405 protein-coding genes, 6 tRNA genes, 1 other RNA gene and 1 riboswitch (2 of these 413 cut by a window edge) are annotated in these 447,803 nt (G+C 67.7%); of the genes, 220 read left to right on the forward strand and 192 right to left on the reverse strand.

Going from position 1 to position 447,803, the window contains the following annotated elements:
* Positions 1 to 394, forward strand: partial view of a GntR family transcriptional regulator gene (locus GFK26_RS21800; protein ID WP_153283831.1) — the end only. 503 nt of this gene lie to the left of the window's left edge; the window shows 394 of its 897 coding nt (coding positions 504–897); the start codon falls outside the window, past its left edge; its stop codon occupies positions 392 to 394.
* Between the two features lie 5 nt (positions 395 to 399).
* Positions 400 to 1,143, forward strand: coding sequence for an ABC transporter substrate-binding protein (locus tag GFK26_RS21805; protein WP_153283832.1), 744 nt, complete (start codon positions 400 to 402; stop codon positions 1,141 to 1,143).
* Positions 1,144 to 1,230: 87 nt separating this feature from the next.
* On the opposite strand, the gene GFK26_RS34340 is transcribed toward GFK26_RS21805, so the two are convergent.
* The 4 genes from GFK26_RS34340 to GFK26_RS21825 all read right to left on the reverse strand — a co-directional run bounded on the left by GFK26_RS34340 (position 1,231) and on the right by GFK26_RS21825 (position 3,888).
* Complete coding sequence (locus tag GFK26_RS34340; RefSeq protein ID WP_228121739.1) at positions 1,231 to 1,401, reverse strand: hypothetical protein; 171 nt, start codon at positions 1,399 to 1,401, stop codon at positions 1,231 to 1,233.
* Positions 1,402 to 1,704: 303 nt separating this feature from the next.
* Positions 1,705 to 1,896 (reverse strand): hypothetical protein, encoded by a 192-nt coding sequence (locus tag GFK26_RS21815; RefSeq protein ID WP_153283833.1) that lies wholly within the window; start codon positions 1,894 to 1,896, stop codon positions 1,705 to 1,707.
* Complete coding sequence (locus tag GFK26_RS21820; protein ID WP_228121740.1) at positions 1,889 to 2,611, reverse strand: hypothetical protein; 723 nt, start codon at positions 2,609 to 2,611, stop codon at positions 1,889 to 1,891. The genes GFK26_RS21815 and GFK26_RS21820 overlap by 8 nt, the downstream gene beginning before the upstream one ends.
* A gap of 59 nt (positions 2,612 to 2,670) precedes the next feature.
* Positions 2,671 to 3,888, reverse strand: a complete 1,218-nt coding sequence (locus tag GFK26_RS21825) for a site-specific integrase (RefSeq protein WP_153283835.1) — start codon at positions 3,886 to 3,888, stop codon at positions 2,671 to 2,673.
* Between the two features lie 95 nt (positions 3,889 to 3,983).
* Between GFK26_RS21825 and dusA the strand changes: the two genes are divergently transcribed.
* Complete coding sequence (gene dusA, locus GFK26_RS21830) at positions 3,984 to 4,988, forward strand: tRNA dihydrouridine(20/20a) synthase DusA (protein ID WP_153283836.1); 1,005 nt, start codon at positions 3,984 to 3,986, stop codon at positions 4,986 to 4,988.
* A gap of 165 nt (positions 4,989 to 5,153) precedes the next feature.
* Positions 5,154 to 5,939, forward strand: a complete 786-nt coding sequence (locus tag GFK26_RS21835) for an IclR family transcriptional regulator (RefSeq protein ID WP_153283837.1) — start codon at positions 5,154 to 5,156, stop codon at positions 5,937 to 5,939.
* Positions 5,940 to 6,067: 128 nt separating this feature from the next.
* Here GFK26_RS21835 and GFK26_RS21840 read toward each other — a convergent pair whose 3' ends face one another.
* Positions 6,068 to 6,715: a GntR family transcriptional regulator gene (locus GFK26_RS21840; protein ID WP_101490001.1), complete on the reverse strand. Its 648-nt coding sequence runs from the start codon at positions 6,713 to 6,715 to the stop codon at positions 6,068 to 6,070.
* Between the two features lie 131 nt (positions 6,716 to 6,846).
* On the opposite strand from GFK26_RS21840, the gene scpA reads away from it, so the two are divergent.
* From scpA to GFK26_RS21875, 7 genes are all read left to right on the forward strand, one after another.
* Positions 6,847 to 9,012, forward strand: coding sequence for a methylmalonyl-CoA mutase (gene scpA, locus GFK26_RS21845; protein WP_153283838.1), 2,166 nt, complete (start codon positions 6,847 to 6,849; stop codon positions 9,010 to 9,012).
* 16 nt (positions 9,013 to 9,028) lie between these two features.
* Complete coding sequence (locus GFK26_RS21850) at positions 9,029 to 9,502, forward strand: GNAT family N-acetyltransferase (RefSeq protein WP_099790209.1); 474 nt, start codon at positions 9,029 to 9,031, stop codon at positions 9,500 to 9,502.
* On the forward strand, positions 9,499 to 10,548 hold the full coding sequence (gene meaB, locus GFK26_RS21855; protein ID WP_153283839.1) for a methylmalonyl Co-A mutase-associated GTPase MeaB: 1,050 nt from the start codon (positions 9,499 to 9,501) through the stop codon (positions 10,546 to 10,548). Before GFK26_RS21850 ends, meaB begins: the two co-directional genes overlap by 4 nt.
* A gap of 59 nt (positions 10,549 to 10,607) precedes the next feature.
* A complete protein-coding gene (locus GFK26_RS21860; RefSeq protein ID WP_153283840.1) occupies positions 10,608 to 12,152 on the forward strand; it encodes an acyl-CoA carboxylase subunit beta in 1,545 nt (514 codons plus the stop codon).
* A 135-nt stretch (positions 12,153 to 12,287) separates the two neighbouring features.
* Positions 12,288 to 14,336: an acetyl-CoA carboxylase biotin carboxylase subunit gene (gene accC, locus GFK26_RS21865; protein ID WP_153283841.1), complete on the forward strand. Its 2,049-nt coding sequence runs from the start codon at positions 12,288 to 12,290 to the stop codon at positions 14,334 to 14,336.
* Complete coding sequence (bioB, locus tag GFK26_RS21870) at positions 14,336 to 15,373, forward strand: biotin synthase BioB (RefSeq protein WP_153283842.1); 1,038 nt, start codon at positions 14,336 to 14,338, stop codon at positions 15,371 to 15,373. The genes accC and bioB overlap by 1 nt, the downstream gene beginning before the upstream one ends.
* Positions 15,370 to 15,855, forward strand: a complete 486-nt coding sequence (locus GFK26_RS21875) for a VOC family protein (RefSeq protein WP_153283843.1) — start codon at positions 15,370 to 15,372, stop codon at positions 15,853 to 15,855. Before bioB ends, GFK26_RS21875 begins: the two co-directional genes overlap by 4 nt.
* On the opposite strand, the gene GFK26_RS21880 is transcribed toward GFK26_RS21875, so the two are convergent.
* Positions 15,845 to 16,342, reverse strand: a complete 498-nt coding sequence (locus GFK26_RS21880; RefSeq protein WP_062473217.1) for an Lrp/AsnC family transcriptional regulator — start codon at positions 16,340 to 16,342, stop codon at positions 15,845 to 15,847. The genes GFK26_RS21875 and GFK26_RS21880 overlap by 11 nt on opposite strands.
* Before the next feature lie 116 nt (positions 16,343 to 16,458).
* Here GFK26_RS21880 and yedA point away from each other — a divergent pair, with 116 nt between their 5' ends.
* Positions 16,459 to 17,376, forward strand: coding sequence for a drug/metabolite exporter YedA (yedA, locus tag GFK26_RS21885; protein WP_153283844.1), 918 nt, complete (start codon positions 16,459 to 16,461; stop codon positions 17,374 to 17,376).
* A 12-nt stretch (positions 17,377 to 17,388) separates the two neighbouring features.
* Here yedA and GFK26_RS21890 read toward each other — a convergent pair whose 3' ends face one another.
* From GFK26_RS21890 to GFK26_RS21905, 4 genes are all read right to left on the reverse strand, one after another.
* On the reverse strand, positions 17,389 to 18,024 hold the full coding sequence (locus GFK26_RS21890; RefSeq protein ID WP_101490007.1) for a LysE family translocator: 636 nt from the start codon (positions 18,022 to 18,024) through the stop codon (positions 17,389 to 17,391).
* Positions 18,021 to 18,647, reverse strand: a complete 627-nt coding sequence (locus GFK26_RS21895) for an RnfABCDGE type electron transport complex subunit B (protein WP_153283845.1) — start codon at positions 18,645 to 18,647, stop codon at positions 18,021 to 18,023. The genes GFK26_RS21890 and GFK26_RS21895 overlap by 4 nt, the downstream gene beginning before the upstream one ends.
* 19 nt (positions 18,648 to 18,666) lie before the next feature.
* Complete coding sequence (locus tag GFK26_RS21900) at positions 18,667 to 20,127, reverse strand: polyhydroxyalkanoate depolymerase (RefSeq protein ID WP_153283846.1); 1,461 nt, start codon at positions 20,125 to 20,127, stop codon at positions 18,667 to 18,669.
* Positions 20,128 to 20,282: 155 nt separating this feature from the next.
* Positions 20,283 to 21,479, reverse strand: coding sequence for an amino acid aminotransferase (locus GFK26_RS21905; protein WP_153283847.1), 1,197 nt, complete (start codon positions 21,477 to 21,479; stop codon positions 20,283 to 20,285).
* Between the two features lie 105 nt (positions 21,480 to 21,584).
* Between GFK26_RS21905 and uvrB the strand changes: the two genes are divergently transcribed.
* The 10 genes from uvrB (at position 21,585) to GFK26_RS21955 (ending at position 30,351) form a co-directional block, all read left to right on the forward strand.
* Complete coding sequence (gene uvrB, locus GFK26_RS21910; protein ID WP_153283848.1) at positions 21,585 to 23,702, forward strand: excinuclease ABC subunit UvrB; 2,118 nt, start codon at positions 21,585 to 21,587, stop codon at positions 23,700 to 23,702.
* Between the two features lie 238 nt (positions 23,703 to 23,940).
* On the forward strand, positions 23,941 to 24,477 hold the full coding sequence (gene iscR / locus GFK26_RS21915) for a Fe-S cluster assembly transcriptional regulator IscR (RefSeq protein ID WP_056580055.1): 537 nt from the start codon (positions 23,941 to 23,943) through the stop codon (positions 24,475 to 24,477).
* Between the two features lie 85 nt (positions 24,478 to 24,562).
* Positions 24,563 to 25,783, forward strand: a complete 1,221-nt coding sequence (locus GFK26_RS21920; protein ID WP_153283849.1) for an IscS subfamily cysteine desulfurase — start codon at positions 24,563 to 24,565, stop codon at positions 25,781 to 25,783.
* Between the two features lie 50 nt (positions 25,784 to 25,833).
* Positions 25,834 to 26,253, forward strand: coding sequence for a Fe-S cluster assembly scaffold IscU (iscU, locus tag GFK26_RS21925; RefSeq protein ID WP_153283850.1), 420 nt, complete (start codon positions 25,834 to 25,836; stop codon positions 26,251 to 26,253).
* Between the two features lies 1 nt (position 26,254).
* Positions 26,255 to 26,578: an iron-sulfur cluster assembly protein IscA gene (gene iscA / locus GFK26_RS21930; RefSeq protein ID WP_007828190.1), complete on the forward strand. Its 324-nt coding sequence runs from the start codon at positions 26,255 to 26,257 to the stop codon at positions 26,576 to 26,578.
* Positions 26,579 to 26,668: 90 nt separating this feature from the next.
* The gene (hscB, locus tag GFK26_RS21935; RefSeq protein ID WP_153283851.1) at positions 26,669 to 27,187 is read left to right on the forward strand and encodes a Fe-S protein assembly co-chaperone HscB; all 519 of its coding nucleotides are present in this window, start codon (positions 26,669 to 26,671) and stop codon (positions 27,185 to 27,187) included.
* A gap of 6 nt (positions 27,188 to 27,193) precedes the next feature.
* Positions 27,194 to 29,056 (forward strand): Fe-S protein assembly chaperone HscA, encoded by a 1,863-nt coding sequence (hscA, locus tag GFK26_RS21940; protein WP_153283852.1) that lies wholly within the window; start codon positions 27,194 to 27,196, stop codon positions 29,054 to 29,056.
* Between the two features lie 13 nt (positions 29,057 to 29,069).
* Complete coding sequence (gene fdx / locus GFK26_RS21945) at positions 29,070 to 29,408, forward strand: ISC system 2Fe-2S type ferredoxin (RefSeq protein ID WP_056580060.1); 339 nt, start codon at positions 29,070 to 29,072, stop codon at positions 29,406 to 29,408.
* An 85-nt stretch (positions 29,409 to 29,493) separates the two neighbouring features.
* Positions 29,494 to 30,201 (forward strand): DNA polymerase III subunit epsilon, encoded by a 708-nt coding sequence (gene dnaQ / locus GFK26_RS21950; RefSeq protein WP_153283853.1) that lies wholly within the window; start codon positions 29,494 to 29,496, stop codon positions 30,199 to 30,201.
* 75 nt (positions 30,202 to 30,276) lie between these two features.
* Positions 30,277 to 30,351, forward strand: a tRNA-Val gene (locus GFK26_RS21955).
* A gap of 108 nt (positions 30,352 to 30,459) precedes the next feature.
* On the opposite strand, the gene gmd is transcribed toward GFK26_RS21955, so the two are convergent.
* The 19 genes from gmd to GFK26_RS22050 all read right to left on the reverse strand — a co-directional run bounded on the left by gmd (position 30,460) and on the right by GFK26_RS22050 (position 61,873).
* Positions 30,460 to 31,497: a GDP-mannose 4,6-dehydratase gene (gene gmd / locus GFK26_RS21960; protein WP_153283854.1), complete on the reverse strand. Its 1,038-nt coding sequence runs from the start codon at positions 31,495 to 31,497 to the stop codon at positions 30,460 to 30,462.
* 39 nt (positions 31,498 to 31,536) lie between these two features.
* A complete protein-coding gene (locus GFK26_RS21965; protein WP_153283855.1) occupies positions 31,537 to 33,024 on the reverse strand; it encodes a mannose-1-phosphate guanylyltransferase/mannose-6-phosphate isomerase in 1,488 nt (495 codons plus the stop codon).
* A 61-nt stretch (positions 33,025 to 33,085) separates the two neighbouring features.
* Positions 33,086 to 33,889, reverse strand: coding sequence for a LuxR C-terminal-related transcriptional regulator (locus GFK26_RS21970; protein WP_373696490.1), 804 nt, complete (start codon positions 33,887 to 33,889; stop codon positions 33,086 to 33,088).
* Positions 33,882 to 34,991: a UDP-glucose 4-epimerase GalE gene (gene galE, locus GFK26_RS21975; RefSeq protein WP_153283856.1), complete on the reverse strand. Its 1,110-nt coding sequence runs from the start codon at positions 34,989 to 34,991 to the stop codon at positions 33,882 to 33,884. The genes GFK26_RS21970 and galE overlap by 8 nt, the downstream gene beginning before the upstream one ends.
* Entirely contained in the window at positions 34,988 to 36,256 is a 1,269-nt protein-coding gene (locus tag GFK26_RS21980) for a glycosyltransferase WbuB (protein ID WP_153283857.1), read from the reverse strand. The genes galE and GFK26_RS21980 overlap by 4 nt, the downstream gene beginning before the upstream one ends.
* Positions 36,253 to 37,521: a lipopolysaccharide biosynthesis protein gene (locus GFK26_RS21985; protein WP_153283858.1), complete on the reverse strand. Its 1,269-nt coding sequence runs from the start codon at positions 37,519 to 37,521 to the stop codon at positions 36,253 to 36,255. Before GFK26_RS21985 ends, GFK26_RS21980 begins: the two co-directional genes overlap by 4 nt.
* Positions 37,518 to 38,474, reverse strand: a complete 957-nt coding sequence (locus GFK26_RS21990) for a hypothetical protein (protein WP_153283859.1) — start codon at positions 38,472 to 38,474, stop codon at positions 37,518 to 37,520. Before GFK26_RS21990 ends, GFK26_RS21985 begins: the two co-directional genes overlap by 4 nt.
* 26 nt (positions 38,475 to 38,500) lie before the next feature.
* Positions 38,501 to 39,472, reverse strand: a complete 972-nt coding sequence (locus tag GFK26_RS21995) for a hypothetical protein (RefSeq protein ID WP_153283860.1) — start codon at positions 39,470 to 39,472, stop codon at positions 38,501 to 38,503.
* A complete protein-coding gene (locus tag GFK26_RS22000; protein WP_153283861.1) occupies positions 39,469 to 40,560 on the reverse strand; it encodes a glycosyltransferase in 1,092 nt (363 codons plus the stop codon). Before GFK26_RS22000 ends, GFK26_RS21995 begins: the two co-directional genes overlap by 4 nt.
* Before the next feature lie 24 nt (positions 40,561 to 40,584).
* Positions 40,585 to 41,916 (reverse strand): hypothetical protein, encoded by a 1,332-nt coding sequence (locus GFK26_RS22005; RefSeq protein ID WP_153283862.1) that lies wholly within the window; start codon positions 41,914 to 41,916, stop codon positions 40,585 to 40,587.
* A gap of 16 nt (positions 41,917 to 41,932) precedes the next feature.
* On the reverse strand, positions 41,933 to 42,910 hold the full coding sequence (locus tag GFK26_RS22010; protein ID WP_153283863.1) for a GDP-L-fucose synthase family protein: 978 nt from the start codon (positions 42,908 to 42,910) through the stop codon (positions 41,933 to 41,935).
* 35 nt (positions 42,911 to 42,945) lie between these two features.
* The gene (locus tag GFK26_RS22015) at positions 42,946 to 43,626 is read right to left on the reverse strand and encodes a sugar transferase (protein WP_153283864.1); all 681 of its coding nucleotides are present in this window, start codon (positions 43,624 to 43,626) and stop codon (positions 42,946 to 42,948) included.
* Entirely contained in the window at positions 43,623 to 45,902 is a 2,280-nt protein-coding gene (locus GFK26_RS22020) for a polysaccharide biosynthesis tyrosine autokinase (protein WP_153283865.1), read from the reverse strand. Before GFK26_RS22020 ends, GFK26_RS22015 begins: the two co-directional genes overlap by 4 nt.
* 45 nt (positions 45,903 to 45,947) lie before the next feature.
* Positions 45,948 to 47,132, reverse strand: coding sequence for a polysaccharide biosynthesis/export family protein (locus tag GFK26_RS22025; protein ID WP_416222507.1), 1,185 nt, complete (start codon positions 47,130 to 47,132; stop codon positions 45,948 to 45,950).
* A 28-nt stretch (positions 47,133 to 47,160) separates the two neighbouring features.
* A complete protein-coding gene (locus GFK26_RS22030; protein ID WP_194273936.1) occupies positions 47,161 to 48,084 on the reverse strand; it encodes a hypothetical protein in 924 nt (307 codons plus the stop codon).
* Entirely contained in the window at positions 48,077 to 48,898 is an 822-nt protein-coding gene (locus tag GFK26_RS22035) for an alpha/beta fold hydrolase (RefSeq protein WP_153283866.1), read from the reverse strand. Before GFK26_RS22035 ends, GFK26_RS22030 begins: the two co-directional genes overlap by 8 nt.
* On the reverse strand, positions 48,895 to 49,677 hold the full coding sequence (locus tag GFK26_RS22040; protein WP_153283867.1) for a 4'-phosphopantetheinyl transferase family protein: 783 nt from the start codon (positions 49,675 to 49,677) through the stop codon (positions 48,895 to 48,897). The genes GFK26_RS22035 and GFK26_RS22040 overlap by 4 nt, the downstream gene beginning before the upstream one ends.
* Before the next feature lie 2 nt (positions 49,678 to 49,679).
* Positions 49,680 to 54,680, reverse strand: coding sequence for a non-ribosomal peptide synthetase (locus tag GFK26_RS22045; protein WP_153283868.1), 5,001 nt, complete (start codon positions 54,678 to 54,680; stop codon positions 49,680 to 49,682).
* Positions 54,677 to 61,873 carry a polyketide synthase gene (locus GFK26_RS22050; RefSeq protein ID WP_153283869.1) on the reverse strand — a complete coding sequence of 2,399 codons (7,197 nt, stop codon included), beginning with the start codon at positions 61,871 to 61,873 and terminating at the stop codon, positions 54,677 to 54,679. Before GFK26_RS22050 ends, GFK26_RS22045 begins: the two co-directional genes overlap by 4 nt.
* 1,308 nt (positions 61,874 to 63,181) lie before the next feature.
* Here GFK26_RS22050 and GFK26_RS22055 point away from each other — a divergent pair.
* The 4 genes from GFK26_RS22055 (at position 63,182) to GFK26_RS22070 (ending at position 65,676) form a co-directional block, all read left to right on the forward strand.
* A complete protein-coding gene (locus GFK26_RS22055; RefSeq protein ID WP_153283870.1) occupies positions 63,182 to 63,304 on the forward strand; it encodes a stereocilin in 123 nt (40 codons plus the stop codon).
* Positions 63,305 to 63,348: 44 nt separating this feature from the next.
* Positions 63,349 to 64,452: an NAD(P)/FAD-dependent oxidoreductase gene (locus GFK26_RS22060; RefSeq protein WP_153283871.1), complete on the forward strand. Its 1,104-nt coding sequence runs from the start codon at positions 63,349 to 63,351 to the stop codon at positions 64,450 to 64,452.
* 135 nt (positions 64,453 to 64,587) lie between these two features.
* Complete coding sequence (locus GFK26_RS22065; protein ID WP_056580064.1) at positions 64,588 to 64,884, forward strand: glycine zipper domain-containing protein; 297 nt, start codon at positions 64,588 to 64,590, stop codon at positions 64,882 to 64,884.
* 84 nt (positions 64,885 to 64,968) lie between these two features.
* Entirely contained in the window at positions 64,969 to 65,676 is a 708-nt protein-coding gene (locus GFK26_RS22070) for a phage holin family protein (protein ID WP_153283872.1), read from the forward strand.
* A 19-nt stretch (positions 65,677 to 65,695) separates the two neighbouring features.
* Here the strand turns inward: GFK26_RS22070 and GFK26_RS22075 are convergent, their stop codons facing one another.
* Complete coding sequence (locus GFK26_RS22075; protein WP_153283873.1) at positions 65,696 to 66,775, reverse strand: quinone-dependent dihydroorotate dehydrogenase; 1,080 nt, start codon at positions 66,773 to 66,775, stop codon at positions 65,696 to 65,698.
* A gap of 40 nt (positions 66,776 to 66,815) precedes the next feature.
* Between GFK26_RS22075 and rpiA the strand changes: the two genes are divergently transcribed.
* Complete coding sequence (gene rpiA, locus GFK26_RS22080) at positions 66,816 to 67,520, forward strand: ribose-5-phosphate isomerase RpiA (protein ID WP_153283874.1); 705 nt, start codon at positions 66,816 to 66,818, stop codon at positions 67,518 to 67,520.
* A gap of 41 nt (positions 67,521 to 67,561) precedes the next feature.
* Here rpiA and GFK26_RS22085 read toward each other — a convergent pair whose 3' ends face one another.
* The 5 genes from GFK26_RS22085 to GFK26_RS22105 form a co-directional block, all read right to left on the reverse strand.
* Positions 67,562 to 68,224: a glutaredoxin domain-containing protein gene (locus tag GFK26_RS22085; RefSeq protein WP_153283875.1), complete on the reverse strand. Its 663-nt coding sequence runs from the start codon at positions 68,222 to 68,224 to the stop codon at positions 67,562 to 67,564.
* A 31-nt stretch (positions 68,225 to 68,255) separates the two neighbouring features.
* Positions 68,256 to 70,313 carry a M3 family metallopeptidase gene (locus GFK26_RS22090; protein ID WP_153283876.1) on the reverse strand — a complete coding sequence of 686 codons (2,058 nt, stop codon included), beginning with the start codon at positions 70,311 to 70,313 and terminating at the stop codon, positions 68,256 to 68,258.
* A gap of 5 nt (positions 70,314 to 70,318) precedes the next feature.
* Positions 70,319 to 71,170 (reverse strand): bifunctional methylenetetrahydrofolate dehydrogenase/methenyltetrahydrofolate cyclohydrolase FolD, encoded by an 852-nt coding sequence (gene folD / locus GFK26_RS22095; protein ID WP_153283877.1) that lies wholly within the window; start codon positions 71,168 to 71,170, stop codon positions 70,319 to 70,321.
* An 80-nt stretch (positions 71,171 to 71,250) separates the two neighbouring features.
* The gene (locus GFK26_RS22100; protein ID WP_056580071.1) at positions 71,251 to 71,886 is read right to left on the reverse strand and encodes a response regulator transcription factor; all 636 of its coding nucleotides are present in this window, start codon (positions 71,884 to 71,886) and stop codon (positions 71,251 to 71,253) included.
* A complete protein-coding gene (locus GFK26_RS22105; RefSeq protein ID WP_099790120.1) occupies positions 71,883 to 74,423 on the reverse strand; it encodes a PAS domain S-box protein in 2,541 nt (846 codons plus the stop codon). The genes GFK26_RS22100 and GFK26_RS22105 overlap by 4 nt, the downstream gene beginning before the upstream one ends.
* A gap of 183 nt (positions 74,424 to 74,606) precedes the next feature.
* Between GFK26_RS22105 and aceE the strand changes: the two genes are divergently transcribed.
* From aceE to lpdA (GFK26_RS22125), 4 genes are read left to right on the forward strand one after another with little or no spacing between them, the layout of a single operon-like run.
* Positions 74,607 to 77,336, forward strand: a complete 2,730-nt coding sequence (aceE, locus tag GFK26_RS22110; RefSeq protein ID WP_153283878.1) for a pyruvate dehydrogenase (acetyl-transferring), homodimeric type — start codon at positions 74,607 to 74,609, stop codon at positions 77,334 to 77,336.
* 49 nt (positions 77,337 to 77,385) lie between these two features.
* A complete protein-coding gene (aceF, locus tag GFK26_RS22115) occupies positions 77,386 to 79,050 on the forward strand; it encodes a dihydrolipoyllysine-residue acetyltransferase (protein ID WP_153283879.1) in 1,665 nt (554 codons plus the stop codon).
* On the forward strand, positions 79,047 to 79,640 hold the full coding sequence (locus tag GFK26_RS22120) for an MFS transporter (protein ID WP_153283880.1): 594 nt from the start codon (positions 79,047 to 79,049) through the stop codon (positions 79,638 to 79,640). Before aceF ends, GFK26_RS22120 begins: the two co-directional genes overlap by 4 nt.
* Positions 79,637 to 81,466, forward strand: coding sequence for a dihydrolipoyl dehydrogenase (lpdA, locus tag GFK26_RS22125; protein WP_153283881.1), 1,830 nt, complete (start codon positions 79,637 to 79,639; stop codon positions 81,464 to 81,466). The genes GFK26_RS22120 and lpdA (GFK26_RS22125) overlap by 4 nt, the downstream gene beginning before the upstream one ends.
* 87 nt (positions 81,467 to 81,553) lie before the next feature.
* Here the strand turns inward: lpdA (GFK26_RS22125) and GFK26_RS22130 are convergent, their stop codons facing one another.
* Positions 81,554 to 82,129, reverse strand: coding sequence for a C40 family peptidase (locus GFK26_RS22130; RefSeq protein ID WP_153283882.1), 576 nt, complete (start codon positions 82,127 to 82,129; stop codon positions 81,554 to 81,556).
* A 241-nt stretch (positions 82,130 to 82,370) separates the two neighbouring features.
* On the opposite strand from GFK26_RS22130, the gene GFK26_RS22135 reads away from it, so the two are divergent.
* On the forward strand, positions 82,371 to 83,504 hold the full coding sequence (locus GFK26_RS22135; protein ID WP_153283883.1) for a PQQ-dependent sugar dehydrogenase: 1,134 nt from the start codon (positions 82,371 to 82,373) through the stop codon (positions 83,502 to 83,504).
* A 19-nt stretch (positions 83,505 to 83,523) separates the two neighbouring features.
* On the opposite strand, the gene GFK26_RS22140 is transcribed toward GFK26_RS22135, so the two are convergent.
* Both GFK26_RS22140 and GFK26_RS22145 read right to left on the reverse strand, forming a co-directional pair.
* Entirely contained in the window at positions 83,524 to 84,315 is a 792-nt protein-coding gene (locus GFK26_RS22140; protein ID WP_228121741.1) for an alpha/beta fold hydrolase, read from the reverse strand.
* 19 nt (positions 84,316 to 84,334) lie between these two features.
* Positions 84,335 to 85,978: a 4-hydroxyphenylacetate 3-hydroxylase family protein gene (locus GFK26_RS22145; protein ID WP_153283885.1), complete on the reverse strand. Its 1,644-nt coding sequence runs from the start codon at positions 85,976 to 85,978 to the stop codon at positions 84,335 to 84,337.
* A gap of 130 nt (positions 85,979 to 86,108) precedes the next feature.
* Here GFK26_RS22145 and GFK26_RS22150 point away from each other — a divergent pair, with 130 nt between their 5' ends.
* From GFK26_RS22150 to GFK26_RS22185, 8 genes are all read left to right on the forward strand, one after another.
* On the forward strand, positions 86,109 to 86,744 hold the full coding sequence (locus GFK26_RS22150) for a TetR/AcrR family transcriptional regulator (RefSeq protein WP_153283886.1): 636 nt from the start codon (positions 86,109 to 86,111) through the stop codon (positions 86,742 to 86,744).
* 62 nt (positions 86,745 to 86,806) lie between these two features.
* A complete protein-coding gene (locus tag GFK26_RS22155) occupies positions 86,807 to 87,412 on the forward strand; it encodes an isochorismatase family protein (protein WP_153283887.1) in 606 nt (201 codons plus the stop codon).
* Between the two features lie 161 nt (positions 87,413 to 87,573).
* The gene (locus GFK26_RS22160) at positions 87,574 to 89,487 is read left to right on the forward strand and encodes a propionate--CoA ligase (RefSeq protein WP_416222508.1); all 1,914 of its coding nucleotides are present in this window, start codon (positions 87,574 to 87,576) and stop codon (positions 89,485 to 89,487) included.
* A gap of 195 nt (positions 89,488 to 89,682) precedes the next feature.
* Positions 89,683 to 92,559 carry a 2-oxoglutarate dehydrogenase E1 component gene (locus GFK26_RS22165; RefSeq protein WP_153283889.1) on the forward strand — a complete coding sequence of 959 codons (2,877 nt, stop codon included), beginning with the start codon at positions 89,683 to 89,685 and terminating at the stop codon, positions 92,557 to 92,559.
* A 54-nt stretch (positions 92,560 to 92,613) separates the two neighbouring features.
* Complete coding sequence (gene odhB / locus GFK26_RS22170; protein ID WP_153283890.1) at positions 92,614 to 93,873, forward strand: 2-oxoglutarate dehydrogenase complex dihydrolipoyllysine-residue succinyltransferase; 1,260 nt, start codon at positions 92,614 to 92,616, stop codon at positions 93,871 to 93,873.
* A gap of 19 nt (positions 93,874 to 93,892) precedes the next feature.
* Positions 93,893 to 95,323 carry a dihydrolipoyl dehydrogenase gene (gene lpdA, locus GFK26_RS22175; protein ID WP_153283891.1) on the forward strand — a complete coding sequence of 477 codons (1,431 nt, stop codon included), beginning with the start codon at positions 93,893 to 93,895 and terminating at the stop codon, positions 95,321 to 95,323.
* Between the two features lie 82 nt (positions 95,324 to 95,405).
* On the forward strand, positions 95,406 to 96,503 hold the full coding sequence (zapE, locus tag GFK26_RS22180; protein ID WP_153283892.1) for a cell division protein ZapE: 1,098 nt from the start codon (positions 95,406 to 95,408) through the stop codon (positions 96,501 to 96,503).
* On the forward strand, positions 96,500 to 97,150 hold the full coding sequence (locus GFK26_RS22185; protein WP_153283893.1) for a hypothetical protein: 651 nt from the start codon (positions 96,500 to 96,502) through the stop codon (positions 97,148 to 97,150). Before zapE ends, GFK26_RS22185 begins: the two co-directional genes overlap by 4 nt.
* Positions 97,151 to 97,166: 16 nt before the next feature.
* On the opposite strand, the gene GFK26_RS22190 is transcribed toward GFK26_RS22185, so the two are convergent.
* Positions 97,167 to 97,937: a PP2C family protein-serine/threonine phosphatase gene (locus tag GFK26_RS22190; protein WP_153283894.1), complete on the reverse strand. Its 771-nt coding sequence runs from the start codon at positions 97,935 to 97,937 to the stop codon at positions 97,167 to 97,169.
* Positions 97,938 to 98,044: 107 nt separating this feature from the next.
* Between GFK26_RS22190 and GFK26_RS22195 the strand changes: the two genes are divergently transcribed.
* Together GFK26_RS22195 and GFK26_RS22200 are read left to right on the forward strand one after the other, a co-directional pair.
* Positions 98,045 to 98,251: a YdcH family protein gene (locus GFK26_RS22195; protein WP_153283895.1), complete on the forward strand. Its 207-nt coding sequence runs from the start codon at positions 98,045 to 98,047 to the stop codon at positions 98,249 to 98,251.
* A complete protein-coding gene (locus GFK26_RS22200; protein ID WP_153283896.1) occupies positions 98,248 to 100,338 on the forward strand; it encodes an ATP-dependent DNA helicase in 2,091 nt (696 codons plus the stop codon). The genes GFK26_RS22195 and GFK26_RS22200 overlap by 4 nt, the downstream gene beginning before the upstream one ends.
* A 39-nt stretch (positions 100,339 to 100,377) precedes the next feature.
* Here the strand turns inward: GFK26_RS22200 and GFK26_RS22205 are convergent, their stop codons facing one another.
* A complete protein-coding gene (locus GFK26_RS22205) occupies positions 100,378 to 101,187 on the reverse strand; it encodes an outer membrane protein assembly factor BamD (protein WP_153283897.1) in 810 nt (269 codons plus the stop codon).
* Between the two features lie 14 nt (positions 101,188 to 101,201).
* On the opposite strand from GFK26_RS22205, the gene GFK26_RS22210 reads away from it, so the two are divergent.
* The 20 genes from GFK26_RS22210 (at position 101,202) to GFK26_RS22305 (ending at position 121,902) form a co-directional block, all read left to right on the forward strand.
* Positions 101,202 to 102,227 carry an RluA family pseudouridine synthase gene (locus tag GFK26_RS22210; protein ID WP_416222509.1) on the forward strand — a complete coding sequence of 342 codons (1,026 nt, stop codon included), beginning with the start codon at positions 101,202 to 101,204 and terminating at the stop codon, positions 102,225 to 102,227.
* A 128-nt stretch (positions 102,228 to 102,355) separates the two neighbouring features.
* Positions 102,356 to 103,297 (forward strand): SMC-Scp complex subunit ScpB, encoded by a 942-nt coding sequence (gene scpB, locus GFK26_RS22215; protein ID WP_153283898.1) that lies wholly within the window; start codon positions 102,356 to 102,358, stop codon positions 103,295 to 103,297.
* Entirely contained in the window at positions 103,294 to 105,156 is a 1,863-nt protein-coding gene (locus GFK26_RS22220) for a pseudouridine synthase (protein ID WP_153283899.1), read from the forward strand. The genes scpB and GFK26_RS22220 overlap by 4 nt, the downstream gene beginning before the upstream one ends.
* A gap of 152 nt (positions 105,157 to 105,308) precedes the next feature.
* Positions 105,309 to 105,734 carry a nucleoside-diphosphate kinase gene (ndk, locus tag GFK26_RS22225; RefSeq protein ID WP_099790074.1) on the forward strand — a complete coding sequence of 142 codons (426 nt, stop codon included), beginning with the start codon at positions 105,309 to 105,311 and terminating at the stop codon, positions 105,732 to 105,734.
* A gap of 21 nt (positions 105,735 to 105,755) precedes the next feature.
* On the forward strand, positions 105,756 to 106,922 hold the full coding sequence (rlmN, locus tag GFK26_RS22230) for a 23S rRNA (adenine(2503)-C(2))-methyltransferase RlmN (protein ID WP_153283900.1): 1,167 nt from the start codon (positions 105,756 to 105,758) through the stop codon (positions 106,920 to 106,922).
* A gap of 4 nt (positions 106,923 to 106,926) precedes the next feature.
* Positions 106,927 to 107,778, forward strand: coding sequence for a type IV pilus biogenesis/stability protein PilW (pilW, locus tag GFK26_RS22235; RefSeq protein WP_153283901.1), 852 nt, complete (start codon positions 106,927 to 106,929; stop codon positions 107,776 to 107,778).
* Entirely contained in the window at positions 107,771 to 108,697 is a 927-nt protein-coding gene (locus GFK26_RS22240) for a helix-turn-helix domain-containing protein (protein WP_153283902.1), read from the forward strand. The genes pilW and GFK26_RS22240 overlap by 8 nt, the downstream gene beginning before the upstream one ends.
* Complete coding sequence (gene ispG, locus GFK26_RS22245; RefSeq protein WP_153283903.1) at positions 108,694 to 109,974, forward strand: flavodoxin-dependent (E)-4-hydroxy-3-methylbut-2-enyl-diphosphate synthase; 1,281 nt, start codon at positions 108,694 to 108,696, stop codon at positions 109,972 to 109,974. The genes GFK26_RS22240 and ispG overlap by 4 nt, the downstream gene beginning before the upstream one ends.
* Positions 109,975 to 109,989: 15 nt before the next feature.
* A complete protein-coding gene (gene hisS / locus GFK26_RS22250; protein WP_153283904.1) occupies positions 109,990 to 111,300 on the forward strand; it encodes a histidine--tRNA ligase in 1,311 nt (436 codons plus the stop codon).
* A 6-nt stretch (positions 111,301 to 111,306) separates the two neighbouring features.
* Positions 111,307 to 111,999, forward strand: coding sequence for a YfgM family protein (locus GFK26_RS22255; RefSeq protein ID WP_099790062.1), 693 nt, complete (start codon positions 111,307 to 111,309; stop codon positions 111,997 to 111,999).
* 12 nt (positions 112,000 to 112,011) lie between these two features.
* Positions 112,012 to 113,154, forward strand: a complete 1,143-nt coding sequence (bamB, locus tag GFK26_RS22260) for an outer membrane protein assembly factor BamB (protein ID WP_062480765.1) — start codon at positions 112,012 to 112,014, stop codon at positions 113,152 to 113,154.
* A gap of 66 nt (positions 113,155 to 113,220) precedes the next feature.
* A complete protein-coding gene (gene der, locus GFK26_RS22265; RefSeq protein WP_153283905.1) occupies positions 113,221 to 114,564 on the forward strand; it encodes a ribosome biogenesis GTPase Der in 1,344 nt (447 codons plus the stop codon).
* Between the two features lie 164 nt (positions 114,565 to 114,728).
* Positions 114,729 to 114,974 carry an RNA chaperone Hfq gene (gene hfq / locus GFK26_RS22270; RefSeq protein ID WP_056582504.1) on the forward strand — a complete coding sequence of 82 codons (246 nt, stop codon included), beginning with the start codon at positions 114,729 to 114,731 and terminating at the stop codon, positions 114,972 to 114,974.
* A gap of 54 nt (positions 114,975 to 115,028) precedes the next feature.
* Positions 115,029 to 116,198 (forward strand): GTPase HflX, encoded by a 1,170-nt coding sequence (gene hflX, locus GFK26_RS22275; protein ID WP_153283906.1) that lies wholly within the window; start codon positions 115,029 to 115,031, stop codon positions 116,196 to 116,198.
* Positions 116,199 to 116,272: 74 nt separating this feature from the next.
* Entirely contained in the window at positions 116,273 to 117,649 is a 1,377-nt protein-coding gene (gene hflK, locus GFK26_RS22280) for an FtsH protease activity modulator HflK (RefSeq protein WP_153283907.1), read from the forward strand.
* Between the two features lie 17 nt (positions 117,650 to 117,666).
* Positions 117,667 to 118,563 carry a protease modulator HflC gene (hflC, locus tag GFK26_RS22285; RefSeq protein WP_056580103.1) on the forward strand — a complete coding sequence of 299 codons (897 nt, stop codon included), beginning with the start codon at positions 117,667 to 117,669 and terminating at the stop codon, positions 118,561 to 118,563.
* Positions 118,564 to 118,601: 38 nt separating this feature from the next.
* Complete coding sequence (locus GFK26_RS22290) at positions 118,602 to 118,790, forward strand: DUF2065 domain-containing protein (RefSeq protein WP_062480756.1); 189 nt, start codon at positions 118,602 to 118,604, stop codon at positions 118,788 to 118,790.
* A 44-nt stretch (positions 118,791 to 118,834) separates the two neighbouring features.
* A complete protein-coding gene (locus GFK26_RS22295) occupies positions 118,835 to 120,004 on the forward strand; it encodes an ATP phosphoribosyltransferase regulatory subunit (protein WP_153283908.1) in 1,170 nt (389 codons plus the stop codon).
* 23 nt (positions 120,005 to 120,027) lie between these two features.
* Positions 120,028 to 121,359 (forward strand): adenylosuccinate synthase, encoded by a 1,332-nt coding sequence (locus GFK26_RS22300; RefSeq protein ID WP_153283909.1) that lies wholly within the window; start codon positions 120,028 to 120,030, stop codon positions 121,357 to 121,359.
* Between the two features lie 18 nt (positions 121,360 to 121,377).
* Positions 121,378 to 121,902 carry a phosphoribosyltransferase gene (locus GFK26_RS22305; protein WP_153283910.1) on the forward strand — a complete coding sequence of 175 codons (525 nt, stop codon included), beginning with the start codon at positions 121,378 to 121,380 and terminating at the stop codon, positions 121,900 to 121,902.
* A 31-nt stretch (positions 121,903 to 121,933) separates the two neighbouring features.
* Here the strand turns inward: GFK26_RS22305 and GFK26_RS22310 are convergent, their stop codons facing one another.
* From GFK26_RS22310 to GFK26_RS22320, 3 genes are all read right to left on the reverse strand, one after another.
* Positions 121,934 to 122,398: a VOC family protein gene (locus tag GFK26_RS22310; RefSeq protein WP_153283911.1), complete on the reverse strand. Its 465-nt coding sequence runs from the start codon at positions 122,396 to 122,398 to the stop codon at positions 121,934 to 121,936.
* Between the two features lie 75 nt (positions 122,399 to 122,473).
* Positions 122,474 to 123,355, reverse strand: a complete 882-nt coding sequence (locus GFK26_RS22315; protein WP_153283912.1) for a helix-turn-helix domain-containing protein — start codon at positions 123,353 to 123,355, stop codon at positions 122,474 to 122,476.
* Between the two features lie 78 nt (positions 123,356 to 123,433).
* Positions 123,434 to 124,189, reverse strand: a complete 756-nt coding sequence (locus tag GFK26_RS22320; RefSeq protein WP_153283913.1) for a M48 family metallopeptidase — start codon at positions 124,187 to 124,189, stop codon at positions 123,434 to 123,436.
* Positions 124,190 to 124,323: 134 nt separating this feature from the next.
* Here GFK26_RS22320 and GFK26_RS22325 point away from each other — a divergent pair, with 134 nt between their 5' ends.
* Positions 124,324 to 125,517: a PLP-dependent transferase gene (locus GFK26_RS22325; protein WP_153283914.1), complete on the forward strand. Its 1,194-nt coding sequence runs from the start codon at positions 124,324 to 124,326 to the stop codon at positions 125,515 to 125,517.
* A gap of 104 nt (positions 125,518 to 125,621) precedes the next feature.
* Positions 125,622 to 125,825 carry a hypothetical protein gene (locus GFK26_RS22330; RefSeq protein ID WP_055796387.1) on the forward strand — a complete coding sequence of 68 codons (204 nt, stop codon included), beginning with the start codon at positions 125,622 to 125,624 and terminating at the stop codon, positions 125,823 to 125,825.
* Positions 125,826 to 125,921: 96 nt separating this feature from the next.
* Here the strand turns inward: GFK26_RS22330 and GFK26_RS22335 are convergent, their stop codons facing one another.
* Positions 125,922 to 126,557 carry an arylesterase gene (locus GFK26_RS22335; protein ID WP_228121743.1) on the reverse strand — a complete coding sequence of 212 codons (636 nt, stop codon included), beginning with the start codon at positions 126,555 to 126,557 and terminating at the stop codon, positions 125,922 to 125,924.
* Between the two features lie 36 nt (positions 126,558 to 126,593).
* On the opposite strand from GFK26_RS22335, the gene GFK26_RS22340 reads away from it, so the two are divergent.
* Genes GFK26_RS22340 through rlmB form a run of 4 tightly spaced genes read left to right on the forward strand, consistent with a single transcriptional unit; the run spans position 126,594 to position 129,670 of the window.
* Positions 126,594 to 127,316, forward strand: a complete 723-nt coding sequence (locus tag GFK26_RS22340; RefSeq protein ID WP_062480734.1) for an ABC transporter ATP-binding protein — start codon at positions 126,594 to 126,596, stop codon at positions 127,314 to 127,316.
* A 58-nt stretch (positions 127,317 to 127,374) separates the two neighbouring features.
* Positions 127,375 to 127,896: a ribosomal protein L7/L12 gene (locus GFK26_RS22345; protein ID WP_153283915.1), complete on the forward strand. Its 522-nt coding sequence runs from the start codon at positions 127,375 to 127,377 to the stop codon at positions 127,894 to 127,896.
* A 4-nt stretch (positions 127,897 to 127,900) separates the two neighbouring features.
* Positions 127,901 to 128,890 (forward strand): hypothetical protein, encoded by a 990-nt coding sequence (locus tag GFK26_RS22350; RefSeq protein WP_153283916.1) that lies wholly within the window; start codon positions 127,901 to 127,903, stop codon positions 128,888 to 128,890.
* A gap of 33 nt (positions 128,891 to 128,923) precedes the next feature.
* Positions 128,924 to 129,670, forward strand: a complete 747-nt coding sequence (gene rlmB / locus GFK26_RS22355) for a 23S rRNA (guanosine(2251)-2'-O)-methyltransferase RlmB (protein WP_153283917.1) — start codon at positions 128,924 to 128,926, stop codon at positions 129,668 to 129,670.
* Between the two features lie 14 nt (positions 129,671 to 129,684).
* Here the strand turns inward: rlmB and GFK26_RS22360 are convergent, their stop codons facing one another.
* The 3 genes from GFK26_RS22360 to GFK26_RS22365 form a co-directional block, all read right to left on the reverse strand.
* Positions 129,685 to 130,812 (reverse strand): NAD(P)/FAD-dependent oxidoreductase, encoded by a 1,128-nt coding sequence (locus GFK26_RS22360; RefSeq protein WP_322745813.1) that lies wholly within the window; start codon positions 130,810 to 130,812, stop codon positions 129,685 to 129,687.
* Positions 130,813 to 131,014: 202 nt separating this feature from the next.
* Positions 131,015 to 131,185: a hypothetical protein gene (locus tag GFK26_RS34045; protein WP_167395039.1), complete on the reverse strand. Its 171-nt coding sequence runs from the start codon at positions 131,183 to 131,185 to the stop codon at positions 131,015 to 131,017.
* Positions 131,186 to 131,294: 109 nt separating this feature from the next.
* Positions 131,295 to 131,894 carry a helix-turn-helix domain-containing protein gene (locus GFK26_RS22365; protein ID WP_153283919.1) on the reverse strand — a complete coding sequence of 200 codons (600 nt, stop codon included), beginning with the start codon at positions 131,892 to 131,894 and terminating at the stop codon, positions 131,295 to 131,297.
* Between the two features lie 42 nt (positions 131,895 to 131,936).
* Between GFK26_RS22365 and GFK26_RS22370 the strand changes: the two genes are divergently transcribed.
* Positions 131,937 to 132,458, forward strand: coding sequence for a GNAT family N-acetyltransferase (locus GFK26_RS22370; RefSeq protein WP_153283920.1), 522 nt, complete (start codon positions 131,937 to 131,939; stop codon positions 132,456 to 132,458).
* Between the two features lie 7 nt (positions 132,459 to 132,465).
* Here GFK26_RS22370 and GFK26_RS22375 read toward each other — a convergent pair whose 3' ends face one another.
* Genes GFK26_RS22375 through GFK26_RS22385 form a run of 3 tightly spaced genes read right to left on the reverse strand, consistent with a single transcriptional unit; the run spans position 132,466 to position 134,670 of the window.
* Complete coding sequence (locus GFK26_RS22375; protein ID WP_101490084.1) at positions 132,466 to 133,431, reverse strand: aldo/keto reductase; 966 nt, start codon at positions 133,429 to 133,431, stop codon at positions 132,466 to 132,468.
* Between the two features lie 46 nt (positions 133,432 to 133,477).
* Entirely contained in the window at positions 133,478 to 134,077 is a 600-nt protein-coding gene (locus GFK26_RS22380; RefSeq protein ID WP_153283921.1) for a chromate transporter, read from the reverse strand.
* A complete protein-coding gene (locus GFK26_RS22385; protein ID WP_153283922.1) occupies positions 134,074 to 134,670 on the reverse strand; it encodes a chromate transporter in 597 nt (198 codons plus the stop codon). Before GFK26_RS22385 ends, GFK26_RS22380 begins: the two co-directional genes overlap by 4 nt.
* Before the next feature lie 81 nt (positions 134,671 to 134,751).
* Here GFK26_RS22385 and GFK26_RS22390 point away from each other — a divergent pair, with 81 nt between their 5' ends.
* Positions 134,752 to 135,681 carry a YihY/virulence factor BrkB family protein gene (locus tag GFK26_RS22390; protein WP_194273937.1) on the forward strand — a complete coding sequence of 310 codons (930 nt, stop codon included), beginning with the start codon at positions 134,752 to 134,754 and terminating at the stop codon, positions 135,679 to 135,681.
* Here the strand turns inward: GFK26_RS22390 and GFK26_RS22395 are convergent.
* Positions 135,678 to 136,232 (reverse strand): DUF924 family protein, encoded by a 555-nt coding sequence (locus GFK26_RS22395; protein ID WP_153283923.1) that lies wholly within the window; start codon positions 136,230 to 136,232, stop codon positions 135,678 to 135,680. The genes GFK26_RS22390 and GFK26_RS22395 overlap by 4 nt on opposite strands.
* A gap of 105 nt (positions 136,233 to 136,337) precedes the next feature.
* Between GFK26_RS22395 and GFK26_RS22400 the strand changes: the two genes are divergently transcribed.
* The 3 genes from GFK26_RS22400 to GFK26_RS22410 all read left to right on the forward strand — a co-directional run bounded on the left by GFK26_RS22400 (position 136,338) and on the right by GFK26_RS22410 (position 138,963).
* Complete coding sequence (locus GFK26_RS22400) at positions 136,338 to 136,790, forward strand: CHRD domain-containing protein (RefSeq protein WP_153283924.1); 453 nt, start codon at positions 136,338 to 136,340, stop codon at positions 136,788 to 136,790.
* Between the two features lie 78 nt (positions 136,791 to 136,868).
* On the forward strand, positions 136,869 to 138,107 hold the full coding sequence (locus GFK26_RS22405) for a patatin-like phospholipase family protein (RefSeq protein WP_153283925.1): 1,239 nt from the start codon (positions 136,869 to 136,871) through the stop codon (positions 138,105 to 138,107).
* A 73-nt stretch (positions 138,108 to 138,180) separates the two neighbouring features.
* The gene (locus GFK26_RS22410; protein ID WP_153283926.1) at positions 138,181 to 138,963 is read left to right on the forward strand and encodes a 3-hydroxybutyrate dehydrogenase; all 783 of its coding nucleotides are present in this window, start codon (positions 138,181 to 138,183) and stop codon (positions 138,961 to 138,963) included.
* Between the two features lie 123 nt (positions 138,964 to 139,086).
* On the opposite strand, the gene GFK26_RS22415 is transcribed toward GFK26_RS22410, so the two are convergent.
* Entirely contained in the window at positions 139,087 to 140,043 is a 957-nt protein-coding gene (locus GFK26_RS22415; RefSeq protein ID WP_153283927.1) for a bifunctional helix-turn-helix transcriptional regulator/GNAT family N-acetyltransferase, read from the reverse strand.
* Between GFK26_RS22415 and GFK26_RS34050 the strand changes: the two genes are divergently transcribed.
* Positions 140,027 to 140,188 carry a hypothetical protein gene (locus tag GFK26_RS34050; RefSeq protein WP_194274166.1) on the forward strand — a complete coding sequence of 54 codons (162 nt, stop codon included), beginning with the start codon at positions 140,027 to 140,029 and terminating at the stop codon, positions 140,186 to 140,188. The genes GFK26_RS22415 and GFK26_RS34050 overlap by 17 nt on opposite strands.
* Positions 140,185 to 142,575, forward strand: a complete 2,391-nt coding sequence (locus tag GFK26_RS22420; RefSeq protein ID WP_153283928.1) for a YgiQ family radical SAM protein — start codon at positions 140,185 to 140,187, stop codon at positions 142,573 to 142,575. The genes GFK26_RS34050 and GFK26_RS22420 overlap by 4 nt, the downstream gene beginning before the upstream one ends.
* A 19-nt stretch (positions 142,576 to 142,594) precedes the next feature.
* On the opposite strand, the gene GFK26_RS22425 is transcribed toward GFK26_RS22420, so the two are convergent.
* Positions 142,595 to 143,233, reverse strand: a complete 639-nt coding sequence (locus GFK26_RS22425) for a DUF1294 domain-containing protein (RefSeq protein WP_153283929.1) — start codon at positions 143,231 to 143,233, stop codon at positions 142,595 to 142,597.
* A 286-nt stretch (positions 143,234 to 143,519) separates the two neighbouring features.
* Between GFK26_RS22425 and GFK26_RS22430 the strand changes: the two genes are divergently transcribed.
* The 3 genes from GFK26_RS22430 to GFK26_RS22440 all read left to right on the forward strand — a co-directional run bounded on the left by GFK26_RS22430 (position 143,520) and on the right by GFK26_RS22440 (position 147,585).
* Positions 143,520 to 144,440: a DMT family transporter gene (locus GFK26_RS22430; protein ID WP_153283930.1), complete on the forward strand. Its 921-nt coding sequence runs from the start codon at positions 143,520 to 143,522 to the stop codon at positions 144,438 to 144,440.
* A gap of 7 nt (positions 144,441 to 144,447) precedes the next feature.
* On the forward strand, positions 144,448 to 145,353 hold the full coding sequence (locus GFK26_RS22435) for a hypothetical protein (RefSeq protein ID WP_153283931.1): 906 nt from the start codon (positions 144,448 to 144,450) through the stop codon (positions 145,351 to 145,353).
* A gap of 144 nt (positions 145,354 to 145,497) precedes the next feature.
* Positions 145,498 to 147,585, forward strand: a complete 2,088-nt coding sequence (locus tag GFK26_RS22440; protein WP_153283932.1) for an esterase-like activity of phytase family protein — start codon at positions 145,498 to 145,500, stop codon at positions 147,583 to 147,585.
* 6 nt (positions 147,586 to 147,591) lie between these two features.
* Here GFK26_RS22440 and GFK26_RS22445 read toward each other — a convergent pair whose 3' ends face one another.
* Positions 147,592 to 148,464: a CoA transferase gene (locus GFK26_RS22445; protein ID WP_153283933.1), complete on the reverse strand. Its 873-nt coding sequence runs from the start codon at positions 148,462 to 148,464 to the stop codon at positions 147,592 to 147,594.
* A 156-nt stretch (positions 148,465 to 148,620) separates the two neighbouring features.
* Between GFK26_RS22445 and GFK26_RS22450 the strand changes: the two genes are divergently transcribed.
* Together GFK26_RS22450 and GFK26_RS22455 are read left to right on the forward strand one after the other, a co-directional pair.
* Positions 148,621 to 149,523, forward strand: coding sequence for an SDR family oxidoreductase (locus tag GFK26_RS22450; RefSeq protein WP_153283934.1), 903 nt, complete (start codon positions 148,621 to 148,623; stop codon positions 149,521 to 149,523).
* Between the two features lie 39 nt (positions 149,524 to 149,562).
* Positions 149,563 to 150,174: a glutathione S-transferase gene (locus tag GFK26_RS22455; protein ID WP_153283935.1), complete on the forward strand. Its 612-nt coding sequence runs from the start codon at positions 149,563 to 149,565 to the stop codon at positions 150,172 to 150,174.
* 10 nt (positions 150,175 to 150,184) lie between these two features.
* On the opposite strand, the gene GFK26_RS22460 is transcribed toward GFK26_RS22455, so the two are convergent.
* Together GFK26_RS22460 and GFK26_RS22465 are read right to left on the reverse strand one after the other, a co-directional pair.
* Positions 150,185 to 150,574, reverse strand: coding sequence for a DUF488 domain-containing protein (locus tag GFK26_RS22460; protein ID WP_153283936.1), 390 nt, complete (start codon positions 150,572 to 150,574; stop codon positions 150,185 to 150,187).
* 41 nt (positions 150,575 to 150,615) lie between these two features.
* On the reverse strand, positions 150,616 to 152,493 hold the full coding sequence (locus tag GFK26_RS22465) for a PhoX family protein (protein WP_153283937.1): 1,878 nt from the start codon (positions 152,491 to 152,493) through the stop codon (positions 150,616 to 150,618).
* 115 nt (positions 152,494 to 152,608) lie between these two features.
* On the opposite strand from GFK26_RS22465, the gene GFK26_RS22470 reads away from it, so the two are divergent.
* Both GFK26_RS22470 and GFK26_RS22475 read left to right on the forward strand, forming a co-directional pair.
* Complete coding sequence (locus GFK26_RS22470) at positions 152,609 to 153,436, forward strand: crotonase/enoyl-CoA hydratase family protein (protein WP_153283938.1); 828 nt, start codon at positions 152,609 to 152,611, stop codon at positions 153,434 to 153,436.
* A gap of 317 nt (positions 153,437 to 153,753) precedes the next feature.
* A complete protein-coding gene (locus GFK26_RS22475; protein ID WP_062481586.1) occupies positions 153,754 to 154,068 on the forward strand; it encodes a hypothetical protein in 315 nt (104 codons plus the stop codon).
* A 21-nt stretch (positions 154,069 to 154,089) separates the two neighbouring features.
* Here the strand turns inward: GFK26_RS22475 and GFK26_RS22480 are convergent, their stop codons facing one another.
* On the reverse strand, positions 154,090 to 155,376 hold the full coding sequence (locus GFK26_RS22480; protein WP_153283939.1) for an acyl-CoA dehydrogenase family protein: 1,287 nt from the start codon (positions 155,374 to 155,376) through the stop codon (positions 154,090 to 154,092).
* Between the two features lie 139 nt (positions 155,377 to 155,515).
* A complete protein-coding gene (locus GFK26_RS22485) occupies positions 155,516 to 155,839 on the reverse strand; it encodes a hypothetical protein (protein WP_228121745.1) in 324 nt (107 codons plus the stop codon).
* A gap of 262 nt (positions 155,840 to 156,101) precedes the next feature.
* Here GFK26_RS22485 and GFK26_RS22490 point away from each other — a divergent pair, with 262 nt between their 5' ends.
* Together GFK26_RS22490 and GFK26_RS22495 are read left to right on the forward strand one after the other, a co-directional pair.
* Complete coding sequence (locus tag GFK26_RS22490) at positions 156,102 to 156,599, forward strand: hypothetical protein (protein WP_153283941.1); 498 nt, start codon at positions 156,102 to 156,104, stop codon at positions 156,597 to 156,599.
* Positions 156,600 to 156,647: 48 nt separating this feature from the next.
* Positions 156,648 to 157,211, forward strand: coding sequence for a hypothetical protein (locus GFK26_RS22495; RefSeq protein ID WP_153283942.1), 564 nt, complete (start codon positions 156,648 to 156,650; stop codon positions 157,209 to 157,211).
* A 147-nt stretch (positions 157,212 to 157,358) separates the two neighbouring features.
* Here the strand turns inward: GFK26_RS22495 and GFK26_RS22500 are convergent.
* From GFK26_RS22500 to GFK26_RS22525, 6 genes are all read right to left on the reverse strand, one after another.
* Positions 157,359 to 157,435 (reverse strand) — tRNA-Arg (locus GFK26_RS22500).
* A 561-nt stretch (positions 157,436 to 157,996) separates the two neighbouring features.
* Positions 157,997 to 158,182 (reverse strand): hypothetical protein, encoded by a 186-nt coding sequence (locus GFK26_RS22505; RefSeq protein ID WP_153283943.1) that lies wholly within the window; start codon positions 158,180 to 158,182, stop codon positions 157,997 to 157,999.
* Between the two features lie 333 nt (positions 158,183 to 158,515).
* Positions 158,516 to 158,592 (reverse strand) — tRNA-Pro (locus GFK26_RS22510).
* A gap of 35 nt (positions 158,593 to 158,627) precedes the next feature.
* Positions 158,628 to 159,332, reverse strand: coding sequence for a glutathione binding-like protein (locus tag GFK26_RS22515; protein ID WP_153283944.1), 705 nt, complete (start codon positions 159,330 to 159,332; stop codon positions 158,628 to 158,630).
* A 113-nt stretch (positions 159,333 to 159,445) separates the two neighbouring features.
* Positions 159,446 to 159,709: a UBP-type zinc finger domain-containing protein gene (locus GFK26_RS22520; RefSeq protein ID WP_153283945.1), complete on the reverse strand. Its 264-nt coding sequence runs from the start codon at positions 159,707 to 159,709 to the stop codon at positions 159,446 to 159,448.
* A gap of 20 nt (positions 159,710 to 159,729) precedes the next feature.
* Positions 159,730 to 161,406: an FAD-dependent oxidoreductase gene (locus GFK26_RS22525; protein WP_153283946.1), complete on the reverse strand. Its 1,677-nt coding sequence runs from the start codon at positions 161,404 to 161,406 to the stop codon at positions 159,730 to 159,732.
* Positions 161,407 to 161,564: 158 nt separating this feature from the next.
* Here GFK26_RS22525 and GFK26_RS22530 point away from each other — a divergent pair, with 158 nt between their 5' ends.
* The 4 genes from GFK26_RS22530 to GFK26_RS22545 all read left to right on the forward strand — a co-directional run bounded on the left by GFK26_RS22530 (position 161,565) and on the right by GFK26_RS22545 (position 166,383).
* Positions 161,565 to 162,488 carry a GNAT family N-acetyltransferase gene (locus GFK26_RS22530; RefSeq protein ID WP_153283947.1) on the forward strand — a complete coding sequence of 308 codons (924 nt, stop codon included), beginning with the start codon at positions 161,565 to 161,567 and terminating at the stop codon, positions 162,486 to 162,488.
* Positions 162,485 to 164,812, forward strand: a complete 2,328-nt coding sequence (gene ppk1, locus GFK26_RS22535) for a polyphosphate kinase 1 (RefSeq protein WP_153283948.1) — start codon at positions 162,485 to 162,487, stop codon at positions 164,810 to 164,812. Before GFK26_RS22530 ends, ppk1 begins: the two co-directional genes overlap by 4 nt.
* Before the next feature lie 31 nt (positions 164,813 to 164,843).
* On the forward strand, positions 164,844 to 165,305 hold the full coding sequence (locus tag GFK26_RS22540; protein WP_194274138.1) for a SixA phosphatase family protein: 462 nt from the start codon (positions 164,844 to 164,846) through the stop codon (positions 165,303 to 165,305).
* A gap of 226 nt (positions 165,306 to 165,531) precedes the next feature.
* Positions 165,532 to 166,383: a hypothetical protein gene (locus GFK26_RS22545; protein ID WP_153283950.1), complete on the forward strand. Its 852-nt coding sequence runs from the start codon at positions 165,532 to 165,534 to the stop codon at positions 166,381 to 166,383.
* 6 nt (positions 166,384 to 166,389) lie between these two features.
* Here GFK26_RS22545 and GFK26_RS22550 read toward each other — a convergent pair whose 3' ends face one another.
* A complete protein-coding gene (locus tag GFK26_RS22550) occupies positions 166,390 to 167,910 on the reverse strand; it encodes a Ppx/GppA phosphatase family protein (RefSeq protein WP_153283951.1) in 1,521 nt (506 codons plus the stop codon).
* Between the two features lie 250 nt (positions 167,911 to 168,160).
* Here GFK26_RS22550 and pstS point away from each other — a divergent pair, with 250 nt between their 5' ends.
* Genes pstS through phoR form a run of 7 tightly spaced genes read left to right on the forward strand, consistent with a single transcriptional unit; the run spans position 168,161 to position 174,843 of the window.
* The gene (gene pstS / locus GFK26_RS22555; RefSeq protein ID WP_153283952.1) at positions 168,161 to 169,195 is read left to right on the forward strand and encodes a phosphate ABC transporter substrate-binding protein PstS; all 1,035 of its coding nucleotides are present in this window, start codon (positions 168,161 to 168,163) and stop codon (positions 169,193 to 169,195) included.
* Positions 169,196 to 169,238: 43 nt separating this feature from the next.
* Positions 169,239 to 170,324: a phosphate ABC transporter permease subunit PstC gene (gene pstC / locus GFK26_RS22560; RefSeq protein WP_153283953.1), complete on the forward strand. Its 1,086-nt coding sequence runs from the start codon at positions 169,239 to 169,241 to the stop codon at positions 170,322 to 170,324.
* Positions 170,321 to 171,208, forward strand: a complete 888-nt coding sequence (gene pstA, locus GFK26_RS22565; RefSeq protein WP_153283954.1) for a phosphate ABC transporter permease PstA — start codon at positions 170,321 to 170,323, stop codon at positions 171,206 to 171,208. The genes pstC and pstA overlap by 4 nt, the downstream gene beginning before the upstream one ends.
* 17 nt (positions 171,209 to 171,225) lie before the next feature.
* A complete protein-coding gene (gene pstB / locus GFK26_RS22570; RefSeq protein WP_056580144.1) occupies positions 171,226 to 172,011 on the forward strand; it encodes a phosphate ABC transporter ATP-binding protein PstB in 786 nt (261 codons plus the stop codon).
* A 24-nt stretch (positions 172,012 to 172,035) separates the two neighbouring features.
* Positions 172,036 to 172,737 (forward strand): phosphate signaling complex protein PhoU, encoded by a 702-nt coding sequence (phoU, locus tag GFK26_RS22575; RefSeq protein WP_062473142.1) that lies wholly within the window; start codon positions 172,036 to 172,038, stop codon positions 172,735 to 172,737.
* A 31-nt stretch (positions 172,738 to 172,768) separates the two neighbouring features.
* Entirely contained in the window at positions 172,769 to 173,461 is a 693-nt protein-coding gene (gene phoB / locus GFK26_RS22580; protein WP_007836652.1) for a phosphate regulon transcriptional regulator PhoB, read from the forward strand.
* 44 nt (positions 173,462 to 173,505) lie between these two features.
* Positions 173,506 to 174,843 (forward strand): phosphate regulon sensor histidine kinase PhoR, encoded by a 1,338-nt coding sequence (phoR, locus tag GFK26_RS22585; protein ID WP_194273938.1) that lies wholly within the window; start codon positions 173,506 to 173,508, stop codon positions 174,841 to 174,843.
* Positions 174,844 to 174,862: 19 nt separating this feature from the next.
* Here phoR and GFK26_RS22590 read toward each other — a convergent pair whose 3' ends face one another.
* The 3 genes from GFK26_RS22590 to GFK26_RS22600 all read right to left on the reverse strand — a co-directional run bounded on the left by GFK26_RS22590 (position 174,863) and on the right by GFK26_RS22600 (position 178,303).
* Complete coding sequence (locus GFK26_RS22590) at positions 174,863 to 176,221, reverse strand: MATE family efflux transporter (RefSeq protein WP_228121746.1); 1,359 nt, start codon at positions 176,219 to 176,221, stop codon at positions 174,863 to 174,865.
* Positions 176,222 to 176,224: 3 nt separating this feature from the next.
* Positions 176,225 to 177,952, reverse strand: coding sequence for a hypothetical protein (locus GFK26_RS22595; protein ID WP_153283955.1), 1,728 nt, complete (start codon positions 177,950 to 177,952; stop codon positions 176,225 to 176,227).
* Between the two features lie 90 nt (positions 177,953 to 178,042).
* A complete protein-coding gene (locus tag GFK26_RS22600; RefSeq protein WP_153283956.1) occupies positions 178,043 to 178,303 on the reverse strand; it encodes a type B 50S ribosomal protein L31 in 261 nt (86 codons plus the stop codon).
* A 200-nt stretch (positions 178,304 to 178,503) separates the two neighbouring features.
* Between GFK26_RS22600 and GFK26_RS22605 the strand changes: the two genes are divergently transcribed.
* Positions 178,504 to 179,571, forward strand: coding sequence for an oxidoreductase (locus tag GFK26_RS22605; protein WP_153283957.1), 1,068 nt, complete (start codon positions 178,504 to 178,506; stop codon positions 179,569 to 179,571).
* A 54-nt stretch (positions 179,572 to 179,625) separates the two neighbouring features.
* Here the strand turns inward: GFK26_RS22605 and rho are convergent, their stop codons facing one another.
* Both rho and trxA read right to left on the reverse strand, forming a co-directional pair.
* Positions 179,626 to 180,891, reverse strand: coding sequence for a transcription termination factor Rho (gene rho / locus GFK26_RS22610; protein WP_062473130.1), 1,266 nt, complete (start codon positions 180,889 to 180,891; stop codon positions 179,626 to 179,628).
* Between the two features lie 182 nt (positions 180,892 to 181,073).
* The gene (gene trxA / locus GFK26_RS22615) at positions 181,074 to 181,406 is read right to left on the reverse strand and encodes a thioredoxin TrxA (protein ID WP_042578306.1); all 333 of its coding nucleotides are present in this window, start codon (positions 181,404 to 181,406) and stop codon (positions 181,074 to 181,076) included.
* A gap of 160 nt (positions 181,407 to 181,566) precedes the next feature.
* Here trxA and GFK26_RS22620 point away from each other — a divergent pair, with 160 nt between their 5' ends.
* From GFK26_RS22620 to GFK26_RS22630, 3 genes are read left to right on the forward strand one after another with little or no spacing between them, the layout of a single operon-like run.
* Positions 181,567 to 184,122 (forward strand): PD-(D/E)XK nuclease family protein, encoded by a 2,556-nt coding sequence (locus tag GFK26_RS22620; RefSeq protein ID WP_153283958.1) that lies wholly within the window; start codon positions 181,567 to 181,569, stop codon positions 184,120 to 184,122.
* Positions 184,119 to 187,391, forward strand: a complete 3,273-nt coding sequence (locus GFK26_RS22625) for a UvrD-helicase domain-containing protein (RefSeq protein ID WP_153283959.1) — start codon at positions 184,119 to 184,121, stop codon at positions 187,389 to 187,391. The genes GFK26_RS22620 and GFK26_RS22625 overlap by 4 nt, the downstream gene beginning before the upstream one ends.
* Entirely contained in the window at positions 187,388 to 188,626 is a 1,239-nt protein-coding gene (locus GFK26_RS22630) for a TIGR03862 family flavoprotein (RefSeq protein ID WP_153283960.1), read from the forward strand. The genes GFK26_RS22625 and GFK26_RS22630 overlap by 4 nt, the downstream gene beginning before the upstream one ends.
* A gap of 12 nt (positions 188,627 to 188,638) precedes the next feature.
* Here the strand turns inward: GFK26_RS22630 and GFK26_RS22635 are convergent, their stop codons facing one another.
* Both GFK26_RS22635 and ffs read right to left on the reverse strand, forming a co-directional pair.
* The gene (locus GFK26_RS22635; protein ID WP_228121747.1) at positions 188,639 to 189,067 is read right to left on the reverse strand and encodes a GNAT family N-acetyltransferase; all 429 of its coding nucleotides are present in this window, start codon (positions 189,065 to 189,067) and stop codon (positions 188,639 to 188,641) included.
* Positions 189,068 to 189,172: 105 nt separating this feature from the next.
* Positions 189,173 to 189,269, reverse strand: an RNA gene (gene ffs, locus GFK26_RS22640) — signal recognition particle sRNA small type.
* 113 nt (positions 189,270 to 189,382) lie between these two features.
* Here ffs and dnaX point away from each other — a divergent pair.
* From dnaX to GFK26_RS22675, 7 genes are all read left to right on the forward strand, one after another.
* Positions 189,383 to 191,248, forward strand: coding sequence for a DNA polymerase III subunit gamma/tau (dnaX, locus tag GFK26_RS22645; protein WP_153283961.1), 1,866 nt, complete (start codon positions 189,383 to 189,385; stop codon positions 191,246 to 191,248).
* A 73-nt stretch (positions 191,249 to 191,321) separates the two neighbouring features.
* Complete coding sequence (locus tag GFK26_RS22650; protein ID WP_007836669.1) at positions 191,322 to 191,654, forward strand: YbaB/EbfC family nucleoid-associated protein; 333 nt, start codon at positions 191,322 to 191,324, stop codon at positions 191,652 to 191,654.
* A 7-nt stretch (positions 191,655 to 191,661) separates the two neighbouring features.
* Positions 191,662 to 192,252 carry a recombination mediator RecR gene (recR, locus tag GFK26_RS22655; protein WP_056580157.1) on the forward strand — a complete coding sequence of 197 codons (591 nt, stop codon included), beginning with the start codon at positions 191,662 to 191,664 and terminating at the stop codon, positions 192,250 to 192,252.
* A 56-nt stretch (positions 192,253 to 192,308) separates the two neighbouring features.
* Positions 192,309 to 192,701 (forward strand): MAPEG family protein, encoded by a 393-nt coding sequence (locus tag GFK26_RS22660; RefSeq protein WP_153283962.1) that lies wholly within the window; start codon positions 192,309 to 192,311, stop codon positions 192,699 to 192,701.
* A gap of 139 nt (positions 192,702 to 192,840) precedes the next feature.
* Complete coding sequence (locus GFK26_RS22665; protein WP_153283963.1) at positions 192,841 to 193,878, forward strand: ABC transporter substrate-binding protein; 1,038 nt, start codon at positions 192,841 to 192,843, stop codon at positions 193,876 to 193,878.
* Positions 193,879 to 193,930: 52 nt separating this feature from the next.
* The gene (locus GFK26_RS22670; protein WP_153283964.1) at positions 193,931 to 194,746 is read left to right on the forward strand and encodes an ABC transporter ATP-binding protein; all 816 of its coding nucleotides are present in this window, start codon (positions 193,931 to 193,933) and stop codon (positions 194,744 to 194,746) included.
* Positions 194,743 to 195,576, forward strand: coding sequence for an ABC transporter permease (locus GFK26_RS22675; RefSeq protein WP_153283965.1), 834 nt, complete (start codon positions 194,743 to 194,745; stop codon positions 195,574 to 195,576). The genes GFK26_RS22670 and GFK26_RS22675 overlap by 4 nt, the downstream gene beginning before the upstream one ends.
* A gap of 22 nt (positions 195,577 to 195,598) precedes the next feature.
* On the opposite strand, the gene GFK26_RS22680 is transcribed toward GFK26_RS22675, so the two are convergent.
* From GFK26_RS22680 to gloB, 3 genes are all read right to left on the reverse strand, one after another.
* Positions 195,599 to 197,359, reverse strand: a complete 1,761-nt coding sequence (locus GFK26_RS22680; RefSeq protein ID WP_153283966.1) for a monovalent cation:proton antiporter-2 (CPA2) family protein — start codon at positions 197,357 to 197,359, stop codon at positions 195,599 to 195,601.
* Positions 197,360 to 197,423: 64 nt separating this feature from the next.
* On the reverse strand, positions 197,424 to 199,022 hold the full coding sequence (locus GFK26_RS22685; protein WP_153283967.1) for a transglycosylase SLT domain-containing protein: 1,599 nt from the start codon (positions 199,020 to 199,022) through the stop codon (positions 197,424 to 197,426).
* Positions 199,019 to 199,798 (reverse strand): hydroxyacylglutathione hydrolase, encoded by a 780-nt coding sequence (gene gloB / locus GFK26_RS22690; protein ID WP_153283968.1) that lies wholly within the window; start codon positions 199,796 to 199,798, stop codon positions 199,019 to 199,021. Before gloB ends, GFK26_RS22685 begins: the two co-directional genes overlap by 4 nt.
* On the opposite strand from gloB, the gene GFK26_RS22695 reads away from it, so the two are divergent.
* Entirely contained in the window at positions 199,797 to 200,567 is a 771-nt protein-coding gene (locus tag GFK26_RS22695) for a class I SAM-dependent methyltransferase (protein WP_228121748.1), read from the forward strand. The two genes, gloB and GFK26_RS22695, sit on opposite strands and share 2 nt — an antisense overlap.
* 61 nt (positions 200,568 to 200,628) lie before the next feature.
* Positions 200,629 to 201,078 (forward strand): ribonuclease HI, encoded by a 450-nt coding sequence (gene rnhA / locus GFK26_RS22700; RefSeq protein WP_101491881.1) that lies wholly within the window; start codon positions 200,629 to 200,631, stop codon positions 201,076 to 201,078.
* A gap of 25 nt (positions 201,079 to 201,103) precedes the next feature.
* Here rnhA and glp read toward each other — a convergent pair whose 3' ends face one another.
* Genes glp through GFK26_RS22720 form a run of 4 tightly spaced genes read right to left on the reverse strand, consistent with a single transcriptional unit; the run spans position 201,104 to position 205,545 of the window.
* Complete coding sequence (gene glp, locus GFK26_RS22705) at positions 201,104 to 202,414, reverse strand: gephyrin-like molybdotransferase Glp (protein ID WP_153283969.1); 1,311 nt, start codon at positions 202,412 to 202,414, stop codon at positions 201,104 to 201,106.
* Positions 202,411 to 203,055 (reverse strand): molybdenum cofactor guanylyltransferase MobA, encoded by a 645-nt coding sequence (mobA, locus tag GFK26_RS22710; protein WP_153283970.1) that lies wholly within the window; start codon positions 203,053 to 203,055, stop codon positions 202,411 to 202,413. The genes glp and mobA overlap by 4 nt, the downstream gene beginning before the upstream one ends.
* Before the next feature lie 11 nt (positions 203,056 to 203,066).
* A complete protein-coding gene (gene moaA, locus GFK26_RS22715; RefSeq protein ID WP_153283971.1) occupies positions 203,067 to 204,206 on the reverse strand; it encodes a GTP 3',8-cyclase MoaA in 1,140 nt (379 codons plus the stop codon).
* A 49-nt stretch (positions 204,207 to 204,255) separates the two neighbouring features.
* Entirely contained in the window at positions 204,256 to 205,545 is a 1,290-nt protein-coding gene (locus tag GFK26_RS22720; RefSeq protein WP_153283972.1) for a serine hydrolase domain-containing protein, read from the reverse strand.
* A 238-nt stretch (positions 205,546 to 205,783) separates the two neighbouring features.
* On the opposite strand from GFK26_RS22720, the gene GFK26_RS22725 reads away from it, so the two are divergent.
* A complete protein-coding gene (locus GFK26_RS22725; RefSeq protein ID WP_153283973.1) occupies positions 205,784 to 206,419 on the forward strand; it encodes a superoxide dismutase in 636 nt (211 codons plus the stop codon).
* A 46-nt stretch (positions 206,420 to 206,465) separates the two neighbouring features.
* Entirely contained in the window at positions 206,466 to 207,365 is a 900-nt protein-coding gene (locus GFK26_RS22730) for a ZIP family metal transporter (RefSeq protein WP_153286073.1), read from the forward strand.
* A 24-nt stretch (positions 207,366 to 207,389) separates the two neighbouring features.
* On the opposite strand, the gene GFK26_RS22735 is transcribed toward GFK26_RS22730, so the two are convergent.
* Together GFK26_RS22735 and GFK26_RS22740 are read right to left on the reverse strand one after the other, a co-directional pair.
* Positions 207,390 to 208,823 (reverse strand): aldehyde dehydrogenase family protein, encoded by a 1,434-nt coding sequence (locus GFK26_RS22735; protein ID WP_153283974.1) that lies wholly within the window; start codon positions 208,821 to 208,823, stop codon positions 207,390 to 207,392.
* A 55-nt stretch (positions 208,824 to 208,878) separates the two neighbouring features.
* Complete coding sequence (locus tag GFK26_RS22740) at positions 208,879 to 209,436, reverse strand: peroxiredoxin (protein WP_153283975.1); 558 nt, start codon at positions 209,434 to 209,436, stop codon at positions 208,879 to 208,881.
* 132 nt (positions 209,437 to 209,568) lie between these two features.
* Between GFK26_RS22740 and GFK26_RS22745 the strand changes: the two genes are divergently transcribed.
* From GFK26_RS22745 to GFK26_RS22780, 8 genes are all read left to right on the forward strand, one after another.
* Positions 209,569 to 211,134, forward strand: coding sequence for a phospholipase D family protein (locus GFK26_RS22745; protein WP_153283976.1), 1,566 nt, complete (start codon positions 209,569 to 209,571; stop codon positions 211,132 to 211,134).
* Between the two features lie 9 nt (positions 211,135 to 211,143).
* A complete protein-coding gene (locus tag GFK26_RS22750) occupies positions 211,144 to 211,917 on the forward strand; it encodes a sterol desaturase family protein (RefSeq protein ID WP_153283977.1) in 774 nt (257 codons plus the stop codon).
* Positions 211,898 to 212,839, forward strand: a complete 942-nt coding sequence (locus tag GFK26_RS22755) for a fatty acid desaturase family protein (protein ID WP_153283978.1) — start codon at positions 211,898 to 211,900, stop codon at positions 212,837 to 212,839. Before GFK26_RS22750 ends, GFK26_RS22755 begins: the two co-directional genes overlap by 20 nt.
* A 4-nt stretch (positions 212,840 to 212,843) precedes the next feature.
* On the forward strand, positions 212,844 to 214,763 hold the full coding sequence (locus GFK26_RS22760) for an iron-containing redox enzyme family protein (RefSeq protein ID WP_153283979.1): 1,920 nt from the start codon (positions 212,844 to 212,846) through the stop codon (positions 214,761 to 214,763).
* Positions 214,747 to 215,658, forward strand: a complete 912-nt coding sequence (locus tag GFK26_RS22765) for a DUF6999 family protein (protein WP_153283980.1) — start codon at positions 214,747 to 214,749, stop codon at positions 215,656 to 215,658. The genes GFK26_RS22760 and GFK26_RS22765 overlap by 17 nt, the downstream gene beginning before the upstream one ends.
* A gap of 17 nt (positions 215,659 to 215,675) precedes the next feature.
* Positions 215,676 to 216,044 (forward strand): hypothetical protein, encoded by a 369-nt coding sequence (locus GFK26_RS22770; RefSeq protein ID WP_101491867.1) that lies wholly within the window; start codon positions 215,676 to 215,678, stop codon positions 216,042 to 216,044.
* Entirely contained in the window at positions 216,031 to 216,279 is a 249-nt protein-coding gene (locus tag GFK26_RS22775) for a hypothetical protein (RefSeq protein ID WP_056580179.1), read from the forward strand. The genes GFK26_RS22770 and GFK26_RS22775 overlap by 14 nt, the downstream gene beginning before the upstream one ends.
* Positions 216,280 to 216,505: 226 nt before the next feature.
* Complete coding sequence (locus GFK26_RS22780; RefSeq protein WP_153283981.1) at positions 216,506 to 217,099, forward strand: hypothetical protein; 594 nt, start codon at positions 216,506 to 216,508, stop codon at positions 217,097 to 217,099.
* 9 nt (positions 217,100 to 217,108) lie between these two features.
* On the opposite strand, the gene GFK26_RS22785 is transcribed toward GFK26_RS22780, so the two are convergent.
* The gene (locus tag GFK26_RS22785) at positions 217,109 to 217,945 is read right to left on the reverse strand and encodes a metal-dependent hydrolase (RefSeq protein ID WP_153283982.1); all 837 of its coding nucleotides are present in this window, start codon (positions 217,943 to 217,945) and stop codon (positions 217,109 to 217,111) included.
* A gap of 118 nt (positions 217,946 to 218,063) precedes the next feature.
* On the opposite strand from GFK26_RS22785, the gene GFK26_RS22790 reads away from it, so the two are divergent.
* Positions 218,064 to 218,693 (forward strand): TetR/AcrR family transcriptional regulator, encoded by a 630-nt coding sequence (locus GFK26_RS22790; RefSeq protein ID WP_153283983.1) that lies wholly within the window; start codon positions 218,064 to 218,066, stop codon positions 218,691 to 218,693.
* Positions 218,694 to 218,707: 14 nt separating this feature from the next.
* On the opposite strand, the gene GFK26_RS22795 is transcribed toward GFK26_RS22790, so the two are convergent.
* From GFK26_RS22795 to GFK26_RS22825, 7 genes are all read right to left on the reverse strand, one after another.
* Positions 218,708 to 219,850, reverse strand: a complete 1,143-nt coding sequence (locus GFK26_RS22795; RefSeq protein ID WP_153283984.1) for an ABC transporter permease — start codon at positions 219,848 to 219,850, stop codon at positions 218,708 to 218,710.
* Positions 219,850 to 221,034 (reverse strand): ABC transporter permease, encoded by a 1,185-nt coding sequence (locus GFK26_RS22800; RefSeq protein WP_153283985.1) that lies wholly within the window; start codon positions 221,032 to 221,034, stop codon positions 219,850 to 219,852. Before GFK26_RS22800 ends, GFK26_RS22795 begins: the two co-directional genes overlap by 1 nt.
* Positions 221,035 to 221,047: 13 nt before the next feature.
* Positions 221,048 to 222,034, reverse strand: a complete 987-nt coding sequence (locus GFK26_RS22805; RefSeq protein ID WP_153283986.1) for an HlyD family secretion protein — start codon at positions 222,032 to 222,034, stop codon at positions 221,048 to 221,050.
* Positions 222,035 to 222,036: 2 nt separating this feature from the next.
* A complete protein-coding gene (locus tag GFK26_RS22810) occupies positions 222,037 to 223,473 on the reverse strand; it encodes a TolC family protein (RefSeq protein ID WP_228121750.1) in 1,437 nt (478 codons plus the stop codon).
* A gap of 5 nt (positions 223,474 to 223,478) precedes the next feature.
* The gene (locus GFK26_RS22815; protein ID WP_153283987.1) at positions 223,479 to 224,210 is read right to left on the reverse strand and encodes a MerR family transcriptional regulator; all 732 of its coding nucleotides are present in this window, start codon (positions 224,208 to 224,210) and stop codon (positions 223,479 to 223,481) included.
* Positions 224,211 to 224,283: 73 nt separating this feature from the next.
* On the reverse strand, positions 224,284 to 224,652 hold the full coding sequence (locus GFK26_RS22820) for a nuclear transport factor 2 family protein (protein ID WP_099789874.1): 369 nt from the start codon (positions 224,650 to 224,652) through the stop codon (positions 224,284 to 224,286).
* A 1-nt stretch (position 224,653) separates the two neighbouring features.
* Entirely contained in the window at positions 224,654 to 227,170 is a 2,517-nt protein-coding gene (locus tag GFK26_RS22825) for a sodium-translocating pyrophosphatase (protein ID WP_153283988.1), read from the reverse strand.
* 254 nt (positions 227,171 to 227,424) lie between these two features.
* Between GFK26_RS22825 and ppa the strand changes: the two genes are divergently transcribed.
* Positions 227,425 to 227,952, forward strand: coding sequence for an inorganic diphosphatase (ppa, locus tag GFK26_RS22830; RefSeq protein WP_056518061.1), 528 nt, complete (start codon positions 227,425 to 227,427; stop codon positions 227,950 to 227,952).
* A gap of 42 nt (positions 227,953 to 227,994) precedes the next feature.
* On the opposite strand, the gene GFK26_RS22835 is transcribed toward ppa, so the two are convergent.
* Together GFK26_RS22835 and GFK26_RS22840 are read right to left on the reverse strand one after the other, a co-directional pair.
* Positions 227,995 to 228,747 (reverse strand): hypothetical protein, encoded by a 753-nt coding sequence (locus GFK26_RS22835; protein WP_153283989.1) that lies wholly within the window; start codon positions 228,745 to 228,747, stop codon positions 227,995 to 227,997.
* Between the two features lie 77 nt (positions 228,748 to 228,824).
* Positions 228,825 to 230,003, reverse strand: a complete 1,179-nt coding sequence (locus GFK26_RS22840; RefSeq protein ID WP_153283990.1) for a GNAT family N-acetyltransferase — start codon at positions 230,001 to 230,003, stop codon at positions 228,825 to 228,827.
* A 19-nt stretch (positions 230,004 to 230,022) separates the two neighbouring features.
* On the opposite strand from GFK26_RS22840, the gene GFK26_RS22845 reads away from it, so the two are divergent.
* Both GFK26_RS22845 and GFK26_RS22850 read left to right on the forward strand, forming a co-directional pair.
* The gene (locus GFK26_RS22845; protein WP_153283991.1) at positions 230,023 to 231,720 is read left to right on the forward strand and encodes an NAD+ synthase; all 1,698 of its coding nucleotides are present in this window, start codon (positions 230,023 to 230,025) and stop codon (positions 231,718 to 231,720) included.
* Positions 231,717 to 232,055 carry a P-II family nitrogen regulator gene (locus tag GFK26_RS22850; RefSeq protein ID WP_056580191.1) on the forward strand — a complete coding sequence of 113 codons (339 nt, stop codon included), beginning with the start codon at positions 231,717 to 231,719 and terminating at the stop codon, positions 232,053 to 232,055. Before GFK26_RS22845 ends, GFK26_RS22850 begins: the two co-directional genes overlap by 4 nt.
* A 133-nt stretch (positions 232,056 to 232,188) precedes the next feature.
* On the opposite strand, the gene GFK26_RS22855 is transcribed toward GFK26_RS22850, so the two are convergent.
* Genes GFK26_RS22855 through GFK26_RS22880 form a run of 6 tightly spaced genes read right to left on the reverse strand, consistent with a single transcriptional unit; the run spans position 232,189 to position 235,639 of the window.
* Positions 232,189 to 232,779 carry a TIGR00730 family Rossman fold protein gene (locus tag GFK26_RS22855; protein ID WP_153283992.1) on the reverse strand — a complete coding sequence of 197 codons (591 nt, stop codon included), beginning with the start codon at positions 232,777 to 232,779 and terminating at the stop codon, positions 232,189 to 232,191.
* Positions 232,780 to 232,810: 31 nt separating this feature from the next.
* Positions 232,811 to 233,209: a diacylglycerol kinase gene (locus tag GFK26_RS22860; protein ID WP_062481435.1), complete on the reverse strand. Its 399-nt coding sequence runs from the start codon at positions 233,207 to 233,209 to the stop codon at positions 232,811 to 232,813.
* Positions 233,206 to 233,775 (reverse strand): RDD family protein, encoded by a 570-nt coding sequence (locus GFK26_RS22865; protein ID WP_153283993.1) that lies wholly within the window; start codon positions 233,773 to 233,775, stop codon positions 233,206 to 233,208. The genes GFK26_RS22860 and GFK26_RS22865 overlap by 4 nt, the downstream gene beginning before the upstream one ends.
* A gap of 12 nt (positions 233,776 to 233,787) precedes the next feature.
* Complete coding sequence (locus tag GFK26_RS22870; protein WP_153286075.1) at positions 233,788 to 234,633, reverse strand: DUF3106 domain-containing protein; 846 nt, start codon at positions 234,631 to 234,633, stop codon at positions 233,788 to 233,790.
* A 17-nt stretch (positions 234,634 to 234,650) separates the two neighbouring features.
* On the reverse strand, positions 234,651 to 235,076 hold the full coding sequence (locus tag GFK26_RS22875; protein ID WP_153283994.1) for a DUF3619 family protein: 426 nt from the start codon (positions 235,074 to 235,076) through the stop codon (positions 234,651 to 234,653).
* Complete coding sequence (locus GFK26_RS22880; protein WP_062478063.1) at positions 235,073 to 235,639, reverse strand: RNA polymerase sigma factor; 567 nt, start codon at positions 235,637 to 235,639, stop codon at positions 235,073 to 235,075. The genes GFK26_RS22875 and GFK26_RS22880 overlap by 4 nt, the downstream gene beginning before the upstream one ends.
* A 284-nt stretch (positions 235,640 to 235,923) precedes the next feature.
* Here GFK26_RS22880 and GFK26_RS22885 point away from each other — a divergent pair, with 284 nt between their 5' ends.
* The 7 genes from GFK26_RS22885 (at position 235,924) to GFK26_RS22915 (ending at position 245,284) form a co-directional block, all read left to right on the forward strand.
* Entirely contained in the window at positions 235,924 to 237,708 is a 1,785-nt protein-coding gene (locus tag GFK26_RS22885; RefSeq protein WP_153283995.1) for an acetolactate synthase 3 catalytic subunit, read from the forward strand.
* Between the two features lie 106 nt (positions 237,709 to 237,814).
* Positions 237,815 to 238,306 (forward strand): acetolactate synthase small subunit, encoded by a 492-nt coding sequence (ilvN, locus tag GFK26_RS22890; RefSeq protein ID WP_099789850.1) that lies wholly within the window; start codon positions 237,815 to 237,817, stop codon positions 238,304 to 238,306.
* 148 nt (positions 238,307 to 238,454) lie between these two features.
* The gene (ilvC, locus tag GFK26_RS22895; RefSeq protein ID WP_153283996.1) at positions 238,455 to 239,471 is read left to right on the forward strand and encodes a ketol-acid reductoisomerase; all 1,017 of its coding nucleotides are present in this window, start codon (positions 238,455 to 238,457) and stop codon (positions 239,469 to 239,471) included.
* A 203-nt stretch (positions 239,472 to 239,674) separates the two neighbouring features.
* A complete protein-coding gene (gene pssA, locus GFK26_RS22900) occupies positions 239,675 to 240,499 on the forward strand; it encodes a CDP-diacylglycerol--serine O-phosphatidyltransferase (protein WP_153283997.1) in 825 nt (274 codons plus the stop codon).
* 208 nt (positions 240,500 to 240,707) lie between these two features.
* Positions 240,708 to 242,411, forward strand: coding sequence for a 2-isopropylmalate synthase (gene leuA / locus GFK26_RS22905; RefSeq protein ID WP_153283998.1), 1,704 nt, complete (start codon positions 240,708 to 240,710; stop codon positions 242,409 to 242,411).
* Between the two features lie 53 nt (positions 242,412 to 242,464).
* Positions 242,465 to 244,003: a 2-isopropylmalate synthase gene (locus GFK26_RS22910; protein WP_153283999.1), complete on the forward strand. Its 1,539-nt coding sequence runs from the start codon at positions 242,465 to 242,467 to the stop codon at positions 244,001 to 244,003.
* Positions 244,004 to 244,120: 117 nt separating this feature from the next.
* Entirely contained in the window at positions 244,121 to 245,284 is a 1,164-nt protein-coding gene (locus GFK26_RS22915; protein WP_153284000.1) for a serine hydrolase, read from the forward strand.
* A 108-nt stretch (positions 245,285 to 245,392) separates the two neighbouring features.
* Here the strand turns inward: GFK26_RS22915 and GFK26_RS22920 are convergent, their stop codons facing one another.
* From GFK26_RS22920 to aat, 3 genes are read right to left on the reverse strand one after another with little or no spacing between them, the layout of a single operon-like run.
* The gene (locus tag GFK26_RS22920; RefSeq protein WP_153284001.1) at positions 245,393 to 246,217 is read right to left on the reverse strand and encodes an IclR family transcriptional regulator; all 825 of its coding nucleotides are present in this window, start codon (positions 246,215 to 246,217) and stop codon (positions 245,393 to 245,395) included.
* Between the two features lie 31 nt (positions 246,218 to 246,248).
* Complete coding sequence (locus GFK26_RS22925) at positions 246,249 to 246,998, reverse strand: arginyltransferase (protein WP_153284002.1); 750 nt, start codon at positions 246,996 to 246,998, stop codon at positions 246,249 to 246,251.
* A 1-nt stretch (position 246,999) separates the two neighbouring features.
* Entirely contained in the window at positions 247,000 to 247,755 is a 756-nt protein-coding gene (aat, locus tag GFK26_RS22930; RefSeq protein WP_153284003.1) for a leucyl/phenylalanyl-tRNA--protein transferase, read from the reverse strand.
* 224 nt (positions 247,756 to 247,979) lie between these two features.
* Here aat and GFK26_RS22935 point away from each other — a divergent pair, with 224 nt between their 5' ends.
* From GFK26_RS22935 to GFK26_RS22950, 4 genes are read left to right on the forward strand one after another with little or no spacing between them, the layout of a single operon-like run.
* Positions 247,980 to 250,310: a xanthine dehydrogenase family protein molybdopterin-binding subunit gene (locus tag GFK26_RS22935; RefSeq protein ID WP_153284004.1), complete on the forward strand. Its 2,331-nt coding sequence runs from the start codon at positions 247,980 to 247,982 to the stop codon at positions 250,308 to 250,310.
* A 47-nt stretch (positions 250,311 to 250,357) separates the two neighbouring features.
* Positions 250,358 to 251,272 (forward strand): helix-turn-helix domain-containing protein, encoded by a 915-nt coding sequence (locus tag GFK26_RS22940; RefSeq protein ID WP_153284005.1) that lies wholly within the window; start codon positions 250,358 to 250,360, stop codon positions 251,270 to 251,272.
* Entirely contained in the window at positions 251,251 to 251,613 is a 363-nt protein-coding gene (locus tag GFK26_RS22945; RefSeq protein ID WP_153284006.1) for a VOC family protein, read from the forward strand. Before GFK26_RS22940 ends, GFK26_RS22945 begins: the two co-directional genes overlap by 22 nt.
* Before the next feature lie 18 nt (positions 251,614 to 251,631).
* Complete coding sequence (locus GFK26_RS22950; protein ID WP_153284007.1) at positions 251,632 to 252,057, forward strand: SRPBCC family protein; 426 nt, start codon at positions 251,632 to 251,634, stop codon at positions 252,055 to 252,057.
* Here GFK26_RS22950 and pobA read toward each other — a convergent pair.
* On the reverse strand, positions 252,027 to 253,208 hold the full coding sequence (gene pobA, locus GFK26_RS22955) for a 4-hydroxybenzoate 3-monooxygenase (protein ID WP_153284008.1): 1,182 nt from the start codon (positions 253,206 to 253,208) through the stop codon (positions 252,027 to 252,029). The genes GFK26_RS22950 and pobA overlap by 31 nt on opposite strands.
* A 179-nt stretch (positions 253,209 to 253,387) precedes the next feature.
* On the opposite strand from pobA, the gene GFK26_RS22960 reads away from it, so the two are divergent.
* The 4 genes from GFK26_RS22960 to GFK26_RS22975 all read left to right on the forward strand — a co-directional run bounded on the left by GFK26_RS22960 (position 253,388) and on the right by GFK26_RS22975 (position 257,796).
* Positions 253,388 to 254,158: an IclR family transcriptional regulator domain-containing protein gene (locus GFK26_RS22960; protein WP_099789830.1), complete on the forward strand. Its 771-nt coding sequence runs from the start codon at positions 253,388 to 253,390 to the stop codon at positions 254,156 to 254,158.
* Between the two features lie 63 nt (positions 254,159 to 254,221).
* A complete protein-coding gene (locus GFK26_RS22965; RefSeq protein ID WP_062478105.1) occupies positions 254,222 to 254,881 on the forward strand; it encodes a response regulator transcription factor in 660 nt (219 codons plus the stop codon).
* Positions 254,882 to 254,892: 11 nt separating this feature from the next.
* Positions 254,893 to 256,221 carry an ATP-binding protein gene (locus GFK26_RS22970; RefSeq protein ID WP_153284009.1) on the forward strand — a complete coding sequence of 443 codons (1,329 nt, stop codon included), beginning with the start codon at positions 254,893 to 254,895 and terminating at the stop codon, positions 256,219 to 256,221.
* A gap of 87 nt (positions 256,222 to 256,308) precedes the next feature.
* On the forward strand, positions 256,309 to 257,796 hold the full coding sequence (locus tag GFK26_RS22975) for a Do family serine endopeptidase (protein ID WP_153284010.1): 1,488 nt from the start codon (positions 256,309 to 256,311) through the stop codon (positions 257,794 to 257,796).
* Between the two features lie 15 nt (positions 257,797 to 257,811).
* On the opposite strand, the gene GFK26_RS22980 is transcribed toward GFK26_RS22975, so the two are convergent.
* Both GFK26_RS22980 and GFK26_RS22985 read right to left on the reverse strand, forming a co-directional pair.
* Positions 257,812 to 259,641 carry a sensor histidine kinase gene (locus GFK26_RS22980; RefSeq protein WP_228121752.1) on the reverse strand — a complete coding sequence of 610 codons (1,830 nt, stop codon included), beginning with the start codon at positions 259,639 to 259,641 and terminating at the stop codon, positions 257,812 to 257,814.
* Positions 259,642 to 259,684: 43 nt separating this feature from the next.
* A complete protein-coding gene (locus GFK26_RS22985) occupies positions 259,685 to 260,323 on the reverse strand; it encodes a response regulator (RefSeq protein ID WP_153284012.1) in 639 nt (212 codons plus the stop codon).
* 249 nt (positions 260,324 to 260,572) lie between these two features.
* Between GFK26_RS22985 and GFK26_RS22990 the strand changes: the two genes are divergently transcribed.
* Positions 260,573 to 260,986 (forward strand): PaaI family thioesterase, encoded by a 414-nt coding sequence (locus GFK26_RS22990; protein WP_056580239.1) that lies wholly within the window; start codon positions 260,573 to 260,575, stop codon positions 260,984 to 260,986.
* A gap of 161 nt (positions 260,987 to 261,147) precedes the next feature.
* Here the strand turns inward: GFK26_RS22990 and GFK26_RS22995 are convergent, their stop codons facing one another.
* Positions 261,148 to 262,014, reverse strand: a complete 867-nt coding sequence (locus GFK26_RS22995) for an alpha/beta fold hydrolase (protein WP_153284014.1) — start codon at positions 262,012 to 262,014, stop codon at positions 261,148 to 261,150.
* Positions 262,015 to 262,044: 30 nt separating this feature from the next.
* On the reverse strand, positions 262,045 to 262,947 hold the full coding sequence (locus GFK26_RS23000) for a LysR family transcriptional regulator (RefSeq protein WP_153284015.1): 903 nt from the start codon (positions 262,945 to 262,947) through the stop codon (positions 262,045 to 262,047).
* 113 nt (positions 262,948 to 263,060) lie between these two features.
* Here GFK26_RS23000 and GFK26_RS23005 point away from each other — a divergent pair, with 113 nt between their 5' ends.
* Complete coding sequence (locus GFK26_RS23005) at positions 263,061 to 264,074, forward strand: zinc-dependent alcohol dehydrogenase family protein (protein WP_153284016.1); 1,014 nt, start codon at positions 263,061 to 263,063, stop codon at positions 264,072 to 264,074.
* 7 nt (positions 264,075 to 264,081) lie between these two features.
* Here the strand turns inward: GFK26_RS23005 and GFK26_RS23010 are convergent, their stop codons facing one another.
* Genes GFK26_RS23010 through GFK26_RS23020 form a run of 3 tightly spaced genes read right to left on the reverse strand, consistent with a single transcriptional unit; the run spans position 264,082 to position 267,732 of the window.
* Positions 264,082 to 265,158, reverse strand: coding sequence for an MBL fold metallo-hydrolase (locus GFK26_RS23010; RefSeq protein ID WP_153284017.1), 1,077 nt, complete (start codon positions 265,156 to 265,158; stop codon positions 264,082 to 264,084).
* A gap of 47 nt (positions 265,159 to 265,205) precedes the next feature.
* Entirely contained in the window at positions 265,206 to 266,732 is a 1,527-nt protein-coding gene (locus GFK26_RS23015; protein ID WP_153284018.1) for an amidase, read from the reverse strand.
* A gap of 16 nt (positions 266,733 to 266,748) precedes the next feature.
* The gene (locus GFK26_RS23020; protein WP_153284019.1) at positions 266,749 to 267,732 is read right to left on the reverse strand and encodes a Bug family tripartite tricarboxylate transporter substrate binding protein; all 984 of its coding nucleotides are present in this window, start codon (positions 267,730 to 267,732) and stop codon (positions 266,749 to 266,751) included.
* A gap of 130 nt (positions 267,733 to 267,862) precedes the next feature.
* On the opposite strand from GFK26_RS23020, the gene GFK26_RS23025 reads away from it, so the two are divergent.
* The gene (locus GFK26_RS23025; protein WP_153284020.1) at positions 267,863 to 268,777 is read left to right on the forward strand and encodes a LysR family transcriptional regulator; all 915 of its coding nucleotides are present in this window, start codon (positions 267,863 to 267,865) and stop codon (positions 268,775 to 268,777) included.
* Between the two features lie 27 nt (positions 268,778 to 268,804).
* Here GFK26_RS23025 and GFK26_RS23030 read toward each other — a convergent pair whose 3' ends face one another.
* Entirely contained in the window at positions 268,805 to 269,689 is an 885-nt protein-coding gene (locus tag GFK26_RS23030) for a CsgG/HfaB family protein (protein WP_194273940.1), read from the reverse strand.
* 181 nt (positions 269,690 to 269,870) lie between these two features.
* On the opposite strand from GFK26_RS23030, the gene GFK26_RS23035 reads away from it, so the two are divergent.
* Positions 269,871 to 270,101 (forward strand): hypothetical protein, encoded by a 231-nt coding sequence (locus tag GFK26_RS23035; protein WP_070060895.1) that lies wholly within the window; start codon positions 269,871 to 269,873, stop codon positions 270,099 to 270,101.
* A gap of 43 nt (positions 270,102 to 270,144) precedes the next feature.
* Here GFK26_RS23035 and GFK26_RS23040 read toward each other — a convergent pair whose 3' ends face one another.
* Complete coding sequence (locus GFK26_RS23040) at positions 270,145 to 270,546, reverse strand: GreA/GreB family elongation factor (RefSeq protein ID WP_153284022.1); 402 nt, start codon at positions 270,544 to 270,546, stop codon at positions 270,145 to 270,147.
* Between the two features lie 1,134 nt (positions 270,547 to 271,680).
* Here GFK26_RS23040 and GFK26_RS23045 point away from each other — a divergent pair.
* From GFK26_RS23045 to GFK26_RS23065, 5 genes are all read left to right on the forward strand, one after another.
* Positions 271,681 to 272,121 carry a hypothetical protein gene (locus tag GFK26_RS23045; RefSeq protein ID WP_228121753.1) on the forward strand — a complete coding sequence of 147 codons (441 nt, stop codon included), beginning with the start codon at positions 271,681 to 271,683 and terminating at the stop codon, positions 272,119 to 272,121.
* 163 nt (positions 272,122 to 272,284) lie between these two features.
* Complete coding sequence (locus GFK26_RS23050) at positions 272,285 to 275,179, forward strand: DUF11 domain-containing protein (protein WP_153284023.1); 2,895 nt, start codon at positions 272,285 to 272,287, stop codon at positions 275,177 to 275,179.
* A 269-nt stretch (positions 275,180 to 275,448) separates the two neighbouring features.
* Positions 275,449 to 282,690: a DUF11 domain-containing protein gene (locus GFK26_RS23055; RefSeq protein ID WP_153284024.1), complete on the forward strand. Its 7,242-nt coding sequence runs from the start codon at positions 275,449 to 275,451 to the stop codon at positions 282,688 to 282,690.
* Between the two features lie 19 nt (positions 282,691 to 282,709).
* Entirely contained in the window at positions 282,710 to 286,579 is a 3,870-nt protein-coding gene (locus tag GFK26_RS23060; protein ID WP_194273941.1) for a hypothetical protein, read from the forward strand.
* Between the two features lie 291 nt (positions 286,580 to 286,870).
* A complete protein-coding gene (locus tag GFK26_RS23065; RefSeq protein WP_228121754.1) occupies positions 286,871 to 289,693 on the forward strand; it encodes a hypothetical protein in 2,823 nt (940 codons plus the stop codon).
* 33 nt (positions 289,694 to 289,726) lie between these two features.
* Here the strand turns inward: GFK26_RS23065 and GFK26_RS23070 are convergent, their stop codons facing one another.
* From GFK26_RS23070 to GFK26_RS23105, 8 genes are all read right to left on the reverse strand, one after another.
* Entirely contained in the window at positions 289,727 to 290,164 is a 438-nt protein-coding gene (locus tag GFK26_RS23070) for a YXWGXW repeat-containing protein (protein WP_153284026.1), read from the reverse strand.
* 238 nt (positions 290,165 to 290,402) lie between these two features.
* A tRNA-Asn gene (locus tag GFK26_RS23075) sits at positions 290,403 to 290,478 on the reverse strand.
* Between the two features lie 204 nt (positions 290,479 to 290,682).
* Positions 290,683 to 290,758: transfer RNA gene (locus GFK26_RS23080), tRNA-Asn, on the reverse strand.
* 118 nt (positions 290,759 to 290,876) lie between these two features.
* Positions 290,877 to 293,018, reverse strand: coding sequence for a TonB-dependent siderophore receptor (locus GFK26_RS23085; RefSeq protein WP_153284027.1), 2,142 nt, complete (start codon positions 293,016 to 293,018; stop codon positions 290,877 to 290,879).
* Positions 293,015 to 293,974 carry a thiamine phosphate synthase gene (gene thiE, locus GFK26_RS23090; RefSeq protein ID WP_153284028.1) on the reverse strand — a complete coding sequence of 320 codons (960 nt, stop codon included), beginning with the start codon at positions 293,972 to 293,974 and terminating at the stop codon, positions 293,015 to 293,017. The genes GFK26_RS23085 and thiE overlap by 4 nt, the downstream gene beginning before the upstream one ends.
* Positions 293,975 to 293,979: 5 nt before the next feature.
* A complete protein-coding gene (locus GFK26_RS23095) occupies positions 293,980 to 294,789 on the reverse strand; it encodes a thiazole synthase (RefSeq protein WP_416222510.1) in 810 nt (269 codons plus the stop codon).
* 37 nt (positions 294,790 to 294,826) lie between these two features.
* Positions 294,827 to 295,024, reverse strand: a complete 198-nt coding sequence (thiS, locus tag GFK26_RS23100; protein WP_062472460.1) for a sulfur carrier protein ThiS — start codon at positions 295,022 to 295,024, stop codon at positions 294,827 to 294,829.
* Between the two features lie 17 nt (positions 295,025 to 295,041).
* Positions 295,042 to 296,136: an FAD-dependent oxidoreductase gene (locus GFK26_RS23105; RefSeq protein WP_153284030.1), complete on the reverse strand. Its 1,095-nt coding sequence runs from the start codon at positions 296,134 to 296,136 to the stop codon at positions 295,042 to 295,044.
* A 139-nt stretch (positions 296,137 to 296,275) separates the two neighbouring features.
* On the opposite strand from GFK26_RS23105, the gene thiD reads away from it, so the two are divergent.
* The gene (gene thiD / locus GFK26_RS23110; protein ID WP_153284031.1) at positions 296,276 to 297,124 is read left to right on the forward strand and encodes a bifunctional hydroxymethylpyrimidine kinase/phosphomethylpyrimidine kinase; all 849 of its coding nucleotides are present in this window, start codon (positions 296,276 to 296,278) and stop codon (positions 297,122 to 297,124) included.
* Here the strand turns inward: thiD and GFK26_RS23115 are convergent.
* Complete coding sequence (locus GFK26_RS23115) at positions 297,069 to 298,406, reverse strand: purine-cytosine permease family protein (protein ID WP_153284032.1); 1,338 nt, start codon at positions 298,404 to 298,406, stop codon at positions 297,069 to 297,071. The genes thiD and GFK26_RS23115 overlap by 56 nt on opposite strands.
* A 77-nt stretch (positions 298,407 to 298,483) precedes the next feature.
* A riboswitch (TPP riboswitch) is annotated at positions 298,484 to 298,589 on the reverse strand.
* Positions 298,590 to 298,700: 111 nt separating this feature from the next.
* On the opposite strand from GFK26_RS23115, the gene GFK26_RS23120 reads away from it, so the two are divergent.
* The gene (locus tag GFK26_RS23120; protein WP_153284033.1) at positions 298,701 to 300,638 is read left to right on the forward strand and encodes an adenylate/guanylate cyclase domain-containing protein; all 1,938 of its coding nucleotides are present in this window, start codon (positions 298,701 to 298,703) and stop codon (positions 300,636 to 300,638) included.
* On the opposite strand, the gene GFK26_RS23125 is transcribed toward GFK26_RS23120, so the two are convergent.
* The 3 genes from GFK26_RS23125 to GFK26_RS23135 are packed head-to-tail and all read right to left on the reverse strand — an operon-like array spanning position 300,612 to position 303,843.
* Positions 300,612 to 301,592, reverse strand: a complete 981-nt coding sequence (locus GFK26_RS23125) for a PDR/VanB family oxidoreductase (RefSeq protein ID WP_153284034.1) — start codon at positions 301,590 to 301,592, stop codon at positions 300,612 to 300,614. The two genes, GFK26_RS23120 and GFK26_RS23125, sit on opposite strands and share 27 nt — an antisense overlap.
* The gene (locus tag GFK26_RS23130; protein ID WP_153284035.1) at positions 301,589 to 302,815 is read right to left on the reverse strand and encodes an aromatic ring-hydroxylating dioxygenase subunit alpha; all 1,227 of its coding nucleotides are present in this window, start codon (positions 302,813 to 302,815) and stop codon (positions 301,589 to 301,591) included. The genes GFK26_RS23125 and GFK26_RS23130 overlap by 4 nt, the downstream gene beginning before the upstream one ends.
* On the reverse strand, positions 302,812 to 303,843 hold the full coding sequence (locus GFK26_RS23135) for a Bug family tripartite tricarboxylate transporter substrate binding protein (RefSeq protein ID WP_153284036.1): 1,032 nt from the start codon (positions 303,841 to 303,843) through the stop codon (positions 302,812 to 302,814). Before GFK26_RS23135 ends, GFK26_RS23130 begins: the two co-directional genes overlap by 4 nt.
* Positions 303,844 to 303,927: 84 nt before the next feature.
* Here GFK26_RS23135 and GFK26_RS23140 point away from each other — a divergent pair, with 84 nt between their 5' ends.
* Positions 303,928 to 304,845 (forward strand): LysR family transcriptional regulator, encoded by a 918-nt coding sequence (locus tag GFK26_RS23140; protein WP_153284037.1) that lies wholly within the window; start codon positions 303,928 to 303,930, stop codon positions 304,843 to 304,845.
* Here GFK26_RS23140 and GFK26_RS23145 read toward each other — a convergent pair.
* Positions 304,829 to 305,569 (reverse strand): TetR/AcrR family transcriptional regulator, encoded by a 741-nt coding sequence (locus tag GFK26_RS23145; protein ID WP_153284038.1) that lies wholly within the window; start codon positions 305,567 to 305,569, stop codon positions 304,829 to 304,831. The genes GFK26_RS23140 and GFK26_RS23145 overlap by 17 nt on opposite strands.
* 111 nt (positions 305,570 to 305,680) lie before the next feature.
* Here GFK26_RS23145 and GFK26_RS23150 point away from each other — a divergent pair, with 111 nt between their 5' ends.
* Positions 305,681 to 306,994 (forward strand): aspartate aminotransferase family protein, encoded by a 1,314-nt coding sequence (locus GFK26_RS23150; RefSeq protein ID WP_153284039.1) that lies wholly within the window; start codon positions 305,681 to 305,683, stop codon positions 306,992 to 306,994.
* Here GFK26_RS23150 and GFK26_RS23155 read toward each other — a convergent pair.
* From GFK26_RS23155 to GFK26_RS23185, 7 genes are read right to left on the reverse strand one after another with little or no spacing between them, the layout of a single operon-like run.
* The gene (locus tag GFK26_RS23155; protein WP_153284040.1) at positions 306,981 to 308,057 is read right to left on the reverse strand and encodes an NAD(P)/FAD-dependent oxidoreductase; all 1,077 of its coding nucleotides are present in this window, start codon (positions 308,055 to 308,057) and stop codon (positions 306,981 to 306,983) included. The two genes, GFK26_RS23150 and GFK26_RS23155, sit on opposite strands and share 14 nt — an antisense overlap.
* Complete coding sequence (fdxA, locus tag GFK26_RS23160) at positions 308,015 to 308,344, reverse strand: ferredoxin FdxA (RefSeq protein WP_056580277.1); 330 nt, start codon at positions 308,342 to 308,344, stop codon at positions 308,015 to 308,017. The genes GFK26_RS23155 and fdxA overlap by 43 nt, the downstream gene beginning before the upstream one ends.
* A gap of 43 nt (positions 308,345 to 308,387) precedes the next feature.
* A complete protein-coding gene (locus GFK26_RS23165; protein ID WP_153284041.1) occupies positions 308,388 to 309,725 on the reverse strand; it encodes a sulfate adenylyltransferase subunit 1 in 1,338 nt (445 codons plus the stop codon).
* Positions 309,725 to 310,678 carry a sulfate adenylyltransferase subunit CysD gene (gene cysD, locus GFK26_RS23170; protein WP_153284042.1) on the reverse strand — a complete coding sequence of 318 codons (954 nt, stop codon included), beginning with the start codon at positions 310,676 to 310,678 and terminating at the stop codon, positions 309,725 to 309,727. The genes GFK26_RS23165 and cysD overlap by 1 nt, the downstream gene beginning before the upstream one ends.
* Positions 310,679 to 310,710: 32 nt before the next feature.
* Positions 310,711 to 311,343: a phosphoadenosine phosphosulfate reductase family protein gene (locus tag GFK26_RS23175; RefSeq protein WP_153284043.1), complete on the reverse strand. Its 633-nt coding sequence runs from the start codon at positions 311,341 to 311,343 to the stop codon at positions 310,711 to 310,713.
* A gap of 17 nt (positions 311,344 to 311,360) precedes the next feature.
* Positions 311,361 to 311,756 (reverse strand): DUF934 domain-containing protein, encoded by a 396-nt coding sequence (locus GFK26_RS23180; protein WP_153284044.1) that lies wholly within the window; start codon positions 311,754 to 311,756, stop codon positions 311,361 to 311,363.
* A complete protein-coding gene (locus GFK26_RS23185; protein ID WP_153284045.1) occupies positions 311,753 to 313,531 on the reverse strand; it encodes a nitrite/sulfite reductase in 1,779 nt (592 codons plus the stop codon). Before GFK26_RS23185 ends, GFK26_RS23180 begins: the two co-directional genes overlap by 4 nt.
* 424 nt (positions 313,532 to 313,955) lie before the next feature.
* Between GFK26_RS23185 and GFK26_RS23190 the strand changes: the two genes are divergently transcribed.
* Entirely contained in the window at positions 313,956 to 315,545 is a 1,590-nt protein-coding gene (locus GFK26_RS23190; RefSeq protein ID WP_153284046.1) for a methyl-accepting chemotaxis protein, read from the forward strand.
* Between the two features lie 33 nt (positions 315,546 to 315,578).
* On the opposite strand, the gene GFK26_RS23195 is transcribed toward GFK26_RS23190, so the two are convergent.
* The 8 genes from GFK26_RS23195 to GFK26_RS23230 form a co-directional block, all read right to left on the reverse strand.
* A complete protein-coding gene (locus GFK26_RS23195) occupies positions 315,579 to 316,397 on the reverse strand; it encodes a M55 family metallopeptidase (protein WP_153284047.1) in 819 nt (272 codons plus the stop codon).
* A 10-nt stretch (positions 316,398 to 316,407) separates the two neighbouring features.
* Positions 316,408 to 317,472 (reverse strand): P1 family peptidase, encoded by a 1,065-nt coding sequence (locus GFK26_RS23200; protein WP_153284048.1) that lies wholly within the window; start codon positions 317,470 to 317,472, stop codon positions 316,408 to 316,410.
* A 16-nt stretch (positions 317,473 to 317,488) separates the two neighbouring features.
* Positions 317,489 to 318,415 carry a glutathione ABC transporter permease GsiD gene (gene gsiD, locus GFK26_RS23205; RefSeq protein WP_153284049.1) on the reverse strand — a complete coding sequence of 309 codons (927 nt, stop codon included), beginning with the start codon at positions 318,413 to 318,415 and terminating at the stop codon, positions 317,489 to 317,491.
* Between the two features lie 10 nt (positions 318,416 to 318,425).
* A complete protein-coding gene (gene gsiC, locus GFK26_RS23210; RefSeq protein ID WP_099789688.1) occupies positions 318,426 to 319,346 on the reverse strand; it encodes a glutathione ABC transporter permease GsiC in 921 nt (306 codons plus the stop codon).
* A gap of 125 nt (positions 319,347 to 319,471) precedes the next feature.
* Complete coding sequence (gene gsiB, locus GFK26_RS23215) at positions 319,472 to 321,025, reverse strand: glutathione ABC transporter substrate-binding protein GsiB (RefSeq protein ID WP_153284050.1); 1,554 nt, start codon at positions 321,023 to 321,025, stop codon at positions 319,472 to 319,474.
* Positions 321,026 to 321,098: 73 nt separating this feature from the next.
* On the reverse strand, positions 321,099 to 322,976 hold the full coding sequence (locus GFK26_RS23220; RefSeq protein ID WP_153284051.1) for a dipeptide ABC transporter ATP-binding protein: 1,878 nt from the start codon (positions 322,974 to 322,976) through the stop codon (positions 321,099 to 321,101).
* A gap of 32 nt (positions 322,977 to 323,008) precedes the next feature.
* Entirely contained in the window at positions 323,009 to 323,968 is a 960-nt protein-coding gene (locus tag GFK26_RS23225) for an isoaspartyl peptidase/L-asparaginase family protein (RefSeq protein ID WP_153284052.1), read from the reverse strand.
* A complete protein-coding gene (locus GFK26_RS23230; RefSeq protein WP_153284053.1) occupies positions 323,965 to 324,936 on the reverse strand; it encodes a MurR/RpiR family transcriptional regulator in 972 nt (323 codons plus the stop codon). The genes GFK26_RS23225 and GFK26_RS23230 overlap by 4 nt, the downstream gene beginning before the upstream one ends.
* 538 nt (positions 324,937 to 325,474) lie before the next feature.
* Here GFK26_RS23230 and GFK26_RS23235 point away from each other — a divergent pair.
* The gene (locus GFK26_RS23235; RefSeq protein ID WP_228121755.1) at positions 325,475 to 326,167 is read left to right on the forward strand and encodes an alpha/beta hydrolase; all 693 of its coding nucleotides are present in this window, start codon (positions 325,475 to 325,477) and stop codon (positions 326,165 to 326,167) included.
* Positions 326,168 to 326,218: 51 nt separating this feature from the next.
* Here GFK26_RS23235 and GFK26_RS23240 read toward each other — a convergent pair whose 3' ends face one another.
* A complete protein-coding gene (locus GFK26_RS23240; RefSeq protein WP_153284054.1) occupies positions 326,219 to 326,422 on the reverse strand; it encodes a heavy-metal-associated domain-containing protein in 204 nt (67 codons plus the stop codon).
* A gap of 171 nt (positions 326,423 to 326,593) precedes the next feature.
* Here GFK26_RS23240 and GFK26_RS23245 point away from each other — a divergent pair, with 171 nt between their 5' ends.
* Positions 326,594 to 327,040, forward strand: coding sequence for a MerR family DNA-binding protein (locus tag GFK26_RS23245; RefSeq protein WP_153284055.1), 447 nt, complete (start codon positions 326,594 to 326,596; stop codon positions 327,038 to 327,040).
* A 9-nt stretch (positions 327,041 to 327,049) separates the two neighbouring features.
* Here the strand turns inward: GFK26_RS23245 and GFK26_RS23250 are convergent, their stop codons facing one another.
* The 3 genes from GFK26_RS23250 to GFK26_RS23260 form a co-directional block, all read right to left on the reverse strand.
* Positions 327,050 to 327,496: an SRPBCC family protein gene (locus GFK26_RS23250; protein ID WP_153284056.1), complete on the reverse strand. Its 447-nt coding sequence runs from the start codon at positions 327,494 to 327,496 to the stop codon at positions 327,050 to 327,052.
* Between the two features lie 113 nt (positions 327,497 to 327,609).
* Complete coding sequence (locus GFK26_RS23255) at positions 327,610 to 328,374, reverse strand: alpha/beta hydrolase (RefSeq protein WP_153284057.1); 765 nt, start codon at positions 328,372 to 328,374, stop codon at positions 327,610 to 327,612.
* A gap of 157 nt (positions 328,375 to 328,531) precedes the next feature.
* A complete protein-coding gene (locus tag GFK26_RS23260; RefSeq protein ID WP_153284058.1) occupies positions 328,532 to 328,996 on the reverse strand; it encodes a GNAT family N-acetyltransferase in 465 nt (154 codons plus the stop codon).
* A gap of 126 nt (positions 328,997 to 329,122) precedes the next feature.
* Between GFK26_RS23260 and GFK26_RS23265 the strand changes: the two genes are divergently transcribed.
* The gene (locus tag GFK26_RS23265) at positions 329,123 to 330,151 is read left to right on the forward strand and encodes an aldo/keto reductase (RefSeq protein WP_153284059.1); all 1,029 of its coding nucleotides are present in this window, start codon (positions 329,123 to 329,125) and stop codon (positions 330,149 to 330,151) included.
* 14 nt (positions 330,152 to 330,165) lie between these two features.
* Here the strand turns inward: GFK26_RS23265 and GFK26_RS23270 are convergent, their stop codons facing one another.
* Positions 330,166 to 331,059, reverse strand: coding sequence for a LysR substrate-binding domain-containing protein (locus GFK26_RS23270; RefSeq protein ID WP_153284060.1), 894 nt, complete (start codon positions 331,057 to 331,059; stop codon positions 330,166 to 330,168).
* A gap of 77 nt (positions 331,060 to 331,136) precedes the next feature.
* Here GFK26_RS23270 and GFK26_RS23275 point away from each other — a divergent pair, with 77 nt between their 5' ends.
* Positions 331,137 to 332,312, forward strand: a complete 1,176-nt coding sequence (locus tag GFK26_RS23275) for an NAD(P)/FAD-dependent oxidoreductase (protein WP_153284061.1) — start codon at positions 331,137 to 331,139, stop codon at positions 332,310 to 332,312.
* On the opposite strand, the gene GFK26_RS23280 is transcribed toward GFK26_RS23275, so the two are convergent.
* Together GFK26_RS23280 and GFK26_RS23285 are read right to left on the reverse strand one after the other, a co-directional pair.
* The gene (locus tag GFK26_RS23280) at positions 332,309 to 333,403 is read right to left on the reverse strand and encodes an NADH:flavin oxidoreductase (protein ID WP_153284062.1); all 1,095 of its coding nucleotides are present in this window, start codon (positions 333,401 to 333,403) and stop codon (positions 332,309 to 332,311) included. The two genes, GFK26_RS23275 and GFK26_RS23280, sit on opposite strands and share 4 nt — an antisense overlap.
* A complete protein-coding gene (locus GFK26_RS23285) occupies positions 333,400 to 333,804 on the reverse strand; it encodes a RidA family protein (RefSeq protein WP_416222511.1) in 405 nt (134 codons plus the stop codon). Before GFK26_RS23285 ends, GFK26_RS23280 begins: the two co-directional genes overlap by 4 nt.
* Positions 333,805 to 333,943: 139 nt before the next feature.
* On the opposite strand from GFK26_RS23285, the gene GFK26_RS23290 reads away from it, so the two are divergent.
* The 3 genes from GFK26_RS23290 (at position 333,944) to GFK26_RS23300 (ending at position 336,814) form a co-directional block, all read left to right on the forward strand.
* Complete coding sequence (locus tag GFK26_RS23290; protein ID WP_153284063.1) at positions 333,944 to 334,882, forward strand: LysR substrate-binding domain-containing protein; 939 nt, start codon at positions 333,944 to 333,946, stop codon at positions 334,880 to 334,882.
* Between the two features lie 8 nt (positions 334,883 to 334,890).
* On the forward strand, positions 334,891 to 336,186 hold the full coding sequence (locus tag GFK26_RS23295) for an acetyl-CoA hydrolase/transferase family protein (protein ID WP_153284064.1): 1,296 nt from the start codon (positions 334,891 to 334,893) through the stop codon (positions 336,184 to 336,186).
* Between the two features lie 70 nt (positions 336,187 to 336,256).
* A complete protein-coding gene (locus GFK26_RS23300; protein WP_153284065.1) occupies positions 336,257 to 336,814 on the forward strand; it encodes a DUF4189 domain-containing protein in 558 nt (185 codons plus the stop codon).
* Here GFK26_RS23300 and GFK26_RS23305 read toward each other — a convergent pair.
* A complete protein-coding gene (locus tag GFK26_RS23305) occupies positions 336,804 to 337,730 on the reverse strand; it encodes a ribokinase (RefSeq protein ID WP_153284066.1) in 927 nt (308 codons plus the stop codon). The genes GFK26_RS23300 and GFK26_RS23305 overlap by 11 nt on opposite strands.
* A 232-nt stretch (positions 337,731 to 337,962) precedes the next feature.
* On the opposite strand from GFK26_RS23305, the gene GFK26_RS23310 reads away from it, so the two are divergent.
* From GFK26_RS23310 to GFK26_RS23340, 7 genes are read left to right on the forward strand one after another with little or no spacing between them, the layout of a single operon-like run.
* Positions 337,963 to 338,904, forward strand: a complete 942-nt coding sequence (locus GFK26_RS23310) for an ABC transporter substrate-binding protein (protein WP_153284067.1) — start codon at positions 337,963 to 337,965, stop codon at positions 338,902 to 338,904.
* 14 nt (positions 338,905 to 338,918) lie between these two features.
* A complete protein-coding gene (locus GFK26_RS23315) occupies positions 338,919 to 340,448 on the forward strand; it encodes a sugar ABC transporter ATP-binding protein (RefSeq protein ID WP_153286079.1) in 1,530 nt (509 codons plus the stop codon).
* A complete protein-coding gene (locus tag GFK26_RS23320; RefSeq protein WP_153284068.1) occupies positions 340,445 to 341,164 on the forward strand; it encodes an HAD family hydrolase in 720 nt (239 codons plus the stop codon). Before GFK26_RS23315 ends, GFK26_RS23320 begins: the two co-directional genes overlap by 4 nt.
* Before the next feature lie 35 nt (positions 341,165 to 341,199).
* Positions 341,200 to 342,231, forward strand: a complete 1,032-nt coding sequence (locus tag GFK26_RS23325; protein ID WP_228121756.1) for an ABC transporter permease subunit — start codon at positions 341,200 to 341,202, stop codon at positions 342,229 to 342,231.
* Positions 342,232 to 342,239: 8 nt separating this feature from the next.
* On the forward strand, positions 342,240 to 343,907 hold the full coding sequence (locus tag GFK26_RS23330; RefSeq protein WP_153284069.1) for a ribulokinase: 1,668 nt from the start codon (positions 342,240 to 342,242) through the stop codon (positions 343,905 to 343,907).
* Positions 343,894 to 344,589 carry an L-ribulose-5-phosphate 4-epimerase AraD gene (gene araD, locus GFK26_RS23335; protein WP_153284070.1) on the forward strand — a complete coding sequence of 232 codons (696 nt, stop codon included), beginning with the start codon at positions 343,894 to 343,896 and terminating at the stop codon, positions 344,587 to 344,589. The genes GFK26_RS23330 and araD overlap by 14 nt, the downstream gene beginning before the upstream one ends.
* A gap of 18 nt (positions 344,590 to 344,607) precedes the next feature.
* The gene (locus GFK26_RS23340) at positions 344,608 to 345,459 is read left to right on the forward strand and encodes a DeoR/GlpR family DNA-binding transcription regulator (protein ID WP_228121757.1); all 852 of its coding nucleotides are present in this window, start codon (positions 344,608 to 344,610) and stop codon (positions 345,457 to 345,459) included.
* Here the strand turns inward: GFK26_RS23340 and msrA are convergent.
* The 4 genes from msrA to GFK26_RS23360 form a co-directional block, all read right to left on the reverse strand.
* A complete protein-coding gene (msrA, locus tag GFK26_RS23345; protein WP_153284071.1) occupies positions 345,456 to 346,157 on the reverse strand; it encodes a peptide-methionine (S)-S-oxide reductase MsrA in 702 nt (233 codons plus the stop codon). The two genes, GFK26_RS23340 and msrA, sit on opposite strands and share 4 nt — an antisense overlap.
* Positions 346,158 to 346,245: 88 nt before the next feature.
* The gene (locus GFK26_RS23350; protein ID WP_153284072.1) at positions 346,246 to 346,497 is read right to left on the reverse strand and encodes a pentapeptide MXKDX repeat protein; all 252 of its coding nucleotides are present in this window, start codon (positions 346,495 to 346,497) and stop codon (positions 346,246 to 346,248) included.
* A gap of 111 nt (positions 346,498 to 346,608) precedes the next feature.
* Positions 346,609 to 347,403 (reverse strand): molybdopterin-dependent oxidoreductase, encoded by a 795-nt coding sequence (locus tag GFK26_RS23355; RefSeq protein ID WP_153284073.1) that lies wholly within the window; start codon positions 347,401 to 347,403, stop codon positions 346,609 to 346,611.
* Positions 347,400 to 348,023 (reverse strand): cytochrome b/b6 domain-containing protein, encoded by a 624-nt coding sequence (locus GFK26_RS23360; RefSeq protein ID WP_153284074.1) that lies wholly within the window; start codon positions 348,021 to 348,023, stop codon positions 347,400 to 347,402. Before GFK26_RS23360 ends, GFK26_RS23355 begins: the two co-directional genes overlap by 4 nt.
* A gap of 97 nt (positions 348,024 to 348,120) precedes the next feature.
* Between GFK26_RS23360 and GFK26_RS23365 the strand changes: the two genes are divergently transcribed.
* The 3 genes from GFK26_RS23365 (at position 348,121) to GFK26_RS23375 (ending at position 351,372) form a co-directional block, all read left to right on the forward strand.
* Positions 348,121 to 348,852, forward strand: a complete 732-nt coding sequence (locus tag GFK26_RS23365) for a response regulator transcription factor (RefSeq protein ID WP_101491772.1) — start codon at positions 348,121 to 348,123, stop codon at positions 348,850 to 348,852.
* Complete coding sequence (locus GFK26_RS23370; RefSeq protein WP_153286082.1) at positions 348,852 to 350,327, forward strand: sensor histidine kinase; 1,476 nt, start codon at positions 348,852 to 348,854, stop codon at positions 350,325 to 350,327. The genes GFK26_RS23365 and GFK26_RS23370 overlap by 1 nt, the downstream gene beginning before the upstream one ends.
* A gap of 100 nt (positions 350,328 to 350,427) precedes the next feature.
* On the forward strand, positions 350,428 to 351,372 hold the full coding sequence (locus GFK26_RS23375) for a crotonase/enoyl-CoA hydratase family protein (RefSeq protein WP_153284075.1): 945 nt from the start codon (positions 350,428 to 350,430) through the stop codon (positions 351,370 to 351,372).
* A 10-nt stretch (positions 351,373 to 351,382) separates the two neighbouring features.
* Here GFK26_RS23375 and GFK26_RS23380 read toward each other — a convergent pair whose 3' ends face one another.
* From GFK26_RS23380 to GFK26_RS23395, 4 genes are all read right to left on the reverse strand, one after another.
* Positions 351,383 to 352,900 carry an alpha/beta hydrolase family protein gene (locus tag GFK26_RS23380; RefSeq protein WP_153284076.1) on the reverse strand — a complete coding sequence of 506 codons (1,518 nt, stop codon included), beginning with the start codon at positions 352,898 to 352,900 and terminating at the stop codon, positions 351,383 to 351,385.
* Between the two features lie 191 nt (positions 352,901 to 353,091).
* Positions 353,092 to 354,000 (reverse strand): transglutaminase family protein, encoded by a 909-nt coding sequence (locus GFK26_RS23385; RefSeq protein WP_153284077.1) that lies wholly within the window; start codon positions 353,998 to 354,000, stop codon positions 353,092 to 353,094.
* A 58-nt stretch (positions 354,001 to 354,058) separates the two neighbouring features.
* Positions 354,059 to 355,867: an FAD-dependent 5-carboxymethylaminomethyl-2-thiouridine(34) oxidoreductase MnmC gene (gene mnmC / locus GFK26_RS23390; RefSeq protein ID WP_153284078.1), complete on the reverse strand. Its 1,809-nt coding sequence runs from the start codon at positions 355,865 to 355,867 to the stop codon at positions 354,059 to 354,061.
* 7 nt (positions 355,868 to 355,874) lie between these two features.
* Positions 355,875 to 356,150, reverse strand: a complete 276-nt coding sequence (locus GFK26_RS23395; RefSeq protein ID WP_013541095.1) for an oxidative damage protection protein — start codon at positions 356,148 to 356,150, stop codon at positions 355,875 to 355,877.
* A 138-nt stretch (positions 356,151 to 356,288) separates the two neighbouring features.
* On the opposite strand from GFK26_RS23395, the gene GFK26_RS23400 reads away from it, so the two are divergent.
* The 16 genes from GFK26_RS23400 to GFK26_RS23475 all read left to right on the forward strand — a co-directional run bounded on the left by GFK26_RS23400 (position 356,289) and on the right by GFK26_RS23475 (position 370,562).
* The gene (locus GFK26_RS23400) at positions 356,289 to 357,338 is read left to right on the forward strand and encodes a sulfate ABC transporter substrate-binding protein (protein WP_153284079.1); all 1,050 of its coding nucleotides are present in this window, start codon (positions 356,289 to 356,291) and stop codon (positions 357,336 to 357,338) included.
* A gap of 129 nt (positions 357,339 to 357,467) precedes the next feature.
* Positions 357,468 to 358,052, forward strand: a complete 585-nt coding sequence (gene ssuE, locus GFK26_RS23405) for an NADPH-dependent FMN reductase (protein ID WP_099789623.1) — start codon at positions 357,468 to 357,470, stop codon at positions 358,050 to 358,052.
* 123 nt (positions 358,053 to 358,175) lie between these two features.
* Positions 358,176 to 358,373, forward strand: a complete 198-nt coding sequence (locus GFK26_RS23410) for a hypothetical protein (RefSeq protein ID WP_153284080.1) — start codon at positions 358,176 to 358,178, stop codon at positions 358,371 to 358,373.
* 24 nt (positions 358,374 to 358,397) lie between these two features.
* Positions 358,398 to 359,357, forward strand: coding sequence for a sulfonate ABC transporter substrate-binding protein (locus GFK26_RS23415; RefSeq protein WP_153284081.1), 960 nt, complete (start codon positions 358,398 to 358,400; stop codon positions 359,355 to 359,357).
* Complete coding sequence (ssuD, locus tag GFK26_RS23420; protein WP_153284082.1) at positions 359,357 to 360,526, forward strand: FMNH2-dependent alkanesulfonate monooxygenase; 1,170 nt, start codon at positions 359,357 to 359,359, stop codon at positions 360,524 to 360,526. Before GFK26_RS23415 ends, ssuD begins: the two co-directional genes overlap by 1 nt.
* Positions 360,527 to 360,534: 8 nt before the next feature.
* Entirely contained in the window at positions 360,535 to 361,395 is an 861-nt protein-coding gene (ssuC, locus tag GFK26_RS23425) for an aliphatic sulfonate ABC transporter permease SsuC (protein WP_153284083.1), read from the forward strand.
* A gap of 11 nt (positions 361,396 to 361,406) precedes the next feature.
* Positions 361,407 to 362,369 (forward strand): aliphatic sulfonate ABC transporter substrate-binding protein, encoded by a 963-nt coding sequence (locus GFK26_RS23430; protein WP_153284084.1) that lies wholly within the window; start codon positions 361,407 to 361,409, stop codon positions 362,367 to 362,369.
* Positions 362,370 to 362,373: 4 nt separating this feature from the next.
* Positions 362,374 to 363,204, forward strand: a complete 831-nt coding sequence (locus tag GFK26_RS23435; protein ID WP_153284085.1) for an ATP-binding cassette domain-containing protein — start codon at positions 362,374 to 362,376, stop codon at positions 363,202 to 363,204.
* Between the two features lie 36 nt (positions 363,205 to 363,240).
* Positions 363,241 to 364,530, forward strand: coding sequence for an O-acetylhomoserine aminocarboxypropyltransferase/cysteine synthase family protein (locus GFK26_RS23440; protein WP_153284086.1), 1,290 nt, complete (start codon positions 363,241 to 363,243; stop codon positions 364,528 to 364,530).
* A gap of 16 nt (positions 364,531 to 364,546) precedes the next feature.
* Positions 364,547 to 365,143: a malonic semialdehyde reductase gene (locus GFK26_RS23445; RefSeq protein WP_153284087.1), complete on the forward strand. Its 597-nt coding sequence runs from the start codon at positions 364,547 to 364,549 to the stop codon at positions 365,141 to 365,143.
* A gap of 54 nt (positions 365,144 to 365,197) precedes the next feature.
* Positions 365,198 to 365,413 (forward strand): TOBE domain-containing protein, encoded by a 216-nt coding sequence (locus tag GFK26_RS23450; protein WP_007829250.1) that lies wholly within the window; start codon positions 365,198 to 365,200, stop codon positions 365,411 to 365,413.
* A gap of 471 nt (positions 365,414 to 365,884) precedes the next feature.
* A complete protein-coding gene (locus GFK26_RS23455; RefSeq protein WP_153284088.1) occupies positions 365,885 to 366,367 on the forward strand; it encodes a rhodanese-like domain-containing protein in 483 nt (160 codons plus the stop codon).
* A gap of 38 nt (positions 366,368 to 366,405) precedes the next feature.
* Positions 366,406 to 367,326 (forward strand): serine O-acetyltransferase EpsC, encoded by a 921-nt coding sequence (epsC, locus tag GFK26_RS23460; protein ID WP_153284089.1) that lies wholly within the window; start codon positions 366,406 to 366,408, stop codon positions 367,324 to 367,326.
* On the forward strand, positions 367,323 to 367,592 hold the full coding sequence (locus GFK26_RS23465) for a helix-turn-helix domain-containing protein (protein WP_099789595.1): 270 nt from the start codon (positions 367,323 to 367,325) through the stop codon (positions 367,590 to 367,592). The genes epsC and GFK26_RS23465 overlap by 4 nt, the downstream gene beginning before the upstream one ends.
* Before the next feature lie 75 nt (positions 367,593 to 367,667).
* Positions 367,668 to 368,600 carry a family 2A encapsulin nanocompartment shell protein gene (locus GFK26_RS23470; protein ID WP_042579703.1) on the forward strand — a complete coding sequence of 311 codons (933 nt, stop codon included), beginning with the start codon at positions 367,668 to 367,670 and terminating at the stop codon, positions 368,598 to 368,600.
* 66 nt (positions 368,601 to 368,666) lie between these two features.
* Positions 368,667 to 370,562, forward strand: a complete 1,896-nt coding sequence (locus GFK26_RS23475; RefSeq protein ID WP_153286083.1) for a family 2A encapsulin nanocompartment cargo protein cysteine desulfurase — start codon at positions 368,667 to 368,669, stop codon at positions 370,560 to 370,562.
* A gap of 14 nt (positions 370,563 to 370,576) precedes the next feature.
* Here the strand turns inward: GFK26_RS23475 and GFK26_RS23480 are convergent, their stop codons facing one another.
* Positions 370,577 to 371,545: an alpha/beta hydrolase family protein gene (locus GFK26_RS23480; RefSeq protein WP_153284090.1), complete on the reverse strand. Its 969-nt coding sequence runs from the start codon at positions 371,543 to 371,545 to the stop codon at positions 370,577 to 370,579.
* Between the two features lie 129 nt (positions 371,546 to 371,674).
* Here GFK26_RS23480 and GFK26_RS23485 point away from each other — a divergent pair, with 129 nt between their 5' ends.
* The gene (locus GFK26_RS23485) at positions 371,675 to 373,045 is read left to right on the forward strand and encodes an NAD(P)/FAD-dependent oxidoreductase (RefSeq protein WP_153284091.1); all 1,371 of its coding nucleotides are present in this window, start codon (positions 371,675 to 371,677) and stop codon (positions 373,043 to 373,045) included.
* 9 nt (positions 373,046 to 373,054) lie between these two features.
* Here GFK26_RS23485 and yjjJ read toward each other — a convergent pair whose 3' ends face one another.
* The 5 genes from yjjJ to GFK26_RS23510 form a co-directional block, all read right to left on the reverse strand.
* Positions 373,055 to 374,383: a type II toxin-antitoxin system HipA family toxin YjjJ gene (yjjJ, locus tag GFK26_RS23490; RefSeq protein WP_153284092.1), complete on the reverse strand. Its 1,329-nt coding sequence runs from the start codon at positions 374,381 to 374,383 to the stop codon at positions 373,055 to 373,057.
* A 106-nt stretch (positions 374,384 to 374,489) separates the two neighbouring features.
* Positions 374,490 to 375,167, reverse strand: coding sequence for an aspartate/glutamate racemase family protein (locus GFK26_RS23495; RefSeq protein WP_153284093.1), 678 nt, complete (start codon positions 375,165 to 375,167; stop codon positions 374,490 to 374,492).
* A gap of 14 nt (positions 375,168 to 375,181) precedes the next feature.
* The gene (gene panE, locus GFK26_RS23500) at positions 375,182 to 376,114 is read right to left on the reverse strand and encodes a 2-dehydropantoate 2-reductase (protein WP_153284094.1); all 933 of its coding nucleotides are present in this window, start codon (positions 376,112 to 376,114) and stop codon (positions 375,182 to 375,184) included.
* 65 nt (positions 376,115 to 376,179) lie between these two features.
* Complete coding sequence (solA, locus tag GFK26_RS23505) at positions 376,180 to 377,415, reverse strand: N-methyl-L-tryptophan oxidase (protein WP_153284095.1); 1,236 nt, start codon at positions 377,413 to 377,415, stop codon at positions 376,180 to 376,182.
* A gap of 19 nt (positions 377,416 to 377,434) precedes the next feature.
* Positions 377,435 to 378,406, reverse strand: a complete 972-nt coding sequence (locus tag GFK26_RS23510; protein ID WP_153284096.1) for an aliphatic sulfonate ABC transporter substrate-binding protein — start codon at positions 378,404 to 378,406, stop codon at positions 377,435 to 377,437.
* Positions 378,407 to 378,595: 189 nt separating this feature from the next.
* Here GFK26_RS23510 and GFK26_RS23515 point away from each other — a divergent pair, with 189 nt between their 5' ends.
* Positions 378,596 to 379,153, forward strand: coding sequence for an NADPH-dependent FMN reductase (locus tag GFK26_RS23515; RefSeq protein ID WP_153284097.1), 558 nt, complete (start codon positions 378,596 to 378,598; stop codon positions 379,151 to 379,153).
* 142 nt (positions 379,154 to 379,295) lie between these two features.
* On the opposite strand, the gene GFK26_RS23520 is transcribed toward GFK26_RS23515, so the two are convergent.
* Both GFK26_RS23520 and GFK26_RS23525 read right to left on the reverse strand, forming a co-directional pair.
* Complete coding sequence (locus tag GFK26_RS23520; protein WP_153284098.1) at positions 379,296 to 380,081, reverse strand: SDR family NAD(P)-dependent oxidoreductase; 786 nt, start codon at positions 380,079 to 380,081, stop codon at positions 379,296 to 379,298.
* A gap of 283 nt (positions 380,082 to 380,364) precedes the next feature.
* Positions 380,365 to 381,012, reverse strand: coding sequence for an FMN-dependent NADH-azoreductase (locus GFK26_RS23525; RefSeq protein ID WP_153284099.1), 648 nt, complete (start codon positions 381,010 to 381,012; stop codon positions 380,365 to 380,367).
* 135 nt (positions 381,013 to 381,147) lie between these two features.
* Between GFK26_RS23525 and GFK26_RS23530 the strand changes: the two genes are divergently transcribed.
* From GFK26_RS23530 to GFK26_RS23580, 11 genes are all read left to right on the forward strand, one after another.
* Positions 381,148 to 382,062, forward strand: a complete 915-nt coding sequence (locus tag GFK26_RS23530; RefSeq protein WP_153284100.1) for a LysR family transcriptional regulator — start codon at positions 381,148 to 381,150, stop codon at positions 382,060 to 382,062.
* Between the two features lie 149 nt (positions 382,063 to 382,211).
* On the forward strand, positions 382,212 to 382,853 hold the full coding sequence (locus GFK26_RS23535) for a peroxiredoxin (RefSeq protein ID WP_099789561.1): 642 nt from the start codon (positions 382,212 to 382,214) through the stop codon (positions 382,851 to 382,853).
* 20 nt (positions 382,854 to 382,873) lie between these two features.
* Positions 382,874 to 383,449: an RBBP9/YdeN family alpha/beta hydrolase gene (locus GFK26_RS23540; RefSeq protein ID WP_153284101.1), complete on the forward strand. Its 576-nt coding sequence runs from the start codon at positions 382,874 to 382,876 to the stop codon at positions 383,447 to 383,449.
* Complete coding sequence (locus GFK26_RS23545) at positions 383,446 to 384,462, forward strand: sulfate ABC transporter substrate-binding protein (protein ID WP_153284102.1); 1,017 nt, start codon at positions 383,446 to 383,448, stop codon at positions 384,460 to 384,462. The genes GFK26_RS23540 and GFK26_RS23545 overlap by 4 nt, the downstream gene beginning before the upstream one ends.
* A complete protein-coding gene (gene cysT, locus GFK26_RS23550; RefSeq protein WP_153284103.1) occupies positions 384,463 to 385,350 on the forward strand; it encodes a sulfate ABC transporter permease subunit CysT in 888 nt (295 codons plus the stop codon).
* A 1-nt stretch (position 385,351) separates the two neighbouring features.
* Complete coding sequence (cysW, locus tag GFK26_RS23555; RefSeq protein ID WP_153284104.1) at positions 385,352 to 386,254, forward strand: sulfate ABC transporter permease subunit CysW; 903 nt, start codon at positions 385,352 to 385,354, stop codon at positions 386,252 to 386,254.
* Positions 386,255 to 386,274: 20 nt separating this feature from the next.
* Positions 386,275 to 387,372: a sulfate/molybdate ABC transporter ATP-binding protein gene (locus tag GFK26_RS23560; protein ID WP_099789544.1), complete on the forward strand. Its 1,098-nt coding sequence runs from the start codon at positions 386,275 to 386,277 to the stop codon at positions 387,370 to 387,372.
* Positions 387,369 to 387,872, forward strand: a complete 504-nt coding sequence (locus tag GFK26_RS23565) for a disulfide bond formation protein B (protein ID WP_153284105.1) — start codon at positions 387,369 to 387,371, stop codon at positions 387,870 to 387,872. Before GFK26_RS23560 ends, GFK26_RS23565 begins: the two co-directional genes overlap by 4 nt.
* 201 nt (positions 387,873 to 388,073) lie before the next feature.
* The gene (gene macA / locus GFK26_RS23570) at positions 388,074 to 389,252 is read left to right on the forward strand and encodes a macrolide transporter subunit MacA (protein ID WP_153284106.1); all 1,179 of its coding nucleotides are present in this window, start codon (positions 388,074 to 388,076) and stop codon (positions 389,250 to 389,252) included.
* Positions 389,249 to 391,231 carry a macrolide ABC transporter ATP-binding protein/permease MacB gene (gene macB / locus GFK26_RS23575; RefSeq protein WP_153284107.1) on the forward strand — a complete coding sequence of 661 codons (1,983 nt, stop codon included), beginning with the start codon at positions 389,249 to 389,251 and terminating at the stop codon, positions 391,229 to 391,231. Before macA ends, macB begins: the two co-directional genes overlap by 4 nt.
* A complete protein-coding gene (locus tag GFK26_RS23580; protein ID WP_153284108.1) occupies positions 391,224 to 392,609 on the forward strand; it encodes an efflux transporter outer membrane subunit in 1,386 nt (461 codons plus the stop codon). Before macB ends, GFK26_RS23580 begins: the two co-directional genes overlap by 8 nt.
* A gap of 237 nt (positions 392,610 to 392,846) precedes the next feature.
* On the opposite strand, the gene GFK26_RS23585 is transcribed toward GFK26_RS23580, so the two are convergent.
* Genes GFK26_RS23585 through GFK26_RS23600 form a run of 4 tightly spaced genes read right to left on the reverse strand, consistent with a single transcriptional unit; the run spans position 392,847 to position 396,254 of the window.
* Complete coding sequence (locus tag GFK26_RS23585) at positions 392,847 to 393,626, reverse strand: glycosyltransferase family 2 protein (RefSeq protein WP_153284109.1); 780 nt, start codon at positions 393,624 to 393,626, stop codon at positions 392,847 to 392,849.
* Complete coding sequence (locus tag GFK26_RS23590; RefSeq protein WP_153284110.1) at positions 393,590 to 394,387, reverse strand: lysophospholipid acyltransferase family protein; 798 nt, start codon at positions 394,385 to 394,387, stop codon at positions 393,590 to 393,592. The genes GFK26_RS23585 and GFK26_RS23590 overlap by 37 nt, the downstream gene beginning before the upstream one ends.
* Positions 394,388 to 394,419: 32 nt before the next feature.
* On the reverse strand, positions 394,420 to 395,460 hold the full coding sequence (locus GFK26_RS23595) for a Rid family hydrolase (protein WP_153284111.1): 1,041 nt from the start codon (positions 395,458 to 395,460) through the stop codon (positions 394,420 to 394,422).
* A gap of 2 nt (positions 395,461 to 395,462) precedes the next feature.
* The gene (locus GFK26_RS23600; RefSeq protein WP_153284112.1) at positions 395,463 to 396,254 is read right to left on the reverse strand and encodes a class I SAM-dependent methyltransferase; all 792 of its coding nucleotides are present in this window, start codon (positions 396,252 to 396,254) and stop codon (positions 395,463 to 395,465) included.
* Positions 396,255 to 396,372: 118 nt separating this feature from the next.
* Here GFK26_RS23600 and GFK26_RS23605 point away from each other — a divergent pair, with 118 nt between their 5' ends.
* The 8 genes from GFK26_RS23605 to rng are packed head-to-tail and all read left to right on the forward strand — an operon-like array spanning position 396,373 to position 403,334.
* A complete protein-coding gene (locus tag GFK26_RS23605) occupies positions 396,373 to 397,098 on the forward strand; it encodes a YebC/PmpR family DNA-binding transcriptional regulator (RefSeq protein ID WP_153284113.1) in 726 nt (241 codons plus the stop codon).
* Positions 397,099 to 397,141: 43 nt separating this feature from the next.
* On the forward strand, positions 397,142 to 398,440 hold the full coding sequence (purD, locus tag GFK26_RS23610) for a phosphoribosylamine--glycine ligase (RefSeq protein WP_153284114.1): 1,299 nt from the start codon (positions 397,142 to 397,144) through the stop codon (positions 398,438 to 398,440).
* On the forward strand, positions 398,440 to 399,360 hold the full coding sequence (gene hemF / locus GFK26_RS23615) for an oxygen-dependent coproporphyrinogen oxidase (RefSeq protein WP_153284115.1): 921 nt from the start codon (positions 398,440 to 398,442) through the stop codon (positions 399,358 to 399,360). Before purD ends, hemF begins: the two co-directional genes overlap by 1 nt.
* Positions 399,357 to 399,989, forward strand: a complete 633-nt coding sequence (gene nadD / locus GFK26_RS23620) for a nicotinate (nicotinamide) nucleotide adenylyltransferase (RefSeq protein ID WP_153284116.1) — start codon at positions 399,357 to 399,359, stop codon at positions 399,987 to 399,989. The genes hemF and nadD overlap by 4 nt, the downstream gene beginning before the upstream one ends.
* Positions 399,989 to 400,684, forward strand: coding sequence for a ribosome silencing factor (rsfS, locus tag GFK26_RS23625; protein ID WP_153284117.1), 696 nt, complete (start codon positions 399,989 to 399,991; stop codon positions 400,682 to 400,684). The genes nadD and rsfS overlap by 1 nt, the downstream gene beginning before the upstream one ends.
* The gene (gene rlmH, locus GFK26_RS23630; RefSeq protein WP_062470115.1) at positions 400,681 to 401,148 is read left to right on the forward strand and encodes a 23S rRNA (pseudouridine(1915)-N(3))-methyltransferase RlmH; all 468 of its coding nucleotides are present in this window, start codon (positions 400,681 to 400,683) and stop codon (positions 401,146 to 401,148) included. The genes rsfS and rlmH overlap by 4 nt, the downstream gene beginning before the upstream one ends.
* 40 nt (positions 401,149 to 401,188) lie before the next feature.
* Positions 401,189 to 401,800 (forward strand): Maf family protein, encoded by a 612-nt coding sequence (locus tag GFK26_RS23635; RefSeq protein ID WP_153284118.1) that lies wholly within the window; start codon positions 401,189 to 401,191, stop codon positions 401,798 to 401,800.
* 7 nt (positions 401,801 to 401,807) lie between these two features.
* Positions 401,808 to 403,334, forward strand: a complete 1,527-nt coding sequence (rng, locus tag GFK26_RS23640; protein WP_153284119.1) for a ribonuclease G — start codon at positions 401,808 to 401,810, stop codon at positions 403,332 to 403,334.
* 33 nt (positions 403,335 to 403,367) lie between these two features.
* Here rng and GFK26_RS23645 read toward each other — a convergent pair whose 3' ends face one another.
* The 3 genes from GFK26_RS23645 to GFK26_RS23655 all read right to left on the reverse strand — a co-directional run bounded on the left by GFK26_RS23645 (position 403,368) and on the right by GFK26_RS23655 (position 406,580).
* The gene (locus GFK26_RS23645) at positions 403,368 to 404,699 is read right to left on the reverse strand and encodes an MFS transporter (RefSeq protein WP_153284120.1); all 1,332 of its coding nucleotides are present in this window, start codon (positions 404,697 to 404,699) and stop codon (positions 403,368 to 403,370) included.
* 122 nt (positions 404,700 to 404,821) lie between these two features.
* Positions 404,822 to 405,754, reverse strand: a complete 933-nt coding sequence (locus GFK26_RS23650; RefSeq protein ID WP_153284121.1) for a 3-keto-5-aminohexanoate cleavage protein — start codon at positions 405,752 to 405,754, stop codon at positions 404,822 to 404,824.
* Positions 405,755 to 405,797: 43 nt separating this feature from the next.
* Positions 405,798 to 406,580: an SDR family oxidoreductase gene (locus GFK26_RS23655; RefSeq protein ID WP_153284122.1), complete on the reverse strand. Its 783-nt coding sequence runs from the start codon at positions 406,578 to 406,580 to the stop codon at positions 405,798 to 405,800.
* Between the two features lie 98 nt (positions 406,581 to 406,678).
* On the opposite strand from GFK26_RS23655, the gene GFK26_RS23660 reads away from it, so the two are divergent.
* Complete coding sequence (locus GFK26_RS23660; protein ID WP_153284123.1) at positions 406,679 to 407,440, forward strand: GntR family transcriptional regulator; 762 nt, start codon at positions 406,679 to 406,681, stop codon at positions 407,438 to 407,440.
* A gap of 3 nt (positions 407,441 to 407,443) precedes the next feature.
* Here GFK26_RS23660 and msbA read toward each other — a convergent pair whose 3' ends face one another.
* Positions 407,444 to 409,165: a lipid A export permease/ATP-binding protein MsbA gene (gene msbA / locus GFK26_RS23665; RefSeq protein WP_228121758.1), complete on the reverse strand. Its 1,722-nt coding sequence runs from the start codon at positions 409,163 to 409,165 to the stop codon at positions 407,444 to 407,446.
* 314 nt (positions 409,166 to 409,479) lie between these two features.
* Here msbA and tolB point away from each other — a divergent pair, with 314 nt between their 5' ends.
* The 5 genes from tolB to GFK26_RS23690 all read left to right on the forward strand — a co-directional run bounded on the left by tolB (position 409,480) and on the right by GFK26_RS23690 (position 413,022).
* Entirely contained in the window at positions 409,480 to 410,706 is a 1,227-nt protein-coding gene (gene tolB, locus GFK26_RS23670) for a Tol-Pal system beta propeller repeat protein TolB (protein ID WP_228121759.1), read from the forward strand.
* A 36-nt stretch (positions 410,707 to 410,742) separates the two neighbouring features.
* A complete protein-coding gene (pal, locus tag GFK26_RS23675; RefSeq protein ID WP_153284126.1) occupies positions 410,743 to 411,261 on the forward strand; it encodes a peptidoglycan-associated lipoprotein Pal in 519 nt (172 codons plus the stop codon).
* Positions 411,261 to 412,013 (forward strand): tol-pal system protein YbgF, encoded by a 753-nt coding sequence (ybgF, locus tag GFK26_RS23680; RefSeq protein WP_153284127.1) that lies wholly within the window; start codon positions 411,261 to 411,263, stop codon positions 412,011 to 412,013. Before pal ends, ybgF begins: the two co-directional genes overlap by 1 nt.
* Positions 412,014 to 412,076: 63 nt before the next feature.
* Entirely contained in the window at positions 412,077 to 412,895 is an 819-nt protein-coding gene (locus GFK26_RS23685) for a ThiF family adenylyltransferase (protein ID WP_153286084.1), read from the forward strand.
* 51 nt (positions 412,896 to 412,946) lie between these two features.
* Positions 412,947 to 413,022: transfer RNA gene (locus tag GFK26_RS23690), tRNA-Lys, on the forward strand.
* A 95-nt stretch (positions 413,023 to 413,117) separates the two neighbouring features.
* On the opposite strand, the gene GFK26_RS23695 is transcribed toward GFK26_RS23690, so the two are convergent.
* Genes GFK26_RS23695 through GFK26_RS23715 form a run of 5 tightly spaced genes read right to left on the reverse strand, consistent with a single transcriptional unit; the run spans position 413,118 to position 417,446 of the window.
* A complete protein-coding gene (locus tag GFK26_RS23695) occupies positions 413,118 to 413,933 on the reverse strand; it encodes an SDR family NAD(P)-dependent oxidoreductase (protein ID WP_153284128.1) in 816 nt (271 codons plus the stop codon).
* Between the two features lie 44 nt (positions 413,934 to 413,977).
* Positions 413,978 to 414,787 carry an enoyl-CoA hydratase/isomerase family protein gene (locus GFK26_RS23700; protein ID WP_153284129.1) on the reverse strand — a complete coding sequence of 270 codons (810 nt, stop codon included), beginning with the start codon at positions 414,785 to 414,787 and terminating at the stop codon, positions 413,978 to 413,980.
* Between the two features lie 36 nt (positions 414,788 to 414,823).
* Positions 414,824 to 415,993, reverse strand: a complete 1,170-nt coding sequence (locus GFK26_RS23705) for a thiolase family protein (protein ID WP_153284130.1) — start codon at positions 415,991 to 415,993, stop codon at positions 414,824 to 414,826.
* The gene (locus GFK26_RS23710) at positions 415,990 to 416,418 is read right to left on the reverse strand and encodes a Zn-ribbon domain-containing OB-fold protein (protein WP_228121760.1); all 429 of its coding nucleotides are present in this window, start codon (positions 416,416 to 416,418) and stop codon (positions 415,990 to 415,992) included. The genes GFK26_RS23705 and GFK26_RS23710 overlap by 4 nt, the downstream gene beginning before the upstream one ends.
* A gap of 29 nt (positions 416,419 to 416,447) precedes the next feature.
* Positions 416,448 to 417,446 (reverse strand): Bug family tripartite tricarboxylate transporter substrate binding protein, encoded by a 999-nt coding sequence (locus tag GFK26_RS23715; RefSeq protein WP_153284131.1) that lies wholly within the window; start codon positions 417,444 to 417,446, stop codon positions 416,448 to 416,450.
* A gap of 195 nt (positions 417,447 to 417,641) precedes the next feature.
* Between GFK26_RS23715 and GFK26_RS23720 the strand changes: the two genes are divergently transcribed.
* The 7 genes from GFK26_RS23720 to GFK26_RS23750 are packed head-to-tail and all read left to right on the forward strand — an operon-like array spanning position 417,642 to position 425,349.
* Positions 417,642 to 418,406 (forward strand): IclR family transcriptional regulator, encoded by a 765-nt coding sequence (locus GFK26_RS23720; protein ID WP_153284132.1) that lies wholly within the window; start codon positions 417,642 to 417,644, stop codon positions 418,404 to 418,406.
* A 58-nt stretch (positions 418,407 to 418,464) separates the two neighbouring features.
* Positions 418,465 to 419,613, forward strand: coding sequence for an acyl-CoA dehydrogenase family protein (locus tag GFK26_RS23725; protein ID WP_153284133.1), 1,149 nt, complete (start codon positions 418,465 to 418,467; stop codon positions 419,611 to 419,613).
* A 20-nt stretch (positions 419,614 to 419,633) separates the two neighbouring features.
* Positions 419,634 to 421,772, forward strand: a complete 2,139-nt coding sequence (locus GFK26_RS23730) for an acetate--CoA ligase family protein (RefSeq protein ID WP_153284134.1) — start codon at positions 419,634 to 419,636, stop codon at positions 421,770 to 421,772.
* Positions 421,769 to 422,878, forward strand: a complete 1,110-nt coding sequence (locus GFK26_RS23735; protein ID WP_153284135.1) for a CaiB/BaiF CoA transferase family protein — start codon at positions 421,769 to 421,771, stop codon at positions 422,876 to 422,878. The genes GFK26_RS23730 and GFK26_RS23735 overlap by 4 nt, the downstream gene beginning before the upstream one ends.
* A gap of 4 nt (positions 422,879 to 422,882) precedes the next feature.
* On the forward strand, positions 422,883 to 423,884 hold the full coding sequence (locus tag GFK26_RS23740) for an NAD(P)H-dependent flavin oxidoreductase (protein ID WP_153284136.1): 1,002 nt from the start codon (positions 422,883 to 422,885) through the stop codon (positions 423,882 to 423,884).
* Positions 423,881 to 424,744: an SDR family NAD(P)-dependent oxidoreductase gene (locus GFK26_RS23745; protein ID WP_153284137.1), complete on the forward strand. Its 864-nt coding sequence runs from the start codon at positions 423,881 to 423,883 to the stop codon at positions 424,742 to 424,744. The genes GFK26_RS23740 and GFK26_RS23745 overlap by 4 nt, the downstream gene beginning before the upstream one ends.
* Positions 424,745 to 424,761: 17 nt before the next feature.
* Positions 424,762 to 425,349: a carboxymuconolactone decarboxylase family protein gene (locus GFK26_RS23750; protein ID WP_153284138.1), complete on the forward strand. Its 588-nt coding sequence runs from the start codon at positions 424,762 to 424,764 to the stop codon at positions 425,347 to 425,349.
* Positions 425,350 to 425,358: 9 nt separating this feature from the next.
* Here the strand turns inward: GFK26_RS23750 and GFK26_RS23755 are convergent, their stop codons facing one another.
* Positions 425,359 to 425,592: a hypothetical protein gene (locus tag GFK26_RS23755; protein ID WP_153284139.1), complete on the reverse strand. Its 234-nt coding sequence runs from the start codon at positions 425,590 to 425,592 to the stop codon at positions 425,359 to 425,361.
* Positions 425,593 to 426,146: 554 nt separating this feature from the next.
* Positions 426,147 to 426,824, reverse strand: coding sequence for a helix-turn-helix domain-containing protein (locus GFK26_RS23760; protein ID WP_416222512.1), 678 nt, complete (start codon positions 426,822 to 426,824; stop codon positions 426,147 to 426,149).
* Between the two features lie 119 nt (positions 426,825 to 426,943).
* Here GFK26_RS23760 and GFK26_RS23765 point away from each other — a divergent pair, with 119 nt between their 5' ends.
* The gene (locus GFK26_RS23765) at positions 426,944 to 427,174 is read left to right on the forward strand and encodes a helix-turn-helix domain-containing protein (RefSeq protein ID WP_153284141.1); all 231 of its coding nucleotides are present in this window, start codon (positions 426,944 to 426,946) and stop codon (positions 427,172 to 427,174) included.
* A 10-nt stretch (positions 427,175 to 427,184) separates the two neighbouring features.
* On the opposite strand, the gene GFK26_RS23770 is transcribed toward GFK26_RS23765, so the two are convergent.
* The 11 genes from GFK26_RS23770 to GFK26_RS23820 all read right to left on the reverse strand — a co-directional run bounded on the left by GFK26_RS23770 (position 427,185) and on the right by GFK26_RS23820 (position 440,694).
* On the reverse strand, positions 427,185 to 427,706 hold the full coding sequence (locus GFK26_RS23770; RefSeq protein ID WP_153284142.1) for a hypothetical protein: 522 nt from the start codon (positions 427,704 to 427,706) through the stop codon (positions 427,185 to 427,187).
* Positions 427,707 to 427,797: 91 nt separating this feature from the next.
* Complete coding sequence (locus GFK26_RS23775) at positions 427,798 to 429,813, reverse strand: ABC-F family ATP-binding cassette domain-containing protein (RefSeq protein ID WP_153284143.1); 2,016 nt, start codon at positions 429,811 to 429,813, stop codon at positions 427,798 to 427,800.
* A 141-nt stretch (positions 429,814 to 429,954) separates the two neighbouring features.
* Complete coding sequence (gene prmB, locus GFK26_RS23780; protein WP_153284144.1) at positions 429,955 to 430,836, reverse strand: 50S ribosomal protein L3 N(5)-glutamine methyltransferase; 882 nt, start codon at positions 430,834 to 430,836, stop codon at positions 429,955 to 429,957.
* On the reverse strand, positions 430,833 to 432,011 hold the full coding sequence (gene dapE, locus GFK26_RS23785; protein ID WP_153284145.1) for a succinyl-diaminopimelate desuccinylase: 1,179 nt from the start codon (positions 432,009 to 432,011) through the stop codon (positions 430,833 to 430,835). The genes prmB and dapE overlap by 4 nt, the downstream gene beginning before the upstream one ends.
* Positions 432,012 to 432,036: 25 nt before the next feature.
* The gene (locus GFK26_RS23790) at positions 432,037 to 433,185 is read right to left on the reverse strand and encodes a PilT/PilU family type 4a pilus ATPase (protein WP_153284146.1); all 1,149 of its coding nucleotides are present in this window, start codon (positions 433,183 to 433,185) and stop codon (positions 432,037 to 432,039) included.
* 166 nt (positions 433,186 to 433,351) lie between these two features.
* Positions 433,352 to 434,185, reverse strand: a complete 834-nt coding sequence (gene dapD / locus GFK26_RS23795) for a 2,3,4,5-tetrahydropyridine-2,6-dicarboxylate N-succinyltransferase (protein WP_099789398.1) — start codon at positions 434,183 to 434,185, stop codon at positions 433,352 to 433,354.
* A 49-nt stretch (positions 434,186 to 434,234) separates the two neighbouring features.
* Positions 434,235 to 435,446, reverse strand: coding sequence for a succinyldiaminopimelate transaminase (gene dapC, locus GFK26_RS23800; protein ID WP_153284147.1), 1,212 nt, complete (start codon positions 435,444 to 435,446; stop codon positions 434,235 to 434,237).
* A gap of 58 nt (positions 435,447 to 435,504) precedes the next feature.
* Entirely contained in the window at positions 435,505 to 436,503 is a 999-nt protein-coding gene (locus tag GFK26_RS23805; protein WP_153284148.1) for a DUF3829 domain-containing protein, read from the reverse strand.
* 118 nt (positions 436,504 to 436,621) lie between these two features.
* Positions 436,622 to 437,269, reverse strand: coding sequence for a LysE family translocator (locus tag GFK26_RS23810; protein WP_153284149.1), 648 nt, complete (start codon positions 437,267 to 437,269; stop codon positions 436,622 to 436,624).
* Positions 437,270 to 437,282: 13 nt separating this feature from the next.
* Positions 437,283 to 438,629 (reverse strand): amino-acid N-acetyltransferase, encoded by a 1,347-nt coding sequence (gene argA, locus GFK26_RS23815; protein ID WP_062470199.1) that lies wholly within the window; start codon positions 438,627 to 438,629, stop codon positions 437,283 to 437,285.
* A 43-nt stretch (positions 438,630 to 438,672) separates the two neighbouring features.
* Positions 438,673 to 440,694, reverse strand: a complete 2,022-nt coding sequence (locus GFK26_RS23820; RefSeq protein WP_153284150.1) for an AAA family ATPase — start codon at positions 440,692 to 440,694, stop codon at positions 438,673 to 438,675.
* A 532-nt stretch (positions 440,695 to 441,226) separates the two neighbouring features.
* Between GFK26_RS23820 and hrpA the strand changes: the two genes are divergently transcribed.
* A complete protein-coding gene (gene hrpA / locus GFK26_RS23825; protein ID WP_265590144.1) occupies positions 441,227 to 445,009 on the forward strand; it encodes an ATP-dependent RNA helicase HrpA in 3,783 nt (1,260 codons plus the stop codon).
* Between the two features lie 44 nt (positions 445,010 to 445,053).
* Here the strand turns inward: hrpA and GFK26_RS23830 are convergent, their stop codons facing one another.
* The 4 genes from GFK26_RS23830 to GFK26_RS23845 form a co-directional block, all read right to left on the reverse strand.
* A complete protein-coding gene (locus tag GFK26_RS23830; RefSeq protein WP_153284152.1) occupies positions 445,054 to 445,212 on the reverse strand; it encodes a DUF3309 family protein in 159 nt (52 codons plus the stop codon).
* A 205-nt stretch (positions 445,213 to 445,417) separates the two neighbouring features.
* Positions 445,418 to 445,792: a rard protein gene (locus GFK26_RS23835; protein WP_153284153.1), complete on the reverse strand. Its 375-nt coding sequence runs from the start codon at positions 445,790 to 445,792 to the stop codon at positions 445,418 to 445,420.
* A gap of 31 nt (positions 445,793 to 445,823) precedes the next feature.
* Positions 445,824 to 447,005, reverse strand: a complete 1,182-nt coding sequence (locus GFK26_RS23840) for a pyridoxal phosphate-dependent aminotransferase (protein WP_153284154.1) — start codon at positions 447,003 to 447,005, stop codon at positions 445,824 to 445,826.
* A gap of 31 nt (positions 447,006 to 447,036) precedes the next feature.
* A protein-coding gene (locus GFK26_RS23845; RefSeq protein ID WP_153284155.1) for a CysB family HTH-type transcriptional regulator crosses the window boundary here: on the reverse strand, positions 447,037 to 447,803 show its 3' portion. It continues 175 nt past the right edge of the window; only the last 767 of its 942 coding nucleotides appear in the window; its start codon lies off the right edge, out of view; its stop codon occupies positions 447,037 to 447,039.

Genomic DNA, 447,803 nt, shown 5'->3' on the forward strand with positions numbered 1-447,803 from the left:
GCCCGCTGCGCTGCTGGAGCCGAACTACCACCTGTCGCCGCAGGTGATTGCGCGCTGCCGCGCGGCGGAAAAGCACCTGCTCGAAGGCGGTATCGAAACCGACACCGCCGATCAGCTGCACGACCGCGGCGTGCGGTTCCATGAATCGCTGGTCGAGGGCTCGGGCAACGCGTTCTTCATCGACACCATCCGCCGCGTCAACCGCGTGCGCCGGCTGCTGTCGTACCGCTCGATGCAGGATCGCAGCCGCTACAAGGAGCATTGCCAGCAGCATTTGCACCTGCTCGATCTGCTCGAGCGCGGCCGCAACGACGAAGCCTCGAAGGCCATGCACCAGCACCTTTCAAGCACGCTGCGCAATCTCGCCAAGATCAGCAGCATCCTCAAGACCTAGCTTCCATGACCATCGATCCTGCCATCGTCCGGGCGTTTGCACCCACCGGCGCATTGCGCGCCTCGATCAACCTGGGGAACCCGATCCTTGCCAATGCGGACAAGGCGACCGGCGCGCCCGCCGGCGTCTCCGTGGATCTGGCGCGCGCCTTCGCTGAACGCCTTGGCGTGCCGCTGGAACTGGTGGTGTTCGATGCCGCGGGGAAGTCGGTCGAAGCGGTGGCCAACGAACAGGCGGACATCGGCTTCTTCGCGATCGATCCGGTTCGCGGCGCCGAGATCGCATTCACCGAGGCCTATGTGTTGATCGAGGGCAGCTATCTCGTTCGAGAGGATTCGCCCTTGCAGCACAACGACGAGGTCGACCGCGAAGGGACGATGGTGGCGGTCGGCAAAGGAAGTGCCTACGACCTCTATCTGACCCGTGAACTCAAGCGCGCGCAAATCGTGCGCGCGCCGACTTCGCCCACGGTGGTCCAGACCTTCCTCGAGCAGAACCTGGACGTAGCTGCCGGCGTGAGGCAGCAACTCGAAGCAGACAGCCGCACGCACGCAGGGCTTCGCCTGTTGCCGGGCCGCTTCATGGTGATCCGCCAGGCCATGGGAACGCCGAAGACGCGAGGCGCCGACGCGGCAGAAGTGCTGCGGGGCTTCGTGGAAAACATGAAGGGTTCGGGCTTCGTGGCGGATGCGCTGCGGAGGCATCGGATCGACGGTGCATCGGTGGCGCCGGCTGCACCTGCAGAGTAGCTACTCGGCGTAGCCGCTTTTGGTATCGGTGTGGTCGTCAGGAATTCCAGAACCAATGCGCAACGGAGCGACCCCCAGGGCGAACAATCAGGACGCGCTTTGTATGAAGTCCACAAAGCCCTTGGCGGCGCCGGCAGCAGGCGGCCGGGGTAGTAGAGAAAAGGGGCCGGAGAACCGCAGCCACGGGGATTCAGGGATCGGCTCGAGCGCACCGCTGTCGAGTTGAGGCCCCAGCCAGTGCTCGAACAGGTAGATCATGCTGGCACCGGCCATAGCCGCATCGACCGAAAGATCTGCCGCTGCGCGATCTGCACCACGATCAGCTGACCAGTCACGCCGATGCGCAAGCTTTCGCCGTCGCGTTCGAAATCCCGCCGCGGCGGCGCAACTCGAGAGTCTTGCCTCTGCGCGAGTTGAGGCTGGCTAAATCTGGAGCCGTACCTATAGCAAAAATCTCCGCGACCAATGCGCCATAAAAAAAGCCCACTCTCTTTTCAAGAGCAGGCTGTCAGCAGTTAGGTACCCAGTTGTGGTGAGCTTTGCGTGCCTCGCACACTCGAGCTACAAATCAGAGTCCGTGATTAACTCAGGAAATTTACGGCGCTTGCTGCTTGTTGATCTTGCAGCGGCTTCAATCTTTGCCTTGACTTGAGTGGTCACGCGCGGGATGCCCTTGCTTGAGACATTGAAAACCCGGCCGGGCGCGGCCTTCGCTGCCTTTGCGGGCTTTCTGATGGCTGTGGGGCTAGTCATGGGGACCTCCGACAGAGAATTTCTCACTCGTATAGGTTAGCAGTTTGCGCCAAGACCTGCTGCCAGGCCGCAAATCGAAGGTCATCAGCCGCTGTGACCCTTCCGCCTCCCACCACGCCGGATCGGCGTCCAAAATATCCTGAACGGTCTGACAGCCCTGCAGGTGCGGCGCGCTGCGCTGCTCGTCGGGCAAGAGCGCAGCGTCAAAGCCAAGCTTCGGCCATACCTTGAACCCGACATGGCGCTCCTGGAACCCTTTGCCGCCCGCAGCAATCAGTGATATTTGGGCCAAACCGGCCAGATGGGCGGTGATGGCACCCAAGGTGAACGCAATGGCGCCCAGGCCGTGGGGCGTCTGGTGCTTGTCAAGGAAAAAGTGGTCGATGTGTATGCCCTCGATGAAGAGACCTGCAGTGCCAGTCTCTTCACTGAAGATCCCCAATCTGTTCTTGTGGCCTGCCTGAATGACTTTGGCGTTGATCACCGTGAAGTACATGCCTGGCGGCGCATCGTCGCGCCCCGGCTGTCTCTCGGCCTGCCCGTGCACGCGGCTGCCGTCGAAAACGGAGAACAGGTGGACGAACTCCAGCGTCGACAACGTACCGAAAGCGAAGTCAAAACTGTTTGTTGGTCCCAGTTCAACGCCATCAAACCTGACGCGCGTGCCGGTCAGGTAGGCCCGTGTGATTTCATGGGCAAGTAGAACTTGGTGCAAGTCGGCCAGGTGTGATCGATAGAAGGGCGTCTGCTGAAGTGGCACGATCCGAAGTCAAACTAGATTGAAGCGCTCAGGCTGAGCGCTTCATGTTCGTGATGTGGTGTTGCAACTTGCGAGGCGTGGGTTGAGTTGGCTTGGGGGGCACGGCCCTCCGGGTTGGTCCACGCACCCAAAGCGATGTCTGCAGGCGTGGGGCCAGTGGGTAGGTCAAGCGATGGTGGAATGTGCTTTGGCCTGACGCCGCGCAGGTGCTCTGGCCTCAGATGGGTGTATCGCTTGAGCATCTTCCAATCCTTGTGCCCAGTCACCAGCGCAGCCTGTTCGATGGTGAATCCCGCCTCAAAGAGACGACTGGCAGCTTCATGACGCAGATCATGAAACTTGAGATCCTTGATGCGCAGTTCCTTGCAGGCCCTCCGGAAAGCGGTCCCGACAGAGCGGCCGTTATACGGAAAGACCAAGCTGCTGTTGCCGGAGAACGGTTTCTGCTCCTCGAGAATGGCCCAGGCATCGAATCCCGTGACATCAAGCAATGGCACCTTCTGGTCATTGCCGTTCTTGTCCCGCGGATCCTTCCGGTCACGCACGATCACGGTACGAGCCTTGGCATCGATGTCCTCCCATCGGATTCGGCAGATCTCGTCCTGGCGCATCGCGGTGGCGACGGCGAAGCGCATGATTCGCCCCAGCGGGATGATCTGGCGTGAATTGCTGGCGAAGTAGTCGGCAAGCGCCTGCAGTTCGTCGAGGGTAGGGCGCCGGTCCCGTTCCCGCCCCTTGCCGACCAAGCCCAGGCGCTTGAGCGCGATGCGGGCCAGATCGATGGGCTCCACCTGAACACGAACCCCGTGGACGGCCGCCGCGTGAGAAACTACCAGTTTGATGTAGCCGATGTCCATGCTAATGGTGACGGGGCCGGCGCCTTCCTTGGCGCGGTCCTTGCCGAACTGGATGAGCCGTTCACGCGTGAGGTCCTTCAGCTTCAGCTTGCCCAGCTTTGTGTTCAGCGCATCGAGGGTGAAGGCCTTGGAGCGCCGAGGCGCCCTCAGCACTTCCTTCATGTCGGTGACGTGCAGATCGATCAGATCGCCGAAGGTGGTCGGGTCCTTGACCTTTGAACGGGTGGCAGGCTCGCCCAGATCGATGCGGCGCTCGGTCGCGAGAGCCCATTCCTGGGCGTCCTTGTGCCGTCGAAAGGTTTCGCTCGCATAGACACCCTTGCGGCGGACTTGCGCGCGCCAGTTGCCGGACGGAAGCTGCTTGAAGGTGGGCATTTCGTGTGCGCTATGTGTGCACTGACAGGGCGAAATAGGGCGTATTCGGGCGTTTTGGAGTGCACACGAGCGTGCACACGAGGGGTTCTAAGTGTATGAATGATAACGCTAAGTTGTTGAATTTAAAAGAGAAAATCGTCTCCGTCGCTCCCATGATGGACTGGACCGACAGGCATTGCCGCGTCTTCCACCGCCTCATGACGCGCCATGCGCTGCTCTACACGGAGATGGTGACCACCGGCGCGCTGATCCACGGTGACGTGCCGCGTCACCTGCGCTTTCATGCCGAAGAACACCCCGTGGCGCTGCAGCTCGGCGGCAGCGAGCCGAACGACCTCGCGCATTGCGCGAAGCTCGGTGAGGAGTGGGGCTACGACGAGATCAACCTGAACTGCGGCTGCCCGAGCGAGCGCGTGCAGCGCGGCGCTTTCGGGGCCTGCCTCATGAACGAGCCGCAGCTGGTGGCCGATTGCGTGAAGGCGATGGTCGACGTGATCGATGTGCCGGTCACGGTGAAGCACCGCATCGGCATCGACAAGATCGAGAGCTACGAGTTCGTGCGCGACTTTGTCGGCGCGGTGAGCGAGGCGGGCTGCGGCACCTTCATCGTCCATGCGCGCAACGCCTGGCTGCAGGGCCTGAGCCCGAAACAGAACCGCGAGATTCCGCCGCTGCGCTATGCGCTGGTGCACCGCCTGAAGCACGACTTTCCGTCGCTGCAGTTTTCGATCAATGGCGGCATCGCCACCAACGCCCAGGTGCACGAGCACCTGCGGCTGCTCGACGGCGCCATGATCGGCCGCGAGGCGTACCACAACCCCTGGTGGCTGGCCGAGTGGGACGCCGAGTTCTACGGCGAGGCCCCGCAGACGCTCACGCGCGAAGACATCGAGGCGCAGATGTGCGACTACATGGTGCGCGAGGCGACCGAGCACGGCACGAACTGGTGGTCGATCGCGCGCCACATGCTGGGTTTGCGCAACGGACTGCCCGGCGCGCGCCGCTGGCGCCAGGTCTGGAGCGACCATCGCCTGAAGACCCGCCCGCCGCACGAAGTGATGGCGCTGGCGCACGAACCCGTCGCCGCCCAAGCCGCCTGAATCCCTTCGCCGTCGCTACCGACTTTGTAGACAGTCAGCACAATTGAGTGAAGTTGACGTGCGATGGAATACAGTTTCATGACAATGCAACAACAAGTGTGATCCAAGCACGTGTTTTTGTTCAAGAATAAGACGGTCAGGGAAACAAGAAAAAGGTTCTGTCTTATGAGTGAAGCTGTGGGCGGCAAGGAAGAAGTCAGTGCGCTTGCCAGGGGGTTGTCGTTGCTGAAGGTCATCGGGATGTCAGCGGCACCCGTCGGAAACCGGGAACTGGCCGACACCACCGGCATCCCGAAGGCCACGGTGTCGCGCCTCACGGCGACGCTGGTCGGTGCGGGGTACCTGCGGCAGTCGCAGGACAGCGAGCGCTTCAGCCTGGGGCCGGTGCTGCTCGACATGAGCAGCCGCTACCTGCGCAATTTCGACCTGCGGTCGCTGGCGCGTCCGCACCTCAGCAACCTGGCTGAGCTGTCGGGCGCCAGCATCCACATGGCGGTGCGCGACGACCTCGACATGCTGGTCATCGATTCATTGCGGCCGCGCTCGGCGCTCATCAGCTCCCGCATCGACGTCGGCTCGCGCATGTCGATCGCCACCTCTGCTTCCGGCCGCGCCTACATCGGCGCCTTGCCCGGGCCTGAGCAGTCGGCACTGCTGGAGCAGATCCGGCTCGAAACCGGCGAGAACTGGCACGCCATCGAGCCGCGCCTCATCGCCAGCCTCGAAGAGCACGCCCGCCTGGGCTACTGCACCTCTTTCGGCGAATGGAACCCCCAGATCCACGCCCTGGGCTTCGCGCTCGCAGGCCCGCGCGGCGAGCGTTACGGCGTCAGCTGCGGCGGCCCCGCCTACCTGCTGCCGAGGGAGACCATGCTGACCCGCGTCGCCCCCCGCATGCTGGAAATCGCCCACCGCATCGCCACCGAAGCCGGCACCCTCACTCTGGATTGAACGAGGCCGCGCCGCAGGCGCAGGCCCTCTCGTGGGACGCCGCGGAACCGGCTCTGCCGGGCCGCAGGCGTCGCCCCCGGAAGGGGGTTGGCGAAGCGACACGAAGTGCGCGCAGCCTGGGGGGGAGGTCAGACCGCGGCTTCGAGGCCGTTGAGGAAGTGCTCGCGCATGCGCGCCATGGCCGTGGCGGCGTCGCGCGCCTCGATGGCCGCCATCACCGCGCGGTGCTCCGCGAGCGATTCGGCAATGCGCCCCGCCTTCAGCAGCGAGTTGTGGCGATTCAGCTTCATCACCTTGCGCAGGTCGGCCACCATCTGGTCGCGCCATTTGTTGTTGGCAATGGCCAGCAGGCTCATGTGGAAGCGCTCGTTCACCGCAAAGAAGTGCTCGCGGTCTTCCTTGCCGGGGGCGGCGGCGGCTTCCAGCTCGGCGTGCAGCGCCTTCAGCTCGGCGCGCTGGTCGTCGGTGGCGCGCTCGGCCACCACGCCGGCGGCGTCGCTTTCGAGCAGCGAGAGCAGGTGGTACACATCGGCCAAATCTTGTTCCGACACCTCGGTGACGTAGGCGCCGCGGCGCACCTTCATCGTCACCAGGCCTTCGGCGGCCAGCACCTTCAGGGCCTCGCGCAGGGGGGTGCGGCTGATGCCGTATTCCTCGGCCAGCTTGAGTTCGTCGATCCAGCTGCCGGGCTCCAGCTCGCGGCGGAAGATCCGTTGGCGCAGGAGCTCGGCCACCTCTTCATAGAGGGCGCGGGGGGTCAGGGTGACGGCGGACATGGGCTGCACTGTACTTCAAAAAATGCGTTTGAATTAATAATTACGGATGGGTTAGACTCGCGAACGGCTTGCAAATCCGTGCAAGCGATCTTGCGAATCCCGTCAGACCACCGCCTGGAGCGGCGCCTTCCATGAGCAGCAGCACACCCGAACCCACCTACAAGCCGGCCGATCTCGACGCCTGGGCCAAGTCCGCCGCCAAGTCGGCGCCCGGCGGCGACGTGAATGCGCTGAACTGGATCACGCCCGACGGCATCAGCGTCAAGCCGCTGTACACCGCGGCCGACCTGCAAGGCCTGAAGTACACCGACACGCTGCCCGGCTTCGAGCCCTACCTGCGCGGCCCGCAGGCCACGATGTACGCGGTGCGTCCCTGGACCATCCGCCAGTACGCCGGCTTCTCGACGGCCGAAGAATCGAACGCGTTCTACCGCAAGGCGCTGGCCGCCGGCGGGCAGGGCGTGAGCGTGGCCTTCGACCTGGCCACCCACCGCGGCTACGACAGCGACCATCCGCGCGTGACCGGCGACGTCGGCAAGGCCGGCGTGGCGATCGATTCGGTCGAGGACATGAAGATCCTGTTCGACCAGATCCCGCTCGACAAGGTGAGCGTCTCGATGACGATGAACGGCGCGGTGCTGCCGGTGCTGGCGGGCTACGTGGTCGCGGCCGAAGAGCAGGGCGTGGCGCAAGACCAGCTGAGCGGAACCATCCAGAACGACATCCTCAAGGAGTTCATGGTCCGCAACACGTACATCTTTCCGCCGGCGCCGAGCATGCGGATCATTGGCGACATCATCGAGTACACGGCGCAGAAGATGCCGAAGTTCAACTCGATCTCGATCAGCGGCTATCACATGCAGGAAGCCGGCGCCAACCAGGCGCTGGAGCTTGCGTTCACGCTGGCCGACGGCAAGGAATACGTGAAGACCGCGCTGGCCAAGGGCCTGGACGTCGACGGCTTTGCCGGGCGCCTGAGCTTCTTCTGGGCCATCGGCATGAACTTCTATCTTGAAGTGGCCAAGATGCGCGCGGCGCGTCTGCTGTGGTGCCGCATCATGAAAGAGTTCAACCCCAAGAACCCCAAGAGCCTGATGCTGCGCACGCACTGCCAGACCTCGGGCTGGAGCCTCACCGAGCAGGACCCGTACAACAACGTGGTGCGCACGACCATCGAGGCGATGGCCGCGGTGTTCGGCGGCACACAGTCGCTGCACACCAACGCGCTCGACGAAGCCATTGCGCTGCCCACCGAGTTCAGCTCGCGCATCGCGCGCAACACGCAGCTGATCATCCAGGAAGAGACGCACATCACGAACGTGATCGATCCCTGGGCCGGCAGCTACATGATGGAAAAGCTCACGCAGGACATGGCCGACGCCGCCTGGACCATCATCGAAGAGGTCGAAGCCATGGGCGGCATGACCAAGGCCGTCGACAGCGGCTGGGCCAAGCTCAAGATCGAAGCCGCCGCCGCCGAGAAGCAGGCGCGCATCGACTCCGGCAAGGACGTGATCGTCGGCGTCAACAAGTACAAGCTCAAGACCGAAGACGCGATCGACAGCCTGTCGATCGACAACGTGAAGGTGCGCGACCAGCAGGTGGCGCGCCTGCAGAGCATTCGCGCCTCGCGCGACAACGCCAAGGTGCAGGCCGCGCTCGACGCGCTCACCGAAGCCGCCGAAAACAACACCGGCAACCTGCTGGCGCTGAGCATCGATGCGGTGCGTGCGCGCGCCACCGTCGGCGAGATTTCGGACGCCCTCGAAAAATCATTCGGCCGCCATCGCGCCGACACGCAAAAGGTGACCGGTGTGTACGCTGCCGCCTATGACTCGGCCGAAGGCTGGGAAGCGCTCAAGACCGAGATCAACGACTTCGCCGAAGCACAAGGCCGCCGCCCGCGCGTGATGATTTCCAAGCTCGGGCAAGACGGGCATGACCGGGGTGCGAAGGTTGTCGCCACCGCGTTCGCCGATCTCGGCTTCGACGTCGACATGGGCCCGCTGTTCCAGACGCCCGAAGAATGCGCGCGCCAGGCCATCGAGAACGACGTGCATGCCGTGGGCGTGAGCACGCTTGCCGCCGGCCACAAGACGCTGGTTCCGGCCATCATCAACGAGCTGAAGAAGCAGGGCGCGGACGACATCATCGTGTTCGTCGGCGGCGTGATTCCGCGCCAGGACTACGACTTCCTCTACGAAGCCGGCGTGAAGGGCATCTACGGCCCGGGCACGCCCATTCCGGCCAGCGCCAAGGACGTGCTGGAGCAGATCCGCGCGGCCGTCGCGGCCTGATCGGTCGAGGTACATCGTGGGCGATCTTCTGCCACGGCTGTCCCTGCAGCCGGTGGACTCCAATGATTTCGAAGACATGCTGGCCCTGCGCATCGATGCGATGCGCCCGAGCCTGGAGCGTGTCGGCCGTTTCGATGCCGCGCGTTCGCGCGAACGCCTGAGCGCGGGCTTCGTGGTGCCCTTCATGCACCACATCGTGCTCGACGGCAGCCAGCGCGTGGGCTTCGTCACGCTCAAGCCCGAAGGGGCCGATGCCTTGCGGCTCGATCACCTCTACCTGCGCACCGGCTTCCAGGGCCTGGGCATCGGCGAGTGGGTGATCGACTGGGCGCAGGCCCAGGCGCGCGAACAGCGCCGCGACATCAAGCTCACCGCGCTCGTGCAGAGCGACGCCAACCGTTTCTACCTGCGCCACGGCTTCGTGCTCGAGGGCGAAGAGGGCGTCGACCTGCACTACCGATGGCGCTGCACGGAGCTGGCCTGCGGATGAGCGGCACCGTGCAGACCCTCGAACGCGCCATTGCCGCGACCGACGGCATGGTGCAGCGGCGTGCCATCGCCAAGGCGATCACGCTGCTCGAATCGACGCGCACCGACCACCGTGCGCAGGCCGACGAACTGCTCACGGCGCTGCTGCCGCGCACCGGCCAGTCGTTCCGCCTGGGCATCTCGGGCGTGCCGGGCGTGGGCAAGTCGACCTTCATCGAAACGCTCGGCCTGCTGCTGATCGGCAAGGGCCACCGCGTGGCCGTGCTCACCATCGACCCATCGTCCACCGTGTCGGGCGGCTCCATCCTCGGCGACAAGACGCGCATGGAGCGCCTGTCGGTGCACGAGCGCGCCTACATCCGGCCCAGCCCGTCGAGCGGCACGCTCGGCGGCGTGGCCGAGAAGACGCGCGAGGCCATGCTGGTCTGCGAGGCCGCGGGCTATGACATCGTGATCGTCGAGACCGTCGGCGTGGGCCAGAGCGAAACGGCCGTGGCCGGCATGACCGACATGTTCGTGCTGCTGCAGCTGCCCAACGCGGGCGACGACCTGCAGGCGATCAAGAAGGGCGTGATGGAGCTGGCCGACCTGGTCGCCATCAACAAGGCCGACATCGACCGCGACGCCGCCACGCGCGCGCAGGCCCAGATCACCTCGGCGCTGCGCCTCTTCGGCCACCAGGGCAACCCCGACCATGCGCATGCGGTGCACGACGCGCACAGCGGCGTGGAGCGCCGCTTCTGGCTGCCCAAGGTGCTGCAGCTCAGCGCGCTCGCCGGCACCGGCGTCGACGCCTTCTGGGACGCGGTGCTCGAATTCAAGACACTGCAGACCGCCAACGGCAAGCTCGCGAAGCGCCGCGAAAAACAGGCGACCGCGTGGATGTGGGAACGCATCGACGCCGGGCTCAAGCAGGCGTTTCGCCACCATGCGCAGGTGCGCGAGCTGCTGCCGCAGCTCACGCAGCAGGTGGCCCAAGGCAGCCTGCCGGCCTCGACGGCGGCGCGCCAGCTGCTCGCCGCGGCAGCCATCACCGCCCGGGTGTGACACCTCGGCCCCCACAAGACTCTCCCAGCAATCCAGAACCACAGCTTCGGAAGCACACCATGCAAGAACTGATCGAACAACTCGAAAAGAAGCGCGCCCAGGCGCGACTCGGCGGCGGGCAGAAGCGCATCGACGCGCAGCACGCCAAGGGCAAGCTCACGGCGCGCGAGCGCATCGAGCTGTTGCTCGACGACGGCACGTTTGAAGAATGGGACATGTTCGTCGAGCACCGCTCGGTCGACTTCGGCATGGCCGAGCAGAAGATCCCCGGCGACGGCGTGGTCACCGGCTACGGCATGATCAACGGCCGCCTCGTGTTCGTGTTCAGCCAGGACTTCACGGTCTTCGGCGGCGCGCTCAGCGAAGCCCACGCCGAAAAGATCTGCAAGGTGATGGACCAGGCCATGAAGGTCGGCGCACCGGTCATCGGCCTGAACGATTCGGGCGGCGCCCGCATCCAGGAAGGCGTGGCGTCGCTGGGCGGCTATGCCGACGTGTTCCAGCGCAACGTGATGGCCTCGGGCGTGGTGCCGCAGATCAGCATGATCATGGGGCCGTGCGCCGGCGGCGCCGTGTACTCGCCCGCCATGACCGACTTCATCTTCATGGTGAAAGACAGCAGCTACATGTTCGTCACCGGCCCCGAGGTGGTGAAGACCGTGACGCACGAGAGCGTGACGGCCGAAGAGCTCGGCGGCGCCATCACCCACACCACGCGCAGCGGCGTGGCCGACATGGCGTTCGAGAACGACGTCGAGGCGCTGATGATGCTGCGCCGCCTGTACAACTACCTGCCGCTGAACAACCGCGAGAAGCCGCCGGTGCGCCTGGGCAACGGCGGCCAGGGCGACCCGGCCGACCGGCCCGACTACTCGCTGGACACGCTGGTGCCCGACAACCCGAACAAGCCCTACGACATCAAGGAACTGATCCTGAAGGTGGTGGACGACGGCGACTTCTTCGAGCTGCAGCCCGACTATGCGAAGAACATCGTGATCGGCTTCGCGCGCATGGAAGGCCAGACCATCGGCATCGTGGCCAACCAGCCGCTGGTGCTGGCGGGCTGCCTGGACATCAAGAGCAGCATCAAGGCCGCGCGCTTCGTGCGCTTCTGCGATGCGTTCAACATCCCCGTCGTCACCTTCGTCGACGTGCCCGGTTTCATGCCCGGCACCGGCCAGGAATACGGCGGCATCATCAAGCACGGCGCCAAGCTGCTCTATGCGTACGCGGAGTGCACGGTGCCGAAGATCACCGTCATCACGCGCAAGGCCTACGGCGGTGCGTACGACGTGATGGCCTCCAAGCACCTGCGCGGCGACGTCAACCTGGCCTGGCCGCGCGCCGAGATCGCGGTGATGGGTGCCAAGGGTGCGGTGGAAATCATCTTCCGCGAAGACAAGAACGACCCCGAGAAGCTCGCCGCCCGCGAGGCCGAGTACAAGGCCCGCTTTGCCAACCCGTACGTGGCCGGCGCGCGTGGCTACATCGACGACGTGATCCTGCCGCACGAAACGCGCAAGCGCATCTGCCGCTCGCTCGTGATGCTGCGCGAGAAGAAGCTCGAGAACCCGTGGCGCAAGCACGGCAACATCCCCCTGTGAGCCGCACGGAGAAGAAGAAAATGTTCAAGAAAATCCTGATCGCCAACCGAGGCGACCAGCCGCGCAGCGGCGCAGCGACGAAGTCAAATTGCCTGGCACGCGCAGCGTGCGGCGGTTTCACCGCGGAGACCACAAATGTTTAAGAAGATCCTGATTGCCAATCGCGGTGAAATCGCGTGCCGTGTGATTCAAACGGCCAAGAAGATGGGCATCCTCACGGTCGCCGTCTACTCCGACGCCGACAAGGAAGCCCGCCACGTCGAGCTCGCCGACGAGGCCGTGCACATCGGCGCCGCGCCCAGCCGCGAAAGCTATCTGCAGGCCGACCGCATCATCGCGGCCTGCAAGCAGACCGGCGCCGAGGCCGTGCACCCGGGCTACGGCTTCCTGTCGGAGAACGAAGCCTTTGCGCGCAAGGTCGAGGAAGAGGGCATTGCCTTCATCGGCCCGAAGCACTACTCGATCGCGGCGATGGGCGACAAGATCGCCTCGAAGAAGCTCGCGAACGAAGCCCAGGTCAACACCATCCCGGGCTGGAACGACGCCATCGAGACGGCCGAGCGCGCCGTCGAGATCGCGAAGGACATCGGCTACCCGGTGATGATCAAGGCCTCGGCCGGCGGCGGTGGCAAGGGCCTGCGCGTGGCCTTTAACGACAAGGAAGCTTTCGAGGGCTTCACCTCGTGCCGCAACGAAGCGCGCAATTCTTTCGGCGATGACCGCGTGTTCATCGAGAAGTTCGTCGAGGAGCCGCGCCACATCGAGATCCAGGTGCTGGGCGATTCGCACGGCAACGTCATTTACCTGAACGAGCGCGAGTGCTCCATCCAGCGCCGCCACCAGAAGGTGATCGAGGAGGCGCCGTCGCCCTTCATCACTGACGCCACGCGCAAGGCGATGGGCGAGCAGGCGGTGCAGCTGGCCAAGGCCGTGAAGTACCAGAGCGCGGGCACGGTGGAGTTCGTGGTCGGCAAGGACCAGAGCTTCTACTTCCTGGAGATGAACACGCGCCTGCAGGTGGAGCACCCGGTGACGGAGTGCATCACCGGCCTGGACCTGGTCGAGCTGATGATCCGCGTGGCGGCCGGCGAGAAGCTGCCGCTGGCGCAGGCCGACGTGAAGCGCGACGGCTGGGCCATCGAGTGCCGCATCAACGCCGAAGATCCGTTCCGCAACTTCCTGCCGTCGACGGGCCGCCTGGTGAAGTTCCAGCCGCCGGCCGAGAGCATGTTCGCGAGCGACACCGGCCACCTGCACGGCGTGCGCGTGGACACCGGCGTGTACGACGGCGGCGAGATCCCGATGTACTACGACTCGATGATTGCCAAGCTCATCGTGCACGGCAAGGACCGCACCGAGGCCATCGCCCTCATGCGCGAGGCGCTCAACGGCTTCGTGATCCGTGGCATCAGCAGCAACATTCCGTTCCAGGCCGCGCTGCTGGCGCATCCCAAGTTCGTGGCGGGCGATTTCAACACCGGCTTCATCGCCGAGCATTACGGCAAGGGCTTCCATGCGGAAGACGTGCCGCACGCCGATCCGTCGTTCCTGGTGGCGCTGGCCGCCTTCGTCAACCGCCGCTACCGTGCGCGCGCCTCGGGCATCACCGGGCAGCTCGCGGGCCACGGCGTGAAGGTGGGCGAGAAGTTCGTGGTGGTCGAGCTGGGCCCCGAGGGCAAGCACGTGCAGCACGCGGTGTCGGTGAGCGACTTCCAGGGCAAGACCGGCGCCAGCAGCGTCACGGTGGGCGACAAGCGCTACCAGATCGACAGCGCTTTCGCGCTGGGCGCGGCGCGCGTGCAGGGCACCGTCAACGGCAAGCCGTTCACGGCGCAGGTGGAGCGCGGCGCGGGCAAGAACCCGCTGGCGCTGCGCGTGTCGCACGACGGCACGCAGATCGAAGCCATGGTGCTGTCGCCGCTGGGCGCGCGCCTGCTCGAGCTGATGCCCTACAAGGCGCCGCCCGACCTCAGCAAGTTCCTGATGTCGCCGATGCCGGGCCTGCTGGTCGAGGTGGCGGTGCAGCCGGGGCAGCAGGTCCAGGCCGGCGAGAAGCTGGCCGTGATCGAGGCCATGAAGATGGAAAACGTGCTGTTCGCCGCGCAGGATGGCGTGGTGGGCAAGATATCGGCGGCCAAGGGCGAATCGCTCGCCGTCGACCAAATCATTCTGGAGTTCAACTGATGGGTGCCAACGACCTGCAACAGGCAGCAATCACGCTGCACCGCCCGGCCAAGGCCGTGGCGACGCCCCAGGGCCCCTGGTCCGTCGAGGCGATCCAGGCGCTGCTCGACAAGCCTTTCATGGAACTGCTGTTCGAGGCGCAGACCGTGCACCGCCGGCATTTCCCCGAAGGCGACATCGAGCTGGCCACGCTGCTGTCGGTGAAGACCGGCGGCTGCCCCGAGAACTGCGGCTACTGCCCGCAGTCGGCCGAGTTCGACACCGGCGTGAAAGCGCAGAAGCTCATGGAGGTCGACGAGGTGGTGCGCGCCGCGCAGGCCGCCAAGGACGCCGGTGCCACGCGCTTCTGCATGGGCGCCGCCTGGCGTGCGCCCAAGGACCGCGACGTCGAGAAGGTGGCGGTGCTGGTCGAGGCCGTGAAGGGCCTGGGCCTGCAGACCTGCGCCACGCTCGGCATGCTGGAGCCGCACCACGCGCAGCAGCTCAAGGCGGCCGGCCTGGACTACTACAACCACAACCTGGACACCGCGCCCGAGTACTACACCGACGTGGTCGACACGCGCACCTACCAGGACCGCCTGGACACGCTGGCCGCCGTGCGCAGCGCCGGCATCAGCGTGTGCTGCGGCGGCATCGTGGGCATGGGCGAGCAGCCGGTGCACCGCGCCGGGCTGATCGCGCAGCTCGCCAACATGAACCCGTACCCCGAATCGGTGCCGATCAACAGCCTGGTGCGCGTGCCCGGCACGCCGCTGGCCGACTCGGAGCCGGTCGATCCCTTCGACTTCGTGCGCATGATCGCCGTGGCGCGCATCACCATGCCGACCGCGCGCGTGCGCCTGTCGGCCGGCCGCCAGCAGATGGGCGAGGCGGTGCAGGCCCTGTGCTTCATGGCCGGCGCCAACTCGATCTTCTACGGCGACAAGCTGCTCGTTACCGGCAACCCCGACGCCGATGCCGACGTGCAGCTGCTGCGCAAGCTCGGCCTGCGCTCGCACCGCACGCAGGAGCAAGTCGAAGAAGGCGGCTGCGCATGACGACGCCGCGTCCCTTCAAGGTGCTGGGCATCCAGCAGATCGCCATCGGCGGCCCCGACAAGCTGCGGCTGCAGAAGCTGTGGGTCGACATGCTGGGGCTCGAGGTGACGGGCACTTTCCGCAGCGAGCGCGAGAACGTCGACGAAGACATCTGTTCGATGGGCAGCGGCCCGTTCAAGGTCGAGGTCGACCTGATGCAGCCGCTCGACCCTGAAAAGAAGCCAGCGGTGCACACCACGCCCCTGAACCATGTCGGCCTGTGGATCGACGACCTGCCGAAGGCCGTCGAATGGCTCACGGCGCAGGGCGTGCGCTTTGCGCCGGGCGGCATCCGCACGGGCGCGGCGGGTTTCGACATCTGCTTTTTGCATCCCAAGGCCAACGACGAGTTCCCGATTTCGGGCGAGGGCGTGCTGGTCGAGATGGTGCAGGCGCCACCCGAGGTGGTGACGGCCTTCAACGCGCTCGCCGCTACGCGCTGAGCGCTTTGCGCACCGGCGGCTTCACGTCGGCGCGCTGCGGCGGCAGCATCGGCTGGTGCTCGCGCGCCGGGTTCAGGATGATCGAGGTCGCGGTCTCGGTCAGGATGCAGAACTTGGCGAGCACGGCGTCGAGGTGCGGCACGTCGATCACCGCGATCTCGAGGATCCAGCTGTCTTCGCCGGTCACGTTGTAGGCGTTGACGCACTCGGGCGTTTCCTGCACCAGCTTCACCACGAGGTCGTAGTCGGCCCGCCCGACGCGGATGATCCCGCGGATGCCGTAGCCCAGCCGCGTGAGGTTCACGGTCGCGCGGTAGCCGGTGATGACGCCGGCGGCTTCCAGCTTTTTCACGCGCTCGGTCACGGCCGGCTGGCTCAGGTGCACGCGACGGCCCAGCTCGGCCATGCTCAGGCGGGCGTCGGCCTGCAGTTCGGCCAGGATGCGGGTGTCATGGGCGTCCAGCGTGGGGGTCAAGGTGAAATCCATGGAAGTCCTTTAAATCGACGGTGCAGTGCGAGCAGAACCATGAAATTCGCATGGCTGCCGGGCAGGGGCTTTCATACCATGACGAGCACCACATACCAAGAAGAGACACCCTCGCCATGTCGACACTCGCACCAACTGCGCAGGCCGCGCCTGCTTCGTCGCGCCCCCGGCTGACGCCGCTGCTCTGGCTCTGCCTGGCCGCCACCTGGGTGGTCTGGGGCTCGACCTACCTGGCCATCAAGTACGCGCTGATCAGCTTTCCGCCGTTCCTGCAGATGGGCTCGCGCTTCCTGGTCGCGGGCGTGCTGCTGGCGGCGTGGATGCGCTGGCGCGGCACGCCCTGGCCGACGCGCCTGCAATGGCGCAATGCGCTGGTCGTCGGTGCGCTGATGCTCGGCGGCGGCATGGGCGGCACGGCGCTGGCCGAGGTGTCGATCGGCTCGGGGCTGGTGGTGGCGTTCATTGCCGTCATTCCGTTGCTCATCGCGCTGCTGAACCTGATCTGGGGCGTGAAGCCGGCGCGGCTCGAAGCGGCCGGCATTGCGCTCGGACTGGCCGGCGTGCTGATGCTCACGCAAGGCAGCGGCTTCAAGGCCTCGCCCGAGGGGCTGATCGCGATCTGCGTGGCCTGCGTGTGCTGGTCGCTCGGCAGCGTGCTGAGCCAGCGCAGCCTGCCGCTGGCGCCCGGCGCGATGGGCTTCGCGAGCGAGATGCTGTGCGGCGGCGTGGTGCTGATGGTGCTGGCCGCGGTGTCGGGCGAAACGATGAGCTGGCCGCCGCAACCCGTGGCGTTGGGGGCGTGGGTCTATCTCGTGGTGTTCGGCTCGCTGATTGCCTTCAACGCCTACATGGTGCTGCTCGCGCAGGCGCCGGCCGGGCTGGCGGCGAGCTACACCTTCGTCAATCCGGTGATCGCGATGCTGCTGGGCGTGTGGATCGCCCACGAGACCGTCACGCGCTTCGAGTGGTACGCCGTGGGCGTGGTGCTGGCGGGCGTGCTGCTGTTGCTCTTCAAGCGCCCGAACAAGGGCTGAGTTCGACGAGGCTCAGGCCGGGCGACGCCAGAAGGCGAGGGTGGCGGCCAGTAGCCACATGCCGACGGCGCAGCTGCGGTTGAGCACCTTGAGGCCGCGGCGCGAGAGCCAGCGCACGGCCTGTGTCCCGGCGCCGGCATAGGCCAGCATCACGCAGGTGTCGAGCACGACGAAGATCGCGCCCAGCACCAGGTACTGCATGCCCTGGGGCTTGGCGGTGTCGATGAACTGGGGCAGAAAGGCGGCGAAGAACAGCACCGTCTTCGGGTTCGACAGCGCCACCATCAGGCTGCGCACGAGCGCAATGCGACCGTGCGGACGGACCTCGATGGCCGACTTGGCCAGCGCGGTGCCCAGGTCGGTCGCTTCGCTGCGCCACAGCTTGATGCCGAGCCACACCAGGTAGGCCACGCCCGCGACGCGGATCGCGTTGAAGAGCCATTCCGAAGCCGCGAGCAGCGAGCCCAGCCCGAGCGCCACGACCGCGATCAGCGAGACGCTGCCGAGCGACGCGCCTGCAATGCCCCAGCTGGCGCGGCGCATGCCGCCGTCGATGCCGTTGGACAGCGCCAGCAGCATGGTCGGGCCGGGAATTACCGCCAGGGCGAGCGAGGCGACGGCGTAGATCAGCAGGGTGTCGAGGGTCATGGTTTGGTGGCGCGTTGTTCGGCGGCGGCGCGGGCACGTGCCAGCGCGGCTTCGACGATGGAGCGCTTGCGCGTGTTGGCGGCTTGCGGTTCGGCGGCGGCGGGCGCCGGTTCGGCCTCGCGCTTCGCGGTGTCGCGATGTTGGGCGTGCAGCTTGTAGCGCTGCAGTGCGGCCTCGGCCTGCGCCTGCGACCACGCCTGCCAGCCACTGCGGCCTGGTGTCTCGACTTCGAGTGAGATGCAATCGACCGGGCAGACCGGAATGCACAGCTCGCATCCGGTGCAGTGCGCCTCGATCACTGTGTGCATGCGCTTGTTGATGCCGATGATCGCGTCGGTCGGGCAGGCGTCGAGGCAGAGCGTGCAGCCGATGCACCAGGCTTCGTCGATGACCGCCATGGCGCGCGGGCCTTCGGTGCCGAACTGCGGATCGAGTGGTTGTGCGGTGCGGCCCGTGAGCAGCGCGAGGCGTTCGATGCCCTCGGCGCCGCCCGGCGGGCACTGGTTGATGTCGGCCTTGCCGTCGGCGATGGCCTGCGCGTAGCCCGCGCAATCGGGGTAGCCGCACCGTGTGCACTGCGTTTGAGGCAGTGCGTCGTTGATGCGTGCGGCCAGCCCGTTCACGGTGGGGGATGCGCGCAGCTCAGCGCGTGGCGCTGGCGCGGGGCTTCTTCTTTGCGGCCGGTGCCTTCGCGGCAGCCGGCGCGGCCTTCACAGCGACCGCCTTCTTGGCGGCGACCGGCGTCTTGCGGGCCGCGGCGGTTGCCACGACCTTCAGCTTCTGGCCCGGCTTGACGCGGTCTTCGGCCGGCAGCGCTTCGCGCGCACCGGCGCGGCGCTGGGGCTCGTCGCTGGCGGCGATGAAGTTGCGCACCTTCGGGTAGACCAGGTCGCGCCAGCGGCGGCCGCTGAAGATGCCGTAGTGGCCCGCGCCCTTGACTTCGTAGTGCTCGCGCTTGGCATCGGCGATGCCGGTGCACAGGCTGTGCGCGGCCTGGGTCTGGCCCGAGCCGGAGATGTCGTCGAGCTCGCCTTCGACGGTGAGCAGGGCGGTGGCGTGGATGTCCTGCGGACGCACGCGCTCCACCTGGCCGGCGGGGTTCTTCACGTCCCAGGTGCCGTTGACCAGGTCGAAGTCCTGGAACACGGTGCGGATGGTCTCGAGGTAGTAGTCCGCGTCCATGTCGAGCACGGCGTTGTACTCGTCGTAGAACTTGCGGTGGGCTTCGGCGCTGGCGTCGTCACCCTTGATCAGGTCCTTGAAGTAGTCGTAGTGGCTGGTGGCGTGGCGGTCGGGGTTCATGGCCACGAAGCCCGTGTGCTGCAGGAAGCCCGGGTAGACCTTGCGGCCCGCGCCCGGGAAGCCTTGCGGCACGCGGTAGATCACGTTGTTCTCGAACCACTCGAAGCTCTTGTTGGTCGCGAGGTTGTTGACCGCCGTGGGCGATTTGCGCGCGTCGATCGGGCCGCCCATCATGGTCATCGTGAGGGGCAGCGCCTCGCCGCGGCTGGCCATGAGCGACACGGCCGCGAGCACGGGCACGGTGGGCTGGCACACGCTCACCACGTGGCAGTTGCCGTACTCGGCCTGCAGGCGGCGGATGAACTCCTGCACGTAGTTGATGTAGTCGTCGAGGTGGAACTCGCCTTCGGACAGCGGCACCAGGCGCGCGTTCTTCCAGTCGGTGATGTAGACCTTGTGGTCCTGCAGCATGGTGCGCACAGTGTCGCGCAGCAGCGTGGCGTAGTGGCCCGACAGCGGCGCCACGATCAGCACCACGGGCTGGCTCTTGAGCGTCTTGAGAATGTGGGGTTCGTCGGTGAAGCGCTTGAAGCGGCGCAGTTCGCAGAAAGGCTTGTCGAGCTCGACGGCCTCCTGGATGACGACGTCTTCGCCTTCGACCTTGACCGACTTGATGTTGAACTCGGGCTTCTCGTAGTCCTTGCCCAGCCGGTACATCAGGTCATAGCCGGCGGCCATGCGCTGTGCCATCGGCAGTTGGCTCCAGACGGCACCGGGACCGTAGAGCTTGGAGGCGGCCTGGGCGAAGTCCGAAAAGGGCTCCATCAGGGAACGCTGGGCTTCGTAGAGTTGATAGAGCATCGCGGGTCTTTGAGTGGATGTTGCAGTGCAATATATCAGTGCATTTGCCGCGGCGCAGGGGGCCGAACCCTAGCCCCGAGCGGGCTGGATTCGCCTTCTGTGGCCGAATGTGAACGAATCGTCAAAAAGTCGATTCACTCACACCCGGTTGTCACCTAGATGACCTTCGCAATCGACGCGCAGACGTAGTCGATGTTCTTGCTGTTGAGCGCGGCGACGCACATGCGGCCGGTGTCGGTGCCGTACACGCCGAACTCGTTGCGCAGGCGAACCATCTGGTCCTTGGAGAGGCCCGAGTAGCTGAACATGCCGATCTGGGTGGTGATGAAGCTCATGTCTTCCTTCACGCCGGCGCCCTTGAGGCCGTCGACCAGCTTCTGGCGCATGGCCTTGATGCGCACGCGCATCTCGCCCAGTTCTTTTTCCCACAGGGCGCGCAGCTCGGGGTTGCCGAGCACCGCGGCCACCACGGCGCCGCCGTGGATCGGCGGGTTGCTGTAGTTGGTGCGGATGGCGATCTTGAGTTGCGACAGCACGCGGCCGGCTTCTTCCTTGCTCTCGCACAGCACCGACAGGGCGCCGACGCGCTCGCCGTACAGGCTGAAGCTCTTGGAGAAGGAGGTCGAGACGAAGAAGGTCAGGCCGGCGTCGACGAACTTGGCGACCGCCGCGCCGTCTTCCTTGAGGCCGTAGCCGAAGCCCTGGTAGGCCATGTCGAGGAAAGGCACGAGGCCCTTGGCCTTCACGGCAGCAACGACCAGGTCCCACTGCTCGGGCGTGATGTCGTAGCCGGTCGGGTTGTGGCAGCAGGCGTGCAGCACGACGATGGTGCCGGCCGGCGCTGCGTTCAGGGCGGCCAGCATGCCGTCGAAGTTGATGCCGCGCTGGGCGGCGTCGTAGTAGGGGTAGCTCTCGACCGTGAAGCCGGCGTTGGTGAACAGCGCGCGGTGGTTTTCCCAGCTCGGGTCGCTGATCAGCACCGTGGCGTTGGGGTTGAGCTTCTTGAGGAAGTCGGCGCCGACCTTCAGGCCGCCGGTACCGCCGATGGCCTGGATGGTGGCCACGCGGCCCGAGGTGACGGGTTCGCTGTCGGTGCCGAAGACCAGGCCCTTGACGGCGTTGTCGTAGGCCACGATGCCGTCGATCGGCAGGTAGCCGCGGGCCGAGGGGGCCTTCATCATGTTCTGCTCTGCGGCCTGCACGCACTGGAGCAGGGGCAGCTTGCCGTTGTCGTCGTAATACACGCCGACGCCGAGATTGACCTTGAGGGGGTTGGTGTCGGCTGCAAATTGCTCGTTGAGGCCGAGGATCGGGTCGCGCGGCGCCATTTCGACCGCGGTGAACATAGACATGGAAAGGTCCTTTGGGATGAAAGCTTCGCTGGCAACCGGAGGAGGCTTTATCCTTTCCGGTTGCCTTGAATTTTACCGGCGCCACGCCACCTGTCGGGAACAGCCATGCCAGAGAACACCGAAGCCATAGCAGACCTGAAGAAAGTCGACCCGATCGGGCCGGCGAAACAGGGCGAATTCATCCGCTACCCCGGCTCGCCGTTCGAGCTGTTCCAGCCCTATCCACCGGCGGGCGATCAGCCCAAGGCGATCGAGGGGCTGGTGGCCGGCGTGCTCGACGGCGAGGTGTACCAGACGCTGCTGGGCGTGACGGGCTCGGGCAAGACCTTCACCATGGCCAACGTAATCGCCCGGCTGGGCCGTCCGGCCATCGTGTTCGCGCCCAACAAGACGCTGGCGGCGCAGCTCTACAGCGAATTCCGCGAGTTCTTTCCGAAGAACGCCGTCGAGTACTTCGTGAGCTACTACGACTACTACCAGCCCGAGGCCTACGTGCCGCAGCGCGACCTGTTCATCGAGAAAGATTCGTCGATCAACGAGCACATCGAGCAGATGCGCCTGTCGGCCACCAAGAGCGTGCTGGAGCGGCGCGACACGGTCATCGTGGCCACGGTGAGCGCCATCTACGGCATCGGCACGCCCGAGGACTACATGGAGATGCGGCTGATTGCCCGCGTCGGCGACAAGGTCGGCCAGCGTGACCTGATCTCGCGGCTCATTCGCATGCAGTACACGCGCAACGAGCAAGACTTTGCGCGCGGCACGTTCCGCGTGCGCGGCGACACCATCGACGTGTTTCCGGCCGAGCACAGCGAACTGGCGATCCGCTTCGAGCTGTTCGACGACGAGATCGAATCGCTGCAGCTGTTCGACCCGCTCACCGGGCGCATCCGCCAGAAGGTGCCGCGCTTCACGGTGTACCCGTCGAGCCACTACGTGACGCCGCGCGACAAGGTGCTGGCGGCGGTGGAAACCATCAAGATCGAGCTGGCCGGCCGGCTCAAGGAACTGACCGGCTCGGGCAAGCTGGTCGAGGCGCAGCGCCTGGAGCAGCGCACGCGCTTCGACCTGGAAATGCTGGCCGAAATCGGCCACTGCAAGGGCATCGAGAACTACACGCGGCACCTCTCGGGCGCGGAGCCCGGCGACCCGCCGGCGACGCTCACCGACTACATGCCGAAGGACTCGTTGATGTTCCTCGACGAGAGCCATCAGATGATGGGCCAGCTCAGCGCCATGTACAACGGCGACCGGGCGCGCAAGGTCACGCTGGTCGAGTACGGCTTTCGCCTGCCGAGCGCGCTGGACAACCGGCCGCTCAAGCTCGAGGAGTTCGAAAAGCGGGTGCGCCAGTGCATCTTCGTGTCGGCCACGCCCGCGCAGTACGAAAAAGACCATGCTGGCAACGTCGTCGAGCAGCTGGTGCGGCCGACCGGGCTGATCGATCCCGAAGTTGAAGTGCGTCCCGCCACGCACCAGGTCGACGATGTGCTGGGCGAGATCCGCATCCGCGTCGAGAAGAACGAGCGCGTGCTGATCACCACGCTGACCAAGCGCATGGCCGAACAGCTCACCGACTACCTGGGCGACAACGGCGTGAAGGTGCGCTACCTGCACAGCGACGTCGACACGGTCGAGCGGGTGGAAATCCTGCGCGACCTGCGCCTGGGCTCCTTCGACGTGCTGGTGGGCATCAACCTGCTGCGCGAAGGGCTGGACATTCCCGAGGTGTCACTGGTGGCGATCCTCGACGCCGACAAGGAAGGTTTCCTCCGTGCCGAGCGTTCGCTGATCCAGACCATCGGCCGGGCAGCGCGCAACCTGAACGGCAAGGCCATCCTCTACGCCGACCGGATGACCGAGTCGATGAAGAAGGCCATCGGCGAAACCGAGCGCCGCCGCACCCGGCAGATCGCCCACAACGAGGCGAACGGCATCACGCCGCGCAGCATCGTGAAGCAGGTGCGCGACCTGATCGACGGCGTCTACAGCGAGAAGACCGGCAAGGAAATGGCCAAGCTCGACCTGGAGCGCGCCAAGGTCGAGGACATGAGCGAGAAAGACATCGCGCGGGAAATCAAGCGCCTCGAAAAGCAGATGCTGGAGCACGCCCGCAACCTCGAATTCGAGAAAGCGGCCCGGGTGCGCGACCAGTTGGCGCTGCTGCGCGAGCAGGCATTCGGGGCATCGGGCGGCGACAACATTCCGGGGCTGGCGGCCTGATTTTGGCTAGGTCATAAGTTCGCTTTCTTCAAGCGAGCCGCGCTGGGGTTTACCCGAGCAGAACTCGGGGGCTTCTGCTATACTTGACCGAAATACTCAACAACAAAGAACTTCGCGATGAAGGACCGACTCCTACCGACTGGTTCACCAGCGTCAGGGGCGGGCAGGGCGGAGACGAAGTCACCGCGGCCCAAGGCTGTGGTGTCATTTCAACGGTAAGCACTTGAAGGAGCTTGCGATGCGTCTCACTACCAAAGGCCGTTTTGCGGTCACAGCAATGATCGATCTGGCGTTGCGTCAGAACACCGGTCCGGTCACGCTGGCTGCGATCAGCCAGCGGCAGCAGATTTCGCTGTCGTACCTCGAACAGCTGTTCGGCAAACTGCGCCGCCACGAGCTGGTCGAGTCGACCCGCGGCCCCGGCGGCGGCTACAGCCTCGGACGCAAGGCGGCAGACATCACGGTCGCCGACATCATCGTGTCCGTCGACGAGCCGATCGATGCCACGCAGTGCGGCGGCAAGGAAAACTGTCTCGGTGAGCAGGGTCGTTGCATGACGCACGAACTCTGGGCCTCGCTGAACCAGCGCATGGTCGAGTTCCTCGATTCCGTCACGCTGCAGAAGCTGGTCGACGACCAGATCGCCAAGGGCGTGCAGATCGAGAACAAGCCGGTCGTCAAGCGCGCCATCTCGGCCCAGCCGGTGGTCAAACCCATTCGCGTGAATGCGCCGAATTCGGTCTTCGCTCTCGGCAACGTCTTCGCGAAGTCCTGACCTGATGAGTCGGGCGGTGCCTGCGGGCATCGCCTGAGTTTGCCCCGATCCCAGAACACAACCCCCACGCCAGCCCGAGCCAGCCATGGACGTCACTCCTCATTTCCCGATCTATCTCGATTACGGCGCCACCACGCCGGCCGACCCGCGTGTGGTCGACGCCATGATTCCCTGGTTGCGCGAACATTTCGGCAACCCGGCATCGCGCAGCCACGCCTGGGGCTGGGAAGCCGAAGAAGCGGTCGAAAAGGCGCGCGGCCAGGTGGCCGACCTCATCAATGCCGACCCGCGTGAAATCGTCTGGTCGTCGGGCGCCACCGAGTCGATCAACCTGGCCCTCAAGGGCGCGGCCCAGTTCTACAAGGGCAAGGGCAAGCACCTGATCACCCTGAAGACCGAGCACAAGGCCGTGCTCGACACCATGCGCGAACTCGAGCGCCAGGGTTTCGAAGTGACCTACCTCGACGTCGAGGAAAACGGTCTCGTCGATCTGGAGAAGTTCAAGGCGGCCATCCGCCCCGACACCATCCTGGCCAGCGTGCTGTTCGTGAACAACGAAATCGGCGTGATCCAGGACGTGGTCGCGCTGGGCAATGCCTGCCGCGAAAAGGGCGTGATCTTCCACGTCGACGCGGCCCAGGCCACCGGCAAGGTCGAGATCGACATCACGAAGCTGCCCATCGACCTGATGAGCCTCGCTTCGCACAAGACCTATGGTCCGAAGGGCATCGGCGCGCTTTACGTGCGCCGCAAGCCGCGCATCCGACTTGAAGCGCAAATGCACGGCGGTGGCCACGAGCGCGGCATGCGCTCGGGCACGCTGCCCACGCACCAGATCGTGGGCATGGGCGAGGCCTACCGCATTGCCAAGCTCGAAATGAAGGACGACATCGCCCATGCGCGCCGCCTGCAGAAGCGTCTGCTCGACGGCCTGAAAGACGTGGAGCAGGTGTTCATCAACGGCGACCTCGAGCAGCGTGTGCCGCACAACCTGAACATGAGCTTCAACTACGTCGAAGGCGAGTCGCTGATCATGGGCATCAAGGGCTTGGCGGTGTCGTCGGGTTCGGCCTGCACCTCGGCCAGCCTGGAGCCCAGCTATGTGCTGCGCGCCCTGGGCCGCAGCGACGAGCTGGCCCACAGCAGCCTGCGCATGACCATCGGCCGTTTCACGACCGAAGAAGAAATCGACTACGCCATCTCGACCATCAAGCACAACGTCGCCAAGCTGCGCGAGCTGAGCCCCCTGTGGGAGATGTTCAAGGACGGCGTCGACATCAGCACGATCCAGTGGTCGGCCCACTGACCCAGGCCAGCCCACGGCTCCACGATTGAACAAAGTTTGAGAGGTACACCATGGCATATTCTTCCAAGGTCATCGACCACTACGAAAATCCCCGCAACGTCGGCTCCTTCGAAAAGGGTGACGACTCGGTAGGCACCGGCATGGTCGGCGCACCGGCCTGCGGCGACGTGATGAAGCTGCAGATCAAGGTCAACCCCGAAACCGGCGTGATCGAAGACGCACGCTTCAAGACCTACGGCTGCGGTTCGGCCATCGCGTCCTCGTCGCTCGTGACCGAATGGGTCAAGGGCAAGACGCTCGACGAAGCAGCGGCCCTCAAGAACGCGCAGATCGCCGAAGAACTGGCGCTGCCGCCGGTCAAGATCCACTGCTCGATCCTCGCGGAAGACGCCATCAAGGCGGCCGTGAGCGACTACAAGGCGAAGCACGGCGTGAAGACCGAGTCGACCGCCGAAGCTGCTGTTCACTGAGATGGCCGTCACGCTGACCGAAGCCGCTGCGCGCCACGTCACCCGCTACCTCGGCAAACGGGGCAAGGGCGTGGGCGTGCGGCTGGGCGTGAAGACCACCGGCTGCTCGGGCCTGGCCTACAAGCTTGAGTACGTCGACGAGTTCACGCCTGAAGACGTGGTGTTCGAAGACCACGGCGTGAAGGTGCTGGTCGATCCGAAGAGCCTGGCCTACATCGACGGCACGCAGCTCGACTTCGTGCGCGAAGGCCTGAACGAGGGCTTCAAGTTCATCAACCCGAACGAACGCGACCGTTGCGGCTGCGGCGAAAGTTTTCGCATCTGATGCATCGTCGCTGACTGCGACCACAGCCGCCACCATGTCATGTGCTGGCGGTTTTTTCTTGATCTTTAGCGCGGCCCGGCAGGCAGTCTGATGAACCTCAACGACACCGACTTCCAACTGTTCGCCGTCCCGGCGACCTTCGCACAGGACCGCGCCGTGCTCGACGCGCGCTGGAAGGAACTGCAGCGCGAGGTGCACCCGGACCGTTTTGCCGCGCAGGGCGCCGCGGCGCAGCGCGTGGCCATGCAGTGGTCGGTGCGCATCAACGAGGCCTACCAGCGGCTCAAGGACCCGATCCGTCGCGCGAGCTATCTCTGCGAACTCAACGGCGCGCCGCTGAATGCCGAGAACAACACGGCGATGCCGGGTGCCTTTCTGATGCAGCAGATGGAATGGCGCGAAGCGCTCGACGACGCCTGCGACATCGCCGCCGTCGAGGTGCTGCAAGCGGACGTCGAAAGCACCCGCGCCCGCGCACTCTCGTCGCTCGACTGGCTGATCGACGAGAAGGGCGACTACCCCGGTGCCGTTCAGCAAGTGAGAGCCCTCATGTTCATTGAGCGCTTCGGCGAGGACGTCGAAAAAAAATTCGATCAGTTGGGACAATAAGCCCTTATGGCTCTTCTTCAGATTTCCGAACCCGGCCAGGCGCCCGACCCGCACCAGCGCCGCATCGCCGTGGGCATCGACCTGGGCACCACGCATTCGCTGGTGGCCTCGGTGCGCAACGGCGTGGCCGAATGCCTGCCCGACGACCAGGGCCGCGTGCTGCTGCCCTCGGCCGTGCGCTACCTCGACGGCGACCGCCGCCAGATCGGCTTCGATGCCGTGGCCGCGCGCGCGCAAGACCCCGCCAACACCATCACCTCGGTCAAGCGGCTCATGGGCCGCGGCCTGGCGGACATCGCGAACCGCGAGGCCATGTCGTATCGCATCGGCGGTGACGACGGCGGCATGGTCAAGGTGCAGACCTCGGCCGGCGAGAAGTCGCCCGTCGAGATCAGCGCCGAGATCCTGGCCACGCTGCGCTACCGCGCCGAAGACACCTTCGACGACGAGCTCTACGGCGCCGTCATCACCGTGCCGGCGTACTTCGACGAAGGCCAGCGCCAGGCGACCAAGGACGCGGCGCAGCTCGCAGGATTGAACGTGCTGCGCCTGATCAGCGAGCCGACCGCCGCAGCCATTGCCTACGGCCTCGATAACGCGAGCGAAGGCGTCTACGCGGTCTATGACCTGGGCGGCGGCACCTTCGACATCTCGATCCTGCGGCTCACGCAAGGCGTGTTCGAAGTGATCGCCACGGGGGGCGATTCGGCCCTCGGTGGCGACGACTACGACCACGCCATCGCCGACTTCGTGCTCGCGCAGACCGATCGGCAGGCTGGCAACGACAACGACCGCGCGGCGCTGCTCGTGGCCGCGCGTGCCGCCAAAGAAGCACTGACCGATGCCGAGTCGGTCCTCTTCAGCGCCGCGCTGACGGGCGGCAATGCCGAGTTCACGCTGACCCGTGCGCAGTTCTTTGCCGCCACGCAGGCGCTGACCGATCGCACCCTCGCAGCCGTGCGCAAGGCCCTGCGCGACGCGAAGCTCAAGCCCGAAGACCTGCAGGGCATCGTGCTCGTCGGTGGGTCCACGCGCATGCCGCAGATCCGCAGCGCCGTGGCCGAGCATTTCGGTCGCGAGCCGCTGATCAACCTGAACCCCGACGAGGTTGTGGCGCTCGGCGCCGCGATCCAGGCCAACCAGCTGGCCGGCAACAACGGCGCAGGCGAACTGCTGCTGCTCGATGTGATCCCGCTGTCGCTCGGCATCGAGACGATGGGCGGCCTCGTCGAGCGCATCGTGCCGCGCAACCAGACAATCCCGACCGCGATGGCACAGGACTTCACGACCTACCAGGACGGCCAGACCGCGCTGGCGCTGCACGTGGTGCAGGGTGAGCGCGACCTCGTGTCCGACTGCCGCAGCCTCGCACGCTTCACGCTGCGCGGCATTCCGCCAATGGCGGCTGGTGCGGCGCGCATCCGCGTCACCTTCACGGTCGATGCCGACGGCCTGCTGAGCGTGAGCGCCAAGGAGCAGGGCAGCGGTGTCGAAGCCAGCGTGGCGGTCAAGCCCTCGTACGGCCTGTCGGACGACCAGATCGCGACCATGCTGCAGGAGAGCTTCTCCACCGCCCAGCAGGACATGCAGGCCCGCGCGCTGGTCGAATCGCGCGTCGATGCCGACCGCATGCTGCTGGCCACGCAAAGCGCGCTCGATGCCGACGGCGACCTGCTGAGTGCCGACGAGCGCGCCGCCATCGACGCCTCGATGGCACAGCTGCGCGAAACCGCCAAGAGCAGCAACGAAGCCGCCGCCATCGAAGCCGCCACGAAGACGCTGGCCAACGACACCGAAGCCTTTGCCGCCCAGCGCATGAACGCGGGCATTGCACGCGCGCTTGCAGGCCGCAAGGTCGAATCCCTGTAGACAGAACAATTTCATGCCCACGATCAAGATCTATCCGCATCCCGAGTACTGCCCGCAAGGCGCCGAGATCACCGCGCCCGCCGGCACCTCGATCTGCGAGGCCTTGCTCGACAACGACATCAACATCGAGCACGCCTGCGAGATGAGCTGCGCCTGCACCACCTGCCACGTGATCGTGCGCGCGGGCCTCGATTCGTTGAACGAAGCCGAGGAAGGCGAAGAAGACCTGCTCGACCGTGCCTGGGGCCTCGAGCCGCAGTCGCGCCTGAGCTGCCAGACCATCCTGGCGCAGGACAATGTGACGATCGAGATTCCCAAGTACACGATCAACCACGCCAAGGAAAACCACTGATGAGCGCAGCGCCGGGCCGCCCCAAGCAAGCTCGCACCCCCTCGGGGGGCGGCGAGGACACGAAGTGCCGAGACTGGGGGCACGCATGAGTCGTCAGATCGTTCTTGATACGGAAACCACGGGCCTGTCTGCGGAGAACGGCGACCGCGTCATCGAGCTGGGCTGCGTGGAGCTGTTTGCGCGCAAGCTCACCGGCAACGACCTGCACATCTACTTCAACCCGGAGCGCGAGAGCCACGAGGACGCGCTCAAGGTCCACGGCCTGACCACCGACTTCCTGCGCGACAAGCCGAAGTTCGCCACGCTGGCCAAGGACATCGTCGAGTACCTGCGCGGCGCCGAGCTGATCATCCACAACGCGGCCTTCGACGTCGGCTTTCTCAACAAGGAATTCGAGCGCGCCGGCCTGCCGCCGCTCAAGACCTTCGTGAGCGAAGTGACCGACACGCTGGCCATGGCCAAGCTGGTCTACCCCGGCAAGCGCAACTCGCTCGACGCCTTGTGCGACCGCTTCGGTGTCGACCGCTCGAACCGCACCTTCCACGGCGCCAAGCTCGACGCGCAGCTGCTTGCCGACGTGTACATCAATCTCACGCGCGGGCAGGATGCGCTGCTGATCGATGTGGCCTCGAACGAGCCTGCCCAAGGCATGACGGTCGTGGCGGTCGACCTGAGCCAGTTCGAACTGCCGGTGATCGCGGCTGCCGAGCATGAACTCGCCGCGCACGAGGCGGTGTTGTCGCAACTCGACAAATCCAGCGGTGGAAAAACGGTGTTCCGCCAAAACGCCTGAAAAGCTGTGGCATAATCTGAGGCTTCGCACAGCGCGATACGTGTTCAAGACACTGAACTCAAAAGCAGTGTCTCAGGGCGGTTAGCTCAGGGGTAGAGCACAGCATTCACACTGCTGGGGTCGGAGGTTCGAAACCTCCACCGCCCACCAATCAGACCTACGACAAACGGCACCTTCGGGTGCCGTTTTCGTTTGTCCTGCGCAATCCCAGTGCAATTCAAGGCGGGCCTGCCGCGCGGCCAGCGCACTCCGGTGCGCTCAGAAGGAGTGGCCTTCGCGGTTGCGCCGCAGGTCGGCCTCCACCATCATCGTGCACAGTTCCTCCAGCGTCGTGCGGGGCTCCCAGCCCAGCGTCTTCCTGGCATGCGACGCATCGCCGATGAGCAGTTCCACTTCCGCCGGGCGATAGAACTTCGGATCGATCTTCACGAGGACCTTGCCGGTCTTGCGGTCGACGGCAATTTCCTCCTGGGCCGTCCCTTCGAACCGGAGTTCGCAGCCCGTGGCCCTGAACGCCATGTCGACGAACTCCCGCACGGTTTCCGTGCGGTGGGTGGCGAGCACGTAGTTGTCGGGTTTGTCGGCCTGCAGCATGCGCCACATGCCGTCGACGTACTCCTTCGCATAGCCCCAGTCGCGCTTGGCGTCCAGATTGCCCAGCGCGAGCACGTCGAGCCTGCCGAGCCTGATCTTCGCCGCTGCGTCGGTGATCTTGCGCGTCACGAATTCGCGGCCGCGCAACGGGCTCTCGTGATTGAAGAGGATGCCGCAGCAACCGAAGATGCCGTAGCTCTCACGGTAGTTCATCGTCATCCAGTGGGCGAAGAGCTTGGAGACGCCGTACGGGCTGCGCGGGTAGAAGGGCGTGTCTTCCTTCTGCGGAACGGCTTGGACCTTGCCGAACATCTCCGACGTCGAGGCCTGGTAGTACTTGATCTTGCGGTTCGTCAGGCGAATCGCTTCGAGCAGGTGAAGGGTGCCCAGGCCGTTGATGTTCGTGGTGGCTTCGGGCTGGTTGAAGCTCGCGCCCACGAAGCTCTGCGCCGCCAGGTTGTAGATCTCGTCGGGCTCCGTATCCCTGATCAGCGTGAGCGAACTGCCCAGGTCCGTCAGGTCGTACTCCACCAGATGAAGCTCCGGATGGTCCTGGATGCCGAGCGACTCGATGCGCCAGAAGTTCACCGAACTGGTTCGGCGAAAGGTCCCGTAGACGGTGTAGCCCTTGCCCAGCAGCAGCTCGGCCAGGTACGCCCCGTCTTGTCCGGTTATGCCAGTGACGACAGCACGTTTTTTCATGGCTTCAGTCAGGTGAGGTGAGATGAGATGAGGGACGGCTCAGGCCGGCGCATCGACGCCGCGTTCGACCGCAAGCGGTACAGCCGATGACATCGCGAGCGCCTCGCGCTTCTCGGCCGCAGGGCAGCGGCCATACGTGTCGTCGAAGCGCACGATGTCGTCTTCGCCGAGGTAGCTGCCGGTCTGCACCTCGATCACCTCCAGCAGGGTCTTGCCGGGGTTTTCGAGCCGGTGGATGGTGCCCGAGGGCAGGTAGATCGACTCGTTCTCCCGCACCAGCAGCACTTCGCTGCCGCGCGTGGCCTTGGCCGTGCCCTTGACGACGATCCAGTGCTCGGCGCGGTGGTGGTGCATCTGCAGCGACAGCTTGCCGCCGGGCTTGACGGTCAGGTGCTTCACCTGGAAGCGCTCGCCCGTGTCGATGCTGTCGTAGGCGCCCCAGGGCCGCACCACGCGGCGATGCTCGGTGGCTTCGACCGTGCCTTCGCGTGCCAGCATGCGCACCACCTCGGCCACCTGTTCGGCGCAGTCCGCACCTGCGACCAGCACCGCGTCCGGCGTGTCCACGATGATCAGGTCCTCGGTGCCGAGCGCCACCACCGGCCGATGCGGCGCGTGGACAAAGGTGTTGCGCGAGTTCAGCACGCTTCCCGCGCCGCTCACGCGGTTGCCCGCCTCGTCGGCCGGGTGCAGTTGGGCCACCGCGTTCCAGCTGCCCACGTCGCTCCAGGCGCCCTCGAAGCGCACCACCGCGACGTCGGCGTGCTTCTCGAGCACCGCGTAGTCGATGCTCTCGCTGCGGCAGCCTTCGAAGGCTTCGGGGTCCAGGCGCACGAAGCTGCCGTCGACCGACACCGCGGCGGTCGCGCGTTCGCAGGTGGCGAGGATGTCGGGCGCATGTGTGCGCAGTGCCTCGACCAGCGTGCGGGCCTGGACCAGGAAGATGCCCGCGTTCCAGCAGTAGTTGCCCTGCAGGATCAGCGTTGCGGCCACCGCCGCCGTCGGCTTTTCGACGAAGCGCGCCACGGCGTGGCTGGCGCCATGGCCCGTGGCCCCGGCCGCCTCGATGTACCCGTAGGCGGTGCTCGGAAAACTGGGCGCCACGCCGAAGGTGACGATCCGGCCTGCCAGCGCCGCTTCCACGCCGCTGCGCATCGTGGCCTCGAACAGCGCCACGTCGGGAATGTGGTGGTCCGCGGGCGCAAAGAGCAGCAGGTCGTCGGGGTCGGCCAGCAGGGCCGCCGCGGCCATGGCGGCGGCCGTGTTGCGGGGCACGGGTTCGAGGATCTGGCGGCCCTGCGCGTGTGCGTTCTCGATCGCTTCGCGCACCAGGAACCGGTGTTCTTCCGACGCCACGCAGGTGATCGTCCGGTTCAGCGTCGCGAGCCGTTCGAGCGTGAGGTGCAGCAGGCTCTTGGTGCCCACGAGCGGCGCGAACTGCTTGGGAAACGCCTTGCGCGACAGCGGCCACAGCCGCGTGCCGCTGCCGCCGCACAGGACCACGGGATGGATGGTGGGGGTGTTCATGGGGACCAGCCTTTGTGCAGGGGGTGATGGATCGGATCGCTTCGAAGGCGTGCCGCCCGGTTCAGATCAGGCCCGTGTGAACGGCGAAGTTCACGGCCTGGGCGCGCGAATGCACGTGCAGCTTCTTGTAGATGCTCTTGATGTGCACGTTGACCGTCTGGCCGGTGATGCCGAGCCTGGCGCCGATCTCCGCGGAGACGCAGCCCGACGCGACGTGGCGAAGGACCTGGCTCTCGCGCGGCGTCAGCGTGGCCCCGTGCGGCGGCGACGCGCCGCCGAAGGGCTGCTGTTGCTGCTGCTCGCGGGGCTGGTGGTTCAGTCGGTGCAGCAGGCGCCGCGCCAGCCGCGGCGTGATGACGGCGCCGCCGTTCACCACGTGCAGCACCGCATCGGCAAAGCTCTGCAGCCAGGCGTTCTTCAGCAGATAGCCCGTGGCGCCCAGCTCGAAGGCGCGCAGCACGTGCGCATCGTCCTCGAGCGCGGAGATGACGATGATCTCGCCGTTGCCATGCTGACGGCGCGCCTCGGCGATCAGCTCGAAGCCCATGCCGTCGCTCAGGCGCAGGTCGACCATCAGCACGTCGAACGCGTGCGTGGCCAGCAGCTTGCGTCCCTCGCGGATGCTGTCCGCCTGGCCTTCGAGCTGGATGCGCAGGTCCGACAGCAGCTCCTGGGCGATCACGCGGCGCATGTATTCGTCGTCGTCGATGAGCAGCACGCGCACCGGCGATTTTTCCTGGCCCGTCAGGAAGTCGGGCCACAGCCTGGCGGCGGGCGCGCACACGGGGGTGGCGGTGCCCTGGTGGCGCGGCGGCATCACGGCGGAGGCGGGGTCGCCAGAAGAAACGAGCGTGTGATCAGCCATGGTCTTGCCCCGGTTGGAGTGGGTGAGGAAGGGACGCCGGCGCAGTGCCATCGGCGGTGCGGACCGGGAAGTCCGGCACCGGCCCGTCGAAGCCGCGCGGATTCGCCAGCTGCCACCGCCAGCTGTCGGCGCACATCTGGTCCAGGCTTCGCTGCGCGCGCCAGCCGAGCCGGTCCTGGGCATGCTGCACGTCCGCCCAGTAGGCCGCGGCATCGCCGGGACGGCGCGCCCCGATGTGCACCGCGATGCGGTGTCCGCACGCGCGTTCGAACGCCGCGATCACGTCGAGCACCGACGCGCCCTGGCCCGTGCCCAGGTTCACCGTGAGCAGGCCCCGATGCAGCGCCGCGTACCGCAGGGCCGCCACATGGCCCTCGGCCACGTCCATCACATGCACGTAGTCGCGCACCCCCGTGCCGTCGTGCGTCTCGTAGTCGTTGCCGTGCACGACGACGTGCCCGCGCTCGCCCACCGCGACCTGCGAGACGTACGGCACCAGGTTGTCGGGCGGCCCCTGGGGGTGTTCGCCCAGCAGGCCGCTCTCGTGCGCGCCGATGGGGTTGAAGAAGCGCAGGCATGCGATGCCCCAGCGCGGATCGGAGCGCGAGAGGTCCGCGAGCATGCGCTCCACCATCACCTTGGAGCGCCCGTAGGGATTGACGGCCGCGTACGACGCGCTTTCCCGTATCGGCGAGCGTGCGATGTCGCCGTAGACCGTGGCCGAAGACGAGAAGATCAGCGTGCGCACGCCGGCGCGCGCCATGGCGCGCGCCAGTGCGAGGCTGCCCGCCACGTTGACGTCGTAGTAGCCGAGCGGGTCGCTCACCGAGCGGCTGACTGCCTTCAGCCCCGCGAGATGCAGCACCGCGTCGACCCCGTGCTCGGCGAACACGCGGTCGAGCACCGCCGCGTCGCGCACGTCGCCGCGCACGAGCTGCGGCTGCACGCCGCAGATGCGGCCCACGCGCTCCAGCGAACGCGGGTCGCTGTTGACCAGCGTGTCCAGCACCACCGGCAGGAAGCCGGCCGCGATCAACGCCACGCAGGCGTGGCTTCCGACGAAGCCTGCACCACCCGTCACGAGAATCTTTGAATGGGTCATGGTTGGGACTCGCGCAAGGGGGACGGCGTTGTCGTGCCTCGGTCTGCCACGCAGCGAACCAGCGCTTGCTCGAAGCGCGACAGGATCGCGTCCTGGTCGAGTTCCGCCTGCGCGAACGCACGGCCCGCCGCACCGAGCGTTTCGCGCAGGACCGGCGACACCGCGAGCTGCGCGATGGCGTCGGCCAGCACGGCCGCATCGCCCGGTGGCACCACGAGGCCGCGGCCCGCCACCGCGTTGCCGAGTTCGGTGCCGGGGTGCGCGGTGGCGATCACGGCTTTGCCGCTCGCGAACATGCCGGCCAGCTTCGAGGGCATCACGAGGTCCGCGGCATCGGCGCGCTGGGGCAGCACGTGGATGTCGGCCATGCCCAGCAACTCGTTGAGCCGCTCGGCGGGCTGCAGGTCCAGAAAGTGCACGCGGTCCAGGCCGGCACAGGCCGACATCAGCGGGCCGCGGCTCGGACCGTTGCCGCAGATGACGAAGTGGATGTTCGGCCGGCCGGCGAGCAGGCCTGCCGCTTCGGCCAGCAGCTCGATGCCCTGCTTGGTGCCCAGGCTGCCCGCATAGAGCACGACCACGGCGTCGGGCGCAATGCCCAGCGCGGCCCGGTAGCCGCCGTCCGCCACGGGCACAGGATGGATGGCCGAGATGTCCACCCAGTTCGGAAAGAACACCAGCCGGCCTTCGTCGACGCCCTTGCTTCGTGCCTTGTCGATCATGGCCGCGGAGATGGTCGACACGCGGTCGAACCGCGTCAGCAGCCATCGCTCGAGCGACAGCGCGACGCGCCGCACGCGCGCACCGCGCAACAGGCCCAGGTCGAAAGCCGCATCGACTTCGTAGTCCTGGATGTGCAGCCACGACCTGATGCCGAACATCTTCGCGAAGCACAGCACTGCGGGCGCGCAGAACAGCGGCGGCTCCACGACGAACACGAGGTCGGGCTTCCAGCGCGCCTGCGCCAGCAGCAGCGGCAGGCTCGACAGCATGAATGAGACCAGGTGCGCCACGCGCGCCAGCGCACGCGGCTGCGCGGGCACCCAGGTGGGCGCGCGCCAGACCGTGAGGCCGTTGTGTTCGGTCTTGCGGTAGGCCCAGGCCGAATGCCCCGCGAACACCGCCCAGTGCGGAAAGAAAGGCGGCGCCGCGATCACGCGCACATCGTGGCCCCGGGCCTGGAGCCAGTCGGCCATCTCGCCGGAGTACTTGCCGATGCCGGCCAGCTCGGGCGCGAAGTTCATCGAGTACAGCAGGATCTTCACGGCGACCTCTCAGTGACCGGGCGCAGCAGGCGCACGATCGGAAAGAAGCCGAACAGCGCGCGCATGCGCAGCTCGTACAGCAGGAAGTCGGACACGAAGGCGATGAAGAAGACGTAGTGCGGCTTGTCCGGAAAGAGCGAGATCACGACGCCGTACGAGGCCATGCGCAGTGCGAACTCCAGCAGCGTCCACCATCCGAGCGAGCCCATCGTGGCGTTGAGCGAGAGCATCATTTCGTGATGGACCGTGTAGGTTCTCAGCAGGAAGTACGGCGCGATGCACACGAAGATGTCGCGCGCCTCGGGGCCGAGCTTCAGCAGCGGCGCGGCCACCGCCAGCAGGCCTGCCAGCCCCACGAAGAGCACGCAGCCGAGCAGGAACGAATGCCGCGCCAGCCGCAGCTTTTCGGTCGTGAGGTTGGCTGCGTTGGCGTCCAGCATCGCCGGCGTCTTCGTGACGAGAAAGGCCTGCACGAACTGCGAAGGCGCCTCCGCAAGAAGAAAGGCCAGCTTGAACGCGCCCACGTAGCCCAGCGGCATGAAGAGCGCCACGAGCAGCAGGTCCGACTTGCGCAGCAGGAAGGTCAGCAGCGCATACACCGTGGCGCTGGCCTGCGACGCGAGCGCCAGTGCGGGCGGCCCGGCCGGCGGCGTTGCGCCATTTGTCGGCAGGACGATGGCCGCGCCCACGAGCAGCAAGGCCAGCAGGTTGATGGCGAGCAGGTGCGCCACGCCGATCTCCAGACCGAGCGCAGCGAGCGCCGCCACGCCCAGCACCAGAACGGTCGCGCGCACGCCCGACTCCAGGTTGAGCAGGCCCGCATGGCCCAGGCCCCGGCTGTACGACAGGCGCAGGCTGTTGAAGGCGAAGACCGCGAGCGACACCACGATCAGCATGAAAGGCACGCCGGCCACCGGCAGGCGCTGAGCGCCCACGACACCGGCCGCGAGCACCGCCGCGAGCGGAAGCCCGATCGCCAGCGTGCGCACGAGGTCGCCGCGCGTCACCCGCGGCGGCACGCTCGCGGCATTGCGCGAGAACAGCAGCGAGCTTCCCAACGTGCCCACGACCAGCGCCACTTCCAGCACCGACTGGTAGATGGAGTACTCGCCGAAGCGCGCGGGCGCCACCTGGGCCGCGATGAGAAAGATCGCCAGGAAACCCGACAGGTACACGTACAGCCGCGACGCAAGCGCTCCCAGGCCGAAGCGCTGCGCAAGGCGCACACCGGGCAGCGCGAACGAGGTGCCTGCGGCCGGCTTCATGGCGTGCTCCCGTCCGCGGGATGCTTCGTCGCCGGCGCGTGCGCCAAGCCCAGGGTGTCGGCCATGCGTCGCGCGCGCGAGGCGACGCGGTGCGCGCGGTTCTTCGCCCGGCGCGCCATCTGCAGCGCCCAGGTCAGCGCCGCGACCGTGTACACCCGGCGACGCAGCGCGGGCTGCATCGCCAGCTTAGCGGCGCCCTGGAAGTGCAGCGCGAGCACGCGCACCGTTTCGCCCGCCGGCGTCTGCAGGCAGGGCTGGCCGTCGACGAAGGCCAGGCGCTTGGCGCCGCCGCGCACGCGGAACTCGCGCGCGAAGTGGTTGGTGCCGCCGTTGACGTTGTGGTCGATCACCTGGCCGTCGAGCACCCGGTTGATCGGCACGGTGTTGCCCGTGGCCTGCGCCCACAGGTACAGCAGCGTCATGTCGGACACCCCGCCGCGCACGCTGCGGGCCGCGAAGCGCTCGGCAATGTCGCGCAGCTGGTGCAGGCCCGCGGGCGTGCTGTACATCTGCATGAGGCAGGCGACGAAGTCGCGCAGGCCGCCCGCTGTCCAGTAGCTCACGTGCGGCGAGATCTGGCAGGGGTTCCAGCCGTCCGTGGGCAGGATGCCGGAGCCGGAGAAGTCGGCGGTGCCCACCAGGCGCGCAATGTGCGCGCCGACGCCGCGGAACAGCAGCACGTCGCTGTCGATCAGCACGAAGGCGCGGCAGTCGGGATGCCCCGTCAGGTAGTTCGCCAGGAGAAAGTAGCGCCGGAAGCAGATCTTCTCGAACGCCGGCGTGTTGCTCGACAGGTGGACGTAGGCCTGGCAGAAGCGCTCATACGCCGGCCCGGCGTCGGTGTCCGACAGAACGACCAAGTGCTCCGCCGCCATGGCCGCGGATTCGCAGCACAGGCGCAATGCCTTGTTCTGGCGGTCTTCCACGACGATGAAGGGGAGGGCTTGGTCCATGATCGGGCGGGGGTTGGCAATACGTGTCAGGGCCGCGGCGCGGTCGCGCTGCGCACCAGCGCGACGTGGGCGGGAAGGAAGCGGAAGTCGGCGTCCAGCGGCATGTCGAGCGTGAGCATTCCGCCGCGGGCGTTCGCATCGCCGATCCAGTTGCGCAGCTGCACCGCCGAGAAGCGCGGCGCGCTCGGCTGGGCCCACGAAGCGCCCAGCGGCGTCAGCACATGCAGCCGGAGTTCGGAGGGCGGCGAGGCCAGGCGCGCGGTGGGCTGCAGGTACTCGCCCGCCATGAGGTTCTGGCACGGCGCGCTCTTGAGGGCGAAGCGCGCCGCCCCCTCGCCGGCATTGAAGGCCAGCCATCGGGTCGGAGCACCGCTGCGTGCGGCCGCGCAGAGCCTGTTCCAGCCGAGCGGCGCCATGCCCGTCGTGTTGTAGACACCGTCGAACCACCAGCCCGTGGCCAGCGCGCCGTAGTGCTGCGACCAACTCTCGATCACGGCCGACCAGGCGGTGATGAAGCGCGGCGGCGGCGGCAGCTGTTCGGAGACGTCGCCGAGGCAGTCCATCAGGTAGGGGTCGCCTTGCGGCGCACGGAACGGCAGGTAGAGGATCAGCGCGATGCCGTGGCGCCGCAGCGCGCGGCCGATCTCCAGCGGCAGGTCGCGCGGCGAACGGTGCGCGGCGCTGCGCGGGCACAGCGCTTCGAGGGCGGCATTCGGCGCGATGAACTGGCCGTTGTTCTGGCCGAGCGTCAGGATGAGATGGTGGGCGCGCATCTCGGCGAGCGCGGCGGCGAAGGCCTCGACGTCGAAGCGTCCGATGCCGGCGATGGACTGCTTGTCGGGCAGGTAATGCACCATCACGCCAAAGCCCTGCACGCCCGGCACGTCCCGCGCATCCGGCGGGTTGGGCCGCGTCGCGACGGCCAGCCCCGCCCACGCGACCAGCCCGAGCGCCAGCACTGCAAGCGCGCGAAGAAGGGGCAGGGCGCGGTTCGTCATGACGTGGCCTGCGCCAGCGAAGCAGCGTTGCGCTTCAACGTGAAGTAGCTTGCAGCCACCGCGCCCGGCGTGCAGGCCCGCGAGAGCGACCACGTGGGGCGTGCGCGCTCGTGGTGGGCCAGGTAGCGCTCGATGCCGCCGAGGCCGCCGAACTCGTTGCCGATGAAGAACGCGTAGCCCGCGAAGAGCTCCCGGTGCACCGGCAGGTCCGAGAGCAGCAGCGGCACGCCCAGCGTGGCCGCCTCCGCGGCCGACAGGTTGAAGCCCTCGAAGGTCGACAGCGAGATGAAAGCCGTCGCCCCCTGGTACAGCCGCAGGAGTTCTCCCCGCGACACCAGCCCCCGGTGGCGCACGCAGGCGCGGAACGCGGGCGCCATGGCCGAGACCATGCGTTCGACCTCGCGCGCGCCGTTGCCCGTGATGTCCAGGTAGTCGACCAGGCCCTGGCGCTTCATGCGCACGAAGAGCTTCAGGATGCCCTCGAAGTTCTTGTGCGGGTAGTAGTGGTACGCGGCGATCAGGTAGCGCCCGCCGGGCGCGATCATGCCGCCGGCGCTATGGGCGACGGCGCCCGCATCCACGGGATTGAAGATCACCGCGGCGTGCGCGCAGCGCGTGAAGTGCCGCTCGAAATCCTGCTGGCTGCTGCGGCTGATGAAGACCACGTCGGCGGCGCTGCGCGCGAGGCGGTGCAGGTTCCAGTCGAGCCACAGGCGCTTGAGCAGCGTGAAGTACTGCGGGTACGACTTGTACTGCACGTCGTGCACCACCACGATCGAATCCCGGTGGCGGCCGAAGGGCGCCAGCAGCGAGAAAGGCAGGAAGTAGTTCGGGAACAGCGAGTACACCCGCTCCCCGTGCAGCCACCCGAGCGCCAGGTGGACGTTGTAGAGCAGCGTGTCGAGGATGAAGCGGCTGATCTTCAGCCGCCGTGCCGCCGCGTAGAGGCGCGGATGGCGCTCGCTGATCGGCTGCACGTGGTGCTCCGGCGAGCCGCGCATGCTCTGCAGCAGCACCTCGGACACGTTCAGCACCCCGCCCGCCGACGCGTTGAGCCGGATGGTGTCGTAGAAGAGATAGGTGGCCATGGTCGCTCCCGTGCACGTGCGTTCTCATGCCGTCGGCAGGCCGGCGCGTTCCGGGCCTGTCGGTGGTGTGGGGCGGGCTGCCGGTCTGCGGAACCCCGACGCGAGGCTGCCGGCGACGACGGCCGCGACCAGCCCCGAGACGGCGAACGGCCCCCAGCCGAGGATCGGCCCGCGCAAAAAGGGCACGTAGGCGGCCAGCAGCACCAGTGCGCAGAGGTAGCCGGTCGTCAGCGTGCGCTGCGGGTCGATGGCCTTGTCGACGAAGCGAAAGCCCGCCGAGACCGCGAAGCCCAGCAGCACCGGGCCCGCCAGGCCGAAGTCGAAGTACGCGGTGGTGAAGGGCGGCAGCGACAGGTTGCTCTGCGAGAAGTTGCCCAGCACGGCCGGCCAGCCGAGCGGGTCGAACTCCGGGAACATCTTCAGCTCGCGCGGCAGGACGAAGGAAAAGGCCGAGAGCAGGTAGCGCCCGTAGCCGAGTTCGGGGGAAGGCGCACGCTCCAGGATGCCCGCGACGACGAACATCGCATCGAAGTCCAGGCTGAAGGGGTAGGTCGCCAGCTCCGCCCCCCACATGGCGTCCCGCGAGATCAGGTTCAGCACCGGGCCCAGGCCCGCGATGGCGCCGAAGATCACTGCGGCGAGCGTCCACCGGTGCCTGCGCCCCAGGGCATGGATGAGCAGCGGCAGCAGCCCGATCAGGATCACCTGCCGCGCCGTGTTGACCGGGTTCGCGGCGAAGGCGGCCAGCGCGAAGGCAAGGCCCGCGGCGCACCAGGCCCACAGCGTGCGCTGGCGCAGGGCGTGGATCGCGAGCACCACGAAGCACATCAGCACCACGAGCTTGGGCATCGTGGAATAGACGATGTACTGGACCGGCGTGCTCTCTTCTCCTCCCAGCGTGCCGCGTGCCACGAAGTTCATGTCGGTATGAAGGAAGAGCGCGGCGAATGCCACCTCCAGGCAGCCCAACAGCAGGAAGGGGTGGGCGACGCCGGCGGCGCGCGCGCGCTGCGCCGGCCAGGGCGCGGCCGTCGGCGCGGGCAGGCCCAGCCGAGCGGCTTCCACCCCGGCCATGTACAGCAGCACGAGCATCAGTGCCTGCGTGTGCGCGGCCGGCCCGACGATGCCGACCTCCCAGAAGTCGACATCGGCCGCAATCTGCATCGCCGGGGCCAGCGAGAAGTAGACGAGAACCACCGTGTAGTGAAGCAGCAGGAACACGCTGCCGCCGGCGGCGCCCAGCATCGACAACTGCACCAGCGCCAGCACGAACACGACCCCGTAACCCCAGACAGGATCGATGAGCCCGCACAGCGCGGCGCAGACGATGCCGGACCAGAAGACGAGGGTTCTCATGGCAGGGCCCGGTTCTTCAGGCGTGCGCGGCTTCGGCGGCGGTCCGGGGGACCGCCTGGTAGTCCGCATAGGTGCGGCGCAGGCCTTCGGCCAGCGGCACCGTCGCGCGCCACCCGAAGCTGGCCGCGCGCGACACGTCCAGCAGCTTGCGCGGGGCGCCGTCGGGCTGTGCCAGGTCGTAGCGGATGCTGCCCTCGTAGCCCACGACCTCGCGGATGTGCTCCACCAGCTCGGCGATCGACACGTCCTCGCCCGTTCCGAGATTGATGTGGCCGCGCATCGGGTCGGTGTGCTGGTCGTAGGCGGCGCGCGACAGGTTCATCACGTCCAGGCAGCCCTCGACCATGTCGTCCACGTACAGGAACTCGCGCCGCGCCCGGCCGCTGCCCCAGATCAGCACGCTCGGCGTGCGGCTGATCTTGGCCAGGTGAAAGCGCTGGATCAGCGCGGGCACCACATGGCTGTTCTCCAGGTGGTAGTTGTCGCCGGGGCCGTAGAGGTTGCTCGGCATCACGCTGCGGAAGTCGACGCCGTGCGTGGCGCCGTACTGCCGGTTGTAGCTTTCGCAGAGCTTGATGCCCGCGATCTTGGCGATCGCGTAGGGCTCATTGGTGGGCTCGAGCTTGCCGGTGAGCAGGGCGTCCTCGCGGATCGGCTGGTCGGCCAGCCGCGGGTAGATGCAGCTCGAGCCGAGGAACAGCAGCCGCTTGATGTTGGCCAGAAAGGCCTGGTGCGTGAGGTTCGCCGCGATCAGCAGGTTCTCGTAGATGAACTGCGCGGGGTAGGTCATGTTGGCGTGGATGCCGCCGACCTTCGCTGCCGCCACGTAGACCTGGTCGACGGGCTCGCTCGCGAAGAAGCGCGCAACGGCCGCCTGGTCGAGCAGGTCGAGCTCGGCGTGGCTGCGCGTGACGACGTCGTGGCCCAGCTCGCGCAGGCGCCTCGTGAGCGTCTGGCCCACCATCCCGCGATGACCTGCAACATAGATTCGCATGGCGTTCTTTCAGTGAAGGAGGGGTGACTCCGGGCTCAGCGCGAACCGCGCGCGCCGAGCACGACGCGGAAGGTCTTCAACACGATCACGAGGTCGCGCAGCAGGGAGAGCTTGGCGACGTACTCGGCGTCCATGGCCGCGCGGCGGCGGTAGCTCACCTCGTTGCGTCCGCTGATCTGCCACAGGCCCGTGATGCCCGGGCGCACCGCGCAGTAGTACGCCCAGTACGGGCCATACAGCTCTTTCTGCGCAAACATGCAGGGGCGCGGACCGACCATGCTCATGTCGCCCTTGAGCACGTTCCAGAACTGCGGGAACTCGTCGATGCTGTAGCGGCGCAGGAAGGCGCCGAAGCGCGTGATGCGCGGGTCGTGTTCGAGCTTCTGGAACTTCTCCCATTCGCGCCGGGCCGCGTCGTTCTCGCGCAGGTGCCGCGCCAGCACGGCATCGGCGTTGGGCGCCATGGTGCGGAACTTGTAGAAGCGGAAGATCCGTCCGTTGCGGCCGTAGCGCGGCTGCACGTAGATGGCCGGGGCGCCCGAGGTCAGCAGCACGCCGACGGCGATCAGCGCGTAGGCCCAGCCCAGGAACAGGAAGAAGGCGCCCGCCAGGACGATGTCCATGGTGCGCTTGGCGACCTGCAGGAGCCGCGAGCCGCCCACCGGCACGGGGCGGGCGGCGGTACGCTGCGGCGTGCGTGACAGGTGCGTGCTCATGATGTCGCGCGCTCCGGTTCGGCGTGGGCGGTGTGCCCCAGCGCGGGCGGATAGATGTTCGGCGGCAGGCGGTGGGGGCCGTAGTCGTAGCCGTAGGCGCTGTGGCGTTGCCGCGCGTCCTGCGCGTTGAGCACCACGCCGTGGAACGACGCGCCCACGTGCGCCAGCCGCTTCGCACTCTCCACCAGGTCGCCCAGCTCGCTGTCGCCGGCGCGGGCCACGAGCATCAGCGTGCCCATGTCCGGCGCCATCGCCACGGTCTCGGTCGCCAGCAGGATGGGCGGTGCATCGACGACCACGGCGTCGTAGAGCGCCGAGAGGGTTTCCAGCAAGCGCGTGAACGCGCTGGCGCCCAGCATCGTGGCGGGATCGAGCGGCAGCTTGCCGGTGGTGATCACGTCCAGGTGCGGCAGCACCTGCACGTGAACCGCCTGTGCGAGCGTGCAGGTGCCGGCGATCAGCTCCGACAGGCCGGCGGCGGGCTTCAGCCCGAACTGGCTCGCCACGGTGCCGCGGCGCATGTCGGCATCGATCAGCAGCACGCGCTTGCCCGAGGTCGCCAGCACGGCCGAGAAATTCGTCGACAGGAAGGTCTTGCCTGCGCCCGGCGTCGCGCTGGTCAGCAGGATGCGGTTGTTCGGTGCCGCGGCCGTCAGGAAGCCCAGCGTGGTGCGCAGCCTGCGCACGCCTTCGAGCGCCGGGTCGTCCGGGTGCTGGGCCGCCAGCAGCTTCAGCCCGGGCCGGCCCTGGCGGATGGCGCGGTCGAGCGCGCCTTGCCGCGTGCTGAGCGCGATCGTGCTGTAGACGTTCAGGCCCGTGCGCATCTCGATCTCGTCGGGGGTGGCGACCGTGTTCTTGAGCACCTTGCGCAGGATCGCGATGAGCGCGCCCAGGAACAGCCCCACGACCAGCGCCAGCGCCATCACGATCACCGCCTTGGGCCGCACCGGCTTCTCCGGCGACAGCGCCTGGTCGAGCACGCGCACGTTGCCGATGCGGCCTTCGCGGGCCAGGCGCATCTGCAGCGAGCTGTTCAGGAGCGACGCGTAGAGCTCGGTGTTGACCTTGATGTCGCGCTGCATGCGCAGCGAGTTCTGCTGCAGCATCGGCATGCGGCGGATGCGGGTGTCCACGCCGCCCAGCTCCCTGCGCAACGAGGCGATCTGCGCGTCGAGCGTGATCAGCATCGGGTGCGCGCTGGTGAAGCGGCTCGCCAGGTCGAGGCGCCGCTGGCGCGCGTCGAGCAGCTTGGCCTGCAGGTCGACGTTCTGCGACAGCGCGTTGCGCGCCTCGTCGTCCAGGCTGATGGTTCCGTTCTGGTTGCGGTACTGGTTGTAGGCCTCTTCGGACTGTTCCAGTTGCTGCTTGAACTTGGGCAGCTCGGTGCCCAGGAAGTCCAGCGTGCGCTCGGCCTGCGCGGTCTTCTGGTCGATGTTCTGGCGCATGTACAGGCGCGCCACCTCGTTGAGCAGGTTCGCCAGATGCGCGCGGTCGTCGGTCTGCCAGCTCACATCGATCACGCTGGACTGCTTGCCCTTCTCGATCACGCGCAGCTCGCGCTGCAGCTCGAGCATGGTGAGCTGCGTGGAATGCCGCGTCAGCTCGAAGGCGCCGCCGGGCCGGGCGTCGAACGAGGCCACCAGCAGGTGGACCGTGCCGCCGGGCACCGAACTGTCCAGCGGCACGCCGGCCTGGCCGTGCAGCGGCGTGTCGAGGTCGGGGTGCGTCAGGGTGTACTTGCCGTCGGTGCCGGCAGTCAGCAGGAATTTCTTGCCCTCGAGGGCCGGCGGCACGTCCATCTGCGCGACCGCGATCTGCTCGGTGCCCGACACATAGCCGCGCAGGCCGAAGAAGCCCGGCGTGGACAGCGTCTTCGAATGCCGCGCCATGAAGGCGCCCACGACCGGGATGTAGTGCGGCCGCGCCTCGATGAACAGCTTGGTGTTGTCGATCGCCTGGCCGAGCACCAGCCGCGACTTCAGGATCTCGGCCTCGCCCGAGGTCGGCGTCTTCACGCCCACGCCGTTGACCGCGGCATCGCCCGCGCCGGCGGGCGCACGGTCGGCATCCTCGAGCTGGATCAGCACGTTGGCTTCGTACACCCGCGGCCCGAAGAGCGCGTAGCCCGCGCCCAGCACCAGCACCACGGCAGTCACCGAGGCGATCAGCCACCGGTTGTCCAGCAGCAGGTCGACGTGCTCCTTGAACCGCGAGTGGGCGCGCTCGGGTTCCGGGCTGAAAGGAGCGGGAAGCGGGGGGTACCAACGCGCATTCATGGGCTTCACCTTCTTGTTCGTTTTCGGGCCGGGGCGCCGTGCGGCTTACCTGCTGCGGGCGGTGTCGCGCGCGAGGTTGACCACCTGGGCGGCGGGAAGAATCAGGTTGGCGACCCGGTTCCACGAGACCAGCGGCACGCGATCGACGTAGACCACGTCGCGCGGCTTCAGCTCGAAGCGGTCGGCCAGCGCGAGCGCGGTCGGGTTCTTCGCGTTCAGGCTGAAGATCTGCGGCGCGTCGGACGTCTGCGGCGAGTTGCGGATCACGTAGATCTGTCCGGGGTCGGCCGAGAACAGGTCGGGCCCGCCCGCATCGCCGAGGGCCTCGTTCAGGCTCATGCGGCCGTTGCGCATCAGCAGCGCCGAGGGCCGCACGATCTCGCCCATCACGTAGATGCGGCTGTCGTCCCGGCTGCCGACGTACACGACGTCGCCGTTGCGCAGCGGAATGTTGTTGGCGTCCGCGCCGAAGCGCTTGAGCTGCAGCATGTCGATGGCCACCGTGCGCTCGCCGCGCGTGAGCATCACCTGCGAACGGTCGCCCACGGCGGTGATGCTGCCCGCGCGGTTGAGTGCTTCGGACAGCGTCATCGGGATGTCCGTGAAGATCTGCAGGCCCGGCGTGCGCACCTCGCCCTCGACATAGGCGCGCTGGCTGCGGAACGACTGGATGCGCACGCTGACCAGGGGCGCCTTGATGATCTTGCCGATGCGGTTGGCGATCAGCTCCGACGCGCCGCTCTCGGTCAGCCCCTGCAGCCGGGTGCGGCCGATGTAGGGAAAGCTGATCTCTCCCGCGGCGTCGACGATGAAGCCCGGCGCCACGGTGACGCCGGTCGGGTCGCTCTGCTGCGCGATCACCGCGCCCAGGTTGGGCTGCAGCTCGGGATTGTTGTAGACGGTGATGCCCACCACGTCTCCCGGCCCGATGGTGTAGGCCGAGGGCCGGCCGAACAGCGCCTTTACCTCGGGCGGGAGGCCCGTGTTCAGGGCGAGCTGCGTGCGGATCAGCTCCGGCGTGATGGCCTCCACCCGGCCGGTGCCGCCGGCCGTGCCGTTGGCCGACTGCAGCGGGCCCGGCGTGCCGAAGCCGGGCGCGCAGCCGCACAACCCGAGCGACAGCAGCAGCGCCATGGCGCGCGACCGGAAGCGGCCACCGGGCAGGGCGCGGGCGCCCTCGGTGGCGAGGAGGCGCTCGCCGCGCGGATTCGCTGGGGTGACGGTTTTCATGAGTCTCTCCTTGGCTTCGGTTGTTGTTTCAAGGCGCGGCCAGCGTGGCCGCCATGGCGCGCGGGGTGCCTGCCGCCGGGCGGCCCTGCCGCTCGGGGCCGGGGGTGGCCAGGCAGTGCGCGGCGACCCAGTCGCCGACGGATTGCAGGAAGAGCTGCTGGCCCTTCACCGTGCAGACGGTGTGGTCCACCTCGCGCATGAACTCGTACTGCAGGCCCTGCATGAACGGTTCACGGCGCAGGGCGCCGAGCTGGTCGCGGTCGCGGTCGCACACGTGCAGCGATCCCGAGTACAGGAGCTGCACCGCCACCTCGCGTTCGACCAGCCGCTTCATCGTGGCTTCGAACCAGAGCGCATTGACGTTGGGCGGTCGCCGGTCCACGAAGTAGCCCGGCAGTGCCTGGGTTGCCGTGTTGCCCGGCAGATGCCGCAGCACCCAGCGCCGTGCCTTGCCCGGGAACGACGGGTGCAGCGGCGCCGCGAGCGCACGGCGCACCGTGAGCTCCCAGCGCGTGCGCCGCTGGGGAAAGGCAAAGCCGTCGAACAGCGAGAGCGCCACCATGCGCGCGTCCACCGCGGCCGCCGACATGGCGTGCTCCACGCCCGAGCACATGGCCACGGTCACGAACTGGCCGACGCCCAGCATGCGCTGCGCGACATCCATGGCGGCCTGCAGGCTGTGCACGGCGCGCGTCTGCAGGTCGGGCCCGGTGTCCAGCGCGTCGCTGTCGCCGATGCCGCCCAGGTCGAAGCGCAGGCTGCTCACGCCGCGCGCGGCGAGGACGTGCGCCAGCTTCACGTTGATGCGGCGCGGCCCGACGCGGTGGTTCGCGCCCATGTTGAACATCAGGCAGGCGACGGGCGCCGGCACCCGCTGCGCGGGGACGGTGAGCATGCCCATCAGTGCGTTGCCGGGGCCGAAGCACACCGGGGTCTGCGTCAGGTCACTCATGGATGGCTCCCTGCAGGCGGCTGAGCGCATCGGCCGGGACCATCGCGCTGTGGGGATAGGGGTCGGACGTCCAGTCCAGCGGATGGCTCAGGTAGGCCAGGCGCACCGGCATGTGGCGCGACTGCTGCTCGGCCGCCCATTGCGCGGTGGGCGTGTCGTCGGGCGGGGCCAGCACCAGGGTCTCGTGCAGCGCGGTGAGCGGCAGCGATTGCGGCGTGAGGGCGCGCAGCTGCGCCTGCAGCGCCGGCGAGAGACGCACGCCGAGCGCTTCCTCGGGCAGCGCGTCCGGTTCCCGCGCGAGGCTGCGGCGCCACGACAGATCGGGAATGCAGAAGGTCGTGTCGATCGCCTCGACATGCCGCTCGCGCAGCAGGCGCGCATAGCCCTGCCCGTCGATCACCGGCTCCCAGAGCACCAGCCGCGCCGGATCGCACAGCCCATTGCGCGCGGCCAGCACGGCCAGCGTGGCGCCCAGCCGTGCGCCGATCCACACGATGGCGGCGTCGGGCGCGTGCCGCCGCAACTCCTCGTGCGCGGCGCACAGGTCGCGGCGCCAGCCGTCGAGTTCGCCTTCGCTCTCGTCGCCCGGCGAGTCGCCGGAGCCGTAGAAGTCGAAGCGCAGCGTGGCGATGCCGGCGCGCGCGAGGCGTTCGGCCAGCACCTTGAAGAAGCGGTGGGTGCGCAGGCCCTCCTGCCCGAAGGGCGGGCACAGCAGCACCGCCGTGTGTTCGCCGCGGTCTTCGTAGGGGGCGTGGAACAGGCCGAAGACCTGGCGCGAGGCCGGTCCGAACATGAGCGGCGTGAAGAGGGTCATGCGACACCTCCTGCGCATCGCGCGTCGGTCATTCCCTTGAGCGCGCTCAGGGAGGGCATGGGACCCATGGGACCGCCCTCGAAGCCGGCCCCCGAGGCCTGGACGCGGGCTTCGGTGTGGCGCCATTCGGCGAGCGAGCCCACGCTGTCCGCCCGCGCGGGGGCCGGCCCCAGCACCAGCACCAGCGTGCGGCCGGCCACCGGCAGCTCGACGCTGCGGCAGTCCGGCGCCAGGCCCACCTCGAAGCTCTGCGACGACACCAGCAGGCCCACGCCGATGGCCTTCAGGCAGGCTTCCTTGCGGGTCCAGCAGGTCAGGAAGGCGCGGTCGCGTTCGTGCGCGGGCAGGGCGGCCAGTGCCTCCTGCTCGCGCCGTGTGAAATGCGCCGCCGCGAGGGATGCCGCATCCGGCACCGGGCGCAGCAGCTCGACATCGGCGCCCAAGGGCCCGCGCCCGCCGATGGCGATCAAGGCCAGGCCCTGGCTGTGGCTCAGCGAGAACTGGGTGCGCGGGTGGCCCGCGAGCGACGGCTTGCCGAAGGCACCGGTGGTCAGTGCCAGCGCGGCGTGCGGCAGGCCCGTGTGGTCGCACAGCGCCTGGCGCAGCGCGACATGGGCCGCCTCGAAGCGCTGCCGGTCGACGGGAAACCGCAGACGCCCGGCGCGCGCGCGCTCGTCGTCCGACAGCACCTGGGCGGGCAGGGCGTCGGTGAAGTTGTCCAGGTCGACGTACCGGCAGACCGGTGCGTCGATGGTCAGTGCGCTGGCGGCGCTGGTCATGGTCACCCCTTGCGCAGCCAGCTGCCGAGTGCGCCCAGCAGCCCGCCGCGCTGTGCATGCACGGCCGTGCCGGCGGCCAGGTCGGCGAGGTCCGAGGGCACGCCGTGCGGGGTGCCGTGCGCCGAGGAGGCGATCTGCCCGAGGTTCTCGAACAGGTAGCGGCGCGGCTCCACGCGGTGTCCCAGCGTCTGCGCGGCCTGCTGCACGGCGCGCAGCACCAGCAGCGAGTCGCCGCCGAGGTCGAAGAAGTTGTCGCTGGCGCGGATCTCGTCGACGTCGATGCCGATCACGTCGGCCCAGATCTGGGCCAGCTGTGCGTGCTCGGGGCTGAGCAGGCCCGGGGTCGGCTCACGCGCGTCGCTGTCGGTGTCGTCGGCTGGCGCGCTCTTGTCCGTCTCTTCGGCTGCCAGCTTGCGCAGATAGCGCGCGCTGGGCGAGCCTTCGGTGCTGGCGATTTCCGCGAGCGTGGCCTCCGGATGGTCGGCGACGCGGGCCAGCACTTCGAGATAACGCTCGCGCAGCTGGGCGCCGGTCTCGCGCAGGTACACGTCGGCGTTGTAGAGCAGCGCGCCTTCCAGGCCGTGCGGCTTGTCCATCAGCCACACGCCGACATCGTCGGTGGCGCCGTGCTGCATCACGTGCACCTGGCGGGTCTGCAGGCTGCCGACGGTGCGTGCGCGTTCGCGGGCGTCCTGGAACGAGAACATCGCCTGGTAGGGACCTGCGTTCCTGATCTGCCCCGCATAGCCGGGCTCGGCCATCAGGCGCTCGAACGGCACCTGCTGGTGGTTCATCATCGACAGCAGCTCCTGCTTCACGTAGCGCATGAAGTCGGGCAGCGCCAGCGCCATGTCCACCGCGAGCGAGACCGGCAGCACGTTGTTGAAGAAGCCCATGACGTCTTCCGTCTCGGCCTGCTGGCGCCCGCGCACCGGGTTCGCGATGACGATGGCGTCGTTGCCGGTGGCCTGGGCCATGGTCAGCGCGTAGATGCCGAAGGTCAGCATGCTGAGCGTGACGTCCATGTCGCGCGCCACCTCGCGCAGCCGCTGCGTGCTCTGCAGGTCGATGTGGATCCAGTGCGCGCCGCCTTGGCCGCTCTTGCCCGCGCGGCGCGGCATGTCGGTCCGGGGCGGCCGCACGGTCTTGGCGGCGCCCGCGAGCCGGCCGCGCCAGAACGCGAGCTGCTCTTCGCAGGCAGGCTCGGTCAGCCACTTCTCCAGCCACTCGGCATAGTCGCCGTGGGTGGTGGCGAGCGCGGGCAGGTTGTGGGGGCGGCCGCGTTCGGCGGCGTCGTAGAACGCGCCCAGCTCGCGCTGCATCAGGTCGAAGGACCAGCCGTCCCAGATCAGGTGGTGCGGCACGAACAGGAAGACGTGCTCGTTGTCGTCGAGCTGGAACAGGGTCGCGCGCATCATCGGCGCGCTGTGGATGTCGATCGGCTGGTCTGCCAGCACCTGCATCTGCTCGGCCAGTTCGGCCTCGCGCTGGTCAGCGGGCAGGCCGCGCAGGTCGACCCGCGGCAAGGTGAATTCCACCGACGCTGCGATCGACTGGATCGGCCGGCCGCTGTCCTCGTCGAAGCCGATGCACGTGCGCAGCGAGGGCTGGCGGCGGATCATCTCGCGCAGTGCGCCTTCGAAGCGCGCCGCGTCCAGCTTGCCGGTGAGCCGCTGCGCCGAGGGGGCGTTGTAGACCGAGCGGCCCGTGTACAGCTGCTCCATGAAGCGGATGCGTTCCTGCGAGGGCGTGAGTGGCGCGCTGCGGCGGTCGGGGTGGCAGGCAATGGGCGCCTGCAGGCCGACGCCCGCGCCCTGCAGGGCCTCGATGACCGCGGCCAGCTTCTCGGCCGTGGGCGCCTCGAACAGCGAGCGCAGCGGCAGCGTGACCTGGAACTCGCGGCTCAGCAGCGTGGTGAGCCGCGCGGCCAGCAGCGAGTGGCCGCCCATGGTGAAGAAGTTGTCGTGCATGTCCAGGCCCGGCAGGCTCAGCACCTTCTCCATGATCGCGAGCACCTGGCGCTCGTGCGCGTTGCGCGGACCGGCGCCGCGCCGCACTTCGTCGCGCGCCACCGCCTGCGGCGGCGGCAGCGAGACGCGGTCGACCTTGCCGTTGGGCAGCGTCGGCAGGGCGTCGAGCGTCACCACGTGCTGCGGCAGCATGAAGGCCGGCAGGTGCTTGCGCAGGTGCACCATCAGCGCATCGAGGTCGAAGCCGGCGCCCGGGATCAGCGCCAGGTAGGCCACCAGGCGCACGTCGCCGGGGTTGTCCTCGCGGGCCACGACCACGCTGCGCGAGACGCCGGCAACTTCGCAGCAGCGCACCTCGATCTCGCCGGGCTCGATGCGGTAGCCGCGCACCTTGACCTGGAAATCGAGCCGCCCGAGGTGGTCGAGCAGCCCGTCGTTGCGCCAGCGGCCGCGGTCGCCGGAGCGGTAGACCTTCTTCGTGGTGCCGAAGATGCGCACCGTGACGAAGCGCTCGGCGGTCAGCGCGGGGCGGTCGAGGTAGCCCAGCGCAACGCCTTCGCCCGCGATGCAGATTTCGCCGGGCACGCCGATCGGGCAGGGTTGCAGGTCGGCATCGAGGATCCAGATCTCGGTGTTGTCGACGGGCCTGCCGATCGACACGCCGCGCGACGCGATCTCTTCGGGGCGCACATGCCAGGCCGTGGAGTACACGGTGGTCTCGGTCGGGCCGTAGCCGTTCCACAGCCCTTCCATGCGCTCGCACAGCGCCAGCGCCATGCTCGGGCGCAGCGCCTCGCCGCCGGTCCAGCCGCGGAAGCCGGGCGTGCCGCCGGCCCACTGGGCATCGAGCAGCAGCTGCCACATGCCGGGCGTGGCCTGCAGCAGCGTGATCTGTTCGTCGTCGAGCGCCTGCGAGAGGCGGTTGCCGTCCATGGCGACCTCGCGCTGCACCATCACGAGTTCGGCGCCCGTTGCCAGCGGCAGCAGCAGGTCGGGCACGGCCATGTCGAAGGACAGCGTGGTGACGGCGGCGATGCGGTCGGACGGGCCGACGCCCGATTCGCGCTGCATCCACTGCAGCAGGTGCGCCACGCCCCGGTGGTGCGCAATGACGCCCTTGGGCAGGCCGGTCGAGCCGGAGGTGTAGATCACATAGGCGGCGTCTTCGGAGCCCGGGTCGTCGCTGCTCGGCGGCAGGGCGTCGCCCGACAGTTGGCGCCAGGCGGTGTCGCGATCGATCTCGAAGATCCGCTGCTCGGCGTCGGCGCGCCAGTCGCGGGGCGCCACGGCGATGTCGGACGAGGTCAGCATCAGGCTGAGGGTGGCGTCGCTGGCGTAGTGGTCCAGCCGCGCCTGCGGAAACGCGGTGTCCAGCGGCACGTAGGACGCGCCCGCCTTGAGGATGCCCAGCATCGCGACGACCATCTCCAGGCTGCGCTCGAGGCACAGCCCCACGCGCTGGCCGCGGCCCACGCCGCGCGCGCGCAACGCACGCGCCAGGCGGTTGGACAGCGCATCGAGTTCGCCGTAGCTGCAGCTGCGCGCACCGTCGCGCACCGCCGGACGGTGGGGCTGCAGCGGCACGCGCGCCACGAAGCCGGCGTGCGCCAGCGGCGCGCCGCGCAGCGGCACGCGCGCGGGCTGCAGCGCCAGCAGCGCACGCGCGGCGCCGGCCGACAGCACCTCGAGCCCGCCGATGGTGTCGTCGGGCTTGTGCGCGGCCGACTGCAGCACGCACTCGAACATGTCGAGCCAGCGCTCCACGCTCACGTCGTCGAACAGGTCGGTGTTGTATTGCGCCTCGACCTGCAGGCTGCCGGCGTGCGGGCGCAGGTTCACGAACAGTTCGAAGTTCTCGTAGCGGCGGGCGATGGTGTCCTGCACCACGTCGAGCGTGGTGAACGCCTGCGCGCTGCTGGCCACGTCGGGGTCGACGTTGAAGGCCACGCTCACCAGCGGCAGCCGGCTCGGGTCGCGCACGAGCGACAACTGGCCCAGCAACGCGCCATAGGTCAGGGCCTGGTGATCGAAGGCGTCGAGCACGGCGGTGCTGCATTCGTCCATCAGCGCGTCGAAGCGCGTGGCGGCATGCACGGCAATGCGCAGCGGCAGCAGGTTCACGCAATGGCCGACCAAGCCGGGCACATCGTGCGCGAGCTGGCCCGAGGTCGGGATGCCGACGACGATGTCTTCCTGGCCCGTGAGGCGGTGCAGCGTCGCGATGAAGCCGCTGAACAGGCCCGTGAACAGGCTGACGCCGGCCTTGGTGCTCGCGGTGCGCACGGCGCCGACCACGCGACGGTCGAGCAGGCGTTCGGCGCGGCGCGAATTGAAGGTGCGGGTGGCCGGACGGGGGCGGTCCAGCGGCAGGTCGAGCACGGGCTGCGTGTTGCCGGAGAAGCGCTCGAGCCAGTAGTCGATGTGCGCCTGCATGTCGGGGCTTGCGGCCGCGACGGCCTCCTCGGCGGCGAAGTCCGCGAACAGCGGCGCGGGCTTGAGCTTCAGCCCGGTGCCGGTTTCCTCGGCATAGAGGTGGCCCAGCTGCTCGGTGATGACCGCCCACGACCAGCCGTCGCAGACCACGTGATGCGCCGACATCACGAGTTCGTGCTCTTCATGGCCCAGGCGATACAGCACGGCGCGGAACAGGGGGCCGTGTTCGAGAGAGAACGGCGTGCACACCGCCGCGGCGTGGGCCGCGTGCAGCGCCTGCGCGAGGGCTTCCGGCGCCAGCCCGCTCAGGTCTTCGCGGACCAGGTGGTTCCCGCCGGGGGGACTGACCAGCATGAAGGCGCCGTCCGGCGAGATGGTGGCGCGCAGCGCCTGGTGGCGTTCGAGCAGGTGGTCGGTGGCGCGCGCCAGGGCCGGGCCGTCGAGCATGCCGCGCAGGCGCAGCACGACCGACTCGTTGTAGGCCATCGAAGCCTCGGTGCTCATCGTGGCGCCGAGCCAGATTTCGCGTTGCGACTCGGTCGTCGCAATGATGCATTCGACGAGGCCACCACTGGCGGTGGGCTTGAGTGCGGCGTTCATGCTGCGGCCTTTCCGTTGATGAGGCGCTCGTGCGAGGCGGCGTCTTCGGGTACGTGCCAGAACGGCCGGCCGTCGCTGTCGCGGGCCAGCACGCTGCCGTCTTCGACGGGCTTGCGCGCGTCGAAGCGGGTGGGGGCGGGAGCGCGGCGCGGAAGGAAGCCGGATTCCTGCATCTCGGCGACCGATTCCTTGAAGGCGCGCTGGATGAAAGCGATGTCCTCGGCGCTGTGTGCGCTCGTGAGGAAGCACGGGAAGTTGTCCAGGATGTGCACGCCGCGGCTGCGCATCATGGCGAACAGCAGGTCCTGCATCGGGTGGTCTTCGAGCCAGCTCACGCGCCACAGCGACGAGAAATGACGGATCGCGAGCGGCGCGCCGACCTCCTGGCACCAGCCCGAGAGTTCCGCGGCCATGGCGGTCGTGCTGGCGTTGAGCCCGGCCTGCAGCGCGGGCCCGGCCTCCTTCAGATGCATGAGCGAGGCCTTGGCCGCGGCGAGCGCGAGCGGATGGCGCACGAAGGTGCCGGCGAAGTAGGTCACGCCGACACCCGGGATCGAGTCGTCGCCGTACTGCCAGGCGCCGCCGTCGAGCGCGTCCATGAACTCGCGCTTGCCGGCGATCACGCCGACCGGAAAGCCGCCGCCGATCACCTTGCCGTAGGTGGCGAGGTCGGCGCGCACGCCGAACAGTTCCTGCGCGCCGCCCAGCGCGGTGCGAAAGCCGGTGATGACCTCGTCGAAGATGAGGCAGCAGCCGTGCTTCGTGGTGATGTCGCGCACGTCGTGCAGGAACTCGCGCGGCTGGAAGTCGGGGCGGCGGCTTTGCACCGGCTCGACCAGCACGGCCGCCAGGTCTGCGGCGTTGTCGCGGATGAAGGCGAGCGCCTCGGGCGTGCCGTAGTCGAGCACGCGGATGTCGCCGAACATGCCGCTCATCACGCCCGGCGCGGCCGACAGGCCCTTGCCGCCCTTTCCGGCGCGCACCAGCACTTCGTCGAAGGTGCCGTGGTAGGAGCCCGTGAAGGCCACCACGGTGCTGCGCCCGGTGACGGTGCGCGCGATGCGCAGCGCCGCCATCACGGCTTCGGAGCCGGTGTTGCACAGGCCGGCACGCTCGCTGCCCGTGAGCTCGCAGATGAGGCGGGTCACATCGGCCGCGAGCGGATGCTGCGGCCCGATCTCGTAGCCCGCATCGAGCTGGGCCCGCACGGCGTCCTGCACGAAATCGGGCTGCCAGCCGAACAGGTTCAGGCCGAAGCCGTTGAGCGCGTCGACGTACGCGTTGCCGTCGATGTCCCACATCTTCGAGCCCTTGGAGCGCTCGATCACGATCTGGTAGGTGATCTCCTTGGTCAGCGGGCGAAAGCCGTTGACCACGCGCGGGTCCGCCATGTGGGCGCGGTTCTCTTCGGTGAAGCGCTTGCTCTTCTGCGTGCGTTCGACATAGCGCCGCACGAAGGTGGCCAGCCGCGCCTTCTGCCGCGCGCTGGGTTCGGCGCTGCGCTGGGTGTGGATGCGGGCGATGGCGCCGAAGGCCTTGTTGACGTCGTAACGCAGCGGTGCCTCCGTGGGCTGTGGCTGCGCGACGGGCACGGGCTCTGCCACCACGGGCAGCGCTGCCGCCACCGGAACGGCGGCGCCGGACAGGAGCGCGAGCTGCTGGCGCATCAGTTCCATCTGCTGCGCGATCACCTGGTTCAGCAGGCCGGTGGGCTGCGGGAGCCCTTGCGATGGGGCTTGCATGGCCGCTTGCACGACAGGTGTCGCAGGCACGTCGGCCGTGACGGGCGCGGCCACCGGTTCGGCCTCGGGCGGCAGGCTCTGCAGCAGGTATGCGGCCAGCGCGTCGAAGCTGCGGTAGGTTTCCATGAGCTGGCGGAAGCTCAGCTCGACCTTGAAGCGCTTCTTGATCTGCGTGGCGGCCTGGGTCAGCGTGAGCGAGTCCATGCCGATCTCGCCGAACGGGGCGTGGCCCTCGGCCTGCGCCATGTCGATGCCCGAGATGTCTTCGAACAGGGCCCGCAATCGGGCGTCGACCGACGCCGCGCGCGACGCATCGGGCGGCTGGGGAGTAGGCAGAGGCAGTTGAGGCGAGGGCGCGGCAGCGGTCACGATCGGCTCCAATGAAACAGGCAGGACAGACAGAAGAGGCAGGACAGGCGCAAGGGCGGGCGATGTCGGCGACACCGGTGCGGCAGGCGCGATGTCGACCCACAGACGCTTGCGTTCGAACGGGTAGGTGGGAAGGCACACGCGCCGGGCGCCGGCGCGCGGTGCGAGCAGGGCCAGGTCGACCTCGGCGCCGCAGGTCCACAGGCGCGCGGCGGCGAGGCGCAGGGTCCGGGTTTCGTCGGCCGGTTCGCCGTGCAGCAGCGATACCGCCACGGCGCCGGCCTTCGATGCCGGAGCAAGGCCTGGCAGGCGGTGCTGGCGCACGAGAGCGGCCAGCGTGTTGCGCGGGCCGACTTCCACGAAGACCGGATGGGTGGCGTCGCCCGCCGCGCTCTGCAAGGCGGGCGAGAAGCGCACGGTGCCGCGCAGGTGCTGCGCCCAGTAGGCCGGGCTCGTGGCCTCTGCGCTTTCGAGCAGGCGGCCGGTGAACGTGGAGTAGATCGGGATCTGCGGCGCGTGCAGCGCCACCTGGCGCACGAGCGCCTCGAAGGGCGCCACGGCGGCGTCCATCATGGCGGAGTGAAAGGCGTGCGAGGTCTGCAGCAGCCGGCAGGCGACGCCTTCGGCTTCGAGCGCGGCCTGCAGTTCGGCGATGGCCTCCGAAGGACCGGCGGCCACGCAGGCGCCGGGTGCGTTCTCCGCGGCGAGCGAGACCTGGGGCGAGGCCGCGAGCCGAGGGGCCAGCGCCTCCGCGCCGAGCCGCACCGACAGCATGACCCCGGCGGGCTGTGCCTGCATGAGCGCGCCGCGGCGGGCAATGAGCCGGGCGGCATCTTCCAGGCGCATCACGCCGGCGATGACGGCCGCGACGAATTCACCGACGCTGTGGCCGATCAGCGCGTGCGGGCGCAGGCCCAGCGACAGCAGCCGCCGTGCGAGCGCGTACTCGAGCGTGAAGAGCGCGGGCTGCGTGACGGCCGTCGGCGCGAGCGCCTGCGGGTCGTCGGTGAACATGCGCTCGCGCAGGTCGAAGTCCAGTGCGCCGTCGAAGGCGCGCAAGGCGTTGTCGAACGCGGCCGCGAACACCGGGTCGCCGGCATGCAGCGCACGGCCCATGCCCGGGTACTGCGCACCCTGGCCCGGGAACATCAGCAGGGGCTGCGGCGCGCGCTCGGCGATCCGGTCGCTCACGCGCCACGCCGCGTTCTCCGAGCGCAGGGCCTCGATGGCCTGCGCCGCATCGCCGGCCACCACGGCGCGGCGGAAGGCATGGGCCTTGCGGCCGACGCACAGGGTGAACGCCGCGTCGCCGAGGCCCAGCCCGGGCTGTTCTTCCAGGTGCGTCGCCAGCTGCTGCGCCGCGACCGACAGGGCGGCCTCCGAGCGGGCCGACAGCGCCAGCACATGGACGCCCGGCTGCATGGCGCGCAGCGGCTGCGCCGGCGCTTCCTCGAGCACGACGTGCGCATTGGTGCCCCCGACACCGAAGGCGCTGACCCCCGCGCGGCGCGGCAGGTCGGCCCGTGGCCACGGCTGCAGCTGGTTGCTGACGTGGAACGGCGTGCGCGCAAAGTCGATCGCCGGGTTCGGTGCCGTGAAATGCGCGGTGGGCGGAATCAGTTCGTGGTGCAGCGCCAGCGCCGTCTTGATGAGGCCGGCGGCGCCCGCGGCCGTGACCATGTGGCCCACGTTGCTCTTGAGCGAGCCCAGCGTGCAGTAGCCGCGCGCGTCGGTGTGCTCGGCGTATGCAACGGCCAGCGCCTCGACCTCGACCGGGTCGCCCATCGGCGTGGCGGTGCCGTGGGCTTCCACGTACGAAATGCTGCGTGCGTCCACGTCCGCCGCGGCCAGTGCGGCACGGATCACCGCGGCCTGGCCGTCCACGCTGGGCGCGGTGAAGCTGGCCTTGGCGCCGCCGTCGTTGTTGACGCAGGCGCTGCGCAGCACGGCATAGATGGTGTCGCCGTCGGCCTGCGCGTCGGACAGCCGCTTGAGCAGCACCACGGCCGCGCCGTCGCTGAACACGGTGCCCTTGGCCTGCGCGTCGAAGCTGCGCGTGTGGCCGTCGGGCGAGAGCATCGAGCCCTCGTTGTAGAGGTAGCCGCTGCGCGGCGGGCAGGTGACCGACGCGCCGCCCGCGAGCGCCATGTAGCACTGGCCCGTGCGCAGCGCGTGGAAGGCCTGGGCGATGGCGACCAGCGAGGTCGAGCAGGCGGTGTTGACGCTCACGGCCGGCCCGCGCAGGTTGAGCCGGTTGGCCACGCGGGTGGTGATGTAGTCCTTCTCGTTGCCCAGCATCACCTGGAATTCGCCGACGGCCTCCACGAGGTCGGGCCGCGAGGCCACGTGGCGCTGGAAGTAGGTGGCGTTGTACGTGCCCGCATACACGCCCACGGGGCCCGGCGCTTCGTCGGGCACGTAGCCCGCGCGCTCCAGGCACTCCCAGCAGATCTCGAGGAACACGCGGTGCTGCGGGTCCATGAGCGCGGCTTCCTTCGGGCCGAGGCCGAAGAAGGCGGCATCGAAGCCCTCGATGCCGTCGATCACGCCGCGCGCCCGCACGTAGGCCGGGTCGCGGCGCAGCGACTCGCTGACGCCGGCGTCCAGGCTCGCGTCGTCGAAGAAGCTGACGGTGTCGCGCCCGGCGACGAGGTTGTCCCAGAACTGCTCCACGTCGCCCGCGCCGGGGAAGCGGCCGGCGGTGGCGATGAGGGCGATCGGTTCCGGTGCGTCGGCGGCAGCGCGGGCAACGTCTTTTCGCACGGGCAGGGGCTGCGGAACCGGCGATGCCTCCGGGGCCGGCTGCAACTGCGCCGCGATGGCGGCGGGCGTCGGATGGCGGAAGAACAGGTTGGTCGACAGCGGCGGCGCGCCCTCGCGCTGCAGGTCCGCGAGCACCTGCAGCACCAGCAGCGAACTGCCGCCCAGGTCGAAGAAGTTGTCGTTGCGCCCGGCCGTGTCGATGCCCAGCGCGCGCGCGAAGGCGTCACACACCTGCTGCTCCAGCACGCTGCGCGCAGCTTCGAAAGACTGCGCAAGTTCAGGGCGCTCGCCGGCCGGCTCGGGCAGCGCGTTGCGGTCGAGCTTGCCGTTGGGCGTGACGGGAAGCTGCGCGAGCCAGACCTGCGCCGACGGCAGCATCGCCGCGGGCAGGCGGGCCGCCAGGTGCGCGCGCAGCGTGTCCCACGCGAGCTTTTGCGCGCGTGCGACCAGGTAAGCGACAAGACGCAATTGGCCGTCGCGACCGGGCCGCGCGACCACCGCGCAGGACTGCACCGCGGGATGCGCAAGGATGGCTGCCTCGACCTCGCCGGTCTCGATGCGGTGGCCGTGGATCTTGACCTGGCCGTCGATGCGGCCGATGAATTCCATCGTGCCGTCGGGCAGCCAGCGGGCGAGGTCACCGGTGCGGTAGAGCCGATCGCCGGGTGCGCCGAAAGGATCGGGCACGAAGCGCGCGGCCGTGAGTTCGGGCTGCCCCAGGTACCCGCGGGCCAGGCCGTGTCCGCCGATGCACAGCTCGCCCACGAGTCCACTGGGCAGCAGGGTCAGCGTCGGGCTCAGCACGCGCAGCACGGTGTCCTTGATGGGGCGGCCGAGCGGCACCGAGCGCAGGCCTGCCGCGACAGCGGCGCGCTCGATGCGATGCGTGGTCGCGAAGGTCGTGCACTCGGTCGGCCCGTAGCCGTTGCTGAGCGTGAGCCCGGGGAGTGCGTCGAGCGCGCGCTGCACATGGGGTACCGACAGCGCCTCGCCGCCGGTGAACAGGTGCGCGAGGCCCGCAAGGTGCTGCGGATCGCCATCGACCACGGCGTTGAAGAGCGAGGCCGTGAGCCAGGCGGTGTGTACCTCGTGGCGGGCGATGGTGCGTGCGAGGCCGGCGCCGGTGGGTACCCGTTCGTCGTGGATCACGCAGCGCCCGCCGTTCAGCAAGGGCCCCCAGACTTCGAGCGTCGAGGCGTCGAAGGCGAGCGGCGCCGCATGCAGCATCGCGCGCCCGGGTGCGAGTTCGATGTAGTCGACATCGACCACCAGCCGCAGGACGGCGCGATGGCTGATCTCGATGCCCTTGGGTACGCCGGTCGAGCCCGAGGTGTACATGAGGTACGCCAGCGATTCGCCGTCGCTGGCCGGCGGCGTCCACGGTGCAAGGTCCGCGGGGTCTTCGTCAGGCCCGTCGATGCGTACGGCGGCGCGGTTGGCCGGCACGAGAGAGGCGAGCGCATCGGTCGTCACCACCCGGGTCACGCCGGCCTGGTCGAACATGGTGGCGATCCGTTCGGGCGGGAAGTCGGTCGGCACGGGCACATAGGCCGCGCCGGCCTTGAGGATGCCGAGCATGGCGACGATGGCGGCCATCGAACGCTCGAACACCATCCCGACGTTGTCGCCCGCCCGCACGCCCGACCGCTGCAGGCGCCGTGCGAGCCGGTCGCTGCGCGCGTCGAGCTCGCCGTAGCGCATGGCTTCGTCGCCTTCCACCAGCGCCACCGCGTCGGGCGTGGCCGCGGCCCGGCGACGGAACACGGCAGGCACGGTGAGCGACAGGTCGGGCGCGGCGGGCGGCGCGGTCCATGCGGTGAGCTGGTCGTTGCGGTCGACGTCGGGCAGGGCGCGGATGGCGTGCAGCGCTGCGTCGGGGCGCGCCAGCAGATCGGCAGCGGTGTCGGCGATGGCGGCGAGCAGGCGGGTGGCGCAGGGCGCGTCCATCAGGCGCGCGTCGACGTCCAGATGCAGGCTCGCGGGCAGTTCCGTGCGCGCGTCGAGCCGCAGGTGCCGCAGGTGCGGCGGGGTTTCCGAAGTGCGCTGCATGGCGCGCCGGTCGAGGTCGAACTGGGCCAGCCACGCGCCCGCGGTGGCGGACGCCGGCACTGGCAGGGCCGTGCCCAGCCAGTGCGATTGCAGCAGCCCCCAGGCGCCGACGAACAGCGTGTCAGGCAGGTACCCCGTGGCACCCAGCGACGCCAGCCAGCGCTGCGCGAAGCCGGCGTCGAGGGCCAGCGAGACGCCGAGCCGTTCGCCCGCTGCCGCGCGCGCAGGCGGCGAGACGAAAAGATCGCCCAGCGTGGTCTCCGAAGCCATGGTGACTTCCGGTGACGAAGCAATGTGGGTTTCCATGCAATTGCCCGGCTGCAGACTGTGAGTGAAAAAACAATTAATTCGATCGAATTGAATTCAATTGAACATTGGCCCTGGTTTGTCGCGATCCTAGGAACTTGAGGGAGCGATCGTTGGGGTCTTTTCTCTTTGTTTACATCTGGATATACATATTTCTGAATAGAACTACCTAAATCGTGACGTTTGAGGTACCACGGCCATTGGTCATGGGCGGTTTGTCACCCACTTGTGGAGTCGCGGCGACAGGTCAGTTCGAAACCTCGGCCACGCTCCGCTGCTAAGGCGCTTCTGTTGAAAGTCCGAGTTGCTACATTTTTTCTATTCAAATCGCGCATCTAAGCCAAAACTTGACGGTTGTTCGGAGATTTTTCGCAAATTGAGTCAAGTTGGATGGCGGTGGCATTCAAGATGTCGACGACTCAAATGGGGTAGATATTTTTCTCCAACGGAAAATTTGATCTGTCTTTCAATTCGTTTTTCATCTATTCATCAATTCGCGTGAAGCCATGAAAATTCGACGAACCTGTTACTTGGTTGCGTTGGATTGTTCAAAAAAAAGCAATATCCCGAAGTCACGAGAGAGGATTTCAATTGAGGTGATGTCAATTGATCTCGAGGAATGAATGGCTACAGAAAATGGGGTACTTTCCCCTCTGTCAGCACACGGAACGCCCGAATACCCCGTGACTGCTTCCGACGGAATTCAGGGAAGCAGCCGCGTTGCGGGCCCGGGCATTGATCCCGGTTGATTTCTTTCGCGTGGGCCGGAGGGCCCGGGCGGGCCCGGGATATCGACGCCGCGGGCCCCGCCATTCCGTCCGGAATTCGCCGCCGGACGGTGGCGGCCGTGTTTTGCGGAGGCGGATTTTTCAGGTCGAACGGCCTGCTTTTTTTCGACGCCGATGTGCCGCGCGATGCACGACCAGACCCCACACGCAGCGGCCACCGGAACGCGCCCGCCGCCATCGCTGTGGCCGGCACGGTCTCGGGCAGGCGCTTTGTCACGCGCGCAGGCGCGCCGGGGCAGGGCGCATGGCTCCCTCTCAAAAGGGCGCTTCGCTCATGTGCGAAGCCAGGGCGATTCCTAGAATGGCCCTGCGATGCATCGTGAAAAGGAGTCTTCTCGTTGAAGTGTTGAAGTGTTGAAGTGTTGAAGGGGAGCCTGAGCGGAGGGCTGCTGTCGGTGCGCACCGACGACGCCTTCCGCCGCGGGCTGCTTGCAGGCGCGTGAGAACGCGCTAGAACGACGAGATCGAACGAAGGAGTGCAGCCATGGCCACCCAACCCGATCTTCCGTCTCCGATCACACCCGACCTGCCGGTCGAGCCCGACGAAGGGCCGGAGCACGCGCCCGACGAGCCCACCGATCCCGAGCCGCCGCCCAGCGCGAAGTGAGATCCGCGCCTCTTGCGCCCCTTGCGCCGCGCTAAGCTCGCGCGATGGATGAAGTCGATTGCGCCGTCATCGGCGCTGGCGTGGTGGGTCTGGCCGTGGCGCGCGCATTGGCGCTCGCGGGCCGGGAGGTGTGGGTGCTGGAGTCCGAAGGGGCGATCGGCACCGGAACGAGTTCCCGCAACAGCGAGGTGATTCACGCGGGCATCTACTACCCGCAGGGGTCGTTGAAGGCCACGCTGTGCGTGGAAGGCCGCGACGCTCTCTATGGCTACGCGCATTCGCGCGGCGTGCCGCACCGCCGCTGCGGCAAGCTCATCGTGGCGACGTCCGCCGAACAGGTGAGCCAACTCGACGTGATCCGCGCCAAGGCCGCGGCCAACGGCGTGGACGACCTGGTCCTGCTCACCGCGCAACAAGCCCAGGCGATGGAACCGCAACTGTATTGCGTCGCGGCGCTGCATTCGCCGAGCACGGGCATCGTCGACAGCCACGCACTGATGCTGAGCCTGCTCGGCGACCTCGAGAACGCGGGCGGCATGCTGGCGCTCAGGTCGCCGATCGCGCGTGCCGAATGCGTGGACGGCGCGGTCGTGCTGATCGCCGCCGATGGTACGGCCCTGCGCTGCCGCACCGTGGTCAACGCCGCAGGACTGGGCGCACCGGCGTTGGCACGCCGCTTCGAAGGCATGCCGGCATCGGCCGTGCCACGCGAGCACTTCGCCAAGGGCAGCTACTTCACGCTCGCGGGCCGCGCGCCTTTCGGCCGGCTCATCTATCCCGTGCCGGAGCCGGGCGGTCTCGGCGTGCATCTGACGCTAGACCTCGGCGGGCAGGCCAAATTCGGGCCCGACGTGCAATGGGTCGAGGCTGCCGACGATCTGGTGGTCGATCCAGCGCGTGGCGATCGCTTCTATGACGAGGTGCGCAGGTACTGGCCCGCGTTGCCCGACGGTGCGTTGATTCCCGGCTATGCGGGCATGCGCCCGAAGATCTCGGGACCGGACGAGCCCGCGGCCGACTTCCTGATCGCGGGGCCGGCGTCGCATGGGGTGCCGGGGCTGGTCCATCTCTTCGGCATCGAGTCACCGGGCCTCACCAGTTCCCTGGCCATCGGACGGCATGTCGCGCAGCTGCTCGCCGAGGCCTGATCGCACGCGCTCGGCACAACTGAGCACATCTCTGTCGCGCATGAGGGGCTTTCGAGCCTGTAACATGACAGCACGCCATATGCTGGCGTGAAGCCGCCGGCGCGGTGCCGGTGTCATCACGGAGGAAAGATTCCAATGAGTGCATCCAACAATCTTGAAGCAGCAGCCGAAGACATCGCAAGCGACGTGCGCGGCGTGCTGGCCAGCAAGGACCTGGACTCGGTTCCCCACATCAAGGCGCTGCGCCAACGCATCGACACCAAGCTCGCCATCGCGCGCGAACTGGCTTCCGAAAAGAGCAAGCTGGCCGCCAAGAAGGCGCGTCAGGCGGCCACCGCGACCAACACCTACGCCCACGACGAACCTTGGCAGGTTGCCGGTGCTGCACTGGCCGTCGGCGTGCTGGTGGGCCTGTTGCTTGGCCGCCGCTGAGCGTCACCGCACCGGCCTGAGCGCGCACCGTCGTCCGTTCATTCGCCGTTGCCACGCAGTGGCCGGTGAGGGCGGAGGCGGCGCATGAAACTGCTGTCCCTGTTCGGGCTCGACGCCCGCATCCGTCGGTTGCGCATCGCTGCCGCCGAAGGTGCGCTGGCGGCCGAGGACCGGGTGCAGTTGCTGCGCATGGCCTGGGAGGACGAGAAGCAGCGCCTGAAGCTGACCCTGGTCCTGATCGTCGCCGTGCTGGGGCTGACCACCGTCGCGGTGGCGCTGCTCTCGATGGCGGTGGTCGTGCACTACTGGGACACGCCGTACCGCGTCACCGCCGCCTGGGTGGTGGCTGGTGTCTGGACGGTGCTGTGGCTGGCGGCCGCCATCGGCCTGATGCGCAGCCTGAGCAACGCCTCGAGCAGTTTCATTCCGACCTTTCAGGAGTTCGAGCGCGACTGGGCCTGGGTCCAGGACCGCTTCAACCTCGGCAAGGACCCGGAGCTGGATGACGAGGCGCCGCGTCCGCCGCGCCCCGCGACGCGCGAAGCGCTGCTGGCCCGCATGGAGCGTCAGCGTGAACGCATCGCCACCCTGCAGGGCGGTCGCGACACGCAACCGGCTTCGGGCGAGCCGGTCAACGAATCGCCAGCGGCCACGGCGTTGCGCCTTGCGCGCGAACACCCGGTGGCCGTCGGCGTCGCTGCTGCCGCGGCGGTGGCGGTGATTCGCCCGAAGCGGCTGTTGCGCTGGGCCACGGTCATTGCGCCCGTGCTCTGGCGCATGCGCCGCGGCTGAGGCGACAAGAAGAACCGGCTCAGGCCTTGCGGCGATCCTGCTGCAGCGCCTGGGCCGTTTCGCGGACCAGCCCGGGGCCGCGATAGATCAGGCCGGTGTAGATCTGCACCACGTCCGCGCCCGCGGCGATCTTGGCCTTGGCATCCGCCGCACTCAGGATGCCGCCCACCCCGATGATCGGAAAGCCTTTGCCCAGGGCAGCGCGCAGTTGCGCGATCACCCGGTTGCTGGCTTCGCGCACCGGTGCGCCCGAGAGGCCGCCGGCTTCCTGCGCATGCGGCAGGCCCGCCACCGCGTCGCGCGCGAGCGTGGTGTTGGTGGCGATCACGCCGTCCATGCCGTGGCGCTGCAGCGTGGCGGCGATCACCGCGACCTGGGCGTCGTCGAGATCGGGTGCGATCTTCACGAACAGCGGCGCGCGCTTGCCGTGGTGCGTGGCCAGCGCTTCGCGCCGCTCGGCCACGGCGCCCAGCAGGGCGTCGAGGGCTTCGTCGCTCTGCAGCGAGCGCAGGTTGGCCGTGTTGGGGCTGGAGATGTTGATCGTCACGTAGTCCGCGTGCGGGTAGACACCGTCCAGGCAGGCCAGGTAGTCGTCGACCGCGCGTTCGATCGGCGTGGCCGCGTTCTTGCCGATGTTCAGGCCCAGCAGCATGGGCGACTTGCTGCCGCCCGCCTGCTTGCGGAAGCGCGCCTTCTGCACGTTGGCCAGGAAGGCGTCGAGCCCTTCGTTGTTGAAGCCGAGCCGGTTGATCAGCGCGTCGCGCTGCGGCAGGCGGAACATGCGCGGCTTCGGGTTGCCCGGCTGGCCCTTGGGCGTGACCGTGCCGACCTCGACGAAGCCGAAGCCCATGGCCGCGAAGGCGTCGATGCAGCGTGCGTTCTTGTCCAGCCCGGCGGCCAGACCGACGCGGTTGGGGAAATTCAGGCCCGCGAGCTGGATGGGGTCTTCGACGCGCGTCGCCGCGTAGGCGCAGGCCAACGGCGTGTTCTGGGTGCGGGCCAGCCCGTCGAGGGTGATTTCATGGGCGTGCTCGGGATCGAAACCGAACAGAAAAGGGCGGGCCAGGCCATAGAGCGAAGAGGGCAGCAGCAGGGGCATCGGATAATTCTCGACTTCAATGAGCCAAGGATTCTCCGCGATGACCGCACCCACCTCCCCAAGCCCTCTTTCCCAGGATGAACTCAAGGCCCAGGTCGGCCTTGCCGCGCTGGCCTACGTGGTCAAGGGCGAGATCGTCGGCGTGGGCACCGGCTCCACGGTCAACAAGTTCATCGACGCGCTGGCCACGATCAAGGACGAGATCAAGGGCGCCGTCTCCAGTTCGGTCGCGTCCACCGAGCGCCTGCGCGCGCTGGGCATCCCGGTGTTCGACAGCAACGAGGTGGAAGAACTGGCCGTCTACATCGACGGCGCCGACGAGATCGACCACCAGGGCTTCATGGTGAAGGGCGGCGGCGCGGCGCTGACGCGCGAGAAGATCGTCGCGGCGCAGTCGAAGCGCTTCGTCTGCATTGCCGACGCTTCCAAGCTGGTCGAGACGCTCGGCGACTTTCCGCTGCCGGTGGAAGTGATTCCGATGGCGGTGCGCCGCGTGATGCGCCAGTTCGCCAGCCTGGGCGGCATTGCCCAGGTGCGCGAGAAAGACGGCCTGCCGCTGGTGACCGACAACGGCCAGCACATCGTCGACGTGACCGGCCTGCGGATCACCGACCCGCGCGCCTTCGAGTCCGAAGTGAGCCAGTGGCCCGGCGTGGTGACGGTGGGGGTCTTCGCCCATCAGAAGGCCGACGTGTGCCTGCTGGGCACGGCGTCGGGCGTGAAGACGATGCAGTTCGCCGGCTGACCGGCGGCGATGCAAAACGGGGGCCAAGGCCCCGTCATTTTTTAGAACTTGATGCCGGCCGGGTTGCTCGGGCCCGGTGCGTTCGAAGGCGGAGCCGGCGCGGGGGTCGGGGGCTGCAGCGGCGTGTCGGCCGCACGGGGCGCTGCCGCCGCCGGGGCTTGCTGCGCGACGAGCGGTCGCGTGGCGGGCGGGCGATAGCCGGCGGGCAGGCTGTTGCTCTTGGGGTAGCCGGCCGCATCGAGGTAGCGCGACCATTCCACATCTGAGAAGCCCTTGAGCTGCTGCGACCCGACCGTCAGCAGCGGCAGCGCGTTCTGTCCGCTCAGGCGCTGCAGGGCCTCGACGTCTTCGTTGCTCTTGATGGTGCGTTCCTCGAAGGGAACGCCGCGCGTGGTGAGCAGCGTGCGCGCCTCGTTGCAGGGCCCGCAGCTTTCGCCGCTGTACAGCGTGACGGGGTAGCGCTGGGCCACCTGACGCAGTTCATACGGAAGCCCGCTGTTGGTCGGTGCATTGACGCCGGCCGGTTGCGGCCCGCCTGTCGGCGCGTTGGTGACGACGGGGGGCTGATCCGAAAACGTGACCTTGCCGTTCTTGTCGACTTGGCGGTAGACCGGCTGCGCCAGCACGCTGGCAGCCGCCGAGAGCAGCAAGACGGCCAGGCCGATCAGGCGACGCGAGGGGAGTTTGTAAAAAGTCGGATACATCCTCCCGAGTATCGCAAGCTTCCGCGCCGTATCAAGCTGGCTGGGCCTGAGCCATGCCCTGATGTCGCAGCAGCGCATCAAGCTGCGGCTCGCGGCCCCGGAACGCCTTGAACGAATCCATGGCGCTGCGGCTGCCGCCGGCCTCGAGGATGGCCTGGCGGTACTTGCGGCCGGTCTCGATGTTCGGCTCGCCGTTGGCGCCCACGGTTTCCTCGAAGGCCGCGTAGGCGTCGGCGCTCAGCACCTCGGCCCACTTGTAGCTGTAGTAGCCGGCCGCGTAGCCGCCCGAGAAGATGTGGCTGAAGGTGTTCGGCGTGCGGCTGAACGGCGGCGAGGGCATCACGGCCACTTCGGCGCGCACCTGGCCGAGCAGGGCCATCACGGCGCCCGTCGGGGCGGCGGCGGCCTGGTGTTCGGTGTGCAGCAGCATGTCGAACAGCGAGAACTCGATCTGGCGCAGCGTCTGCAGGCCGCTCTGGAAGTTCTTGGCGGCGGTCATCTTGTCGAACAGCGCGCGCGGCAGCGGCTCGCCGGTGTCGACGTGGGCCGTCATGTGGGTGAGCACGTCCCACTCCCAGCAGAAGTTCTCCATGAACTGGCTCGGCAGCTCGACCGCGTCCCACTCGACGCCGCTGATGCCCGACACGTCGCGCTCGTTCACCTGCGTGAGCATGTGGTGCAGGCCGTGACCGAACTCATGGAAGAGGGTGGTCACGTCGTCGTGCGTGAGCAGCGGCGGCTTGCCGTCGACGCCGCTGGCGAAGTTGCAGACCAGCTGCGCGACCGGCGTCTGCAGCACGCCGTCGTCGGGGCGCAGCCAGCGGGCGCGCACGTCGTCCATCCAGGCGCCGCCGCGCTTGGCGGCGCGGGCGGAGGGGTCGAGGTAGAACTGGCCGACCTTCTGGCCAGCGCGTTCGATGCGGTAGAACTCGACGCTCGGGTGCCAGGTGGGGGCGCTGTCGCGACGGATCGACACTTCGAACAGCGTCTCGACGATCTTGAACAGGCCCGCCATCACCTTCGGCGCCGGGAAGTACTGCTTCACCTCCTGCTCGCTGAAGGCGTAGCGCGCTTCCTTGAGCTTCTCGCCGACGTAGGTCCAGTCCCAGGCTTGCGGATCAACGAGGTTCAGTTGCTCGGAAGCAAAGGCGCGCAGATCGGCCAGGTCGCGCTCGCCGTAGGGCTTGGCCTTGGCGGCGAGGTCGCGCAGGAACTTGACGACCTGCTCGGGCGATTCGGCCATCTTGGGCACGACCGAGAGCTCGCCGAAATTCTTGTAGCCCAGCAGCTTCGATTCTTCTTCGCGCAGCGCGAGGATCTCGGTGATGAGCGCGGTGTTGTCGAACTTCGGATCGCCGAGTTCGCTGGCGCGCGTGACGTAGGCGCGGTAAAGCGTTTCGCGCAGCGCGCTACTCTTGGCGAACTGCATCACCGGCAGGTAGCACGGCATCTTGAGCGTGAGCTTGTAGCCTTGCTTGCCTTCGGCCTCGGCAGCCGAGCGCGCGGCGCTCACCACGTCTTCGGGCACGCCGTCGAGTTCACCCAGCTGCGCGTAGTGCGCGAAGGCGTCGGTGGCGTCGAGTGCGTTCTCGCTGAACTTCTGGCTCAGCTCGGCCTGGCGTTCCTGGATGTCGGCAAAGCGCTGCTTGGCGTCGCCCTGCAGCTCGGCGCCGCCGAGCACGAAGTTGCGCACGGCGTTCTTGTGCGCCTGGCGCTGCTCGGGGTTGAGCGTGGCCGGATCGATGGCCTTGTACTTGGCGTACAGGCGCTCATCGGAACCCAGGCGGGTCCAGAAGGCGGTCACGCGCGGCATGGCCTCGTTGTAGGCGGCGCGCAGCTCGGGCGTGTCGGCCACGGCGTTGAGGTGGCCGACGGCGCCCCAGGCGCGGCTGAAGCGTTCGGAGGCCACGTCGAGCACCTTGGAGATCGCGAGCCAGTCGGCCGGGAATTCGGGTGCCGTCACCGTTTGCAGCGCAGCCTCGGCCTCGGCCAGCAGCGTGTCGACCGCGGGCGACACATGTTCGGGCTGGATGCGGTCGAACAGCGGGAGGTCGGTGAAGTCGAGGAGGGGGTTGTTCGTCATGGCCATGGAAATTACTTGGCGGCGCGTTCGGCCGCTTCAAGGGTGTTGACCAAAAGCATGGCGCGCGTCATCGGGCCGACGCCGCCGGGCACGGGGGTGATCCAGCCGGCCACTTCCTTCACGCCGTCGAAATCGACGTCGCCGGCCAGCTTGCCGTCCGCCTTGCGGTTCATGCCCACGTCGATGACGACCGCGCCGGGCTTGACCATGCCGGCCGTCAGCAGGTCGAGCTTGCCCACGGCGGCGACGATCACGTCGGCCTGGCGCGTGATCGCGCCCAGGTCTTGGGTGGCGCTGTGGCAGATGGTCACGGTGGCGCTTTGGGCGAGCAGCATCATGGCCATCGGCTTGCCGACGATGTTGCTGCGGCCGATGACCACGGCGTGCTTGCCGCGCAGGTCGTAGCCGATCGATTCGAGCATCTTCATGCAGCCGTGCGGCGTGCAGGGCCAGAAGCCCGGGGCGCCGGTCATCAGCGCGCCGGCGCTGGCCACGTGGAAGCCGTCGACGTCCTTGGCGGGCGAGATGGTCTCGATGACCTTCTGGCTGTCCATGTGCTTCGGCAGTGGCAGCTGCACCAGGATGCCGTGCACCGTCGGGTCGTCGTTGAGGGCACGGATGCGCGCCAGCAGATCGGCCTCGCTGAAGTCGGCGGGGTAGGTCTCGAGCGTGGCCTGCAGGCCGGTTTCGGTGCTGTCGTTGACCTTGTGCTTGGTATAGACCTGACTCGCCGGATCGCTGCCCACCAGGATGATGGACAAGGCCGGGTTCACGCCGCGGGCCTTCAACGCAGCGGTGCGGCCGGACACCTCGGCGCGGATGGTTTTGGCGAGGGCGTTGCCGTCGATCAGTTGGGCGGTCATCGGTTTTGATTTTCCAAGTAAAAACGCCCGCTTGCGCAGGCGTGGGGAAGGTGCGTGGCTATCGGAGGGATAGCTGCAGCTCAGGAGGCCTTGGCGGCTGGGGCCGCTTGCCCGAGCGCAATCTTGAGCAGATCGGCCACGGTGTTGGCGTTGAGCTTTTCCATGATGTTGGCGCGGTGCGCCTCCACCGTCTTGATGCTGATGCCCAGGTCGTCGGCGATCTGCTTGTTCAGACGGCCGGCAACGATGCGCTCGAGCACCTGTGCCTCGCGGCCCGTGAGCTTGGACAGCAGCGCGTCGCGGCTGGCCGACTGCTGGTGCTGCGTGAAGGCGCCGCGTGCGTGCTCGAGCATGCGCTCGACCAACGACACGAGTTCTTCGTCGTTGAAGGGCTTCTGGATGAAATCCATGGCGCCCTTCTTCATGCTGTCGACCGCCATCGGCACGTCGCCGTGGCCGGTGATGACCACGATCGGCAACGGAGAACGCCGTTCGATCAGTCGATCCTGCAATTCGAGGCCGGTCATGCCGGCCATGCGGATATCGACGATCAGACAGGCGACTTCGCGCGGGTCGTATCGGGAGAGAAAGGATTCGGCGGACTCGAAACAGCGGACTCTGTAGTCCTTGCCTTCGAGCAGCCATTGCAGTGAATCGCGGACGGCTTCGTCGTCATCGACGACATAGACCGTGCCCTTCTTCGGAATCAAACTCATGCAGGTACCTTTGCCTCGTCGCTTGCTACGGAACTGATAGCGTCCAACACCGGAATCCAGAAGGAAAAACGGCATCCGATCACATCCGGGCCATTGTAGATGTTCTCTGCCTGCATCCGGCCGCGGTGCGACTCGACGATGGTGCGGCACAAATTGAGCCCGATGCCCATGCCTTCGGGCTTGGTGGAGAAGAAGGCCTCGTAGAGCCGGTCCATCACTTCTGGCGAGAGGCCCTTGCCCGTGTCCTGCACCGAGAACTCGATGGCATTCTGCCCCTCGATCACCTTGGGCAGCACGCGCAGCTCGACGCTGCGGCGCGCCAGCGGGCGGTCGGCGATGTCGATGGATTCGGCCGCGTTCTTCAGCAGGTTGACCATCACCTGTTCGATGAGGATCGGGTCGACGCGCACCACCGGCAGCCGCGCGGCCACGTAGTGGTTCAGGCGCACGTTGCGCCGGCGCAGCTCGATGCCCGCGAGTTCGACCGCCTCGCTCACCATGGTGGCGACGTCGGCCGGCGTGCGGTTGGGTTCGCTGCGCTTCACGAAGGAGCGGATGCGCTGGATGATCTGGCCCGCGCGCTGCGCCTGCTTCGAGGTTTTCTCGAGTGCGGCAAGCAGGGCGTCGTTGTCGATCGTCTGCCCCTTGATGCGCGACATCATCCCGTTGCAGTAGTTGGCGATGGCGGTGAGCGGCTGGTTGAGCTCGTGTGCCACGCTCGAAGCCATCTCACCCATGGTGATCAGGCGGCTCGCGGCCTGGGCCTTGTCGGCCTGCGCGGCGGCTTGCTCTTCGGCGTCGCGGCGCGGCGTGATGTCGGTGGCGATCACCAGTTGCGCCAAACGCCCGTCGACCCAGGTCAGGTAGCGCGAGCGCACCTCGAGCCACTTGCCCAGGTGCGGCACGAAGATTTCGTTGTTCGCGGTCTGGGCGGCGGTGAGTGTGTCGATCGGCAGGCCGGCGTAGGGGTCGACGTCGTCCAGGCCCTCGTCGTGCGCATTCGACGGCGGCACGCCAGCCTGCGCCACCATGCCCAGGTGGCCCACGGTGTCGGAGCCGAACCACAGGCGGTACAGCTTGTTGGCGAACAGCAGTTCTTCGCTGCCGATGGGCGCCACCGACACGGCGGCGTCGAGCGCTTCGAGCACGGTGGTGAAGCGTTCGTACGAGGCGGACAGCTGCTCGCGGATGCGCGTCGGCTCGGTGATGTCGGTCATCGACGTCATCCAGCCGGTCTGGTGGCCGCGCGCATCGATCAGCGGCGACACATACAGGCGCGCATTGAAGACGCTGCCGTTCTTGCGCTTCACGCGCACCTGGAAGCCGCCGGGCAGGGCGCGGCCGTGCAGTTCTTCTTCGAGGCGCTCGTTCATCACCTCGCGGTCGGATTCGAGCCAGTATGGGAAGGGCGGCGTCTGGCCGACCAGCTCGTCTTCGCTCCAGCCCGTCATGGCGCAGAACGCGGCGTTCACGTAGGTGATGCGGCCTTGCAGATCGAGCACGCGCATGCCGGTCAGCATGGAGTTTTCCATCGCGCGGCGGAAGTTGGTTTCGGCCACCAGCCGCTGCTGCGCCTGCAGTCGGCGCCGCGTGTGGCGCCAGGTGCCGATCAGCATCCAGCTGGTCATCACGCTGAGGGCGCACACGAGCCAGAAGAGGCCGTTGCCCACCACGCCCTGCGAGGTGCGGTAGGCCTGCGCACGCAGCATCAGCGCATTGCCCACGGGCGACACCGGCACTTCGTATTCGTTGGTGGCTTCGGTCCAGGGCAGCAGGCGGGTGCCGCTGTTCTTCAGCGGCGTGGTGTTGCCGGCGATCACGTTGCCCTTGGCGTCGAGCAGCGAGACGGCGTAGCGCGCCTGCACCTCGGAAGGCATGCCGTAGCGCAGCAGGCCGTCGATGGAGAACTCGCCGAGCACGACGCCCGCGAACAGGCCCTGGTCGAACAGCGGAATGTGCAGCTGCAGCATCGCGGCGGGCTCGCCGCCGGCCACGGGTTGGGAGTACACCGGCTGGCGCAGCTCGCGCGCCAGCGCGTAGTTGCTCTCGATGTCGCCGGGGCGCAGCACGTCGCCGATCAGGTGCTGTTGCGCGGGATGCACGCTGGGCGCCGCGTAGCCGGCCTTGAAGCGGCGGCGGTCGTCGATCCAGCTGATGGTTTGCAGTTCGGGGAACTGGCTCACCAGCGATTCGGCACGGCTCGTGAATTCGACCGGGTCGATCTCGCGGTTCGAGGCATCGCGCGCGATGCGCATCAGCTGCTCCTGCCGCTCCAGCAAACGCAGGCGCATGCGTTGCTGCGCGTACTCGACGTCGCGCCGCACCGACTCCTGTTCGCGCTCGACTTCTTCAGTACGCAGGTACCAGAACGCGGACACGATGGCCGCGAGAAACAACAGCACGGCCGCCATCGGCGCGAGCATTGCGACGGCGTCCTGCAGCACGGGCGTCTGCTTGCGCCACCACGTGCGCCACCAGGAGAGCGGCGAGGCTTTGACGGCACTGCGGGCGACCGCGAGCGGGGAGGAAAGGGGCATGGGCGGAGTTTAGGGGATGGCCCTCCCGGCGAAGAGGCCCTGCCAGAGACGTGCTTCATTGATATTTCATAATAAGAAATCAACAAGCACTATTTGAAATAGGGAAACTTCTATGCGAAACTCCGGCGCGCTCGGTGCCCAGCGCACTAAATTACAGCCACAGCCCTAAAAGGAGAGACAAGCATGTCGGCAAATCCCGAGAACCTGTTCGGCTCGGCCGCAAACGATGCGGACGCCCAGGAAACGCGTGAATGGATGGATGCGCTGTCTTCCGTCATCCAGAGCGAGGGGCCCGAGCGGGCGCACTTCCTGCTCGAACAACTGCTCGAACATGCGCGCCAGAACAGCGTCGACATGCCGTTCTCGGCCAACACCGGCTACGTGAACACCATCGAGCCCGGCGTGGAGGCTCGCAGCCCCGGCAACCTCGAGATCGAACAACGCCTGCGCGCCTACATGCGCTGGAACGCCATGGCGATGGTGGTCAAGGCCAACCGCATCCACCCGCCCGAAGGCGGTGACCTCGGCGGTCACATCGGCTCCTTTGCTTCGCTGGCCAGCATGTTCGGCGCCGGCTTCAACCACTTCTGGCGCGCCGAGAGCGAAAACCACGGTGGCGACCTGCTGTACATCCAGGGCCACGTGTCGCCCGGCATCTACGCCCGCGCCTACCTGGAAGGCCGCCTCTCCGAAGACCAACTGCTCAACTTCCGCCAGGAAGTCGACGGCAAGGGCCTGTCGAGCTACCCGCATCCCAAGCTGATGCCCGAGTTCTGGCAGTTCCCCACGGTGTCGATGGGCCTGGGCCCGCTGATGGCGATCTACCAGGCGCGCTTCCTGAAGTACCTGCACGCCCGCGGCATCGCCAACACCGAGAACCGCAAGGTATGGGTGTTCTGCGGCGACGGCGAAATGGACGAAGTCGAATCGCTCGGCGCCATCGGCCTGGCCGCGCGCGAGAACCTCGACAACCTGATCTTCGTCATCAACTGCAACCTGCAGCGCCTGGACGGCCCGGTGCGCGGCAACGGCAAGATCATCCAGGAACTCGAAGGCGAGTTCCGCGGCGCCAACTGGAACGTCATCAAGCTGATCTGGGGCAAGGGCTGGGACGCTCTGCTCGAGAAGGACCATGACGGCGCGCTGCGCAAGATCATGATGGAGTGCAACGACGGCGACTACCAGTCGTTCAAGGCCAACGACGGCGCCTACGTGCGCAAGCACTTCTTCGGCCGCGACCCGCGCACGCTGAAGATGGTCGAGCACCTGACCGACGACGAGGTCTGGAACCTGCAGCGCGGCGGCCACGACTCGCAGAAGGTGTACGCCGCCTTCCACGCGGCCCAGAACCACAAGCGCCAGCCCACCGTGCTGCTCGTCAAGACCGTCAAGGGTTTCGGCATGGGCAAGATCGGTGAAGGCAAGAACACGGTCCACCAGACCAAGAAGCTCGGCGACGAGGACATCAAGGCCTTCCGCGACCGCTTCAACATTCCGATTCCCGACAGCCAGATCGCCGAGCTGCCGTTCTACAAGCCGGCCGACGACACGCCCGAAATGCGCTACCTGCACGAGCGCCGCAAGGCCCTCGGCGGCTACCTGCCGCACCGTCGCACCAAGGCCGACGAGAGCTTCACGGTGCCCTCGCTCGACGTCTTCAAGTCGGTGATGGAGCCCACGGCCGAAGGCCGCGAGATATCGACCACGCAAGCCTACGTGCGCTTTCTCACGCAGCTGCTGCGCGACAAGGCCCTGGGCCCGCGCGTCGTGCCCATCCTGGTGGACGAAGCCCGCACCTTCGGCATGGAAGGCCTGTTCCGCCAGATCGGCATCTACAACCCGCACGGTCAGCAGTACACCCCGGTCGATAAAGACCAGGTCATGTACTACAAGGAAGACAAGGCCGGCCAGATCCTGCAAGAGGGCATCAACGAAGCCGGCGGCATGTCCAGCTGGATCGCGGCGGCCACGTCGTACAGCACCAACAACCGCATCATGGTGCCGTTCTACGTGTACTACTCGATGTTTGGCTTCCAGCGCATCGGCGACCTGGCCTGGGCGGCCGGCGACATGCAGGCCCGCGGCTTCCTGCTGGGCGGCACCTCGGGACGCACCACGCTGAACGGCGAAGGCCTGCAGCACGAAGACGGTCACAGCCACATCCTGGCCAACACCATCCCGAACTGCGTGAGCTACGACCCGACCTTCGCGCACGAAGTCGGCGTGATCCTGCACCACGGCTTGAAGCGCATGGTCGAGAAGCAGGACAACGTCTACTACTACCTGACGCTGCTCAACGAAAACTACGCGATGCCCGGCCTCCAGCCCGGCACCGAAGAGCAGATCATCAAGGGCATGTACCTGTCCAAGCAGGGGCCGGTGGTCAAGGCCGCCAAGGGCGCGAAAGAAGCGCCGACCGTGCAACTGCTGGGCAGCGGCACCATCCTGCGCGAGAGCTTTGCCGCGCAAGAGCTGCTCGAGAAAGAGTGGGGCGTGTCGGCTTCGGTGTGGAGCTGCCCGAGCTTCAACGAGCTGACCCGCGACGGCCAGGACGCCGACCGCTGGAACCTGCTGCACCCCGACCAGACGCCGCGCGTGCCCTTCGTGGCCGAGCAGCTCGGTGCCACGACCGGCCCGGTGGTCGCGTCGACCGACTACATGAAGGCCTACGCCGAGCAGATCCGTCCGTTCGTGCCGAAGGGCCGCACCTACAAGGTGTTGGGCACCGACGGTTTCGGTCGCAGCGACTTCCGCGCCAAGCTGCGCGAGCACTTTGAAATCAATCGTCACTACATCGTGGTGGCTGCGCTCAAGGCGCTGAGCGAAGATGGCACCGTGCCGGTGGCCAAGGTGGTGGAAGCGATCAAGAAGTACGGCATCAATGTCGACAAGGTCAACCCGCTCTACGCTTGAACATCAACAACCAACGAACGAACGGCGCCTGACGGCGGGAGACAACGATATGGCAGCAGTGGAAGTGAAAGTGCCCGACATCGGCGACTTCGATGAAGTCGCGGTGATCGAGGTGCTCGTGAAGGTGGGCGACACGGTCAAGGCCGAGCAGTCGCTCATCACGGTCGAATCGGACAAGGCGTCGATGGAAATCCCGTCGTCCACGGCCGGTGTGGTCAAGGAAATCAAGATCGCCGTGGGCGACAAGGTCAAGCAAGGCTCGGTGGTGCTGGTGGTCGAAGCCGAGGGCGCGGCTGCCGCCGCCCCGGCACCGGCCGCTGCGCCTGCTGCAGCTGCACCCGCTCCGGCGGCTGCAGCGCCTGCCCCCGCAGCAGCCGCACCGGCTGCTGCATCGGGCCCGGTGGAGATCAAGGTGCCGGACATCGGCGACTTCAAGGACGTCGCGGTCATCGAACTGCTCGTGAAGGTGGGTGACACCATCGCCGCCGAGCAGTCGCTGATCACGGTCGAGTCGGACAAGGCCTCGATGGAAATCCCGTCGTCGGGCGCCGGCGTGCTGAAGGAACTCAAGGTCAAGGTGGGCGACACCGTCAACATCGGCGACCTGATCGCGGTGCTCGAAGGCGCCGCAGGTGCTGCCCCCGCGCCCGCATCGGCGCCCGCGCCGGCACAGGCCGCGGCCGCCGCGCCCGCCGCTGCAACCGCCAGCGCACCAGCGCCGGCGGCCGCCGCACCGGCAACGGCTGCGCCGGCCCACCAGCCCACGTCGGCCCCCACCGGCAGCCTGCCGCACGCTTCGCCCTCGGTGCGCAAGTTCGCGCGCGAACTCGGCGTGCCGCTCGAGGAGGTCAAGGGTTCCGGCCTCAAGGGCCGCATCACGCAGGACGACGTCCAGAACTTCACCAAGGCCGTGATGAGCGGCGCGGCCAGCACCAAGGCCTCGGCGGCCAAGGCGCCGGCAGGTGGTGGCGACGGCGCGGCACTGGGCCTCATTCCGTGGCCCAAGGTCGACTTCACGAAGTTTGGCGCCGTGGAGCGCAAGGACCTGTCGCGCATCAAGAAGCTCAGCGGCGCGAACCTGCACCGCAACTGGGTGATGATCCCGCACGTCACCAACAACGACGAAGCCGACATCACCGAGCTCGAAGCCTTCCGCGTCTCCACCAACAAGGAGAACGAGAAGTCGGGCATCAAGGTCACGATGCTGGCCTTCGTGATCAAGGCGGTGGTGGCAGCGCTGAAGAAATTCCCCGACTTCAACGCCAGCCTCGACGGCGACCAGCTCGTCTACAAGCAGTACTACAACATCGGCTTCGCGGCCGACACGCCCAACGGGCTCGTGGTGCCGGTGCTGAAAGATGCCGACAAGAAGGGCATCCTGCAGATCAGCGCCGAGATGGGCGAACTCGCCAAGAAGGCGCGCGACGGCAAGCTCGGCTCGGCCGACATGCAGGGCGGTTGCATGTCGATCAGCTCGCTCGGCGGCATCGGTGGCACGCACTTCACGCCCATCATCAACGCCCCCGAAGTGGCCATCCTCGGCCTCTCCAAGGGCCAGATGAAGCCGGTGTGGGACGGCAAGCAGTTCGTGCCGCGTCTCACGCTGCCGCTGTCGCTGTCGTACGACCACCGCGTGATCGACGGCGCCCTGGCTGCGCGTTTCAACGCCTACCTGGGGCAAGTGCTCGCAGACTACCGCCGCATCCTGCTATGACCACGGTTGTGGCCGTCCGCAAAGGCGGCCAGGTCACGATGGCGGCGGATTCGCTGGTGACCTTCGGCGACACGCGCATGTCGCACAACGCCGAAGCGAACCAGAAGATCTTCACCGTCGAGGATGCCGCCGGCCAGAGCCTGTTTGCAGTGGCCGGCGCCGCGGCGCACTTCCTGGCGCTGCAGCACGCGCTGGCTGCGCAGGATCGCGAGAAGCTGTTGTTCGGCAGCAAGCACGAGATCTTCCGCACCTTCACGATGCTGCATCCGGTGCTCAAGGACTCGTTCTTCATGCAGACCAAGGAAGACGAGCACGAGCCCTACGAGTCGAGCCAGTTCACGATGCTGCTGGCCAACCCGAGCGGCATCTACGGCATCTACAGCTACCGCGAGGTGTTCGAGTTCAAGCAGTACTGGGCCATCGGCTCGGGACGCAGCTTTGCGCTCGGCGCCATGCACGCGGCCTATGACAACAAGTCGCGCACCGCGCGCGACGTGGCGGAGGCGGGCATCGCCGCCGCCTGCGAATTCGATCGCAATTCGGCCCTGCCGGCCGACGTTCTCACACTCAAACTGAAAGTGTCCAAATGAGCGAACAACACATCAAGGTGCCGGACATCGGCGACTTCGACGAAGTCGCGGTGATCGAGGTGCTGGTCAACGTCGGCGACACGGTCAAGGCCGAGCAGTCGCTCATCACGGTCGAGTCGGACAAGGCCTCGATGGAAATTCCGTCCTCGGCAGCCGGCGTGGTGAAGTCGCTGGCCGTGAAGGTCGGCGACAAGGTCAAGCAAGGTTCGGTGGTGCTGACGCTCGAAGTCGACGGGGCTGCTGCGCCTGCGCCGGCTGCTGCAGCGCCCGCACCTGCGGTGGCAGCTGCCCCCGCGCCCAAGGCGGCTGCACCGGCTCCGGCCGCGGCGGCGCCCGTGGCGACATCCAGCTACGGCGGCAAGGTCGATGTCGAGTGCGACGTGGTCGTGCTCGGTGCCGGCCCCGGCGGCTACTCGGCCGCCTTCCGCGCGGCCGACCTCGGCCTGAAGGTCGTGCTGATCGAACGCTACGCCACGCTCGGCGGCGTGTGCCTGAACGTCGGCTGCATTCCGTCGAAGGCGCTGCTGCACGTCGCTTCCGTCATGGACGAGGTCAAGCATTTCGCCGACCTGGGCGTGAGCTTCGCCGCGCCCACGGTCGACCGCGCCAAGCTGCTCGGCCACAAGAACAAGGTGGTGGGCAAGCTCACCGGCGGCCTCACGGCCATGGCGAAGATGCGCAAGGTGACGGTGCTTCGCGGCGTCGGCAACTTCATCGACCCGTACCACCTGGAAGTCGAAGAAACCTCGGGCACGAGCTGGGACACCACCGGCAAGAAGCAGACCGTCAAGTTCCGCAACGCGATCATCGCGGCCGGTTCGCAGTCGGTGAGCCTGCCCTTCATGCCGAAGGACCCGCGTGTGGTCGACTCGACCGGCGCGCTCGAGATGGGGACTGATCCCAAGCGCATGCTGGTGCTGGGCGGCGGCATCATCGGCCTCGAAATGGGCACCGTGTATTCCACGCTGGGTGCGCGCCTCGATGTGGTCGAAATGCTCGACGGCCTGATGCAGGGCGCCGACCGCGACCTCGTGAAGGTCTGGCAGAAGATGAACGCGCCGCGCTTCGACAACATCATGCTCAAGACCAAGACGGTCGGCGCTGAAGCCACGAAAGAAGGCATCAAGGTCACCTTCGAGGGCGAGAACGCGCCGAAGGAGCCGCAGGTGTACGACCTCGTGCTGCAGGCCGTGGGCCGCAGTCCGAACGGCAAGAAGATCGGCGCCGAGAAGGCCGGCATCGCGGTGAGCGACCGCGGCTTCATTCCGGTCGACATCCAGATGCGCACCAACGTGCCGCACATCTTCGCCATCGGCGACATCGTGGGCCAGCCCATGCTGGCGCACAAGGCGGTGCATGAGGCGCATGTGGCGGCTGAGGTGATTGCCGGCGAGCAGAAGGGCGACAAGGAGCTGTCCAGCGCCGCCTTCAACGCACGCGTGATCCCCAGCGTGGCCTACACCGACCCTGAAGTGGCGTGGGTGGGCCTCACCGAAGACCAGGCCAAGGCCGAAGGCATCAAGGTCAAGAAGGGCCACTTCCCGTGGACTGCTTCGGGCCGCGCCATCGCCAATGGCCGCGACGAAGGCTTCACCAAGCTGCTGTTCGACGCGGAGACGCACCGCATCCTGGGCGGCGGCATCGTGGGCACGCATGCCGGCGACATGATCGGCGAGATCGCGCTGGCCATCGAGATGGGCGCGGACGAGATCGACATCGGCAAGACGATCCATCCGCACCCGACGCTGGGCGAAAGCATCGGCATGGCGGCGGAAGTGGCGCACGGCACCTGTACCGACCTGCCGCCGGCGAAGAAGGCGGCCTGATCGAAAGGCGTCACCGCGCCTTTCGAGCGCCCACAAAAAATCCCGCCGTTGCGGGATTTTTTTCGTCCTGGATTCGGGGAAATCGAATCAGTCGCTGGCGTTGGCCATGGCCGCAGCCTTGACCTCGTCGCCCTGGCCGCTGAGCACGCGGCGGGCGCCGTCGAAGCGACGCTGCCAGTAGCTGCCGTTCATGTCTTCCACACGGACCTGGGCGCCGGAGCGGGGCGAGTGGATGAACTTGCCTTCGCCGACGTAGATGCCGACGTGGCTGAAGGTGCGGCGCATGGTGTTGAAGAACACGAGGTCGCCGGGCTTGAGCTGGCTGCGATCGATCTTCTCGGTGGCCGCGGCCTGCTCTTCGGCGCGGCGCGGGAGCATGTGGCCCACCGTCTGGTTGTACATGGCGCGGACGAAGCCGCTGCAGTCGAAACCGGATTCTGCGGTGTTGCCGCCGCGGCGGTAGGGGACGCCCAAGAAACCGATGGCGGTCACCACCAAGTCGGAAGTGCGCTCTGTGACGGTTTGGCGAACCTGCTTGAGCTGCCCGATGATGCCTTTGTCGGCCAGCATTCGTGCCAGCTCGTCATCGGTCTTTTCCTGTTGAGGGGCCGCATGAACAGCGACGGCAAATAGGAGGGACGCGGGTAGGACGAAAAAACGCATGGCGCGTAGGATATTGATGACGCGCAGTTATGTCAATTTAATCTGAATTGTTGAATGCGTGCGTAAACCATTGATTTACATGAGTTTTTTCGATCCGGCGGAAGAAAAAATGTAACGGTGAACGTTTATGCGGCATAAGGATTCGAATGTAAACGACTCGGCTGATATGACTTTGAAGTCTTAAAAGTCGACATATGCATTCCATTTGTTGTCAAGATGGCCTTAAATTCAGAAAATCTTCATGAACTTGCGAAATTTCTCCTTTCGCCGCTCCCTGGGAAGCCTCGTGGTGCTCGCAGGCTGCACCCTGGCGGTCACGGCCATGGCGCAGGTGCGAACCGAAACCGTCGCCTCCGGTCTTGAGAACCCTTGGGGCGTAGCCTTCCTGCCGGAGGGCCGTTTCGTGGTCACCGAGAAGCCTGGGCGCCTGCGCCTGGTGGCGGCGGACGGCAGGCTGGGCGCGCCGATCCAGGGTCTGCCGCCCGTTGCGGCGGGCGGGCAGGGCGGGCTGCTCGACGTGCTGGCCGACATCGGCTTCGCGCAGAACCGCACCCTGTACTTCTGCTATTCGGAACCCGACGCGGCGGGCGGATCGACCAACAGCACGGCGCTCGCGCGCGCCCGCCTGTCGGTCGACGGCACGAAGCTGGAAGCGCTGAAGGTCATCTTCAGCCAGAAGCCCAAGGTCGCGAGCCGCGCGCATTTCGGCTGTCGCATCGTCGAGACCCGCGACGGCCATCTCTTTCTCACGCTCGGGGATCGCTTCAGCCGCAAGGAAGACGCGCAGACGCTCGACAACCACCACGGCAAGGTGGTGCGCATCGCCAAGGACGGCAGTGTGCCGAAAGACAACCCCTTCGTCGGCAAGGCGGGCGCGCTGCCCGAGATCTGGAGCTACGGCCACCGCAACGGGCAGGGCGCGGCCCTTGCCCCCGACGGCCGCTTCTGGATGACGGAGCACGGCCCGCAGGGCGGCGACGAAATCAACATCCCGCGCGCCGGCATCAACCACGGCTGGCCGGTGATCACCTATGGCGAGAACTACGGCGGCGGCAAGATCGGCGAGGGCATCACCCGCAAGGACGGCATGGAACAGCCGCTGCATTACTGGGTGCCGTCGATCGCGCCCTCCGGCATGGCTTTCCTGACCAGCGACCGCTACGGCGCCGCCTGGAAGGGCAATCTGTTCGTGGGCTCGCTGAAGTTCGGCTATCTCGACCGCATCGAGCTGAAGGACGACAAGGTCGTCGCCGAGCACAAGTTGCTGGCCGACGGCCGGGCCCGCATCCGCGATGTGAAGCAGGGGCCGGACGGGCTGCTCTACGTGCTCACCGACGAGTCCGACGGCAAGTTGCTGCGCCTGCGGCCGAACTGAAGAATCTATCGTTCGCGGCTCAGCCGGGGCAACCCGGCAACGGGAGCGTCGGCAGCAGGCGGCGCCAGAGCCGCCGCCATTCGGGCCAGTCGTGCCCGCCCTCGGTCGTGACCACGCGTTCCGCCGGCAGCGCCCCGGCCAGCAACCGGTGGCTGAACGCAAAGCGATCGTCGAGCGCGTAGCCCAGGTACAGCGGCGGTCGGTCGCCGAACGTGCGGGTGTGGCCGACATAGCCGCGCAGCCATTGCCAAAGCTGCGTTTCGCTGGGCGTGCGCGGGTTGCTGTCCGGCGGCGCATCGAGTGGTCCGCGCCAGCGCGACAGGCCGCCGGCGTTGGCGATGTCCTGGCTCAGCACGCGTTCGCCCAGATAAGGCGCCAGCACGACCAGGCCGGCAAGGTCGCCGGGGTGCGTCTGGGCGTACAGCAGCCCGCCGAAACCGCCGACCGAGATGCCTGCGATCCAGATCGCCTTGTAGCCCTGGCGGCGCGCCGGCGCGATCACCTCCCGCTCCAACCGGTCGAGGATGGTCTTGTCGCGGTAGTAGCCCATGTGGGCGTCGACGCGCAGCGTGTCGACCGCGAGCCGGTTTTCGTTCAGTGCGTCGATGAAGCCTTCGCGCACGAACTCTTCGGGCGCCGAGTACGCACCGGGCAGCAGCACGATCAGCGTGTCGGCGCTGCGGGCGCAACTGCTCTTTTCCAGCGTGGTGGCCATCGGCGCCTCGGCCGCGCGCAACCCGCCGCAGCCGGCGAGCAGCAGCAGCGAGGCGGCGCCAAAGAGCAGGGCGAGGTGGCGGCGCAGGAGGGACAAGGTCTGCATCCGCCGGAGTCTAGGCGCCTGGGCGAGCGAGGGTCGGGACCGGCAGATCGACCATCACGGGCTGTCCCGGCACGGTGCAGCCGGTGTCGCAGCACTTGCCGGGCTGGCGGTTCTTCGTGATGGCGCGGCGCGAGTCGTGCGGCGCGGCGGCCGGCGTGCCGTCGGCCGCGATGCCGCGTTCGAGCAAACGCTCGACCAGTTCGACCTTCGAGCCCACCGGGTAGTTGCGCCAGATCTCCTGCTTCATCGCCGCAGGCGAGCCGCCGCCGTGCAGGCTGATCACGCTGTACCAACCGCCCTGGTAACCGGCCGTGAGGTCTTCGATGAAGCGGGCTGTCTCGATGCGCTGTTCGTAGGGAATGGCGGGGTTGGCGCGCAGCACGTCCGACAGCCGCGCCGCGGTCTCGGGGTTGTGGTCTTCGTCCGGGCCGGGCAGGGTGACGATCAGGCCGCCGCTCACGTAGTGCGCGATGCGGTGCATGTCGTAGATCTTGGTGGCCAGCAGCAGCTTGCCGATGTTGCTGAACACCGGGTCGGGCATGAAGACCTCGCAGTGGTCGTCGACCTTGCCGTAGACGCTGGCCGCCACGCCGCAGGCAAAGAAGCCCTCGGTGATGGTGATGAGCTCGACCATCTGCTCGCGCAGGTGGCTCTCCTTGCCGGGATCGAAGCCGTTGGCTTCGCACATCAGCGCACCGGCGCCGATCAGCAGGTCACCGAAGCCGGCGCGGGCCGCGATGCAGCTGTGGCGGTGGTGCGTGGCGTAGCTGTAGGTCAGGTGGCCCGAGTGCTCCCAAGTTCCATCGTTGCCGGCATAGAACACGCGCTCCCACGGCACGAACACGCGGTCGAACATGCACACGCCGGTGCTCTGGCCGTACTTGCGGCTGAAGAGGGCGTCGCCGTGCTCGAGCATCTCGCCGGGGCGCCCGGCCGGCCGCGCGACGATGGTGAGCCCGGGCGCATCGAGCGGCACGGCGCAGCAGACGGCGAAGTCGGCGTCTTCCTTGCCCATGTTGCGGCAGGGCATGACCAGCAGTTCGTGCACATAGGGCGCACCGGTCACGATCGCCTTGGTGCCCGAGATGACGATGCCGCGCGCGTTGCGCTCGACCACGTGCAGGTAGCTGTCGACGTTCGCCTGTTCGTGCGGCCGTCGGCTGCGGTCGCCCTTGGCGTCGGTCATGGCGACGCCCAGCGTCAGGTCCTGGTCCTGGATGCGGTGCAGGTAGTCGTGAAAGCGGGCCGTGTGCTCGGTGCTGCCGCGCGCGTCGTCGATGCGCGCCGACACCTGGGCGATGGCGTTGAGCGCGTCGTGCGTCAGGTAGCGCTGGGCGCAGCCGGTTTCCTGGCACACGAGCCGCACGGCCTCGAGCTTGTTCAGCAGGTCGCCCGAACTGGTGTTGATGTGCGAGAGCCGGTTCACCCGCTTGCCGCTGGTGTGCTGCACGGCGGTCATGAGCGGCGCGTACCCGGACTTCAGCGCGTGGTCGTAGGTGAGGGCGATGGCGTTGATGCCGGGCTGGAAGGCGGGCTCGTCGGCCACGCTGGCAACGCGGCGACCGTCGACGAACACAGTGGGCGTGTAGCGCCGCAGCGATTCACGGTAGTCGGCGCCGGACATCAAGAGGGCGTCGGAAGGCGGGGCATTCATGGGGGTTGTCTCCAGGGGCTCGTGGGGATCTTTTTCTGACCGTTGGCTTGAAGATTTAAACATTGTTCAATTTTTAGATCAACGTTTGAAAAATTGATCGGCGAACGGGTCGAGAGCTATAGTCCCGCCTATGCACGCCAAGCTCCAACGCCGCCAGACCCTCACCGACGCCCGCCGCGCCCTGGTGCTCGACGCCGCCCGCACGGTGTTCGCGGAGGCCGGCATCGAGGGCGCGAGCATCCGTGAAATCGCCAGGAAAGCCGGCTACACGCCGGGCGCCATCTATTCGTACTTCGAGAGCAAGGAGGCGATCTACGCGGCCTTGCTCGACGAGTCGCTGCTGCGCCTGCAGGCCGCCGTGGCCGAGGTGGCGGTGTCCGAGAGCCGTCCCGACCAGACCCTGGCCGCCAAGGCCCAGGCCTGGTTCGACTTCTACGCGGCGAACCCGCGCGACCTCGACCTCGGCTTCTATCTGGTGCATGGCATGCGGCCCCGTGGACTGACGCACGCGCTCGACCACGAGCTGAACGACCGTCTCTACGACGCCCTGCGCCCCTGCGAAGAGGCGCTGCTGGCTCTGGGCCTCGATGCCGACCTCGCGCAGCAGGAGAACACGGCGCTGTTCGCGCACGGCGTCGGCCTGCTGCTGATGCAGCACACGGGGCGCATCCGCATGTTCAAGCAGTCGGCCGATGCGCTGTTCAAGACCTACCTCGCGCAGCTGGTGCAGCGATCGGCCCCGCAGCGCCAGCGGAAGACGCAGTGAAACCCGCTCTTTTCAGTGGTACGGTTCAGCCCAGTTCAACCGATACCTGAAAGAAGAAGTCCATGCTGCTCGACGCCACGCAATCCCAACTCGTCCTGGTCGATTACCAGGCGCGGCTGATGCCGGCGATCTTCGAAGGCGAAGCGGCGGCGCGCAATGCAGCACGCCTGGGCCAGATGGCGCAGTGGGTCGACGTGCCGGTCTGGGGCACCGAGCAGAACCCGTCCAAGCTGGGCGAGAACCTGCCCGAGATCCGTGCCTTCTGCCGCAAGACGCTGGCCAAGATGCATTTCAGCGGCGTGGAAGAGGGGCTCGGCGAATGGCTGCGTCCGCCCGCCAAGGCCGCGCCGCAGGGCAACGCCCGCAGCCTGCCCAAGCACCTGCAGAAGCCCCCGGCCGAAGCTGAAGAGCGCAACACCATCGTGATCGCCGGCTGCGAAGCCCATGTCTGCCTGCTGCAGACCGCGCTCGACCTGCTGGAGGACGAGTTCGACGTGTGGGTTGTCACCGACGCCTGCAGCTCGCGCACCGAGCGCAACCGCGACGCGGCCTTCGACCGCCTGGCCGGCGCGGGCGCCGAACTCGTGACCACCGAGATGGTCGGCTTCGAGTGGCTGCGCACCGCCGAGCACCCGGCGTTCCGCGATCTGCAGGCGCTGATCCGCTAGTCCGCTGATCCACTGAATTGCTGTTGAAGGGCAGCCCGGCAACCGGGTGCCGCCCGGATTGCCGCGGCTGTCAGCTTCCCGCAAGATCGGTCCCCATAATTATGAATTCAGTTTCGGCCTCGTGTCCGGAACGGCATCCATACAACAGGAGACAGATCCCGATGAGCCGCTATGAAGAGTTCTACCGCCAGTCCGTCGATGCGCCCGAGGCCTTCTGGGCCGAGCAGGCCCAACTGATCGACTGGCACACGCCCGCGCAACAGATCCTCGACGCCAGCCAGCCGCCGTTCGCGCGCTGGTTCGTCGGCGGCACCACCAACCTGTGTCACAACGCCGTCGACCGGCACCTGGCCGATCGGGGCGACCAGCCGGCGCTGATCTTCGTGTCGACCGAAACCGGCGTCGAAAAAAGCTACAGCTTCACCGAGCTGCACGCCGAGGTGCAGCGCACCGCCGCCAGCCTCGTCGAACTGGGCGTGGGCAAGGGCGACCGCGTGCTCATCTACATGCCGATGATTCCCGAGGCCGCCTTCGCGATGCTGGCCTGCGCGCGCATCGGCGCCATCCACTGCGTGGTGTTCGGCGGTTTCGCCAGCGGCTCGCTGGCCACGCGCATCGAGGACGCCGAGCCCAAGGTGGTCGTGAGTGCCGACGCCGGTTCGCGCGGCGGCAAGGTCATCGCGTACAAGCCGCTGCTCGACGAAGCCATCCGCCTGTCGAAGTACAAGCCCGAGGCCGTGCTGCTGACCGACCGGGGGCTTGCGGCGATGGACCTGGTCGCCGGTCGCGACCATCTGGCGGGCGAGCTGAGGCAGAGGCACCTGGATGCGCAGGTGCCCTGCACCTGGCTGGCGTCGACGGACATCAGCTACACGATCTACACGAGCGGCACGACCGGCAAGCCCAAGGGCGTGCAGCGCGACGTGGGCGGCTACGCCGTGGCGCTGGCCGCGAGCATGAAGCACATCTTCGATGGCCGGCCTGGCGAAACGTATTTCTCGACCAGCGACATCGGCTGGGTGGTGGGCCACAGCTACATCGTCTACGGCCCACTGATCGCGGGCATGGCGACGATCATGTACGAGGGCCTGCCCACGCAGGGCATCGACCAGCAGCCCGACGGCGGCATCTGGTGGCGCCTGGTCGAGAAGTACAAGGTGACGGTGATGTTCAGCGCGCCCACCGCGGTGCGCGTGCTCAAGAAGCAGGACCCCGCGCTGCTCAAGAAATACGACCTGTCGACCTTGCGCGCACTGTTCCTGGCCGGCGAACCGCTGGACGAACCGACCGCACGCTGGATCAGCGACGGCCTGGGCGTGCCGATCATCGACAACTACTGGCAGACCGAATCGGGCTGGCCGATGATCACGGTCGCCAACGGCGTGGAAGCCAAGCCCAGCAAGTTCGGCAGCCCCGGCGTGCCGATGTACGGCTACCGCATCAAGATCCTGCACGAGTCGACCGGCGAAGAGCTCACCGGCGCGAACGAGAAGGGCGTGGTCGTGGTCGAGGGCCCGACGCCGCCCGGCTTCATGCAGACCGTGTGGAAGGACGACGCGCGCTTCGTCAACACCTATTGGAAGAGCGTGCCGGGCAAGATGGTCTATTCGACCTTCGATTGGGGCATCCGCGATGCCGACGGCTACTTCTACATCCTGGGCCGCACCGACGACGTGATCAACGTCGCCGGCCACCGCCTGGGCACCCGCGAGATCGAAGAGAGCATTTCGGGCCACGCCAACGTGGCCGAGGTGGCGGTGGTCGGCGTGGCCGACACGCTCAAGGGCCAGGTGGCGATGGCCTTCGTCGTGCCGAAAGACGGCCTGGCCGTGACCGACGCCGACGCGGCGCTTCAACTCGAGGGCGAGATCATGAAGGTCGTAGCCGACCAGCTCGGCGCCCTGGCGCGGCCCGCGCGCGTGCGCTTCGTGAGCGGCCTGCCCAAGACCCGCAGCGGCAAGCTGCTGCGCCGCGCCATCCAGGCTGTCTGCGAACAGCGCGACCCGGGCGACCTGACCACCATCGACGATCCGGCCACGCTGCAGCAGATCAAGCAGTTGCTGTCCGCCACCTGACCGAAGGCGTGAACCGGGGCAGGGTTGCGGGCCTTGCGTAGCAGCGTTCAGCCGTCATATGGTTGACGTGGCACAATGCCAAGGTACTCAGGCCCTTCCCCAGCCACAGTCGCATCCGCCAATCGGTCCAGCCGTGTCGCGGAAGGTTTCTTAACCAGCTAGTGCTTCCTCCAGGGAAGCGAAGGTCAGCGGAATATGAGCGATTCTTCTACGCCCACGGCGTACACCGCCTATCAAGGCAACACCTACCTCTTCGGCGGCAATGCGCCCTATGTCGAGGAGATGTACGAAAACTACCTTTCCAACCCCGGCAGCGTTCCTGACAACTGGCGCACGTATTTCGACGCCCTGCAGAACGTTCCCGCCGCCGACGGCACCAGCGCCCGCGACGTCCCGCACCTCCCCGTCATCAACGCCTTTGCCGAATTGGCAAAGCAGGGCACGACCAAGGTCGTGCAGGCCAGCGGTGCCGACTCCGAACTCGGCCGCAAGCGCACCGCAGTCCAGCAGCTGATTGCCGCCTACCGCAACGTCGGTGCCCGCTGGGCTGACCTCGACCCGCTCAAGCGCGCCGAGCGTCCCGCCATTCCGGAACTCGAGCCCTCGTTCTACGGTTTCACCGACGCCGACCTCGAGACGGTGTTCAACACCAGCAACACCTTCTTCGGCAAAGAGACCATGTCGCTGCGCGACCTGCTCAATGCCCTGCGTGAAACGTACTGCGGCACGATGGGTGCCGAGTACATGTACACCACCGACCAGAACCACAAGCGCTGGTGGCAGCAGAAGCTCGAAAGCGCCCGCACCAACCCCAAGCTCAGCGCCGAGCAGAAGAAGCACGTGCTGAACCGCCTGACGGCCGCTGAAGGCCTCGAGCGCTTCCTGCACACCAAGTACGTCGGCCAGAAGCGCTTCTCGCTCGAAGGCGGCGAGAGCTTCATCGTCTCGATGGACGAGCTGATCAACCAGGCCGGCATCAAGGGCGTGCAGGAGATCGTGATCGGCATGGCCCACCGCGGCCGCCTGAACGTGCTCGTGAACTCGCTGGGCAAGATGCCCGCCGACCTGTTCGCCGAGTTCGACCACACCGCTCCCGAAGACCTGCCCTCCGGCGACGTCAAGTACCACCAGGGCTTCAGCTCGGACGTGACCACCCCCGGCGGCCCGGTCCACCTGAGCCTGGCGTTCAACCCCTCGCACCTGGAAATCGTGAACCCCGTGGTCGAAGGCTCGGTGCGCGCCCGCATGGACCGCCGCGGCGATCCGCTGGGCAAGCAGGTGCTGCCCGTGATCGTGCACGGCGACGCCGCCTTCGCAGGCCAGGGCGTCGTGATGGAAACGCTGGCGCTGGCCGAGACCCGTGGTTATTCCACCGGCGGCACGGTGCACATCGTCATCAACAACCAGATTGGCTTCACCACCAGCGACCCGCGCGACAGCCGCTCGACGCTGTACTGCTCGGACATCGTCAAGATGATCGAAGCGCCGGTGCTGCACGTGAACGGCGACGATCCCGAAGCCGTGGTGCTCGCCACCCAGTTCGCTCTCGATTTCCGCATGGAATTCCAGAAGGACGTGGTCGTCGACATCATCTGCTTCCGCAAGCTGGGCCACAACGAGCAGGACACGCCTTCGCTCACCCAGCCGCTGATGTACAAGAAGATCGCCCAGCACCCCGGCACGCGCAAGCTGTACGCCGACAAGCTGGCCGCGCAAGGCCTGGGCGACACGCTCGGCGACGACATGGTCAAGGCGCAGCGCGCCGCCTTCGACGAAGGCAAGAACACTGTCGACCCCGTGCTCACCAACTTCAAGAGCAAATACGCCGTCGACTGGAGCCCGTACCTCAACAAGAAGTGGACCGACGCCGGCGACACCGCCATTCCGACCACCGAGTGGAAGCGTCTGGCCGAGAAGATCACGACGCCGCCCGAAGGCTTCACCGTGCACCCGCTCGTCAAGAAGGTGCTGGACGACCGCGCGGCCATGGGCCGCGGCGACGTGAATGTCGACTGGGGCATGGGCGAGCACATGGCGTTCGCCTCGCTCGTGGCCAGCGGCTACCCGGTGCGTCTGTCGGGTGAAGACTGCGGCCGCGGCACGTTCACGCACCGCCACGCCGTGCTGCACGACCAGAACCGCGAGAAGTTCGACACCGGCACCTACACGCCGCTGCAGAACGTGGCCGAGAACCAGGCCCCGTTCGTCGTCATCGACTCGATCCTGTCCGAAGAAGCCGTGCTGGCCTTCGAATACGGCTACGCCTCGAACGACCCCAACACGCTCGTCATCTGGGAAGCCCAGTTCGGCGACTTCGTGAACGGCGCGCAGGTGGTGATCGACCAGTTCATCGCCTCGGGCGAAGTGAAGTGGGGCCGCGTCAACGGCATCACGTTGATGCTGCCGCACGGCTACGAAGGCCAGGGTCCCGAGCACAGCTCGGCCCGCCTGGAGCGCTTCATGCAGCTGAGCGCCGACACCAACATGCAGGTGGTGCAGCCCACCACGGCCAGCCAGATCTTCCACATCCTGCGCCGCCAGATGGTGCGCAACCTGCGCAAGCCGCTGATCATCCTCACGCCCAAGTCGCTGCTGCGCAACAAGGACGCGACCTCGCCGCTGTCCGAGTTCACCAAGGGCAGCTTCCAGACTGTCATTCCCGACAGCAAGGGCCTGAAGGCCGAGAAGGTCAAGCGCCTGATCGCCTGCTCGGGCAAGGTCTACTACGACCTGGCCAAGAAGCGCGAAGAGCAGGGCAACGACGACGTGGCGATCATCCGCGTCGAGCAGCTCTACCCGTTCCCGCACAAGGCCTTCGCCGCCGAGGTCAAGAAGTACCCCAACCTCGTGGACATCGTGTGGTGCCAGGACGAGCCGCAGAACCAGGGCGCCTGGTTCTTCGTGCAGCACTACATCCACGAAAACATGCAGGACGGCCAGAAGCTCGGCTACTCCGGCCGTGCCGCCTCGGCATCGCCGGCAGTCGGTTACTCGCACCTGCACCAGGAACAGCAGAAGGCGCTGGTCGATGGCGCATTTGGCAAGCTCAAGGGCTTCGTGCTGACCAAGTAAGAACCGCCCCTTTTCACACGAACACCCTCAAGAACAAATCGGAGCTCACTCCAAATGTCTATCGTAGAAGTCAAAGTCCCCCAGCTTTCCGAATCCGTGGCCGAAGCCACCATGCTCACCTGGAAGAAGAAAGCCGGCGAAGCCGTCGCCGTCGATGAAATCCTGATCGAGATCGAAACCGACAAGGTCGTGCTCGAAGTGCCGGCTCCCTCGGCCGGCGTGCTGGTCGAAATCATCCAGCCCGACGGCGCCACCGTGGTGGCCGAGCAGCTGATCGCCAAGATCGACACCGACGGCAAGGCCGCCGCCGCAGCGCCCGCTGCTGCAGCTGCTGCCCCCGCCGCCGCACCGGCCGCTGCTGCGCCCGCAGCGGCAGCCGCCGCCACCGGTGGTTCGAAGTCCGACGTCGCCATGCCCGCCGCTGCCAAGCTGCTGGCCGACAACAACCTGAAGACCAGCGACGTGGCCGGCACGGGCAAAGATGGCCGCGTGACCAAGGGCGACGTGCTCGGCGCGGTTGCTGCCGGTGCCAAGCCTGCCGCCGCCATCGCCGCACCGGCTGCCAAGCCCGCGCTGCAACAGGTCGCAGCGCCTGCCGCACCCGACCTGGGCGAACGCCCGGAACAGCGCGTGCCGATGAGCCGCCTGCGCGCCCGCATCGCCGAGCGTCTGCTGCAATCGCAATCGACCAACGCCATCCTCACGACCTTCAACGAAGTGAACATGGCCCCGGTCATGGACCTGCGCAAGAAGTTCCAGGACGCGTTCACCAAGGAACACGGCGTGAAGCTCGGCTTCATGAGCTTCTTCGTGAAGGCCGCGGTGCACGCGCTGAAGAAGTACCCGGTGATCAACGCCTCGGTCGACGGCAACGACATCCTGTACCACGGCTACTTCGACATCGGCATCGCCGTCGGTTCGCCGCGCGGCCTGGTGGTGCCCATCCTGCGCAATGCCGACCAGATGAGCTTTGCCGACATCGAGAAGAAGATCGCCGAGTACGGCAAGAAGGCCCAAGACGGCAAGCTGGGCATTGAAGAAATGACCGGCGGCACGTTCTCCATCTCGAACGGCGGCACCTTCGGCTCGATGCTCTCGACCCCGATCATCAACCCGCCCCAGTCGGCCATCCTCGGCGTGCACGCCACCAAGGACCGCGCCGTGGTCGAAAACGGCCAGATCGTCGTTCGCCCGATGAACTACCTCGCCATGAGCTACGACCACCGCATCATCGACGGCCGCGAAGCCGTGCTGGGCCTGGTCGCCATGAAGGAAGCGCTGGAAGATCCGTCGCGCCTGCTGTTCGACATCTGATCCGGGGAGCAAGACACAGATGGCAAACAAGCAATTCGACGTCGTCGTCATCGGCGGCGGTCCTGGCGGCTACATCGCGGCAATCCGCGCTGCGCAGCTCGGCTTCAACGTGGCCTGCATCGACGAGTGGAAGAACGGCAAGGGCGGCCCCGCACCGGGCGGCACCTGCACCAACGTCGGCTGCATTCCGTCGAAGGCGCTGCTGCAATCGTCGGAGCACTTCGAGCAGGCCGGCCACCACTTTGCGGACCACGGCATCAAGGTCGAAGGCCTCGGCCTCGACGTCGAGAAGATGCTGGCCCGCAAGGACCAGGTCGTGAAGCAGAACAACGACGGCATCCTGTACCTGTTCAAGAAGAACAAGGTCAGCTTCTTCCATGGCCGTGGTTCGTTCGTGAAGGCGGACGAAGCCGGCTACGAGATCAAGGTGGCGGGCGCCGCTGAAGAATCGATCAGCGGCAAGCACATCATCCTGGCCACGGGCTCCAACGCCCGCGCGCTGCCGGGCACGCCGTTCGACGAGGAAAACATCCTCTCGAACGACGGCGCGCTGCGCATCGGCGCGGTGCCGAAGAAGCTGGGCCTGATCGGCTCGGGCGTCATCGGCCTCGAAATGGGCTCGGTGTGGCGCCGCCTCGGTGCCGAAGTCACGGTGCTCGAAGCACTGCCGACTTTCCTGGGTGCCGTGGACGAGCAGATCGCCAAGGAAGCCAAGAAGGCCTTCGACAAGCAGAAGCTGAAGATCGAACTCGGCGTCAAGGTCGGTGAGATCAAGTCGTCGAAGAAGGGTGTGAGCGTTGCTTGGACCAACGCTAAGGGCGAAGCCCAGACGCTGGAAGTCGACAAGCTGATCGTCTCGATCGGTCGCGTGCCCAACACCATCGGCCTGAACGCCGAAGCCGTGGGCCTGAAGCTCGACGAACGCGGCGCCATTGCCGTGGACGACGACTGCAAGACCAGCCTGCCCAACGTGTGGGCCATCGGCGACGTGGTGCGCGGCCCGATGCTGGCGCACAAGGCCGAGGAAGAGGGCGTGGCCGTGGCGGAGCGCATCGCGGGCCAGCATGGCCACGTGAACTTCAACACCGTGCCGTGGGTGATCTACACCAGCCCCGAGATCGCATGGGTCGGCCAGACCGAGCAGCAGCTCAAGGCCGCGGGCCGCGCCTACAAGGCCGGCACCTTCCCGTTCCTGGCGAACGGCCGCGCACGCGCGCTGGGCGACACGACCGGCATGGTCAAGTTCCTGGCCGACGCGACCACCGACGAGATCCTGGGCGTGCACATCGTGGGCCCGCAGGCCAGCGAACTGATCTCCGAAGCCGTCGTGGCCATGGAGTTCAAGGCGAGCGCCGAAGACATCGCGCGCATCTGCCATGCGCACCCGTCGCTGTCGGAAGCCACCAAGGAAGCGGCCCTGGCCGTGGACAAGCGCACGCTCAACTTCTGATCTCCGGTTCTTGAGCGAACCCGGCCCCGATCGACCCTCGCGGGGCGGTCGGGGCTCTCCATTTTTGAAGCGATCCGATCCCTTGAGCGTCAAACAGGCTTACGAAGCGGAGCTCGCGGTACGCGGGTTCAAGAGCGATCCCGCACAACTCGCGGCCGTCGAGGCGCTCGACCGTTGCGCCACCGAGTGGGGCGAGTACAAGGCCCGGCGCTCCAACGCGCTGAAGAAGCTCATCAACCGGCCGGAGCTTCCGCGCGGTGTTTACATGTATGGCGGCGTGGGGCGCGGCAAGAGCTTCCTGATGGACCTGTTCTTCAACGCCGTGCCGCTGCGGCGCAAGACGCGCCTGCACTTCCACGAGTTCATGCGCGAGGTGCACCGCGAACTGCGCGACCTGCAAGGCACCGTGAACCCGCTCGACGAGCTGGGGCTGCGCATCTCCAAGCGCTACAAGCTGATCTGCTTCGACGAGTTCCACGTTGCGGACATCACCGACGCGATGATCCTGCACCGGCTGCTCGTGTCGCTGTTCGACAACGGCGTGGGCTTTGTCACCACCTCGAACTTCAAGCCCGACGACCTGTACCCGGGCGGCCTGCACCGCGACCGCATCCTGCCCGCCATTGCACTGCTCAACCAGAAGCTCGAGGTGCTGAGTGTGGACAACGGCACCGACTACCGGCGCCGCACGCTGGAGCAGCTGCGCATGTACCTCACGCCGAACGACGCGGCGGCCGAGAAGGAATTGCGCCACGCCTTCGACAAGCTGGCTGAGACGGCGGACGAAAACCCGATCCTGCACATCGAGCAGCGCGAGATCCGCGCGCGGCGCAAGGCCGGCGGCGTGGTGTGGTTCGACTTCAAGACGCTGTGCGGCGGTCCGCGCTCGCAGAACGACTACCTGGAAATCGCGAGCCAGTTCCACACCGTGCTGCTGTCGGACGTGCCGCACATGCCGGTGCGCATGGCTTCGGAAGCACGCCGTTTCACCTGGCTGGTCGACGTCTTGTACGACCGGCGCTGCAAGCTCATCATGTCGGCCGAGGTGCCGCCCGAGGCGTTGTACACGGAGGGCCCGCTGGCGCACGAGTTTCCGCGCACAGTGTCCCGGCTCACCGAAATGCAGTCGAGCGAATTCCTCGCCCTGGAACGCCGCATCGTCGACACCCGACTCACATGAAAAAAACCGCTCTTGCCCTGTTCCTGGCGTTGGCCAGCCTGCCGCTCTGGGCCCAGTCCAATGCGGCCTCGGGCAGCGCCGACCTCGAAGCCGAACGCAGTCGCCTCTCCACCGAGCGCGAGGCCATCGAGTCGCGCTACGCGAAGGAGCGCGCGGCCTGCTACGCGAAGTTTGCGGTTGAAGACTGCCTGCGCGAAAGCCGCAGCCGCCGTCGCAAGGAAACCGACCACATCAAGCGGCAGGAAACCGCGATCAACGACATCCAGCGCCAGCGCAGCGGCGCCGCCGAGCTGCAGAAGCTCGACCAGAAGGCCGCCAATCAGCGCCCACAGGATTCGCGCGAACAGCGTGAGAAGTCGCAAGAAGACCAGAAGGCGCGCGAGCAGCGCGCCGCCGACCACGCGGCGAGCCGCGCCGCGACGGCGGCCGATGCGGACGCGCGCCAGCGCCAGTTCGAGGACAAGCAGAAGGCCCATGCCGACGAGCAGGCCAAGGCGGCGCAGCGCCGCGCCGATGCACCGGCCGCGACCACGCGCTTCGAAGAAAAGCAAAGGCGGGCGGCGGAACACCGCGCCAACCGCGAACGCCAGAACGCCGAGCGCACCAAGCCGCGCGGTGCGCCGTTGCCGCCGGCACCGGCGCCCTGAGCCAACGGGCGGTCGCTCAGGCCGCCGCAGGCAGCGGGTCGAGCTTGAGCACCGCGATCGAGATGTTGTCGCCCGTGCCGCGTGCGCGGCGCCGGGCTTCCCCCACGAGAATTTCGACCGCATCGCGCGGCGGCTGCGCGTACAGCACGCTGGCCAGCTCTTCCGGCGAGAAGTAGTGCCAGAGCCCGTCGCTGCAGGCCATCAGCAGATCGCCCGGCTGCAGCTTGGGAATGTGGTGCGGATCGACGGGCGGCGGCGTGGTCGTCATGCCCAGGCAGCCCAGCAGGATGTTGCCTTGCGGATGGATGTTGGCCTCGGCCTCGCTGATCTGGCCGCGATCGACCAGCGCCTGCACATACGAATGGTCGCGCGTGCGCTTGACCAGCGCGCCGTCGTTGAAGTGATAGATGCGTGAGTCGCCCGCGTGGATCCACGCGCAGCCGCCCTGGGGCGTCATGAGGAAGGCGGCCAGCGTGCTGTGCGGCTCCTGCTCGCTGGACAGCGCCGTGAGCTTGATGACCGTGTGGGCGTCTTCGAGCAGTTGGCGCAGCACGACAGCAGGGTCGTCGCGCTCGGGGCTGAAACGGGTGAAGAGCTGGCGCGCGGTCATCAGCACCTGGTCGGACGCCTTGCGCCCGCCGCTGCGCCCGCCCATGCCGTCGGCGATGACGCCGAGCACGCAGCCCGGCGTGCGCGGATGGCTCATCAACAGCACCTGGTCCTGCTGGTAGGGGCGGTCCCCCTTGTGGAGGCCGGTGGCTGCGGCGAGTCGAAAGCCTTGGGTCATGAGCGCTGGGGCGCCAGAGGCGCGCTTTCTGTCTTCTCTGGGGTTCGTGTCAGGACGTATTATCGAATGAACACGCGCGGCCCCATGCGGCACGCGCACCCCCACCGTTGGACTCCAATCTTCATTCCCTTTCCCGTCAGCTGATCGAGCTGCGCATCGCGCATGCCGACCTCGACGCCACCATCGACCGGCTCTCGGAAGACAGTGCGCCGCCCGACGAATTGCTGATGCGCCGCCTGAAAAAACGCCGCCTCGCCCTGCGCGACCAGATCGCCCGGCTCGAGAACGCGCTCGACCCGAAAGAGCCGGCGTGACGTCGCCGCTCGAAAACCAGGTGCGCGACGCGTTCGCGCAGGACGGGGTGCTGTCGCAGGCCGCCGAGCAGTTCCGCGAGCGCGGCGGCCAGACCGAAATGGCCATGGCCGTGGCCCGCACCATCTCCGACGGCGGCATCCTCGTGGTCGAGGCCGGCACCGGCGTGGGCAAGACTTTTTCGTACCTCGTGCCCGCGCTGCTGAGCGGCGAGCGCGTGCTGCTCTCGACCGCCACCAAGACCCTGCAGGACCAGCTGTTCGGCCGCGACCTGCCGCGCCTCGTCGAAGCCTTCGCACTGCCGATACGCACGGCGCTGCTGAAAGGGCGGGGCAGCTACCTGTGCCTGCACCGGCTCGACATGGCGCGCCACGACGCTTCGCTGCCCGAGCGCGGCAGCCTGCGCACGCTGGCAAAGATCGAGCAGTGGTCGAAAGCCACGCGCACCGGCGACTTGGCTGAGCTGCCGGGGCTCGACGAACGTTCGCCGTTGATCCCGCTGATCACCTCCACGCGCGAGAACTGCCTGGGCGCGCAATGCCCGCAGTTCAAGTCATGCCACGTCAACCTGGCGCGGCGCGAGGCGCTGGCGGCCGACATCGTGGTCATCAACCACCATCTGTTCTTTGCCGACCTCGCGGTGCGCGAGACCGGCATGGCTGAGTTGCTGCCGACCGTGAGCGTCGTCGTGTTCGATGAAGCGCACCAGCTCAACGAAACCGGCGTGCAGTTCCTCGGCGCGCAGCTCGGCAGCGGACAGGCACTCGACTTTGCGCGCGACATGCTCGGCGCAGGCCTGCAGCATGCGCGTGGGCTGGTCGACTGGCAGCAGTTGGTGGCGGGCGTCGAACGCGCGGCGCGCGAACTGCGCCTGGTGGTCGGCAAGCAGTGGCCGGGCGCCAAGCTGCGCTGGATCGGCCCTGCACCCGAGGGCGTGAATGCCGAGGCCTGGCAGGGCGCGCTCGACGACTTGCAAGACGCCTTCGTACAGGCCGCCGACGGGCTGGACACGGTGAGCGAAATCTCGCCCGACTTCGTGCGCCTGCACGAGCGCGCGCGCCAGCTTGCCAAACGCACCGCGCGCTTCGCGCAACCCTGCGAACTCGACTCGGTGCGCTGGGTCGATGTGGGCACGCAGCTGCGCCTGATCGAGTCGCCGCTCGACATCGCCGATGCAATGCGCAAGCGGGTGCTCAAGCTGACCGACGAGCCTGTGGAGTCCGACTTGCCATACGGGGATGAAGGCGATGACGACGAAGACCCCGAGCACGGCGCCGTCCCGCCGCCACCGCAGGAAGACAGCCGCCGCGCCTGGGTGTTCACCTCCGCCACGCTGGGCGACGACCCCACGCTGCGCTGGTTCACCGAGCCCTGCGGCCTGCGCGACGCCGAAGTGTTGCGCGTGCAGAGTCCGTTCGATTACGCCTCGCAGGCAGCGATCTACGTGCCGCGGGCTTTTCCGAAGCCCAACGATCCCACGCACAGCCAGCAGGTGGCCAAGCTGGCCGCACACGGTGCCGCCGAACTCGGCGGGCGCACACTGGTGCTCACCACCACGCTGCGCGCGCTGCGCACCATCGGCGACGCGATGCGCCAGCAGTTCGAGCTGCTCCAGACGGAGGCGCGGCCCGAGGTGCTGGTGCAGGGCGAGCTGCCCAAGCGCGTGCTCATGGACCGCTTCCGCGAAGGCGCGAGCAACGGGCGCGCAGGCTGCGTGCTGGTCGCGTCGGCGTCGTTCTGGGAAGGCTTCGATGCGCCGGGTGACGCGCTGCAGTTCGTCGTTATCGACAAGCTGCCGTTCCCGCCGCCCAACGACCCGCTGGTGGAGGCCCGCTCGCAGCGGCTCGAAGCGCAGGGGCGCAGTTCGTTCAGCGATTACTCGCTGCCCGAAGCGGCCGTGGCATTGAAACAGGGAGCGGGGCGCCTCATTCGCCGTGAAACCGACAGCGGCGTCCTCGCGATCTGCGACACGCGCCTCGTGGCGATGGGCTATGGCCGGCGGCTGCTGGCGGCGTTGCCGCCGATGCGCCGGCTGGAAACCGAAGCGGATTTCGAGAGCGCGATCGACGCGCTCAAGAAACCTTACTGAGATCTACCGAAGTGACCGAAGTGGTCGGCTGGCTCTGGATTACCAGAGCTTCCACCATGGATCGTCCTTGCCCTTGAAGCCGTTGGCCAGGTAGGAGCTCTTCGGGTAGTTGGTGGTCAGCACGCGCTGCGCATCGTCGCGCAGGTCCTTCATGCCGAGTGCGTCGTACGACTTCACCATGATGTACAGGGCTTCTTCGAGCGCCGGCACTTCGCGGTAGTCGGCCAGCGCGATCTGTGCCCGGTTGATGGCCGCCAGGTAGGCGCCACGCGAGTAGTAATAGCGCGCCACGTGAACTTCGTACTGCGCGAGCGAGTTCACGATGTAGTTCATGCGCTGGCGCGCGTCGGGCGCGTAGCGCGATTCGGGGAAGCGCGTCACGAGGTCGCGGAAGGATTCGAACGATTCCTTGGCAGCCTTCTGGTCGCGCTCGGACAGGTCCTGGCGCGTCAGGAACGCGAACATGCCCAGGTCGTCGTTGAAGTTGATCACGCCCTTCAGGTAGAGCGCGTAGTCGAACGCCGGGCTGGCCGGGTGCAGCTTCATGAAGCGGTCGAGCGTGGCGATGGCGTTGGCTTTTTCGCCTGCCTTGTGCTGGGCGTAGGCCTTCTCAAGCTGGGCCTGCTGGGCCAGCGGCGTGCCGGCGGCACGGCCTTCGAGCTTCTCGTACAGCGGCACCGCCTTGTCGTAGGCGCCGGAGCCGACTTCGTCCTTGGCTTCCGAGTAGATGCGGTTGGGGCTCCAGTTCGCGGTCTTGTCTTCCTTGGTGGTGGAACCACAGCCGGCGACGAGAAGGGCCGCCGCGCTGAGCGCGATCCAGGCAGGGACCGATAATTTGGCGCGAAACATCACATACGGCTTTCGTGAAACAGTTGCCCTCAATTATATCGACCGACCCCCTGACCGATCCTCCGGAAGGGCCTGAAGCTGAAGAGGGCGCCGATCTCGCGGAGCCGAGCGAGCTGCGGCCCTTCGCGATCGATCAGGCGCAGCACGGCCAGCGGCTCGATCGCGCGCTGGCCGCCCTGGTGCCGGAGTTTTCGCGCAGTTACCTTCAGCAACTCATCGAGGCCGGCGCCGTCGAGCTGCAAGGGCGCACGCTCACCAAGGTGTCTGCCACGGTGCGCGTCGGGCAGTCGGGGCGCATCGAGTTGCGGCCCACGCCCCAGAGCCAGGCCTTCCGGCCCGAGGCGATGGACCTGGTCACCGTCCATGAAGACGAGCACCTGCGGATCATCGACAAGCCGGCCGGCCTGGTGGTGCACCCGGCGCCCGGCCACTGGAGCGGCACGCTGCTGAACGGACTGCTGGCGCTCGACCCGAAGGCCGTGCTGCTGCCGCGCGCGGGCATCGTGCACCGCCTCGACCGCGACACCAGCGGCCTGATGGTGGTGGCGCGCACGCGGGCCGCGATGGACGCCATGGTGGCGCTGATCGCCGCGCGCGACGTGAAGCGGCAGTACCTGGCGATGGGGCACAAGGCCTGGGAAGGCGCGGCGGCCCGCCAGGTCGATGCGCCGATCGGCCGCGATCCGCGCAACCGGCTGCGCATGGCCGTGGTCGACCTGGAGCGCCACGCGGGCAAGACCGCACGCACGCTGATCGAGCGGCTCGACAGCCACACCGAGGGCTGCGCGGTGCGCTGCACGCTCGAAACTGGCCGCACCCACCAGATCCGCGTGCACATGGCGTCGATTGGTCATCCACTGGTCGGCGATGCGCTCTATGGCGGCGCGCCCGCGGTGGGGCTGTCGCGGCAGGCGCTGCATGCGTTCCGGCTGGCGTTCGTGCATCCCGTCACGCAGCAGCCGATGGAGTTCCGCTCGCCGCCGCCGCCCGATCTGGCCCAGGCTTTGCAGACCTGGGGGCTGGATTACAATCGCGCCTGACGGCCCGAGGGCCGCGCCGGCCACCCGATGCCGGCCTTGCGTTGCACTCGCCGCGTGCCGGCAACGCCTACCCCTTCCATCCATCTGAACAAGCGTCGCCAGGCGCCTTTTTCCGGATAACGCGAACCATGAATACGGCGGATGCCAAGCGCATTCTCGAAACCGCCTTGATCTGTTCGAGCCAGCCGCTGCCGGTGCGCGACATGCGTGTGCTGTTCGACGACGAGCTGGGTGTGGACACCATCAAGGTGCTGTTGCTCGAACTGCAGGAAGACTGGGCGCAACGCGGCCTGGAGCTGGTGAGCGTCGGCAGCGGCTGGCGTTTCCAGAGCCGGCCCGAGATGCGCGATGCCCTCGATCGCCTGCATCCCGAGAAGCCGCCGCGCTACACGCGTGCCGCCCTCGAGACGCTGGCCATCATTGCCTACCGGCAGCCGGCCACGCGCGGCGACATGGAAGACATCCGCGGCGTCACGATCAACTCCCTGATCCTCAAGCAGCTCGAAGACCGCGGCTGGGTCGAGGTGATCGGCCACCGCGAAACGGTCGGCCGGCCCGCGCTCTACGCGACGACCCGCCAGTTTCTCGACGACCTTGGGCTGGCCTCGCTGGACCAGTTGCCGCTGGTGGAAACGCCCGCGCAGCAGGCGGCGCTGGTCGATGCACTGCAGCAGGCCTCGGGCGACCAGCCGGGACTGCCGATGGATGTCGACGCGGCGGAAGACGCCGTGGCCGAATCCGCAGACGCCGCCGTGCGCGTGACCGAAGAGGGCGTGCAGCCCGAACTCGACATGGTCGATGCGCCGCCCGAGTCGGCTGAGCTGGCCGAGGTCGTTTCGACCGATGCGGCGGAGTTTGCCGAAGAGGTGGTGGCGATCACCGGGGGCGACGAAGCCGTCGAGCCCGTAGATGAAGCGCCCCAGGCGTCCGAGCCAGAAGCCGGCAAGTTGCCCGCCGACCCCGAAGGGGCCATCGCGCCCGAAGAACCCCCATCCGACGTCCCGTCCCCCGCAGCGGACGAGGCCGATCCCCACGATCCCCACGCTGTTTCTCCCGGAAAAACCCCATGAGCTCATCCGACACCGACGACGCAGCGAAGCTGCCGGTCGAACCCGAAGTCAAGAAGCGGAAGCGGACAGCCACGCCCAAGCAGGCGACGGAAGTTGCGGTTGAATCCGTGGTTGCGCCCGCAGAGGCAGCAGGGGCCGAGGCCGAAGCAGCGCCGAAGAAGCCGCGTGCGCCCCGCAAGAAGAAGGCGGTCGAGGTTCCGGCTGCCGATGAGCAATTGCAGAGTGCGGCGGAAGTCGCTCCTGCGGCCGAAGCTCCCGCGGCGGTGGAGCCCGATGTGGCGCCCGTGGTTGCCAAAGCCGCGACGGCCGACGAAGACGAGCCCGCACCGGTCGAAACGAAGCGTCCCCAGGCGTCCGATCAGGACGACGACCGCGCGGACGATGATGAAGACGACGAGGAAGACGAGCCCGACGAAGAGGAAGACGACCTCGACCGTGCCCGTCGCGCCGCCGAGCGCGAGCAGCGCAACGCGCTGCCGCCCGAGCCGATCCGCTTCTCCGACGTCATTTCCGGCCAGTTCGATGCCGACGAAGAAAGCCCCGAGGTGCCGCCGCTCAAGCGCGTGCTGCTGCCCGAGGCCGATTCACCCAAGCTGCACAAGGTGCTGGCACAGGCCGGTCTCGGTTCGCGCCTCGAGATGGAGCAACTGATCCTGCAGGGCCGCATCTCGGTCAACAACGAGCCGGCCCACATCGGCCAGCGCATCCAGTACGGCGACCAGGTCAAGATCAACGGCAAGCCGATCCGCTACCGCATCGCTCCGCCGCCGCCGCGCGTGATCGCGTACCACAAGCCCGTGGGCGAGGTGGTCACGCACGACGACCCGCAAAACCGCCCGACGGTGTTCCGCAAGCTGCCGCGACTGCAGCAGGGCAAGTGGCAGTCGGTCGGCCGGCTCGACCTGAACACCGAAGGCCTGTTGCTGTTCAGCAGCTCCGGCGACCTGGCCAACCAGCTCATGCACCCACGCTTCGGCCTGGAGCGCGAGTACGCGGTGCGCGTGCTGGGCGCGCTCACCGCCGAAGAAAAGAAAAAGCTGATCGAAGGCGTGCGCCTGGACGACGGCATGGCGCAGTTCGGCACCATCGAAGACGGCGGCGGCGAAGGCTCCAACTGCTGGTACCGCGTGACCATTTCCGAAGGCCGCAACCGCGAAGTGCGTCGCCTGTTCGAGTCGGTGGGCCACGCGGTCAGCCGACTCATCCGCATCCGCTACGGCGCGATGGTGCTGCCGCGCGGCCTCAAGCGCGGCGCCTGGATGGAACTCGACGAGCGCGACATCCAGGCGCTGTTCCAGGCCTCCGGCGGCGCGCAGGCGCGACCGGCGGGTCCGCAGCAGCAACGCGGCCCCGGTGGCCCGGAGGGCGGCGGTCGCAACGGTCGGAACAAGAAGCGCCGTGGCAACAACAACAACCGCAACGGCAACAACGCCGGCGGCATGGGCGGCGGTCAGCCGCGTGAAGCACGCGGCGAAGCACCGATCCCGAGCCCGTTGGGCGACGGTCGTCCGCCGCGCGGCGAGCGCGGAGGACGCGGTGGCCCGAACCGGGGCGGCGGCAATGGCGGTCCGCCGCAGCAACAAGGGCGCCGCGGCAACGCAGGCCCCGGCAACCGTCAGGGCGGCCAGGGGCAAGGGCAGGGCGGCGGTGGCAATCGGGCGCCAGGTGGCGGCGGTGGTGGCGGCGCTGCGAACCAGCCCGATCCGATGAAGACGTCGGTCGGCTACATCGGTGCCGACAGCTTCTCGCGCCAGCGCAAGGAACAGCGCGGCGGTCCGGGACGTCGCGGCGGTGGTGGGGGTTCGCAAGGCGGTGGCGGCTTCGGTGGCCCGGCCGGCAGCCGCCGCCGCGGACGCTGAAAACCAGCCGTCGCAGCGCGGCCTTTCGCGGGGTTTTCACCAATCCCGCAGGTCGCGCCGGTTAAAATCAGAGGCTTTGTCGACGGGCCGCGAAACAAATTCGCTGCAGTTGTGACAAAACACTTCAAAATCAAAGCTCAGGAAGCACTTCAATGGCTATCGAACGTACCCTTTCCATCATCAAGCCCGACGCCGTCGCCAAGAACGTCATCGGCAAGATCGTCTCCCGCTTCGAGGCTGCCGGCCTCAAGGTTGTCGCCGCCAAGCTGGTTCACCTGTCGCGCAACGAAGCCGAGCAGTTCTACTCGGTGCACAAGGAGCGTCCCTTCTTCAAGGACCTCGTCGAGTTCATGATTTCGGGCCCCGTGTTCGTGCAAGCACTCGAAGGCGAGAACGCCATCGCCAAGAACCGTGACCTGATGGGCGCCACGGACCCGAAGAAGGCAGCCGCCGGCACCATCCGCGCCGACTTCGCCGACAGCATCGACGCCAACGCCGTTCACGGCTCGGACGCGCCCGAAACGGCTGCCGCCGAAGTCGCTTTCTTCTTCGCCGGCCTCAACGTCTACGCACGCTGAAGCCGTTTCTCGCCTGAATTCATGACCACAGCCAATCTGCTCGAATTCGATCTCGACGGGCTGGCTGCGTTCTGCGAAAAACTCGGCGAGAAAAAATTCCGCGCCACGCAGCTGTTTCGCTGGATCCACCAGCGTGGCGCCAGCGACTTCACCCAGATGACCGATCTGGCGAAGTCGCTTCGCGAGAAACTCGCGACCACCGCGCGCGTGGAGGCCCTGTCGGTCCTCACGCAGCATGAATCCAAGGACGGCACGATCAAGTGGCTGTTCGACGTCGGCGGCGGTGATGCGGTCGAGGCCGTGTTCATTCCCGAAGACGACCGCGGCACGCTGTGCGTGTCGTCGCAGGCCGGTTGCGCCGTGGGCTGCCGCTTTTGCTCGACCGGGCATCAGGGCTTCAGCCGCAACCTCACCACGGGCGAAATCGTCGCCCAGCTCTGGTTTGCCGAGCATTTCCTGCGCAAGCACCTCAAGCGCAACGAGCGCGTCATCTCCAACGTGGTGATGATGGGCATGGGCGAGCCGCTGCAGAACTACTCGGCGCTGGTGCCCGCATTGCGCACCATGCTCGATGACAACGCCTACGGGCTGTCGCGCCGCCGTGTCACGGTGTCGACTTCCGGCGTCGTGCCGATGATCGACCGCCTGGGTGCCGATTGCGCCGTCGCCATGGCCGTCTCGCTGCATGCGCCCAACGATGCGCTGCGCGATGACCTCGTGCCGCTCAACCGCAAGTACCCGATCGCCGAACTGCTCGAGGCCTGCAAGCGCTACCTCGTGCATGCGCCGCGCGATTTCATCACCTTCGAATACTGCATGCTCGACGGCGTCAACGACCAGCCCGAGCACGCGCGTCAGCTGATCGAGCTCGTGCGCAAGCACGACGTCTCGTGCAAGTTCAACCTGATTCCGTTCAACCCGTTTCCCGCGTCGGGCCTGCTGCGCTCGCCGCAACCGCGTGTGCTGGCCTTTGCCCGCACGCTGAGCGAAGCGGGCCTCGTGACCACCGTGCGCAAGACGCGCGGTGACGACATCGACGCCGCCTGCGGACAACTCGCCGGCGACGTGAAAGATCGCACCCGTGCGGCCGAGCGCATGGCCCAGCGCCGTGCGGAGGTGGCCGAGCGCCCCGTCGTGCTGCACCCTCGCGCCAAGATCCCCAAAACAACCGTTCCCCAGGAGCATTGACGCAATGAGCATGGCCTTACCGACGACGACCGCGAGCGTGCAGCGAGTGCTGAGCGCAGGAATCGCGAGCGTCGCCGTGGCGCTTCTTCTCGCGGGCTGCGTCAACACGCGAACCACCACCACCGGGCTTGTCGGCAGCGGAGCCGACAGTGGCGCCCCTGTCGTGACCCACACCGACGAAAACAACCGCCGACGCGCCCGCCTGCGGATGGAGCTGGCTGCCGGCTACTTCGAACAGGGCCAGACCTCGGTTGCCCTCGAAGAACTCAAGCAGGTGCTGGCCATCGATCCGGGTTACGCCGATGCCTACAACCTGCGCGGGCTGGTCTACATGCGGCTTGAGGACGCGGCCCAGGCGGAAGACAGCTTCCGCCGCGCGGTCGCGATCAATCCGCGCGACGCCAACACGCGCCACAACTACGGCTGGTTGCTGTGCCAGCAGAACCGCTACGGCGACGCCGCACAGCAGTTCGCCGCGGCACTGGCTGTGCCCAGCTATGCCGACCGCGCCAAGACGCTCATGACCCAGGGGGTTTGCGAGCTCAAGGCCGGCCAGCGGCAGCAAGCTGAACGCAGCCTGCTGCAGGCCTACGAACTCGACGCCGGCAATCCGGTGATCGGCTTCAACCTGGCCTCGGTGCTGGCGCAGCGCGAAGAGTGGTCGCGCGCGCAGTTCTACGCTCGCCGTGTCAACAACAGCCCGTCGGCCAATGCAGAGACGCTCTGGCTGGGCGTCAAGATCGAACGGAAGCTCAACAACCGCGAGGCTGTCGCGCAGCTGGGCGGTCAACTGCAACGACGTTTCCCTCAATCGCGGGAGGCAATGGCGTACGAGCGCGGGAATTTCAATGACTGAACGGGTTTCGGAGTTCGGGACGTCCGCGGCACTGCCGCTGGCAGAGGCCGACGTCGCGGAAAAAACGGCCGGCGACATGCTGCGCGAAGCGCGCGAAGCGCATGGCCTGCACATCGAGATGGTGGCCGCGGCGCTCAAGGTGCCGCCGCAAAAGCTGCTCGCGCTTGAAGCCAACGACATCGCCTCGCTGCCCGACCCCGTCTTTGCGCGGGCCCTCGCCAGCAGCGTGTGCCGCGCACTGCGCGTCGATCCGGCGCCGGTGCTCGCCAAGTTGCCGGGCGCCCAGCGCGCACCGCTGGCCGAAACCAATCGGACGCTGAACGCCCGTGTGGTCTCCGACACGCCGCGCTGGAACGGCGGGCGCTCCGGCGGCCTGCCGTCGCGCGCGCTGCTGACGGTCGTGGTGCTGCTGCTGATCGGCGCCGGCGTGCTGTTCTGGATGCCGCAATCGGCGTTTGACCAGATCGGCGCTTCCGTTGGCCGACTGACGGCGAAGAACGAGGCCGAGACCATGCCGCCTCCCGATCAGGGCGGGGTCTCGGAGCCTGTGCCGACGCAGGCCGTGGCCCCGACCGGCCCGGTGGATGCCGCACCGGCTGCTGGTGTCCTGGCCGCCGTGCCGGCCGTCCCGGCCTCTGCGCCCCTGGCGGCGGTCGCCAACACCAGCACCGCAAGCAGCCAGCAGCTCGTCTTCGTGGCGCGCGAGGAATGCTGGGTCACCGTCACCGAAGCCGGCGGCAAGCAGTTGCTGCGCCGCAGCCTGCAGGTCGGCGAAACCGTCGGGCTGTCGGGCACGCTGCCGCTGTCCGTGGTGGTGGGGCGAGCATCGGCGGTCGATGTGCAGGTGAACGGAAAGCCCTACGATCTGAAGCCTGTCACCCGCGGAGGCGGCGTGGCGCGTTTCGAGGTGAAATCGTGACAACCGACTGCACTCCCCAACCCATTGAATCGGCCGCGCCCAAGGCGCGCCGTTCGCGCCAGGCCAGTGTGGTCTGGGGACCGCGCACGGTCACGGTGGGGGGCGACGCGCCCACGCGCGTGCAATCGATGACCAACACCGACACGGTCGATGCCATCGGCACCGCGATCCAGGTCAAGGAGCTCGCCATTGCGGGTTCCGAGATGGTCCGCATCACCGTCAACACGCCCGAAGCCGCCGCGCAGGTGCCCTACATCCGCGAGCAGCTCGACCGCATGGGCATCGACGTGCCGCTGATCGGCGACTTCCATTACAACGGCCACCGCTTGCTCACCGACTATCCGGCCTGCGCCGAGGCGCTGAGCAAGTACCGCATCAACCCCGGCAACGTGGGCAAGGGCGACAAGAAGGACAAGCAGTTCGGCCAGATGATCGACGCGGCCATGCGCTGGAACAAGCCGGTGCGCATCGGCGTGAACTGGGGCAGCCTCGACCAGGAACTGCTCGCCAGCCTGATGGACACCAACAGCCAGCGCGCCACGCCCTGGGACGCCAAGCAGGTGATGTACGAGGCGCTGATCACCTCGGCCATCGAATCCGCCAAGCTGGCCGAGTCGATGGGCATGGCCGGCAACCAGGTCATCCTGTCGTGCAAGGTGAGCGGCGTTCAAGACCTGATTTCGGTGTACCGCGAACTCGCGCGGCGCTGCGACAACCCGCTGCACCTGGGTCTGACCGAAGCCGGCATGGGCACCAAGGGCACGGTGGCTTCGGCCACGGCGCTGTCGATCCTGCTGCAGGAGGGCATCGGCGACACGATTCGCGTGTCGCTCACGCCCCAGCCGGGCGAGTCGCGCACGCAGGAAGTGCTGATCGCCAACGAAATTCTTCAGGCCCTGGGGCTGCGCGTGTTCGTGCCCAGCGTCACGGCCTGCCCCGGCTGCGGCCGCACCACGAGCACCACGTTTCAAGAGCTTGCCAAGCAGATCGACGACTACCTGCGCCTGCAGATGCCGGTCTGGCGCAAAAAGTACCCGGGCGTCGAGACGCTGAAGGTGGCCGTCATGGGCTGCATCGTCAACGGTCCCGGCGAGAGCAAGCACGCCGACATCGGCATCAGCCTGCCCGGCACCGGCGAAGCGCCTGCGGCGCCGGTCTTCATCGACGGCGAAAAGGCCCTCACGCTGCGCGGCGACAATATCGCCAACGAGTTCCACCAGCTCGTCGAAACCTACATCGAAAAGCGCTTCGGCAGCGATCACGCTGTCCTGGCCTGACACCTCCGCAGACTCATGGCTGAAAAACTGAATGCCGTCAAAGGCATGAACGACATATTGCCGCCCGAATCGGCGCGCTGGGAGTGGCTCGAAGCCACCGTGCGCGACCTGATGGGGCGCTATGCGTACCGCAACGTCCGCACCCCGATCCTGGAGCACACGGCGCTGTTCGTGCGCGGCATCGGCGAAGTGACGGACATCGTCGAGAAGGAGATGTACGCCTTCGAAGACCGCTCGGACAAGCATGGGCAGTCGGAGCATCTGGCGATGCGGCCGGAGAATACGGCCGGCCTCGTGCGCGCCGTGATCGAGCACAACATGCTCTACGAAGGACCCAAGCGCCTTTGGTACATCGGCCCGATGTTCCGTCGCGAAAAGCCGCAGCGCGGGCGCTTCCGCCAATTCCATCAGATCGGCGCCGAGGCGCTCGGCTTCGCCGGCCCCGATGTCGATGCCGAATTGATCCTGCTGGCCACCGCGCTGTGGAAGGCCATCGGCCTGACCGACGTGCGCCTGGAGCTCAACAGCCTGGGCCAGCCCGCCGAGCGCGCGCTGCACCGCGCGCAGCTCATCGCCCACTTCGAGCAGCACGCCGACAAGCTCGACGAGGACGGCAAGCGCCGTCTGCACAGCAACCCGCTGCGCATCCTCGACACGAAGAATCCGGCGATGAAAGAGGTGGTCGAAGCGGCGCCGAAGCTGATCGATTTCCTGGGCGCCGAATCGCTGGCGCACTTCCAAGGGGTGCAAGCCATCCTCAAGGCCAACGACATCGCCTTCACGATCAACCCGCGCCTCGTGCGCGGTCTCGACTACTACAACCTCACGGTGTTCGAGTTCGTGACCGACCGCCTCGGTGCGCAGGGCACGGTGTGCGCCGGCGGCCGCTACGACGATCTCATCGCGCAGATCGGCGGCAAGCCGGCGCCCGCCGTGGGCTGGGCCATCGGCGTCGAGCGCGTGCTCGACCTGCTGAAAGAGCAGGGTGCCGAAGTGCCCGCACCGGTGCCCGACGTCTATGCCATCGTGCCCGACGCCGCCTCGATGCCTGTGGTGCTGCGCGCCTTGCAGCAGCTGCGCGAAACCGGCGTGCGCGTGCAGATGCACGCCAGCACGGCCGAAGGCCTTGCGAGCTTCAAGGCACAGATGCGAAAGGCGGACGCCAGCGGCGCCACCTACGCCCTGATCTTCGGCGCCGATGAACTTGCGCGCGGTGAAGTGACTCTCAAGGCCTTGCGCGACGCCAGCGTTGCGCAGTCCGCCCGTTCACTTGCTGAAGTGACCACCTGGGCCGCCACCCTACAATCGCCGGCTCCCAACCTCTGACAGCGCATGGCCACCCATCTCGACCTCGAAGAACAGGAACAGCTCGACCAGCTCAAGCATTTCTGGAACACCTACGGCACCCTGATCACCTGGGCCGTGCTGCTCGTCGCCGGCGCCTTCGTGGCCTGGAACGGCTGGCAGTACTACCAGCGCACCAAGGCAGCCCAGGCCGCGGCACTTTATGACGAGGTCGAACGCAGCACGCAGTCCGGCGACGTCGAGCGCATCCAGCGCGTGATGACCGACATGAAGGAGCGCTTCGCAGGCACCGCCTACGCACAGCAGGCCGGCCTGCTGGTCGCCAAGACGCTGTTCGACAAGGGCAATGCCGACGGCTCGCGCGCGGCGCTGGGCTGGGTCGCGCAGAACGCTGTCGATCCGGGCTACCAGGCCATCGCCAAGCTGCGGCTCGCGGCCGAGCTGCTCGATGCCAAGTCCTACGACGACGCGCTCAAGCAACTCGACGGCAAGGTGCCGACCGAATTCGAACCGCTGGTGGCCGACCGCAAGGGCGACATCTACATGGCGCAAGGCAAGCGCGACGAGGCCCAGGCCGAGTACCGCAAGGCCTGGACCGGCCTCGGCGCCGGCTCGGACTACCGCCGACTGGTCGAGATCAAGCTCAACGCGGTTGGTGTCGACCCGAAGACCCTGGCGCCGACCGTCACCGTGACGCCCGCCGTCCCCAAGAACTCCTGATCGCACACCTCCATGAATTTCAAGCGTTTCATGCCTGAATCGACCGCCCTGCGTGCGGGTTCTGCTCTTGTTCTGGTAGCGCTGCTGGCCGCCTGCTCGGGCTCCGGCAAGCCCAAGCCCGCCGAGTTGCCGGCCAACCCGTCCCTGATGGGCGTGCGCCAGGCCTGGAACGTGCGGATTCCAGGCGTCGAATTCCCGCTCACCGCCGATGTCAGCGGTGACATCGTGACCGTGGCAGGCAGCGACGGCACGGTCGTCGCCATCGACGCCCGCGCCGGTCGCGAAACCTGGCGCGCCAGCGCCGGTGCGCCGCTGGCGGCCGGTGTCGGCAGCGACGGTTCGCTGACGGCCGTGGTCACCACCAACAACGAAGTGGTCGCCATCGAAAACGGCAAGGTGCTGTGGAAGCAGCGCCTGTCGGCCCAGGCCTTCACCGCACCGCTGGTGGCCGGCCGCCGCGTCTTCGTGCAGACCGCCGACCGCAGCGTCAGCGCCTGGGACGGCCAGAGCGGCCGCCGCTTGTGGCAGCAGCAGCGCCCGGGCGAAAACCTCGTGCTGCGCAAGTCGGGCGTGCTGATCGCGGTCGGCGACACGCTGGTCGCCGGTCTGGGCGGCCGACTCGTCGGCATGAACCCCGGCAACGGCAGCTCGCGCTGGGAAGCCCCCATCGCCGCGCCGCGCGGCACCAACGACGTGGAACGCCTGGTCGACCTGACCGGCAGCGTGAGCCGCTACGGCGACACGGTCTGCGCGCGCGCCTACTACGCGAGCGTCGGCTGCGTCGACACCCTGCGCGGGCAGCTGCTCTGGAGCAAGCCGGCCTCGGGTGCCGACGGCGTGAGCGGCGACGAGCGCTTTCTCTATGGCACTGAATCCGACGGCAGCGTCACCGCCTGGCGCCGCGCCGACGGTGAACGCGCCTGGCAGATGAGCCGCCTGAAGAACCGCGAACTGACCGCGCCGCTGGCCGTGGGCCGTTCGCTGATCATCGGCGAGAGCACCGGCACGCTGCACTTCGTGTCGCGCGAAGACGGTGCGCTGCTGAATCGCGTCACCCCCGATGGCTCGGCCATCACCGTGACGCCGGTCCTGGCCGGCAACACGGTGGTTGTCGTGACCGCCAAGGGCGGCGTCTTCGGTTACCGCCCTGAATAATCATTTTTTGTCTTTCTCTTACTTCCAAGGCCCGACCATGAAAACCGCGCCATCGAAAGGCCGGCCATGAAGCCGGTCGTGGCCCTGGTCGGCCGTCCCAACGTCGGCAAGTCGACGCTCTTCAACCGCCTGACCCAGACGCGCGACGCCATCGTCGCCGACTTCGCCGGCCTCACGCGCGACCGCCATTACGGCAACGGCCGCCTGGGCAAGCACGAGTTCATCGTGATCGACACCGGTGGTTTCGAGCCCGATGCCGGCAGCGGCATCTACAAGGAAATGGCCAAGCAGACGCGGCAGGCCGTGGCCGAGGCCGACGTCGTGATCTTCGTGGTCGATGCCCGCGAAGGCCTCTCGGCGCAAGACCACGACATCGCCAACGAGCTGCGCCGGCTGGGCAAGCCCTGCGTGCTGGCGGCCAACAAGGCCGAGGGCATGCACGACGGCACCAAGCTGGTCGACTTCTACGAGCTGGGCTTCGGCGACGTGCACGGCGTGTCCGCGGCGCACGGGCAGGGCATGCGCGACCTGGTCGAACTGGCGCTTGAGCCGCTGAATCTGCCCGACCCGGACGACGAGGAAGACGAAGACGACGTCAACAAGCCGATCAAGCTGGCGGTGGCCGGCCGGCCCAACGTCGGCAAGTCCACGCTGATCAACACCTGGCTCGGCGAAGAGCGCCTGGTGGCCTTCGACATGCCGGGCACGACGCGCGACGCCATCTCGGTGCCGTTCGAACGCAACGGCCAGCGCTTCGAGCTGATCGACACCGCCGGCCTGCGCCGCAAGGGCAAGGTCTTCGAGGCGATCGAGAAGTTCTCGGTGGTCAAGACGCTGCAGGCCATCGAGTCGGCCAATGTGGTGCTGTTGCTGCTTGACGCCACGCAGGGCGTGACCGACCAGGACGCGCACATTGCCGGCTACATCCTCGAAAGCGGACGTGCCGTGGTGATCGCCATCAACAAGTGGGACGCGGTCGACAGCTACCAGCGCGAGCAGATCCAGCGGCAAATCGAAACCCGGTTGCCGTTCCTGAAATTCGCGTCATTGCATTTCATATCGGCCATCAAGCGCCAGGGCCTCGGCCCGGTGTGGCAGGCCATTGCCCAGGCCCACAAGTCGGCCACGCGCAAGATGTCGACGCCGGTGCTGACGCGCCTGCTGCTGGAGGCGGTGCAATTCCAAGCGCCCCAACGCGGTGGCATGTACCGGCCCAAGCTGCGCTATGCGCACCAGGGCGGCATGAATCCGCCCGTGATCATCATTCACGGCAATTCGCTGGAGCACGTGACCGACGCTTACAAGCGTTTCCTGGAAGGGCGTTTCCGCAAGGAATTCGACCTCGTGGGCACGCCCTTGCGGATCCAGTTCAAAAGCTCGCAAAATCCGTTTGCGGACAAGGACAAGTAAGGGCGCTTGGCCGCCGATGGCAGCCGATGAGCCGCAGCAGGAGTGGAAGTTCCGTCTTTTGAGAACCGTTATTTTCTCAAGGCTTTTGACCCCGATTGCTGCGGCGCAGAAACCCTGTGTTAAGGTCATCTCTCCAACAACTACTCTTGAACACGGAGAATATCGTGAGCAATAAAGGGCAACTTCTGCAAGACCCGTTTCTGAACACCTTGCGTCGCGAGCATGTGCCGGTTTCCATTTATTTGGTGAACGGCATCAAGCTGCAAGGCCAGATCGAGTCCTTCGATCAATACGTCGTGTTGCTCCGCAATACAGTGACGCAAATGGTCTACAAGCACGCCATTTCCACCATCGTGCCGGGTCGTGCCGTCAACTTCTCGGCCAACGAGAACGACGACGCCGCCGCCTGATCGCGCGGAGCGCGGCGGCAACCCCGCCGCGCTTTTTCCTTATTCTGATTCCGCTTGTCTGATTCGATCCCCCGCCAGGAAGGCGCCGCCGTTCTCGTCGGCGTCGATTTCGGGCTGCCCCATTTCGACAGCGAGCTCGAAGAACTCGGCCTGCTCGCACAAACCGCGGGCCTCACGCCTGTCGCCCGCCTGGCCTGCAAGCGCAAGGCGCCCGATGCGGCGCTTTTCGTCGGCAGCGGCAAGGCCGAAGAGATCAAGGAGCTTGCCGCCATGCACCGGGCGAGCGAGGTCATCTTCGACCAGTCGCTGAGCCCTGCGCAGCAGCGCAACCTCGAACGCCAGCTCGATGTCGCGGTCTACGACCGCACCTTCCTCATCCTCGAAATCTTCGCCCAGCGCGCCCGTTCGCACGAAGGCAAGCTTCAGGTCGAGCTGGCTCGTCTGCAGTACCTGAGCACGCGGCTGGTCCGTCGCTGGTCCCACCTGGAGCGCCAGACCGGCGGTGCAGGTGTGCGCGGCGGCCCCGGCGAAAAGCAGATCGAGCTCGACCGTCGCATGATCAACGAGTCGATCAAGCGCACGCGCGAGCGCCTTGCCAAGGTGCAGAAGCAGCGCAGCACGCAGCGCCGCCAGCGCGAGCGCCGCGAGACCTTCAACATCTCGCTCGTCGGCTACACCAACGCGGGCAAGTCGTCGATCTTCAATGCGATGGTCAAGGCCCGCGCCTATGCGGCCGACCAGCTGTTCGCCACGCTCGACACCACCACCCGCAATCTCTATCTGGGCGATGCACGCCGGCAGGTGTCGATCTCCGACACGGTGGGCTTCATCCGCGACCTGCCGCACGGCCTGGTCGATGCGTTCAAGGCCACCTTGCAGGAGGCGGTCGATGCCGACCTGCTGCTGCACGTGATCGACGCCTCCAACCCGCACTATCCCGAGCAGATGGCCGAGGTGCAATCGGTGCTGCAGGACATCGGCGCGGGCGACGTGCCGCAATTGCTGGTGTTCAACAAGCTCGACGCCCTTGAAAGCGCGCAACATCCGCTGCATCTGCAGGACGAGATGGAAATCGACGGCGTGCAGGTTCCCCGTATCTTCCTCAGCGCCAAGACTGGTGAAGGCCTGCCGCTGCTGCGGGTCGAGCTGGCCCGGCAGTCGGGTTCCGTCGCCGATACGATGACCCCTGAGGCGGACGCTGAATTGCACGATGCGGCCCCTTGATTGGGCACAATCCCGCCACTGACACGAGAACGAAGCGAATGAATGCAAAGCCAGCGCGGAGAGGGTTTCTGGGCATGTTCAACCTGAACGATGGCCGATGGGGTCGCGGCGACGAGCCGTCCTCCAACGGCGACCGCCCGGCCGGCAACCGGCCACCCGATGCCGATCCCCCCGGCGCCCCGATCCCGCCGCCTTCGAGCGGCAACCAGAACAACAACGGCAACGGCAATCGCCCGCGCGGCCAGGGCCCCAACCAGGGCCCGCCCGACCTCGACGAACTCTGGCGCGACCTCAATCGCAAGCTCGGTGGTTTCTTCGGCGGCGGCAAGGGTGGCGGCAACCGCCCCAATGGCACCGGCGGCGGTGGCGGCAATGGCTACAAGCCCGACATGAAGAATGCCGGCTTCGGCATCGGCCTCGTGGCCGCCGTGGCGGTCCTGATCTGGCTCGGCACCGGCTTCTTCATCGTGAACGAAGGCCAGCAGGCCGTGGTCACGCAGTTCGGTCGCTACAAGTCGACGGTGAATGCCGGCTTCAACTGGCGCCTGCCATACCCCATTCAACGCCACGAAGTGGTGGTGACCACGCAGATCCGTTCCACCGACGTGGGCCGCGACGCCATCGTGCGTTCCACGGGCCTGCGCGAATCGGCCATGCTGACCGAAGACGAGAACATCGTCGAAATCAAGTTCGCCGTGCAGTACCGCCTGAGCGACGCGCGCGCCTGGCTCTACGAGAGCAAGTCGCCCGCTGAAACCATCGTGCAGGTGGCTGAAAGCTCCGTGCGCGAAGTGGTCGGCAAGATGAAGATGGATGCAGCGCTCGCCGAAGAACGCGACCAGATCGCACCCCGCGTGCGCGCACTGATGCAGACCATCCTCGACCGCTACAAGGTCGGTGTCGAAGTTGTCGGCATCAACCTGCAGCAGGGCGGCGTGCGTCCGCCCGAGCAGGTGCAGGCCGCCTTCGACGACGTGCTCAAGGCCGGCCAGGAGCGCGAACGCGCCAAGAACGACGCCGAGGCTTACGCTAACAACGTCGTGCCGCTGGCCACCGGTACCTCGTCGCGCCTGAAGGAAGAATCCGAGGCCTACAAGGCGCGGATCGTCGCGCAGGCACAGGGTGACGCGGGTCGCTTCAGCTCGGTGCTGACCGAGTACCAGAAGGCACCGCAGGTGACGCGCGACCGCATGTACACCGACGCCATGCAGCAGATCTACGCCAGCACGACCAAGGTGCTGGTCGACAGCAAGCAGGGCTCCAACCTGCTGTACCTGCCGCTCGACAAGCTGATGCAGCAAGGCGGTGGCAACGCGGCCACGCCTGTGGACGCCGCCAGCCCCAGCGTGGCCGGCACCGCACCGGCCCAGTCGTCGGTGATCCCGGTGGCTCCCGCCACCACCGACGTGCGCGCCCGTGACGGCCGCTCGCGTGACCGCGACGTGCGCTGAGAAAGGCCCGGAACAACATGAACAGAATCGGTTTCATCGCCACCTCGGTCCTCGTCCTGCTCGTGCTGCTGAGCTCGACCCTCTTCGTGGTCGACCAGCGCCAGTTCGGCGTGGTCTATGCCCTCGGCCAGATCAAGCAGGTCATCACCGAGCCCGGCCTCAACTTCAAGCTGCCGCCGCCGTTCCAGAACGTGTCGTACATCGACAAGCGCCTGCTGACGCTCTCGAGCCTCGACACCGAGCCCATGCTCACCGCTGAAAAGCAACGCGTGGTGATCGACTGGTACGTGCGCTGGCGCATTTCCGACCCGCAGGCCTACATCCGCAACGTCGGTCTCGACGAGAACGCGGGTGCCATGCAGCTGAACCGCGTGGTGCGCAACGCCTTCCAGGAAAACATCAACAAGCGCACCGTGCGCGACCTGATCTCCGTGCGCCGCGAGGCCCTGATGGCCGACGTGCAGCGCGAAGTGCTGGCCGTCGTGAAGGGCGCCAAGCCCTGGGGCGTCGACGTGGTCGACGTGCGCATCACCCGCGTCGATTACGTGGAAGCCATCACCGAATCGGTCTACCGCCGCATGGAAGCCGAGCGCAAGCGCGTGGCCAACGAGCTGCGTTCCACCGGCACGGCCGAAGGCGAAAAGATCCGCGCCGACGCCGACCGCCAGCGCGAAGTGATCGTGGCCAATGCCTACCGCGACGCCCAGAAGATCAAGGGCGAGGGCGATGCCCAGGCTGCCGCGACCTACAGCGAGGCCTTCGGCCGCGATCCGCAGTTCGCCCAGTTCTATCGCAGCCTCGAGGCCTACAAGCAGAGCTTCAACAAGAAGAGCGACGTGATGGTGCTCGACCCGTCCTCGGACTTCTTCCGCGCCATGCAGAGCTCCGGCTCGGGCGGCGCGGCGCGCAAGTAACACAGCGAGCCGTTTCTTCCGTTTTCCTGTCTGGAGCCGTGAGCGCCGACACCTTCTGGAGCGCGTTGGCGCTGGTCCTGGTGATCGAAGGCATCCTGCCTTTCGTCTCGCCGGGCGGATGGCGGCGCGGCTTCAGCCAACTGCTGCAGCTGCGCGACGGCCAGCTGCGTTTCTTCGGTCTTTGCAGCATCCTGCTGGGTTTGGTACTGCTCTGGGTTCTGGGGTAGCGCGGGCCCGGTAGAATCCCGGTTTAACCACGCCCCCGATCCCCATGTCCGCCTGGGTCCTCCCGGATCACATTGCCGATGTGCTGCCCTCCGAGGCGCGCCACATCGAAGAACTTCGACGCCAGCTGCTCGATACCGCCCGTGGCTATGGCTACGAGCTGGTGATGCCGCCGCTGCTCGAGCACCTGGAGTCGCTGCTTTCGGGCACCGGCGAGGCGCTCGACCTCCAAACCTTCAAGCTTGTCGACCAACTCTCCGGTCGCAGCATGGGCCTGCGTGCCGACACCACCCCCCAGGTGGCGCGCATCGACGCCCATCTGCTGAACCGTGATGGCGTGGCCCGGCTGTGCTACTGCGGCCCGGTGGTTCACACCCGGCCCGACCGCCCGCATGCCACCCGCGAGCCGCTGCAGTTCGGCGCCGAAATCTACGGCCACGCCGGCCTGGAAGCCGACACCGAAACCCTGCTGCTGGCGCTCGATTGCCTCGACGCCGCCGGCCTGCGCGATGGCGTGATCGTCGACCTGGCCGACGCCCGCATCGTGCGCGCGCTGTTCGCCGGCGTGCCGGTCGATGCGGCCGCGATCGCCCGCGTGCACGCCGCGCTGGCCGCCAAGGACGCGAGCGAGCTGCAGGCGCTCACCCAGGATTTCCCCGCGGCCTCACGCGACGGCCTGCGCGCCCTCGTGGGCCTGTACGGTGACGTCGCCGTGCTCGACGAGGCCGCCAAGGCCCTGAAGGACACGCCCGCCGTGACCACAGCGCTGGCCGATCTGAAGCAGCTCGCCGCCGGGCTGAATGGCCTGAACGGCACGGCAGGGCGCCAGATCAGCTTCGACCTGGCCGACCTGCGCGGCTACGCCTACTACAGCGGCATGCGTTTCGGCATCTACGTGCCGGGCGCGGCCGATTCGCTGGTGCGCGGTGGCCGCTACGACGAGGTAGGCGCCGTGTTCGGCCGCAACCGTCCGGCCGTCGGCTTCAGCCTCGATGTGCGTGAACTCGTCGGCGTGCTGCCGGCGCGTCCGTTGCGCGCCGCCATCCGTGCGCCCTGGAGCGACGCGGCCGGCCTGCGTCAGGCAATTGCCCAATTGCGCAAGGCCGGCGAAACGGTAGTCTGCGTGCTGCCTGGCCACGGCAGCGAAATCGATGAATTCCATTGCGACCGTGAGCTCGTCGAGCAGGCCGGCCAATGGAATGTCCGAGCGATCTGAATTTTTGAAGCAATGGAACGAGCATGAGCGTAACCACCGGAAGAAACGTGGTCGTCGTCGGCACCCAATGGGGCGACGAAGGCAAGGGCAAGCTGGTTGACTGGCTGACGGAAAGCGCCCAGGGCGTGGTCCGTTTCCAGGGCGGCCACAACGCGGGCCACACGCTGGTCATCAACGGCGTGAAGACCGCGCTGCACCTGATCCCGAGCGGCATCATGCGGCCCGGCGTCAAGTGCTACATCGGCAACGGCGTGGTGCTGTCGGCGGCCAAGCTCTTCGAGGAAATCGAGGGCCTGGAAAAAGCCGGCGTCGAGGTGCGTTCGCGCCTGCGCATCAGCGAGGCCTGCCCGCTGATCCTGCCGTTCCACGCCGCGCTGGACATCGCGCGCGAGGCCTACCGTGAAAAGGGCGGCATCGAGAAGATCGGCACCACCGGCCGCGGCATCGGCCCGGCCTACGAAGACAAGATCGCCCGCCGCGCGCTGCGCGTGCAGGACCTGAAGCACCCCGAGCGCTTCGCGGCCAAGCTGCGCGTGCTGCTCGAGCTGCACAACCACGTGCTGACCCAGGTGCTGGGTGCGCCCGCCATCGACTACGACACCGTGTTCGACGAGGCCATGCGCCACGCTGCGCTGCTCAAGCCCATGATGGCCGACGTCTCGCGCGAGCTGAACGACGCCCACAAGGCCGGCGCCAACCTGCTGTTCGAAGGCGCACAGGGCACGCTGCTCGACGTCGATCACGGCACCTACCCGTACGTCACCTCGAGCAACTGCGTGGCCGGCAACGCCGCCGCCGGTTCGGGCGTAGGCCCGGGCATGCTGCACTACGTGCTCGGCATCACCAAGGCCTACTGCACCCGCGTGGGCGGCGGTCCGTTCCCCACCGAACTCGATTGGGCCACGCCGGGCACCCCCGGCTATCACATGAGCACCGTGGGCGCCGAAAAGGGCGTGACCACCGGCCGCAGCCGCCGTTGCGGCTGGTTCGACGCCGCGCTGCTCAAGCGCTCGGCGCAGGTCAACGGCCTGTCGGGCCTGTGCATCACCAAGCTCGACGTGCTCGACGGCCTCGAGAAGCTGGAGCTGTGCACCGGCTACGAGCTCGACGGCGAAATCACCGACATCCTGCCGATGGGCGCCGACGAAATCGAGCGCTGCACGCCGATCTACGAAACCCTCGAAGGCTGGACCGAAAGCACCGTGGGTGTCACGCAGCACGACAAGCTGCCGGTCAATGCGCGCCTGTACCTGCAGCGCATCGAGCAGATCACCGGCGTGCCGATCCACATGGTGTCGACCAGCCCCGATCGCGATCACACGATCATGATGCGCCACCCCTACCTCGCAGACTGAACAGGAACGAACCAGACCATGTTGACCGAAGACGGCAAGCATCTCTACGTCAGCTACGACGAGTACCACAACCTGATCGAGAAGCTCGCGATCAAGGTGCACCAGTCGGGCTGGGAGTTCGACACCATCCTGTGCCTGGCGCGCGGCGGCATGCGTCCGGGCGATGTGCTCTCGCGCATCTTCGACAAGCCGCTGGCGATCATGTCGACCAGCTCCTACCGCGCCGACGCCGGCACGGTTCAGGGCCATCTCGACATCGCCCGCTTCATCACGACCCCCAAGGGCGAGATCGCCGGCAAGGTGCTGCTGGTGGACGACCTGGCCGATTCGGGCCACACGCTGCACGCCGTGATGGACATGCTGCGCAACAACTACCAGCCGATCACCGAGCTGCGCAGTGCGGTCATCTGGACCAAGGCGTTGTCGACCTTCACGCCCGACTACTCGGTCGAGTTCCTGGCCACCAACCCGTGGATCCACCAGCCCTTCGAGGGCTACGACTCGCTCGGCGCCGAGAAGCTGATCGAGAAGTGGTCGGTCTGACGACCGGCCCTGGCACCACCGGCCGGCGCGCTCAGTTGCAGCTGCCGCCGCCGGGGGTGTCGAACATCGCGGTGTAGCGCCGCTGCATTTCCTCCGGCGTCACCTTCTCGATGCTGTGACCCACGTTCCACCGGTGACCGAACGGGTCGCGGAAGACGCCGGAACGCTCCCCATAAAACTGATCCTGCGGTGCCATGTCCAGCGTGGCCCCCGCGGCGACCGCGCGCGCGACCAGCGCGTCGGCGTCGTCCACGTGCAGGTGCAGCGTCACGGCGCTGCCGCCCAGCGCCTTGGGCGAGCGGATGTTGAACTCGGCGAACTCGTCCGAGATCATCAGGATCGCGCCGTTGTGAAAGTCGAGTTCGACGTGCCCGATGCGGCCGCTGGGCTCGGTCAGCCGAAAGATCTCCTTCACTTCAAACACGTGGCGATAGAAGTCGACAGCGGCGGCCGCGTTGTCGACGCAGAGGTACGGAAACAGCTCGTGGATGGCCATGGAAGGACCTGCCTTTCTTTCTTGAGTCGGGTGATGAAACGGGGGCCGTGGCGCCGATTCTGCGCAGCCCCGGCGCTAGCGTCTTGAAGGAATTTGACCTGCCGCACGGAGGGCCGGCACATGACGTGGCGAAGTCGCGCCTGTCTGCCGCCAAGCCTGCGGCGACAGGCCGGCCAGCGTGGAGAACTCGCGGCTCAGGTGCGCCTGGTCGCTGTAGCCTGCGGCGAACGCGATGTCGGCCCAGGCGCGCGCGGGATCGTCGGCGGCCAGCGCCAGCACACGGTCGAAGCGCATCACGCGGGCGTATTCCTTGGGCGCGAGCCCGATCGACGCACGGAACAGCGCAATGAAGCGCCGGTGGCTGTAGCCGCTGTGTGCCACGAGCGTGGCGATCGACGCGGGTGTGTCATGGGTCATCTGCCCGAGCGAGGCGGCCACGGCCGGGTGCAGGCCGCGCGGGCTGGTGCGGGGCAGGGCGACAGCGGCCAGGTGCTGTGTCAGCAAGGCTTCGAATACGTCCAATTGCCGGGCTGGGTCGTCACACGATGCATGCAACTGTTCAAGCGCATCGGCGGTCTGGCGCTCGCCCCACAGCGCGTCGAGCGGCGTGTGGCGGCCACTCAGCGCGTCTTCGGGCGCGCCCAGCAGCAGGCGGGCGGCACCGGGGTGCAATTGCGCGCCGACCGAGCGTGTCGCCACCGACACATCGCGCAGGTAGAAAGCGGCACGCGCGCCGCCGACGATCGCGTAGCCGACCGTGTGGCCGCGCAGGTCGCGGGTGTCGTCGAAGAGCCGCAGCGGCGGCCCTGAAAGCCGGAAGACGAGGTGCATGCCACCCGTGGGCAGCATGTGTTCGCGCGCGCCGGTGCGTGTTGGGGGTTCGCCCTCGGGCGCCGAGGCCCACAGCAGCCGCAGGAAGGGCCGCAAATGAGGGGACGGGGGCCGCGTCAGCTGCATGGCGCGACGGGCCCCGGAAAGGGCGGGCGGGTGACCATCGGCGCATTGTGCGCCGAGGCCCCGCTTCGCCCGGGCTGCTTACTTGCTCGTTGCGAGGCGCTTCTGGATGTTGGCTGCGCGGTCGCCGGAGGCCGGGTGCGAGCTGAGCATCGAGCTCTTGCCGCCGTCGAGCTTGGCCAGCTTCTGGAACGCGGTGACGAGGCCTTCGCGCTTGAGCTTCTGCGTGGTCAGCAGGTCGAAGGCGTAGTTGTCGGAGTCGGTTTCCTGCGATTGCGAGAACTGCGCGTTGACCAGCTTCTCGGCGAAGTCGCCGATCTGCGAGGACGACAGCTGCGTGATCGCCGCATTGCCGGTGGCGCCGGCGATGCCGCGCGCGGCCGACACGGCGTAGGCGGTCTGCATGGCCTTCTTGCTGTGGCCCAGGGCGACGTGGCCGATCTCGTGGCCGATGATGCCGCGCAGTTCGTCGTCGTTCATGAGGTCCATGAGGCCGCTGTAGACGCGGATGCAGCCGTTGCCCATGGCCCAGGCATTCACGTCCGTCGTGAGGTAGACCTTGTAGCTGGCGGGCTGGCCGCCGATGGTGGTCGGCAGGCCCTGGCGCACGCGCTCCAGGCGCTTGCTGTAGGCATCGGTCGCGGGGGCGACCTTGGAGCTCTTGTCGAGCTCGGCGCACGACTGGTTGGCCAGTGCCTGCACGTCGCCGTCGGTGAGCGACATGGCCTTGAAGGCGCTGCCGCCGGCGCCCGCGAGCGCGTTCGAATCCAGGTTCTTCATGCCGCCGCAGGCGGACAAGGCCGCAGCGGCCGTGAGGGTGATGAGCAGATGACGCATCGAGAAAATCCTCCCTTTATTTTCGGAGCCCGAACTCTATCCGCAATGCGCGGGTGATCCGGCCAAGGCCGTCGATATCGCACGGAGAATGTCACGACCGTTAAGGGTTCCTCGCGGGGCGCTAGCATCTGCACATGAGCAAGCCTTCCACGACCCTGATCCACCATCCCTACACGCCGCCGGCCACTTTCGCCGCGCCGCAGCCCGGCGTGTTCAAGGCCTCGACCGTGTTCTTCGCCGACGTCGCCGCCATGCGCGCGCGCGACTGGAAGACCAAGGCCGGCTACACCTACGGCCTGCACGGCACGCCCACCACCTTCACGCTCGAAGAACGCCTGGCCACGCTCGAAGGCGGCACCGAATGCCTGCTCGTGCCGAGCGGACTGGCCGCGATCTCGCTGGTCTCGTTCGCGTTCCTGAAAACCGGCGACGAGGTGCTGATTCCCGACAACGCCTACGGCCCCACCAAGGCGCTGGCCACCGGCGAGCTTGCGAACTTCGGCATCACGCACCGCCTGTACGACGCGATGAATCCGTCCGACCTGGAAGCCAAGCTCTCGCACCGCACGCGGCTGGTGTGGCTCGAGGCCGCCGGCTCGGTGACGATGGAGTTCCCCAATCTGCCGGCGCTCGCCGAGGTCTGCCGCGAGCGCGGCGTGATGACCGCGCTCGACAACACCTGGGGCGCAGGCCTGGCCTTCGCGCCCTTCGATTTCAACGGCACGGGGCAGGGCGTCGACGTGTCGGTGCATGCGCTCACCAAGTACCCGAGCGGTGGCGGCGACGTGCTCATGGGCAGTGTCGTCACGCGCGACGAGCGGCTGCATCGCGCGCTCAAGCTCACCCACATGCGCATGGGCTTCGGCATCGGCGTGGGCGACGTCGAAACGCTGCTGCGTTCGCTGCCGAGCATGGCGCTGCGCTACGGCGCACACGACCGCGCGGCGCGCGAGCTGGCCGGCTGGCTCAACGGCTGTGAAGAGATCGCGCAGGTGCTGCATCCTGCGCTCGAGGATTCGCCGGGCCATGCCAACTGGCGCGCGCTGTGCGGCGCCACCGACCTCGCCGCGGGCCTGTTCTCGGTGGTGTTCGACGAGCGCTTCAGCACCGAGCAGGTCGACCGCTTCTGCGACAGCCTCAAGCTCTTCCGCCTCGGCTATTCGTGGGGCGGCCCGATCAGCCTCGTCGTGCCCTACGACATCGGTTTGATGCGCGACGCCAGCGTCGCCCGCTGGCCGTACAAGGGCACCCTGGTGCGTTTCTCGGTCGGCCTGGAAGACGTGGACGACCTGCGTGCCGACCTGCAACAGGCATTGCTGCAGATGTAAGCAAAGCGCCGGGCCCGGGCCGTCGCCGGGCTGGGGGTGCACCGTTATCGCTTACAGTAGGCCGAATCGCAGTCACCCTGACTGCCTCGCCTGAAGGAAAAGCAGTGGCAACACCCAATTACGGCTACGAGAAGCGTCAGAAAGAGCTGGCCAAGAAGAAGAAGAAGGAAGAAAAGCTTCGAGAGAAGGCGAACCGCAAGCTCAGCCCGAGCAGCGACGGACTGGCGCCCGGAGATCCGGAGACCGACGTGGCATCGCTCGAGCGCGATCCCCCCACGGTGCCCGAGCTGCCGACCAAGAACGGGTGATTGCCCGTTTCCCGCACCCCCGGACATAGAAAAGCCGCAGCAGGCGAAGGCCTGCTGCGGCTTTTTCTTTGATCGCGCCAGACGCGATCAGGGCGGCTACTTGGGCAGCAGCTTGCGCAGCTCCGGCCAGACGTTGTCCAGGATCTGCGGCTGCGCCGCGGCGGTCGGGTGGATGCGATCGGCCTGGAACAGCGTCATGGCGTCGGGCGCATCGGCCACGCCCTTGAGCAGGAACGGCACCAGCGCCGACTTCGTCGTGCCCGCCACCTTCGCGAACACAGCCTCGAAGCGCCGCGTGTAGTCGCCGCCGTAGTTCGGGGGCACCTGAATGCCGACGATCAGCACCCGCGCGCCCGCGGCCTGCGCGGCCTTGGTGATCTGCAGCAGGTTGTCTTCGGTGTTCGAGAGCGGCAGGCCGCGCAGGGCGTCGTTGGCGCCGAGCTCCAGCACCACGTGGCTGGGCTTGTGCTGCGCCAGCAGGGCGGGGAAGCGGGCGCGCCCGCCGGAGCTGGTGTCGCCGCTGATGCTGGCGTTGACCACCGAGGCTGCGATCTTCTGCTGCGCAAGCCTTTTTTCCAGCAAGGGTACCCAGCCTTCGCCGCGCTTGAGGCCGTACTCTGCGCTCAGCGAATCTCCGAGCACGAGGATCACCGGCTTGCCGGTCGATGCCGCCTGCGCCTGGGCCGCAGCACCCGTCCATGCCCCCGCGCTGCCGAGCGCGGCGGTGGTCAAGATAAAGTCACGTCGATTCAAAACGAAAAGCCTTTCATGTCCCAACCTCCGTCTGATGCCATTGTCGCCGTCGAGCATGTCTTCAAGTCCGTCACCGACTCGGCCGGCACGCTGGACATTCTGCAGGACATCCATTTCACCCTGGGCGCGCGGGAAACCGCCGCCATCGTCGGCGCCTCGGGCTCCGGCAAGAGCACCTTGCTGTCGATCATTGCCGGACTCGACACGCCCACGCGCGGCACCGTGAAGCTTGCGGGCGACGACATCTTCGCCATCGACGAGGACGAGCGCGCCGCGCTGCGCGCCCAGCGTGTGGGCTTCGTGTTCCAGAGCTTCCAGTTGCTGGGCAACCTGAGCGCCCTCGAAAACGTCATGCTGCCGCTGGAACTGGCCAACCGCAAGGACGCGCGCAAGGCCGCCACCGAGATGCTGGGCCGCGTCGGCCTGGGCCAGCGCCTGGGCCACTACCCCAAGGTGCTGTCGGGCGGCGAGCAGCAGCGCGTGGCGCTGGCGCGGGCCTTCGTGGTCCAGCCGGCCCTGCTGCTGGCCGACGAGCCCACCGGCAGCCTCGACTTCGCGACCGGCGAGCAGGTCATGAAGCTGATGTTCGACCTGAACCGCGAACTGGGAACCACGCTGGTGCTGGTCACGCACGACCGCAGCATCGCCTCGCAGTGCGAGCGGCGCATCACCATCGAGGCCGGGCGCGTGGCGCTCAACGAAAAGACACCGGAATCGACCGTCGCCCAGGCCGCCTGAGTCCGTAGAAAGACAGCGCCCGGCTCCCGCGGCGCTCCCCTGAACACGAGGAGAGTTCATGACCCAGCTTCCCCCCGAAGCCATTGCCGCGCTGGAGCGCGGCAACCTGATCGAGGCCATCAAGATCGTGCGCGATCGCACCGGCATGGACCTCAAGTCGTCCAAGGAAGCCGTCGAGCGCTATGCCAACAGTGGCGCGCTCATCACCGGCGCGCCGGCCGATTGGCAGGAAGGCGACTGGGGCCGGGGCGAGGCGGCCGCCGAGACGGGCAACGGCATGCAGGGCAACGGCCCCGCCGCGGTGCCGGCGGCCGCACTCGCAGCCCTGGCGCGGGGCCAGAAGGTCGAGGCCGTGCGCCTCACGCGCGAGGCCACCGGCCTGGGCTTGGCCGAGGCCAAGCAACTCGTCGAGGCGCACCAGAACCCTGCCGTGGGCGACTTCGGGCACCTGCCGTCGAGCGCGGCGGTGAACCCGATGGCCGAGCCGGGCCGGGTGACGGGCGGCGGCTTCAAGTGGCTGCCGGTCATCGTCGTGCTGCTGATCGCGGCCGCGGCGTGGTCGTATTTCAAGGGCGCCTGAGCGCATGATCGTTCCCCAGTTCTGGGCCGAAGGCCGCATCCAGGAGCGTGTGGGCAGCCAGCAGTTCACCGTGCGCCGTTTCGGTTGGTCCGACGACAGCCCGTTGGCCGCACAGGCCCATGCCGACCAGCGCACCCGCGAGGCGTTCGACCGCATCGTGGTGGGCGGCGAAAAACTGGAGCGCCGCGAGCGCAAGCTGGCCTACAACGGCGCCAACGGCATGCCGATCCGCGAGGAGATCGTCGAACGCCAGGGCGACACCGTCGTCACCCGCAACGGCTACGGCGCGCGCTGCCTCAACACGCCCGACGTGCTGTTCGTCGATGTCGACTTCGAGGGCCCAGGCTCACGCGGCAGCGCACGCGGGTTGACGGTGATCGGCGCGGCATTCATCGGTGCGCTGGTCGCGGGCTACGCCACGCGCTCGGCGATGGCCGGCGTGGCCGCCTTCATGCTGGTGGCGGCCTTCGGCTTCTGGCGCGCCCACAAAGAGGGTCTGCCCGCGGTCGAGGACAAGAGCGATCCGCTGGCGGGTGCCCGTGCGCGTGTCGAGCGCTTCATCCACCAGCATCCCGACTGGCACCTGCGCCTGTACCGCACGCCGGCCGGCCTGCGCGTGCTGGCGATGCACGATGTCTTCGCACCGTCCGACGCCGCCGTGACCGACGCGTTCCAGACGCTGGGCGCCGACAAGGTCTACGCGCGCATGTGCCGCAACCAGAACTGCTTTCGCGCCCGCCTGAGCGCCAAGCCCTGGCGTGTGGGCATCGGCGAGCACCTGAAGCCTCAGCCGGGCGTCTGGCCGGTGTCGCCCGACCGGCTGCCCGCCCGCGATGCCTGGGTGGCGCGCTACGAAAAGGCCGCCGAGGGGTATGCCGCCTGCCAGTACCTGGGGAGCGTGGGCAACACGCTGAAGGTGCACATGAACGCCCTGGTGGTGCAGGAACTGCACGACGAACGCACCCGCGCGAACAGCGGATTGCCGCTGGCGTGAGGGTGAAGGCGTCGCGCCCTTGATAATCGGGGGATGTCTTCCCCTAAAGTGATCTTCGGCTTCCATGCCGTGGGCGTGCGCATCAAGACCGCGCCGAAATCGGTGCTCGAGGTTCTGTTCGATGCCAGCCGGCGCGATGCGCGCATGAAACAGTTCATCGCGCGCGCGCAAGAAGCCGGCGTGCGGCTGGTCGAGGCCGACAGCCTGCGCATTGCCAAGCTGGCCGGCAGCCACGGCCACCAAGGCGTGGCGGCGCGGGTCGAACCCACCGCGCAAATCCATTCGCTCGACGAACTGCTCGAAGGCCTCGAAGAGGCCGGCACCGTGCCGCTGCTGCTGGTGCTCGACGGCGTGACCGACCCGCACAACCTCGGTGCCTGCCTGCGCGTGGCCGACGGTGCCGGGGCCCATGCGGTGATCGCGCCCAAGGACCATGCGGCCGGCATCAACGCCACCGTCGCCAAGGTGGCGAGCGGCGCGGCCGAGACCGTGCCGTACTTCATGGTGACCAACCTCGCGCGCACGCTCAACGAGCTCAAGGAACGCAGCATCTGGTGCGTGGGCACCAGCGACGACGCACCGGGCACCATCTACCAGAGCGACTTCAAGCGCCCGCTGGCGCTGGTGCTGGGCGCCGAGGGCGAGGGCATGCGCCAGCTCACGCGCAAGACCTGCGACGAACTCGTCAGCATCCCGATGGCCGGCGCGGTCGAGAGCCTGAACGTGTCGGTGGCCAGCGGCGTGTGCCTCTACGAGGCCATGCGCCAGCGCGGCCTCTGAGCCTCACCTGAGGGCTAGCGGGCCAGCGCCCCGCGGCCCTTGCGGTGGAAGTACACCAGCTCCGCCGCACGCCGCATCGGCGCCGTGCCGAGCAGGCGATTGAACATCCAGTCGCTCTGGAAGTGGTCGAAGGCCCAGCGCAACGTGCGCTTCATCAGGAAACGCGGGTAGCCGCGCACGAACCACGTGGCGGGGTCGTCCACCTCGCCGCGCACGAAGCGCGCCACGGCCTCGCCGGCACGCTCTCCGTGCTGCAGCGCCGTGTGGATGCCGCCGGCCGTCACGGGCGACACCATGCCCGCCGCATCGCCCACCAGCAACGCCCGTTCGCGGGCCACCACCGGCAGCACGCCGCCGCAGGGAATCATTCCGGCGCGCACGGCGACCGGTGGCGCGTCGCCGGGCGACACCACGGGGGCGATCTTGCGCAAGAGCGGGTCGAGCCGCAGCGCGCCCGTGTCGTGGTGCCCCATGCGGCGCGCCAGGCCGATCTGGCTCACGCCGACGCCGTCGAGCGCCCAGCCGATGTAGCCCGGTGCCAGTTGTTTGTCGATGAAGCAGTGCAGCAGGTCGGGCGCCATGCGCGCGCCCTGGTACTCGTGCTCCACGCCGTACAGGAAGCGCGTGTTGCGCGACAGGCCCAGCGCCTTGGCGACGCGCGAATGCGGGCCGTCGGCGCCGACGAGGTAGGTCGCGCGGATGCACGGGCCCTGCGCCACCGGAACCTCCCAGCGGCCGTTCACCCAGAGCGCCTGCTCGAACAGCGTGCCCAGGCGCACCTCGACGCCGCAGGCCCGGGTGGAGTCCACCATCCAGTCGAGCAGCGCGGGCGCGTCGGTGGCCCAGAACCAGTAGCCGGGCGCGTGCAGGTCGACGTGGTGCATGTCGGGTGCGTACAGCCGCACGCCTTCGATGCGGCGCACCAGCGCGGGCGGCACTTCGGCCAGCCATGGCACGCTGTCGACCGCATCCTTGACGATGATGCCGGTGGTGTGCAGCTTGGCGCCGGCGGCGGCTTTCTTCTCGAGCACCATCACGCTGAGGCCGGCCTTGGCAGCGGCGCGTGCGCAGGCCAGCCCGGCAAAGCTCGCGCCGATGACGAGCAGGTCGACCTGGGTGCAGGCCAGACCGGGGTCGGTCACGAAAGCCGGAGCGGGGCAGGGCGCGGCCGACGAGGAAGAAGAGGCTGGGGTGAGTGGGGAAAGGAGACAGGAAGAAGCGGCGTGCATGGGAAGCTGACTTGCAAAGCGCACCACGGGGTGTGGTGCGCCTGCGAAGTTAGCGACGCCATGTGCGTCGGGCGTGAAGCCTGTGTGAACTGATCTGTGAAGCCGGCGGGCTCGTTCAGGACGGGTCTTTGCTGCGCGTGCGGGCCACGGCGCTGAAGACGCCGATGCCCAGCAGGATCAGCGCACCGATGCCGATGTAGAGCGTAGGCACGCCGGCCACCGAGGCGCCCCAGGCGACCCCGGCCAGGAAGATCAGAAAGCCGATCATGTAAAGCGCAAAGGACATCGTGTGGCTCCGTTAGCTGAGATGCCTTGCAGTATCCCGACGCGCCCTGCTGTCCCAACCGGCCTGCACCGTCTCTGCGTGTGGGAGCTTGCCTACCGCGCGGGTACGGTCAATCGGGCACGGCGACCAGCAGGTAGCGGCAGGCGGCGCGCCTGAGCGCCTTGAAGACCAGCGGCCGGTCGACGCCGAAGTCGAGGCAGTCGCCCGGGGCCAGTTCGAAGCGCTCTTCGCCGTAGTCGACCTGCAGCGCGCCTTCGAGCATCCACAGGCTCTGCCGGTACGGCGTGCCGCTCCACCGCGGATAGCCGACCTGCGCACCGCGCGGCAGCTCGACCTCGACCAGCTCCACGCCGCTGCCCGCGCTGCGCTCGGCGACCTGCCGGCGCAAATAACCTGCCTCGGGGTCGCGCCAGACCTCTTGCATGGCCCGCGTGCGCAGCCGCTGCGGCTGCGCCTTGTCCTCGGTCAGAAGCTGCGCCAGCGAAACCCCGAGGCCGGCGGCGAGCTTTCCCAGCAGCACGGCCGTCGGGCTGCTCTGCGCGCGCTCGACCTTGGAGATCATCGCCTTGCTCACGCCCGACAACCCGGCCAGGTCCGCGAGGCTGAGCCCCTGGGCCTGGCGCAGCGCCAGCAGCCGGGTGGCGATGAGCGCGTCGATGTGGCCATCGGCCGGCGCTGTCGACGGGGTGGAAGGTGAAGTGTTTCCCATATGAGATTATTATTCTCTTATATTGAACGACAGAGAAACACCATGCGTCTCATCGCCTGCACCGAAGAAGCCCATTCAGGCGCCATCCTGGCGATCCTGAACGAGGCCATCGTCAATTCCACCGCGCTGTACGACTACAAGCCGCGCACGCCCGAGAACATGGTGACGTGGTTCGCCACCAAGCGCGCCAACGGGTTCCCGGTGATCGGCGCGGAAGACGAGCACGGCAAGCTGCTGGGCTTTGCCAGCTACGGCACGTTCCGCGCCTTCCCGGCCTACAAGTACACGGTCGAGCACTCGGTGTACGTCGATGCCGCGCACCGCGGCGAGGGACTGGGCCGCACCTTGATGGAGGCGATCGTGGCCGAGGCGATTGCGCGCGAGGTGCACGTGATGGTCGGCGCCATCGACGCATCGAACGCCGGCAGCATCGCGCTGCACGAGCGCCTGGGCTTCACGCATTCGGGCACCGTGCAGCAGGCCGGCTTCAAGTTCGGCCGCTGGCTCGACGTGGCGTTCTACCAGCGCATCCTGGCGACGCCGCTGAACCCGGTCGACGGCTAGCCGAGGCTCAGGCCGGCGTCTCGGCGCTGGCGCGGTCGAGCATGTCGATGGTGCCCGCGTCCAGCTTGAGCTGCGTGGCCACCACCAGCTCTTCGAGCTGCGCCAGCGAGGTCGCGCTGGCGATGGGCGCCGTCACGCCGGGCCGTGCGATCTGCCACGCAATGGCGACCTGGCCCGGCTTGGCGTTGTACTGCTGAGCCACCTTGTCGAGTGCGTCGAGGATGCGCAGGCCGCGCGGGTTCAGGTATTTCTTGGTGGTGTTGGCGCCGCGCGCGCTCTTGGCCGCATCGGCCTCGGTGCGGTACTTGCCGGTGAGAAAGCCCGCCGCCAGCGCGTAGAAATTGATCACGCCCACTTCGCGCTTGATGCACAGCGGCTCGAGTTCGTCTTCGAACACCGCGCGGTCGTACAGGTTGTACAGCGGCTGCAGGCTTTCGTAGCGCGCGATGCCCAGGCGTTCCGACACGTCGAGCGCCTCGGCCAGCCGCGGTGCCGTGTAGTTCGAGGCGCCGATGGCGCGCACCTTGCCCTCCTTGATGAGCGCGTCGAAGGTGCCCAGCGTGTCTTCGAGCGGCGTGTTCGCGTCGTCGTCGTGCGACTGGTACAGGTCGATGTAGTCGGTCTGCAGGCGCTTGAGCGAGGCGTCGACGGCCTCGCGGATGTACGCGGGCGACAGGCCCACCTTGCCTTCGCCCATTGGCTTGCCGACCTTGGTGGCCAGCACCACGCGGTTGCGTTTGCCGCTCTGCTTGAGCCACTTGCCGATGATCGTCTCCGATTCGCCGCCCACATGGCCCGGCACCCAGGCCGAGTAGACGTCGGCGGTGTCGACGAAGTTGAAACCGGCGTCGAGCCAGGCATCGAGCAGCTTGAACGAGGCCGCCTCGTCGACGGTCCAGCCGAACACGTTGCCACCGAAAGCGAGGGGAGACACCCGAAGGCTGGAACGGCCGAGCGGACGAAGTTGCGACATGGCAGAGGGCTCCTGAAAGAAAAAAGTGTGCAGAAGGGAAAGGTGTTCAGACGAAGCCTACCGCGCCCAGCGCCGCGCCGCAGCCCAGCAGCCACAGCAGGTGGATGCGCGTGCGCCACACCACCAGCGCGGCCACGCCGCTGAGCAGCCACAGGTGCCAGGCCGGCACGCCGGGCGACTGGTTGCCGCCGGCCAGCACCCAGCCGGTGGCGATGAGCAGACCGACCACCACGGGCGCCATGCCCTGCTTGAAGGCGCGCACCTCGCGGCGCGTGCGGTTGCGGTGGCCCCAGCGCGTGGCGAAATAGGTGAGGGTGGTGCTCGGCAGCATGATGCCGACCATCGTGACCATCAGGCCGAAAAAGCCGAGCAGCCAGGCCACGGGCCCGGCGCCGATGCCGCCGCCCGCGTTGAGTCCGACATTCCAGCCCATCAATGCGACGAACAGCACGTTGGGCCCCGGCGCGGCCTGGGCGATGGCGACCGACGAGGTGAACTGCGCCTCGGTGAGCCAGCCGTGCTGCGCCACGAGGTAGCGGTGCATGTCGGGCACCGTGGTGATCGCGCCGCTGATCGACAGCAGCGACAGCAGCAGGTACTGGCCGAAGAGGGCCAGCCAGTCGTGCCATTGCATCGCGATGGTCATGGGGAGATCTTCTTCCAGGTCCACACGCAGGCCACACCGCCCACGGCCAACAGCACCCACCCCAGCGGAATCTTCAACAGCGCGATGGCCGCGAACACCAGCGCCACGAACCCCAGGCAGGTCGCAAAGCCCAGCGGGTGCTTGCGCAGCTGCGGAATCAGCTTGATGCCCGTGGCCGCAATCAGCCCGCCCGACACCGCGCCCATGCCGCGCAGCGCGGCCGCCACCTGCGGGTTGGCGGCGTAGTGCGCGTAGAGCACGGCCAGCGCAAGGATCACAAACAGCGGCACCGTGAGCATGCCCGCCACCGCGGCGATGGCGCCGCGCAGGCCGAAGTAGCGGTCGCCGATCATCAGCGCGAGGTTGATCACGTTCGGCCCCGGCATCACCTGGGCCACGGCCCAGTCTTCGAGAAACTGGTCGGGCGTGAGCCACTTCTTCTTCTCGACCATCTCGCGCTGGACGATGGCGAGAACGCCGCCGAAGCCCTGCAGCGCGAGCCAGGTGAATGAAACAAAAAGGTCGCGTGGCGACGCGGGCTGCGGGTGCGGGTGGTCTGGCGGCGGGGCCGCGGCGGGTGCGGACGGGTGCATGTGCGAGCGATTATCGTAGGCAGCCTGTCAACATGCCGGGCGCCGCGCTGACAGACGCGGGGCCCACCCGAGGAACACTTCATGCTCATGCAACTACGCGCACTCTTCGATCTCTGCCGGCGCGCCTTCGCCTCCTGGTCGAACGACTACGCCCCGAGCATGGGCGCGGCGCTGGCCTACTACACCGTGTTCTCGATTGCACCGCTGCTGCTGATCGTGATCGCGGTGGCCGGCCTCGTCTTCGGTCAGGAGGCCGCGCGCGGCGAGATCTTCGCGCAGCTCTCGGGCCTCATGGGCGCGCAGGGCGCGGCGGCGGTGCAGGGCATGCTGCAGGCAGTCAACAAGCCGACCGAGGGCATCGTGGCCACGGTGGTCGGCATCGGCCTCCTGGTAGTGGGCGCGACCACCGTCTTCGGCGAACTGCAGGACGCGCTCGACCGCATCTGGCGCGCGCCCGCGCGCACGCAGAGCAAGGGCCTCTTCAATCTGCTGCGCGTGCGGCTGCTGTCGTTCAGCATGATCATGGGCATCGGCTTTTTGCTGATGGTGTCGCTGGTGGCGAGCGCCGCACTGGCCGCGCTGGGCAAGTGGTGGTCGCCGATGTTCGGTGCCTGGGCCACGCTGGCGCAGGTGGTGAACTTCGCCTTCAGCTTCGCGATGGTCACGGTGATCTTCGCGATGATCTACAAGATCATGCCGCGCGCCAGGGTGCAGTGGCGCGACGTGTGGGTGGGCGCGGCGGTGACGGCGCTGCTGTTCACCGTGGGCAAGCACCTCATCGGCCTGTACATCGGCAAGAGCAGCGTGGCTTCGGGCTACGGCGCGGCCGGCTCGCTGGTGGTGGTGCTGGTGTGGGTGTACTACTCGGCGCAGATCTTCCTGCTGGGCGCCGAGTTCACCTGGGTCTATGCGCGCACCTACGGCTCGATGAAGGACGCTGCGGCTGAGCCGGCAGGCCACGCGTCGCCGACGCGCGACGTGCCGCTGCCGGCGCATGCCGACACGCCCTAACCGGCGAAGCCGCCTTCGTCGAGAAACTTCTGCTCTTCCGGCGTGGACGTGCGCCCGAGCATCCGGTTGCGGTGCGGAAAGCGCCCGAAGCGCGCCACGATGTCGCGGTGCAGCACGGCAAAGCGCTGCGTGTTGGCGTCCTGCGTGGCGTTGAGCGCGACCGAGCGTTCCTGCTCGGCCAGCACCTCCGAGTGCATGAAAGGCAGGTAGAAGAAGCGCTGCATCAGGGCGTCGGCCTGCGTGTCGAAGCCGGCTTCGACGGCGCGGCGCGCCACGGCCAGCGCGAGGCCGTCGGTGGCGAGCATGTGCGGGTTCTGGCGCCAGGCGTTGCGCGGGAACTGGTCGAGCAGCACCAGCAAGGCCAAGGCGCCTTCGCCGGTGTCGGCCCAGTGGTCGAGCCGGCCGCTGGCCGCAGCCTGGTGGGCGGCGGCCAGGCGGTCGATGCAGGCGGCATCGAAGGCATCGCTTTTCGCGAACCAGCGCTCGGGTCCGGCATCGCGCCAGAAGGCGACCACGTCGTGTGCACAAGGGAGGGTGTCGTCGGAAATCATCGTTGCATTCTCTTGCACAGGCGTGCGAAGAAGGGGCGCTGACCGACAAGGCCGCAGGCCGCGTCTGCCTATGCTGAGTGCTTTCATCCTCAGGAGACCCCGACCATGAACAACAGCACTCGCACACTCTGGCGCACCACCCTCGTCGCGGGCCTGGCCGCCGTCGCGCTGGCCGGCTGCGGAATGATGTCGAAGTCGAACGTCGCGAGTTTCAGCGGCGCGATGAATGCGGCGAGCGAAGTGCCGCCCAACATGACGCGTGGCAGCGGCATGGCCGAGGCCTGGCTCAACCGCGACACCAACGTGCTCAAGTACAAGATCACCTACAACGGCCTGAGCGGCCCGGCCACGGCGGCCCACTTCCACGGGCCTGCCGCCGCGGGCGCGAATGCCGGCGTGGTGCTGCCCTTCGCGAATGCGGCCAGCCCGATCGAGGGCCAGGCCACGCTCACGCCGGCGCAGGCGGCAGATCTCGTGGCGGGCAAGTGGTACGCCAACATCCACACGGCGGCCAACCCGGCCGGCGAGATCCGCGGGCAGATGCTGCCGAAGATGTGAGATTCGCCCGGGGCTGAATGACGCAGCGAAAAGGCCCCTGGTCAGGTAGCTGTCGCGGGGCTGGTGTCCAATGACCGCATGACGACGACACCCAAGAAAAAGCCTCGCGCCGCCACCGCAGCTTCCTCTTCTTCTCCCGCTTCCTCCGCCGCACCACCCCATCCGTTCATCGCCCGCCGCGAAGGCATGCGCGCCGCCCGCAAGGCGCTGGTGCTGCAGGGCGGCGGTGCGCTCGGTGCGTACCAGGCGGGCGTGTATGCCGCGCTCAGCGAGACCGACCTGCAGCCGCACTGGATCGCGGGCGTGTCGATCGGCGCCATCAACGCCGCACTCATCGCCGGCAATGCGCCGGCGCAGCGGGTCGACCGGCTGCGCGAGTTCTGGCACCTCGTGTCTTCGGGGCCGGCGCAGCGCCTGCCGTCGTGGCTGGGCGACCGCGCCACGCAGAACCAGTGGAGCGCCACCATGGCCTCGCTGGTCGGCATTCCGGGCTTCTTCGAGCCGCGCTATTCGCCGGCCTTGCTGATGGGCGGTGCTGCGCCGCTGCTGAGCTACTACGACACCTCGCCGCTGAAGGCCACGCTGGAGCGGCTCATCGACTTCGACCGCATCAACGCCTGCGAGGCGCGCTTCAGCGTGGGCGCGGTCAACGTGCGCACGGGCAACTCGGTGTACTTCGACAACACGCGCCAGCGCATCGGCCCCGAGCACATCATGGCCAGCGGCGCATTGCCACCGGGCTTTGCGCCCGTGCACATCGACGGCGACGATTACTGGGACGGCGGCATCGTGTCGAACACGCCCCTGCAGTACGTGCTCGACACGCACCCGCGTTCCGAGGCGCTGGTGGTGCTGCAGGTCGACCTGTTCAACGCGCGCGGCGAAATGCCGCACACGCTGGCGGGCGTGATGGAGCGGCAGAAGGACATCACCTACTCGAGCCGCACGCGCATGAACACCGATGCGCTCGCGGCCAACATGAACCTGCAGCAGGCCATTGCCGACCTCATCGCCAAGCTGCCGCCGGGCCTGCGCAACGACCCGAGCGTGGTCGAGGTGCAGGCGCAGCTCACGCACGAGCCGATCGACATCTTTCACCTGATCTACCGCGACAAGTCGTACGAGCTGGAGTCGAAGGACTACGAGTTCTCGCGCGCCGCGGTGGAAGAGCACTGGGAATCGGGCGTGCGCGACATGGGCAAGACGCTCGCCCACCCCGAGACGCTGCGCGCCGACGCCACGGTGAACGGCGTGACCACCTTCGACCTCGGCGAGCCGGGCACCGGGCGTATCAAGCGGCCGGGGCTGTCGCGCTGAGGGAAGTCGACCGGGCGCTTGCCCGGTTCTTGCTCGCTTTTTTCCTATCCACCACTTCCAAGGACGCTTCACCATGCAACTCAAGGACAAGGTCGCCTACATCACCGGCTCGGCCAGCGGCATCGGCAAGGAAATCGCCGTGCTGTTCGCGCAGGAAGGCGCAAAGATCATCATTGCCGACCTCAACAAGGAAGCCGCCGACGCCACCGCCGCCGAACTGAAGGCGACGGGCGCGCAGGCCATCGGCGTGGGCGTCGACGTGACGAACGAGGACCAGGTCAATGCCTCGGTGGAAGAGGGCGCGAAAGCCTTCGGCGGCATCGACATTCTCATCAGCAATGCCGGCATCCAGATCGTGCATCCGGTCGAAGAGTTCAGTTTTGCCGACTGGAAGAAGATGCTCGCGATTCACCTCGACGGGGCGTTCCTCACCACCAAGGCCTGCCTCAAGCACATGTACGCGCAAGGCCGCGGCGGCAGCGTGATCTACATGGGCTCGGTGCACTCGAAGGAAGCCTCGCTGCTGAAGGCGCCCTACGTGACGGCCAAGCACGGCCTCATCGGGCTGTCCAAGACGGTCGCGAAAGAGGGCGCCAAGCACGGCGTGCGCGCCAACGTGATCTGCCCGGGCTTCGTGCGCACGCCGCTGGTCGAGAAGCAGATTCCCGAGCAGGCGAAAACGCTGGGCATCACCGAGGAGCAGGTCATCAAGAACGTGATGCTCAAGGAAACGGTCGATGGCGAATTCACCACGACGGACGACGTGGCGCGCGTCGCGCTGATGTTCGCGGCCTTCCCGACGAATGCGCTGACGGGCCAGTCGCTCGTGGTGAGCCACGGCTGGTTCATGCAATGAGTTTCTCCCTCCTCTGGGGAGGGCGGGGTGGGGCACGGCGGCGCTTGTTCAGGCGCGGCACTTGATCGAAGGCCTGCCCCCATCCCAACCTTCCCCCAGAGGGGGAAGGAGTAAGACCTCCGGCTACAGCTTCAACTCCCAGGTCTCTCCGACCAGCGGCTGCCCGTAGCCTTCGTGCGGTTCCGAATGCGTAAGCTGGAACCCGCGCTTGGCGTAGATGCTGCGCGCGGCCGTGAGGCAACTGTTGGTCCACAGCGTCATTTTCTTGTAGCCCTTGCGGCGCGCGAAGGCGATGCACTCGTCGACGAGGCGACCGCCCAGGCCCAGCCCGCGCGCGGCCGGCGTGAGGAGCAGCATGCGCAGCTGCGCCACGGTGGCCGACTTGCGCACCACGAAGATCGCGCCGACGCGCTCGCCGTTGAGCTCGGCGATCCAGCAGCGCTCCCACTCGGGCTGGAACTTGAGCAGGAACTCGCCCGCGATGCCCGCCACAAGCGCCTCGAAGCGCTGGTCCCAACCGTATTCGCGCGCATACAGTTCGCCATGCTGCTGCACCACCCAGCCGATGTCGCCGGGCGCCGGATCGCGCAGCACGGCGGCCTGGGTGCGGGCCGGCGGCGTGGCCGGATCGAGCAGCGACTGCACGGTGCCCATCGCCTGCACCAGCTGGTTTTGCTGCGCCGGCGGCAGCGCGGCGAGCAGGGCGGCGGCTTCGTCGCGCGATTTCTGTTGCAACGGCGCAAATGCCGCGTGGCCGGCCTCGGTCAGGCGCAGCACGCTCTGGCGCGCGTCGCGGGCGTGCGGCTCGCGCGTGAGCCAGCCCTGGGTTTCGAAGCGGCGCAGGATGCGGCTGAGGTAGCCGGCGTCGAAGCCCAGGTCGCGCCCGATCTCGCTGGCGACCGGGGTTTCGCGGTGCGCCAGCTCGTAGAGCACGCGCACGTCGGTCAGTGACATCTCGCTGCCGAGGTAGGGGTCGAGGGCGCCGATTCGACGCGTGTAGAAGCGGTTGAACTGGCGGATCGCCTTGACGGCGAGCGGATCGACGGGGCTGGCAGAAGCGGTCATGGTTGCCATTGTCATTTGGTTGATTGACTTTGGCAATCAAATGCCGACCTTGCCGATCGCGGGGCACTGCCTGCCGGAGGCGACAGGGATGATGGAAAACCCTAAAATCAAGGGTTGCCCTTCACGGCGCCACCGAAGCGCTGTTAACTCCCACCGATGAACGCCCCCGTCGACGTCTCCTTTTTCGCGCGTGCCGCCAAGCCGCTGACCAGCTACCGCAAGTACTGGGCAGCCCGTTTTGGCACGGCCAAGTTCCTGCCGACCTCGCGCAAGGAGATGGACGCGCTCGGCTGGGACAGCTGCGACATCATCGTGGTCACGGGCGACGCCTACGTCGACCACCCCAGCTTCGGCATGTCGGTCATCGGCCGCATGCTCGAGGCGCAGGGCTTCCGCGTGGGCATCATTGCGCAGCCCGACTGGCAAAGCGCCGAGCCCTTCAAGGTGCTGGGCAAACCGAACCTGTTCTTCGGCGTCACCGCCGGCAACATGGATTCGATGATCAACCGCTACACGGCGGACCGAAAGATCCGCAGCGACGACGCCTACACGCCCGGCGACATCGGCGGCTCGCGCCCCGACCGCGCGGCCATCGTGTATTCGCAGCGCTGCAAGGAAGCCTGGAACGACGTGCCGATCATCCTCGGCGGCATCGAAGGCTCGCTGCGCCGCATCGCGCACTACGACTACTGGTCGGACAAGGTGCGCCGTTCCATCGTTGTCGACGCCAAGTGCGACCTGCTGCTGTACGGCAACGCCGAGCGCGCCATCGTCGAGATCGCGCACCGCCTGGCCGCCAAGGAGCCGGTGCAGCAGATCACCGACGTGCGCGGCACGGCCTATGTGCGCCGTGAAACGCCCGAGGGCTGGTTCGAGATCAACTCGACCAGCGTGGATGAACCCGGCCGCGTCGAGGCGCACGTCAATCCGTACCTGATGGTGTCCGACCAGGCCAAGGCCAATGGCGCCACGTGCGCGAAGGAAGACGAGGCCGAAGCCGTCGCCAAGGCCGCCGAAGCCGCGGGCTCTGCCGCCGGCTCGGTCGTCAACCCGGCCATCAAGCCGCTGACCTTCGTGCCCAACCCCGCGCTGCAAGGCCGCGGAAAGATCAGCGTGCCGCCGCGCGACCGTTCGGTGATCCGCCTGCCTTCCTACGAGCAGGTGCGCAGCGACCCGGTGCTCTACGCCCACGCCAACCGCGTGCTGCACCTCGAGACCAACCCCGGCAACGCCCGCGCGCTCGTGCAGGCGCACGGCGAGGGCGCCACGGCGCGCGACGTGTGGATCAACCCGCCGCCCATTCCGCTCACCACGGCCGAGATGGACCACGTGTTCGACCTGCCGTACGCGCGCAGCCCGCATCCGCGCTATGCCGACGAGAACGGCAGCCACGACGGCGCGACAAAGATCCCTGCATGGGAAATGATCCGCTTCAGCGTGAACATCATGCGCGGCTGCTTCGGCGGCTGCACCTTCTGCTCGATCACCGAGCACGAGGGCCGCATCATCCAGAGCCGCTCGGAAGAATCGATCATCAAGGAGGTCGAGGCCATCCGTGACTCGGTCAGCGGCTTCACCGGCACCATCTCCGACCTCGGCGGCCCGACGGCCAACATGTACCGCCTCGGCTGCAAGAGCCCCGAGATCGAGTCGGCGTGCCGCAAGCCCAGCTGCGTGTACCCGGGCATCTGCCCGAACCTGGGCACCAACCACGATCCGCTCATCAAGATCTATCGCCGCGCGCGTGCGCTCAAGGGCATCAAGAAGATCCTGATCGGTTCCGGCCTGCGCTACGACCTGGCCGTGCAGTCGCCCGAGTACGTGAAGGAGCTGGTGCAGCACCACGTCGGCGGCTATCTGAAGATCGCGCCCGAGCACACTGAGCAGGGCCCGCTCACGAAGATGATGAAGCCCGGCATCGGCAGCTACGACAAGTTCAAGCAGATGTTCGAGAAGTACTCGGCCGAGGCGGGCAAGAAGCAGTACCTCATTCCGTACTTCATCGCCGCGCACCCGGGCACCAGCGACGAGGACATGATGAACCTCGCGATCTGGCTCAAGAAGAACGGCTTCCGCGCCGACCAGGTTCAAACCTTCTACCCGTCGCCCATGGCCACCGCGACGACGATGTACCACACCAACAAGAACCCGCTGCGCAAGATCACGCGCGAGAGCGAGACGGTGGACATCGTGCGCGGCGACAAGCGCCGCCGCCTGCACAAGGCGTTCCTGCGCTACCACGATGCCAACAACTGGCCGCTGCTGCGCGAAGCGCTGAAGAGCATGGGCCGCGCCGACCTCATCGGCAACGGCAAGCATCACTTGATCCCGACGTGGCAGCCGCTGACCGATGGCGGCTACACGAGTGCGCGTCGCAAGAATTCGACCTCTGCGCCGGTGGCCGCCAAGGCCGCTGCGCCAGTCAGGCTGACGCCCGTGAAGCCCTCGAAGGGCCGCATCCTCACGCAGCACACCGGCCTCCCGCCGCGCGACAACGGCAGCGGCGGCGGCAAGCCGCTCAACAAGCCTTCACGCAAGGTGCGTTGATGCGTTGAAGAAGGCGCGGTCAGGCAAAGACCGCGTGCTTCGACAGCCAGAACACCCACGCCCCCAGCGCCGCGCCATGCAGCGCGACCGTGACGTAGAACCTCCACAGGAAACTCGCCTTGCTCGACTTGTGCCGCAGCAGTCGCTGCGCGCACCACGCGCCCGGCCAGCCGCCCGCGAGCGCGAGCAGGTGCAGCGTGCTTTCCTGCGTGCGCCAGCGCCCGGCCTGCGCCGCGCTCTTGTCGAAGGCATAGGCCGCGAAGGTGAGCAGGCTCAGCCCCGCGACGACCGCCAGCGCGAGCAGCGGCAGTCGACCGAGCCACACGGCGGCGCTCAGACCGGCGGCGTAGACCACGATCAGCCACGCGCCCCACGGCGTGCCGGCCGCTCGGCGACTCGAAGGCTGGCGCGGCTGCGCGCGTGATGCTACGCGGGGCATGGCAGCCGCCGTGGTCGCAGCCTCCACAGCCACCGCCCGCGGCCCTTTGCCGCCGACATGGATTTCGTCGAAGCGCACCGCCATGCCGACCTGCGGCTTCAGCTGTCGATCGCGAAAGTCGCGCAGGTGCACGAACACGTCGGCCGACACCTCCGGACTGCGGATGAAACCGAAGCCGCGCTCGGCCTCCCAACGAACGAGTCGACCTTGGCGCTTCATGAAATCCGGTGAAAAAGGGCAGGGTACATGCGGGCGATTCTCTCTTGTGGGCCTGCGATCGCGCTCCTATCATCGGCCGCTCATGCACCTGCATCACTCCCCCCCTCCGTCGACCCGCCGCTGACGTTCGCGCGCTTCGTGCCGCGCCCGTCAGACCCGCAAGTGGTCGCTGCCGTCCGCCTTCTTCGCTGAATGAAGAACGCCGGGCGGTGGCCGGATGGTCATGCCCGCCCCCGCAATGCGTCGACACAACGCCGCGGCGGTGGGCTTCACGGAGAGTTTCAACATGAATGCAAGAACAACGGCCGCCCTGGCCTGGGGCGGCGTGCTGCTGGCCGGCGTGCTCTGGGGCGGCGGCGCGCTGGTGGCGCAATTCCTGATCGACGGCGGCATCGCGCCGCACAGCCTGTCGCTCGCGCGCTTCGCGCTCGGCATGCCGCTGCTGTGGTGGCTGCACTGGCGGGCGACGCGGCGTTCACCGGCGGCCAATGCCGGATGGCGCCACCTGACGCGGCGCGAGCAAGGCCACGTCGTCGGCACCGGCGCCGCGATGGCGCTGAACGTGAGCTGCTGGTTCGCGGGCATCGCGCACCTGGGCGCGGCATTGCCGACGGTGATCTCGATCTGCTGCGCGCCATTGATCGTGGCCTGCGTGTCGGTGCTGCGCGGCTATGAGCCCTTCGGCGTACGTCTGCTCAGTGGCCTCGTCCTCGCGCTGGCGGGCGTGCTGCTGCTGGTGATGCCGACCGGTGGCTGGGGCGCCTTGCCGATGGGGTACGGCGCGGGGCTGGCGTGGTCCTTCGGCTCGGCCGTCTGCTATGCGCTGGTGGTGCTGGGCAACGCGCGCATGCCGGCGCGGGTGCCGGCCGTGACCGCGTCCGCCTGGGGCATGAGCGCCGCGGCGCTGTGCATGCTCGGCGTCGCCGGTGCGAACGGCATCACCTGGCCCGCGGGCGCGGCGCAATGGACAGGCGCGGCCTACACCGGCGTGGCGACCACCTCGGTGGCGTACCTGGCCTTCGCCTGGGGCGCGCGCCGGCTGTCGCCGACGGCGGCGGTGGTCGGCACGCTGATCGAGCCCTTGGTGGCGGCCTGGCTCGCGGCGCTGTGGCTGGCCCAGCCGATGGCGCCGCGGCAATGGCTGGGCGCGGCGTTGCTGGCGGGCGCGATGCTGCTGCTGGTGCGGCGGAACCGGGGTATCGTGTAGCCCCATGATGAGCAGTTCGCCCCCCGTGCCGGTTTCGTGGAATCGCATCCTCGCGACGGCCGCGTGCTGCGGCGTGTCGCTGCTGGCGCAGGCGGCGGCCCCCGAAGCCTCTGCGCCCACGGGCCCCCAGGCCCTGCGCGCTGAGCACCAGAAGCTCGGCGACAAGCTCGACCAGAGCCGCTTCGGGCGCCCCGTGCAGCTCAACTCCACCGAGACGCCCGGCGGCCTCGAGGGCGACATCTATGCCGTGGTCGAGCATCCGCTGTCGAAGGTCAGCGCGGCGCTCAAGGGTTCGGACCACTGGTGCGAACTGCTCACGCTGCACATCAACAACCGGCGCTGCCGCGTCAGCACCTCGCCGCAGGGCAAGGAGACGCTCACGCTGTTCGTGGTGCGCCGCTACGACAAGCCGGTCGACCAGGCTTTCGAACTGCCTTTCGTCTACCGCGTGGCCAGTGCCACGCCCGAGCACCTGCAGGTCGAGATGTCGGCCGACACCGGCCCGTTCGGCACCAGCAACTACCGCGTGCGGCTCGAGGCGGTGGCGCTCGACGAGCGCAAGACCTTCCTGCACTTCAGCTACGGCTACGACCACAACACGATGGTGCGGCTCGCCACGCAGGCCTACCTGGCCACCTTCGGGAGCAGCAAGGTCGGGTTCACCGTGGTGGGCAAGGGCGCCGACGGCCAGCCCGAGTACATCCGGGGCCTGCGCGGGCTCGTGGAGCGCAATGCGATGCGCTACTTCCTCACGCTCGACGCGTACCTCGCCACCGGCAGCAACGAGCCGGCCGAGCGCCGTCAGCGCTATTGGTTCGCGGCGGCCGAGCGCTATCCGCGCCAACTGCACGAGGTCGATCTCGACACCTACCTCGCGGTGAAGCGCGAAGACCGCCAGCGCGACGGTCGCTGAAAACACGGCGCCCACCACGCAACCTTTCGGTTGCAGTTTCACGGGCTTGTCATCTGCCTCGGCATTAATCGCCGGGGCTTGCGCCTTTGCGCGGGCGCATCACAAGGACAACAAGCAATGCGCAAGACAACAAGAGGATCGAGGATGGGATGGCTGGCACTCGTGGGTGCTGGCGCGGTGCTGACCGCTTGCGGCGGCGGCAGCGGCGGCGGGGGCGGCTGGTCGTTCCCCGTGGGCGGCGGTGGCGGCACGACCAACCCGCCCGCTGCGCAATCGAAGACCGGCACCTTCCTCGATGCCGCCGTGGAAGGGCTCGACTACGTGGCCGGCAGCGCCGCCAAGGCCGCCACCAACGCCAAGGGCGAATTCAGCTGCGCCGACGGCGAGACCGTCACTTTCAGCGCCGGCGCACTGGCGCTGGGCAGCGCCGCATGCGGCGAGACGATCACCCCGCTGACCCTGGCCGGCGGCAGCGACGTGAAGGCCGATGCGGTGGTCAACCGCCTGCTCGCGCTGCAGAGCTTCGACGACGACCGCGACCCCGCCAACGGCATCCGCCTGACGCCCGCGCTCAAGGCCGCGCTGACGGCCGGCGCGCTCGACTTCAATGCCACGCCCGACGCCTTCCATACCGCGCTCAACGCGGTGCTGGCCGCGCTGCCCGCTCCCTACAATGCCCGCATGGTCGACTCGAACCGCCGCATGCTGGCCCGCGAACACTTCGAGGACACGCTGGCCTCGCGCCTGGCCGCACCGGTCACCGAAGCGTCGACGCAAACCAACCAGCTCGGCGCCATCGGCATTGCCGTCACGCGCTACCAGCTGCAGGCCGAGGCCCGCTTCCACGTGCCCTACGAGGGCGACAACCCGAGCATCAAGGCCGACTTTCCGCAAGGCTTCCTGCCGGCCTACGGCTCGGGCCTGGCGTTCAAAGGCAAGGCCGAAGACGGCGCGCTCGAGTTCTACGCCATCACCGACCGCGGCCCGAACGGCGACGGACCGACCGCCCCCGTGCCCGGCGCCGGCGATGGTGTCACCAGCACCAGCAAGGTGTTCCCGGCGCCGTCGTTCGCGCCGAGCTTCGGCATCGTGCGCATCGGCAAGACCGGCGCGGTGCTCAGCACCAGCGTGCCGCTCAAGCGCGACGCCAACACGAAGATCACCGGCCTGCCGCCGCGCTCGGGCGTGGGCTCGACCGGCGAGACCCCGCTGAACGACCAATACAAGTTCGACGAGGCCAAGGCCGGCTACGACGCCCACGGCCTCGATCCCGAGACGCTGGTGCTCGACAAGGCGCGCAACGTGCTGTGGACCAGCGACGAGTACGGCCCTTTCATCGCGCGCCTGAACATCGCCACCGGCCTGGTCGAGAAGAAGTACGCGCCCGGCCCCGGTGCCACCGACCTGCCGGCGGTGCTGGCCCAGCGCCGCCCCAACCGCGGCATGGAAGGCCTGACGCTCGATGCGGCCAGCGGCGTGCTGCACGGCTTCCTGCAGAGCCCGATCGATCCGCGCGATGCCAACGGCAAGTCGATCAAGGCCAAGCCGCCGGGCGGCACCAACACCGACGTGCGCCACATCGCGAAGTTCACGCGCTGGCTCGCGTTCGATCCGGCCACCGAGACCTCGAAGCTCTACGCCTACCCGATCGATGGCAGCCAGTACGACAAGGACCGCACGGGCAACGCCAAGCTCGGCGACGTGGTGAGCCTGGGCAACGGCCGCTTCATCGTCATCGAGCAGGGCGCGCGCAAGAGCGACGGCAAGGTGTTCAACAAGCTGATGCTGGTGGAGCTGCCGGCCAACGCGACGAACATCGCCGCCCCCGAGTTCGATCACAACCTCGAGATCAGCAGCATCACGCAGGCACCGTCGAACGGCATGGACTATTCGACCGTGGTGACGATGCGCAAGACCGAGCTGCTAGACCTCAACGTGCTGGGCTGGCTGGCCGAGAAGGCCGAGGGCCTGACGGTCGTCGACGACCAGACCCTGGCGCTGGTGAACGACAACGACTTCGGCCTGGGCACGGTGCTGCTCGGCGCCGATGGCAAGACCGTGGCCGGCAGCGTCGAAGACTGCACGGTCGATGTCAAGGGCGAGCTCAGCAAGTGCCCCGCGGGCACCGTCAGCGCGCGCATCACACGCGGCTCCGACCTGGAGCGGCCGACGCGCATCTGGCTCATCAAGCTCGATCGCAAGCTCAGCGAGCTGCGCCTGCCGGCGCTCTGAGCGCCGTCAGTCGGCCAGCGTGAGCAGCGGCACGTCGCGCTCGCGGCCCATGGCTTCCAGCTCGGCGCGCGTGCGCGTCGCGAGCCAGGCGGCCAGCGCTGTGTGCGTGGCCGGCGCCATCATGTCCGGCGGCGCCACGCCGGCCACGTCGCACAGGCGCGCCGCGAAATGCGGCTCCAACGCCGCCACCGCCACGCGGCCGTCGGCGCAGGGATAGACGCGGTAGCCCGCGTGCGCACCGCCCACCGCGCCTTCGGGCTTCGTCAGGCCCCAGGTGCGGGGCAGGGCGAGCCAGTCGGCCGAGGCGTTCAGCGCCACCTCGAGGTACACGCCGCCGCGCTGACGGGTCTGTTGCAGCATGGCTTTGAGCACCGCCTCGCTCGCGAGCAGCGCGCCGCCCATGTCGGCGTACAGCGTGGGCGGCAACTCGGTGCCGGTGACGAGGCCGCTTTCGGCGAGGTAGGTAAGGTCGTGCCCCGGCTCCTCGGCGCGATCGCCCGGTGCGCCGACGATGGCGACCTGCGACAGCGCCGGGTGGCGCGCCTGCAGCGTGGCCCAATCGAGCTTCAGCTTCTGCAGCGCCGAGGGGCGGAACGAGGTCAGCAGCACGGCGGTGCTGGCGAGCTCGGCGTGCAGCAGCTCCTGCCCAGCCTCGCTCTTCAGGTCGACCGTGCGGACCTCGACGCCCTCGTGCAGCGCGGTGTAGGCGGGCCGGTTGTACAGCCCCATCGGATCGCCACCGGGCGGCTCCAGCTTGAGGCAGGTCGCGCCCATCGCGCGGCAGCGCAGCAGCGCGGCGGGGCCCGGCAGGTTGAGCGCGAGGCTCAGCACGCGCACGCCGTCGAGCGGCAGGAAGGAAGCATCGGCGGAACGGGGCATGGGTGGTGTGTCCGGAAGGTGCAGGGAAAAGGGGGCGCGGCCATTTTCACCCGCCGGCAAAGCCAGATTCCGCAAGCCACGGCGCCTTGGCGGTCGTAGCATGCGGCGATGGCAGCACGCGCTCCTGCCGCTGCCGCAACGCCAAGGAGACCCCTCATGTTCGAAGCATCCCTGATGCGCGGCCAGCGCATCCTCGTCACCGGCGGCGGCACCGGCCTCGGCCGTGCCATGGCCGAGCGATTCCTGAGCCTGGGCGCCGACGTCGCCATCTGCGGCCGGCGCCAGGCGGTCTGCGAGGAAACCGCCGCTGCCTGGCGCCAGCAGTTTCCCGATCGGCGCATCGATGCCTTCGGCGTCGACATCCGCATCGCGCAGCAGGTCGACGACATGGTCGAGAGCCTGTTCCAGAGCGGCGGGCTCACGGGCCTCGTGAACAACGCGGCGGGCAACTTCGTCTCGCCGACCGAGAGCCTGTCGCCGCGCGCCTTCGACGCCGTGGCCGACATCGTGTTCCACGGCAGCTTCTACGTGACGCAGGCCGTGGGCAAGCGCTGGGTGGCGCAGGCCAAGTCGGGCCAATGGAAGCCGGGCGACGCCTATCGCAGCGTGATGAGCATCATCGTCACCTGGGTCGACAACGGCAGCCCCTACGTCGTGCCTTCGGCGATGAGCAAGGCCGGCATCGAGGTCATGACCAAGTCGCTCGCGGTGGAGTGGGCGCGCCACGGCATCCGCCTGAACGCCGTGGGCCCCGGCGAGATTCCGACCGAAGGCATGAGCAAGCGCCTGAACCCCGGCGAGGAGCCCGGCGCACGCAGCATCAAGACCAACCCGATGGCGCGCGTGGGCCGCATGAGCGAGCTGCAGAACCTTGCGTCGTTCCTGATGGCGCCGGGCCAGTGCGACTGGCTCACGGGCCAGAGCATCATGATGGACGGCGGCAACGCACTGGCCACCGGCGGCAACTTCTACGAGCTGCGCGAGTGGAGCGACGCCGACTGGCTGGCCGCGCGCGAACGCATCGAGGCGCAGAACCAGAAGGACAAGGCGCAGCGCTGAAGGCCGCGTTATCGTGGCGTTCTTTTGTCAGGAGAACCCATGCAACTCGTCGGCATGCTCGACTCGCCTTTTGTCCGCCGCGCCGCCATCTCGCTGCGGTTGCTCGGCCTTGATTTCGAGCACCGCTCGATCTCGGTCTTCAGCACCTTCGAACAGTTCCGCGCGATCAACCCGGTGGTCAAGGCCCCGACGCTGGTGTGCGACGACGGCACGGTGCTGATGGACTCGACACTCATCATCGACCATGCGCAGGCGGTCGCTGGCCGCAGCTTGTTTCCCTCTGATTCGGTGGGCCGGTTGCGTGACCTGCGCCTCACAGGGCTCGCGCTCGCGGCCTGCGAGAAGACGGTGCAGATCGTCTACGAGCGCAACCTGCGGCCTGCCGAGAAGCTGCACCAGCCATGGGTCGATCGCGTGCAGGGTCAGCTGAACACGGCGTATGCGGAGCTGGAGCGCGAACTGGTCGCAGAGCCGCTGGCAGCACCTGCAGAACGCACGATCACGCAGGGCGGCATTTCGGCGGCGGTGGCCTGGACCTTCACGCAATTCATCCTGCCCGACGCGGTGCGCCCGTCGGGCTTTCCGCTGCTCGCCGCCTACACGGCGCAGGCCGAGCAACTGCCGGTGTTCGTCGGCGCGCCGCTGGTCTGAGCGACCGCGCTCAGGTTGCGATGTCCGCCCCGCGCTCGGCCAGCAGGCTGCGCAGCAGCGAGCGGTGGCAGCGCGACTCGTCCTCGCAGTAGCAGCCGACCGCCAGCGCGGCCGTGTGCGAGAGCGCCGCGAGCAGGTCGAGGCTGCGGCTCGCGTCGGCCTCGGCCATCTCGGTCTTGTACTTGCGCATGAAGGCGTTCCATTGCGCGGGAGTCTCCGCCTCTTGACCCAGCTTCATCGTCTCGGCGGACGGTGCGAGGTTGGGGTACCACACGTCGTACCAGTTCTGCGAGGCGAACTCGGTCTTCGGCACACCGCGCGGCGGACGGCGCACGGTGCCGATACGCAGGCCCTCGCCGGGTGCGCGCGGGGTGCCGAGACGGACGATGCGGATGCTCATGGCGTCAACCTCCTGGGGCTGTTGTGGTGCGGGTGTTTTTGTCAGGTGCCTACGATACCGCCGTCGCGCCGGCGGATCGCCAGCGTGGCCGAGCGCGGGCGTGCGCTGCCAAGCTGCGTGCCATCGGGCCAGGCGCTGTTGTGCTTCGCGTCGCCGTCGTCGCGCGATTCGCCCGGGTGCTGGATGTTGACGAACAGCGTGCGCCGGTCGGGCGTGACCACGCAGCCCGTGATCTCGCAGCCGTTGGGCCCGGTCAGAAAACGCTGGATGCGGCCCGTGGCCGGGTCGGCGCACAGCATCTGGTTGTTGCCGAGCGCGGCATAGGGCGGCTTGCCGATGGCCTGGCCGCTCATGTCGGTCTGGATCCAGAGCAGCCCGCCGCTGTCGAAGTGCAGGCCGTCGGGGCAGCCGAACGCGTCGGCGCTGTCGCTGGGGTAGCGCGTGCCGGCGCCGGGCTGCGCGGGGTCGCCCGCGAGCGCGTAGTGGTCCCACGCGAAGGCGGTGCTCGCCGCGTCGCCGCCGTCTTCACGCCAGCGCAGGATGCCGCCGAAGAAGTTGGGCGCGCGCGGGTTGGCGGCGTCGGCGCCGGGCTTGCCGAGGTCGCCGCGCTGCGCGTTGTTGGTGAGCGTGACGTACACCTCGCCGCTGTGCGGATGCACGGCGATCCATTCGGGCCGGTCCATCTTCGTGCCGCCGACGATGTCGCCTGCGAGCCGCGCGTGGACCAGCACTTCGGCTTGGTCCGCGAAGCCGCTGGCTGCGTCGATGCCGTGGCGGCCGTGCACGAGTTCGAGCCAGCGCCCGCGACCGTCGGCGTCGAAGCGCGCGACATGCAGCGTGCCCTCGTCGAGCAGGTGCCGGTTGGCCGCGCGTGCGGCGGCATCGGTGCCGGGGCGCACGGTGTCGCGGCTCACGAACTTGTAGATGTATTCGAAGCGCGCGTCGTCGCCCATGTAGACCACCGCGCGGCCGTCCTTGGCCACGGTGCAACTCGCGCTTTCCTGTCGCTTGCGGCCGAGCGCGGTGCGCTTGACGGGCACCGATTCGGGGTCGAAGGGATCGATCTCGACCACCCAGCCGAAGCGGTGCGGCTCGTTCGGATGACGGCTCAGGTCGAAGCGCTCGTCGAAGCGCCAGTACTCGACCCACTGCGCGCCTGGCACCGTGCCGTAGCGACGCTGCGCGGGTGTCGCGTTCTTGGCTGCTTCTTTCGGGCCGCCGAAATAGCCATGAAAGTTCTCCTCGCAGGTCAGGTAGGTGCCCCAGGGCGTGACGCCCATCGCGCAGTTGGCGAAGGTGCCGAAGACGCGCGTGCCTGTGGGGTCTGCGGCGGTGCGCATCAGCGGCGTGCCCGCGGCGGGGCCGGCGATGCGCATCGGCGTGCGGCCGTGCACGCGGCGCGCGTAGGGCGAGGGCAGCACCTGGCGCCAGCCTTCGGGTGTGCGGCGGACCTCGATGATCGACACGCCCATCGCATGCAGCGACTTGCGAACCTTGTCGGCGTTCCAGACCTTCACGCCGTCGGTGTGCAGCAGTTGCTCGTCGGTGTACTCGTGGTTCATCACGAGCAGGCCGCGCTCGCCGCGCGCATCGAGCGCAAAGAAGTGCATGCCGTCGTGGTGCATGCCTGCCTGCAGGGCCTGCTCGTCGGCGCTGTTGGCGGCATCGGGTGCGAAGGCCGGCATGCGGCCCGCCAGGCCCGTGGGCGCACCCCAGGGGTAGAGCATCTGCCACTCGTATTCGGGCGGTACCACCACCGCGTCGCGTTGCGAGATGGGCACGCTGGTGAAGAAGCGCGAAGGCGGCGTCGTGCCCGTGGAAGGCGGCAACTGCGAACGCGCGCAGCCTTGTCCGAACAGCGCGACCACGGCGGCGGTCGCGCCCGATTGCAGGAGAAAGTGACGGCGGTCCAGAGACATGGCGAAGGGGCAGAGGTGTTGGGTCGGCGACAGTGCGCATCATCGCCCAGCGGCCCACCCGCGCGATACTGGACCGATACCCCCTAGCGACATAGAGACCGACAGGAGACATGCAATGAGCGACCGTATCGAATGGACCCGCCACGCCGACGGCGTGGTGGAACTGCAGCTGGCGCGCGCCGACAAGATGAACGCGCTCGACCCCGCGATGTTCGACGCGCTGGTCGAAGCCGGCGAAGCTTTGCGCGACGACAGGAGCGTGCGCGCCGTGGTCATCGCCGGCCGTGGCAAGGCCTTCTGCGCGGGGCTCGACATGGCCTCGTTCGAACGCATGGGGCAGGGCGCCGCCAGCGACGTGCTGGGCGCGGCGGCCGGCGGCACCGACCTCATTGCGCGCACGCATGGCATCGCGAATGCCGCGCAGCAGGTGGCGATGGTGTGGCGCGACGTGCCGGTGCCGGTCATTGCGGCCGTGCACGGCGTGGCCTTCGGCGGCGGGCTTCAGGTGGCGCTGGGCGCCGACATCCGGCTCGTGGCGGCCGACGCCAAGCTGTCGGTGATGGAGATCAAGTGGGGCCTCGTGCCCGACATGGCGGGCATGGTGCTGATGCGCGAGCTGGCGCGCACCGACGTCGTGCGCGAACTCACGTTCACCGGCCGCATCTTCTCGGGCGAAGAGGCAGTGCGCCTGGGCCTGGCCACGCGCGTGGCCGCCGACCCGTTGGCCGAGGCGCTGCAGATGGCGCACGAGATTGCGGCCAGGAGCCCCGACGCGATCCGCGCCGGCAAGCGGCTGCTGAACGCCTCGCTCGCGCACAGCGCCGCCGAGTTGCTGATCGCCGAGTCGGTCGAGCAGCAGGCGCTCATCGGCAGCCCGAACCAGCTCGAAGCCGTGAAGGCCAACATCGAGCGGCGCGCGCCGCAGTTCAGCGCGCCGGCCTGAGCATCTCTCGCTCGTTGTCTTCAAGCGCCTCGCGTTGCAAAAACAACGCGAGGCGCGCTGTTTTGCGCGCCCAATTCGGGCCGCAAAAGGTGCCATGACAACATTTCGTATGCCAAAAATCGTACACAAAGTGCGCCCTCCGTGTCTTTGTGTAAGAATTAAGTAGTTGTTTTCCCGAGCAATTCGACGGAATTGGCGGCACTTTGTGTGCAGAAGGTCACGTCTTGCCGTATGCCCGCGGTCGGGAAAATGGGTATCGGAGTCACACTCGAAAACAATTAATCAACTTTTTGCTTTGGCTGGCGACGGCGTTCCGCATGTCGACGAATACGTTTTTCTGCAATCTCAGCGTGCCCATCCTCGTCGGCGAGGACCGCTACAAGTACGTCCCGATCGTGGGGGTGTTTCGCAGCATCCCCATCGAGCAGGTCGATGAGTGGGTGATGCACCCCGACGGCCGTCCGCGCAGCGATCGCGAACTCGCCGCCGAAGTGCTGATCGAAATCCGCAAGCCGCTCGGCACCAGCGGCCACACGGCGCCGAACGCCTTCGACGTGGCCGACATCCTGCAGCTCGATCGCGCAGCGGCCATCGTGGTGTCGACCTTTCTCGCGGCGCTGCCGCGGGTCTGAACACCTTCCTCGCCGCGCGTCTCAGCTCGCGATGGCTCCCACGGCCCAGTAGAAGGTTGGTCGCGCGCCATTGAGCAGGTGGTCGCCCACCACGCGCCCCTTGTAGATCGTCGGGTTGTGCGACGCCAGCGTGCGCGCATTGCGCCAGTGCCGGTCGAGCCGACGGTCTTCCTGCAGCGCCGAAGCGCTCCCGATGTCGAACAGCCGCGTGCCGGCCTGCAGCACCGCATCGACAATGCCCGCCTGCGCCTTGGCCGTGTTCAGCTCCACCTCGAACAGCAGCTGCTCGGGCACGGCCTCGCCGCGCTGCAGGTGGCGGTCGACTTCGCCCAGGCCGCGCGCCACCGCCTGCACGGTTGACGCGGCCACGAAGGCCGTGCTCGCGAGCTGGCCGATCACCTGCTGCACCAATGGGTCTTCGCGCGGCGTGGCGCCGCTGCCGTGGCTGTAGACGCGCTTGCGCGGCTGCACGAAGGCCACCGCGTCGCGCACGATGGCGCGGGCGATGCCGGCCAGCGTGGCGAGGTGCGTGAGCTGGAAGTGCGCGGTGAGCGGTGTCGGCTGATCGCGCACGTACAGCAGCACATGCTCTGGCTTCACGCGCACCTGCCGGAAGCGCGTCGTGCCCGAGGCGCTCAGGCGCTGTCCGAAGCCGCGCCAGTCGTCGACACGCTCGACACCTGCTGCCTCCGCAGGCACGAGGGCGATCACGCGGTCGCTGCTGCCGTCGTCGTTCAGGCGTTGCGCCGCGACCGAGATCCAGTCGGCGTAGAGCGTGCCGGTGCTGTAGAACTTGTCGCCGTCGAGCCGCCATGCATCGGCGCTGTCCTGCTTGTCGCGCGTCAGCGTGGTCTGCAGGGCGCCGAGTGCGCCTTCGCCGAGTTCGGTGGTGGCGTTGCCGAAGATCACGCCGTCGGCCGCGAGACGCATCCAGGGGCCGTGCAAGGCCGGATCGATCTCGGCGAACAGGCGCTCGATGAAGCCGAAGTGGGCGCGAAGAATCTGCGGCAGGTTGGAGTCGGCCTCGCCGAGTTCGATGAGCAGGTCGTACAGCTGCTCGACCGATGCACCGAGGCCACCGTGTGAGAGCGGCACGCGCAGCGCACCGAAGCGGGCGGCCTTGAGCCAGGCCACCGGCGCGTAGGCCAGCTCGCGGTCGTGCTCGCGCTGCGCCGCGTGCTCGGCGATGCGGTCGAAGACGGGGCGAAAGCGCTCGGCCAGTTGCTGCGAAGAGGGCGCGAGCGGGGAAGGGCGGGCGGAAGCCGTGGGCGCGACAGGGCGCGTCGGCGTGTCGTGGATGGATGACATGGCGAGCCAGGCGGCCCCGAGGGCGCGCCGGGAAAAGAGCGATACAGGCGTGGGACTGTGCCCGCGCCATGCCTTCACTGGGAAATACGCTTTTCGTGTTTTCTTATGCGCTGCGAATGAACGCGCACGGTGCCGCAGCTCAGATCGCCTTGACCTCGAAGTACGCCTCGTCCGTATCGCCCAGGTCGCGAAAGCCCGCCTTGCGCGCGGCGTCGTAGGCCTTGATCCAGCGCGCGGCCAGGGCGATCTCGGTCTTGGTGAGGTCGGTGTCGCTCGATTCGCTGGCGTTCTGGAAGGCGCGCATCACCGGCAGCACGTCGGCGCCCAGTTGCTTCTCGAGTTCGCGCCGGAAGCGTTGTTCTGCGATCCTGACCGCGTCGGCCGACGAATGGGGGTAGTCGATCAGCTTGGCGGAGAAGGCTTCGCGCAGCTCGTCTTTTTCGGATGCCTCAGGCAGGACCATGGGGGCGGGCTCGTGAAAGTGGAAGACGGTCGAGGGCGGCGGTGCCGGCCGGGGGAAGAAGAGTTCAGCTTGGGTCATGGCTCACCCACGCGTTGGACTGGGATGCGTTCTTCTGCATGTGGATTCCTTGAGAATACTGTTTAAATGTACAGTATTGAATCAACAATTCAAATGGCAAACAGCAGGCATGTGTGCTGCAAGCCCTCTGCTCTAATGGCGCCTCGCCGGGGAGGCCCAGGCTTGTTTCGCAGAGGAAGGCGACGTGCAGATGGATTGGATAACCGTCCTTGGGACCGTCGGAGTGATCGTCTTTCAGGGGCTGTCGTTCTGGTTCCTCTACTGGCTCTGGAAGAAGCTTCGCACGCCCAAGGCGCCGCGGGCGGGTGCTGCGCCCGTCGTTATCAAGGGCGGGGCGGTGCCCGTCGTGGCCACGTTCACTGGCCTGCGCGGACTGCCGTGGGTGGCGCTGGCGACCAACAGCCTGAACCCTGTCTTGCGCATCGAAAGCGGGCAGCTCGTGTACCGCGTCCTGCGCCAGCGCCAGCGTCCGTTCGCGGACATCCGCGAGGTCGATGTGCGCGAGGCCTACGGCACCTTCAACCTGATCTTCGAGTTCCACGACGCGCGGCGGACCTTCGTGGCCAATGTGGGCTCCGCGGCGCGTGGCGCACAGGCGTTGTCGTTGTTGCCCGAGAGCGTGCCGCTCTCCGGTCGTGTGCGGGAGGCGTTGCTGCCGGCGGGTGCCAAGTCCGGGGCGTGACTCTGAGGGCATCGGCAGCCGGTGTCGATGATCTGTGAGCTGCGATGCATGCATCGCTACTACCATCGCGCCATGCGCCTCACCTTCCTCGCCAGCCTTCTTCTGATCGCCAGCGGCATGGCCCATGCCCAGCAGGTCTACCGATGCGGCAACCAGTACAGCGGCGAGCCGTGTGGCGGTGGTGGAGGCCGCGTGGTCGATGTGTCGCCGCCGGTGCGCAACCTCGAGGCGGCAGGCGCGTCCCAGGTGTTTCTCTGCGTGAGCAACAGCGGCGGGCGGTTCTGGTCGGCGAACCACTGCCGCGAGCGGGGTGCGCTGGTCGAGCGCATCGAGCCCGTTCCGGGCGGGCTGCCGTGGGAGCAGCAGGTGGAGATTGCCGACCAGCAGACCCGGCGCGGCCATGCGGTCCAGCAGCAGGCCGCGCAGCAACGCGGTGCGATGTCGCCGGGCGTGACGGGGAGCAATGGCGGCACCTCGCGTTGCGCACACTTCAATGAGCGGGTGGCGTACTACGACCGCTTGGCGCGACAGCCGCAGAGCGGCGCGACCCAATCGTGGATCGCCGAGCAGCGCAAGGAGGCGCGCGATCAGCAGTTCAGGGCGCGGTGCTGAGCGTCAGGCACTGCATTCGCGCGACACCGAGGCTGTGCATTCCGTTCGCGTCGTTGGCAGTGATGCAAGAGGCGCTTGGGGTCCCGCAGATGGGGAAGCGGCATCGCAAGTTAGAGAAACCTGCTGCGGCCAGGGGAGGGGCGCAATTGGCCTGCCCGGAGGGGATCGAACCCCCGACAACCTGCTTAGAAGGCAGGTGCTCTATCCAACTGAGCTACGGGCAGATTCCGGTTGAGATGCGAGGGCCGGAGCCTTCAATTCTCGGGCCGCAAGAAATGCGGGAACAGACCGAAAAATCAACGGCCTGAACGCTTCTGCCTCTGACCGGGGAAGCGCGGATTCTACCTACATCCCTCCATGCACGACGCCTCCGCCGAGGGGCGCTGCTGGAGGAGGGAATGCGCCTGGATGGCTCGGGAGGAGACCCTGGCCGTCTCGACTGCCTGCTTCGACACGAGCTGCTTCTTGCAGCAGGCACGGCACCGATACAACCTGAGGGTCGGCAGCACCCTCATCCATGCTCGCCGCTCAATGCGACGAAGGCCTGCCAAGCCGCAGGAACATCGGAGAAACAGATTCAGCAGCATCACAGAAGAGTTCAAACCGGGAAGGTGTCGACACTCTTTCCCCGACGCTGCTTCGCGGTTTGCGCAACCGTGAAGCACCCGCGTTCGATTCTGTGGGTGCGAAGGGCCTGCAGCGAAAGGGCTGCACGCGCAACAGATTGCTAAGGACGGCCGTTTGGGCCGTCAGATGTCCTGCCGGGTCGCTGCGGTGGAGGGCTGTCAGGGGTTTTGCGAACGGTATTTCCACACGGCGTCGTTCACCGCGCGTTCGGATGCCAGTTGCTTTTTTCCGCAGGCGCCGCATTGGTAGAAGCGCTGGCTCGAGAAGAGACGCATCCATGGCCGGCGCTCGATGCGAACGAGATGCCTGAGGCCGCAAGAACAGCGGGAAAAGTAATTCAGCATCGGAAAGGGGTCCAGGGGTGATGAGGGTTTGCTGCGACGTCCATCCCTGACTCAGCTCTTCGGCTTTGTAAACGCAACTCAGCTTACTTTGTAAACAAGATCACGATTGGGTCGATTCTGCGTGACCGCCGAGTGTCACGCGGGTAGTCCCGTAAGAAAAAAGTTGCAGTCACCGTGTAACAGCAAGGCAGTGGCGTTGCCTGATGTACGGAAACCAGTGGTTCGTGCTACGAAACGTCTAAAGGGCGCTTGAAACTCGCTGTGATGGCGACCGGCCCGGAAAAGAAAAAAGCCTGCAACGACTTTCATCGTTGCAGGCTTTCACTTTTCTTTTGGTCGGGGCGAAAGGATTCGAACCTTCGACCCTCTGGTCCCAAACCAGATGCGCTACCAGGCTGCGCTACGCCCCGCCAAGCCTTCGATTCTAGCCCGAATAAAGGCCCGCTCAGCGCTTCTCGTACTGGGTCTTGCCAAAAAGGATCTCGCGCGCCTTGTCGTCGGTGATGGGACGACGCAGATCGGCCAGCACTTTCACGCCGCGTTGCACGGCCGGGCGCGCGGCGATGCCGTCGAACCAAGCCTTCAGGTGCGGGTAGTCGGTGAGGGTGATGCCCTGGTTTTCCCAGCTGCGCAGCCACGGGAAGATGGCGATGTCGGCAATCGAATAGCTTTGGCCGGCGATGAACTTGTGCTTGGCCAACTGCCGGTCGATCACGCCGTACAGGCGCTTGGCCTCGTTGGTGTAGCGGTCGACGGCATAAGCGATCTTCTCGGGGGCGTAGATGCGGAAGTGATGCGCCTGGCCGAGCATCGGGCCGACGCCGCCCATCTGGAACATGAGCCACTGCAGCACGTCGTAGCGCTCGCGGTCGCCCGTGGGCAGGAACTTGCCGGTCTTGCCCGCGAGGTACACCAGGATGGCGCCCGATTCGAACAGCGAGATCGGCTGGCGGTCCGGTCCGTCGGGGTCGGTGATGGCGGGGATCTTGTTGTTCGGGCTGATCTTCAGGAACTCGGGTGCGAACTGGTCGCCGGTGCCGATGTTCACCGGGTGCGCGTGGTACGGCAGGCCGCACTCCTCGAGCATGATGTGAATCTTGTGGCCGTTCGGCGTGGGCCAGGAATAGACCTCGATGGGCGATGCGGGCATGTCGCGGAGCTCCAGATTGAGAGGGTTGTGACGGGAGAACGGCAGCATATACACGCGCATCCGGACGCGTGCGGGTGCGGGCATTGGCCGTTTGCCAGCTCGCCCTGGCTTGGTCACCCCACCTGTCGTTCGTGCGCGTTGCACCACATCCAGTGTTCGCCGGGCTCGATCGACTGGATCACGGGATGTTCTTCGGCACGCGCGTGCTTCGTGGCGTGGCGGTTCTTCGACGAATCGCAGCAGCCCACATGGCCGCAGTGCACGCACAGGCGCAGATGGACCCAGGTGTCGCCGGTCTTCAGGCAGTCTTCGCAGCCGCGGGGCGTGTGCGGCTTCGCGAGGTCGGCGGGAACGTGTTCGCAGGCTTGGATGGGCATAAGGTATTTCTGGAAAAAGTTCAGGCCACGGCCGAGCTCGACGACAGGTGCTGGTGAATCAGCGCCACCACCGCGGCGCCTTCGCCGATCGCACCGCCCACGCGCTTGACCGAGCCCGAGCGCACATCGCCCACCGCGAACACGCCGGACACGCTCGATTCGAGCGCCGAAGCGGGGCGCGCCGGAAAGCCGCTGCTCGCGGCCGGGCCCGTCAGCACGAAACCGTGGCGGTCGACCGACACGCCGCAGCCGTCGAGCCATGACGTTTCGGGCTCCGCGCCGACGAACAGGAAGATGTTGCGCGCCGGGCAGTCGTGCTCCTGGCCCGAGGTGTGGCAGCGCCACGTGGCGCCGGTCAGGCCTTCTTCGGGCGCGCCATGCAGCCGCACGAGTTCGGTGTGCGGTTGCAGCGAGATGTTGGGCGTAGCCTCGATGCGGTCGATGAGGTAGCGCGACATGCTGGCCGCCAGCGACGGCCCGCGCACCAGCACGTTGACCTTGGCCGCATGGCGCGACAGGAACACCGCCGCCTGGCCGGCCGAGTTGCCGCCGCCCACCAGCGCGACCTCTTGCTGCGCGCAGATCTTGGCTTCGATGGCCGAGGCCCAGTACCAGATGCCGCGGCCTTCGAATTCGGCCAGACGCGGCACGCCGGGGCGACGGTAGCGCGCGCCGCTCGCAATGACCACCGTGCGCGCGCTGATCGTGCGGCCGTCGGTGAGCTTCAGTGCGAGGCTGCCCAGCGCGTTCTCGCGCGAGCAGTCGAGCGCTTCCACCTGCGCCGGGATCAGCATCTCGACGCCGAACTTCTGCGCCTGCACGAACGCGCGGCCCGCCAGCGCTTGGCCCGAGATGCCGGTTGGAAAGCCCAGGTAGTTCTCGATGCGTGCGCTGGCGCCGGCCTGTCCGCCGAAGGCGCGGCAGTCGAGCACGATCACGCGCAGCCCTTCGGAGGCCGCGTACACCGCGGTCGCAAGGCCGGCGGGCCCGGCGCCGACCACGGCCACGTCGTACAGCGCGTCGCGTGCTGCGGTGTCGACCATGCCGAGGCAGCGCGCCAGGCCGTCGTCGCTCGGGTTGACCAGCACGGAACCATCGGGACACACGGCCAGCAGCTTGTCGGGGCCGTACTGGGCGAGCAGTGCGGCGGCATCGGCGTCTGCCGCCGCATCGACCAGGTGATAAGGATGGCCGTTGCGGCGCAGAAAGTTTTCCAGCCGCGCCATCTCGGGCGAGTCGGGCCGTCCGATCAGCACCGGCCCGGCCGCACCCGATTCGATGAGCGCCACGCGCCGCAGGATCAGCGCGCGCGTGATGCGCTCGCCCAGGTCGGCTTCGGCCACCAGCAGCGCGCGCAGGCGGTCGGGCGGCACGACCAGCGCCTCGACCTCTTCGTCGGCATGCCCGTCGACCAGGGCAGGGCGCCCGCTGAGCTGGCCGACCTCGGCGAGGAATTCGCCCGGCCCCTGGCGTGCGATCGGCACCACATGGCCCAGGCCGTCGCGCTGCGTGACGGCGACCACGCCCTTGAGCAGCACGAACATGCCGGCGCCGGTCTCGCCGGCGGTGAACAGGCGCTCGCCGCGCGCAAAGCGCTGCACGCTGCCGAAGCTGGCGATGCGTGCCATCTCGGCGTCACTGAGGACGGGGAAAGTCTGGTGCAGGCGGCTGTTGGCGCCTGCTGCATCGGTGGCCATGGGATCGAACTCCGTGTCGCGAATGCCCCGCATTAGACGCCGAAGCGGCGCCAAAGCGACGCTGACGCGCGCTGTAACAACGTCATGTGGCTGCCACGCCGCTGACATGCCGCTTTCATTGCGCGTGTCCAGACTCGGTCAGCAGAAAGGGATTTCCCATGAAAGAACTGCCGAACCCGACGTTTCCGCTCTCGCAGCTCGGACTGCGCGCAGCCCTGTGGCCCGCACCCGCAGCCGGAACCCCCGCCGTTGTGGCCGCTGCCGCCGCCGCAACCGTCGCCGCACTGGCCACCCGCACATCGGTCCCCGAGGCGCCGCTGGCCGTCATCGTGCCGCCCGCCGCCGAGGCGAGCAAGCCGGGCATCACGGTGAGCTGGGCGCGTCATCTGGATGACGTGCGCGCCGCGCAACGCCTGCGTCACGACGTGTTCGTCGGCGAGATGGGCGCGCGCCTGAGCACGCCGCTGGCCGGCCACGACATCGACCTGTTCGACGACTTCTGCGAACACCTGCTGGTGCGCGACGAACTCACGGGCCAGGTCATCGGCACCTACCGCGTGCTGACCCCCGCCCAGGCCCGCCGCGTCGGCAGCACCTACAGCGACACCGAGTTCGACCTGACCCGCCTGCGCGACCTGCGCGAGCGCATGGTCGAACTGGGCCGCAGCTGCGTGCACGCCGAGCATCGCCAGGGCGGCGTGATCCTCGCGCTGTGGGGCGCGCTGGCCGGCTTCATGCACCGCAACAAGCTCGACACGATGATCGGCTGCGCGAGCATCCCGATGTCGCACAACGGCGTGACCAGCGGCGACGCGGCGGCCAGCATCTGGCGCCAGCTCTCGGCCAGCCACCTCGCGCCGATTCAATACCAGGTGCAGCCGCGCCTGCCGCTGCCGGTCGAACGGCTCGACAGCGCGCTCGACGTGGAACCGCCCGCGCTCATCAAGGGTTACCTGCGGCTGGGCGCCAAGGTGCTCGGCGCGCCGGCCTGGGACCCTGACTTCAACACCGCCGACCTGCCGATGCTGATGCGCATCGACGACCTGCCGGCGCGCTACCGCAAGCACTTTCTCGGCGCATGAAGCCGGCGGCCATCCGGCCCGACGCCGGGCCGCACGTTGCTTCGCTGCCGCCGAATGTGTCAGGTTCGCTCTCTGCGGGAGAGGGTGCGTCACGCGAATGTCATGGAACTGTCACGGATGACGTTGACACTGTCATATTTCAGCCGTCGTGTTCTCCCGTGCCGCTTGCTCCAGAATCAGTGCCCATGCCCTCCCTCTCCGCTGACCCTTCGCGCGTCGGTGAAGCGCCTCCGTTCGCGTTGCTGGACCGCGACCACAGCATCCTCTCGTTCAACGAGCGCGTGCTCGACTGGGCCCACCGGCCCGAAGTGCCGCTGATCGAACGGCTGCGCTATCTGTGCATCGTGTCGTCGAATCTCGACGAGTTCTTCGAAGTCCGTGCCGCGCCGCACCTGAGCGCGGGCAGCGCCGGCGACCGCAAGGGCACGTACACGGTCGAGTCGTTCGAGCGCCTGTCCGAAGCCGCCCATGCGCTCGTGGCGCGCCAGTACGCGCTGTACAACGACGAGCTGATGCCGACCTTTGCCACGCATGGCATCCACATCGTGTCGCATGGCGAGCGCAATCCGGCCCAGCGCAAGTGGGTCAGCGAGTATTTCGAGCGCGAGGTGCGCCCGTTGCTGATTCCGGTGGGGCTCGATCCGGCGCACCCGTTTCCGCAGGTGGCGAACAAGTCGCTGAACTTCATCGTGCGCCTGGGCGGCAAGGACGCCTTCGGCCGCGAGAACCCGATCCAGATCGTCAAGCTGCCGCGCGTGCTGCCGCGCCTCATCAAGATGCCGGCCAAGGTGTCCGACGGCAAGACGCTGTTCGTGGCGCTGTCGAGCGTGGTGCGCGCGCACCTGTCGAGCATGTTCCCGGGCCGCGAGGTGGGCGACTTCTCGCAGTTCCGCGTGACGCGCCACTCCGACCTCGCGGTCGACGAGGAAGACGTCAAGAACCTGCGCACCGCCCTGCGCCAGGGCCTGCAGCATCGCCACTACGGCCAGGCCGTGCGGCTCGAGGTGTCGGCCAGTTGCGCCGAATCGCTCGCGAGCTTTTTGCTCGCGCAGTTCAACCTGCCGCCGCAGGCGCTGTACCGCGTGCACGGGCCGGTGAACCTGGCGCGGCTCACGCAACTCATCGACCTGATCGGCGAGCCGCAGCTGCGCTTCCCGCCGTATGTGGCGTCGTTCCCCGTCACGCTGTCGCCCGCGCAGTCGTTCTTCGACCGGCTGCAACGTGGCGACGTGCTGATCCACCAGCCCTTCGAGAGCTTCGACGGCGTGCTGGCTTTCCTGCGCGACGCCGTGCTCGATCCGCAGGTGCTGGCCATCAAGCAGACCATCTACCGCACCGGCCCCGATTCGGAGCTCATGGACCTGCTGCGCGAAGCCGTGCGCCGCGGCAAAGAAGTGACGGTGGTGGTCGAGCTGAAGGCGCGCTTCGACGAAGAGGCCAACATCAACTGGGCCGAGATGCTCGAGTCGATCGGCGCGCAGGTGGTGTACGGCGTGGTGGGCCTGAAGACCCACGCCAAGATGCTCCTGGTCACGCGCCGCGAGGGCAAACAGCTGCGCCGCTATGGCCACCTGTCGACCGGCAACTACAACCCGCGCACGGCGCGGCTGTACACCGACATCAGCCACCTCACGGCCGACCCGGCGCTCACGGCCGACATGGAGGCCGTGTTCGTCCACCTGGCCAGCCAGAGCCGCCTGCCCAAGCTCAACCGCATGTGGCTCGCGCCCTTCGACCTGCACAAGAACCTGGTCGCGCGCATCGATGCGCTGGGGCAGGCTGCTGCGAACGGCGAGCCGACGCGCATCGTCGCCAAGATGAACGCGCTGACCGACGAGGAAATCATCGGCGCGCTCATTCGCGCGGGGCAGAAGGGCGTGAAGATCGACCTCATCGTGCGCGGCGCCTGCACGCTGCCGGCGCAGGTGCCGGGGCTCACCGACAACGTGCGCGTGCGCTCGGTGATCGGGCGCTTCCTCGAGCATTCGCGGGTGTTCTATTTCCGCCATGGCGAGGACGAGTCGCTTTACCTGTCGAGCGCCGACTGGATGAACCGCAACATGATGCGGCGCATCGAGCTGGCCTGGCCCGTGACCGATCCCACCCTGCGCCAGCGCCTCATCGACGAGTGCCTGGTGGCTTACCTGCACGATGGCCGCGACGCCTGGGACCTGGGCGGCGACGGCGTCTACCGGCGTGTCGACCACGACACGCACCCCGGCGAGGCGGGCGCGTCCCCCGCGATCGAAGCGCATGGCGCCCAGGCCGCCTTGATGGGCCGCTATGCATCACGAGGAAACCACCGTGATGCGTCCGCCAATTGAAATTGAAGAAGAAGTTCGAAAGACGATGAGCATGGACTTGATCTTCTGGCGTCACGCCGAAGCCGAGGACTGGACCGAAGGGTGTGACGACATGCAGCGCTCGCTCACGCCGCGCGGCGAAAAACAGGCCAAGCGCATGGCCTCCTGGCTCGACCGGCAGCTGCCCGACGGCACACGCATCGTGTGCAGCCCGGCGCGCCGTTGCGAGCAGACCGCGCTGGCACTGGGCCGCAAGTACAAGCTGCGCTCCGAGCTGTCGCCCGACACCACGCCCGACGAACTGCTGGCTGCCACCGGCTGGCCCAACGGCAAGTCGGTGGTGCTGGTGATTGGCCACCAGCCGTCGCTGGGGCAGGCGATCTCGTTGCTGCTCGGCCTGAAGCAGGACAGCTGCCCGGTGCGCAAGGGCTCGCTCTGGTGGATCCGCACCCGCGAGCGCGACGGCGATGTGCAGACCGTCGTCGTGACGGTGCAGGCGCCCGAGCTTCTCTAGCTGCTACAGCGGTCCTTCGCCGCCAACACCCCCGCCTGACGCTTCCGGACGGGCGCTTTGTCACGGTCGCGGACCGAGGCGGCAGGGCGCTTGTCTCCCGGAAAAAGGGGCGGACGACTCATGCGCGCGTGCAGCGCAATTTCTACAGTGTGACTCCACGGCAACGTGCTTTTGCCCCGATGCGAGAAGAAGCGGTGCCGGTCGACCACCTCACTGGGGGACACGCATGAAACTGCTCCACACACTGCCAAGAAGCTTCAAGAACATGCCGCGTGAAGACGCGGACATGCCATTGAAGACGCTGACTTCCCTGCTTGTTGCTGCAGCCCTGCTGTCGGGATGCGCGGCGAACAGCGTCGCGCCTGCGCTGCAGACCCGCCACGATGCCACCCGGTCGATCGAAAAGGTCGAGGTCATCTACAACGCGCAAGACCAGCTGATCGTCACGGATGGCGGCGGGTCGGGGCTGACGGGCTTCGCAGGGTTTTTTGGGCCCATCGCTGCGCTGTTGGCAATCTCCGCCGATACCGGCAGCCGAATGACGATGGCCGCCCGGACCGACCAGCGCAGCAAGGAGTTCACGGCCGCAGTGAAGAACAGCGGAGCGACCATGGCGCTCAACAGGCAGTTCGCCGAGCGACTGGCGGCGCGCCTGCGGGAGAGTGGCCGCGAGGTGAAGCTGACGCCTTTCATGCGCGCGACCGGAGAGCATGCGCAGATGCAGGTGCAGGAACTCCCGCCTACGCCCGGCTACAGCACATTGATCCTGCGGATCACGACGTCTTATGGCGCGGCCGATGCGACATCGAGCTTCAAGCCGTACGTCTGGGTGGAACAGTTGCTGAGGGACGAGAAGCAGTCCGTCGTGGGCCAGACCTTGCAGGTCGCCGACGTGAGCGAGCCCACCTACCTCCTGTACGACGGCCTGCTCAAGGACACCGCAGGCGCTCGCGAAGGGTTGAAGCGCGGGCTTGACCAGATCGTGCAGCCGGCCTATGTCGAGATGTTCGGGGAAGAGGTGCTGCACAAGGCCGGCGCAGCGGCCGTCACGCAGACGGCCGGCATCGACACGAAGTGAAACGGCTCAGGCGCCGCTGAGCTCCACGCGCCAGTTGCTGGTTTTCTGCCAGGCCAGCACTTCCTCGCGCAGCAGGTGTGCCGACTGCGGATAGGCGTCGGCCCAATCGGGCGCGCAGGCGATCGTGAAGGCCCTGGCACCGAGTGCCGCGAGGTTCAGCGCCTTCGGGTCGGGGTCGCGGCGCGCATGGCACAGGATCACGGCCAGCCGCAGCGCAAGCAGCTGCGTCACGAAAGTCTCGTCGTCCAGCGAGGCTTCGAGCTTGCGCAGCTTGCCGCGCTGGCCCAGCACCAGCTGGCCGAGCGCGTGCAGCTCGTTCACCGCAAAGCCCGGCGCGTCGGCGTTGTCGAGGATGTAGGCACCGTGCTTGTGATAGTCGCTGTGAGAGACCAGCGCGCCGATCTCGTGCAGTTGCGCGGCCCAGCCGAGCTTGCGCAGCGCGCGGCCGGCGCGGCTCGAGGTGCTGCCGCCACGCGCGGCGGGGGCGAGCTGCACGAACAGCGCGGCGGCGGCCTCGCTCACGCGCTTGGCCTGGGCCGCATCGACCGCGAAGCGGGTGGCGAGCCGGGTCACCGTGGCACTGCGCATGTCGGCCACGCTCTCGTCGCGCTCGAGCAACTCGTACAGCACGCCGTGGCGCAGGGCGCCCTGGGCGACCTTCATTTCCTGGATGTCGAGCAGGTCGAACACCGCACGCAGCACGCTCAGGCCGCCGCCGATCACGGCCTTGCGGTCTTCGCGCATGCCGTCGATGCGCAGCTTGTCGATGCTGCCGGCCTTGAGCAGGCGGTCGAGCAGCCAGTCGAGGCCGTCGCGGGTGACGAGGCCGGCTTCGCCGCCGGCCGCCGCGAGCACGTCGCCCACCGCGCCGATGGTGCCGGAGGCGCCGTAGGCCACGTCCCACTGGTCGCGGGTGTAGCTGGAGAGTGCGTCGTCCAGCACGGCCTTGGCCGCGACTTCGGCGGCGCGGAAGGCGGGGGCGGTGAACTGGCCTTCGCCGAAATGCTTCATCGACCAGGCGACGCTGCCCACGCGGTACGACTCCATGCGCTCGGCCTCGAGCGCGTGGCCGATGATCATTTCGGTGGATCGCCCGCCGATGTCGATGACGAGCCGGCGTTCCTGGTCGGACGCGTCGGTGTGCGGCAGATGGTGCGCCACGCCCTGATAGATCAGGCGGGCTTCTTCGCGGCCCGGGATCACGTCGATGCCGAAGCCGAGGATGGTGCGCGCACGCAACAGAAATTCTTCGCGGTTGCGCGCTTCGCGCAAGGTTTGCGTGGCCACGGCGCGCACCTGCGAGCGCTTGAAGCCGGCCAGCCGCTCGCCGAAGCGGGCGAGGGCGTCCCAGCCGCGCTGCATGGCTTCGGTCGTGAGGTTGCGTGCGCTGTCCAGGCCATTGCCTTGGCGCACGGTTTCCTTGAGGTACTCGGTGCGGTGGATCTGTCCGTGGTCGACCTGGCCGATTTCCAGCCTGAAGCTGTTGGAGCCGAGATCGACTGCTGCGAGGCGGGTGCCGTTTTGCATTGTTCTAGTGAAGAGGGCGGTTCTCTGATCGTAGCGCCGTGACAGCAGGCGCCGCCTCCCCGAATCGCGTCACGGCGAGGGCTGGAGGTTAGGCGGGGCGAATGACGGTTATGTGACAGCGTCACACACAACCCGGCCGGTGCAGCGGCATTTTCCCTCGACAGAAGGGGTGTCACATCGATGTCACAAAAGCTTTTTAGAGTCCGTTCGAGCCCCAAAGGGACTACTTCTTACTTCTCAAGGAAGCTTTATGAAAACGACGTTCAAATTTGCAACCGCCGGCCTCGTGACCGCGCTGTTCTCCCTTCCCGCCCTCGCCCAAGACGTGACCGGCGCCGGCGCCAGCTTCCCGGCACCGCTGTACGCCAAGTGGGCGTCCGATTTCAACAAGGCCACCGGCGTCAAGATCAACTACCAGTCGGTCGGTTCGGGCGCTGGCCTCAAGCAGATCGAAGCCAAGACCGTCGATTTCGGCGCCTCGGACGCTCCCCTGAAGGACGAAGAACTGCAAGCCAAGGGCCTGATGCAGTTCCCCACCGTCATCGGCGGCGTGATCCCCGTGGTGAACATCCCCGGCATCAAGCCGGGCGAACTGAAGCTCAACGGCCAGGTGCTGGGCGACATCTACCTGGGCAAGATCACCAAGTGGAACGACCCCGCCATCAAGGCACTGAACGGTTCGCTGGCCCTGCCTGACGCCGCCATCGCCCCGGTTCGCCGCGCCGACGGTTCGGGCACCAGCTTCCTGTTCACCAACTACCTGAGCAAGGTCAACGCCGAGTGGAAGTCGAAGGTCGGCGAAGGCACGGCCGTGAACTGGCCCACCGGCGCGGGTGGCAAGGGCAACGAAGGCGTCGCCGCTTTCGTGAACCGCCTGCCCAACTCGATCGGCTACGTCGAGTACGCCTACGTCAAGCAGAACAAGATGACCTACGCCCAACTGCAAAACGCAGCCGGCACGTTCGTCTCGCCCGACGACACGGCCTTCAAGGCTGCTGCCGCCGGTGCCGACTGGAACAAGAGCTTCTACCAGGTGCTGACCAACCAGGCCGGCAAGGATTCGTGGCCCATCACCGGCGCCACCTTCATCCTGATGCACAAGGTGCAGGACAAGCCCGCCAGCGCCACCACCGTGCTCAAGTTCTTCGACTGGGCCTACAAGGGCGGCGACAAGACGGCCGACGAGCTCGACTACGTGCCGATGCCCGACGCCGTGAAGGCCACCATCGCCAAGGCATGGGGTGAAGTGAAGGACGCATCGGGCAAGCCGGTCGCGTTCAAGTAAGCAAAGCAGCAACCCTTCATCCACAGTCCAGGACGGCGCGCCCATGAGCAACTCTTCGCTCCAGGACGCGCCGCTTTCGTCTTTGCCGGAGCGACCCGTGTCATCCACCTTTCCTGCTGCTGCCGCCTCCCTCGACCTTGCGGCCGAGCGCGCGCGCACCTCTGCCGCTCCTCCGCCGCCCGTGAAGGCGCCCCGTTCCGGCCCGATGGCCGACCGCATCTTCGGCTGGGCCGCCAAGGGCGCCGCGCTGCTGACGCTCGCGATGCTCATCGGCATCCTGCTGTCGCTGGTCGTCGGCGCCTGGCCCGCCATCGCGAAGTACGGCCTCGGCTTCCTCACGAGCAGCGTGTGGGACCCGGTGAAGGACGAGTACGGCGGCCTCGTGATGATCTACGGCACGCTGGCCACCTCGTTCATCGCACTGGTGATCGCCGTGCCGGTGAGCTTCGGCATCGCGCTGTTCCTGACCGAACTCTCGCCCAACTGGCTCAAGCGCCCGCTGGGCACCGCCATTGAACTGCTGGCTGCCGTGCCGTCCATCGTGTACGGCATGTGGGGCCTGCTGGTCTTCGGCCCCATTCTTTCGACCTGGGTGCAGCAGCCGCTGCAGAAGCTGCTGGCCGGCGTGCCGTACCTCGGCGCCCTGGTGTCCGGCCCGCCCGTGGGCATCGGCATTCTGTCGGCCGGCATCATCCTGGCGATCATGATCATTCCGTTCATCGCCTCGGTGATGCGCGACGTGTTCGAAGTGACGCCCGCGCTGCTCAAGGAGTCGGCCTACGGCCTGGGCTCCACCACCTGGGAAGTCGTCTCGAAGGTCGTGCTGCCCTACACCAAGGCCGGCGTGATCGGCGGCATCATGCTCGGCCTCGGCCGCGCACTGGGCGAGACCATGGCCGTCACCTTCGTGATCGGCAACATGAACCAGCTCAACTCCCTGTCGGTGTTCGAGGCTGCCAACAGCATCACCTCGGCACTGGCCAATGAATTCGCCGAAGCCGGCGCGGGCCTGCACCAGGCTGCGCTGATGTACCTCGGCCTCGTGCTGTTCTTCATCACCTTCGTCGTGCTGTCGCTGTCGAAGATGCTGCTGGCGCAAATGAAGAAGAGCGAAGGAACCAAGACGTGAGCACTACCGCGCAAAACCTGATCAACGCCAAGACCTTGGCCGAGACGCGCCAGGCGAGGTTCGCCGCGCGCAACCGCGTCAACAAGATCGCGCTCACGCTGTCGCTCGCCGCGATGGCGTTCGGCGTGTTCTGGCTGGTGTGGATCCTCTGGGAAACGCTGCGCCAGGGCATCGGCGGCCTGGCGCTCGCCACCTTCACCGAAATGACGCCGCCGCCGAACGAGGCGGGCGGCATCGCCAACGCCATCTTCGGCTCGTTCGTGATGGTGATGCTGGCGACCTTCGTGGGCACGCCCATCGGCATCATGGCCGGCATCTACCTGGCCGAATACAACCCCAAGGGCCTGCTGGCTTCGGTCACGCGCTTCGTCAACGACATCCTGCTGTCGGCGCCGTCGATCGTGATCGGCCTTTTCGTCTACGCGGTGGTGGTGGCCTACTTCAAGACCTTCTCGGGCCTGGCCGGCGCACTGTCGCTGGCGCTCATCGTGATTCCGGTGGTGATCCGCACCACCGAGAACATGCTGCAGCTGGTGCCGCCGGGCCTGCGTGAAGCGGCCTACGCATTGGGCACGCCCAAGTGGAAGGTCATTCTGAGCATCACGCTGCGTGCCGCGCGCGCCGGTGTGGTCACGGGCATCCTGCTGGCCGTGGCGCGCATCGCGGGAGAGACCGCGCCGCTGCTCTTCACCGCGCTGAACAACCAGTTCTGGACCGCCGACGTGAGCCAGCCCATGGCCAGCCTGCCGGTCACGATCTTCAAGTTCGCCATGAGCCCGTACGAGAACTGGCAACAACTGGCCTGGGCCGGCGTGTTCCTGATCACCGTCGCCGTGCTTGCCCTCAACATCCTGGCGCGCGTGCTGACGCGCAACAAACACTAAATCAAGAAGGCGCCCATATGCCAAACACCGTCGCACAACAACAACCGTCGCGCTCGAAGATCTCGGTCAAGGACCTGAACTTCTACTACGGCAAGTTCCACGCGCTCAAGGGCATCAACCTCGAGATCCCCGAGAACAAGGTCACGGCCTTCATCGGCCCGTCGGGCTGCGGCAAGTCGACCCTGCTGCGCACCTTCAACCGCATGTTCGAGCTGTACCCCGAGCAGCGCGCCGAAGGCACCATTGCGCTGGACGGCGAGAACCTGCTCACGTCCAAGCAGGACGTGGCGCTGATCCGCGCCAAGGTCGGCATGGTGTTCCAGAAGCCCACGCCGTTCCCGATGTCGATCTACGACAACATCGCCTTCGGCGTGAAGCTGTTCGAGAACCTCTCGGCCAGCGAGATGGACGACCGCGTCGAATGGGCCCTGAAGAAGGCGGCCCTGTGGACCGAAGTGCGCGACAAGCTGCAGCAAAGCGGCTCGGGCCTGTCGGGTGGCCAGCAGCAACGCCTGTGCATTGCACGCGGCATCGCGATCAAGCCCGAAGTGCTGCTGCTCGACGAACCCTGTTCCGCCCTGGACCCGATTTCGACCGCGAAGATCGAAGAGTTGATTGCCGAGCTGAAAAACGAGTACACCGTGGTCATCGTGACCCACAACATGCAGCAGGCCGCCCGCTGCAGCGACTACACCGCCTACATGTACCTCGGCGACCTGATCGAGTTCGGCGCCACCGAACAGATGTTCTTCAAGCCGCAGCGCAAGGAGACCGAGGACTACATCACCGGCCGCTTCGGTTGAGTTGAAGTCAAAGGAAACAACACCATGACCGAGAAACACCTTTCCAGCCAGTTCGACAGCGAACTCAACGGCGTCTCGTCGCGCGTGATGGAGCTCGGCGGCATGGTCGAGTCGCAGATCCACCAGGCCGTGTACGCCCTGCTGCAGTTCGACGCCGAAGCCGCCGACCGCGTGATGGAGACCGAGCACCGCGTCAACGCGATGGAGATCGAGATCGATCGCGAGCTGTCGTCGATCATCGCCCGTCGCCAGCCCACGGCACGCGACCTGCGCCTGCTGATCGCCATCAGCAAGACCACCGCCAACCTGGAGCGCGTGGGCGACGAGGCCAACAAGATCGCGCGCATGGTCAAGTCGATCATCGAAAGCGGATCGGCCCGCCAGCTGCCCACCACCGAGCTGCGCATTGCCGCCGACCTGGCCTCGAACCTGCTGCGCACTGCCCTGGACGCCTTCGCGCGCCTGGACACGGCCGCCGCGCTGTCGATCCTGAAAGACGACGACCTCATCGACAAGGAGTTCGACGGCTTCGTGCGCAAGCTGGTCACCTACATGATGGAAGACCCGCGCACCATCTCCGCCAGCCTGGACCTGCTGTTCCTGGCCAAGGCCATCGAACGCATCGGCGACCACGCCAAGAACATCGCCGAGTTCATCATCTACATCGTCAAGGGCGCCGATGTGCGGCACACTTCGATGGAGGAAATCGAGTCGGCATTGCAGTGACGACCGTCGCCGCAAAGACTCCCCAGAACGCATGAAGAAACCAAGAGTCCTGATCGTCGAAGACGAATCCTCGATCGCCGAGCTGATCGCCGTCAACCTGCGCCACAACGGCTTCGAGCCGATCTGGTCCGAAGACGGTGCCGCCGCCCAGCGTGAAATCGACGCCTTCCTGCCGGACCTGATCCTGCTCGACTGGATGCTGCCGGGCCAGAGCGGCCTGCAGCTTGCGCGCCAGTGGCGCAAAGACCCGCGCACCAAGGCCATCCCGATCCTGATGCTGACGGCGCGCGGCGACGAGCCCGACAAGGTCGCCGGCCTCGATGCCGGTGCCGACGACTACATCACCAAGCCGTTCTCCACCCAGGAAATGCTGGCGCGCATCCGCGCCGTGCTGCGCCGCCGCGCGCCCGAGGTGGTGACCGAGCGCGTCGAGATTGGCGAACTGGCCCTCGACACCTCCACCCACCGCGTCACGTGGCAGGGCGGGGCGCTGAAGGTCGGCCCGACCGAGTTCAAGCTGCTGGCCTACCTGATGCAGCACGCCGAGCGCGTGCACAGCCGGGCACAGCTGCTCGACAAGGTGTGGGGCGACCACGTCTACATCGAGGAGCGCACGGTCGACGTGCACGTCAAGCGCCTGCGCGAGTCGCTGGGTGCGGCCGCGCCCATGGTGGAAACCGTGCGCGGCGCGGGTTACCGGCTGACGGCCCAAGTCACGGTGTGAGCAGCGCCGTGAGCCTCGGCGGCGGGCGCGGATAATCGCCCGCCATGCCTTTTCGTATTGCTACTTTTTTTATAGCGTCCCTCGCAATCGCGGCGGGCGCTGTCGGCCTTTTCGGCTGGAAGTACGGCTGGCTGGGCGCCTGGTTGGGCGCGGTGCTCTGGCTGGGCTTCGATGCCTGGCGCGCCGAGCGCCTGCTGCGCGTGCTGCGCAACGACGCGGCCGGGCTGCCGTCGCGCGGACCGGGCGTGTGGGGCGAGCTGTCGGAGCGCATCCGCAAGCTGCTGCGCGAGCGTGAACAACAGACCCGGCAGGCCGAAGACCGGCTGCAGGAGTTCCTGGCCGCGATCCAGGCTTCGCCCAACGGCGTGGTGCTGCTCGACGAGCAGGGCCGCATCGAATGGTGCAACCAGACGGCGGCGGGGCAGTTCGGCATCGATGCCGAGCGCGACCTGCTGCAGCACCTGGCGAATCTCGTGCGCGATCCGGCGTTCGTGGCCTACCTGGCCTCGTGGAATTACAGCCGCGATGTGGTCATCGATGCGCCCGGCCTCGTGCATGCGCAGCACCGCGGCCATCCGGTGCGGCTGTCGGTGCAGGTGCATCCGTACGCCGGCAACCGGCGCATGCTGCTCACGCGCGACATCACGGCGCTGGAACAGGCCGAGGCGATGCGGCGCGACTTCGTGGCCAACGTGTCGCACGAGATCCGCACGCCGCTCACGGTGCTGGCGGGTTTCGTCGAGACGCTGCAGAACCTGCCGCTCGATGCCGACGAGCGCACGCGTTATCTGTCGCTGATGGGGCAGCAGTCGCACCGCATGGAAACGCTGGTGAACGACCTGCTGACGCTGTCGCGGCTCGAAGGCAGCGCGGCGCCGTCGGGCAACCAGTGGGTGCGCATGCGCGCGCTGCTGGCGCAGTGCGAAGACGAAGGGCGCGGGCTGTCAGGCCGGCTCACGCCGCAAGGGCACAAGCTCACGTTCACGTCGGAGGCCGAATCCGAACTGTCGGGCGCGCCGACCGAGCTGCAGAGCGCGATGTCGAACCTCGTGACCAACGCCATCCGCTACACGCCCGGCGGCGGCGAGGTGGCCGTGACGTGGCGGGTGCTGCCCGACGGGCGCGGCGAATATGCCGTGCGCGACACGGGCCCGGGCATTGCCGCCGAGCACATTCCGCGGCTCACCGAGCGCTTCTATCGCATCGACCGCAGCCGGTCGCGCGAGACCGGCGGCACCGGGCTCGGGTTGGCCATCGTGAAGCACATCGCGCAACGCCACGGGGCGGAGTTGCGCATCGAGAGCACGGTGGGCAAGGGCAGCCGCTTCACGCTGCTGTTCCCGGCGACACGCGTGCGCGAAGCACGCGTGATGGTCAAGTAGCGAGCAAGCCGCGCGGCCTTCAGCGGGCCCGCGCCTTCATCGTCCAGCGCAGCAGCGCGACGAACAGCAGCGCGGTGAGCGCCAGCGCCGCGGCGCTCATGAGCCAAAAGGCCAGTGGCGATTGCATGGCTTCCCACGGCCCCAGGCCGCGGTAGGCCAGCAGGTAGCTGCCGCCCAGGCCCATGCCCCAGAGCATCGCGCAGTAGATGACCAGCGGCGCCAGCGTCACGCGGTAGCAGCGCAGCACGAAGACGCACAGCGTCTGGAACGCATCAGCGACGTGATACAGCGCCACGGTGACCAGCAGCGCCGAGGCCATCGCGATCACGGCCGGGTTGTCGGAATACACATTGGCGAGCTGCGTGCGGAACGCGGCCATGGCGCCGGCATAGAGCAGCGCGAACAGCGCCGTGAGTTCGAAGCCCAGGCGGCAGGCATGGCGCGCCCGGGCGGTGTCGCCCGCACCGAGCCAGAAGCTCACGCGCGCACTGGTCGCGATGGCGAGCGACAGCGGCGTCATGTAGGCCACGGCCAGCAGGTTCGAGGCGATCTGGTGCGCAGCCGCCGCGGCGGTGCCCAGGCGCGCGATGAAGAGCGCCATCAGCGTGAAGGACGTCACTTCCACCAGCACCGCGAGGCCACCGGGCACGCCGAGCCGCGCGAACAGGCGGATCTGGCGCCAGTCGGGCGCCTCGATGCGCTCCCACAGCTGGTAGCCGCGGTAGAACGCGCCGTGGCGCAGCAGCCAGACGGCGCAGCCCAGCATGGCCCAGTTCACGCACAGCGTGGCCCAGGCGCAGCCCACCAGCCCCATCGCCGGCAGGCCGGCACCACCGAAAGTGAACCAGACCGACAGCGGCAGCTTCACGAGCAGCGAGGCCAGCTGCAGCCAGGTCACGAGCTTGGGCTTGCCCAGGCTCTGGTTCAGCGTGCTGAAGAGGCGAAAGAGCAGGGCGGGGGCTAGCGCAAAGGCCAGCACCGCGAGGTAGGCCTCGACCTCGCCGCGCATGTCGGCGGGCACCTGGGTCCAGCGCAGCGCCGCGCCGGGCAGCAGCAGCACGGTCATGCCGACCACGACGGCGATGGCTGCGAGGTAGAGCGACTGGCGCACCGAGCGGCCGATTTCGCCGCCCCGGTTGGCGCCGTGCAGTTCGGCCCACACCGGCAGCAGCGCCTGCAGCACGCCCATCAGTGAGACATACACGCTGACGAAGATCGCGGCGCCCACCGAGAGTGCAGCCAGCGCGCCTTCGGAGTAGCGGCCCGCGATGATGGTGTCGGCCACGCCGAAGGCCATCACGGCCAGCTGGCCGATCAGCACCGTGCCGGCGTGCCGTGCGATGAGTCCGCGTTCGCTCCCGTGCGTGCTGCTGCTCACGGGTCAGCGCACGATCTTCTCGTAGAGCAGCAGGTCGTCCGCGGGGCTGCTGGGGCGGCGCAGGGTGCCGCTGAAGCGCCATTGGTCCATCGGGATGATGGTGTGCAGCCGCTCGATGGTGTCGGGGCTCACGAGCAGCCAGGGGCAGTCGTTGCCCAGCAGCAGCGGCTGCAGGTTGAGGTTGCCGTGGTGGCGCAGTGCCGCGATGTGCGGCCGGCTCAGCGCCAGCTCGGCCACGCAGCGCGGATGGCCGATGCGTTCGGTCACGGCGCGCACCTGCGGGATGTAGCTGCGCGCGTAGTCGATGGGCGGCAGCCAGAGCGTCATCAGCAGCATCCAGCACAGGGCGGTGCCGCCGGCCGGCAGCACCAGCGTCTTCCAGAGCGCCGCGCGATGGCGGCCGGTGCGCCAGCGCACCAGCCAGCACCAGGCCAGCGTGGCGGCCAAGGCGAGCACGAAGGCGACCGGCGAGAACTCGGCCACGAAGCCCGGCACCAGCCGCGCGACGCTGGCGGCGGCCTTGCGCGGCGCGCCGGTCAGCATGGCGATCCAGTACATCCAGCCGAGCACGGCCAGGCCGCTGAAGAACAGCACGTTGAACCAGTCGATCAGCGCCGCCGCACTGCGACGGAAGGTCGGCAGCGCAAAGGCCGCCAGCGTGGCGAAGGCGGGCAGGGCCAGCAGCAGGGAGCGGTCGGAAAAATCGGTGGTCCAGGTGGCGGCCAGCGGCACCAGCGCAAACCACAGCGGCAGCGCGACGTGGCGCTCGAGCCATTGGCGGCGCCAGCGCCAGAGCGTCCAGAGCGCGAGCGGCCAGACCGGCCAGGTGAACCACAGCAGCAGCTTGGCCTGGCTGCGCACGTCGGACAGCAGCGAATTGCCCAGCGTGATCTTCCATTGCGCCAGGCCCAGGCCGAAGACCAGTGCGGCGGCCAGCACGGTGATGCCGACCATCGTCAGCAGGGCGGGCAGCGTGAAACCGGGGCTCTCGTCGTCGCTGCGGCCTTCTGCAACACGGTTGGCGCGCTGGTGGCGTTCGTAGGCGATGTACACCGCGCTGCCGATCGCCAGCGCGAGGCCGACCGTCGGGCCGCCGCTCAGCGTCATGCCGAGGGTGCCGACCACGAGCGCGATCACCGGGCCGACGCGGCGGTAAGGCAGTGCGGCCACGCCGTAGAACAGGTGCGAGGCGAAGTACAGCTGCGCCAGCGCGGGCGTGGTTTCATGCCCGAGTTGGGCCAGGCCCAGCGAAGCGATCAGCGCCAGCAGGCCGCCGTCGGCGATGGCGCGGGCGTAGTCGGTGGGACGCGCCTCGCCGCCGAAGGCAAAGGCCACGGGCTGGGCGCGCGGCGTGCGGGCCAGGTAGTAGACGGCGTACCAGGTCGCGGTGAAGGTGCCCCACAGCATCAGCGCGAACACGAAGCGCACGGCCAGGTCGGGGTTGACCCACGACGGGGCGAGCTGGATCGCCCAGGCGCCGATCCAGTAGGGGATCAGCGCGGGTGTCTCGGGGCGCATGCCCAGCAGCAGCGGGTCGAACCAGCGGGCGAGGCCCTCGGTGCTGCGGGCCAGCTCGGCCATGTAGCCGAAGGCCGTGATGTCGGCGCTCTTCCAGGGGCCCCGGCCGAGCAGGCCCGGCAGCAGGTAGGCCGCGCACAGCAGCAGCAACGCGACGCGCGGCAGCCGGCGTACGGCATTCTGGGCAACGATCGCGGGGGTCGGCTGGTTCAAGGGGCAGGTGGAAGAGGCGGACGGGTGATTGGAAAGAAAAAGGGCAGCGCGGTAAACCGGGCTGCCCTCGACGCCAGAGCGCGTGCCTGATTACTTGGCAGCGGTCTTGCCGAAACGGTTGCGGAACTTCTCGACGCGACCGCCCATGTTGTCCACCGACTTTTGGGTGCCGGTGTAGAAGGGGTGCGATTCGCTGGTGGTGTCGAGCTTGTACAGGGGCAGCTCGCGGCCGTCGTCCGTCTTGCCCATTTCCTTGGTGTTCGCGCACGAACGGGTCACGAACTTGAAGCCGTTCGACATGTCGACGAACAGAACTTCGCGGTAATTCGGGTGGATGCCTTCTTTTGCCATGGTGTTTCCTTTTGCGCTGTTGGAATCAATGCGCGGTCGATGCGAGAGCCACCAGCGTGCCAGCAATCTGGCGCGCCGCCCTGAGGCCTTTGACGTGAAGTGTGAGGGCCAAGGAAGCCGGGCGACGTGCCCAGCCGCACTTTTCGCGGAGCCCATGATTATCGCATACTGCCCCAATTGCGAGCAAACCGGGTCCTCCCATGACTTCTACACCCCTTCGCGCCGGTCTTGTCGGCTACGGTTTTGCCGGCCAGACCTTTCATGCGCCCGTGCTTTCGGCCGTTCCGGGGCTCGAACTGGCGGCCGTGGCGAGTTCGCAGCCGCACAAGGTGCATGCCGACTGGCCGGATGTGGCGGTGGTGCCCGATGTGGCGGCGCTGGTCGCCCGGGCGGACATCGACCTCGTGGTGGTGGCAACGCCCAACGCCCAGCACCATCCGGTCGCCAGGGCGGCCCTGGAGGCCGGCAAGCACGTGGTGGTTGACAAGCCGTTCACGCTCGATGTGGCCGAGGCGCGGGAGCTTGAACTGTTGTCGAGGCGCAACAATCGCGTGCTCTCGGTCTACCAGAACCGGCGCTTCGACGCCGACTTCCTGACGCTCCAGCAGGTGCTGGCGTCCGGCGACCTGGGGCGCCCGGTGTACCTGGAATCGCATTTCGACCGCTTCAGGCCCCAGGTGCGCGAGCGCTGGCGGGAGCAGCCCGTGCCGGGTTCGGGCCTGTGGGTGGACTTGGGCGCGCATCTGGTCGATCAGGCCGTGCAACTCTTCGGCCGGCCCGACACGCTGCAGCTCGACACCGCTGCCTTGCGAGATGGCGCACTGGTCGAAGACTATTTCCACGCCGTGCTGCGCTACGAGAGCGGCCCCCACGCGCCCCTGCGCGTGGTGCTGCACGCCACGACGCTCGCGGCCCATGCGGCGCCGCGCTACATCGTGCACGGCACGCGCGGCAGCTACGTCAAGCACGGCGTCGATCCGCAGGAAGACGCGCTGCGCGCCGGCCAACGACCGCCGGCCGAAGGGTGGGGCGCCGATCCGATCGATGGCGAACTCACTTTGATCGGCAGCGATGGCGCGCCGCACTTTCACGCAGTGCCGACGCAGTCTGGAAACTACGTCGACTACTACGCCGCGGTCCGCGACGCGATCCTCGGCAAGGGGCCGAATCCCGTGCCGCCGGAGCAGGCCGTCGCATTGATGGAACTGCTCGACATCGGCCGCCAGAGCGCCACCGAAGGCCGCGCCATCCGTATCGAACGCCCATGAAAAAAGCGCGTTGACCCGTGTGGGTCAACGCGCTTTTGCGGGAGAGCCTGAAGCTCAGCCGCCGCGACGCATCATGTCGAAGAACTCGACATTGGTCTTGGTCGCCTTCATGTTCTTGAGCATCAGCTCCATCGACTCGATCTCGTCCATGTTGTACATGAGCTGACGCAGGATGCGGGTCTTTTGAAGGATCTCGGGCGCCAGCAGCAACTCTTCGCGGCGCGTGCCGCTGCGGTTGAGCTGGATCGACGGGAACACGCGCTTTTCGTACAGGCGGCGGTCCAGGTGGATTTCGGAGTTGCCGGTGCCCTTGAACTCCTCGAAGATCACTTCGTCCATGCGGCTGCCGGTGTCGATCAGCGCGGTGCCGATGATGGTCAGCGAGCCGCCTTCTTCCACATTGCGCGCGGCGCCCAGGAATCGCTTGGGGCGCTGCAGTGCGTTGGAGTCGACACCGCCGGTCAGCACCTTGCCCGACGAGGGCACGACGTTGTTGTAGGCGCGGGCCAGACGGGTAATGGAGTCCAGCAGGATCACCACGTCCTTCTTGAGCTCGACCAGGCGCTTGGCGCGCTCGATCACCATTTCGGCGACGTGCACGTGGCGCGCTGCGGGCTCGTCGAAGGTCGAAGCAATGACTTCGCCCTTCACCGTGCGCTGCATTTCGGTCACTTCTTCAGGGCGCTCGTCCACGAGCAGCACCATCATGTGCACGTCGGGGTAGTTGGCGCTGATCGCGTGGGCGATGTGCTGCATCATCACCGTCTTGCCGCTCTTGGGCGGCGCCACGAGCAGGGCGCGCTGGCCTTTGCCGATGGGGGCGATGATGTCGATGATGCGGCCGGTGAGGTTCTCTTCGCCCTTGACGCCTTCGCGCTCCAGCTTCATCTGTTCCTTGGGGAACAGCGGCGTCAGGTTCTCGAACATCACCTTGTGCTTGTTGGCTTCGGGTGCGCCGTCGTTGACCTTGTCGAGCTTGGTCAGTGCAAAGTAGCGCTCGCCGTCCTTGGGCGTGCGCACTTCACCTTCGATCATGTCGCCGGTGTGCAGGTTGAAGCGCCGCACCTGGCTGGGCGAGATGTAGATGTCGTCGGTGCTGGCCGTGAAGCTGGTGTCGGGACTGCGCAGGAAGCCGAAGCCGTCGGGCAGGATTTCGAGCACGCCGTCGGCGAAGACCTGTTCGCCGGCCTTGGCGCGCTTCTTGATGATCGCGAACATCAGCTCCTGCTTGCGCATGCGGCCGATGTTTTCGATTTCAAGCGCCTCAGCCTGCTTGAAGACTTCAGACACGTGGAGTGCCTTGAGTTCGTTTAAGTGCATGGAACGACCCCTGGAGGGGTAATCGAAACGGGAACGGGGGGAGGTTTGATGTGGGGCAAGAACTGCCTCACGAACCGGGGAACTCGAACCGGTTGCCTGATGAAAGGCCCGGTGAACTGAGGGCGATTATGACAGGAAAATCGCCCCGGCCAACGCATTGCGCGCTGGCCGGAAGAAATGCCTCAGGCGAGTTGCTGGTCGATGAAGGCCGTGAGTTGCGCCTTGCTCATGGCGCCGACCTTGGTGGCGGCCAGCTGGCCGTCCTTGAACAGCATCAGCGTGGGGATGCCGCGGATGCCGAACTTGGCGGGGATGTCGCGGTTTTCGTCGACGTTGAGCTTGGCGATCTGCAGCTTGCCTTCGTACGTGGCCGAGACCTCGTCCAGGATGGGGGCGATCATCTTGCAGGGACCGCACCATTCGGCCCAGTAGTCGACCAGAACCGGCTGGCTGGACTTGAGCACGTCGGCCTCGAAGGAAGAATCGGAGATGTGTTTGATCAGTTCGCTGGCCATGTGATGTGTCCTTGTGCGCAGAGAGAGTTTCGGTGCAGCTAAAGTGCTGGTCATTGTGACAGAAACCAAGGGGTGACGTGCCATGCGGCCCGGCTATGGCGGCGATAGCCAAAGCCCTTTGCGGCCCTGCCGCCGACCCCCTCAACCCCCTCGATAGAACATGAACGAAGGCCATCCCGTCCAGGCCCTGTGGTGCGATCCCGCCGACGGCGTCGTCGCGCGGATCGTCCGCGCGCTCGGCGAACGGCAGCTGCATGCGGCGCGCACCGTCGTGCTGGTGCCGTATGCGCAGCTGATGGCGGTCGCGCGCGGCATGTGGGCGCGCTGCGGCAGCCCGGGCTTCGTGCCGCGCTTCGAAACCACGCACAACTGGGCGCGCAGCGCTGGCGGCTTCCTGCCGTCCGGCTACGACATCGCCTTCGACATGGCGCGCGACCTGGTCACGGCGCAGGGCCTGCTCGCGCAGTCGGGCTTCCAGTCCGAACGCTTTGCGCTTGCTGGGCGCGTGGTCGAGCTGGCCTATCAGCTGGCGCCGTTGGCCGCTGCCGTGACGCCGGAGCTGCGCAGCAGCGACTGGGCACAGAGCGCGGCCAAGGTGGCTGAAGCGGGCAGCGAGTCGGAATGGTTCCGCATCGAGAGTGCGTTGATCCGCGTCGCCGTGGCCTGGGCCGCGAACTCGGGCTACGCGACCGACGTGCTGCTGCGCGACGCGGCACGCACCCAGGTCGATGCGCTGATCGTGCTCGAGGGCTTCCAGACCGACCCGCTGACGCAGGCGCTGAGCGCGCTGTGGGGTGATCGCGCCATCCGCATTCCGCTCGTGCCCGCCGACGCACCGCCGTCTGCCGCCCACGCCCACGTGGCGCTCGACCCCGAAGACGAGGCCCAGCTGGCCGCCGCCTGCGTGCTGCAGCACCTGGCCGAGGGCCGCGCGCCCGTCGCGCTCGTCGCCACCGACCGCGCGCTCACCCGCCGCGTCAGCGCGCAGCTGAGCACGCAAGGCATCGTTACGCACGACGAAACCGGCTGGAAGCTGTCCACCACGCGCGCCGCCGCCACGCTGATGAGCGCACTGCGCGCTTGCGCGCACGACGCCGCCACCGACCAGGTGCTCGAATGGCTCAAGAGCGGCGCCGAGGTCGACGTGCTCGCCGTCCAGTCGCTCGAAATGCGCCTGCGACGCGAAGGCGTGCGCGACTGGCAAGCCTGGTGCGCGTTGATCGCGCGCAGCGACAAACCGCAAGACGAAGGCCTGCGCGCCTTCACCCTCACCATCGAAGCCCGCCGCGCACCGATGGCGCGCGCGCGCTCCCTGGCCGACTGGCACCGCGCGCTGCGCGAGCTGCTGACGGTCGGCGAACAGTGGGACGCGCTCACCGCCGACTTCGCAGGCGCCAAGGTCATCGGAGCCCTCTGGCTCGATGCCGACGCGCACGGCGAGGAAGACGAGTTTCCCGGCGGACGCCACAGCCTCGCCGAATTCACGGCCTGGGCGCGAGACGTGCTCGAAGACGCCAGCTTCGTGCCGCCCGCCGGCGACGAAACCCCCAAGGTGTCGGTGCTGCCGATGAACCAGCTGCTGGGCCGCGTCTTCGGCGCCGTCGTCATTCCCGGCTGCGACGACCGCCGCATGCCCGCGTCGCCCGAGCCGCCGGGCAACTGGAGCGCGGCGCAGCGCCTCGACCTGGGCTTGGCGTCGCGCGATGTGCTGGAGGCCGCGCAGCGCGCGGCCTGGGCCATGGCCACGCGCAACCCGTGCTGCGACCTGGTCTGGCGCCATTCCGACGCCAGCGGCGAGCCCGTGCGCCCGAGCCCGCTCGTGCAGGCCCTGCAGCTCGCCCATGCACTGCAGCCGGGCGTCGATCCGCGCACGCCACGCGACGTCACCGTCACTCCGACCCTGCGGCCCACGCCCTCGGGCGCGCTGCTGCCGCTCACCAACGTGTCGACCAGCGTCTACGAAGACCTGCGCCGCTGTCCCTATCGCTTCTTCGCGCTGCGCCAACTCGGCCTGCGCACCGCCGACGAGCTCGATGCCGAAGTCGACAAGCGCGACTTCGGCAACTGGCTGCACGCGGTGCTCGGCCAGTTCCACGAGACCTTGCGCGACGCGCCGACGACCGATGCGCAAGCGCGCGTCGCGCTGCTCGCCGGCACCGCGCGCGATGTCACGCAGACGCTCGGCTATTCCGATGCCGAGTTCCTGCCCTTCGCCGCCGCGTGGCCGGCGGTGCGCGATGGCTACCTCGAATGGCTCGCGAAACATGAAGCGGGTGGGGCGGTCTTCGTCGAGGCTGAACCCTGGAAAGAACAACCGCTGGGCACCCTGCGGCTGGTCGGCCGGCTCGACCGCGTCGACCGCACCGCCGACGGCCAGCCCTTCGTGATCGACTACAAGACCGAGACCGCCTCCGTCACCAAGGAGCGCGTGAAAGACCCGACCGAAGACACGCAGCTGGCTTTCTACGCGGCGCTGATCGCCGACGACACGCTGCGTGCGGCCTACGTCAACGTCGGCGAGAAGTCGTCGGGCACGCAGACCGTCGAGCAGCCGGCCGTGGTCGAGGCGCGCGATGCGCTGGTCGCCGGCATCATCGACGACTTCGCGCGCATCGCGCAGGGCGCGCCGCTGCCGCCGCTGGGCGAGGGGAGCGTGTGCGATTTCTGCGCCGCGCGCGGCCTGTGCCGCAAGGATTTCTGGGAGGTCACGCCATGAACGGCGCTGCCTACGAACACAACGGCCGGCACGTCGCGCGCGAGGCCTTCTACACCGTCGCCTGCGATCCGCGGCGCTCGGTCGCGGTCGAGGCCTGCGCGGGCGCCGGCAAGACCTGGATGCTGGTGTCGCGCATCGTGCGTGCGCTGCTCGAAGAGGGCGAATCGGCCTGCGAACCGCACGAGATCCTGGCCATCACCTTCACCAAGAAGGCCGCCGGCGAAATGCGCGAGCGGCTCGACCAGTGGCTCGCGCTGTTCGCCGAGCTCGACCCGGCCGCTTCGCAACGCGAACTCGTGATGCGCGGCATGACGCCCGAGGCCGCGCAGGCGGCTGTCCCGCGCCTGCAGGGGCTTTATCGGCGGCTGCTCGAAGGCGGGCGGCCCGTGCAGTTCCGCACCTTCCACGCGTGGTTCGCGGGCCTGCTGCGCAACGCGCCGCTCGCCGTGCTGCGCGAGCTGGGCCTGCCGGCGAACTACGAACTGCTCGAAGACGATGCCGAGGCGCGCACCCACACGTGGCGGCCATTCTTCGAAGCCGTGACCGGCGACGCGCGCGCGCTGGCCGACTACTACGCCGTCGTCGCCACCCACGGCCGCTCGCAGACGGCGAAGGCGCTGGGCGAAGCGCTGTCGAAGCGGGTCGAGTTCTTGCTGGCCGATGCCGAGAACGCGGTGGCGCCTTTCGATGTGCTGTACCCGACCTTGCAAGGGCTCGAGGTGCCGACCGATGCACTGCGCGGCGACGCCGTGCGCCGTCGCTGGCTCGACCGCGCCGCCGCCCTCGGCCGCGAGGCCAACAAGACACCGCAGAAGGCTGCCGAAGCCATCATCGACGTGTTCGGCAACGGCGAGCCTGCGCCCGAGACGCTGACCGACGCACTCGCGGTGCTGCGCAAAACGTTCTTCGTCGCGAGCGAAGACCGGCTCACCAAGAACCTGCAGAAATTCCCCGCCGCACAAGAGGCCGAAACCGAGCTGCAGCTGCTGTGCGCTGCGCAGGCCCAGCACGCGGCCTGGCTGTACCAGCAGCGCATGACGCGGCTCACGCGCCTGCTGATCACCGCCTTCGGCGAGGTCAAGCGCGCGCACGGCTGGGTCGACATGAACGACGTCGAGCAGGCCGCGCAGCTGCTGCTGGGCCAGTCGGCGCTGTCGGGCTGGGTGCAGGAGCGGCTCGACGCCCGCGTCGCCCACCTGCTGATCGACGAGTTTCAGGACACCAATCCGCTGCAGTGGCAGGCGCTCTACGGCTGGCTCAGTGCTTACACCGGTGCGGGCGGCAGTGCGCCGCGCGTGTTCATCGTGGGCGACCCCAAGCAGAGCATCTACCGCTTCCGCCGCGCCGAGCCGCAGGTGTTCATCGCGGCCAAGAAGTTCGTGCGCGAAGGGCTCGGTGGCGAGCTGCTCAACTGCGACCACACGCACCGCAATGCGCGCGCCGTGGTCGGCCTCGTCAACAGCGCGATGCTGGCCGCGCAGACGGCCGGCGAGTTCGACGGCTACCGCGCCCACACCACCGAACGCGGCGACGACGGCGAACTGCTGAAGCTGCCCGCCATCGACCGCGACGCCGTGGACACCGCCGCGGTCGCTGCGCCGGCCGACGACGGCATGCTGCACTGGCGCGACAGCCTCGTCACGCCGCGCGTGCTGCCCGAAGAGCAGCTGCTGCAGAAGGAGTGCGAACAGGCCGCGCGCTGGGTCGCGCAACGCATCGCCGACGGCACGCCGCCGCGCCAGATCATGGTGCTGGCGCGCCGCCGCAGCCGGCTGTCGGCCATGCAGGACGCGCTGCGCCGCCGCCACATTCCCGTGCAGCAGCCCGAGAAGAACGACCTGAACGATGCGCCCGAGGTGCAGGACGTGGTCGCGCTGCTCGACGCGCTGGTGTCGCCTGCGCACGACCTGTCGTTGGCGCGCGCGCTCAAGTCGCCGCTGTTCGGCATCGACGACGACACGCTGGTGCAACTGGCCCGCTGCCAGCGCGAGACGCCGGTGGCCAGCTGGTTCTCGCTGATCCAGAAAGGCGAGGGCCTGCCGCCCGTGCTGATCGAGGCGGGCGTGCAACTGCGCCGCTGGCAGCGCTGGCTGATGGCGATGCCGCCGCACGACGCGTTGGATGCGATCTTTCACGATGGTGATGTGCTCGCGAAGTTCGGTGCCGCAGTGCCGGCAGCTTTGCGCCAGAGCGCGCTGGCCAACCTGCGCGGTCTGGTTGCCGCCTCGCTCGACATCGACGGTGCGCGCTTCGCGACGCCTTACGCCTTGGTGCGTGCCTTGCGTGCGGGCGGCGTGCGCGCGCCCACCGTGGCCGCGCCCGAAGCCGTGCAGCTGCTGACCGTGCACGGCGCCAAGGGCCTCGAAGCCGACACCGTGCTGATGCTCGACTGCGACGCCCCGCCGCCGCGCGCGCAGACCATGGGCGTGCTGGTCGAATGGAAGGGCAGCGACAGCGCGCCGACGCGCTTCGTGTTCCTGGCCAGCGAGAAGACGCCGCCGGCCTGCGCCGCCGCGCTGCTCGAGGAAGAGCAGCACGCGCGCCACCGCGAAGAACTCAATGGCCTCTACGTGGCGACCACGCGGGCGCGCGAGCGGCTGGTGCTGTCGTCGGTGAAGCCGTCGCGCGCCAACGAGGGCAGCTGGTGGACGCGGCTGGAACCGCTGTGCGAGCCGACCGAAGCCGACGAACCGCTGGTCGAGGCGTCTGCCGCCGCGGAGGCCGGCTCGGCCACCTTCGCGATGAAGCGCCTGCCCGCACCACTCGTGGCTGCAACCGGTGCAGTGCCCGAAAAGAAAAAGGCGCAAGACGCCACGGTCGACGCGCGCGCCGCCGCGTTCGGCCAGGCCATGCACCGGCTGCTCGAATGGGCGGTGCCCGGCGAGGCCTTGCCACCGGCCCATGTGCGGGCGGCCGCGCGCGAGTTCATGCTCGATCCGCAACAGGCGCGCGGCGCCGCGGCGCTGGCCCAGCGCATCCGCGCGGGCGCCGGGGCCTGGGTGTGGGACGATCGCAGCATCGACTGGCATGGCAATGAAGTCACGCTGGTCCACGAGGGCGATACCTTGCGCATCGATCGGCTGGTGCGCGAGCGCGCCACCGGCGCATGGTGGATCCTCGACTACAAATCGGCCGCGCGCCCCGAACGGGACGCGGCCCTGATCGCACAGATGCAGCGCTACCGCGCTGCCGTGCAACATGCCTACCCCGGTGCCACGGTGCGCGCCGCGTTCCTGACCGGGCAGGGCGAACTGGTGAATCTCGAATGACTGTTTCTCCTACCGTCGCCGTCATCGGCGGCGGACCTGCCGGCCTGATGGCGGCCGAAGTGCTGAGCGCGTCCGGCGCGCAGGTGCACGTGTACGACGCGATGCCCTCGGTGGGCCGCAAGTTCTTGCTGGCCGGCCGTGGTGGCCTCAACCTCACGCACTCGGAGCCCTTCGATGCGTTCCTGACGCGCTTCGGCGAGCGTCGCGCCCAGCTCGAGCCGCTGCTCGCAAAGTTCGGTCCGCCGCAGGCGCGTGAGTGGGCGGCCGGGCTGGGCATCGAGACCTTTGTCGGCACCTCGGGACGCGTGTTTCCGACCGACATGAAGGCCGCGCCTCTGCTGCGCGCCTGGCTGCATCGCTTGCGCGCCGCGGGCGTGCAGTTCCACATGCGCCATCGCTGGGTGGGTGATGGGCCATTCGATGCGAACGCACTGCGCTTTGGGACGCCGACAGGCGAAGTCACGGCCAAGGCCGATGCGGTGGTGTTGGCGCTGGGCGGCGCGAGCTGGGCGCGCCTGGGCTCCGACGGCGCGTGGGCACCGTGGCTGCAGGCACAAGGCGTGGCGGTGGCGCCGCTGCTGCCCGCCAATTGCGGCTTCGACGGTGCGGGCTGGAGCGAACATTTTTCGAGCCGCTTCGCAGGGCAGCCCTTCAAGTCGGTCGCGATCGCCTTCACCGACAGCCAGGGGCGCCACTTTGCGCGCAAGGGCGAGTTTGTCGCGACGGCCACGGGCATCGAAGGCAGCCTGGTCTATGCGGCGTCGGCGCTGCTGCGGGACGAGATCGCGGCGAACGGCAGCGCGACGCTGCTGCTCGACCTGCTGCCCGATCGCAGCGCCGAGCAGGTGCTGGCCGCGGTGAAGCATCCGCGCGGCGCGCGTTCGTTGAGCAGCCACCTCAAGAGCCGGCTCGGCATCGAAGGCATCAAGGCCGGCGTGCTGCACGAAGCGCTGAGCAAGGAAGCGATGCAGGATCCGGCGCAGCTCGCCGCCACGATCAAGGCCGTGCCGCTGAAACTCGTCGCGACGCGCCCGGTCGACGAGGCGATCAGTACGGCGGGCGGCGTGCGCTTCGACGCGCTCGATCCGGCGCTGATGGCGACGGCGCTGCCCGGCGTGTTCGCGGCAGGGGAAATGCTCGATTGGGAGGCGCCGACGGGGGGCTACCTGCTCACGGCGGCCATGGCCAGTGGGGCGGCTGCCGCGCGCGGCGCGATCGCGCGGCTGGGGCTGTAGCCGCAGGCGTACTCAGCGGACGCAGGGCCAAAAGAACACCTGCTCGGGGTCGGCCGCATCGAGGTTGTCGATGTGGCCGCTCTCCCTGAACCCGGCTTCTTTCAGCAGCGATTGCATCGCCGCGTTGGAGCGGTTCGTGGAAGTGAAAAGCTTGGGGCGTTCGCAGATCGACTGGAAGTGATCGACGAGCTTCAGGCCGAGTCGCCTGCGACGAAACTTCTCTCCGACCATCAGCATCTCGATGAAGCCGCTGTCGAAGAAGTGGTGGTGCAGCACGCCGTAGGCGGCGATGTCGCCATCCATCTCGATCACGTGGCAGAAGCGATCTTCGATCCAGCCTTTGATCTGCACGGCGCGGCGCGCATCGTGCGCGGCCACGGTGTCGAGGCGCACCAGCGCTTCGAGATCGCTGATACGGGCGGGCCGGATGTCCATGTTCATGGCGGGCTGCGCGAAATTCTGGGAGGTTGAGGTGTCCGGGGTTGGTAACCCCTGGACACAGCGCGTGAGTTCTCTGAAAAGGAACTCACGGCTTCTAAATGTTAGGTTGACGAGCCTTACCCCTGGCACTGACTACGCAGTTAGGGCTGCTTGGTTCCCCACCTGACCCGGTTGGCCACTTCACCATGCAGGGAGGCCCGTCAGGTTGCATTCTAACCGCGTGAATTTGTCCCCTTCGCCGGGGCGTGAATCATTTCGAGGGGGACGGGAAACAAGCGTGAAGTGACCCCCGCCGCGCCTTTTAGAATGCCCGCAATGTCTTATCTCGTGCTCGCTCGCAAGTTCCGTCCGAAAACCTTCGGTGAGATGGTCGGTCAGGGGCATGTGGTCCAGGCGCTGGAAAACGCGCTGACGACGCAGCGCCTGCACCACGCCTATCTGTTCACCGGCACGCGAGGCGTGGGCAAGACCACGGTGTCGCGCATCCTGGCCAAGTCGCTCAACTGCCAGGGCCCGGACGGGCAGGGCGGCATCACGGCGACGCCGTGCGGTGTGTGCCAGGCCTGCCGCGACATCGATTCGGGCCGCTTCGTCGACTACACCGAACTCGATGCGGCCTCCAACCGCGGCGTCGATGAAGTGCAGTCGCTGCTCGAACAAGCCGTCTACAAGCCGGTGCAGGGGCGCTTCAAGGTCTTCATGATCGACGAAGTGCACATGCTCACGAACACCGCGTTCAACGCGATGCTCAAGACGCTCGAGGAGCCGCCCGAGTACCTCAAGTTCGTGCTGGCCACGACCGATCCGCAGAAGGTGCCGGTGACGGTGCTGTCGCGCTGCCTGCAGTTCAACCTGCGGCCAATGGCGCCCGAGACGATCCTCGAACACCTGACAGGCGTGCTGCAGACCGAGCAGGTGCCGGCCGAGCCGCAGGCGCTGCGTCTGCTGGCGCGCGCCGCACGCGGTTCGATGCGCGACGCGCTCTCGCTCACCGACCAGGCCATCGCGTTCGGCAACGGCGAACTGCTCGAAACCGGCGTGCGCCAGATGCTCGGCAGCGTCGATCGCGGCCATGTGTTCCGCCTCATCGAGGCGCTCGCACAAGGCGACGGCAAGACCGTGGTCGACACTTCCGAGGCGCTGCGCCGCGACGGCATGTCCGCCGCGTCCACGCTTGAAGAAATGACGTCGGTGCTGCAGGCCATGGCGGTGCTGCAGGCCGTGCCCTCGCGCGCCGAATCGGCCGACGCGGCCACCGATCCTGACGCGGCCGACACGGCCCGCCTGGCGTCGCTGATGCCCGCCGACGAGACCCAGCTGCTCTACAGCCTGTGCCTGCACGGGCGCGGCGAGTTGGGTTTGGCGCCCGACGAGTACGCGGCACTGACCATGGTGCTGTTGCGGCTGCTGGCCTTCAAGCCCTCCCACACGGCCGCTTCGACGGCCTCCACGGAAAAAAAAACTCTGAATGACGCCGGCAGCGCTGCGCCGCGGGCTCCCGCGCGCGAAGCCGCCCCGGTTTCCCGGCCTTCGGTGCCCGATTCGGCACCCGCTGCCGCGCCTTCCACGCCCGCCTTTTCGCAGCAACCGCCCGCGCAGTCGATGCCGGCTGGCCAGCGGCTGACGGTGGTCGATGCCCCGCAGCGCCAGCCCATGCCCCGGCCTGCCGCGCAGGAGGCGTCGGACGCGCCCGCAGCCCATGTGGTCGGCGTGCCGATCCGCGTGCAGCCGCCGCCCGGCCAGCGCGACGTGCCGCGCGAAGAAGAACAGCGCAGCACCTACACCCCGATCCCGCCGAGCGAAGAGGGCGATTTCTGGCACGCCACGGTCATGCAGCTCATTGCTGCCGAAAGCGTGGCGGCGCTGGCGCGCGAGCTCGCGCTGCAGTCGCAGCTGGTGGCGCGCGACACCGACCAGTGGATGCTGCGCATCGAGCGCGAAACCCTCAACCAGCCGTCCAGCCGCGAGAAGCTCACGGCGGCGCTGCAGGGCCTCGGCCACAATGTGAGGCTGGCCATCGAGATCGGCGGCGTGGTCGACAGCCCGGCGCGCCGCAACAAGCAGGCCGCCGACGAGCGCCAGCGGGTGGCCGAGGAAGCCATTCGCAGCGACCCCGAGGTGCAGATGCTGATGCGCGACTTCGATGCGAAGATCGTGCCCGGATCGCTGAAGCCCCTCTGAAGCCGGCGCCGCCCTCGCCGCATTTTTCGACCGTATTCTTTCCATCACCAACCCATCACAGACAGGACCAACGATGTTCAACAAAGGACAACTGGCCGGCCTCATGAAGCAGGCGCAGGCAATGCAGGACAACCTCAAGAAGGCCCAGGAAGAACTGGCGCACATCGAGGTCGAAGGCGAGTCGGGCGCCGGTCTTGTCAAGGTCGTCATGACCTGCAAGCACGACGTCAAGCGCATCACCATCGACCCCAGCCTGCTGGCCGACGACAAGGACATGCTCGAAGACCTCGTGGCTGCCGCCTTCAATGCCGCCGTGCGCAAGGCCGAGGAAACCAGCGAGCAGAAGATGGGCAAGCTCACGGCCGGCATGCCCGGTCTGCCCCCTGGCATGAAGCTCCCGTTCTAAGCGAGGCATGGCAGACGCCAGTTCGCTCGATGCGCTGGTCGATGCGCTGCGCCGGCTGCCCGGTGTCGGCGTCAAGTCGGCCTCGCGCATGGCGTTCCACCTGCTGCAGCACGACCGCGAGGGCGCGCAGCTGCTCGCACGCGCGTTGCAGCAGGCGGCAGGCCAGGTGCGGCATTGCGAGCTGTGCAACACCTTCACCGAAGCGCCGATCTGCCATGTCTGCATGGACTCGCGGCGCGACGGCTCCAAGCTGTGCGTGGTCGAGACACCGGCCGACCAGGCGGCGCTCGAACGCACGGGCGCCTTTCGCGGCTACTACTTCGTGCTCATGGGCAAGCTCAGTCCGCTCGATGGCATCGGGCCGAAGGACATCGGCCTGCAGAAGCTGTTCGACCGCGCGCGCGACGGCACGGTGAGCGAGGTCATCCTCGCGACCAACTTCACGGCCGAAGGCGAGGCCACCGCGCACGTGATCGGCGAAGCGCTCAAGCAGCACGGGCTCACCGTGACGCGCCTCGCGCGCGGCGTGCCGGCCGGCAGCGAGCTCGAGTACGTCGACCTCGGCACCATTGCGCACGCACTGGTCGATCGCCGCTGACACTCGGCCTGTTCAAGGCCGCGTCCGTTCTTCCTTTGGTTGTTGTTGTCGTCACCATGACCCTCTCCTTGCTCACCGTCGCCTACTGGTGCGTGTTCGTCGCCTGCGGCCTGCCGTACCTCGCGGCATGGATCGCGAAGGCCGGCAACTTCGGTCCGCGCGACAACCTGCAGCCGCGCGACTGGGCGGCCAAGCAAAGCGGCTGGCGCGCACGTGCCAACAGCGCGCAGGCCAACAGCTTCGAAGGCCTGCCGTTCTTCATCGGCGCGGTGCTCATTGCGCACCAGCTCGGCGTGGCGCAGGCGCGGCTTGACATGCTCGCGGTGGCCTACGTGGTGCTGCGCGTGATCTACCTCGGCCTGTACATCCGCGGTGCGGCGAGTGCGCGCAGCGCAGTCTGGGCACTCGCGTTTCTGGTCAATATCGCGATACTTTTTCTGGCCCGATAACGCCTTGGCGAAGGCTTCTCCAGGAGGCCTTCATGCTTACGTGAAAACCCGCACGGGATGACCCCGATGCAGGCGGGCGGCGCGCACGCCTAAGCTCGATTCACCTTACAAAGAATCACAGAGCCCGCAGGACCGCGCCATGCTTCATCGCAGAACCCTCATTTCCGCCTCCGCCGTCGCTGCCGCAGCGATTGCATTGCCGCGGGTCTTTGCGCAGCAGGCCAAGCTGGAGAAGACCAAGGTCTCGATCGCGGTGGGCGGCAAGGCGGCGTTCTACTACCTCCCGCTCACCATCTCCGAGCAACTGGGCTACTTCAAGGCGGAAGGGCTCGAGGTCGAGATCTCCGACTTCGCCGGCGGAGCGCGCGCATTGCAGGCGGTGGTGGGCGGCTCGGCCGATGTCTGCTCGGGTGCGTACGAACACACGATCAACCTGCAGGCCAAGAACCAGTTCTTCCAGGCCTTCGTGCTGCAGGGCCGCGCACCGCAGATCGCGGTGGGCGTGTCGACCAAGAACCTGGCGGGCTACACCGGCATCCAGGACCTGAAGGGCAAGAAGATCGGCGTCTCGGCGCCGGGCTCCTCGACCAACATGGTGGCCAACCTCGTGCTTTCGCGCGGCGGCCTCAAGGCCAGCGACGTGAGCTTCATCGGCGTGGGCGTGGCGGCCGGTGCGCTCACCGCGCTGCGCTCGGGCCAGATCGACGCCATCAGCAACACCGACCCGGTGATGACGATGCTCGAGCAGAAGGGCGACGTGAAGATCATCAGCGACACGCGCACGCTCAGGGGCACCGAGCAGGTGTTCGGCGGGCCGATGCCCGCGGCCTGCCTCTACGCGCCGACCGACTTCATCCAGAAGCATCCCAACACCTGCCAGGCGCTGGCCAATGCGATCGTGCGCGGCCTCAAGTGGCTGCAGACGGCCGGGCCGGGCGACATCATCAAGACGGTGCCCGAGACCTACCTGCTCGGCGACCGCGCGCTGTACCTCGCGTCGTTCGACAAGGTGCGCGAGTCCATTGCCACCGACGGCCTCGTGCCGGCCGAAGGGCCGAAGACGGCGCTCAATGCCATCGCGAGCTTCGACACTGCGGTGAAATCCGACAAGATCGACCTTGCCAGGACCTACACCAACGATTTTGCAAAGCGTGCGAAAGACAGGTTCAAAGCCTGATTGCGAACGTCCAGCAACCCGGCTCCGGCCGGGTTTTTTCTTCCGGAGCGCCATGTCCGACTACGCCCTCGAACTCCTCTCCATCCGCTGCACCTTCCATTCGAAGGACGACCCGGGCCAGCGCTACACGGCGGTGGACGACACCACGCTGCGCATCGGCGCGGGCGAGTTTGTCTCCGTCGTCGGGCCCACGGGCTGCGGCAAGTCGACACTGCTGAATGTGGGCGCGGGGCTGCTCGAGCCGTCGTCGGGCGGGGTGAAGGTCTTCGGCCAGGCGCTCACGGGCGTCAACAAGCGCGCCGGCTACATGTTCCAGACCGAGGCGCTGATGCCGTGGCGCAGCGCCATCGACAACGTGAAGGTGGGGCTGCAGTACCGCGGCGTGCCCGACGCCGAGGCGCAGGCGCAGGCCGAGGCCTGGCTCTCGCGCGTGGGCCTCACGGGTTTCGGCGACCGCTATCCGCACCAGCTCTCGGGCGGCATGCGCAAGCGTGTGGCGCTCGCGCAGACGCTGGTGCTCGACCCCGACATCATCCTCATGGACGAGCCCTTCAGCGCGCTCGATGTGCAGACGCGACAGCTGATGGAAAACGAAGTGCTCGAACTCTGGAGTGCGAAGAAGAAGGCCGTGCTCTTCATCACGCACGACCTCGACGAGGCCATTGCAATGAGCGATCGCGTGGTCGTGCTGTCGGCCGGCCCGGCGACACGGCCGATCGGCGAGTTCGTGATCGACCTGCCGCGTCCGCGCGACGTGGCCGAGGTGCGCACGCAGCCGCGCTTCGTCGAGCTGCACCGCCAGATCTGGGAGGTGCTGCGCGACGAGGTGCTCAAGGGCTACGCGCAGCAACTGAGAAAGGCCGCATGATGCCGCGCCTCGACGCACGCCACGCGCGCTTCTGGCAGCTCATGCTGCTGGCCGTGATCCTCGTGACCTGGCACGTGGCCTCGCGCAACGACCAGATCGCCTTCTTCCTCGGCCAGCCGATCGTGGTGGCGGGGCGCATCTGGAGCTGGTTCCTGCCCTTCGAGGTGCCGCCGAACCTGCTGTTTCCCGAAGGCCTGAAGGGCAACGCCGACATCTACCGCCACCTGGGCACCACGCTGCTCGAAACGGTGCTGGCCTTCGGTATCGGCACGGCGCTCGGGCTGGGCTGCGGCCTGTGGCTTGCGCTGGCGCCCACGGCGAGCCTGATCCTCGACCCGTACATCAAGGCCGCCAACTCGATGCCGCGCGTGATCCTTGCGCCGATCTTCGCGCTGTGGTTCGGCCTGGGCATCTGGAGCAAGGTGGCGCTGGCGGTCACGCTGGTGTTCTTCATCGTGTTCTTCAACGTCTACCAGGGCGTGCGCGAAGTGAGCCCGGTGGTGCTGGCCAACGCGAAGATGCTGGGCGCCAACCAGCGGCAGCTGCTGCGCACGGTGTACCTGCCAAGCGCCACGAGCTGGGTGTTTTCCAGCCTGCACACCTCGGTGGGCCTGGCCTTCGTCGGTGCGGTGGTGGGGGAATACCTGGGATCGGCGCGCGGCGTGGGCTACCTGATCCTGCAGGCCGAGGGCACCTTCGACGTGAACACGGTCTTTGCCGGCATCGTGGTGCTCACGGCCTTTGCGCTGGCGCTCGACGGGCTCGTGGGGCTGATCGAGAAGCGGCTCATGAAGTGGCAGCCGCGCAGCGGGGAAACCGAAAAGCTCTGAGCCGCGTGCGCGGTCAGCGCCTTCAGTGGGTCTGGCGCGTCTCGGTGTTGACCTGCACCAGCGCGCGCCCTGCGAAGAGTCCGCCGGACGTCTCGAGCACCAGCCGTTCCTTGTCGCGTCGGCGCAGGTCGTCGATCACTGCGTCGGCTTCCTCGGGCGTGGCGCCCAATGCGACCACGCCCTGGCGACCGAAGGCCATCGCCGATTCGAAGGTCTCGCGGATCTGGTAGTCGACGTCGAGCTTCACGAGCGCGACCGCATGCTCCCGGTCGAAGGCGCGCACCATCAGGTGCGCATGCGGGAACTCGGCCTTCACAAGTTCCGCGATGCGCGTGGCCACGGCGCGGTCGTCGATGCACACCATGATCGCGCGCGCGGTGTGCGCGCCGGCTGCGTGCAGCACGTCGGCCCGCGCACCGTCGCCGTAGTACACCTTGAAGCCGAACTCGGCGGCGTCGCGGATCGTCTGCGTGTCGTTGTCGATGATCGAGATCGACGCGCCGCGCGCCAGCGCGCCCTGGATCGCGATCTGCCCGAAGCGGCCGAAGCCGATGACGAGCACGTTGCCGGCGAGTTCCTCGGCTTTCTCGACGCCTTCCATCGACGTCGGCACGGCGGGCGCGAAGCGGCGGTGCACCAGCACCACCAGCGGCGTGAGCGCCATCGACAGCACCACCACCGCCGTCATGTTGGCGTTGACCGTCGGGCTGATGACCTTGACGGCGAGCGCCGACGAGAACAGCACGAAGGCGAATTCGCCGCCTTGCGCCATGAGCACGGCGCGGTCGATCGCGTCGGCGGGCGAACTCTTGGCGAGCCGGGCCACGCCGTAGATGCACAGCGCCTTGACGACCATCATCGAGATCACGCCCGCGACGATGAGCTGCCAGTTCTGCGCCACCACCGCGAGGTCGAGCGACATGCCCACGCCGATGAAGAACAGGCCGAGCAGCAGCCCGCGGAAGGGCTCGATGTCGGCTTCGAGCTGGTGGCGGAAGGTCGATTCCGACAGCAGCACGCCGGCCAGGAAGGCGCCCATGGCCATCGACAGGCCGCCGAGCTGCATCAGCAGCGCCGCGCCCAGCACCACGAGCAATGCCGCGGCCGTCATGACCTCGCGCGCCTTGGAATTGGCGAGCACGCGGAACAGCGGATTGAGCAGCCAGATGCCGGCCGCCACCAGCGCTGCGAGCGCACCCATGCCGATGCCGACACCGACCCAGCGCGAGGGCGCCGCGGCCTGCTGCGCCGCATCGACCGGCGCGATGAAGGCGACGATGGCCAGCAGCGGCACGATGAGCAGGTCTTCGAACAGCAGCACGGCGACGATCTTCTGGCCGCGCGGCGCGGCGATGTCGCCGCGCTCGCCGAGCAGCTGCATCACGATGGCCGTGGAGGTGAGCACGAAGCCCATCGCGCACACGAACGAGACGGCGAGCGGAAAGCCGAAGGCCATGCCCACGCCGGTCAGCAGGAGCCCGCACACCACCACCTGCAGGCTGCCCAGGCCGAAGATGTCGCGCCGCATGCTCCACAGGTGCGAGGGCCGCATCTCGAGCCCGATCACGAAGAGGAACATCACGACGCCGAGTTCGGCCGTGTGCAGGATGGTCTGGGGATCGGTGAAGAGGCCGAAGCCGAAGGGGCCGATGGCCAGGCCTGCCGCCAGGTAGCCGAGCACCGAGCCCAGCCCGAGCCGCTTGAACAGCGGCACGGCGACGACGGCCGCGCCCAACAACGTGACGACCTTGATGAGATCGCCCGCGCTTCCTTCGACTGCCATGGCCTGTCCTCCTGATATCGCTTTTTTCGTCGAGGCCCGGCACCGCCCGCCGGCAGGGCGGCGGTCAGCGCTTGCGCTTGGACGGCGTGCCGCCGCGCGGCTGGCGCGCCACGACTTGCTTGGCGCTGCTGCTGCCGCGTGCGGCAGTCTTGCTCGGCGTGCCGCCGCGCTTGGAGGTGGCGACGGCGCCGCGTCCGCGGGTCGCGCCCGTGCCGACGCGCGCCGAGGCCGACGCGCGCACCGGCAGGTAGACGACCACGCTGTAGCCGCGCTTGAAGGCGTGGTTCGTGTTGACGTCGTTCCAGTCGGCCACGGCGGCAGGCTTGAGGTTGTAGCGGCGCGCGATGCTCGCCACGTTGTCCGAGCGGCCGGCCTTGACGGTGGTGCGGCGCGTGACGATCTCGGGCTGGAAGCTCAGGTGGCCGCCGTCGGCCACGACCGCCGCCACGTCTTCCTTCACGCGCGCGCCGCGCGGCACGATGAGCGTGGAGCCGGCCTTGATGAGCATGCGCGGCGGCACGTTGTTGAGTGCGCGCAGGTCCGACTCGCTCATGCCCGAGCGCTGGGCCGCGTCGGCCACCGTCATGGTGCTGGGCACGACCCAGGCCGTCCAGCTGGCGTACTGGCCCTGCGTGTAGGCGTCGAAGTTGCGCTTGAAGACCGCTGCGTTGTCCCAGGGCAGCAGGATCTCGGGGGTGCCGGCCGCGATCAGCACGGGCTTGTGGGCGGCGGGGTTGAGCGCGCGGAAGTCTTCGATGCGCACGTCGGCCAGCTTGGCCGCCAGTTCCACGTCGAGGTCGCGCGTGAGCGGCACGGTCTGGAAGTAGGGGTGGTTGGCGATCAGCGGCAGCTCGGCGTTGAAGGCCTGCGGGTTGGCCACGATGTTCTTCACGGCCTGCAGCTTGGGCACGTACAGCCGCGTTTCGGCCGGCATCGACAGGTCGCTGTAGGTGGTGGGCAGGCCCAGGCGCTGGTTCTTGGCGATGGCGCGTCCCACGCTGCCTTCGCCCCAGTTGTAGGCGGCCAGCGCGAGCTGCCAGTCGCCGAACATGCCGTAGAGCTTCTGCAGGTAGTCGAGCGCGGCGCGGGTGGAGGCCACCACGTCGCGGCGGTCGTCGCGGAAGATGTTCTGCTTGAGGTCGAAGTCGGTGCCGGTGGCGGGCATGAACTGCCACATGCCGGCGGCGCGCGCACTCGACACGGCCTGCGGGTTGAAGGCGCTCTCGATGTACGGCAGCAGCGCCAGCTCGGTCGGCATGTTGCGGCGCTCGAGTTCTTCAACGATGTGGAAGATGTATTTGTTCGAGCGCTCGGTCATGCGCTGGATGTAGTCGGGCCGGCTGGCGTACCACTGCTCGCGATCGCGCACCAGGTCGCTCTCGAGGTTGGGCATCTTGAAGCCGCGGCGGATGCGGTCCCACATGTCGGCGGGCGGTGCCAGCGTGACCACGCTTTGCGAATGCGCCTGGCCGCTGGTCAGCGGGCTGAGGTTGGGGTCGCGCGGATAGACCGGCGTGGCACTGCCCGACGGGCGGGCGCCCGTGCCGCCAGCGGCGGTGCCGGCCTTGGCCGTGGTGGAGGAGGAAGAAGCGCTGTTGTCCGTGCTCGCGCAGCCCGCGAGTACCAGTGAACCTGCGAGGCAGGTGGCAACAATAAATTTCATCGGAAGTCGTTTTTCCATTGGCGCAGCGCGGCGAACACCTCGGCTTCGGCGGCATCCGCGGAAAGCTCGGCATGGGCCCGCACTGCTCGAAGGACAGTGGCTTCGCGGCTGCGAAGAAAGGGGTTGATCCGGCGCTCGATCGCCAGTTGGGAGGGCAGCGTGGGCTGCCCTTGTGCGCGCAGGCTTTCGCAACGCGCGTTGTAGTGAGTGAGTTCGTCGTTGCCGGGTTCCACGGCGCGGGCGAACTTCAGGTTAGCAAGTGTGTATTCGTGCGCGCAGCACACACGTGTGTCGCCGGGCAGCGCCGCCAGCGCGTCGAGCGAGGCGAGCATCTGCGCGGGCGTGCCTTCGAACAGGCGGCCGCAGCCGCCGGAGAAGAGGGTGTCGCCGCAGAACAGCACGGGGGCCTGCGTGGCCGAGGCCGGCAGGAAGTACGCGATGTGCCCGGCCGTGTGGCCCGGCACGTCGATGACCTCGAAGCGCAGGCCCAGGGCCTGTGCGATGTCGCCCTGCACCAGCGGCGTGTAGGGCTCGGGGATGCGCTCGCGCGCGGGGCCCCACACCTTCGCTCCCGTGGCCGCATGCAGCGCGGCCACGCCGCCTGTGTGATCGGCGTGGTGGTGCGTGACTAGAATCGCGGCCAGCTGCAGCTTGTGGTGCGCCAACGCATCGAACACCGGTTGGGCATCGCCCGGGTCCACCACGAGGGCGTGGTGCCCGTCGTGCAGCATCCAGAGGTAGTTGTCAGCAAAAGCGGGCAGCGGAACAAGGGTCATGAGCGGTCAAATTATAGGTTTGCAGGATTGGTTCGCGACCCCCCCGGGCCGTTACCTCCTGGCTTGGGAACAGGCCCAGTTCGACGAGGCGGTGGCCGATGTTTTCGGTTACCACGCCTTGCAGCTCGGTGCCGCCGAGGTCGACGGGCTGCGCACCAACCGCATGCCGCACCGCTGGCTGGCGCTGACCGACCCGATGCGGGCCGGCAAGGCCACGCTGGTGACCGATTTCACCGCCTTGCCGTTCGGGGCCAACAGCCTCGATCTCGTGGTGCTGCCGCATGCTCTGGAACTCAGTCCCGATCCGCACGCCACGCTGCGCGAGGTCGAGCGGGTGCTGGTGCCCGAAGGGCGCGTGGTGATCTGCGGGCTGAACCCGACCAGCCTGTGGGGCCTGCGGCAGCGCCGCGGCCACCTCTACCGCCGGCTGGGCCTGGGCGAGACCTTCCTGCCCGAGGCGGGCGAGTTCATCGGCTACTGGCGCATGCGCGACTGGCTTCGGCTCCTGAGCTTCGAGGTGGAGTCGGGCCGTTTCGGCATCTACCGGCCCGCGGTGCGCAGCGAAGCGTGGCTGGAGCGCTCGCGCTGGATGGACGCCATCGGCGAGCGCTGGTGGCCGATCTTCGGCGCGGCCTACTTCCTGGTGGCGGTGAAGCGTGTGCGCGGCATGCGCCTGCTGAGCGCCGACTGGCGCCGGGCGGCTGCGCGGGCCACGGCGCCGGTGCCCATCGCGGGCAAGGTGCACCGCAGCAAAGCGGGCAAGAATTGAACAGAACACAGAAGCGGGCGGCATCGCCCGCATGACGCCACAGAAACAAGGAACAGTCAGTTTGAACGAAGTCGTGATCTACACCGATGGCGCGTGCAAGGGCAACCCGGGACCGGGCGGCTGGGGTGCGTGGCTCAAGTCGGGGCCCACCGAGAAGGAACTGTTCGGCGGTGAACTCAACACCACCAACAACCGCATGGAACTCACGGCCGTGATCGAAGGCCTGGCCGCGCTCAAGCGGCCCTGCAAGGTGCTGCTGTACCTCGACAGCCAGTACGTGCGCAAGGGCATCACCGAGTGGATTCGCGGCTGGAAAGCCAAGGGCTGGATGACCGCCAGCAAGCAGCCCGTGAAGAACGTCGAGCTGTGGCAGAAGCTCGACAAGCTGGTGGCCGAAGGCGGTCACCAGATCGAATGGCGCTGGGTGAAGGGCCACTCGGGCGACCCGGGCAACGAGCGGGCCGACATGCTGGCCAACAAGGGCGTGGACAAGGCATTGGGTCGGATCTGACGGATCTGACCGCCGGTCTTCCCGGCTAGATCAGCCCTTCGAAGATCATCACGTCGACTTCCTGGCCGGCGTCGACATGGCCCAGGTCGTGGTGCAGCACCACGAGCCCGTTGGCCTCGACCATCGAACTCAGAACGCCCGACCCCTGGTGCGCCGCCACCTGCACCTCGGGCAGCGTGCCCGGCACCTGCCGGACGAAACCGCGCTGGTACTCGGTGCGGCCCGGCTTCTTGCGGATGGGCCCGGCGCTGCGCGCGCGCAGCAGCGGCGGCGGGGCGGCGGCTGCGTCGTGGCAGCCCATGAGCCGCAGCAGCGCCGGCCGCACGAAGGCCAGGAAGGCGACCATCGCCGCCACCGGATTGCCCGGCAGGCCGAACAGCACGACGGGCGTGGCCGCGGCGTCGCGTGGGATCAGCCCCACCGCGAGCGGCCGTCCGGGCCGCATCGCGACCCGCCAGAAGGCCATGTCGCCCAGCTGCTGCATCACGTCGCGCGTGTGGTCGGCCGCGCCCGCGCTCACGCCGCCGCTGGTGACGATGGCGTCGGCCTCGCGCGCCGCCCGCTGCAGCGTGGCCGCGAGCGTGGCGGGGTCGTCGTGCACCAGTCCGAGGTCGACCACCTCGCAGCCCAGCCGCGTGAGCAGGCCGAACAGCGTGTAGCGGTTGCTGTCGTACACGGCGCCTTCGCGCGGCGTGTCGCCCAGGCAGAGGATTTCGTCGCCGGTCGAGAAGTACGCGACGCGCAGCCGGCGCCGCACGGTCACGCGCGCCAGGCCGAGGCTGGCGACCATGCCGAGTGCGGCCGGTGACAGGCGCTCGCCGCGCCGCAGCGCCGGCTGGCCCTGCATCAGGTCTTCGCCGGCGAGGCGGCGGTTGTCGCCGCGACCCAGCACGCGGGCCGGAAAGCAGACCTGGTCGCCGTCGATCTTGCAGAACTCCTGCGGGATCACGGTGTCGAGGCCGGCCGGCATCATCGCGCCGGTCATGATGCGCACCGCGTCGCGTGGTCCCAGCGTGCCGCGCCAGGCCGACCCGGCCAGCGCCGTGCCCGCCACGCGCAGCGTGAGCGAATGGTCGATGGGCGCGTTGGCCGGCAGCAGCGCGCCGTCGAAGGCGTAGCCGTCCATCGCGGAGTTGTCGTGCGGCGGCACGCTCACGGGCGAGATGAGGTCGTCGGCCAGCACGCGGCCGAGCGCGTCGCGCAGCGCGAGGTCTTCGGATTCGGCCACGGCCAGCGGCGTGACGAGGCGCGAAAGAAAGGTGGTGACGGTGTCGACGTCGAGGTCGCCCGCGTCGCAGTCCGCGAGATCGGCGGCAATGGCGGCGATGCGGCTCATGGCTGTTCGAGCGTCTGCAGGTCGGCCAGCGTGTTCGCGTTGAAAAAAGCGTCGGGCGCGTCGCCGGGGCGATCGAAGGGCAAGGTCACGGCGCCGTGCTGCGCAGTCCAGGCGCCGACCTTGCGGCCGCCGTCTTCGACAAAGCGCCGCAGGCTGTCGCGCAGTTCGATGTGCACGAGGCAGAACACCGGCTGCGGGCGCAGCACCGTGCGGCCGTCGGGGCCGGTTTCGGGGGCGCTGGCCATGGCGATGCGCGCGTGGTGGCCGTCCGCGGCGAGGGCCTCGGCCAGCCGCGCCGCCAGGTCGGGCGGAAAGCGCGGTGTGTCGCAGGGCACGGTGAGCAGCCAGGGCGTGGGGCAGTGTTCGAGCCCGCTCAACATGCCGGCCAGCGGCCCGGGGTGGTCGGGCACGCTGTCGGCGAACACCGGCACGCCCAGCGCTTCGTAGGCCGCGAAATTCCGGTTGGCGTTGATGAGCACGCCGCCGACCTGCGGGCGCAGCCGTTGCACCGCGTGCGCGGCGAGCGTCTCGCCCTGGAGCAGCTGCAGGCCCTTGTCGACCCCGCCCATGCGCGTGCCGCGTCCGCCGGCGAGCACGAGGCCCGTGATGTCGGCCGGTGCGATGGCCGGGGCGGTACCCATGGCTGGCGGCCTCATCCGCCGATGTAGCTCATCTCGACGCGGCGGGGCGCCGCCGCGTCGGGGGCGCTGTCGTCGGGGCCGCGCAGTGCGCGCAGCTCGGAATAACGGTCGGCGCGGCCTTGCCAGATGTGGCCGATGGCGGAGGTGATGTCTTCATCGCTCGCGGGGCCGCGCAGCAGCGGCCGCAGGTCGTGGCCGGCGTTCGCGAACAGGCACAGGTACAGCTTGCCCTCGGTCGACAGGCGCGCGCGGCTGCAGTCGTGGCAGAAGGCCTGGGTCACGCTGCTGATCACGCCGACTTCGCCGCCGCCGTCGGCATAAGCCCAGCGCTGGGCCGTTTCGCCGGGCGTGGTGGCTTCGAGCGGTACCAGCGGAAACTCCGCCGCGATGCGCGCGATGACCTCGGCCGAGGGCAGCACCTCGTCCATGCGCCAGCCGTTGGTGGCGCCCACGTCCATGTATTCGATGAATCGCAGCACGACCTTGCCGTCGTGGTGTTCGCGGAAGTAGCGCGCCATCGGCAAGATCTCTTGCTCGTTGGTGCCGCGCTTGACCACCATGTTGACCTTGATCGGGCCCAGGCCCGCCGCAATGGCTGCGTCGATGCCGGCCAGCACGTCGGCCACCGGGAAGTCGACGTCGTTCATGTGGCGGAACACGGCGTCGTCGAGGCTGTCCAGGCTCACCGTCACGCGCTGCAGGCCGGCGGCTTTCAGCGCGGCGGCCTTGCGCTTGAGCAGCGAACCGTTGGTGGTCAGCGTGAGTTCGAGCGGGTCGCCGTCGGGGGTGCGCAGCTCGGCCAGTTGCCCGATGAGCCCTTCGATGTGCTTGCGCAGCAGCGGCTCGCCGCCGGTGAGGCGGATCTTGCGCACGCCGTGCGAGGCAAAGAGGCGCGCCAGGCGCGTGATTTCCTCGAAGCTCAGCAGGGCGCTGTGCGGCAGGTACTGGTAGTCCTTGTCGAACACGTCCTTCGGCATGCAGTAGCTGCAACGGAAGTTGCAGCGGTCGGTCACGCTGATGCGCAGGTCGGTCAGCGGACGGCCGAGCCGGTCGGCCAGCAGGCCGTTGGCGGGCACGGCGACATCGGGCGCGGCCACGACGGCGTGGCCCGCGGGGGCGATCGGAATGACGGTGCTGCTGCTGTTCTTCATGGGGCGATGCCGATTTTGCGCCATGGCTCGCGGCTGCGTGCCAGGCGGGCTACTTCAGCACCGCCGCATAGACCATGTTGCGCGCAAGGCTTCGGTAGTGGGTGCGGTGCTTGGGCGACTGCAGCATCAGCACGACGAACATCTCGTTCTTCGGATCGACCCACATGTAGGTGCCGCCTGCGCCGCCCCAGTTGTACTCGCCGCCGCCGGACGGGTAGGGCGCCTCGCCGTCGTTGCGGCGTACCGCGAAGCCCAGGCCGAAGCCGTAACCGGGGCCCGGCAGGTAGAGCGGGCCCGGCGCAATGCCGGCGCCGGCATTCGAGTGGTCGCTGGTCATCAGCGCCAGCGTGCGCGGGCCGAGGTAGCGCGTGCCGTCGAGCGTGCCGCCGTTGAGCAGCATCTGCAGGAAGCGCGCGTAGTCGGATGCAGTCGACACCAGCCCGCCGCCGCCCGATTCGAACTTGCGCACGGTGCGCGGGTCGTTCAGGTCGGCGCCCACGCCGAAGCTGCGGTCGTTCGGCAGCGGCTCGGCAATGCGCGGCTGGCGCGCGGGCTCGGGCACGTAGTACGTCGTGTCCTTCATGCCCAGCGGGTCGAACAGGCGCGCCTTTTCGAACTGGTACAGCGACTGGCCCGACACCACCTCGACCACGCGGCCCAGGATGTCGGTGGAGTAGCTGTAGTCCCAGGTCGTGCCGGGCTGGTAGGCCAGCGGCAGCTTGGCCAGGCGCTGTGAGAACTCGGCGCTGGTCGGGTCGCCGGCTGCGAGGTCGGCGGTGTTGTAGGCCTGCTTGACCAGCCCCGGGCCGAAGAAGCCGTAGGTCAGGCCCGAGGTGTGGCGCATCAGGTCCTGTACGGTGATCGGGCGGCGCGCGGGCACGGTCTCGAGCACCGGCTTGCCGTCGGCGCCGGGCTTCTCGACGCCCACCGTCATGCGGGCGTACTCGGGCAGGTACATCGCCACGGGGTCGTCGAGCTTCATGCGGCCGTCTTCGACCAGCATCATCGCGGCGACCGTGGTGACGGGCTTGCTCATCGAGTAGATGCGGAAGATGCCGTCGCGCGGCATCGGCGTGCCGGCGGTGGGGTCGAGCTTGCCGACCGGTTCGAACCACGCGACCTTGCCCTGGCGCGCGACCAGCAGCACCGCGCCGGGAATCTTGCCGGCGGCCACGTCGGCCTTGAGCACGTCGGTGAGCTTCTGCAGGCGTTCGGTCGACAGGCCCACGGATTCGGGCCGGGCGGTGGGCAGCGACTGGGCGGTGGCGAGCAGCGGCAGGGCGAGGCTCAGACCGAGCAGGGCCGTGCGCACCAGGGCGCGGCGCTTCAGGAAAGTCATGCGTGTTGTCTCCGTCGGTGATGGAAGGATGGAACCGGCAGGATGGTCTTGACGCCGTCCGTTCGAGCCGGTCGCGGGGCAGTGTATCGGCGGAACGGTGCGGATGAGCTGGCCGATTGGCGGTATCTATGCTGCCGATATCTTGACGCAGACAATGAGAATTACTATCATTTGAACGCCTGAGTACGCAGCACAAGCACCACGCAAAGGGCTCTCTTCAACCAAGGAGCTTTCGAACGTGCCGTACACCCTGCCAGCCTTGCCCTATGCCTTCGATGCGCTCGAACCCCACATCGACGCGCAGACGATGGAAATCCACCACGGCAAGCACCACCAAACCTACGTGAACAACCTCAATGCGGCGTTGAAAGACACGCCGCTTGCGGACACGCCGGTCGAAGCCCTCATTGCCGGTGTCGAGCAACTGCCCGAGGCGCTGCGCGCACCGGTGCGCAACAACGGCGGTGGTCACGCCAACCACAGCCTGTTCTGGACGGTGATGGCGCCAGTGGGCGAGGGCGGCGGCGGGGCGCCGTCGGGCGCGCTCTCGAAGGCGATCGACACCGACCTGGGCGGCCTCGACGCCTTCAAGGACGCCTTCACCAAGGCCGCGCTCACGCGCTTCGGCAGCGGCTGGGCCTGGCTCGTCGTCGGCGCCGACGGCAAGCTCGCCGTGGAGAGCAGCGGCAACCAGGACAGCCCGCTGATGCGCGGCATCGGCTCCGGCAAGACGCCGATCCTGGGCCTGGACGTGTGGGAGCACGCCTACTACCTGAAGTACCAGAACCGCCGCCCCGAATACATCGCGGCCTTCTACAACGTGGTGCACTGGGCCGAAGTGGCCCGCCGCCTTGCCGCCGCGACCGGCGGCTGATGATTCGACAAGGAGCCCGCCCATGAACGACTCGCCGCCGGGCACGATGGCGACACAGCCGCCGCACAGGTCGACGCGCACGGTGCGCGAATGGATCGGCTTTGCCATCGTCGCGGCCGGTGCGCTGGCGCTGGCGTCGCAGTTCTGGTCTTTCGTGCGCGCCGACCCGATGGTGTGGAACGCGCTGCGCGGCGGTTCGGTGGCAGCACTGGCGACCGCGCTGGGCACGCTGCCGGTGCTGTTCTCGCAGCGGCTGCCCGACAAGCTGCAGGACACGTTGTTCGGTTTCGGCGCCGGCGTGATGCTCGCGGCCTGCGCCTTCTCGCTGATCATTCCCGGGCTGGACGCGGCCAAGTCGACGGGCGTCTTCGGCGGGGGCGACTGGGCAGCGGGCGGCGTGATCGGCGCGGCCATTCTGCTCGGCGGCCTGGTGCTCATGACCATGGACCGCGTGCTGCCGCACGAGCATTTCATCAAGGGCCGCGAAGGGCAGACGGGGCGGCAGCTGCGCCGCACCTGGCTCTTCGTGTTCGCGATCGCGCTGCACAACGTGCCCGAGGGCCTGGCCATCGGCGTCGGCTACGCAGCCAACAACGGCGTGCGCGCCGATGCGCTCGCCACCGGCATCGCGATCCAGGACGTGCCCGAAGGTCTGGTGGTGGCCGTGGCGCTGCTGGCGGCGGGCTACAGCCGGTTGTTCGCGGTGCTGATCGGCATGGCCTCAGGCCTGGTCGAGCCGCTCGGTGCCGTGCTCGGCGCGGCGGTGGTCGGCCATTCGGCGATGCTGCTGCCCTGGGGGCTGGGCTTTGCGGCGGGTGCGATGCTGTTCGTGATCAGCCACGAGATCATTCCCGAGTCGCACCGCAAGGGACACGAAACCTATGCGACCAGCGGGCTGATGATCGGCTTCGTGCTGATGATGCTGCTGGACACCGCGCTGGGCTGACGCCCAAACGCGGCGTCATCAGCTTCAGCCGTGCTTGATGGCGACCGTCTTCAAGGTCGTGAAACCGTACAGCGCCTCGAAGCCCTTCTCGCGCCCGTAGCCCGACGACTTCACGCCGCCGAACGGCAGCTCGACGCCGCCGCCCGCGCCGTAGTTGTTGATGAACACCTGGCCGCTCTTCACGCGCTTGGCCATGCGGAACTGGCGCGCGCCGTCCGCTGTCCAGACGCCGGCCACGAGGCCGAACTGGGTGGCGTTGGCGAGTGCCACGGCTTCGTCTTCGTCGGCGAATTGCATCGCGGCGAGCACGGGGCCGAACACTTCTTCTTGTGCGAGGCGATGGCCCACGGGCACGTCGCGCAGCAAGGTCGGGGCTTGGTAGAAGCCGGTCTCGGGCGCTTCTTCGACCACCACGCCTTGCGCCACCATCGGGATGCCGGCGTGTTGCGCGTCGCTCAAGAAGTCCCACACGCGCTGCTGCTGCGTCTGGCGGATCAGGGGGCCGACGTCGAGGTCCATGGCGGCGGGGCCGACACGCAGGGCTTCGAAGGCGTGGCCCAGGCGCTCGAGCAGGGGCTCGTAGATGTCGCGCTGGATCAGCACGCGCGAGCCCGCCGAGCAGGTTTGGCCGGCGTTCTGCACGATGGCATTGATGATCACGGGAATGGCCGCGTCGAGGTCGGCATCGGCAAAGATGATCTGCGGGCTCTTGCCACCCAGTTCGAGCGTGACCGGGCAATGCCGTTCGGCCGCCACCTGCTGGATCAGCGTGCCGATCTTCGGGCTGCCGGTGAAGCTGATGTGGTCGATGCCTTCGTGGCGTGCGAGCGCGTCGCCGACTTCATGGCCGTAGCCCGTCACGATGTTGAGCGCGCCGGCCGGAAAGCCGACCTCGGCCGCCAGCTGCGCCACGCGGATCAGCGACAGGCAGGCGTCTTCGGCCGGTTTCACCACGCACACGTTGCCGGCCGCCAGGGCGCCGCCCACGCTGCGCCCGAAGATCTGCATCGGGTAGTTCCACGGAATGACGTGGCCCGTGACGCCATGCGGCTCGCGCCAGGTGAAGACGCTGTAGCCATCTTGATAAGGAATGGTCTCGCCGTGCAGCTTGTCGCAGGCGCCGGCATAGAACTCGAAGTAGCGCACCAGTGCCACCGCGTCGGCGCGGGCCTGTTTCACGGGCTTGCCGCAGTCGCGCTGCTCGATGAGTGCGAGCTCGTCGACGTGCTCGGCGATCTTCTGCGAGAGCTTGAAGAGCAGGCGGCCGCGGTCGGCGGCGCTGACCTTGTGCCACACGCCCTCGAAGCAGTCGCGCGCGGCGCGCACGGCGGCGTCGATGTCGGCGGCGTTGCTGCGCTGGATCTCGTCGAAGGGCTGGCCGTCCGACGGGTCGATGACGGGGAGGGTGCGGCCGGAGGCGGAAGGAACGTCCGCGTTGGCGATGTAGTTGAGCTGCATGGGGCGAGATTTTGCGCGAAGCACGCCGCGCGCGTGGCGCCCCGGCTGGCCCGCCTTACTTCGCCGCGGTGGCTTTGGGCAGCGCGCGCACGGCGTTCAGCATGCGTTCGACGTGCTTGTCGGGGTTGAGGTTCTGGTAGTAGTAGGCGACCTTGCCGTCGGTCGCGATCACGTACGACAGGCGGTTGGCGAAGTCGGGCCGGGTCTGCATCAGCGCGTCGAAGCCCTGGATCACGGTCTTGCCCTGGTCGGACGCGACCGGAAAGCGGCTCTGGCAGGACTTGACCGAGAACTTGGAGAGCGTGTCGATGTCGTCCGCCGAAACGCCGATCACCGTGGCCCCGAGCGCGGAGAATTTGTCGATGGCTTCGGCGAAGGCGTGGGCCTCGATGGAGCAGTCGTTGGAGTCGGCCGCCGGAAAGAAATACAGCACCACCGGTCCCTTGGCCAGCGCCTCGGCCAGCGAGTAGCGGAAGGTCTTGCCGCCGAGCGCGGCCGTGGCCGTGAACTTGGGCGCGGGCTCGCCGATATCGAGTGCGGCGTGGGCACTGGGTACCCCGGCGGCGAGGGCGGCGGCCCACAAAGCGGTGCGCAAGAGGAGCGATCGGGCCATGATGTAACTCCGAAGCGAAGTGAACCGAATTCTAGGACGGTGCCTTGCGAAATGGGCCCTTGTTGAAACCGCAGCAGGCGTGGCGGCGTACATCAGGGCAATGGCAACCACAACGACAAGAGGAATCCGATCATGAATGCTTGGGCCCGGTCTTTCTTGCGCACGGCGCTGGCCGGCGTGCTGCTGGCATTGCTTGCGGCTTGCGGCTCCTTGCCGCCGGCGCGCGAACGCCCGGCCGAGCACGCGGCCACGGCCGACCCGGGCACCGCGCTCGCCAAGATCGTCACGGCCTCCACGCCGCCCGGCGAGCATTCGGGCTTCCGGCTCATGCCGCTGGGCGTGTACTCGCTCGACGCGCGCCTGCAGCTCGCGCAGCGCGCCGAGCACTCGCTGGTGGTGCAGTACTACCAGCTCGAGAACGACGCCGTCGGCCGGCTGCTGCTGCGCACGCTGCGCGAGGCGGCGGCGCGCGGCGTGAAGGTGCGGGTGCTGGTGGACGACCTGTACACGGTGAAGAGCCAGCAGCTCTTGCTGGCGCTGTCCGAGACGCCCAATGTGTCGGTGCGCCTGTTCAACCCGTTCTGCTGCGCGCGCAACGGCTTTCTCTCGCGCTTCGTGGTGTCGATCTTCGACATCCATCGGCTCAACCACCGCATGCACAACAAGCTCTTCATTGCCGACGGCGCGATGGCGGTGGTGGGCGGGCGCAACATCGCCGACGAGTATTTCGTGCTGAGCGAGGCGCAGAACTTCATCGACATGGATGCGCTGGTGGTCGGCAAAGTCGTGTCGCAGCTCGAGAGCATCTTCGACGCCTACTGGAACAGCGACCAGATCTGGCCCATTGCCGAAATCGTGCGCAAAGAGGCCGGCGCCGCCACCTTCGACGACGAGGTCGGCATGGCCGGGCCGCCGCCGAAGGTCGTGCTGCCGCCTTCGGACATCCTCGGCTACGGGCCCATCGCCGAAGAGCTCGACGGCGGCCGCATGGGCCTGTTGTGGGGCGAGGCGCGCGCCATTGCCGACCCGCCGTCCAAGCCCACGACCCTGACGGCCGAAGACGCGATTGCCACCAGCGTGACGATGAAGGTCTGGGCGCTGCTGCTCGACGCCAAGACCGAGGTCGACCTGACCTCGCCCTACCTCGTGCCCGGCGAGCGCGGCATGGCCGCCTTCGAGGACCTGGCCCGGCGCAAGGTCAAGCTCACGCTGCTGACCAATTCGCTCGCCGCCAACGACGAGCCGCTGGTGCACACCGGCTACGCGCGCTACCGCGAGCGCCTGTTGAAGGGCGGCGCCGACCTGTACGAGCTGAGCCCGCAGCGCACCACCGCGAGCATGCGTTTCGGCAGCTTCGGCACCTCGCTGGGCCGGCTGCACGCCAAGACCGCCGCCATCGACAAGACGCGCATCTTCGTCGGCTCGATGAACCTCGACCCGCGCTCGGCCAGCCAGAACACCGAGATGGGCGTGGTGGTCGACAGCCCGCAACTCGCGCGCGAGATGCTGCGCATCATCCACGTGAGCAAGTTGCAGAACTCGTACCGGCTGCGGCTGTCGAAGGAGGGCGGCACGCTCGAATGGCTCACGAACGACGGCGAGAAAGAGGTGATCCTCACCTCGGAACCCGAGTCGGGTTTCTTCCAGCGCCTGTACAACACCCTGATCTCCCCGCTGGTGCCCGAGATGCTGTTGTAGCCTCGGGGGATGGCGCAGACCTTCACTTCTCTTTCGGCCCCGCAGGTCATGCTGTGGGGCCTGCTTTTTTTCGGCGGCATCTACCTGGGTTTCGGCGCGCTCACCTGGCTGCTCACGAAGCGGGTGCTGCCGACGATGGGCATTGGGCGCGTGCTCGACCCGCGACCGTTGCAGCCCGGCCAGCTGCGGCGCGAACTCACGCAGTCGGGCATCTCCGTGCTGATCTTCGGGCTGGGCATGGTATTCCCGTGGGGGCTGCTGCAACTGGGCTGGGCGCGGCTCGAGCCCGATGCGGGCTGGCAACGCATCGGCATCGAGATCCTCGTGCTTGCGGTGTGGAACGACGTGCATTTCTGGCTCAACCACCGGCTGCTGCACACGCGCTGGCTGCGCCGCTTTCATGGCCCGCACCACCGCTCGTTCGTGACCACGCCATGGGCCACCTACAGCTTTCACCCGATCGAGGCGCTGATGCTCGGCAACGTGATCCTGCTGCCGATGGTGCTGCACGATTTCAGCTTCTGGTCGCTGGCGTCGGTGCCGGTGTTCAGCCTGTTCTTCAACTGCGTCGGGCATTCGAACTACGACTTCGTGCCCGGCGTGTCATACAGCCACTGGTTCGCCGCGAGCCGTCGGCATCACCTGCACCACGCCGTGCACAACGGCAACTACGGCTTCCAGTTCACGTTCATGGACCGGCTGTTCCGCACGCGCATCGCGGCCGATGCGGCCGAGCCGCTGTTCCAGGCTTTTCGAAAGAAGCATGGCGCCACCACTGCCTGACGCGCGCCATCGGTTGCCGAGGCTGCGGCACTGGCGCGACTGGCAAAGCCTTGCGTACCTCGTCGCATTGCCTGCGCTGGCGGCGTGGCAATGGGCGCTGGGCTTCCAGATGGTGCTGTACGCGCTGATGCTGTTCCTCACGCTCGGCATCGGCGTGATCCATCACAACCATGTGCACCTGCGCATGTGGCGCGGTCGTCGCATGAACCGGCTGACCGACTTCTGGATCACGCTGCTGCAGGGCCACCCGACCTTCGTCTTCTGGCCCGCGCATGTGGCCAACCACCACCGCCACCGGCACGGACCGAAGGACGTGGCGCGCACCTACCGCTTTGGCGGCGACACCAACCACCTGTGGGGCTACCTGCTGCACCCGTTCCAGGCCGTGTGGGTGCTGATGCCTGTGTTCGTCGGCTGGCTCGCGCGGCTACATCAACATCACCGCGGCGCCTGGCGCTACTGCATGGCGCAGTACGCGCTGTGGCTGGTCAGCTGGACCGTGCTGCTGGCGATCGACTGGCGCAAGGCATTGCTGTTCGTGATCGCGCCGCAGCTGCACGGCCTGCACTGGCTGCTGGCCACCAACTACCTGCAGCACGCGCACGCCGACGGCCGCAAGACGCCGCGTAAGGAGGCACCCGGTGATACCCGCGGTAGCCAGCTGAACTACGCCCGCAATTTCGAGGGGCTGGTGAACCCCTTGCTGTTCAACATCGGCCTGCACACCGCACACCACGAGAACCCGCATGCCCATTGGTCCGAGCTCACGCACCTGCACCACACGCGTTACCGCGCGCAGGTGGCACCCGCGCTCAACGAGGGCGGGCTGGTGCCGTACATGGTGCGCGTCTTTGTGCTGGGGACCGTGTGGCCGCGTTTTCGCAGCCGCTCGCTGATGCCTCCCGATTCACCTATTGCCTGAACCCATGCCCGTTTCATTCCAACGCGTGTACCTCGAAAGCGCCGGCTACTTCATGCCCGGCGAGCCTGTTCCCAACGACCGCATGGACGCGTACATCGCGCCGCTCAACCGCATGTCGGAGCGCATCAAGCGCCGCATCCTGGCCGAGAACGGCATCCTCACGCGGCACTACGCGATCGACGAAGAAGGCGTGACGCGCCACACCAACGCGCAGCTGGCGGCCGGCGCGATCCGCGACTGCCTGCAGCGCGGCGGCGCCGAGCTGTCGCGCGTGTCGCTGCTGGCCAGCGGCTCGTCGGGCGGCGACACCCTGATGCCCGGCTTCGCCAACATGATCCAGGGCGAGCTGGCGGCGCAGCCGATGGAAACGCATTCGGTGCACGGCATCTGCGCGGCCGGCGTGTCGGCGATCCAGACGGCCGCGCAAGGCATCGAGCTGGGCGCGCACCGCTCGGCGCTGGCCGTGGCCAGCGAAATGCCGTCGCGCCTGTTCAAGCGTTCGCGCTTCGCGGCGCGCGGCTACGAGACCGATTTCGACTCGCACTTCCTTCGCTGGATGTTGTCCGATGGTGCAGGCGCGCTGCTGCTGTCCGACGGCACGCCCGCGCTGGCCGGCAAGCCGGGGCTGCGCCTGAAGCTGAAGTGGGTGCACCAGCGCGCTTTCTCGGGCGACTACCCGGTGTGCATGCAGCTGGGCCTCACCGAAGACCGCGCGCGCGGCCATCTCGATTTCGGCTCGTGGGCCGAGGCGGAAGCGGCCGGTGCGCTGTCGCTGCGCCAGGACATTCGCCTGCTGCCGCATCTGTTCGACATCGGCATCCACGAGTACGCGGGGCTGGTGCGCGACGGCTGGGTCGATCCGAAGCGGGTCGACCATTTCCTGTGCCACTACTCGTCGGAAAAATTCATCCCGGTGGTCGAAGACCTGATGGCCAAGGCCGACCTGGCGATTCCGCGCGAGCGCTGGTGGAGCAACCTCGCGTGGCGCGGCAACACCGGCGCGGCGTCGATCCTCGTGATGCTGGCCGAGTTCCTGCACACCAAGACACTGAAGCCGGGCGAGCAGATCTTCTGCTATGTGCCGGAGTCGGGGCGTTTCATGGCGGCGTACATGTTGCTCGAGGTCGAGGCGGTCGATGCGGCGCCTGTCGTGATCGCGCCCCGCGCCGCGGCTGTGGTGCCCGACGACGACCTCGTCATCGCGCCGCCGCACGACCCGGACGCCGCACCCGAGGGCCTGGGCGCCTTGCTGACGGAACTCGCTGCCATCTGGCACGACTACCGCTCGCGCGTGTGGCGCACGCCGCTGATCCGCCAGATCCGCGAGCGCCGCTTTGCCGTGCCCGACTACCTGAACTGGATGGAGCAGTGGGTGCCGCAGGTGCGCGAAGGCAGCCTGTGGATGCGCGAAGGCGCCGCTTCGCTGAGCGAGCCGTACCGCATGCTGTCGTCGCTGATCGACGTGCACGCGGGCGAGGAGCAGAACGACTTCAACATCCTCTTCAGCGACTACCGCAAGGCCGGCGGCACCGTCGAGTCGATCGACGAGTTGCGCCGCAACCCCGGCGGCGAGGCGCTCAACGCCTACTTGCACGGGCTGGCCGCCACGCGCGATCCGATCGGATTGCTGGGCGCGATCTACATCATCGAAGGCACGGGCCAGCGCATCGTGCCGGCGCTGCTGCCGCTGCTCAAGGCCAGCCTGAAGCTGCCGCCCGACGCCTTCCGTTTTCTCGAGTACCACGGCCACAACGACGAGCACCACCTGAACCGCTGGCTCGCCGCGGTCGAGATGGTGATGGCCGTGGAAGGGCAAGCCCGCGCCGCCCGCCAGATTGCCGACACCGCGCGCCACACGGCGGCGCTGTACCTGATGCAGTTCCAGCACATCACCGAACGAATGCCTCATGAGCCGAACGCCTGAATTCCTGACGCAAGCGCACGACGAGCGCGACCCCAGCCCGTGGCTGGCGCTGTACCTCGACCAGAGCACGCCGCTGCCCGACGACGTCAAGTCCGCGTGGCTGGCCGATTCGAGCTCGGCCTCGCGCCAGTACCTGCTGCCGTTCCTGCGGCCGATTGCGCGGCTGACGATCATCCTGATCCAGATCGTGAAGGTGTTCGTGCCGCGCAACTGGTCGCACTCGATGCTGCTGCATCGCTTTCTGGCGTGGGGGCTCAAGCGCTTCGTGTCGCCCGAGGCCAACTGGCTGATCCTGCGGCACTTTCACCTGGGCTCGCAGGTGTTGAGCTTCATCGGGCGCAACTCGCCCGCGCCCGTGGGCACGTCGCCGCTGGAGCCGGCGGACATCGACGCGCTGAAGGACGAGATGTTCCTGAAGCACGACCTGAACCTGTTCAACTTCGTGATCCGGCTGAACACGGCGCTGCGCGACAAGGGGGTGGCGCTGTGCACGGCCGAGCAGGTCGATTTCTCGATGATCCAGTCGCCGGCGTTGCGGCTGGAAGACATGCCCCAGGGCAAGCTGAATTTTCTCGACCTGCAAAGCGCCATCGAGCTGTTCACGCCGCTGTACCAGCTGATGCTGACCGACAACGATTTCTGGCGCGCGGCCAACTCCTTGCAACTGGACGAAACCATCGGCATCTATGCGGCCACGATCCTGAACGCGCCGGAGCACCTGATCCTGGTCAACAACAAGCATCCGCTGGTACCGCTGTCGACTTTACGGGCCGGGCACCGGCTGGTGATCCACGGCTTGTCGACCGAAATGCTTCACAGCCTGCTCCAGCGCATGCGCGCGGCGCAGGAGGGCGGGGCGCCAGAACCACTTCGGCGCGACCCGCCCCTTGCATAGGGGTATGCTGTCCCCACATGCAAACCATGAACACGACCCGAAATCCGTCTCCCAAGACCGATCTGGCAGTGACCCACGTGCTGGCTCAACTGCTGGAGAGGCTTGAGCACAGCGCCGTGCCGGTGGGCGCCGCGCAGTACCGCTCGGTGGTCGAGCATCTGGTGCATGAGTTCGAAGACGTCGAACCCGGTGCCGAACTGGGCCAGTTGCTCGATGCCTACCCGGCCGCCTCCGAGGTCTACGAAAATATGAATTACCAGCACGCCGGCCTTTGCCGCTCGGCGCTGGACGTTTCCCTGGCCGCCGAAGGCGCAGCCAAGGAAGCCATTGCCCGCGCCATGCGCGGTGACGAATCGAACAAGGACAAGATGCATGGCCAAGGGTGAAGTGAAAACGGCAGTGGTGGCGGACGGGCTGCGCTACAAATCGAAGGCGCCGGGCTCTCCGTTCCGCGCCTCGGCGTCGTTCAGCGGGGCCACGATGTCCTGCTTCATGTGCGGCAAGCACCGCGTGCGTTCGCAGCTGCGCACGCGCCAGGTGCTGGGCAAGTCGCAGACCGTCTGCGCACCTTCGTGCAAGGCGCTCGACGAGGCCCTGGAGGCCGAAGCATCGTCGAGCTGAACCCCTAGCACGACGCCGCGTCGCGTTGGCGACATGGCCTCATCGGCGTATCGTCGATTGCCTTCCCTCCTGGCTGCAATCGATATACAGTTGGACACAAATGATGCAAGTAATTGCATTTAATCTAAAGTTCTAATTTGTAGCCGATGACCACTCAAATCCAGCAAGAAGGCGATCGGTGCCCCGCAGCGGGCGTGGATTTTTCTGTGCGTGGAGGGCCTGAGCTGTGAACAAGCCGCGCCACGTCGTCATGCAGGTCGTCAAGCGCTCGTCCGGCAGCGCGACGCACCACGTCGAATTCCTCATGGACGACAACTTTGCGGAGCGCCTGCGTCAGTTGCGCTCGCTGGTGCCGCCGCTGGGTGCCCTCAACAAGCAACGCGACCTCGTGATCGACAAGGTCCGCGTGCGCCTGCCCAACGCCATCTGGCGCTCGGGCAACGAGATCGCCATCGATGGCGGGGTGGACGGCTCCTGCATCGTGATCGCGGCCGAGGGCTCGTTCAACTGCGGCGGCAAAGACCGCCGCACGCGCGAAAAGCTCGTGACCTACAACTTCTCGATCGCACGCCTGATCGAGCTGCACGGCGAACGCCCCGAAGGCGAAACGCTCTACATCCGCGACGGCGTGTTCGCCAACGACGAACCGGCCGAATCACCGGCCGGCCGCTGGGTGGCGTCCATGCACGAACTCGAAGTCGTGATGCGCGTGCCCGACGCCCCGTCGGATTTCGACACGCTGCACGACCTCACGCTGCGCGCCGACGGGCAGCCGACGCAGGCGGGGGCGCTGAACCCGCACCGCGCCAGCATCTATTGACTGACGAACTCAGGCCGACGCTGCCGCAGCAGCGCCCACGGGCGTGAACTGCGCGCCGTTGTCGGCCAGCCAGCGCGCCGAGAGGCTGCTGTCCTGCTGGTCGGGGTGGAAGTCGCTGCGCAGGTACTGGCGCCAGCCCGCGAGATTGCCCCGCAGCAGGCCGCCGCGGCCCAGCAGGATGCGCGCGGCGCTCTTCCAGGTGGCCCACTTCCACAATTGCTTTTCATGCCGCAGGTTGTCGACCGTCTGGCGCATCAGGTCGCCGAGGAACATCACCGTCACGCGGCGGAACCAGCGCGTGCGCCATTCGTCGGAGCCGCCCGCGGCCTTGTAGATGTCGAAGGCGACGCTCTTGTGCTCCAGCTCTTCCGCGCTGTGCCACAGCCACATCGTGCGCAGCCGGGGCTCGGCGCCGTCCAGGATTTCGGGACGGGCCAGCAGCCACTCGGCGAACATCGCCGTGAAGTGCTCGGTGGCGGCCGTCACGGCCAGCGCGTGGCGCGGATCGGCGCCGTCCATCAGTTCCATGCGTTGGCTGGCACGCCCGGTCCAGCGGTCGACCAGGCCTTGCTGGTCGAGGTGCGCGTTGAACAGCGAATGGATGCGGCGGTGCGTCGCCTCCTGGCCGATGAAGCCGCGCACGTCGGCGCGGTAGCGCTCCTGCAGCTCGGGCGGCAGCGTGGCCATGGCGTCGCGCACGGCGTCGATGAAGAACTGCTCGCCGAAGGGGAAGCTCATCGACAGGGCGTTGAAGAAGGCTGTCGAAAAGGCATCGCCGCCGCACCAGTCGCGCGAGAAGGGCGGTTGCAGGTCGATCAGCAGGCGGCGGACAACGAGTTCGGTCATGGGAAGGCAATTCCTGAGGTCGTGGGCAAAAGTTGGTACAACTCCGTACCGCGTGCCGCCATGGTGCAATTGCGAACTGGTACTGTCAAGTACCGAGGCGTAGGAAAATGAATCCGACATGACTGCCACCATCGACAAACCCGTCACGCCCGATGCCGCCGAAGGCGCGCCCAGCGAGCACTACACGCGGCTGCTGCAGGGCATGGCGCATGCTGTGGCGGCCAAGGGCTACGCCGACACCACCATCGCCGACATCGTGCGTGAGGCGGCCGTGTCGCGGCGCACGTTCTACGAGCACTTCAGCACCAAGACCGAGTGCCTGATCGCGCTGTACGAAACGGCCAGCCGGCTCGGCCTGCAGGCCGTGAGCGAAGCCTTCGACCCCGCCCAGCCGTGGCACACGCAGGTGGAGCAGGCGATGACCGCGTACATGGACTACCTCGCGCAAGACCCGGTGTTGCTGCGCACGCTGTTCGTCGAGATCCTCGGGCTGGGCCTGCCGGGCCTGGCGGCGCGGCGGCGCGTGAACGGCGAGATCGCCAACTTCATCCAGGTGGCGATCAACAGCAGCGAGTCAGGCGAGGCGCCCGCGGCGCACATGAGCAGCCAGATGGCGATGACGGTGGTGGGCGGCATCAATGAACTCGTGCTGCAGGCCATCGAGCAGGACCGCGTGGGCGACCTGCGCGAGCTGGTGGCGCCGGCCACGCGGCTGGTGCGCGCGGTCGCGGCAGACAGTCGCCGTTAGACCCGTTAGACCCGTTAGACCCGTTCGGCCTTGCGCGGCGTGGCCGCGATCCACAGCACGAGCAGTCCCGCCACCACCATCGCCACCAGCGCTCCCAGGTACGGCAACACGTCGTGCAGCGGCGCCCCCATCTGGTTGAGCCGCAGCGAGGCCTGGATGCCCGCCGTGCTCGGGAACAGCCAGCGCAGTGCCTGCAGCGGCGCGGGCAGGGCCTCGACAGGCCACGAAAAGCCCGAGAGAAACGCCATCGGCAGCGCAGTGAACAGCAGCACCTGCAACGCACGCTCGCGGTCGCGGAACCAGCAGCCCAGCAACAGCCCGAGCACGCAGATCGCGGGCACATAGAACAGCAGCAGCACCAGCGCGCCGAACGGATTGCCGCCGCGCGGGTAGTCCTGCAGGAAGAACACCCAGCCGAAATAGAACACGCCGCTCAGCACGCCGAAGCCCGACAGCGCGCCCAGCCGCCCGAGCCACGCGCCCATGCCCGCGCGCAGGCGGCGCGCCTCGGCCCAGGTGCCGGCCAGCATCGCGGCGCCCATCAGCAGCGTCTGCTGCAGGATCAGCAGCGCCACCGCCGGCACCACGTAGCTGCCATAGCCTTCGCTCGGGTTGAACAGCGGCACGAGCTGCGTGTTGAGCGGGCTGCGGCTGCGCGCCGCCTGGACGGCACCTTGGCCGCCGGCCTGCAGCTTGCGAATCTCGACGCCGGCCGACACCGTGCCCACCGCCTCCGAGAAGCCGTACAGCACCGCCTTGTTCAGCAGCGCATAGGCGCCGTTGCCCTCGATGGTCACCACCGCCGGGGTGCCGCGCAGCACGTTGCGCTTGAGGTCCTGCGGCAGCAGCGCATAGCCTTCGATCTCGCCGCGCCACAGCGCCTGCTGCGCCTCGTGCACGTCGGACGTGACCATGCGCACATCGAGCCGCGGGCTGGCCATCGCGAAGCGCGCGATCTGCCGCGACAGCCCGCTGTGGTCCTGGTCGACCACCGCCACCGGCACCCGCGTGACGGCCTGCGTGCCGTAGGGCCAGGGGTAGAAGAAGCCGTAGATGATGGGCGCGAGCAGCATGATCAGCAGCACGCCTTTGTCGCGCAGCACGGCGAGCGCGGTGTCGCGCCAAGCGGCGGTGAAGCCTTGGGTGGGTTCGCTCATCAGCGGCCTCCCCACGTGTCCGGTGCAGCGGCTGCACGCATCAGCAGCGTGGCCGACACGGCCAGCAGCACCGCGGTGCCCACCACCATCCACAGCGGCGTCGCGGCCGAGTACGCCACGGGCGCGCCCATCTGCAGCTGCTCCATCTGCACGCGGATGTAATGCGTGTAGGGCAGCAGGCTGGCCCACAGCTGCGCGAGCATCGGCATGGCGACCAGCGGAAAGCCCACGCCGCCGAACGCGAAGGCCGGCGCGGTGATGAAGCCGGTGGCCGACAGCGCCGTGCGCAGCGAGCGCGTGAGGCTCGACACGAAGGCGCCGAGTGCGATCGACAGCGCCACGAACACCACCAGCGCGAACAGCGTCCACCCCACCGAGCCGACCGGGTGCCAGCCGCGGCCCGCGGTGATCCACAGCATGGCGGCGATGCCCACGGCCGACAGGCTCGCGAACGGCAGCGCCAGCTTGCCCGCCAGCGCGGCCAGCGCCTCGGGCCAGCGCGGCGCGGCGCCGAGCCAGCCGCCGAGGCTGCGGTCGCGCAGCTCGCGGCCCACGGCCCAGGCGCCGGCCGTCATCGCGAGGATGTGCAGCAGCGCCGGAATGAGTGCGGCACCGAGAAACTGCTCGTAGTCGGTGGAGGTGTTGAACAGCGCCACCATGCTGGCCTTGACCGGGTCCATGCTCACGCGCGCGGCCTTCATCGACTCGCCGCGCTTGTTGCGCACCGCGAGCTCGACGCCGGCCGACACCGTGGCGACGGCGGTGCGCACGTCGCGCTGGATCAGGCTCGAATGCGTGCCCAGCTGCGCGTTGTGCAGCAACACGATCTGTCCGACGCGGCCCTGCTTGACGTCACGGCTCAGGTCGCGCGGCACCTGCACCGCCGCATCGACCGCGCCGCTGGTGAGCGCGCGCTGCATCTCGCCTTCGTCGGCGTACTGCTGCGCGACGCGCAGGCCCGGCGTGGCGTCCAGGAAGCGCACCAGTTGGCGCGAGAGCGCGGAGTGGTCCTGGTCGAGCACGCCGATCGGCAGGCGCTCGGGCAGGCCGGCCGAGAAGATCCACCAGATCAGGAACACCGCGAGCAGCGGCACCCACGAGATCATGGCCAGGTCCCACGGGCGCGTGCGCAGCAGCGCGAATTCGCGCCGGGCGCTGGCGGTGGAAAAGCCGCGCAGGCTCATGGCGGGTTCGGCTTCAGTCGACCAGCACGCTCATGCCGGGGCGCGCGCCCTCGATGGGCTTGAGCGGCCGGGCGCGGACCTCGAAGGTGCGCACGTCGAAGCCGGCACCGCCGCGCGTGGCGCGCCAGGTGGCGAAGTCGGGCAGCACGCCGCTGTAGTACACCTTGAAGCGGGCCATGCGCCGGTCTTCGGGCAGGGCGGGCAGGCGGGCGTCGAATTCCTTGTCGAGCGCGAAGCGGGCCAGCCGGTCTTCGCGCACGTTGAGCACCACCCACTGGTCGTTCAGGTCGACCACCGTGACCACAGCCACGCCCTGCGGCGAGAGTTCGCCGACCTTGGCGAGCACCTTGGCCACTTCGCCGGCGACCGGGCTGCGCAGCTCGGTCTCGGCCCTGGCGGCTTCGGCTTCGGCGACCACGCCGGCCACCTGCCGCACCTGGGCGTTGGCGGCGGCCTTGTCTTCGGTGCGTGCGCCGGTGCGTGCCATGTCGTACTGCGCCTTGGCCGCCACGGCGGCGTCGCGCGAGGCCTTCCAGTTGGCTTCGGCCTCGTCGCGCTTCTGGTCGGCCACGAGACCGTCGCGTGCCAGCCCGTCGACGCGGCGGAACGAGGTCTGCGCGAGCTGTGCGGCGGTCTCGGCGCGCTGCCATTGCATGCGCGCCATTTCGATTTCTTGCGGGCGGGCGCCGTGCTGCGCCTTGTCGGCCACGGCCTGCGCGGCCTGCTCGGCGGCGGTGGCCTGCGCCAGCTTGGCGCGCACCTCGGGGCTGTCCATGCGCACCAGCAGGGCGCCGGCCTGGATGCGCTCGCCTTCCTTCACCGCCACCTCGGCAATGCGTGCCGTGACCTTGCCGGCCACGTCGGTCTCGCGCGCTTCCATCTGGCCCTGGAACACCTCGGGCGCCGGCTGCGCGGCGCGCCAGAAGCCCCAGGCGAGCAGCATCAGCACGAGCAGTGCGGCGGCGATGGCGATCAGTCGGCGGGTCTTGGCACTCATCATGGTCAGTTCACCTTCACGTCGGCGCGCGCGATGTAGTCGGAAAAAGTCTCGGACAGGCCCGCGCTCTCGAGCAGCTGCGCGAGCGCCTGCACGTAGTCGTTGGCGGCCTGCGCGCGTTCGGTCAGCACCTTGGCCTGGTTGGTCTCTGCGTCGATCAGATCGAGCGTGGTGCTGGTGCCTTCGCGCAGCCCGGCGGTGCGCAGCTTGACCACCTCTTGTGCGAGCTCGACCGAGACTTTCATCTCGAGGTACTGGCGGCGCGCGTTGTCCAGCGCGCGCCAGTTGCGCTCGACCAGCAGCGAGATGTCGCTGCGCACCTGAAGGTCGGTGCGTTCGGCCTGTTCGACCTGCTTGTGCGAAGCGGCCGAGAGCGCGTTGCGGTCGACCGAGTCGTACAGCGTCCAGCGCACGCCGAGGCCGGCGACCCAGTCGGCGTTGCCGCTCTTGATCTCGCGCGTGCCGAAGGCGATGACCTGCGGGCGACGCAAAGCTTCTTCGCCTTCATGCAGCTGCTCGGCCTGCGCCTTCTTGGCCGCGACCTTGCCCAGGCCCGGATGCCGCGTGAGCGCCGCATCGATGAAGTGGCCGAGCGGTTCGATCGGCGCGCTGATGAGAAACAGCGGCGTCTGCGGCGTGACGCTGCCCTCGGCGCGCACGGTGCGCGCCAGGGCCACGCCCGCGAGCGCGGCGTCGTTCTCGGCCTTGCGCGCGTTGCGGCGCGCCTCTTCGTAGGCGGCACTGGCCTGCAGCCGCTCGACGCGCGAGATCACGCCGGCCGCGAGCATCTTCTGCGCGGCCGCGTCGTGTTGGGCGATGGTGCGCTCGGCCTGCAGGCGCAGCGTGGCGGCGCGTTGCGCGAGCTGGGCGCCGAAGTAGCGCTGCACCAGCAGCGTGTCGACCTCGTGGCCCGCCTGTTCGGCGTCGGCCTGGGCTTCGCGCGCCTGCGCGGAGACAAAGCCGCGCACCGCGTCGGTCGCGCCGCCCAGGTAGAGCGGCCACACGGCCGACACCGAGGCGTTGGCGCCCGTGTCGTGGCGGTTCAGCGTGTAGCTGTTGGGGAGCTGCGGAATCGGCACGCGCGAGACGAAGCTCTGGATCGACGGCGGCAGCGACGAGCCGATCTGGCCGAGCCTCTGGTTGAGCGGGTCGAGGTCGAGGTTCAGGTTCGCGTTGTACGCATAGGCCAGCCCCGAGATGCTGACCACGGGCCCGCCCAGGCGCTTGAGGCCTTCGCTCTGCAGCTCCTTGGCTTCGACGGCGATGCGCGCGGCGGCCAGCTTGTCGGAGCGTTCGACCATGCGCAGGCGCGCGGCGTCGAAGCTCAGCGCGAGGGCGTTGGTGTCGCCGCGGGCCTGCTGCTGCGCGAAGGCCGCGCCGCCCATGAGGGCAGGCAACAACAGCAGTAGGGACGGAAGAAGAGCAAGGCGAGGGCGTGTCATCGGCATCAGGCGGTCTTGTGCAGCAGGGCGTCGAGTTCCTGCTGCAGGATCACGGGAAAGGCGGCCTGCACCGCCCCGGTGGCCAGCGGCCGTGCTTTCTCGAGCAGCTGCGCGGCGCGGCCGGCGTCGAGGGTGTCGCCGGAGAGCAGGCTGTCGGCCAGCGTGCGCAGCCAGCGCCGCGCCACGGTGCGCAGCGTGCGGACCATGGTTTCCTGCATGCCGATGACCGCTTCGAGCGGCAGGCCGAGCGCGGCCAGCTGTTCGGCGACTTGGCCGAGCGCCGGGCTCAGCACCTGCACCTGGCCGTCGGGCAACTCACGCATGAGGCCGGCGCGCGTGGCGCGACCGAGCAGGGCGGGCGTCATCTGGCCTTGCCACTTGGTGGCCAACGCCTGGGCCGACACCACCACGGGCGTTTCTTCGGCGAACAGGCTGCCCGACACCGAACGCGCCACGGCCAGCAGGTCGGGCCAGGTGGAGGCCGGCGCGCGCGTGAAGATGCGGCGGATCGCCTCGATGCCGAAGCCCTGTTCGCGCAGTTCGCGGATCAGCGCCAGGCGTTGAATGTGGTCGGGGCCGTACAGGCCGAGCCGGCCCTGCAGCCGGGGCGGCGGCAGCAGGCCGCTCGTGGTGTAGGCGCGGATGTTGCGCACCGTGACGCCCGAGCGCGCCGCCAGGGCCTCGACGGAGAGGTCTTGGGCGGCGTCGGAATCGGGAGTGGCGGTGGATGCGTTCATATGACAGTTTCAATGTTACATCGAAAATGTTGCATAGAACCAGCCCGGATCGCGCGGTCCGGGCGCCGCATCTTCAGCCCGGCTTGCGCTGCGCCGGGTCGTAGAAGAACTGCTCTTCGGCGATGCGTTCGCCGTCCCAGCGCTGCCAGGCGATCTCTTCCATGCGCATGCGGCCGCCGCCCTTGAAGGCGAACTCGAAGATCCAGTGGATGGCGACATGGTCGCCGTTCACCAGCACCGGCCGCACGCAGGTCGACGCCACCGACTCGGTGCGCGCGAGCACGGCGCTTTCCTGTGCGACCAGCGTGCTGCGCCCGCGCCGCGGCTCGGCCTGGTTCTCGCGCATCGTGGCGTCTTCGGTGTAGAAATCTTCGATGACCTGGGCATGCGCGCCGCCTTCGACGGCGGCAATGAAGGCTTCGAGCCGGGCGGCGGTCGGCATGTCAGGACTTCACTTTCACTTCGACGCGGCGCGCTTCCGAGGCCGGGCCGTCGGCTTGCGACTGCTCGGGCTTGGCGAGTTCGATCTTGTCCTCGGGCGCGCCCGCCGCCTTGATGGCGTCGCGCACGGCCATGGCGCGCTGCTTGGCCAGCTCGGCGTTCTTGGCCGGGTCGCCGCTGGCGTCGTGGTAGCCGCTCACCAGCACGGTGCCGCCGCTCTGCACGGCCTTGATGACATCGGACAGTGCCTCCTTGGCGTTGGGCGCGACCTCGGCGCTGGCGCTCGCAAAGTAGAACTTCACGATGCCGTTCTCGACCTTCACCGCCGCGGCTTCGGTGGCCACCACGGCCGCCGAGGCGAGGGTGGCGGCCGGTGTGGCTGCCGGTGCCGTCGCAGCGGGTGCCGTGACTGCGGGCGGCATCTCGACCTTGGCCGGCACGGCAGCCGCCGCATCGCCGGCGTGGAACTTGACCACCAGCGGCACGATCAGCAGTGCCACGATGTTGATGATCTTGATCAGCGGGTTCACCGCCGGGCCGGCCGTGTCCTTGTAGGGGTCGCCCACGGTGTCGCCGGTGACGGCCGCCTTGTGTGCCTCGGAGCCCTTGCCGCCGTGGTGGCCGTCTTCGATGTACTTCTTGGCGTTGTCCCATGCACCGCCGCCCGTGCACATCGAAATGGCGACGAACAGGCCGGTGACGATGGTGCCCATCAGCAGGCCGCCCAGCGCCTTCGGTCCCAGCACCAGGCCGACCAGGATCGGCACCACCACCGGCAGCAGCGACGGGATCATCATTTCCTTGATGGCCGCGCCGGTCAGCATGCCCACGGCCTTGCCGTACTCGGGCTTGCCGGTGCCTTCCATGATCCCGGGGATCTCGCGGAACTGGCGGCGCACTTCTTCCACCACGGCACCGGCCGCGCGGCCCACGGCCTCCATCGCCATCGCGCCGAACAGGTAGGGAATCAGCCCGCCGATGAAGAGGCCCACGATCACCATCGGGTCGCTCAGGTTGAAGCTGATGTTCAGCCCGAAGCTCTCCAGCTTGTGGGTGTAGTCGGCAAAGAGCACCAGCGAGGCGAGGCCGGCCGAACCGATGGCGTAGCCCTTGGTCACGGCCTTGGTCGTGTTGCCGACCGCGTCGAGCGGGTCGGTCACGGCGCGCACGCTGGCGGGCAGGTCGCTCATCTCGGCGATGCCGCCGGCGTTGTCGGTGATGGGGCCGTAGGCGTCCAGCGCGACCACGATGCCGGCCATGCTCAGCATCGACGTGGCCGCCACCGCAATGCCGTACAGGCCGGCCAGCGAATACGACGCCAGGATCGCGATGCACACGAAGATCACCGGCCAGGCCGTCGAACGCATCGACACGCCCAGGCCCGCGATGATGTTGGTGCCGTGGCCCGTGGTCGATGCCTGTGCAATGTGCTGCACGGGCTTGTACTGCGTGCCCGTGTAGTACTCGGTGACCCACACCAGCGCGGCCGTGAGCGCCAGGCCCACGAAGCAGGCGCCGAACAGCTTCAGCTGGCTGCCGCTCGCGGCGATGGCGTTGTCCGGAATGATCCAGCTCGTGACGAACCAGAACGCGATCAGCGACAGGATGCCCGCGACCGCCAGGCCCTTGTAGAGCGCCGGCATCACGTTGACCATGCCCGGCGAAGCCTTCACGAAGAAGCAGCCGATGATCGACGCGATGATCGACACACCGCCCAGCGCGAGCGGGTACAGCACCGCGTCCAGCGGCGCCGCCGTGACCATCAGCGCGCCCAGCACCATGGTGGCGATGAGCGTCACCGCGTAGGTCTCGAACAGGTCGGCCGCCATGCCGGCGCAGTCGCCGACGTTGTCGCCCACGTTGTCGGCGATCACGGCCGGGTTGCGCGGGTCGTCTTCCGGAATGCCGGCCTCGACCTTTCCCACCAGGTCGGCGCCGACGTCAGCGCCCTTGGTGAAGATGCCGCCGCCCAGGCGCGCGAAGATCGAGATCAGCGAGGAGCCGAAGGCAAAGCCGATCAGCGGATTGAGCAGGGCCGCCAGGCTGTGGTCCGCCTTCGGCGCACTGCCGGCCAGGAACCAGTAGAAGCCCGTCACGCCCAAGAGGCCCAGGCCCACCACCAGCATGCCGGTGATGGCGCCGCCGCGAAACGCCACGTCGAGCGCCGGGCCGATGCCCTTGGTCGCGGCTTGCGCGGTGCGCACATTGGCGCGCACCGACACGTTCATGCCGATGAAGCCGCAGGCGCCCGAGAGCACCGCGCCGACCACGAAGCCGACGGCCGTGGTCAGGTCGAGGAAGAGGGCGATGAGTACCGCGAGCACCACGCCGACCACCGCGATGGTGGTGTATTGCTTGGCGAGGTAGGCGGAGGCGCCGGCCTGGATGGCCGCGGCGATTTCCTGCATCCGGGCGTTGCCCGGGTCCTTGGCGAGAATCCAACTTCGGGCCCAGAAACCGTAGCCTACGGCCACCAGGCCGCAGACGATGGCAAGAATCAGGGGGGTGTTGCCGCTCATGCTTTGCTTCTCCATTCGTTCGTTGTGACTTGTGGAGACGGACAGCCTGGGCCCTGCGCGCAACGCGTACGGGACCATGTTCTCCGCCGCGTTGCTTCCTCGAAGCTCACTGCACCGGAGGTGCGGAGCCGATTGGCCAACGGTTGCAATTTACAGGCAAAAACACACGGGCGTGCGACCGGCCCGTGACACGGAAAGTAAACTCCGGGTTTGTCCCCATCCGTCTCATACTTTTCAACTACTCGAAAAACGTCATGTCCTTCGACAAAGTCTCCCCCGGCAAGAACGTCCCCGACGCATTCAATGTCGTGATCGAAATCCCGATGAACGCCGACCCGATCAAGTACGAAGTCGACAAGGAATCGGGCGCGATCTTCGTGGACCGCTTCATGACGACGGCCATGTACTACCCCGCCAACTACGGCTACGTGCCGCAGACCCTGTCGGGCGACGGCGACCCGGTCGACGTGCTCGTCATTGCCCCTTACCCGCTGCTGCCGGGCGTGGTCGTGCCTTGCCGCCCCCTGGGCATCCTGATGATGGAAGACGAAGCCGGCGTCGACGGCAAGGTGCTGGCCGTGCCCACCGACAAGGTGCTGCCGATCTACAGCCACTGGAAGTCCGTCGACGACGTGAACCCGATGCGCCTGAAGGCCATCAGCCACTTCTTCGAGCACTACAAGGACCTGGAAGCCGGCAAGTGGGTCAAGGTGCTGGGCTGGGAAGGCATCGACGCCGCCAAGAAGGAAATTCTTGACGGCATCGCCGCCTACAAGAAGTAATTTTTTCTTTCGTTTGAACGACGGCCTGGATGCTCCGGGCCGTCAGCCCTGGACCGCATCCCCGGCCAGCCGCATCCATTCGCGGTTGACGCCTCGCGCATGCGAGTTCCAGTGGCGCGCAGCCTGCTGCAGCTCGCCCCACAGGCGCTGCGCACCGGCGGTGTCGCCCTGCTGGGCCAGCCACGCGATGTAGCGGGCACGTATTTCCACGGTGTTGTAGGTGTTCAGCGCAGTCTCGAAGGCTTCGCGCGCTTCCGGCGTGCGGCCCTCGGCGGCGAGCGCGCGGGCGTTCAGCACGGCGACTTCGTCCTTGCGGTAGTCGTCGCGGGTGGCGCGCAGGGCCTGCAGCGCCAGGTGCGCCTCGCGGCCCGAGGCCGGGCTGCCTTCGGCGACCAGGGCGCTGGCCAGGCCGAACTGCAACTCGGGGTCGGAAGCGAAGGGGCCTTTCAGCGCGTCGCGGTAGTGCCCGACGGCATCGGCCGCCTGGCCCCGGTCGAGCGCCGCCTTGGCCAGGCGCAGCTTGTTCTGCGCCGTGGGTGCCAGGTCGTAGGCATCGGCGGCGGCGCGGTATTCGCGCTCGGGGTCGATGAAGCCGATGGCCGCGTTCGCGACCTTGCCGGCGGTGCGCTGCATGCGCGAGGCGGGCAGGTACTCGACGACGAAGTACACGATGCTGCCGAGCAATGGAAAGCTGAAAAGGATGATGAGCCAGTACATCTGCTTGCCGTGGCGCATGGCATGCACGGCGAAATACAGCGCGATGAGGATGTGCAGTCCCAGTCCGACGAATGGCATCGGTGCTCCCTGTGTGTTGTGTGTGGTTGTTTGAGTGCCGGGCGGGTTTATATCAGCCCCCGGCGCTCCCACGCCGCTCAGGCCGCCTTGAATGGACTGCGCTCGCCGAGGTGGTCCATGTAGTTCTCGATGCCGGCGCCCTCGCGCTCGAGAAAGCGCTCGACGGCGTCCGCGAACGACGGGTGCGCGAGCCAGTGGGCGCTGGTGGTGCGCACCGGCATCAGCGCGCGGGCCATCTTGTGCTCGCCCTGCGCGCCGCCCTCGAAGCGTGCCGCGCCGTGCGCGATGCACCAGGCGATCGGCTGGTAGTAGCAGGCCTCGAAATGCAGGCAGTCGACGCGCTCCAGCGCCCCCCAGTAGCGGCCGTAGGCCACCAGCGGTTGGGCTTCATCGGTGGAGAGTGCGATCAGGCTGGTCGCGATGGGGCGCCCGTCGCGCTCCGCGACGAACAGCAGCCACGCCTCGGGCAGCGTGTCGGCCATGCGCTGGAAGAAGTCGCGCGTGAGGTAGGGCGGGTTGCCGTGCTCGCGGTAGGTGCGCTCATAGCAGCGGTAGAAGAAATCCCAATCGGCGGTCGCGATGTCGGCGCCGCGCGACCAGCGGAAGCTGACGCCGGCGTCGGCCACCTTGCGGCGCTCCTGGCGGATCTTCTTGCGCTTGTCGTGCGAGAGGCTCGCGAGGAAGGCGTCGAAGTCGACGTAGCCGGCCTGTGTGCCAATCGAGGGGGTTGTGTTCGTCCAGTGGAATTGCACCGTGTGACGCAGCATGAGCCCGGCTTCGGTGCATGCGGCGATGTCGGCATCGGCACCGAACAGCAGATGCAGAGACGAAAGTTCCTGTTCCTTGCAGACGGCCACCAGCCCCTGCACCAGCAGCGTGCGGCTCTGCGCGTCGCGCGCCAGCAGACGGGCGCCGGGCACGGGCGTGAAGGGCGCCGCCACCACGGCCTTGGGGTAGTAGGCAAAGCCGTGCTGCTCGTAGGCGTTGGCCCAGGCCCAGTCGAACACGTACTCGCCGTAGGAATGGTCCTTCAGGTAGAGCGCGCAGGCGGCTTCGAGCACGTCGCCGCGCCACAGCGTGATGAACTGCGGCGTCCATCCGCGCTCGGGCGAGGCGCTGCCGCTGTCGTGCATCGCCGCGAGGTATTCGTGGCGTATGAAGGGCGAGGGCTCGGGCTGCGCCGCGAGCAGGGCGTTCCAGGCTTGCGGGTCGATGTCCGACGGCGACGCCAGAACCCGAATGACATAATCGTTCAAGCCTTTTTCTTCCTTCTGTATGACGCTCAAGCTCGCCATCGCGCAACTCAATTTTGTGGTGGGCGACCTCGCCGGCAATGCGCAGAAGATCGTCGGCGCCGCCCGCGAGGCCTACGCGCAGGGCGCGCGCCTTCTGCTGACACCCGAACTCTCGATCGCCGGCTATGCGGCGGAGGACCTGTTCCTCCGTCCCGCCTTCACCGAAGCCTGTGATGATGCCGTGAAAGGCATCGCCGCCGCGCTGGCCGATCTCAAAGACATGGTCGTGGTGGTGGGGCATCCCAGCGGCGTCAGCCTGCGCAGCCGATCCGTGGCGGTGCAACTGCGCCACAACGCGGCCAGCGTCATCAAGGAAGGCCGCATCCTCGAAACCTACGCCAAGCGCGAGCTGCCGAACTACCAGGTGTTCGACGAGCGCCGCTACTTCACGCCGGGGCAGGGCACCTGCGTGTTCGAGGCGGGCGGCGTGTCGGTCGGCCTGCTGATCTGCGAAGACGCCTGGTTCGACGCGCCGGCCGAGCTGGCGCGCGCCGGCGGCGCCGAGGTGCTGGCGGTGATCAACGCCTCCCCGTACCACGTGGGCAAGGAAGGCGAGCGCGTGGCGCGCATGGCCGACCGCGCACGCGCCGTGGGCCTGCCGCTGGTCTACGCCCACCTGGTGGGCGGGCAGGACGAGGTGGTGTTCGACGGCGCCTCGTTCGCGCTGCAGGCCGACGGTGCACTGGCCGCGCAGGCCGAGAGCTTTCGCGAGCGGCTGGTTTTCATGGAACTCGCACATGGAGCGCAGGGCGGCGTCGCTGTCGTGGCCGATCCGTCGGCCATCGCCGCGCCACGAGATGCCGAAGCGCAGCTGTGGGACGCCCTGGTGCTCGGCGTGCGCGATTACATCGGCAAGAACGGTTTTCCGGGCGCGATCCTCGGGCTCTCGGGCGGCATCGATTCGGCGCTGGTGCTCGCGATCGCGGTCGACGCGCTGGGCAAGGACAAGGTCCGCGCGGTGATGATGCCCTCGCCCTACACGGCCGACATCAGCTGGATCGATGCGCGCGACATGGCGGGCCGGCTGGGCGTGCGCTACGACGAGATTTCGATCAGGGACACCTTCGAGTCCTTCAAGGCCGCGCTGGCCGGGGAGTTCAAGGGGCGGCCGGAAGACACGGCCGAAGAGAACATCCAGGCCCGCATCCGCGGCACGCTGCTCATGGGGCTGTCGAACAAGTTCGGCGCGATCGTGCTGACCACCGGCAACAAGAGCGAGATGGCCACCGGCTACTGCACGCTCTACGGCGACATGGCGGGCGGCTTCGCGGTCATCAAGGACCTGCTCAAGACCACGGTGTTCGCGCTGGCGCGCTGGCGCAACGCCCACGACCCGTACGGCACCGGCGCGGCGCCGATTCCCGAGCGCATCATCACGCGCCCCCCGAGCGCCGAACTGCGCCCCGACCAGACCGACCAGGACAGCCTGCCGCCGTACGACGTGCTGGACGGCATCCTGGCACGCTACATGCAGGACGATGAAGGCATCGACGAGATCATTGCCGCGGGCTACGACCGCGCGGTGGTCGAGCGGGTTGCGCGGCTCATCAGGATCAACGAATACAAGCGGCGCCAGGCGCCCGTAGGCATCCGGGTCACCCACCGAAGCTTCGGCAAGGATTGGCGTTACCCTATCACCAGCAAGTTCAACGAAACCGCCGGAGCACCAAAACCATGAAGCAGATCACCGCCATCGTCAAACCCTTCAAGCTCGAGGACGTGCGCGAAGCCCTGGCCGAAGTGGGCGTCACCGGCCTCACGGTGACCGAGGTCAAGGGCTTCGGCCGCCAGAAGGGCCACACCGAGCTGTACCGCGGCGCCGAGTACGTGGTCGACTTCCTGCCCAAGATGAAGGTCGAAGTGGTCGTCAACGAGAGCGACGTCGAGCGCTGCATCGAAGCCATCGTGAGCTCGGCGCGCACGGGCAAGATCGGCGACGGCAAGATCTTCGTGACCGAGGTGGAGCGCATCGTGCGCATCCGCACCGGCGAAGAAAACGAAAACGCAGTTTAGGCTCGCCCCCAGGCTACGCGCACTTCGTGTCGCTTCGCCAACCCCCTGCCGGGGGCAACACCAGAGGCCCGGCAAAGCCGGTTCCTCGGTGTTCGCTGGAATGGGGCCGGAGGCTGCCTTTGGGGCTCTCAGGTCAGAGGTTCTCTGACAGCTTGTCGTCGCGGGGGTGCAGGGGGACCTCGGCGCGCAGCGCGGTCAGCAGTTCGGGCACGTCGGTGCCGGTGCGGACCAGGTCCATCTGCCATTCACCCATGAAACCCTCGCGCACGCTGTGCGCCAGGAAGCCCAGCAGGCCGTCGTAGTAGCCGGCGGTGTTGAGGATGCCGGTCGGCTTGTCGTGGTAGCCGAGCTGGCGCCAGGTCCAGATCTCGAACAGCTCTTCAAAGGTGCCGATGCCGCCCGCCATCGCGAGGAAGGCGTCGGCGCGCTCGCCCATCATGGCCTTGCGCTCGTGCATGGTGTCGACCACGTGCAGCTCGTCGCACAGGGGGTTGGCCAGTTCCTTGTCGACCAGGGCCTTGGGAATGATGCCGACGACGCGGCCGCCGGCCAGCCGGGTGGCCTCGGCCACGGTACCCATCAGGCCGGTGCGGCCGCCGCCGTAGACGAGCTGGCCGCCGTTCTGGCCGATCCAGTGGCCCACGGCCTGGGCGGCCTGGGAAAACTCGGGGCGCTCGCCGGGGCGCGAGCCGCAATACACGCAAATCGAAAATTCAGGAGTCATCTTGCGATCATGCCGCAGGCGGCAGACCCGCTCATGACACGAAGCGTTGCCACAGGGCCGCGGCCCAGATGCCACCGCACAGCGTGAGCGACAGCAGAACGGCGGCGCTGCCCATGTCCTTCGCGCGCTTGGAGAGGTCGTGCCACTCGGGGCCGATGCGGTCGATGGCGGCTTCGACCGCCGTGTTGAGCAATTCGACGATCATGACCAGGATGGCGCTGCCGGCGAGCAGTGCCACCTCGACCCAGCTGCGCCCGAGCCAGAACGCGGCCGGGATCATGAGCATCGACAGGATGGCTTCCTGGCGGAACGCCGGCTCGCTCCAGCCGGCGCGCAGGCCGTGCAGCGAGATCAGGGTGGCATGCCAGACGCGTTCGAAGCCCTTGCGGGCCTTCTGCGGGTTCACGGCGGGGTCGGGCAGGGCACTCATTGGCGGCTCATCGGCTTGGAGGTGATGAGCCGCGTACCGGCCCAGGCGTCGTGCCAGAACTGGCGTTCGGGGTGAAAGCGGGCCAGCAGGGCCCAGACGGCGATCCAGCCGAACAGCAGGACCATGGTTTCAACCACGGGCACGCCCAGCAGGGGATGCAAAGCCAGTGGCGGCAGCAGCCAGACCCAGCTGAAGATGTACCTAGCCAGTGCGCGCCATTGGGTCACCGGCCGGCCTTGGCGGTCGACGATACGGATATTCCAGGTCTTCATGCCCAGAGTCTGGCCCTTGGACCAGAACCAGACGAAATAGACGCCGAAGACGATGAACAGGTAGCCCAGCAACAGGGGGCGCCGCGTCTCGTCCATGGCATTGCGCATCTGGCTGAGGGCGCTGAACAGCCAGCCGGCCATCATGGCGACCGCGAACAGCAGCATGCCCTCATAGAGCCAGCACGCCATGCGCCGCCACAGGCCGGGCACTGCGGGAGCGGGGGCGTTGGGCGTGGAAGCGGAGGGCGAGGCGGACTGGCCGGGTCCCGAGGCCTCGGGAGAACTGGAAACCATCGAAACCTTCGGTCAGGGGGCGGAGGACGAGGCCGCAGGCGCCGATGCCGCTGACGGGGCCGGCACCTGGGCCTCGGCGGGCACCGGCGGCGGCGTGAGGCTGCTTGGCGCCGAGGCGGCCGGCACGGCGATGACGCTGGCCGGTGTGGTCGCGCGTTCCGACGCAGCAGGCGAACTCACCGCGATGGCTGCCGGCGGCAGCACGGGCGTGGGGAGCATGGCTGGCACGATGCGGGGCGTGTGCTGCCCCGGCGGCGTGACGGCCGGCACCGGCACCAGTTTTTGCGACGAAACCGGGCGCACCGGCAGGGCGGCGCCGCGCGGCTTGGGCGGTGCGCGCTCGGCGAGCTTGCGTTTTTCTTCTTCGCTCAGCGCCTGGTATTGCTCCCATTTGAGCCGGCGCTCATCGGCGGGGACCCGCTTGACCTCGGCGAAGTTCAGGCGGGCCTGGGCGCGCTGCTGGTTGCTCAGCGCCGCCCACTCGATCATGCGGCTGTGCAGCGTGACCTGGTCGTCGGCGGGCATGTTCGCGTAGTTGCGCGACAGGGCAAGCCATTTGCGCTTTTGGCCGACGTTCAGCGTGTTCCAGTGCGAAGCCAGGGGCTTCAGGGCGTGCTGCTGTTCGGTGCTCAGGTCGCTCCAGAGGGGCTTGGTCGTCGCGACGGCCTTGGGGCTTGCCGCGCCATTGGTGGCTGCGGCATGCGCGGCGGGCTTGGTGGCCTCGGGCAACGTCTGGGCATCGGCCAGCGTCAGGCCGAAGGCGGCGGCTGCCAGCGCGCCGGCCCAAACGACGGCGCCCGCCGGAAGCGGGCGCAACGGAAGCAGGGTTTTCGCACGGGAAACGGAGCGGCGTCGCATTCGGTCGGGCAAGGTGTTCAGTCGGAGGCGCTGTCGGACTTCAGGAATTGAGCGAAGCCCGGATCGGTATAGGCGGCGGGCGGCAGGTCGCCCGTCAGCAGGGCCGAGTCGACGTCGGCAAGTTCGCTGGCGCGGTCGTCGTCCTGAAGCACGCTGATGGTGATCAGGCCGGCCACCAGGGCGATGAGGGGCACCACCGAACCGATGCGCGTCCACCAGCTGCCGCCCAGCGTGACCGTGTGGCCAGACTGGACCGCGGCGGATGCCGTGCGCAGCTGCGGCGCTTGCTTGCGCGCAGCCACGGCCTGCGAACGGGCAATGCGCAGACGCTCGCTGATGTCGTGCGGCAACGCCTGGTTGGCGTCCGACAGCCGGGCCGCCAGCCGTTGGCCGAAGCGGTCTTCTGCTGCGCTGGATTGAGAGGTTGGAACCTTAGTGTTCATAGCGATATTCCCTTGGCCTTGAGCGCCTTGCTCAGAGCGTGGACAGCTCGCGAACAATGGGTTTTGACGCTGCCCTCGGAGCAGCCCATTGCGGCGGCCGTCTCTGCGACGTCCATTTCCTCCCAGTAACGCATCAGGAAAGCCTCGCGTTGACGGCCGGGCAAAGCCGCGATCTGTTCTTCGATTTCGTGAAAGACCTGGCTGCGGCGGGTGGTGTCTTCGGCGCTCTCCGATTCCCTGGAGTCGGTTGGCGAGACAAAGTTCTCCAGCAGGTCGAAATCCTCGCCGTTGTCGGCCGGTTCGAAGTCGCTGAGGTTGGAGAAAAGGGCGCGGCGGGTCTTCTGGCGGCGGAACCAGTCGAGCGTGCAGTTAGACAGGATGCGCTGGAACAGCATCGGCAGTTCCTCGGCAGGCTTGTCACCGTAGTGCTGGGCCAGCTTCATCATGCTGTCCTGCACGATGTCCAGGGCCGCTTCTTCGTCCCGCACGTGATAGACCGAGCGCTTGAAGGCCCGTCGTTCGACGTTTTTCAGGAAGTCGGAGAGTTCGTGTTCAGTAGCCAAATGAGAGGGGGCGGCGGGACGCGCCGCGTGGGGGAGGATGTTTGGCGAACGCTCATGTTTTTATGCCGCGGATTATGCCTTTGTGCCAAGACAGGGCACCTGAAGCGAGTCTGAACGCGCCGGTAGTGTCATAATCCGCGTTGCAAGTCAAAAGGCAAACGGGTCACGGTCCGGCGGAACATCAGTCCGCTCATGGCTTTGGCCTCAAGTCCTGGCGCGGCCCCACAAGGGCTGGCAAGGGGCACCCAAGGTTTTTCGTTCCCGAAAAAACACAAAGGTTGATCATGGAAATCTCGAAGGCGGAACTCGCTTCCGCAGCAGCCGCGTCCTCTGGCGCCGGCAACACCACGCAAGAACTCATGGGCGCTGAAGTGCTGGTCAAGGCACTGCAGGCCGAAGGCGTCCAGTACATCTGGGGCTACCCGGGCGGCGCGGTTCTCTACATCTACGACGCGTTCTACAAGCAGGACACCATCCAGCATGTGCTGGTGCGCCACGAACAGGCTGCCGTCCACGCAGCTGACGGCTATGCGCGCGCCACCGGCGAAGTCGGCGTGGCCTTGGTCACCTCCGGCCCCGGCCTGACCAATGCGGTCACCGGCATCGCAACGGCCTACATGGATTCGATCCCTATGGTGATCATTTCCGGCCAGGTGCCGACGGCCGCCATCGGCCTCGACGCCTTCCAGGAATGCGACACGGTCGGCATCACGCGCCCCATCGTCAAGCACAACTTCCTCGTCAAGGATCCGAAGGATCTGGCCATGACGATGAAGAAGGCCTTTCACATCGCACGCAGCGGCCGTCCCGGCCCCGTGGTGGTGGATGTGCCGAAGGACGTGTCCTTCAAGAAGACCCCGTACAGCGGCTACCCCGACAAGGTCGAGATGCGCTCGTACAACCCGGTGCGCAAGGGCCACGGCGGGCAGATCCGCAAGGCGCTGCAACTGCTGCTGGCGGCCAAGCGTCCCTACATCTACACCGGCGGCGGTGTGCTCCTGGGCAATGCCTGCAACGAGCTGCGCACGCTGGTCGACATGCTCGGCTACCCGGTCACGAACACGCTGATGGGCCTGGGTGCCTATCCGGCGAGCGATCGCAAGTTCCTCGGCATGCTGGGCATGCACGGCACCATCGAAGCCAACAACGCGATGCAGAACTGCGACGTGCTGCTGGCCGTGGGCGCGCGCTTCGACGACCGGGTGATCGGCAACCCGAAGCACTTCGCGCAGAACGAACGCAAGATCATTCACGTCGACATCGACCCGTCGAGCATCTCCAAGCGCGTGAAGGTCGACATTCCGATCGTTGGCGACGTGAAGGACGTGCTCACCGAACTGATCTCGATGATCCGCGAGAGCACCGCCAAGCCCGATGCCGGCGCACTGGCCGACTGGTGGAAGACCATCGAGAGCTGGCGCTCGCGCGACTGCCTCAAGTACGACCGCGACAACAAGGACGTGATCAAGCCGCAGTTCGTGGTCGAAACCCTCTGGAACATGACCAAGGACGCCGACACGTACATCACGTCGGACGTCGGCCAGCACCAGATGTGGGCCGCGCAGTACTACCGCTTCGACGAGCCGCGTCGCTGGATCAATTCGGGTGGCCTGGGCACCATGGGCGTGGGCATTCCCTACGCCATGGGCATCAAGCTCGCCAAGCCCGATTCGGAAGTGTTCACCATCACCGGCGAAGGTTCGGTGCAGATGTGCATCCAAGAGTTGTCGACCTGCCTGCAATACAACACGCCGATCAAGATCTGCTCGCTCAACAACCGCTACCTGGGCATGGTGCGCCAGTGGCAAGAGATCGAATACTCCGGTCGCTACAGCCACAGCTACATGGACGCGTTGCCCAACTTCGTGAAGCTCGCCGAGGCTTATGGCCACGTCGGCATGCTGATCGAGCGTCCACAAGACGTGGAGCCCGCGCTGCGTGAGGCGCGCAAGCTCAAGGACCGCACGGTCTTCATGGATTTCCGTACCGATCCCACCGAGAACGTGTTCCCGATGGTGAAGGCCGGCATGGGCATCACCGAGATGCTGCTGGGTTCCGAAGATCTCTGATCCGGAACGTTCGTTCGCTCAACTTTTTACTGACGAATCTATTGCCCGCCAAGCCCGCGCATTACCGTGCGCGGGGGAGGGCGGCGAAAAGAGGAGTCACGCCAACATGAAACACATCATTGCAGTGCTGCTGGAAAACGAGCCGGGTGCTCTTTCCCGCGTGGTGGGCCTGTTCTCGGCCCGTGGCTACAACATCGAATCGCTGACCGTGGCGCCGACCGAGGACGCAAGCCTCTCGCGCATGACCATCGTCACCAACGGCTCGGACGACGTGATCGAGCAGATCACCAAACACCTCAACCGCCTCATCGAGGTCGTGAAGGTGGTCGACCTGACCGAAGGCGCTTACACCGAGCGCGAGCTCATGATGGTGAAGGTGCGTGCGGTGGGCAAGGAACGCGAGGAAATGATGCGCATGGCGGAAATCTTCCGCGGCCGCATCATCGACGTGACCGACAAGAGCTACACCATCGAGCTCACCGGCGATCACGGCAAGAACGACGCTTTTCTTGAAGCGATCGACCGCAGTGCCATTCTGGAGACGGTTCGCACCGGCGCCAGCGGCATCGGACGCGGCGAACGCATCCTGCGGGTCTGACACCATGATTCGGAGCTCAGTCGCTGCCCGTTCGGGCTGAGCTTGTCGAAGCCTCCGCGCAAGCGGGGACTGCATTGAGCCCTTCGACAGGCTCAGGACGAACGGCACAACAACACACTGCAACTCGCATATCTATCTGGAGAACATCATGAAGGTTTATTACGACAAGGACGCGGACCTGAGCCTCATCAAGGGCAAGACGGTTGCCATCATCGGCTACGGCTCGCAAGGTCACGCTCACGCGCAGAACCTGAACGACAGCGGCGTCAAGGTCGTGGTCGGCCTGCGCAAGGGCGGCGCTTCGTGGGACAAGGTCGGCAAGGCTGGCCTGCAGGTCGCTGAAGTTGCTGACGCCGTGAAGTCGGCCGACGTCGTCATGATCCTGCTGCCCGACGAGCAGATCGCCGCCGTCTACAAGAACGACGTGGCCCCGAACATCAAGGAAGGCGCTTCGCTCGTCTTCGCGCACGGTTTCAACGTGCACTACGGTTTCGTGCAGCCGCGCGCCGACCTCGACGTGTGGATGGTCGCTCCCAAGGCCCCGGGCCACACCGTGCGCGGCACGTACACGCAAGGTGGCGGCGTGCCCCACCTGATCGCGGTGCACCAGGACAAGAGCGGCAAGGCGCGTGACCTCGCGCTGAGCTACGCCACCGCCAACGGCGGCGGCAAGGCCGGCATCATCGAGACCAACTTCCGCGAAGAAACCGAGACCGACCTGTTCGGCGAACAAGCGGTTCTGTGCGGCGGCACGGTCGAGCTGATCAAGGCCGGTTTCGAAACGCTGGTGGAAGCCGGCTATGCGCCCGAAATGGCGTACTTCGAATGCCTGCACGAGCTGAAGCTGATCGTCGACCTGATCTATGAAGGCGGCATCGCCAACATGAACTACTCGATCTCGAACAACGCTGAATACGGCGAGTACGTCACCGGCCCGCGCATCGTGAACGACGAGACCAAGAAGGCCATGAAGAAGGTCCTGCAGGACATCCAGACCGGCGAATACGCCAAGAGCTTCGTGCTCGAAGCCGCTGCCGGCCAGCCGGTGCTGATCAGCCGCCGTCGCCTGAACGCCGAGCATCAGATCGAAGTTGTCGGCGAAAAGCTGCGCGCGATGATGCCCTGGATCAAGAAGAACAAGCTGGTCGACCAGACCCGCAACTGATCTTCAGAGGCAAGAGCCAGCAGGGTGTTTCGACACCCTGTTTCAGACCTGTTTCAGAGGGCCACCCATCGCGGTGGCCCTTTTGTTTGAAGGGGAGCCCACGGGCCCCTGAACTACACTGCGAAACATGCGATTCACAGACCAAGAAGCCATCGAATGGATGGCTGACCGGGCAGTTCCCACGAGGGACGGAGGCCATTTCAATGCATGACGACACGCTCCCCGACGATGTGCAGCCGCGCAAGCGTCGCAAGGGCATTTACATCCTGCCGAACCTGTTCACGCTGGCGGCGTTGTTCGGCGGCTTCTACTCGGTCGTGATGGCCATGAACGCGCGCTTCGACCTCGCCGCGCTCGGCGTGTTCGCCGCCATGATCCTCGACAGCCTCGACGGCCGCGTCGCGCGCATGACCAACACGCAGAGCGCATTCGGCGAGCAGATGGACTCGCTGTCCGACATGGTGTCGTTCGGCGCCGCGCCGGCGCTCATCGCCTACGAATGGTCGCTCAAGGGGCTGGGACGCTGGGGCTGGATTGCCGCCTTCGTGTACTGCGCCTGCGCGGCACTGCGGCTTGCGCGCTTCAACGTCAACACCGGCGTGGTCGACAAGCGCTGGTTCCAGGGGTTGCCGTCGCCGGCGGCCGCAGCACTCGTGGCCGGCTTCATCTGGCTCATGACCGAGTGGGGCAAGCGCGGCGGCGAGGTGCTGTACCTCTCGTGGACGCAGATCACGTGGATCACTTTCGCGTTCACGCTCTATGCCGGACTCTCGATGGTCACCAACGCGCCGTTCTACAGCTTCAAGGACGTCCAGATGAAGAAGAGCGTGCCCTTCGTCGTGATCGTGCTGATCGCGCTGGGCATCGCGGTCATCAACATCCATCCGCCGACGGTGCTGTTCGGCGTGTTCGTGGCCTACGGTCTGAGCGGCTACGTGGTGTACGCGTGGCGCAAGGCCAAGGGCCAGCCGGTGAGCGTGATCAGCACCTCGACCGAAGAGCCCGACGAGCGGGGGCTGCACAACTGAAGTCCCGGGCCTTCACAGGCCCGCAAAGGCTGTGCTACATTCGCAACCCTCATGACCAAGATTTCGCTGCTGGCCCTACTAGCCCTCCCTCACGGGCGGAGACGGTAGCGCACGCGCTAATCCCTCATCACGGCCCGTTCGCACCAGCAACGGGCCGTTTGTCTTTTGGGGTTGCTGGTTGAGTTCCAACCATCACAGAGAAATCGACATGTTGAAGCAACCTCAAGCCAAGTACCGCGCATTCGCACCGATCGGCCTCAAGGACCGCACCTGGCCCGACGCCGTGCTGACCAAGGCCCCGATCTGGCTGTCGACGGACCTGCGCGATGGCAACCAGGCGCTGGTCGAGCCCATGGACATCCCGCGCAAGATGCGCATGTTCGAAACCCTCGTGGCCATCGGCTTCAAGGAAATCGAAGTCGGCTTTCCCTCGGCGTCGCAGGTCGAATTCGACTTCGTGCGCAAGCTCATCGAGGAAGACCGCATTCCCGACGACGTGACGATCCAGGTGCTCACCCAAGCGCGCGATCACCTCATCGAACGCACGTTCGAAGCACTGCAAGGCGCGCCGCGCGCCATCGTGCACCTCTACAACGCAGTGGCTCCGGTGATGCGTCGCGTGGTACTCGGCATGGACGAAGACCAGATCGTCGAACTCGCGAGCAGCCATGCGCGCATGTTCAATGACTTCGCCGCCAGGCAGCCGGCCACGCAGTGGACCTTCCAGTACTCGCCCGAAATGTTCTCGGGCACCGATGTCGTGTTCTCCAAGCGCGTGGTCGATGCGGTCACCGCGGTGTGGGCGCCGACGCCCGAGCGCAAGTGCATCGTCAACCTGCCCACCACGGTCGAGCATTCCACGCCGAACATCTTCGCGGACATGATCGAGTGGATGCACCGCAACCTCGAGCGTCGCGATTCGATCGTGCTGTGCGTGCACCCGCACAACGACCGCGGCACCGGCACGGCGGCCGGCGAACTGGCCTTGATGGCGGGCGCCGAGCGCATCGAAGGCTGCCTCTTCGGCAACGGCGAGCGTACGGGCAACCTCGACCTCGTCAACGTCGCGCTCAACCTCTACACGCAGGGCGTTTCGCCGGAGCTTGATTTCTCGAACATCGACGAGATCCGCGCCACGGTCGAGCACTGCAACCAGATTCCCGTACACCCGCGCCATCCGTACGTAGGCGACCTGGTCTACACCTCGTTCTCGGGCTCGCACCAGGACGCGATCAAGAAGGCGTTCGCCGCGCGCAAGGACGGCGACATCTGGGACATCCCGTACCTCCCCATCGACCCGAAGGACGTGGGCCGCAGCTACGAAGCCGTGATCCGCGTGAACAGTCAGTCGGGCAAGGGCGGCATGGCCTACCTGCTCGAGAGCGAATACGGCCTCGAGATGCCGCGCCGCCTGCAGATGGAGTTCATGCAGGTCGTGCAGCGCGTGATGGACGTCGGCGGCAAGGAGCTCACCGCCGCCGACCTCTGGCAGATCTTTGTGAACGAATACGGCATCGAGACGGCCAAGGCCTTGCAGCATCGCGTGATCCAGGAAGAAGGCGAGGGTGCCGAGGCCACGGTGGTGCTGCGCGGCGACCTGCCCTGGGACGGTGAAACGCGTGCCATCGAAGGCCGCGGCAACGGCCCGATCGACGCCTTCACGCAGGCGCTGAGCCAGGCCACCGGCCACACGGTGCGGGTCATGGACTACCACCAGCACGCCATCGGCGCGGGCGCCGATGCCAAGTCGGTGGCCTACCTCGAACTGCGCGTCGACGAGTCGCAGACCCTGTTCGGCGTCGGCATCGATGCCAACGTGATCTCGGCCTCGCTGAAGGCGATCGTGTCGGGTGTCCAGCGGGCGCGGACCCGCGGCGCGCACAGCGCACAATCGGCGGTTGAAGTCGCCTGAAGCACCGGCACCAGCCGCACGCGCAAGGTGGGAACGAACAAAGGAGATCCACGATGACCGACCAACTCATTATTTTCGACACCACCTTGCGCGACGGCGAGCAGTCGCCCGGCGCCTCGATGACGCGCGACGAGAAGCTGCGTATCGCCAAGCTGCTGGAGCGGCTCAAGGTCGACGTCATCGAAGCGGGCTTTCCGGCCAGCTCGAACGGCGATTTCGAGGCCGTGAAGGCGATTGCCAACGCGATCAAGGACGCGACGGTGTGCGGCCTCTCGCGTGCCAATGACCGTGACATCGCACGCGCGGCCGAAGCCCTGAAGGGCGCGGCGCGCGGACGCATCCACACCTTCATCGCGACCTCGCCGCTGCACATGGAGAAGAAGCTGCGCATGACGCCCGACGAGGTGCATGAGCAGGCCAAGCTGGCGGTGCGCTTTGCGCGCAACCAGATCGCCGATGTGGAGTTCAGCCCCGAAGACGGCTATCGCAGCGACCCGGACTTCCTGTGCCGCGTGCTCGAAACCGTGATCAACGAGGGCGCCACCACCATCAACGTGCCCGACACGGTCGGCTACGCCATTCCCGAGCTGTACGGCAACTTCATCAAGATGCTGCGCGAGCGCATTCCCAACAGCGACAAGGCGATCTGGTCGGTGCATTGCCACAACGACCTCGGCATGGCCGTGGCGAACTCGCTGGCCGGCGTGAAGATCGGCGGCGCGCGCCAGGTCGAGTGCACCATCAACGGCCTGGGCGAGCGCGCGGGCAACTGCTCGCTCGAAGAAGTGGTCATGGCCGTGAAGACGCGCAGGGACTACTTCGGGCTCGACCTGAACATCGACACCCAGCACATCGTGGCCGCCAGCCGCATGGTGAGCCAGACCACCGGCTTCGTCGTACAGCCCAACAAGGCCGTGGTGGGCGCCAACGCGTTCGCGCACGCCTCGGGCATCCACCAGGACGGCGTGCTCAAGGCGCGCGACACCTACGAGATCATGCGGGCCGAGGACGTGGGCTGGAGCGCCAACAAGATCGTGCTGGGCAAGCTCAGTGGCCGCAACGCCTTCAAGCAGCGCCTGCAGGACCTGGGCGTGACGATGGAGAGCGAAACCGAGGTCAACGCCGCGTTCTCGCGATTCAAGGAGCTGGCCGACCGCAAGTCTGAAATTTTCGACGAAGACATCCTGGCGCTGGTCAGCGCGGAAGAGTTGTCAAACGTTGGTGAACAGTTCGCTTTTGTCTCTCTCTCCCAGCACAGCGAAACCGGCGAACGACCCCAGGCCAAGATCGTGTTCACGATCCAGGGCAAGGAAGTTACCAGCGAATCCGACGGCAACGGGCCGGTCGATGCGTCCCTCAAGGCCATCGAGGCCCACGTCAAGAGCGGCGCGGAGATGGTTCTTTACTCTGTAAATGCCATCAGCGGCTCGACGGAAAGCCAGGGAGAAGTTACAGTCCGGTTACAAAACGCAGGGCGGGTGGTCAACGGTGTGGGGGCAGACCCTGACATCGTGGTCGCTTCGGCAAAGGCTTATTTGAGTGCGCTCAACAAGTTACAGAGCCAAGCTGAGAGAGTGGCGGCACAAGGTTAGGTTTTGAGGCGTTCCTTGGTATTCGAATGAAGAAGGGGATGCAAGTAACTGATATTGCGTGCCTTTTTTGATTTGGATACACTGCGGTCCTCGTTTGTTGCCGCTGGAGATTTATTGATGCCTGAAACCCGTCTACGTCGAGTTTCCATCCAGCGGTTCCTACCCGCCTTCAAGTTCCTCGCCGTGGCGCTGTGCGCCTCGGCGTTTTTGCTGCCTGGTGCCCAGGCCGCGAAGAAGGAAAAACCCGCCGCCGCCAAGTCTGCCGTCGCCAAGAAGGCGAAGGCACCCGTCGAAGCCAAACGCAATGCGTCGGCTTCCAAAGTGGCGCGCGGCGGTCGCACCGAGCAGGCCGACAAGGTCGTGCGCGGCGGCCGCAACGTCGTGGCCACGATCCGCAAGAAGAACGGCAAGACCGTCGTCGCCGTGCAGCGCCGCTCGGTCGTGCGCGTCGAGACGCCGGCCCGCCAGTCCTTCGGCCAGATGGCCGGCCTGCACAGCACCGACGACGCGCTCGACCTGAAGTCGAGCGTCGCCCTGGTGATCGACCAGGACACGCACGAGGTGCTGTTCAGCAAGAACGACCACGCCGTGCTGCCGATCGCGTCGCTCACCAAGCTCATGACGGGCTTGTTGATCAGCGAGGCCCATCTGCCGAACGACGAGCTCATCACCATCACGCAAGACGACGTCGACACCGAAAAGGGCAGCCGTTCGCGCCTGACCGTCGGCACCACGCTGTCGCGCGGCGAGCTGCTGCACTTGGCGCTGATGTCGAGTGAAAACCGCGCCGCGCACGCGCTGGGCCGTACCTACCCGGGCGGCCTCACGACCTTCGTGAGCATCATGAACGCCAAGGCCCGCATGCTCGGCATGAAGGACACGCGCTACGTGGAGCCCACCGGCCTGTCGAGCCGCAACCAGTCGAGCGCGCAAGACCTGGCGCTGCTGGTGAACGCGGCCTATTCCGATGCCACGGTGCGCTCGCTGTCCACGTCGCCGGAATACCAGGTCGAGGTCGGCAACCGCGTGCTGCAGTTCAACACCACCAACCGCCTCGTGCGCAGCCCCGAGTGGGAGATCGGCCTGCAGAAGACCGGCTACATCTCCGAAGCCGGTCAGTGCCTCGTGATGCAGGCCAAGGTGGCCGGGCGCAAGCTGATCATGGTGTTCCTGGATTCGGCCGGCAAGTTCAGCCGCATCGCCGACGCCGAGCGGGTTCGCCGCTGGGTCGAGGCCACGCACGCCGTGTCGGGTCCGCGCGGCTTCCAGGTCGCCGGCTGACCTGAGCGGGGAGGCCGCTCAGCGGCCTGCCTGCAGCCCTCGTCGAGGGCCAAACCGGCTGACTCGCCGGAAAGCAGAGAGAAGAAAGAGCCGAAAGAAAACGGGCGCTCAGGCGCCCGTTGTCACGTTCGCGCCCGACGCAGGCGTGGCAGCCATGCCGTCCTTGAAGCCCAGCGCGCCCGAGATCTCGTTGGCGGTGGCCTGCAGCTTGGGCAGCCAACCTTCGTCGAGGCGATCGGCCGGGGCCGAGATCGACAGGCCCGCCACCAGCTTGCCCTGGTCGTCGTAGATGCCGGCGGCCATGCAGCGCACCCCCAGTTCCAGTTCTTCGTTGTCGCGGGCGATGCCGTACTGGCGTGCCTTCGACAGCTCGCGCTCGAGCGCGGGCAGCTGCGTGATGCTGTTGCGCGTGTGGCCGGCCAGGCCGGTGCGCGTGGCGTAGGTGCGCACGCGCTGGGGATCGTCGGCCGCCAGGAACAGCTTGCCGGTGGAGGTCAGGTGCAGGGCGGCACGGCCGCCGATGGCGCGCACCACCTGCATGCCCGAGCGTTCGCTGTAGGCCCGTTCGATGTACACGATCTCGTCGCCCTGGCGCATGCTGAGGTTGACCGGCTGCTGGGTGAGCTTGTGCAACTCGCGCATCGGACCCAGGGCCGCGTCGCGCACGTTCAGGCGGCCCTTGACGAGGTTGCCCAGCTCCAGCAGGCGCATGCCGAGGCGGTAACTACCGGCCTCGGGCCGGTCGACGAAACGGCCGACCGCGAGGTCATTCAGGATGCGGTGCGTGGTCGACGGGTGAAGCCCCGTCTTTTCGCTGATTTCCTTGAGCGAAATGGCTTCTTCGCGCGAGGCCAGAACATCGATCAGCGAGAACATGCGCTCGATGACCTGGATGACGGGAGTGGCGGGAACGTCGGATAGGTTTTTTCTCATGGCGCTGGGCGGTGATGACCGGACGCCAATTTTACCTTGTGAAATTGTCTGGTGCTTGCCAGTGGCCGTCCACCAACACTTCGTGCGGGGAAAAGCGCGCCTTGTAGTTCATCTTGGCGCTGTGCTCGATCCAGTAGCCCAGGTAGACGTGCGGCAGCCCCAGCTTGCGGGCCTGCTCGATCTGCCACAGCACGCTGTAGGTGCCGTAGCCAGCACCTTCCTCGGGCTCGTAGAAGGTGTAGACGGCCGAGATGCCGTCGCTGAGCACGTCGAGGATCGACACCATCTTCAGCGCACCCGGGCTGCCGTCGGGCAGGGTTTCGCGGAACTCCACCAGCCGCGAGTTGACGCGGCTTTGCAGCAAAAACTGGGTGTATTGGTCGATGCTGTCGTGGTCCATGCCGCCGCCCGAGTGGCGGCCGGTCTGGTAGCGCAGGTAGAGCTGGTAGTGCTCGGGCACGAAGCACAGCTTGAGTACGCGCGCCTGCAGGTCGGCATGCTGCTTGGCCGTGCGCCGCTGGCTGCGGTTTGGTTGGAAGCTGTGTGCCAGCACGCGGAGCGGAATGCACGCGCGGCAGCCGTCGCAATAGGGCCGGTAGGTGAACATGCCGCTGCGCCGGAAGCCGCTGAGCACCAGGTCGGAATACGCGTCGTTGTGGATCAGATGGCTGGGCGTGGCCACCTGCGAGCGGGCCTGGCGATCCGGCAGGTAGCTGCAGGGGTAGGGCGCCGTCGCATAGAACTGCAGCGTGTGAAGCGGAAGATCCTTGAGGTGCGTCACGTCACGTCGAAAGAGAAGGTCGCTCGGAAAGGAGTTCGGACCAGTATACGGGGTCGAATTGCCACTGTGGCCCGTCCTGTTTTCGGGCCTTGGCCACATGCGCGACAAAGCGCGCGCGCGGCATTTCGCGGGCGCCGAGGCTGGCGAGGTGGGCCGTGTTCTGCTGGCAGTCGATCATGTCGACACCGGCGCGCCGGCACAACGCGACCAGGCCGGCCAGCGCGATCTTCGAAGCGTCGGGCCGGCGCGTGAACATCGACTCGCCGAACACCGCCTGGCCCAGCGCCACGCAATAAAGTCCGCCCGCCAGCTCGCCGTCGATCCAGGTTTCGACGCTGTGCGCGTGCCCGGCGCGGTGCAAATCCGTATAGGCCTGCACCATGTCCGGCACGATCCACGTGCCCGACTGGCCGGCGCGCGCCGACTGCGAACACGCCTGGATCACCGTTCCAAAATCGTGATCGACGCGCAGCTCGCAGCCGGGCGTCATGGCGAATCGGCTCAGGGTCTTGCGCAGCGAGCGATGCAGTCGGAAGTCTTTCACGCGCAGCACCATGCGTGGGTCGGGGCTCCACCACAGGATGGGCTGGTCGTCGCTGAACCACGGGAAAACGCAGCGGCTGTAGGCCTGCATCAAAGTATCGACATCGAGCGATCCGCCGGCCGCCAGCAGGCCGGGCACGGGGTCTCTTTCGTCCCATGCCGAGGCGGGGTCGGGCAGTGTGTCTCCGGGTTCGAGCCAAGGCAGTTGTCGCATGGTTGCAGGTATACACGGCTTCTCGCAACGCCCGCCACTTGAGGGAAAATCCCGCTCACACGGGAACAGTCCACAAGGCTGCGGCCCTGGTGCCAGCGCCGATGGCACACGAGACACCCCACAAGACCCGTCGAAAAACCTATAGTGCTCAGCTTGCTTTCGCAGTACCACAGCGGATCCGGCAGGCATGAGCAGGCGCCGGGGATCAGCACAAGAGGACCACGTTGACCACTGAACCCAACCCCACGCGCTTCGGCAGCGGCCAGGCGGTGCGCCGTCTTGAGGATGAAAGCCTGCTCGCAGGCGCCGGCCGTTACACCGACGACGTCACGCTCTCCGAGCAGGCGCATCTCGTTTTTCTCCGCTCCCCGTATCCGCATGCGCGCATCGCGTCCATCGACACGTCCGCGGCCGTTGGCATGCCCGGCGTGCTGCGCGTGATCACCGGGGCCGACCTGGCCGAGGCCGGCGTCAAGCCGATGCCTGGCGCCGCAGGCTTCAAGCGCGCGGACGGCAGCGACAGCGCCAGTCCGCCGCGCCGCGCCATGGCGCATGAGCGCGCGCGCTTCGTCGGCGAACCGGTGGCGTGCGTCATTGCCGACACCGTGCAGCAGGCGCGCGATGCGGCCGAGGCCGTCATGGTCGAGTACGAAGAACTGCCGATGGTGGTCGACCTCCCCGGCGCCACCGCCGACGGCGCGCCGCTCCTGTGCGACGAGGCCACGGGCAACATCGCCGCCGAGATGCGCCACGGCAGCAGCGAAGCTGCGACCGCCGCATTCGCGCGCGCCGCCCATGTGATCGCGCTCGACGTGAACAACCAGCGCGTCGTCGCGCTCACCATCGAGCCACGCGCCGTGCTCGCCACGCACGACAGCAAGACCGACCGCCTCACGATCCGCATGAGCACCCAGATGCCATCCGGCGTGCGCGATTCGGTTTGCGCGGCCATCGGCCTCGCGAAGGAAAAAGTGCGCGTGGTCGTGGGCGACGTCGGCGGCGGTTTCGGCATGAAGACCGGCGCCTACCCCGAGGACATCGCCGTGGCCTACGCCGCGCTGCAGGTGGGCCGGCCCGTGAAGTGGGTGGCCGACCGCAGCGAAGAGTTCCTCTCGAGCGCGCACGGCCGCGACATCGAGGCGCGCGCCGAAATGGCGCTCGACGCCGACGGCAAGATCCTCGCCCTGCGCATCAAGACGCTCGCCAACGTGGGCGCCTACGCCACCGGCACCGGCGTCGCGATCCAGCTGCTGATCGGCCCGTGGGTGCAGACCAGCGTCTACGACATCCAGACCATCGACTTCCATTTCAAGGCGGTGCTCACCAACACCGCGCCCACCGGCGCCTACCGCGGCGCGGGCCGGCCCGAGGCCATCTTCACCATCGAACGCCTGATGGACGAGGCCGCGCGCCAGACCGGCATCGACCGCATCGCGCTGCGTCGGCGCAACTTCATCCGCCCCGAGCAGATGCCCTACAAGAACCCGATGGCGCAGACCTACGACACCGGCCAGTTCGAGTCGGTGATGGACCAGGCATTGCAGCTGGCCGACTGGCAGGGCTTCGAAGCGCGCGCGGCCGAGTCCGCGGCGCGCGGCAAGCAGCGCGGCCTGGGCATCGCCACGTTTCTCGAATGGACCGGCGGCAACGTGTTCGAAGAGCGCGTGACCGTGTCGGTGCAGGCCGATGGCGTGATCGAGGTGTTCTCGGCCGTCAACGCCATGGGGCAGGGCATTGCGACCTCGCTCGCGCAGCTGGCCGTCGATGCCTTCGGCGTGCCCATCGAAAAGGTGCGCGTGGTACTCGGCGACACCGACCGCGGCGACGGCTTCGGCAGCGCCGGCTCGCGCTCGCTCTTCACCGGCGGCTCGGCCGTGCGCATCGGTGCCGAGCGCACCATCGACAAGGCGCGCGAACTTGCAGCGCAGGAGTTCGAGGCTTCCATCGACGACATCGTCTACAGCCGCGGCACCTTCATCGTGGCCGGCACCGACCTCGAACTCGACCTGTTCACCCTGGCCGCCAAGCAGCCGGGGCGCGAAATCTTTGTCGATTCCACCAGCACCGTGGCCGGCCCGAGCTGGCCCAACGGCTGCCACATCTGCGAGATCGAGCTCGACCCGCCCACGGGCGAGATCAGCGTCGTGGCCTACAGCTCGGTCAACGACGTGGGCCGCGTGGTCAACCCGATGATCGTGCGCGGCCAGCTCGAAGGCGGCGCGGTACAGGGCATCGGGCAGGCGCTGTACGAGCAGGTGGTCTACGACACCGAAACCGGCCAGCCCGTGACCGGCAGCCTCATGGACTACGCCGCGCCGCGCGCCGACATCGTCGACACCATGTTCCAGATGGAGATGGACGAATCGACGCCCTGCAAGAACAACCCGCTGGGGGTGAAGGGCGTGGGCGAGCTGGGCACCATCGGCGCCACGCCGGCCATCGTCAACGCGGTGGCCGATGCCTTCGCACGCAACGGGCTCGGGGCCCGCGCGCCCCGCCTGCACATGCCGCTGAGCCCGTCGCGGGTCTGGCAGGCGATGCAGACGATTGATTGAGAGCCTGAGCGCCACCGGCCGGTGATCGAAGGGCGACGAAAGTCATCATGCGTGTCACCACCGAACTGCAGACCGACGCGATCCGCGTTTCGACCTACCGCTGCGATGCGGGTGTCGGCGCGGCGCCGTTCACCGAGATGCACGAGACGCACTCGGTCTCGTATGTGCGCAAGGGCAGCTTCGGCTGCCGCGCGCTCGGCCGCGACTACGAACTGGTGGCCGGCTCCGTGCTGGTCGGCGCGCCGGGCGACGACTACGTCTGCACCCACGAGCACTTCGCTTGCGGCGACGAGTGCCTGTCGTTCCACTTCTCGCCGGGCTTCGTCGACCTGATCGGCGGCGACCGGCGCAGTTGGCGCGCCTCGGGGCTGCCGCCGCTGCCCGAACTCATGGTGCTCGGCGAACTCGCGCAGGTCGCAGTCGAAGGCGGCAGCGACGTGGGCCTGGACGAGCTGGGCATGGGCTTCGCCAGCCGTTTCCTCGACGTGGTGAAAGGGCGCGGCAAGCCCAAAGCGCCGCCGTCGGCCACGCCGCGCGACCGCCGCCGTGCGGTCGAAGCCGCGACATGGATCGAGGCCCACGCCGCGGGCGAGATCGGCCTGGAAGACGCGGCCGCGCAAACGGGCCTGAGCGCCTTCCACTTCCTGCGGCTGTTCTCCCAGGTGCTCGGCGTCACGCCGCACCAGTACCTCGTGCGCTCCCGGCTGCGCCGGGCGGCGCGCCTGCTGGCGGACAGCGACCTTCCCGTGACCGAGGTCGCCTTCGAGGCCGGCTTTGCCGATCTGAGCAACTTCGTGCGCACCTTCCACCGTGCGGCCGGCGTGTCGCCGCGCGGCTTCCGGCTCGCTGCCAAGGGCGACCGCAAGATTTTCCAAGACCGCCTGGCTGCGCTGCTTCACGATGACCGCTTGATCCACCCTTCAAGCAGAAAGTCATCGCCATGTACGACCACATCGGACTGAAAGTCAAAGACCTCGCCGCGAGCCGGCGCTTCTACGAAGCCGCGCTCGCGCCGCTCGGCCACGTGCTGGGCTCCCACGACGACGAAAGCTACGCCGGCCTCGGCCCCGCCGGCGAACCGGCGTTGTGGCTCTACGCCGCGAAAGGTGCCAAGGGCCCGGGCACGCACGTCGCATTCCGCGCGCCCGACCACGCAGCCGTCGCCGCCTTCCACAAGGCCGGCTTGAAAGCCGGCGGCACCGACAACGGCGGCGCGGGGCCGCGCGCCGACTACAGCCCGACCTACTACGCGGCCTTCCTCATCGACCCCGACGGCAACAACGTCGAGGCCGTCTGTCCCTGACACGAAAGGCACCGACCCATGGCCACCATCTACAAGGAATTCATCGTCGAGGTTGATGTGGCGCAGGTGTGGGATGCGCTGCGCGACTTCGGCGCCGTGCACACGCGCCTCGCGCCGGGCTTTCTCACCGGCTGCGAACTCGACGGGCAGGGCGCCCGCATCGTCCACTTTGCCAACGGCCTCATCGCGCGCGAGCTGCTCGTAGCCCTCGACGACGAGCACCGCCGGCTGGCCTATACCGTGACCGACGGCAAGGCCACGCACCACCACGCGTCGGCCCAGGTGTTCGCAGCTGGCGAAGGCCGCACGCGCTTTGTCTGGATCACCGACGTGCTGCCCGACGGGCTCGCGGCCTACATCGAACCGATGATGGCGCACGGCGGCGCTGCGATGAAGCAGACGCTGGAGCGCGCTCAGAAGTCTTCGAGCGGCAATCCCACGTAGTTTTCCGCCAGCGCGGTGGACGCCGCGCGCGAATGCACGAGGTAGTCGAGCTCGGCTTCCTGGATCTTCTGGCCGAAGGCGCCCGTCTCGGGAAAGCGGTGCATCAGCGAGGTGAACCACCACGAGAAGCGCTCGGCCTTCCAGACGCGGCGCAGGCACAGGTCGGAGTAACGGTCCAGCGCCGAGGCCGACTTCTCGTTGTAGAAAATCTCCAGGGCGCGCGAGAGGTACCCCACGTCGGCCGTCGCGAGGTTGAGCCCCTTGGCGCCGGTCGGCGGCACGATGTGCGCGGCGTCGCCGGCCAGGAACAGCGAGCCGAAGCGCATCGGCTCGGCCACGAAGCTGCGCAGCGGCGCAATGCTCTTTTCGAGCGACGGGCCCGTCACCAGGCGTTCGCGTGCTTCGGGGTCTAGGCGCGCGCGCAGCTCGTTCCAGAAGGCCTCGTCGCTCCAGTTCTCCACCTTTTCTTCGGTCGGCACCTGCACGTAGTAGCGCGAGCGCGTGGCGCTGCGCATGCTGCACAGCGCAAAGCCGCGCTCGGTGTTGGCGTAGATGAGTTCGTGCGACACCGGAGGCACGTCGGCCAGCACGCCGAGCCAGCCGAAGGGGTAGACCTTCTCGTAGGTCTGAATCGCGTCGGCCGGCACGCTGGCGCGGCTCACGCCGTGGTAGCCGTCGCAGCCGGCGATGAAGTCGCACTCGATCTCGTGCGTCTGGCCGTCTTTTTCGTAGCGCACGCGCGGACGGCCGGTGTCGAAGTCGCGCAGGCTCACGTTCGCCGCGCTGTAGATGGTGGTGAGGCCTTCGGCCGTACGCGCCTCCATCAGGTCGCGCGTCACCTCGGTCTGGCCGTACACCGTGACCTGCTTGCCGCCCGTGAGGCCGTGCATGTCGATGCGGTGGCGCGCGCCCTTGAACAGCAGCTCGATGCCGTCGTGCGGCAGGCCCTCGGCCTTGGCGCGCATGTCGACGCCTGCGCGCGCCAGCAGGTCCATCGTGACCTGTTCGAGCACGCCGGCGCGGATGCGGCCCAGCACGTAGTCGCCGCTCTGGCGCTCCACGATGATGTTGTCGATGCCTGCCTTGTGCAGCAGCTGGCCGAGCAGAAGGCCGGCGGGGCCTGCGCCGATGATGGCGACCTGGGTGCGCATGTTTGTGTCTCCGTATGGGTTTTGCGAAGCGTAGGGCGCACCCGGCCGGTTGGGGCGGCGGTCGGCGAGGCTCTGTGCGATCATGCGAACGCGTGCGCGATGATCGCGCAACACTTCTTCGGCCGACCGATCGACCGACCCACGACGACGAACTCACGACGACGAACTCCCGACGACGAATGACCATCGCCCGCGCCGACTTCATCGAGGGCATCGCCAAGGGGATGGCGGTGCTCGAAAGCTTCGACACCGAGCGCCAGCGCCTGAACGCCACGCTGGCGGCCGAGCGCGCCGGTCTCACGCGCGCCGCCGCGCGGCGCCACCTGCTCACGCTGGCCCACCTGGGCTACCTCGAAACCGACGGTAGCTACTTCTGGATGGCGCCGAAGGTGCTGCGCTTCTCGGGCAGCTACCTGGCCTCGTCGCGCCTGCCGCGTGCGCTGCAGCCCACGCTGAACCGGCTCGCGGCGCAGACGGGCGAGTCGTTCTCTGCCGTGGTGCTCGACGGCGAAGAGGTGGTCATCGTCGCGCGCAGCGGCAGCTACGGCACGCCGACGCGTGTGCTGGCCTACGGCCTGCACCTCGGTGCGCGCCTGCCGGCTCACGCCACCTCGACGGGGCGCGTGCTGCTGGCCGCGATGCCCGCCACGCAGCTCACGCAGTGGCTCAAGGGGCGGCACCTCGCGCGGCTCACGCCGCAGACCCTCACCCAGGCGCGCGCCTTGCGCCAGCGGATCGTGCAGGTGCGCAAGGACGACTACTGCTTTGCCAGCGAAGAACACGAACTCGGCGTGCAGGCGCTCGCGGTGCCGCTGCGCGACATGCAAGGTCACACGGTGGCCGCGCTCAACGTGGTGCTGTCGGGCACGCGCTACCAGGAAGAGACCTTGCAGCGCGAGATGCTGCCGCTGCTGTTCGAGGCAGCGCGCGAAGTGCGCTCCCTCCTGTGAACTGAGGCGCGCTGAACTTTCGGCGCCGGCACGGCCTCGAACCCCCGACAACGGACATCCACCATGCGACTCCTGCTTCTCGAAGACGACGTGATGATCGGCGAGGCCGTGCTCGACTTGTTGCGGGCCGAGCAGTACGCCGTCGATTGGGTGAAAGACGGCGACGCTGCCGAATCGGCCTTGCGCACCCAGCAGTACGACCTCGTGCTGCTCGACCTGGGCGTGCCCCGCCGCGACGGCCTGGAAGTGCTGCGCGCCCTGCGTGCGCGCAAGCAGCGCATGCCGGTGCTGATCGCCACCGCGCGCGACTCGGTGCAGCAGCGCATCGAAGGCCTTGATGCCGGTGCCGACGACTACGTGCTCAAGCCCTATGACCTCGACGAGCTGCTGGCCCGCATCCGCGCCTTGCTGCGGCGTGCGTCCGGGCGTGCAGAGCCGGTGTACGAGCACATGGGCGTGAGCATCAACCCCGCCACGCGCGAGGTTGCGGTGAACGGCGAACCGGTGGTGCTGTCGGCGCGCGAATGGGCGGTGCTCGAACCGCTGCTGGCCCGTCCGGGCATGGTGCTCTCGCGCGCGCAGCTTGAGGAAAAGCTCTACGGCTGGAAGGACGAGATCAGCAGCAACGCGGTCGAGGTCTATGTGCACGGCCTGCGCAAGAAGCTGGGCGCCGAGCTCATCCGCAATGTGCGAGGCGTCGGCTACATGGTGCCCAAGGCATGAGGCGCCGCGTGATGCGATGGACTGGGTCGCTGCGGGCGCGGCTGCTGGTGTTTTTGCTCGCGGCCATCGTGCTCGCGGCCGGCGCGCAGGCGCTGGTGGCCTACCGCACGGTGCTGAAAGAGGCCGACGACATCTTCGACTATCACATGCAGCAGATGGCGCTGTCGCTGCGCGCGGGCCTGCCGCCGAGCGCGGCCGTGGGCGGGCTCGGCGGCGCGGAGCAGAACTTCGAATTCGTGGTGCAGGTGTGGACGGTCGACGGCGTGCGCATCTTCGAATCGGCCGAAGAGGCGGCGCTGCCGCAGCTCGCGGTGCTGGGCTTTGCCGACGTGCGCGCACGCGGCACGACCTACCGCGTGTTCTCGATGCAGACGCGCGGGCTGGTGATCCAGGTGGCGCAGGACATGGCGGCGCGGCGGAACATGGCCGGCTCGCTCGCGCTGCGAACCATCGTGCCCGTGGCGCTGATGGCGCCGCTGTTGATGCTGGTCGTGTGGTGGGTGGTGAGCCTGTCGCTGGCGCCCGTGGCGCGCGTGCGCCGGCAGGTGGCATCGCGGCAGGCCGACGATCTTTCGCCCGTGAGCGAAGAGAACCTGCCCGAAGAAGTGCGCCCGCTGGTGCAGGAACTGAATCTGCTGTTCGGCCGCGTGCGCCATGCCTTCGACGCACAGAAGCACTTCGTGGCCGATGCCGCGCATGAACTGCGTTCGCCGTTGGCCGCGCTCAAGCTGCAGGTGCAAGGCCTGCAACGCGCGCCCGACGACGCGGCGCGCACGCTCGCCGTGAGCCGGCTCTCGGCCGGCATTGACCGCGCGACGCGCCTCGTCGAGCAGATGCTGGCGCTGGCGCGGCACGAGGCCAGCATGGCCGCGGGCGCGAAGCCCGAGACGGTCGATCTGGCCGAGGTGGCGCGCCTGGCGATCTCCGATGCGGTGGCGGCCGCGCAGGCGCGCCGCATCGACATCGGCGTCGCGCAAGCCGACGCGGGCGCGAGCGTGAGCGGCCAGCCCGAGGCGCTGCGCATGCTGCTGCGCAACCTGATCGACAACGCCGTGAAGTACACGCCCGAAGAGGGGCGGGTCGACGTCGGCATCGTGAAGCGCGCGGACGCGGTGGAGCTGCGCGTGGACGACAGCGGCCCCGGCTTGCCCGAGGCCGAGCGTGCGCGCGTGCTCGATCGCTTCTACCGCTCGGGCGAGCCGCAGGCGCCGGGCAGCGGGCTGGGGCTGGCCATCGTGAAGTCGATTGCCGACCTGCACGGTGCGACGGTGGCACTGGAAAAGTCCACGAGCCTCGGCGGGCTGTGCGTGCGCGTGGTGTTCGCTCCGCCGCAAGCGTGAGTTCCGCTTAAGCGACGCCTAAGTCAAGGCCGCGACATTCCTTTCATCGTGTTTGCGCTCCGGCGCAGGATTGAAAGGAATCGAAGAATGAAAACCGCCTTGACTTCCCCCCGTGCCCTCGTCATTGCGCTGGCCGCCGCCGGCGTGATCGGTGCCGTCGGCGCCGGTGCCTACACCAGCGCCCGCGCCGTGGGTGCGCCGGCCACCGCTGCCGCCGTGGCCGCGCCGGCCGCCATGGTCACCTTGCCCGACTTCTCGACCATCACTTCGCGCGACGGCCCGGCTGTGGTCAACATCAGCGTGACCGGCACCGAAAAGGCCCCGGACGACGACACCATGGCACAGCTGCAGGGCATCGACCCGGACGATCCGATGTTCCAGTTCTTCCGCCACTTCCAGGGGCAGATGGGACCGCGCGGCCAGCAGCAACAACAGCAGCGCGCCGTGCCGGTGCGCTCACAGGGCTCGGGCTTCATCGTGGACCCGAGCGGGATCATCATGACCAACGCCCACGTGGTGAAGGATGCGAAGGAAGTCACCGTCAAGCTGACCGACCGCCGCGAGTTCCGCGCCAAGGTGCTCGGCGCCGACGCCAAGACCGACATCGCGGTGCTCAAGATCGACGCCAAGAACCTGCCCGTGCTCGCGCTGGGCAACACCAAGGACCTGAAGGTCGGCGAATGGGTGCTGGCCATCGGTTCGCCCTTCGGCTTCGAGAACACCGTGACAGCCGGCGTGGTGAGCGCCAAGGGCCGCTCGCTGCCCGACGACAGCTACGTGCCCTTCATCCAGACCGACGTGGCCGTGAACCCCGGCAACTCGGGCGGGCCGCTGCTCAATGCGCGCGGCGAGGTGGTCGGCATCAACTCGCAGATCTACAGCCGCAGCGGCGGCTACCAGGGCGTGTCGTTCGCCATTCCGATCGACGTGGCCGTGCAGGTGAAGGACCAGATCGTCGCCACCGGCAAGGCCACGCACGCGCGCCTGGGCGTGGCGGTGCAGGAGGTGAACCAGGCCTTCGCCGATTCGTTCAAGCTCGACAAGCCCGAGGGTGCGCTGGTCTCGAACATCGAGAAGGGCGGCCCCGGCGACCATGCCGGCCTGAAGGCGGGCGACGTGATCCGCAAGGTCGACGGCCAGGCCATCGTGTCGTCGGGCGACCTGCCGGCCGTGATCGGCCAGCAGGCGCCGGGCAAGAAGGTCACGCTCGAGGTGTGGCGCCAGGGCGAGCGCCAGGAGTTGCAGGCCAAGCTCGGCGATGCCAGCGACAAGCCGGCGCAGGTCGCCAAGGCCGACAACACGGCGGGGCAGGGCAAGCTCGGCCTCGCGCTGCGCCCGCTGCAGCCGCAGGAACAGCGCGCGGCCTCGGTCGACGGCGGCCTGCTGATCGAGGACGTGGCCGGCCCGTCGGCGATGGCCGGGGTGCAGGCCGGCGACGTGCTGCTGGCCATCAACGGCACGCCGGCCAAGAGCCTGGAGCAGGTGCGCCAGGCGGTGGCCAAGGCGGACAAGTCGGTGGCGCTGTTGATCCAGCGCGGCGAAGACAAGATCTTCGTGCCGGTGCGCCTGGGTTGACCGGCTGAGGCGCGCTCAGGGCAGCGCGCAGGGCCAGTCGAGCGAGACGCGCGTGCCGCCGGCCTGTGCGTCGGCCCGCTCGATCTGCAGCCGCGCCCCGATGGCCTGCGCCCGCGAACGCATGTTCGCGAGGCCGTGGCCGCCGGGGCGTTCGTTCGCCTGCAGCCCGCGGCCGTTGTCGGTGAGCACGATGCGCACCAGCGGCGGCGTCTGCTCGCCGTGCCAGCCCACATGCATCACGATGCGCGTGGCAGCCGCATGCTTGAGCACGTTGGTGAAAGCCTCGAGCAGGATGCGTTGCAGCTGCAGCGCGGCCTGCGCGGCAAAGGGCGCAAGCGTCGGGATGAGGGCGACGTCCCACACCAGCTCGATGCCGGCGGCGTCCAGCCGGGGCTGCAGGCGGTAGCGCAGCGTGGCCAGCACGGTGGTCAGGTCGTCGTGCATCGGTTGCAGCGAATCGACGGCCATGCGCATCTCGTCGAGCGCCAGCTTCACGTGCTCCTCGACCACGTCGCGGTCGGGCGCGGGCTGGTTCACCACGTTGAGCAGGCCCACGAGCTGCGAGCCCACGCCGTCGTGGATCTCCCGCATGATGCGCTGGCGCTCCAGCAGCACAGCCTGTTCTTCCTGCTGCTTGCGCACGGTTTCGAAGGCGCCGCGCAGCTGCTCTTCGCGCTCGGCCACGCGCGCGGCGAGGTTGGCGTTGAGCGAGCGGTAGTCGGCCACGGTGCGGCTGTAGCGCTCGACCACGAGGCCGGCCAGGATCATCACGAAGAAGAAGATCGCGTGCGAGGTGAGCGTGTAGTAGGCGCCGCCGAAGAGGCCCATGCGCACCAGCAGCAGGTCGTGCGCGCCCGCCAGGATGGCCAGCGTGCCCGCCGCCATCAGCACGCCCGCGATGCGCCGACGCGCCACCAGCGCACCGTGCACCACGTAGGGCAGGCAGATGGTGCTCGTGACCTGCAGGATCGCCAGCCCCGTGGTCCACAGCACCGGCCGTGCGAACGCAAAGGAGGCGCAGGCCAGCGTGACCGACAACGCCAACGCGCCATAGATCGATCGCACCAGCCACGGCGGGTTGCGGTCGAGCACGAGCAGCACGAAGCGCGCGATCAACCCGATGTGGCAGGCATAGCAGACCGCCACCACCGCGCCCCACAGCGGCCAGGGCAGGGGCGCTTCGGTCAGTACGCGGTCGAGGTTGCGTGCCACGCCCGAGAGCGCGGCCAGGGCGAAGCAGCCGTAGAGCGCGTCGCGCTGGCGCAGCCACAGCCCGGCGGCCAGGCCGCCCATCAGCAGCAGGCTCACGGCGTAGACGATGGCCGAGGTGTTGCGCCAGTTCTGTTGCGAGCGGTGCAGCGGGGCCAGGGAGGCTTCGGGGCCGTAGAGCACGCTGGCCAGCCCGCCGCCGCGCTGGCGCTGCAGGGTGGCGTGGATGTGCAGCTCCTGCGTCTGGCCGTTGCCGCGGCGCAGGGCGGCGGCCAGCGGCACCAGGTGGTTGGCCTTGGCGGCGTCGTAGGTGGGGTCGCCGAGCACGCCGTAGTTCGCGACCAGTGCGCCGTTGAACCAGACCGCGACCTGGTTGCCCAGCCCCGACATCAGCAGCGCCTGGGCCTCGCCCTCGGGGACGGCGTCCGCCGGCAGCACGATGCGGTAGCTGGCCTTGCCGCCGCGCCCCGGAAACTCGTGGTCCCAGCGAAAGGGCAGTGCCACCTGCCGCACCTGCAACGGCAGGCCGTCGGGTTCGAGGCTGGCTTCGGCCGATCGCACGTCGGTGGTGCCTGGCGGGGTGGCGGCATGCGCGAAGGGCGGCGCACAGGCCAGCCACAGCAGCAGTAGAAGCACGGCCCGCAGGGAGGGCAGGAAAAGGGCGGGGCGGTTCACGAGGCTAGGAAAGCCGGCCTGGAAGACCGGTCGCCAGCACGGCTTGCGAGGGTGGGGGCGCATCCAGCTTGCCGTAGATGTTTCTGATGTGGGTTTGAACCGTCGATGCGGAGACTCCCATCTGCGCGCCGATTTCGGCATAGGTGAAACCACGAGAGACCCGGTCGAGCACTTCGGCCTCGGGCGACGAGAGGTGGCCGGGCGCGCCGTCGGAGGCTTGCCAGCGGCGCAGCAACTGCCGCGCGATGCCCGGCGGCAGCGGGGAGCCGCCGGCGCCCAGGTGGCGCAGGTGCGCCGCCAGATCGGCTTCAGTGCCGTCCTTGAGCAGGTAGCCGCGCGCGCCGGCCTCGAAGGCCTGCACCATGTGGGTCTCGTCGCCGAAGATCGTCAGCACCATCACCGCGCAGGCCGGCTGCATGCGGCGGCATTGGCGGATCACCTGCAGGCCGGGGTGGTCGGGCAGGCCGAGGTCGACCAGCAGCACATCGACCGGGTTGTCCGTGAGCCAGTTCAGGATGTCGACCGCGTTCGAGGCACTGAAGGCCAGCGCCAGCGCCGGGTCGGCGCCGATCACGCGCCCGATGCGCTCGCGCATGCCGCTGTCGTCTTCGACCACGGCGACCTGGGTGGCGGTCAGGGGCATGGCGGGCTTCCGAAAGCGAGACCGAGGCCGAGGCGCATGGGCAGATCCGTTTCCGATCGGGAGGGTTGCAGGTGCCGCAAGGCTAGCCACAGGTATCGGTGGCGCCCATCCTATAGACGAGGGAGGGAGGTACCCTGCTGGCGCGCGATGGTGTCCAGCCGTGTGGCGCTGCGCGCCGCCCACCCGACCGGTAGCGCCCACGCTTTCGGCAGAGAATGCCCGCTGCTTCACCTGCTGCAAACGAAACCAATGAACGACGAACTGGAAGCCCGCATCCGCTCGGGCCAGGCCCTGTCCGAATCGATGGGCAACTTCCACGTGACCGGCTGGGACGCCGAGCACAAGACGCTGAAGGCCGCTTTCACCGTGCGGCGCGAGTACTGCCACACGAACGGCACGATCGCCCAGGGCGGCTTCATCACCGCCTGGCTCGACGCCGCCATGGCCCATGCGGTCATGCACGACACCGATCAATCGCAGACGGTCTTCAGCCTGGAGATCAAGGTGAGCTTCTACGAGAAGGTCGGCCCCGGCGAGGGGCGTGTAGAAGGGCGCGTGATCCGGCGCGGCAAGCGCGTCGCGTTTCTCGAAGCGGCGCTCTACAACCCCGATGGCAAGCTGGCGGCAGAAGCCACGTCGACCGGAATCCTGGCGAGCCTGTAGGTTGCGTCGGCCCGATCCGGGCCTGTATTTCGCGGATCACCGCTTCCTGACGTGGAGCCTGCGGCCATGGTGCAGGACTGACGGACAGACGAAGAGCTGCTCGTCTTGAGTCAGGGCCGGATGCGGCGCGGGTCCAGGCCCTGGACGAAGGCGAAAAAGTTTCATCGCACGATGCGCGCCAGCCAGGCCAGCAGCACGGCGACGACTTCGTCGCGGTTGGTCTCGTTCAGCGTCTCGTGGCGCGCACCGCCGAACACATGGCACGACACATCGCGCAGGCCGGCGTCGCGGTAGCGCTGCACCAGCGGATAGAACCATTCGGCCTTGTTGCTGACCGGGTCCTGGTCGCCGATGAACAGGTACAGCGGCAGCGCGGGGCGGATGCGCGTCTGCATCGCGGCGGGCGTGAGTTCGTCGAGGTTCGCGAACATGGTCCCCATCCCTTCAGCCGACACGGTGAAGCCGCACAGCGGATCGGCGATGTAGGCATCGACCTGCGCCGGGTCGCGGCTGAGCCAGTCGAAGGGCGTGCGCACGTCGGGCAGCGCGGCGTTCATGTCTTCGAGCCGGAAGCCGCTTTGCAGCGCACCGCCCAGCAGGTCGAGCGCCGAGGTGCCCGACAGCACCGCGCCCGACAACAGCTCGCTGTGCCGCACCAGGTAGTACTGCGTGGCGAACGAGCCCATGCTGTGGCCGAGGAGGATGAGCGGCAGGCCGGGGTGTTCGGCGCGCGCGTGTCGGCTCAGCAGCGCCATGTCGTCCACGAGGCCGGCGAATCCGCGCGGGCCGAACTCGCCGAGTTCCTTGCGCGCTGCGGCGCCTTCGCCATGGCCGCGATGTTCGTTCGCGTAGACGACGTAGCCGGCCTGCGTGAGTGCGTCGGCCAACGGGCGATAGCGCAGCGAATGCTCGCCCATGCCGTGCGCCAGTTGCACGATGCCCCGCGGCGCGGTGCCCTGCCAGCGGTGGGCCTCCACCGGGTAGCCGTCGTTGGCGGTCAGTTCGAAGTGGGTCTCGGTGCTCGGCATGCGGGGTCCTCCAGGAAGTGAATTGGCATCCTAATCGTTGACGGCCCGCAGCATGGCCTTGCGCAGCCACACCTGCGCCGGGTCCTTGTCGGTCACTGCGCGCCAGGCCATCTGCAGTGGGTAGCTCGGGCTGTCGAAGGGCAGGGGCTCGCAGCGCAGGCCGCTTTGCGCCGACAGCGCCATCGCCACATGCTCGGGCACCGTGGCCAGCAGGTCGGTGCCGGCGAGCACGGCAGGCAGGCTCCCGAACTGCGGCACCGAGAAGACCACGTCGCGCTGCCGTCCGAGTTCGCCCAGCGTTTCGTCGACGGTGCCGCAGAGGTCGCCGGCGTAGGTCACGAGCACGTGGCGACGCCGGCAGTAATCGTCGAGCGAGAGCTTGCCGGGTGCGGTGTCGGCGCGCAGCACGGCGAAGCGCGCGGTGCGGACCTTGCGCACCTTCGCATCGGCGGGCAGGTCTTTCAGGAACGACATCACCGCGCTGACGCGGCCCTGGTCGAGATAGCGCATGGCGTTGCGGTAGCAGACGGTGAGTGTCACCAGCTTGGCGCCGGGCACTTCGGCGCTCAGGGCGCGCAGCAGGCGGGGCAGCATCGCGATCTGCAGGTCGTCGGTCAGGCCGATGCGGAACACCGGTGCGGCACGCTCGGGTTCGAAGTCGGCCTGTGCGCGGAAGGTGGCCTCGATCTGCGCGAGCGCGGGGGCCAAGCCTTGCATCAGGGCGAGCGCCCGCGCGGTCGGCTCCATCACGCGGCCCTGGCGCACCAGCAGCGGATCGCCCGTGAGTTCGCGCAGCCGCGCCAGCGCATGGCTCACCGCGGGCTGGCCGAGGTTGAGCCGCTCGGCAGCGCGGCTGACATGGCGTTCGCGCATGAGCGCGGCCAGCACGGTGAGAAGGTTCAGGTCGATGCGGTTGAGTTCGATGGGTTTCATCGGGGTCCTGGCGTGATCGATGGGGCGCATAGCGACTATCCCTTGAATCGATTTCCTTGATGGCGCTGCGGCCTCTAGATTGGAGCCATCGATCATTCAACGAAGGAGTTTTCATGAGCAGGATGGTTCGCTTCCATGCGTTCGGCGGTGCCGAGGTGCTGAAGGTCGAAGAGGTCGTGGTGCCGGCGCCGGGCATTGGTGAAGTGCGCATCGCAGTGCAGGCCATCGGACTGAACCGGGCCGACGCGCTGTGGCGCGAGAAGCTGTACATCGAAGACGCGACGCTGCCGGCCGGGCTGGGCAACGAGGCTGCCGGTGTCATCGAGGCTGTGGGCGAGGGCGTCGAAGGGCTGGGCGTGGGCGACAAGGTCGCTGTGCTGCCGGGGGCGGGCCAGGGGCTGTATCCGACCTACGGCGACCGCATCCTCTTTCCGGCCGCGCACGTGGTGCGGTATCCCTCCAACCTGTCGGCCGCACAGGCCGCGGGCGCCTACATGGCGTACCTCACGGGCTACTTCCCGATGTTCGAGATGGCGCGGTTGGAGCGCGGCCAAGTGATGCTGGTCACTGGGGCTTCATCGGGTACAGGCATCGCGGCGCTGCAGATGGCGCGCGCAGCGGGCATCGTCGCCATCGCTGTCACGCGCACCGCGGCCAAGCGCGACGCGCTGCGTGAAGCAGGCGCGACGCATGTGATCGTCACGGACGACGAAGACGTGGTCGCGCGCGTGCTGACGCTCACCGAGGGCCGCGGTGTCGACCTGGTGTACGACGGCGTGGGCGGCGGGCAGGTCGAGCGGCTCGGCGATGTGGTCGCGCATCGCGGGTGGTATGTGCTGTATGGCCTGTCGGGCGGTGCCGAGTTCAGGTACCCGGTGGTGGCGCAGTTTCGAAAGAGCTGGCGCTTCCACGTCTACAAGGTGCTGGAGCACACCGGTGCGGCCACCATGGGATTGCCGCGCGACGAGGGCGCATTGGGCCGTGCGCTGGCCTTCATCGATGCGGGCCTTGCCGATGGCTCGCTGCATGTGCGCATCGACCGGACCTTCGCACTCGACGAGGTGGTGCAGGCCCACCGCTACCTCGAGCGTGCGGGGCACATCGGCAAGGTCGTGCTCGAGGTCTGAGCGACGCTCAGCCGCCGGAGGTGAGGCGGTACCAGGCCACGCCGTCATCGGCGATGTCGCACGCAACTTCGCCGCGATGCCGCAGGTAGTTGAGGCAGGCGAGGCTTTCACCGGTCGCCATGCCGAGCAACGGCACATCGGACTCGGCGATGCTGCGTGCGAAGAGGCTCGTGAACACATCGACCGCGCGCTTGGGCGTTTTCAAGGTGTTGCGCAAGCGGTCGAGCGAGCGCTCCTGTCCATGCTGCAGCCGGTCGATGCGCGCATGCAGGCCGCGGAAGCACTCGTTGTGCGACGGCAGCACCAGCACGTCGTCGGGTACTTCGCGCTTGAGCTTGGCGAGCGACGAGAGCCAGTCGGCCATCGGATCGGCGTCGGGCTCGACGGGCGAGACCGACACGTTCGACGAGATGCGCGGCAGGATCTGGTCGCCCGAGATCAGCACCTTCAGGTCGGGGCAGTGCAGGCACGCATGCTCGGGCGAATGGCCGTTGCCGGTGACGACGCGCCAGTCGTGCGCGCCGATGCGCAGCACCTCGCCATCGCGCAGGCGCCGGAAGCTGTCGGGCAGCGGATGGATGTGCTTGCCGAAGTTGCCGAAGCGCGTGCGATAGGTCTCGATGGCCGCCTCGCCCCAGCCGGCGCGCCGGTAGAAGGCGATGGCGTCGTCGGGTGCTTCGCGGCCGGTGTCGGACACCATCACGCGGCACATGAGGTATTCGGAGCGGGTCATCCACAGGCGCACGCCGAACTTGCGCGTGAGCCAGCCGGCCATGCCGACGCGGTCGGGGTGCATGTGCGTCACGAAGACGCGCGTGAGGCCGCGCGTGTCTGGCGAATTGGCGAACAACTCGCGCCAGACGGCCACCGTTTCCTCGGTGCGCACGCCGGTGTCGACCACGGCCCAGCCGTCACCATCGTCCAGCGCCCACAGGTTGATGTGGTCGAGCGAATAGGGCAGCGGCATGCGGATCCAATGGACGCCCGCGGCGACCTCGATCGACTTGCCGCGCTGCGGAAGCTCCGCAAAGGGATAAACCAGCTTGCCTTTGGCTGCTTGCGCCGACTCTTCCAGACCATCCATCGTGTTCACCTCCAGAGGAGATGAATTGTGCCCTTCGGCCGATGCGGTCAGACGGCTGCGACGATGGCCGCCTCGCTCGGGCCACCGGACAGCGTCGGCGGCGTGCGAACGATGGAGGTGAGCGTCGGCTCGGCGGGGCGCAGCAGCGAAAGGTCGGGGCGCGGGCGGCGCAGCTGCACGTCGGCGGCGAAGGCCTTCTCCATCGCGTGCGCGGCGCCCAGCACTTGGTGGTCGGCGCGGAAGCCGCCCACCACCTGCAGCCCGAACGGCATGCCCGCATGGTCGACGCCGCAGGGCAGCGTGATCGCCGGATGTGTCGTGAGGGTGACGACATAGGTCAACGCCAGCCAGCGGTAGTAGTTCGCCTGCTTCTCGCCGTTGATGGTGTCGGCATACGGCTGCGTCCACGGAAAGGGCGAGACCGGCGTGGTCGGCGAGAGCACGAGGTCGTAGTCGGCGAAGGTGGACTGGAAGCGCTTGATGAGGCGCGTCTGCTCGGCCTGCGCCCAGGCGCTGTCCAGCAGGCTCATGCGCGCACCCATCTCGTAGTTCGCGCGCGGGTTCGGGCCGAGGCTCTGCGGATCGCGCTCGTAGGCGGCGTGCATGCCCGCCACGAAGGCCTCGGCGCGCAGCACGTCGAAGCAGCGGTGCGCATCGCCCAGATCGAAGCTCACTTCGTCGCAGCGGCGGAACAGGTGCCGCATCGACCCGATCTTTCGGCGCATCGTGGCGCGGATGCTGTCGTTCACCGCGCAGAGGCCGAAGTCTTCCGTCCATGCCACGCGAAGCCTGCTGAGGTCGATGTCCATCGGCTTGAGAAAGGACAAGGGGTCCAGCGGATAGCTCAGCGGATCGCCGGCGTTCATTCCGGCCGAGGCCGCGAGCTGCAGGCAGGCGTCTTCCACGGTGCGGCCCATCGGCCCGACCACCGAGATCGGCGTCCAGCCCAGCGGCTTTCGCACGCTGGGCACGACGCCCGGCGAGGGCCGGAAGCCCACCACGCCGCACTTGGCGGCCGGAATGCGCAGCGAGCCGCCGGTGTCGGAGCCGGTGCACACGGGCAGCATGTCGCACGCCAAGGCCGCGGCCGATCCGCCCGAAGAGCCACCCGCATTCAGGTTCGGATCGAAGGGGTTGCCGGTGGCACCCCAGACCTCGTTGCGCGAATTGGCGCCCGCGCCCATCTCGGGCACGTTGGTCTTGCCGGCCACGATGGCACCGGCCTTGCGAAGGCGTGCGACCAGCTCGATGTCTTCCTGCGGCACGTGGTCGCGGTAGATCGGCGAACCCCATGTGGTGAGCAGGCCCTCGGTCGGCTCCAGGTCTTTCACGCCCAGCGGCAGGCCGTGCAGCAGCCCGAGCGGCTCGCCCTGCATCACGGCGGTTTCGGCGGCGGCGGCTTCCGATCGCGCGCGGTCGAAGCAGGTCGCGGTCACCGCATTGACGAAGGGGTTCGTCTGCGCGATGCGCGCGATGCAGGCCTCGAGCAGTTCGACGGGCGAGATCGCCTTGCTGCCGATGAGGCGGCGCAGTTCGACGGCGGAGTGTTCGACGAGTTCGTTGGGTGTGGACATCGCGAGGGGCTATGGATCAATCGGCGGTGATGTTGGCGCGGGCAGCAACGGCGCGCATCACAGGCAGTTCCCGGTGGATGAGCTCGCTGGCCGCCGCGGCATTGCTGTAGACCGGCTCCAGCCCCTGGGCGCTCAGCCTGGCCCGGGTGTCCGGATCGGCCATGGTCGCGGCGAGCGCCTTCTCGAGCCGGCTCTTCGCCTCGGCGGGCAGGCCGCGCGGTGCGGCGAGGATCAGCCAGGAGTCCATGTCGATGTCGGGATAGCCGCTCTCGGCGAGGCTGGGCACGTCGGGCAGCAGGCTGGAGCGCTTGGCCGTCGTCACCGCGATGGCCTTGATCTTGCCGCCCTTGAGCTGCGGGATGGCGGCGCTCACGGTGTCGACACTGAACGCGACCTGCCCGCCCATGAGGTCCGTCATGGCCGGTGCGCTGCCTTTGTAGGGCACATGCGTCATCTTCAGGCCGGCCGCATGCAGGATGCTCTCGCCGGCGAAATGCGAGGTCGTACCGGTGCCGTAGGAGGCGTAGGAATACGTGCCGGGCGAGGCCTTCACGTAGTCCACGAACTGTTTGACGGTCTTCACCGGCACCTCGCTGTTGGCCAGGAGGATGAGCGCAAGCCGCCCGGCAATGCCGATCGGCTCGAAGCCCTTGACCGGGTCGTACGGCAGGTTGGGGCGGATGGCGGGGTTCACGGTGAAGGTCGTGCCCGAGCTCACGAGCAGCGTGTAGCCGTCGGGCACCGCCTTCGAGACATAGGTGGCGCCGATGAGCGTGCCGGCACCGGCGCGGTTCTCGATGACGACGGGCTGGCCGAGCTCCTTGGCGAGCCGCTGGCCGATGATCCGGCCGTTCACGTCCGTAGCGCCGCCCGGCGGAAACGGAATCACGAGCGTGACTGGCCGCGACGGGAAAACCGGCTCCGCGGCGAAGGCGGCCAGCGAGGCAAGACCGAGGCAAGAGACCAGCGCGATGCGGGCCAGTGCAAAGAGACGTTTCATGGATGGTGCTCCTGTGAAATTCCATCGTAGGAGCGGACTTCGGCTGCCACAAGCGCAATGTTTAGAATCATTCGTTGCCGAATCGGCAATCGATGCGATGCGCTGGCCATCGTGCAGCCCGGAGGAATTCATGCGACTTCAAGCCCTGCAGGAGCCGGCCGTCCGGTACTTTCTCGAGGTCGTGAAAAGCGGCTCGGTGAAGGAAGCGGCGCTCAGGCTCAACGTCGCGCCCTCGGCGGTGAGCCGGCAGGTGGCGCGCCTGGAACGCGAACTCGATACGCTGCTGTTCGACCGCCACGCGCGCGGCATGGTGCCCAATGCGGCCGGCGAACTGCTGGCCGCGCATGCCAAGCGGACGCAGCAGGACATCGAACGGGTGGCGAGCGACATCGCCGGGCTGCGTGGCCTGCGCAGCGGGCATGTGCGCGTGGTGAGCACCGAGGGCTTCGCCTTCGACTTCCTGCCGACGCTGATCTCGCGCTTTCGCGAGAAGTACGAAGGCATCCGCTTTCACCTGGAAGTCAGCACGCCGACCGACATCCCGCGCCGCATCCGCGACGGCGAAGCCGATGTGGGCATGACACTGAGCGCGCTGCCCGAGCCCGGCATCAAGGTCGAACTGCGGCATCCCAGCCCGATCTTCGCGGTGATGGCGAAGGGGCATCCGCTGGCGGCGCAGCGGCAGTTGTCGCTGCGCCAGGTGGTGGGCTATCCGTTGGGGTTGCCGCCGGAGGGCAGCTCGATCCGGCAGCTGCTGGACATCAGCTGCGGCCGGCAGGGCCTGCAGTACGTGCAGGCCATGTCCAGCAACCATGCGAATGCGCTCGTGAGCTTCGCGGCCGCGGGCGGCGGCAGCATCGCCTTCTATGGCGCGCTGTCGATCCGCACGCTGCTCAAGACACGGGCGCTGGTCGCGATTCCGCTGAAGGACAGGGAAATGAACGAGCGCCACCTCGAGGTCGAGACCTTGGCGGGGCGATCGCTGCCCGATGCGGGCAGGGCGTTCGTGCGGTTCCTGACGGAGGCGATCGAAGAGACCGCCTGAACGGCCTGAAGGGGCCCGTGTGCCTGCTTACTTGCGGCGGTTGCGAGCGGCCGGTGCCGAGGTCTGCGACGGCGCCGCGCCGCCGTCCACGCCCAGCCGACCGCCGCCGCCGAGACCCTGGCCGCGCACCGTCTGCGCCTTGTAGTTGCGCAGCGAACGGACCATCTGGTTGAACGCGTCCATGAAGGCTGCCGCGATCACCTTGCCCTGCGCGGTGTTCGTGTAGCCGCCGATGCCGCCGGCACCGCTGCGGCCACCGAGGCCGCCGAAGCCTGCGAAATCGGTCTTGGAGGCGCTGCCTTCCGAGGCCGCGACCTGCACGCCCGAGCGGTTGTCGATGAGCGTCAGCAGGGCGCTGGCTTCTTTCGTCTGCAGGCTGGCGCCGACAGCCGCAATGGCGCGGCCACGGCCGCCGCCCACGAGGCCGCCGAGCGCACCGCCGATGCCGCCGGCGTCGTTGTTGCTGAACACGATCTCGGGCGACAGGCCGTAGTCGGAGGCGACCATCTGGCCGCGGCCGAAGTTGCTGCCGCCGCGCATCTCGCCCGATTGCATCAGCGCGCGTTCGCGCGTCATGGCGTTCATGCCGGCCGCGCCGCGCTCCACCACCACGAAGCAGTTCGACTGCTGCACCAGCAGGCGCAGCAGGTTGGCCGTGGGCGGCAGGCGGTATTCACCCGTGAGGATCGTGTACCAGCCGGCGTTGACGTTCTCGACCAGCGACACGGTGCCCAGTGGCGATTCGCAGCGCTCGAGCTGGCTGCTCGCGCCCGCCGTGGCACCGCCGGCGGCGCTGCCCGTGGCCGTGGTCTTGGCCGACGGGGCGCCCATCTGCATGTCCATGGTCTGGCAACCGGAAAGCGCCAGCAGGCCCGCGAGTGCGCTGGCGAGAGAGAGTTTGGAAAAAGGCATGTCCCTGTCCGTCATCAAATGAAAACAATGTGGCGCCCCGATCCACCGGCAGGCGCCGCGCCCGCGCGACGATACGGGCCGCCCGATGCGGCAGCCAGTGTCGAAAGTCACAGTCAGGAACATTCGTGGCACTTCTTGGGTGCTTGGTTACAGTCCGGACTCCATTCGCAGGAGTTTTCAGATGGCCACAAAGAAGAGGAATGTCGTGGGAGAAGCCGCCGTCGAGCTGACGACGCAGCAGGTGGCGCAGGCCTTGGCCATTGCCGGGGCGTCGGGCTACAGCGGCAGCGCCGATCCGTCGTTCGTGGGTGCGGTGCTGGTGGCGCTGGCGGTCAACACGAGTTCCGTCAGCGCGACCATCGACAGCGCGAAGAGCAGGGGCCCCGGCGTCGCGGGCGTTCTGCAGCACTGACCGGCCGGCGGGGCGCCGGCCTTCGACCTGAACCGGTGCACTGTCAGCTCGTGTAGTCGCCGCTGGCTTCGGGCTGGAACAGCACAGCGATCACGCGCGCGCTGTGTTCGCCGCCGCCGGGCGTCTTCCAGTGCGCAACCGCGCCGGTCTTCTGGCCGAGCAGGCCGATGCCAACGGGCGAAAACACCGAGATGTAGCCCGTGGTCGGGTTCGCGTCGGCGGGATAGCAGATCACGATCTTCTGCCGCTGTCCGGCGGGCAGTTCCTCGATTTCCACCTGCGTATACATCGTCACGATGTCCGAGGGCATTTCGCGCGAGGGAAGGATGTCGGCCGTGTCGAGCAGATCGGACAGGGCCGGGGGAAGAGGCGCGTCCGCGAATTTGCTGAGACGGACGTAATCGAGTTCGGTGAGCGTGCGCTCCCCGTGAACGGTTGAAAGCATGAAGCACTCCAGATGAACGCAACCCGCCTTCGAAACAGACAGGGTCGCTACCGCGCGGTGTGGTGCCCGGCGGTCAAGGTGTGCGCATCAAGAAGAAGGTAGCGGACCGCCGGGCTCAGGAATGTGCGGACGTGCGTCGGAGGACCGACGTGGTCGCCGCCGTGACGACGCCCACACGACGACCGGCCGCTGCCATGGGCAGGGCTGCGCGTGCAGGGTGTAGACGGGGCGAGGAGGAGGCCATGGGGCGCGAGTGTAGGCGATTCTGGCCAGATTGGCCAATTGTGGCCCTACTGGTCCGCCGTCGCACCGCCACGGAAATCCGCCATCTGCTGGGAAGCATGAATGCAGAGTTGTCGGCGGATCCGCTGGGAAAGCATTGCTCGGCGGTCGGGAGCCTGTTTTTTTACGCCGGAGAAGCGTCAGTCGCAAACGGCTTGGGTTCTCGCTTTTCAATGAATTGAATGTGCTGGTGTGGTTGGTTTTCTTCTTTCAAATAAAACCATTTGATTGGATTTAAGAATTGAGGAATAAAAAATCAACGAAAAATAGAAATTGATTCTTGTTGGAAATAGATCATTCGAAAATTCACACTTCTTCTCAAATGAAAGCGAATCTCAACAAATGCAGCCGTCAAATCCCTCTTGTACTCAGTAGTTCGCGGTTGGAGCGAATTGTTTGCATTGGCATGTAAGTGAAAGGGCTGTCGCCAATTAACTAAAAAGAGTGAGAAACCATTGATCAGTGCGCGATCAATATTTCTCGTTTTCGGGGTTTCTCATGTTTTGACGGTTGTAATGAAAGGCTAATGGCGCAAGAATTCGGTACGCAAGAGTTTGTCGATTCAATGGTGTCAAGCAAATGAGAAATCATCTGTTTGCGTGTGATGGGCGGGTTTCTATTGCGGGCAATTGCGATGTGATTGTTGAATATTGTTAATTAAGGGATTTTTGAATGACAGCATCCACATGGATTGGGCTTCCGACAACGGCGCGAGGCGACCGGGGCGGGGTTCGTCGGATGGTCCGGGCAGGGCTGGGCCTTCTTGCCGCAGGGGGCGTGGCTGTGGCTTTGGCACAACCTGCGGCATCGGTGGAAGCTCCACGGGCACCAGCCACCACAAAGGCCGTGACTGTGGCGTTGACCCAATTGAAGGTCGTCAAGGGGCCGGACGGCAACGAGCAGTTCCAGGACGCGGCGACGATCAAACCGGGCGACGTCATCGAATACAAGGCCACCTATACCAACAACACCGGAAAACCGGTGAAAGGCCTGGTGGCCGATCTGCCGATTCCCGAAGGGCTCGAGTACCTGCCACGCAGCGCCAAGCCAGGTGCGAGCCTCGTGAAAGCCGCCACCAAGACAGCCGTTTTCGAAGCCGAGCCGCTCGTTCGCAAATTGCCCGATGGCAAGACTGAGCCTGTTCCCTACAACGAATACCGCATGTTGCGCTGGAGCCTGGGCCAATTGCCCGCCAACGGCAGCGCAACTGTGAGCGCGCGCGCCAAGGTCGAAGCCGTCGCACCGCCGACGGCAGCACCTGCGCCCACCACGCCGCCCCCGCGCGGCAAGTAAATAAAGGCCGCGCCGCACCTCGCGCATTGCGCGAGGCGAGGGCGCCAGCCTTTCCCCCGATCTCCGTTTTCGTGCCAGTCGGCAGGTACGCGTTCGCCCAGCGAAACGCACCGGCCAGGTTCTTTCGTGTTCCCGTTTCATTGACAACAGAGGAGAAGACTACGTGATACCCACCCAGCCAACCCCACGCGCCAGCGGCTTCAAGCCGTCCGCGCCCTGGGCAGGCGCCGCAGCATTGACGCTGGGCTTCCTTTTTGGAAGCCCGGCCGCACTGGCCGCTTCGCCGCCCGCCAACGCCGTCATCGGCAACCAGGCTTCCGCCAGTTATGCCGACGCAGCCGGCACGACCCAGGTCGCCACCTCCAACCTCGTGCAGACCACAGTGCTCCAGGTTGGCTCGTTCACGCTCGACAGCGTCGACCGGGTCACGACGACCGTCGTCAACTCGAAGTCCGGCGCCGCCGGTGCCACGGTTTATGCACCTCACGTGCTGACCAACACCGGCAACGGTGTCGACACCTTCGCCCTCACGGTCAAGGCCGACGCGGGCAAGTTCTCGCGCGTCGAGGTCTTTGCCGACGCTGACGGCAACGGCATGCCCGACAGCACGACGGCGCTCTGCACGGCAACCGGCGCGAATGTTTGCACGGTGACCCCGGTGCAAAGCGTGCCAGGCAACAACGGCGCATTCCGCTTCGTCGTGGCCTACACGATCCCGGGCTCGGCCATCGGCAACGGTAGCTTCGACACGGCGACGATCACGGCCACCCCGGGCACCCTGGGGCTGTACACCGCGCCGAACACCTCGGCAGCTGACAAGGACGAGGTCAAGCTGGCCACCGATGCGGTGTTCAACGTCACTAAGGCCATCGGTGCGCCGTCGATCTTGCCACCCGGCGGCGGCGCCTGGCCAACCCCGTCAGGCAGTGGCCCGCGCTCTGCCGCCGCTTGTACAACCACGAGCTGGACGACGGGTCTCGCGTCGAACGATAACTGCCAGTACTCGGTCTATACCCTCACGTTCAACAACACGGGCGGCGCACCGGGCAAGTTCGCGCTGTCCGACCAGTTGCCCCCGGGGTTGACCTACGTCACCGGTTCCGCCGTGTGGAGCGGAGCGTCCGGTATGGCGCTGGGTGATGGTGCAGCCGGCGATCCGTCGGGCATCGACTTCCAGGTGACTGGCAACACGCTGAATGCCGTGGTGGCGTCGCTGAACCCGAACGTGACGCAGACGCTGAGCTTCGTGGTGTTGGTGAACAGCACCGCCGCCATCGGCACGTCGACCACCGCCAATGTGGCTCGCTACAACGCCGAGAACGCGCCAGCCGGCGTGACGGCAGCCTTGATCGGCACGGTTGGCTCGACCACCAACCCGGCGGCTTACACCGTCCTGGCGCGCTTCGGCATCGTGGTCGGTTCCAATCCGTCCACCTCCGCAACGGCGCTTGATGCCGTGGCCGGAACGCCCAACCCCGACCTCACCAAGGAAGACCTGACCAAGAGGCAGTTGGCTGTCGCGGGCGGCAGCGTGCGGTTCCCGCAAACCGTTTTCAACACGGGCGGCGCCACCGATGCAGTGAACCTCTCGATCTCCGCCAACACCTTCCCGTCCGGCACGAGCTTCCAGTTCTTCGCTGTCGGCAGCGGTGCACCACTGCTGGACACGAACGGCGATGGCGTGCCCGACACCGGTCCGATTCCGGCCGGCGGCAGCATCAAGATCGAGATGCAGGCGCAACTTCCGCCTGGCTCGGTGGGTGGCGTCTACACGGCCACTGTCCTGGGTCGCTCCGTGAACGACAACACGAAGATCGATGCGACGCTGGACCAGCTCGATAAGGTGATCGACACCTTGGTCGATCTGACCAACACCTCGGCAGGCACGGTCGGCAGCGACATCGGCGCGGGCCCCAGTCCATTGCCGACCCAGACCCGTGAAACGAGCCCTGGTACCGGCACGGTCTTCGCGTTGTTCGTGAAGAACAACGACCTGACGCCGGCGACCTACAACTTCGCGGCCAGCCAGACGACCGGATTCCCCGGCACGCTGCCAGCGGGCTGGACGGTCAAGTTCGTGCCGGCTGGTGGCACCTGTGCATCGGCGGCCATCGCCGCCGACTTCCCGGTGGCTCCAAATGCGCAAGCCGAGATCGCAGCCTGTGTGACACCGCCTTCGACGCAGGCCGCCGTGGCCGGGCTGAAGATCTACTTCAAGGTGCAATCCACCGCGGTGGCATCGACCGGCGGAATCGCTTCCGACGTCAAGACCGACGCCGTGACCGTGACCTCCACTGCACTTCAGCTGGGCGCTTCGCTCACGCCGAACAACAACGGCCAGGTCGCACCGGGCGGCACCGTGGTGTATGCCCACACGCTGACCAACATCGGCGCCCAGAGCTGCGGCGCGTACACGCTGACGGCGACGGTGCCTGGGGCCGATGCGACGCAAGGCTGGACCACCTCGGTCTACCTCGACGTCAACGGCGACGGTCAGATCGACGCCGGTGACACACCGGTGAACGGACCGCTGGCAAGCCTGCCGGTCGGCGCTGCACAGAAGTTGCTGGTGCGCGTGTTCGCACCGGGTGGTGTGAATGCGGGCGTGAGCAGCACGACGACGGTGACGGCCACCTTCACGGATCCGGCCCCCAACTGCGGTACGCCCTCGGCGACCGATATCACCGCCGTGATCACCGGCCAGATCCGCGTCCTCAAGACGCAGGCGGCCGACATCGCCTGTGACGGCGTGGCCGACGCTCCGGGCTTCGCGGCAACCTCGCTGCAGATGAAGCCGGGCCAGTGCATCGTCTACCAGGTCGTCGCCACCAACGAAGGCATCGTGCAGGTGAGCAACATCGCCATCAACGATGCATTGCCGGCCTACACCACGTTGAGCGCGAAGCAGCCCGCATTGCAGTGCGAAGCAACCGGCGTGAGTGGTACGGCACTGGCCTTCGTGCCGGGCGCCACGGCCGTGAGCTGCGGCAGCGCAGCCAACACCGTGGCCCCAGGTGGCAAGGTCACGTTGACCTTCGCCGTGCAGATCAACCCCTGATCCCACGCCAGCGCTGCCGGCGGCCCGCAAGGGCCGTCGGCAGCCTCCGCGAGGCCCGGACCCACACCCGGCGCCTCGCCTGTTTCCCCTGCCGCTTTCACGCACATCGCTGCATGCAAGCCAGCCTTGCCGGCCTTCAAAGGCGGCAGAGGAAATAGTTCTTCGAGTGTTTGACGCGTCTCCTGCATCGGAAGGCGCGACGGAAGGTCCACGGCGTGCAATTTCTTCTTTCTTCTTCGTGTGTTGGAGCGCATCGATGGCGTGGCGCCATGGCGGTCGCGCGCAGCACGCGCGCCGCGATGGTGGCCCTCGGACTTGTTTTCGCGATGGCGTTCGCGCACGCCATATCGCCGCCCGGCGGCGTCGTGATTCGAAGCATTGCAACGGGCACCTATGTGCCCGCCGGCCTTGCGTACAGTGAAACCGCAACCTCGAACGTCGTGATCGCGAGCGTGCTGCCCGTGGAAGCGCTGTCGCTCACACAGGACCAGCGTGTGAACCGTCCGCCGGGGACCGTCGCTACCTTGAGCCATCTGCTCACCAACACCGGGAACGTGGCATCGGGCTATGCGCTGAGTTTCGTCAACAACGGCACCGGTTGCCCGGCCGACGGACTCGACCTGTCGGCACTGCGCGTAGCACGCGACACCAACCACAACGGTGTGGTCGATGCCGGCGATCTGGCGTTGCTGCCCGGTGCCGTCGGCATGCTGGCATTGGAGCCCGGCCAGACGGCCGAACTGCTGGTGCAGGGCACCGTTCCCGCTGCGGCCAGCGGCAGCGCCTGCCTGGTGCTCACTGCCACCACGGCGCTGCAGGGCGTCAGCGCGAGCAACCGCGACATCGTCGAGGTCGGCAGTGTCGCCGTGCTCGCCCTGGTCAAGTCCGCCAGCTACGCGGGTGCCGTTGTTCCCGGCAGCACGCGCATCGACTTCAGCATCTCGGGCACCAACACCGGCGCGCGAGACGCGCAGCCGGGCGGCACGGCGGCGCCCACCGGCACGCAGGTGCTGGTGAACGGAAGCCCGCGCAGCCTCTTGTTGCTGCGCGACCTTGTGCCGGCCGGCACCCGCTACATCGCAGGCAGCCTGCAAAGCACGGCCGCTGGCGCGGTGCGGCTGTTCCGCATGCCTGGCGATGCCGACTTCAGCTACCGCACGGCCGAAGACGGCGGCGCCGTCGAAGTTGCCATCGGCGTGCCCGCTGCGCTCTTGCGCAACGCCTCCATCGCCATGCAGTTCGCGGTGCAGGTGAAAGCCGATCACACCGGCGACATCCGCAACACCGCGCACAGCCAGTACAACGACGGCGTGGCGCCTGCCGCATCACCGTCCAACACGGTGGTCATCGCAGCGAGCCCGACGCAGGGCCTGAACCGCATCGGCGTCGCCAAAGCAGCTTCCATGCCGCGCATGAACCGCGGCCCCGACGGCCAGCTGGACGGCACTGCCACCGTCACCTTCGATGTCAATGTGCGCAACTACGGTGCGACAGGGCTCTATGGCGTGCAGGCCACCGATGTCCTCGAAGGCCCGGGTGCGGCTCGCTTCGGCGCCCTCACGAGCGCCAAGGTGCCGGGCGCCAACCAGTACGCCATCGTGCCCGGAAGCCTGGCGATCGTCGGCAGCCTGGGCAAAGGCGCTGCCGGCACCGTGGCGGCCGTCAACGCCGCATTCAAGGGCACGGCTTCTGATCAGAACCTGCTCGCGTCCGGCGCAGTATTGCCTTCGGGCGGCCAGTTCACCGTGCGTTTCGATGTGCGCTTCAACGCCGCCAGCCAGACAGGCACGCTGTACAACAGCGTGCGCGCGCAGGCGGCGCTCGTTGTCGGTGGCCCGCCCGTCGCGTTCGACGACTCGGTCAACGGCGGCGATCCCGACGCCGACGGCGACGGCAACCCCACCAACGACACCTCGCCCACGCCGGTATCCCTTCAACGGCCCGAACTCTCGCTCGTAAAAAGCGTCTCGCTGCCGCGCCGCGTGGGGGAGGGCGTTTACGAACTCGACTACCGCTTCAAGGTCAGCAACACCGGCACGGCACCCGCCCCGAGCGTGCGGGTGATCGACAACCTGAACTGCACGTTCGACATGGACAAACCCGACGGTCTCATCGCCGCGTGGGAACTCGGCAGTCCGCCCAAGGCGCGCCAGGGCCTCCTCCAGGTTGCCTCCAGCTTCACCGGCCGCGCGGCCTGCGACCGCGAAACCGCCGCCAGCGCCGATCCGTTCAAGCTGCCCACCCAGGCCGTGCTCGGCCTCACCGACGGCAGCCGCGCGCTGGCGCCCGGCCAGAGCGACGAAATCGAGTTCACCGTGCGTGTCACCCGCAAGCCTTCGAGCAGCGGTGCCCGCGTGCCGTTCACCAACAAGGCCTGGGCCGCCGCCTTCGAGCAGAACACCGGCAATCCGGCGCCGGCCACGCTCGTCGCTGCGAGCGCCAGCAGCGTGTCGTCGATGCTGGCCGACCCGCAGGGCGTGGTCTACAACGCCGTCACCCGCCAGCCCGTGGCCGGTGCCGTCGTCACCTTCACCCGCCAGTCGTGCACCGATGGCGCCACCAAGCCCATGGCCCTGGCCGAGGTGTTTGGCGGTGACAGCGGCATCTACCGCGCGAACGCCGACGGCAGCCTGTCGATGACCACCGGCGCCGATGGTGGCTACCAGTTCTACTTCCTGTCGCCGCCGGTCACCGGCAGCTGCACGTACGCGCTGAGCGTGGCGCCGCCCGCGGGCAGTGCCTATGCGTCGCCTTCGCAGCTCATCCCCGGCACGCCCGGCACCTTTGACCGCTGCGGTGCCATCGTCCCCCACGTGGCCGCACCGCGGGGCGCGGAGCCCACGACTCATCACTTCTCGCTCAAGGCTGGCTTCGACGCTTCGGGGGCGGCCTGCGATGCGGTGAACAACCACATCCCACTCGACCCGGGCAATGTGCTGGGGCTCGTGCTGCGCAAGGAAGGCAGCAAGCGACAGGTCGAGTTCGGCGACTTCCTCGACTACGCGCTCGTCGTCACCAACAAGACCGGCTTCCCCGTCACCGGCCTCAGCCTCGCTGACCAACTGCCGCCGGGCTTTGCCTACGTCGCTGGCAGCGCGCGGCTCAATGGTGTGGCCACGGCCGATCCCGTGGGCGGCGCCGGCCCCGGGCTCACGTTCAAGCAACCGGGCCTTGCACTCGGCGTCGACCAGTCCGCCTCGGTGCGCTACCGTGTACGCGTCGGTGTCGGTGCGCCCACGAATGGCGACGCCGTCAATCGCGCGCGCGCCAGTTCGGGCCCCATGCAGTCGAACCTCGCGCAGTGGACCGTGCGCGTCACTGGCGGCGTGTTCTCCGACGACGCTTTTCTCTTCGGCAAGGTCTACATGGACTGCCGGCGCGACGGCCGCCAGGAAGGCGTCGACGAAATCGGCGTGCCCGGCGTACGGCTGTACATGGAAGACGGCACCCACGTCGTCACCGATGTCGAAGGCAAGTGGAGCCTCTACGGCCTGAAGCCCGTCACGCACGTGCTACGGCTCGATGGGACCACACTGCCCGCTGGCGCGCGGCTCGAAGCGCTCGACAACCGCAACGCCGGACGCCCTGAGAGCCGCTTCGTCGATCTGAAGAAGGGCGAGTTCCACAAGGCCAACTTTGTCGTTGCCAACTGCGATGCGCCGGACGTGATGAAGGACGTCATCGCGCGACGCGAAGCCATCGCCGCGGTGCCCGACACCGAGGCCGAAGCCCAGGTGCGCATGCGCCTGGACCCTGAAGGACGCATCGTTGCGGTCGGCGACCGGCGCTCGTTGCCCGCCAGCGGCGAAGTGCGGGGGGGCGGCAGCACCGGTACCACGCAAACCAGTTCGGCGCCGTTGATCGCCATGCCCGCCGCCCCCGCTTCGCCCAGCAGCTTTGTGAGCGGCTCGTCGGGCGGCCAGGGCAGCACGCTCGGCGCGGCAAGCGGTGGCGGTGCGACGGACGCCACGTCCACCGCTGCGGGCCCTGCGGGCAGTCTCTTCTCCAGCATGCGCATGTCGCGCGGCATCCAGCAGCCGACAGTGGCGGTGGCGCCACTGCTGCCGCAGGCCGTGCCCAGCCCCATCGACCTCGAAGCCTTGCTGCCCCGCATCGAAAGCAACGCCCTCGGCTTCATCGACTTGCGCGACGGCGACACCGTGCCCTCGACGTCGATCAACGTGCGCGTCAAGGGCGAGGCGGGCCTCGCGCTGCGCCTGGGCGTCAACGGCCAGGCTGTGGAGGCGCGCCGCGTCGGCAAGAAGACCGAACAGGCCAGCCGCCAGATCGGCGCGTGGGAATACATCGGCGTTGCGCTGCAGCCCGGGGTCAACCGCCTCACGCTCGAAGCCGTCGATCCCTTCGGCAACACGCGGGGCGCGGCGCAGCAGATCAGCGTCACCGCGCCTGACAAGCTCGGCGCCATTCACATCGACCTGCCGGCTACGGCCCAGGCCGACCTGCGCACACCTGTGGTCGTGAAGGTGCGCCTGACCGACGCGGCCGGCGTGCCTGTCACCGCGCGCACGCAGCTCACGCTCGAGACCGACCGCGGTCGCTGGCTCGACGAAGACCTGAACCCCGCGGAGCCCGGCACCCAGGTCTTCATGGACGGTGGCGCGGCCGAGTTCCGTCTGTTGCCTCCGGGAGAACCCGGCGACGCCCGTCTGCGCGTCACGGCCACGAGCTTCGTGACCGAGGCACGACTCGCCCTGCTGCCCGAGCTGCGTCCCATGATCGGCGTAGGCATCGTCGAAGGCGTGCTCGACCTCACGAAGCGCGGCAGCGTGCCCTTGGGCGCGATGCCCGCGGGCGCGGCCTTCGAGGCCGAACTCTCCGGACTGGCCGACGAAGGCAACGGCAGCCGCCGCGCCGCCGCCCGTGGCGCCTTCTTCTTCAAGGGCGCGGTCAAGGGCGAGTACCTCCTCACGGCCGCCTTCGACTCCGACAAGACGCGCAAGGACCGCCTCTTCCGCGACATCCGCCCCGACGAGTTCTACCCCGTGTATGGCGATTCTTCCGTGAAGGGCTTCGACGCCCAGAGCACGCAGAAGCTCTACGTGCGCATCGACAAGAACCGCTCCTACCTGCTGTACGGCGACTTCAGCACCGCCAGCAGCACCGAGGTGCGCAGCCTGAGCCAGGTCAGCCGCTCGCTCACCGGCGTGAAGCACGTCTACGACGACGGCGAGGTGCGCACCACCACGTACGCCTCGCGCACCGCGCAGACCCAGCAGATCGAAGAGTTCCGCGCGGTCGGCACCTCCGGCCCGTACTACCTGAGCGCCAGCGGCGGCGAGTTCGTCGAGAACAGCGAACAGGTCGAGATCGTCGTGCGCGACCGCAACCAGCCCGACCTCGTGCTGCAGCGCGCCACGGTGACGCGCTTCGTCGACTACACCGTCGAGCCGCTCACGCGCCGCCTGCTGTTCACGCGCGCCATCGCATCGGTCGACCCGAACCTCAACCCGCAGTCCATCCGCGTGACCTACGAGGTCGATGCGGGCGGGCCGAAGTTCACCGTGGCCGGTGCCGACGTTCAACTCAAGGTGGCCAAGAACCTGCAGGTCGGCGTGGTTGCCGCCATCGACGAGAACCCCGAAAACCGCCGCAAGCTCGGCGCCGTCACTGCCGTGGCCCGCCTGGGCGACAACACCACCGTCGCCGGCGAATGGGTGCAGACCGATTCCGACCGCAGCGGCAAGGGCAGCGGCGCGCGCGTCGAGCTGCGCCACCAGGGCGAAGACCTGGCTGTGGCCGCACTCGCGAACAAGACCAGCAGCGGCTTCGACAACCCCGGTGCGAGCTTCTCGGCAGGCCGCACCGAAGCTTCGGCACGCGCCGAATACCGCCTCGACGCCGCCACCGCCCTGCGCGGCGAAATGCTCTACGGGCAAGACGCGCTGCGCGAAGGCAGTCGCCGCGGCATCACGGCGAGCGTGCAGCGCAAATTCGGCGAACAACTCGTGGGCGAGTTCGGCCTGCGCCACGGCCACAACGGCGCCGGCCTGGGCAGCGGCTCGGGCTTCGACTACGGCCAGATCTCCACCTACAGCGGCAACCTCGGCAGTGGCGTGGCCGCCAACAACGTCACCGCGCTCGGCGCGGCGGCCAATGCCGGCACCCAGGCCAACGCCAACGACGAAGACCTGACCACCGTGCGCGCCCGCCTGTCGGCACAGGTGCCGGGCATGCCGCAGGCCCAGGTGTTCGTCGAAGGCGAGCAGGACGTCCGCCAGTCCGACCGCCGCTCGCTCGCCGTGGGCGGCAACTACGCCATCACCGACAAGACGCGCCTGTACGGCCGCTACGAACTCGTCTCCAGCCTCTACGGCCCGTACGAGCTCAACGCAGGGCAGTCGAACAACGTCGGCATCCTCGGCATCGAAAGCGCATACATGGAAGGCGGGCGCGTGTACAGCGAGTACCGCCTGGCCGACAGCCTCGACGGGCGCGCCGCGCAAGCGGCCACGGGCCTGCGCAACACCTTCAAGGTCGACGACCACTGGCGCCTGACCGGCGGCGTCGAGCACACGCGTCAGATCGGCGGTGTGCGCAACAGCGGCAACAACGGCACTGGCCACGCCAGCGGCCTCACGGGCGATTCCACCGCCATCACCGGCGGCGTGGAATACACCGACGCGCGCATCAAGGCCAGCGGCATCCTCGAAGGCCGCCACGGCGACGACGCGAACACGCGCCTGTTCAGCGCAGGCTTCGGCTTCAAGATCGATCCGTCATGGAGCCTGCTGGCGCGCAGCGTGATGAGCGCCAGCGAAGGGCAGGGCGCCAACGCCGGCAATGCGCACCATCTGGCGCGCCACCAGATCGGCCTGGCCTATCGCCCCGTGGACACCGACCGCTGGAACGCGCTCATGCGCTACGAGCGCCGCTCCGAGCGCGTCACGGGCACCGGCAGTGCGACCGGCGCACTCGACGGCGCCAGCGTCTTCGGCGCAGGCAACGGCAGCGCCGGCCTGCCCGGCCGCACCAGCGCCGACATCGTCTCGGCCCACCTCAACTACACCTTGCGCCCCGGCACCGTGATCAACGGGCGCTACGCCGCCAAGTGGTCGCGCGCCGACGACGGGCTGCTGAGCAGCACCTACTGGGCGCACCTGCTGCAGGCGCGCTACACGCAAGACCTCAACGACGAGTGGGACCTCGGCGTGCAGGCCGGCCTGCTGCGCGGCAAAGGCGGCGGCCTGCAGAAAACGTTGGGTGTCGAACTCGGCTACCAGGTCATGAAAGACCTCTGGGTGTCGGCGGGCTACAACTTCGTGGGCCTGAAAGACCGCGACCTGGCGGCCAACGACTACACAAGCAAGGGGGCCTATATCCGGCTGCGGTTCAAGTTCGATGAGGGCGTACTGGGTGGCGCGGCGGTGGGGGCGCCGGCGCGGCCGGCGAGCAGCAAGGCAAGGGATCAGCTCGAAGAACCCGGGACGACCGCAAATGCGGGCCTGACGAAAAAAACCGAAAAGACGGCAATCGAAGATGAAAAGAACTGACCCGATGGTGAGAGCGCCTGTGTTTGAGAGCACCGCCCTGCCGGGGCTGTCTGCGCTGCTGCAATGGCCAATCCGTCGGTGGTTGCGTGCCGTGCGCAGCGGGATGATTTGCGTTGGTGCGATGGTGTGCTCTGTTCATCTGACGCACGCGGCGGAAATCTGTATCGGCTATATGTTCAGCAGCGGGGGTGAGGTGATTCAACTTGGTGGCCAGAAGATCGAGTCGGATGGCGTGTTCTCCGGTAGCCGTACCCCGCTAACCTGGGAAGAACGTATGACCCCGACGAGCCAGGGCGGAGGGGACGGCACTGCGCTCTTCCTTGGTATGTACACGTACCCCATAGCAACCAGTCATACCTATCGGTTCACGCCGCCCCTGGAGGGCGCTTCGATCAAGAGCGTCGGTTCAAATTGCGGTTGGTATGACGAACCGTCCTCGTGCGAGACGTATTCGGTCGATATCAATGGAAGTCATCACGCGTTCACTACGGCGGACATTTCGCCGCTACCGCGATTGCTCAAAGACCCCTCAAACTCAGTGCCCATTGAATTAGGCGTTACCTCCAATGGAGACATCCGCGGCTTGTTCATGAGCAATGAGGGCTCGGGCTGGGGCGCGGGCATGGTCCGTGTCGATGCGGCACCCATCTCCACTTTGAGGATCAGCCATACCGCTCCCATAAACGTTGGCCTGTGGGGGATTCATTTCAATCTTTGCTTCCAAGCACCATCGCTTCGGCTGGAGCTCAAAAAGGAAGCCAGTGCGGCGCGCTGGATCGCGGGCCAATCTGCAAACTACACGCTTTCACTGAATTCGAATGGCGTGCCGACGACGGCCGAAACGACGATCACCGACGACGTGCCGTCTTCCCTGACCATCGGCGCGCTTCCCGCAGGTTGCACCGGCACCGGCCAGGTCGTGGCCTGCAAAGTGCCCGCCGGGCTCACGACTTCCATGTCCTTCGTCATCCCCGTGACCCCCAAGGCCTCTGCCTTCCCGAGCGTGGAGAACACCGCCAGGGCATCGGGTGGCGGAGACGCGGCCTGCAACGGCACGGGGGCATGCGAGAGCAAGGTCACCACGCCCGTGGCCCTTCCATCGACCATCACCACGAAGAAATCCGCGAGTGCAAGCCCACTGATCGCGGGGGCCCCTGACCAGTTCTATGCGATCGCCATTACCGTGGCCGACGCCACGACCACGGCACCCATTGCGTGGACGGACACCCTCCCCAACGGGATCGTGCTGAGCGGCCCACCGACCGTGAGGTCGGGGACCACCACCGCGAGCCTGAGCGGATGCCCGGCATCCGGCGGCAGCGGCGGAACCCTCCAGTGCAGCCTGGCGGCAGGCATTGGCCCGGGCACGTTCGAGATCCTGATTCCGATCAACGCCACCCGGGGGGCAACGGGCCTGAACACCGGCACGAACACCGTGAACCTGAATGGCGGGGGCGATCCCGCATGCACGGCGGCGCTCGGGGAGGCCTGTGACGCCAGCACGCCCGACACGTCGGTCGTGCCGACGAAGCTGAAGCTCGAAAAAACAGCCAGCGCATCCAGGTTCATCGTCGGCGTGCCGGCCAGCTACACGCTCAAGCTGAGCAGCAACGGCGGGCTGACCACGACGGAAGCCGTCATCACCGATGCCGTGCCGCCTTCCTTGCGCATCGGCACGCCGCCCGCCGGCTGCACCGTGGCCGGGCAGGACGTCACCTGCCGCGTCCCCCCCGGAATGACGACCTTCCAGTCGTTCGTCATTCCCGTGACGCCCCTGGCGCCCGCGTCGGGCATCACCAACATTGCGGAGGCGAGCGGGGGCGGCGACGGCTCGTGCGCCGGCACAGGCGATTGCGTGAGCGCGGTGACCACGGCCGTGACGCTCCCGTTGGCCATCACCTCGACGAAGACGGCGAGTGCCAACCCCTTGCTCGTGGGAACGCCGGGGCAGTTCTACAGGGTGGCGGTCCAGGTGGCGAACCTGCCGACGACCGCGCCGCTCGCCATCGAAGACATGCTGCCGACGGGCATCACGCTCGCCGGCCCGCCCATTCTGTTTCCCGGCACCACCTCGGGCAGCCTGAGCGGCTGCACCACGGTGGGCTCGCTGGTCACCGGCTGCCGCGTGGCGTCGGGCGTTGCGCCGGGCACCTTCGAGATCCGCATTCCCGTCAACGTCGAGGTCACCGCAGTGGGGGTGCAGGCCGGCACGAACACCGTCAACCTGCAAGGCGGCGGCGATTCGCTGTGCACCGCCTTGCTGGACGAACCCTGCGATGCAACAACGCCACCGACCGGTGTCCGGCCGGCCGACCCGAGGGTCCGCATTCTCAAGGAGGTGACCGGCGGCTCGGGCACGCATCGCTTTCTTTTTGCGCTCTCGGGCCTGAGCGTGGCCAGTGAAACCATCACCGTCACCGACGTCGGCGTGGAAGTCGGCGCGTTGAACATCACGGGGACCGCCGGCGTTGCTGCCAGCATTTCTGAAGTATCGCCGGCGGGGTGGCCCCGCAATCCGGTGAATGCCTTCTGCTTCGACGGCAGCGAAGTCATCGCGCCCGCTCCCGCTCCGACGCGCCAGGCGGCTCGTGCCATGGCGGCAGGCGGACCCATCGTGCTGACGGGCAACACGCTGACCATTCCGGCAGACCGCATGGTGCCCGGCGCAGACCTTTACTGCGTCTTCGTCAACAACGACGCATTCGTCATAACCGGCCGCGTCTTCGACGACAACGGCAGCGGCGCAGGCAAGCCGAACGACGGCCTGGTGAATGGCGCAGAAAAGGGCATGGCAGGTGTTCAGATGCGTCTGTCCGACTGCGCCGCGGGTGTTTTTTCCACGGCCATGACCGACGGGCTGGGTCGCTACCGCCTGGAGGTGCCGTCCGCCACGGCCATCGACGATCCCGTGTGCGTTGAAGAGCTCACGCCGGCCAGCCACCTCTCTACCGGCGCGTCCGTCGGGAGCACGCAGCTTCCCTCGGGCGTGGCGGTGGACCAGAACGGCAAGACCTACACCTACCTGCGAACGGCCGACAGCACGCCGGACCGCATCGCCTTCAGGTGGAACAACAGCTCCGCCGGCGATCTGAACTTCGGCGACGTGGCCCTCAACCGCTTCGGTGCCGACAGCGCCCGCAGCGGTTCGCCTGGCAGCAGCGTCAGCCACTCGCACACCTTTGTGGCGCAGACCGGCGGGGCGGTGAGCTTCGACACGGCCGGTGCGGTGGCCACGCCGCCGATCGACGGCTGGAGCGCCAAGGTCTACGCCGACCCGGGCTGTACGGGGGCGCTGCAAGGCGGTGCCGCCGTGCTCTACCCGCCGTCGGTGCCCGTGCCCGTGACGGCGGGGCAGAACGTGTGCGTCGTGGTGCAGGAGTTCATCCCGGCCCAGGCGCTCGTCGGCCACTCCGACAAGCGCACGGTGCAGGCGAGTTTTGTTTTCACGAACGCCTCGCCCGGGCTGAGCGCGAGCTATCTCGTGAACGACACCACGACCGTATCGAGCACCGCACTGGAGCTCAAGAAGGAAGTGCGCAACCTGTCGAAAAGCGGCAGCACCTTCGGACTCATCAACGAGGCCAAGTCGGGCGAGACGCTGGAGTACCGCATCACGTACATCAACAACGGTGCGACGCCGATCAGCGACCTGACGGTGAACGACACGACGCCGGTCTACACGAGCTTTGCCGGTTCGCAGACGGGCACGACCCCGGCCACGCTGACGGCGTGCGCCAAGAACACGCCCGCCAATGCCTTGCCTGCACCGGCCGTGGCCTGCGCGGCGACTCAGGCGGCAGGCGGCGCGGGGCCGCTCGCCTGGAAGTTCACCGGGCAGCTCGCGCCTGGCGGAACGGGCGTCGTGCTCTTCAGCGTGACGGTGAACTGAGCAGGCGCCTGCCCGGAGAAACGCCGCAGACATCTGCAACCCGCATCCCATTTGCGCTCGTCCTGGCACGAGCAACGGCCAAAGCAAAGGGGGCCGATCGAAGAACCCTTCGCAGTTGGATTTGCTGTCGCCTCGACAGCCAGAACCTGAACGGTGAAGACGATGAAAAGAACAGATTCGATCGAGTGTGCGGCTGCGCCGCGGGGCAGGCTTGCATGCACAGGGGCCGTTGCGCTCGCACGGCGCATGGGCTTTTTTTGTCGCGCCTTGCGAAACGGCATCGTCTTGGCCGTGGCACTGCTGCTGGCTGGAGTGCCGGCCGTCGCGGCGGAGTTTTGCATGGATCTGAAAAGTGGAGCTGGGCCGTATGGCGGGGTCGTCGTCACACGAACGGGCAGCACGTGCAACCCAGTCGACGTATGGCTCGGCAACGCGGGTGTTTCGCAGTCCTGTACTTTCAACTTTTCAGCACCGGTGTCCGGTGTCTACGTAGATGCTGCCGGACTCACCTGCAAGGATTCTTCGTGCGAAAAGCTTGTGACGAGCGTCAATGGCAGCCATTACGCATTCCCCGTCGCGGACGTCATGCTTCCGTCGCCGTTGTTTGGCGGTTCCGCGGCATTGCGCGACGGAAACGGCGATTTTCTGGCCGCAAGTCAGTCCGGGGACTCTGCTCGAGGGTACATCTCGACTCCGGTCGTGTCTTCCTTGACGCTGTCACACCAGGGTGCTGCTGTTATTAGCGACGTCGGGGCCCTCTACCGGGTTTGCTTCTCGCCACCCCCTCCCCAATTGACGCTGAGCAAGACGGCGATCCCGGCGGGTTTTACCGTGGCGGTGCCGGCGATCTACAGGCTGACGCTGAGTAGCCGCAACGGCATGGAGACGACGGCACGCACCACGATCACCGACAACATTCCCGCGACCTTGAACATCGGCACGGTGCCTGCCGGTTGTACGAAGTCCGGGCAGGTGGTGACATGCACCGCCCCCGTGGGGTTGCGGGCACCGATGTCGTTCGACATTCCCGTGACGCCGCAGGCGCTCGCATTTCCGAGCGTCATGAATACGGCCACGGCGACTGGCGGAGGGGATGCGGCTTGCAACGCAGCGGGTGCATGCAGGGCCTCGGTGACCACCCCCGTCACTCCGTTGCCGCTCATCACCACGACCAAGACCGCAAGCGCCAATCCACTGGTGGCGGGAACGCCCGACCAGTTCTATACCGTGGCCATCACCGTGTCGAACACTGCGACCACGGCGCCGATCACGCTGGCGGACACCTTGCCCGCGGGCATCACGCTGGCCGGCCCGCCGACCCTGATCGCAGGGACGAGCACCGGGGTGGTCCTGAGTGCATGCGCTGCGGCGGGCTCCAGCACGACGGGGTGCAGCATCGGCACCGGCGTCACGCCGGGGTTTTTTTCCGTCAGGATTCCCGTCAATGTTGCCGCATTGGCCGTGGGGGTCACCGGCGGCACGAACACAGTCAACCTCAGTGGTGGTGGAGACCCGGCGTGCACACCAGCGGTCGGGCAAGCCTGTGACGCCACCACCGGGCCGATCCGGGTGGTCTTGGGTTCCCCGCAGGTGCGGATCGTCAAGCAGGTCATCGACGGGGCCGGAAGCAACGTGTTCAACTTTGCGTTGTCGGGCCTCAGCAAAACCGGTGATTCCATCGTCGTGGCAGGTGTGACGACCGCCACGGGATCGCCCGGGATCGTCGGACAGGCCGGCGTGGGGGCCAGCATTACCGAGACCTCGCCGGCGGGCTGGCCTGCAAACCCGGTGAGCGCCAGCTGTGTCGATCCCGCCAGTGCCACGCCTGCGGTCGCCTTCGGCACGCTGACGGGGAACGTCCTCACGATTCCCGCCAGTCGCATGGTGGCAGGGGCCGACATTCGATGCACGTTCGTCAACAGCGCAGGCTTCGCGGTGACGGGACGGGTCTTCGACGACAACGGCTGGGGTTCGGGTGTGCCGAACGACGGGCGGGTCAACGGCGGTGAAAAGGGACTGGGGGGCGTGGCTGTGCGGCTGACGAACTGTGCGGCGGTCGTTCTTTCGAGTGCCACGACGGATGGCCTGGGCAACTACAGCCTGCCCGTGCCGCTTTCGACGGCCATGGGTGCGGCCTTGTGCGTCGAAGAGTCAACACCTGCCGGCCACCTTTCGACGGGAGCCTCTGTCGGCGCCACGCAGTTGCCCTCGGGTGCCAGCATCGGCAGCGGCGGCAAGACCTACACCTACACGCGGGCGGCGGCGGGCACCGCGGATCGCATCGCGTTCACCTGGAATGGCACAAGCAGTAGCGGGTTGAACTTCGGCGATGTTCCCTTCAACACCTTCGGTGCGGACAGCGTCAAGAGCGGAATGTCCGGCGCCAACGTCAACCACCCGCACATCTTCACGGCGCAAACGGGTGGTTCGCTGAGCTTTGACATTGCCAGTCAGGTGGCCACGCCGCCAATGGTCGGCTGGAGTTCCAGGGTGCTTGCCGACCCCGGGTGCACCGGCGTGCCGCAAGCCGGTGCAGCAGTGCTCTATCCGCCCGCGGTGGCAATGACCACGACGGCGGGACAAAACGTCTGCGTCGTGTTGCAGACCTTCGTTCCAGGCAACGCAACGGACGGCGATCGCAACAACGCGACGGTGCAGGCCAACTTCGTGTTCACGAATGCGTCGCCTGGCCTGAACGCGAGCTATACGGTGCACGACACCACGACGGTGTCGAGCATGGCGCTGGAGCTCAAGAAGGAAGTGCGCAATGTGACGAAGGGCGGCACCTTCGGACTCAACAACGAGGCCAGGTCGGGCGAGACGCTGGAGTACCGCATCACCTACACCAACAACGGCGCGACACCGATCAGCGGCCTGACGGTGAACGATGCGACGCCGGTCTATACGAGGTTTGCCGGTTCGCAGGAGGACACGACCCCGGCGACGCTGACGGCATGCGCGAAGAACACGCCCGCCAATGTGGCGCCCGCGCCGCCGGTGGCGTGCGCGGCGACACAGGCGGTCGGTGGTGCGGGGGCGTTGGACTGGAAGTTCACCGGGCAGCTCGCGCCTGGCGGCACGGGCGCGGTGCTCTTCAAGGTGACTGTGAACTGACCGGATGGCCTTCCGAAAAGGAAGGCGCCGCGATCAGCAACGGCCCTTCTTGGCCTGGCCGGGCGGGCAGTGACCGCCGCCGCGGTGATCGTCGTCATGGTCGTAGCGGTCGCCGCGGTCATGGTGGTGGCGATCGCTGCGTCGTTCTTCACGGCGCTCGGCGCGGCGCCAGTCGCCTTCACGCCAGCGCCAGCCGCCGTCGGCACGCACCCAGCCACCCGGGGCGTAGGCGTAATCGGGGCGGGCCGCCACGTAATAGCCCGGGCGCCATGCGTAGGCGCGGTCGTTCCATTGCCAATGGCCGGGCACCCAGACCTGACCGCTGCGCGGTCGTGGCGCGGGCTCGTAACGCGGTGCGGGCGGCGCGACCTGGATCAGGCCGGGCACGTTGATGTTGACGGAGACCTGTGCCACGGCGGGCAACGTGGCGGCCGCCACTGCGGCGGCCAAAAGAATTCTTGTGATTTTCATCGTGAAGCCCTTGATGATTGTTTTGGGGGAAGCCAGTCCGAACAACGCCTGACCGGTGGACCGCGTGTACGGGATACCCCTGCCTTGGCACCTGCAGTCGTTAACAAACGGGAAGTTTTGCACGCATCGAAGGGCGCCCCTGTCGGACAGGCCCGCGTGCCGCGAAACGACGCCTGATGTGTGGCGCAAAAAGCGAAAAGGCCCGTTACCTTGTGAGTAACGGGCCTTCAGCAAATGGTGGCTCCTCGACCTGGGCTCGAACCAGGGACCTACGGATTAACAGTCCGGCGCTCTACCAACTGAGCTATCGAGGAACAAGCCTTCAATTATATTCAATGAATTCGCCGTTCTGAGACGGCGGCGATCATTTTTGATGGGTCAAGCGCGCAGGGCGATTGATTTTTTTCGCGTCTTCCACGTCTTCGCCCCCGCGTGCTTCGTTCGCGTGGGGCTCCACAAATGAAAAGGCCCGCTACCTTGTGAGTAGCGGGCCTTTCAGAGGCCTTGCGGCTTTGTTCTGGCTCCTCGACCTGGGCTCGAACCAGGGACCTACGGATTAACAGTCCGGCGCTCTACCAACTGAGCTATCGAGGAACAAGCCTTAGATTATAGCGTGGTTTTTTGGGCTTCCAAAAACTCCGGGAAGCATCGAGGCGCGAGCGCAACGAAATCGTGGCGACGAGGCCGCGACGAAGACGAACGCGCTTACTCGTCACATCGCAATGCTCACGCCCAGCCGCAGCGTGCGCGGCGCGCCCGGGAACAGGTAGACGTGGCTGAACTGGTAGGGCGACTCCTTCCAGTAGCGGCGATCGAACAGGTTGTCGACGGCCAGCGTCCAGCTCGTGGCCATGCCGGCCAGCTTGGTGTCGTAGCGCAGCACCGCATCGAGGCGCGTCCACGACGGCAGCCGGATCGAGCCGTCGGGCAGCACGTTGCGGCGGCCTTCGTACGACAGCTGTCCCGCGAGTTCGAGGCCCGGCACCGACGCGAAGCGGTAGCCGGCCTGCGCGCGCAGCACCTGCTTGGGCACGTTGGTGGGCGCCTGTCCGTTGAGCTCAGGCGCGGTCGTGCTGCCGCGCCGCTTGGCGTCGATGAGCGCCACGCTGCCGCCCACGCGCCAGGGGCCGCCCGTCCATTGCGCGCCGGCCTCGAGGCCGCGGTGTACCGCGCGGCCGTCGTTGCGCACCGTGCAGAACTCGCCGCACAGGTCGAGGTTGGTCATCGGGCGCGAGATGTCGAACCACGCGACCTGCCAGTTGAACGCCGCGCCGCCGCCCTTCAGGCCCAGTTCCCACTGGCGCGATTGCAGCGCGGGCAGCGCCTCGCCCGCGTTCGCGTACTGCGAGCTCTTGTTCGGCACCACCTGCGATTCGACGCCCTTGCCCCAGCTCGCGTAGGCGAGCAGTCCGGGCTGGATCGTGTAGCTGGCCGCGATCCACGGCGTGGTGATGCTGTCGTTGTAACCGGTGGGGCGCGAGCCGTCGGTGCGAATGCTGTCGCGCGACAGCCGCGTGTGCCGCGCGCCGATCCAGGTCGTGAAGCGGTCGTTCCAGCGGATCGCGTCCTGCACCGACAGCTCGGTCGAGCGCTCGTTGCGGTTGGTATTCGCGTCGGTCAGCCGCGGGTCGGCCGGCGTCATCGCGGTCGCCCAGATGTTGCCGGTGCCGACGTAGTTGTAGGCCTGGTCCTGGAAGCGGTTGCGCACGCGGCTTTGCAGCAGGCCGAAGCCCAGCTCGTGCCGCACGCTGCCCGTCATCACGTTGCCCTTGAGGTTGAGGCTGCCCGCGGTCTGCGTGCGGCGCTCGTTCTCGCTGCGGAAGTCGTACACGTCGAAGGTGCCGTCAGAGCAATAGCGGTCGTAGTTGCCTTCGGCGCCGCAGCCGAAGGCGTAGGCCAGCCGGTCGTCGGTCTTCAGGCGCTGCTGGCCGATCTGCGCGCTCCAGCGCCAGTCGGCATTCAGTGCCTGGCTAAAGCGCACCGTGCCGGTCAGCGCCTTGAACACCGAGGGCTGCGACCACGGCTGGTTGTTGAGGTTGATGCGCGGATCGACCGGCCTGGGCAGCGTGTTGCCCAGCAGGCTGTAGCCGTTCTGGCTCGGCTGTGTCTTGCGGCTTTGCTCAACCTCGAATTCGAGCACCGAGTCGCGCGTGATGCGCCAGTCGGCCGCGAGCGAGAAGATGCGGCGGCTGCCGTCGAGGTTGTGCGTGAGCGGGTTGAGCTTTTCGGCGGCCATGTTGAGCCGGTAGCCGAACTGGCGGTTCTCGCCGAAGCGCCCACCGAAGTCGAGTGCGCCGAGCACGCTGCCGCGGCTCGTGGTTTCGAGGCGGACGGTGCGCAGGTCTTGCTCGGTCGGGCGCTTGACCACGTAGTTGACGAGCCCGCCCGGCGCGCTGGTGCCGGCCTGGATGCCGCTGGTGCCGCGCAGGATTTCGATGCGCTCTTTGTTGTCCAGCGGAATCGCCGTCTCGGCGCTGATCGGCAGGCCCTCGCGCCGGTAGTTGAAGCGGTTGTCGAGCACGAAGCCGCGCACCGTGAGGTAGTCCCAGTAGCCGGCCGAGTTGTAGGCGTCGGTGACCGAGGCATCGAACTGCGTCAGGTCGGCGAGGCGGCGTGCGCCGCTGGTGCGCAGCTGCTGGCTGTCGATGATCGTGGCCGACAGCGGCAGCTCGCGCAGCGGCACGTCGCCGAAGCCGCTGATGTCGGCCTGCGGCGCGGCGGCGCCGTCGTTCACGGTGACCTCGGGGAGTGCTTGCGACGGCGATTGCGCATGCGCGCCGCAGGCGCCGAAAGTGAGGAGAGCGGCGGCGAGCGCGCGCGAAAGCGGGGAGTGCGAGAAAAGTCGAGCGTTCATTCTGTGCGTTCAGGGGAAACCGGGGCGGCGTGCATCGCCGCCATCCATTGCGCGGCCGTGGCCTCGGGGTCGTCGGCGGCGACCAGCGCGCGCACCACGGCGACCGAGCCGACGCCGGTGGCGAGCACCTCGGGCAATCGCACGGCATCGACGCCGCCGATGCCCACCTGCGGGTAGCCGCGCAGCAGGCGCGCATACGCCGCGAGCCGCGCCACGCCCTGCGGCGCGGTCGCCATCCGCTTGAGCGTGGTCGGGTAGATGGCGCCCATCGCGATGTAGCTCGGGCTCACCGCGTCGGCGCGCACCATCTCGGCGTAGCCATGGGTGCTCACGCCGAGCCGCAGGCCGGAGGCGCGCAGCTGCTGCAGTTCGTCGGGCGACAGTGCGTCGAGGTCTTCCTGCCCGAGGTGGATGCCGTAGGCGCCCGCCGCGATGGCGACCTGCCAGTGGTCGTTGATGAAGAGCAGCGCACCCGTGCCGCGCACCGCGTCGACCGCGGCCTGCACTTCACGCGCGACGGCGGCTGCGTCGTCCGACTTGAAGCGCAGCTGCACCGTCGGCACACCGGCGCGCGCCATGCGGCCGACCCAGGCGGCATCGGGCAGCACGGCGTAGAGGCCGAGCCGTTCGGGGCAGGGCGGAAAGGCGTCGGCGCGCGCGGTCGGCGGAAACGGGCCCATGCCGAAATCGACCGGCACATCGGGCCATGCCGATGCGTCGAACTGGCTGAGCCGTTCGGTCTGCGCGCGCCATGCATGGGCGAGGCATTCGGCGTCGATCTCGATGAAGCCGAGCGCGGTGCAGGCCTGCTTCGCGCCGCGGTAGATGGCGTCGTCCGACGAAAAGTGCGGTGCGCCGCTCACGGGCGTGGACGTGGCAGCGCCGAAGCGCAGGCCGTGGGACGCGACGATGGCTTGCGCCACGGCGCGGGCGTTGGAGGTGTCGATGGCGGTCATGATGTTCACGGCGCGTGGTGCCAGAAGGGCGTGCCGAGCACGGGCGTGCTGGGCTGCGCGGCGTCCTGCGCGGCCATCGCGCCGGCACGGTAGGCGGTGCGGCCGGCCTGCACCGCGTCGGCAAAGGCGCCGGCCATCGCGACCGGCTCTTGCGCGAGCGCGACGGCGGTGTTGAGCAGCACGCCGTCGTAGCCCCACTCCATCACCTGGCACGCATGCGAGGGCAGGCCGAGGCCCGCGTCGACCAGCATCGGCACCTTCAGGCGCTCGCGCAGCAGGCGCAGCGCATACGGGTTGACCGGCCCGCGTCCGGTGCCGATGGGCGCGGCCCAGGGCATCACGGCCTGGCAGCCGACATCGACGAGGCGCTGGCACAGCACGAGGTCTTCGGTGCAGTAGGGCAGCACGTGGAAGCCATCGCGGATCAGCTGCGACGCCGCATCGACGAGGTTCAGCGTGTCGGGCTGCAGCGTGTAGTCGTCGCCGATGAGCTCGAGCTTGATCCACGGCGTGTCGAACAGCTCGCGCGCCATCTGCGCGGTGGCGACCACCTCTTGCACGCTGTGGCAGCCGGCGGTGTTGGGCAGCACCGGCACGTCCAGCTTGCGCAGCAGCTCCCAGAAGCCGTTGCCGAGGTCGCTGTTGCCGGAGCCCTGGGTGGCCGTCTGACGGCGCAGCGAAGCGGTCAGCATCGCGGGCTTGGCACGCCGCACAGCCGCCTCGAGCACGTCGGGCGACGGGTAGCGCGCGGTGCCCAGCAGCAGGCGGCTGTGGAAGGTCTGGCCGTAGAGGACCAGGGGATCGGGGTTGGTCATGGGTGTCGTCTCCATCGTCTTGTCTCTGTGCGTTCGTTCAGCCGCCGGTCACCGGGCGGATCACCTCGACGCGGTCGTCGGCATGCAGCGGGTGCGTGGCATAGGCCGAGCGCGGCACGAACTCGCGGTTCACCGCCACCGCGAAAGGCGGCACGGCCTGCAGCACGGCGAGCGCGTCGGCGAGCAGCGCGCCCTCGGGCAGCGTGCAGGGCTTGTCGTTGATCAGGATGTTCATCGTTGCAAAGGTCGTCGTCATGCGTCGGGCACGCCCATGCCGAAGCCGCGCGCGAGCGTGGAGCGGCCGTGCACCAGCAGCTCCATCGCTGCGTCGAGCAGCGCGGGCGCGATCATGAAACCGTGGCGGTACAGGCCGTTGATCTGCAGCACGCGCGGTTGCGGCTGGCGGATGGCCGGCAGGTTGTCGGGCAGGGTGGGGCGGCATTGCGTCGCGATCTCGACGATGCGCGCCTCGGCAAAACCGCTGTGCACCGCGTAGGCCGCGCTCAACAGCTCGAGCGTGGAGCGCACGCTGGCGGGCGACATGTCGTCCGACTCGATCTCGGTCGCGCCGATCACGAACAGGTGGTCGGGCTTGGGCGCGATGTACAGCGGGTAGCGCGGATGCACGAGGCGCGTGGGGCGCTGCAGCGTGACCTCGGGCGCATGCACGCGGATCACTTCGCCGCGCACGCCGCGCAGTGCGCTCCATTGCGGCTTGGCGCCGAGGCCGCGGCAGTCGATCACCCAGTCGGGCTGGCCCGCCGTGCCGGGCGAAAAGTCGGACGGTGCACGCGGCGATTGCCAATGCAGCGTCACGCGCGCATCGGCTTCCAGCGTGGCGCGCAGCGACGTCAGCAGTGCGCGGTTGTCGAGCTGGCCTTCGCCCGGCAGGTACAGGCCGCGGGCGAAGCGCGTGCCCAGCGAGGGCTCGAGCGCGGCAATGGCGGCGGGCGTGTCGAGCGCCTGCATCGGTGCAAGCTCGGGCACCTGCGCGCCGGTGCGCGTCAGCACGCCCGCGAGCCGCGCAGCTTCGGCGGCGTCCTGCCGGTGCCACAGCACCAGCGTGCCTTCGCGCTGGAAGAACACGGGTTGCGCCAGCGGCGCGAGCAGCTCGGGCCAGCGCGACAGCGCGTGCTGGCCCATGCGCACGACCGACACCGGCGCCACGGCCGATTCGGCCAGCGGCGCGAGCATGGCCGCGGCCACGCGTGCGGCTGCGCCTTCGGCTTCGGGGCTGCCGGCTTCGTAGAGGTCGATCTTGCAGCCGGCCTGCGCGAGCGTGACTGCCATCAGGCGACCCATGAGGCCCGCGCCGAGGATGGCCGCCGATTGAAGTGGCACGCTCATGGTCTTGCTCCTTCCCCCGCTGGGGAAGGCTGGGATGGGGGCAACCAGAGCGCCCGATGGACACGCCGCGTGCCCCACCCCGACCCTCCCCGGAAGGGGCGGAGAAAGAGGTGTGGCGCACTCGCCGATAATTTTCAACATGACCCCCGCACCCACCCAACGCTACGCACGCGTGCTTTCCATCGCCGGCTCCGACAGCGGCGGCGGCGCCGGCATCCAGGCCGACCTCAAGACCTTCGCGGCCCTCGGCTGCTACGGCATGACGGCCATCACCGCGCTCACCGCGCAGAACACGGTGGGTGTTTCTGGCATCCACGGCGTGCCGCCCGACTTCCTGAAGGCGCAGATCCAGGCCGTGGTGGAAGACATCGGCGTCGATGCCGTCAAGCTCGGCATGCTGCACGCGCCCGAGGTCGTCGAGGTGGTGGCCTGGGCCATCGACCGCTACCAGCTGAAGAACGTGGTGCTCGACCCCGTGATGATCGCCACCAGCGGCGACCGCCTGATCGCAGCCGAAACGGTGCAGGTGCTGGTGCGCGAGCTGTTCCCGCGCGCCGTGGTGGTCACACCGAATCTCGACGAAGCCGCCTTGCTGGTCGGCCATGCCATCGGCGGCATCGACGCGCTCGACGGCGCGGCGGACGAACTGCTCGCGCTCGGTGCGAAGGCCGTGCTGCTCAAGGGCGGTCACCTGCCCGGCGACGAAGTGGTCGATGTGCTGCTGGAGCGCGGCGGCGCGCGCAAGCGGCTCGCGTCGCAGCGCATCGTCAGCCGCAACCTGCACGGCACCGGCTGCACGCTCTCGTCGGCCATCGCCGCGCACCTGGCACTGGGCCTGGCGCTGCCCGACGCGGTCGAGCGCGCACGCGCGTACATCCTCGGCGCGATGAGCGCCGGTGCGAATGTGCAGGTCGGTGCGGGCCACGGTCCGCTCAACCACGGCTTTGCGCCAGTGCCGACCCACCGCTTGCCGCTGTCGGCCGGCTGAGCCACGCCAGAACGAAAGTCGCCGCCAGCGTCGGCAGCGCCGAGCCGAACTGCGGCGCCCACTTGGCCAGCGCGTGGTAGGCCGCGATGCCCGCCAACCAGATCAGCGCCGCGCCCCAGTCGATGGTGCGCGTGCCGCCCGCCGACACGGCGCTCCCGCTGCCCAGCCGCCCGAGGATCACGCCGTACAGCGGCACGAACACCGAACTCAGCAGCAGCAGGAAGGGTTCGAGCGTGTGCATCGGCAGCACCAGCGCGAGGCCGATGCACAGCACCGCCAGCAGCAGGCCCCAGCGCTTCACGCTCCAGCGCGGCAGCAGGCTGTGCGTGGACACCGAGCCCGAGTACACGTCGCCATAGGCGTTGTCGAGTTCGTCGATGAGGATCAGGCCCAGCGCCACCAGGCCGCCCTGCGCCAGCAGCAGCGCCATGACGAGGCTGGTGCCCGGCTCGGCCACGCTCACCACCATCACCCCGAGCGCGTAGCACCAGATGTTGGCGAGCGCGTAGCCGATCCAGGTGCCGCTGAACGCGCTGCCCAGTCCACCGCCCGCGCTGCGCTTGCCGTGGCGCGCGTAGTCGGCCACCAGCGGCAGCCACGACACCGGCATCGCAATCACCAGGTCGAGCGCACTGAACATGCCCATGCTGCCGTTGCCCGGCCGCGCCCAGAAGGCGTCGAGGCCTTTGGCGTGCAGCTGCGTCGCGAACTGCCAGCTGAGCCACAGCAGCGACAGCACCACCAGCGGCAGGCCGAAGCGGCTCACGAAGCGGCGCACCAGCGTGACCATCGAGCCCGCGAGCAGCGCCAACAGCACCGCGCCCCACAGCAGCGTGGTCAGCACGCCGCCCCAGGCCGTGCCCAGCGCCGCGCCGAAGGCCTGCTGCCCGATGGCCTGCGTGCCCTCGCGCATGATCACCAGCTCGAAGGTGGTCCAGCCCACCAGCTGCACGATGTTGAGCAGCACCGGCAGCCGCGCGAAGGCGCTGCCGTAGGTGGCGTGCATGAGGCCGGCGCTGGCCAGCCCGGTTTCGCAGCCCAGCCGCGCGGTCCAGGCCAGCAGCCCGGCGCCGAGCAGCGAGCCCAGCACGATGGCCAGCGCCGCGTCGCGCGTGCCCACGGCCGGCACCAGGTAGGCGCCGATCTGCATCACCAGCAGCCCCACGCCGAGGCTGAACCACAGCGAGGCGTGGTCGTGCCAGCCGAAGACGCGCCGGGAGGCGGGCAGGGGTGCGAGCGCTTCGTTGCCGGAAGCGGAACTGTCGTTGTGGTCGTGTGCCATCCGTTTTGCTCCAGTGCAAAAGGTTTGGCAGGTGGGCGAGGCTCCAGTGGCGCAGCCGTCGCGCGAGACAACGCGACAGGCCACCGGACCAGCTTCCCTGCGCGAGGATTACCTCAGTCAGGTTCAAAGGGACTCTCTCAGTCAGCCCCGGAAAAATCCGGTTCGACACCCCTAGCGATGCGCCCCAGCGAACTGCGGCGCGGGCGGATTTTATCCCCGCGCGGCAGAACGCTCCAGACGCATGAAAATCCGCGTCGCGAGGGCGGTTTCAAACGCCCCGGGGAACGACGGCACATGGCAGAAGATTTCAAGCACGCGGAACCGGCGCCGGCGCCACCGGGGAACGCGCCGCGCATTCGCCTGCGGCGCTTCCGCGTCGACGTCGGCACGATCATCTGCGCGGTCGCGCTGCTGCAGTCGCTGCTGCTGGTGGCCTTCGGCTACTGGGGTGCGGAGAAGCTGGTGTCGAAGGTCGGCGAGTCGGCGCACAAGGTCAACCACGATCGGGTCGAAGACAACGTCGTCGCGTTCCTCGCGAAGACCGAGGGGCTGGTGCGCGCCATCGCCCACACGCCCGACCTGCACCCGTCGGGCCACGACGGCGAGCAGACCGCCGAGCTGCTCTGGGCCGCGCTGGAGCAGACGCCCGAGATCGACAGCATCGGCGTGGGCAGCGACGACGGCCACTTCCTGATGGCCATGCGCCACCCCGTGCCGGTGGTTCGCCAGGTGCTGCGCGAGGCCGGCTTCAGCACCGAGACCTGGGAATACAAGTCGCCGCCCGACAGCGACGAAGACGAAGACCCGCGGCGGCGTTACGAGACGACGCGCATCGAGGCCTTTCGCAGCGAAGACGATCCGGTCCACCAGGACTGGTTCACGCAGGCCGACAAGGCGCGGCGGGCCGTGTGGACCGCGCCCTACGTGCTGCCATCGATGAAGGAGCTTGGCGTGAGCCATGCACGGCCGAGCCGGCGGCAGGACGAAGAGGGCGTCACGCAGACGTTCGTGGCCGTCGCCAGTGTGTCGCTCGGGCATCTCTCCAGCCTCGTGCGCCTGTTCGGCGGCACGGGCCACGGCCACAGCGCGCTGCTGAGCGGCGACCACCACGTGATCGCGCGCAGCGACCATCCGCATTCGGTGCGGAAGTTGGAGGACCCCGACGACGGCGTGCTCGGCGCGCTGCATGCGCACATGCTGGCCAGCGGCAGCCGCGGCTGGACGGAAGACATGGCCTTTCCCTTCGTGCACGAGGGCATGCACTACCAGGTGCAAACCTCGCGCATTCCGGCCACCGACTGGCATCTGGTCAGCTGGGAGCCCGGAGAGGCGCTGATGGGCGCGCTGCATCGCAACGTGCTGTGGTCGCTGCTGTTGGTGCTGGCGTTCCTGGCGATCGCACTCTTCATTTCGCTGCGGCTGTCGAAGCTGGTGACCGCGCCCATCGAAAGCCTCGCGCGCACGGCGCGGCGCATCGGGCGGCTTGAGCTGGACGACCTGCCGCGCGAGCCCAGCCGCGTGCTCGAGATCCAGCACCTGAACCAGGCGCTGGACGAGTCCGCGCGCAGCCTGCGGGCGTTTCGCAAGTTCGTGCCGGTGGACGTGATTCGCCAGCTCATCGCCGAAGGGCACGCGCTCGCACCCAACGGTTCGCCGCGACGCGTCACTGCGATGTTCACCGACGTGGAAGGCTTCACCGGCATCTCGGAATCGATGCCGGCCGATGTGCTGATGCGGCAGCTGACCGACTACTTCAACCTCGCGACCCGCGTCTTCGCGCGCCACGGCGGCGTGATCGACAAGTTCATGGGCGACGGCATCATGGTGCTGTGGGGCGCGCCCGCCGACCTGCCCGACGCGGAACATCAGGCCTGCGTGGCGTCGCTCGAACTGCACGCCGAGATGAACGACCTCAACCGCCGGTGGCAGGCGGAAGGCCTGCAGCCCTTTCGCACGCGCATCGGCATCCACACCGGCGTCGTGATCGCGGGCGTGCTCGGCTCGAGCGACCGGCTGTCGTACACCGCGCTGGGCGACGTGATCAACGCGGCGAGCCGCATCGAGGGCATCAACAAGCAGCTGGGGACGCGCACGCTGATGTCCGAGACGACATTCCAGGGGCTGGGCGGGCGGCTGTCCACGCGGCGCATCGAAGAGCTGGTCGAGCTGCGCGGGCGGCAGACGCGGATGGTGCTCTACGAATTGCTAGAGGTCGAGCACCAGCCTGGGTGAGATGGCCCGCGAGCAGCAGGGCAGGAAGCAGTCGTTGGCGGCCTGCTCGGCGGGTGTCAGGTAGAGGTCGTGGTGCGCGACCTCGCCTGCGAGCACGCGCGTGAGGCAGGTGCCGCAGACACCCTGCGCGCACGACACAGGAATCTCGATGCCCTCGGCAGCGAGCGCGTCCAGCACGGTCATCGTCGCGGGGATGTGGACGACGCGGCCCGAGCGGTGCAGTTCGACTTCGAAGCTGCCTTGTCCGTCAGCCGGCGGCGCAGTGCCCGTGAACGACTCGAAGTGCACCTGTGCGTCCGCCCAGTGCAGGGCGCGCGCGGTCGTCCGCACGGCTTCGAGAAAGCCTGCGGGGCCGCAAACGTAGACGTGCCTGCCTGGGGCCGGACTGCCGAGGGCTGAAGCAAGGTCGAGGCGTTGCGCGGGCGGGCCGTCGTCGTGATGAAAGAACACCTGGTCCGCGAACGCGCTCTCTTCAAGCCGCCGCCGGTAGGGCGCGCGCGCCGCCGAGCGGCTGCAGCAGTGCAGCGCGAAGTCGCGCCCCAGCGCGGCCAGCCGCTGCGCCATCGACAGCAGCGGCGTCACGCCGATGCCGCCGGCCAGCAGCAGGCTGTGCGTTGCGCTCTCGTCGAGCGCGAAGAGATTGCGCGGCGGGCTGATCTGCAGCACCGAGCCTTCGTGGACGGCGTCGTGCATCGACCGCGAGCCGCCGCGCGAGGCCGCATCGCGCAGCACGCCGATCTCGTAATGCCCATCGTCCAGAGTCGATGCGTTGCACAGCGAGTACTGGCGCACCAGCCCGCCGGGCAATGCCACGTCGATGTGCGCGCCCGGCGTGAAGGCCGGCAGGCGCTTGCCATCAGCGGGCACCAGCCTGAAGCCGGCCACGCCCTCGGCCTCGACCGTCTTGCGCGCCACCCGCACCGCGATGCCCGCGCCGCCCAGCACGCCATTCATTCCTTGGGCACGAGGAAGTTGCCGGCCTCGAACTGCACGGGCGGTGCCGCGGGGTCGAAGCTCACGCCGGCCGGGTCGCGGCCTTCGCGCACCGCGTCGAGCTGGCGCTGCAGCAGCCGGCGCAGCATCACGATGCCGCGGTCGGACGAGGCCAGGTGCTCTTCCGAATGCGCGGTGATGGCGCCCTGGCTCACCTGCGCCTCGTAGTCGCCGGGGAAGGCGCGGTGCTCGGCCTCGGTCAGCTCTTCCCACAGCTTGCCGTTCAGGCGCGAGCGCATGCGGGAAAGGTCGCCGGGGGTCTTCACGCGGCCCACGGTGTAGATGCGGAAGCTGTGGTCGTCGATGGGCAGCACCCAGCCGATCGACTCGACGCGCCCATACGTGGCCACGCGCGGGTTGGGCACCACGCGCAGTGTCGGCAGCACGGGGCCGGCCACGCGGCGGAAGGTGCGGCCGTCGTCGAGCGTGCGGATCGATGTGATCGTCACGCCGGTCTCGGTGCTCTCGAAACTCACGTCGGGCATCTGGCCCATGAGCGCCACGAACTGCGTGCCGCTGAAGCTGCCGTGCAGCACGGGCACGTGGAAGGGGTCGGCCACGTTCTCGTAGTGCTGCAGCCAGTTGCACGGAATGACCTGCGGCCCGCCGCCGCCGATGCTGTTGCCGTCGGCCTCCAGCGTCTCGCCTTCGTCCATGGTTTCGAGGCAGTCGTAGCGCGGCAGCACGGGTTTCTTGTCGGCCGGGCCGAGGTAGGCCCAGATCAGGCCGTACTGCTCCTGCACCGGGTACCAGGGCTGGCGCACGCGGCCGCGGCTGCGCGCGCCGCCTTCGGGTTCGCAGGGCTGGTCGACGCAGTGGCCCTGCACGTCGAACATCCAGCCGTGGTAGCAGCAGCGGATACCTTCTTCTTCCACGCGCCCGTAGTACAGCGAAGCCCCGCGATGCGCGCAGCGCCAGTGCACGAGGCCCGCGCGACCGCGCTTGTCGCGGAACAGGATCAGGTCTTCGCCCAGCACGCGCATCTGGCGCGGCGTGTCGGTGGCATCGGCGGCCAGGCCGATGGGGTGCCAGTAGCGGCGCAGCAGCTCGCCCATGGGCGTGCCGGCGCCGACCTCGGTCAGCTCGGGCTTGTGGCTCGGCGCCTTGCGGCCGTAGGCGGTACCGGTGTCGAATGAAATGGGTTGCCACTCGGAGGTGGCGGAGGAAGGGACGACGGCGCTCATTCGGGGGTGACTCCTGCGGCCTTGATCAGGTCCGCCACGCGGGGAAAGTCGGCCTTGTAGCCGGCACGGAATTCGGCGGGCGTGCTGCCCAGCGGCTCGAAGCCATAGCCAGCGAGGCGCTCCTGGATGTCGGGCAGCTTCGTGATCTCGCGCAGTGCGAGCGACCATTCGTCGAGCACGGGCTGCGGCGTGCGGGCGGGTGCGTACACGCCGATCCAGCTGTCGAGGTCGAAGCCTGCAAAGCCCTGTTCGGTGAAGGTCGGCACGTTGGGCATCGAGCGCACGCGTTGGCGGCCAGTGATGCCCAGCACCTTGATGCGTCCGGCCTGTGCGAGGCCGCGCGCCGTCGCGGGGTTGGCCCACGCCACGCCCAGTGCCTCGCCGAACATGTCGTTGTGCGCGGCCGCCTCGGCCTTGTAGGGCACGTGCACCAGGTCGACGTGGTTCTGGCGCGCCAGCAGTTCGCCGAACAGGTGCGCGTTGGAGCCGTTGCCCCAGGTGCCGTACGAAACGCCGGGGTGCGCCTTGGCGTAGGCCACGAACTCGCGCACGGTGGAGAAGGGCGCCGAGGCGCGGGCGATGAGCATCGGGCCGCCCGTGGCCAGCTGCGACAGCGGCTCGAAGTCTTTCACCGGGTCATAAGGCAGCTTGGGCTGCAGCACCACGTTGTTGATGTGCGTGAGCGGCAGCGTGAGCAGCACGGTGTAGCCGTCGGGCGCGGCCTTGGCGACGGCGTCGGCCGCGATGGTGCCGCTGGCGCCGGGGCGGGCCTCGACGATCACCGGCTGGTTCCAGCGCGCCTTGAGCTTCTCGGCGTAGACGCGGGCGATGGCGTCCATCGGTCCGCCGGGCGAGCCGAAGGGCACGATGCGCACCACGCGGCTGGGAAAGGGCGCGGGCTGCGCGAAGGCGGGGCCGGCGGCGAGGGCGGCGATGCCGACACCGAGAACGCCAAGCGCGTGGCGGCGTGTGGTGCACGTCTTGTCCGCCACGTATGCCTCGAGCGGCGAGGGTCTGAACCGATTCATCGTGTCTCCAGTCGTGTTGTACTTGTGCGCTGGACGATACGGACAGCCCGCCCCGCGGGCAATTCGAAGCTTTGAATATGAGATATGGCCCAACGTGATATCCGCAGCCTCGACGTCGGCATGCTGCGGACCTTCGATGCCCTGATGCGCGAGCGCAGCGTGTCGCGCGCGGCCACCAGGCTCTTCCTGAGCCAGCCGGCGGTGAGCGCCTCGCTCAACCGGCTGCGCGACACCTTCGACGATCCGCTGTTCACGCGCACGGCCCACGGCGTGGAGCCCACGGCGCGCGCCCATGCGCTGGCCGGCCAGGTCGAGCGCGTGCTGGCCGACCTGTCCGCGATGCTGGAGCCCGGCGAGGGTTTCGAGCCGGCGTCGTCGCAGCGCATCTTTCGCATCTCGGGCAGCGACTACGCCAGCCACCTGCTGCTGCCGACGCTCGCCAACGAACTCGTGGCCTGCGGTTCGCGCATCCGTCTGCACTGGGAGACCAGTTCGTTCCTCACGCTCACCGAGCGCTTGCGCAAGGGCGACTTCGACGTGGCCGTGCTGCCGCGCCTGCAGCCGCCGAGCGATTGCGAATCGGCGCTGCTGTACGAAGACCGCTACGTGGTCGCGGTGCGACGTGGTCACCCGACGCTGGGCGAGGCGGCCACGCTCGATGCCTTCTGCGAGGCACCGCACGTGTTCCTGGGCTACGGCAGCTCGGCGCTGGACGACCTCATCGACCAGGTGCTGGCGCGGCAGGGGCGCACGCGCAGCATGCGCGTGGCGATGACGAGCTTCGGCCAGATCGTCGACCTGCTGGCGCAGACCGACCATGTCGCCGTGCTGCCGCTGCGCGTGGCCGAGCGCTTTCGCGAGTTGCTCGCGGTGCACCCGTTGCCCTTCGAGCTGCCGGGCTACCGCTCGGTCGTGTGCTGGAACCGCCGCTCGAACTCGGATGCGGGCGTGCAGTGGCTGAAGGATGCGCTGCTGCGCATCGCGCTCACTGCGCCGGCTTGAGCCTGCGCGCGAAAGCTTCCAACCCGTCGATCGTGATCTGAATGTGCCGCTCGAAACTGCTGTCGAGCGGCACGGTGGTGCCGTTGTCCCAGCGCAGGATGAAGGCTTGGTTCGCCAGCTGCGGCAAGTGGCGCGCGAGCACCGGATGGTCGAGCGGGCGGATCGTGTGGACGCGCTCGCGCAGCTCTTCGGCCCAGGCCTGCGTGTTGTCGGCGGGCAGCGGCGAGAACTCCATCGTCAGGAAGCCCAGCATCGCGGCGATCACGCAGTTGTAGGCCTCGCGCAGCGGTTCGCCGTCGAAGCCGGCCTCGGTCAGTGCAGAGAGAACGCCTTCGACCAGCTCGGTCGGCAGGCTGCCGTTCGACACCAGCTGCGCCCCGAGCAGCTGCGCCACGTTCGGGTGCTGCCGCACCGCCGCGCGGCAGCGGTGGAACAGCTCGGCGATCCATGCCTGCCAGGCAAGCGTGCCCTTGGGTGGCGTGACCTGCGCCATGACCGTGGCAGCAACCTCGGCCAGCAAGGCTTCGCGCGTGCTGACGTGCCAGTGCACCGTGGCCGGGTACACGCCGAGCTGCGCCGCGATCTCTCGCATGCTGAAGGCGCCGAGGCCGAACGCGTCGATGTGCGCCAGCGCGGCTTCGGCGATGCGCTGCTTCGACAACGCCGCACCGCCGGCGGGGCGACCGGCCGTTCGGGGGCGAGGCTCGGGGGCTTTTTTCTTCATGGATGCGCGCATTGTGCAGCGGGTGAATTGATTGTATAAATATTATTAATTGAGCATCGATCAATTAAGTGCGCTGACCCCAGACGCATGCCAACCCAAAGGATGTCTCCCATGACGACCGTTGCCGATACCGCCATCGACCAGGCCCTTGCCGAGGCCCATCAACGCTTCACCGACGGCAACCCTGAGAGCCTCAGCCGGTTCGAGGCGCAGACGCGCTACATGCCCGGCGCCAACAGCCGCTCGGTGCTGTTCTACGCGCCGTTCCCGCTCACCATCGCGAAGGGCGAGGGCGCCACGCTCTGGGACGCGGACGGCCATCCGTACACCGACTTCATCGCCGAGTACACGGCCGGCGTCTACGGCCACTCGGCGCCCGAGATCCGCGAGGCGGTCATCGAGGCGATGCAGGGCGGCATCAACCTCACGGGCCACAACCTGCTCGAAGGCCGGCTCGCGCAGACGATCTGCGAGCGCTTTCCGCAGGTCGAGCAGCTGCGCTTCACCAACTCGGGCACTGAGGCGAACCTGATGGCGCTCACGGCCGCGCTGCGCTTCACGGGGCGGCGCAAGATCGTCGTGTTCTCCGGCGGCTACCACGGCGGCGTGCTCGGCTTCGGCGACCAGCCGTCGCCGACGACCGTGCCCTTCGATTTCCTCGTGCTCCCCTACAACGACGTGGACACGGCGCGCGCGCAGATCGACGCGCACGGCGCGGGCATCGCCGCTATCCTGGTCGAGCCGATGCAGGGCGCGAGCGGCTGCATCCCGGGCGGGTGCGAGTTTCTGCAGGCGCTGCGCGACGGGGCCACGCGGGTCGGCGCGCTGTTGATCTTCGATGAGGTGATGACCTCGCGGCTGGGGCCGCACGGCCTTGCGAACGGCCTGGGCGTTCGCTCCGACCTCACGACGCTGGGCAAGTACATCGGCGGCGGCATGTCCTTCGGTGCCTTCGGCGGGCGCTCTGACGTGATGGCGCAGTTCGATCCGCGCACCGGCGCGCTCGCGCATTCGGGCACCTTCAACAACAACGTGATGACGATGGCGGCCGGCTATGCAGGCCTCACGCAACTGTTCACGCCGGAGGCGGCGGGCGCGTTGGCCGACCGTGGCGAGGCGATGCGGTCACGGCTCAACGCACTCTGCGAACGCGAAGGCGTCGCGATGCAGTTCACCGGCGTGGGCTCGCTCATGAATGCGCATTTCCTGCGTGTCGAGGTGCGGCGCGTGGCCGACTTGGCGGCGGTGGACGGGCGCTTGCGGCAGCTGCTGTTCTTCCACCTGCTGGCGCAGGGGATCTACACCTCGCCGCGTGGATTTGTCGTGCTCTCGCTGCCGTTGTCGGCGGAGGACATCGACCGCTATGTCGCTGCCGTGGGCAGCTTCATCGAGGCCTACCGGCCGTTGCTGCTCAGCGCGGGGTAGTGCCCGCCACGCCCAGCAGCTCGTGCAGCCGCGTGCTGGTGGTCGTGTACTGCAGCGGGATCGCCTTGCCGGGAAACACCCGCGCCGCGGCACCCCAGGCCGCCAGCGTGGCCTCGTGGAAGCCGCAGACGATGAGCTTCTTCTTGCCGGGGTAGGTGTTGATGTCGCCCACCGCGAACACGCCCGGCTCGCGGGTTTCGTACTTCTCGGTGTCGACCGGCACCTGCTTGCGTTCCAGCTCGAGGCCCCAGTCGGCGATGGGGCCGAGGCGTGGCGAAATGCCCAGGCAGGCGACCAGCGCGTCGAGCGGCAGGTCGACCGTGGTGGCGTCGGGCGTGGTGATCTGCAGTTGCTTGCCGTCGAAGGCGCTCGGCTGTCCGACCCGGAAGGCCAGCTTGCCGTCGGCCACGAGGGCGCGCATCGCGGCCACGTTCGCCTCGTCGGCCTGGAAGCCATCGCGGCGGTGGACCAGCGTGACCTGCCTGGCCAGTGCCGTGAGGGCGATGGCGGTTTCCAGCGCGATGTCGTCGCCGCCATTGACCACGACCGTCTGGCCCGCGAAGCGGTCGAGCGAATCGGGGTGATAGAACAGCGTCGAGCCTTCGAACTGCGCGATGCCGTCGACCGTGATGCGCTTGGGCACGAAGGCGCCGACGCCGGCCGCGATGAACACCGTCTTCGCGAGGAAGGCGCTGCCAGCCGACGTGGTCAGCAGCAAGCGGCCGTCAGCCTCGCGGGCCAGCGTAGAAACCTGCTCGCCGAAGTGGAATTGCGGCTTGAACGGCGCCACCTGCTGCAACAGCGACTGCGCCAGATCGCGCCCGCTGGTGACCGGGGTGCCGGGAATGTCGTAGATCGGCTTGTGGCCGTACAGCGCCACGCACTGGCCGCCCGCGGCGGGCAGCGCATCGACGATGTGGCAGGAAATCTCGAGCAGGCCCAGTTGGAAGGCCTGGAACAGGCCGACCGGACCGGCGCCGATGATCAGCGCGTCGGTCTCGATCGGTGCGGGCGCCTGGCTCAGCGCACCAGCTCCGAGATCTTGCCCGTCTTGTCCTTCCACTCCTCGGCTTCAGGCAGGGCGGGCTTGCGCTTGGTGATGCTCTTCCAGCCGTCGGCCAGGGCCAGTTCGGCGTTGAGCTTGATGAAGGCGAGCTGATCGGCCGGGAGGTCTTCCTCGGCGTATATCGCATTGACCGGGCATTCGGGGATGCAGACAGCGCAGTCGATGCACTCATCCGGGTCGATCACCAGCATGTTGGGACCTTCGCGGAAGCAGTCGACGGGGCAAACGTCCACGCAGTCGGTGTATTTGCAACGGATGCAGGCTTCGGAGACGACGTGGGTCATTTGTCTTGTAGCGTCAGGAGAAGGGGCTGGAAAACCCTAGATTTTAGGCCTTTGCGGCGGGTGTCTGCACGAGCACGGCGGCGGCGGTGCGATGGGAGGCCGTATCGACCAGCACCAGCGACCCCAGCGCACGCGATTGGGCGAACGGCAGAACGGCCAGCGGCTGCTGCAGCGCAAGCACCACGTCGCCGATGGCATTGGCCTCGAGCTGGGTCGCGGGCTCGGATTCGAGCGTCGTGATGTTCACGCGATCGACGATGCGCGCCACCTTGGCCTTGACCCAGCGATGGCCCTGCAGCGCCCAGTACACGCGGCCTGCGACCAGCGGCTCGTCGTCGAGCCAGGCCACCGTGGCGGTGATCTCGCGCACGGGCTCGAAGGCCTCGGGCGCCAGCAGCCAGTCGCCGCGCGACACGTCGAGTTCGCGGTCGAGCACGATGCCGGCGCTGTGGCCCGCGTGCACGCTCTTCGGCTGGCGCGTGTGGCTCAGCACCTGGGCCACGGTGGCGGTCTGGTTGCTCGGCAGCACGGTGACGCGCTGGCCGGGCTCCACATGGCCCGAGGCGACGCGGCCCCAGAACACGCGGCGGCCCTGCGAGGTGTCGGCCGAGGCCGAGAATTTTTCGACCCACTGCACCGGGAAGGCGAAGGGCACGGCTTCGTCCGGCGCGGTCACGGGCAGGTCTTCGAGCAGCTCGAGCAGGCTCGGGCCTTCGTAGCCGACCCAGTCGGCATGGCGCGTGGCCACGTTCCAGCCCTTGAGGGCCGAGATCGGCACGATGGCCGCGACCTTCACGCCGGCCGCTTCGGCAAAGGCGTTCAGCGCGGTCGAGATGCGCTCGAAGGCGAGGCCGGCGTCGTCGATGGCGTCGAGCTTGTTGACCGCGAACACGATCGACTGCACGCGCAGCAGGTTGGCCAGCAGCGTGTGGCGGCGCGTCTGCGGCAGCAGCTCGCGCTTGACCACGGTGCCGTCTTCGACCTCGGCGGCCCAGGCCAGCTTGGTGGCATCGACCAGCACCACGGCCGCGTCGGCGGCCGAGACGGCCGTGACCATGTTGCGCGTGTACTGCTCGTGGCCCGGCGCGTCGCCGATGATGAACTTGCGCTTGGCGGTCGAGAAGTAGCGGTAGGCCACGTCGATCGTGATGCCTTGCTCGCGCTCGGCCGAGAGGCCGTCGGTCAACAGGGCCAGGTCGGTTTCGCCGCCGCGCTGCACGCCGGCCAGCTGGTCTTGCAGCACGGTCTTGCTGTCGACCAGCAGGCGGCCGATGAGCGTGCTCTTGCCGTCATCGACCGAGCCGCAGGTGATGAAGCGCAGGGCGGTGCCGGTGTCGCCGTGGACATCGGACGTGGCAGGGGTTGCAATCGTTGCGCTCATCAGAAGTAACCGTCTTTCTTGCGTTTTTCCATCGAAGCTTCGGACGTCATGTCGTCCATGCGCGTGGCGCCGCGCTCGCTGACGTCGACCGTCAGCGTTTCCAGCACCACGTCGCCCGCGCCTGCGGCCAGGCTCTCGACCGGGCAGGTGGTCGTGATGTCGCCCACGGTGCGAAAGCGCACGTCGCGCACCTGCACGGTTTCGCCATCGCGCGGCGGCGTGAGTTCGGTCACGGGCACGAGCAGGCCGCGGCGCTCGACCACTTCACGCTTGTGCGTGTAGTAGATCGACGGCAGGCCGATGTTCTCGCGCTCGATGTATTGCCACACGTCGAGCTCGGTCCAGTTCGAGATCGGGAACACGCGAAAGTGCTCGCCCGGGGCCAGGCGCGTGTTGAACAGCGTCCACAGCTCGGGGCGCTGGTCCTTGGGTTGCCACTGGCCGAAGGCGTCGCGGTGCGAAAAGATGCGCTCCTTGGCGCGGGCCTTTTCTTCGTCGCGGCGCGCGCCGCCGATCAGCGCGTCGAAGCGGAATTCTTCGATCGCTTCGAGCAGCGTCACCGACTGGTGCGCGTTGCGCGATTCGCCCGGGTGCGCCAGGCGCACGGTGCCGCGCTTCATCGAGTCTTCGACGCTGCGCACGATGAGTTCGGCGCCCAGCTCCTGTGCGCGTTGGTCGCGGTAGGCCGTCACTTCGGGAAAGTTGTGGCCCGTGTCGATCATCAGCAGCGGGTAGGGAATGCGGCCGACGCCGAAGGCTTTTTCAGCGCACTTCAGCAGCACCAGCGAGTCCTTGCCGCCCGAGAACAGCAGGGTGGGGCGCTCGAAGGCGGCTGCCACTTCGCGCAGGATGAAAATGGTTTCTTCTTCCAGCGCGTCGAGGTGCGTGTTGGACAGGTTCGCGGGTGAATGCATGGGCGGCTGCAGCAGGTCGGCTTCGGTACGGGCGTTCATCGGATGGGGTCCTGGAGGCGGAGATCGATCGTTCAGTGCGACAGATGCAAGCCGCATTCGCGGTTGTCTTCGCCCTTGGTCGGGTCCACGTAATCGAAGTTGTTGGGCAGGCCGTTCGCTTCGCAGTATTCGTACAGCTCTTTGGACGACCAGTGCAGCAGCGGCGCAACCTTGATGAGGCCGTCCGGGTTGACGCTGACCGGGTCCATCTGCGCACGAACCGCCGTGTCGGTGGCCCGCAGTGCGGTGAACCAGACCTTCGGTGCCGTTTCGCGCAGGGCGCGGGCAAAGGGCTCCAGCTTCACTTCTTCGGTGAACGCGGCGTGGCGCGGATCGTCGAGCGCCGGCGTCGGGCCTTCGACCGCTTCGCGGTGCGCGCGCGAACGGCGCGGCAGGTAGATGTGCAAGTCCAGGCCCAGGAGCTTCGTCACCTCGTCGGCAAAACGGTAGGTGGCCTCGGTGTTGTAGCCGTTGTCCATCCAGACCACCGGAACGTCCCGCTTGGCGCGCGTGACCATGTGCAGGATCACGGCTTCAAACGGGCGGAAGTTGGTGGTGATGATCGCGGGCTGGCCCAGGCCGACGGCCCAGTCCACCAGGCCCGCGGCGTTGCGGCCGAGGTCGGTGTTGATGCGTGCGAAGTCGATGTCGGTGGCGATGCTCATGGGGCTCTCTTGTCTGCTCAGGCGCCGGCCACGAAGTGCGGCGCGGTCTTCACTGCATCGCCCTGGTAGAACGCGGCGAAGCGGTCGAACTGGCGCTGCGCGTCGGAGGCGTCCACGCCTTCCTTGAGCACGGCGCTGGAGAAGCCGGTGCGTTCCATCTGCACCAGCTGGTCGATCAGCACATCGCCGGTGGCGCGGATGTCGCCCGTGAAGCCGAGGCGACGGCGCAGCAGGAAGGCCTGGCTGTAGGCGCGGCCGTCGGTGAACTTGGGAAAGTTCAGGTCGATGCGCTCGATGTCGGCCAGGCAGACCTCGATGGCGAGCGGGTCGGCATCGTTGGCCAGTTGCAAAACCTTCGGGTCGCCGTCGTCGATGTGGTCTTCGGCGGCCAGGATGTTCAGAGTCTTTTTCATGCTGCTTCCTCCACCTTGAATCGCGCACCGTTGGCCGCGGCCTTGAACGGGTCGGGGCCGACGCGGCGCAGGGTGTCGATGAAGGTCTCGCCGTTTTCACGGGTGTCGCGGTAGGTGGTGAGTACGGCCTCGATCACGCCCGGCACTTCGGCCGCCGAGAACGAGGGGCCGACCACTTTGCCGGCCTGCGGTGCGCCGCTGAGCGCGGAGCCGTCGGAGCCGCCGAGGGTGACCTGGTACCACTCCTTGCCGTCCTTGTCGACGCCCAGGATGCCGATGTGGCCGCTGTGGTGGTGGCCGCACGAGTTGATGCAGCCGCTGATGTGCAGGTCGATCTCGCCCAGGTCGTCGAGCTCGTCGAGGTCCTGGTAGCGCTCGGTGATGGCTTCAGCGATGGGAATGGAGCGGGCGTTCGCCAGCGAGCAGAAATCGCCGCCGGGGCAGGCGATCATGTCGGTCAGCAGCTGCACGTTGGCGCTGGCGAAACCGGCGGCGCGGGCGGCGAGCCACAGCGCATGCAGGTCTTCGGCGTGCACCCAGGGCAGCACGATGTTCTGGTCGTGCGTCACGCGGGCTTCACCGGCCGAGAAGCGGTCGGCCAGCTCGGCGATGGTGTCGAGCTGGTCGCCCGAGGCGTCGCCGGGCGCCTGCTTGAGGCGCTTGAACGACAGCGTGACGGCGCGCAGCGCGGGGTTCTTGTGGGCGTCGACGTTGCGGGCGAGCCAGCGCGCGAACATGACGTCGTCGGCGGCGAAGGCGCGCAGTTCGGCATCGGTCTTCTCGGCGCTTTGCAGCACGCGGGTGGCCAGCGTCGGCGGCACGAAGGAGGCGGCCACGCGGTCGTACTCTTCCTGCGTGATGGTGTGCGGCGCGCCGTCGTGCTCGATGATCTGCTTGTACTCGGCCTCGACATCGTCGATGTAGCGCTGGCCTTCGGCCTTCACCAGGATCTTGATGCGCGCCTTGTAGATGTTGTCGCGGCGGCCATAGCGGTTGTAGACACGAATCACCGCTTCGAGGTAATTCATGATCTGCTGCCAGGGCAGGAACTCGCGCAGCACGGTGCCGATGATGGGCGTGCGGCCCATGCCGCCACCCACCTGCACGCGAAAGCCAATGTCGCCGGCTTCGTTCTTCACCACATGCAGGCCCACGTCGTGCCAGCCGGTGGCGGCGCGGTCTTCGGTGGCGCCGGTGATGGCGATCTTGAACTTGCGCGGCAAAAAGGCGAACTCAGGGTGCAGCGTGCTCCACTGGCGCATGATTTCCGCGAACGGACGCGGGTCGGCGATCTCGTCGACGGCAATGCCGGCGCGCTCGTCGCTCGTGATGTTGCGGATGCAGTTGCCGCTGGTCTGGATGCCGTGCATGTCGACCGAAGCCAGCAGGTCCATCACGTCGGCCGACTTGGCCAGCGGAATCCAGTTGTACTGGACGTTCTGGCGCGTCGTGAAGTGGGCGTAGTGGGTGGGCAGCTTGTGGCTGCCGAGCTGGCCCTGGATTTCGATGGCCTTGCGGTAGACCTCGGCTTCGGGCTCGTCGTATTCGCGGGCGATGCGGGCCAGCACGCGCAGCTGCTTGCTCGACAGCTCGCCGTACGGCACGGCCACGCGCAGCATCGGCGCGTAGCGCTGAACGTACCAGCCGTTTTGCAGGCGCAGGGGGCGGAACTCGTCCTCGTGCAGGCGGCCCTTTTGCCAGCGCTCGAGCTGGTCGCGGAACTGGGCAGCGCGTTGGTGAACGAACTGGCGATCGAATTCTGTGTATTGGTACATCGTGCGTGTGTGTCTTGAGGAAGTGCGGTGCCGATCGTGAAACGGGGCGCCCCAGCAAGAAGCCGAGATTCTGAAAGCGGGCCTTATGGAAACAAACTATTTTTTGGTTCGCGCCTTATCCGGATAAGCATATTCACCAGCATCCATGCGGGTTTCCGGACGATTGGATGCTTATTCCGGATAAGGCGCGGCCGCCCATGCGAGGCTGGCCGACCCGGGAATTCTAGGAACAGAACGAGGTTCGGGCAGGCGTGCGATTGGCCGCCGCACGTTGTGGCGGACGTTGCCTAAAGTTTTCACCCGGCCTGCCGATATCCAGCCATGGAGAGCCGCCACCGTGCCGCTCTTTTTTTTCCCGATTTCGACGGCGCTGCCCATGCCTTACGCCGTCGTTCCGTTCCCCTTGAGTTTCTGGAGTCCGATCATGTTCTTGAGCAATGTCTCAATTGGCAAGCGCCTCGCCCTCGTGCTGGGCACCATCCTGGCGCTGTTTCTCGCCACCAGCGTCGCGGCGGTGCTGAAGCTGCAGCAACTGAGCCTGGAGATCGACACCATGATCCAGGACAACGTCAAGACCGAGCGCGCGGGCTCCGACTGGCTGCGCCACACCACCTCGGGCGTGCAGCGCGCCGCCGCCATCGCCAAGAGCAGCGACGCCAGCCTGATCGATTACTTCGCACCCGCCACGGCCAAGTCGATCAAGGACACCAACGAGCTGCAGAAATTCATCGAGACCAAGCTGGTCAAGCCCGCGGAGCGCGAGCTGTTCGAGAAGGTCGGTAACCTGCGCAAGGCCTACCTGGCATCGCGGGAAGAAGTGAGCAAGCTCAAGCTGACGGGCGACCTGGCAGGCGCCAACCGCGCCTTCGACGCCCAGTTCCAGCCCACCTCCACCAGCTACCTGGCTGGCGTGCAGCAGGTGGTGGACATGCAGCGCGAGCAGCTCGACGCCGCCGCCGCCCGTGCCAACGACCTGCAGGCGCAGACCCGCACGCTGCTGATCGTCTGTTCCACCGTGAGCCTGGTGCTGGGCGCGCTGCTGGCCTGGCTGCTGGCCCGCAGCATCACGCAGCCGCTGCGCAGTGCCGAAGCCATTGCGCAGTCCATCGCCGACATGGACCTGACGGGTGCTCCTCAGTCGCGCTATGCCAGGGATGAAACGGGCCGCCTGTTGCACGCGCTCGACCTGATGCGTGCGGCCTTGCAAGGCTCGCTGTTGCAGGTGCACGGCGTGGTGATGACCGTTTCGACGGCCAGCACGCAGATCGCCATGGGCAACCAGGACCTGTCGTCGCGCACGGAAGCACAGGCCAGCGCGCTGGAGCAGACCGCCGCGTCGATCGAAGAGCTCACCTCGACCGTCAAGCAGAACGCCGACAACGCGCGCCAGGCCAACCAGCTGGCGACGTCCGCGTCGGAAGTGGCGGTGAAGGGCGGCAGCGTGGTGTCGCAAGTGGTCGACACCATGGGCTCGATCAACGCCTCGTCCAAGAAGATCGTCGACATCATCGGCGTGATCGACGGCATCGCCTTCCAGACCAACATCCTGGCGCTGAACGCGGCCGTCGAAGCGGCCCGTGCCGGCGATCAAGGCCGGGGCTTTGCGGTGGTGGCTTCCGAAGTGCGCAGCCTGGCGCAACGCTCGGCCGCTGCCGCCAAGGAAATCAAGACGCTGATCGGCAACTCCGTCGAAAAGGTCGAAGAGGGCAGCCGGCAGGTGGCCGATGCCGGCCGCACCATGGACGAGATCGTCGGCAGTGTGAAGCGCGTGACCGACATCATGGGCGAGATCAGTGCGGCGAGCCAGGAGCAGACCTCGGGCATCGAGCAGATCAACCAGGCCATCACGCAAATGGACCAGGCGACACAGCAGAATGCGGCGCTGGTCGAAGAGGCTTCGGCGGCGGCCCAGTCGCTTCAGGAGCAGGCGGGCAGCCTGTCGAAGATCGTCGGCGGGTTCAAGCTGGAACAGGGCGGCCGACGTGCGGCGCCGGCCCTGGGCTACGCCGGATAAGAGCGAGGTCGGGAAAGCGAGCCTGAGAAAGCGTCAGCGCAGCATCGCCGACATCGCCGAGCAGCAGTTCAGCATGCGCACCGCCGCTTCCACCGAGTCGGCGCTGAAGCGCAGCGTGACGCCATCGACGCGCTCGAAGCTTGGCCACTGGCAGAACAGGTCGGCCATCATCGGCGACTGGGTGCGCAGCGTGACGATCTGCGGGCCCTTGAAGACCAGCGGGCGGGCGTTGGCAGGCGCGGCCAGCGCTTCGATCACGCCAGCACGGATTGCCTGGCGCGATTGCTCCGGCGAGAGCGACACGCCGCTGTTGAAGCCGGTCGCCTTCTTGGTCTGCACAAAGGTCGCCTGCGGAAAGAGCGCCTGGTTCTCGGAGATGAACACGTCGTCGCCGCTGCCCATCACGACCGGCACGCCGTACTCGCCGGCCAACGCGCCGTAGAGGCCGGCCTCGCCGAGTTCCTGATCGCCGAGCGAGATGCTCGCGAAGGCGAAGCTGTTGATCGTGTGCGCGAGGATGCCGCGGCCCTGCGCGCGCGAGTGGTAGCCCACCATGCACAGCGCGTCCACACCTTCTTCCACGCCGGCCACCATGCTCAGGTAGCGCGGCTTGCCTTGCACGACACGGGCGCGTGCGTCGAGCACGTCGGGCGGCATGTTGCGAAAGCCGCCGTGCGAATCGTTCACCAGCACCTCGGTGGCGCCGGCGTCGAAAGCGCCGGCAATCGCGGCGTTGGCTTCCTGCGCCATCAGCACGCGGGCGCGTTCGTACTCGGGGTTGCCCTGGCGCGCCTGCTCGTGGTGGTAGACGCCCGCAACGCCTTCGATGTCGGTGGAGATCAGGACTTTCATGGACGTGTGTTCAGACGAGAGGTGAAAGGGACGACGCCGGCAGCAGATCGCCGAGCGCCGCGCGGTGGTTGCCGTCGCGGCCCGTGACCGGCGTGGCGCGCCACAGCGCATGAAGAATGGCCTGCTCGGTGCTGTCGGCCGCAGCCTGGAACAGCCCGTCGATGAGCGTGTCGTGCAGCATTGCGACGGCCGGCATGGGCCGGTCGGCGCGGTCGGGCACGGTGTAGGCCGTGGAAAACGCCAGCACGAGGTCGCCGCTGCCGTGGCCGAAGACCGAACCGGTGCGGGCCAACCCCGCGCCCGCGCGCAGTGCCACGCGGCGCAGCTGGCGCGCGTCGAGCGGCGCATCGGTGGCAACGACGATGATGATCGAGCCCTTCTCGGGCTCCGACGATTCCTCTGACGCCCGCTGTAGTGCCGCGAGCCGTTCGCCCACCGCATGTCCGGCCAGCACCAGCTGCGGCTGGCGTCCGTAGTTCGCGAGCACCAGCGCGCCGACCGTGTACGTCGTGCCGTCGGCCATCGTGACGCGGCGCGAGGCACTGCCGATGCCGCCCTTGAGCTGGAAGCTCGACATGCCGCGCCCCGCGCCGACCGAGCCCTGCGCAAAGTCCGCATCTGTAGCGGCCAGCGCTTCCAGGTAGTCGGCCTCGGTCACGGCCAGCCGCTGGATGTCGTTGAGAAAACCGTCGTTGCACTCGAAGACCAGCGGGTTCACCGTGGGCAGCGCGCGGCCCGTCTCGGGGTTGGCCGCCGCGCAGTCGCGGATCTGCGCCGTGGCCACGGTGCCCACCGAGAAGGTGTTGGTCAGCGCGATCGGCGTTTCCAGCACGCCGAGTTCGGCCAGCTGCACCAGCCCCACGCTCTTGCCGAAGCCGTTGAGCACCACGGCCGCGGCCGGCACCTTGTCGCGGAACGGATCGCCCGCGTGCGGACGGATCACGGTCACGCCGGTCTGCACCGGACCGTCGGCCAGCGTGCGGTGGCCGACCGTGACGCCCGCGACGTCGGTGATGGCGTCGCGTGTGCCCGCAGGCAGGGTGCCGATGAAGGGCAGGGAGGTCGTCGAGGCCATGAAGAGAGCGAAGAACTTACTGGCGGTCGATCTTCGGATCGAGCGCGTCGCGCAGGGCGTCGCCCAGCAGGTTGAAGGCCAGCACGGTGAAGAAGATGGCCAGGCTCGGGAACAGCGCGACGTGCGGCGAGGTCACCATGTCGGCGCGCGCTTCGTTGAGCATCGCACCCCACTCGGGCGTCGGCGGCTGCGCGCCCATGCCGAGGAACGACAGGCTGGCCGCCGTGATGATCGAGGTGCCCACGCGCATCGAGAAGTACACGACGATCGACGAGATCGTGCCCGGCAGGATGTGCCGCACGATGATGGTCCAGTCGGACGCGCCGATGCTGCGCTCGGCCTCGATGTAGGTCTGCTGCTTGAGCACCAGCGTGTTGCCGCGCACGAGGCGCGCAAAGGCGGGCACGCTGAACACCGACACCGCCACCACCACGTTGGTCATGCTGCTGCCCAGGATGGCCACCACGCCCAGCGCCAGCAGGATGCCGGGGAAGGCGAACAGCACGTCCGAGATGCGCATCACGATGCGGTCCCACCAGCCTTCGTAGTAGCCCGCCAGCAGGCCGAAGGCCGTGCCGATGAAGCCGCCCACCAGCACCGACAGAAAGCCGGCCGCCAGCGAGATGCGCGTGCCCGCCAGGATGCGGCTGAAGATGTCGCGGCCCAGCGGATCGACGCCGAACCAGTGCGTGGCCGACGGCCCGCTGTTCAGCATGTCGTAGTCGAAGAAGTTCTCGGGGTCGAAGGGCACGATCCACGGTGCGAACACCGCGACGAACACCAGCAGCCCCACGAAGATGGCCGCGACGATGCCCACGGGCTGCTTCTTGAAGCGGCGCCAGCATTCGCCCCAGGGCGTGCGGACCTTGCCCGCGGTTTGCACCACGGCCACGGGAGAAAGAGGAACGATGGATTCGGCAGACACGCCGGAAGCTTGCGTCATGGCTGCGTGCTCACTTGTAGCGAATGGTCGGGTTGATGTAGCCATAGAGCACATCGACCACGAGGTTGATCAGGATGAATTCGAGCGAGAACAGCAGCACCAGCGTCTGGATCACGGGGTAGTCGCGCATCTGCACGGCGTCGACCAGCAGGCGGCCCAGGCCGGGCCAGTTGAACACCGCCTCCACAAGAATGGAGCCGCCCAGCAGAAAGCCGAACTGCAGGCCCATCATCGTGACCACCGGGATCAGCGCGTTGCGCAGGCAGTGCTTGATGATCACCGTGCGCTCGCGCACACCCTTGGCGCGCGCGGTGCGCACAAAATCTTCCTGGATCACCTCGACGAACGAGGCGCGCGTGAAGCGGGCCATCACGGCGGCCACTGCGGCGCCCAACGTGATCGAGGGCAGGATGTAGTGCTGCCAGGTCGCGGCGCCCACCGTGGGCAGCCAGCCGAGCTGCACCGAGAAGATCTGCATGAGCAGCATGCCCAGTGCAAATGCGGGGAATGAGATGCCCGACACCGCCAGCGTCATGCCGATGCGGTCGGGCCATTGGTTGCGGAACACGGCCGACACGATGCCGATGCCCATGCCGAAAATCACCGCCCACACCATGCTGGTGATGGTCAGCATCACCGTCGGGAAAAAGCGCTCGGCAATTTCCGTCGACACCGGCCGCCGCGTGCGGATCGAGGTGCCGAAGTCGCCCTGCACCATGTGGGTGAAGAAGCTCACGAACTGCTGCGGCAGCGGCTTGTCGAGCCCGAGGTCCGCGCGCACCATGGCCACGGTCTGCTCGTCGGCATCCTGGCCGGCGGCAAGGCGCGCCGGGTCGCCGGGGAGCATGTGGACGAACAGGAACACCAGCACTGCCACGATGAGCAGTGTCGGGATCAGGCCCAACAGTCGTTTGAGGAAGTAATTCAGCATGGGGAACAGGCAGTCAAATCCTCATTCGGGGAACACCGCGGAACCGGCTTTGCCGGGCCGCAGGTGTTGCCCCCGGTGAGGGGGTTGGCGTAGCGACACGAAGTGCGCGAAGCCTGGGGGAGGTCTTAGTTAGACACCGACATGGCGTCGATGTTGATGTTGGCGTCGGGCATCACGAACACACCCGACAGGCGCTTGGCGTGCGCCGACAGGTTCTGCTCGGTGACCAGCGGCACGCGCGGCAGGTCCTTGCGGATCTCGTCCTGCGCGGTCTTGTACAGCGCGGCCTTTTCCTTGTCGTCCACGGTGATCAGCGCCTTGGCGATGGCGCCGTCGACCACGTCGCTCTTGTAGAACGACATGTTGTTGAGCTTCGGTGCCCACGACTCCGAAGCGAACAGCGGGCGCAGGCCCCAGTCGGCTTCACCGGTCGACGACGACCAGCCCGTGTAGTACATGCGGACCTTGGCCGTCTTCGGATCGGGCCAGGCATCGACCATCTCGGTGCGCTGGCCCACTTCGAGCGCCTGCACCTGCAGCTTGATGCCCACCTGTGCGAGCTGCTGCTGCACGAACTGGATCGTCTTCTGGCTGGTCGTGTTGTTGTAGGCGCTCCACAGCACCGACTCGAAGCCGTTCGGGTAGCCGGCTTCGGCCAGCAGGGCCTTGGCCTTCTTCACGTCGTAGGGAATGGGTGCCATCTTCTCGGCGAACTTCACGCCCTGGGGCATCACGCCCTGTGCGGGGAAGGCGTAGCCGCCGAAGGCCACCTTCGACAGCGCTTCCTTGTTGATGGCGTAGCCGATGGCTTCGCGCACCTTCGGGTTGTCATACGGCTTTTGCAGCATGTTGAAGGCCAGGAAGCGCGTGATGATCGAGGGCGAGGCCACCACTTCGAGCTTGTCGCTCTTCTTCAGCAGTTCGGCCTGCTCGTAGGGAATGGGGAAGGCAAAGTCGGCCTCGCCGGTCTGCAGCATCGCGGCGCGCGTGTTGTTCTCGAGCACCGGCTTCCATTGCAGGTTGTCGATCTTCGGGAAGCCTTTCTTCCAGTAGCCGTCGAACTTCTTGGCCTTGACGGCGTCGGTCTGCTTCCACTCGACGAACTCGAAGGGGCCCGTGCCCACGGGGTGGAAAGCGATGTCCTTGTTGCCCCACTTCTTCAGCGCGGTGGGCGAGATCATGGCGGCCGAGGCGTGGGCCAGCGAGTTGATGAAGGGGCCGAAGGGCTCCTTCAGCGTGATGCGCACGGTGGTCGGGTTCAGCGCTTCGACCTTGCCGACGCGGTTGAACTGGTTGTAGCGCAGCAGCTTGTTGTCCTGGTTCAGCACGCGGTCGAGCGTGACCTTCACGGCTTCGGCGTTGAAGTCGGTGCCGTCGTGGAACTTGACGCCGCTGCGCAGCTTGATCGTGTAGACCAGGCCGTCCTTCGACACTTCGTAGCCCTCGGCGAGCACGTTCTGGACCTTCAGGTCCTTGTCGAACTGGAACAGGCCTTCATAGAAGGTCTTGGTCACGGCCGTGGTGATGGTCGTGTTGGTGTTGTACGGGTCCAGCGTTTCCGGCTGGTAGCCGATGGCCAGCACCACGTCTTTGGCAGCCAGTGCCGAGCCCGAGGCGGCCAGCGCGGCCAGGCCCAGCAGTGCGGATGCCCAGCGCAGGGAGGAAGAAGATTGCTTCATGGAAGAACTCCAGTCGGTTCGTGGAAAAAATGCAGGGGGCCTGCGGGTGAAAAAACGGTTCGGATTCGGAAGATCAGAAGGCGCCGCCAATGGCGTGCCGTGCGACGAAGTGGCCGGGTGCCACCTGCACCAGCGGCGGCACGTCGGGCTCGTCGCCCACGGCGCGGATCGGGCTGGGAATCTCGCCTTCGAGCAGCGCGCGCGGCTTGTGGCGGCGCGACGGGTCGGCCACCGGCACGGCGGCCATCAGCTTGCGCGTGTAGGCGTGCTGCGGCGCTTCGAACACGGCGCGGCGCGGGCCGATTTCGACGATCTGGCCCAGGTACATCACGGCCACGCGGTGGCTGATGCGTTCGACCACGGCCATGTCGTGGGAGATGAAGAGAAACGCCACGCCCAGCTCGCGCTGCAGGTCGAGCATCAGGTTGACGATCTGCGCCTGGATGGACACGTCGAGCGCCGACACCGATTCGTCCGCCACCACCACCTTCGGGTTCAGTGCGAGCGCGCGCGCAATCGCGATGCGCTGGCGCTGGCCGCCCGAGAACTCGTGCGGGTAGCGCTGCGCCACCTCGGGCGGCAGGCCGACCTTCTGCAGCAGCCAGTCGACGCGCTGCTGCGCCTCGGCGCCCTTGGCGATGCCGTGGATGAGCAGCGGCTCCATGATCGAGAAGCCCACCGTCACGCGCGGGTCGAGCGACGCGAACGGGTCCTGGAAGATGAACTGGATGTTGCGGCGCAGCGCCTGCAGCTCGCGCGTGGGCAGCTCGCGGATGTTCTTGCCGCCGAACTCGATCGCGCCGCTCTGGCTCTCGACCAGGCGCAGCAACGAGCGGCCCGTGGTCGATTTGCCGCAGCCCGATTCGCCGACCAGCGCCAGCGTTTCGCCGGGGTACAGGTCGAAGCTGATCTTTTCCACGGCATGCACGCGGCGCTTCACGCGGCCGAAGATGCCGCTGCGCACGTCGAAGCGCGTCACGAGGTCGCGCACGCGCAGGATCGGGCCGGCGTCTTCGCGCACGGTGGTCTGCGGCGTGGTGTTGGTGCAGGGCACGGTCTCGGTGCTGCCTTCGGTGCGCAGCAACTCGAACTTGGCCGGCAGGTCGGTGCCCTGCATCGCGCCCAGCTTGGGCACGGCCGACAGCAGCGCCTTGGTGTACGGGTGCTGCGGCGACGCGAACACCTGGTCGGAGGTGCCGGCTTCGACCTTGTCGCCGCGGTACATCACAAGCACGCGGTCGGCAATTTCGGCCACCACGCCCATGTCGTGCGTGATGAAGAGCACGCCCATGCGCATCTCTTTCTGCAGCTCGCGGATGAGCTGAAGAATCTGCGCCTGGATCGTCACGTCGAGCGCGGTGGTGGGCTCATCGGCAATCAGCAACTGCGGCTTGCACGACAGCGCCATCGCGATCATCACGCGCTGGCGCATGCCGCCCGACAGCTGGTGCGGAAAGCGGTCGAGCACGTTGCGTGCTTCAGGAATGCGCACGAGCTCCAGCATGCGCAGCGCCTCGGCGCGTGCGGCCGAATTGCTCTTGCCTTGGTGGATGCGGATGGCCTCGGCGATCTGGTCGCCGGCGGTGAACACCGGGTTCAGCGAGGTCATCGGCTCCTGAAAAATCATGGCGATGTCCGCGCCGCGGATGCCGCGCATCGTGCTGTCGCGTGCCTGCGCCAGGTCGAGCACGTCGCCGTTGCGCCGGCGGAAGGCCATGCTGCCGCCGAGGATGCGACCGCCGCCGTGCTCCACCAGCCGCATCAGCGCGAGCGAGGTCACCGACTTGCCCGACCCCGATTCACCCACCACCGCGAGCGTTTCGCCGTGGTCGACGTGGAAGGACAGATTCTTGACGGCATCGACGGTGCGCTCGGACGTCGAGAAGCGCACGGTGAGGTCGTCGACGGCGAGGACGCGGCCGTCGGGCAGATTCAGGGCAGGGGAAGACATGGCGGGTGCGGGAGAAAAGAGGAGCAGATGCGTCAGGCGAAGATGGCCGTCACCGGGGCTTCATCGCCGCGCGCGTGGCCGCGGTACATGCCTTCGGTGTTGAAGGCCAGGCTCAGGTTGCCGTGGCGGTCGACGGCGATCAGACCGCCGGTGCCGCCGATGGCGGGCAGCGATTGGTGCACCACGGCGTGCGCGGCGGCTGCTAGCGTGGCGCCGCCGTAGGCCATGCGCGCGCAGATGTCGTGCGCGGCTGCGACGCGGATGAACATTTCGCCGCTGCCGGTGCACGAGATGGCGGCGGTGCGGTCGTCGGCATACGTGCCCGAACCGATGAGCGGCGAATCGCCGACGCGGCCGACGCGCTTGTTGGTCATGCCGCCGGTCGAGGTGGCGGCGGCCAGGTGGCCGTGCATGTCGAGCGCCACGGCGCCGACGGTGCCGAACTTCTTGTCTTCGTCCAGCGGCGGCTTGGTCATGGCGGCGCCTTCGTGGTCGGTGACCACACGGCCCGTGTCGCGCACGCGGTACAACTGCTGGCGGCGTGCGTCGGTCGAGAAGAAGAAAGGCTCGACCATCTCCAGGCCGCGGTCGCGCGCAAAGGCTTCTGCGCCCGCGCCGGCCAGCAGCACATGGGCGCCGTCTTCGAGCACGGCACGCGCGGCGCGCACCGGGCGGCGCACGTGGCTCACGCCTGCAATGGCGCCGGCCGCGAGCGTGGCACCGTCCATCACGGCGGCGTCGAGCTCGTGCGTTTCTTCGTGCGTGAACACCGCGCCGTAGCCGGCGTTGAAGAGCGGGCAGTCTTCGAGCATCTCGACCGCGAGGCAGGTGGCGTCGAGCGCCGACATGCCCTTGAGCAGCGCGGCCTGCGCGGCGCGCACGATGGTCTGCAGCGCGTCGTGATACGCCTGCGCCTGCTCGGGGTTGGTCGTCGAGGCGCTGATGGTGCCGGCGCCGCCGTGGATGGCGATGACGGGCGTGACGTTCTTCATCGGGAAGCTTTCTTCTTTTTCTTGCCGGCGTCGGAAGCGACGGCGGCGGGGAGGGGAGGCATCGAGACCTGGCCGCGCGCATGGCCCTGGCCCAGCCCGCCATGCAGCCACGGGCGCACTGCTTGCAGGATGCGGCCGGCCGACTGCGCCGCGCCGGGCGCGCGCAGGGCGACCGCGCTGGTCAGTGCCTCGATCAGCGCGAGCACGCTGGTCTCGCAGTTGGGGCGGTAGCTGGTTTCGGTCTGGCAATAGAGCACCACGTCGGCCAGCGGCGCGAGGGGCGAACTGGGGCGATCGGTCAGCGCGAGCACCGCGCAGCCCTGGCTGCGCGCGATCTGCGCCAGCGCCACCGTGTCGGTCAGGTAGCGCGGAAAGGTGAGGCCGATGAACAGGTCCTGCGGGCCCGAGTGCATCAGCGAGCGCGCCGAATGCGTCACGCCGCTCACGCTGGAGAGCATGCGCACGTCGTTGCACGAACCGTCGAGCCCGTGCTGCAGCAACCCCGCGAGCCATGCGCTGGCGCCGAAGCCGCCGATGTAGATCGAGCGCGCCTTCAGGATGCGCTGCACCGCGGCTTCGCAGGCGGCGTAGTCGAGCGACTGGCGTGTGGCTTCGATGTTGCGGCGGCTCTCGTCGAGCGCCGTGGCAAACACCTCGGCCACCGTGGTCGGACGCTCCAGGTTGCCGCGCAGCCGCTCGACCGGCGCTACCAGCGACTCGAAGCCGCGCACGAGCTCGGCGCGGAAGGCGGCGTAGCCGTCGAACTCCAGCGCGCGCGCAAACCGGTTGGCCGTGGCGACCGACACGCCCGCCGCAGCGGCGAGCTCATCGATCGGCAGCGTCGCGACCTGCAGCGGGTGCTCGAGCACGAAGTCAGCCACCTGCCGGTGCGAACGCGTCAACCGCGGCAGCGCCTGCGCAATGCGCTGGGCCACGGTGGTGCCTGGGGTGTCGACGTTGGTGCTCATGGGGCGGGCGATGCACCTGGGTGGGTGCGGGTGATGAAAATCGGTTTACAAATATATGACAGATATGAAAATTTTCTGTCATTTCCGATCGATATCGCAAGTAGCGGGCCAGGAGCGAGGGGCTTTGGCGAGCACGCGATCGGGCGTGTTTCCCTTGCGGGGCGGCGTGTTCGGGGCTGTTGGGGCGCGACGTTCAGGGATTACCCTGATGTTGTCTTTTCATCCCTTGGGCGGGGTCTGGCGCGTTGAAAACGAACGAATTAACTGCGGTGCCCGGGTCGCATGGCGACATTGACGGCCTTCTGGTCAGCCCTGAGTATCCCGAGCGGCGCGTCTTGCGTCGGGGAACGAGGAACCAACATGAGACTGGAATGGCTTCGCCGCGCGCTCGCGGTGATGGGCTGCTGTGTGGTGTTCGCGGGCGTGTCCGCATGCGGTGGCGGAGGGGCGGTGGCGGGGGCGGTGTGCCGATCCTGCCGCCGACCGCAGGGCCGTGCCTCAGCAGCCGGCGCCAGCGCCGACACCGACCGACCGTGTGGTGTCCGAATCCATCCAGTCGGGCTTCACAGGCGCGCCTTATCCTCTTTCTGTCTACCTGCCCGCCGGGTACGACCAGGGCACCGATGCCTACCCCGTCATCTATGCGCTCGACGGCGATGCCGTCAACGGCTTGCCGCAAACACGGTTCGCGAATCTCAAGGACATCCTGGTGAAGCGTGGAACGAAGGCCATCCTCGTCGGCATCGGGAACACCGGGCGGCGCCAGGAGGACTACAACTTTCCCGGGGCCTTCAAGTACCACGACTTCCTGGCGAAGGAGCTGATTCCCTTCATCGATTCGAAGTACCGGACCAACCCCAAGAACCGGATGCTCACGGGCCTGTCGACCAGTGGCAACCTGGCGGCCACGGCGCTCTTTCTCGAAGCGCCGGACAACCTGGTGTTTTCTTCCTTCGTGTCGATCGAGGGCGCTTTCTGGCAACAGGAGGCTCAGAACAACGATCTGGAACAGAAGATGTTCGATGCGTTGGCGGGTCGGCCCCTGCCTGTCACGCTGATCCTGGCGAGCTGCATCAGTAGCTGCAATCAACAGTACGTGAAGCAGCTGTACCAACGGATGGCAGCGCGAGGGTACGTCGGGCTGCAGCTCCTGCATACGGAGTTCAACGCCACGCACGTCGGCGCCGATGTGCTGGCGTTCGAAGACGCGGTGGTGCGGATCTACAAATAGGTGCCGTGGCCGCGCTGCGAACCCGACACTAGGGGTTCGCGCGCGGTGTGCTCATGCGGGCAGCGGTTTGGGTGGGTAGCCCGCCTCTGTCAGCACGGCCATCACGGAAGGGCCGTCTTCGGTGGTGTCGATGCGCACCGTTCTGTTCTTCAAGTCCACCTCGAGCCTGGCCTGCGGGTCGAGGTCTTTGATGGCCCGGGTGATGCGGCCGGCGCAACTGCCGCAGGTCATCGACTGGATTTCAAACGCTTGCATGAGAGTCGTCCTTTCAAAAGAGTGACGCTCAGTGTCAAGCTTGCCATCGTGTGAAGGTCAAGCGTGGCGAACGCCTGACCCCTGACACGCCAAGGTCATGCGACTGCCTGGGCTTGACTCTCTCATGGTGTCAAGCTTGAGACTTCGCGCTTTGGCTCGAAGGAGAACTCCATGGAACATCCCACGGCGCCGGCTGCTGCGGCGCACTTGTCTCTTGCCGAAGTCGTTGCGCGCTCCGGTGCGTCCGCGCAGTTGCTGAGCGACTGCGAATCGCTCGGGCTGCTCGACGACGCAGCGCACGCTGGCCTCTATGACGAACGCGCCGTGTCGACGTTGCGCTTTGCGCGGCGGGCGCACACGCTGGGCTTCGACACATCGGAAGTCGTCGCGCTGCACGCCCTGTGGCAAGACGGGCGCCGCGCAAGCTTCGACGTGAAGCGCGTCGCGCTCGAACGGGCCGACGACCTCGCTCAGCGGATCGAAGAGCTGGCCCACATGAAGCGTCTGCTGGAGCGCCTCGCCCACTGTTGCGAAGGTGACGAGCGCCCCGAATGCCCCATCCTCGATGAGCTGGCCGGGCTCAAGGGATTCGCCGGCTGTGAAGCGCGGCGTGCGTGAAGCCGCCCCTCAACCCGGAATGTCCGGCTCGACCAGCTGGGCCAGCGCAATCAGCGATTCCTGCCAGCCCAGGTAGCACATCTCGACAGGAATCATCTCGGGAATGCCTTCCTGCACGACGGACATGTCCGTACCGCACGACACGGCCGTCAGCGTCACGGTGGTCTTCATCGTGCCCGGCAGGTTGGCATCGTCGAAGCTCGCGTCGTAGGCAATGCGCTGGCCGGGCACGAGTTCCAGGTACTTGCCGCCGAACGAGTGGCTGTGGCCGGTGCCGAAGTTGGTGAAGGACATGCGCCATGCGCCGCCCACCACGGGCTCCATGCTGTGGACCTTGCCGGTGAATCCGAAGGGCGGCAGCCAGCGCTCGAAGGCGCTGGCCTCCACGAAGGCGCGGTAGAGCTTGTCGGGGGACGTGCGCAGCACGCGATGCAGACGAACGGTGTTGGTAGCCATGGTTGCTTTCTCCTGAAGTACAGAGGACGACCCTCTGTGATGACGTCGGATGAGCGCGCTGCGATTCGACACGTTCAAGGATCAGGAAAAACCCTGATCCGACCCGCCGCGCGTCAATCGATGAATCGCGCCACGATGTCCTCGAACGACGGCAAGTCCATCGGCGTGTGTCCCCCGGGGTAGCCCTTCACGCTCAACTGCAGGCCTTTGTAGTTGCGCGCTGCGATCTTGTCGTGCATGGCTGTGATCTCCGGGCCGCCGGTGTTGGCAACGGCGAAGCCCAACAGCAAGGTCACGGGAATCTCCCGCGTGCTGCTGTTGGCGTACATCTGGCTTTCGAGCGGTTCGAGTTGCGCGCTTGCGCCTTTGACGGGGGGATCGGAGGGGAAGAAGTACTGGAAGGTGAACTTGCCGGCCGCGCCTTCCGTGAAGAAGGCGATGAGCGTGAAGACGCCGCCGTTCGACAGGCCCGAGAGCATGCGCTTGGCCGGGTTGGCGCGGTAGTTCGACTCGACATACGGCACCAGCTGGTCGGTCAGAAAGTCGTGGTACGGCTGGGCGCCGGGCATCAGGTAGTCGGTGTTGCGGCGCGCCGTGCCGCCGATGCCGACCACGATGGCTTTCTTGCCGGCCTTCTCGAGGATGTCGGTGAAGTTCTGGAAGCGCGTCACGCTCTGGTTGAAGATCGCATCGCCATCGGTGATGTAGATCGCGGGGTAGGCCGTCGTCGCGCTGTCGTAGCCGGACGGCAGGTAGATGTGCAGAGGGTAGGTTGCACCCGTGGCCTCCGACTTCACCGAGGCCTGGACCACCCGGCTGCGCCCGGTGACCGCGGGCGGTGGTGTCGGCGTGCCGCCGGCTGGTGGCAGCGGCAGCATCGCTACGCCGCCGCCGCCACCACCCTCCGCCGCCGCAACCTGACAACCCCAGCAGCAAGGCACAGCTCGCTGTGAACATGAGCCGGCGAAGAATCCCTCTTGTCTGCATGTGGTGTTCCTTGATGGTGATGGCCGTGGTGGCGGAAGCCGGGCGATCTTAGAGGTGATGGGGGGCCGCTGTCTTCTGCATGAACACACTCAACGGATCGTCCGGGTAGTCGCCGAAGCGCTCGCGCCGCGCATACCCCGCACGCGCATAGAACGCCAGTGCCTCGGGCTGGCTCACGCCCGTCTCCAGCCGGAACATTGCGCAGCCGCGCGCCGCCGCTTCGCCTTCGAGAAAGCCCAGCACCTTCGCCGCGACGCCTTGCCCGCGGTTCTGCGGGCGCACGTACATGCGCTTGAGTTCGCCGTAGCCGGGGTTCATGACGAGCGCGCCGCAACCGACGGCCGTGCCGGCCTCGTCGCGCGCGACCGCGAACAGCACATGCGCCGCCGACAGCGCAGCAAGGTCGATGCCGTAGTGGCTCTCGGGCGGGTACAGCGGCTTCTGGTACGCATCGAGGTCGTCGATGAGCTGGATGACGTCGGGCTGGTTCGGGTTTTCAATCGAGATCTGCATCGTTCGATCGTACCGAGCGAAAGCGCCGCAAAGCCCGACGCGCGACGGGGTTCCCCGCGACGGCCAACAATGGCCGCGTCACTCATCTGGTTCATTGTCTGTTCGTTCGATTCAAGGAGTAGCACTTTGGAATACCGTCATCTGGGCAAATCAGGCCTCAAGGTCCCCGTGCTGAGCTTCGGCACCGGCACCTTCGGCGGCAAGGGCGAGTTTTTCAGCGCGTGGGGCAGCACCGACGTGGCCGAGGCGCGCACGCTGATCGACATCTGCATGGACGCCGGCGTCAACATGTTCGACAGCGCCGACATCTACTCGGGCGGCGCCGCCGAATCGGTACTGGGCGAGGCGCTCAAGGGCCGGCCGCGCGACCGGCTGCTCATCTCGACCAAGGCCACCTTCCGCAGCGGCGACGGGCCGAACGACGTGGGCTCGTCGCGCCAGCACCTCGTGCAGGCGGTCGATGCTTCGCTCAAGCGCCTGGGCACCGACTACATCGACCTGTTCCAGCTGCACGGCTTCGATGCGAGCACGCCGGTCGAAGAAACGCTGTCTACGCTCGACGACCTCGTGCGCGCGGGCAAGCTGCGCTATGTGGGCGCGTCGAACTTCTCGGGCTGGCACCTGATGAAGTCGCTGGCGGTGTCGGAGCAGCGCGGCTATGCGCGCTACGTGGCGCACCAGGCGTATTACTCGCTGGTGGGCCGCGAGTACGAGTGGGAGCTGATGCCGCTGGCGCAAGACCAGGGCGTGGGCGCCGTGGTCTGGAGTCCGCTGGGCTGGGGCCGGCTCACGGGCAAGATCCGCCGCGGCCAACCGCTGCCCGCCAACAGCCGCCTGCACGTGACGGCCGACATGGGCCCGCCCGTGCCGGATGAGCTGCTGTATCGCGTGGTCGAGGCGCTCGAAAAAGTCGGCGCCGAAGTCGGCAAGACAGTGCCGCAGGTCGCGCTCAACTGGCTGCTGCAACGCCCGACGGTGTCGAGCGTGGTGGTCGGCGCGCGCGACGAAGCGCAGCTGCGCCAGAACCTCGGCGCGGTGGGCTGGAACCTCACGCCCGCGCAGGTGGCCGAGCTCGACGCGGCCAGCGCCACGACGCGCGCCTATCCGTACTGGCACCAGCAGGGTTTTCTGGAGCGCAATCCCAACCCCGTCTGACCCGGTTCACCGGTTCAGGCGGGTGTCAGCCCCAACACCCACTGCTTGAACTGCTCCAGCGCCCCGGAGGCCGGCCGGCCTTCGGGGTACGCGAAGTAGTAGCCCTGGTGCACGTCGAGGTGCCGGTCCACAGGAATGACGAGTTCGCCGGTGCGCAGTTCCTGCTCGACCAGGATGCGCGGCGCCAGCCCCACACCCATGCCCGCCGCCGCGGCGGCCACCACCATGGTGAACAGCTCGTAGCGCGGCCCGCGCGACGCGTGCACCGTGTACTCCCATTCCTGCTGCGCGTACCAGTCGCGCCACGCATGGGCGCGCGTGCTCAGGTGCACATGGCGGCAACGCTCGAAGCCGGCTTCGTCCCACTGGGCGTGCGCGTCGCGAAACGCGGGGCTGCAGATGGGCACCATCTCGCCTTCGGAAAAGATCAGCCCGCCGCGCGTGTTCGGCCAGAACTGGTCGCCGAAATAGATCGCCGCGTCGTACGCATGCTCCTGGAATGAAAAGGGCTGCGAGCGTGCCGACAGGTTCACCGTGATGTTCGGGTGCAGCCGGCTGAAATCGGGCAGCCGCGGAATGAGCCATTGCGTGGCGAAGGTCGGCACCACGGCCAGCTCGAGCACGAAGCCCATCTCGTGGCCGGCGCTGATCTCCAGCGTGTCGCGGCGGATCTGGTCGAGGTGGCGGCGGATGCGCGCGGCGTACTCGCGGCCCACGTCGGTGAGCGTCAGCCGCTTGCGCACACGCGAGAACAGCGGCACGCCCAGGCGCTGCTCCAGCATCGCCACCTGGCGACCGACCGCGCTTTGCGTGAGCGCCAGTTCGGTCGCCGCGCGGGTGAAGCTCCCCAGGCGTGCCGAGGCCTCGAAGGCCTGCAGCGCGCCGAGGTTGGGAATGTCTTTTCTCATCGCGCTATTCTGGCGGGAGCGTGCGCAGCCCAGGCAACGGCCCGGGCCCGGGCACCGAAGACACCGAAAGGCATCTCATGCGGCGTGTGGCGATCATCGGCGGCGGAGCCATCGGCTCGGCCATCGCGTACTTCCTGGGCGCCGACCCGGCAGGCGAGGCCTTCGACATCACGGTGGTGGAGCGCGACTTCTCGTACCGGCAGGCCTCGTCGGCGCTGTCGGCCAGCTCGATCCGCCAGCAGTTTTCCACCGCCATCAACATCGAGATGTCGCTGTACGGCATCGACTTCTTCCGCACGCTGGGCGACACCCTTCGCGTGAGCGACGGCGACGCGCCCGACATCGGCCTCGTCGAGCCCGGCTACCTGTACCTGGCCTCGGCGGCAGGTGTCGACGTGCTGCGAGAGAACCACGCGATGCAGAAGGCGCACGCGGTGGACGTGGCGCTGATGACGCCCGATGAGCTGAAGGCGCGCTTTCCGTGGCTCTCGACCGAGGGCATCGCGCTCGCATCGCTCGGCCTTTCGGGCGAGGGCTGGTACGACGGCTACAGCCTGCTGCAGGCCTTTCGCAAGAAGGCCGCATCGCAGGGCGCACGGTACGTGCAGGCGCATGCCATGGGGCTGTGCCGCAAGGGCCGCAGCGTGACCGGCGTGCAACTCGACCACGGCGAGACGATCGATGCCGACATCGTCGTCAACGCCGCCGGCGCCTGGGCCGCGAAGGTGGCCGAATGGGCGGGCATCGACCTGCCGGTGCGGGGACGACGCCGCAGTGTGTTCAGCTTCTCATGCCCCGAGACCTTGCCCGGCTGCCCGCTGGTCATCGACACCTCCGGCATCTGGCTGCGGCCCGAAGGTCGCCAGTTCATCTGCGGCTATGCGCCGCCGGAAGACCAGGACCCCGACGACGCGCCACTCGAAGTCGACCACGAAGCCTTCGACAGCTTCATCTGGCCGGCGCTGGCCGAACGCATTCCGGCCTTCGAAGCCGTCCGCATGACCGGCGCGTGGGCCGGCTACTACGAGATGAACCTGTTCGACCACAACGCGATCCTCGGCCTGCACCCGGACTGCGACAACCTGTACTTCGCGAACGGTTTCTCGGGCCACGGACTGCAGCAGTGCCCGGCGGCGGGGCGGGGTATCGCGGAGCTGATCCGCTTCGGTGGTTACCGCAGCCTCGACCTGTCGCCGCTGTCGTTCGCGCGCATCCTCGAGAACCGGCCGCTGCGCGAGAAGAACATCATCTAGCGTTGCTGCTCCACCGGCTTGATGTCGCCCACGGGCGACAGCAGCGCCGGATCGAAGGCGGCGAGCGCGCGGCCTTCCTTCAGCCGCTTCGGCCAATCGGGGTTCGACAGCGCGCCGCGTCCCAGTGCCACGAAGTCGGCGCCATCTGCGAGCGCCGCCTCGGCACGCAACGGGTCGTGCAAGCTTCCGTTGGCGACGATCGCAATCCCCGGCGCATGGCGGCGCGCGAGCTGCAGCAGGCTCGGCCCCGCGTCGCCGAAGGCCGGGCGCCAGGCCTCGAGCTCCGTGACGTGCAGGTAGTCGATGCCGCTTTGCGCCAGCGCCCCGAACACCCTCGCCGCACCGGCCTCGGCTTCCGGCCACTTGTGGCCGAAGTCGTTGACCTTGCCTTGCGAGATGCGCACGCCGACCGGCGCCGAGGCGCCCAGCATCTGCCGCACGGCGCGCACCACCTCGACGGTCAGTTGCGCGCGGTGTGCGAGGGTGCCGCCCCAGCGGTCGGTGCGCGCGTTGGTGTGGCCGGTCATGAACTGGTCGAGCAGGTAGCCGTTCGCGCCGTGGATCTCCACGCCGTCGAAGCCCGCCACTTCCATCGCCAGCAGCGCGGCGCGGGCGAAGCCGCGAATGGCTTCTGCGATGTCGGCGTCGGCCATCGCACGGGGCACCGGGTACTCGCCTTCGCCGCCGTAGGCCGTCATCTGCGTGCCCCGCGGACGGATCGACGACGGTCCCGCCGTGTGGTCGCGAAAGCGGTTGAACTGCGACAGCGCGCCCGCATGCATGAGCTGCGCGATCACGCGTCCGCCCGCGCCCTGGATCGCCTTCACCACCGGCTGCCACGCGCGGGCTTGTTCGCGATCGCTCAGGCCGGGCTGGCGGAAATAGCCTTGCGAATACGCCGCGTCGGTGTAGATGCCTTCGGTGATGAGGAGGCCGAAGCCGCCGCGCGCAAAGCGTTCGTAGTAGCGGGCCATCGTGCTGTTGGCGTGGCCTTCGGGCGAGGCGCTGACGCGCGTCATCGGCGCCACGGCGAGCCGGTTGGGCAACTGCAGGCCGTTCAAATTCGTCGGCGTGAACAGCGGCGTGTTCATCGGGCGTCTCCGGGCGCGACGGCGATGGCCTCGATTTCGATCATCGCGTCGGGCGAGTACAGGCCCGAGACCTCGACGATGGTGTCGGCCGGGTAGGGCGCCGAGAACCACTTGCGGCGCAGTTCGACGATCTTCGGGAAATGCGACATGGAGGTCAGGAAGATCGTCACCTTGACCACGCTGCCCAGGCCCGTGCCGGCAGCCCGCAGCACGCGGTCGAGATTCTTGAAAGCCTGCTCGGCCTGGCGGTCGAAGTCGCCCTTGCCGACGATCTCGCCGTCGTCGCCGATGGCGGCCTGGCCCGACACGAAGACGAGGTTGCCAAGCTGGATCGCCTGCGACAGCAGGAAGGGTGCGTAGGGGTCAGGTTGCGTGTGGATTTGCTTGGGTTGCAGTTGCATGACGGGTGCCTTTGATGGTGAATTTCAGATCAGCCGTGGAAGTGATTTATTCCTGCGACGACTTGAATTTAGGGATGAAGGTGGCGCTCGACAAAGGCTGATTTTTCAGCCGACAGATGAGTTGAGCTAATCTGTGTGCATGCGAAGACTTCCTCCCCTGGGCGCATTGCGCGTGTTCGAGGCCGCGGCGCGTCGGCTGAGCTTCAAGGCGGCGGCCGACGAGCTGCACGTCACGCCGACCGCCGTCAGCCACCAGATCAAACAGCTCGAAGAAACGCTCGACGTGCGCCTGTTCGAACGCGGCACGCGGCAGGTGCACCTGACGGCCGCCGGCCACCAGCTGTTCCCTGCGCTGCGCGACGGGTTCGACAGCTTCGAGCGCGCCGTCGACGGCGTGCGCCGCCTGAAGGGCACGCGCATCGCCACGCTGTCGTCCACGGTCGGTTTCATGGCCCGGCGGCTGGCGCCGCGCGCGGGCACCTTCCGCGACCTGCATCCCGAGTGGACGCTGCGGCTGGACGCCACCAACCAGGTCGTCGACCTCGACACCGAGGCCGATGCAGCCATCCGCTACGGCAACGGCCGCTACGCCGACCTCGTCGTCGAGCCGCTGTTCCAGGACCACTACGCGCCGGTCTGCAGTCCCGCGCTGGCGGTCGCGGCGAAGAAAGACCTGCGCGCCGTCTCGCTGATCCATTTCGAATGGGGACGCGCGGGGCGCGACGAAACGCTGGCGCCGGTGTGGCGCACCTGGCTCGCGCGCGCGGGCCGCACCGATGTCGACGCGCAGGCCGGCCTGTCGTTCACCGAAGAGATTCACGCGGTGCAGGCCACGGTCGCGGGGCAGGGCGTCGGCCTGCTGAGCCTGGCGCTGGTGGCCGACGAGCTCGCGTCGGGCCTGCTGGTGCAGCCCTTCGCGCTGTCGGTCGAAAGCTACCGCTACGACCTCGTGTACAGCCCGCGCGCCGCGAGCCGGCCCGCGACGATGGTGCTGCGCGACTGGGTGCACCGCGAGTTCGGCGCCGCGCCGGTCCCGCAAGCGACAGTGCCCGCGCTACAGCCCGGAAAGAAGGCATAGTGGCAGGCATGACTGCCCAGACCCTGTACGCGCAGAAGCGCGTCTTAGCCGCCGATGCCGTGCGCCAGGTGCGCAACGGCGACATGATCATCGTGCCCACGGGCGTCGGCGAGCCGCCGTCGCTGCTCACGGCGCTGTCCGAGCAGCGCCGCGACTTCCGCGACGTGAAGGTCGCGCAGATTCTTGCGATGCGCAAGTACGCTTACATCGACCCCGAGACGGTCGAGCACGTGCGCCACGTGGCGCTGTTCTTCGGGGGCGCCACGCGCGCCGGCGGGCAGGCCGGCTGGATCGACTTCATTCCCAACTACTTCTCCGAGATTCCCGCGCAGATCGAGCGCGGGCAGATCGCGGCCGACGTGGTGTTCAGCATGGCGTCGCCCATGGACGCACACGGCTACTTCGCGCTGAGCCTGGGCCCCGACTACACGATGGCCGCGGTGGCGAAAGCCCGCGCGGTCGTGCTCGAGGTGAACCCCAACGTGCCCTACGCGCATGGCAACTGCCACGTGCACATCTCGCAGGTGGCGGCGCTCGTCGAGAGCAGCGAGCCGGTGATGGAAGTCGGCCTGCCCAAGATCGGCCCGGTGCAGGAAGCCATCGGCAGGCACGTGGCCGACCTGATCGACGACGGCGCGACCCTGCAGATCGGCTACGGCGGCATTCCCGACGCGGTGGTGATGCAGCTCACGGGCAAGCGCGACCTGGGCATCCACACCGAGATGATCGGCGACGGCATCCTCACGCTGGTCGAAAGCGGTGCGGTCACCAACCGCCGCAAGAATTACCTGCCGGGCAAGTCGGTCGCGACCTTCGCGCTGGGCTCCAGCAAGCTGTACCGCTTCATGGACCGCAACCCGGGGCTGGAGATGCATCCGGTCAACTTCACCAACGACCCGGCGCTGGCGGGGCTCAACGACAACCTCATCGCCATCAACGCCACCATGCAGATCGACCTGCTGGGCCAGTGCGGCTCCGAGAGCCTGGGCCATGCGCCGTACTCGGGCACGGGCGGGCAGTCGGACTTCGTGCGCGCGGCCAACCGCTCGCGCGGCGGCAAGGCCTTCATCGTGCTGCCTTCCACGGCGAAGGACGACACCATTTCGCGCATCGTGCTGTCGCTCTCGCCGGGCACGCATGTGAGCACGAGCAAGAACGACATCAACTACGTCGTCACCGAATACGGCGTGGCGCAACTTCGCGGCAAGTCGGCCAAGCAGCGCGCGCAGGAGCTGATTGTGATTGCGCATCCGAACTTTCGCGCGGAGCTGACGGAACAGGCGAAGCAGGCCAGGCTGCTTTGAGTTTCACAAGGGCGGTGGGAGTGACTTAGGGCACTCCTGCGCGGCCCGGGCGATGGCTACATTCACTGCGATGAGCATCCCTCTGCGACACCTTTTTCTGCTGGGCGCGGCCTGCGTGTTGTCTGGCCCGGCGCTCGCCTGCAGCGGGCCGGGCCAGCCCGGATGCCCGCCGCCGAACGCGCCGGGCTGGCCGCACAACAGCCGGCCACCGCCCCAGGACCCCGTGCCCGTGATCCCCGGCGGCACGGGCCGTTACAGCGACCCCGACGAGTACCTGGCGCCCCCACCGCCGGACCCCACCTTCTCGTACAAGTGGGGTGCGTATGTCATCGACAAGTCGAAGGGCGCGTTCGGCGGCGTCGACAACCGCGCGACCCAGGCCGATGCCGAGAACAACGCCATCGCCCAGTGCGTGGGCAATGGCGGTACCGCCACCGGCTGCCGCAGCATGACGCTGGTCTGGCAGGAAGGCTGTGGCGTGGTCGTGATGGGCCGCAACGTGCTGTCGATGAAAGCCAACAAGCTGCAGAGCGCGGCACAGGCGGAAGCGATGGCGGAATGCTCCGCGCACGCGAAGGACTGCAAGGTCGTCACCGCGCGCTGCAACGCGCTGGTCGTCAATCGGTGATCAGCTGGCCTTGGCCGCTCGTGCTGTCAAGAAAATCCTGCAACTCCTGCCGGGTGGGCAGCGTGCTCTGGGAGCCGAAGCCGCGAACCGCCAGGGCTGCCGCCGCGCAGGCCACCCGCATGGCCTGCGGGATGCCGAGCGACCAATGAACGGCCAGCGTGGCAGCGAAGGCGTCGCCGGCGCCAGTCGTGTCGAGCACCGGCACGCGGAAGGCCGCCTGCTCGTGCAGGGTGCCTTGTCCATCGACGTGTGCCGCGCCCTCGCTGCCGCGCGTCACGACGATCCGCCCGGGCCACCTGGCGAGCAGCGCACGCCACTCGTCGCCATCGACATGGCCATCGCCGAAGCCCGCTGTCAGTTCGTGCTGGTTGGCCAGGAAGAGGTGCACGCGCTGCATGAGCTCGGGCGGAATCGCGCCCGCGGGGGACGGGGTCAGTAGAAAGGGCTTGCCGAAGCGGTGGGCGAGCTCGGCCGCCGCCATCACGGCCGCCGTCGGAACGCCCAGTTCGGCCAGCACCACGTCGCTGCGCGCGAACAGCGGTTCGGCGGCGCGCACGTGGGCGGCGGTCAACTGGTGGTTGGCACCCGGCACCACGGTGACGGCGCTTTCGCCCCGGCACGCGAAAACTGCCGCAGCGCCGGTGGCCGCGTCGGTCGTGGTCGCCACATGGTCGATGTGCACGCCCTCGGCGCGCAGGCGCTCCCGCAGTTCATGGCCCTCGGCATCGTTGCCGACGCAACCGACGAGCGCGGTCTCGGCGCCCTGGCGCGCAGCGGCCACCGCCTGGTCGGCGCCCTTGCCGCCGGGCGCGCGCCGAAAGCTCTGCCCGCCCAGCGTCTCGCCGCTGCGCGGCAGGCACGCGGTTTCGAACACGCAGTCCATGTTGATGCCGCCCACCACCAGCAAGCGAGTCATGCCTGTCTTTTCCCTTTGTTCTTGCCTTGCGGGATCGCGAAGCGCGGCAAGTATGCGCCATCAGATACGAACATAAACGGACAAATTCAGAGGGAATTCCCTGAGAAAAATGCCGAATTTGTGCGAATACAAATGTTCGAATGAACAATAGAATTTGTTCCGTTCCACCGAACGAACGCACGCTGGCCCTCAGCGCGCACCTTCAACAAGCGCATCCCAAGGAGACAAATCCATGAAGAAGTCGATCATCCGCTGCGTCGCAGCCGCAACCCTCGCGCTGTGCGCAGGCCATGCAATCGCCCAGGACAAGCCGCTCAAGTCCATCGGCATCACGCTGGGCGACATGGCCAATCCGTTCTTCGTGGCCATCGGCCGCAGCGCGGAAGCCGAGGCCAAGAAGATCAACCCGGCGGTGAAGGTGACCACCGTGTCGAGCAAGTACGACCTGAACACGCAGGTCGACCAGATCGACAACTTCATCGCCAACAAGGTCGACGTGATCGTGCTGGGCGCTGCCGATTCCAAGGGCATCGCGCCGGCCGTGCGCAAGGCTCGCGCCGCGGGCGTGATCGTGGTCGCGGTGGACGTGACGGCCGAAGGGGCCGACGCCACGGTGATGTCCGACAACGCGATGGCCGGCGCCGAGTCGTGCAAGTTCCTGGCCGAGCGCATCGGCGGCAAGGGCAACTTCGTGATCGTCAACGGCCCGCCGGTGTCGTCGATCATGGACCGCGTGAAGGGCTGCAAGGAGACGCTGGCCAAGTACCCGGGCATCAAGCTGGTGTCGGACAACCAGGACGCCAAGGGCAGCCGCGACGGCGGCCTCGCGGCCATGGCCAACATCCTGACGGCGCAGCCGAAGATCGATGCCGTGTTCGGCATCAACGACCCGACGGCCATCGGCGCCGAGCTCGCGATCCGCCAGGCGCGCCGCACCGACATCAAGGTGACCGGCGGCGTCGACGGCTCGCCCGACGGCGAGGCCGCGCTGAAGGCCAAGGAATCGCTGTTCGTCGTCACGCCCGCGCAAGACCCGAACGAGATGGCCGCGGAAAGCGTGCGCGTGGCCTACGGCCTGCTCAACGGCCGCAAGCCCGCCAAGACCATGAACCTCATGGCAACGCCGCTCACCACGCGCGACAACATCGCCGGCTACAAGGGCTGGGTGCGTTGAGCACGCAAGCCGTCATGAGCGAGGTCGGCGAGGCCGGCGAGTTCGTGCTGGAGATGTCCGGGATCCACAAGCGCTTCGGCGCCACCCGGGCGCTCCACGACATGCACCTGCAGGTGCGGCCCGGCGAGATCCACGCCCTCATGGGCGAGAACGGCGCGGGCAAGAGCACGCTGATGAAGATCCTCTCGGGCGTCTACCAGCCCGATGCGGGGCAGATCCGCGTGGCCGGCCAGCCCATGGCCATCCGCAGTCCTGCCCATGGCCAGCGCGCGGGCATCAACCTGATCTACCAGGAACTGAGCATCGCGCGGCATCTCACGGTGGCCGAGAACGTGTTCATGGGCAACGAGCCGCGCGCGGCGCTCTGGCTCGTGGACCGCGCGCGGATGCTGCGCGAGACCGAGCGCGTGCTGCAGCAGCTCGGTGCGCAGTTCGGCGCCGACTGGCCGGCCGGGCGGCTGTCGATTGCCGAGCAGCAGCAGGTGGAGATCGCGCGGGCGCTGGTGCACAAGGGCCGCATCCTGATCATGGACGAGCCGACGGCCGCACTGTCCGACCGCGAGACGGCGCACCTGTTCCGGGTGATGCGCCAGCTGCGCGACGATGGCATCGCGATCATCTACATCAGCCATCGCATGGCCGAGGTCACGGCGTTGGCCGACCGCGTGACGGTGCTGCGCGACGGCTGCCACGTGGCCGACCTGGCGCGCGACGAGATCGACGAGCAGCGCATCGTGCAGATGATGGTCGGGCGCACGCTCACCGACTTCTACCAGCACCGCGGCCAGCGCAAGCCCGGGCGCGTGATGCTGGAACTGCAGAACGTGAGCGGGCCGCATAACCGCCCCAGCAGCCTCAAGGTGCATGCCGGCGAGGTGCTCGGCCTGGCCGGGCTGGTCGGCGCAGGGCGCTCGGAGCTCGCGCGACTCGTGGTGGGGGCCGATGCGCGCACCGGCGGAATCATCCGCGTCGATGACAAGACGGTCGACGTGCGCCGCCCGCTCGACGCCATCCGCCTCGGCCTGGGCTATGTGCCCGAGGACCGCAAGGGGCAGGGCCTGTTCCTGCAGCTGAGCGCGCTCACCAACGTCGCGATCAACGTGCTGCCGCGGCATGCGGTGGCGGGCGTGCTGAACCACGGCGCACTCGACCGCCTGACGCGCCAGGCCATCGCCCGGCTCAACGTGAAGGTCTCGGGGCCGCACGGCATCGTGGGTGCGCTGTCGGGCGGCAACCAGCAGAAGCTGCTGCTGGCGCGCTGGCTCGAGATCCAGCCGCGCGTGCTGATCCTTGACGAGCCCACGCGCGGCGTGGACGTCGGCGCCAAGAGCGAGATCTACAAGATCATCGGCGAGCTGTCAGAGGCCGGCGTCGCCGTGGTCGTGATCTCGAGCGAGTTGCCCGAAATCGTCGGCGTGTGCGACCGCGTGCTCGTGATGCGCGAAGGCGCCATCGCGGGCGAGCTTGTGGGTGATCGCATCACCCAGGAAAACATCATTCAACTCGCAGTCAGCGCTCCGGCGCCGGAGCGGAACATCGCATGAACGACTTCACCTCAACAACACCTTCCTCCCTGCAGGCCGTGGTCTTCGACATGGACGGCGTGCTGATCGACACCGAGATCGTCTGGCAGCGCGTGCGCGAAGATTTTGCACAGAGCATCGGCGCGCGTTGGACCACCGAGGACCAGGAGTCGACCATGGGCACGAACACGGCGGCGTGGTCGCGCATCATGGTCGAACGCCTGCAACTGCGCGAGCGCAACGGCATGGACGAGGCGGCGATCGCGCACGAGATCGTGGGGCGCATGCTGGCGCAGTACCAGCGTCATCTGCCGCTGCGTGCCGGTGCCATCGAGGCGGTGCGCATGGCCGCGCGGTCGCATGTGGTGGCGCTGGCCACCGGTTCGCCGGCGGAGCTTGCCCACCACGTGCTGCAGGCCAGCGGCCTCGCGCCGCTGATGCAGGCCGTGGTCTGCGGCGACGACGTCGAGCACGGCAAGCCCGCGCCCGACATCTACCTGCTCGCGCTGTCGCGCATCGGCATCGCACCTCACGCTGCTGTCGGCATCGAGGACAGCGCCAACGGCCTGCGCTCGCTCAAGGCCGCCGGCATGGCCGCCATCGCCGCGCCCAGCCCGGACTATCCGCTGTCCGCCGAGGCGCTCGCGCTGGCCGACCTGCGCATCGACACCATGCACGCCCTGACGCCCGAGCTGCTGCGCGAGGCGCACGCCAACGCCACGCGCGCACGGCGCTGATTCGCGCCGCACCCCTCACCCCACCGAACCATCGCATGTCAAAGACACTCACTTCCCCGACGCTCCCGCCGGCTTCTCCCGCGAGCGGCGCCCCCGTGCGCGGCGACCGCGCGGCCAGCATCCTCCAGCGCCTGGGCATGCTGCCCGCGTTGCTGATCCTCTACCTCGTGTTCTGGGGCCTCACGGTCTACCTTGCGGGCGACGGCGGCTCGAACTTCGCGACCACCGCGAACACGATGAACATCCTGCGCCAGGTGTCCATCAACCTCGTGCTCGCGGCCGGCATGACCTTCGTGATCCTGACCGCAGGCATCGACCTCTCGGTGGGCTCGATGCTGGCCGTGTCCGCCGTGCTGGGCATGCTGGCCTCGCTCACGTCCTATGCGGCGCTGTCGCTGCCGGTGTTCCTTGTCGCGGGCCTGCTGATGGGGCTGCTCAACGGCACGACGGTGGCGCTGCTGAAGATCAACCCCTTCATCGTGACGCTGGGCACCATGACCGCGCTGCGCGGTGCCGCCTACCTGTTCGCGGACGGCACCACGGTGCTCAACAGCGAGATCCCCAGCTTCGGCTGGATCGGCAACGAGGACTTCCTGGGCCTGCCCTGGCTGGTGTGGATCGCCGCCGGCGTGACGTTGCTGTCGTGGGTCATCCTGCGCAAGACCATCCTCGGGCTGCACATCTACGCGGTGGGCGGCAACCCCGAGGCGGCCCGCCTCACGGGCATCGGCGTGGGCGGCGTGCTGCTCTTCGTCTATGCGATCAGCGGCCTGTTCTCGGGCCTGGCCGGCGCCATGTCGGCAAGCCGGCTGTTCGGCGCCAACGGCAACTGGGGCGCCGGCTACGAGCTCGATGCGATCGCGGCGGTGGTGCTCGGCGGCACCAGCCTCATGGGCGGCGTGGGCTCCATCGGCGGCACGATCATCGGCGCGCTGATCATCGGCGTGATCAACAACGGCCTGACCATCCTGGGCGTCTCGTCCTTCTGGCAGTACGTGGCCAAGGGCGTCGTGATCCTGCTCGCGGTGATCATCGACAGATGGCGCCAGAAGCAGGCGCAGCACTGAAGGCCATGATGACCCGAACCCCTGTCATCGGTGTCGACTTCGGCTCCGACTCGTGCCGCTGCGTGATCGCCGATGCTTTCTCCGGCGAGGAACTCGCCAGCGCGGTGGCGGCCTTTCCGCGCTGGGCGGCCGGCCTGTACTGCGACCCGGTGCGGCGCATCTTCCGCCAGCATCCGCAGGACCATGTCGACGCACTGACCCAGGCGGTGCGCGCGGCGCTGTCGCAGGTGGCGCCCGAGATCCGGGCCAGCGTGCGCGGCCTGTCGATCGCGACCACCGGCTCCACCTCGGCGCCGGTCGACGAAGCAGGCTGCCCGCTCGCCTTGCGGCCGGCCTTCGCCGACAACCCGAATGCCATGTTCCTGATGTGGAAGGACCACAGCGCCACGCTGGAGGCCGAGCAGATCACCGCCGCCGCCCGCACCTGGGGCGGCGTCGACTACACCGCGCACATCGGCGGCGTCTACTCGGCCGAGTGGTACTGGGCCAACCTGCTGTGGGTGTTCCGGCACGACGCGCAGGTGCGCCAGGCCACCGCGAGCTGGGTCGAGCATTGCGACTGGCTGCCGGCCGAACTCACCGGCACCACCGCACCGGGCCTCATGCGCCGCAGCCGCTGCGCCGCCGGCCACAAGGCGATGTGGAACGAGCGCCACGGCGGCCTGCCGTCGCAGGCATTTTTGAGCCACCTCGACCCGCTGCTCGACGGCATCCGCGATCGGCTCTACGAAGAAACCTGGACCGCCGAGACACCCATCGGCACGCTGACGCCCGCCTGGGCCGACCGGCTGGGCCTGCCCGGCGATGTGGTGGTGGGCGTGGGCGCTTTCGATGCCCACATGGGCGCCGTGGGCGCCGGCATTCGCGCCCACACGCTGGTCAAGATCATGGGCACCTCGACCTGCGACATCGTGCTGACGCCGACCGACGAACTCGCCGATCGTGTGGTCGAGGGCATCTGCGGGCAGGTCGACGGCTCGGTGATGGCCGGAGCCACGGGCCTCGAAGCAGGACAGTCGGCCGTCGGCGACGCCTTCGCGTGGTTCGCGCGGGTACTCGAGTGGCCGCTGCAGGACGGCGAGAGGGGCGAGGCGCGCGAGGCGCTGCGCGCCGACCTGCTGCCGCGGCTCGAGCGCGCTGCCGCGCTGGAGCCGCCGGGCGCGCACGGCGTGGCCGCGCTCGACTGGCTCAACGGGCGCCGCACGCCCTATGCCGACCAGACGCTGCACGGCGCGCTGTTCGGCCTGTCGCTGGGCAGTTCGGCACCGCAGCTCTACCGCGCGCTGGTCGAGGCCACCGCTTTCGGCGCGAAGGCGATCGTCGACCGGTTCACCGAGTCGGGCGTGCGCATCGACGAGGTGCTGGCCATCGGCGGCGTGGCGCGCAAGTCGGCGCTGCTGATGCAGATCCAGGCCGACGTGTTCGACCAGCGCATCCGCGTGGCGAAGTCGGAGCAGGCCGTGGCGCTGGGCGCCGCCATGTGCGCGGCCGTCGCGTGCGGTCTGCACGCCGACATCCCGGCTGCGCAGCAGGCCATGGCCTGCGGCTTCGACCTGGTCTACGAGCCGCGGCCGGCACAGGCCGAGGCCTACCGCGCGCTGTTCCGGCGCTATATGGAAATGGGCGCCCTGGTGCAGGGCATGAAGGAAGAGAAGGTGAGCGATGACGCTGCATAAAGAACTCAAGCGCGAGGCCTACGAGGCCAACCTGGAAATCCCGAAGCAGGCGCTGGCGCTGTACACCTTCGGCAACGTGAGCGCTTTCGATGCCCGCCGGGGCGTCTTCGCGATCAAGCCCAGCGGCATGCCCTACGAGGAGATGACGGCCGACGACATGGTGGTGGTCGACCTCGACTCGCGCGTGGTCGAAGGCACCCTGCGGCCGTCGAGCGATACCAGGACCCATGCGGTGCTCTACCGTGCGTTCGAAGGCATCGGCGGCGTCTGCCACACGCACTCGGTGCATGCGGTGGCCTGGGCACAGGCCCGGCGCGCCATTCCCATCTACGGCACCACGCACGCGGACCACCTCACGGTGGCGGTGCCGGTCACCGAAGTCATCAGCGACGAGGCCGTGGCCCGCGACTATGAAGAGGAAACCGGCTACCAGATCGTGCGGAGAATGCAGGGCATCTCGCCGCAGGAGGTCGAGATGATCGTGGTGTCGTGCCACGGTCCGTTCACCTGGGGCAAGAACGCGATGAAATCCGTGTACAACGCTCGCGTGCTCGAGGAACTGGCGCAGATGGCCTACCTCACGCAATCGATCGATCCCCTGGCGCGCGAGCTGCCGCCCGCCGTGATCCGCAAGCACTACGAACGCAAGCATGGCGCCAGCGCCTACTATGGGCAGACCTGACAGACACACAACTTCGCGATGACCCGAAACGCTTCCCGTCCCGCATCCAGGGCTTCCGAGCCGTCGTCCGATCTCTCGCGGCAGGAAGCCCTGCAGGCGACGACGGCGGAGCACCGTCACATGCTGATCCTGAAGGTGCTCGCGCAGGAGGGCGCTTGCCGCGTCAAGGACATGGCGCGCCGCTTCACGCTGTCAGAAATGACGCTGCGGCGCGACCTGCAGGAGATGCACGACGCCGGTCTGCTGAAGCGGGTGCACGGCGGCGCACTGCCGATCGGGCGCGACACCGCGTTCGGTGTTCGCATCCAGGAAGGCTCGTCGCAGAAGCAGCAGATCGGTGCGGCGGCGGTCGGCCTCATCCAGGACGGCTGGTCGATCTACCTCGATGCCGGCACCACCTCGATGGAAGTGGCGCGCGCGATCATGCAGGGCCTGAAGAACGTGAAGCGGCTCGCGATCATCACCAACGGCATCAACATCGCCGCCGAACTGGTGGGCCGCACGCCGTACGACATCTACGCGATCGGCGGCGAAATCTACGCCACCGGCGTGAGCGCGGTGGGCCCGATGACGCTGGCCCAGGTCGCGAACTTCCATTTCGACCTGTTCTTCATGGGCGCGCGCGGTGTCGATGCCGAGGTGGGCTGGACCAACACCAACCACCTGGAGACGCAGGTCAAGCACGCGGTGATGGAACGCAGCCGGCAGGTGTGCGCCATCGTGGACAGCCACAAGTGGGGCCAGCGCGCGCTGGTTTCGGTGGTGCCCTTCGGCGCCGTGACGCACTGGGTCTGCGATGCGCGGCTGCCGCAGGAGGCGCGCGACGCGGCGCTGGCCCAGGGCGTCGAGCTGGTGATCGCGGGCGCCTAGCCCGCCTTGGCCGCCCGCACCAGCGACGGCGTGGCCTTGTAGCTCTCGGGGAACAGCTTCTTCAGGTCGTCGATCTTCGGCAGGTCGTGCATCACGATGTAGGGCTGGTTGGGGTGCAGCGTGAGGTAGTCCTGGTGGTAGTCCTCGGCCGCATAGAAGGGCTTGGCCGTCTCGACCGTGGTGGCCAGAGGCTTGCCGAAGGTCTTGGCCTGGTTGAGTTGGGCGATGTAGGCGTTGGCGATGCGGGCCTGCTCGGCGTTTTCGGCGAACACGGTGGAGCGGTACTGCGGGCCGGTGTCGGGGCCCTGGCGGTTGAGCTGGGTGGGATCGTGCGCCACCGAGAAGTAAATCTGCAGCAGCTTGCCGTAGCTGACCTTGCGCGGGTCGTAGCTGATGCGCACGGCCTCGGCATGGCCGGTGCGGCCGGAGCCGACCTCGTTGTAGCGCGCGGTGCGGGCCTCGCCGCCCGCATAGCCCGAGAGCGCATTGCTCACGCCCTCGATGCGCTGGAACACGCCCTGCACGCCCCAGAAGCAGCCGCCCGCGAACACGGCGGTGGCGGTGGTGGCACCGGCTGGCGTGGCCAGGTCGACCGTCGGCGCTGGCACGCGGCGCGTGGTCTCGGCGAAGGAAGGGGCCGCGTGCCAGGCGAAAGCGGCGGCGGCTAGCGTGCCGGCGGCGATGGCGAAGAATTTCATGGCGGTCTTTCGAGAGGAGCGCATGGGAAGGACAGTGATCCCGATCCCGCCGACCGTCAATGGTGGCGGGTCGGGCGGAGAAAGAGGCTTACTTCTTCATCTCGTCCTTGCCCATCGCGTCCTTCTTCATTTCGTCCTTGCCCATGGCATCTTTCTTCATGCTGTCCTTGGCCATGCCGTCCTTCTTCATGGCGTCCTTGCCCATGGCGTCTTTCTTCATCCCGTCCTTGGCCATGCTGTCCTTCTTCATGCCGTCCTTGGCCATGTCGTCCGCGGCAAAGGCCGAGGCGCCGGCGAAGGCCATGCAGGTGGCGAGGAGGGTGGCGGTGAGCTTGTTCATTTGAATCTTCCTGAGTTGAGGTTGGGTTTCTTTGTCATCAAGATCGGCGCGGTCCCACGCTGGAACACGGCCTCGCGCTTTCTTCGGCAGTCGAGCGGCTGTGGCAGCCCCTCAGCTCCCTCCGAACCAGTTGTAGCCCTGGTCTTCCCAGTAGCCACCGGGATAGGTGTTCGTCACGTACATCGCCTGGATGTGCTTCGGGTTCTTGTAGCCAAGCTTGGTCGGCATGCGCAGCTTCATCGGAAAGCCGTACTTCGGCGGCAGCGGCTGGTCGTCGTAGCTCAGCGCGAGCAGCGTCTGCGGATGCAGCGCGGTCGGCATGTCGATGCTGGTGTGGTAGTCGTCCGCGCACTGGAAGCCGACGTACTTTGCGCTCAGGTCCGCCCCCACGTGGCGCAGGAAGTCGGCAAAGCGCACGCCGCCCCATTTGCCGATGGCGCTCCAGCCTTCCACGCAGATGTGGCGCGTGATCTGGTCCTCTTGCGGCAGGGCGCGCAGTTCGGCGAGCGTCCAGCGGCGCTTGTCGGCGACCATGCCGCTCACTTCGAGGCGGTAGGTGGCCTCGTCGACCTCGCGGATCTCGTCCACGCCGTAGTAGGCGTTGAACGGAAAGGGGCGCGTGATCTCGGCCGCGGTGTAGGTCGGCGCCAGCCGCGTCGGGCTGAAGAGCCAGCCCTGCACTTCGTCGTTGAAACGCGAGACTTTGTTCAGCGCGGCTTCCACGTGGCTGTCGTCGCTGATGCTGCAACCGGTGAGCATCGACAGGCCGCCCAGCGTCAGCGAACGGCGCAGGAACATTCGGCGCGAGGGGGCGTCGAGCTGGCGCTCGATGAGGGCGCGGGCTTCGCGCACCACGGCGTCGCCGTCGACTCCGACCAGGGGAGGGCGTTTGAAAAAGAGGCTCATGGGGTGTGGGGTGCGCGACCGCGCAGCATGGTGAGCAGGGTGCGGGGCACGAGCGCCACCATCACGAGGTGCACGGCAACGAAGGCCACCAGGGCTGCCATCGCAATGAAGTGGACGCGGCGCGCGGCTTCGTAGCCGCCCATCAGTTCGCGCAGGATGGGGAATTGCACCGACTTCCACAGCACCAGCCCCGACAGCACGATCGCGACCAGGTCGACGATCACGAACAGGTAGGCCAGCTTCTGCACATGGTTGTAGTGGCGCGGGTCGGCGTGCGAGAGCTTGCCGCCGAGCGCGGCCCGCGCATCGCGCCAGAGGCCGGCCGGCGTGAGCGGGAAGAACTTGCGCCCGAAGCGCCCGCTGGCAATGTTCAGCACCAGGTAGACCATCCCGTTGAACACCAGCAGCCACATCGCCGCAAAGTGCCACTGCAGCGCCCCGCCGAGCCAGCCGCCGAGCGTGATCGAAGCCGGAAAGCGAAAGTCAAAGAAGGGCGCCGCGTTGTAGATGCGCCAGCCGCTGGCCACCAGCACGAGCACGGCCAGCGCGTTGAGCCAGTGCGTGGCGCGCATCCACAGCGGGTGGATCGGTCGCTTGTCAGGGGCGGTGCGTGTCTGCATGGGCTGGATTGTTGGGCGCACCCCCTCGCCGATTCATCACGCAAAGTTCAAAGAATCGTGATAACTCCGGGGCCCGACTCGCGGGACAATCGCGGCCATGGACACCGCCAAACGCGTGCTGATCGTCGAAGACGACGCCCACATTGCAGAACTGCTGCGCATGCACCTGCGCGACGAGGGCTATGCGGTCGAGCACGCCGCCGACGGCAACGCCGGCCTGCGCGCGCTGGAGCGCGGCCAGTGGGACGCGCTGGTGCTCGACCTCATGCTGCCCGGCATCGACGGCCTAGAGATCTGCCGCCGCGCCCGTGCGATGGCGCGCTACACGCCGATCATCATCGTGAGCGCGCGGTCCAGCGAAGTGCACCGCATCCTCGGCCTCGAACTGGGCGCCGACGACTACCTGGCCAAGCCCTTCTCGGTGCTGGAACTGGTGGCGCGCGTGAAGGCGCTGCTGCGGCGCACCGATGCGCTGGCGCGCAACGCCCGTCTCGATTCGGGCAGCCTCACGCTGGGCAACCTCGACATCGAGCCGCTGGCGCGCGAGGTGCGCGTCGATGGCAAGCCCATCGAACTCACCCCGCGCGAGTTCGATCTGCTGTATTTCTTCGCGCGCCATCCCGGCAAGGTGTTCTCGCGCCTCGACCTGCTCAACCAGGTCTGGGGCTACCAGCACGACGGCTACGAGCACACGGTCAACACGCACATCAACCGGCTGCGCACCAAGGTCGAGGCCGATCCGGCCGCGCCGCGGCGCATCCTCACGGTGTGGGGGCGTGGGTACAAGCTCGCGGCAGACGACGCTGCACCCAAAGGTGACGCGCCATGATGGCTTGGGCCACGTTGTCGCGGCGCCTGTCGATCGCCTTCGCGGTGCTGCTGCTGGCCTGCTGCGGCGCCTCGGCGTGGCTGCAGATGCGCGCGGGTGCGCAGCATGCGCAAGAGGTGACGCAGCGGCTGTCGCTCGGGCTCGCGGCCCACATCGCGCAGAACACCGAACTCATGAAGCCCGGCGGCCTCGACCCGGTGGCGGTGAAAGACCTGTTCGACAAGCTCATGACCGTCAACCCCAGCGTCGAGGTCTACGTGCTGGGGCTCGACGGCCGCATCGAGGCCCAGGCCGCGCCGCCGGGGCACCTGAAGCGCGACAAGGTGGCGCTCGGCCCCATCCGCCAGCTGCTGGCCGGTGAGCGCCTGCCCATCGCGGGCGACGACCCGCGCAGCCCCGACGGCACCAAGGTCTTCAGCGCCGCGCCGCTGCGCATGGGTGGGCGCGACGCCGGTTATGTGTACGTGGTGCTGCAAGGCGAAGACCACGACGCGCTGGCCGCCAACCTCTCGGCCGACACCGTGCTGCGCACCACGCTGTGGTCGATGGCCTTGGTGGCGCTGCTGGGGCTCATCGCCGGGCTGGTGGCGTTCCGCCTCATCACGCGGCCGCTGCGCGAGCTGACGGCGGCGGTGCGCCGCTTCGAGGCCGAGGGCATCGAGGCGCTGGAGCGCGAGGCGCCCATGCCCGCGCCACTGCGCCGCGCCGACGACGAGATCGCGCAGCTGCAGCAGGCCTTTGAACAGATGACGCGCCGCATCGCCGAGCAATGGCGCGAACTCAGCCTGCAGGACCGCCAGCGGCGCGAGCTCTTCGCCAACATCTCGCACGACCTGCGCACGCCGCTCACTTCGCTGCATGGCTACCTCGAGACGCTGCTGCTCAAGGCCGGCACGCTCAGCGAAGATGAACGTCGCCGCTATCTGGAGATTGCGCTCGGCCAGAGCCGCAAGGTCGGTCGGCTCGCGCAGGAGGTGTTCGAGCTGGCGCGCCTCGAGTACGGTGTGGTCAAGCCTGAGAAAGAAAACTTCGCGCTCGCCGACCTCGTGCAGGACGTGTTCCAGAAGTTCGAACTCGCGGCCGAGGCGCGGCGCCAGCAGCTCAAGCCCGACATCGCGCCGAACCTGCCCGTGGTGTCGGCCGACCTCGGCATGATCGAACGCGTGCTGACCAACCTGCTGGACAACGCCATCCGCCACACACCGGCCGGCGGCGAGATCGAGGTGCGCCTGCGCCCGTCCGAGGCCGGCGTGGCGGTGCAGGTGAGCGACACCGGGCCCGGCATTCCTGGCGAGCTGCAGAAGGGCCTGTTCACGCGGCCGGCCTTTGCCGACGGTGGCACGCGCGGCGGCGGGCTGGGGCTGATGATCGTGCAGCGCATCCTGCAGCTGCACGGCAGCGACATCCGGCTCGTGCCGCAGACGGGCAAGGGCGCGGTGTTCCTGTTTCGGCTCGGGAGCGCAACGGGACGCTGAGGGTCGTTGAACCCGGCGGTCGGCGGGTTTGCCAGCGGGCGGCGGGCGATGCTACAAGCGAAGCGGCATCCCCCAAAAGAACCGAAGGAGACCCCCGACCATGCCCGCTTTCGAGACCGTCCTGATCGACAAGGACCCGCAGCATCCGCGCATCGCGCGCCTCGTGCTCAACCGCCCCGAGAAGCTCAACGCCATCGGCGACAGCACGCCCACCGACATCCGCCGCGCGGTCGAATGGGCCGAGGCCGACGACGAGGTGCATGTGATTGTGGTCGAAGGCGCGGGCCGCGCCTTCTGCGCTGGCTACGACCTGGGCGACTACGCCGAAGGCCAGGGCCGCGAAGGCCAGGCCGACCATCCCTGCCGGCAAGAGAAAACGCCGTGGGACCCGATGCTCGACTACGCCGCCATGAAGCGCAACACCGAAGACTTCATGTCGCTGTGGCGCTGCCGGAAGCCCACCATCGCCAAGGTGCACGGCTACGCGGTGGCGGGCGGCAGCGACATCGCGCTGTGCTGCGACCTGCTCACCATGGCCGACGACGCGCGCATCGGCTACATGCCCACGCGCGTGTGGGGCTGCCCGACCACCGCAATGTGGACCTACCGCCTCGGCGCGCTGCGCGCCAAGCAGCTCATGTTCACCGGCGACACCATCACCGGCACGCAGGCGGCCGACTGGGGGCTCGCGAATTTCTCGGTGCCGGCCGATCAGCTCGACGACGCCACGCTGAAGCTCGCGCAGCGCATCGCGGGCGTGCCCAGTTCGCACTTGATGATGCACAAGATGGTCGTCAACCAGGTCTGGCATTCGATGGGGCTGGAGCAGACGCAGATGTTCGCGACGGTGTTCGACGGCATCACGCGGCACAACCCCGAGGGGATGTGGTTTCGCAGGCAGGCGGAAGCCGAGGGTTTCAAGAGCGCTGTCGCATGGCGCGACAGCGGTCGGAACATTCCGGAGGGCGACGAGGCGAGGGCGCTTGTCGCTGAGCTTGAGGTCAAGCTTGCAGCGGCGCGGGCGGCGGTGCCGCCCGCGCGCTGAGGCACCTTCCTCAGGGAGGGCAGGCAGCCGAGTTGGCCAGGGCGAAGGGACGGGACGATGTCGTCGGTGCCCTGTCGTCCACGCCGATCGTGCTGCGCGAGAAGGTGCAGCCGTAGGTCGGTGCCGCCACGGTGGCGGCGGTGACGACGTCGTCGCCCGCGGGTTTCGGCCCGCCTTGCTCCCACTTGACCATCGCGTCGAAGGCTTCTGTCTGCTCCTGAACAGTGAAGTCGCAGTGCGTGATCCCGCGGATCGCGCGCTGCACCAACCACTCGCTGTTGCCCTTGGCGGCCACGCGCTTCTGGTAGATCTGTTGCATGCTGAAGGGCACATACAGATCGCCGAGCGTGTGCAGAGACACCACCGGAACCTTGAATTCGCCGTTGGCCTTGGGAATCCAGCGCAGGCCGTCGGTGCGCAGGCGGTTGGCGTCGGCGGCCGCGGTGAGCTTGAGCACCGAACTGTTGAGCGCTGTCGAGCCCGGCACGTCGCCGTCGATGGTGTAGGTGAAGCGGTTGGTGTCCAGCGTGTTCCGGTTCAGGATGCCGTTCACGGTGCCGTCGCTGCCGAACACGCCCCACACCGCCGCGAACGAGCCGCCCGCCGCCATGCCGAGGCCGAACATCGGACGCTCGCCACCGGTCAGGTTCTTCACCACCGAGACGAACTTCATGCCCGTGGCCGTGGGCACGGAGGGGAAGTTGGTGAACAGCGTGTTGGTGACCTGCGCGGAGATGTCCGACCAGTTCGGCGTCGGGTACTTCGGCAGGCCCGCCAGCGCCTGTGCCGTGACCTGCGCACCGGCGAAGTAGTCGAAGAGTTCGGTGTCGCCGACCACGCCGCACATCGGCACCGCGCCGTTGTACTTCACCTTGTGGTTGGCGGTGGCGAGAGCTTCGTCCTCGATCGCCGCCGCCGTGATGTGGCCACCCATGGAGTGGCCGGTGATGTATGTCTTCGTCGGTGCGGCCAGCTCGCGGCCGTTGGCCTTGGCGATCTTGTTGAACTCCAGTGCCAGCGCGTTGGTGTCTTCCACCCCCACCCGCACGTCATAGAAGTTCTTGCTGTAGCTCGATGCGGCCCAGGCGTAGCCGTTCTGGATCAGGTAGCGGCGGATCGACGGGTTGTTCACCGACAGCAGGTTGCTTTCGCCCGCATAGCCGTGCGCGTACATCACGAGCTTGCCGTTCCAGTTGGCCGGCACTTCGACGTGGTACTGCGCGCCGCCCAGCATGCCGGCCCAGCGGCTGGTGGTGGCGTTGTCGACCAGGTCGCTGGCGTCGGCCTTGAGCGCCGCGAAGGTGGTGGCCGATGGGTCGGCGGGCGCGAAGGCGTTGCGGGTGTCCTGCACGCGCGTTTCTTCGGGCGGGGGTGGCGGCGGTGCGGGAGGCGGTGGCGCCGGCGGCGCGGGTGCTGGCGCGGGCGGCAGGGGCGTGAAGGCAAAACCGTTGCCACCGCTGCCACCGCCGCAGGACGCGACGGCGAGGCTGGTTGCGAGGGCCAGGAGTGTCAGGCGTGCGGAATGCATGGGTTGTCTCTCTCCGTTCTTATGGGCGTTTGTCGAGAAGGTGCCCGGCGCAGCGCTGTGCATCGTCCGTTCGTGGTGAACGACCGTGCTATTTCACTGAGCCGGCGGCGCAGCGTAGGGGCGTTGCCGGGCGCGTCGGCCCGGGCTTTCCCGTAGCTGCTATCTCCTGCGCGACATCTGCGCGGGCGCAGTCAACCCTTGCGGCGTTTCACGATCACCGTGGCCTCGAGGCCTTCATAGGCCTCGGCGTCGCCGTACCAGCTGCCGGAGATGGGCGCCGCCAGCGCGGGGTCGCGCGCCACGCCCACGCGGATCAGCTGGCCGCTGCCCATGAGGTTGTTGGTCGGGTCGAAGGCCAGCCAGCCCGCGCCCGGCAGGTAGGCCTGCAGCCACGCATGCGTGGTGCCGGCGCCGGTGACGGATTCACCGGGCGCCTGCTGCGCGGTGTCGTTGTCGAGTGACGCGTCGTAGAGGTAGCCCGAGACGAAGCGTGTCGCGATGCCCAGGCGGCGCGTGGCTTCCATCATCAGCAGCGCGTAGTCGCGGCAGCTGCCGCTGCCCAGCGCGAGCGTCTCGAGCGGCGTCTGCGTGCCTTCCTCGTCGCGCGCCTTGTACTGGAAGCTCTGGCCGATGTGCGCGTTCATGCGCGTGAGCACGTCGCGCGTGCTGTTGGGCTGGTCGGTGTGCAGGAACTGGTGCGCCCAGCGGATCAGCGTGCCGTTGGCGTCGTCGTCGTGGTACGGGCGCAGGTAGTGCTCCAGGTCCAGCCGCTCTTCCACCGAGTAGGCAAAGGGCAGGAACTCGGCCGACGGGTCGAGCGTGAGCAGGTCGCGCTGCGACGGCGGCACATGCTCGATGGTGAAGGAGCACACGATGCGCAGCTCGGTCGCTTCGCCCAGGGGCTGCACCAGTGCGACGGAGTTCGAGTACGGGTCTTGAATCAGCCGCGTGAGGGCCTGCGGGCTCACCTGAAGGTCGGTGGCGAGCACGCGCAGGTCGTGGCTGTCACGCGGACGGAACATCACGCGGTGCAAGCCGAAAGTGACCGGCTTGTTGTAGCGGTAGACGGTGGTGTGGGTGATGTCGTACTGGATGGCCATCGTGCATTGTGCGGTGCGCGCGTGACGGCGGGTGGTGGGAAACCCAGTACGCGCCGATTCAGTCGGACCCGGGCCAGAGCCGCTGCGTGCCGAGCGCCTTGGCGAGCGTCCCGGGCAGCGGCAGCGGCTCCCCGTGCCACTGTGCCGCCAGCAACTCGGCGCACAGCGTGGCAAAGCTCAGCCCGCGCGAGCCCAGCGCGGTGCAGGTCCAGAGGCCATCGTCGGCACCCGGCGCCAGTGGGCCGACCAGCGGCCGGCGGTCGCCCGAGGCGCAGCGCACGCCGACCCAGGCGTGGGTTTCTCCGCGCGCGAAGGCGGGCGCGAGCGCGGCGGCGGCGCCGGGGTGCAGGCGTGTGAGCCGGTCGCGGTTGATGAGGCGGTCGGCGTCGGTGGCGGCGAGGTCGGTGCTGTCGCGGTCGAAGGTGGCGCCGATCAGCCACAGAGGCTGCGGCGCCTCGCCATCGGGCACGCCGGCAATCAGGTGGCCGTCGCCGTTGATGGGGGTGACGGGCAGGGCGCTGTCGTTCGCCCGGCCCCAGGCGACCTGGCCGCGCACGGGCTGCAGCGGCAGGTCGGGCGCGAAGTGGTGCGATTCGAAGCCTGCGGCCACGACGACGCGGTCGGCTTCTGCGAGCACGGTGTCGGCGTCGTCGAGCAGCTGCCAGCCGCCGTCCGAGCGTGCGAGGCGTGCCACGTGGCAGTTGCCGCGGAACTCGATGCCCGGCTGCGCCAGCCACGCGGCAATCAGTCGGTGCGGGCGCACCCAGGCCGCGCGCGCATGCCACAGCGCCGGCGTGTCAGGCGGCAGGCCGGCCGCTGCGAGCCGATCGGCCTGTGCAGGCCACGATTCGTTCGGTCCGTCCGCGCTCCAGCCGGGCGGCACGCGCACGTCGCCGTCGGGCCGGCGTTCGAGCGACCCGTGGGCGCCCCAGTCACGGCCGTGGTCGAGCCGTTGCGCGAGTTCTGTCCAGGTCGCACGGATGCCGGCGCGCGTGAGCCGCGACAGCAAGGCGTCGTCGGACGACACATGCGGCGCCAGCAGCCCGACCGGCAGGCCGGACGCGCCCGAGGCCGGCGCATCGGCCGCATCGAGCACCGTGACCCGCCAGCCGCGCCGCGCAAGGCTGGCCGCGACCGCGGCGCCCGCGAGCCCGGCTCCGATCACCGCGCAATGGCCGGACGCGTCGACGCCTTCACGCACCGGCTGGCGGCGCCGCACGGTCCAGGCGGGCGCGAACACGCCGCGCAGGCTGCCGGGGCCCGGGTCGAGCTGGAAGCCGTTCTGCGCTAGCGCATGACGCACCCCGTCGTCGTCGGTGCGGGCCGCGAGGCCGGTGCCCTGGCGAGCGAAGCGCGACACTGCCTTGAACGTGTCGGGCAAAGCAGTCGCCGGGTCGAAGCCGTCGAGAAAGAGACTGTCGGCCTCGAAGCGCTGGGCGCGCAGCATCGGCTGCAGCTCGCCGATGCACAGCGTGAGCAGCACGCGGCCGTCGTCGAAGGCCAGGCGATGGAAGCCCGGCAACAGCCCGGTCCATTGGCGGGCCAGTTGCTCGGCGAGCGGTGCGAGCGCCGGGTCGACTTCAGCCGCGCGCAGCAGATCGCCGGCCGGCGCCGGATGGGCGTCGACCGCAACGTAATGCAGCAGGCGCGGCCGGCGCGGGTCGGCGCGCCAGGCCTGCCAGGTTGTCAGGAAATGAAGGCCCGGCCCGAAGCCGGTTTCGAGAATCCGCCATTGCGGACGCCCGGACCAGGCGGGGGGCAGGCCGCAGCCGTCCAGAAACACACGGCGCGAAAGCGCCGATGTGTCGATGTCGAGGGGGGAGGTGTCGCCGGAGCGCGCGCCGAGCGGGGTGCCGTCGGCGGCCACGCTGGGCTCAGGCTGCGGGAGGGGGAACGTAGCCTTGCGCCACGTCGGCGCCTTCGCCGAAGAAGTGTTTTTCCATCTGGCGTGCCAGGTACTGGCGGGCGCGCAGGTCGGCCAGGTTCAGCCGGTTTTCATTGACCAGCATGGTCTGTTGCTTGAGCCAGGCGGCCCATGCTTCCTTGCTGACGTTTTCCCACAGGCGCTTGCCCAGGTCGCCGGGGTACGGCGGAAAGTCGAGTCCTTCGGCCTCTTTGCCGAGCTTGATGCACTGAACCATGCGTGCCATTTGATTGCCTCTTGTGGGGGAAAGCGGGTGCTTAGTTGATTTGGCTATTTAGAACTGAGAACTTGGTCGTTCCAGTTCCTATATGTCGTATTCAGAATACGCAGCTTCATTGATATGCCTTTTTAAGAGCAAGACACCATGAGCCTTCGCCGCGACTTTATCAAGCTTTCCCTGGGTGCCGGCGTGGCCGGTGCCTTGGCCCTGTCGGCATTGCCGTCGTTGTCGCAGGGCGCGGCGGGTGCCAAGGGTCCCGTGACACTGCTCAACGTGTCGTACGACCCGACCCGCGAGCTGTACGTCGACTACAACCAGGCCTTCGCCAAGTACTGGAAGGCCAAGACCGGCCAGGACGTGAGCGTCAAGCAGTCGCACGGCGGCTCGGGCAAGCAGGCCCGCTCGATCATCGACGGCATCGATTCCGACGTGGCCACGCTGGCGTTGGGCGGGGACATCGACGCGCTGGCCAAGCATGGCGGTCTCGTCAAGGCCGACTGGCAGAAGCGCCTGCCGCACAACTCAGCGCCCTACACCTCGACCATCGTGTTCCTGGTGAAGAAGGGCAACCCCAAGGGCCTGAAGGACTGGAGCGACCTGGTCAAGCCGGGCGTGCAGGTGATCACGCCCAACCCCAAGACCTCGGGCGGCGCCCGATGGAACTACCTGGCCGCCTGGGAGTTCGCCAAGCGCAAGTACGGCGGCGAGGCGCAGGCCAAGGAATTCGTCGGCAACCTGTACAAGAACGTGCCCGTGCTCGACACCGGCGCGCGCGGCTCGACCATCACCTTCGTGCAGCGCGGCGTGGGCGACGTGCTGCTGGCCTGGGAAAACGAAGCCTTCCTGGCGCTGAAGGAATTCGGCCCCGAGAAGTTCGAGATCGTCGTCCCATCGATCTCCATCCTGGCCGAGCCCAGCGTGGCGGTGGTCGACAAGGTGGTCGACAAGAAGGGCACGCGCGCGGTGGCCGAGGAGTACCTGAAGTACCTGTACTCCGACGAAGGCCAGGACATCGCGGGCCGCAACTTCTACCGCCCGACCTCGGACAAGGCCAAGGCCAAGTACGACAAGCAGTTCCCCAAGCTCACGCTGGTGACCATCGACGAAGCCTTCGGTGGCTGGGCCAAGGCCGACAAGGCGCACTTCGCCGATGGCGGCTCCTTCGATCAAATCTACGCGCCGAAGCAAAAGTAACCCCCCAGGCTGCGCGCACTTCGTGTCGCTTCGCCAACCCCCCTGCTGGGGGCGGGCCGGCCGCTTCGGGCGGCCGTGCGCGGCGGCCCCCACGCAATAGCGCTCCTCTTCATCGAACCAAGGTTTCCTGTGTCCGTTCTCCTGATTGCCGGCAGCCCTTCGGCCCCGTCCCGTTCCACCGCCTTGCTCGATGCGGTGGGCGAGCGGCTGGCCCAACGCCATGCGCGCATCGAGCGGCTCGCGATCCGCGAGCTGCCGGCGCAGGCGCTGCTGCTGGCCGAGTGGGCGCATCCGGCCATCGAGCGTGCCATTGCCCAGGTGGCGGCAGCCCGCGTGATCGTGGTGGCCACGCCGGTCTACAAGGCGGCCTACAGCGGCGTGCTGAAGGTCTTTCTCGACCTGCTCGCGCAGAACGCGCTCAAGGGCAAGACGGTGCTGCCATTGGCCACCGGCGGCAGCCCGCACCACATGCTCGCGCTCGACTACGCACTGCGCCCCGTGCTGCAGTCGCTGTCGGCGCGCCACATCCTGCCGGGCGTCTACGCGAGCGATTCGCAGATCGCGCTGACGCCCGAGAACGCCTACCAGGTGCACCACGATCTGGCGGAGCGCCTGAACGAGGCCGTCGAGGTGCTCGCGACCGAAGGCCTCAAGTTGCCGGCGACCCATGGCTTCGAGCCGGTGCCCTTTTCTCGTGTGCGATGTAGCGTCTGACGACCGGGTTCCTCGCTGAACCCGGCCCCGGCCAGACCTCTTTCCGTTCCCCGTTTTTTAGAAGCCGCCTGCGTGCGGCCGGGGTATCGCTTTGCCTCACGTTTTTGCACCAAGGAATTTCGCATGAACCCCGTCGCTCCCGAAGACTCCGTGTTCGAAGTCGCGCCGCGCTCCTTCTGGCAGGCGCTGCGCGACCTGGCGATCAGCGCCATCGTCGTCACCGCCATCGCGCTGATCGTGAGCTTCATCTCCGCCGCCTCGGCGCATGCCCAAGGCAAGCCCATCAAGGTCCGCGACGCGGTCGTCACCGCCCAGCCCTGAAAAAGTTTCAAAGGATCACATCCCATGACCCGCATTGCCATTCCTCGCCGCCGCCTGCTCCATGGCGCGGCCGCCGCCCTCGCGCTGCCGTCGTCGTTCGCCGCCTTGGCGCAGAGCCCGACGCGCCAGTTGCGCATCGGTCACCAGAAGGGCTACCTGAGCGTGCTCAAGGCCCGCGGCACGCTCGAGAAGCGGCTCGCGCCGCTGGGCGCGACCGTGAAGTGGACCGAGTTCACGGCCGGCCCGGTGCAGCTCGAGGCGCTGAACGTCGGCTCGATCGACTTTGGCGATGTCGGCGAAGCGCCGCCCATCTTTGCGCAGGCCGCCGGCGCGCCGCTGGCCTACGTGGGTGCCACGGTGCAGCGCCCGAAGGCCGAGGCGGTGCTCGTGCCCAAGGGCTCGGCGCTGCGGACCGTGGCCGACCTCAAGGGCAAGAAGATCGCGCTCAACAAGGGCTCGAACGTCCACTACTTCATCGTCAAGCTGTTCGAGAAGCACGGCCTGGCGTACAGCGACCTGAACCTGGTCTACCTGCCGCCCGCCGATGCGCGCGCCGCCTTTGAAAAAGGCTCGGTCGACGCCTGGGTGATCTGGGACCCGTTCCTGGCCGCCGCGCAGCAGTCGCTCGATGCGCGCATCCTGGCCGACGCCGTGGGCGTGGTCGGCAACCGCGCCTACTACTTCTCGTCGCTCGACTACGTGGCCAAGAACGCCGACGTGCTGGCGGTTGCGATCGAAGAGGTCAACAAGATCGACCAATGGGGCGCGGCCCACCGCAACGAACTGGCCGCCGAGCTGTCGGCGATCTGGGGCCTGCCCAAAGCGGTGGCCGACCTGTCGCAAGCCCGCACTGCCTATGGCACTGGCCCGATCACCAAGGCCATCCTGGCCGAGCAGCAGCAGATTGCCGACACCTTCTTCTCGCTCAAGCTGATCCCCAAAAAGATCAACGTGCTCGAAGCCGCCGGCGCGGGGATCGCGTGATGCAGATCTTCTGGTTCCTCCCCACGCATGGCGACAGCCGTTACCTCGGCACGAGCGAAGGCGCGCGCGCCGTCGACTTGCCTTACCTGCAACAGATCGCCGGCGCCGCCGACCACCTCGGCTACGAAGGCGTGCTCATTCCCACCGGCCGCTCCTGCGAAGACCCGTGGGTGATCGCGTCCAGCCTGATCGGCGCGACGACGAAGCTCAAATTTTTGGTGGCCGTGCGCCCGGGCCTGCACCAGCCCAGCCTGGCCGCGCGCATGGCCGCGACCTTCGACCGGCTCTCGGGCGGGCGCCTGCTCGTGAACCTCGTCACTGGCGGCGACCAGGCCGAGCTGGAAGGCGACGGCGTGTACCTCGACCATGCGGCGCGCTACGAGCAGTCGGCCGAGTTCATCCGCATCTGGCGCGAGATCATTGCGCGCAGCCACGAGACCTGCACCTTCGACTACGAAGGCAAGCACCTGAGCGTGAAGGGCGCGCGGCTGCTGTTTCCGCCGGTGCAAAAGCCGCATCCGCCCGTGTGGTTCGGCGGCTCGTCGGCCGCGGCGCACGACCTCGCTGCCGAGCAGGTCGATGCCTACCTGACCTGGGGCGAGCCGCCCGCGGAGGTGTCGAAGAAGATCGCCGACGTGCGCGCACGCGCCGAGCGCCAGGGCCGCAGCGTGCAGTTCGGCATCCGCCTGCACGTGATCGTGCGCGAGACCGAAGACGCCGCCTGGAAGGCCGCCGAAGAACTCATCAGCCGCGTCGACGACGACACCGTCGCGCGCGCACAGGCCGCTTTTGCGCGCATGGATTCCGAAGGCCAGCGCCGCATGGCCGCGCTGCATGCCGGCGGCGCCAAGCGCGGGCGCGCCGACCTGGAGATTGCGCCCAACCTGTGGGCCGGCGTGGGCCTCGTGCGCGGCGGCGCGGGCACGGCGCTGGTCGGCGATGCCAGGACCGTGGCGGCGCGCATCGAGGAGTACGCGGCGCTGGGCATCGACAAGTTCATCTTCTCGGGCTACCCGCACCTCGAAGAGGCCTACCGCTTCGCCGAGCTGGTGTTTCCGCTGCTCTCTCGCAAGGCGAAGACGCAACTCGCAGGCGGCTCGCTGAGCGGCCCCTTCGGCGAAGTCGTCGCCAACCTCGACGCGCCTTCCCGACTCGTCTCCCAAAGCTGAGGACACGCATGACCGAACAAGTACAGGAACTGCCGGCGGTGGCGCCGGCATCGAACACCGCAGAGGACGCAGGCAGCGCGCTGCGAGGCTTCGGCCTCAACGTCGCGAAGCGGCTCATCCCGTGGCTGGTGCCCGTGGGGCTGATCGTCGTCTGGCAGATCGCCTCGTCGCTGGGCTGGCTCTCGACGCGCGTGCTGCCGGCGCCGGTCGACGTGGTCAAGGCCGCGTGGGCGCTCACCGTGTCCGGCGAGCTCTGGACGCACGTGAAGGTGAGCGCGGGCCGTGCACTCGCGGGGCTCGCCATCGGCGGCGGCGCGGGGCTGGCGCTGGGCCTGCTCACCGGCTCGGTGAAGTTCTTCGAAACGCTGCTCGACTCCACCATCCAGATGGTGCGCAACATCCCGGCGCTGGCGCTGATTCCGCTCGTGATTTTGTGGTTCGGCATCGACGAATCGGCCAAGCTGTTCCTGATCTCGGTGTCGGTGTTCTTCCCGATCTACCTGAACACCTTCCACGGCATCCGCAACGTCGACCCGCAGCTCATCGAGATGGGGCGCACCTACGGCCTGTCGCGCTGGCAGCTGTACCGCGAGGTGATCCTGCCGGGCGCGCTGTCGTCGATCCTCGTGGGCCTGCGCTTCTCGCTGGGCCTGATGTGGGTGATCCTCATCGTGGCCGAGACCATCTCGGCGCAGGCCGGCATCGGCTACCTCACGATGAACGCCCGCGAGTTTTTGCAGACCGACATCGTGCTGGTGGGCATCCTGCTGTACGCGCTGCTCGGCAAGCTGGCCGACCTGTTCGCACGCGGCCTGGAGCAATGGTGGCTGCGCTGGCACCCGGGCTACCAGAAGAAGTCGGCGAAGTGAGGGCAGGGCACATGAACCACAACCTCATCAATCGCCGTACCGTCATTGCGACGCTGGGTGCGCTGAGCGCCGGTGCCGTGCTGGCGCAGCAGCAACGCCCCGTCACCGTGCGGCTCGGTTACCAGAAGTCGTCCACGCTGATCGCGCTCTTGAAGGTGCAGGGCACGCTCGAGAAACAGCTCGCGCCGCTCAACGTCACGCTGAGCTGGCACGAGTTCACGAGCGGCCTGCCGCTGCTCGAGGCGCTGAACCTCGACAACCTCGACATCAGCGCCGACGTGGCCGACACCGTGCCCGTGTTCGCACAAGCCGCGGGTGCCGACCTGACCTTTCTGGCGCAGGAAGCACCATCGCCGGCCGCGCAGGCCATCGTCGTGCGCGACGAATCGCCGCTCAAGACCGTGGCCGATCTCAAGGGCAAGAAGGTCGGCTTTGCGAAAGCGGCCGGCGCGCACTACCTGCTGATCGCCGCACTGGAGAAGGCCGGCCTCTCGTTCAAGGACATCGAGCCTGCGTACCTCACGCCCGCCGACGGCCGCGCCGCCTTCGAGAAGGGCGCCATCGACGCCTGGGTCGTGTGGGACCCGTTCCTGGCCGCGGCGCAGCGCCAGTCGAAGCTGCGCATCCTGGCCGACGGCACGGGCATCGCGTCGTACCAGCGCTACTACCTGGCCAGCACCAAGTTCGCGAAGGCACGGCCCGACGTGCTGCGCGTGGTCTACACCGAGCTGGAAAAAACCGGCCAGTGGGTCAAGCAGAACCCGAAGGAAGCAGCGGCCTTGCTCGCGCCCGTGTGGGGGCTCGACGCCCCGACCATCGAACAGGCCAACAGCCGCCGCAGCTACGCGGTGCGGCCCGTGGCGGCCGGCGGCCTGGCCGAACAGCAGCGCATCGCCGATGCCTTCTTCGCCGAGAAGCTGCTGCCCAGAAAAATCAATGCGCTGAACGTGGCGCTGTTCAACCCCGGGGCCTGAATTCATGAGTGCCGTTCTGAAAGACATCCAACCCCCCGCCATCGCCGGCGGCGTGCGCCTCGAGGCGCGCGGCCTGCACAAGCGCTACGGCGCGCGCGAGGTGCTGCGCAACACGCAGCTCACCATCGAGCCGGGCCAGTTCATCGCCATCGTCGGGCGCAGCGGTTGCGGCAAGAGCACGCTGCTGCGGCTCATCGCGGGCCTCGAAGAAGCCACTTCGGGTGGCCTGTACACCGACGGCAAGGTCGTGAGCGGCCTGCACGACGACACCCGCATCATGTTCCAGGAGGCGCGCCTCCTGCCCTGGCGCCGCGTGCTCGACAACGTGACGCTGGGCCTGCCGAACGACGCCAAGGCGCGCGGCAAGGAAGTGCTGGCACATGTCGGGCTGGCCGATCGCGAGAACGAATGGCCGGCGCGCCTGTCGGGCGGTCAGCGCCAGCGCGTGGCCCTGGCGCGTGCGCTGGTGCACCACCCGCGCCTGCTTCTGCTCGACGAGCCGCTGGGTGCGCTCGACGCGCTCACGCGCATCGAGATGCACCGCCTCATCGAGAACCTGTGGCAGCGCCACCGCTTCACCGCGCTGCTGGTGACGCACGACGTGCAGGAAGCCGTGGCGTTGGCCGACCGCGTGATCCTCATCGAAGACGGCCGCATCGCGCTCGACGAGAACATCGCGCTGGCCCGCCCGCGCTCGCAGGGCGACCCGGCCTTTGCCGCCATCGAAAAACGAATCCTCGACCGGGTGCTGCAGAAGTCCGAAGAGACCGATGTCGAAAGCACCGATGCCAGCTGGCTCACACCCCAAGCCCATGCCTTGCGCTGGGCGATCTGAGTCGTTTCATTCCTTCCCCATTTGAAAGGCAGTCGCATGTCGCAGAACTGGAAATTCGAAACCCTGTCGGTCCACGCCGGTTATTCGCCCGAGCCGACCACCCGTGCGGTCGCGCCGCCGATCTACCAGACCGTGGCCTACGCCTTCGACAGCGCGCAGCACGGCGCGGACCTGTTCGACCTGAAGGTGCCGGGCAACATCTACACGCGCATCAACAACCCGACGCAGGACGTGCTGGAGCAGCGCGTGGCCGCGCTCGAAGGCGGCATTGCCGCGCTGGCACTGGCCTCGGGCCAGGCGGCCGTGACCTACGCGATCCAGACCATCGCCGAGGCCGGTGACAACATCATCAGCAGCACGGCGCTTTACGGCGGCACCTACAACCTGTTCGCCCACACGCTGCCGCAGTTCGGCATCACCACGCGCTTTGCGGACCACCGCGATCCGAACAGCTTCGAGAAGCTGTTCGACGAGAAGACCAAGGCGGTGTTCGTCGAGTCGCTGGGCAACCCGGCCGGCAACGTGACCGACATCGCGGCCATCGCCGAGATCGCGCACCGCCACGGCGTGCCGCTCATCGTCGACAACACCGTGCCCTCGCCGTACCTGAGCCGGCCCATCGAGCACGGCGCCGACGTCGTGGTGCATTCGCTCACCAAGTACCTGGGTGGCCACGGCACCAGCATCGGTGGCGCCATCGTCGACTCGGGCAAGTTCCCGTGGGCCGAGCACAAGGAGCGCTTCAAGCGCCTGAACGAGCCCGACGTGAGTTATCACGGCGTGGTCTACACCGAGGCGCTGGGCCCGGCCGCGTACATCGGCCGTGCGCGCGTGGTGCCGCTGCGCAACATGGGCGCGGCCATCTCGCCGTTCAACGCCTTCCTGATCCTGCAGGGCATCGAGACGCTGGCATTGCGCATGGACCGCATCAGCAGCAACGCGCTCGCGGTGGCGCAGCACCTGAAGCAGAGCAAGGCCGTCAACTGGGTGAACTACGCCGCACTCGAAGACCATGCCGACTACGCACTGGCCAAGAAGTACTTCGGCGGTCGTTCGAGCGGCGTGCTGACCTTCGGCATCGGCGCGGGGCGCGAGGGTGGGGCGAAGTTCCTCGATGCGCTGAAACTCTTCACGCGCCTCGTCAACATCGGCGACGTGCGCTCGCTGGCCACGCACCCCGCATCGACCACGCACCGGCAGCTGTCGCCCGAAGAGCTGGCCCGGGCCGGCGTGACGGAAGACACGGTGCGCCTGTCGGTGGGCATCGAGCACATCGACGACCTGATTGCCGACCTCGACCAGGCGCTTGCTGCCGCGTCGAACTGATGCGGTGTTGCAAGCCATGACCACACTGCAAGCCCTTCCCGACGCTGCGCTCGACCAGCTGTTCCGTAAGGCGCGCACCGTGCACGCCTTCAAGCCGGTGCCCGTGACCGACGCGCTGATCCATCAGCTGTATGACCTCGTGAAGTGGGGCCCGACCGCCTACAACGCCCAGCCCGCGCGCTATGTGTTCGTGCGCAGCGAGGAGGCCAAGGCCAGGCTGAAGCCGGCCGTGTCGGCGGGCAACACCGCGCAGACGCTGCAAGCCGGCGTGACGGTGATCGTCGCGCACGACACGCGCTTCTACGAGCACCTGCCCACGCAGTTCCCCGCCTATGACGCGAAGCCCTTCTTCGAGAAGAGCGCCGACGCCGCGCAGGCCACGGCCTTTCGCAACAGCAGCCTGCAAGGCGCCTACCTGATCCTGGCGGCGCGCTCGCTCGGGCTCGACGCGGGGCCGCAGTCGGGGTTCAACGCCGACCTCGTCGACAAGGCCTTCTTCCCCGACGGCCGCTGTCGCGCGAACTTCCTCGTCAACCTCGGCGTGGCCGACCACGCCGGCACCTTCGAACGCGGGCCCCGGCTGGCGTTCGACGATGTGGCTGAGATCGTCTGAGCGCCGTTCGTTTTTTCACTCACAACCCCTGTCAACCCTGAAAGAGAAATCACCATGTCCATCCAAGCCATCAACGTCCGCAACCAGTTCAAGGGCAAGGTCCGCGAGATCATCCGCGGCGACGTCGTCTCCGAAGTCGATGTCGAAACCGCCTGGGGCATCGTCACCTCGGTCATCACCACGCGCTCGGTCGACGAGCTGCAGCTGAAGGTGGGCTCCGACGTGGTCGCCCTCGTGAAGTCGACCGAAGTTTCGATCGCCAAGCTCTGACGGACCCTCGGGCTTTGCGATTCCCCGGTGCTGTCTTTGGTGCCGGGGTTTTTCGTTTGGAGCCGCTGATTCGGGGCGTGTGCGCAGGCCACCGGGTACTTCCCTCCGCGAATGTCCTCCGGCCTGCGGCCTCCCCCTTGATTTCGCTGCGGGAAGCACCCAGTGTCCTGCGCACACCGAGCGCGGTCGTGGTGCTGCCCGATCAACGAACGCTCTGATGACGCTCACGTCGATGGGGTGCCTTGCGCAGCGAAATCAAGGGGGAGGGCGAAGCCCGGAGGACATTCGCGGAGCAAGGTACCCCGTCGACGGGAGTGCGCCCTGAAGCACCCGGGCCCAGAACTCCATAGATCACAAGGTTGTTAAGAATCGACTTTTGAGTTGTTTGACCTTCTTCAATGCACTCCTACAGTGGTGGTTATCGCCATCAGTGAAGATGGAATGACCAACGCACAACAGGAGTCGAACCGCATGTCCGTGGAAGTTGAAGATGTCATCGCCTTGCCGCCCGCCCTCGAACAAGCGCGCGCACAAGCTGCCGAAGCCGGTTGGCCCTATGCCGGCGGCGTGACGCCCCCCGTGGCCTGGCAACTGGTGCAGAACGGGCAGGCCGTGCTCGTCGACGTGCGCTCCGGTGAAGAGCGAAAGTTCGTCGGCCACGTGCCCGAAAGCCTGCACGTGGCGTGGGCCACAGGCACCGCGCTCACCCGCAACCCGCGCTTCGTGCGCGAACTCGAAGCCAGGCTGGCCAAGGACGGCGGCAAGGAGGCGGTGGTGCTGCTGCTGTGCCGCAGCGGCAAGCGCTCTGCACTGGCGGCTGAGGCGGCGGCCAAGGCCGGTTTCACGCAGGTCTTCAACGTGCTCGAAGGCTTCGAGGGCGAGATCGATGCGCGGCAGCACCGCGGCGGTTCCGACGGCTGGCGCTTCCATGGCCTGCCGTGGGTACAGGACTGAATCCGAAAAACACAGGCACACAGGGGAGGAAAAAACACATGGCTCAATTTGAAGTGAGCGACATCGTGCGCGCACTGCACGAGGTGCGCGACGAGTGGCGCGATTCGCAGCGCCGGTCGCGCGAGCCCGGTGCCCGCGAGTTTCCGTCGCGCGACGCGCTGGCGCAGATCGTCGAAGCGCTCAAGGGCGCGCTCTTTCCGATGCGGCTCGGCCCGCCGGACCTGCGCCATGAGAGCGAGGATTTCTATGTGGGCCACACGCTCGATTCCGCCTTGCAAGCGCTGCGGGTGCAGGCCCGGCTCGAGCTCAACTTCAATGCACGGCTCGCACCGCGCCCCGCGAGCGAGATCGATGCGTCGGCCACCGAGGCGGTGCGGCAGTTCGCGAACACATTGCCCGGCCTGCGCCGGCTGCTCGACAGCGACGTGCTCGCGGCCTACCAGGGCGACCCGGCCGCGCGCAGTGTCGACGAGGTGCTGCTGTGCTACCCGGGTGTGCTGGCGATGATCCATCACCGCCTCGCGCACCGGCTCTACGAACTCGACCTGCCGCTGCTCGCGCGCATCGTGGCCGAGCTGGCGCATGCGCAGACCGGCATCGACATCCACCCGGGCGCGACGATCGACGCGGGCTTCTTCATCGACCACGGCACGGGCGTCGTGATAGGCGAGACGGCCGTCATCGGCAAGCGCGTGCGGCTGTACCAGGCCGTCACGCTCGGCGCCAAGCGCTTCCCGACCGACGCCGAAGGCAACCTGCAGAAGGGCCTGCCGCGCCATCCTGTGGTGGAGGACGACGTGGTGATCTACGCGGGTGCGACCATTTTGGGCCGCGTCACCCTGGGCAAGGGCGCAGTCATCGGTGGCAACGTGTGGATCACCGACGACGTGAAGCCCGGTGCCAGCGTCACACAGGCCAGCCTGCAGAACAACAGCGCACCGAAGGCGGGCAGCGCATGAAAGCCTTTGTCGAAGACTTCGGCGTCACCGTGCGCCAGCTGCGCGAAGGGCAGGGCTGGTCGCAGGAGCAGCTGGCCGAGCGTTCCGATCTGAACCGCTCGTACGTGGGCGAGATCGAGCGCGGGCGTGTGATCCCGTCGATCGTCACGGCGCAGAAGTTGGCCACCGCACTGGGCATCAACATCGTCAACCTGCTCGCACGTTGCGAGCAACTGGAACAGTCGCGTCTTGCACGGCGGATCAACTTGGCGGCTATAGCCTGTTGAGGGGAAACCCGTGGTCCCCGGACACTGGGGACCACAGTGTTTTCTTCTTTCTCTCAACCCACGGAGCCTTGATCCATGAGCGCAACAGTCGGTGGTACCACCGCCCTTGGCGACAACGCCGCACGCCAGCTGGCCAATGCCACAAAGACAGTTCCCCAGCTCGAGACCATCAGCCCGCGCTGGCTGACGCACCTGCTGCAATGGGTGCCGGTGGAGGCTGGCATCTACCGCGTCAACAAGGTCAAGAACCCCGAGTCGATCAAGGTCACGTGCACCTCGCGCGAAGAAGAGAACCAGCTGCCGCGCACCTTCGTCGACTACGAAGAGAACCCGCGCGAGCACTACCTGAATGCCGTGAGCACCGTGCTCGACGTGCACACCCGCATCTCCGACCTCTACAGCAGCCCGCACGACCAGATCAAGGAGCAGCTGCGTCTCACGATCGAGACGATCAAGGAGAACCAGGAGAGCGAGCTCATCAACAACCCCGACTACGGCCTGCTGGCGCAAGTGAGCGAAGAGCAACGCATCTTTCCGCTGACCGGCGCGCCCACGCCCGACGACCTGGACGAGCTGCTGACCAAGGTATGGAAAGAGCCCGCGTTCTTCCTCACGCACCCGCTGGCCATTGCCGCCTTCGGCCGTGAAGCCACGCGCCGCGGCACACCACCGCCGACCGTGAGCCTCTTCGGTTCGCAGTTCATCACCTGGCGCGGCATTCCGCTGATTCCATCGAACAAGGTGCCGGTGGCGGACGGCAAGAGCAAGATCCTGCTGCTGCGCGTGGGCGACAAGCGCCAGGGCGTGGTGGGCCTCTTTCAGCCGGGCCTGTCGGGCGAGCAGAGCCCGGGGCTGTCGGTGCGCTTCATGGGCATCAACAACCATGCGATCGCGTCGTACCTGATCTCGCTGTACTGCTCGCTCGCGGTGCTGACCACCGACGCGCTGGCCGTGCTCGACGATGTCGAGATCGGCAAGTACCACGACTATCCCGACACCTACAAGTAAGCCGCGGTGAGCAGCACACCCCCGTTCCCGGGCGAGGCGCCGTTCGAACCGGCCATCCTCGCGCGCATGGCCAGCGCCATGTTCTCCGCGCCCCCGGGCGCGCAGTTTCCCGCCAACATCGCACCGCCGGGCTCGCCGCTGGTGAGTCCCGCCGGCTTCGGGCCGAGCGTGCCGGGCACGCCGATTCCGCAAGGGCAGATTCCGGGCGCCAATGTGCTGCCCGCATCGCCGACCCAACTGCCTTCGCTCGCGAACCGCGCGCCGGCCTTGCTGCCGCATGCGGTGGCGGGCAATGGTGTGCCGGACAACGTGTTGTCCGTGGCGCCGGCTTTCGAGCCGCGTTCGGGCGGTGTGGTGCAGGGCGTGCCGCAGCAAGTCGGAGCACCCGTGGCGCCGCAGGCTGCGGCCTCGCCGTTCTACTTCCTGAGCGAGAGCCATGGCGATCCGTCGGCTGGAGCGACCCCCGCTATCTCACCCCCCGGGCAGGTCTTGCCCCCTCTCCCGCTTGCGGGAGAGGGCTGGGGTGAGGGTCTGCGGACGAACCAGAGTGCGGGGTCGCCCCTCACCCCAACCCTCTCCCCAGAGGGGCGAGGGAGCCAAGCCCAGGTGCTAGGGAGTGAGAAGCCGCAGTTCTACTTCGTCGATGCGGTACGTCTGCCCAATGGCTTCGTCACGCCAGCCAAGCCCGATCCGCGCGGCCCCGATGCCGTGCCGCTCGCCGGCACCGGCCAGCATCCGCCGTTCGACGTCAATGCCGTGCGCCGCGACTTCCCGATCCTGCAGGAGCGCGTCAACGGCAAGCAGCTCGTGTGGTTCGACAACGCCGCCACCACGCACAAGCCGCAATCGGTCATCGACCGCATCGCGTACTTCTACGCACACGAGAACTCGAACATCCACCGCGCGGCGCATGAGCTGGCCGCGCGCGCGACCGACGCTTATGAGGGCGCACGGGAGCGCGTGCGCTTGTTTCTCAACGCGCCGGAAATCGACGAAGTGATCTTCGTGCGCGGCACCACCGAGGCGATCAACCTCGTGGCCAAGAGCTGGGGCGGCCAGCACGTGGGCGAGGGCGACGAGATCATCGTGTCGAACCTGGAGCACCACGCCAACATCGTGCCGTGGCAGCAGCTTGCCGCCGCCAAGGGCGCGAAGCTGCGCGTGATTCCGGTGGACGATTCGGGCCAGGTGCTGCTCGATGAATACCGCAAGCTGTTGAACGACCGCACGAAGATCGTTGCGGTCACGCAGGTCTCCAACGCGCTGGGCACCGTGGTGCCGGTGAAGGAGATCGTCGAGTTGGCACACCGTGCCGGCGCCAAGGCGCTGGTCGATGGCGCGCAATCGGTCTCGCACATGCGGGTCGACGTGCAGGACCTCGGCGCCGACTTCTTCGTCTTCTCCGGCCACAAGGTGTTCGGCCCGACCGGCATCGGTGTGGTCTGGGGCAAGCGCGAGGTGCTCGAAGACATGCCCCCGTGGCAAGGTGGCGGCAACATGATTGCCGACGTCACCTTCGAGAAGACCGTGTTCCAGCCGATCCCGAACAAGTTCGAGGCCGGCACCGGCAACATCGCCGATGCCGTGGGTCTGGGTGCGGCCATCGACTATGTCAACAAGGTCGGCATCGAGAACATCGCGCGCTACGAGCACGACCTGCTGGTGTACGGCATGGCGCAACTGGGTGCGATTCCCGGTGTGCGGCTGATCGGCACGGCGGCCGACAAGGCGAGCGTGATGTCCTTCGTGCTCGACGGCTACACCACCGAAGAGGTGGGCCACGCGCTCAACGACGAAGGCATTGCGGTGCGCACGGGACACCACTGCGCGCAGCCGATCCTGCGGCGCTTCGGCGTCGAGACCACGGTGCGGCCGTCGCTGGCGTTCTACAACACCTTCGACGAGATCGATCGGCTGGTGACGGTGGTGCGGCGTCTGGCTGGCCAGCGGCGCACGCGCTGAGGTCAGGTCACAGGTCAGGGCTTCGATGCCAGGTGCTGCCTGAAGAAGGCGAGCGCCTTGGCATTGAAGTCGGCGTGGAAGGCGACGCGGTCGAAGCCGCCGGCATCGCTGCAGATCTCCGGCAGGGCCTTCGCCATGGCGGGTGCGCAGGGCGCCAGGAACGCGAAGTGCGCGGTGTTCGCGGGCATGTGCCAGTCCGGCGTTGGAGGCAGGTTGCGCCGGACTGCTTCGACGTCGTCCAGCGTGACCCCGTCGCCACCTCGCGCAGAGGCCCAGAGCTGGACGGGCACCGCGACCTGCTTCAACCCCTCGGCATCGAAGAAGCTCAACGGATCGACGATCACCGCCGCCTTGATGCGCGCGTCGCGCACCGGAGGCGCAGGCAGCTCCTGGCGCTGGATCTGGCCGCAGAACGGAATCTTCGAGGTCGGCGTGCAAAAGCGCAGGCCGAGCTTGAAGTCGGGCACTGCGCCCGTCGCCACGAGGCCGGTGTAGCCGCCGCGGGAGAAACCAAAGAAGCCGACCTTTTCTTTGGCGATCTTTGTGCGCCCCGGCCACGCGTTGAGCATGTGATCCGCCAGCCGGCGCATGTCGACCGGACGCGCGGCAAATGTCGAGAGATGGCCCCGGCGTTCCATGTCCTGGAAGTTGTCGTTCGGGTGGTTGATGGCGGCGACCACGAAGCCCGCATCCGCCAGCGCCGCCGCCGTGTCGTGGTGCCCGAGGAACGAGCCGCCCGAGCCGTGCGACATCAGCACCAGCGGCAGCCCCGTGCCGGCGACGGGGCAGTCCTTGGTGGCCGAGATCGCGATCAGGCCGAAGGCGATCTCGCTGGGTGCCGTCTCGCAAGGCGTCCACACCGCGCCGCGCAAGGCTGGCCCGTCCTTGTCGGCGGGCACCTCGATGAAGCTGAAACCCGCAGCGTGGCTCCATGCGGCAGACACACAGAGGGCGGCGAGCAGGGCAAGGCGATGCAGGGTCATGGCGCGCCAATCGAGGGCTGGAAAGGTCGCCAGTGTGCCGTCTCGGGGCGCGTGCCGCCAGCCCGTTTTGCGTCGTGCGATGCGGGCGCGCTATGCTCTGTCGCTGTCCATCACGCAGCTTGTCTTCGCATGTCCCAGCCTCAGGTTTCTTCTTCTTCCGGCGCTCCTTCTGTCAGCGCGGTCAGCGAGTCGTGCGACGTGTTCGTGATCGGCGGCGGCCCCGCCGGCTCGACCGTCGCGGCGCTGCTGGCGCAGCAGGGCCGCCAGGTGGTGCTGGTCGAAAAAGAGCACCACCCGCGGTTTCACATCGGCGAATCGCTGTTGCCCGCGAACGTCGAGCTGTTCGACAGGCTCGGCGTGCGCGACCAGGTCGAGAAGATCGGCATGCCGAAGTTCGGCATCGAGTTCGTGTCGCCCGAGCATGAGCACCGCAGCTACGTCGAGTTCGCCGAAGGCTGGGACAAGTCGCTCGATTCCGCCTGGCAGGTGCGCCGCTCCGAACTCGACGAGCTGTTGTTTCGCAACGCCGCCACGCGCGGCGCGCAGACTTTCGAGGGCTGCAAGGTGCGCGACGTGGCCTTCGACGCCGACGGCGCAACCGTGCAGGCCGTGATGGACGACGGGGCCAAGCGCAGCTGGCGCGCGCGCTTCGTGATCGACGCCACGGGCCGCGACACGCTGCTGGCCAACAAATTCCGCTGCAAGCAGAAGAACCCCGCCCACAACAGCACCGCGCTGTTCGGCCACTTCACCAACGCCGAGCGGCTCGAGGGCAAGAAGGAAGGCAACATCAGCATCTGCTGGTTTCCGCACGGCTGGTTCTGGTTCATCCCGCTGGCCGACGGCACGACCAGCGTGGGCGCGGTGTGCTGGCCCTATTACCTGAAGACGCGCGACAAGCCGTTGAAGGAATTCTTCTACGACACCATCGCGCTGTGCCCCGTGCTGGCCGACCGCCTGAAGAACGCCACCCTGATCGACGACGCGGTGCACGCCACCGGCAACTTCTCGTACTCGAGCACGCACGCCACGGGCGACAACTATCTGCTGCTGGGCGACGCCTTCACCTTCATCGACCCGATGTTCTCTTCGGGGGTGTACCTGGCGATGCACAGCGCCTTTGACGGCGCCGAACTGGTGGCCACCGCGCTCGACCAGCCGGCCGAGCTGGCCCGCGCGCGCGAAGGCTTCGAGGCCATGATGCGCAAGGGCCCGCGCGAGTACTCGTGGTTCATCTACCGCGTGACCAATCCGACCATCCGCGACATGTTCATGTACCCCGGCAACCCGTTCCGGGTGAAGGAAGCGCTGATGTCGCTGCTGGCCGGCGACATCTACAAGGGCACGCCGATGTGGGGCGCGCTGCGCATGTTCAAGGTGCTGTACTACGGCATCTCCCTCGCCAACTTCCGCCGCACCATGGCGGGGTGGAAGCAGCACCGCTTCAACATCCGCGACATGGGGGCGTTGAAGGGGGAGACGATCCAGAAGTCGGACTGAACGCGCAGTTCACGCGCCTGACAGTTCGGCGATGAGCCGCCGGTTCTGCCGCGCCAGCGTGCGGAACGGCCCGGAGAGGCGATCGTCGGCCGCCAAGGTTTCCCAGTAAACGCCCGCCAGCTGCCGGGCATGCGGCCACTCCTGCAGGGTGTCCACGGTCGGTGCCAGCCCGGTGGCCGCCAGATCGCGCGCGGGCAGTTCACCGCTGGTCGGCGCATACAGCGTGGGCAGCACGTCGTAGGCGGGCGCGAGGCGCCAGCCACTTCCTTCGATGAGCAGCGAGATGTTGCCGTAGTGCCGGTCGGTGTTGCCGATGAGGCGACCGAAGGCTTCGAGAAAGCGCAAGCGCAGCGCATCGTCGGCGCGCAGCAGACCGCGCGAAGCCATCCGGTTGGCCGTGGCCGCCCAGTTGTCGATCTTGCCGATGTGCTGCGCGTCGTAGGCCATCAGCGACACCATGCCGATGCGGCCGTGGGCCGAGCGGTCGAAGCGCTCGACCTCCAGGAACACGCGGCCGCCTTCGATGAAGATGCGCGTGGTGGCCGCTGAGACGCCTGCTTGCGCCAGCGTGCTCAGTGCCAGGTGCTCGCTGACGAGAAGGTCGCGCGAGCGCCGGTCGAGTGCCGACGTGCCTGCCAGCGAAAACTTGACGATGACCTGCCGGCCGTCGCGCACCGTGCAGAACTTCGGCTGTTCGCCGCCGGCCGAGGAGCCGGGCAGGGTGCCCTGCATCGCGCTTTCCGCCATCGCGGGGTAGTCGGCTACGGAGACAGAGCGGGCGGCGCGTGCGCTCAATGCATGAAATCGCTGGAAGGATTCGGCACCCACCACGAGGTTGCCGGGCAGGTCTTCGCCGCACAACGCAAGCGCTTGAAGCACGTCGTCGTCGTTCCAGTGCTCGGGGTTGGCGGGCAATCCGAGTTCGGGGTGTCCCTGCGCGAAGGCGCGGCCGATGAAGCCCTGGGGACGCATGTCCGAAAGGAACCACGGCAGGCCCTCATGCAATGCGCTGCGGCCTTGTTGTTCGTCCATCCAGCAACGCCCGCCCTGCAGCGGCACGATGCGTCCGAACGGCGAGGCTTGGCCGGCGGCATCGACCTTGACGACCGGCACCTCGGCGCCGACGCGTTCGACGTGCCGGGGCGCCACATACATCTGCGAGCGCGCTGCACCGACCTTCAGGATCTGCGCGCTGCGAACGAGCGGCGCCAGCGTGCGTGAGGCAGTCGCCTGACTGATGCCCAGCCGCGCCTGCAGCTCGGCGCTCGTGGCAGCGCCTTGCGAGCGGATGAAGGCGAGGGCTGTGGCGCTCAGGGATGGCGGATTGGGCGGTGGCATTGCATATCTATGTGAATAGATAAATTATCCCACCCGCCATTGGGAAACTCAAACCAAATGAATTTCTAAGTGAATAGATACTGTGGGTCCGAAGCGTGTCCGATTCTTACGAATTCAGCGCCGCGTGCCGGGCCCGCATTGTTGCCACCGCATGCGCCACCCCCAACTGCGGGCTGCTGAGCACATCGACTCCCAGGTCCGCCAGCAACGCCGTCACCGGCGCCATCGACGCCTGCGCCAGCACGATCACGTCGGTGCCCTCGGCTGCGGCGCGGATCGAATCGGCGAGCGTGGCGATGTAGCGCGCGGTGTCGCCCGACTGGAAATGCACCCAGGCGCCTTCGACCAGCAAGGTGCTGGCGCGGATGCCGACGCCGGCCTGCCGCGCCGCTGAAAGCACGAGCGACAGGGTCGGGTCGATGGTGCTCTCGACGGCGCCGACGATCAGCACGCGCGGGCCGTTGCGTACGGCGCGATCGGCCATGGCGCGGTCGATGCGCAGGGCGGCAAAGGCACCGCCGGTGGCGGTTTTCTCGGCAATGCCGCCGATGGTGGAGCAGGTGCACACGACGACCGAGGCGCCGTCGGAGGCAGCGTCGCGCATGGCTTCGTGCACACGCGTCACCAGGCCGGCATGGTCGACGCCGAGCGTGCGCGCATCGGCGAGCAGCTCTTTCATCACCAGGTGCTGCACGCGCAGCTCGGGGGCGATCTCGCGTGCCAGGCCGCCGAAGGTCTGCACATGCACCTCGGCCGTGTGAAGGAAGGCGAGCGTGTCGGTCATGGCGTGGTGGCCGTTCAACCGGCCTCGCGCGCGCGCCGGAACTCGTAGGCCTTGAGGTGCACGTAGGCCGTGCGCAGCACCGACGGCGTGGGCGATGCGCTGCGCGGTGCGCGGGCCAGCAGGTCGCCCAGGATGTGGTCGGCCTCGACGCGCGCGCCACGGGCCATGTCCTTGTACATCGAGGCGGTCATGGGCGAGCCGGCGGTGGTGACCACCGCGCGCCCGCGCGTGACGGCGCCGGGGCGTGGGGCGAAGCCGTTGTGGGTGGCGATGGCGCAGCACTCGTCGAAGATCGCAAGCGCCACGTCTTCGCCGCCTGCCGCCACGATGTCGCCGATGGAAGAATGCATGAGGCTCGTGAGGCCCGCGGCCGAGGCGATGAAGACCCACTTCTCCCACATGTCCTGCGCGATCGTTTCGCTCGCGGTGGCGGCGAAGTTCGCGCCGGCGAACTGGGCCGCGATGGCGTCGATGCGTGGCGAACGGCCACCGGCGCGTTCGCCGTAGCTCAGGCTGTGCATGTCGTTCAGGTGCAGCACGCGGCCCTCGTCGTCGAGGGTGGCGGAGATCATGCACAGGCCGCCGAGCACGCGCGCGTCGCCGAAGCGCGCGGCCAGCCGGTCGATGTGGCCCAGGCCGTTGAGCAGCGGAAGGATGACGGTGTCGGGCCCGACGGCGGACGCGAACGAGTCCATGGTCGCGTCGAGGTCGTAGGCCTTGCAGCCGACGACGACCACGTCGTACGGGCCGTCGATCTGCTCGGCCAGCACGTGCTTCGGCGTCGGCAGGTCGAGGTCGCCGCAGGGGCTGCGCACCACGAGGCCGGTCGTGGCCAGCTGGGCCACGCGGCCCGGACGCAGTAGAAAGGTCACATCGCGGCCTGCTGCAAGCAGGCGTGCGCCGAAATAACCACCGAGTGCACCGGCACCCACCATCAGGAATCGCATCGCGCGTTGCCTCCGAAGAAACTGAAGATCGGAAGCGATGATGCCCCGGATCGCGCGCGGACGCCTCAGGGGTGTTGCGAGGCCACCAGTCGCTCGCGGGCAAAGGGCCGCAGGTCGAGGCCGTGCGCGTTCTCGCGGCCCAGCACCCGGTCGGCGATGGCGTCGCCCAGCCCGGCCGAGTGCTTGAAGCCGTGGCCGGAGCAGGCCGAGACGATCAGCACATTGGGCAGGCCGTCGAGCGCGTCGATCACGAAGCGGCGGTCAGGCGTCACGGTGTACATGCAGGCACGGGCCTTGAGCGCATGCCCGGCGATCTGCGGAAAGCGCCCGGCGACGCGGTCGCGGTACATGGCGGCGGTTTCCTCGGCTCTCACGTCGCGCACGAGTGCGTCGGGCGTGGTGGTGTCGACGTACTGCTCGGTGGCGACCTTCAGCGCGGGTTGCGCTGCGTCGGAGGCTGGAAAACCGTACATGTAGTCCTCCTGCGCGTCGCCGAACATCCAGATGAAGATGGGAAAACGCCCGGGCGCGAAGTCGGCCGCAGCGGTGGGGCCGGTGTCGAACCAGTGCATCACCTGCCGGTGCACGGAGAAGTCGGCCTGCCAGTCGGTGCGCGCCTGACGGCCGAGGAACTCGGGCAGCCAGGCGCCGGCCGCGACCACCACCTGGTCGGCGGTGAAGCTGGCGGTTTCGGTGCGCACGCGCACGGTGTCACCGTTGCCCACGGGCTCGACGCCCAGCACGCGCTCGCCGGTGCGGGTCTGTGCGCCGTCGGCGCGGGCCACGGCGAGCTGGGCGGCGATGGCGTCTTCGGGCCGCACGAAGCCGGCGTCGCGTTCGAGGTAGCCGATCTCGTCGCCCTGCAGATGGAACTGCGGGAAGCGCGCGCGGATGCCGGCCGCGTCGAGCACCTCGTGCGCGATGCCGAAGCGCTCGGCGCAGGCGATGGTGCGGCGCACGAAATCGGACTTGCCGTGGTGTGCGGCCACGCGGTCGCGCGGTGCGAGGACGAGGCCGCCGGTGGTGGTCATCAGCGTGCGGCCGGTGCGCGCCTCGAGTTCGCGCCAGATGGCGTGGGAGCGGTGCACCAGCGGCACGTACTCGTCGCCTTCGCCGACGGCCAGCCGCGTGATGCGCGAATCGCCGTGTGAGGAGCCGCGGTCGTGCGGCGGCGCGAACTGGTCGATGCCGAGCACGCGCGCGCCGCGTTGCGAGAGCTGGTAGAGGGTGGCCGCGCCGAGGGCGCCCAGGCCGATGACGATCGCGTCGTAGTGGGTGGGGGAACGGTTGGAACGGGTCACGGGGCGAGAGGTGTCGTCGTCACACAAGGTTCAGGTCGAGAAACGCATCCTTCACCGCGATGGGCTGGGGAATGAGCTTCAGCTGCGCGAACACGTCGGCCAGGCCCTGCTGCTCGCGGGCAATGGCGGGCGTGAGCGCCACGACGCCATAGTGCCGCCGTTCGGTCGCCAGCGCCAGCACCTTGGGCTCGACCTTGAGCTGCGGTGCGAGCGTGGCCACCACGTCGCCGGGGTGGGCCTGCGCCCAGTCGTTGGCCTTGCGCAGTTCGGCGAACACGGTGCGCAAGGTGTCGGCGTTCGTGCGCGCGAAGGCGGGCTGCGCGAAGTGGTAGGTGCGGTTGCCGCTCAGGCCGGTGCCGTCGAACAGCAGGCGCGATTCGGTCGCCACCTGCGCGCCGGCCAGGAACGGGTCCCACAGGCCGATGGCCGCGACGCTGCCCGATTGGTAGGCGGCCACGGTGTCGGAGGCCGTGACGATGTAGACCGGCTCGATGTCTTCATAGCGCAGGCCGGCCGCTTCGAGCGCGCGGATCAGCACGTACTGCGTGTTGTAGCCGCGGCCCGTGACGACCTTCTTGCCCTTCAGGTCGCGCACGCTGCGGATCGGCGAGTCGCGCGGCACCAGGAAGCCGACGCCGCCGGGGTAGGGGCTTTCGGCCGCGAGGTAGACCAGGCCCTTGCCGCTGGCCTGCTGGAACACGCCGATGCCGTCGGAGGCATGGCCGAAGTCGATGGCGCCGGCCGCCAGCGCTTCCGACAGCTGGCTGCCGCCCAGGAACTCGCGCCACTCGACGCTCACATTGGCCGGCGCGAGCGCCTTCTCGAGCTGGCCTGTGCCCTTGAGGACGTTGAGCGTGTTGAACTTCTGGTAGCCGATGCGCAGCGTGCGGGCGCGCGTCTGGGCGAACAGCGGAGCCGAGGCCGCGACGAGGGCTGCGGCGGTTCCGGCCTGGAGCAGGCGGCGGCGGGAAGGCGAGGACAGGGTGTGCATGGCGTCGGCGAAAAATCGGCGACTGTAGGTGTGGGCGGCGCGCCGGGCCACGAAGCTTTTGTCATGTGCTCATGCACAAACTGGCGCACGTCGCTACAAAGCGATGCATGAACTTTTCCGGAAAAGGTCATGGGGTCTTCGCATAATCGCCTTCGTCATTCCGACCCTCTCACTCAAGGAGCTTCATTCATGGCACAGACCCGGATCGCCGTCATCGTCGGCAGCCTGCGCAAGGATTCGTTCAACCACAAGCTCGCTCTGGCGCTGGCGCACCTGGCGCCGTCGGACTTCACTTTCGAAACCCTGCGCATCGACGACCTGCCGCTGTACAACCAGGACGACGACGGCAACCAGGCCGCTTCGGTGAAGCGCCTCAAGAGCGAGGTTGCGGCCGCACAGGGCGTGCTGTTCGTCACGCCCGAATACAACCGCTCGATTCCCGGCGTGCTGAAGAACGCCATCGACCACGCCTCTCGCCCCTACGGCCAGAGCGTCTGGGGCGGCAAGCCGACCGGCGTGGTCGGCATTTCCGTCGGCGCCATCGGCACCGCGCTCGCGCAGCAGCACCTGCGCAACATCCTGGCCTACCTCGACGCGCCCACGATGGGCGGCCCCGAAGTGTTCCTGCAGGCCAAGGAAGGCCTGTTCGACGACAAGGGCCACATCGGCAACGAAGGCACGCAGAAGTTCCTGCAGGGCTGGATGGACAAGTACGTGGCCTGGGTGAAGAGCCATTCGGCTGCCTGACGAACTGGGCGCCGATCGACGCCCATGAAAAAGCCGCCCCTTTGGAGGGCGGCTTTCTTTTTGGGGCTGACGATCTGGCTGTTTGCTATTCCAGATGAATTGATGGATTGAATTTCAATGTCAATTGATTTGCGGCCAGCAGTTATCGAACCGTATTTCCAACGACATAACCGCCGTCGACCGGCAAATCGGTGGCCGTAATGAACGAGGCGGCCGGGCTGGCATAGAAAATCGCGGCACCAACCAGGTCTTCGGTCGATCCCCAGCGCTTGAGCGCGGAATGACCGGCAATCAGGTCGTGGCTCTTCGGCACGCTCCATAGAACTTTCGTCATGTCGGTCTTGTGGTACCCCGGAGAAATCGTGTTGACCCGCACGCCATGGGGACCGTATGCGTGCGCCAGTGTTCGGGTCAAGCCGAGAAGCCCGGTCTTGCTCGCGGCATAGGCGGGAATTTCGGGCTCGACAAGGTAGCTGAGCATCGAAGAGATATTGATGATGCTGCCCTTCGCGCGGATCAGGTGCTCGCGAAAGGCGTAGGACATGCGCATGACGCCATTGAGGTTGACGTCGATCACATCGAGGAAGACTTCCTCGGTATGTTCCGCCTCGCCGCAAAGAATGCCCTGTGCATTGACCAGAACGTCGAGCGTTTCAAAGGTTGCGGCAAACGCCTTGATGCCGTCGCCATCGCGTGCATCGAGGAGTTCGAAGCGAATGGCTTGATTTGCCGGGTTCAGCCTTTCCCTGGCGATCTTTTCAGGACTGCTTCCGGTGGCCACGACCGACGCGCCGAGCCTTGCAAAGCCGTGCGCAATTGCGAGCCCGATGCCACTGGTGGCGCCCGATACCACAATGGACTTTCCATTGAAGAGGTCGCTGCGAAAGGTGTCGAGCAGGGTGTCTCTGTCTGTCTGATTTTCTTGCATGATTGGCCGAGGAAGTGGTTGACTGCCGAATTGGCCAAAAAAGATTATCAGTGTTGGATTGCTTTGGGTATTTGATTCAAATGGAATTAACCAAAGACCTAAATGTTTGCAAAGGTCTGTTGTTTTTGGCAATTTGAGGCGTGCGCGGTGAAATGGGGTGCGCGCCGCACTGGCCCAGCGCGAAGGCACCCCATGGCGAGGTGCCTCGGCAACAGAAAGGCCCAAAAGCCGCGTTGGGTCCCAGCCACTGAGACCCAACGGGCTGTGGGCGGGCCGGCAAGACTCAGGCAGCTTGCGCGACGCTCTTCTGGTTCGCGGCTTCGGCCGTGGCCACGAGGATGTCGGCGCGGGCGGCGGCCAGCGCGGCGGCCTTGGGTGCGTCACCCATCGCGATGCCTTCGGCGCGCACGAAGCGCACGTCGGTGATGCCGAAGAAGCCGAAGATCACCTTCAGGTAGCTCTCCTGGTGTTCAGCCGCTTGACCACCTTCGGAGGTCGAGTAGATGCCGCCGCGGCTCGACGCCACGATGATGGTCTTGCCGCCGGCCAGGCCCACGGCGCCCTTGTCGGTGTACTTGAAGGTGCGGCCGGCTTGCGCGAGGCGGTCGATCCAGGCCTTGAGCTGGGTCGGGATGGTGAAGTTGTACAGCGGGGCGCCGATCACGACGACGTCGGCGGCCAGGAACTGGGTCACCAGCTTTTCCGACAGGGCGTTCTCGCGCAGCTGCGCTTCGGTCGGCTGGGCCTGCACGCCGGTCTTGATGCCGAGAGCGTCGGGGCCGAAGTGCGAGGGCGCGTCCACGGCGAGGTCGAGGTATTCGACCTGGGTGTTGGGGTGGGCGGCGCGCCAGGCGGCGACGGTTTCGGCCGTGAGCTGGCGCGAGGTGGAGCCGGCGGCCAGGATGCTGGAGTCGATGTGGAGCAGCTTCATGTCAGTCAATCACTTTCTGTGCAAGGTGTCGGCGCTGAGAAGTGGCCGGCGTTGGAAGAATTCTATTTTTGATGCGAGTGATTGATAAGTAGCCAAAATTTGATCAGATCGTTCTGTTTGCGGGACAATTAAGCGATGCAAGACCTCAACGACATGGTTTTCTTCGCCGAGGTGGCCGAGCGGGGCGGCTTTGCCGCCGCCAGCCGGGCGCTGGGCATCCCCAAATCGCGCCTGTCGCGCCGCGTGGCCGAGCTCGAGGAGCGGTTGGGCGTGCAACTGATGCAGCGCAGCACGCGGCGCCTGTCGCTCACGCCGGCCGGCGAGATCTATCTGCGGCACGCCTCGGCGATGCGCGACGCAGCGCAGGCGGCCGCCGAGGCGGTGGCGCAGGTGCAGACCGAGCCGAGCGGGCTGGTGCGGTTGACCTGCCCGGTCACCATCGCGCACAGCGGGTTGGCGCAGCTGATCCCGCTGTTCATGGAACGCTACCCCGCGGTGCGCGTCGACATCCGCGTCATCAACCGGCCGGTGGACCTGATCGAGGAGGGCATCGACATCGCGCTGCGCGTGCGCCCGGCGATCGAGGACAGCACCGTGCTCGTCGCCAAGACCTTCGGTCACAGCCGCGGCGTGCTGGTCGCGAGTCCGGCGCTGCTGGCGCAGCACGGGCCGATCGGCACGCCCGCCGACCTTGCAAAGCTGCCGACGGCGGCCATGTCGGTCAACGGGGAAGGGCGCGCCGAATGGCGGCTCGAGGGCCCGGAAGGCCGCAGCCACCTGCATGTGCACACGCCGCGCTACGTGGCCGACGACCTCGCCACGCTGCAGTTCGGCGCGGTGGGCGGTGTCGGCGCGACCCTGCTCCCCGACTACATGTGCAGCGCCGACGTCGAGGCCGGCCGGCTGGTGCGGGTGCTGCCGGGCTGGGGGCCGTCGCCGGTGGTGGCGCACATGGTGTTTCCGGCGCGGCGTGCGCTGGTGCCGGCGGTGCGGCGGCTGATCGACTTCCTGTCGGAGCACCTGCAGAGCGAGCAGATGCGGATGTTCTAAAGCCAGATTGCTATCCAAAAGATAGCGTCATGCCGGGGCTTCGCAGGTTCTATATGCGAAAAACGTCATATCCAAACAAACAGATATTCGTTTGCCATTGAAGCAGCGGTTCGCACAATCCAAGGCTTCACCCCCTCCTTGGAGCGACCATGGCAACCCTGCGACTCGGCGACACCGCCCCCAATTTCACCCAGGACTCCAGCGAAGGCCCGATCGACTTCTACCAGTGGGCCGGCGATTCGTGGATCGTGTTCTTCTCGCACCCGGCCGATTTCACGCCCGTGTGCACCACCGAACTTGGCAAGACGGCGGCGCTGTCGGGCGAGTTCGCCAAGCGCGGCGTGAAGCCCATCGCGCTGAGCGTCGACCCGGCCACCAAGCACAAGGAGTGGATCTCGGACATCAACGAGACGCAGAACACCACCGTCAACTTCCCGATCATTGCGGACGCCGACCGCAAGGTGGCCGACCTGTACGACCTGATCCACCCGAATGCCTCGGCCACGGCCACCGTTCGCAGCGTGTTCATCATCGATCCGAAGAAGGTGATCCGCACCACCATCACCTACCCGGCATCGACCGGCCGCAACTTCGACGAGATCCTGCGCGTGATCGACTCGCTGCAGCTCACCGACAGCCACAAGGTCGCCACGCCCGTGAACTGGAAGGACGGCGACGACGTCGTCATCGTGCCGAGCATCCAGGACCCGGCCGAGCTGGCCGAGCGCTTCCCCAAGGGCTTCAAGGCCGTCAAGCCTTACCTGCGGATCACGCCGCAGCCGAACAAGTAAGCCCGCAGGACCGCGCCGTCATGCAGACTCGCGTCATCATCGTGCCCGGCTGGCGCGACTCCGGGCCCGGCCACTGGCAGAGCCTGTGGGAAGCGCGCATTCCGGGCGCGGCGCGGGTGGCGCAGGACGACTGGGCCTCGCCCAAGCGCGATGCCTGGGTGCCCGCACTGGCCAGGCTCGTGCTCGAAAGCGAAGGCCCCGTGGTCATCGCGGCGCACAGCCTGGGCTGCATCGCCACCGCGCACCTGCCGCCCGAGGCCGCTGCCCGCATCCAGGGTGCGCTGCTGGTGGCGCCGGCCGACCCGGAGCGTCGCGCGGTGCTGTCCGACTTCGCGCCCGTGCCGTATGCGGCGCTGCCGTACCGCAGCATCGTGGTGGCGAGCAGCAACGATCCCTATTGCCCTATCCGCCTCGCGGGTGCCTATTCGCGCGCCTGGGGCAGCGAGTTCGTGCGCATGCAGAATGCGGGGCACATCAACATCGATTCGGGGCACGGAGACTGGCCGCTCGGCCTGGCCCTGCTGCAATCGTTGACCGACGAACCCGCCGCCTGGTCGGCCGGTCGTGAATTTTCAGACAACCTGGCAACCACATGACTTCCAGAATCAAGACCCTCGTCGCCGTGCTCGCGCTGGCGTCCTCCGCACTCGCCGGCAACACTGCCTTTGCCCAAGGCACAGGCCTGCTGAACGCCTCGTACGACGTGGCGCGCGAGTTCTACAAGGACTACAACGCAGCGTTCGTGGCGCACTACAAGAAGGCCACGGGCAAGGACGTCAAGATCGACCAGTCGCACGGCGGCTCCAGCGCCCAGGCACGCGCCGTGGCCGACGGCCTCGACGCCGATGTGGTCACCATGAACACCTCGACCGACATCGACTTCCTGGCCGGCACCGGCGTGGTCGCCAAGGACTGGAACAAGAAATTCCCCGAGAACGCATCGCCCACCACCTCGACCATGCTGCTGCTGGTGCGCAACGGCAACCCCAAGGGCATCAAGGACTGGGACGACCTGATCAAGCCGGGGGTGCAGGTTGTGATCGTCAACCCCAAGACCGGCGGCAACGGCCGCTACGCCTACCTGGCCGCCTGGGGCTACATCAAGAAGAAGGGCGGCACCGACGCGCAGGCCGCCGAGTTCGTCGGCAAGCTGTTCAAGAACGTGCCGGTGCTGGCACGCGGCGGCCGCGACGCCACCACCGCCTTCCTGCAACGCAACATCGGCGACGCGCTGATCACCTTCGAATCCGAAGTGGTCTCGATCGACCGTGAATTCGGCACCGGCAAGGTCGACTCGGTGTACCCGTCGATCTCCATCGTGGCCGAGAACCCGGTTGCCATCGTCGAGCGCACCGTCAAGAAGAAGGGCACGGGCGAGCTCGCCAAGGCCTACCTCGACTGGCTGTACTCCGAAGAAGCGCAGGAAATCGCCGCCAAGCACGCGCTGCGTCCGCGTTCGCCGGCCGTGCTCAAGAAGCACGCCGCGACCTTCAAGCCCCTGCAGCTGTTCACGGTGCAGGAACTGTTCGGCAGCCTGACCGAAGCGCAGAAGGTGCACTTCAATGACGGCGGCCAGTTCGACAAGCTCTACACCCCTGGCGCGAAGTAAATGAGTGGCGCTGCTTCTTCGGCGCTCCCGGCAGCGGGAGCGCCTTTTTCACGTGCCAACCGGGCAGGGGGCGCCAAGCGCGTGCTGCCCGGTTTCCACATCACGCTCGGCTTCACGGTCTTCTACCTGTGCCTGATCGTGCTGATCCCGCTGTCGGCGCTGGTCTTCAAGACCTTCACGATGACCTGGGAGCACTTCTGGGTGTCGGTGACCGCACCGCGCGTGATGGCCTCGTACCGCCTGACCTTCGGCGCCTCGCTGATCGCGGCCATGGTGAATGCGGTGTTCGGCCTGCTCGTGGCGTGGGTGCTGGTGCGCTACAAGTTCCCGGGCAAGCGCATCGTCGATGCGCTGGTCGACCTGCCGTTCGCGCTGCCCACGGCCGTGGCCGGCATCTCGCTCACGGCGCTGCTCGCAGGCAACGGCTGGATCGGGCAATTGCTCGAGCCGTACGGCATCAAGCTGGCGTTCACGCCGGCGGGCATCGTGATTGCGCTGATCTTCATCGGGCTGCCGTTCGTGGTGCGCACGGTGCAGCCGGTGCTCGAAGACACCGAGAAAGAACTCGAAGAAGCCGCGACGTCGCTGGGCGCCACGCGCCTGCAGACCTTCACCCGGGTGATCTTTCCGGCGATTGCGCCTGCGTTGCTCACGGGCTTTGCCATGGCCTTCGCACGTGCCATCGGCGAGTACGGCTCGGTGATCTTCATCGCCGGCAACATGCCGATGATTTCCGAGATCACGCCGCTCATCATCATCGGCAAGCTGGAACAGTACGACTACACGGGCGCCACCGCGGTCGCGCTGGTGATGCTGGTGCTGTCGTTCATTTTGCTGCTGGTCATCAATGGCCTCCAGGCATGGCAGCGCAAGCGCGCAGGAGCCTGACATGAGCGCACCTTCCAAGATCATCCGCCGCGCGCAAGCCGGCACCACCGAGTCGGCCTGGGTCCGCTGGACGCTGATCGGCATCGCGCTCGCGTTCATGTTCCTCTTCCTCGTGCTGCCGCTGGCGGCCGTGGCGGTCGAAGCGCTGCGCAAGGGTCTCAACGCTTATCTCGAGGCGCTGAAGGAACCCGATGCGTGGAGTGCGATCCGACTCACGCTCATCACCGCTGCCATCGCCGTGCCGATGAACCTCGTCTTCGGCGTGGCCGCAGCCTGGGCCATCGCCAAGTTCGAGTTCCGCGGCAAGGCCTTCCTCACCACACTGATCGACCTGCCGTTCGCGGTGTCGCCGGTGGTCGCGGGCCTGATCTACGTGCTGGTGTTCGGCGCGCAGGGCTGGTTTGGCCCGTGGCTGGCGGAGCACGACATCAAGATCATCTTTGCCGTGCCCGGCATCGTGCTGGCCACCGTGTTCGTGACCTTTCCCTTCATTGCGCGCGAACTCATTCCGCTGATGCAGGCGCAGGGCACCGACGAAGAGCAGGCGGCCATCGTGCTCGGCGCGACCGGCTGGCAGACCTTCTGGCGCGTGACCTTGCCCAACATCAAGTGGGGCCTGCTGTATGGCGTGATCCTGTGCAATGCGCGCGCCATGGGCGAGTTCGGTGCGGTGTCGGTGGTGTCGGGCCACATCCGCGGCCAGACCAACACGATGCCGCTGCACGTCGAAGTGCTCTACAACGAATACCAGTCGGTGGCTGCGTTTGCCGTGGCCTCGCTGCTGGCGATCCTGGCGCTGGTCACCCTGGTGATCAAGTCGGTCATCGAGTGGCGCCATGAGCGCGAAATGAAAGCCATCGCCGAGCTGCCGCCCGAGCGTCCCCCCGAGCCTTCGGCGGCCTGAGAAGACGAGAGAACAAGACCATGAGCATCGAAATCCGCAACATCAGCAAGCAGTTCGGCGACTTCCGGGCGCTGAACAACGTGAACCTCGACGTCGAGTCGGGCGAACTCGTCGCGCTGCTCGGCCCTTCGGGCTGCGGCAAGACCACGCTGCTGCGCATCATCGCGGGCCTGGAAACGGCCGACACCGGCAGCATCCACTTCTCGGGCGAAGACACGACCGACGTGCACGTGCGCGAACGCCAGGTCGGCTTCGTGTTCCAGCACTACGCGCTGTTCCGCCACATGACCGTGTTCGAGAACGTGGCCTTCGGCCTGCGCGTGAAGCCGCGCAAGGAGCGCCCGAGCGACGCGCAGATCAAGCAGAAGGTGACCGACCTGCTCAAGCTGGTGCAGCTCGACTGGCTGGCCGACCGCTACCCGTCGCAGCTGTCCGGCGGCCAGCGCCAGCGCATCGCGCTGGCCCGCGCGCTGGCGGTGGAGCCCAAGGTGCTGCTGCTCGACGAACCCTTCGGCGCGCTCGACGCCAAGGTGCGCAAGGAACTGCGCCGCTGGCTGCGCCGGCTGCACGACGAGCTGCACGTCACCTCGATCTTCGTCACGCACGACCAGGAAGAAGCGCTCGAAGTGGCCGACCGCGTGGTGGTCATCAACAAGGGCCGCATCGAGCAGGTTGGCTCGCCGCAGGACGTGTGGGACAAGCCCGCGAGCCCGTTCGTCTACGGCTTCCTGGGCGACGTGAACCTGTTCCACGGCCGGGCCGACAACGGCGCCGTGCAACTGGATGGCATGCGCATCGACTCGCCCGAGCACAGCACCGCGCGGGACGCCAAGGCACTGGCCTACGTGCGCCCGCACGACCTGGACGTGACCCGCTACGTGGCGGGTGCCACCGGCATCGTCGCCACGCTGTCGCGTGCGATTGTGGTCGGACCGATCGCGCGGCTGGAACTTGAGCCCACCGAAACGAATCCAGATAATCCGGGCTCCGGAACCATCATCGAAGCGCAACTCCCTGCGCAACAGTTCCGCGACCTGGACTTGAAGGAAGGCGACACCGTCGTCGCCAACCCCCGCAAGGCCAGGGTGTTCGTAGAAGAAGATTGGGTGTCTCCTTGATCCATTGGTACTTCGGCGCGCCGCGCCGCGCGCTCGCGCTGATCTGCCTGGCCTGTGTGTTGATGCTGGCCTTCGGGCTGTATCTGCAACACGTGGTCGGGCTCGAACCCTGCCCCATGTGCATCGTGCAGCGCTACGCGCTGATGCTCGTGGCGCTGTTCACCGGCCTGGCGGCGCTGTTCAACAGCCGCGGCCTGCAGGTGACGGGCGGGGTGCTGGCGCTGGCGGCGGCGGTGGGCGGTGCCTACACGGCGGCGCAGCAGAGCTGGCTGCAGTGGTATCCGCCCGAAGTCGTTTCGTGCGGGCGTGACCTGTACGGAATGATCGAGACCTTCCCGCTCAAGCGCGCGCTGCCGATGATCTTCCGCGGCGGCGGCGACTGCTCCAAGATCGACTGGTCGCTGTTCGGCCTGACGCTGGCGAACTGGTCGTTCATCGCGTTCACGGTGCTGGCGCTGTTGCTCCTCACTTTGCTGCTGCGTCGGCGCACTGCGCGCTGAGTTCTTTTCCAGTAGTTTCTGCGGCGTGGCCCGCTGCCTTTCGAGGGCAGCGGGCCACGCCGTTTTCAATGGCCACGCCGCTGCGGGCCGAGGCAAAGGCCCGTCGAAACTGCGTGCTTTAGCAGGCCTTCAGCAACCGGGGCTAGGATCAATCGCATCCTTTCCCGGGTTCCGCCGCCCGTTTCATCCCACTGTCACTGCATGCCCACCACTCCCTCGCGACGATCGCGCAAGCTCCTTGTCGGCCTGGCCTTGCTCGTCGTGCTGGCGATCGCGGCCTTCTTCTGGCTGAGCCCGCCGAAGAAATCCGACTACCTCACCGCCACCGTGCAGCGCGGCGACCTGGAGAACGCGGTGCTCGCCAGCGGCGTGCTGCAAGCCTTCAAGCAGGTCGAGGTGGGCGCGCAGGTGTCGGGCCAACTCAAGTCGCTGAAGGTGGTGCTCGGCCAGCCCGTGAAGAAGGGCGACTGGCTCGCCGAGATCGACCCTGTCATTTCGCAGAACACCCTCGCGCAGGAACAGGCCAAGCTTGAGAACCTGCAGGCGCAGAAGCTCGCGAAGGAAGTCCGCGTGAAGCAGGCCGAGCTCACCTGGGCGCGCCAACGCGACATGCTGGCGCAGGACGCCGCCGCGCGCCAGGACCTGGAAGGCGCCGACACCGAACTGCGCGCGCTGCGCGCCGACGCCGTGTCGCTCGATGCGCAGATCCGCCAGCAGAAACTGGCTTTGGCCTCGGCGCAGACCAACCTGTCGTACACCCGCATCATGGCGCCCATCGACGGCGACGTGGTGTCGATCAACACGCTCGAAGGCCAGACCGTGGTGGCCTCGTTCCAGGTGCCCACGCTCATGAAGCTGGCCGACCTGTCGACCATGACCGTGAAGGCCCAGGTGTCCGAGGCCGACGTGGTGCGCGTGAAGGCCGGCCAGCCCGTGTACTTCACCATCCTCGGCGACCCCGACACGCGCTACCACGGCACGCTGCGCGCGGTGCAGCCGTCGCCCGAGAAGATCAACAACGCCGTGTTCTTCAACGCGCTGTTCGACGTGCCCAACCCCGACCGCACGCTGCGCGTCGACATGACGGCGCAGGTCGCCATTCTGCTGGGCGAGGCGAAACAGGCGCTGACCGTGCCGCTCACCGCACTCGGCACGCGCGACAAGGACGGCCGCCATGAAGTGCGTGTGCTCCTGCCCGACCAGCGCGTGGAAAAGCGGCAGGTGCGCATCGGCATCCGCAACAACTTCCAGGCCCAGGTGCTCGAAGGCCTGGAGGAGGGCGACAACGTCATCACCGGCGACGCCTCGGCGCTGGAGAAGACCGACGGCAGCACGAACGACAACGGCGGCGGCAGCGGCAACCGGAGGCCGCGCCAGTGACGCAGCCACTGCTGACCCTGCGCGGCATCGGCCGCAGCTTTCCCTCGGGCGAGCAGGAGGTCCAGGTGCTGAAGGACGTCGACCTGGACATCGGCCACGGCGAAATGCTGGCCATCGTCGGCGCCTCGGGCTCGGGCAAGTCGACCCTCATGAACATCCTCGGCTGCCTCGACCGGCCGACCACCGGCACCTACACCGTGTCGGGCCAAGACGTCGGCACGCTCGACAGCGACGCGCTCGCCGCGCTGCGGCGCGAGCACTTCGGCTTCATCTTTCAGCGCTACCACCTCATGCAGCACCTGACGGCCGCCGGCAACGTCGAGGTGCCCGCCGTCTACGCCGGCACCGAGGGCACGGCACGCGACGCGCGGGCGCGGCAGCTGCTCGCGCGCCTGGGCCTCGAAGACCGCACGGAGCACCGGCCGAGCCAGCTCTCGGGCGGCCAGCAGCAGCGCGTGAGCATTGCGCGCGCGCTGATGAATGGCGGGCAGGTCATCCTGGCCGACGAGCCGACCGGCGCGCTCGACCGCAAGAGCGGCCAGGAGGTCATCGGCATCCTGCGCGAGCTGCATGCGCAGGGCCACACCATCATCATCGTGACGCACGACATGCAGGTGGCGCGCTGCACCGAACGCATCATCGAGATCGCCGACGGCGTGATCGTCGGCGACCGGCCGAACGTGCCGACCGTGGCCGCGCCCACGCAGACGGTCGGCGGCGACACCCCGGCGCCGCCCGCCATGACCCGCCCCACGCTCGGCATCGCGCGCTTCAGCACCGGTTGGGCGCGTTTCTCCGAAGCCTTTCGCATGGCCTGGCGCTCGATGATGGCGCACCGCATGCGCACGGCGCTGACCATGCTGGGCATCATCATCGGCATCACCTCGGTGGTGTCGATCGTGGCCATCGGGGAGGGCGCCAAGCGCTTCGTGCTGGCCGACATCAAGGCCATCGGCACCAGCACGCTCGACATCTACCCGGGCCGCGATTTCGGCGACGACAAGGCCGCGAGCATCCGCACGCTGCTGCCGGCCGACCTGCAGGCCATTGCCGCGCAGCCCTTCGTGCACAGCGTCACGCCGACCACCCTGCGCAGCCTGCGCTTGCGCTACCGCAGCGCTGATGTGAATGGCAACGTGAGCGGCGTCAGCGACAACTTCTTCAGCGTGCGCGACATCCAGATGACCAGCGGCACGGCCTTCAATGCCAACGACGTGCGCCAGCAATCGCAGGTGGTGGTGATCGACCAGAACACGCGGCGCAAGCTCTTTCCCGAGGGCACCGACCCGATCGGCAAGGTCATCCTCGTGGGCAGCCTGCCGTGCACCGTGATCGGCGTGGCACAGGAAAAGAAGAGCATGTTCAGCGAGAACAAGTCGCTCAACATCTGGCTGCCCTACAGCACCGGCGCGAGCCGCCTGTTCGGCCAGCAGCACTTCGACGGCATCACCGTGCGCATCCGCGACGACCAGCCCACCAAGGCGGCCGAGGAAAGCATCGTGCGGCTGCTCACGCTGCGCCACGGCGGCAAGGACTTCTTCACCTTCAACATGGACAGCATCGTGAAGACGGCCGAGCGCACCAGCCAGTCGCTCACCTTGCTGCTGTCGCTGATCGCCGTGATCTCGCTGGTGGTGGGCGGCATCGGCGTGATGAACATCATGCTGGTGTCGGTGACCGAGCGCACCCGCGAGATCGGCATCCGCATGGCCGTGGGCGCGCGCCAGAGCGACGTGCTGCAGCAGTTCCTGACCGAGGCCGTGCTCGTGTGCCTGGTCGGCGGTTTCATCGGCGTGCTGCTGTCGTACGGCATCAGCTTTCTGTTCTCGGTGTTCGTGAAGCAATGGCAAATGATCTTTTCACTGGGCGCCGTGGTGTCGGCCTTCCTGTGCGCGTCGCTCATCGGCGTGCTGTTCGGGTACCTGCCGGCGCGCAACGCCGCGCGGCTCGACCCCATCGAGGCGCTGGCCCGTGAGTAGCGCGCGCCTGACCCTGGGAGCGCTCGCCATCGCGGTGGCGCTCGGCGGCTGCACGCTGTTCCAGCCGGAGCGGCGCGAGCAGCGTCCGCTCGGCGTGCCGCAGGCATGGCAGCAACAGCCGGCGTCGCAGAACGCGGCGGCCATGCCGCAGACCCGCTGGTGGACCGCCTTCCACGACCCGCGGCTCGACACCCTCATCGACAACGCCCTGCGCACCAACAACAACCTGGCCGCCGCCGGCATCCGCGTGCAGCGCGCGCAGTTGCAGGCCGGCCTGGCGAACACGAACCTCACGCCGGGCGTGACGGGGCAAGTCGGCACCAGCCGCAGCTTCGACTTGAAGCGAGGCGGCGTGGCCGCATCAAGCGCGAACACCTCGTTGAACCTGAGCTACGAAATCGATCTCTGGGGTCGCCTGTCGGCACAGCGCAGCGCCGCCGATTGGGAGCTCCAGGCCACCGAGTCCGACCGCGAGGCCACGGCGCTGGCGCTGGTCGGCACGACCGCCGGGCTGTACTGGCAAAGCGGCTACCTGAACCACCGCATCGCGCTGAGCGAAGCCGGCATGGCCGATGCTCGGCGCATCCAGGCGCTGGTGCGCGCCAAGTACGCGGCGGGCGCCGTGTCCGGGCTCGACGTCGCGCAGGCCGGCCAGAACCTCGCGAGCCAGGAGGCTGCGCACACGCAGCTGCTGCAACAGCGCGTCGAAGCGCGCAACGCGCTGGCCATCCTGTTCGACATGCCGCCCGACACCCCGAAGGAGGAGCCGTCGCGGCTGCCGGACACCGCCTTGCCCGTGATCGATGCCGGCCTGCCCGCGAGCCTGCTGGGCCGCCGGCCCGACCTGCGTGCGGCGGAGCAGCGCCTGCGGGCGTCGCTGGCGAACGTCAATGCAACGCGCACCGGCTTCTACCCGACGCTGAGCCTCACAGGCTCGCTGGGTGCGGGGAGCACTGCGCTGGGTGAGGTGCTGAAAAACCCGATCGCCACGTTGGGCGCTGGGCTGGTGTTGCCTTTCCTGCAATGGAACACCGCGCGGCTGACCGTCGCTGTGTCGCAGACGCAGTACGAAGAGGCGGTCGTCGGATTCCGCCAGTCGCTCTACACCGCGTTGTCCGAGGTGGAGAACACGCTGTCATCACGAACCCAGCTGCAGGACGAAAGCGTGAAGCTGGCCTTGGCGCTTCAGCAGGCGCAGCGCGCGGAAGCCCTGTCGGAAGTGCGCTACCGCGCCGGCGCCACCGCGCTGCAGCCGGTGCTCGATGCCAAGGACAAACGCCGAATCGCAGAGGTGTCCGTGGCGCAGAACCGGTTGAACCAGCTCAACGCCACGATGACGTTGTACAAGGCGCTGGGCGGCGCGGCCACTGTCGAGTAGGAAGAGAGAAACGGCTCCCACGCCACAGCAGGTGCCCGGCAGGCGGTGCGGTGTGGGCGGCCCCTCTGTGCCGCCGAGGAGCGCAGCGTTTCGCGGATCAGGGCTTGCAGCTGTCTGAGCCGAAGGCGAGTTCTGCAAGACCCCGCGAAACGCGAGCACCGCAGGGCAGCCGCGAAGCGGCCGGCACAGTGGGGCCGACCGCGCCGTACCGCCTGTCGGGCGCCCCTCAAAAGGGACCTAAGCCTGAAACGGCGGCGCCCCCCGCACCTTCCGAACAAGCAGCCCCGGCAGCCGCAAGACAAACTCGACCATCAACCGCGTGTGCATCCAGGTCAGCAGCACGTTGTCGCGGCCATAGCGAAAGTGCGACACCCCGCCTTCTTCAGCCGTCAGGTACTTCACAGGCGCATCGATGTTCACCGGCTTGACCCCGCGCCAGGCCAGTCGCACGACCGCCTCGGTATCGAAGTCGAAGCGCCGCATCCAGGGTTGCCGCGCCATCACCGCGATCAGGTCGACCACCGGGTACACGCGAAAACCGTAGAGCGAATCGCCAACGCCCGCGAACAGCGTTTCGAGTTGCGTCCAGCCGTTGGACACCCGACGCCCACGCACCCGCAGCAACGGCGCACTGGCATCGAACACGGGCCGGCCCAGCACCATCGTCTCGGGCCGCGCCAGCGAGGCTTGCATGAAAGAGGGAATCAGGTCCGCCGGATGCTGCCCGTCGGAATCCATCGTCAGTGCGTGCGTGAAGCCGGCTTCTTTCGCGGCCCGCAAACCGTGCAGCACCGCCGAGCCCTTGCCCTGGTTCTGCGGCAGCACCCACACGCGCAGACCGGGGTCGCCGGCCGCCATCTGCTGCAGACGCTCGCCCGTGCCGTCGTTGCTGCCGTCGATCACCACCCACACCGGGTTCCATTGGGCCCGCGCCGCGGCGACCGTCGAGAACAGGCGCTCGCCCGTGTTGTAGCTGGGGATCAGGACAAGGTGGGTGCGCGAGGCGTCTGCTGGCATTCGGGGGACGCGTCGGTGGCGCGCTGCTCCATGTGTTGACGGAAATAGTGTTCCAGCTCGACCTGCAACGCATCGCTGTCCTGCGTCGGCGCAAAGCGCTTGCCCAGCCGCAGCGTGAACACGATGGGCAGCGGCGGCACGCGCCACAGCGGCCAGCCCTTGCCGAGGTAGGGCGAGTCGGTGTCGATGAACACGGTCTGGATCGGCGCCTGCGCCAGCTTGGCGATCAGCGTGGTGCCGGGGCGGAAGGGGTTGAGCGGCGGCGTCACCGTGCGCGTGCCTTCGGGAAAGATCACGAGCTGGCCGCCCTGGCGCAGGTCGTTGACCGCCAGGCGCACCATCGTGCGGGCCGACTTGTTGCTGATGTAGCGCGCCAGCCGGGCGCCCGCGCCGAGGAAGATGTTGCCCATCAGCTCGGCCTTCATGATGCAGGCGCTGCGCGGCAGCCGCGCCACCAGCAGCAGCGCGTCGAGCATGGTCGGGTGGTTGGCCACGAAGATCACGCCGGGTTCGTTGCGCATCGGGTCCAGGCACGAGGCGTCGATGCGCATCATGCCGGTGACGGAAGCGAGCCACCAGAACATCCGGTAGGCAAAGGCGATGGTCATGCGGCCCAGCGCGCGCGCCGGTGCGGCCGGCATCACCGGGTACAGCAGCATGGCGACGAAGTTCCAGACCAGCGAGATCAGGCCGAGGAACAGGAGCAGCGCGTAGAGCATCAGCGCGAGCGGGATCGACGTGAGAAAACGCAGCACGTTCATGGGTGGTGTCGGTCGGACGGGCGGCGGACCGCTCAGGCGGCCTGCAGCCGGCCGGCGGCGACCGTGTGGGCCTCGATCTCGACCAGCAGATCGCTGCGGCAGATGTCGGCTTCCAGGTACACCGCGTGGCGGGCCATCGGCGCGTGCGCGCCGAGCGCGGCTTCGATCACCTCGCGCACGGCCTCGGTGTCCGACGGATGCCGCACGTACACCACGCCATCGAGCGCATCGAGCGAGAAGCGCGCGGTGGTCTGCGCATGGGCGGAGGCGATCACGGCCTCGAGGTTGCGCAGCGTTTCGCGGGTTTGCTCACGCACGTCGCCGTGGTGCACGGTTTCGTGGCCGACGATGCTTGCCGTGCCCGAGATGAAGAGCGCGACCTGGCCGTCGCCGATGTCCGCCAGCGCGGCGCGCGAAAAGGTCGGCGAGCGCGGGCCGTAGGTTTCGGGATAGCGGTAGGCCGACACCTGCCGCGGGTTTTCAACGGGCAGCGGCGCGGCGCGTCCTGCGAGAAAACGGATCGACAGCGCGCCCTGGCGGATGCCCAGCGCGCAGGCGGCCGGGGCGCCCTCGAAGGCGGCACGGCCGGCTTCGAAGAAAGCCTCTTGCCGGCCCAGGTTGAACTGGCGGTAGCGTTCGAGCCCGCCGCCGTCGGCATTGATGCGCGGCAGGTAGTTCCAGATGCGCTGCAGGTGCGGCGTGTCGGCCTGGTCGAGCGTGCGGAACAGGTCGCGGTAGGCGCGCTGTGCAAGCTCGGTCAGGCTCTGGCCTTCCACGGCTTCATCGAGGTCGATGGCGCCGAGCAGCCAGTGCCCGTCGGTGCGCCAGCGCGCGATGCCGGTGGTGCCCGATCGGACCTGGGTTCCGTCGCCCACGTGCCACACGTCGGCCATCGCGCCTTGCGGCGACAGCACGCGCGCATTGACCGTGGGCATCCAGGCGACACCGTGCGGCGTGCCGTAGCCGAGTGCGGCAAAGGGGGCATGGCTGTGCGTGGCCAGCGCGAGGCTGTCCGGCAGCGAGAGGCGCTCCACGCGCAAAGGGGAATGAAGGTGGTCGTCCTGGGGGCGCACGTTCAGCGAACCTCGTCGGCGGTGGATTCGGGTTTGCGGCCGGTGTAGGCCGAGAAGACCCCGAGGCTCGCGTAGCGGCGCACCTCGCCGAAACCGGCGGCGCCCAGCGCCTGCATGACGCGCTCGGGCGGGATGCAGGCCTCGATGGTGTCCCAGTAGTAGCGCCACAGTTCCGAGGTGTCGCTGCGGCGGCCGACCACGCGGGCGATCAGCGGCACCACGGCGCGCATGTAGCCCTTGAGCAGCGCCGTGGCGATGCGGCCTTCGGGCTTGGTGATCTCGAGCACCACCACGCGGCCGCCGGGGCGCAGCACGCGGTGGAATTCGGAAAAGGCGGCGGCCACATCGCTGATGTGGCGCATGGCGTAGCCCATGCTCACGAAATCGCAGCTGGCGTCGGGCCGGGGCAGGGCCTCGGCGACGCCTTGAATCAGTTCGACGCCGGGCAGCCGGACCTGGCCCATCATCCCGACGCTGGGGTCCACGCCGGTCAGTTTGCCGGCGGGGCCGATGATCTTCAGGGCCTCGCGGGCGACGAGCCCGGTGCCGATGCCCACGTCGAGCACCTGTGCGCCCGCCGCGAGGCCGGCCTGCTTCAGCGCGTCGCGCCGATACGCGGGGCCGGTGCCGAAGGCCAGCACGGCTTCGATGCGGTCGTAGTCCGCAGCCGTGCTGTCGAAGATGCGCCGCAGGAATGCCTGATGCTCCGCTTCGGTGTTGTAGTACAGCGGCAGCGGGGCGTGCGGCGGCAGGGCGTCGGGATTTCCCGTACCGGCAATAGGCGATGGCGTCATCGAACAATTATCACCAATTGGTCCGGGCGGAAATCCCGGGCGCCGGGGGAGCGTTGTGTGCGCCGGACAGTAAACTCCACACTTGCTTTGAAAACACACGACAGCGAGAGAGATAGCCATGGCCGGACATAGCAAGTGGGCAAATATTCAGCACCGCAAGGGCCGCCAGGACGAGAAACGGGGCAAGCTCTGGACCCGTGCCATCCGTGAAATCACGGTGGCGGCACGCGCCGGCGGCGCCGACCTCAGCGCCAACCCGCGGCTGCGGCTGGCGGTCGAAAAGGCCAAGGCGGTCAACCTGCCGATCGACACCGTCAAGCGCAACATCGACAAGGCCACGGGCAACCTCGAAGGCGTCAACTACGAAGAAATTCGTTACGAAGGGTACGGCATCGGCGGCGCGGCGATCATCGTCGACACCATGACCGACAACCGCGTGCGCACCGTGGCCGAAGTGCGCCACGCCTTCTCCAAATACGGCGGCAACATGGGCACCGAAGGCTCGGTGGCCTTCCAGTTCAAGCACTGCGGCCAGATCATCTTTGCGCCCGGCACCAGCGAGGACAAGGTCATGGAAGTGGCCCTCGAAGCCGGCGCCGAAGACGTGATCACCGACGACGACGGCGCCATCGAGGTGCTCACCGCCATCGGCGACTTCGAGGCCGTGAAAAACGCGCTCGAAGCCGCAGGCCTGAAGCCCGACGCCGCCGAAATCACGATGCGCGCCGAGAACACCGTGGACGTGACCGGCGAAGACGCCGCCAAGATGCAGAAGCTCCTCGACGTGCTCGAGGACCTGGACGACGTGCAGGACGTTTATCACAACGCCGCACTGTCCGACTGAGCGAATCAATGATGCAACCACAGCGACAAACGAAAGCCCGCGAATGAAGGTACTGGTGATTGGAGGAGGAGGCCGCGAGCACGCACTGGCGTGGCGGCTGGCGCAGGGCAACCGGGTCAGCCGCGTCTACGTGGCGCCCGGCAACGGCGGCACCGTGAGCGACGAACGCTACGACTGCATCGACATCACCGAACCCGCCGCGCTGCGCGAGTGGGCGATGGCCGAGAAAATCGCGCTGACCGTGGTCGGCCCCGAGGGGCCGCTGGCGGCTGGCGTGGTGGACGAGTTCCGTGCGCACGGCCTGCGCATCTTCGGCCCGACGCAGGCGGCTGCGCAGCTCGAAAGCTCCAAGGCCTTCTCGAAGGCCTTCATGAAGCGCCACAAGATCCCGACGGCCGAATACGAGGCCTTCACCGACGCAGCCGCGGCCCATGCGTACATCGACGCCAAGGGCGCACCGATCGTCGTCAAGGCCGACGGCCTGGCCGCCGGCAAGGGCGTGGTGGTTGCCATGACCGCGCAGGAAGCCCACGAAGCCGTCGACTTCATGCTGGTCGACAACAAGTTCGGCGTGTCGCATAACGAAGGCGGCGCGCGCGTCGTCATCGAAGAATTCCTGCAAGGCGAAGAAGCCAGCTTCATCGTGATGTGCGACGGCAAGAACGTCGCCGCGCTCGCCACCAGCCAAGACCACAAGCGACTGCTCGATGGCGACGAAGGCCCGAACACTGGCGGCATGGGTGCGTACTCGCCCGCGCCCGTGGTCACGGCCGAGGTGCATGCGCGCGCGATGCGCGAGATCATCCTGCCGACCATCCGCGGCATGGAAAAGGACGGCATTCCGTTCACCGGCTTCCTCTATGCCGGTCTCATGATCGACGCCAACGGCCAGCCCAAGACGCTCGAATTCAACTGCCGCATGGGCGACCCCGAGACGCAGCCGATCATGATGCGGCTCAAGTCCGACCTGTTCGAGGTCTTCTGGCACGCCACCGACGGCACGCTCGACCAGGTCGATCTGCAGTGGGACCGGCGCGTGGCGCTCGGTGTGGTGATGGCCGCGCACGGCTATCCGCTGTCGCCGCGCAAGGGCGACCGCATCAGCGGCATCCCGGCCGAGGCGCCCGATGCCGTGGTGTTCCACGCGGGCACCACGCTAGAGAACGGCGAGCTCAAGACCAGCGGCGGCCGCGTGCTCTGCGTGACCGTGCTGGCCGACAGCGTCAAGCAGGCGCAGCAGCGCGCCTACGAAGTCGCGGCACGCGTGCAGTTCGACGGCGCACAGTACCGCAAGGACATCGGCTACCGCGCCCTGAGCGCGCGCAACACGCCCCAATCCTGATGCCAGCCACCCAGCCGAAGGCGGTCGGCGACTACCTGCGCGGACTGCAGCAATCGATCATCTCGGCGGTCGAGGCGGCGGACGGCGGCAGCGCGGTGCGCGACGCCTGGCAGAAAGAACCCGGCGAGCCGCTGCAGGGCAACGGCCTGACCTGCATCCTCGAAGGTGGCGCGCTGTTCGAGCGTGCCGGCGTCGGCTTCTCTCAGGTGCGCGGCGCCAAGCTGCCGCCCTCGGCCACGCAGAACCGTCCCGAGCTGTCGGGCGCGCCGTTCGAGGCCATGGGCGTGTCGCTGGTGTTCCACCCGCGCAATCCGTACGTGCCGATCGTCCACATGAACGTGCGCATGCTGGCCGCGCAGCCCGCGGGCGGCGGCGAGCCCGTGTGCTGGTTCGGCGGCGGCATGGACCTCACGCCGTGCTACGGCTTCGAAGACGACGCGGTGCACTTCCACACCGTGTGCCGCGATGCGCTCGCACCCTTCGGCGCCGAGAAGTACCCGCGCTTCAAGACCTGGTGCGACGAGTATTTCTTTTTGAAGCACCGCAACGAGCAGCGCGGCATCGGCGGCATCTTTTTCGACGACTTCGCCGAGGGCGGCATCGAGAACGGCTTTGCGCTGATCCGCTCGGTCGGCGATGCCTTCCTGCAGGCTTACCTGCCGATCATCGAGCGCCGCCGCGGCATGCCGTACGGCGAGCGCGAACGCGAATTCCAGCTGTACCGGCGTGGACGTTACGTCGAGTTCAACCTCGTGTGGGACCGCGGCACGCACTTCGGCCTGCAGTCGGGTGGACGCACCGAATCGATCCTGCTGTCGATGCCGCCGCTCGCGAGCTGGGCGTATCGGCAAGAGCCCGAAGCGGGCAGCCCCGAAGCCGCGCTGTACAGCGACTTCATCGTGCGCCGGGACTGGGTGTGAGCCCCTCCGGTTCCGCTCTGCGCATCGGCGTCTTCGGCGGGGCCTTCGACCCGCCGCACAACGCCCACGTTGCGCTCGCCGAAGCTGCCTTGGCGCAACTCGATCTGACGGAGCTGCACGTCATTCCCACGGGGCAGGCCTGGCACAAGAGCCGCACACTCACGCCGAAGGAAGATCGCCTCGCGATGGCGCAGCTGGCTTTCGGCAAACTGCGAGGCAAGGTCGTCATCGACAGCCGCGAAGTGTTGCGCGACGGCCCGACCTACACGCTCGACACGCTGCACGAATTGCAGAAAGAGCAGCCCGGCGCACAGCTCGTTCTGGTGATGGGCGCGGACCAGGCGGCTGCCTTGCCGACCTGGCACGGCTGGCAGGATATACTCGGCATTGCTATCGTTTCTGTAGCGTATCGCGCACTATCGACGGGTGACGTCACTCGTTTTGATCCGAAACAGCTGCCCGGCCTCCCGGCTGGCGCGCGTTTCGAGGCGCTTGAACTGCCTGCCGCCATGGACACCAGCGCCACCGACATCCGGCGGCGTGTGGCGTCGGGTGTGGACATTTCCTCGCTGGTTCCGCCCACGGTTGCACGCTATATTGACCAACACCACCTCTACCGTTCTGCCTGATGACCACTGAAGCCGCCGCCAAAAAAGACATCCAAAAACTCCAGCGAGCCATCATCGATGGTCTCGAAGACGTCAAGGCGCAGGACATCCAGGTATTCGACACGGAGCACCTTTCGCCGCTGTTCGAGCGCGTGATCGTGGCGTCGGGCACCTCCAACCGCCAGACCAAGGCGCTCGCGTCGAGCGTGCGCGACGCCGTGCGTGAAGCCGGCTTTGCCAAGCCGCGCACCGAGGGCGAGGAAAACGGCGAGTGGATCATCGTGGACTGCGGCGCGGCCGTGGCGCACATCATGCAGCCCGCCATCCGCCAGTACTACCACCTCGAAGAGATCTGGGGCGACAAGCCGGTGCGCGCCAAGCTCGGTGCCACCAAGCCCGCGCTGGCCACCGCGTCGTCCGTCAAGGGCGCCGAAGAGAAGAAGACGGCCGCCGCCAAGACGCCGAGCCTGCGCCGTTCGAGCGCCGCCAAGACCGCAATCCGCGCGGCCGAGCAGGAAGCCAAGGCCGCCAAGGCCCCGGCGAAGCGCGCGCCCGCGAAGAAGACCGCGGGCAAGACCGTCGCCAAGAAGGCGCCTGCGAAGAAGTCCACCACGGGCACCGCACGCGTGCCGGTGAAGGTCGTCGGCAAGCCGGCCGCCAAGAAGACCGCTGCAAAGAAGGCGCCGGCCAAGAAGGCACCCGCCCGCCGCGCATGAAGCTGCTGGTGGTCGCCGTCGGGCAGCGCATGCCCGACTGGGCGCAGACTGCCTGGGACGACTACGCCAAGCGCTTCCCGCCCGAGCTCAAGCTCGAGCTGCGCGCCGTCAAGACCGAGCCGCGCGGCTCCAAGACACTCGAGACGCTGTATGCCGCCGAGCGCGAGCGCATCGAGGGCGCCATCGCCCGCGGCATGCGCATCGTCGTGCTCGACGAGCGCGGCACCGCACTCACCACCAAGGCACTGGCCACACGGCTGCAGACCTGGCAGGTCGAGGGCGACGACGTCGCGCTGGTCATCGGCGGCCCCGACGGGCTCGACCCGGCCTTTAAGGCCGCGGCGCATGAACGCATCCGCCTGTCCGACCTGACCCTGCCGCATGCCATGGCGCGCGTGCTGCTGGTCGAACAGCTCTATCGGGCGTGGTCGGTCAACGCGGGCCATCCGTACCACCGGGAATGACCACGGGGCCGGCGGTGGGGCCCACCACGGAGACCTGAACGTGCCTGACTTCATTTACCTCGCGTCGCAAAGCCCGCGTCGCGCCCAATTGCTCGGCCAGCTCGGTGTGCGCCACGAACTCCTGCTGGCCGGTCCCGACGAAGACGCCGAGGCACTCGAAGCCTTGCTGCCGAACGAGTCGCCGACCGCCTACGTGCAGCGCGTCACCGCCCTCAAGCTCGATGCCGCCGTCGCGCGCCGCAAGCGCCTCGGCCTGGCCGATGCGCCGGTGCTCTGCGCCGACACCACGGTCGCGCTCGGCCGCACCATCCTCGGCAAGCCCGAGGACGCGCGCGACGCCGAACGCATGCTCGCGCACCTGTCCGGCGCCACGCACCGCGTGCTCACCGCCGTCGCGCTGCAACACGGCCGTCGCCGCCATGCGGCGCTGAGCCTGTCGCGCGTGCGCTTCGCCGCGCTCACGAAGAAGCAGATCGCGGCTTATGCCGCCAGCGGCGAGCCGCTCGGCAAGGCCGGCGCCTATGCCATTCAAGGCGCGGCGGCTGCGTTCGTCGAGCACATCAGCGGCTCCTATTCGGGCATCATGGGACTTCCGATGTTCGAGACCGCGCAGCTGCTTCGTGATGCGCGTCTGGCCGGTTTCAATACTTAAGAATTCCATGCAAGACATCCTGATCAACTGGTCTCCGCAAGAGACCCGTGTGGCGCTGGTCGAGCACGGCGCGGTGCAAGAGCTGCACGTCGAGCGCACGCTCGAGCGCGGGCTGGTCGGCAACATCTACCTGGGCAAGGTCTCGCGCGTGCTGCCGGGCATGCAGTCGGCCTTCATCGACATCGGCCTGGAGCGCACCGCCTTCCTGCACGTGGCCGACATCGTCTCGCCGTTCACGCCGGGCTCGCGCCCGAGCGCCACGCCGCCCGAGCGCGACCACCGCAACGGTGGGCCGATGGTGCCCATCGAGAAGCAGGTGTTCGAAGGCCAGTCGCTGCTGGTGCAGGTCATCAAGGACCCGATCGGCACCAAGGGCGCGCGGCTGTCCACGCAGATCAGCATTGCGGGCCGGCTGCTGGTGTTCCTGCCGCAGGACAACCACATCGGCGTGTCGCAGAAGATTCCGCCCGACCAGCGCGAGTCGCTGCGCAACCGCATGCTGGCGCTCATCGAAGCGGCTGCGGCTGCAGAGAGCGGCGGCGTGGTGCCCGTGAACACGGGCGGCTTCATCCTGCGCACCAACGGCGAAGACGCGGCCGACGCCGAGCTGGCCGAAGACATCGCCTACCTGCGCAAGACCTGGACGCGCATCCGCGAAGCCTCGGGCCGGATGCCGGCCATGTCGCTGCTGCACCAGGACCTGAGCCTGCTGCAGCGCGTGCTGCGCGACATGACGAGCGAAGACACGCAGACCATCCGCATCGACTCGCGCGAGCAGTTCGAGGTGCTGCTGAAGTTCGGCCTCGAATTCATGCCGCAGGCGGCCGGCAAGCTGCAGCACTACAAGGGCGAGCGGCCGATCTTCGACCTGTATTCGGTGGACGAGGAAATCGCGAAAGCGCTAGGTCGGCGCGTCGACCTGAAGTCGGGCGGGTACCTCGTGGTCGACCAGACCGAGGCGCTGACCACGGTCGACGTGAACACCGGCGGCTTCGTCGGTGCGCGCAATTTCGACGACACCATCTTCAAGACCAATCTCGAGGCCGCACAAGCGATTGCGCGGCAGCTGCGCCTGCGCAACCTGGGCGGGATCATCATCGTCGACTTCATCGACATGGCACGCGACGACCACCGCGAGCAGGTGCTGGCCGAGTTCCGCAAGCAGCTCGCACGCGACCGCGTGAAGACCACGGCCGGCGGTTTCTCGCAGCTCGGCCTCGTCGAGATGACGCGCAAGCGCACGCGCGAATCGCTGGCCCACATGCTGTGCGAGCCCTGCGTGGCCTGCAGCGGGCAGGGCATCGTGAAGACCGCGCGCAGCGTGGCCTACGACGTGATGCGCGAGATCCTGCGCGAGGCGCGGCAGTTCACGCCGCGCGAGTTCCGCATCGTCTCGTCGCCGCAAGTCATCGAGCTGTTCCTCGACGAGGAGAGCCAGCACCTCGCGGGGCTGAGCGACTTCATCGGCAAGCCGATCTCGTTGCAGTCGGAGCCGGCAATCGGGCAGGGGCAGTACGACATCGTGCTGCTCTGACGGTGGGAGCGTGTGGCCCGTTGCAACGACGGGTCAGCGCTTCGATTCCTGGCCTTGCCGCATCCAGACACTGGCCAGCGCGGCGGCCACCAGCATGCCGGCGATCAGCAGCAGCCCATTCTTCGTGCTGCCCGTGCTCTGCTCGATCCAGCCCATCACCGACGGGCCGATGAATCCGCCCACGAGGCCGCAGGTATTGACCAACGCGAGTCCGCCTGCCAGCGCCACGCCAGCCAGCCGTGACGACGCGAACAGGAAGATCACGGACTGCACCACGAAAAACATCGAGCCTGTGAGGCAGAAGCCGGCCAGTGCAATGGCCGGGCTCGCGAAGGCTGCGATCAGCAAGCCGACCGCCATCGAGACCAGCCCGACCAGCAGCAGGAGCCGGCCGCGCTGCGGCGTGACCGCGAGCCGCGGCAGCGCAATGGCGCCGACGGCGGCGGCCACCCACGGCAGCGAGTTGAGCGCGCCGATCTCCAGCGGCGAGAGCTTGCCGTAGGTGCCGATGATGCTCGGCAGGAAGAAGATCACCGTGTAGATGCTGATCTGGTGGCAGAAGTAGACAAAGATCGCCAGCCAGATCTGCCGGTCGACCAGGCAGGCGCGGAACGATTCGCCGACCTGGCCGTTGGCCACGTCCTCGGCGCGTTCGGCGGCGAGCTGGCGTTCGATGGCCTGCGCTTGCGGGCGCGTGAGCCAGCTGGCGGTCGAGGGACCATCGGGCAGCTTGCGCCAGACCACGAAGGCCAGCGCGACGGCGGGCAGGCCTTCGAGCACGAACATCCATTGCCAGCCATGCCAGCCCCACAGGCCGTCCATCTGCAGCAGCGCGCCACCGACCGGGCCGCTGAGGATGTTCGCGATGCACACGCCGAGCAGGAAGTAGCCCGTGGCGCGTGCGCGGTCCTTGCGGCCAAACCAGTAGTTCAGGTACAGCATCACGCCCGGGAACAGGCCGGCTTCCGCCGCGCCGAGCAGGATGCGCATCACGTAGAACGAGGTCTCGCCCGTGACGAAGGCCATGCCGGCCGACAGCAGGCCCCAGGTGATCATGATGCGGGCGATCCACCAACGGGCGCCCACGCGGTGCATCACCAGGTTGCTGGGCACTTCGAGCAGCGCGTAGCTCAAAAAGAACAGCCCGGCGCCCAGCCCGTAGGCGGCCGCCGAAATGCCGATGTCCACGGCCATGTGGCTCTTGGCCAGCGCGATGTTGGTGCGGTCGATGAAGCTGATCACATAGGCCAGCACCAGCAGCGGCATGAGCTTGCGGAAGATCAGCGCATTGAGCGAAGCCTGCTCGTCGACGGCCTGGCTGGCGCGCAGACCCGGCGGCGTGGTGGGGATGGATGTGTGTTGCATGGGATGTCTCTCTCTCCTGTCCTGTCGTGTTCGGCGGAAGGTCGTCGGCGTGCGCCGACGGGCGTGCAGAGGCGGCCCGGTCATGGGCCGGGCCGAGTCGGGTCAGTGGTTCTGGCGCAGGGCTAGAAGTCGACGTTCGCCGCGCCCTTGAGGCCGAGGATGTCGCGCGCCTCGGCGGGTGTCGCGATGTCGATGTGCAGCGCCTCCAGCACGGCGCGGATGCGCAGCACCTGTTCGGCGCTCGATGCGGCGAGCCGGCCCGGACCGATCCACAGCGAATCTTCGAGTCCGACGCGCACGTGCGAGCCCATGGCCGCGCCGATGGTGGCCAGCGGCAACTGGTTGCGGCCGGTGCCAAGGATCGACCACTCGAAGCGGTCGCCGAACAGCCGTGCGGCGGTGCGGCGCATGTGCATCAGGTCTTCGGGGTCGGCGCCGATGCCGCCCAGGATGCCGAAGACCGTCTGCACGAAGACAGGGGCCTGCACCAGCCCGCGGTCGAGGAAGTGGCGCAGGTTGTTGAGGTGGCTCACGTCGTAGCACTCGAACTCGAAGCGCGTGCCGTTGGCGTTGCCGAGCTTCAGGATGTTCTCGATGTCGGCGAAGGTGTTCTTGAAGATCAGGTTGCGGCTGTTCTCCAGGTGCTCGCGCTCCCATTCATGTTCGAAGGACTTGAAGCGTTCCAGCATCGGAAAGAGGCCGAAGTTCATCGAGCCCATGTTGAGCGACGCGAGCTCGGGCTTGAAGGTGGTGGCCGGGCGCATGCGCTCCTCGACGCTCATGTGCGGGCTGCCGCCGGTGGTGATGTTGATCACCGCATCGGTCGCGGCCTTGATCTTCGAGAGAAAGGGGCGGAACAGGTCCGGGTCTTGAGACGGGCGGCCGTCCTTCGGGTCGCGCGCATGCAGGTGCAGGATCGCGGCGCCCGCGCGGGCGGCTTCGATGGAAGCCTGCGCAATCTCGTCGGCCGTCACGGGAAGGTGCGGCGACATGCTGGGCGTGTGGATGGCACCCGTGGGGGCGCAGGTGATGATGGCTTTGGGGCGTTGGGCCATGAGGTGTCCGGTAGAGAAAAAGGGAAAGAAGGGGGCGAGCGGATCAGCTCAGCGCCTGCGTGTGGCCGTCCACCACGAGCTCCTGACCCGTGACGCTGGCGGCCAGGTCGCTCGCCGCGAACAGCACCATGTTGGCGATGTCGGTGGCCGTCACCATGCGGCCCAGTGCGGCCTGTGAGGTGTAGGCGCGCGTCACTTCGTCGAGCGGCTTGCCCAGGGCCTCGGCCTTGGCGGCGATGACTGCGCGGATGCGCGGACCGTCGACCGCGCCCGGCAGGATCGCGTTGACGCGGATGCCGTCGGCGCCCAGTTCGAGCGCCAGCGTTTTCGTGAAGCCGATCACCGCCCACTTCGAGGCGGAGTAGGGCGAGCGCCCCGGCATGCCCAGGTGCCCGGCGGCCGACGACAGGTTGATGATGGCCGGCAGGCGGCCCTTACGCAGCCGCGGCACGGCCTGCCGCACGCAGAGGAACTGGCCGGTGACGTTGACGGCCATGGTGCGTTCCCAGTCGGCGAGCGAGACGGTCTCGACCGGACCGGTGGGCCCGGCCACGCCGGCGTTGTTCACCAGCACGTCGAGGCCGCCGAGTTCGCGGTCGACCGCCTCGAACAGGCGGGCCACGTCGTCCTCCTTGGACACGTCGGCGACGCAGCGGCCCACCTCGGGCAGTTCACGCGCCAGCTGGTCGAGGCTGGCAGCCTGCACGTCGCAGACGAAGACCTTGGCGCCCGCCGCCGCGAAGCTGCGCACGATGTCCAGGCCGATGCCGTTGGCACCGGCGGTGACGAGCACGCGCCGGCCGGCGAGGGAGTTGTTGTTCCACATGCTGAAGAGATCCTTGAGGTCGATATTGGATGACCGGGATCGTATATCTGTGATCACAGATAATTCATAGGGAATACCCCGGTCCTATACTTCAACGCATGAGCCTCACCGATCTCGTCACCCCCCTCAAGCGCCAGACGCTCAGCGCCAACGTCTACGACCAGTTGCGCGACCTCGTGATGAGCGGGCAGATGATGCCGGGCGAGCAGATTTCATTGCGCAGCGCGGCCGAGGCACTGGGCGTGAGCGTGATGCCGGTGCGCGAAGCCATGCAGCGCCTGGTGGCCGAGCAGGCGCTCGAACTCACGCCCAGCCGCACCTTGCGCGTGCCCCGGATGACGGCGGCGCAGTTCAAGGAAATCACCACCATCCGCACCAACCTCGAAGGCCTGGCCACGGAGCTGGCGGCCTCGGCGTCGGGCGCGGTGGCGCTGCGCGACATCACGCGCTGGCACGACGAGTTCGCGGCCGAGATGAACGCGGCCAGCCCCGACGGCTCGAAGCTCGTCACCTTCAACAAGGAGTTCCACTTCGCGGTCTACGCCGCCGCCGACATGCCGGTGTTGTTGCAGATGATCGAGGCGCTGTGGCTGCGCATCGGCCCCATCCTCAACTACGACCTGCGGGCCGGCTCGCGCCGCGTGGGGGACAAGGTGGCGATGTCGCACCATGCGGCGCTGCTGGCCGCGCTGAAGCGCCGCGACGGCGCCAAGGCCCGGGCCGCGCTGCAGGGCGACATTGAAAGCGCCGCGGAATTCATCCTGTCGACGGGCGTGCTGGTGTCGGATGGCACGCTGCCGCCGCAGAACGCCGCGCCGGCCGCAAAGAAAGCGCGCGCCGCGGCAGGCGCGGCGCGCTGAGGTTCAGAGCGTCGGGTCCTGCCCCGGCGCCGCGCTGCGCACCGCCAGCGTCTGCAGACGCGCATAGAGCCCATCGCGCGACATGAGTTGCTCGTGGCTGCCTTGCTCGGCGATGCGGCCTTGCTCCATCACGATGATGCGGTCCGCGTGCTGGATGGTCGACAGGCGGTGCGCCACGATCAGCGTGGTGCGGCCCTGCATCAGGCGCTGCAGGGCGTCTTGCACCAGCCGTTCCGACTCGGTGTCGAGCGCCGACGTGGCTTCGTCGAGCAGCAGAACGGGCGCGTTCTTGTAGAGCGCGCGGGCAATCGCCAGACGCTGGCGCTGGCCGCCCGACAGCTGCGTGGCGTTGTGGCCGAGCACGGTCTCGATGCCTTGCGGCAGTGTCGCGACATGCGCGCTCAGGTTGGCCGCCTCAAGGCAAGACTGCACGCGCGCGATGTCGATGTCACCGCCGAGCGCCACGTTAGCGGCGAGCGTGTCGTTGAGCATCACCACGTCCTGGCTCACCATCGCGAACTGGGCGCGCAGGCTCTTGAGCTGCCACTCGCTGGTGTCGTGGCCGTCGAGCAGCACCTGGCCGCCACTGGGCTGCACGAAGCGCGGCAGCAGGTTGACCAGCGTGGTCTTGCCCGAGCCCGACGGGCCGACGAAAGCCACCACCTGGCCCGGTTCGATGACGAGGTTCACGCCGTCGAGCGCGCGCTGTTCGTCGTCGCCGCGATAGCTGACCTGCACGTTGCGCAGTTCGATGTGGCCTTGCGCGTGCTCGACGCGGTAGTCACCCTGCGATTCCGGTGCCACCTCGTCGATGAGGATCAAGCCGCGCTCGAGCGCCGCCAGGCCGCGTGTGATGGGCCCGGCCACTTCGGCGAGGCGGCGGATCGGCGCGATCAGCATCAGCATGGCCGTGATGTAGGCGACGAAGCCGCCCACCGTGAAGCCCTGCTTGCCGCTTTGCCAGAGCGCGATCATCACCACGATCGACAGCGCCAGCGAAGCCATCATCTGCGTGAGTGGCGTGGTGGCGGCCTGGGCGATGGTGGACTTCACGGCCAGCCGGTTGAGGCGCTGGCTCAGCTGCTCGAAGCGCCGCTCCTGCGCCTGCTCGGCGCCGTGCAGGCGCACCACGCGGTGGGCCAGCACGTTTTCCTCGACCACGTAGGCCAGCTCGTCGGTGGCCTGCTGGCCTTGCTGCGTGAGCTTGTACAGGCGCTTGGAGAAAACCTTCATGATCCACGAGATGCTGGGCACCAGGAAGGCCACGATGAGCGTGAGCTTCCAGTTCAGGTAGACCAGGTAGCCCAGCAGCGCAATGAGCGTGAAGCCGTCGCGCGAGAGCCCGAGCAGCGCCTGCACCAGCAGCATGGCGCCGGTCTGCACCTCGTACACCACCGTATTCGACAGCGCGCTGGCCGACTGCCGCGCAAACAGCGCCAGCTCGGCGCCGAGCAGCCGTTCGAACAGCACGCGGCGCAATTTCTGCATGCCTTCGTTGGCGATGCGCGAGAGTGCGTACTGCGAAATGAACTGCGCGATGCCACGCACCGCGAACAGCAGCAGCACCGCGGCCGGAATGAACCACAGCGGCATCTCGCCGCGCGTGAAGCCCCGGTCGAGCAGCGGCTTGAGCAGGGCGGCCATCAGCGGCTCGGTGAGCGCAGCCAGCAGGGCGCCGATCAGCCCCACGGCCCACCATTGGCGCGAACTGCCGAACCAGGTCATGAGTCGCGCCAGCCGGCGCATGAGGGGAGGGCGGGCGCTCTCGCTGCCGGGGATGCTTGCATATGGCGGCGGATTTTACGGGCGGCTCCGGCCGTCTTTCGGGAGGCCTGTAGGACCATTTCGCCGGATAAACGTTTTGTGACGGCGGGTCCAAACCAGTGTGTAACATGTGGCCCGTGAAACGCCGGGGAGAAACTTTTTACCCGGAAACCTCTCCGAACCGCATGAACAAGCCGTTGCCAGATCTTTCCCCAACTCCTTCTTCATCGTTGATTGCGCGCCGCAGCCTCATCGCGGCCCTTGCTGCTTCTCCCATGCTTCCCGCCATGGCCCAGTTCCGGGTCGAGGTTTCGGGCGTGGGGCTGACGCAGCTGCCGATCGCGCTCGTGCCTTTCAGGGGGCAGGACGCCTCGCCCCAGAAGATTTCCGACATCGTCCAGGCCGACCTCGAACGCAGCGGCCAGTTCCGCGGCGTCGATGCCTCGGGCCAGGCACTCGATGAATCCTCCCGACCCGATCTCGCCCTGTGGCGCCAGCGCACGGCCGATTCGCTCGTCGTGGGCAGCGTCAGCCGGATGGGCGACGGGCGCTACGACGTGCGCTTTCGCCTGTGGGACGTGGTCAAAGACCGCGACCTCGGCGGCCAGAGCTACACCGTGCCGCAGGGCGACCTGCGCCTGGCGGCGCACCGCATCGCCGACTACGTGTACGAGAAGCTGACCGGCGACAAGGGCATCTTCTCGACCCGCATCGCCTACGTGACCAAGGGCGGCAGCCGCTACTCGCTGTGGGTGGCAGACGCCGACGGCGAGAACGCGCAGGCCGCGCTGGCCAGCCCCGAGCCGATCATCTCGCCCTGCTGGTCGTCCAACGGCCAGCAGCTGGCGTATGTGTCCTTCGAGTCGCGCAAGCCCGTGGTCTACGTGCACAACGTGGCCAGCGGCCAGCGCCGGCTGCTCGCCAACTTCAAGGGCTCCAACAGCGCCCCGGCCTGGGCACCCGACGGCCGCTCGCTGGCCGTCACGCTCAGCCGCGACGGCGGCTCGCAGCTGTTCACCATTCCGGCCAGCGGCGGCGAACCGCGCCGCCTCACGCAAAGCTCGAGCATCGACACCGAGCCGGTGTACTCGGCCGACGGCAGCACGATCTACTTCGTGAGCGACCGCGGCGGCGCGCCCCAGATCTACAAGATGGGCGCCGGCGGCGGCAGCCCCACCCGGGTCACCTTCAGCGGCACCTACAACATTTCTCCATCTGTCAGCGGCGATGGCCGGTGGTTGGCCTACATCTCGCGGGTCGGCGGTGCGTTCAAACTCCACGTGATGGAGTTGGCCTCCGGCAATGTCGCCGCGATCACCGACACCACGGCCGACGAGAGCCCGAGCTTCGCACCCAACAGCAAGCTGATCGTCTATGCCACGCACCTGCAAGGTCGCGAGGCGCTCATGACGACCACGCTGGACGGAAAAATCAAGGCCCGTTTGGCGGGCCAGGCGGGAGACATCCGCGAACCGGACTGGGGTCCGTTTCAAAAGCAATAAGCATTGACCAGATAAATTTACTTGAGGAGTTCGCACATGTTGAAACGCACCATCTATTCGCTCGCCATCGTGGCGCTCATCGCCGGTTGCTCGTCGGGCACCAAGCTCAACGAAACGCCGGTCTCCGACCGCAGCGGCACCGCCGGCGGCCAGCAGGGCGGCGCTGCCGCCGTGGCGCCCGTGACCATCGACCCCAACGCCAACACGGCGCAAGGTCCGGTCGGCGTCGAGCGCATCGTGTACTTCGACTACGACAGCTACACCGTCAAGCCCGAGTTCCAGTCGGTGATCGACGGCCATGCGCGCTTCCTCAAGGGCGCCACGCAACGTCGCATCTCGATCGAAGGCCACACCGACGAGCGCGGCGGCCGCGAGTACAACCTGGCCCTCGGCCAGAAGCGTTCCGAAGCCGTGCGCCGTGCGCTCACGCTGCTGGGCGTGAACGACAGCCAGATCGAAGCCGTGAGCTTCGGCAAGGAAAAGCCCGCGGCTCAGGGCTCTGGTGAAGAAGTGTGGGCGCAGAACCGCCGCGCTGAAATCCGCTACACCCGGTGATGCAACCACGTGCACTGTGGCGAGGCGCGGCCCTCGCCGCCGCCTTGCTCTGCGCGTCGGCCGGCTCGCAGGCTGCGCTGTTCGAGGACGACGAGGCGCGCCGCGCCATCCTCGACCTGCGCCAGCGCGTCGAAGCCATGCGCCAGCAGACCGACCAGCGCCTGGCCGACGAAAATGGCCAGCTGCGCCGCAGCCTGCTCGACCTGCAAAGCCAGATCGAGCAGATGCGCGGCGAACTGGCGCGCATGACCGGCCAGAACGAGCAGCTCACGCGCACGCTGAGCGAAATGCAGTCGCGCCAGACCACCATCGACGACAAGCTGCGCCAGAACGAGCCTTCCAAGGTCTCGATCGACGGCCGCGAGTTCAACGCCGATCCGAAGGAAAAGGCCGATTTCGAAGCAGCGCTGGGCATCTTCCGCTCAGGCCAGTTCGCACAGGCGCAAACCGCTTTTGCCGAGTTCGTGAAGCGCTATCCGCAAAGCGGCTACAACGCGTCCGCGCTGTTCTGGCTCGGCAATGCGCAGTACGCCACGCGCAACTACAACGAAGCCATCGCCAATTTCCGCTCGATGCTCTCGCTCGCACCCGACCACGCCAAGGCGCCCGAAGCCGTGCTGTCGATCGCGAACTGCCAGATCGAACTGAAAGACACGCGCGCCGCACGTCGCACGCTGGAAGACCTGACCAAGGCCTACCCGCAGTCGGAAGCCGCACAAGCCGGCCGCGAGCGTCTGTCGCGCCTGCGTTGATGCAATGACCGTTTCAGCGGAGCTGTCCGCTTGAGCGCTTCGCCCGAAGCCTCGTCCCTCTCCATGGCCGCCGCGGATGTCTTGACCGACACCGCGGCGCCTGACTTTGCGCGCCGCTTCGGCGGCCTTGAGCGCCTGTACGGCGTGGCCGGCGCCGCGCGCATCCGCCATGTCCATGTGCTGGTCGTCGGCATCGGCGGCGTGGGTTCGTGGGCGGTCGAGGCGCTGGCACGCAGCGGGGTGGGGCGCCTGACGTTGATTGACCTCGATCACGTGTCCGAGTCGAACATCAACCGCCAGATCCACGCGCTCGACTCCACCGTGGGGCAGGCCAAGGTCGAAGCCATGCGCGAGCGCATCGCGCAGATCAACCCCGAGTGCCAGGTGCTCGCCATCGACGAGTTCGTCGAGCCCGACAACTGGGCTTCGCTGCTCGAAACCGCGGAGGCGACTCATGGGCCGGTCCACGCGGTCATCGATGCGTGCGACCAGGTGAAGGCCAAGCTCGCCATGGCCGCATGGGCGCGCACGGTGTCGCGCAGCACCGCGTTCATCACGGTCGGTGCGGCGGGCGGCAAGCGGCAGGCGCACAAGGTCGACATCGACGACCTGTCGCTCGTCACGCACGACCCGTTGCTGGCCCAGCTTCGCCAGCGGCTGCGCAAGCTGCACGGCGCACCGCGCGAAGGCCGCAAGATCGGCGTGACCTGCGTGTTCAGCCGCGAGAGCGTGGCACCGCCCGATGCGTCCTGCCAGATCGATTCGGGCGACGGTTCGCTCAACTGCCACGGCTACGGATCGGTGGTCAGCGTGACCGCCACCTTCGGTCAATGTGCGGCAGGGTGGGTGCTCGACGAAATTGCGAGAAACAGCACGCTATAATCCAAGGCTTTGCCGGATTCAACGTCGGCAAGAAGCAAGAAAAATGGTTCCGGGACGTTAGCTCAGTTGGTAGAGCAGCGGACTTTTAATCCGTTGGTCACTGGTTCGAATCCAGTACGTCCTACCACCGAACCGTGCGATATATAAAAAGCCAGCAATCATCTCTGATCGCTGGCTTTTTCTTTGGCTTAACGCGTTATCGAACGCGCCTTCCAGTGCCGGTCAGACCATCGCAAACCCGCCCGACGCGCCAATCGTCTGCCCCGTGATGAAGAGCGCGCGGTCCGACGCCAGGAAAGCGACCAGGCCCGAAATGTCTTCCGGCCGCGAGAGCCGGCCGACACCCTTCGAGATTGGGTACACGTTCAGCATCTTCCCCAGCCGTTCGTCGTTCTCGACCGTCGCGTGGATGTTGAGCGGTCCGTCCTTGATGCCCGCGTGCGACACCGCACCGAGCGCGACCGAATTCACCGTGATCGCATGCCGACCGTGCTCGCGCGCCAGCGCCTTGCCGAAGCCTGCAATGGCTGCCTTGGCGCCCGAATACACGGCCATGTTGGCCTCGCCGATGCGGCCTGCTTCCGAGATGATGTTGACGATGCGTCCGTGCTTGCGACCGACCATGCCTGGCAGCACGGCGCGGCAGCAGTGCATGGTGCCGTAGACATTGAGGTTGACGATCTTGGCCCAGTCGACGGTGGGCATGTCGAGAAAGGGCGGCGTGCGTCCGCCTTTTTCGCGGCGCTCGGGAATGATGCCGGCGTTGTTCACCAGCACCGTCACGGGCGCGTCGAAGTGCTGCATGCCCTTGGTGACCATGGCGTCGACTTCTTCCGCGCGCGTGATGTCGGCGGGCGCAGCGAGCGCCTGGCCGCCGGCGTCGGTGATCTCTTTCGCCACCGCTTCGGCGCGTTCCGCGAACAGGTCGTTGACGATGACGCGCGCGCCTTCGGCCGCGAGTTCGATGCAGATCTGCCGGCCCACGCCCTGGCCGCCGCCGGTGACCAGCGCGACCTGGCCTTCCAATCCGAGTTTCATGTGTTGTTCCTTGAGGGTCGTCGTTCAAAAAGATGGAGGAGGGTTCAGCGCCCGGTGAACACCGGCTTGCGCTTCTCGACGAACGCCCGCATGCCTTCCTTGCGGTCCTCGCTGTCGATGATCATGGCGGCCGCATAGCGCTCGTATTCGAGGCCCGAGTCGAGGTCGGTCTGCATGCCGCGGTTGATGGCGCGCTTGGCGAAGCGCACCGCCAGTGGCGGGTGCTCGGCAATGCGCTGCGCGAGCGCGAAGGCCTCGGGCATCAGGTCGGCCTGTGGCAGCACGCGGCTCACGATGCCGTAGCGCAGCGCGGTCTCGGCGTCGACGAGGTCGGCCGTGAGGATCAACTCCTTGGCGCGCGCCTCGCCGATCAGGCGTGGCAGGCGCTGCGTGCCACCGGCGGCCGGTATCACGCCGAGCTTGATCTCGGGCAGGCCAAAGCGTGCGGTCTCCGATGCGATGCGGATGTCGCAGCACAGCGCGATCTCCAGGCCGCCGCCGAGCGCCACGCCGTTGATCGCGGCGATCACCGGTTTCTCGAACTCCTCGATGTTGCGAAACAGGTCGTGCGTGGCTTTCTGGGCGACGAAGTACGCGGTGCCGGTGGTCTGGCTGCCGGCGCGCTCCTTGATGTCGGCGCCGGCGCAGAAGGCGCGGTCGCCGCTGCCGGTGATGAGCACGGCGCGCACGCGGTCGTCGGCGCGGGCGTACTCGAAGAAGGCGCGCGCGAGGTCGGGCTTCATCGAGCCGCCGAGCGTGTTCATGCGGTCCGGGCGGTTGAGCGTGACGATGGCGACGTTGTCGCGCACCTCGTACTGCAGCGTTTCCAGCGGAGGATGGGTCTGGGTGGTCATGGGGGGGCGGTGCCTTTCCGTGTCGTGTGCATTCAGTCAGGCCTGCGCCGCGGACAGCACGTGCGCAATGGCCACCGAGCCGAGGCCGATCATGTGAGCCATGCCCCAGCGTGCGTTCGGGTGCTGGCGGCCTTCGGCCTCGCCGCGGATCTGGCGCGTGATCTCCGCGATCTGTCCGATGCCGGTCGGCCCGAGCGGGTGGCCCATGCCGATCAGCCCACCCGAGGCATTGATGGCGCAGCGCCCGCCGATCTGCGAGTCGCCGCGTTCGAGGTACGCCGCGCCTTCGCCGGGGGCGCACACACCGACCGCTTCGCTGTAGAGCAGTTCTTCCACCGAGAACGCGTCGTGCAGTTCGAGCAGGTCGAGCTGTGTGGCGCCAATGCCGGCGGCCTCCAGCGCGGCCTGCGCGCTGCTGCGCACGAGGTCGATGGGGCCTTGGCCGTACGTGGTTTCGTCGCGCTCGCTGTTGGCGAACGAGGCGCGCACGCGCACGCAGCGCTTCGGGTCCAGGCCCAGGCGTTTCAGCGCGCGGCCCGACACCAGCAGCGTGGCCGCCGCGCCTTCGCCGCGCGGGCAGCACTGCTGCACCGTGAGGTCGCCCGCGACCTTCGGCGAGGCGAGCACCTGTTCGAGCGTGCGCGGCTTGCGGAACTGCGCGTACGGGTTGCGGGAGGCGTTGGCGTGGTTCTTCACCGCGACCTTCGCCATCGATTCCATGCCGGCGCCGCGTTCGCGCAGGTAGCTGCGCGCCATCAGCGCGAACTTCACGGCCGGGATGGTGGCGGTGTCGCTCAGGCGCTCGAGGCCGTCCTTGTTGGCGGCGCGGCGGCCGTCGCCGTGCTTGTCCACGCCCATGGCCAGCACCACGTCGCTGATGCCGTGTGCCACTTCCATGCAGGCCTGGCGAAAGGCGAAGGAGCCAGAGGCCGAGGCGTTCTCCACCTGCGTGACCGAGAGGCCGGTCGAGCCCAGGTGGCGGAACATCACGCGGCCCGCGGCCATGCCGATGGAGGTGGTGCCGACATATGCGCTTTGCACCTGCTTCCAGTCCAGCCCCGCGTCGGCCAGCGCTCCGCGCACCGCCGCGAGGCCGAGGTGGGTGTAGGGCGTGTCGCTCGGGAACTGGTACGGATGCAGGCCGATGCCTGCGACGTAGACGCCGTCGTTGCCGTCGAGCCAGTTGCTGTTGGTGTTGCTGCTCATCGCGCGGCCTCCTGTGCAGGCACGAACGCGCAGCCGTAGCTGTCGCCCGACGCCAGCGGCACGGCCACCGCCCGCAACGTCATGCCGGGCTGCAGCGCGCTTTCGTCATCGACGGCGATCACGCCTTCTTCCACCACCTGCTCGGCGATGCGGATGTCGCCCGCGATGCTCGGCGCGGGCATGCCCGGAACGAGCGGCACATGCAGCGTCACATATTCGAGGAGCGTGCCGCCGCCGGGGCGTGCCACCTGTTCGGCATCGGCTGTCGGGTGGCCGCAGTGCATGCAGCCCGGCGCATTGGCCGGAAAGCTCAGCGCGTGGCAGGCGGGGCACTGCGTGAAGAGAAAGTCGAGCGAACGGCCGTCCGCGGCCAATCGGTAGAGCGAAGGCCGCTGCGGCTTCATTGAAGTCAGGTCTTGGGTCATGGGTGTCGGAAGAAGGGGAAAACGCAGACTCATTCCAGCTTGGCGCCGGACGCCTGGACGACGTCGCGCCAGCGGACCATTTCTGTCTTGACGAACTCGCCGAGCTTGGCGTCGCGCAGTTCCTTGAGCGGCACGCTGCCGAATTTCTCGGTCACCTGCAGCATCTCGGGGTCGACGATGGCTTGCGCGATCGCATCGCCCAGGCGCTTGGCGATCTCGGGCGGTGTCTTGGCGGGCAGAAACACCGCGCTCCAGGCGCTCGATTCGGCCTTGGGAAAACCAAGCTCGCCCACGGCTGGAATCTCGGGCGCGGCGGTGAGCCGGCCCTTGCCGGTCACGGCCAGCGGCTTGAGCTTGCCGGCCTTGACGAAGGGCATCACGACCACCGGGTAGTCGAACATCAGGTCGAGGTTGCCGGCCATCAGGTCGGTGAGGGCGGGGCTGCTGCCCTTGTAGGGCACGTGGGTCATCTTGGTGCCGGTGGCGACCTGGAACAGCTCCGCCGTCAGGTGCGTGCCAGTGCCCGGGCCGGCCGAGCCGAAGTTGAGCTTGCCGGGATTGGCCTTGGCGTAGGCGATGAGCTCGGGCACCGTCTTGAAGGGCCGAGAAGGGTTGATCACCAGGATCAGCGGCGTTTCCGACATCGCATGCACCGGCACGAAGTCTTTCACCGGGTCGTAGCGGATGTTCTTGTACAGCGCGAGGTTGGCGGCCTGCGTGCCCTGGGTGCCGTAGATCATGGTGTAACCGTCGGGCGGCTGGCGCGAGGCCGCCTCCACGCCGATCGAGCCGCCGGCGCCCGGCCGGTTGTCGACCACCACCGGCTGGCCCAGCTTGTCGCCCAGGATCTTCGCGAGCAGCCGGGAGGTGTTGTCCGTGATGCCGCCGGGCGTGAACGGCACGACGAAGGTGATCGGTCGCGTCGGCCAGGCCTCGCCGGCCGCGTGCGCGGCGCTCATTCCCAGCGATCCCAGCGTTGCGGCCACGGTGCAAAGGCTGCCGAGCGCCCGTTTCCAGAACTTGTCCATGCATGTCTCCAGTTGGTTTTTGATCTCTAATTTCTACGAGTAATCGCAATATACTTCGATTAATCGCAGGAAAACAAGAGGGGATGTGCCGATGAGTTCCGGTGCGTATCGCTGGAAACTACGAAGACAAAAGGGAAGAGATTCCTTCATCGCTCCGCTAATATTCGTGCTTGTCTACGAAATATCGGAGGAAATATGCCAACCCTTGTCCCAGCCGCCGCCCGCACCATGTCTTTGCTCGAACTGTTCGCCCGCGAGAAGCGAGAGCTGTCCAACTCGGACCTCGCGCGCCTCATGGACCTGCCCGAGAGCAGTTGCTCCGACCTGCTGCACACGCTGCATGAGCTCGGCTATTTGCTGCGCACCGCGCGCAGCCGGCGCTTCTATCCGACGGCGCGGCTGCTGTCGGTGGCCAGGGAAATCTCTTCGAGCGATCCGCTCTATGCGGTGGCCTCCGAAGCCTCCGAGCTGCTGCGCGACAAGACCGGCGAGACCGGCCTGTGCGGCCGCGTCGAAGGGGGCGTGGTCAAGGTGCTGGCCTTCACCGAAGGGCGGCATCCGCTGCGCTACATGCAGAACGTCGGCGACAAGCTGAGCCTGCACGTGTCGGCACTGGGCAAGGCCATCCTGGCGCTCGGCACGCCCGAAGAAGCGGCGCGGCAGCTGCGGCTCAAGCCGCTGCGCAAGATCGCCGAAGGCACCATCGTCGACCTCGCCGTGCTCGAGGCGCAGGTCGAGCAGACGCGCGCGCAAGGCTGGATCTGGGTCGAGAACGAGGGCGGCGACGGCCTCTCGGCGCTCGCCGTTGCGGGCTACGTGGGCGGCGAGCCCATGGCGCTGTCGGTGGCCGGCCCCACCGACCGCCTGCGCCAGCAGCGCGAACCTTTTCTTGCGGCCCTGCAGGAAGTGCAGGCCCTCGTTTTTCGTCCACGCAACGCCAAGGACCCTGCCGCGCCTTAGCGCGTGCGGGGCGCGGCGGGCGCTCTTTTCTTCTTCCCAACCTCCAGGAGACCTCTCGATGAATTTCACCCCGGACGCCGACCAGGCACTGCTGCGCGACAGCATTCGCCGCTTCATGAAAAGCGAGGTGACGCCCCTCATCGCGAAGCACGACGTCGAGAAGACTTTTCCTTTCGAGATCCTGAAGGGGCTGGCGCAGTTCGGCTACATCGGCGGGCGTCTGCCGGAGTCCGAAGGCGGCATGGACATGGACCAGCTCACATGGGCCCTGCTGATGGAAGAGGCCGGCTACGCCTGGCTGTCGCTGCGCACCATGCTCAACATCACGAACGGCCCGATCCACAAGATCGCGTCGGAAGGCACGCCCGAGCAGAAGGAGCGCTTTCTCAAGCCGCTGCTGGCCTCGCAGCGCCGCTGCTTCACCGCCATCAGCGAGCCCGGCACGGGCTCCAACATCGCGCAGGTCCAGACCCGCGCCGACCTGAAGGACGACCACTACGTGCTCAGCGGCCGCAAGCTGTGGATCACCAACGGCGCCTTCGCCGACTTCGGCATCGTGGTCGCGCGCACCTTCAGTCCCGACTGCCAGGGCCAGCTGTCGACCTTCCTGGTCGAGCGCGAAGTCTCGCCCTACGAGGTGCGCCGCGTCGACACCATGGTGCTGCGCAGCACCGGCACCGCCGAGCTGCACTTCGACAACGTGAAGGTGCCGCGCGCCAACCTGCTGGGCGAAGAGGGCAGCGCGCTCAAGCGCATGCTGGTGGGGCTCGACAGTGCACGCGTCAACATCGCCATGGGCGCGGTCGGTGCGGCGCAATCGGCGCTCGACCTGTCGATCGACTACGCACGCACGCGCACCCAGTTCGGCAAGCCCATCGGCAGCTTCCAGCTGGTGCAGAAACTCATCGTCGACATGACGGTGCGCGTGGAGGCCGCGCGTGCGCTCGGCCTGCGCGCCGCCGCCGCGCTCGATGCCCAGCACGACGCGCGCATGGCGTGCTCCATCGCCAAGCTGTACGCCACCGAGGCGGCGCACGAGGTGGCGAGCATGGCGCTGCAGGTGCACGGCGGCCTGGGCTACTCGACCGACTACCCGATCGAGCGCATCTTCCGCGACACGCGCGGCGGCACCATTCCCGAAGGCACGACCGAGGTGCAGACCCTGATCGTCGGGCGCGAGATTCTCGGCATCTCGGCCATTGCGTGACGCGGCAAGGAACACGCACCATGGAGAAACGCACCCACGACACCCCGGCCGACCTGTCGCGCCTCATCAACCCGCGTTCCATCGCACTCGTCGGTGCATCCGACCGCGAAGGCAGCATCGGCGAACGCACGCTCACCAACCTGCTCACGCATTCGGCGTTCAGCGGCGACGTCTACCTCGTCAACCCGACCAAGCCCGAGATCCGCGGCCGCCGCTGCTGGCCCAGCGTGGCCGCGCTGCCCGACACGCCCGACGTGGCCGTGGTCGCCGTGCCCGCGAGCGGCGTGCTCACGGTCATCGAGGAGTGCGCCGCGCGCGGCGTGGCCTTCGCGGTCATCCTGAGCTCGGGCTTCGGCGAAGCCGGCGCCGAGGGCGAGCGCGAACAGCAGCGCATGAAGGAGATCGCCGAGCGCAGCGGCCTGCGCCTGTACGGCCCCAACTGCCCGGGGCTCACCAACGTCAACGGCCGCCTGGGCCTGACCTTCTCGCCCTCGTTCCCGCACGACCTGGTGCAGGGCCCGATCGGCCTGGCCACGCAGGGCGGCGGCCTCGGGCGCAACGTGATGCAGGCCATGGAGCGCGGCATCGGCATCGGCCTGTGGGCCTCGACCGGCAACGAGGTCGACCTGCAGGTGGCCGACTTCATCCACTACATGGCGGACGCGCCCGACATCAAGGTCATCGTCACCTTGCTCGAAGGCATCAAGGACGGCCCGAAGTTCGTGGCGGCGGTGCAGCGCGCGGCAGCCAACGGCAAGCCGGTGATCGGGCTGAAGGTCGGCAAGTCGGAGTACGGCCGGCGCGCGGCGCAGTCGCACACCGCGTCGCTCACGGGCTCGGCCGAGGTCAACAGCGCCGTGTTCCGCCAGTTCGGCGTGATCGAGGTCGACGACATCGACGAACTGGTCGACACTGCCTGGCTGTTCGCCCGCGCCATGCCGGGCACGCAGGACGCGCTGGGCATCTATTGCTCGTCGGGCGGTACCGCGGCGCTCGCGGCCGACGCGGTGGGCTCGGCCGGGCTCACGCTCGCCGCGTTCACGCCCGAGACCACGGCGGTGCTGCGCGCCAAGCTGCCGGACTACGCCGCCATCGACAACCCGGTCGACACCACCGCCATGGTGCTCAGCGACAAGACCGTGGTGGAAACCACGCTCGGCTGCGTGGCCAACGACGCGAACCTGGGCCTGACCATCGTGCCCATCGCGCTCGACTACGGCGAGACGACCACGCGCATGGCCGACAACATCATCAATGCGCAAAAGGGCTGCGCGGCACCCATCGTGCCGATCTGGATGAGCGACCGCCTCGGCGAAGGCTACCAGCGGCTCGTGGCTGCAGGGTTCGCTCCTCCGCGCTCGGTGGGCAAGGCGATCTCGGCCATCCAGCGCTGGGTGGACTACGGCCGCTGGAAGCGCGCGAACCCCGACATCCAGCCGGTCGCGCTGCCACCGCTCGCCGCACCGCTCGGCGAAGGCGCCACGCGCAGCCTCTCTGAAGCGCAGGCCAAGCAATTGCTGCGCGATGCGGGCATCGCCTTGCTGCCGAACGCGCTGGCAACGACCGCCGACGAGGCGCGCGCGCTCGCCGATCGCATGGGCTACCCCGTCGTCGCGAAGATCGCGAGCCAGCAGATCGTGCACAAGTCCGACATCGGCGGCGTGCAGGTCGGCCTGCAGGATGCGGCACAGGTGGCCGCGGCGTGGCGCGACATCATGGCCGCTGTGGCGAAGCACCAGCCCGAGGCCACCATCGACGGCCTGCTGATCGAGAAGATGGCGCCGCGCGGCGGTGTCGAACTGATGATCGGCGTGACGCGCGACCCGGTGTTCGGCCATGTGATGACCTTCGGCCTCGGCGGCATCTATGTCGAGATCTTCCGCGACGTCACGCGCCGGCTGCTGCCCATCGGCCCGCGCGATGCGGCGGCGATGGTGCGCGAGATGCGCTGTTTTCCGCTGCTCGACGGCGCGCGCGGCCGGCCTGCGGCCGACGTGGCCGCGCTCGAGGCGCTGCTCGTGCGCATCTCCGACTTCGTGATGCGGCACGCCGATCGCATCGAGGAGATGGACCTGAACCCGGTCTGGGTCGGCGCGAAGGGTGAAGGCGCGATGCCACTCGATGCCGTGATCATCGAGCGGGTGGAGCAGGGCGCATGAGTGCGGCGAGCGTGCCGCAGCCGCCGCTGGCCGGCATCACCGTCGTCGATTTCAGCGAGCTGCTGCCCGGCCCCTTCTTCACGCAGAGCCTGGCCGAGCTGGGCGCGCGCGTGATCAAGATCGAGCGTCCGCCCGGTGGCGACAACGTGCGCCGCATGGGCCCCGGTGTGTTCGAGGCGGTCAACCGCGGCAAGCAGAGCCTGCTGGCAGACCTGAAGGACGACGCGCAGCGCGCCGAGGTGCGTGCGCTCATCGCCACCGCCGACGTGGTGGTCGAGTCGTACCGGCCCGGCGTGATGGCGCGGCTGGGGCTCGACGCGGCCAGCTTGCGGGCCGACTTTCCGCGCCTCGTGTACGTGTCGCTGAGCGGCTACGGACAGACGGGGCCCTGGGCCGACCTGCCGGGCCACGACATCAACTACCTGGCCGCGGCCGGCGTGCTGGCGGTGTCGGGCGTACCCGATGGCGGGCCGGCGCAGAGCTTCGGCCTGCCGGTGGCCGATCTGTGCGGCGCGATGTATGCGCTGTCGTCCACGCTCGCCGCGCTGTACCAGCGGCAGCACACAGGCCAGGGGCAGCACCTCGACGTGGCGCTGGCCGACTGCGCGTTGCACTGGATGAACCCGCGCGTCGGCGCCTGGCGCGAGGCCGGCGCGCACAGCCTCGAGGCGCAGCGCGAGGCCACACTGGTCAAGCCCGCCTACGGTGCGTTCGCGTGCCGCGACGGACGGCATGTGTCCATCGCCGCGCTCGAAGACCACTTCTGGGCCCGCCTGTGCGAGGCGCTCGACCTGGCGCCTTACGGTGGCGAGGCCTTCCGCGCGATGAAGGCGCGCAAGTCCGTGGCGGGCGCCATCAACGCCCGCATCGCCGAGGTGCTCGCGGACCGGGACGCGGACGAGGTTTTCGCGCTGCTGCAGAAGCACGACGTGCCCGCGGCGCCGGTGGTCGAGCCCTCGCGCGTGGCCGCGTTGCCGCAGTTCGCGCAGCGCGACAAGTTCGAGGCCAGCGACGTGCTGCCCGTGTCGCGCTACCCGGTGCCCATGGCCGGTGTGCAACCCGGCCGGCTCGGGGGCGCGCCGGCCCTCGACAGCGCACGGAACTGACGCCGTGGCGCCGGTCTTCAGAACGCGCATCACCGACCTGTTCGGCATCGCGCACCCGATCCTGGGCGGCGGCCTGATGTGGCTGTCGGATGCCGATTACGTCGCAGCGCTCGTCAACGCCGGCTGCATGGGCTTCATCACGCCGCGCTCGTTCGACAGCGACGAAGACTTTGCGAAGGCGTTGGTGCGCTGCGCATCGCTCGCCGACGGCAAGCCCTTCGGCGTGAACCTCACGCTGTCGAGCCGCCCCGAGGCCAATGCGGCGGTGCGGCGCTGGCTCGACATCGCGCTGGCGCACGGCGTGCGCTTCTTCGAGACGGCCGGCTATGCGCCGACGGAACTGATCGGCACGCTGCACGAGGCCGGCGCCGTCGTGCTCCACAAGGCGCCGAGCATCCGCCACGCGCTCTCGGCCGAACGCGCGGGCGCCGATGCGGTCGCGCTCATCGGCATGGAGGAGGGCGGCCACCCCGGCACCAACGAACTGCCCACCATGCTGATGGGCGCATTGGCCGTCGATCAGTTTCGCGTGCCCGTGCTGCTGGGCGGCGGCATCGGCCATGGGCGCCAGCTGGCCGCCGTGCTCGCCCAGGGCCACGAAGGCGTGATGATGGGCAGTCGCTTCCTCGTGTGCGAGGAGATCGGCGCGCACCGCGGCTACAAGGAGCACCTGCTCGGCTGCGACGAGCATTCCACCGTGCGCCTGCTGCACACGCTGGGCAACACCTGGCGCGTGCTGCGCAACGACACCGCGCGGCGCATCGACGAAATCGAGCGTGCCGGCGCCGCCGACCACGCGGCCTTCGGCGACCTGATCAGCGGGCGCACGGCACGCGACCACTGCTACGCGAACGGCGACTGGCAGCGCGGCATGCTGTCGCTCGGGCCGTCCATCGCGTTCGCGCAGCGCATCGAACCCCTGTCGGCCATCGTGGCCCAACTGCTGGCCGAAGCGCGCACCGCGCTCGGCCGGCTGTCTTCCATGGAGCTGCAACCCACGCCATGACCACCACCAACACCACCGAACGCCTTCTTCCCAGCCATGCCGAACCGGCCAGCAGCAGCCTGGCCGGTCGCGTCGCGATCGTGACCGGCGCCGGCTCGCGCAGCGCCGACATCGGCAACGGCCGCGCCTGCGCGATCCTGCTCGCGCGCCGTGGCGCACGGGTGCTGCTGCTCGACGCGCAGCTTGCGGCAGCGCAGGCCACCGAGCGAATGATCGCGGCGGAAGGCGGCACGTCGATCGCGGCGCAGGTCGACGTTGCCGACGCCGCGCAGTGCCAACAGGCCGTCGCGATGGCCGTGGCGGCCTGGCGTCGCGTCGACATCCTCGTGAACAACGTCGGCATCGGCGGACCGGCCGGCAACGCGGTCGACCTGGACCTCGAGGAATGGGACCGAGCCTTGCGCATCAACGTCACCTCGATGATGCTGATGGCGAAGTACGCGATCCCCGAGATGCGCAAGGTGGGCGGGGGCGCCATCGTCAACATCGCCTCCGTCGCGGGGCTCATCGGCGGCACGCCGGCGTTGCTGTACCCGACGTCGAAGGGCGCGGTGGTGAACATGACCCGCGCCATGGCGGCCCACCATGGCACCGAAGGCATCCGCGTCAACTGCGTTGCGCCCGGCATGGTCTACACGCCCATGGTCGCGGACCGGATGACGCCCGAGGCAAGGGAGCGGCGGCGCCTGCGCTCGCTGCTGCAGACCGAAGGCTCGGGCTGGGACGTCGGCCAGGCCGTGGCCTACCTTGCGAGCGACGAGGCGCGCTGGGTTACCGGCGTGATCCTGCCGGTCGATGCGGGCGCGACAGCGGGCAACGCCCCGTCGCCCGACCTGAAGCCCGATGCCCGGGCGTCCTGATCTTTCAAGGAGACGCCATGCCCCGTGTGCCCCTTCTGCCCGAGCAACCGTCGAACCCCGATGCGCGCGCCTTGTTCGACCAGGTGCGCGAGGCCCGCGGCCCCGACTTCCACCTGCCTCACCTGTACCGCGTGCTCGGCACGGCGCCGGCCCTGTTCAAGGGCTGGCTCGACTTCGCGTGGCCGCTGCGCCTGGAGGCGAAGACACGGCGACCGCTTCGCGAGCTGCTGATCTTGCGCGGCGCGCAGGTGTCGGGCGCGGCCTACGAGTGGGCGCACCACGTGCCGATGGCCGTGGCGGCGGGCGTCGAAGAGGCGCAGATCGATGCGCTGGCCGACTGGCGCAACGCCGACTGCTTCAATGCGCAGGAGCGCGCGGTGCTGCAACTGGCTGATGAAGTCACGCGCGGGCCTGCGGCTTCGGCGGAGACGATCGCGCAACTGAAGGCGAACAGGTTCGACGACGAAGCGGTCGTCGAGCTCGTGCTCACAGCCAGCTTCTATGTCTGCGTGAGCCGGTTTCTTCAATCGATGGATGTGGAGATCGAGCCTGGGTATGAGGAGGTACTGCCGCGCATGGAAAGCGGTGGCGCCTCCGGGCCCTGATTCCCCTCCCTACGCTGCAGCGTGCAAATCTTGCGCTGCCTGCGGCGCGAGGTTCGCGGTGCCCTCGTTGCACGGCTGAACCTCGAGCGGATCGCACGGGCTGCTGATCTGCCGCCCGTCGAACTTGATGCGGATGTGCGAATTGCTCGCGCCGGCGACGGTGCCGAGCCGGCCACCGCAGATGACGCGGCTTCCTCTTTCGAAGCTCACGCCGTAGCGTTCGCGGATGTCCCTGAGGCTCATGTGATTCCCTTTTTATTCGCTGTGCTGACAGTGAACGAATCGTCTCCCGTGGCCGCGTGGAACCGCGTAAGCCGCATTCCGTTACATCGTGTAGGAAATAAGAGGGGTTGGCGGAAGGCGGGCGCCTTGACGCCATCAGCGCACCGGAAATGAAAAAGCCCTCGCGAGGAGGGCTTTGTTCGGAATGTGGTCGTGAACTCTTACGCGGTCCACGCTACGGCAAAGATTCGTTTGCGGAAGTCATTGTTGTTTTTCTCGTCGCTATGACTTCGACGCGCTGGTATGAGATTCAGCTTGCCTGGCCAGGCAAATGCCCGATCATTTCGGGCAACCGTCGATTATATACCAGAACCGAGAGAGCCCTTGAAAACCATGAAGGCGGGTGCGTAGCGGGCAGGCAAAAAAACAGCCCGCACAAGGGCGGGCTGGAAGGTGACCTGCTGGAGGAGGGAGGATCAGAGGTGCAGGCCACTGGGAGAAACCTCACTGTGCCCAGCGAATCTGTACGCAACCTGACCTCGCGAAAAGAGGCCCTTTCGGTCCTCGGTCTTCGCTCAGTCTTCGTCTTCCCATTTGCCGATCACGGTGCCCAGCACGGTGAAGGGCACGCGCACCGCCTCGTGCGCGGGGTTGAGCGGCAGCAGCCAGCGGCGGCCCGCGTCTGCCTTGTAGACCTTGAAGGTGACTTCGCCGCTCACGTCGTCGTCGAGCTTGGCGATCACGCGCTCGCCGTCGTCGGGCGTGGTGTGTTGCGGGTCGACAAAAATGATCGATCCGGCCGGGTAGCTCTTCAGGTGCCCGTGCGGCGAGGTCATGCTGTCGCCGCGCACGCGCAGGGCGTAGGTGCCGGCGCTGTGGTGGGCGATGCAGGGAATCCAGCGTTCGGCCAGCGTGGGCCGGGGCGGTGCTTCGGCGCCGCGCCATTCGCCCGCGTGCTCCCACGTGATCAGCGGCACGGTGCCGGGCGTCTGCGGCGCAAAGCCGGGGCCGGCGGGCGGGATGCGGGTGACGCGGTAGGGGCCGGGCGGCTCGTGCGCGTTGTCGCGTGCCAGGCGGATCTGCACCTCGTCCCACGGGGCGGGGCCGTCGCCGGTGTCGAGCCAGTTGGGGTCGGCGCGGTAGGCGCGCGCCAGGGCGAGCACGCTCATCGACCGGCTGGTGTCGCCCCGCTCGATCTTCGAGATGCTCGACTGCTTGACGCCCGAAGCGGCCTCGGCCTGCTTCTGCGTCATCTTGGCGAATTTGCGTGCAGCCAGGGCACGAGAAGCAATAGTCTCCATGGGGTGGAGATTCAAGCGCAGATGAATATTCGTATTGGACTCTAGAATATTAAAAAAAGGGAGGGTTCGATATGAAGCCACGCGAGTTGGTGCAGGCGCTGCGGGCGCTGGGATTGACGCAAAAGCAGATCCAGGAACGAACGGGCATTCCGCAGCCCACGGTCAGCAAGATCGGGCTGGGGCGGGTGAGCGACGTGATGTCGCGCCACTACGTCGCGCTGCTGAAGGCCTACGAGCAGCGGATGAAGGAAGAGGCGCTGCGGCCGGCTGCGCACTACGCGCCGCCGCCGGCCGGCGACTGAGGCGGCAGGCTCAGGCCGGCTTGAGCCGTTCGGCGGGCGCGGGCGGCTCGGGCGGCGTGAGGGCCAGCGTGGTGCTCACGCGCACGCAGTCCTTGATGTGCTGTTCGCCCAGCGCACGCAGCGCCGCATAGCCGAGCGCGGCCGACACGACCTGCCCGGCAATGGGCACGTACTTGGTGGCCTGCTTGGCGGTGAGGCGGATGCCGGCGTGGCGGGCCAGCTTCATGAGCAGCTCGCGCGTGACGAGCCGGCCCACGAGCAGGGCGCCGAGCGTGGTGGCGGCCTTCTGGATGCGCTCGCGCTGGTGCGGTGCGAGCTTTTCGACCTGGGTGACCGAGAGGCCGAACTCGGAACTGATCTGCGGCACGAGGCGCGAGAGCAGCGCCGCGTCGGCCATCCAGTCGATGCCGGGCAGCGGAATGGCGCTGGCGGCGGCGGCCATGAGGGCCTTGCGACCGATCAGGCGTCGGCTGCGGTGGATGGCCGCGATGAGTTTTTCATCGCCCCGGGCGAGTTCGATCGAAGAAGGCATGCAGCGTGGCTCCTTGGCGGGTTCCCTGACCTTGCCATGCTACCCGGCCCGCGCTGGTCGGCCCGTTGCAAGCCGCGCGCGGGCAGGGGGCTTAGGCCGCCAGCGCTTCGAGCTGGTCGGACAGCGCCAGCCAGCGTTCTTCGAGCTGCGCGATCTCGTCGTTGAGCGCCTTCAGCCGCTTGCCGGCGTCGGCGATCTCGGCGGGCGGCAGCGGTTCGGCCAGCCGGGCTTCGAGCGTGCTGCGCTCGGTGCCGGCCGCCGCCATGCGCTCGTCGATCCTGGCGAGTTCCTTCTTCAGCGGCTTGGCCTGCTCGCTGCGCTGCTGGCGCTCCTGGGCGTCCTGCTTGCGCTGCTCGGGGGTGTGGCTGCTGCTGCTTTTGGTCGAAGCCTGGGCGGCTGCTGCAGCGGCGGCCGCAGCCGCTGCCGCGGCGTCCGCCTCGCGCACGGCCACCTTGGCCTCTTCGCGCAGGCGCTTGGCCTCGTCGAGCAGGTAGCGCTGGTAGTCGTCCAGGTCGCCGTCGAAGTCGGTGACGACGCCGCGGCCCACGAGCCAGAACTCGTCGCACACCGAACGCAGCAGCGCACGGTCGTGGCTCACCAGCATCAGCGTGCCTTCGAACTCGTTGAGCGCCACGGCCAGGGCTTCGCGGGTGGCCAAGTCCAGGTGGTTGGTGGGCTCGTCCAGCAGCAGCAGGTTGGGGCGCTGCCAGACCATCATCGCGAGCACGAGGCGGGCCTTTTCGCCGCCGCTCATGGTGCCCACGGGCTGCTTGACCATGTCGCCGCTGAAGTTGAAGCTGCCCAGGTAGCCGCGCAGGGCCTGCTCGCCGGTGGCTTCCTTGGCATTGCTGCCGAGTTCGCGCGCCATGCGCACCATGTGCTCGAGCGGGTTGTCCTGCGGGCGCAGCACGTCGAGTTCCTGCTGCGCGAAGTAGCCGATGTTCAGGCCCTTGCCCTCGGTGACTTCGCCGGCCAGTGCGCCCATTTCGCGCGCAATGGTCTTCACCAGCGTCGACTTGCCCTGGCCGTTGGCGCCCAGGATGCCGATGCGCTGGCCCGCCAGCACCGAGCGGCTGACGCCGCGCAGGATGGTCTTGGGCGCTTCGCCTTCGACCTCATAGCCGAAGCTCGCCTTGTCGATCGAGAGCATCGGGTTCGGGATGTTGCCCGGCTCCTTGAACTCGAAGGTGAAGTCGGCCTCGGCCAGCAGCGGCGCCACGCGCTCCATGCGCTCCAGCGCCTTGACGCGGCTTTGCGCCTGCTTGGCCTTGCTGGCCTTGGCCTTGAAGCGGTCGATGAACTTCTGCAGGTGGGCGATCTTGTCCTGCTGCTTGCTGAAGGCCACCTGCTGCTGCTCCATCTGCAGCGCGCGCATGTCTTCGAACTTGCTGTAGTTGCCGCCGTAGCGCGTGAGCTGGGCGTTGGCGATGTGCAGCGTGACGTCGGTCACGGCGTCGAGAAACTCGCGGTCGTGGCTGATGACGATCATGGTGCCGGCGTACTTCTGCAGCCAGGCTTCGAGCCAGACGAGCGCGTCCAGGTCCAGGTGGTTGGTCGGTTCGTCGAGCAGCAGCAGGTCGCTCGGGCACATCAGCGCGCGGGCCAGCTGCAGGCGCATGCGCCAGCCGCCCGAAAAGCTGTTGACGGGCTCGTCGAGCTCGTGCGACTTGAAGCCCAGGCCCAGCACCAGCGCCTGCGCGCGCGGCACGGCGTCGTGCTCGCCGGCATCGGCCAGGTCGGTGTAGGCGTGGGCCAGCTCCATGCCGATGTCGGGATCGTCGGGGTTCTCGGCGTAGGCGGCTTCGATGGCGGCCAGCGTGGCGCGCAGCTCGGTCAGGCGGGTGTCGCCGCCGACCACGAAGTCGGTGGCCGACTCCTCGGTCTCGGGCATGTCCTGCGCGACCTGGGCCATGCGCCACTGCTTGGGAATGTAGAAATCGCCGCCGTCTTCGTGCAGCGTGCCGTTGAACAGCGCGAACAGCGACGACTTGCCGGCGCCGTTGCGTCCCACCAGGCCGACCTTTTCGCCGGGGTTGAGATTGACGGTGGCGCCGTCGAGCAGTTTCTTGGCGCTGCGGCGAAGAATGACGTTTTTGAGAGTAATCATGAAATAGGAACCGTAGGGGGGATTATCCCGTCCGACCTTCAGCGAGCCGGCGCGAAGGGGCAAAGGCGGACATCACCCGATGAAAGGGGCGCAGCCACGAGGCTGCATGCAAGGCGAAAAAGGGGGCTTGGGCGGGCGCCGCTAACGCACGCCGGCGCCGGCCAGCAGCGCCGTCCGGGTGACCAGCAGCACCTGGTCTTCGCCGGCCGAGGTTTCGAGCCAGACCACCTCGAGCTGCGGAAACGCGGCCTCGAAATAGTCGCGCTCGTTGCCGATCTCGAGCACCAGCACGGCCTGCTCGCTCATGCGGGCGGGCGCGTCGGCGAACAATTGCCGCACGAAGTCCATGCCGTCGGTGCCGCCGGCCAGCGCCAGTTCGGGCTCGGCGCGGTATTCGGCGGGCAGCGCAGCCATGCTGGCGCTGTTCACGTAGGGCGGGTTGCACAGCACGAGGTCGTAGGTGCCGGGCACGTTCTTCAGACCGTCCGATGCGATCAACTTGACGCGCGCGTCGAGCGCGTGGCGTGTGACGTTGATGGCGGCCACTTCGAGCGCTTCGACCGACAGGTCGGCCGCATCGACCGTCACATCGGGGTAGGTGAGCGCCGCGAGCACCGCGAGGCTGCCGTTGCCGGTGCACAGGTCGAGCACGCGCTGCGTGTGTTCGCCCAGCCAGTAGTCGATGCTGCCGTCGGCGATGAGCTCGGCAATGAAGCTGCGCGGCACGATGGCGCGTTCGTCGACGTAGAAGGGCACGCCTTGCAGCCAGGCTTCTTTCGTGAGGTAGGCCGCAGGCTTGCGTGTGGCGATGCGCTCGTCGATGAGCGCGGCGACCTTGGCAGCGTCAGCCGGCGACACGGGCGTGTCAGCCACGGCGTCGATGTCGTCCAGCGGCTGCTTCAGGCGCCACAGCACGAGCCAAGCGGCTTCGTCGAAGGCGTTGGCGGTGCCGTGACCGAAGGCGACGCCGGCTTCTTCGAGCCGCTTGGCACCGGCTTCGATGAGTTCGATGACGGTGCTCATGATGCGAGCGCTGCGTCGAGCCCGCGCAGCGTGCGCAGGTAGATGTTCTTCAGCGTCTCGATCTCGGCGACCTCGATGTGCTCGTCGATCTTGTGGATGCTGGCGTTCACCGGGCCGCACTCGACGACCTGCTTGCAGATCTTGGCGATGAAGCGCGCGTCGCTGGTGCCGCCGCTGGTCGACAGCTCGGTATCGAGGCCGGTTTCTTCGCGGATCGCCGCCTGCACGGCCGTGACGAGTTCGCCGGGCGTGGTCAGGAAGGGCAGGCCGCCGACGGTCCAGGCCAGCGTGTAGTCGACGCCGTGCGCGTCGAGGACGGCGTGCACGCGCTGCTGCAGCGATTCGGGCGTCGATTCGGTCGAGAAGCGGAAGTTGAAGTCGATCACCGCGCTGCCCGGAATGACGTTGCTCGCGCCGGTGCCCGAATGGAAATTGCTGATCTGCCAGCTGGTGGGCTGGAAGTAGGGGTTGCTCTGCGCGTCCCAACCGCCGGCGGCGTTGATCGCCACGAGCTCGGCCAGCGCCGGCGCCACCGCGTGCACCGGGTTCTTCGCCAAATGCGGGTAGGCGATGTGGCCCTGCACGCCGTTCACCGTGAGCTTGCCGCTCATGGTGCCGCGGCGGCCGTTCTTGATCATGTCGCCGCAGCGCGCCACCGAGGTGGGCTCGCCGACGATGCAGTAGTCGATGGTTTCACCGCGCGCAGTCAGCGCGTTGCAGACGATCACCGTGCCGTCGACGCCCGGGCCTTCTTCGTCGCTGGTCAGCAGCAGCGCCAGCGTGAGCGCCGGGTCGGGCTCGCCCTGCAAAAACTCTTCGATGGAGGTCACGAAGGCCGCGACCGAGGTCTTCATGTCGCAGGCGCCGCGGCCGTAGAGCTTGCCGTCGCGGTGCGTGGGCGTGAACGGGTGGCTGCTCCACTGGTCGAGCGGGCCGGTGGGCACCACGTCGGTGTGGCCGGCAAACACCAGCGTCTTCGTCACCTTGTCATTCGCAGGACGGCGCACGGCCCAGAGGTTGGTGACCCGGAAATCGGCCGGGCCGCTCTCGATGGTTTCCAGCGTGAAGCCCAGCGCGGCAAGGCGTTCGCCCAGGATCTGTTGGCAACCCGCGTCGTCGGGGGTGACGGAAGGGCGCGAGATCAGTTGTTCGGCGAGCTGGAGCGTACGGGACATCGAGGGGGCGGGGATTAAGGGGCGGTCAGAACTTCACGTCGAGCGTGATGTCGGTGAAGGTGGGTTCGTCGAGCTGGTCGGTCAGGTCGCGGTCCTCGGCCTGCTTCTTGGGCGCGTCGCGGTTCTGCAGGCGCCACATCAGGTTGGTGGGCGAGTCGGCGTTGGCCAGGCCTTCCTGGCGGGTCACGCGGTCCTCGGTGATGAGGCGGGCGATGTCTTCCTCGAAAGTCTGCGAGCCTTCGGCCATCGACTGCTCCATGGCCTCCTTGACGCCGGAGAAGTCGCCCTTTTCGATCAGGTCGGCCACCAGCGCGGTGTTCAGCATCACTTCGAGTGCGGGCACACGCGCGCCGGCCGGCGTGCGCAGCAGGCGCTGCGACACCACGGCGCGCAGCGCCGAGCCCAGGTCACCCAGCAGGGTGGGGCGCACCTCGACCGGGAAGAAGCTCAGGATGCGGTTCAGCGCGCGGTAGCTGTTGTTGGCATGCAGCGTGGCCACGCACAGGTGGCCCGACTGCGCGTAGGCAATGGCGGCCGTCATGGTGTCGCGGTCGCGGATCTCGCCGATCTGGATCACGTCGGGCGCCTGGCGCAGTGCGTTCTTCAGGGCCACCTGCAGCGAGGTGGTGTCGCTGCCCACGTCGCGCTGGTTCACCAGCGATTTCTTGTTGGTGTACGTGAACTCGATCGGCTCTTCGACCGTGAGGATGTGGCCGCTGGCGTGCTCGTTGCGGTAATCGAGCATCGAGGCCAGCGTGGTCGTCTTGCCCGCGCCGGTGGCGCCCACCATCAGGATCAGCCCGCGCTTTTCCATGATGAGCGACTTCAGGATGTCGGGCAGGTTCAGCTCGTCGAAGCTGGGGATGACCGAGGCGATGTGGCGTACCACCACGGCGTAGCTGCCGCGCTGGCGCATGGCGCTGATGCGGTAGTTGCCGGCGCCTTCGAGGGCGACGGCCATGTTGAGTTCGCCCGTGTTTTCCAGTTCCTGGATGCGGGCTTCGGGCACCACTTCCGACAGCAGCGCCAGCGGCGCGGTCGGCGGCAGCACCTGCGCATTGATCGGCAGGCAGTTGCCGTTGATGCGGATCATCACCGGGGAGTTGGCCGAGAGGTAGATGTCAGAGGCCTTGCGCTCGGCCATCAAACGAAGAATCCGTTCCATCATGTTCATCGGTCTCTCTCCTCGGTTGTTCTCTGAATTATTCGCAGACTGCGCAAGCACGGGACTCTTCGCGCGGAACGCCGCGGAACCGGCTTTGCCGGGCCGCTGGCGTTGCCCCCTGCAAGGGGGTGTGCGAAGCGACACGCAGTGCGCGCAGCATGGGGGTGTGCTTAGGTCAGTCGCGCAGCAGGTCGTTCAGGCTGGTCTTGGAGCGCGTCTGCGCGTCGACCGTCTTCACGATGATGGCGGCGTAGGTGCTGTAGTCCTGGCCCGACTTGGTCTTCTTGGGCAGGTTGCCGCTGATGACCACGCTGCCGCTGGGCACGCGGCCGTACGAGATTTCGCCGGTTTCGCGGTTGAAGATCGGGGTGCTCTGGCCGAGGTACACGCCCATGCCGAGCACCGAGTTCTCTTCGACGACCACGCCTTCGACGACTTCGGAGCGCGCGCCGATAAAGCAGTTGTCTTCGATGATGGTGGGGCCGGCCTGCAGCGGCTCGAGCACGCCGCCGATGCCGACGCCGCCCGACAGGTGCACGTTGGCGCCGATCTGTGCGCACGAACCGACGGTGGCCCAGGTGTCGACCATGGTGCCTTCGCCCACGTAGGCGCCGATGTTCACGTACGAGGGCATCAGGATCGCGCCCTTGGCGATGAAGCTGCCGCGACGGGCCACGGCCGGCGGCACGATGCGCACGCCCGATTCCTTCAGCTCGGCGGCCGACAGGTGCGAGAACTTGGTCGCGACCTTGTCGTAGAAGCCCAGCGAGCCGGCCTGGATCTGTTCGTTGTCCTTGAGGCGGAACGACAGCAGCACGGCCTTCTTGATCCACTGGTGAACGGTCCACTGGCCCACGCCTTCGCGGGTGGCCACGCGCAGCTTGCCGTTGTTCAGCTCGGTGATCACGTGCTCGACGGCGTCACGCACTTCGGCGGGGGCAGCGGCGGGCGAGATGTTGGCGCGGTCTTCCCACGCGGCGTCGATGGTCTGTTGCAGTTGCTGTGTCATGGAGAAAGTCTCGGGTGAAAAAGGGGGCAGGGAAGCGGGCGGCGGGAGGTCAGCGGCGGCCGTCTTTAACGAAACGGACGATGCGCCGGGCGGCCTCGACGCACTCGGCCGTTTCGGCCACCAGTGCCATGCGGATGCGGCCGCGGCCCGGGTTGGCGCTGTGGTCGGTGTCGCGCGCCAGATAGCTCCCCGGCAGAACCGTGACATTGTATTGAGCGTAGAGCGCGCGGGCGAAGGCTTCGTCGTCGCCAGCCCACACTTCGGGCACGCCGGCCCAGAGGTAGAAGCTGGCGTCGGGCAGGCGCACGTCGAGCACCGATTCGAGCAGCGGCGTGACGGCGGCGAACTTGGCGCGGTACTGGGCGCGGTTGTCGACCACGTGCGACTCGTCGCCCCAGGCCGCGATGCTGGCGGCGGCCACGGCGCCGCTCATGGCGCTGCCGTGGTAGGTGCGGTAGAGCAGAAATTTCTTGATGAGGGCGGCGTCGCCGGCCACGAAGCCGCTGCGCAGGCCGGGCACGTTGCTGCGCTTGGACAGGGATGTGAGCGCGATCAGGTTCTTGAAGTCGGGGCGGCCGAGCTTCATCGAGGCTTCGAGGCCGCTGAGCGGCGGTTCGTCGCGGAAGTAGATCTCGCTGTAGCACTCGTCTGCGGCGATCACGAAGCCGTGGCGGTCGGACAGCGCGAAGAGCTTCTGCCACTCGTCCAGAGACATCACGGCGCCCGTGGGATTGCCCGGCGAGCAGACGAACACGAGCTGGGTGCGGGCCCAGACGGCCTCGGGCACGCTGTCCCAATCGACCGCGAAGTTGCGCGCGGGCACGCTGGGCACGTAGTACGGCTCGGCGCCCGAGAGCAGGGCCGCGCCCTCGTAGATTTGATAGAACGGGTTGGGCGACATCACCACCGGTTTCGGGTTGGCGCTGGCGTCGACCACGGTCTGGGCGAGCGAGAACAGCGCCTCGCGCGAGCCGTTGACCGGCAGCACCTGGGTGGCCGGGTCGAGCGACAGGCTGTAGCGGCGATGCAGCCAGTCGGTGAAGGCGGTGCGCAGTTTCAGTTCGCCGGCGGTGGCCGGGTAGGCGGCAAGGGCGCCGAGGCCGGCGCTCAGGGCGTCCTTGATGAAGGCCGGCGTGGCGTGCTTGGGCTCGCCGATGCCCAGGCTGATGGGCGCGAATTCGGGGGCGGGCGTGACGCCCGCGAACAGTTGCTTCAGCCGCTCGAAGGGGTACGGCTGCAATTTGGAAAGCAAGGGATTCATGCCCCGGATTATCGGCGACGGGCCGTGCAGCCCGCACGCCCCGCACCCCTTGTCCCGCTCAGCAGAGCGGGTGGTTGAACTGGCCGATCATGTTGGCGAAGTTCTGGTTGTAACGGTTGGCCGCGTCAACGATGCCCGAGCGGCCCATGCGGGCCATTGCACCGGTTTCCTTGCGCTTGAACACGCCGTCCTTGGCGTCCTTGATCACCGAGCGCGACTGGCCGATGAATTCGTTGATCTGCAGCATGCCGCCGCTGCAGCTCTTGCCGCTCTGGGCCGACTGCTCGCCGGTCTTCTTGCTCCAGCCCGCGGCCGAGTCGGCCACCAGCGCCAGCGAGGCCTCGAAGGCGGCCAGGGCCTGCGGGTCGTTGGGCGCGGCGAACAGCGCCATGGCGTCGGCGTGGTTGAGCTTGCCGTGGTAAATCAGGCCGGCGCGGTAGTAGGCGGCGGTGTCCTTGGGCGCCTTCTCGAAGGCTTCCTTGGTCAGCGCTTGGTCGCGGGCGCTCAGGCCCTTGTCGAAGGCCGCTTCGGCCTGCGCGACGGTGGTGAGTGCGGCCAGGTAGCTTTCGCTCAGCTGGCGGGCCTTGTCGCCGTTGTCGGCGAGGTAGCCCTTGGAATTGGCGTAGTCGTTCAGCTCGCGGCTCAGCGGCGACAGCACCTTGAGCGCGGCCGAGAAGGCCTTGGCCGATTCGTCGATCTCGGGCAGCGACGCGGCGATGGCGGCGGCGGCATCGAGCTTCTGGGCCGAGCGGTCGACGAGGATGTCGTTCTGGATGCGCAGGCTGGTCAGCGGCGCCTTGGCCTGCAGCAGCGGCACCTGACCCGTCACGTAGCTCTCGCGGGCTTCCTGGAACGAGGTGCGCAGGTTGTTCGAGACGTCGACGTAGAGGTTGTACTTTTCGACGAGCTGCTGGTCGTTGGCGGCGGGGGCGGCCGGCTTGGCTTCGGTGGCAGAGGCCGAGGGCTGGGCGGCTTTGTCCGCCTTGTCGCCGCAGCCCGCGACGAGCGCCGACACGGCGACGAGGGTGGCACCCAGAAGGGTTTGGTACTTCTTCATTCTTTCATTTCCTCCGTTGAAAAAAACAGCACGGGCAGGCCGCGGGATGGCGCGGTCGGCCGGGAAGACATCGTGGGGAGTGCCGCTGCCTGAAGACAGCGGTCGGGGGGGCGAGGTGTCAGACAGCGGTGGCCGCGCTGCGCCGATAGAAAGCGAGCGAGCCCGCCAGCGCCAGCAGCATGCCGCCGCAGGCGCGATCGATCCAGCGCGTGGCCGACACCGTGAGCAGCCGGATCGCGCGGGCGCCGACGAAGGCGTAGGCCAGCATCACCCCCATGTCGAGGCCCGCGAAGATCAGCGCAATGACCACGTACTGCGGTGCCTGCGCGGCAGCCGGGTCGATGAACTGCGGCAGCAGCGCCGAGCAGAAGATGTAGCCCTTGGGGTTGGTCACCGCGACCAGGAACGACTTGAAGAAGATGCGCCGGCTTTCGCCCGCCGTGACGGTGGCCGCCGCGTCTGCGTTCGGCAACTGGAAGCCGCCCTTGGAACGCAGCATGCGCAGCCCGAGCCAGGCCAGGTAGGCCGCGCCGACCCACTTGAGCATCGAGAACCAGAACTCCGAAGCCGCCAGCAGCGCGCCCAGGCCGAGCGCCACGGCGCCGACCAGCACGAAATCGGACAGCACCGCGCCGAGCATGCCCGGCAGCGCCCGTCGCACGCCGTGGCGCGAACCGTTGCTGAGCGCCAGCAGCACTGTGGGACCGGGTGTGGCGATGGCGGCGAACGCCACGATGGCGAACAGCAGGGCGGTGGCGAGCGTCATCGGGGTGTCTTTCTCAAATCTTCTTGACCAGCACCTGGCTCTTGCGGTCCCAGTTGTACTTGCGCTTGCGCGCCTCGGGCAGCCAGTCGGGGTTGACCTGCTGGAAGCCGCGCTTGAGGAACCAGTGCATCGTGACCGTGGTGAGCACGAAGATGCTTTCCAGGCCCATGGCCTTGGCGCGGTGCTCGATGCGCTTCAAGATGCGTTCGCCGTCGCCCTGCGACTGCGATTGCGGCGACACCGTGAGCGCGGCCATCTCGGCGGTTTTAGCCTCGGGATACGGGTACAGCGCCGCGCAGCCGAAGATCACGCCGTCGTGCTCGATGACCGTGTAGTGGCCCACGTCGCGCTCGATCTCGGTGCGGTCGCGCTTGACCAGCGTGCCGTCGCGCTCGAAGGGTTCGATGAGCTGCAGGATGCCGCCGATGTCGTCCACCGTGGCTTCGCGCAGGCTTTCGAGCTTCTCGTCGATCACCATGGTGCCGACGCCGTCGTGCACGTAGATTTCGAGCAACAGCGAGCCGTCGAGCGCAAACGGCAGGATGTGGTTGCGCTCCACGCCGCCCTTGCAGGCTTTCACGCAGTGCTGCAGATAGAAGGCGGTGTCGGTCGGCTTCTGCGCGGGCGGCAGCGAGGCCAGCAGCTTTTCGGCGGCGGCCAGCGGCAGCTCGGTGTCGATCGGGTTGTCTTCGCTCTCGGGCAACTCGCTGTCCACGCGGATGCCCGGCACTTCGGTCAGGAAGATCAGCTTGTCGGCCTGGATCGAGATGGCCACGCTGGTCGCGACCTCTTCCATCGTCAGGTTGAACGCCTCGCCGGTCGGCGAGAAGCCGAAGGGCGACATGAGCACCATCGCGCCGAAATCGAGCGTGCGGCGGATGCCGGCCGCATCGACCTTGCGCACCAGTCCCGAGTGCTTGAAGTCCACCCCGTCGACCACGCCCACGGGGCGCGCGGTGATGAAGTTGCCCGAGATCACGCGCACCGTCGAGCCGGCCATCGGCGTGTTCGGCAGGCCCTGGCTGAAGGCGGCCTCGATCTCGTAGCGCAGCTGGCCCGCGGCCTCTTGCGCCGAGTCGAGCGCCACGGCGTCGGTGATGCGGATGCCGTGCGAGTACTTGGCCTCGTGGCCCTTGGCCGCGAGCTGTTCGTTGACCTGTGGCCGGAAGCCGTGCACCAGCACGATCTTGACGCCCATGCTCTGGATCAGGGCCAGGTCTTGCGCGATGTTCTGCAGCTTGCCCGCCGCGATGGCCTCACCCGCGAGCGCGACCACGAACGTCTTGCCGCGGTGCGTGTGGATGTAGGGCGCGACCGAGCGGAACCAGGGCACGAAGGTGAAATTGAAGACGGTGGACATGGGGCGTGATTGTGCATTCTTGGCAAGGTTTTGGTGCAGCGCGTCATGCCAGGGCGCGCAGCAGCCGGCCGGCCCCGACCGCGGCGGGCGTGCCGCGAGCCTTGAAGGCCTCGAGCTGGTCGGCGTAGGCGTCCAGCGGCTCCACCGCCGCCTCGGCCGAGCCCGCCGGCGTAGTCGGTGCCAGCGGCAGGCCGAGCAGGGCGGCGAGCTCGTCGGGTGCGATCGAACCGTGCGCCATCAGCGCATCGACCACCGCCATGAAGGCGGTCGCGTGCGCTTCGAGCAGGCCCAGCGCGCGCGTGTGTTCGCGCGCCAGGATGGCCTCGATCTCGCGGTTGGTGGCGGCCACGTCGGTGTTGAGGTTGTCGTTCGCATCGGTCGTCACGTCGGTGCGGCTCCAGCGGGTGCCGAAGCCCAGATGCCGCACGTAGCGCGCCGCCGTGGCCGTGGCCTGCATCAGGTCGCGCTCGGCGCCGGTGGTGCAGCCCGATTCGCCGAACACCAGCCGCTCGGCCGCGCGGCCGGCCAGGCTCACGCACACGCTGTCGAGCAGGTTGCGCTTGGACCACGCCTTGCGCTTCACGTAGCTGTTGTAGCCGCCCTCGAACGACGCCACGTTGATGCGGATCTCTTGCGGCGCGCGGCCGAAGAGCAGGGCGTACACCAGCCCGTGGCCGGCCTCGTGCACCGCGAGCAGCGCACGGAAGTCGGCGTTGGCGCGCTGCTTGAGCCGGTTCAGCTCCAGCGCCACGGGGAACTCGCGCCGCGCCAGCCGGAAGCGCGCGACCAGGCGCGGGCCGCCGGGCGTGACTTCGCCGGGGTCGAGCATCAGCCACACGGGTTCGCTGCCGTGCGCGCCCTGTTCGAGCGCCCACAGCGCGGCGTTGACCAGCGTTGCGCTCAGGATCGCGTGGATCGACGAGAACAGCGGGCGCGTGCCCTGCGCTGGGAACACGGCGTTGGCGTAGATCTGCTCGTACACGCTCACGTCGAGCACGAAGCGCACGCCCGAGCTTTCCTGGATCTCGCTCACGTAGCGGTCGCAGATCGACAGGATCAGGCGCACGTAGGTGGCGCGGCTGAACGACGGGTAGATCACGTGGTTGTTGCCCAGCCGCGCGACCTGCTCGGGCTTGAAGCGCTCGGCCAGCGCCTTCTTCACGTCGATGAGCGAGAGCTTCCTGGTCAGCGCGTGGAAGATGTCGGCGTCGGTGTCGCAGTCTTCCACCCGCTTGGCGGTTTCGGCGTACATCTCGTCGAGGTTGCCCGAGACGAACACCAGCAGCTTGGAGTAGTCGGTTTCCCAGTTGTCCTGCGAGGCGCGGAAGGCGCGCAGCCGCGCCTGGATCTCGTCGGGCTTCCAGGTCATGATTTCGAGCAGCGACTCGCGCAACTTCAGGCAGCGCTTGAACTCCTGCGCTTCCCAGGGCGAGAGCTGCAGGCGGCGCTTGCGCTTGGTCTTGCCAGCCTTGGCACTGTCTTCGTCTTCTTCATCGTCGTCGTCATCGGTGCGGCGGTCCTGGTCGTACTCGGCCCAGGCCAGCGACGACTCGATCTCGCTCAGTACGGAGAGCGACGGCGGCAGGCGGCCGTCGGACAGCAGCGCCCACACGTCCTGGTAGCGCTCCACGCGCGCTTCCTTGCCGTTGGCGTCCACGGTGCGAAAGCGCTGGAACTCGTCGAGCACGAGGATGCCGGGCGCGCCCTCGGCGATGCCCGACTCGGCCAGCATGGCCGAGATGGAGCCCGCGCTGCGGTGGCCCGAGCCGTGGCTGAAACCGTCCATCTGCACTTCGATGAAGCGGTCGTAGAAGCCCAGGTGCTGCGCCAGGCGCCGCACGAGTTGCGTCTTGCCGGTGCCGGTGAGGCCCCACAGGCAGATGACGACCGGGCGGCTGATGAGCTGCGGCAGCACGTACCAGGCGCGCAGCGAATCGATCACGCGATCGATGATCTCGTCGATGCCGAACAGCTCGGCCTTCAGCGAATGGGCAATGGCCTGCAGGTGGCGCGTGCGCTCGGCCAGCGTGGCATGCAGGTCACGGGAAATGTCTTGTTGCGACATGAGGTTCTTTTTTCTTCGAATGATTCGGGGACACGGAAACAGGAATGCGGCCGCTTCTCCTCGCGAGATGCGAAGAGGGCGGTGGTGCAGGCGCTGTGCGGGTCAGGCTGGCGCGCTTCAGTCTGTGAAGCGCGAGCGGAAGGCGTTCAGTTCCGCGAAGGAAGCTGAAGCCGGCGCGCGGGCTTCGTCAGGCCGGGCGGGTCGCCTTGACCCCGCCACGTGCAGCGACGTGGCTTGCGCAGCGGATGCGCATCGAGAGGGGGGCAAGGAAGGAGGTCATGCCGCGATCGTAGCGGCGGCATGCGGTAGAGTAAAGAGTCTTTACGAAATTTTCTGCGCCACCTGCCGCCTGCGGCCTTGCTGTGGATGCCATGCAACAGCGGCGGGGCCCCGCGATAATTGGCGGTTTGCCCGCCTGCCGCCGCGCGCAACGACCGACGACTGCCTTGCCTTGACGACCCTCACACCTCCCGCCCCCCTGCGCATCGAGTTCCCAGAATCGCTCCCGGTCTCCGGCCGGCGCGAGGAGATCATGGCCGCCATCGCGGCGCACCAGGTCGTGATCGTCTGCGGCGAAACGGGCTCGGGCAAGACCACGCAGCTGCCGAAGATCGCGCTGGCGCTCGGGCGCGGCAAGCTTAACGCCGAGCCCGGCAAGGGCCGCCTCATCGGCCACACGCAGCCGCGCCGCATTGCCGCAAGCTCGGTCGCCAAGCGCATCGCCGAAGAGCTGAAGACACCGCTGGGCGACGTGGTCGGCTTCAAGGTGCGCTTTCAGGATCGGCTGAGCCGCGACGCCTCGGTGAAGCTGATGACCGACGGCATTTTGCTGGCCGAGACGCAGACCGATCCGCTGCTGAAGGCCTACGACACGCTCATCATCGACGAGGCCCACGAGCGCTCGCTGAACATCGACTTCCTGCTGGGCTACCTGCGCGAGATTCTTCCGCGCCGGCCCGACCTGAAGGTGATCGTCACCTCGGCCACCATCGACGCCGACCGCTTCGCGCAGCACTTCGCTTCGGCCAAAGGCCCCGCGCCGACGATCATGGTGTCGGGCCGCACCTTTCCGGTCGAGCAGCGCTACCGGCCTTTCGAGGAGTCGCGCGAGCACGACCTGAACGACGCGATTGCCGACGCCGTCGACGAGCTCTGGCGCGACCCGCACAACGCGGGCGACATCCTGATCTTCCTGCCCGGCGAGCGCGAAATCCGAGAGGCGGCCGATCACCTGCGCCGCCACGTCAGCCACCAGCCGCTGTTCCGCAATGCCGAGGTGTTGCCGCTGTTCGCGCGACTGTCGGGCCCCGAGCAGGACCGCATCTTCGAGAGCCACCACGGCCGGCGCATCGTGCTGGCCACCAACGTGGCCGAGACCTCGCTCACCGTGCCGGGCATCCGCTACGTGATCGACACCGGCACGGCGCGCGTCAAGCGCTACAGCTTCCGCAGCAAGGTCGAGCAGCTGCTGGTCGAGCCGATCAGCCAGGCCGCGGCCAACCAGCGCGCGGGCCGGTGCGGGCGTGTGGCCAACGGCATCTGCATCCGTCTCTACGACGAGAAGGACTTTGCGGGCCGCCCGCGCTTCACCGATCCGGAAATCTTGCGTTCCTCGCTCGCGGGCGTGATCCTGCGCATGAAGTCGCTGCGACTGGGCGACGTGGCGCGCTTCCCGTTCCTTGAAGCGCCGTCGCCGCGCGCGATTGCCGACGGCTACCAACTGCTGAACGAACTCGGCGCAGTCGATGACGCCAACGAACTCACGGCCACTGGTGGCGAGCTGGCGAAGCTGCCGCTCGATCCGCGCGTGGGCCGGATGATTCTGGAAGCCCGCACGCGCGGCGCGCTCGAAGAAGTGCTCATCATTGCCTCGGCGCTCAGCGTGCAGGACGTGCGCGACCGCCCGATGGAAGCGCAGCAGCAGGCCGACCAGGCGCACTCGAAGTTCGACGACGAGAAGAGCGAGTTCAGCGGCTATTTGCGGCTTTGGAAATGGATCGCCGACGCGCGTGGCGGCCACGGCGACACGCACAAGCTCAGCAACCGCCAGTACGAGCAGCTGCTGCGCCAGAACTTCATCAACATCCGCCGCGTGCGCGAATGGCGCGACATCCATTCGCAGCTGCTCACGGTGGTCACCGAGCACAAGTGGCGCATCAACGCCACGCCGGCCGGCTACGAGCCGCTGCACCTGTCCATGCTCGCGGGCCTGCTGGGCAACGTGGGCTGGAAGCTCGAGGACGACGAGGCCTACCTTGGCGCGCGCGGCATCAAGTTTTACAAGCACCCGGGCGCGCACCTGAAGAAGAAGCCCGGGCGCTGGATCGTCGCGGCCGAGCTGGTCGAGACCACGCGGCTGTTCGGGCGCGGCATCGCCAACATCGAGCCGCAGTGGCTCGAGCAGGTGGCGGAGCATCTGCTGAAGAAGCAGCTGCTCGATCCGCACTGGGAGAAGAAGGGCGCGCAGGTCTCGGCGCTGGAGCGCGCGACGCTGTACGGCCTGGTGGTCTACAGCGGGCGGCGTGTCGATTTCACCAAGGTCGATCCGGTGTCGGCGCGGGAAATCTTCATCCGCGAAGCGCTGGTCGGCGGCCAGTGGGAAAGCAAGTTCCCGTTCCTCACGGCCAACCGCAAGCTGGTGCGCGAGGTCGAAGGCCTGGAGCACAAGGCGCGCCGGCAGGACGTGCTGGTCGACGACGAACTGATCTTCGCCTTCTACGACGCGCAGATGCCGGCCGACGTGGCCAGCGGCATCACCTTCGAGAACTGGTACCGCCACGCGTCGAAAGACCAGCCGCGCCTGCTGTACCTCACGCGCGACGAACTCATGCGCCACCAGGCGGCCGGCATCACGACGCAGTCGTTCCCGCCCACGCTGCGCCTGGGCGGTGTCGATTGCGCCGCAAGCTACCTGCACGAACCGGGCGACGCGAAAGACGGCCTCACGGTCAGCGTGCCGCTGTTCGTGCTCAACCAGGTGAACGAAGAGCGCTGCGAGTGGCTGGTGACGGGCATGCTCAAGGACAAGATCCAGGCGCTGCTCAAGAGCCTGCCGCAGCGCCCGCGCTCGCGGCTGGTGCCGCTGCCCGAGTCGGCGACGAAGCTGGCCGAGGAACTGTCGGCGCCCGAACTCTTCGGCACCGGTTCGCTCACCGACGTGCTGCTCAAGCGCGTGCGCGACCTGACCAGCATCGACGTGAAGCGCGCCGACTTCAAGCTCGACATGCTGCCGCCGCACCTGTTCATGAACCTGCGCATCGTCGACGAGCACGGCCGTCAGCTCGGCATGGGCCGCAACCTCGGCGCGCTGAAGGCCGAGCTGGGCGCGCAGGCGCGTGGCGCGTTCCAGGCGCTGGCGGGGCTCAATGTGAAGGCGGCACCGGCCCCCAAGCCTTCGCCTGCAGGCGAAGGCCAGGCACCCGCGAAGAACGCCGCGCCCGAGAAGGCCACGCCCGCGCTGCCCGCCGGCCAGCGCTACACGACCTGGGCTTTCGGTGAGCTGCCCGAGCTGATGGAAGTGCGGCGCGGTTCGCAGTCGCTCATCGGCTTCCCGGCGCTGCGCGACGAGGGCGATGCCGTGACCATCGAGGTGTTCGACGAGCCCGCCGTGGCCGCCGCGAAGCACCGCGCCGGCCTGCGCCGCCTGTTCGCGCTGCAGCTGAAGGACGCGCTGAAGTACCTCGAGAAGAACATCCCCGATCTGCAGAAGATGTCGGTCGCCTACATGCCGCTGGGCACGTCGGAAGAGCTGCGCACGCAGATCATCGACGTGGCGATCGACCGCGCGTTCCTGCAGGAGCCGCTGCCGACCGACGAGTTCGCTTTCAAGAAGCGGCTCGAAGAAGGGCGCGGGCGGCTCACGCTGATCGCCAACGAGGTGTCGCGGCTCGCGGGCGTCGTCCTCGTGGAGTACGCAGCCGCCGCACGCAAGATCAAGGACACGAAGATCCAGCCCGAGGCGGTGCAGGACGCGGCGCAGCAGCTGCAGAAGCTCGTCGGCAAGCGCTTCATCGCCGACGCGCCGTGGACGCAGCTGCAGCACTTTGCGCGCTACCTCAAGGCCATCGTGCTGCGTCTGGACAAGCTGCGCGCCGACCCCGCACGCGACGCCGCCAAGCTGGCCGAACTGAAGCCGCAGGAGCAGCGCTACTGGCGCCTCGTCGCCGAGCGCAAGGGCGTGGTGGACGACCGCATGCTCGAGTTCCGCTGGCTGCTCGAGGAACTGCGCGTGAGCTTTTTCGCGCAGGAGCTGCGCACGCCGCAGCCGGTGAGCGTGAAGCGGCTCGACAAGGCCTGGGCGCAACTGCAGGCGTAAAAAAGCCCGCGGCGACGCGGGCTTTCTTTATGGCAGCGTGGGCGCTATATGCGGCCCATGAGCACGAGGACCACCACGATCAGCAACACGAGCCCGAGGCCGCCGCTGGGCCCGTAGCCCCAGGACCGGCTGTAACCCCAGCTCGGCAGCGCGCCGATCAGCAGCAGGATCAGGACGATCAGCAGAATGAACGAGAGAGACATGGTTTTCTCCTGGGACGTTTGTTGTAACGAGCCTTCATGCTCATCGCCCCGGGACGCCGCAAGCGCCGGAGAGCCGCCCCTTCGGCGGTCAGGACTGTCCTACCGTGGGCGTCGGCGCTTGGCGCGTGCGTCGTCGGAGAGCAGGGGGTTCAGCCCCACGCCCAGACCCGCGTGGCGAGGCGGGCGGAGTTCATCCGGGTGGCTTTCAGCTTCGCATGAACTCGATCGACAAGGTACCCACGGCAGCCAGCACCAGGCCCATCACGAGGAATCCCGCGGCGCCCAGCGTGGCCAGCAGCGCCCGTCGCCACGGTCGTGTGCGAAAGAAGTAGACCGGAATGCCCAGCACCGGAAAGACGCCCGCAAGCAGCGCCGAGCGGCCGGGCGCGGGCACGCCGCGCACCAGGCCGTCGGCCCGGCACCACATGTAGCACAGCGCCGAAATGAGGAACACATGCACCACGTCGAGCGCGGTGTAGTCCTTGCCGTGCAGTGGCGGCATGAACGCGTCGGCCACGCCCACCAGGAAGAACGACAGGCCCAGGGCCAGCAGGATCCAGCGCGGCCGGTTCATCGCCATTGCGGTGCCTGGATGCTCTGGCTCGCCGGCGTCAGAGCTTCGCGAGGCGGTCGAGCGCGGCGAGGAGCGTCTCGTCCTTCTTGGCGAAGCAGAAGCGCACCACGCGCTGGTCGAAGCCGTCGCCGTAGAACGCGGACAGCGGAATCGCCGCAACGCCGATCTCGCGGGTGAGCCACAGGCAGAAGTCGGCCTCGGAGAGATCGCTCACGGCCGAGATGTCGACGCACTGGAAGTAGCTGCCCTCGCTGCGCAGCAGCTTGAAACGGGTCTTCTCGGCCAGGCCGGCCGCGAACAGGTCGCGCTTGCGCTGGTAGAAAGCCGGCAGCTCCAGGTACGGCTCGGGCCGCGCCATGTACTGCGCGAGCGCGTGCTGCATCGGCGTGTTCACGGTGAACACGTTGAACTGGTGCACCTTGCGGAACTCGGCCATCAGCGGCGCGGGCGCGGCCACGAAGCCGACCTTCCAGCCGGTGACGTGGTAGGTCTTGCCGAAACTGCTGACGATGAAGCTGCGCGCCGCCAGGCCCCGGAAACGCGCCACGCTTTCATGGCGCGAGTCGTCGAACACCATGTGCTCGTAGACCTCGTCGCTGATCACGAACACGTCGGTGGGCGCGAGCAGGTCTTCGAGCTGGCGCATCTCGGCCTCGGTCCAGACCGTGGCGCTCGGGTTGTGCGGCGTGTTGATGATGATCGCGCGCGTCTTCGGCGTGAGCGCGGCGGCGATCTTGTCGAAGTCGGGGCGGAAGGTGCCGGGCACGAGCGGCACGCGCACGACCTTGCCACCGGCCAGGTCGATGTTGGGCACGTAGCTGTCGTAGCAGGGCTCCAGCACGATCACTTCGTCGCCGGGGCGCACGATGGCCAGGATGGCCGTGATGATCGCCTGCGTGGCACCGGCCGTGACGGTGATCTCGGTCGCGGCGCTGTAGCTGCGGCCATAGAGCGCCTCGATCTTGGCGGCGATGGCGTCGCGCAGCGACGGAATGCCCGGCATCGGCGGGTACTGGTTGTGGCCGGCCGCCATGGCGGCGGTCACGTCTTCGAGCAGCTTCGGATCGCAGTGGAAATCGGGAAAGCCCTGGCCGAGGTTCACGGCGTTCTTCTCGGCCGCGAGCGTGGACATCACGGTGAAGATGGTGGTGCCGACAGCCGGCAGCTTGGTGGTGATCTCGGGCGTGCGGGGAGAAGACGAAGGGGTGGCGGTGCTCATGGTCGGTCGTCGCGGGGGAAAAAGCGAAAGGTCAGAGTTCGTAATCTTGTTGATGGCCGCTCAGGGCCTTCGCGATCAGGTTGCGGTCGAGGCGGTCGGACAGCAGCTCGGCGAACTTGAAGACGAAGTTGCGCAGGTAGGCGCTGCGCTTGAAGGCAACGCGCGCGATGTTCTGGCCGAACACGTGGCCCATCGGGCGCACCACGAGGTCGGCGTTCGACTCGTCGCGCACGGCCATCTCGGCCACGATGCCCACGCCCAGACCCAGGCGCACGTAGGTCTTGATCACGTCGGAGTCGATGGCTTCGAGCGCGATGCGCGGCGTGAGCTTCTTCTGCGCAAAGGCATGGTCGATGCGCGTGCGGCCGGTGAACGACGGGTGGTACGTGATGATCGGCTCGGCCGCCAGGTCTTCGAGCGACACGCGCTCCTTGGCCGCCAGCGGGTGGTCCTTGGGCAGCACCAGCACGTGCTGCCATTCGTAGCAGGGCAGCGTGACCAGCTCGGCATAGCCGTCGAGCGATTCGGTGGCGATGCCGATCTCGGCGATTTCGTCGATCACCATGCGCGCCACCTGGTCGGGCGAGCCCTGGTGCAGGCTCACGTTGACCTTCGGATAGGCCTCGCGCAGGTTGGCCACGGGCACCGGCAGCACATAGCGCGCCTGGGTGTGCGTGGTGGCAATGGACAGCGTGCCGCTGTCCTGCGCACTGAACTGCTCGCCGATGCGCTTCAAGTTGCCCACTTCGCGCATGATGAGTTCGATGCTCGCGATGACGTGCTGGCCGGGTTCGGTGA

The organism is Variovorax paradoxus, assembly GCF_009498455.1.
Classification (GTDB): domain Bacteria; phylum Pseudomonadota; class Gammaproteobacteria; order Burkholderiales; family Burkholderiaceae_C; genus Variovorax; species Variovorax paradoxus_H.

What these genes read in the sequence shown, in the direction of transcription:
- GFK26_RS21805 (WP_153283832.1), top strand. Translation starts at nt 400, where the DNA reads ATGACCATCGATCCTGCCATCGTCCGGGCGTTTGCACCCACCGGCGCA.
- GFK26_RS34340 (WP_228121739.1), bottom strand. Translation starts at nt 1,401, where the DNA reads ATGATCTACCTGTTCGAGCACTGGCTGGGGCCTCAACTCGACAGCGGT.
- GFK26_RS21815 (WP_153283833.1), bottom strand. Translation starts at nt 1,896, where the DNA reads ATGACTAGCCCCACAGCCATCAGAAAGCCCGCAAAGGCAGCGAAGGCC.
- GFK26_RS21825 (WP_153283835.1), bottom strand. Translation starts at nt 3,888, where the DNA reads ATGCCCACCTTCAAGCAGCTTCCGTCCGGCAACTGGCGCGCGCAAGTC.
- dusA (WP_153283836.1), top strand. Translation starts at nt 3,984, where the DNA reads ATGAATGATAACGCTAAGTTGTTGAATTTAAAAGAGAAAATCGTCTCC.
- GFK26_RS21835 (WP_153283837.1), top strand. Translation starts at nt 5,154, where the DNA reads ATGAGTGAAGCTGTGGGCGGCAAGGAAGAAGTCAGTGCGCTTGCCAGG.
- GFK26_RS21840 (WP_101490001.1), bottom strand. Translation starts at nt 6,715, where the DNA reads ATGTCCGCCGTCACCCTGACCCCCCGCGCCCTCTATGAAGAGGTGGCC.
- scpA (WP_153283838.1), top strand. Translation starts at nt 6,847, where the DNA reads ATGAGCAGCAGCACACCCGAACCCACCTACAAGCCGGCCGATCTCGAC.
- meaB (WP_153283839.1), top strand. Translation starts at nt 9,499, where the DNA reads ATGAGCGGCACCGTGCAGACCCTCGAACGCGCCATTGCCGCGACCGAC.
- GFK26_RS21860 (WP_153283840.1), top strand. Translation starts at nt 10,608, where the DNA reads ATGCAAGAACTGATCGAACAACTCGAAAAGAAGCGCGCCCAGGCGCGA.
- accC (WP_153283841.1), top strand. Translation starts at nt 12,288, where the DNA reads ATGTTTAAGAAGATCCTGATTGCCAATCGCGGTGAAATCGCGTGCCGT.
- bioB (WP_153283842.1), top strand. Translation starts at nt 14,336, where the DNA reads ATGGGTGCCAACGACCTGCAACAGGCAGCAATCACGCTGCACCGCCCG.
- GFK26_RS21875 (WP_153283843.1), top strand. Translation starts at nt 15,370, where the DNA reads ATGACGACGCCGCGTCCCTTCAAGGTGCTGGGCATCCAGCAGATCGCC.
- GFK26_RS21880 (WP_062473217.1), bottom strand. Translation starts at nt 16,342, where the DNA reads ATGGATTTCACCTTGACCCCCACGCTGGACGCCCATGACACCCGCATC.
- yedA (WP_153283844.1), top strand. Translation starts at nt 16,459, where the DNA reads ATGTCGACACTCGCACCAACTGCGCAGGCCGCGCCTGCTTCGTCGCGC.
- GFK26_RS21890 (WP_101490007.1), bottom strand. Translation starts at nt 18,024, where the DNA reads ATGACCCTCGACACCCTGCTGATCTACGCCGTCGCCTCGCTCGCCCTG.
- GFK26_RS21900 (WP_153283846.1), bottom strand. Translation starts at nt 20,127, where the DNA reads ATGCTCTATCAACTCTACGAAGCCCAGCGTTCCCTGATGGAGCCCTTT.
- GFK26_RS21905 (WP_153283847.1), bottom strand. Translation starts at nt 21,479, where the DNA reads ATGTCTATGTTCACCGCGGTCGAAATGGCGCCGCGCGACCCGATCCTC.
- uvrB (WP_153283848.1), top strand. Translation starts at nt 21,585, where the DNA reads ATGCCAGAGAACACCGAAGCCATAGCAGACCTGAAGAAAGTCGACCCG.
- iscR (WP_056580055.1), top strand. Translation starts at nt 23,941, where the DNA reads ATGCGTCTCACTACCAAAGGCCGTTTTGCGGTCACAGCAATGATCGAT.
- GFK26_RS21920 (WP_153283849.1), top strand. Translation starts at nt 24,563, where the DNA reads ATGGACGTCACTCCTCATTTCCCGATCTATCTCGATTACGGCGCCACC.
- iscU (WP_153283850.1), top strand. Translation starts at nt 25,834, where the DNA reads ATGGCATATTCTTCCAAGGTCATCGACCACTACGAAAATCCCCGCAAC.
- iscA (WP_007828190.1), top strand. Translation starts at nt 26,255, where the DNA reads ATGGCCGTCACGCTGACCGAAGCCGCTGCGCGCCACGTCACCCGCTAC.
- hscB (WP_153283851.1), top strand. Translation starts at nt 26,669, where the DNA reads ATGAACCTCAACGACACCGACTTCCAACTGTTCGCCGTCCCGGCGACC.
- hscA (WP_153283852.1), top strand. Translation starts at nt 27,194, where the DNA reads ATGGCTCTTCTTCAGATTTCCGAACCCGGCCAGGCGCCCGACCCGCAC.
- fdx (WP_056580060.1), top strand. Translation starts at nt 29,070, where the DNA reads ATGCCCACGATCAAGATCTATCCGCATCCCGAGTACTGCCCGCAAGGC.
- dnaQ (WP_153283853.1), top strand. Translation starts at nt 29,494, where the DNA reads ATGAGTCGTCAGATCGTTCTTGATACGGAAACCACGGGCCTGTCTGCG.
- gmd (WP_153283854.1), bottom strand. Translation starts at nt 31,497, where the DNA reads ATGAAAAAACGTGCTGTCGTCACTGGCATAACCGGACAAGACGGGGCG.
- GFK26_RS21965 (WP_153283855.1), bottom strand. Translation starts at nt 33,024, where the DNA reads ATGAACACCCCCACCATCCATCCCGTGGTCCTGTGCGGCGGCAGCGGC.
- GFK26_RS21970 (WP_373696490.1), bottom strand. Translation starts at nt 33,889, where the DNA reads ATGGCTGATCACACGCTCGTTTCTTCTGGCGACCCCGCCTCCGCCGTG.
- galE (WP_153283856.1), bottom strand. Translation starts at nt 34,991, where the DNA reads ATGACCCATTCAAAGATTCTCGTGACGGGTGGTGCAGGCTTCGTCGGA.
- GFK26_RS21985 (WP_153283858.1), bottom strand. Translation starts at nt 37,521, where the DNA reads ATGAAGCCGGCCGCAGGCACCTCGTTCGCGCTGCCCGGTGTGCGCCTT.
- GFK26_RS21990 (WP_153283859.1), bottom strand. Translation starts at nt 38,474, where the DNA reads ATGGACCAAGCCCTCCCCTTCATCGTCGTGGAAGACCGCCAGAACAAG.
- GFK26_RS21995 (WP_153283860.1), bottom strand. Translation starts at nt 39,472, where the DNA reads ATGACGAACCGCGCCCTGCCCCTTCTTCGCGCGCTTGCAGTGCTGGCG.
- GFK26_RS22000 (WP_153283861.1), bottom strand. Translation starts at nt 40,560, where the DNA reads ATGGCCACCTATCTCTTCTACGACACCATCCGGCTCAACGCGTCGGCG.
- GFK26_RS22005 (WP_153283862.1), bottom strand. Translation starts at nt 41,916, where the DNA reads ATGAGAACCCTCGTCTTCTGGTCCGGCATCGTCTGCGCCGCGCTGTGC.
- GFK26_RS22010 (WP_153283863.1), bottom strand. Translation starts at nt 42,910, where the DNA reads ATGCGAATCTATGTTGCAGGTCATCGCGGGATGGTGGGCCAGACGCTC.
- GFK26_RS22015 (WP_153283864.1), bottom strand. Translation starts at nt 43,626, where the DNA reads ATGAGCACGCACCTGTCACGCACGCCGCAGCGTACCGCCGCCCGCCCC.
- GFK26_RS22020 (WP_153283865.1), bottom strand. Translation starts at nt 45,902, where the DNA reads ATGAATGCGCGTTGGTACCCCCCGCTTCCCGCTCCTTTCAGCCCGGAA.
- GFK26_RS22025 (WP_416222507.1), bottom strand. Translation starts at nt 47,132, where the DNA reads ATGAAAACCGTCACCCCAGCGAATCCGCGCGGCGAGCGCCTCCTCGCC.
- GFK26_RS22030 (WP_194273936.1), bottom strand. Translation starts at nt 48,084, where the DNA reads ATGAGTGACCTGACGCAGACCCCGGTGTGCTTCGGCCCCGGCAACGCA.
- GFK26_RS22035 (WP_153283866.1), bottom strand. Translation starts at nt 48,898, where the DNA reads ATGACCCTCTTCACGCCGCTCATGTTCGGACCGGCCTCGCGCCAGGTC.
- GFK26_RS22040 (WP_153283867.1), bottom strand. Translation starts at nt 49,677, where the DNA reads ATGACCAGCGCCGCCAGCGCACTGACCATCGACGCACCGGTCTGCCGG.
- GFK26_RS22045 (WP_153283868.1), bottom strand. Translation starts at nt 54,680, where the DNA reads ATGAACGCCGCACTCAAGCCCACCGCCAGTGGTGGCCTCGTCGAATGC.
- GFK26_RS22050 (WP_153283869.1), bottom strand. Translation starts at nt 61,873, where the DNA reads ATGGCTTCGGAGACCACGCTGGGCGATCTTTTCGTCTCGCCGCCTGCG.
- GFK26_RS22055 (WP_153283870.1), top strand. Translation starts at nt 63,182, where the DNA reads ATGGCCACCCAACCCGATCTTCCGTCTCCGATCACACCCGACCTGCCG.
- GFK26_RS22060 (WP_153283871.1), top strand. Translation starts at nt 63,349, where the DNA reads ATGGATGAAGTCGATTGCGCCGTCATCGGCGCTGGCGTGGTGGGTCTG.
- GFK26_RS22065 (WP_056580064.1), top strand. Translation starts at nt 64,588, where the DNA reads ATGAGTGCATCCAACAATCTTGAAGCAGCAGCCGAAGACATCGCAAGC.
- GFK26_RS22070 (WP_153283872.1), top strand. Translation starts at nt 64,969, where the DNA reads ATGAAACTGCTGTCCCTGTTCGGGCTCGACGCCCGCATCCGTCGGTTG.
- GFK26_RS22075 (WP_153283873.1), bottom strand. Translation starts at nt 66,775, where the DNA reads ATGCCCCTGCTGCTGCCCTCTTCGCTCTATGGCCTGGCCCGCCCTTTT.
- rpiA (WP_153283874.1), top strand. Translation starts at nt 66,816, where the DNA reads ATGACCGCACCCACCTCCCCAAGCCCTCTTTCCCAGGATGAACTCAAG.
- GFK26_RS22085 (WP_153283875.1), bottom strand. Translation starts at nt 68,224, where the DNA reads ATGTATCCGACTTTTTACAAACTCCCCTCGCGTCGCCTGATCGGCCTG.
- GFK26_RS22090 (WP_153283876.1), bottom strand. Translation starts at nt 70,313, where the DNA reads ATGGCCATGACGAACAACCCCCTCCTCGACTTCACCGACCTCCCGCTG.
- folD (WP_153283877.1), bottom strand. Translation starts at nt 71,170, where the DNA reads ATGACCGCCCAACTGATCGACGGCAACGCCCTCGCCAAAACCATCCGC.
- GFK26_RS22100 (WP_056580071.1), bottom strand. Translation starts at nt 71,886, where the DNA reads ATGAGTTTGATTCCGAAGAAGGGCACGGTCTATGTCGTCGATGACGAC.
- GFK26_RS22105 (WP_099790120.1), bottom strand. Translation starts at nt 74,423, where the DNA reads ATGCCCCTTTCCTCCCCGCTCGCGGTCGCCCGCAGTGCCGTCAAAGCC.
- aceE (WP_153283878.1), top strand. Translation starts at nt 74,607, where the DNA reads ATGTCGGCAAATCCCGAGAACCTGTTCGGCTCGGCCGCAAACGATGCG.
- aceF (WP_153283879.1), top strand. Translation starts at nt 77,386, where the DNA reads ATGGCAGCAGTGGAAGTGAAAGTGCCCGACATCGGCGACTTCGATGAA.
- GFK26_RS22120 (WP_153283880.1), top strand. Translation starts at nt 79,047, where the DNA reads ATGACCACGGTTGTGGCCGTCCGCAAAGGCGGCCAGGTCACGATGGCG.
- lpdA (WP_153283881.1), top strand. Translation starts at nt 79,637, where the DNA reads ATGAGCGAACAACACATCAAGGTGCCGGACATCGGCGACTTCGACGAA.
- GFK26_RS22130 (WP_153283882.1), bottom strand. Translation starts at nt 82,129, where the DNA reads ATGCGTTTTTTCGTCCTACCCGCGTCCCTCCTATTTGCCGTCGCTGTT.
- GFK26_RS22135 (WP_153283883.1), top strand. Translation starts at nt 82,371, where the DNA reads ATGAACTTGCGAAATTTCTCCTTTCGCCGCTCCCTGGGAAGCCTCGTG.
- GFK26_RS22145 (WP_153283885.1), bottom strand. Translation starts at nt 85,978, where the DNA reads ATGAATGCCCCGCCTTCCGACGCCCTCTTGATGTCCGGCGCCGACTAC.
- GFK26_RS22150 (WP_153283886.1), top strand. Translation starts at nt 86,109, where the DNA reads ATGCACGCCAAGCTCCAACGCCGCCAGACCCTCACCGACGCCCGCCGC.
- GFK26_RS22155 (WP_153283887.1), top strand. Translation starts at nt 86,807, where the DNA reads ATGCTGCTCGACGCCACGCAATCCCAACTCGTCCTGGTCGATTACCAG.
- GFK26_RS22160 (WP_416222508.1), top strand. Translation starts at nt 87,574, where the DNA reads ATGAGCCGCTATGAAGAGTTCTACCGCCAGTCCGTCGATGCGCCCGAG.
- GFK26_RS22165 (WP_153283889.1), top strand. Translation starts at nt 89,683, where the DNA reads ATGAGCGATTCTTCTACGCCCACGGCGTACACCGCCTATCAAGGCAAC.
- odhB (WP_153283890.1), top strand. Translation starts at nt 92,614, where the DNA reads ATGTCTATCGTAGAAGTCAAAGTCCCCCAGCTTTCCGAATCCGTGGCC.
- lpdA (WP_153283891.1), top strand. Translation starts at nt 93,893, where the DNA reads ATGGCAAACAAGCAATTCGACGTCGTCGTCATCGGCGGCGGTCCTGGC.
- GFK26_RS22185 (WP_153283893.1), top strand. Translation starts at nt 96,500, where the DNA reads ATGAAAAAAACCGCTCTTGCCCTGTTCCTGGCGTTGGCCAGCCTGCCG.
- GFK26_RS22190 (WP_153283894.1), bottom strand. Translation starts at nt 97,937, where the DNA reads ATGACCCAAGGCTTTCGACTCGCCGCAGCCACCGGCCTCCACAAGGGG.
- GFK26_RS22205 (WP_153283897.1), bottom strand. Translation starts at nt 101,187, where the DNA reads ATGTTTCGCGCCAAATTATCGGTCCCTGCCTGGATCGCGCTCAGCGCG.
- scpB (WP_153283898.1), top strand. Translation starts at nt 102,356, where the DNA reads ATGAATACGGCGGATGCCAAGCGCATTCTCGAAACCGCCTTGATCTGT.
- GFK26_RS22220 (WP_153283899.1), top strand. Translation starts at nt 103,294, where the DNA reads ATGAGCTCATCCGACACCGACGACGCAGCGAAGCTGCCGGTCGAACCC.
- ndk (WP_099790074.1), top strand. Translation starts at nt 105,309, where the DNA reads ATGGCTATCGAACGTACCCTTTCCATCATCAAGCCCGACGCCGTCGCC.
- rlmN (WP_153283900.1), top strand. Translation starts at nt 105,756, where the DNA reads ATGACCACAGCCAATCTGCTCGAATTCGATCTCGACGGGCTGGCTGCG.
- pilW (WP_153283901.1), top strand. Translation starts at nt 106,927, where the DNA reads ATGAGCATGGCCTTACCGACGACGACCGCGAGCGTGCAGCGAGTGCTG.
- GFK26_RS22240 (WP_153283902.1), top strand. Translation starts at nt 107,771, where the DNA reads ATGACTGAACGGGTTTCGGAGTTCGGGACGTCCGCGGCACTGCCGCTG.
- hisS (WP_153283904.1), top strand. Translation starts at nt 109,990, where the DNA reads ATGGCTGAAAAACTGAATGCCGTCAAAGGCATGAACGACATATTGCCG.
- GFK26_RS22255 (WP_099790062.1), top strand. Translation starts at nt 111,307, where the DNA reads ATGGCCACCCATCTCGACCTCGAAGAACAGGAACAGCTCGACCAGCTC.
- bamB (WP_062480765.1), top strand. Translation starts at nt 112,012, where the DNA reads ATGAATTTCAAGCGTTTCATGCCTGAATCGACCGCCCTGCGTGCGGGT.
- der (WP_153283905.1), top strand. Translation starts at nt 113,221, where the DNA reads ATGAAGCCGGTCGTGGCCCTGGTCGGCCGTCCCAACGTCGGCAAGTCG.
- hflK (WP_153283907.1), top strand. Translation starts at nt 116,273, where the DNA reads ATGTTCAACCTGAACGATGGCCGATGGGGTCGCGGCGACGAGCCGTCC.
- hflC (WP_056580103.1), top strand. Translation starts at nt 117,667, where the DNA reads ATGAACAGAATCGGTTTCATCGCCACCTCGGTCCTCGTCCTGCTCGTG.
- GFK26_RS22295 (WP_153283908.1), top strand. Translation starts at nt 118,835, where the DNA reads ATGTCCGCCTGGGTCCTCCCGGATCACATTGCCGATGTGCTGCCCTCC.
- GFK26_RS22300 (WP_153283909.1), top strand. Translation starts at nt 120,028, where the DNA reads ATGAGCGTAACCACCGGAAGAAACGTGGTCGTCGTCGGCACCCAATGG.
- GFK26_RS22305 (WP_153283910.1), top strand. Translation starts at nt 121,378, where the DNA reads ATGTTGACCGAAGACGGCAAGCATCTCTACGTCAGCTACGACGAGTAC.
- GFK26_RS22310 (WP_153283911.1), bottom strand. Translation starts at nt 122,398, where the DNA reads ATGGCCATCCACGAGCTGTTTCCGTACCTCTGCGTCGACAACGCGGCC.
- GFK26_RS22315 (WP_153283912.1), bottom strand. Translation starts at nt 123,355, where the DNA reads ATGCAGCTGACGCGGCCCCCGTCCCCTCATTTGCGGCCCTTCCTGCGG.
- GFK26_RS22320 (WP_153283913.1), bottom strand. Translation starts at nt 124,189, where the DNA reads ATGCGTCATCTGCTCATCACCCTCACGGCCGCTGCGGCCTTGTCCGCC.
- GFK26_RS22325 (WP_153283914.1), top strand. Translation starts at nt 124,324, where the DNA reads ATGAGCAAGCCTTCCACGACCCTGATCCACCATCCCTACACGCCGCCG.
- GFK26_RS22340 (WP_062480734.1), top strand. Translation starts at nt 126,594, where the DNA reads ATGTCCCAACCTCCGTCTGATGCCATTGTCGCCGTCGAGCATGTCTTC.
- GFK26_RS22345 (WP_153283915.1), top strand. Translation starts at nt 127,375, where the DNA reads ATGACCCAGCTTCCCCCCGAAGCCATTGCCGCGCTGGAGCGCGGCAAC.
- GFK26_RS22350 (WP_153283916.1), top strand. Translation starts at nt 127,901, where the DNA reads ATGATCGTTCCCCAGTTCTGGGCCGAAGGCCGCATCCAGGAGCGTGTG.
- rlmB (WP_153283917.1), top strand. Translation starts at nt 128,924, where the DNA reads ATGTCTTCCCCTAAAGTGATCTTCGGCTTCCATGCCGTGGGCGTGCGC.
- GFK26_RS34045 (WP_167395039.1), bottom strand. Translation starts at nt 131,185, where the DNA reads ATGTCCTTTGCGCTTTACATGATCGGCTTTCTGATCTTCCTGGCCGGG.
- GFK26_RS22365 (WP_153283919.1), bottom strand. Translation starts at nt 131,894, where the DNA reads ATGGGAAACACTTCACCTTCCACCCCGTCGACAGCGCCGGCCGATGGC.
- GFK26_RS22370 (WP_153283920.1), top strand. Translation starts at nt 131,937, where the DNA reads ATGCGTCTCATCGCCTGCACCGAAGAAGCCCATTCAGGCGCCATCCTG.
- GFK26_RS22375 (WP_101490084.1), bottom strand. Translation starts at nt 133,431, where the DNA reads ATGTCGCAACTTCGTCCGCTCGGCCGTTCCAGCCTTCGGGTGTCTCCC.
- GFK26_RS22380 (WP_153283921.1), bottom strand. Translation starts at nt 134,077, where the DNA reads ATGACCATCGCGATGCAATGGCACGACTGGCTGGCCCTCTTCGGCCAG.
- GFK26_RS22385 (WP_153283922.1), bottom strand. Translation starts at nt 134,670, where the DNA reads ATGCACCCGTCCGCACCCGCCGCGGCCCCGCCGCCAGACCACCCGCAC.
- GFK26_RS22390 (WP_194273937.1), top strand. Translation starts at nt 134,752, where the DNA reads ATGCTCATGCAACTACGCGCACTCTTCGATCTCTGCCGGCGCGCCTTC.
- GFK26_RS22395 (WP_153283923.1), bottom strand. Translation starts at nt 136,232, where the DNA reads ATGATTTCCGACGACACCCTCCCTTGTGCACACGACGTGGTCGCCTTC.
- GFK26_RS22400 (WP_153283924.1), top strand. Translation starts at nt 136,338, where the DNA reads ATGAACAACAGCACTCGCACACTCTGGCGCACCACCCTCGTCGCGGGC.
- GFK26_RS22405 (WP_153283925.1), top strand. Translation starts at nt 136,869, where the DNA reads ATGACGACGACACCCAAGAAAAAGCCTCGCGCCGCCACCGCAGCTTCC.
- GFK26_RS22410 (WP_153283926.1), top strand. Translation starts at nt 138,181, where the DNA reads ATGCAACTCAAGGACAAGGTCGCCTACATCACCGGCTCGGCCAGCGGC.
- GFK26_RS34050 (WP_194274166.1), top strand. Translation starts at nt 140,027, where the DNA reads ATGGTTGCCATTGTCATTTGGTTGATTGACTTTGGCAATCAAATGCCG.
- GFK26_RS22415 (WP_153283927.1), bottom strand. Translation starts at nt 140,043, where the DNA reads ATGACAATGGCAACCATGACCGCTTCTGCCAGCCCCGTCGATCCGCTC.
- GFK26_RS22420 (WP_153283928.1), top strand. Translation starts at nt 140,185, where the DNA reads ATGAACGCCCCCGTCGACGTCTCCTTTTTCGCGCGTGCCGCCAAGCCG.
- GFK26_RS22425 (WP_153283929.1), bottom strand. Translation starts at nt 143,233, where the DNA reads ATGAAGCGCCAAGGTCGACTCGTTCGTTGGGAGGCCGAGCGCGGCTTC.
- GFK26_RS22430 (WP_153283930.1), top strand. Translation starts at nt 143,520, where the DNA reads ATGAATGCAAGAACAACGGCCGCCCTGGCCTGGGGCGGCGTGCTGCTG.
- GFK26_RS22435 (WP_153283931.1), top strand. Translation starts at nt 144,448, where the DNA reads ATGAGCAGTTCGCCCCCCGTGCCGGTTTCGTGGAATCGCATCCTCGCG.
- GFK26_RS22440 (WP_153283932.1), top strand. Translation starts at nt 145,498, where the DNA reads ATGGGATGGCTGGCACTCGTGGGTGCTGGCGCGGTGCTGACCGCTTGC.
- GFK26_RS22445 (WP_153283933.1), bottom strand. Translation starts at nt 148,464, where the DNA reads ATGCCCCGTTCCGCCGATGCTTCCTTCCTGCCGCTCGACGGCGTGCGC.
- GFK26_RS22450 (WP_153283934.1), top strand. Translation starts at nt 148,621, where the DNA reads ATGTTCGAAGCATCCCTGATGCGCGGCCAGCGCATCCTCGTCACCGGC.
- GFK26_RS22455 (WP_153283935.1), top strand. Translation starts at nt 149,563, where the DNA reads ATGCAACTCGTCGGCATGCTCGACTCGCCTTTTGTCCGCCGCGCCGCC.
- GFK26_RS22460 (WP_153283936.1), bottom strand. Translation starts at nt 150,574, where the DNA reads ATGAGCATCCGCATCGTCCGTCTCGGCACCCCGCGCGCACCCGGCGAG.
- GFK26_RS22465 (WP_153283937.1), bottom strand. Translation starts at nt 152,493, where the DNA reads ATGTCTCTGGACCGCCGTCACTTTCTCCTGCAATCGGGCGCGACCGCC.
- GFK26_RS22470 (WP_153283938.1), top strand. Translation starts at nt 152,609, where the DNA reads ATGAGCGACCGTATCGAATGGACCCGCCACGCCGACGGCGTGGTGGAA.
- GFK26_RS22475 (WP_062481586.1), top strand. Translation starts at nt 153,754, where the DNA reads ATGTCGACGAATACGTTTTTCTGCAATCTCAGCGTGCCCATCCTCGTC.
- GFK26_RS22480 (WP_153283939.1), bottom strand. Translation starts at nt 155,376, where the DNA reads ATGTCATCCATCCACGACACGCCGACGCGCCCTGTCGCGCCCACGGCT.
- GFK26_RS22485 (WP_228121745.1), bottom strand. Translation starts at nt 155,839, where the DNA reads ATGGTCCTGCCTGAGGCATCCGAAAAAGACGAGCTGCGCGAAGCCTTC.
- GFK26_RS22495 (WP_153283942.1), top strand. Translation starts at nt 156,648, where the DNA reads ATGCATCGCTACTACCATCGCGCCATGCGCCTCACCTTCCTCGCCAGC.
- GFK26_RS22505 (WP_153283943.1), bottom strand. Translation starts at nt 158,182, where the DNA reads ATGCTGAATTACTTTTCCCGCTGTTCTTGCGGCCTCAGGCATCTCGTT.
- GFK26_RS22515 (WP_153283944.1), bottom strand. Translation starts at nt 159,332, where the DNA reads ATGCCCGCATCGCCCATCGAGGTCTATTCCTGGCCCACGCCGAACGGC.
- GFK26_RS22520 (WP_153283945.1), bottom strand. Translation starts at nt 159,709, where the DNA reads ATGCCCATCCAAGCCTGCGAACACGTTCCCGCCGACCTCGCGAAGCCG.
- GFK26_RS22525 (WP_153283946.1), bottom strand. Translation starts at nt 161,406, where the DNA reads ATGGCCACCGATGCAGCAGGCGCCAACAGCCGCCTGCACCAGACTTTC.
- GFK26_RS22530 (WP_153283947.1), top strand. Translation starts at nt 161,565, where the DNA reads ATGAAAGAACTGCCGAACCCGACGTTTCCGCTCTCGCAGCTCGGACTG.
- ppk1 (WP_153283948.1), top strand. Translation starts at nt 162,485, where the DNA reads ATGAAGCCGGCGGCCATCCGGCCCGACGCCGGGCCGCACGTTGCTTCG.
- GFK26_RS22540 (WP_194274138.1), top strand. Translation starts at nt 164,844, where the DNA reads ATGGACTTGATCTTCTGGCGTCACGCCGAAGCCGAGGACTGGACCGAA.
- GFK26_RS22545 (WP_153283950.1), top strand. Translation starts at nt 165,532, where the DNA reads ATGAAACTGCTCCACACACTGCCAAGAAGCTTCAAGAACATGCCGCGT.
- GFK26_RS22550 (WP_153283951.1), bottom strand. Translation starts at nt 167,910, where the DNA reads ATGCAAAACGGCACCCGCCTCGCAGCAGTCGATCTCGGCTCCAACAGC.
- pstS (WP_153283952.1), top strand. Translation starts at nt 168,161, where the DNA reads ATGAAAACGACGTTCAAATTTGCAACCGCCGGCCTCGTGACCGCGCTG.
- pstC (WP_153283953.1), top strand. Translation starts at nt 169,239, where the DNA reads ATGAGCAACTCTTCGCTCCAGGACGCGCCGCTTTCGTCTTTGCCGGAG.
- pstB (WP_056580144.1), top strand. Translation starts at nt 171,226, where the DNA reads ATGCCAAACACCGTCGCACAACAACAACCGTCGCGCTCGAAGATCTCG.
- phoU (WP_062473142.1), top strand. Translation starts at nt 172,036, where the DNA reads ATGACCGAGAAACACCTTTCCAGCCAGTTCGACAGCGAACTCAACGGC.
- phoB (WP_007836652.1), top strand. Translation starts at nt 172,769, where the DNA reads ATGAAGAAACCAAGAGTCCTGATCGTCGAAGACGAATCCTCGATCGCC.
- phoR (WP_194273938.1), top strand. Translation starts at nt 173,506, where the DNA reads ATGCCTTTTCGTATTGCTACTTTTTTTATAGCGTCCCTCGCAATCGCG.
- GFK26_RS22600 (WP_153283956.1), bottom strand. Translation starts at nt 178,303, where the DNA reads ATGGCAAAAGAAGGCATCCACCCGAATTACCGCGAAGTTCTGTTCGTC.
- GFK26_RS22605 (WP_153283957.1), top strand. Translation starts at nt 178,504, where the DNA reads ATGACTTCTACACCCCTTCGCGCCGGTCTTGTCGGCTACGGTTTTGCC.
- rho (WP_062473130.1), bottom strand. Translation starts at nt 180,891, where the DNA reads ATGCACTTAAACGAACTCAAGGCACTCCACGTGTCTGAAGTCTTCAAG.
- trxA (WP_042578306.1), bottom strand. Translation starts at nt 181,406, where the DNA reads ATGGCCAGCGAACTGATCAAACACATCTCCGATTCTTCCTTCGAGGCC.
- GFK26_RS22620 (WP_153283958.1), top strand. Translation starts at nt 181,567, where the DNA reads ATGAACGAAGGCCATCCCGTCCAGGCCCTGTGGTGCGATCCCGCCGAC.
- GFK26_RS22625 (WP_153283959.1), top strand. Translation starts at nt 184,119, where the DNA reads ATGAACGGCGCTGCCTACGAACACAACGGCCGGCACGTCGCGCGCGAG.
- GFK26_RS22630 (WP_153283960.1), top strand. Translation starts at nt 187,388, where the DNA reads ATGACTGTTTCTCCTACCGTCGCCGTCATCGGCGGCGGACCTGCCGGC.
- GFK26_RS22635 (WP_228121747.1), bottom strand. Translation starts at nt 189,067, where the DNA reads ATGAACATGGACATCCGGCCCGCCCGTATCAGCGATCTCGAAGCGCTG.
- dnaX (WP_153283961.1), top strand. Translation starts at nt 189,383, where the DNA reads ATGTCTTATCTCGTGCTCGCTCGCAAGTTCCGTCCGAAAACCTTCGGT.
- GFK26_RS22650 (WP_007836669.1), top strand. Translation starts at nt 191,322, where the DNA reads ATGTTCAACAAAGGACAACTGGCCGGCCTCATGAAGCAGGCGCAGGCA.
- recR (WP_056580157.1), top strand. Translation starts at nt 191,662, where the DNA reads ATGGCAGACGCCAGTTCGCTCGATGCGCTGGTCGATGCGCTGCGCCGG.
- GFK26_RS22660 (WP_153283962.1), top strand. Translation starts at nt 192,309, where the DNA reads ATGACCCTCTCCTTGCTCACCGTCGCCTACTGGTGCGTGTTCGTCGCC.
- GFK26_RS22665 (WP_153283963.1), top strand. Translation starts at nt 192,841, where the DNA reads ATGCTTCATCGCAGAACCCTCATTTCCGCCTCCGCCGTCGCTGCCGCA.
- GFK26_RS22670 (WP_153283964.1), top strand. Translation starts at nt 193,931, where the DNA reads ATGTCCGACTACGCCCTCGAACTCCTCTCCATCCGCTGCACCTTCCAT.
- GFK26_RS22675 (WP_153283965.1), top strand. Translation starts at nt 194,743, where the DNA reads ATGATGCCGCGCCTCGACGCACGCCACGCGCGCTTCTGGCAGCTCATG.
- GFK26_RS22680 (WP_153283966.1), bottom strand. Translation starts at nt 197,359, where the DNA reads ATGGCAGTCGAAGGAAGCGCGGGCGATCTCATCAAGGTCGTCACGTTG.
- GFK26_RS22685 (WP_153283967.1), bottom strand. Translation starts at nt 199,022, where the DNA reads ATGAAATTTATTGTTGCCACCTGCCTCGCAGGTTCACTGGTACTCGCG.
- GFK26_RS22695 (WP_228121748.1), top strand. Translation starts at nt 199,797, where the DNA reads ATGAGCGGTCAAATTATAGGTTTGCAGGATTGGTTCGCGACCCCCCCG.
- gloB (WP_153283968.1), bottom strand. Translation starts at nt 199,798, where the DNA reads ATGACCCTTGTTCCGCTGCCCGCTTTTGCTGACAACTACCTCTGGATG.
- glp (WP_153283969.1), bottom strand. Translation starts at nt 202,414, where the DNA reads ATGAGCCGCATCGCCGCCATTGCCGCCGATCTCGCGGACTGCGACGCG.
- mobA (WP_153283970.1), bottom strand. Translation starts at nt 203,055, where the DNA reads ATGGGTACCGCCCCGGCCATCGCACCGGCCGACATCACGGGCCTCGTG.
- moaA (WP_153283971.1), bottom strand. Translation starts at nt 204,206, where the DNA reads ATGAAGAACAGCAGCAGCACCGTCATTCCGATCGCCCCCGCGGGCCAC.
- GFK26_RS22720 (WP_153283972.1), bottom strand. Translation starts at nt 205,545, where the DNA reads ATGACTTTCCTGAAGCGCCGCGCCCTGGTGCGCACGGCCCTGCTCGGT.
- GFK26_RS22730 (WP_153286073.1), top strand. Translation starts at nt 206,466, where the DNA reads ATGGCGACACAGCCGCCGCACAGGTCGACGCGCACGGTGCGCGAATGG.
- GFK26_RS22735 (WP_153283974.1), bottom strand. Translation starts at nt 208,823, where the DNA reads ATGCAGCTCAACTACATCGCCAACGCGGACGTTCCTTCCGCCTCCGGC.
- GFK26_RS22740 (WP_153283975.1), bottom strand. Translation starts at nt 209,436, where the DNA reads ATGGCCCGATCGCTCCTCTTGCGCACCGCTTTGTGGGCCGCCGCCCTC.
- GFK26_RS22745 (WP_153283976.1), top strand. Translation starts at nt 209,569, where the DNA reads ATGAATGCTTGGGCCCGGTCTTTCTTGCGCACGGCGCTGGCCGGCGTG.
- GFK26_RS22750 (WP_153283977.1), top strand. Translation starts at nt 211,144, where the DNA reads ATGGCGCAGACCTTCACTTCTCTTTCGGCCCCGCAGGTCATGCTGTGG.
- GFK26_RS22755 (WP_153283978.1), top strand. Translation starts at nt 211,898, where the DNA reads ATGGCGCCACCACTGCCTGACGCGCGCCATCGGTTGCCGAGGCTGCGG.
- GFK26_RS22760 (WP_153283979.1), top strand. Translation starts at nt 212,844, where the DNA reads ATGCCCGTTTCATTCCAACGCGTGTACCTCGAAAGCGCCGGCTACTTC.
- GFK26_RS22765 (WP_153283980.1), top strand. Translation starts at nt 214,747, where the DNA reads ATGAGCCGAACGCCTGAATTCCTGACGCAAGCGCACGACGAGCGCGAC.
- GFK26_RS22770 (WP_101491867.1), top strand. Translation starts at nt 215,676, where the DNA reads ATGCAAACCATGAACACGACCCGAAATCCGTCTCCCAAGACCGATCTG.
- GFK26_RS22775 (WP_056580179.1), top strand. Translation starts at nt 216,031, where the DNA reads ATGGCCAAGGGTGAAGTGAAAACGGCAGTGGTGGCGGACGGGCTGCGC.
- GFK26_RS22785 (WP_153283982.1), bottom strand. Translation starts at nt 217,945, where the DNA reads ATGACCGAACTCGTTGTCCGCCGCCTGCTGATCGACCTGCAACCGCCC.
- GFK26_RS22790 (WP_153283983.1), top strand. Translation starts at nt 218,064, where the DNA reads ATGACTGCCACCATCGACAAACCCGTCACGCCCGATGCCGCCGAAGGC.
- GFK26_RS22795 (WP_153283984.1), bottom strand. Translation starts at nt 219,850, where the DNA reads ATGAGCGAACCCACCCAAGGCTTCACCGCCGCTTGGCGCGACACCGCG.
- GFK26_RS22800 (WP_153283985.1), bottom strand. Translation starts at nt 221,034, where the DNA reads ATGAGCCTGCGCGGCTTTTCCACCGCCAGCGCCCGGCGCGAATTCGCG.
- GFK26_RS22805 (WP_153283986.1), bottom strand. Translation starts at nt 222,034, where the DNA reads ATGATGAGTGCCAAGACCCGCCGACTGATCGCCATCGCCGCCGCACTG.
- GFK26_RS22810 (WP_228121750.1), bottom strand. Translation starts at nt 223,473, where the DNA reads ATGACACGCCCTCGCCTTGCTCTTCTTCCGTCCCTACTGCTGTTGTTG.
- GFK26_RS22815 (WP_153283987.1), bottom strand. Translation starts at nt 224,210, where the DNA reads ATGAACGCATCCACCGCCACTCCCGATTCCGACGCCGCCCAAGACCTC.
- GFK26_RS22820 (WP_099789874.1), bottom strand. Translation starts at nt 224,652, where the DNA reads ATGCCGACCGCCGCCCGGCTCGAAGCCTTCATTGCCGCCGTCGAAGGC.
- GFK26_RS22825 (WP_153283988.1), bottom strand. Translation starts at nt 227,170, where the DNA reads ATGAGCGGCAACACCCCCCTGATTCTTGCCATCGTCTGCGGCCTGGTG.
- ppa (WP_056518061.1), top strand. Translation starts at nt 227,425, where the DNA reads ATGTCCTTCGACAAAGTCTCCCCCGGCAAGAACGTCCCCGACGCATTC.
- GFK26_RS22835 (WP_153283989.1), bottom strand. Translation starts at nt 228,747, where the DNA reads ATGCCATTCGTCGGACTGGGACTGCACATCCTCATCGCGCTGTATTTC.
- GFK26_RS22845 (WP_153283991.1), top strand. Translation starts at nt 230,023, where the DNA reads ATGACGCTCAAGCTCGCCATCGCGCAACTCAATTTTGTGGTGGGCGAC.
- GFK26_RS22850 (WP_056580191.1), top strand. Translation starts at nt 231,717, where the DNA reads ATGAAGCAGATCACCGCCATCGTCAAACCCTTCAAGCTCGAGGACGTG.
- GFK26_RS22855 (WP_153283992.1), bottom strand. Translation starts at nt 232,779, where the DNA reads ATGACTCCTGAATTTTCGATTTGCGTGTATTGCGGCTCGCGCCCCGGC.
- GFK26_RS22860 (WP_062481435.1), bottom strand. Translation starts at nt 233,209, where the DNA reads ATGAGTGCCCTGCCCGACCCCGCCGTGAACCCGCAGAAGGCCCGCAAG.
- GFK26_RS22865 (WP_153283993.1), bottom strand. Translation starts at nt 233,775, where the DNA reads ATGGTTTCCAGTTCTCCCGAGGCCTCGGGACCCGGCCAGTCCGCCTCG.
- GFK26_RS22870 (WP_153286075.1), bottom strand. Translation starts at nt 234,633, where the DNA reads ATGCGACGCCGCTCCGTTTCCCGTGCGAAAACCCTGCTTCCGTTGCGC.
- GFK26_RS22875 (WP_153283994.1), bottom strand. Translation starts at nt 235,076, where the DNA reads ATGAACACTAAGGTTCCAACCTCTCAATCCAGCGCAGCAGAAGACCGC.
- GFK26_RS22885 (WP_153283995.1), top strand. Translation starts at nt 235,924, where the DNA reads ATGGAAATCTCGAAGGCGGAACTCGCTTCCGCAGCAGCCGCGTCCTCT.
- ilvN (WP_099789850.1), top strand. Translation starts at nt 237,815, where the DNA reads ATGAAACACATCATTGCAGTGCTGCTGGAAAACGAGCCGGGTGCTCTT.
- ilvC (WP_153283996.1), top strand. Translation starts at nt 238,455, where the DNA reads ATGAAGGTTTATTACGACAAGGACGCGGACCTGAGCCTCATCAAGGGC.
- pssA (WP_153283997.1), top strand. Translation starts at nt 239,675, where the DNA reads ATGCATGACGACACGCTCCCCGACGATGTGCAGCCGCGCAAGCGTCGC.
- leuA (WP_153283998.1), top strand. Translation starts at nt 240,708, where the DNA reads ATGTTGAAGCAACCTCAAGCCAAGTACCGCGCATTCGCACCGATCGGC.
- GFK26_RS22910 (WP_153283999.1), top strand. Translation starts at nt 242,465, where the DNA reads ATGACCGACCAACTCATTATTTTCGACACCACCTTGCGCGACGGCGAG.
- GFK26_RS22915 (WP_153284000.1), top strand. Translation starts at nt 244,121, where the DNA reads ATGCCTGAAACCCGTCTACGTCGAGTTTCCATCCAGCGGTTCCTACCC.
- GFK26_RS22920 (WP_153284001.1), bottom strand. Translation starts at nt 246,217, where the DNA reads ATGAGAAAAAACCTATCCGACGTTCCCGCCACTCCCGTCATCCAGGTC.
- aat (WP_153284003.1), bottom strand. Translation starts at nt 247,755, where the DNA reads ATGCGACAACTGCCTTGGCTCGAACCCGGAGACACACTGCCCGACCCC.
- GFK26_RS22940 (WP_153284005.1), top strand. Translation starts at nt 250,358, where the DNA reads ATGCGTGTCACCACCGAACTGCAGACCGACGCGATCCGCGTTTCGACC.
- GFK26_RS22945 (WP_153284006.1), top strand. Translation starts at nt 251,251, where the DNA reads ATGTACGACCACATCGGACTGAAAGTCAAAGACCTCGCCGCGAGCCGG.
- GFK26_RS22950 (WP_153284007.1), top strand. Translation starts at nt 251,632, where the DNA reads ATGGCCACCATCTACAAGGAATTCATCGTCGAGGTTGATGTGGCGCAG.
- pobA (WP_153284008.1), bottom strand. Translation starts at nt 253,208, where the DNA reads ATGCGCACCCAGGTCGCCATCATCGGCGCAGGCCCCGCCGGCCTTCTG.
- GFK26_RS22960 (WP_099789830.1), top strand. Translation starts at nt 253,388, where the DNA reads ATGACCATCGCCCGCGCCGACTTCATCGAGGGCATCGCCAAGGGGATG.
- GFK26_RS22965 (WP_062478105.1), top strand. Translation starts at nt 254,222, where the DNA reads ATGCGACTCCTGCTTCTCGAAGACGACGTGATGATCGGCGAGGCCGTG.
- GFK26_RS22970 (WP_153284009.1), top strand. Translation starts at nt 254,893, where the DNA reads ATGCGATGGACTGGGTCGCTGCGGGCGCGGCTGCTGGTGTTTTTGCTC.
- GFK26_RS22975 (WP_153284010.1), top strand. Translation starts at nt 256,309, where the DNA reads ATGAAAACCGCCTTGACTTCCCCCCGTGCCCTCGTCATTGCGCTGGCC.
- GFK26_RS22985 (WP_153284012.1), bottom strand. Translation starts at nt 260,323, where the DNA reads ATGCCCCTGACCGCCACCCAGGTCGCCGTGGTCGAAGACGACAGCGGC.
- GFK26_RS22990 (WP_056580239.1), top strand. Translation starts at nt 260,573, where the DNA reads ATGAACGACGAACTGGAAGCCCGCATCCGCTCGGGCCAGGCCCTGTCC.
- GFK26_RS22995 (WP_153284014.1), bottom strand. Translation starts at nt 262,014, where the DNA reads ATGCCGAGCACCGAGACCCACTTCGAACTGACCGCCAACGACGGCTAC.
- GFK26_RS23000 (WP_153284015.1), bottom strand. Translation starts at nt 262,947, where the DNA reads ATGAAACCCATCGAACTCAACCGCATCGACCTGAACCTTCTCACCGTG.
- GFK26_RS23005 (WP_153284016.1), top strand. Translation starts at nt 263,061, where the DNA reads ATGAGCAGGATGGTTCGCTTCCATGCGTTCGGCGGTGCCGAGGTGCTG.
- GFK26_RS23010 (WP_153284017.1), bottom strand. Translation starts at nt 265,158, where the DNA reads ATGGATGGTCTGGAAGAGTCGGCGCAAGCAGCCAAAGGCAAGCTGGTT.
- GFK26_RS23015 (WP_153284018.1), bottom strand. Translation starts at nt 266,732, where the DNA reads ATGTCCACACCCAACGAACTCGTCGAACACTCCGCCGTCGAACTGCGC.
- GFK26_RS23020 (WP_153284019.1), bottom strand. Translation starts at nt 267,732, where the DNA reads ATGAAACGTCTCTTTGCACTGGCCCGCATCGCGCTGGTCTCTTGCCTC.
- GFK26_RS23025 (WP_153284020.1), top strand. Translation starts at nt 267,863, where the DNA reads ATGCGACTTCAAGCCCTGCAGGAGCCGGCCGTCCGGTACTTTCTCGAG.
- GFK26_RS23030 (WP_194273940.1), bottom strand. Translation starts at nt 269,689, where the DNA reads ATGCCTTTTTCCAAACTCTCTCTCGCCAGCGCACTCGCGGGCCTGCTG.
- GFK26_RS23035 (WP_070060895.1), top strand. Translation starts at nt 269,871, where the DNA reads ATGGCCACAAAGAAGAGGAATGTCGTGGGAGAAGCCGCCGTCGAGCTG.
- GFK26_RS23040 (WP_153284022.1), bottom strand. Translation starts at nt 270,546, where the DNA reads ATGCTTTCAACCGTTCACGGGGAGCGCACGCTCACCGAACTCGATTAC.
- GFK26_RS23055 (WP_153284024.1), top strand. Translation starts at nt 275,449, where the DNA reads ATGGCGGTCGCGCGCAGCACGCGCGCCGCGATGGTGGCCCTCGGACTT.
- GFK26_RS23070 (WP_153284026.1), bottom strand. Translation starts at nt 290,164, where the DNA reads ATGAAAATCACAAGAATTCTTTTGGCCGCCGCAGTGGCGGCCGCCACG.
- GFK26_RS23085 (WP_153284027.1), bottom strand. Translation starts at nt 293,018, where the DNA reads ATGAACGCTCGACTTTTCTCGCACTCCCCGCTTTCGCGCGCGCTCGCC.
- thiE (WP_153284028.1), bottom strand. Translation starts at nt 293,974, where the DNA reads ATGACCGCCATCGACACCTCCAACGCCCGCGCCGTGGCGCAAGCCATC.
- GFK26_RS23095 (WP_416222510.1), bottom strand. Translation starts at nt 294,789, where the DNA reads ATGACCAACCCCGATCCCCTGGTCCTCTACGGCCAGACCTTCCACAGC.
- thiS (WP_062472460.1), bottom strand. Translation starts at nt 295,024, where the DNA reads ATGAACATCCTGATCAACGACAAGCCCTGCACGCTGCCCGAGGGCGCG.
- GFK26_RS23105 (WP_153284030.1), bottom strand. Translation starts at nt 296,136, where the DNA reads ATGAGCGTGCCACTTCAATCGGCGGCCATCCTCGGCGCGGGCCTCATG.
- thiD (WP_153284031.1), top strand. Translation starts at nt 296,276, where the DNA reads ATGACCCCCGCACCCACCCAACGCTACGCACGCGTGCTTTCCATCGCC.
- GFK26_RS23115 (WP_153284032.1), bottom strand. Translation starts at nt 298,406, where the DNA reads ATGGCACACGACCACAACGACAGTTCCGCTTCCGGCAACGAAGCGCTC.
- GFK26_RS23120 (WP_153284033.1), top strand. Translation starts at nt 298,701, where the DNA reads ATGGCAGAAGATTTCAAGCACGCGGAACCGGCGCCGGCGCCACCGGGG.
- GFK26_RS23125 (WP_153284034.1), bottom strand. Translation starts at nt 301,592, where the DNA reads ATGAATGGCGTGCTGGGCGGCGCGGGCATCGCGGTGCGGGTGGCGCGC.
- GFK26_RS23130 (WP_153284035.1), bottom strand. Translation starts at nt 302,815, where the DNA reads ATGAGCGCCGTCGTCCCTTCCTCCGCCACCTCCGAGTGGCAACCCATT.
- GFK26_RS23135 (WP_153284036.1), bottom strand. Translation starts at nt 303,843, where the DNA reads ATGAATCGGTTCAGACCCTCGCCGCTCGAGGCATACGTGGCGGACAAG.
- GFK26_RS23140 (WP_153284037.1), top strand. Translation starts at nt 303,928, where the DNA reads ATGGCCCAACGTGATATCCGCAGCCTCGACGTCGGCATGCTGCGGACC.
- GFK26_RS23145 (WP_153284038.1), bottom strand. Translation starts at nt 305,569, where the DNA reads ATGAAGAAAAAAGCCCCCGAGCCTCGCCCCCGAACGGCCGGTCGCCCC.
- GFK26_RS23150 (WP_153284039.1), top strand. Translation starts at nt 305,681, where the DNA reads ATGACGACCGTTGCCGATACCGCCATCGACCAGGCCCTTGCCGAGGCC.
- fdxA (WP_056580277.1), bottom strand. Translation starts at nt 308,344, where the DNA reads ATGACCCACGTCGTCTCCGAAGCCTGCATCCGTTGCAAATACACCGAC.
- GFK26_RS23165 (WP_153284041.1), bottom strand. Translation starts at nt 309,725, where the DNA reads ATGAGCGCAACGATTGCAACCCCTGCCACGTCCGATGTCCACGGCGAC.
- cysD (WP_153284042.1), bottom strand. Translation starts at nt 310,678, where the DNA reads ATGAACGCCCGTACCGAAGCCGACCTGCTGCAGCCGCCCATGCATTCA.
- GFK26_RS23175 (WP_153284043.1), bottom strand. Translation starts at nt 311,343, where the DNA reads ATGAGCATCGCCACCGACATCGACTTCGCACGCATCAACACCGACCTC.
- GFK26_RS23180 (WP_153284044.1), bottom strand. Translation starts at nt 311,756, where the DNA reads ATGAAAAAGACTCTGAACATCCTGGCCGCCGAAGACCACATCGACGAC.
- GFK26_RS23185 (WP_153284045.1), bottom strand. Translation starts at nt 313,531, where the DNA reads ATGTACCAATACACAGAATTCGATCGCCAGTTCGTTCACCAACGCGCT.
- GFK26_RS23190 (WP_153284046.1), top strand. Translation starts at nt 313,956, where the DNA reads ATGTTCTTGAGCAATGTCTCAATTGGCAAGCGCCTCGCCCTCGTGCTG.
- GFK26_RS23195 (WP_153284047.1), bottom strand. Translation starts at nt 316,397, where the DNA reads ATGAAAGTCCTGATCTCCACCGACATCGAAGGCGTTGCGGGCGTCTAC.
- GFK26_RS23200 (WP_153284048.1), bottom strand. Translation starts at nt 317,472, where the DNA reads ATGGCCTCGACGACCTCCCTGCCCTTCATCGGCACCCTGCCTGCGGGC.
- gsiD (WP_153284049.1), bottom strand. Translation starts at nt 318,415, where the DNA reads ATGACGCAAGCTTCCGGCGTGTCTGCCGAATCCATCGTTCCTCTTTCT.
- gsiC (WP_099789688.1), bottom strand. Translation starts at nt 319,346, where the DNA reads ATGCTGAATTACTTCCTCAAACGACTGTTGGGCCTGATCCCGACACTG.
- gsiB (WP_153284050.1), bottom strand. Translation starts at nt 321,025, where the DNA reads ATGAAGCAATCTTCTTCCTCCCTGCGCTGGGCATCCGCACTGCTGGGC.
- GFK26_RS23220 (WP_153284051.1), bottom strand. Translation starts at nt 322,976, where the DNA reads ATGTCTTCCCCTGCCCTGAATCTGCCCGACGGCCGCGTCCTCGCCGTC.
- GFK26_RS23225 (WP_153284052.1), bottom strand. Translation starts at nt 323,968, where the DNA reads ATGAAGAACGTCACGCCCGTCATCGCCATCCACGGCGGCGCCGGCACC.
- GFK26_RS23230 (WP_153284053.1), bottom strand. Translation starts at nt 324,936, where the DNA reads ATGAGCACCAACGTCGACACCCCAGGCACCACCGTGGCCCAGCGCATT.
- GFK26_RS23240 (WP_153284054.1), bottom strand. Translation starts at nt 326,422, where the DNA reads ATGCAAGCGTTTGAAATCCAGTCGATGACCTGCGGCAGTTGCGCCGGC.
- GFK26_RS23245 (WP_153284055.1), top strand. Translation starts at nt 326,594, where the DNA reads ATGGAACATCCCACGGCGCCGGCTGCTGCGGCGCACTTGTCTCTTGCC.
- GFK26_RS23250 (WP_153284056.1), bottom strand. Translation starts at nt 327,496, where the DNA reads ATGGCTACCAACACCGTTCGTCTGCATCGCGTGCTGCGCACGTCCCCC.
- GFK26_RS23255 (WP_153284057.1), bottom strand. Translation starts at nt 328,374, where the DNA reads ATGCTGCCGCTGCCACCAGCCGGCGGCACGCCGACACCACCGCCCGCG.
- GFK26_RS23260 (WP_153284058.1), bottom strand. Translation starts at nt 328,996, where the DNA reads ATGCAGATCTCGATTGAAAACCCGAACCAGCCCGACGTCATCCAGCTC.
- GFK26_RS23270 (WP_153284060.1), bottom strand. Translation starts at nt 331,059, where the DNA reads ATGAGAAAAGACATTCCCAACCTCGGCGCGCTGCAGGCCTTCGAGGCC.
- GFK26_RS23275 (WP_153284061.1), top strand. Translation starts at nt 331,137, where the DNA reads ATGCGGCGTGTGGCGATCATCGGCGGCGGAGCCATCGGCTCGGCCATC.
- GFK26_RS23280 (WP_153284062.1), bottom strand. Translation starts at nt 333,403, where the DNA reads ATGAACACGCCGCTGTTCACGCCGACGAATTTGAACGGCCTGCAGTTG.
- GFK26_RS23285 (WP_416222511.1), bottom strand. Translation starts at nt 333,804, where the DNA reads ATGCAACTGCAACCCAAGCAAATCCACACGCAACCTGACCCCTACGCA.
- GFK26_RS23290 (WP_153284063.1), top strand. Translation starts at nt 333,944, where the DNA reads ATGCGAAGACTTCCTCCCCTGGGCGCATTGCGCGTGTTCGAGGCCGCG.
- GFK26_RS23295 (WP_153284064.1), top strand. Translation starts at nt 334,891, where the DNA reads ATGACTGCCCAGACCCTGTACGCGCAGAAGCGCGTCTTAGCCGCCGAT.
- GFK26_RS23300 (WP_153284065.1), top strand. Translation starts at nt 336,257, where the DNA reads ATGAGCATCCCTCTGCGACACCTTTTTCTGCTGGGCGCGGCCTGCGTG.
- GFK26_RS23305 (WP_153284066.1), bottom strand. Translation starts at nt 337,730, where the DNA reads ATGACTCGCTTGCTGGTGGTGGGCGGCATCAACATGGACTGCGTGTTC.
- GFK26_RS23310 (WP_153284067.1), top strand. Translation starts at nt 337,963, where the DNA reads ATGAAGAAGTCGATCATCCGCTGCGTCGCAGCCGCAACCCTCGCGCTG.
- GFK26_RS23315 (WP_153286079.1), top strand. Translation starts at nt 338,919, where the DNA reads ATGAGCGAGGTCGGCGAGGCCGGCGAGTTCGTGCTGGAGATGTCCGGG.
- GFK26_RS23320 (WP_153284068.1), top strand. Translation starts at nt 340,445, where the DNA reads ATGAACGACTTCACCTCAACAACACCTTCCTCCCTGCAGGCCGTGGTC.
- GFK26_RS23325 (WP_228121756.1), top strand. Translation starts at nt 341,200, where the DNA reads ATGTCAAAGACACTCACTTCCCCGACGCTCCCGCCGGCTTCTCCCGCG.
- GFK26_RS23330 (WP_153284069.1), top strand. Translation starts at nt 342,240, where the DNA reads ATGACCCGAACCCCTGTCATCGGTGTCGACTTCGGCTCCGACTCGTGC.
- araD (WP_153284070.1), top strand. Translation starts at nt 343,894, where the DNA reads ATGACGCTGCATAAAGAACTCAAGCGCGAGGCCTACGAGGCCAACCTG.
- GFK26_RS23340 (WP_228121757.1), top strand. Translation starts at nt 344,608, where the DNA reads ATGACCCGAAACGCTTCCCGTCCCGCATCCAGGGCTTCCGAGCCGTCG.
- msrA (WP_153284071.1), bottom strand. Translation starts at nt 346,157, where the DNA reads ATGAAATTCTTCGCCATCGCCGCCGGCACGCTAGCCGCCGCCGCTTTC.
- GFK26_RS23350 (WP_153284072.1), bottom strand. Translation starts at nt 346,497, where the DNA reads ATGAACAAGCTCACCGCCACCCTCCTCGCCACCTGCATGGCCTTCGCC.
- GFK26_RS23355 (WP_153284073.1), bottom strand. Translation starts at nt 347,403, where the DNA reads ATGAGCCTCTTTTTCAAACGCCCTCCCCTGGTCGGAGTCGACGGCGAC.
- GFK26_RS23360 (WP_153284074.1), bottom strand. Translation starts at nt 348,023, where the DNA reads ATGCAGACACGCACCGCCCCTGACAAGCGACCGATCCACCCGCTGTGG.
- GFK26_RS23365 (WP_101491772.1), top strand. Translation starts at nt 348,121, where the DNA reads ATGGACACCGCCAAACGCGTGCTGATCGTCGAAGACGACGCCCACATT.
- GFK26_RS23370 (WP_153286082.1), top strand. Translation starts at nt 348,852, where the DNA reads ATGGCTTGGGCCACGTTGTCGCGGCGCCTGTCGATCGCCTTCGCGGTG.
- GFK26_RS23375 (WP_153284075.1), top strand. Translation starts at nt 350,428, where the DNA reads ATGCCCGCTTTCGAGACCGTCCTGATCGACAAGGACCCGCAGCATCCG.
- GFK26_RS23380 (WP_153284076.1), bottom strand. Translation starts at nt 352,900, where the DNA reads ATGCATTCCGCACGCCTGACACTCCTGGCCCTCGCAACCAGCCTCGCC.
- GFK26_RS23385 (WP_153284077.1), bottom strand. Translation starts at nt 354,000, where the DNA reads ATGGCCATCCAGTACGACATCACCCACACCACCGTCTACCGCTACAAC.
- GFK26_RS23395 (WP_013541095.1), bottom strand. Translation starts at nt 356,150, where the DNA reads ATGGCACGCATGGTTCAGTGCATCAAGCTCGGCAAAGAGGCCGAAGGA.
- GFK26_RS23400 (WP_153284079.1), top strand. Translation starts at nt 356,289, where the DNA reads ATGAGCCTTCGCCGCGACTTTATCAAGCTTTCCCTGGGTGCCGGCGTG.
- GFK26_RS23410 (WP_153284080.1), top strand. Translation starts at nt 358,176, where the DNA reads ATGAACCCCGTCGCTCCCGAAGACTCCGTGTTCGAAGTCGCGCCGCGC.
- GFK26_RS23415 (WP_153284081.1), top strand. Translation starts at nt 358,398, where the DNA reads ATGACCCGCATTGCCATTCCTCGCCGCCGCCTGCTCCATGGCGCGGCC.
- ssuD (WP_153284082.1), top strand. Translation starts at nt 359,357, where the DNA reads ATGCAGATCTTCTGGTTCCTCCCCACGCATGGCGACAGCCGTTACCTC.
- ssuC (WP_153284083.1), top strand. Translation starts at nt 360,535, where the DNA reads ATGACCGAACAAGTACAGGAACTGCCGGCGGTGGCGCCGGCATCGAAC.
- GFK26_RS23430 (WP_153284084.1), top strand. Translation starts at nt 361,407, where the DNA reads ATGAACCACAACCTCATCAATCGCCGTACCGTCATTGCGACGCTGGGT.
- GFK26_RS23435 (WP_153284085.1), top strand. Translation starts at nt 362,374, where the DNA reads ATGAGTGCCGTTCTGAAAGACATCCAACCCCCCGCCATCGCCGGCGGC.
- GFK26_RS23440 (WP_153284086.1), top strand. Translation starts at nt 363,241, where the DNA reads ATGTCGCAGAACTGGAAATTCGAAACCCTGTCGGTCCACGCCGGTTAT.
- GFK26_RS23445 (WP_153284087.1), top strand. Translation starts at nt 364,547, where the DNA reads ATGACCACACTGCAAGCCCTTCCCGACGCTGCGCTCGACCAGCTGTTC.
- GFK26_RS23450 (WP_007829250.1), top strand. Translation starts at nt 365,198, where the DNA reads ATGTCCATCCAAGCCATCAACGTCCGCAACCAGTTCAAGGGCAAGGTC.
- GFK26_RS23455 (WP_153284088.1), top strand. Translation starts at nt 365,885, where the DNA reads ATGTCCGTGGAAGTTGAAGATGTCATCGCCTTGCCGCCCGCCCTCGAA.
- epsC (WP_153284089.1), top strand. Translation starts at nt 366,406, where the DNA reads ATGGCTCAATTTGAAGTGAGCGACATCGTGCGCGCACTGCACGAGGTG.
- GFK26_RS23465 (WP_099789595.1), top strand. Translation starts at nt 367,323, where the DNA reads ATGAAAGCCTTTGTCGAAGACTTCGGCGTCACCGTGCGCCAGCTGCGC.
- GFK26_RS23470 (WP_042579703.1), top strand. Translation starts at nt 367,668, where the DNA reads ATGAGCGCAACAGTCGGTGGTACCACCGCCCTTGGCGACAACGCCGCA.
- GFK26_RS23475 (WP_153286083.1), top strand. Translation starts at nt 368,667, where the DNA reads ATGGCCAGCGCCATGTTCTCCGCGCCCCCGGGCGCGCAGTTTCCCGCC.
- GFK26_RS23480 (WP_153284090.1), bottom strand. Translation starts at nt 371,545, where the DNA reads ATGACCCTGCATCGCCTTGCCCTGCTCGCCGCCCTCTGTGTGTCTGCC.
- GFK26_RS23485 (WP_153284091.1), top strand. Translation starts at nt 371,675, where the DNA reads ATGTCCCAGCCTCAGGTTTCTTCTTCTTCCGGCGCTCCTTCTGTCAGC.
- yjjJ (WP_153284092.1), bottom strand. Translation starts at nt 374,383, where the DNA reads ATGCCACCGCCCAATCCGCCATCCCTGAGCGCCACAGCCCTCGCCTTC.
- GFK26_RS23495 (WP_153284093.1), bottom strand. Translation starts at nt 375,167, where the DNA reads ATGACCGACACGCTCGCCTTCCTTCACACGGCCGAGGTGCATGTGCAG.
- panE (WP_153284094.1), bottom strand. Translation starts at nt 376,114, where the DNA reads ATGCGATTCCTGATGGTGGGTGCCGGTGCACTCGGTGGTTATTTCGGC.
- GFK26_RS23510 (WP_153284096.1), bottom strand. Translation starts at nt 378,406, where the DNA reads ATGCACACCCTGTCCTCGCCTTCCCGCCGCCGCCTGCTCCAGGCCGGA.
- GFK26_RS23515 (WP_153284097.1), top strand. Translation starts at nt 378,596, where the DNA reads ATGGCACAGACCCGGATCGCCGTCATCGTCGGCAGCCTGCGCAAGGAT.
- GFK26_RS23520 (WP_153284098.1), bottom strand. Translation starts at nt 380,081, where the DNA reads ATGCAAGAAAATCAGACAGACAGAGACACCCTGCTCGACACCTTTCGC.
- GFK26_RS23525 (WP_153284099.1), bottom strand. Translation starts at nt 381,012, where the DNA reads ATGAAGCTGCTCCACATCGACTCCAGCATCCTGGCCGCCGGCTCCACC.
- GFK26_RS23530 (WP_153284100.1), top strand. Translation starts at nt 381,148, where the DNA reads ATGCAAGACCTCAACGACATGGTTTTCTTCGCCGAGGTGGCCGAGCGG.
- GFK26_RS23535 (WP_099789561.1), top strand. Translation starts at nt 382,212, where the DNA reads ATGGCAACCCTGCGACTCGGCGACACCGCCCCCAATTTCACCCAGGAC.
- GFK26_RS23540 (WP_153284101.1), top strand. Translation starts at nt 382,874, where the DNA reads ATGCAGACTCGCGTCATCATCGTGCCCGGCTGGCGCGACTCCGGGCCC.
- GFK26_RS23545 (WP_153284102.1), top strand. Translation starts at nt 383,446, where the DNA reads ATGACTTCCAGAATCAAGACCCTCGTCGCCGTGCTCGCGCTGGCGTCC.
- cysT (WP_153284103.1), top strand. Translation starts at nt 384,463, where the DNA reads ATGAGTGGCGCTGCTTCTTCGGCGCTCCCGGCAGCGGGAGCGCCTTTT.
- cysW (WP_153284104.1), top strand. Translation starts at nt 385,352, where the DNA reads ATGAGCGCACCTTCCAAGATCATCCGCCGCGCGCAAGCCGGCACCACC.
- GFK26_RS23560 (WP_099789544.1), top strand. Translation starts at nt 386,275, where the DNA reads ATGAGCATCGAAATCCGCAACATCAGCAAGCAGTTCGGCGACTTCCGG.
- macA (WP_153284106.1), top strand. Translation starts at nt 388,074, where the DNA reads ATGCCCACCACTCCCTCGCGACGATCGCGCAAGCTCCTTGTCGGCCTG.
- GFK26_RS23585 (WP_153284109.1), bottom strand. Translation starts at nt 393,626, where the DNA reads ATGCCAGCAGACGCCTCGCGCACCCACCTTGTCCTGATCCCCAGCTAC.
- GFK26_RS23590 (WP_153284110.1), bottom strand. Translation starts at nt 394,387, where the DNA reads ATGAACGTGCTGCGTTTTCTCACGTCGATCCCGCTCGCGCTGATGCTC.
- GFK26_RS23600 (WP_153284112.1), bottom strand. Translation starts at nt 396,254, where the DNA reads ATGACGCCATCGCCTATTGCCGGTACGGGAAATCCCGACGCCCTGCCG.
- GFK26_RS23605 (WP_153284113.1), top strand. Translation starts at nt 396,373, where the DNA reads ATGGCCGGACATAGCAAGTGGGCAAATATTCAGCACCGCAAGGGCCGC.
- purD (WP_153284114.1), top strand. Translation starts at nt 397,142, where the DNA reads ATGAAGGTACTGGTGATTGGAGGAGGAGGCCGCGAGCACGCACTGGCG.
- hemF (WP_153284115.1), top strand. Translation starts at nt 398,440, where the DNA reads ATGCCAGCCACCCAGCCGAAGGCGGTCGGCGACTACCTGCGCGGACTG.
- rsfS (WP_153284117.1), top strand. Translation starts at nt 399,989, where the DNA reads ATGACCACTGAAGCCGCCGCCAAAAAAGACATCCAAAAACTCCAGCGA.
- rlmH (WP_062470115.1), top strand. Translation starts at nt 400,681, where the DNA reads ATGAAGCTGCTGGTGGTCGCCGTCGGGCAGCGCATGCCCGACTGGGCG.
- rng (WP_153284119.1), top strand. Translation starts at nt 401,808, where the DNA reads ATGCAAGACATCCTGATCAACTGGTCTCCGCAAGAGACCCGTGTGGCG.
- GFK26_RS23645 (WP_153284120.1), bottom strand. Translation starts at nt 404,699, where the DNA reads ATGCAACACACATCCATCCCCACCACGCCGCCGGGTCTGCGCGCCAGC.
- GFK26_RS23650 (WP_153284121.1), bottom strand. Translation starts at nt 405,754, where the DNA reads ATGGCCCAACGCCCCAAAGCCATCATCACCTGCGCCCCCACGGGTGCC.
- GFK26_RS23655 (WP_153284122.1), bottom strand. Translation starts at nt 406,580, where the DNA reads ATGTGGAACAACAACTCCCTCGCCGGCCGGCGCGTGCTCGTCACCGCC.
- GFK26_RS23660 (WP_153284123.1), top strand. Translation starts at nt 406,679, where the DNA reads ATGAGCCTCACCGATCTCGTCACCCCCCTCAAGCGCCAGACGCTCAGC.
- msbA (WP_228121758.1), bottom strand. Translation starts at nt 409,165, where the DNA reads ATGACCTGGTTCGGCAGTTCGCGCCAATGGTGGGCCGTGGGGCTGATC.
- tolB (WP_228121759.1), top strand. Translation starts at nt 409,480, where the DNA reads ATGCTTCCCGCCATGGCCCAGTTCCGGGTCGAGGTTTCGGGCGTGGGG.
- pal (WP_153284126.1), top strand. Translation starts at nt 410,743, where the DNA reads ATGTTGAAACGCACCATCTATTCGCTCGCCATCGTGGCGCTCATCGCC.
- ybgF (WP_153284127.1), top strand. Translation starts at nt 411,261, where the DNA reads ATGCAACCACGTGCACTGTGGCGAGGCGCGGCCCTCGCCGCCGCCTTG.
- GFK26_RS23685 (WP_153286084.1), top strand. Translation starts at nt 412,077, where the DNA reads ATGGCCGCCGCGGATGTCTTGACCGACACCGCGGCGCCTGACTTTGCG.
- GFK26_RS23695 (WP_153284128.1), bottom strand. Translation starts at nt 413,933, where the DNA reads ATGAAACTCGGATTGGAAGGCCAGGTCGCGCTGGTCACCGGCGGCGGC.
- GFK26_RS23700 (WP_153284129.1), bottom strand. Translation starts at nt 414,787, where the DNA reads ATGACCACCCAGACCCATCCTCCGCTGGAAACGCTGCAGTACGAGGTG.
- GFK26_RS23705 (WP_153284130.1), bottom strand. Translation starts at nt 415,993, where the DNA reads ATGAGCAGCAACACCAACAGCAACTGGCTCGACGGCAACGACGGCGTC.
- GFK26_RS23710 (WP_228121760.1), bottom strand. Translation starts at nt 416,418, where the DNA reads ATGACCCAAGACCTGACTTCAATGAAGCCGCAGCGGCCTTCGCTCTAC.
- GFK26_RS23715 (WP_153284131.1), bottom strand. Translation starts at nt 417,446, where the DNA reads ATGGACAAGTTCTGGAAACGGGCGCTCGGCAGCCTTTGCACCGTGGCC.
- GFK26_RS23720 (WP_153284132.1), top strand. Translation starts at nt 417,642, where the DNA reads ATGCCAACCCTTGTCCCAGCCGCCGCCCGCACCATGTCTTTGCTCGAA.
- GFK26_RS23725 (WP_153284133.1), top strand. Translation starts at nt 418,465, where the DNA reads ATGAATTTCACCCCGGACGCCGACCAGGCACTGCTGCGCGACAGCATT.
- GFK26_RS23730 (WP_153284134.1), top strand. Translation starts at nt 419,634, where the DNA reads ATGGAGAAACGCACCCACGACACCCCGGCCGACCTGTCGCGCCTCATC.
- GFK26_RS23735 (WP_153284135.1), top strand. Translation starts at nt 421,769, where the DNA reads ATGAGTGCGGCGAGCGTGCCGCAGCCGCCGCTGGCCGGCATCACCGTC.
- GFK26_RS23745 (WP_153284137.1), top strand. Translation starts at nt 423,881, where the DNA reads ATGACCACCACCAACACCACCGAACGCCTTCTTCCCAGCCATGCCGAA.
- GFK26_RS23750 (WP_153284138.1), top strand. Translation starts at nt 424,762, where the DNA reads ATGCCCCGTGTGCCCCTTCTGCCCGAGCAACCGTCGAACCCCGATGCG.
- GFK26_RS23755 (WP_153284139.1), bottom strand. Translation starts at nt 425,592, where the DNA reads ATGAGCCTCAGGGACATCCGCGAACGCTACGGCGTGAGCTTCGAAAGA.
- GFK26_RS23760 (WP_416222512.1), bottom strand. Translation starts at nt 426,824, where the DNA reads ATGACGCAGAAGCAGGCCGAGGCCGCTTCGGGCGTCAAGCAGTCGAGC.
- GFK26_RS23765 (WP_153284141.1), top strand. Translation starts at nt 426,944, where the DNA reads ATGAAGCCACGCGAGTTGGTGCAGGCGCTGCGGGCGCTGGGATTGACG.
- GFK26_RS23770 (WP_153284142.1), bottom strand. Translation starts at nt 427,706, where the DNA reads ATGCCTTCTTCGATCGAACTCGCCCGGGGCGATGAAAAACTCATCGCG.
- GFK26_RS23775 (WP_153284143.1), bottom strand. Translation starts at nt 429,813, where the DNA reads ATGATTACTCTCAAAAACGTCATTCTTCGCCGCAGCGCCAAGAAACTG.
- prmB (WP_153284144.1), bottom strand. Translation starts at nt 430,836, where the DNA reads ATGAGCACCGTCATCGAACTCATCGAAGCCGGTGCCAAGCGGCTCGAA.
- dapE (WP_153284145.1), bottom strand. Translation starts at nt 432,011, where the DNA reads ATGTCCCGTACGCTCCAGCTCGCCGAACAACTGATCTCGCGCCCTTCC.
- GFK26_RS23790 (WP_153284146.1), bottom strand. Translation starts at nt 433,185, where the DNA reads ATGAACATGATGGAACGGATTCTTCGTTTGATGGCCGAGCGCAAGGCC.
- dapD (WP_099789398.1), bottom strand. Translation starts at nt 434,185, where the DNA reads ATGACACAGCAACTGCAACAGACCATCGACGCCGCGTGGGAAGACCGC.
- dapC (WP_153284147.1), bottom strand. Translation starts at nt 435,446, where the DNA reads ATGAATCCCTTGCTTTCCAAATTGCAGCCGTACCCCTTCGAGCGGCTG.
- GFK26_RS23805 (WP_153284148.1), bottom strand. Translation starts at nt 436,503, where the DNA reads ATGAAGAAGTACCAAACCCTTCTGGGTGCCACCCTCGTCGCCGTGTCG.
- GFK26_RS23810 (WP_153284149.1), bottom strand. Translation starts at nt 437,269, where the DNA reads ATGACGCTCGCCACCGCCCTGCTGTTCGCCATCGTGGCGTTCGCCGCC.
- argA (WP_062470199.1), bottom strand. Translation starts at nt 438,629, where the DNA reads ATGTCCACCGTCTTCAATTTCACCTTCGTGCCCTGGTTCCGCTCGGTC.
- GFK26_RS23820 (WP_153284150.1), bottom strand. Translation starts at nt 440,694, where the DNA reads ATGTCGCAACAAGACATTTCCCGTGACCTGCATGCCACGCTGGCCGAG.
- hrpA (WP_265590144.1), top strand. Translation starts at nt 441,227, where the DNA reads ATGGCCGCCATCGCGGCGCACCAGGTCGTGATCGTCTGCGGCGAAACG.
- GFK26_RS23830 (WP_153284152.1), bottom strand. Translation starts at nt 445,212, where the DNA reads ATGTCTCTCTCGTTCATTCTGCTGATCGTCCTGATCCTGCTGCTGATC.
- GFK26_RS23835 (WP_153284153.1), bottom strand. Translation starts at nt 445,792, where the DNA reads ATGGCGATGAACCGGCCGCGCTGGATCCTGCTGGCCCTGGGCCTGTCG.
- GFK26_RS23840 (WP_153284154.1), bottom strand. Translation starts at nt 447,005, where the DNA reads ATGAGCACCGCCACCCCTTCGTCTTCTCCCCGCACGCCCGAGATCACC.